Below are 461,373 nucleotides of genomic sequence, written 5' to 3' on the forward strand. Positions count from 1 at the left end.
TGCAAACCGTTCGTCTGGACCGCGTCAGCCGATTCCATCCTCGAAAAGCTGCATCGACTTTGCTCGCGAATCAGCGGAACAGGACACTAGCCGCGTCGCGCGACCGGACTGCCGGGCATCGGAATTCCGGCGCGATAGACGACGGTCGCGAGTGCCGCGGCCACCGCGGCCTCGGCTGTCAGCACGGCGACGGCGGCGCCCAGTTCGGCGAAGTACTTTGCGAGCACGGGTACCAGCACGATGTTCAGAATACCCGATGACATCAGGATTCGCGTGAATGCCGACTTCATCCCGAGCGGCAGCATCGTCTGCACACCGAACAGGTCCGTCATGCCGGCCATGAACGGAATGAAGGCCATCCAGCGCAGCACCTGGACCGTCGGTTCGTACGAAGGCCCATAGAGAATGCGCACGGCGAGCGGCGCACCGAAGAAGATCGCGAGCGAGATGCCGAGCACCATCGCGACCTGCACGACGAACAGCTTGCGCAGGAACGAGAACGCGTCGTTGCGCGCGTGCCGCATCAGGTAGCTGATGCGCGGATACGTGGCGGCCTTCAGCGGCTGCAGCATGCTGAGCGCCGCGCGGATCAGCTTGTCGCCTGCGGCGAAGTAACCGGCCGCGACGTTGCCCGAGACGAAGCCGAGCAGCACGGTGTTGGTCGACGCGTAGAACGCGATCGACGTCGACGCGAGAAACACCTGCCAGCCGCCTTTCAGCGATTCGGCGATGTCGGCCGCGCCGACGCGCACGAAGTCGATTTCGCGGTTGAAATACAGATAGGCCGCCAGCGCGATCGCGGACAGCGTCGGCACCGCCGCGTTGACGATCATCGCACGGTCGATGTCCGCCGGGCTGTGCACGAGCGCGAACATGGCCGGCAGGCTCAGGATGCGCCCGATGAACAGGATCACGCTGAGCGCGCGCAGCTTTTCCATTCCCTGGAAATACCAGCCCGGCGTGAACGCCACGCCGGCGACCATCCCGAAGCCGATCAGCAACAGATCGCGGTCTTCGCCGAAGCGGCCGACCAGCATGATCAGCCCGACCAGCACGATGAAACAGATCACCGCGATGCCGATCTGCGCGTACAGCGTCGCCCAGAAGATGCGCGAGCGTTCGGCGCGGTTGTCGCGCGCGAGCGCGATGCGTGGCGTGGCGGTCAGGTCGAAGCTGTAGCTCGTGCAGTTGGTGAGATACGCAATGACGGCGAGCGAGAACGCGAGCTGCCCGTAGCCTTCGGGCCCGAGTGCGTGCGTCAGCAGCGGTGCGATCAGGAGCGGCACCGCGTACATCGAAATCTGCAACGTCAGCAGCAGCAGGAAATTCTTCTTGAGGTTTGACATTCGCTCGGTCGGCGCCGTGGGTGTCGCAGGGCGGCGGCATGGGGCCGCGGTGCGCGCGTGCATCCGGTCGGCGCTGACCCGGTTGCATGGGTGGGTGGCGCGTCCGGCGTCGCCCGGTATGGCCACATCGTATGGCGGCCATGATACGGGCCGCACGGGACCGCTCTGTTCGCGAGCCTACCGTTCGCGGATTCCGTTCGTACGCGCGGCATGCATCCCGACACCGCGCGCCGTCGCCCGTCGTCGTACCGCGATAGCGATGAAGCTATTTGTAAGCTGGCGCACCGAAGGACGCTCGAACCGGGTGCTTTAATCGAGCGCACTGTTTTGGTTCACGGTGCGAGCCGTCCGATGACGCCTCGGGCACGCAACGTCACCTCCCGCGGGCATGGGGAGCAGGACAACACATGGAACCGGACGGGGACCGCGCAGGGGCGCGGCCGGGCCGCTGCCGCGCATTCGTCGAGCAGTCGCACGATCGTGGAATCGCTCGTTCCGGCGGAGCCGCCGGAACGCGTGTCCGCGTCCGATAAAAATACCGATCCGAGGAGTACCGATTGAAGCCCATTACGTTCGGCAGTTGCGTGGGGTGGCTGCACGAAGGACAGACGACACAAGGGGTGATCCTGTGCGAATCGTTGGGACACGAGGCATCGTGGACGCACAAGCTCATGCGGGCGATCGCCGAGCGCCTTGCCCGCGACGGCGTCACGGTGTTGCGATTCAACTATCCGTGCACCGGCGATTCCGCGGGCGACGATCGTGACGCCGATCGGCACGCCGCCACCCTCGGCAGCATTCACGATGCGATCGATCTGCTGCGCGACCAGGTCGGTGTCGCGTCGCTGACGCTCGTCGGCATCCGCGCGGGTGCGCTGTTCGCGATGCTGGCCGCCGCAGGCGACGGGCAGCACCCGTCGCGGCGCGTCGACGCCATGGTGGCGCTCGCGCCGGTCGTGCGCGGGCGCGCTTATCTTCGCGAGCTGTCGTTCGTGCATCGCCAGTGGCTCGACATCACGTCGCCTGCGATTCGCGCCGCACATCGCGACGAGCCGTGCATGAACGTGCTCGGGCACCGCTTTCCCGACGATTTCGTCGCTGCATTGAAGGCGGTCGATCTGTGCGACGTCGTGCGCGACGCACCGACGCTGCCTCGCGCGATGCTGCTGATTCAGCCCGATCAGGACGAGCCCGCGTTGCGCGATGCGCTGCTCGCGCGGGGCGTGAACGTGGCGACCGAACCGTTCCGCGAATGGCCCACGACGATGCTGGACGGTACACGCTCGCGTCTGCCGCTCGCGGCCATCGACACGCTCGCGAACTGGATCGTCGAACGCGCGCCGCACACGGCCGCCGGCGTCGACCCGACGTGGCGGCCGGATCCGCCATGGAACGGCGAATCGGCCGCGGCGCTCGACATGATCGACATGACCGAGCAGGTCGTCGCGGTCGGGCCGGACCGGTTGGTCGGCGTGCTGTGCCGTCCCGCCGATACGGGGCCGGCGCATCCCGTCGCGCCGGCGCTCGTGATCGCGAACACGTCGACGAATCCGCGAAGCGGCGAAGGGCGCTTCAGCGTGCGCCTCGCGCGGACGCTCGCGCGCGCCGGCGTCACGACGTTGCGGCTCGACGTGAACGGCGTCGGCGACAGCGGGGCCGCCGCGCCCGACGACCAGTCTCCCGTCGTGTATTCGGCGCGGTCGAGTGACGACGTGGCGGCCGCCGCCGATTGGCTGCGTGGGCTTGGTCATCCGGACGTGGTCGCGGCCGGCATCTGCTCCGGCGCCTATGCGGCATTGCATGCGGCCGTGAAGACGCCATCGCTCGGCGGCGTGATCGCGATCAACCTGGCGCGCTTCGTGTGGCCGGCCGGCCTCTCGCTGGACGCGGTGCAGAAGCAGCGGAACAACTCGGTGCGCGGCTACTGGCTGTCGGTACGCGACTGGCAGAAGTGGAAACGCCTCGTGCGCGAACGGCGCGATTTACGGCCGATCGTGCGGGCCGTCGCCGCCAATGCGATCGCGCGGGTCAGCGTACCGGTGAAGGAGGCGGCCGGGCGCGTCGGCTGGAAGCCGCGCGTGGGCACACCACGCGGCGTGATGCACGTGCTTGCGCAACGCGATGTCCGGACGACGCTCGTCTATGGCGCGCTCGATCCCGGCATCGACGATGTCCGCCGCCATTTCGGCGCGATCGAGCATGCGTTCAGGTGCTCGCGTCACGTACGGCTGCACCTCGAGCCGCAGGTCGATCACGCGGTATACGGCGCGGTCGGCACGGATATCGTGATCGAGCGGTGCTTGCAGGCGCTCGGTCGCGACTTGACGAGGCCGGTCGTGCACGCCGCCGATCCTGTCGCGCTCGAAGCGGCGGGGGGATCGTACGCAAACGTGTCGGTCGGCAGGCCGTGATGCGCGTCGTGCCGCATGCGTCGGCGCCGCGGGGCGCGATCCCGGCATCGTATGAAGATCGACGTTCGGTGGGGTCGCTCACAGACGCGCGGCTCGCCGTAGTGTCCAATCCCTTATCGATGCATGCACGGTTGTGCCCCGACCAGCCGGATGTGTCAGTTCCGATCGCCCGGCTCCGCATAGGGTGATTTCGCGTAGGGCGATGCGTACAACGTGTCGCTGCGCCATACGTCGTCGGTGGGCGCATTAGCCACCTGCGGGCGATGCGGTCTCGCCGGCACGAGCGGCCGGCGCAACGTGATGCGGGCCCGCGTGTCGGGCTGGACGGCGGTGCTCGCGGCTGAACGAGCGAGCGCGGGCGCCACGGCCGCGGATGCGGTCGCGGCTGGCTCGGCGATTGCAGCCGCGCCGGGGGCTTGCGCCGAGCGTTGTGGCGGCACGGGCGCAACGCGCGTCGACGATGCGAGGAGCGGTGTGTCGGCCGGTGTGCCGGACAGCGTTTGCGCACCGGCGGCACAGACGAAGCCGGCCGACGCGATGTAGAGGAACGGCGCAAGCGACGAAGAGAAGTTCATGACGAATCGCAGGGAGTGACGTGCGGTGAAGAGGGTGGTGCGGCACTGCAATACAAGCCGCGCTGGGCAAGCGTAATGCCGGAATTCGCCGCGTTCGGCGGGTTACCGCACAGTTTTGGAAGGACACCATGTCAATCACCACGCAACCGGAATCGACGCGCGGCACGCGGCGGCCATGCTGGGCCGGCGCCGGCCGTGCGCCGTGGCTGTCGCGCATGGCGATCGTGGCGGCCGCGTGCGCGCTGAGCGCATGTGCGCTGTCGCCCGGCATGACTTACCGCGCGCCGGCGGAGCGCGACGCGAATGCGCGCGTGAGCGCCGACGCATCGGGCTCGGGCGGCCTCGACGGCGTGCAGAACGTGTCGAGCGAGGATCTGATCGAGATCACCCCGGCATTCGTCGCACAGCACCATGCGGGGCGGCCGGCCAACGTCGACGCGGAGATCCGTCAGTTGTTCGGCAAGCCGACGCCGTACACGATCGGCCCCGGCGACGTGCTGAGCATCATCGTCTGGGATCACCCCGAATTGAACCTGCCGACGACGCAGACGGTCGGCGGCGGCGACGGCGTCGGCGCCAGCTCGGTCGCGACGGGCTACACGGTCGACGCGGCCGGCAACGTCCAGTTCGCGTATGCGGGCCTCGTGCACGTGGCAGGACTGACCGAGGCACAGGCGCGCGCGCTGCTGATGAAGCGGCTCGGCGAATACGTGCGCAAGCCGCAGCTCGCGCTGCGCGTGCAGAGCTACCGCAGCAAGCGCGTCTATCTCGACGGCGAAGTGCGCACGCCGGGTTTGCAGATCGTCAACGACATGCCGATGACGCTGCCCGAGGCGATCGACCGCGCGGGTGGCTTCACGCCGACGGCGGATCGCTCGCAGGTGTCGGTGACGCGCGGCGACACGACCGTGAACGTGAGCCTGCCCGCACTGATCGCGGCGGGCGTGAATCCGTCGAACATCCTGCTGCGCGACGGCGATCTCGTACGCGTGCGCGCGGCGAGCGACGCGAAGGTATTCGTGCTCGGCGAAGTATCGCGGCCCGCGACGCTGACGTTGACCGACGGCCGGATGAGCCTCGGCGAAGCGCTCGGCGACACGGGCGGCGTGAGCCAGTACACGTCGGACGCGCGCCAGGTGTTCGTCGTGCGCCGCGGCCCCGACAATCGCCCGCGGGTGTACCACCTCGACGGCAGCTCGCCCGCGTCGTTCGCGCTCGCCGACCAGTTTCCGCTCGAGCGGCGCGACGTCGTGTTCGTCGATGCGTCGTCGCTGGTGCGCTGGAGCCGCGTCGTGAACCTGCTGATTCCGTCGTCCGCGCAAGGTGCGCTGACGGCGAAAGCCATTTCGCCGTGATGCCCGAGGCGGATTTCGTGACCGCGACCGTGCGTCGCGCCATACGGGACTGATGCTGCATGAACACTTCGACCCTGCCTGACCCGCCCAGCGGGCGCATTCCGCGGCCGTCCTATCCGGTGCGCCGCTACTGGAGCATGCTGTACGGCGGCCGGCGCCTGATCGTGTGCACGGCGCTCGCCGGCGCGCTCGCGGGCGGCCTGTATGCGCTGTTCGCGGCCCCCGTCTACCGCTCCGACATCCTGTTCCAGGTCGAGCAAAGCCAGACCGATTCGAAGCAGACGTCGCCGCCCGGCGATCCGTCGTCGGTGTTCGATCTGAAGACCGATGCATCGACCGAGATCGAGGTGCTCAAATCCCGCGCGGTGCTCGATCGTGCGATCGAGAGCACGAACCTCGCCCTCGACGCACGGCCGCATTACCTGCCGCTGATCGGCTGGCGGCTCGTGAACGCGGCCGACGGCCTGTCGTCGCCGTTGCCGGGCGGCTACGTGTATGGCACCGAGCGCATCGACGTGCCGACCTTCGACGTGCCGAAGCGGCTGCTCGGCAAGCGCTTCGCGCTGACCGTCGGCGACGACGGCGCCTACACGCTGCAGCGCACGGGATTCTTCGGTCGGAAAGGGCCGGTATGGCGGGGCCGCATCGGCCAGCCGCTGCACATCGAGACGCCGCAGGGGCCGATCGACGTGTTCGTGCGCGACGTGGCCGGCCAGCCCGGCGCACGCTTCGATCTGACGCGCTACAGCGACGAGGAGGCGACGACGTGGCTGCAGAAGAACGCGCTGATCTCGGAGCGCGGCAAGCAGTCGAACATGATCGGCGTGACGCTCGACGGCATCGATCCCGTGCACGACAGCCGTGTGCTGAACGCGATCGGAGAGGCGTACCTCGCGCAGAACACGCAGCGCAAATCCGAGGCGGCCGACAAGCTGATCCGTTACATGGACGGCCAGTTGCCGCAACTGAAGGCGCAACTGGAAGCGGCGGAGAACCGCTTCAACGCATTCCGTGCGTCGCACGGGACGGTCAATACGAGCGACGAGGCACTGGCGTTGCGTCAACAGTCGGTCGACATCGAGACGCGTGTGCAGACGCTGCAGCAGCGTCGCGAGGAACTGCTCACGCGCTTCATGCCGAAGCATCCGGCCATCGTGGCCGTCGATGCGCAGCTCGCCGATGCGCAGCGTTCGCTCGACACGGCCCGCAAGCAGATCCAGCAACTGCCGACCGTCGAGCAGGGCGTGCTGCAACTGCAGCGCGACGTGGCCGTCGACACCGCGCTGTACACGAACCTGCTCAATACACGCCAGCAGATGGTCCTCGCGCGCGCCAGCAAGACGGGCACCGTGCGGATCGTCGATACGGCGAAGGTCGCCGAGCAGCCGATCGGGCCGCATCGCGGGGTTGCGGTGGTCGGCTTGCTGATGGTCGGCCTGCTGGCGGGCGCGGCGATCGTGATCGCCCGGCAGCGCGTCGTCGGCACGATCGGCGACGCGGAGGAAATCGAATGGGCGACCGGGCTGCCCGTGTTCGCGACGGTCCCGCACAGCGCTGTCGCGGCGGCCGCGGAACCGAGGTCGAAGCGCGGCCGGCTCGGCCCTCGAATGTCGACGGCGCCGGTCGACGTGCAGGACGCCGCGCTCGAAAGCCTGCGCAGTTTCCGCGCGTCGCTGCAATTGTCGATGCCGGCCGCATCGAATCCGGTCGTGCTGATCTCCGGGCCGACGACGGGCGTCGGCAAGTCGTTCGTCGCCGCGAACATCGCATCGCTCGTCGGCGCCGCGAAACGGCGCGTCCTGTTGATCGATGCCGATCTGCGCAAGGGTTCGCTGCACGGCCGGTTCCGCTATAGCCGCGCGCCGGGGCTGGCGGACGTGGTGGCGGGCACTCACACGCTCGACGAGGCAATCAGGCGCGGCGTCGCACCGGGCCTCGATTTCATCGCGATGGGCCATGTCGTTCCCGATCCGGGCGAACTGCTGCTGCAACCCGCGCTCGCCGAACTGATCGGGCAGGCCGCGTCCCGCTACGACATGGTCGTGCTCGACGGCCCGCCGTTGCTGCCGGTGGCCGATGCGCTGGTGCTCGGCCGCCTCGCGGGCACCGTGTTCCTCGTCGCGCGTAGCGGCGTGACGACGTTGACGGAGCTCGACGAAAGCGCGCGGCGGCTCGAGCACGCGCATATCGATGTGCGCGGCGTGATCCTGAACGACTACAAGGGCGCGCCGGGACGGTACGACTACGGCTATACGGGCGCGAACACGCATCAGGCCGAGGCAGGGTTGACGGGGATGATCGCACCGCGGCAGCGGGCGGAACGCGCGTCATGAATCGGAGAGCAGGCGGTGCCGGCCCGCGACCGGGCGCGGCGACGGCGCGCGGGATGGCGCGCGGGATGGCGCGCGTGCGCGGTGTCGCGGGCGGTTATGCGGGCTACTGGTGGGAGGATCCGGCACGGCTCGTGCCGATGTTCATCCTGCCGTTGTATGGATTGCTGTCGCTCAGCCTGCTGGGCGACCAGAAGTCGATCGCACGAATCTATTTCGACGGTTACTACGCATTTGCCGGCGCGTTGTTCCTGATGGTGGTGGCGGCGACGGCGTGGCTCGCGACGACCGAAGCGCGGACGCGGCGCGGGCCGCCGGAAACGCCCGTCGAGGTGCCGCCGCGCGTGCTCGATTGCCTGTTCGCGCTCGCGCTGTTCGGCAATCTCGTGATGATGAGCGGGATCATCGCGCGGCCGGCGCTGCTGCTCGAATTCCTGCATGGCCAGGCTACCGCGTACGACATGCTCCAGCAGATCGGCCGCGTCACCGGGTTGAGTTCGTTCACGCAGGCGACGTCACCGTTCGTCGCACTCTATTTCTACGTGTTCCGAACGCCGGTGAAAGGCCTGAACCGCTACAAGATCTACATGGCCGTGCTCGCGGTGCTGACGGTGCTGCGCAGTTTCCTCTTCGCGGAGCGCCTGGCGTTGATCGAGATGGTGATGCCGCTCGCGCTGATGGTCGTGCGGTTCCGGCTGCAGGGCCGGTATGCGCGGCTGCTCACGCTTGGGCCGTACGCGGCGATCCCGCTGTTGTTCGCGCTGTTTATCGCGAACGAGTACAACCGGTCGTGGGAAGCCTATTACGTCAACATCTACGACAACATCTTCGACTTCGCGCTCGAACGGCTCGGCCTGTACTATTCGACGTCGCTGAACAACGGTGCCGGGATGCTTGCCGTACTGGGCTGGGGGCAGGGCCATCCGATGTTCACGTTCGACTGGTTGATGCGCTTTCCGGTGATCGGCGAGACGTTCCGGCCGTGGATCGATTCGAGCGACAGCTTCAACCTGTTTCTGAACAGCTACGCAGACCCGGAATTCAACAATCCGTCCGGTATCTTCGTCCACTTCTACGAGTGGGGCTGGTTCGGGCTGCTCGACGCGGCCGTGCTCGGCTGGTTGGTCGGCCGCAGCTATGCGGGCTGGCGCAGCGGCAACGGGTTCTGGTGCTGCGCGCACGCGGTGCTCTACGTGTCGTTGATGGAGATCATGCGTACGCCGAATCTGTTCAGCGGACGCAATTTCCTGCCGATCGTGCTGCCGATCATCGTGTTCCATTGGTTCGGGAAGCGGCCGGCGAGCGTTGCGCCTTCCGCCACGCGCGCGGTATCCGGACGCGGGGCGCGCGCCGCCGAAACCAACGAGCGGGACGGCGGCGCGACGGCATGGCCACTCGCACCCGCACCGCATCGACGACGCACTATTCCACGCGCGACGCGAAATCCGGAACGGTAGGCTCGCGAACTGTGCGCGGCCGCGCGATCCGTATCATGACCAGGATTGTCCGCGCGCTGCTCGTCCGACTTCCGCACATGACCGACCTGACCATCGCAATCTGCAACTACAACCATGGTGCGTACCTGCGCGCAGCGATCGACTCGGCGCTCGCGCAGACCGTGCGCGACGTCCGCGTGCTGATCGTCGACGACGGGTCGACCGACGATTCGCGCGACATCATTCGCTCGTACGGCGAGCGCGTGACGGCGGTGTTCCAGGAGAATCGCGGCCAGGTAGCCGCGTACAACCGCGCGCTCGAGCATGTCGCGTCGCGCTACGTCATCCTGCTCGACGCGGACGATCTGCTCTATGCCGACGCCGCGGCACGCGTGCTCGCCGCGTTCGCGTCCGGCGATTTCGTGAAGGTTCATTTCCGGCTCGACGTGATCGCGCACGATGGCGTGCGGACCGGCGCGAGCGTGCCGCAGTCCGCGGTCGATACGGATTGCGGCCGCCTGTTGCGCGCAGGCTGGCTGTATCCGTCGCCGCCTGCATCGGGCAACGCGTATCGCGTCGCCGCGCTGAAGCGCATCTTTCCGGTACCCGTCACCGCCGACAATCTGCACGGCGCCGATTTCTACGCGATCTACGGCATCGCGCTGCTCGGGGCCGTCCACATGATCGACGCGACGCTCGGCGGCTATCGCGTGCACCAGCAGTCGAATGCAAGCACAACCGACGCCCCGGCCCTTGCGCTCGCCAATTCGGAAGACGCGGCCACCGGTGCGCTGAAGGCCGAACGCCGCTGGTCGATCCTGCGCACGCTCGCCGGCGCGCGGCTGCAGGAAGCGCTACCGATCGCCCCGCTCGACTTCGCGATCGAGAAGGCGCGCTTCGCGAGCACGCTGTATCGCGCGCCGTTGGCGCGGCGCTGGCGCTGGTTTCTGTGCGAATCCGGACGCTACTGGCATACCGTGCTGCGCAATCCGTTCTGGCGTCCTGCCAAGAAGGCAGCGGTCACCGTGCTGTCGCTCGCATGTTTGCTGCCGTCGTCCGCGCTGAGCAATCGCGCGATCCGCTACCTGTCCAATCCGCTTGCGCGCGTGCGCAAGCTGCCCGCCGCACGCACCGACGTGCAATGAGCACCGCGCGCTCGCGGCTGCGCCGGCCGAATCGCCTGTTCGGTTAGCCATCGCACCCAGTGCGTCCGGCATGCGCTGCACAATGGTCCGGACCGTTGAGGAACGCGTAACGACGGATATCGGTGGCCGCGTGGCGCGGCAGCGAGGCCCGCCATGACGGACGCGAAGCAATGTCCGTGACGGCCACGTGTTCATCAATGAGGAATGCGTAATACATCGGGATTCCGATGTGTATGGATCGCTCGCGACTTGACGATGCGCCGCCTCATCGGCGCGCTGGGCAACGAACAGTGCGATCGAATCGACCAATCCAGAGATGACCAAAGAAAAGATCGTTCATATTGCCGAGGCGTTTGGCGGCGGCGTGCTGTCGATGCTGACCTATCTCGCCAACCATGCCGCGGCAGCGGGCGTCGACGTGACGGTACTTCACTCGATCCGGCCGGAAACCCCGCGCGATTTCGCTACGCTGTTCCGGCCCGACGTGAAGCTCGTTTATGTCGACATGGTGCGCGAGGTCGACGTCCGGCGTGATCTGCGGAGCTTGCGCGCGCTGGTCCGGAACCTGCGTGACTGCGGGCCGACCGCGGTTCATCTGCACTCGTCGAAGGCAGGCGTGCTGGGACGCATCGCCGCCCGGATCGCCGCGCCGACCGCGACGGTGCTTTACTCGCCGCACGGTCTGTCGTTCCTGCGCTGCGACGTGTCTCGCATGAAGCAGTTCGCGTATCTGAGCTTCGAGCGCATCGCGGCGCGTATCGGCGGCACCATTGTCGCGTGCTCGGGCAGCGAGCTCGGCGAGATCAACCGCAAAGTTCGCGCGAAATCCGCGGTTCTGGTGGAAAACGGGGTGAACGTCGCCGAGATTCCGCCTCGCCGAACACGCGACGATCGCAAGGTCGTCATCGGGATGAGCGGTCGCGCGTCGTTCCAGAAGAATCACGAAGCATTCGTACGACTGGCCGACGAGCTGCACGGCGCCGACGTCGAATTTCTCTGGATCGGCGGCAACGTGGCGGAGATTCCCGATTCGTCGCGGCGCCAGGCCGTCGCCTGCAGCGGCTGGGTGACCCGCGAGCGTGCGCTGACGCTCACGTCGGAACTGGACATCTATGTCCAGACCTCCCGCTGGGAGGGGATGCCGGTCGCGCTGATCGAAGCGCAGGTTGCCGGGATCCCGGCCGTGGTGACGAACGTCGTCGGCAATCGCGACGTGGTGATCCACGGCGTGACCGGCTACGTCGCGTCGACCCCCGCCGAGATGGTCGGCTATCTGAGCACGCTCCGCGACGACCGTCGGCTTCGCGAGCAGATGGGCGAAGCCGCGCGAAAGCGCGCGATTCAGCGGTTTTCGATGAGCGCGATCTTCCGGCAATGGCATGCGCTTTACGGACTGGGTCCCGACGAACCGCGCGTTGCCACGCGCGACTTCGAGCCGGTTGCCGTGGATCACGTCAAAGCCTGATTTCGATATCCCCTTATTGACATGAGCGCTTTCAAGAAACCGAGGCAACTCGTATACAACGGCCGATTCACCACGCAGAAGACAACCGGCGTGCAACGCGTCGCACGCGAGCTGATCGCCGCGTTGATCAAGTTTCAGCCGCAGGATCCGGTAACCGTGCTGGTGCCTCCGCAGCCCGGTATCGAGGTGAGTGGAGCGAGGACGGTCAAGGTCGGCTTTTACAAGGGCGTGGTCTGGGAGCAACTGGTGCTCCCGTTGTTCGCGCGCCGCGGCCGCGTCGTCAATCTCAGCAATTCGGCATCCATTTTCATCGGCAACCAGATCATCTACATGCACGACGCGGCGGTATTCGACACGCCCGCGCATTTCTCGCGCCCGTTTCGCGTGTGGTACCGGATCATGTTCTGGATCCTGGCGCGAACCTCCGTCCGCGTGCTGACCAACTCGTATTTCTCGCGGGATCGCCTCGCGCATCACTGCGGGGTTGCCGCGGAGAAGATCAGCGTCGTGCCGCTCGGCGCGGATCATCTCGACACGCTGGAACCGGACACGAGCGTGCTCGACAAGCATGCGCTGACGCCGAACCGGTTCGTGCTCGCGGTCAGCAGCATGAATCCCACCAAGAACTTCGGCCGGCTGATCGCGGCGTTCAGGCAGATCGACGATCCGTCGGTCGATCTCGTCATCGTCGGGATGCAGAACACCACCGTGTTCGGCAAGCAGGACCCGATGGCGGCGGCCGCGGAGCCGAACATCAAGTACGTCGGCTATATCAGCGACGAACAGTTGAAGGCGCTGTATCAGAACGCGGCGTGCTTTCTTTACCCGTCGATCTACGAAGGCTTCGGCATACCGCCTCTCGAGGCGATGCGCTACGGATGCCCGGCCGTGGTCGGCAAATCGGCAGCCCTGCCGGAAGTCTGTGCGGACGCGGCGCTGTACTGCGATCCGTATTCGCAGGACGACATCGCGCGGAAATTGCGGAGCCTGCTCGATTCCGACGAACTCAGGGCCGAGCTCAAACGCAAGGGGCGCCTGCACGCGGACAAGTATCGCTGGAGCAGAAGCGCCGAGATGATGAAGGAGATATTCGAGGGGCTGTAGGGCATCCGCCGGGCTGCACGACGACTCACTGTTCCCCACCGCACTGTCCCGTGCGTCGGCCATCCATACAGTGAACGACTATCCGATATCTCGGCGGTGCGGAACCTGACGGGCCGGCCACCGCTTCATCATGACTGCACGCGAAACCTACCTCGATGTCGCCCGCGGCGCGGGAATCATTCTCGTCGTATACGGGCATGTGCTGCGCGGCGCCGTTTCCGCCGACCTCGTGCCGGCAGGCGCGGCCGACACGGCATTCGCGTGGAACGACTACGTGATCTACACGTTCCACATGCCGGTGTTCTTCTTCCTGTCCGGCCTGCACGTCTGCAGCTCGCTGCGCCGCACGCCGCACGGCTTCCTGTGGTCGAAGATCCGGACGATCGTGTATCCGTACCTGCTGTGGTCGATCGCGCAGGGCGCCGTGCAGATTGCGATGGCGTCGCACGGCACCAATCATCCGTTTACGCTGAACGACCTGCTGGCGATCGGCTGGCGACCGTTCGCCCAGTTCTGGTTCCTGTACGCGCTGATGCTCTGCATGCTGGGCATCCGGGCGTTCGCGGCGGCCGTGCCGGATGTGGCGCGCGCACCCATGCCATCGCGGGCGCGCGGCTGGCTCGCCGGATGCGCGATGCTCGGGCTGGCGCTCGGCGCGGCGACGCAGTGGGGCATCCTGTCGATCACGCTGATGAATGCACCGTTCTTCGTGGCGGGTGTGCTTGCGTCGCAGGCATTGCCCCGGTGGCTCGCGCGCCATAGCGGGCCGACCGCATGCGCCGCCACGGCAACGGCGTTCGTCGCCGCGGTCGTGTTCGCTCACGGCTTCGGTAGCGCGACGAGCATCTGGGCGCTTCCCGCCGCGTTCTCGGGCATCGCGCTGGCGCTGCAACTCGCGCACCGGTATGCGTCACAGCCCGCACGCGCGGGATGGCTGGCGGCGATCGGTTGCGCATCGATGCCGATCTACCTGACCCACATCTTTGCGATGGCGGCCGTACGGATCGTGCTGATGCGCGCCGGCGTCACCGATCTGGCAGTCCACCTCGTGCTCGGCACGCTGGCCGGTGTCGCGATCCCGGTCGCCGTCTATCTGGTCGCATTGCGGACAGGGTTCGCGCATATTGCCGGCTTTCCGTCATGGCCGGGACGCGATACGGCGGTACGAACGCGTACCGCTTGAGCTTCGGCATCATCGTCTGGCCCGGACGTTGCGCGCTTGGTCTGATGACGCACCGAAGCCGATCGGCGCCCCTGATCTAATCAACGTCGAAGCGTCGCCGCTTTCGTCGGCCTCGCGGACGGGCCATGCAGTCGGCCGCCGACATGTGCGGTTCAACGCGCGCGAAAACCTGCCAGGGAAACGATACGCCATGCATGAATTGCAACGTCTGTCGCGCGGCGTGATCGCCGCGATGTGCATCGCGGGCGGGCTGTCGTGGTCGGAACCCGCGGTATCCGCGACCGCCGCGGGCGAACCGGCCGTGCTTCATGCGGCCGTACCGGACGCATACGTGCGTCCGGATCGCGCCGCGGCCGATCAGGGCGACGCGTTGCAGCGCGCGCTCGATGCGTTGCGCCCGGGGCAGCGGCTCGTATTCGCACCGGGGCGCTATGTCGTCGGCCGCTCGCTCGTCGTACGGCAGGCGCGTGTGGTGCTGTCGGGATTCGGCGCGACGCTGATCGCCACGGCGCCGAACGATCAGACGATCGAGCTGCGCGGCGACGGTACGACGCTCGTCGGGTTCCGGCTTATGGGAACCGGCACGACGCGCCTGACGACGCCGGAGTCGACGAAGGTCGAGGTAACCGGGCGAGACGTGCAGGTGCTCGACAACGTCGTCGACGGCGGCGCGGGTGCCGGCATCTTCGTATTCGGCGGTGCGGATGTCGCGATCGTCGGCAACGAGGTGCTGTCGACGCTGGCGGACGGCATCCACATGACGCACGGCTCGCGCAACGTGCTGGTACAGGGCAACGTCGTGCGCGGCACCGGCGACGACATGATCGCCGTGGTGAGTTACCAGGCGGAGGGCGTGCTGACCCGCAACGTGATGATTACCGGCAACTCGCTGGAAGGCAACCCGTGGGGGCGTGGCATCACCGTCGTCGGCGGTGCGGACGTGACGATTTCGAACAACATCGTGCGCAACGTGCAGGTCAGCGCCGGGATTCTCGTCGCGCAGGAGGACAGCAACCGCACAGCCGGCTCGTCCGACGTCCGGATCGAGCGCAACGTGATTGCCGATATCCAGACTGCGACAGGGCGGACCGATTCGCGCCCGCTCACGCAGCAAGCGGCGATCGAGGTCAGCACGTGGTCCGGTTCGGTGTCGCGGGTGACCGTGATCGGCAATCGCGTGTCGAATGCGAGATTCGACGGCATTCGGTTGTGGGGCAACGTGTCGGACATACGGCTGGCGGACAATCGGCTGTCCGGGATCGGCGGCTTGCCGGTGCGGGTCGGACCTGAACCGGAGTGCTCGGCCGGCGCGCCCGCGGACCCTTCCGCGAACGATCGGTCGAGGAGCGTTCCGTGTGCGCGCGCCCGCCAGTCTGCGCCGGGTGCGCCCGACGCGCTCGGCGCCGATACGTCGCTGCTGCCGCGCGTGCGTGAATCCGTCAGACGGCCGCGCTGGTCGCAGCGCGGCACGGATTAGGGTGAACAGGCCCTGATCGAGCGGTGCGCGGCACGCGCGCCGACGCGATTCGCACGCACTTGTCGCACGGCGTCGCGTTCCCCAGCATTCTCCGGTCAGCCCGGTTCGCCGGCGGAGAGCGGTACGACCGGCGTCGGCTGCGCGGACGTCGTCCCCGAGCGCGGCGGAGCGGCGCCGACGATTGCCCGCCCGTACTGATCATCGAACCGCACGATATCGTCTTCGCCGAGATAGTCGCCCGATTGCACTTCGATGATTTCGAGCGGAATCCGGCCGGGATTCTCGAGTCGATGCACTTCACCGACGGCGATGTACGTCGATTCGTTCTCGCACAGCAGGAACGTCTCGGCGCCGCGCGTCACCTTCGCGGTGCCGCGCACGACGATCCAGTGCTCGGCGCGGTGATAGTGCATCTGCAGCGACAGCCGCCTGCCGGGTTCGACGACGATCCGCTTCACCTGGAAGCGCGCGCCGAAATCGATCGAATCGTAATGGCCCCACGGCCGCTGCACCTTGCGGTGCTCGCTCGCCTGCGGGCGCCGGTCGGTCTTCAGGCGGGCGACGACGTTTTTCACGCGCTGCACGTCGTGCTTGTTCGCCACGAGCACGGCATCGGCCGTCTCGATCACGACGACGTCCTTCATCCCGACGCACGCGATCAGGCGGCCTTCCGAGCGTACGAAGCTGTCCTGCGTGTCCTCGAACACGATCGGGCCGCGCGCGACGTTGCCGTGATCGTCCTTCGGCATGATTTCCCAGATCGCGTCCCACGTGCCGACGTCCGACCAGCCCGCCGCGAGCGGCACCACGATGCCTTCGATGCCGAGCTCGCGGTGTTCCGCGAGGCGCTCCATCACCGCATAGTCGATCGAATCCGACGGGCACGCGTCGAAGGCCGCCGCATCGATCCGGAAAAACGGATCGTCCGCGACGCCGGCGCGCCACGCGCTTTCGCAAGCGGCGTGGATGTCCGGCGCGAGCGCGCCGATCGCCTTCAGCCAGACCGATGCGCGCGTGACGAAGATCCCGCTGTTCCACCAGTAGTCGCCCGATTGCAGGTAGCGCTCGGCGAGCGTCGCATCGGGTTTTTCGACGAAACGCCCGATCGCGTAGCCGCCTTCGCTGCCATGGCGGCCCGCGCGCGGCTCGCCCACCTGGATGTAGCCGTAGCCCGTTTCGGCACGGCGCGGCAGCACGCCGAGCGTGACGATCGCGCCTTCCTGCGCATAGCGTGCCGCGCGGGCGATCGCGTCCTGGAATGCGCCGACATCGACGATCACGTGGTCGGCCGGCATCACGGCGAGCACGGGATCGTCCACGAGCGCGCTCGCGTCGAGCGCGGCAAGCGTCAGCGCGGGCGCGGTGTTGCGCGCGGCCGGCTCCAGCAGGATGCGGGCGGGCGCCGACCGGCCTTGCACCTGCTCGGCGCTCATGAAGCGATGCTGTTCGCCGCATACGAGCAGCAGCGTGTCGCCGAGCGACGCGTTCGCGATACCGTTCAGGCGGCGTGCCGTCGCCGACAGTGGCGATTCGTCCGAAACCAGCTCGATCAGCTGCTTCGGATACTGTTCGCGCGACAACGGCCACAGCCGCGTGCCGGAGCCGCCGGCGAGAATCACCGGCAGGATGCTCGGCAGATCGGGTTCGGGAACCTGGCGAAGGGTGGGGGTCATCGGTTCGCTCCGGTATCGACGGGCAGCCGGGTGCGAGCGCGGCCGTCGGCGCGCGCGTCGTCGTTGCGCGAGACGGAGACGGCCCGCGACAGCAGGTAACGCAGCGCGCCGGCCGCACGGTCGGCCGACCGTACCAGGCCGACGAACGGCGCACCCTGTTCGAGATACGGGCCGTAGGCCTTGCGGAATCCGAACTGTTTGTAGAACGCCTGACGTGGCGCCGGGACGTGCGTGCGCACGGCGGTGTCCGGCCATGCGGCCTGCGCGGCGGTGAGCGCGCGTCCGATCAGGCGTTCGAGCGTGTCGTCGTCCCGACAGCTTTCGCTCGTCAGCACCTTGTCGATCACGACGTCCGGATCGATGTCGTCGCCGGGCAGGATACGCGCGTAGGCCACGACTTCCGTGGCGTCGCCGTTGCGCATGCTCGCATAGACGTGCAGCGCGCCGGCGTCCTTGCCGTCGATGTCGAGATGCGTGTGCGCGTCCTCGACCACCAGCACGGCGTTGCGCGCGCGCAGGATTGCATAGAGATCGACGGCGCTCAGATGTTCGAATTCACAACAATGCCATTCCATGATGCTGTCCTCGCGTGATGCCTTCGGCACGCCGCACCCTACGGACGCGATCGATCCGTGCGGCGCGGCGATCTTCATCATCCGGATGCGCGATGTGGCGGTCTGTTCGAAAGCGCACTCACGCTCCGGATTCGCAGGCGCGGCGCGGGATACGAGGCGACGCGCGCGTCGCGGGAGCGTCGCAATGTGCGGTAGCACACACCGTCGGCGCCGGTGCTTTTTCATAATTGATTCATCGTGGCGGCCGGCAATGAAGCGCGGCCGGCCGACATCGCACGCAAACGACGCGCTGCGCGTGCGGGGCCGGGAATGGCGGCGATCGTTCGCGGCGGCGTGGTCGCATGCGGCCGAGTCGGGCCGGGCACGGGGCGCAGTCGATCGCGTGGTGCCGACCGGGGATGCGATCTCGCCGCGTCCCGTCGAAATCCCGCGCGCCCGCGCGGCGTGCACGCCTGAGCCGGTACGCTGCCGGTCGCGCGTTTGCACCGCCGTGGTGATCTTCCGGCGTGCCGGCTTCCGGTCCAGACGTGCGGGTTGGCGGGTCGCGATGGCCATCGTGCTGCACTGCACGACGCGCGTGCCGGCGTCCTGAAATCCAGGCCGCCCGGGGCGAATGCGCCGAAAAGGCCCGCGCGGCGGGATGCCGGTGATTACGGCGTGTAACGACCAGGCGGCCGGCACACCGGCGCAACGCGATGCGGTTACGCGGCGGCCGGCGCGATTATGCGGTCCGTGGAGCACGGTTCCACGTACTTTGGGGAGATTTCGGCGGAAATCGCCGGTAATCGACAGGATCAATATTGCGGAAAAGTAGTATTTGCCACTGATTGACGGCAATGGTCGTAGATAATCAAATCTCGGTGGTCAAACGCGCATGGCGCGCAACCCGGGGCAGCGTAACCGCCTGATTCAGGTTTATCTTTTGGTAACAAGGTCAACTCGAAACGGGGTGTAAATTCAGGTGCGGATGAAATGGGGCGGCCAATCCGGCGACGGTTTGGCGGCCGTCCGGTTCCGCGGCGGGCGCGACTGTCGCGTACGACGCGCCGTACATGCGGACGGGGTCTCCGTTTGCCGACGTGCCCCGCCTGACGGCGGGTCGCTTCAAAGCCGGAATGTCATGGCTCCCGAAGCCGCGCATTCCGTTCGAGTTCGATGACAACGAGGCCGGATGACATTCGGCTCGACCTCCGGGGGTGTTCGCCGTGTGCAGTTTCGATCTTCGCCAACGCTGCGCAAGCGCAGCGCGGAAAGGCGGCCATGCGCCGCCGGTCGCAGCGCACGCGAACGGTTCGCGGAGTGCGGAAAGTGACGGTTCGTTATGAATATGCCAATAACGCGCGATAAGAGCGCCGGCGTGGGGAGCGGTAACGGGCAGCGTCCGCTGATTTACTGGACGCAGTCGCCGTCCGTGATGCTGCGAAAGGAATTGTCGCGCCGCGACTGGAAAGTGACGGTGGTCGCGCATGCGAACGAACTGCGCGACACGTCGGGCGAAATTACCTGCGGCATTCTCGACCTGAGCGGCGGCCACGCCGATGCGATCGGCAGCATCGCGTCGACCTGCGCGTCGATGCGCGACGTCGTCTGGGTGGCGCTCGTGGACGTCGGCCAGACCGCGTCGCCGAACGTGCGCGCGCTGTTGCGCGACTACTGCTTCGACTATGTCACGTTGCCGGCGTCGCACCAGCGGATCGCCGATACGGTCGGCCATGCGTACGGCATGGAATGCCTGTTCGCGCGCGATCGCGAACAGCTCGAATCGGAGGAAAAGGGCATCGTCGGCACCTGCAGCGCGATGCTGCGGCTGTTCGACACGGTGCGGCGTTTCGCGCGCACCGACGCACCGGTGTTCGTGTTCGGCGAAACCGGCACCGGCAAGGAACTCACGGCCGTCGCGATCCATCGTCATTCGGAGCGGCGCAACGGCCCGTTCGTCGCGGTCAACTGCGGTGCGATTCCGCCGCATCTGCTGCAATCGGAGCTGTTCGGCTATGAGCGCGGCGCGTTTACCGGCGCGAACGCGCGCAAGATCGGCTACGTCGAAGCCGCGAACGGCGGCACGCTGCTGCTCGACGAGATCGGCGATCTGCCGCACGAGAGCCAGGCAAGCCTGCTGCGGTTTCTGCAGGAGCGTTCGATTCATCGTCTCGGCGGCAGCGATCCGGTGCCGGTCGATGTCAGGATCGTGTCGGCGACGCACGTCGATCTGCGCGATGCGATGGAGGAAGGGCGTTTTCGCGCCGACCTGTTCCACCGGCTGTGCGTGATGCGCATCGACCAGCCGCCGCTGCGCGCGCGCGGCAAGGACATCGAGCTGCTCGCGCATCACATGCTCGAGCGCTTTCGCGGCGATGCGCGCCATCGTGTGCGTGGGTTCTCGACGGATGCGATCACGGCGCTTTACAAGCACGACTGGCCGGGCAATGTCCGCGAACTGATCAACCGCGTGCGCCGTGCGGTCGTGATGACGGAGGGGCGCCTGATCACCGCGCAGGACCTCGAGCTCGAATACTGCCTCGATGCGGCGTCGCCGTCGGTCGCCGACATCCGCAAGTCGATCGAGCGCGAGGCGATCGAAACCGCGTTGCTGCGGACGCGCGGGCGCGTCGCGGCTTCCGCGCGCGAGCTCGGCGTGTCGCGCGCGACGCTGTATCGCTGGATGGAGGCGTACGGCATCGAGCGACCGCGCGGGACGGGCTCGTCCGACTGATACGGGAAGCATGACGCTCGCGGCGGCCGCGAGCGTCGCGTCATCCGGCCGGCGTGGCCCGCACGGCGCGCGCGGCGTTGACGGCCCGGATTTCCACCGCAGGCGGTGCGTTATCGTCGGCCGCCGCAGGCTTCCCGTCGATTCTCGACGGAATGAGCGCGATGCGCGCCGGCGTGCCGGGCGCGAGATGGAACCAGTCGTCGCTCGGCATGAAGCCCGGCGCGTCGATCTGCACGTGGCGAGCGACGTGTCGCGTGTCGATGTCGACGTGCCAGGTCTCGCCGGTGCGCGACACGCACGCCTCGATCCCGGGTTCGCGGCGCGCCAGCACGGCCGGATGCGTGCGGGACGGGAAATGGAACGCCTGCGACAGCGGCGTGCCGTCGTCGGCGCGCAGCGTGGCGACCACCGTATCGTGTTCGCACGGGCCGAAGCGGTACGCGTAGGTCCAATCGAAGAAGCGGCCGAGCAGTTCGGCCGAGCCGAGCCGCACCGTGTCGTGCGCGGCGATCCGCACCGCGCAGCCGGCCCGCGCGACCGGCGTGCGGCCGTCGCGCAGCGCGACCAGCTCGATCGCGGCCGACAGCGGTGCCGGGAGCTCGTTGACCACATGCACGTCGAGCCCGTTCAGCCCTTCGTCGACGAGCAGCACCTGGACCGGCTGCAGTACCTGGCGCAGCGCATACCATGCCGATTTCGGCCGGTGCGCGGCGTCGATCACGCCCCATCCGGCGCCCGGCATCACGTCCTGGAGTTGCCACACGAGCGCGCCGGCGCACCGCGAACCGGTGCGTCGCCACTCGGAAAACGTCTCGCGCATCACGTCCGCGATCACGGCGCGCGACAGCTCGACATAGCGCGCCGGATCCTCGCGCCGCAGCCGGTCGGGCGCGACGTCGTACAGCGTCTGCAGATAGTGGTCGCGGATATCGTCGAAATCCCACGACGTGCCGGGGTCGCGCGGCACGGCCGCCTTCCAGCGCGGTTCGTGCACGCCGGGCCAGCCGAGTTCGGCGAGCGTCGCATCGCATGGCACGTTCGCGAATGCGAGGCATTCGCTCGCGAAGCGCACGTCCGCGCGGCGCGCGTCGTCGAGCGGGCGCAGATACGCGCCGACGCCGTAGTAGTGCGACACGCGCTCGCGCGGCGTGAACGGCAGCACGCCGCCGTCGGGCGAATCGGGCACGTACGGGACGTCGGGGCGGTGCGCGGCCGCGTGAGCGGCCAGCCGGTCGGCCGTCAGTTCGAGAAAGCGCTGCTTCGGCCCGAGCCCCGACATCGCGGCCTGTTGCGCGATCTCGCTGCCGCCGCACAGCACCGCAAGCGACGGCGAAGCGCCGTGACGCGAGAGGAACTGGCTCGCTTCGCGGTCGACGTTGGCCGCGAACGCGGGGTCGTCGAGCGCGTAATCGAAGTTCGCGAAGCCGAAGTCCTGCCAGACCAGCAGCCCGAGCCGGTCGCACCATGCGTGGAAGGCGTCGGCCTCGTAGGCCATCGTGCCGCCTACCCGGATCATGTTGAAGCCAGCGTCGCGCGCGAGCCCGAGCAGGCGGCCGTAGGTCGCGTCGTCCGCGTGCAGCGCGAGCGGCGCGGCGCTGCTCCAGCATGCGCCGCGCGCGAATACGGGCACGCCGTTGACGCGCAGCCCGAAACCCTTGCCGTCCGCGCCGGAATCGACGTCGATCGTGCGGAAACCCGTCGAGCCGAGCGGCCGGCGCGCATCGCCGATATGCAGCGCGATCTCGTAGAGCGCCGGCTCGCCGTGCGTATGCGGCCACCAGCGACGCACGTTCGGTACCGGAACGCTTGCGCGCAGTTGGGCGGCGCCGGCACGTTCGAGCGTCGCGTGATGGTCGCCGCACGACAGCCGCGCCGCGAACGTGTCGGGCAGCGCCACGGCGAACGTGAGTTCCGCGTCGAGCCAGCCCGTGTCGCCCTCGACGCGTGCCTGCAGTGTGCAATCGGCCAGAACGGGCCCGTCGGCCGGATCGAGCACGTCGACGGGCCGCCACGGGCCGGTGGGCACATACGGCGGGAACCAGCCCGGCATGTGCCCGAACAGCGACGTGCGGATCGTGCGCAGCGCGGCCGGCTCGGCGAGCCGCGTGCGCCAGCGCGCACGGCGCGGCGCGCGCGCGTCGCGCAGGTGCGGCGCGAGGGCGCGGAAACAGACGGTCAGCCGGTGCGTGCCGTCGAGCGACACGGGCACGTCGTGCGCGACGAACATGCTGTCCGAGCTGTGGATCGGCGTGTCGTCGAGCCACGCCTGTGCAAGCGTCGCGAGGCCGTGAAAGCGCAGGATGCGCGGCCCGCGCCCGCGCAGCGCGAGCCGGTACCAGTGGTCGCGCTCGTCGAGCGACGCGGCTTCGTCGAGCCGGCCGGCCAGCGCGAGCGCCTGCGCGACCGTGCCCGGCACCGGCGCCGCGATCCAGCCGCCTGGGTCGGCCGGGAGGTCGCGCGGGTGCTGCACGGCGCCCGCGGGCGTCGCCAGCATCGACCACGCGGGCAGGGGGCGCGCGCGCGTCACCGCATGGCCGACACGGGCTCCGTGTCGCAGCGCACCGGCGTCACGTGCCGCAGCGGCGCGCCGATCTGCCGCGCGCACGCGACGAGGTCGCCATACGCGGCCTCGATCGCGTCGAGCGTCGAATCGCCGCGCTCTTCCTTGCCGCGTGCGCACGCGCGCGCGAGCCGGAATTCGAGCACCATTGCTTCCGACGCGATGCGATCGCACGCGGCGCGGATTTCGGCGAACGGCCCGGTGCAGCCGCTTGCCTGCAGCCAGCGCGCGTAGTGGCCGAACAGTTCGAAATTCGCGCCGAGCTGCCGCACCGAATTGAACGAGTACGCATGGAAGCGTTCGAGCGGCGCTTCCGCGAGAATCGGTGCGTCGGTCTGCAACTGCCGGCGAAATGCCGCGACCGGATCGACGACCGGCAGGCGCCGCAGGTGGCGCTGCAACGCGGCGAGGGAGGCATCGCAGAGCGCGCGCTCGTCGAGCGGCGCAAAGCGTCGCTTCGCGCATTCGACGTACGGCGGCAGCGCCATCGGCGAACTGCCGCCGACGAGCCCGCTGTAATCGACATCCTCGGCGACGTAATAGCCGCTGTTGTGGAAATAGCCGATCTGGTGCTTCGCGCGGTCGATCGCGTCGATGCCGATCGTCGTCTTCGTGTGCTGCGTGCGGTAACTGCTGCCGCGCGTATCGGGCAGGAACCACGCATCGACCTCGACGATCATCAGGTGTCCGCGCGCGACCTGCGTCTCGATGTGCTGGTCGAGCGGCTCGTAGATCGAATGTTCCTGCACGACGATCCCGTAGAGTCGCTCCAGCTCGTCGTGCGGAAACTTGAAGAACGTGAACTGGTCGCCCTCGAAATCGAGCGCGATCGTAAACGGCAGCGCCGCGTACGGATTGAGACCCCACCACCGGAGCACCTCGAGCCACATGTCGACGTAGCAGTTGGTCTGTTTCCAGACCATCTCCTGACTGTGCAGCGGATGCGGCCGGTAGTGGCGCGCGCGATGGCGCACGCTCTCGAACGACGCGTCTTCGCCGTCGCGGGAAACGAACCTCATCGCGTACCCCACAGCACGTCGCGCACGTCGCGCGGCCACGCGTCGATATCGAAGCCGTGGTGGCGGAACAGCGCGAGCGTGAGCCGTTCGAGGCCGAAGCCGACGCAGCCCGTGTGCGCGACGTCGCCCGTCGCGGTACGGATGTCCCACAGCAGCCCGAAATGATCCATGTGGTAGTTGAAGCTCAGGCACGCGGTCTGGCGGTCGTCGTGCTCGATCGGGATCAGCAGCTCGAACTTCAGGTTCTGCTCGCGCTGGCTGTCCGCGACGATCTTGCCGCCGCGTCCGAAGAACGGGTCGTTCGCCAGATCAATCGCATTCGGCAGGCGCAGCGCTTCGATCATCCGCGTGCCGCGTTCGATCCACGTCTCGCGGAACGAGACGATCTGCTCGGGCGTGCCGATCCGCACGTACTCGCGCATCCGGAACAACTGCATGCGGGTCGGGTCGAGCGACGGTTCGTGACGGAAGCAGTACGAGAACACGTCGACGATGCGGCCGTCCGGGTGCAGCGCGCCCGCGCGCGCGACGACGGGATACACGGGGTAGCACGCGGCCGGCGTCATCACGACGTAGGTCGGCTTCTGGTTCTCGGTCCAGTCGTCGCCGCGATCGAGGCATTGCAGCACGCGCTGGTGCTGGCGCTCGTCGCCGCAGAACGCGTGCACGCTGCCCGCCAGTTGCGGGAAGCTCTTCATGTATTCGCTGCGCTCGAACTCGGTGCGGCTCATCGCCGGCGGGAAGCGCAGCACTTCGGCCTGCTGGTCGGCGCCGATGCGCGTGACGAACGCGTCGAGCGCTTCGACGACGCGCTCGAATCGCTCGCTGCGGCCGAACAGGCCCTGGATGCCGGTCGAGACCAGCAGGCCCGCGTCGATCAGCGCGTCGCGCAGCGGGTTGACGCCCGCACGGTCGAGCGGCGCGTCGGCGGGAACGGAGGCGGCGGAAGGCACGGCGAGGCGATCGTTCACGTATGTTTCTCCAGCGTCGCGGGACGCAGCGCGAGCAACAGGCTCGCAGTGTTGGCGGCAATGCGGTCGTTGCTGATCATCAGCGGCGCCGCGTGCAGGTCGCGAATGTGGCGGCCGATGCTGAACGGCGTGCCTTGCTTGTAGCCGGCCATCCCGCAGATCATCATCGCCTGATGCGCGACTTCGAGCGCGGTCGCCGACACGTAGGTCTTCAGCGTATTGATCTCGGCGGCCCAGGCCATGCCGGCCGACCACGAGCGGGCCTGCGCGTTCGCGTGGAGGCGCAGCACGTTGTCGACGCGGGCCTGCATCGCCTGCATCAGCGCCAGCGATTCGGCGATGCGCCGCGCGGCGGGCGACGGCGCGCCGTCGGTCTGGCGCGCCTGCGCGCGGAAGAACTGGTGCGCGCGATGGAACGCGTCGCCGGCCACGCCGATCCACACCGCGGCCCACAGGATGTGCGAGACGGGCACCATCGTTTCCTCGGCGATCTTCGCGAACGGCACCGGCAGGCATTGCACGGCGGCGCCCTGCGCGTCGAGCACGAAGCCGTTGCTGCACGTGCCGCGCATGCCGAGCGTGTCCCATTCGCCGCGGCGCGTGAGCGTATAGCCGTCGCGCAGCAGCGTGACGAGCACCTGCTCGGAAGCCGGCGCATCCGCATCGCGTCGCGCGGTGGCGAGAATGCCGTCCGCGTAGTCGCCGTACGAGATCGTCGGCGCGGCCTTGTGCAGCCGGAATCCGCCGCCGTCGATTTCGAGCGCGCACTGGCTCGCGCGCAGGTTGCCGCCGACGCCGTCTTCCGACGTGGCCGACGCCAGCAGCCACTGGTGACGCACGAGCTGCTGCAGGAACAGCTTGTGCCAGCCCTGGTCGGCGGCGTGGTCGACGATGCACGCGACCTGGATCTGGTGCATCGCGAACACCATCGCCGACGACGCGCAGGCCTGGCCGAGGATCGAGCAGGCCGACGCGATGTCTTCCAGCGACGCGCCCGCGCCGCCGAGATGGGTCGGCACCATCGCGCCGAGCAGGCGGCGCGCGCGCATCGCCTCGATCGCCTCGACGGGGCAGCGCGCGTCGCGATCGACCGCATCGGCATGCTGGGCGGCGATTTGCGCGACGGCATGCGCGGCCTCGTCGAGGCGATGCGAATCGCTGTCGGGCGCGAGTTCGGGAAGCAGCGCGCTCATGCGGAGTGCTCGGTGCGTTGCAGCGTGGCGATCGTGTCCGCGAGCGCGTCGATGCTGCGGAACAGGTTGCGGTTCAGCATCTCGTCGGGAATCTCGATGTTGAACTGCTTTTCGATCGCGAGCATCAACTGGATCGTATCGAGGGAGGAGAGGCCCGCTTCGTAGAGGTCGTCCCCGTCGCCGATCGAATCGATCGCGGCTTCGAGATGGGCGACGTGCTTCAGGATGGTTCTGATTTCGTTTTTCACGTGCTGCTCCGGCGTGCGTGGTGTCGTCCGCTCGGGCGAACGCGCGATATGCGCTGACATCCCCCCGGCAGTCCGGCATCAGTAGACCACTGGCAGACACGGCGTTCTGTTCGCCACCCTACAAACAGCTGAACCGGTACGCGTGCGGCGCCGAAGCGCCGTCCCGGTCCGGCACGCCGGTCACGCGCGCGATGCTGCTGGCACGCCCGAGTCGGCCGACAGGATGCGCTTCATCTCGTCGCGCACGATCGCGCGGCAGCCGCACGACATTTTTTCTAGGCCGCCGAGGTCGGCGAGCTCGATCGAGCTGCGGTATTGCCGGATCAGGCCGAGCTTCTGGATTTCGCCGGCGGCGTCCGTGACCGTTTCGCGCCGTACGCCGAGCATTTGCGCGAGCATGCTGTGCGTCACCTGGATCTCGATACTGCGGGTGCGGTCGAACGCGAGCAGAAACCATCTGCATAACTGATGTTTGAGCACGTGATGACGGCTGCAGAACGTGATCTGCGAGACCTGCGCCATCAGCAGCCGCACGCAGACGAACACGAGATGGCGGATCACCGGCGACGCATCGAACGCGGCCGCGAAGACGCGCCGGTCGAGCCGGTAGACGAACCCGTCGCGGCACGCGAGCGCCCGGCACGGCATCTGGCCGCTGCCGCCGATCACGTCGTCGCAGACCACGCTTTCGCTGCCGATCTCCGCGACTTCCAGCGTCATGCCGCCAGACGACACGTACTGCAGCGAGATCGCGGTCGTGACCGGCAGGTAGACGGCGGCGAGCATTTCGCCCGGTTCGCAGAGCACCTGCCCGGATTTCAGGTGAACGAGTTGAAGGTGGGGCGTCAGCGTGGCGAGTTCGTCGCGGTCGATGGCCGCGAGAAAACGGTTGGCATCGAAGCTGTGGGAAAGCTCGATCATGCCGTTCGCATACGCGACGGCGTCGGGAGCCTGATGAGTCACGGCGCATCCTCGCAGAATGACGGTCGCGCGTCGTCCGCGCGAACTCCGGAACGGAAATTTCGCACGACCGTGCGGACTTTTGTTGATCAAAAACCGAATGACGATACTCGCAAAAAAGGCTAGCACGCAATTGAATTCACATAATTGCGCATCCTGCCATTTCACAAAGTTTGACGGTTGAGATTGGCCGCAAACGTTATGCCGATTTAATGATTCGTTTCCCTGAAATTAATCATCCGGAAATGGAATCGTGTGCTTGCTTGTCATTCAATGCCGACAGGGAATCAATCGAACGACGTTGCGCATCGTACCGCGAAGTGCCGGAAAGTCATTGAACATTGTTTGACAAAAAAATGGGGATCGCCTGATTTGTCAATTGAATCAATAACTTGTAAGCGATATGTGCGCTAACCGACAGAGGGCTGAATTAGTGTGCCGATTCAAATTTGAGACAGTTTGAAACGAACGTGCGCGGCGCGCCGACGTCGGGGAATGCTGCGCTGCACATCATGGAAACAATTGAAAATCCGCTGTAAGTATTTGAACGATAAGCATCGTGGCCCCACGCGACCGTGCCGGCCCGATGCATGGGGATTGACCGATCGAATGCCTGCTGTGTCCGTTGCGTGGGCGAGTGTCCGGAAATGAGACGTTTTTTTGCTTTTGGGGCCGGTTATTCGGGGGCTCTAAATCGAATGTCATTCATATATTAAGGATGGACGCGTATTGGCACGTAAATCGCTTATTCGGGCTGGCGTGTCGAAACGTGGCAGTGGACTCAATCCGGCGATGACAAGCCGATGGTCAGTCGGATTCGGGGTTGTGGGCCGCAACCGCATCAATGTCCGGACGCGCATCGCGATAACGAGTTCCGTGCACGCGGCTGCAGGCGGCGCGGACGATAAAAGGGATACAGACATGCTTCATCTTCACTCGAGCTACTCGGCGAACGCCATCCTTGCTGCCCTCCCGGAGGACAGCATCCGCACCATCGCACCGCATCTCGAACTGGTCAGGATCAAGGCCGGGATGCTCGATCGGGTTGGCGAACCGATGCGTCATCTGCACTTTCCGACGACGGCGATGATGTCGGTGCAGCACCTGATGGAGGACGGTGCGATGGTCGAGGTGGCGGTGGTCGGCCGCGAGGGGGTGGTCGGGCTGGGGACGCTGGTGGGCGGCATCGCGGCGTCGAGCCGGGTCGAGGTGCGCATCGGCGGAATGGCCTATCGCGTGCCGAGTTGCGTGATGCGCGCCGAGTTCGAGCGGTCGCCGCAGACCTACCGGCTGCTGCTGAACACCTGCCAGGCAACGATGGCGCAAATCTCGCGCAGCGCGCTGTGCAACCGCCACCACTCGGTCAGCGAGCAGCTCAGCCGCTGGCTGCTGCTCGCGCATGATCGGATCGACGGCGACGAGCTAACGGTCACGCAGCAGACGATCGCGAACATGCTCGGCGTGCGGCGCGAGGGTGTGACGGAGGCGGCCGGCAACCTGCAGGAAGCCGGGCTGATCCGGCAGCGCCGCGGCCGCATCACGGTGCTCGACCGCGACGGCCTCGAACATCATGCGTGCGAATGCTACGACCTGATTCGCGCGGACTATCGCCGGCTGCTCGGCACGCGCGGGAATGCGAGGCCGGCGACGGTCCACCCGCGCATGCTGGAGAGCCGTCGCGGATTCCCGGCACACGGTGCGTGACGATGCAGCCGATGTCCGGTGGAACGAATGCGATGCGGCGTGCCGTGATCGCGGCGGCCGACGTCGTGCTCGTGCTGGCGGGGGCGCTCGCCGCACAGGCGGCGTGGGGCCTCGGCTGGCATGCGCTGTCCGACGCGCAGCGCGGCGCGATCGCGCTGCTGTGCGTGCTGACGGTGGCGCTGCTGCCGCGCTACCTGCGCACCGTGCGCGGCGGCGTGGCGGTGCAGGGCGGCGCGCACGTGCTGACGCACACGCTGGTGGCGGTGATGTGCGCGAGCGTGCTGACGGTGGCCGGCACGGTATGGATGATGAATCGCGGCGGCACGGTCACGACGCGCTGGATCGTGCAAACGGTGCTGGCCGGCGACGCGACGCTGCTGCTCGGCCGCGCGGCGCTGCTGGCGCTCGCGCTGACGCGCGGCGACCCGCGCGCACGGCAACGCCGCGTCGCCGTCGTCGGCGCGACGGCCTACGGGCGCGTGGCGATCGAGCGGATGCAGCTTGCGCCGAACGGCCCGTTCGTGGCCGCGTGCGTATTCGACGACGATGCGGCGGCCGCCGCGAGCGGCATCGGCGGCGTGCCGGTGATCGACGACTGGAACGCGTTGCGCGACCGGATTCGCGGCGGTGACATCGACGAGGTCTGGCTCACGCTGCCGATGTCGCACGAGTGGCGGATCCAGCGCATCGTGCGCGAACTGCGCGACGAGTTCGTCGAGTTGCGGCTGTTGCCCGACGTGCGGCAGATGGCGGTCGTCGACCGCTCGGCGACCGACGTGCTCGGCATGCCGGCGATCAATCTCGCGACCACGCCGCGCTCCGCGCCGGAGCTGTGGGCGAAGTTCGCGTTCGACCGTCTGTTCGCGTTCGCCGTGCTGATTCCATTGCTGCCGCTGCTGACGATGCTCGCGATCGCGGTCAAGCTGTCTTCGCCCGGGCCCGTGCTGTTCAGGCAGCGCCGCAAGGGCGTCGACGGCCGTGAGTTCGACATCCTGAAGTTCCGGACGATGCGCGTGCATCGCGCGCAGCCGGGCGTCCTGCGGCAGGCGTCGCGCAACGATGCGCGCATCACGCGCGTCGGCGCGTTCCTGCGGCGCACCTCGCTCGACGAGCTGCCGCAGTTCTTCAACGTGCTGTTCGGGCAGATGTCGGTGGTCGGCCCGCGCCCGCATGCGATCGAACACGACGACTTCTATCGGCAACTGGTCGACTGCTACATGTACCGCTACCGTGTGCGGCCCGGCATCACCGGATGGGCCCAGGTGAACGGCTATCGCGGCGAGACGCGCAAGGTCGAGGCGATGGCGGCGCGCGTGAAGTTCGATCTGTTCTACATGCAGAACTGGAGCTTCTGGTTCGACATCAAGATCATCCTGCTGACGGTGGTGCGCGGCTTCATCGGCCGCAATGCATTCTGAGGAAAACGAATGATCGAGTCGGCGCCGCGCGAGCGATCGTACCGACGGCCTGATGCCGGTTCGCGGGCACGGGAAGACGCGCGCGGCCGCGCGGAAATTGCTGCGCCGCGGTTGCGCGGACGGGCCGCGCGGCGCGAGCCGCAGGGCGGGATTGCGCGTCCGTCCCCAGTTTCCTCACCGCTGACGCTGCGTGACCGGCACGCTGATTCCGGTCAACACACGCATGTTCAATGGGTTTATCCTGCGTCGAATGCGTCCGGCGTTCTGCACGTCCGGCCGCGCATCCGGATGCGGCGACGCAGGTCATGCCTGCGCGCCGCGTACCGGCGCGATACCGCGCGCCTCACTTTTTCGCGCGGAACCCGGAACAGGAGAGACGGCCATGTCGCTCGACCAACAACAACGGCAGACGCTGAAACAGCGGCTGAACGAGAGCGAGCAGGCGCTGCGTGCGGAGATCCGCGCGAGCGAGGACCAGCGCGCGCTGGAATCCTATGCGGACCTTGCCGGCGCGGCGCCGGACGAGGGCGACGAGGCGAACGCCGATCTGTTCGTCGACGTCGATCACGCGTTGATCGGCATGAAGCTGACCGAGCTGCGCGCGATCGGCCGCGCGCAGCGGCGGATGCGCGACGGCAGTTACGGCGAATGCATCGACTGCGACGGCTCGGTCGGCTACGAGCGCCTGCTGGCGCGCCCGACCGCCGAACGCTGCACGCATTGCCAGTCGCTCTACGAGCGCCGCTACGCAACGACGCCGCGCGCGTCGCTCTGACGTCGCGGTTTCCACCGCGCTGCACGCGCCGGGCGGCCGGCGCAGGATGACCAACTGGCGCCCGGTGCCGTCGACACGCGGCGCCGGGCGGGCAGACGCCGTCGCGCCGGCGCGCGGCGCCATCCACGTGGAAGGGGGCACGCCGATCATGCCGATCCACAATGCGGAGTGCGCGGCCGTGTTCGCCGAAATCGGCGACATGCTCGAGATCCAGGGCGCCAACCCGTTTCGCGTGCGGGCATACCGCAACGCCGCCCGCACGATCGCCGACTACGGCCGCGATATCCCGACGATGATCGCGAACGGCGACGATCTCGGGAAGATTCCGTCGATCGGGGCCGATCTCGCGTCGAAGCTGCGCGAGATCGCCGCGACCGGCACCTGCGAACTGCAGCAAACCTTGCGTCATGCGTTGCCGGGCGCGATCGTCGCGCTGCTCGACGTGCCCGGGCTCGGCGCGAAACGCGTGAAGGCGCTGCACGACGCGCTGCACGTCGATTCGCTCGAGCAGTTGCGCGCCGAAGCGAAGAGCGGGCACGTGCGCGAACTGCCGGGCTTCGGTGCGAAAACCGAAGCCCATCTGATCGAGGCGATCGACGATCGCCTGCAGCGTGAGCCGCAACGCTTCCTGCTGCCCGACGCCGCGCATGCGCTGACGCCGTTGCTCGAACGCCTGCGTGCGGTGGCCGGTGTCGGCAAGGCCGTGCCGGCCGGCAGCTTCCGCCGCCGCCGCGAGACGGTCGGCGATCTCGACATCCTCGTCACCGCACGCGATGCTGCCGCGGTCGCCGACGCGTTCGTCGGCTACGGCGACGTGGCGCGCGTGCTCGCACACGGCAAGACCCGGTCGAGCGCGATGCTCGCCAACGGGTTGCAGGTCGACCTGCGCGTCGTCGATGCCGATGCGTTCGGCGCGGCGCTCGTCTACTTCACCGGATCGAAGGCGCACAACATCGCGCTGCGCAGGATCGCGCAGGCCGGCGGCCTGAAGATCAACGAATACGGCGTGTTTCGCGGCGACGAGCGGATTGCCGGCGCGACGGAGGCATCGGTCTACGCGGCCATCGGGCTGCACGAGGTGCCGCCCGAGTTGCGCGAGGATCGCGGCGAGGTCGATGCGTCCCGTGCCGGCACGCTGCCGGCGCTGGTGGAGCGCAAGCATCTGCATGGCGACCTGCACGCGCATACCGACGTGTCGGCCGGCCGCGACGGCCTGCGCGCGATGGCCGCGGCCGCGCGTGCGCGCGGGCTCGCGTATCTGGCCGTCACCGATCGCGTCCCGCCTGGCGACGGCGCTCGCGGCGGCTTCGAGTGGCTCGCGCGGCAGCTCGACGACATCGATCGCGTCAACGCGACGTTCGACGATTTCGTGTTGCTCAAGGGCGTGGAAGCGGGCATTCGCGAGGATGGCAGCCTGGACGTGCCCGACGCGATGCTCGGCCGGCTCGATCTCGTGGTGGGCGCGGTACGCGACGGTTTCGACCTGCCGCGCGGCGTGCAGACCGATCGCATGCTGCGCGCGATGGACCATCCGTATTTCACGATTCTCGCGCATCCGACCGGTCGCATGCTCGGCGAGCGCGACGCCTGCGAACTCGATGTGCCGCGCGTGCTCGCGCAGGCTGCCGCGCGCGGCTGTTTCGTCGAACTCGATGCTCAGCCGCGGCGCCTGGACTTGCCGGACGTCTGGTGTCGCGAGGCCGCGAAGGCCGGCGTGCCGGTCGCGATCGGTTCGGATGCATGCAGCGCGGACGAACTCGACAATCTCGCGTTCGGCGTCGACCAGGCGCGGCGCGGCTGGCTGACGCGGCACGACGTGCTGAACACGCGCACGCTCGCGCAACTGCGGCCGCTGCTGGCGCGCACGATGGGCGGCGGCAAGCGGAGCCGGTCGAAGGGCGCGTGAACGTAACGCGGCCGGCCGCGTTGCGTTCGGTTCATGCCGGCACGGTCATGCCAGCACGCCGGTGGCCGGGACGTACGGCAGCCCGAGCGCCTGCGCGACGGCTTCGTACGTGATGTGGCCGTCGCACACGTTCAGGCCCGCGCGCAGGTGCGGATCGTCGAGCATCGCCTGTTTCCAGCCCTTGTCGGCGAGCGCGAGCGCATGGCCGAGCGTCGCATTGTTCAGCGCAAAGGTGGACGTGCGCGCGACCGCGCCGGGCATGTTCGCGACGCAGTAGTGGACCACGCCGTCGACGACGAAGGTCGGCGCCGCGTGCGTGGTCGCATGCGAGGTCTCGAAGCATCCGCCCTGGTCGATCGCGACGTCGACGACGACCGCCCCCTTGCGCATCGTCGCGATCATGTCGCGCGTGACGAGCCGCGGCGCCGACGCGCCCGGCACGAGCACGGCGCCGATCACGACGTCGGCATCGCGCACGGCTTCGTCGACCGTATGCGCATTCGAGCAGACGGTCGCGATCCGGTTGGCGAACACGAGATCGAGCTGGCGCAACCGGTTCACGTTGTTGTCGAGCACGGTGACGCGCGCGCCGAGGCCCACCGCCATCTGCAGCGCGCCGGTGCCCACGACGCCCGCGCCGAGCACGACGACGTGCGCGGCCGGCACGCCCGGTACGCCGGCCATCAGCAGGCCACGGCCGCCGCGCGGGCTTTCGAGGTGGGTCGCCGCGACCTGGATCGACATGCGGCCGGCGACTTCGCTCATCGGCGCGAGCAGCGGCAGGCCGCCGCCGGGGCCCGTCACGGTTTCGTACGCGATGCACACCGCACCGGATTTCACGAGCGCGGCGGCCTGATCGGGATCGGGCGCGAGATGCAGGTACGTGTAGAGAATCTGGCCGCGCCGCAGCATCGCGCACTCGGCGGGCTGCGGCTCCTTCACCTTGATGATCATGTCGGCCCGCGCGAAGATTTCGTCGGCGCCGTCGCTGAGCGATGCGCCGGCGGCCGCGTAGTCGTCGTCGAGCAGGCCGATCGCCGTGCCCGCGCCGCGCTGCACGAGCACGCGATGGCCGTGCCGCGTGAGTTCGCGCGCGCCGGCCGGCGTGAGGCCGACACGGTATTCGTGGTTCTTGATCTCTTTCGGCACACCGACCAGCATGAGTCGCCTCCATGGCCTTCGTTATCGTCGTCGTGCGGGCAGGCGGTTGCGCGGCGGCGTGCCGACCGCAGTACTGGAATAACAGGGTAGTAGCGCGCGGACGGAAGTCAAGCGTGCGGCCTGCGCGCGATGCATGCGCACTGCAGCGCAGCATGCGCGGCCACCGGTTGCGACCGGACGTCGCAATGCGCGCGTGATCGGGTTTCGGTATCGTCATGCGTGTCGCGGGCCGAACGTTTTCGGCAAGACGACGAGACAACGACACGAGGACATCGATCGACATGACCGGTGCGTATTTCAGCGTGCCGACGCTTTGCGCCCTCGCGCTGGTGCACGTCTACTGGGCGTGCGGCGGGCGGCTGGGCAAGCGTGCGGCCATTCCGGAGCAGGACGGCGTACCGCTGCTGCGGCCGACCGCCGTCGGCACGCTTGCCGTCGCGGCGGCCCTGCTGGGCGGCGCGTGCGTGGTCGCAGTGCGTGCCGGCTGGCTCGGGCGCAACGCGCATCCATGCACGATCGCATTCGCGGCCGTTGCGCTCGCATTGATCTTCGCGGTGCGGGCCGTCGGCGATTTCCGCTACGTCGGCTTCTTCAAGCGGATCCGCGGGTCGCGTTTCGCGCGGATGGACACGCTGTATTACTCGCCGTTGTGCGCGGCGCTGGCGTTGTCGATCGCGTCGATGTTCTGGCCGTGGTGAATGGCGACTGGCGCACGGCTCACTCGGCGCGCGTATCGATCAACTCGAGATATTCGGCCGGCACGGCATCGGTCAGTCAGACACTGTTTTCGGCGACGAAGAACGCATGGCCCTGCCGGTGCATGCGCTGCGCATCGACTTCGAGGATCACGGGCACGCCGTAGCGCGCGCCGACGGCCAGCGCCGTCCGCCGTCTTCCCATCCTTGCACATTCCGGCTTCTCAATTTCCCATTGTTGCTGATTTCGATGCACTGAATTGCATCGATCCCTCTACCAATGGAACCGGTTCCATATATAATTCGCCGCACTCGTCGCCGGACCCGAAAGAGGGTCGTGCACGTTGCGCTTGCGGTGGGCAGACGTGACGTCTAAGTTGAACAAGGGTCATGGGCGATGACGGAGAGATGCAGGCTGATGCCGGTATTTGTCCGACGATAGGGCCCGCGAAGAGGTCGATCCGCACAGCGCCACCGGTACCGGGGCGGGGTGCGGCTGCAATGACGGCGCCACCGCGGCTCGCGGCCGGGCGCCTGCAATCGAGGTTGTGCGCAACACACGAAAGAACAGGGCGACCGGCCGCGTGCGGCACGGCTGCCTGCCGGGCACGCGGCATGCGGAATGCGCGCGTCCGAACCCCGATCCCCAACGATCAACATCCGACCATGTCCACGCCACCTGACAAACCCAATTCGCGTCGCCGTTTCCTGCGCACGTCGGTCGCGCTCGTGCCGATCGCGTCGGTCGCCGGCTGCGACCTGCGCTCGTCGTCGCCGTCCGCGACGACGGCCGGCAATGCATCCGCCGCGTCGGCCGGCGCCGAGCGCGCGCCGTACAAGCCGACCTTTTTCGATGCGAAGGAATGGGCGTTCGTCCAGGCCGCCGTCGACCGGCTGATTCCGGCCGATGCCGAAGGCCCCGGCGCGCTCGAAGCCGGCGTGCCCGAATTCATCGATCGCCAGATGGAGACACCGTATGCGCACGGCGCGACGTGGTACATGCAGGGGCCGTTCCAGCAGGGCGTGCCCGAGCTCGGCTACCAGTTGAAGCTCGTGCCGCGCGACATCTACCGGCTCGGCATCGCGGCCGTCAACCGCTATTGCGAAAAGGCGCACGGCAAGGCGTTCGCGGATCTCGACGCGCCGACGCGCGACACGGTGCTCGGCGCGCTGGAGAAGGGCGGCGCGCAGATCGACGACGTGCCGCCCGGCGTGTTTCTCGGCCAGTTGCTGCAGAACACGCGAGAGGGCTACTTCTGCGATCCGGTGCATGGCGGCAATCGCGACATGGCCGCGTGGAAGATGATCGGTTTCCCGGGCGCGCGCGCGGACTTCATGGATTTCGTCAACCAGAGCGGCAAGCCCTATCCGTACGGCCCCGTCTCGATCAACGGGGAGCGCAGCTGATGGCCGCAGACAAGAAGCCGCATGTCGACGCGGTGATCGTCGGGTTCGGCTGGACCGGCGCGATTCTCGCGAAGGAACTGACCGAAGCCGGTTTGAACGTCGTCGCGCTCGAGCGCGGCGAATATCGCGACACCTACCCGGACGGCGCGTACCCGAACACGATCGACGAGCTGACCTACAACATCCGCAAGAAGCTGTTTCTCGACCTGTCGAAGACGACCGTGTCGATTCGCCACGGGCTGCAGGACACCGCGCTGCCGTACCGGCAGCTCGCCGCGTTCCTGCCGGGCGAAGGCGTGGGCGGCGCGGGGCTGCACTGGTCGGGCGTGCACTTCCGGATCACGCCGGAAGAGCTGCGCCTGCGCAGCCACTACGAAGAGCGCTACGGCAAGAAGTTCATCCCCGAAGGGATGACGATCCAGGACACGGGCGTGACCTACGAGGAGCTCGAGCCGCATTTCGATTTCGCCGAGAAGGTGTTCGGCACGTCGGGGCAGGCGTACAAGGTCGGCGGCAAGGTGGTCGGCGACGGCAACGTGTTCGAGGCCAACCGCAGCGACCACTTCCCGCTGCCCGCGCAGCTCAATACGTATTCGGCGCAGCGCTTCTTCGATGCGGCCCGCTCGCTCGGCCTGCATCCGTACCGGCTGCCGTCCGCGAACACGTCGGGCCCGTACACGAACCCGTACGGCGTGCAGATGGGCCCGTGCAACTTCTGTGGATATTGCAGCGGCTACGCGTGCTACATGTATTCGAAGGCGTCGCCGAACCTGAACATCCTGCCGGCGCTGAAGCAGGCGCCGAACTTCGAGCTGCGCTCGAAGTGCCACGTGCTGCGCGTCGATCTCGACGACACGAAGAAGCGCGCGACCGGCGTGACCTACGTCGATCCGGCCGGGCGTGAAGTGCACCAGCCGGCCGATCTCGTGATCGTGGCCGCGTTCCAGTATCACAACGTGCACCTGCTGCTGCTGTCGGGCATCGGCAAGCCGTACGATCCGATCTCGGGCGAAGGTGTGGTCGGCCGCAATTTCGCGTACCAGAACCTGTCGACGATCAAGGCGTTCTTCGACAAGGACACCTACACGAATCCGTTCATCGGCGCGGGCGGCAACGGCGTCGCGGTGGACGATTTCAACGCGGACAACTTCGACCACGGCCCGCTCGGCTTCGTCGGCGGCTCGCCGCTGTGGGTGAACCAGGCCGGCGTGAAGCCGATCAGCGGCATCGCGACGCCGCCCGGCACGCCGCAATGGGGCTCGGCATGGAAGAAGGCCGTTAAGGACAACTACGCGCACACGATCTCGATGGACGCGCATGGCACCAACATGTCGTACCGCGACGTGTATCTCGACCTCGATCCGACCTATCGCGATTCGTACGGCCAGCCGCTGTTGCGGATGACGTTCGACTGGAAGGACAACGACATCAGGATGGCGCAGTACGTGACCGGGCAGATGAAGAAGATCGCGGAGGCGATGGGGCCGAAGGCGATCGGCGTGTCGACGCGCGAGTTCGGCAAGCACTTCGACTCGCGCCAGTACCAGACCACCCATCTCGTCGGCGGCGCGATCATGGGCACCGACCCGAAGACGAGCGTGCTGAACCGCTACCTGCAGTGCTGGGACGTGCACAACGTGTTCGTGATGGGCGCGTCCGCGCTGCCGCAGGGCATCGGCTACAACCCGACCGGGATCATCGCGGCGCTGGCCTACTGGTCGGCACGTGCGATCCGCGAGCAGTACCTGAAAAATCCCGCCCCGCTGGTGACCGCATGAAGAGGACGATGAACCACAACGTCGCGCGCCGGATGTCGCGCGCGCTGGCGGCCGGTGCAGCCTGGGCCGCGTTCGGCTTCGCGGGCTCGGCGGCGCTTGCGCAACCGGCGGCCCCCGCAGCAGCCTCCGGCCCGGCGGTCGCACCGGCCGCCCAATCCGCCGACGCGGCCCTGATCAAGCGCGGCGAATACCTCGCCCGCGCCGGCGACTGCATCGCATGCCACACCGCGAGCGGCGGCAAGCCGTTCGCGGGCGGCCTGAAGTTCGACACGCCGATCGGCGCGATCTACTCGACGAACATCACGCCGGATCCGAAGACGGGCCTCGGCGGCTGGACTTACGAGGACTTCACCCGCGCGGTGCGCGAAGGCGTGCGCAAGAACGGCGACACGATGTATCCGGCGATGCCGTTCCCGTCGTATTCGCGGCTGACCGACGACGACATGAAGGCGCTGTACGCATACTTCATGCACGGCGTCGCGCCGGTCGAGCACGAGAACCGCGCGGTCGACATCGTGTGGCCGCTGTCGATGCGCTGGCCGCTCGGCATCTGGCGCAAGATGTTCGCGCCGTCGCCGAAGCCGTTCGACGCGGCGTCGTACAGCGACCCGGCGGTCGCACGCGGCGCGTATCTCGTGCAGGGCCTCGGCCACTGCGGCGCGTGCCACACGCCGCGCGCGCCGACGATGCAGGAGCGCGGGCTGACCGACGCGGACGGCCTCGACTTCCTGGCCGGCGGCGCGGCGATCGACGGCTGGGTGCCGACGAGCCTGCGCGGCGAGCCGCGCACGGGCCTCGGCACGTGGAGCGAAACCGAGATCGTACAGTTCCTGAAGACGGGCCGTACGCTGCGCACGGCCGCGTTCGGCGGGATGACGGACGTGGTCGGCCACAGCATGCAGCACATGACCGACGACGATCTGAACGCGATCGCGCGCTACCTGAAGACGCTGCCGCCGCGCGTGCAGGGCGAGCAGCCGCACGTGTACGACGCGGCCGCGGCGAAGGCGCTGCAGATGGGCGACGCGAGCAAGCCGGGCGCGGCCGTCTATCGCGACAACTGCATGGCCTGCCACCGCAGCGACGGCCACGGCTACACGCGCGTGTTCCCGGCGCTCGCCGGCAACCCGGTGGTGCAGGGCGACGATCCGACGTCGCTGATTCACGTCGTGCTGGAAGGCAGCGCGCTGCAGGGCACGCGCACCGCGCCGTCGACCTTCACGATGCCGCCGTTCGGCTGGCGCCTGTCGGATCAGGAAGTCGCGGACGTGTCGAACTTCGTGCGCACGAGCTGGGGCAACACGGGTGCGCCGGTGACGGCCGCGCAGGTCGCGAAGGTGCGCAAGAGCGTGCCGTCGACGCGGCCCGAGCCGCCGCCGGGCGCGCGGTTCCCGCAAGCGTCCCGCTGACGGCGCGGCGGCGGGGCGCCGGCCCCGCCCGTCACCCGGTCCGCGTCGATGCGTGACCGGGCCCGTGACGCCTCGGTCTTCGCCGGGGTCGCGCCCCGCCAACCCGCGCCGCCGCGTGAAATTTTCGCGGCCGCGCGCCATTCTTCCGCCTCATCCCGTATCCTTTCACTCTTGAACCTTACTAAATCGTTACAAGAGCTTGGGAGGGGGGATGCCTCATGACGTCAGCCTGATTGCGTTGCTCGCGGCCGGTTTCGGTCTCGCGATGATTTTCGGTTACCTCGCGTCGCTGCTGAAAATGCCGCCGCTCGTCGGCTATCTGCTCGCCGGGATCGTGATCGGCCCCGGCACGCCCGGCTTCGTCGGCGACCTGTCGCTCGCGCAGCAACTCGCCGAAGTCGGCGTGATGCTGTTGATGTTCGGCGTCGGCCTGCATTTCTCGCTCGGCGATCTGCTCGCGGTGCGCAAGATCGCGCTGCCGGGCGCCATCGTGCAGATCACCGTCGCGACGCTGCTCGGCGGCGGGCTGGCGCTCACCTGGGGCTGGAGCCTCGGTGCGGCGCTCGTGTTCGGGCTGGCGCTGTCGGTCGCGAGCACTGTCGTGCTGCTGCGCGCGCTCGAGGGGCGCGGGCTCGTCGAGACGGTCAACGGGCGCATCGCGGTCGGCTGGCTGGTCGTCGAGGATCTCGTGATGGTGCTCGTGCTGGTGCTGCTGCCGCCGGTGGCGGGGCTGCTCGGCGGCACGCCGCCCGGCGACGCGCAGGCGGCCGGCGGCAGCGTGTGGGGCACGCTCGGCGTCACGATGCTGAAGGTCGCCGCGTTCATCGCGCTGATGCTGGTGGTCGGCAAGCGCGTGTTCCCGCGCATTCTGTGGCTCGTCGCGCGCACGGGCTCGCGCGAGCTGTTCACGCTGTGCATGATCGCGGCCGCGGTCGGCATCGCGTTCGGCGCCGCGAAGCTGTTCGACGTGTCGTTCGCGCTCGGCGCCTTCTTCGCCGGGATGATGATGCGCGAATCGGAATTCAGCCGGCGCGCGGCCGACGAAACGCTGCCGCTGCGCGATGCGTTCTCGGTGCTGTTCTTCATCTCGGTCGGCATGCTGTTCGACCCGAAGGTGCTGCTCGACGAGCCGCTGCACGTGATCGAGGTCGCGGGCATCGTGCTGATCGGCAAGACGCTCGCGGCCGTCGCGCTCGTGATCGCGTTCCGCTATCCGCTGAATACCGCGCTGACGGTGGGGGCCGGCCTCGCGCAGATCGGCGAATTCTCGTTCATCCTCGCGGGGCTCGGCCGCGCGCTCGGGCTGCTATCGGCCGAGGGGCAGAGCCTGATTCTCGCGGTCGCGCTGATCTCGATCGCGATGAATACGCTGCTGTTCGCGATGATCGATCCGGCGCTCGCATGGATCCGCAAGCATTCGGCGTTCGCGCGCAAGCTCGAGGCGCGCGACGATCCGCTCGCCGCGCTGCCGATGTCGACGCCGCAGACGCACCTGACCGGGCAGGTCGTGATCGTCGGCTATGGCAAGGTCGGCACGCGGATCGCGCATGCGCTGGACGAGCGCTCGATTGCGTATGTCGTCGTCGAGCAGAATCGCGAGCTCGTCGAGAAGCTGCGCGCGGACGGCATCGCGGCCGTGTCGGGCGACGCGATCGAGCCGATCGTGCTCGTGCAGGCGCATATCGCCCGCGCCGGGATGCTGGTCGTCACGCTGCCCGACGTATTCGACGTGCGGCAGATCGTCGAGATCTCGCGCACGCTCAACCCGACGCTCGAGGTCGTGCTCTGCACGAACAGCGGCGACGAGGCCGCGCTGCTGTCGAACGAGGGTATCGGCACCGTGTTCATGGGCGAGACCGAACTCGCGCGCGGGATGACCGAGCACGTGCTCGGCCGGATGGCGAAGCCGGTCGCGGCCGCGCATTGACGGCGCGCGGCGGCGCGCCTGGCTTCGTCAGCCTGCGGCGGCCACTTTCGCGGGCGCGGGGCGGGTGGACTGCGCGGCCGTCGTTGCCGGCGCCGCCGGTTTCGGCGCCGCGACCGTCTTCTGCGGCGCGCCGGCCTTCGCCGGCGCATTCTCTTCCGGTTCGACCGGTGCATCGGGCGGCACGCCGAGCAACTGCAGCGCGCCGCTCGTGACCGACGCGAACACCGGGCCGGCCACCGTGCCGCCGTAGTAGCCCTTGCCGCGCGGCTCGTCGATCATCACCGCGACGATCAGGCGCGGGTTGCTCATCGGCGCCATCCCCGCGAACAGCGCGCGGTACTTGCCCTTCGCGTAGCTCGCGCCGACCTGCTTGCGCGCGGTACCCGTCTTGCCGCCGATCCGGTAGCCGTCGACGCGCGCGCGGCGCCCCGTGCCGCCTTCACCCACCGCCATCTCGAGCATCGAGCGGATCGCGGCGGCCGTTTGCGGCGACGTCACGCGGTGGCCGCGGTGCGCGTCGATCGTCTGCTGGTCGGTGCCGTTCTTCAGCAGCGACACCGGATGCAGCGTGCCGTCGCCCGCATAGGCGGTGTAGGTCTGCGCGATCTGCAGCAGCGACATCGAAAGCCCGTAGCCGTACGCCATCGTCGCCTGCTCGATCGGCCGCCAGCGCTTGTAGCCGCGCAGCCGGCCCGACGCGACGCCGGGGAACGTCAGTTCCGGCGCGCGGCCGATCCCGTATTCCTGGTATTTGTTCCAGATCGTTTCGGCGGGCAGGTTCAGCGCGAGTTTCGCGAGCGCGACGTTGCTCGACTTCTGCAGCGCCTGCGACACCGTCAGCGGCCCGTGGTTCGACGTGTCGTGGATCACGGCCGGGCCGATCTTGTAGGTGCCCGGCGACGTGTTGATGATCGTGTTCGGCGTGACCTTGCGCTCGTCGATCGACAGCGCGACGACGAGCGGCTTGATCGTCGAGCCCGGTTCGAACGTGTCCACCACCGCGCGGTTGCGCAATTGCTGGCCGGTGAGGCGGGCGCGATCGTTCGGGTCGAAGGTCGGATAGTTCGCGAGCGCGAGAATCTCGCCGTTCTGCGCGTCGAGTACGACGACGCTGCCGGCCACCGCGTTGTTTTCGATCACGGCCGCCTTGAGCTGGCTGAAGGCGAGCTGCTGGATGCGGCGGTCGATCGTCAGTTCGATCGTCGCGCCGTGCTGCGCGGGCACGAGCGGGCGCGTGTCCGACACGATGCGGCCGAGCCGGTCGCGAATCACCTCGCGCTGGCCGGACGTGCCTTGCAGGCGCGCGTTCGCCGCCAGCTCGACGCCTTCCTGGCCCTTGTCCTCGACGTTCGTGAAGCCGACCACGTGCGCGGCCGATTCGCCTTCCGGGTAGAAACGCTTCGAATCGGCGATCTGCGTGATGCCGTCGATCGCGAGCTTGTCGAGCCGGCTCGCGGTATCCGCATCGACCTGCCGCTTGAGCAGCACGAACGTCTTGTCGTTGCCGAGACGCCGCTTCACCTCGACGAGCGGCATGTCGAGCAGCTTCGCGATCTGCGGATAATCGGTGTCGGCGACCTGTTTCGGGTTCGCCCAGATTTCATAGGTCGACAGGCTGACCGCGAGCATCGCGCCGTTGCGGTCGACGATGCGCCCGCGCATCGCGTCGAGCTCGATCGTGCGCTGGTAACGCTTCTGGCCCTGGCCGACGTAGAAATCCTGGTTCGCGACCTGCACCCAGAAAGCGCGGGCGATCAACGCGGCGAACGCGAGGAACACGACGACCACGATCAGCCGGGAGCGCCACATCGGAAGCCGCGACGCGAGCATCGGATTCTTGGTCGCCGCGGCGTACGGATCGGCGGGGTGGGTCTTTTTTTTCACGCTCATGCAAAGGCCGGGTCGGGCCGCCGGACGGCGGCGGGTCAGTCTGAATAATGCGATTGTAATAAATGAGTAAACAACGTGTGGGGAAAGTATGTTCCGGCCCCGCAAAAAGGCGAATGGTAGGTGATCCCGAGAATGGAGCGAAAAGGGGGCAGGGCGGCGCCGTAACGGAATGCGGCGGCGGCTGCGGCGGGGAAACACGGACGATTCGCCGTGCGCCGAGGCGGGGCACGGGGTGACCGGCATCGATCGATCGCGATTGCCCCGCACGCGATCAATTGCCCGTGTTCCGGTTATTTCTTTAATCTCGAAAATGAAAAGCGCCTCGAGCCGAGGCGCCATTCATGCTGAATATCGAAATGAATATCGTGGATGTCGGAATAAACCCGAAAACCGCAGACGATTCAGGTCAATAATACCTATCGGGCCACGGAAATAAATTCGCGGTATTCCGGCTGGGTCGTGCAGGTATCGACCGCCTGCAGCCGCCAAGCGCCTGCGGGATGCTCGCCGGCGAGCACGGCGGGGCCCTGTTCGCGCCGCATCGCGTCGAACGACAGCCCCTTCAATTGACAGACGGCATTGCCGCTGTCGGCCGCGCAGAGCGCCATCGAGCCCTGCACGTCGCGGACCTTGCCCCAGGTCGGAAGGTCGATGCCCTGATGTGCCTCGCGCGACCACAGTCCCTCGTCGGTATCGACCCACAAGACCGCGAAGGAATGCCGGGTTGCCGATTCGCTGCCATTAATCCGAATGGTGAGGCGCATTGGATCCGCTCCTGAAAAGTTGAAACGTTCGACCGATTTGACTTGAACAGTCTAGATAGACTGGTGTGAAACGCAAGTGATAAACCGCAATAAATCCGTATTGCGTCCATTTCGGTTTCAGATGAAAGGACGTCTGACGATGCATGGTCATTCCCGATGCGTCAGCACACACGGGCGATAGCGGCGATCGCGGCGCCCGGCCGGACACGCGCGGCGGTCAAGAGATGGGATGACGGGGCGGCCGCCCGCGTCGATCTGTCGCGCGCCGGCCGCGTTCGAATCGGGGCCGCCCGGCGCCGTCGGGCACCGCCCGAACACAGCCGCACCGAACGTTTCAGCGTTCCGACGCGGCGGCCGGCACGACACACTCCGACAATCGCGTACAAATCTGCACACTTTCACGAAACTTTCGGGACAGACTTGCACGCGTTCGAGCCCCACACTGGGCACTTCCCGATCCCATGCGCGGACGCCCGTCCGCGCCGGCTGCCGCCGCCTCGTGCCAGCGCGCGATCGACGCGATCGCAGGGCGTCCGCCCGATCGGGAGCCGCCGGGGCGCGCGTCAGCCCCGGCCCGGCCGCTGAGCCGTGCGCCGGCCCGCAACCGCGGGCGCCGCGCCGCCCGGCCGATTCTTCGAAGGAGACTATCGTGCTGATCTGGAAAACCGCGTTGTCGCTCAACTGGCGCACGAGCCTCGTGTCGCCGGCCAGCGCGCCGGTCGCGGCGGCGAACGTCGGCCGGCTCGTGCTGACCGGCGCCACGGGCTTCATCGGCAGTACCGTGCTGACGGCGCTCGTCAATGCAGGGCTGCTCGAACGCGTGGTGTGCGTCGTGCGCGCGCAGGACCGCGGCCATGCGGTCGCGCGGCTGCGTGAAGCCGCGCTGCGCGCGGGGCTCGCGCCGTACTGGGCATCGCGCCTGACCGAAGCGAACGTGATCGTCGGCGCGCTCGGCGACGTGTGGCACGGCGCCGACGCGCCGCGCCTGGCCGGCGCGACGCACGTGATTCACTGCGCGGGCCACGCATCGCCGGCCGACGGCGCGCACCTGCAGGCCGACATCGCCGATGCGGTGCGCTTCGCCGAACGCTTTGCGCGCGCGCCGCGCCTGCAGCGCTTCGTGTACGTCGGCACGGCCTACGCGCACGCGGGCCGCGGCGGGATCGTGCAGGAGGAAGCGGAACGCGCCGCGGGCAACGATGCCGCGCCGGGCGCTGAAGGCCTGCCGGGTGCGGTGCTCGCGGCCGACTACCTGCACGCGAAGGCGCAAACGGAGCAGCGCCTGCGCGCGCTCGGGCTGCCGCTCGTCGTCGTGCGGCCGTCGCACGTGGTCGGCCACACGGTGCTCGGCACGCGGCCCGCGCCGAATTCGTTCTGGATGTTCCGGCTCGCGCATGCGGCGCGCCGCTTCACCGCGCGGCCGATGACGCGCATCGACATCGTGTCGGTGGACGACGTGGCGCGCGCGACGATGCTGCTGGCCGTCAAGCCGACGCTCGCGCATGACGTCTATCACGTGTCGGCCGGCGACGAGGCGCCGCAGGTCGCGCAGATCGTGCGCGCGATGGACGAGGCGGCGGGAATGACCGGGGCGCCGCGCTACGCGGCATGCGCGCCGGCCGAACTGCCGCTCGTCGTGCGCGACGTGCTCGGGCGCCGCGATCCGGCCCTGGAGCGCGTGATCGGCCGGGCGCTGCAGCGCTGCGGGGAATTCGCGACGGTCGATCGCGTATTCGACAATCGCCGCGTGCGCGATGAAATCGATTTCGAACCGTTGCCGTTCATCGATTACGTCGAGGAGTGCATGCGCACGTCGCGCGGCGTGGCCGTGACCGAACTGATGCGCGGCGCGTTCCACTGATCGTCCGCGCCGCACCGGCGCCCGTTCCCGCAGGCCGCGGAAGCGGGCGCCGCCGTCACGCGTCGCTGCCGAGCTCGATGAGCCGGTCGAGCGCGCGGTAGATGTCCTCGAGGCCGTCCTCGCCGAACCGCGACTCGAGTTGCCGGTATTGCTCGTCGATGCGCGGACCGATTTCCGTCACCAGTTTCCTGCTTTGCGGCGTCAGGCTGACCAGCAGCCGGCGCTGATCCTCCTGCGCGCGCGTGCGCGTGATCAGGCCGTCGCGCTCCATCCGTTCCAGCACGCCGGTCAGGCTCGGGCTCAGGATGCAGCAGCGTTTCGCGATCTGCCCGGCTTCGAGCGCCTGCGCCGGTTCGCCGTCGAGCACGCGGATGATCCGCCATTGCTGTTCGGTCAGCGAGAATTCCTTGAGAATGGGGCGAAACAGACCCATCAGCGTTTCGCGGGCCTCGAGCAGCAGCATGGCCAGGTTGCGATGGTCGAGCGTACGGTTCATCGGGGTGGGCAGAGGTCGGGGACGCATCAATCTTAACAGCCGAAGCTGATGAATTTCGCGTATCAGGGTAATCGAGGTTGCCAGCGCACGATTGTTTACTTAAGATATTAACTATTGACGATGCGCCGCGACGCGCGGCAGGGGAACGACGCATGGAGCTGTCTTGCACGAACGCCGCGGCGCCGCCGTTGCCGGTCGCCATCGGTACCGTCTACGGCGCGTTGCTCAACGAGCGCGCGGCGCTCGACGCGCTCGGCGACGCCGTGAACGCGCCGCCTTACGGCCGCCCGCCGCAGGCGCCGATCCTGTACATCAAATCCGCCAACACGCATGCGGCCGACGGCGCCGCCGTCGTCGTGCCGGCCGGCGTCGACGCGCTGGAGATCGGCGCATCGGTGGCCGTCGTGTTCGCGCGGCGTGCGACGCGCGTGCCGGCCGCGCAGGCGCTCGACTACGTGCACGGCTTCACGCTCGCGAGCGACGTGTCGGTGCCGCATCCCGACTACTACCGTCCGGCCGTGCGCTTCAAGTGCCGTGACGGCTTCTGCCCGCTCGGCCCGGCGATCGTGCCGGCCGCCGCGCTCGCCGATGTCGACGCGATCGGCCTGACGGTGCGGATCGACGGCGCGGTGGCCGCGGCCGCGTCGACCGCGACGCTGATTCGCCCGGTGCGCGCGCTGATCGCCGACGTGACGGCCTTCATGTCGTTCGACGCGGGCGACGTGCTGCTGCTCGGCGTCGCGGGCGGCGCACCGCGTGCCCGCGCGGGCAGCACGATCGAGATCGCCGCGGCCGGCATCGGCACGTTGCGGCATACGCTGATGGCGGAGGAAGCACGATGAAGACGGCGCGCGTGATCTACAACGGCGCACTCCACGCGGCCGAACCGGCCGGCGACGGCGCGATCCGCCTCGATACGGGGCGCGTGGTGGCCGAGGACGCGGTGGCATGGCTGCCGCCCGTCGCGCCCCGCACGACGTTCGCGCTCGGGCTGAACTATGCGGACCACGCGAAGGAACTCGCGTTCAACGCACCGAGCGAACCGCTGATTTTCCTGAAGGGGCCGAACACGTTCATCGGCCACCGGTCGCTGACCGTGCGCCCGGCGGACGCCGCGCACATGCACTACGAGTGCGAACTGGCCGTCGTGATCGGCCGGCCCGCGCGCCACGTGAGCCGCGCGCAGGCGATCGACTACGTGGCCGGCTATACGGTCGCGAACGACTACGCGATCCGCGACTATCTCGAGAACTACTACCGGCCGAACCTGCGCGTGAAGAACCGCGACACCTGCACGCCGCTCGGGCCGTGGTTCGTCAGCCGCGACGAGATCGGCGACGCGGGCGACCTCACGCTGCGCACGACGGTGAACGGCCGCGAGACGCAGCGCGGCAGCACGCGCGACATGGTGTTCGACGTGCCGGCGCTGATCGAGCACATCAGCAGCTTCATGACGCTCTCGCCGGGCGACCTGATCCTGACCGGCACGCCCGAGGGGCTGGCCGACACGAAGCCGGGCGACGAGGTCGTGACCGAAATCGAAGGGATCGGCCGGCTCGTGAACACGATCGTCGGCGAAGCGGACTACTATCGCGCCGGCTGAGGCCGTCGCCCAAGGAAGGAGAGCACATGACCATCAAGCACTGGATCGGCGGCCGCGAAGTGGAGAGCCGCGACACCTTCACGACGCTGAACCCGGCGACGGGTGAAGTCATCACCGACGTCGCGTCGGGCGGCGAGGCCGAGGTCGGCGCGGCCGTGCGCGCGGCGAAGGAAGCGTTCCCGAAATGGGCGAACACGCCGGCGAAGGAGCGCGCGAAGCTGATGCGCAGGCTCGGCGAGCTGATCGAGAAGAACGTGCCGATGCTCGCCGCGCTGGAGACGCAGGACACCGGCCTGCCGATCGCGCAGACGAGCAAGCAGCTGATTCCGCGCGCGTCCGAGAACTTCAACTTCTTCGCCGAAGTATGCGTGCAGATGAACGGCCGCACTTATCCGGTCGACGACCAGATGCTGAACTACACGCTGTACCAGCCGGTCGGCGTATGCGCGCTGGTGTCGCCGTGGAACGTGCCGTTCATGACGGCCACGTGGAAGACGGCGCCGTGCCTCGCGCTCGGCAACACGGCCGTGCTGAAGATGTCGGAGCTGTCGCCGCTGACGGCCGACCAGCTCGGCCGGCTCGCGCTCGAAGCCGGCATCCCGCCGGGCGTGCTGAACGTCGTGCAGGGTTACGGCGCGACGGCCGGCGACGCGCTCGTGCGCCATCCGGACGTGCGCGCGGTGTCGTTTACCGGCGGTACCGTCACCGGCAAGCGGATCATGGAGCGCGCGGGCCTCAAGAAGTATTCGATGGAGCTTGGCGGCAAGTCGCCGGTGCTGATCTTCGACGACGCCGATTTCGACCGCGCGCTCGACGCGTCGCTGTTCACGATCTTCTCGATCAACGGCGAACGCTGCACTGCCGGCTCGCGGATCTTCGTGCAGCGCACGATCTACGACCGCTTCGTGCAGGAATTCGCACGCCGCGCGAACAACCTGGTGGTCGGCGATCCAGCGGATCCGGGCACGAATCTCGGCGCGATGATCACGCGCCAGCACTGGGAAAAGGTGACGGGCTACATCCGCATCGGCGAGCAGGAAGGCGCGCGCGTGGTCGCGGGCGGCGCCGACAAGCCGGCCGGGCTGCCCGACCATCTGCGCAACGGCAACTTCGTGCGGCCGACCGTATTCGCCGACGTCGACAACCGGATGCGCATCGCGCAGGAAGAGATCTTCGGGCCGGTCGCGTGCGTCATCCCGTTCGAGGACGAAGACGAAGGGCTGCGGCTCGCGAACGACACGTCGTACGGCCTCGCGTCGTACATCTGGACGCAGGACGTCGGCAAGGTGCATCGGCTCGCGCGCGGCATCGAGGCCGGGATGGTGTTCGTGAACAGCCAGAACGTGCGCGACCTGCGCCAGCCGTTCGGCGGCGTGAAGGAATCGGGCACCGGGCGCGAGGGCGGCGAGTACAGTTTCGAGGTGTTCGCGGAGATCAAGAACGTGTGCATTTCGATGGGTTCGCATCACATTCCGCGCTGGGGCGTGTGACGGAAGCGGGTGGTGTCGCCGCAAGAACGAACGATTCCTTGGCCTGCACGCCGGCCAAGCATGGGGCCGGAGTAACCGCTAAAGCGCTAACTCCGGCCGACTGGGAGACTTGAACGATGGGCAAACTGTCCCTCGCCGCGAAGATCACGCACGTGCCGTCGATGTACCTGTCGGAACTGCCCGGCAAGCATCACGGCTGCCGTGAAGCGGCGATCCGCGGCCACCGGCTGATCGGCGAGCGCTGCCGCGCGCTCGGCGTCGATACGATCGTCGTGTCGGACGTGCACTGGCTCGTCAACGCGGGCTATCACGTGAACTGCAATGCGCGGTTCGCCGGCACCTATACGAGCAACGAGCTGCCGCATTTCATCCGCGACATGCAGTACGCGTACCCGGGCAACCCGGCGCTCGGCCGGCTGATCGCCGAAACCGCCACCGAGCGCGGCATCGCGACGCGCGCGCACGAGATCGACAGCCTCGAACTCGAGTACGGCACGCTCGTGCCGATGCGCTACATGAATGGCGACCAGCACTTCAAGGTCGTGTCGATCGCCGGCTGGTGCATGTGGCATCAACTCGACGAGAGCCGGCGCTTCGGCGAGGCGCTGCTCGAAGCGATCGAGAAGAGCGATTCGAACGTCGCGTTCCTCGCGAGCGGTTCGCTGTCGCACCGCTTCAACGACAACGGCAGCCCCGAGGAATCGATCCACCAGATCAGTCGCGAATTCTTCCGGCAGGTCGACCTGCGCGTGGTCGAACTGTGGAAGCAGGGCGATTTCAGGACGTTTTGCGCGATGCTGCCCGAGTACAACGTGCATTGCCACGGCGAAGGCGGCATGCACGACACCGCGATGCTGCTCGGGCTGCTCGGCTGGGATCGCTACGACAAGCCCGTCGAGATCGTCACCGACTATTTCGCGAGCTCGGGCACCGGGCAGATCAACGCGATCTTCCCGCTGCCCTGAGCATTGCCGCGCACCACGACTTCGAATCCGACCGGAGACTTGCCATGCCACACATCGTCGTCGAATACACCGCGAACATCCGCGACGACGCACGCATTCCCGCGCTGCTGCGCACGATCAACGCGACGCTCATCGCGCAGGGCGGCGTGTTCCCGACCGGCGGCATTCGTTCGCGCGCGATCGAGCTGCACGACTACTGCATCGCCGACGGCGCGGAGGACGACGCGTTCGTCCACGTGACACTGAAGATCGGCGCGGGCCGCAGCGACGAAACGAAGCAAGCCGCATGCGACACGCTGTTCGACGCGATCAAGGCCCATTTCGCCGAGCTGTACGCGAAGCGTTATCTTGCTCTGTCGATGGAATTGATCGAGTTCAGCGAAAGCGGCTCGTACAAGCACAACAACATTCACGCCCGCTACAAGCGGGCCGGCTGAAACCCATTTTCGATCCGACCATGCTCGAACCCGCCATCATCGACCAGCTCGCGCACCGTCTGCACGACGCCGAGCGCGCGCGCACGCAGATCCGCCAGATCTCGCTCGACCATCCCGACATCACGATCGACGACGCGTATGCGATCCAGCGCGCGTGGGTGACGCTCAAGCTCGCGGAAGGCCGCACGCTGAAGGGGCACAAGATCGGCCTCACGTCGAAGGCGATGCAGAACACGTCGCAGATCGACGAGCCCGACTACGGCGCGCTGCTCGACGACATGTTCTTCGAGGACGGCGGCACGATACCGACCGGCCGCTTCATCGTGCCGCGTGTGGAAGTCGAACTCGCATTCGTGCTCGGCAAGCGGCTCACCGGCCCGAACTGCACGATCTTCGACGTGTACGACGCGGTCGATTACGTCGTGCCGGCGCTCGAGATCATCGACGCGCGCAGCCAGTCGATCGACCCCGATACGAAGCGGCCGCGCAAGGTGTTCGACACGATCGCCGACAACGCGGCGAACGCGGGCGTGGTGATCGGCGGCCGGCCGGTGCGCCCGCGGGACGTCGATTTGCGCTGGGTCGCGGCGATCATGTCGCGCAACGGCGTGGTCGAGGAAACCGGTGTCGCGGCCGGCGTGCTGAACCATCCGGCGAATGGCGTCGCGTGGCTCGCGAACAGGCTGTCGCGTTTCGACGTCGCGCTGGAGCCCGGGCAGATCGTGCTCGGCGGGTCGTTTACGCGGCCCTGCGCGGCGCGTGCGGGCGATACGTTCAGCGTCGACTACGGCCCGCTCGGGACGATCCAGTGCTACTTCGAGTGAGGTGAGCGAACGATGCGGATTCCGTCGAATATCTTCAAGGCCGCGCTCGCGCGCGGCGACGCGCAGATCGGCCTGTGGCTCGGCCTCGCGAATCCCTACAGCGCGGAAGTGGTCGCGGGCGCCGGTTTCGACTGGCTGCTGATCGACGGCGAGCATGCACCGAACACGGTGCCGACGATCCTCGCGCAACTGCAGGCGATCGCGCCGTATCCGTCGCATCCGGTCGTGCGCGTGCCGTGGAACGATCCGGTGATCGTCAAGCAGGTGCTCGATCTCGGCGCGCAAACGCTGCTCGTGCCGATGGTGCAGAACGCGGACGAGGCGCGTGCGGCGGTGGCCGCGACCCGTTATCCGCCGCACGGAATCCGCGGCGTCGGCAGCGCGCTCGCGCGCGCATCGCGGTGGAATCGCGTCGGCGAGTACCTGCATCGCGCGAACGACGAGATGGCCGTGCTCGTGCAGGTCGAGACGCGGGCCGGGCTCGACGCGATCGATGCGATTGCGCGGGTCGACGGTGTCGATGGCGTGTTCATTGGCCCGGCCGATCTGGCCGCCGATCTCGGGCATCTCGGCAATCCAGGCCACCCCGATGTGCAGGCCGCGATCGACGGCGCGATCCGCGCGATCAAGGCGGCCGGCAAGGCGCCGGGCATCCTGAGCGCGGATGAAGCGGCCGCGCGGCGCTATCTGGAAGCGAGCGCGTTGTTCGTCGCGGTCGGTGTCGATACGACGCTGCTGGCGAGGAGCGCGGAGCGGCTTGCGGCGCAGTTCAAGAAGGGCGGCGACGCCGCCGCGAAGAAGGGCGACGGCACGTATTGACGCGGCGGCGGGCGGTTGTTGTCTGCCGCCCGCCGGATTTTCGCCGTGCGGCTTCATGCGCGCGCATGAAGCCGCTATCCCTGCGCCTGGCTTCCTCCCGCCAAATATCTCCCCGGCGTCGTCCCCAGCGCGCGCCGGAACATGTCGATGAACGCGCTCACGTTGTCGTATCCGAGATCGAGCGCGATCGTCGTCACCGGCACGCCGTCGGCGATGCGTTCCAGCGCCCGCAGCAGCCTCGCTTGCTGACGCCATTGCGCGAACGTCAGCCCGGTTTCGGCGACGAAGCGGCGGCTCATCGTCCGTGCGCCGATGCCGGCCCATTCGGCCCATTCCTCCAGCCGCCGGTCGTTCGCGAGATCCGCGGCCAGCGCATCGGTGATCTTCACGAGCCGCGGGTCCCGCGGTCGCACCAGCCCCAGCGCCTCGGCTTCCGATGCCGCGATTTCATCGAGGATCACGTCGGCGATCCGTGTCTGCGCGGCATCCAGTTCGGAATCGCCCCAGCTCGCCGCGCGCTGCACGGCCTCGTGCAGCAGCGGCGTCGTGCGGATCGCACGCGGCGTGGCCGGCAGCGCCGCGCAGCGCGCTTCGGCGACGAACGCCGACCAGCCGGAAATCGGCCCGAACGAGCGCAGCGAATGCCGGCAGTGCGGCGGGATCCAGATCGCGTGGATCGCGGGCACGACCCACTCCTGATCGTCGAGGCCGATCGTCACGAGCCCGCTCAGCGCGCCGACGAGCTGGCCGCGCGCATGCGAATGGGGCGCGGTGATACGGGGGGCGCGTTGCGACAGGGCGGCGGCGACCACGAACGGGCCGTCGTCGGACGTGACGAAGCGGGCGGGCAGAAGCGGATCGGACATGGCCGGATATCGGTATCGAATGGCCGTTATACCGGAGAACGGCCGGATTTGCACGCCTACACTGCGTCCATCGATGACAACCGGAGTACGACGCGATGCGAGCCGAACAAATGCTTCCCGACCATGCCAACCAGATCGATGCCGGCGGAACGACGATCCGCAAGGGCACGGTTGGCGCTTTTCTGGTCAATGCCCGTGTGTTGACCGATCCGAATGCCGCGCCGGCGGACAGGGCGCGCGCGGAGGCCGATGCGATCGATGCGCTGCCCGCGCTGCGCGCGCTCGGCCTGTTCGACGTGCTGGAAGTGCGCGATCCCGCGCTGCGCGCGTGGCTCGACGCCCGGTAAAGATCCACCGTCCAGATTGAAGGAACCACCATGAAAGCAGCAGTTGTTGAAGGCGCTGGACAGCGCCCGGTTTATACCGAGTTCGAACCGCCGCGCGCGATGCCGGGCCACAGCCTGATCGACGTGACGGCGTCCGCGCTGAGCCGCATCGCACAGGGGCGCGCGGCCGGCACGCATTACTCGTCGGATCGACGCTATCCGTTCGTCGTCGGTGTCGACGGCGTGGGGCGTCTCGACGACGGTCGGCGCGTCTACTTCTTCGGCGCCCCCGTGCCGTTCGGCGCGATGGCCGAACGCACGATCGTGCCCGATACGCAGTGCGTGCCGCTGCCGGACACGCTTGACGATGTCACCGCCGCGGCGATCGCGATTCCGGGGATGTCGTCGTGGGCGGCGCTGACCGAACGCGCGCGGTTCGTCGCGGGCGAGACGGTGCTCGTCAACGGTGCAACGGGTACGTCCGGGCGGCTCGCGGTGCGAATCGCGAAGCATCTCGGTGCGGCGAAGGTGATCGCGACGGGCCGCAACGCGGCCGCGTTGCAGGCGTTGCTGAAGGCCGGCGCGGATGCTGTCGTGTCGCTGCAGCAGGACGACGCCGATCTGGCGCGGGCGCTCGAACCGCATTTCCGTGCGGGCGTGGATGTCGTGCTCGATTATCTGTGGGGCGCCAGCGCGCAGACACTGCTGGGCGCGGCCGCGAAAGCGACACCCGGCGGCCGGCGGCTGCGTTTCGTGCAGATCGGCTCGATCGGCGGCGCGGACTTGCCGGTGCCCGGCGCCGTGCTGCGGGCGACCGCGATCGAACTGATGGGCAGCGGTCTGGGCAGCGTGCCGTTGCCGGGCTTGCTGGGTGCTATCCGTGGTGTGTTTGATGCCGCCGCGCCGGCGGGCCTGACGATCGACACGCGCACGGTGCCGCTGTCGGCTGTCGGCGAGCACTGGGGCGATACGAGCAGCGCCGTGCGTTTGGTGTTCACGATGCGTGGTGACTGAACGGCGACGAGCGGGCCGCGGTCGTCACTCTGTACGCGGAAGGACCAGAAGCCGGGTGACGGCGCGTATTGACTGATATCGAGGTTCGGCGGTCTTATAAGGGCTCTATCGATTTTCGTTTATTGCGATTTTCGTTTATTTCGAATAAGATGGCGCATTTGAGAACCCTGCTTGGGAGCGCGCGATGGCCCATACCTCGATGTCCGATACGATCTTGCCGGTGGAGCGCGAGGTGCAGGCGGCGGTCGAAGGACAGCGTGCGCTGGCGGCTTATCTGGCCACGCGAACGGAAATACAGCGCATCCAGATTTTCGATGACGAAAATCGCGCCCATCAGGTCGAGCTTCCGACTTCTGCACTGCGTCTGCTGGTCGACATCCTCGCGGAGCTTGCAGATGGCAATGCGGTCAAGGTCGTGCCCGTTCACGCGGAACTGACCACGCAGGAAGCAGCCGACCTGCTCAATGTGTCCCGTCCACACCTGATCAAGCTGCTCGAATCGAAGGCGCTGCCGTATCACAAGACCGGCAAGCATCGTCGTGTGCGCTTTTCCGATCTGATGCGTTACAAGACCGAACGCGATCGGGCGAGCGCCAATGCGATGGAAGAGTTGGGGCGGCAAGCGCAGGAATTCGGGATGGGCTACGAATGACGAGTTCGCCATTCACGGCGGTCTATGATGCCTGCGTGCTGTACCCGGCACCGTTGCGCGATTTCCTGATGTGGCTCGCATTGAGCGGGTGTTTCAGGGCTCGCTGGAGTGCCGATATCCATAACGAATGGAAACGGAACCTGTTGCGCAAGCGCCCGGACCTCGGCGCCGCACAACTCGACCGGACTGCGAGTCTGATGGATCGCGCGATACCTGATGCGCTGGTGACCGGGTACGAAGCGTTGATCGAGGGCCTGAGGCTGCCGGATGCCGATGATCGGCATGTACTGGCCGCCGCGATCCGCTGCAACGCCAGTGTGATCGTGACGTTCAACCAGAAGGACTTTCCCGACGCAGTGCTGTCGGCGTACGGGGTGGAGGCGCAGCATCCCGACGTGTTCGTCGACAATCTGTTCGATCTCGAGCCGGCTGCGGTTGTCGGCGCAGCACGGCGACAACGCGAAATGCTTAAGCATCCTCCGATGATGGTGGATCGCTACCTCGACATCCTGCAGCGGCAGGGGATGGTTCAGACCTGCAAGGCGCTCGAAGCTTACCGGGCGATTCTCTGAACGAGGCGCCATGGTGTTCGCGTGCTCAGCGAATCGCCGGCACGTTGCTCGCGCATCCGTTTCAACGTGTTTCTTCGGTCGCCCGTGCCGCGCCCCGACATGCGACGAAGCAGAGGGCGACGCGCCCCGAAACGCTCGCACCGTCCTCTGCCCGCCGTCATGTCGGAGCGGTCAGAACCGCTGCTGAATCCCCGCCGTGACCCCGACCTGCGTCGTGCCGTACCCATTGAAATCGCGCGACACGCCGACTTTCTGGTCGTGCTTCGCGATCGCGAACGCACCGGCTGCATACAGCACCGTGCGCTTCGACAGCGCGTACTGCGCACGCACCGACACCAGCGTCGGGTCGGCATCCGTGCCGCCCTTGATGTTCTGGTGGTAGACGGCCGCGATCAACGAGAACGTCGGCGTGAACTGGTACGACCCGCCGAGCCAATACATGTCGCTCAACTGGTTCGCGGCCGTGGTGTGATACGTGCGCCGATAGTTGCGATAGCCGGCCATCGTTTTCAGGTTACCGAAGTCGTAGCTCAGGCCCGCGTGGATGCCTTGAATGTAGTTGACGGTATCGGCCGGCGTGACGCTGTCGGCCGCGCCGTTCTGCCGGTCGAACGTGACCACGGCCGCGAACGGCCCTGTCTCGTAACCGACCGCGAAATCGTATTTCGAGCTGGTCTTCACGCTGCCCGGCACGTTGCCGAAACCGTACAGCGCGCCGAACTTGAAGCCGCTGAATTCGCCGTCGTAGCGCACCGCGTTCGACGAGCGCGTGAACAGGCCGTCCTTGCGGCCGCCCGTCGCCATCGACGAGGTCGCCCACGAGTAGTTCTGCGCGTAGCCCATCGGGTCGAACGGCAGCATGTAGTCGTACGTGACGGTGAAGTTGCGGCCGAGCGACAGTTCGCCCCATTTGCCTTTCAGGCCGACCGTCGCGCGGCGCGCGAAGATTGAGTCGGGGCCGTCGTCGGACGCGCCATTCGCGAGATCGATGCCGCTTTCGAGGCGGAACACGGCTTTCAATCCGCCGCCGAGATCCTCGACGCCGCGCAAGCCCCAGCGCGACGTGTTCTTGTTGCCCGACTTCAGCTTGAACGCATTGCCGCCCTCCGGGGCCGCATGGTTCGTGTATTCGATGCCCGCGTCCATGATCCCGTATATCGTGACCGACGACTGCGCGTGCGCGGCCGGCGCGGCGAGACAGGCTGCCGCGGCCGAACTGGTGAGGACTGCTGTTCGAATAGAGCGTTCTGCGCGTGACTTCATTTTGACGGTGTCTCCTAGATTATTGTGGGCGGGTTGAAACAGAAAACGGGTACGCGGCGCGCCATCGGCGGACGCCGTGAAGCGTCCGCCGATGCGAGTCGCAAAGGGGCGGCTTGAAAGCCGGCGCGGCGGCACGCGAGCCGCCGCGATGCGGATCAGCCCGCTTTCGCGAACGCCCAGCAGTCGTTGGCCGGGAATTCGATCCAGTGCTTGCCGGCCGCGCGCGGCACGTGGCCGAACGCGCGCAGGCGCATCTCGCCGCAATGGAACAGGTATTCCCAGCGGTCGCCGAGATACATCGACGTGACGAGGTCGGCCTGCAGCCGGTTCGCGCCCGGGCCGTCGGCCACCTGCACGCGCTCGAGACGGATCACGGCCTGCGCGTCCTGGCCCGGCGCGAACGTGTCGCGGGCCAGCGCCTGCAACTCCCAGCCGTCGCCGGCAAGCGTCACGCGTTCGCCGTCGACGGCCGCGACGCGCGCGTCGATCCGGTTGTTGCTGCCCATGAATTCGGCGGTATACAGCGAGCGCGGCGCACCGTACAGCTCGGCCGGCGTGCCTTCCTGCTCGATGCGGCCGTTGCGCAGCAGCAGGATGCGGTCGGACATCGCCATCGCTTCGGTCTGGTCGTGCGTCACGCACAGGGCCGACAGTCCGAGCGACACGATCAGCTCGCGCAGCCACGCACGCGCTTCCTCGCGCAGCTTCGCGTCGAGGTTCGACAGCGGCTCGTCGAGCAGAATCACCGGCGGGTTGTAGACGAGCGCACGGGCGATCGCGACGCGCTGCTGCTGGCCGCCCGACAGTTGATGCGGAAAGCGTTCGGCGAGATGGCCGAGGCCGAGCTGGTCGAGCGCGGCCTGCACGCGGTGTTTCTGTTCGGCAGGCGCCACGCGGCGCAGCTTGAGCCCGTAGCCGACGTTGTCGGCGACGGTGCGGTGCGGCCACAGCGCGTACGACTGGAACACGAGGCCGAGCGAACGCTGTTCGACGGGCAGGTCGATACGCCGCGCGCCGTCGAAGAACACGCGCTCGTCGAGCTGGATGCGGCCGTCGGACGGCTGTTCGAGGCCGGCCACCGCGCGCAGCAGCGTGGTCTTGCCGCTGCCCGACGCGCCGAGCAGGCACACGACTTCGCCGGCCTTCAGTTCGAACGACACGCCCTTGAGGATCGGGTTGGCGCCGTAGCTGAGGTGCAGATCGTCGACGATGAGCTTATCCATGAAGTTTCACTCCGAAGCGCAGGGCCACGCCGAGACCGGCGCCGACCATCGCGATGTTGATGACAGAGAGCGCGGCGACCTGGTCGACGGCGCCGGTCGCCCACAGCGACACGAGCAGCGCGCCGATCACTTCGGTGCCGGGCGACAGCAGGTAGACGGCGGTCGAGTATTCGCGCTCGAAGATCATGAAGATCAGCAGCCACGCGGCGAGCAGGCCGAAGCGCACGAGCGGCAGCGTCACGTCGAGCGACACGCGGCTGCGCGTCGCGCCGACGCTGCGGCCGGCTTCCTCGAGCTCGGGGCCGACCTGCAGCAGCGCGCTCTGGATGAGCCGCATCCCGTACGCGAGCCATACGACCGTGTACGCGATCCAGATGCTCCACATCGAGTTCTTCAGTTCGCGCAGGCCCGGCACGAACAGGAAGATCCACAGGAACGCGAGACCGGCGAGCAGGCCCGGCACGGCGCGCGGCAGCAGCACGAGGTAGTCGAGCAGCCTGGTCGCCCAGTCGGGGCGGCGGTGGCCGGCGAACGCGACGAGCGAGTAGAAGCCGATCGCGAGCGCGCCGCCGATCACGCCGATGCCGAGCGTGTTGACGATCGCGCGCACCAGGTTGTCCTGCTCGAACAGCTCGACGAAGTTCGCCAGCGTCAGCACTTCGCCGAGCGGCACGCCTTCGCCCCAGTTGGTCACGAACGCGCGCAGCACGATGCCCGAGATCGGCACGATCACGGTCAGCGCGAGCCACAGCGCGACGATCGCGAGCGCGACCCAGCGCCACACGCCGAGCGGCAGCACGGTCGCGCGGCCGGCCTTGCCCTTCACGGTGACGAAGCGGTTCGCGGTCTTCAGCAGGCGGCGCTGCAGCAGCACGAGCGGGAAGGTGATCGCGACGATGCACACGGCGACCGCGGCCATCAGGTGATACGACGGCACGCCGAGCTTGTTGGTCAGCTTGTACAGGTAGGTCGCGAGCACGAGGTGGCCTTCCGGGTCGCCGAGCACGAGCGGCAGCCCGAACACCTCGAAGCCGAGGAAGAACACCAGCACGCCGGCGAACAGCAGCGCGGGCATCGTCATCGGCAGGCTCACGTCGAGCGCGACGCGGAACGGGCGGGCGCCCGCCACGCGCGCGGCTTCCTCGACGTCCGAGCCGAGGTTGCGCAGCGCGGCCGACGAATACAGGTACACGTGCGGCACGTGCGTGAGGCCGACGATCACCGTGATCGCGAAGATCGAATACACGTTCCAGGGCACGCTCTGCGCCCCGAACAGCTCCTTGAACCACACCGAGTAGAAGCCGACCGGGCCGGCCGCGACCACGTAGCCGAACGCGAGCACCATCGGCGACACGAACACCGGCGTGAGCAGCAGCGGTTCGAGCCAGCGGCGGCCGGGCAGGTCCGTGCGCACCATCAGGAACGCGAGGATGCCGCCGAGCGGGATCGAGATGAACAGCATCCCGCCGGCGATGATGAACGAGTTCTTCACGGCCGACCAGAAATCGGGATCGCTGAAGATGAAGCGGAAGCCTTCGATGCCGAGCGTCTTGTTCGCGTCGAAGAACGGCGCGGACAGCAGGCTCTGGATCAGGATGAAGCCGAGCGGCAGCGCGACCGCGACGGTCAGTACCGCGACGACGATCCAGCGCAGCATGCCGGCGAGCGGCTGCAGGCTGCTGACCGGCAGCGCGGGAATCGCGTCGCGCGGGCCGGTGGCGGGCGGAACGGCCGGTGCCGTGCCGCGTGTGCTGGTGGAAAGCATGAGTTCGCCCCTGCGGCCATCCGGATGGCCGCCTCAAGGAAGTCGGTAAGGGGAAGGGGCCGCCCGCGCGCCGTGCGGCGGGCGGCCCGGCGTCAGCGGCTCAGCGCTTGATCGCCTGCTGCCATTGCTTCAGGAACGCGAGGCGCTTCGACTGGTCGAGATAGACGAGCAGGCCGGTGCCGATCTGGATCGGCTTGAGCGAATCGCCGAGTTCCTTCGTGAGGCTCGCGGCCGACGTTTCGCCGGTCACGTCCGCGCGGATCGCGTACAGGTTCGCCTGGTTCGCGATCAGCGTCTGGCCGCGCTTCGACAGCAGGTAGTCGACCCACAGCTTCGCGGCGTTCGGGTTCTTCGCCTTCTTCGACACGGTGGCGAGGCGGCTCACGACCTGCGTGTAGTCCTTCGGAAACACGTAGCCGATCGACTTGTCCTTCTTCGCCTTCGCGTACGCATACGAGCCGATGATGTTGTAGCCGATCAGGTTCTCGCCCGACGAGATGCGCTCCATCATCGCGCCCGTGCTCGACTGCAGCTTCGGGCCGGTCGCGCCGATCGCCTTCACGAGTTCCCACGTGACCTTCTCGTTTACGTGCGCGTCCTGGGTCAGGTAGTTGAAGCCGACGCCCGATTTCTCGATGTCGTAGGTCGTGACCTTGCCCTTGAACTTGTCGGCCTGCGTGGTGAGCAGCTTGATCAGGTCGGCGCGGGTTTTCGGCACCTCGTTCTCGGGGATCAGCCGCTTGTTGTAGACGATCGCGAGCGGCTCGAACGTCGTGCCGTACGCCTGCTTCTGGTACTGCGCCCATTGCGGCACGTTCGGGCTTTCGGGCGAATCGTACGTCGCCATCAGGCCGTCGTTGACGAGCTTGACCTGCAGGTCCATCGCCGAGCTCCACAGCACGTCGGCGCTGGTGCTGCTCGCCGCGTTCTCGCTGATGTAGCGGTTGTACAGCTCGGTGCTGTTCATGTCGTTGTACTCGACCTTCACGCCGTACAGGCTTTCGAAGTCCTTGATCAGCGGACGCACGAGGCCCGTGTCGGTCGTCGAGTAGACGATCAGCTTGCCTTCCTTCTTCGCGGCGTCGATCACGCCCTGGTAGTTCCCCGGGTAGCCGGCCGGAACCTGCGCGGCGGCGCCGCCGGCGGCAGTGCCCAGGACGACCGCCAGCGCGGCGGCGAGGTGCTTCGGTGCAAACGGCATGTCTTCCTCCAGTGATGCGTCGATGTTGTTCGAATGACGCGGATGTTACGGGCGGGGCACTTTCAGCCCGCTTTCATTTCCGTTCGCGATTGCGCCGTTCGCGTCATGGATTTCCCGGGGGCGACGCGGGTTTCGCGGCGCAACAGGGGGACGCGACGCGGGGTGACCGGCTACGCGGGCGCGGCCACCAGTTGCCCGAGGACTTGGCCACCATGCCGCGCGTACGCGGCCGTTCGCGCCGCATACCCGACGCCGCCGCCGACGACGCGGCCCGTTCGCGGCACCCGCGCAACCCGTGTTTGCGCGAGGCGTGGAGACGGAAAGGATCATGTAATGTAGCGGGCTGTCGCTGACCTTACCGGAATCCCCATGCGTGTGCTGCTCGTCGAAGACAACCCGAACCTGGCCCAGTCGCTGAGCGATGCGCTGAGCGCCGCGCGCTTCGCGGTCGATCACATGGCCGACGGCGAGGCGGCGGACCACGTGCTGCGCACGCAGGATTACGCGTTGGTGATCCTCGATCTCGGGCTGCCGAAGCTCGACGGGCTGGAGGTGCTGCGGCGGCTGCGCGCGCGCCGCAATCCGGTGCCGGTGTTGATTCTCACCGCGCACGGTTCGGTCGAGGACCGCGTGAAGGGGCTCGATCTCGGCGCCGACGACTATCTCGCGAAACCGTTCGAGCTGACCGAACTCGAGGCGCGCGCCCGCGCGCTGATCCGCCGCAGCCTCGGCCACGAGCATTCGCGGGTCGAATGCGGGCCGCTTTCGTATGACAGTATCGATCGCAGCTTCCATCTCGCGGGCGAGCCGCTGTCGCTCACGCCGCGCGAGCGCTCGGTGCTCGAGGTGCTGATCCTGCGCAACGGCCGCGCGATCAACAAGGACACGCTGTCGGAGAAGATCTTCGGGCTCGACGAGTCGGTCAACGCCGATGCGATCGAGATCTACGTATACCGGCTGCGCAAGAAGCTGGAGAACACCGGCGTCGCGATCGTCACGCTGCGCGGGCTCGGCTATCTGCTCGAAGCAAAGGCGGGGGCGGCCGAATGAGCGCCCGTCGCGCTCGTTCGTGCTCGCCGGCGGCCGACGCGGCGCCTGCGATCGTTGGCGCGGTCCGGCCGAACGCATGATGACCCGCCCGAACCTGCGCGCGCAGGTCGCGCTGTGGCTGCTGCTGCCGCTGCTCGGCCTGCTCGCGCTCGACTCGTGGCTCACGTACCAGCGCGCGATGAGCGCCGCGCACGTCGCGTTCGACCGCACGCTGTCGTCGTCGCTGAAGTCGATCCGCGAAGGCGTGCGGCTCAACGACGGCGAGATCGAGGTCGACCTCCCGTATCTCGCGCTCGAAATGCTCGAGTCGAGCGACGGCGGCAAGATCTACTACCTGATCCGCGAGGACAACGGCCGCACGGTCACCGGCTATCCGGACCTGCCGCTGCCGCGCGGGCGCGACGCGGGCGACGGCGCGCTGTTCGTCACGCGCTACTACGACGTCGTGTATCGCGGCGAACAACTGCGGATGGCCGCGCTGCGCATCCCGGTGCACGACGTGCCGACCGCGCAGTCGCGCATCGTGTGGGTGATGGTCGGCGAGACGATCGAGGCGCGCCAGGCGCTCGCGCGCGAGATCCTGATCGGGTCGCTGCTGCAGGAAGGGCTGCTCGTCGTGCTGGCGCTCGGGATCGTGTGGCTCGGCGTCGGGCGCGGGCTGCGGCCGCTGAACCGGCTGTCGGCGACCGTCGCCGCGCGCAGCGAGGACGACACGACGCCGCTCGACACGGGCGCGATGCCGAGCGAACTCGCGCCGCTCGTCGATTCGATCAACCAGTACATCGGCCGCACGCAGCGGATGCAGGTGGCGCGGCGCCGCTTCTTCGCCGATGCGGCCCATCAGTTGAAGACGCCGCTCGCGGCGGTGCAGGCGGGCGTCGAGCTCGCGCTGCGGCCCGACGAGCAGCCGCGCATGAACGTGCACCTGCGGCGCGCGAACGGCGCGGTGCGGCAGGCCGCGAAGATCGTCCAGCAACTGCTGTCGCTGTCGCGGCTCGATTCCGACAGCGGTCATGCGGTCGCGCACAAGCCGGTTGCGCTGCACCGGCTCGCACGCAGCGTGACGCTCGACTGGTCGCCCGTCGCCCGCGCGCGCGACATCGATCTCGGCTTCGAGCACGAAGCCGACGTCGACGTGCTCGGGCAGTCCGACCTGCTCGGCGAGATGATCGGCAATCTGATCGACAACGCGATCCGTTATGCGGGCGACCATGCGGTGATCACGGTGCGCGTCTCGCGCGACGGCGAAGCGGCGCGGCTCGACGTGATCGACGACGGGCCGGGCATTCCGGCCGACGAACGCGACGCGGTGTTCGAGCGTTTCCATCGCGGCAGCAAGACGCAGACGGTCGAAGGCACCGGGCTCGGGCTGTCGATCGTGCGGGAAATCGCGCGCGTGCATCAGGGGAGCGTGACGTTGGCCGATGCGGCCGGCGGCGGGCTGATCGTGACGATCCGGCTGCCGGCGGCGGTGAACGACGCGATGCCGCGCGCCGTATGACGGCGCGCGTAGTAGCGGGCCGCGCTGTCCGGCTCAATCGCCGAACCCGATCTCCGCTTCGACCGGCTGCCCGACTTCGAGCCACGCGCCGGCGCCTTCGACGACGATCGCATTGATGCCGAACGTCAGCGCGCCGTCGTAGTTCGGGTTCGCGCGATAGGTCTGCATCGTGTCGGTCGGCTCGTGCGGCCATGCCGGGTCCGGCGTGCCGGTTGCCTGGTCGATCGTCGGCACCGGGCAGCGCGTGCACAGCTTGACGAGCCGCAGCCGCACCGGCGTGTCGCCGCCGGCGTCGAGATGCTCGACGAAATCCTCTTCGTACGCATCGAGATCCGACACGACGATGTTTGGCCGGAAGCGGTTCATCGGGATCGCCGGCGCGCCCTTCGCGGCAAGCCGCGCGTTCAGGTCGTCTAGCGACGACTGGCCGATCACCAGCAGCGGATAACCGTCGGCGAACTGCGTATGCGTATCGATGTCGCCGGTCCATTTGCGGTTGCAGCCGCGGCGCGCGTCGGGGCCGAAGCGCGCGAGCTTCGTCGGCGCGCCGAGAAATGCGGTGAGCCACGCGGCCGTTTCGGCGCCCGTGTCGATCGCGTCGACGGTGTCGCGCCACACGGTCGCGGCCATCTTCGGCGTCGCGGGCGTCGCGTCGCCGTCGAGCGGCGTGCGGATCTCCGGCATGCCCGGCGCGTTCAGCACGAGCGCATCGCGGTCGAGCGTCGGGTGGATCAGCGCGAGGCGCGGGTGCGTGCGCTGCGTGAGCATCTGTCCGTGCGGATCGGTGATCAGCCAGTGACGGTCGTACGCGAGGCCCGTTTCGAGCAGTTGCGCGCGCGACAGCGCGATGCCGGCGCAGGATTTGATCGGGTAGACGAAGAGTTCGGCGATGGCTGGCATGACGTGACGCTGGCTGGAGGCGGGATGATCGAATCGCGATTGTGCCAGATCATGCGTGAGCCGTTCGGGCGGTCGTGCGCCGCCACGCGTTCCTCAGGCGAGCGGGAAGCCGGTGTCGAAGGTCGTGCGCACGTCGAGCGGCTGGCGCAGCAGCCCGGCCTTCAGGTAGAAGTCGGCCGTGCGCTGCTGTTCGGCGATCACCGCTGCGTCGATCGGCTGCCAGCGCGTGCCGCGGCGCTCGAACTGCAGCTTCGCGGCGGCCGGCGGAATGCCGATGATGCGTGCGAGCGCCGCCGAATACGCGTCGGCGTGCCGGTACGACCAGGCCTGCGCGCGCACGACGCGCCGCAGGAAATCGTGCAGCACGTCGCGCTTCGATGCGATCGCCGCGTCGGTCGCCGCGAGATAGCTGAGGCCCGACCACAGCCCGCGGCCGTTGACCAGCACGCGCGCGCGGCCGCTCGTTTCGGCGAGGGCGGTATAGGGCTCCCAGGTGGCCCACGCGTCGATCGAACCGGTGGCGAGCGCCAGCATCGTGTCGGCCGGCGGCAGGAAGCGGAACGACACCGCATCGGGCGGCAGGCCGGCCGCATCGAGCGCCTTCAGCGTGACGAAATGGCCGATCGAGCCGCGCGTGGTGCCGATGCGCTTGCCCTTCAGGTCGGCCGCGCCTTTCAGCGCGGCGTCGGGTTGCACGAGCACGGCCGTGCCGTATGGATCGGAACGGTTCGCGCCGATCACCTTGATGCGGGCGCCCGAGGCGAGCGCGAAGATCACCGGCGCGTCGCCGATCGGCCCGCAGTCGACGGCGGCCGCGTTCAGCGCTTCCGCGAGCGGCGCGGCGGCCGGGAATTCGGTCCACGCGATGTCGTACGCGAGCCCGTTCAGTTCGCCGGCCGCTTCGAGCAGCGCGCGCAGCCCGCCTTTCTGGTCGCCGGCGCGCAGCAGCGGGCGTACGCCCGACTGCGCGCGCACGGCGGCCGGGGCGGCGGCGATCGTGGCAAGGGCGCTCGCCTGCGCGAGGAAATGGCGTCGGGTCGGATTCATCGTGAAGTTCGGTTCAAGAAAGGTTCAGGGATTCAATGCGGAAGCCCGGCCTGTACGTCGCGCACGGGTTCCTGGTCGACGCGCAGCAGCAGCGCGGTCAGTGCGTCGCCGCTCGTGGTGCGCGCGGCCGGGCGGGCCACCGTGTCCGAGCGGCACAGCAGGTCGGCATCCGACCAGCCGGCGCTGCCCGGCAATGCGCGCGCCCGCAGCCAGCCGCGCCGATCGGCGAGCAGTTGCGTGCCGCCGAGCGCATCGGGCGCGACGCCGGCGATCGTCGCGAACGCGAGCCACGCATCGGCGGTCGTCGCGACGCAGTTCGCGCGCGGGCCGGCTGACGGCGGCACGGGCGCGCCGCGTTCGGTAACGAGCAAGGTTTGCCAGCGCGCGTCTTCCTGCGGTGGCGTCGCGCCGGCCGCGAGCGCGACGACGCGCACGCGCTGGCCTTCGCGCCAGCGCTCGAGCGCCTGGGGCGCGGCGTCGCCGCACCGCACGTCGAGCGCCGGCAGCGGGACGGGCACCGGCCACGCGCCTTCCGCCTGCGCGCCGCTGCCCGCGGCCAGCGCTTTCAGGTAATCGAGCACGGCCCATGTGTCCTGCGGGCCGAGCGTCGCCGCGAAGCCGGGCATCGTCGACGCACCGTGCTCGTCCCGCGTGCCGTGGCGCACGCGCCAGAACAGTTCGCCGTCGAGCCGACGCGCGAGCAGCGCACCGGCGAAGGTCGGCGGCCAGTGCGCGAGCGTGGCCGCGAGCGGACCTTCGCCGCGCCCGTCCGCGCCGTGGCAGGCCGCGCAATGTTGCGCATACAGGTGCGCGCCGCGCATCACGTTCGACACGGAAAACGGCGTGGGGTCGCGCTGGAAGCTCGTCGGCACGGCGGGCGCGAGCCACAGCGAAGCGGGCGGCCACGGCGCGAACCACGCGACGGCCAGCGCGGCGATGGCCGTCGCGACACGCCACTTGCGCAAAGCCAGCGCGGCGCAGGCGAGTCCGACGGCCAGCGCCGTCAACGTACACGCGAACGCGAGTTGCCGCGTGAGCCCGGCGTCGATGCGCAGCGTTTCAAGCGCGATGCGGTGTGCCCACGGCCACGCGGCCTGGCCGTCGGCGTCGCCGGTCAGGCCGATCGCGTGCAACCCATGCGCCAACGCGATTTGTGCGCGATACAGCAGTTGCAGGAACGCGATGGCCCAGTCGGCGAACGGCGGCGCATTCATCGCGCGCGCCTCCGGCGGACCGCATTCGAACGTCGAACGGCACCCGGCATCTACCAGCTCGCATCGAGCCCGAGATGCCGCAGCGCGTCGTGGCGCAATTCGGCGAGGCGCGGGTCGCCGCGATGGCGCGGGTAGGGCAGGTCGACGCGCAGTTCGGCGACGATCCGTGCCGGGCGCGGCCCGAACACGATCACGCGCTGCGCGAGAAACAGCGCTTCTTCCACGTCGTGCGTGACGAGCAGCGCGGAGAAGCCGTCGCGTTGCCACAGCGCGGTCAGTTCGGCCTGCATCGTGAGCCGCGTCAGCGAATCGAGCTTGCCGAGCGGTTCGTCGAGGATCAGCAGGCGCGGATCGTTGACGAGCGCGCGGGCGAGCGCGACGCGCTGCGCCATCCCGCCGGACAACTGATGCGGAAACACGTTCGCGAAGTCCTCCAGCCCGACGCGCGCGAGCGCATCGTCGACGCGATGCTGCGCGGTACGCGCCACGCCGCGTGCTTCGAGGCCGAGCGCGACGTTCGCGCGCACGCGCCGCCACGGGTACAGCGTCGGGTCCTGGAACACGACGATGCGCGACGGATCGGGGCGCTCGATCGGCACGCCGTCCTGCGCGATTCGGCCTTGCTTGGCGGCGTCGAGCCCCGCGACGAGGCGCAGCAGCGTCGATTTCCCGCAGCCGCTCGGGCCGAGCAGCGCGACGAATTCGCCGGCCGCGACCGACAGCGACACGTCGTCGAGCACCGGCAGCGCGCCGCCGGGGCCGTCGAACGCGTGGCTCACGCGGCGGATGTCGATGCGTGCGCCGCGCGGCGGCGCGACGGCGGGCGCCGCGACAGTGGCGGCGGACGGTTCGAGTACGGCGGCGCTTACCATTTGACGGTTCCTTTCTGCCAGGCGAGCACGCGGTCGCGCACCGCGAACAGCAGCGCGATCAACCCGGAAAACAGCAGCGCCATCACGATCAGCGCCGCATACATGTTCACGTACGACGCCCAGCCCTGCGCCCAGCTCAAATACCAGCCGAGCCCCGACTTGACGCCCATCATCTCGGCGACGACCAGCACCGTGAACGACGCGCTCAGCCCCATGAAGATGCCGACGAACACGTGCGGCAGCGCGGCCGGAATCGCGACGCGCAGCACGAGGAAGCGCGCGTTCGCGCCGAGCGTGCGCGCGACGTCGTAGTACTGCTTGTTCACGCTCGCGACGCCCGACCACGTCAGCACGGCGACCGGGAAGCCGGTTGCAAGCGCGATCAGGAACGCGGCGGCCGAATAGCTCGACGGGAAGAAGTAGAACGTGAGCGGCAGCAGCGCGGTGGCCGGCACGGGCCCAAGCACGCGCAGCACCGGATGCACCCAGTAGCCGATCCGGCGCGACCAGCCGATCGACACGCCCACCGCGAAGCCGACCGTGACGCCGTACGCGAAGCCGAGCGCGAGCAGCTTCAGCGTGTTGCCGGCGCTGCCGGCGAGGCGCGGCCAGTCGTCGACGTAGACCTCGATCAGCGCCTGCGGCGGCGCGAAGAACGGCGTCGGCAGCCAGCCGGTTTTGGCGGTGACGATTTCCCACGCGGCGAGCACGAGCGGCAGCGCGACGAGCCACGGGCCGGCCGGGCGAACGCGTGCGAGCCGCGTGCGGGTCGCGGGAACGCGATGGCCGAGCGTCGCGGCGACGAGCAGCAGCGCGGCGATCGTCCACGCGGCCGTGCCGAACGTGTCGGTGTACGCCCAGTCGCTGAAGCCGACGATTCGGTTCGGCCACAGGTGCGTCAGCGCGCCGAGCGCGGCCCACGCGAATGCGGCGGCGATGCCGGTCGGCCAGGTGCGCGCGCGCCGGGCTTCCGCGGCCAGCGCGGCGTCGCAGGTCGTGCAGGCCGCTCGCGCGGAAGCATTGGCGTTGGCGGCGCCGGCCGGGGCCGATGCGGCGCGTGCGGCGGACGCATGTTCGATCGTCGACATCGCGTTACCCCAGTACGTTCGCATAGACCTGCTGCGCGAAGCGCTGCGGGTCCGTGCTCTTCTTCAGCACGCTGATGCGGCGGAAGTCGTCCGCATAGAACGCGATTTCCTGCTGCAGGTCGACGTTGGTCGGGTGGTGCGTGTAGGTGAGCGTCGCGTACAGCTTGCGCAGATCCTCGGGGCTGATCTTCGGCGAATACTTCGCGAACACCTTCGCGGCTTCGTTCGGGTTGTCGTGCGTGTACTCGGTGGCCTGCACGATCGAGCGCGCGAGCGCGGCGGCCGACGGCCGGTCGTTGCGCACGAGATCGCCGCGCGCGCCGATCACGCAGCACACCTTGCGCGCGTATTCGCCGGACAGGTTGGTCGCGAGTTCGGTATACGCGCCGTTGCTGCGCTTTTCGAGCAGGTAGAGATTCGGGTCGCCGTCGGCGATCGCGTGGATTTCGCCCTTGTCGACCGCGACGCCGAGCAGGTCGGCCGGATACTGCCGCCACGTGATGTCGCGCTCGGGATCGACGCCGTTCTTCGCGAGCAGGATCGAGAAGAAGTGCTTGCCGGGCGCGGCCAGATCGCTGACGCCGACCGTCTTGCCCTTCAGCGCCTGCAGCGTCGTGACGCCGGCCGCCTTCGCGCCGAGCAGTCGCACGCAGCCGCCGTGCGAGCTGCCGATGATCTTCACGTCGAAGCCGGCTTCGAGCGGCTTCAGCCAGCGGTGGATCATCCCGACCGCCGCATCGGCCTTGCCGGTCGCGATCGATTCGAGCAGTTGATCGGTCGAGCCGCTGTAGTTGATCAGCTCGACCTGCAGCCCGTTCTTCTCGAAGAAGCCGCGCTCCTGCGCGACGACGATCGGCGTCAGGCAGAACGCGTTCTGGTTCCACGCGAACGTGAGCTTCTTCAGCGGCGGCGCCGACCACGCGTGGCGGCCGAGCGTGATTGCCGGCACGGCGAGCGCGGCGGCGCCGGCCGCGCGCAGCAGCCGGCGGCGTTGGTCGTCGTGCGCGTCGTGGGGCGCGGGTGCGGTGGTTTGGGTCATGGTCTGGTCTCCGGTGTGGCGCAAGTCCGTTATTGGCGTGAACAGGCCCTAATCGAGCAGGTCGGGTTCGTCGGCGACGACGCGCGCGAACAGGCTGTCGAACGCATGCAGCGCACCGTCGGGACCGCCGATCTGGCCGTGCGTATGGCGCGCGGTCGCGTGATCGATCGGTTGCGGCGTGCCGGCCGCTTCGGCCAGCAACTGCGTGTGCGCGACGTTGTCGAGCGCGATGTACCACCACGCGGCGGCCTCGACCGTCGGGCCGGCCGTCAGGATCCCGTGGTTCTTCAGGATCACGCCCTTGTGCGTGGTGCCGTCCGGCTTCGCGAGCGCATCGGCGATCCGCGCGCCTTCGCTGGTGTCGACGACCATCCCGGTGAAATCGTCGAACAGCGCGTGATCCTCGTAGAACACGCACGCGTCCTGCGTGAGCGGATCGAGCGGGCGGCCGAGCGTCGACCATGCCTTGCCGTACGTCGAATGCGTGTGCGCGGCGGCGACCACGTGCGGATGGGCCTCGTGGATCGCCGCATGGATCGCGAACGCGGCCTTGTTCAGCGGCCGCTTGCCGATCGCGGTTTCGCCCCGTGCGTTGACGAGCAGCAGGTCGGAGACCTTGATCTGCGAGAAATGCACGCCGAGCGGGTTCACCCAGAAATGATCCGGCAGCTCCGGATCGCGTGCTGTGATGTGGCCCGCGAGGCCCGCCGCGAAGCCGAAGCGCGCGAACAGGCGGAACGCGGCCGCGAGCCGCTCCTGCCGGTGGCGGCGCTCGGCGGCGACGTCGAGGCGCGGTGCGGGCGGATCGAACCAGAAGTGCTGGCGCGGCGTGTCGGCGAGCACGAGGCCCGATGCGGTACGGTTGGGCGAGGACAGGACGGCGGACATGATCGCGTAGGGCTCCGTATGGCTCCGTTGGGCTCAGGCCGCGCGGCGCGCCGCGTCGCGTGCGGCGACGGCGCCGCGCACACGCGGAATCAGTTCACGGCCGTAGTCGATCGCGTCTTCCAGCGGGTCGAAGCCGCGGATCAGGAACGTCGTCACGCCGAGGTCGTAGTAGTCGAGCAACGCGTCGGCGACCTGTTCGGGCGTGCCGACGAGCGCCGTCGAATTCGAGCGCGCGCCGGTGAGCTTCGCGATCTCGGTCCACAGCCGCTTGTCGACGCGTGAGCCGCGCTCGGCCGCGGCGAGCAGGCGGCGTGCGCCTTCGCTCTGCTGTGGGCCGCCGGCGCCGAGCCCGGCCGCTTCGCGCAGCCGGCGCGTTTCGTCGAGGATGCGGTGCGCACGCGCCCACGCTTCGTCCTCGGTCGCCGCGAGGATCGGGCGGAAGGATACGGAGAAGCGCACCTGGCGGCCGTGTTTCGCGGCTTCGGCGCGCACGCGCGTCGTCAGGTCGCGCACCTGGTCGAGCGATTCGCCCCACAGCGCGTACACGTCCGCGTGCTTGCCGGCCACCGCGAGCGCGGCTTCCGACGCGCCGCCGAAGTAGATCGGCACGTGCGGCTGCTGGAACGGCTTCACTTCCGAGAAACCCTGCTTGAACCGGTAATGCGCGCCGTCGTGATCGAACGGCTGCGCTTCCGTCCAGATTCGCCGCAGGATGCCGAGGTATTCGTCGGTGCGTGCATAGCGCGCGTCGTGATCGAGGAAATCGCCGTCGCGCTGCTGCTCGCTGTCCGAGCCGCCGGAGATGAAGTGCACGGCGAGCCGGCCGCGGCTGAACTGGTCGAGCGTCGCGATCTGCCGCGCGGCGAGCGTCGGCGCGGTGAAGCCGGGGCGATGCGCGAGCATGAAATGGATGCGCTCGGTCGCGGCCGCCGCGAACGCGATCGTCAGCGTCGCCGACGGGCCGGTCGAGTGATGCGGCACGAGAATCCGGTCGAAACCGGCCGTTTCGTGGGCGCGGGCAAAGTCGCGCACATAGTCGGGATCGACCACGGGGCCGGACGCCGGGTGGATTTCCGACTGCTTCTGGCTCTGGATCATGCCGATGAATTCGACGCTCATCTGGGTCTCCGGTGCAGGGATGTCCCGGCGCACGGCCGGGCAGGAATGGAGCGCAGGTTAACGCCGGGATCATGCGGAATGGAAATAATCAATCCGGATTTGAATATCAGATTTGCATGGTTTGGGGCCGTATGGGTTGCGCATACGCTGTGGGCTCGTGAATGATCGGGCGCGCGTTGGCGCTGTTTTCGCCTGCTGTTTGCGCCCGCCGTTTTCGTCGTTCCGCCGCCGTGTTCGACCTACCCAGGGAATCCGTTTCGATGTCCGCCAGCCTTGCCGTTTCCTCGCCGCCACCGCAACCCTCGCTGCGCCTGCTGCCCGCGGACGCCGCCAAGCCCGCCCACGCCGACGCCATCGACGAGACGGACGACGCGCGCCTCGCCGCGCTGCTCGAGCGTCTCACTCCCGAACTCGCCGCCGATGCGGCCCGCAACGACGTCGAGGCCCGCTTTCCGCACGAGAACTTCGCGCGACTGCATCGTGCCGGGCTGATCGCGCAGGTCGTGCCGCGCGAGCATGGCGGCGCCGGGGCGACGCTGGCGCGGGCGAGCCGGATCGTCGCGGCCGTCGCGCGGGCCGATCCGGCAACCGCGCTGGTACTGACGATGACGTATCTGCAGCACCGCGCGCTCGGCCGCGCCGACAACCGCTGGCCCGCGCAGGTGCGGCGCGCGGTGTTCGACAGCGCGGTTGCGCACGGCGCGCTGATCAACGCGCTGCGCGTCGAGCCGGCGCTCGGCTCGCCGTCGCGCGGCGGGCTGCCGGCGACCCTCGCGCGCCGCGATGGCGACGGCTGGCGGCTGTCGGGCCACAAGCTCTACAGTACCGGGATTCCGGCGCTGCGCTGGCTGGCCGTGTGGGCGCGCACCGACGAACCGGCGCCGCGCGTCGGCGTGTTTCTCGTGCCGCGCGACCCCGCGGCGGACGGCGATCGCATCCGCGTGATCGAAAGCTGGAATCACCTCGGCCTGCGTGCGTCCGGCAGCCACGAAGTCGTGTTCGACGACGTGCCGCTGCCGGCCGACCATGCAGTCGACGTACGCGCGCCGGACGCATGGACCGTATCGGCCGCCACTCATGCGGATGCCGACGCGCAGGCGGACCAGCAGGCGTGGATGGTCGTGCTGCTCGGCAGCCTGTACGACGCGGTGGCGCGTGCGTCGCGCGACTGGCTCGTCGAATTCGCGACGACGCGTGCGCCGAGCGGGCTCGGCGCCCCGCTCGCGACGCTGCCGCGCGTGCAGGAGGCGGTCGGGGAAATCGAAGGCTGGCTGCACGCGAACCGTGTGCTGCTCGACGATCACATCGCGCGCACCGACGCCGGCAACGCGCCGTCGGTGACGACCAGCGGCCTCGTCAAGCGCACCGTGACCGAGCACGCGATCCGGACGGTCGAGCAAGCGCTGAAGCTGTCGGGCAATCACGGGCTGAGCCGCGGCAATCCGCTCGAACGCCACTATCGCGACGTGCTGTGCAGCCGCGTGCATACACCGCAGGACGATGCGATCGCGGTGGCGGCGGGGCGGGCGGCGCTCGACGTGGCGACGCGCGGGCAGACGAATGCAGGGGCGGACGCGACGTCACGCACCGGGAGCGAAGGCGGTCGACGCGATGCGTGAGCCGGGCCAGGTTGCCGCGCACGGCAACGGCGCGGCGCGACGCAGGCGCCGCGCGGCCACCGAGGCTACCGCGGCCACCGAGGCTACGTTACGCGGCCTTGTCGTGCGATTGCTCGGGCAGCGCGAACGCCGTGCGCGCATGCGCGGCGACGGCCGCGAGCGGCGCGTCGAGGCGCGCGGCATCGTGCCGGCGCAGCAGCCACAGATCGATCTGCGGCTTGAAATCGGCAAGCGGCACGATATCGAGCGCGTCGCGCAGCGGGCTGCCTTCGACGAGCGGCAGCGGCATCAGCCCGAGGCCGAAGCCGTTGGCGACGCTCTGCAGTTGCAGGTCGCGGCCGTACGCATCGAGCGTGACCGGCATCGGCAGGCCCTGCGCGTCGAGCGCGCGCCGCAGGCCCGCACGAAAGCCGCAGCCGTCCGGGTTGAGCACCCAGCCGCGCGCGTGGCAATCGGCGAGCCGGTAGCTGCGGCGCGGCCAGTCGCCCTTGCGGCCGACCGCGACGAGCCGCGTGGCCAGCAAGCGTTCACCCTCGACCTGCGCCGGCAGCACCATCTCGCGCGCGAGGAAGACCAGCGCCGCATCGAGTTCGCGGCGGGCGATGCGGTCGACGAGCAGGCCGCCCCATGCGGTCGTGACCTGCGTCGCGAGTGCGGGCCACTGCGCGGCGAGATCCGCGATCAGCGCGGGCAGCATCAGTTCGCCAAGGCCCTGCGTGAGCCCGATCCTGAATTCACCGGCGGGCGGCTGCTGGCCGGCCGTCAGTTCGCGCAGCGCGTCGACCTCGCGCAGGATCGCGCGACACTGCTCGAACACCTGCCGGCCGATGTCGGTCGGGCGCGGCGGCTTCGTGTTGCGGTCGAGCAGCGTCACGCCGAGCGTTTCCTCGAGATTCTGGACGCGCCGCGTGATCGCGGGCTGCGTCATCCCGAGCTCGGCCGCGGCCTGGCTCAGGGTCTGGCAGCGGACGACCGCTGCAAAAGCGTCGATATCGCTAATTTTCATGTTTGTTCTGCATGGTCTTTCGGGTGCATCATGACGATCCATCATATTCGGCATCATATTCGAGGAGACGGCCGATGAGTACGCTTTCGTTGCAACAGACGCCGCTGCGTCCGTTCGTCGATGGTCTGGATGCGCTGCTCGCGTCCGGCGCGAACGAGGCGCGCATTCTCGACGAGGGCGGCGCGCTGCTCGCCGCGCTCGTCGAGCACGACGACTGGTTGCCCGACGCATTCGCGCAGCCCGATCCCGAGCGTTACCGGCAGTACCTGCTGCATCTGGACCCGGACGAGCGCTTCTCGGTCGTCAGCTTCGTGTGGGGGCCGGGCCAGGCGACACCGATCCACGATCACACGGTGTGGGGGCTGATCGGGATGCTGCGCGGCGGCGAGTTCTCGCAGCCGTACCGGTTCGACGCGGCCGGCAGGCCGGTGCCCGCGGGCGACGCCGTGCGGTTGCGGCCGGGCGAGGTCGAGGCCGTGTCGCCGCGCATCGGCGACGTTCACCGCGTGACCAACGCATTTGCCGACCGCGTATCGATCAGCATCCACGTGTACGGCGCGAACATCGGCAAGGTCGAGCGCGCGGTTTACCTGGACGACGGTACCGTGAAGCCGTTCGTGTCGGGCTATTCGAATGCCTGACGCAACGCCCGCTCGCGCGGCCCGTGGCGGGCGCGCGGCGGCAGGGCCACGATCGAGCCGTTCCGTTTTCTTCACCGACTTCAACGTATTCAACCCAGAGACATCGTGACGCACTCCGCAGATTCCCTTTCCCGTTTCCCCGTCGCGTCGTACCAGGACGTACGCGCGCGCCTGCTTGCCCGCGACGAGATCGCGCTGATCGACGTACGCGAGGAAGATCCGTACGCGCAGGGCCATCCGCTGTGGGCCGCCAATTTTCCGTTGTCGAAGCTCGAACTCGACGCGTGGACGCGGATTCCGCGCCGCGACACGCCGATCGTCGTGTTCGGCGAAGCGGGCGGCGAGGATCTCGCGCCGCGCGCGGCCGCGACGCTCGTGCGGCTCGGCTACACCGACGTGCGGCTGCTCGACGGCGGCCTCGCCGGCTGGGTCGCCGCGGGCGGCGAACTGTTCATCGACGTGAACGTGCCGAGCAAGTCGTTCGGCGAATGGGTCGAGGCCGAGCGTCATACGCCGTCGCTGTCCGCGCAGGAGGTGCAGGCGCTGATCGACGCGAAAGCCGATGTCGTGATCGTCGACGCGCGCCGCTTCGACGAATACCAGACGATGAACATCCCGACGTCGACCAGCGTGCCGGGCGCTGAACTCGTGCTGCGCGTGCGCGCGCTCGCGCCGGACCCGCGCACGCAGGTGATCGTCAACTGCGCGGGCCGCACGCGCAGCATCATCGGCACGCAGTCGCTCGTCAACGCGGGGCTGCCGAACCCAGTCGCCGCGCTGCGCAACGGCACGATCGGCTGGACGCTGGCCGGCCAGACGCTCGAGCGCGGCGCCGCACGGCGCTTTCCGGACGAGATCGACGCGACGCAGCGCGCCGAAGCGCGTCGGGCCGCCCGCGCGGTGGCCGAGCGCGCCGGCGTGCCGCGCATCGCGCTGGCCGACGTCGCCGCGCTCGCCGAACCGGGCCGCACGCTGTACCGCTTCGACGTGCGCACGCCGGAGGAATACGAAGCCGGCCACCTGCCGGGCTTCTTGAGCACGCCGGGCGGCCAGCTCGTGCAGGAGACCGACCATCATGCGGCCGTGCGCGGCGCGCGGATCGTGCTGGCCGACGACGACGGCGTGCGCGCGGACATGACCGCGTCGTGGCTCGCGCAGATGGGCTGGGACGTGCGCGTGGTCGAGCCGGCCGGCGCCGCGGCATTCGTCGAGCGCGGCCAGCCGCCGCGCGACGTGCCCGCGACGCCGCCCGCGGCCGACGTGTCGCCCGCGACGCTCGCCGGCTGGCTGAAGGAGGCCGCGCCCGGCGAGCTCGCGATCGTCGACGTGACGGCCAGCGCGAACTACGTGAAGCGTCATGTGCCGGGCGCGTGGTTTGCCGTGCGTGCGCAGTTGCGCGACGCGCTGGCCGCGATTCCGCCCGCGAAGCGCTACGTGTTCACGTGCGGATCGAGCCTGCTTGCGCGGTTCGCGGCGGATGACGCCCGCGCGCTGCTGCCGGCGTCGGCCGAGATCCGCGTGCTGACCGGCGGCACGGCCGCGTGGATCGACGCCGGGCTGCCGCTGGAGAGCGGCGAGACCCGTCTTGCGTCGCCGCGCATCGACCGCTATCGGCGCCCGTACGAAGGCACCGACAACGCGGCCGCGGCGATGCAGGCTTATCTCGACTGGGAATACGGGCTGGTCGACCAGTTGAAGCGGGACGGCACGCACCACTTCAACGTGATCTGACCGACGCGGTGCAACCGGGCGCGGCACCTCGTGCGCGGCGCCCGGTCGCGTGCGGATCGGCGCTTCGTGTCAGCGCTTGAACGTATCGACGGCCGTGCGGCCGACGGCCGGATCGTCGGTGAAGAAGCCGTCGATGCCCGCGCGCAGGTACGCCTGGATCTCGCGCACCGAGCCGGCCGTGTTGCGCGTGGCCGGCGTGCCGCCGTCCTTCAGCGATGCGGGCTGGAAGTTGTTTTCCGGGCGGAACGTGTACGGATGCACGACGAGGCCGGCCTCGTGCGCGTAGCGCACGAACGGCGTCGGCTGCTGCAGCGTGCCGTCCGCGGCGACCGCGATGATCGACGTCTTGTACGGGCCGACGCCGTTCGCATAGGTCGCGATCTCGCGCATGCCGTCGCGCGTCGACAGGTCGCCGTAGGTGCGCGTGTCGTTCGCCTTCACGAAGTCGTACGGGCGCTGGCCGGCTTCGTCCATCAGCTGCACGAGCTGCCAGTTCGGCTGGCTCGACTTGATCCGGTTGCGGATCGCTTTCAGGTTCGCGACTTCGAACGACTGGATGTAGACGGTCGCCGTGCGCGACGTGTACGAATCCTTCAGCAGCGCGTCGACGAGGCGATCCTCGAGCGGCAGGCCGATCGACTGGAAGTAGGTCGGATGCTTGGTTTCCGGGTACAGATGGATCGTGCGGCCTGTCTGCGCGGACATCTGCTTCGCGAGCGCGACGATCTCGTCGAACGTCGGAATCTCGAACTGGTCGTTGTAGGCCGTATTCGCGGGGCGCACCTGCGGAATGCGCTCGCGCGCCCGCAGCGTCTTCAGCTCCGCGAGCGTGAAATCCTCGGTGAACCAGCCGGTCAACTGCGCGCCGTCGATCGTCTTGGTCGCCTTGCGGCCGGCGAACTGCGGCAGCGCCGATACGTTCGTCGTGCCCGAGATCTCGTTCTCGTGGCGCGCGACGAGCACGCCGTCGCGCGTCGACACGAGGTCGGGCTCGATCACGTCCGCGCCGTCCTCGATCGCCTTGCGATACGACGCGAGCGTGTGTTCGGGGCGCAGCGCGCTCGCGCCGCGATGGCCGACCACCTGGACCTTCGCGGAGATCGGCTGCGTGGGGGCGCGCGTGAGAGCGTCGTCGCCGCCGCACGCGGCGAGCAGGAGCGCGGCGGCGCAGGCGAACGGGGCATAGCGCAGGGAGGTCGGGCGCTTGAGGAGCATGTCGTTGAACCTTCGAAACGGAGTCGGAAAGGGCGCTCGAGTCGGCGGCCCGGCGAGAAGCCGGGCAGAACGGAATCGAACGGTGCGCGATCGTCGCATCGAATAATTACATATGTATTACTTCCAGCTTTCTGTTCTGTTTTGAAGGGGCGACGGGCGCGGCAGCGCGAGCGACGGCAGCCTTGCGCACATCGCATTCCGGCCGTCACAGCGAACCCGCGCGCCGGATGCACTAAACTTGCGGGAATTTTGCATCGCCGCACCGGGGCCGCTGCCCGCCGCGCGCGACGATGCGGCGACTCGCGGGCCGGCGCGGGCGCCCGGCGCCCGTGTGCGTCCGGGGCCCGCGCCGGCCGATTTTTCCCGACTCATGACGACCCATACCGATCCCGCCTATCTGCTCGGCGACCTGCTGAAGAACGTTTCCCGCTCCTTCTACCTGACGCTGCGCGTGCTGCCCGACGGCATGCGCGACCCGGTGGGCCTCGCGTATCTGCTCGCACGCGCGGCCGATACGATCGCCGACACGGCGCTCGTCGCGCCCGACCGGCGCGCGGCGCTGCTGACCGACCTGCGCGACGACATCGAGCGGCTCGGCGACGGCGCGGCGCTGTCGCGTTCGCTCGAGGACGTGACGCGGATGCAGACCGATTCGCACGAACACCTGCTGCTCGGCTCGATGGAGCCGATGCTCGCGCTGCTGCGCGCGCAGCCGGAGGTCGATCGCGCGTCGATCCGCAAGGTCGTCGCGACGCTCACCGCGGGGATGGAATTCGACCTGCGCACGTTTCCGGACGAGCGGTCGGGGCAGGTCGCATCGCTGCCCACGCGCGGCGAACTCGACCGCTACACGTACCTCGTCGCCGGCTGCGTCGGCGAATTCTGGACCGACATGACGGGCGCGCACACGCGCGCCGCGCGCGGCTGGGATCTGCCGGACATGCGCGAGAAGGGCATCCGTTTCGGCAAGGCGCTGCAGATGACGAACATCCTGCGCGATTGCGCGAAGGACCTGCGCATCGGCCGCTGCTACCTGCCCGACGACGTGCTGCGCGCGCACGGGCTCGTCGTGGCCGACCTGATGCAGCCCGATGCGTCGGCGCGCGCGCGCGGCGTGCTGGTCGACCTGCTGCGCGGCGCGCTCGACCAGTATCGCGACGCATGCCTGTATACGCTCGCGATCCCGCGCCGTTTCGTGCGGCTTCGGCTCGCCTGCCTGTGGCCGATCATGATCGGCCTCGAAACGCTCGAACTGCTGGCCGGCCACGCTGCGTGGCTCGACCCGGCGCAGCCGGCCAAGGTGCCGAGAAAGCGCGTCTACCGGATCATGGCGGCGTCGCTCGCGCTGGTCGGTTCGAACACGGCGATCCGCGCGCGCCTGAGCGCGCTCGCCGACGCCGTGACCGCGCGGCTCGCGCGCCCCGCGTCGCAGCACTGAAGCGCGTCGGTGCGACCGGCGCCGGCATCGCCTCCCGGCCCGCGCTCGCCGGGCCGTTCCCGTCCGATCTCCCGTGCCCCGTGCACGGACAAAAACGTTTTCATGATTTCGTGTCTCGAAATGTGGGTGTCACGAACGTCGGCGATCCTGCGCGGCGGCGTGAATCGCGGCGTCAGCTTCGATCGCGCATTTGTAAGATGTTTGGTTGCCGAAGGCGTCTGACGACATCGGACGGTCGCGTTGCACCCGTAAAAATGTAAAGCTAGGGTTTTCACCGGCAAATGCCGGAAAGGCCCGCCGCACAAGCATTTCGAGCTGTTATGTAACCGTTTGGTGAACGCCCGCGTTGCGTCGATCATACGATGACCGACTGCACATGTTGGGAAACAATTGGTAATCCGTCAGAATCGCGTCGGCATGTACTCGCACATGTGTCGGTCACAAAACCACACCAGAAAAGAAACATTCTTTGAGGACGGAGAATCAATGAAAAAGCGCGTCGCTTTCGCCATGACGGCAGTGGGTCTCGCAGCCGCTACCGCCGCCCACGCCCAGAGCAGCGTGACCCTGTACGGTATCGTCGACAACGGCCTGGCATACCAGAACAACGCGGCCCCGTCGACGGGTGCGACGACCGGCGGTCACTCGAAGGTATCGATGTCCACCGGCGTATGGGCAGGCAGCCGCTTCGGCCTGAAGGGCAGCGAAGATCTCGGCGGCGGCACGAAGGCGATCTTCCAGTTGGAAGCAGGCGTGAACTCGGCGACCGGCGCGTCGCAATGGGCAGGCGGCATCTTCACCCGCCAGGCATGGGTCGGTATGACGAACCAGGCGTACGGTACGCTGACGGCCGGCCGTCAGTACACGGCGTACTACACGCTGCTGTCGCCGTACAGCCCGACGACGTGGCTGACGGGCGCATACGGCGCGCACCCGGGCGATATCGACTCGCTGGATACCAGCTACCGCGCGAACAACTCGCTCGTCTACATGTCGCCGAAGTTCTACGGCTTCACGGTCGGCGGTTCGTACTCGTTCGGCGGCGTGCCGGGCAGCGTCAACCGCGGCTCGACGTGGAGCGCGGCGGTCCAGTACCTGAACGGCCCGGCAGGCATCGCGGTCGGCTATCAGAAGGTCAACAACTCGACGCTCGGCGGCGGCGTGTGGGGCGACAACTCGACGGTCACGAGCGGCGGCCAGCCGGCGGTGTCGGCGCTCAATGCCGGTTATCAGACGGCGCAGTCGCAGCAGCGCATCGGCGTGACGGCCGGTTACCAGTTCACGCCGGCGTGGGATGTGTCGGCGTCGTACACGAACGTCAAGTACACGCCGGGCGTCGGCTCGGTGTTCCGCAACAGCGCGATCTTCAACACGGCCGGCGCCGTGCTGCACTGGAAGGCAGCGGCTCAGTGGGACTTCGCGGTCGGCTACTCGTACACGGCGGCGACGCAGTCGAACGGCATCACGAGCGCGGCCAAGTACCATCAGGTCACGCTGTCGCAGTACTACAGCCTGTCGAAGCGCACGGGCCTGTACGCACTCGAGGCTTACCAGCACGCGTCGGGCAATACGCTGAGCAAGACTGGCACCATCCAGGCAGCAACGACGCAGATCGGCGACGGCGTGGCGGCAGGTTCGAAGCAGAACCAGATCGCTGTCGGCGTCGGCATGATCCACCGCTTCTAAACGTCGCGCGGCGCGCGAGCGCCGCTCACGGCATGCGGTATGAAAAAACCGGCTTTCGAGCCGGTTTTTTCGTTTACGTCGCGAGCATTCGCCCGATTCGTCCGATTCTCCGGATCACTGATCGATCGGCGATTTCAGCGGCTGATGCTCGCCCGTCAGCCCGAACACGACCAGTTGCGCGGGCTCGGTCGCGCTCGCGTTGCGCGATACCTGATGGCGCGAGCCGGGCGGCTCGTACCAGCCTTCGCCGGCGCGATAGCGGCGCAGCGGGCCGCCGTTCACCTGCGACAGCACTTCGCCTTTCGACACGACCGCGAAGACCGAGCCGAGATGCCGGTGCGCGTCGGACGCCTGACCGGGCGCATAGTCGACCGTCGCGACGACGACGAGCTTGCCGGGCGCTTCGGGCACGGCCTGCTGCATGATCGCGTGGACGCTGTCGCCGGCGTCGTGCGCGTGGGCGGCGGCCGGCAGTGCCGCCGCGAGCACGAGCCCGATGCACGGCGCGATGCGATGGAGCGGGGAGCGAATCATCGTCGCCGCCTTACTCGGGCATCTTGCGGAACGCGATCGCGAAGCGGTTCCACGAGTTGATCGTCGCGATCAGCATCGACAGGTCGAACAGCTCCTCGTCGGTGAAATGCGGCTTCACGGCTTCCCAGACGGCGTCGGGCACGTGGTTGCCGGCCACCAGCGTCAGCGCCTCGGTCCATTCCAGCGCCGCGCGTTCGCGCTCAGTGAAGAACGGCGTTTCACGCCACGTGACGACGGTCGCGAGACGGCGGTCGGTTTCGCCGCCCTTGCGTGCGTCGCTCGTATGCATGTCGACGCAGAACGCGCAGCCGTTGATCTGCGACGCACGCAGACGGACGAGTTCGGCGAGCGGCTTCTCGATCGAGCACTTCGCGAGGAATTCCTCGGCGTTGCGCATCACCTTGATCGCATTCGGGCTGGCGGCATAGAAGTTCAGGCGCGGTTGCATGGCAGGTCCTTTTCGGTTGGGTAGCGCCGGGGTGGCGCGACAGGACCCACTTTAGGACGCGTACTGGCCTGCTTGAATAGCCAATTCCGTGGAAATTCAGGTAACCAGTGGCGGCCCGCCTGCGATGCCGGCTTCCAGCAGCCGGGCCAGCTTCGCGAGCGCCGTGTCGATGCGCAGCGCGTCGATCCCGCCATAGCCGAACAGCAGCCCGGCACGCACCGGCACGTCCGCGTGGAACGCGGAGATTCCGTACAGGCCGATGTCCTGCGCCCGCGCCGCGCGGACCAGCGCCGCTTCGTCGAGCCCCGGCTTCAGGTGCGCGGCGAGATGGATGCCGGCGGTCGGCACGATCGCGTCGAACCACGGCGCGAGTTCGCCGCGCAGGTGCGCGATCAGCACCTTGCGCCGCGCGTCGTAGTGCTTCTGCACGCGTTTCAGGTGCCGCGCGAAATCGCCATCGTGCATGAAGCGCGCGAGCGCCGCCTGCGTCAGCGTGCACGTGTGCCAGTCGACGATCTGCTTCGCCTTGGCCAGCGCGCCGCGCAGCGCGCGCGGCGGAATCGCGTAGCCGATCCGCAACTCGGGAAAGATCGTCTTCGAGAACGTGCCGACGTACGCGACGAGGCCCGTGCGGTCGAGGCTCTTCAGCGATTCGACCGGGCGGCCTTCGAAGCGGAATTCGCCGTCGTAGTCGTCCTCGATGATCACTGCACGGCGACGCTGCGCCCATTCGAGCAGCGCGACGCGGCGGTCGAGCGTCATCGGCATGCCGAGCGGGAACTGATGCGACGGCGTCACGTAGACGAGCCGTGCGTCGTCCGGCAGCCGTTCCGTGACGAGGCCGTGCGCGTCCACCGGCACGCCGGTCACCGTCGCGCCGAGCGACGCGAACGCGGCGCGCGCGGGCGGATAGCCGGGATCCTCGACGGCGACGACGTCGCCCGGCCGCACGACGACGCGCGCGATCAGGTCGAGCGCCTGTTGCGCGCCTTGCGTGACGAGCACGTCGTCCCAGCTGCATGCGACCGCGCGGCTGAATCCGACGTAGCGCGCGATCGCGCCGCGCAACTGCGGGTCGCCGGCCGGATCGTGATACTGGCCGGGGCCGCGCGCCTGCTGGCGCAGCGCGTGATGCAGGCAGCGCCGCCATGCGTCGAACGGGAACAGCGTCTTGTCGGTCACGCCGCCGCGAAAGTCGAAGCCGGGCGAATCGTGCGGCGCGGGCATCGCGAGCGCGTCCGGCAGGTCGTTCCACAGCGCGCGCGCATCGACCGCGTCGATGCGCGGCATCTCGTCGACGATCGACGGCGCCGACGCGGCCGCGGCGTGCGGCACGCGCGCGAGGCCGTCCGCAACGAACGTGCCGTCGCCGGCGCGCGTATTCAGGTAACCCTCGGCCACCAGGCGCTCGAACGCGTCGAGCGTCGTCTTGCGCGACACGCCGAGCTGTTTCGCGAGGTCGCGCGTCGACGGCAGCCGCGCGCCGGCTTCGAGACGCCCGTCGACGATCGCGGTGCGCAGTTGCCGGAAGATTTGCCCCGTCAGGTCGTGACGGCCTTCGATGCGGATCGCGATGTCCATCGCAGTGGTTACCTCGATTCGTGTCATTTCGCCTCGGCCAGCATACCGGAAGTCGAGCGCGCCGGCGGCGGTTCGTGGCTCGTGGCCGCGGCCGCCATCGCGCGATTGGACCGCCGTGCGCTGCTGCCTTACGATCCACGACAAACCTCACCGCGGAGCGACCTCATGCTGTCCGAAGACGAACTGGCACTGCTCGACGCGATCCGCGCCACCGGCAGCCTGTCGCGTGCCGCCGCGCGGCTCGGCAAGGCGCCGTCGACGGTGTCGCACGCGGCGCGCCAGCTCGAAACGCGCTTCGACGCGCTGCTGTTCGACCGGCGCGGCTACCGGCTGCAGCTCACGCCGGCCGGACAATTGCTGGCCGACGAGGCGGCGCGGCTCGCGCTCGACGTCGCCCGGCTGACGCAGCGCGTGCGGCAGGTCGCGAGCGGCTGGGAGGACCGGCTGTGGATCGTCAGCGACGAGGTGCTGGAGTTCGATACGCTCGTGCCGGTCGTCCGCGCCTTCGATGCGCTCGATTCGGGCGTGTCGCTGCGTTTCACGCACGAGGTGCTCGGCGGGACCTGGGAAGCGTTGCGCGACGGCCGCGCGGATCTGGTCGTCGGTGCGACGAACGAGCCGCCGGCCATTCCAGGCCTCAAGTGGTTCGAACTCGGCGCGATGGAGTGGGTGTTCGCGGTGTCGCCGCGCCATCCGCTGGCGTCCGCGCGCGGCCCGCTGACGCGCGACGCGATCGGTGCGCACCGCTCGGTCGTCGTCGCCGATTCGTCGCGGCGCGCGGCCGGCCGCGCGTATGGCCTGCTCGGCGGGCAGGCCGTGCTCGCGGTGCCGTCGATGCGCGCGAAGATCCTCGCGCAGCGCGATGCGCTCGGCGTCGGCTGGGTGCCGCGCCGGCGCGTCGCGTCGCTGCTCGCGCGCGGCGAACTGGTCGAGAAGCAGACGGCCGATCCGCGCGAGCCGAATCTGTTGTACGTCGCGTGGCACGGCGATCGCGACGGCCGCGCACTGCAATGGTGGCTGGAGCAATTGCGCGAGCCGAGACTCGCACGGCGGCTGCTCGACGGGATCGACGTGGTCGGCTGAACGCGCCCGCGCGAACATGTTCGACGTTTTCGAACATGTTCGTCGCGCCCGTCGTACGGCAAGGCCGGGCGCCGCGCGCATCCTGTGTTCACGGTCAACTCACCGGTTCACAGGAGAACATCATGCAACGCTTCGAAGGAAAGACGGTCCTCGTCACGGGCGGCAACAGCGGCATCGGCCTGGCGGCCGCCCGGGCATTCGCGTCCGAAGGCGCGCGGGTCGTCATCACCGGGCGCGACGCCCAGACGTTGGAAGCCGCCCGCCAAACGCTCGGCGAAGGGGCGCTCACGATTCGCAACGAAGCCGGCAGCGTCGCGTCGGCCCGCGCGCTGGCCGATGCGCTCGCCGCCGCCGGCGTGCGGCTCGACGCCGTATTCGTCAACGCGGGCGTCGCGAAACTCGCGCCGTTCTCCGACAGCGACGAAGCGATGTGGGATCTCGTGTTCAACACCAACGTGAAGGGCGCGTATTTCCAGATCCAGTCGCTCGTGCCGCTGTTGAACCGCGGCGCCTCGATCGTGATCAACGGCTCGATCAACGCGCATGTCGGGATGCCCGGCTCGTCGGTGTACGCGGCGAGCAAGGCGGCCGTCAATTCGTTCGCGAAGACGCTGTCGACGGAACTGCTGCCGCACGGCGTGCGCGTGAACGTGGTGAGCCCCGGGCCCGTGCAGACGCCGCTGTACGGCAAGCTCGGGCTCGATGCGGCGGCGCTCGACGAGACGGCCGAGAAAATCAAGGGCCTCGTGCCGATCGGCCGCTTCGGCACGCCGGATGAAATCGCGTCGACGGTGCTGCACCTGAGCGCGCCGGAATCCGCGTTCATCGTCGGTGCGGAAATCATCGCGTCGGGCGGGATGGGGTTGCTCTGACGAGCCAGACGGGCGGGGACCGTCGCCGGCGATGCGATGCCGGACGCGCGGCCCCGTCACCCGCACCTATCGGGACGCGCAGGCGTCACGCGTATCGTCGCCGGCTTTCAGTTGCGTCACCGTCAATCCCGAGAACGTCGCGCGGCCGTGCTCGGCGAACACGGCCACGCGGTCCGCCTCGAGCGGCGGAAAGATCAGGTCGGTCAGCGCCACGCGGCCGCCGTTCGCGAATACTTCGACCGACCCGCGATCGACGACGATTTCGAGCCGCAGTTGCCCGTGCTCGAGCGGCAGATCGACGATGTGCTCGCGGCTGAACGTGCCGGCGAAATTCGTGTCGCCGGATTGCGACCGGTCGAGCGTCAGCGTGCGCTTCGTCGTGTCGTACACGATCCGCGTGCCGGTCGAGCCGTCGGCCGAGCGCCGGACGATCAGGCCCGCGCGCGCCGCATGCCGAGGCGAGATCGTCACCGTGATGCGCTGGACGACGCCGCGCGTCGCGGCCGACAGCACCCGCGTCGCGGAGTCGACCGTGACGTCGCCTTCGTGCACGGCGGGGCGGCTGTCGGCCCATGCGTCGAAGGCGGCGGCTGGCGCGACGACGAGGGTCGGCTCGCCGCCGATCGTCTTCAGCGACAGCTCGCGCGGCAGCGTGGTCGCGCCGCGCCACGGGGCGGTCGGCGCTTTCGCCGCGTAATCCCAGTTGCTCATCCATGCGATCGCGACCGGCCGGGCGCCGGGCGCGCCGGAGAACGTGCCGGCCGCATAAAAATCGGCGCCGTGATCGACCCAGCGGAATTGCGCGGGATCCGAGCCGGCCGGCGCGACGCGGTCGGGCACGAACGTGCGGCCGTCGAAGTTGCCGACGAAATACATCGCGCCGGAACCGCCGGCGATCGACCACGGGTTGACGTTGACGATCATCACCCACTTGATCCGTTTCGGATCGTCGTCGAGCGGCAGCGGCACGAGATCCGGCATTTCCCACAGCGCGCCCGCATGCGGCACGTCGGGCAGCGTGAAGTCGCTCAGGAACGACCAGTGGAGCAGGTCGTCGGAACGATAGAGCTTCACGACGTGCGCGTCGGCGACGACCGTCGTCATCAACCAGTAGCCACCCGGCGCATACCACGACACTTTCGGATCACGAAATTGCTTCGATTCCGGATCGAGCGTCAGCACCGGATTGTGCGCATACGGCTGCCAGGTCGCGCCCCGATCGAGGCTGTACGCGAGCGACTGCGCCTGTATGCCGGGTGCGTGACCCGAGCCGGGCTTGTAGACGCTCGTGTAAAGCGCGACGAGCGGCGTGTGGCCCGGTGTGCCGAGGCCGGACGTGTGCAGCGTATCGGCGACGATCGAGCCGGAGAAGATTTCCTCGGTGGCGTTCGCGCGCATCGCGACCGGCTGCTCGCGCCAGTGGACGAGATCGGTGCTGGTCGCATGGCCCCACGACATGTTGCCCCAGTCGTTGCCGAGCGGGTTGTACTGATAGAACAGGTGATAGCGGCCGTTCTCGTACACGAGCCCGTTGGGATCGTTCATCCAGTTGCGCTGCGGCGTGTAGTGGAGGGCCGGGCGCCATTGCGGCGTGCCGTTTTCGGCCGGCGCGCCGCAGGGTGCGACGGCGGCATGTGTGCAGGCGGCCGCGGCAAGCAGCAGCGCGGCGAAACGGACGGAAAGGCCGGAAGGGCCGGAAAGGCCGAACAACATTGATCTCATGCGTGATCCGGTGCTCCGTCGGGCGAAGCGGGAAAGGAGGGCGGATGCCGCTGCAACGGCGGCATGCGCAGTGGAGGAAGGAAAAAAGAGGAGGCGCACACGCGACACGCGCGATACGCGCCTCCTGAACCTCGTGCCTTTATCGAAGACGGTTATTGTTGGTGATCCTAATTGGCCTGCGCGTTGCCGTCGTTGTGGCCGGCCCCCGTCGCGGGCAGGTTCGCCGGGATGTCGCCGTAGCCGCCGAGGCCGCCGCGTCCATACGCGCGGTCGACCGACGTCGACGTGCCGTTGATGTTCACCTTCACCGTCGGCGCGAGCGTGCCGCCGCGGCGCGGGCCGATCGCATCGATGAACGACTCGACGAGCCCGCCCGGCATCACGTAGTGCGAATACGACTGGAATTCGCGCGGGTTCTGGTTCGGGTCCTGCGAATACGGCGCGCCGGCCGGGGCGGAGAAGTCGGTCGGGTTGCCGAGCACGAGGCCGCTGCCGCCGTTCAGCGGCAGGAAGTCGCTGCGGATGCCGTTGCCGACGAAGCCGTACACGCCGTCCGGGCCGTCGACGCCGGCCGCCATCGTCGTGCGGTGGCTGATCGTGAACAGGTAGTACTTGCCGTCCTTCAGATAGATCTGCGGGCGCTCGGTCTGGTCGTCGACGCAGTTCGCCGACAGGATCGGCGGCAGGAACTTCCATTCGGTCAGTTGCGGGTTCGTCGCGACCGCGAGGCCGACGTTGGCCTTTTGATACACTGCGCCCGAATTCATCACCGCGTTGAGGTCTTCGCGGTTCGGATCGTTCGGCGCGTAGCCGAGATCGGCCTCGGTGCAGGTGCGTGCGCCGCGCGGGCCGCCGGTGTTGCCTTCGAACACCATGTAGGTCTTGCCCGGATGCGCGGGGTCGGTGAACACGAACGGATCGCGGAACGAGAAGTAGGTGTTCTGCTGGCCGGTCTGGTAGTACTTGCCGTCCGGTTCCAGCAGCGGCTTGTGATCGCCGAAGCCGGTGAACCACACGTGCTTGTCGTCGGCGTGGATGTTGCCGTCGGTGCGCGTGATGATCGCCTGCGGCGGCGTGATGTCGGCGCCGCCGGGCGCCGAGCGGTTGAACGACGTCGCGGTGTAGTACAGGCTGACGTTGCTGCCGTGCGTGAGGCGCGCGGAGCCCGACCATTCGGCGTTGTTGGTCATCGGCGCGGTGCCGAATACCTTGGCGCTCGCGCCGTCCGGGAACAGGTGGCCGCCCCAGGTCCAGCCGCCGTTCGCGGGGCGTTGCGACGCGGGGATGCCCGCGCGGCGATAGAAGAAGCCGATGCGGGCGTGCACGTGCCGGTCGTCGAACGTGTAGCCCGCGTGCGGATCGGCGGTGAGCGAGAAGATCACCTCCCAGCCCTTGTAGCTGAGCTGGTTCGCGCGCAGGTCGGCCAGCGGCCACGTGTCCCACACCCACACGTTCGAGTTGATCAGCGGGAAGTCCTGCGGGATGTCCGGCATCGTCAGTGCTTGCGGCAGCGAGTTCTTGTCGGCACCGGCGGTGTGCGATTGCGCGACGATCTGGCGGATGTCCGCTCGCGTCCAGCGCATCGTGAAGTTGCCTTCGGGATCGTAGGCTTGCTGCGTGTGGGGCGTGGGCAGGGGCGCGCCCGTGCCGCCGGACTGCGCGTGCGCGACGGACGCGAAGGCGGCGAGTGCGCCGCCAGCGAGCAGCAAACGTTTGGCCGCGGTCGGGCGGAAAAGGGGAAAGTATGTCATCTCGTCGTTGTTTCCTGGAAAGGTGAAAGTGAACGGCTGAGTGGGCATCGATGTCCAAACCGGTTTGGATGCTATTTCAAACCGGTTTGGAACGCAAAAGATATTTAATTGACGGTAATCGTTACCAATTGGAAATAATTACCTGGTCGGTGTGTCCCGATGGTCGGGCGGCCGGGCGGAGCGGCGAATGCGAGGAGTGACGGTGAAGGTGAATCTGAAGGCGCTGTCGGACGCGCTCGGTCTGTCGCGCACGACGGTCAGCCGTGCGTTGAACGGTTACGACGACGTCAACGAGGCGACGCGCGAGCGCGTGGCGAAGGCCGCGCGGGAAATGGGCTACGTGGCCGATCCGACCGCGCGCCGGCTGGCGACGGGGCGGGCCGACATGATCGGCATCGTCTATCCGTTTGGCGCCGGCGATCTCGGCGATCCGCGCTTCGGCGAGGTCGTCGCGGGCATCACCGAGCGGCTCGCCGAGCGCAATCTCGATTTCATCATCGCGTCCGCGCGACCGAATGCGGAACTGGACACCTACCGGCGGATCGTCGACGGCAAGCTCGTCGACGGGCTGATCGTCGCGCGCACGCTGGTCGACGATCCACGGCTCGCGTACCTGCAGGCGAGCGCGTTTCCGTATGTCGCGTACGGCCGCACGCAGTCGGCCGGCCCGTATGCATGGTTCGACTTCGACAACGAGGCGGGCGCGCGCGACGCGGTGCGCCGGCTGATCGGCTTCGGGCATCGGCGCATCGCGATGATCAGCGCACCGCTGGCGCTGAATTTCGCCGCGCAACGGCGCGCCGGCTGTCTGTCGGCATTGCGCGAAGCCGGTATCGACGCGGATCCGGCGCTGCTCGTCGAGTGCCCGTTTACGCACGACGGCGGGGGGCAGGCAGCGCGGGCGCTGCTTGCGCAGGCCGAGCCGCCGACCGCGCTGCTGGTCGACAACAACATCGCGGGCGGCGGCGCATTTCGCGCGCTGGTCGACAGCGGGGTGCGCCTGGGTGCGGACCTGTCGCTGATCGTCTATGACGGCGTGCCGCCCGATATCGCGCATCCGTATCGTGTCACGGCGGTCGTGCAGCCGACCGGGCATGCATCCGGGCGCGCGCTGGCGGAACTGATGCTGCGGCTGCTGGACGACGGCGCGCGTGAGCATCGGCTCGAAGCGCCGACGATCGAAGCGGGCGACACGGACGGTCCGTTGCGCGGCTAGGTCCTCCGGCCGCGGCGAACCGAGGGCGGATGAGCGGGGCGGCGGGCGTGGTCGAACGACGCGCCGTCGCAAAGGCCATGACGTCGGCAGGGGCGAATGCGTGTTCTTCTAGACGACCGGTCTAATCCGGGGATATGATCCGTGCTGGTGAATGCGGCGACGTCCCTGGCGGATTCAGGCAGCGGGACGCCGTCGTTTTATTTCGGCCGCTTCTAGACGACTGGTCTAATAGGCATATATCGCATGCGGAGAAATGATTCGCACGTTGCCGCGCGCGGCCTGACTAACCGACAGGCGTGCCGCGACGCGCGGCGTCGTTCCCCGTTCATTTTCGAAGGAGTGTCCGATCATGAAGATTCTGGTTGTCCTGACCTCGCACGACACGCTCGGCGACACCGGCAAGAAAACCGGCTTCTGGCTCGAGGAACTGGCTGCGCCGTACTACACGTTCAAGGATGCGGGCGTCGAGCTGACGCTGGCGTCGCCGAAGGGCGGCCAGCCGCCGCTCGACCCGAAAAGCAGCGACCCGACGGCCCAGACCGACGCGACGCGCCGCTTCGACGCCGATGCGGCGGCCCGGGCCGAACTCGCGTCGACGCGCAAGCTGGCCGATGTGTCGATGGACGATTACGACGCCGTGTTCTACCCGGGCGGCCATGGCCCGCTGTGGGATCTCGCCGAGGATCTGCATTCGATCGGCCTGATCGAGCGCGCGCTCGCGGCCGGCAAGCCGGTCGCCGCGGTCTGCCACGCGCCGGGCGTGCTGCGCCACGTGAAGAACCCGCAGACCGGCGAGTCGGTCGTGCGCGGCAAGCGCGCGACGGGCTTCACCAACAGCGAGGAAGCGGCCGTCGAGCTGACCGAAGTCGTGCCGTTCCTCGTCGAGGACATGCTGAAGACCAACGGCGCGGCATTCGAGCGCAGCGCCGACTGGGCGCCGCATGTCGTCACCGACGGGCTGCTGATCACCGGGCAGAACCCCGCATCGTCGGCGCCCGCGGCCGAGGCGCTGCTCGCGAAGCTCGGCCACCGCTAAACACGCGGCGCCGGCCCGGCCGGCGCCGCGTCCTTGCCGTCGCCGGGCGCAGCCGGCCCGCCGACGGCCCGCATCGTTGCGCCGTGCGCCCCGCACGGCGCATTCCCAGCCGTTTTGCAGAACCAAGCAAAGGAGTCGTGGATGTCTGCCCTGTTCGAACCGTTCAAACTCAAGGATGTCACGCTGCGCAACCGTATCGCGGTGCCGCCGATGTGCCAGTACGTCGCCGAGGACGGCGTCGTCAACGACTGGCATCACGTGCATCTGGCCGGCATCGCGCGCGGCGGCGCGGGCCTCGTGATCGCGGAGGCGACGGCCGTGTCGCCGGAAGGCCGCATCACGCCGGGCTGCGCGGGGTTGTGGAACGACGCGCAGGCCGACGCGTTCGCGCCGTCGGTCGCGGCGATCAAGGCGGCCGGCGCGGTGCCCGGTATCCAGCTCGCGCACGCGGGCCGCAAGGCGAGCGCCAACCGCCCGTGGGAAGGCGACGACCATATCGCCGACGGCGATCCGCGCGGCTGGCAGACCATCGCGCCGTCGGCCGTGCCGTTCGGCGCGCATCTGCCGAAGGTGCCGCGCGAAATGACGCGCGACGACATCGCGCGCGTGCAGGCCGACTTCGTCGCGGCGGCGCGGCGCGCGCGCGACCTCGGTTTCGAATGGCTGGAGCTGCACTTCGCGCACGGCTATCTCGGCCAGAGCTTCTTCTCGGTGCATTCGAACCAGCGCACCGATGAATACGGCGGTTCCGCCGAGAACCGCGGCCGTTTCCTCGTCGACACGCTCGCGGCCGTTCGCAAGGTCTGGCCCGAGCATCTGCCGTTGACCGCGCGCCTGGGCGTGATCGAATACGACGGTCGCGACGAGGAGACGCTCGCCGAGTCGATCGCGCTCACGCAGCGGATGAAGCTCGAAGGGCTCGACATGCTGAGCGTGTCGGTCGGCTTCTCGACGCCCGACGCCCAGATTCCGTGGGGACCGGCGTTTCTCGCGCCGATCGCCGAGCGCGTGCGCCGCGAGGCCGGGCTGCCGGTGTCGTCCGCGTGGGGGATCGATACGCCGCAACTGGCGAATCGCGTGGTGGCGGAGCAGCAACTCGATCTCGTGATGGTCGGCCGCGCGCATCTGGCCGACCCGCACTGGCCGTACTACGCGGCCAGGCAGCTCGGTGTCGAGCGTCCGTCGTGGACGCTGCCCGCGCCGTACGCGCACTGGCTCGAGCGCTACCGGGTCGCCGACAAGGTGGCGTGAGCGACGCGTGACGACGCAGCGCCCGGGCGGCCCGCGCATCGCGCGTGCCGCCGATCCGGTGCCGATGGATAGAATGGCGGTTCGCGCAGGCCGGTTGCCTGCGCGAACCGCCATTTTTTCATTTCGACCGAGGTGCCATGGGCGCGCATGTCCCGTCGTCTTCCGATTCCGCCGCGCGGCCGCGCGCCCAGCAGATCGCCCGCGTCGCGCTGTATGCGGCGTTGCTGGTGCTCGCGCTGTGGGTGATCCGCGATTTCATTCCCGCCATCGCATGGGCCTGCGTGATCGCCATCGCGATGTGGCCGCTGCTGAAATGCTTTGAATCGCACCGGCTGTTCCGCAACCGGCCGACGCTGATCGCGACCGTCATCACGGCGGCGATTTCGCTGCTCGTCGTGCTGCCGGTGGCCGTCGCGACGACCCAGGCGATCGCACAGGCGCACGATCTGCGCGAGTGGCTGCGCACGATCCAGGACAACGGCATTCCGCTGCCGGACGTGGTCAGCCGGTTGCCGTACGGCGCGGCGCAGATCACCGAATGGTGGCAGGCCAATCTCGGCCATCCGCTGCATGCGGCCACCGCGATGCACGGCGTCAACGGCGAGAAATTCATCGCGTTCGGCCGGCACTTCGGCACGAAGCTTGCGCACGTGCTGCTCGAATTCGGCTTCATGCTCGTCACGCTGTTCGTGATCCTGCGCGCCGGCCACAAGCTGTCGGGTGCGTTGCTGCAGGGCGCGCGGCGTGCGTTCGGGCGCAACGGCGCGGAACTGATCGAGCGCATGGTCGCGGCCGTGTACGGCACGGTGACGGGGCTCGTCGTCGTCGGGCTCGGCGAGGGCGCGTTGCTCGGCGTCGCCTATGCGCTCGCGGGCGTTCCGCACGCGGCGCTGCTCGGCCTCGTCACGGCGGTCGCCGCGATGCTGCCGTTCTGCGCGCCGGTCGTGTTCTGCGGCGCGGCGCTCTGGCTGTTCGTGCAGGGGGCGACGATGTGGGCCGTCGTGATCGCGGCGCTCGGGTTCATCGTCGTGTTCGTCGCCGAGCATTTCGTGCGGCCGGTGCTGATCGGCGGTTCGACACGGCTGCCGTTCCTGCTCGTGCTGTTCGGCATCCTCGGCGGGGCGGAGACGTTCGGCCTGATCGGGCTGTTCGTCGGTCCCGCGCTGATGACGGTGCTGACGATGCTGTGGGCCGAATGGATTGCCTGACCGCGCATGCCGGTTCGACGCGGCGGTGCAGCGGCGCGGATGCGTGCACGGGCGCCGGTTGCAACGTTCGTTGACGATTCGGCTGGCGCGGATGCACGCCAGCGCGGGGATTCGGACAGAGATCTCTACATTTCTTTTCGATCCGGACCCAAAGGTCGAGTAGCATGGGGCTTTCGATCACGCCGGCATGGCGCAGCAGATTTCCCGAGCATGCGATTGATTTCGATGTCCCGTCCCGCGGCGGCGCTGTCCGTGGCCGCCGGCTGCCTGATGTTGCACGGCTGTGCCTGGTTCGACGCGTGGCTGCCGTTCTCGTACTCGCGCACGCCGCTCGCGCGGGCCGCGTCGCGGCATGGCGCGACGCGCGCCGACGTCGTCCGCGCCGCCGGCAACCCGCGCAGCGTGTGGATGGTCCGCAACGGCAGCGGCGTCTGCTACAACTATTTCATCGAGCACGGCAACGATCACCGCGCGTACTTCGTCGTGTTCGACAAGGCCGGCGTCGTCACGCGGTACGGCTTCGATTCCTGCATGGACGCCGACCGCAAGGGCGCGCTTCGCTCGGAGAAGGCCGCTTCGCGCTAGCGCGGCCGCCGTGCGCCGCGCGAGCGTGTCACGCAGTCGTCACGCGATCGTGTCGACCACGCCGCCATCGACGCGCAACGCCGCGCCCGTCGTCGCCGACGCCTGCGGCGAGCACACGTACACGACCAGGTTCGCGACTTCCTCGGTCGTCGCCGGCCGCTGGATGATCGAGCTCGCGCGCTCGCTGCGCACGAATTCCACCGCGATGTCGTCGATGCTGCGGCCCGTTTCGTCGGCCTGCGCCTTCAGCATCTCGCGCACGCCTTCCGACATCGTCGGCCCCGGCAGCACCGAATTGACGGTCACGCGGGTGCCGGCCGCGAGCTTCGCGAGGCCGCGCGCGATCGACAGTTGCGCGGTTTTCGTGAACCCGTAATGAATCATGTCGACCGGGATGTTCAAGCCCGATTCCGACGAAATGAACACGATGCGCCCGCCATTGCGTTCGATCATCCCTTTCAGGTAATGCCGCGCGAGCCGCACGCCGGACATCACGTTCATCTGAAAATAATGTTCCCATTCGGCGTCGTCGATGTCGAAGAACGGCTTCAGGCCGTAAATGCCCGCGTTGTTGACGAGAATGTCGGCATCCGGCGTGTGCTGCGTGACGCGCGCGACGCCGGCCGCGTCGGACAGGTCGGCGGCGACGCCGTCGAGGCTCGCGACTGGCACGGCGTCGCGCAGTTTCTCGAGCGCGGACTGCACCGACGCGTCGCTGCGGCCGTTGACGACGACGTGCGCGCCGGCGCGCACGAGCCCTTCGGCGATCGCGAAGCCGATGCCGGCGGTGGAGGCGGTAACGACCGCGGTCTTGCCTTTCAGATCGATCTGCATGAGTGGTACCGGTTGGAAGAGGAAGCGGAACCCGCCGCGTCTGCCGCGGCGGCCGAATTCAAAGCTTAGGCGATCCAGCCGCCAGGCGTCGGTTCGCTGTTGCGCGGCGCCGCACAGTCTTGTACGGTGAGCGTTCGTCCGAACCGGGAGCCTGCCGCGTGAGCCGTACCGCCAACCGATCCGCCGTGCCGTCGCCGTTCTGGCGCGATGCGGCGCTGCCGTTCGTCGAGGCGCGTACCGTCGACGACGGGCGCGCGATCTGCTACGCAAAGCACACGCACGACACGTTTTCGGTGGGCGCGATCGTCGGCGGCACGAGCACGTATGTGAACGGTGCGACGAACGCGCACGTCGGGCGCGGCGTGCTCGTGATCATCGATCCCGAGCAGGTGCACGCGTGCAACCCGTACGGCCCCGATGCGTGGGCGTACCGGATGGTCTATGTCGACGTGCCGTGGCTCGCGCGGCTGCAACACGCGCTGGGCCGCGATCCGAACCGCGATTTTCACGGGTTTTCGACGAAGTGGACCGAGCGCGGCGATCTGTTCGCGCAATTCGGCGGCTTCTACCGCACGCTCGTGTCGCCCCGCGTCGATGCGCTCGGCAAGGAGAGCGCGGCGGTCGAATTCTTCACGGCGCTGCACGGCGCGCTTGAACGCGAACCGCCCGATTCGCGGCCGGGCGACGACAACGCGAAGCTCGCGCGCGCGGCCGACTACATCGCCGCCCATTGCCGCGAGGCCGTTACGCTCGATGCGATCTGCGCGGCGGCCGACCTGTCGCCGTCGTACCTGATCCGCGCATTCAATGCGCGCTACGGGATGACGCCGCATGCGTTCCTGATCGATCGGCGCGTGCAGTACGGCCGCACGGAGCTGCGCCGCGGCCGGCCGATCGCCGAAGTCGCGCTCGATGCCGGCTTTGCGGACCAGGCGCATTTCCAGCGCGCCTTTCGGCGAATCGCGGCCGCGACGCCCGGGCAGTACCGCAGTGCGATGCGCTGACCGGCGAAGCCGCTACACGTCGAGCAGCAACAGCGCGCTGCCCGCGAGCAGCAGCGCCATCAGCCGGTTGAACACGCGCATGCGCCGTGCGTTCGCGAGCCGGTGCCGCAACGACGCGCCCGCATAGCCCCAGCATGCGATCGACGCGAAGCAGATCACTAGATACAGCGCGGCGAACTGCCAGACCTGCGCGCGGTCGCCATCGGCCGCATATGCGCCCATCGCGGCCACGCACGCGAGCCACGCCTTCGGGTTGAGCCACTGCATCGCCGCGCCGGCCGCCGCCGACGGGCCGGCCACGTCCGGATCGGCCGACAGCCGGCCGTCGTCGAGCGCGAGCCGCAACGCCATATACAGCAGGAACGCGATCCCCGACCACTGCGTGGCCGTCGTCAGCACGGGCCAGCGCGCGAGCGCCGCGTGCAGGCCGAGGCCGATCAGCAGGAATAGCGCGACGAAGCCGAGCGTCGCGCCGGCCGCGTAGCGCAGGCTCGCGCCGAGGCCGTGGCGCGCGCCCGCGCCGAGCGCGACGATGTTGACGGGACCGGGGGTGATCGACGAGGCGAGCGCGAACGCGGCCATCGAAACCAGCATGCTCATCAGATGTCTCCATGCGACATGTCGAAAGTCGCATCGAGACTACGGGCGCCGCGTCGGTCCGTATTGAAGAAAACTGCCCTCGGCGGCGCGCGGCCGCCGTCAGTGCAGTGCGCCCGGCGCGTGCGCCGGGCGAGCGCCGTGGAGATCGGCCGGATTCGCCGAATCGGTGGAATCGGTGGAATCGGGCGGGCCGGCGGCGTCGCCCGGACGCAGCGGCCCGCCCGAGCCGGGCTGCGTCGACACCGAGAAGCCGAACGTATTGACGCCGCCCGAGCACGCGACGAACACGCCGCCGCCGTGCATCTCCGCCACGGCCTTGACGATCGACAGCCCGAGCCCGTGGTTTTCCTTGCTGTTCGCGCGCGCTTCCTCGAGCCGGTAGAAACGTTCGAACACGTGCGAGCGCTGCACCGGGTCGATCGGCTCGCCCGGGTTCGACACGGCCATCTCGACGAGCGTGCCGCGGTGCGTGATCGTCACGTTCAGCGTCGCGCCGGGCGCCGAATGCTGGATCGCGTTGATCAGCAGGTTCGTCATCGCGCGGCGGAACAGCGACGGATCGACGGCCGCGCGCGCATCGCCGTGCAGTTCGGCGCGCAACCGCGCCTCGTCGAGCGGGATTTCGAGGAAGTCGAGCATGCGCCGCACCTCGTCGGCCAGCGACACGTCCTTCAGGTCGGTCGCGCGTTCGCCGCGATCGCTGCGCGACAGGAACAGCATGTCGTTGATGATCACGCGCAGCCGCTCGAATTCCTCGAGGTTCGACTGCAGCGTCTGGCGCATCCGGTCGACCGAGCGGTCGCGGCTCGTCAGCGCGACCTGGGTCTGGCCGATCAGGATGCTGATCGGCGTGCGCAGCTCGTGCGCGACGTCCGCGTTGAACGCTTCGAGCCGCGCGTAGGTTTGCTGGATGCGTTCGAGCGCGCCGTTGAACGACGTCGCGAGATCGCGCAGCTCGGTCGGCAGCGCGTCGGTGTGCAGGCGCTGGCGGCGGTTCGTCGCGCTCACGCTCGCCGCGTCCTGCGACAGCCGGTCGAGCGGCGCGAGCCCGAAGCGCGCGACCGCGCGACTCAGCAGCAGCGTGATCACGGTGGCCGTCGCGATCAGCGCGGCCAGCGTCCAGCCGAAGCGGCGCAGCATCCGCTGCGTACGCTCGCACGACGTCGCGACGACGAGCTGCAGCGTCGGCCGTTCGCCGGCGCCGGCCAGCGTGACGGTTTTCGTCATCACCGCGTAGCTGCTGTCGTTGAGCTGGTAGCGCTGGAACGCGCCGAACGGCGGATCGAGCGGCACGCCGTTGACCGGGCTGCCGAAGCGGAACGCGGGGTTGTCGCTGATTACCTGGTAGTGCGTCGAGCCGTCGGGCGGTTCGAGATCGGCGAGCTTTTCCTGCATCAGGCGGCCGCGCGCGGCCGTGGTCGCGTGCGACACGATCATCGCGGCGACTTTGGCGCGCGTGTCGAGCGTCGCGCGCAATTCGGCGAACAGTTGCCGTTCCATCATCACGAACAGCCCGCAGCCGACCAGCGTGAACACCAGCAGCGACACGATGCCGAACATCGCCGAGAGCCGCAGGATGATCGAGCGTTTCATGCGCGCCGCTCCGTGTCGCCGTCCTCGCGCGCCTCGAGCACGTAGCCCATCCCGCGGATCGTGTGCAGCAGCTTCTCCGCGAACGGACCGTCGAGTTTCGCGCGCAGGCGCTTGATCGCCGTCTCGACGACGTTCGCGTTGCTGTCGAAGTTCACGTCCCACACGAGTTCGGCGATCGTCGTCTTCGACAGCACCTCGCCGCTGCGCCGCGCGAGCACGCCGAGCAACTGGAATTCCTGCGCGGTCAGGTCGAGCCGCGCGCCGTCGCGGGTCGCGCGGCGGCCGATCAGATCCACGCGCAGGTCGCCGATCGAGATCAGCGTCGATTCCTGCACGCGCGCGCGGCGCGTCAGCGCGCGCAGCCGTTCGATCAGCTCGAGGAACGAGAACGGCTTGGTCAGGTAGTCGTCGGCGCCGCCGCGCAAGCCTCGCACGCGGTCGTCGACGCGATCGCGCGCGGTCAGCATGATCACGGGCGTCTGCTTCTGCGCGCGCAGCGCACGCAGCACGCCGAAGCCGTCGAGCTTCGGCAGCATCACGTCGAGCACGACCACGTCGTAGTCGAATTCGACGGCTTTCCACGCGCCGTCCTCGCCGTCGAGCGCGGTATCGACGACCCAGCCTTCCTCGGTCAGGCCGCTCTTCAGGTATTCGACGACTTTCGGTTCGTCTTCGACGATCAGCACTTTCATAGGTTCGTTGTCCGCGTAACCGGTTAAGGGCAGGTCAAGGGCCGACGCCCGCGCCGCGCCGCGGGGCCGCCGACGCGACGTCGGACGGCGGGGCGCCGTTCACCGCATCGCCGTCCCAGCCGCCGCCGAGCGCCTTCGCGAGAAACACGACGAGCGCCGCGCGCTGGCCCTGGATCTGCACGGCCTGGCGCTCGCTCGTCAGCAATTGCTGCTGGGCCGTCAGCACGTCGATGAACGGCGTCAGGCCGCCCGCGTAGCGATCCTGCGCGAGCGACACGAGCTTGCGCGCGTCGTCGACGGCGGCCGATGCCTGCTGCGCCGCCTGCGCCAGCACCGACAGGCCGGTTACCGCATTCTGCACCTCCTGGAACGCGGTGAGCACGGTCTGCCGGTAGCTGGCCTGCGCGGCGACGTAGCCGGCCTGCGCGAAATCGACGCCGGCCTTCAGCTTGCCGCCTTCGAACAGCGGCTGGCTGAGCGATCCGCCGACCGACCACAGCAGCGCCGGCACGGTGAACAGGCCCGCGAAGCGCGTCGCATCCCAGCCGATGTCGGGCGACAGCGTGATGCGCGGGAAATACGCGGCGCGCGCGACGCCGATCTGCGCGTTCGCGGCGGCCATCGCGCGCTCGGCCGACGCGACGTCGGGGCGCCGCTGCAGCAGGTCGCTCGGCATGCCGGTCGGCAGCGCGGGCGCGTTGATCGGCACCACGCGCGCCGGCAGCGAGAATTCGGGGGCCGGCGTGCCGACCAGCGTCGCGATCGCGGTTTCGACCTGCGCGCGCTGCTGGATCAGCAACTGCACCTGCGTGCGCGTCGCGTCGAGCTGCGCGCGCTGCTGCAGCAGGTCGAGGCCCGACACCGCGCCGAGGTCGTGGCGCGCGCTCACGTAATCGAGCGCTTTCTGCTGCAACGCGATCGAGCGCTTGACGACGTCGATCTCGGTGTCGAGCTCGCGCAGCGTGAAATAGCTCGACGCGAGATCGGCGCTCAGCACGAGGCGCGCGTTCGCGAAATCGTCGCGCGCCTGCTCGCTGTTCGCCTGTGCCGATTCAACGTTGCGCCGCACGCGGCCGAACAGGTCGAGTTCGTAGCTGACCGCCGCGCCGACCTGGATCTCGTTCTGCACGGTCGACATGCTCTTCGTCGCGTAGTTGGTCTGCGGCCGGTCGGCGGAGATCTTGAAGCGCTGGCCGCTCGCGTTCAGCCCGACGGCCGGATACTGCGCGGACGCGACCGACGCGAGCGTCGCCTTCGCCTGATCGTAGCGCGCGGCCACCGCCTTCAGGTTCTGGTTGTTGCGCAGCGCGTCGCCTTCCAGCGCGTCGAGCTGCGTGTCGCCGAACGCGGTCCACCAGGCCGGATCGAGCGGCGCGCGGGCCGGCGCGGCCGGGTGCCAGTATGCGTCGGCCGGGTCGAGCCGCCACGCGGCCGGCGTGTCGACGGCCGGGCGTTGGTAGTCCGGGCCGACCGTGCAGCCGGCGAGGGCGACGGCGGCGGCGAGCGCCGCGGGCCGCACGCGGGTGCGTATCGCACTCACGACTTCGCTCCCGCGGCGCCGGAGGCCGGCTGCGCCGCCGGCGCCTGCACGACGACCCGGTCGCCAGTCGCGAGCGCGTCGCCCGGGTTCGCGACGAGGCGGTCGTTCGGCGTGATCGGCCCGTCGACTTCGAGCGTCTGGCCGATCGTGCGCACGACCGTCACCTGTTTCAGATGAACCTGGCCGTTCGCATCGACGGCCGCGACCGTCGGGCCTTCGGCGCGGAACAGCAGCGTATTGGCCGGCACCTGCAGGCGGCCGACCGGCGTCATCGGCAGCGTCGCCTGCACGTACGCGCCGGGCAGCAGCCGCCCGTCCGGGTTCGGCAACGTGATCTCGATCTGCAGCGAGCGCGTCGCGACGTCGATTGCCTGCGACGTGCGCGTGATCGTGCCGTCGAAGGTCCGGCCCGGCAGCTCGGCCTGCGCGACGCTCACGTGCTGGCCGACCTTCACCTGCTGCGCATACGCCTGCGGCACCTGCACGTACAGGCGCAGCCGGTCGGCCTGCACGACCGTGAACAGCGCGCGGCCCGCGTTGCCGGAATTGACGAGATCGCCGACGTCGACGTTGCGCTGCGTGACGATCCCGTCGATCGGCGCGACGATCCGCTGGAAGCCTTTCAACTCGGTGAGGCGGCGCATGTTCGCATCGGCCGCGGCGAGGGTCGCGGCGCCCTGGCTGAACGCGCCTTGCCGGTCGTCGAGTTCCTGCTGCGACACGGCATCGCGCTGGCGCAACTGCTGCGCGCGATCGAACGACGTCTTCGCGAGCGCGAGCGCCGCTTGCGCCTGCTGGCGTTGCGCGGTGGCCTGCGCGAGTTCCTGGTTCAGCTCGGGCGTGTCGAGTTCGGCGAGCGTTTGCCCCTGCTTCACGTGCGCGCCGATGTCGGCCTGCCAGCGCAGCACGTAGCCGCTGGCGCGTGCATGGATCGGCGACTCGACGAAGCCGCGCAGCGTGCCGGGCAACGTCAGCTTGCCGCCGCTGGCCGCGTCGACCGGATGCACGACGCTCACATATTGGCGCGTGTTCTGCTCGGCGACCGCGTCGAGGTGATGCCGGTTCAGCACGTTGACGACGATGGTGCGCGCGGCGCCCGCCACCAGCAGCACGCAGATCACGATCAGGACGATCCGTCCGCGTCGCGACACCGACGCGCGCGCCGGCAGGTGCATGCCGTGTTCGTCCACCTGGATGCCGACGGCGCTGTGATGTTTCTCTTCCATGAATTCAACCAATTCAACCGGGTAGTGGGGCGAAAATCAGTGTCCGGCCTGGCGCGCGCGCCGCCGGGCCAGCCGCGCATGCACGCCGCCGAACACGAGCGGCACGAACAGCAACGTCGAAACGGTCGCGAACAGCAGCCCGCCGATCACCGCGCGGCCGAGCGGCGCGTTCTGCTCGGCGCCTTCGCCGAGACCGAGCGCCATCGGCACCATCCCGATGATCATCGCGAGCGCCGTCATCAGCACCGGCCGGATCCGCGTCGCGCCGGCCTCCAGCGCGGCCGTGAGCGGCGGCGCGCCGGCCGCGAGCCGTTGCCGCGCGAACGATACGACAAGAATGCTGTTCGCGGTCGCGACGCCGACCGTCATGATCGCGCCCGTCAGCGCGGGCACGCTCAGGTGCGTGCCGGTGACGAACAGCATCCACGCGATGCCGGCGAGCGCGGCCGGCATCGCGCTGATGATGATCAGCGGGTCGAGCCACGACTGGAAATTGACGACGATCAGCAGGTAGACGAGCACGATCGCCATCGCGACGCCCGCGCCGAGGCCGAGATACGACGTGCGCATCGTCTCGATCTGGCCGCGCATCGCGAGGGCGGTGCCGCGCGGCAGCGTCGCGCGCGCGTCGGCCACGATGCGGTCGATCTCGCCCGCGACCGCGCCGAGATCGCGGCCCTCGACGCTCACGTATACGTCGATCGCCGGGCGGATGTTGTAGTGCGTGATCACGGCGGGGTTCGCGGTACTGCGCACCTGCACCAGGTTGCCGAGCAGTTGCAGCGGCGTGCCCGTGCGGCCGCTGGCGGAGATCGGCGTGCCGAGCAGATCGTCGACCGACGACAGATTGTATTGCGGGGTCTGGATCTGCAGCGGGTACTGGACGCCGGTGCGCGGGTTGATCCAGAACGACGGCGTCGTCTGCGAGCTCCCCGACAGCGAGATCAGCATGTTCTGCGCGACGTTCTGCGCGGAGAGATTGAGCTGCTGCATGCGCGTACGGTCCATGTCGGCCAGCAGGGTCGGTTCGTCGTTGCGTTGCAGTACATGCACGTCGACGGCGCCGGGGATTTGCCTGATCTTTTTCATCAGGCCGCTCGCAATGGTCATGTTACTCGCGAGATCGTTGCCGAGCACCTGCACGTCGATCGCGGCCGGCTGCCCGAAGTTGAGGATCTGCGTGATGATGTCCGACGGCTGGAAGAAGAACTCGACGCCCGGGAAGCGCTGCGGCAGCAGCGTGCGCAGTGTCTGCACGTAGTGCCCGGTCGCGCGGTGGCCGGGCTTCAGCGCGATCAGCAGCTCGCCGTCGAGCGTGCCGATCGTGCCGGCGTTGCTGTACGACAGGTTGATGCCGCTGACCGGCAGGCCGAGGTTGTCGACGATCGCGCCGAGCTCGTCGGGCGGCACGGTTTCGCGGATCACGCGTTCGACCTGGTCGGCGAGCCGCGCGGTTTCCTCGATCCGGTAGCCGGTCGGCGCGCGCACGTGCAGCCGGAGGTTGCCGGAATCGGCGTTCGGGAAGAAGTCGCGGCCGAGCACGAACACGAGGCCCGTCGACAGCACGCAGAAGCCGAGGAAGCACAGCGCGTAGAAACGGCGGCGCACGAGCAGGATGCTCAGCAGCACGATGTACCACGCGCGCAGCCGTTCGAACGCATGGTTGAACGCGTGATGGATGCGCGCGAAGCGCGACGTCGAAGGGCCGGGGCCGGTGCTCGCCTGCTGCGGGCGGAACAGCAGCATCGCGAGCGTCGGCACCAGCGTGCGCGACAGCACGTACGACGCGAGCATCGCGAATACCACGGCTTCCGCGAGCGGCACGAACAGGAAGCGCGCGACGCCGGTCAGGAAGAACATCGGCACGAACACGATGCAGATGCACAGCGTCGACACGAGCGCCGGTACCGCGATCTCGCCCGCGCCTTCGAGAATCGCTTCGTGCAGGTTCGTACCGAGATGGAGATGCCGCTCGATGTTCTCGATCGTGACGGTTGCATCGTCGACGAGAATGCCGACCGCGAGCGCGAGCCCGCCGAGCGTCATGATGTTGATGGTCTCGCCGAGCGCGGACAGCGCGATCAGCGACGTGAAGATCGACAGCGGGATCGAGATTGCAATGATCAGCGTGCTGCGCCAGTTGCCGAGGAACAGCAGGATCATCATCGCGGTCAGCACGGCGGCGATCAGCGCCTCGTGGATCACGCCCTGGACGGCTGCGTTGACGAACACCGACTGGTCGAACAGCGGCGTGATCGTGAGCCCCTCGGGCAGCGTCGGGATCACCTTCGGCAGCAGCGCCTTCAGGTCGGACACGACCTTGAGCGTCGACGCGTCGCCGCTTTTCAGGATCGAGATCAGCACGCCGCGCTGGCCGTTCTGGCGCACGACGTTGGTCTGCGGCGCGAAGCCGTCGCGCACCGCCGCGACCTCGCGCAGGTAGGTCGTCGCGCCGTTGATCGTCTGGACCGGCAGGTTGCCGATGTCGGCGACCGTATCGGCCGACGCGTTCGTGTCGATCCGGTATTCGGTCTGGCCCATCTTCGCGGTGCCGGTCGGCAGCACGAGGTTCTGCGCGTTGACCGCGTTGACGATGTCGGCCGGCGTGAGGCCCTTCGCCTGCAGCGCCTGCGGGTCGAGGTCGATCGCGACCACGCGCGTGCGGCCGCCGTACGGGAACGGAATCTGCACGCCGGGCACGGTGATCAGCTGCGGGCGCAGGAAGTTGAGCGCGATGTCGGCGAGCGACTGCTCGCTGAGCGTCTTGCTCGACAGCCCGAGCTGGATCACCGGGATGCTCGACGCGGAATAGGTGATCACGAGCGGCGGCGTCGCGCCCTGCGGCATCTGCCGCACGATCGCCTGCGCGGACGACACCGTCTGCGCGATCGCTGTCTGCACGTTCGCGCCCGGTTGCAGGAACACCTTGACGACCGCGATGCCGGGCAACGACGTCGATTCGACGTGCTGGATATTGTTGACGGTCGTCGTCAGGATCCGTTCATGCACGGACGTGATGCGGTTCGTCATCTCCGTCGCGGAGAAGCCGTTGTAATTCCAGATCACGCTGATCACGGGGATGTTGATCGCGGGCAGCACGTCGACCGGTGTGCGCATCAGCGCCAGCGGGGTGGCCAGCACGATCATGATGGCCATGACGATGAACGTGTAGGGGCGCCTGAGCGCGAGATTGACGATCCACATGGAGGCGGCGGGACAGGCGGTGATCGGGCGGCGGTGAAGGGAACCCGAATGATAGGCGTCGGCCCGCAACGGGTTACTGTCGCGAAACTGGCGGAATTGTCAGGTTGGGGCGTGGCGGCTGTCGACGGCCGCCTGCCCGGCGGATCCGCTACGAAGCCGGTATCAATATAGCGGCCGTCGCCGCCCGCGCCTATTGGGGCGATGCTCGATGTCGACGGCAGCTGTCAGCAGTTCAGTTCGCCAAACTCGACGATTTGCGGGGCCGGCTTGCGCGGAGCCAAACTTTCCAGATGGCTGATGATCGCGGGGTTGCGCAACATCCCTTTGAAAAACGCGGTTCGCCAGTCCCGCCCGGTTGTGGGCGCGTCGTCCGGCTGTTCGCCGACGCGTAATTGAAACGCCAGTTTGACGTCGAATTTCTTGGCCGCGATCTTGTTCTTCCATCTGACGTACTCGCGATGGCAGAAACAGGCAATCCGGCTGCGAATCTTGAGTTCCTCGAAGTGTGTCGAGAGCCGTGTCTCCAGGGCGGAGTCGATTGCCGCGAGCTTGACGAAGCCAATGGCGAAGTCGGGACCGTGATCCGAGAGCGTCACGTTGATCCTGAACCCGATATTCGACAGCAGGTCGCTGTACATCGGATGAAGGAACATTGCGGTCTTGCGCGTCGCGCAGTAGTAGCGCCTGCCCTTGATCGGTGCGCAGCCTCGACATTGCGGAATCAGATTGTTGGGGTAGATCGAGAATTCCGGCCAATCCTCCTTCGGCATGAAATGATCGAGCGTATCGGGTATGAAAGGCGAGCCGCAGGAAGGGCACTCGGCGAGACCGTGATCGTTCCGCCTGGCCTTGAGCTCGGCATTCAGGGCGGACGGCGGATTTTCATAAAAATCGACGAGCAGCGCGCGGACCCGCGCGAACCGGCTCGGGTCCGGCGCATCGGCGTGGCTGGCGATGCACGCGTCGTAGTGCCCATACCGGGTGACGAGCCCGCATGCCTCCGCGGCGAGGTCCTCCACATCGTCCTTCGACGAGGCTACGGCAAGCTGGAGCCAGTCGTCGTCGCGAACCAGCATGTCGTTCAGGTATTTCATTCGGGTTCCTCGAAGGTCACCTTCGAGTCGTCCTCGAATTTCGCGGTGATGTAGGCCAGCGCATCATCGCCGATCTGCTGACCGATGGCCAGGATGGCGTGCTCGACCGAGCCGTACGAGGTGACGACGCGATCCAGCGTTTCCTCGTAGGGTTTCTTGATGCGATAGTCGTCGAAGGCTTCTCCGATGATCAGGTCGATCGGTGCGCCGAACGTTTCGAATCCGGGGCGCGACGATTGGGTCCGCCCGTCGACATGTCGCAACAGGGTGATGCCGTCGCGTTCCACTTCGCGCGCCATGACCGACGAATGGGTCGCGATGATCGCGTTCGACGTCGTTTTGGTCAGCAGATACTTGACCATGTTGATGAGGCCGATTTCCATCGTCGGATGCAGATACAACTCCGGTTCGTCGATGATCAATAGGCTTTCCTCATCGATTTCCGCGACCAGGCAGGGCAGCAGATACGAGTAAACGCGTTGGCCCGAACTGAGGCTCAACGCACGGCCGTCCTTGTTGAACGTGATCCCTTTCTCGAAATCGATGCTGGTTTTACGCTCGCGAATCGTTTTCCTCGACGCGGATTCCTCTTTCCGGAATTCGAGCTTGCCGCCGTCACAGGTCGACAACGACAGGCAATCGAAATCGATCGACAGCCTGAGCGTGTCGAACAATCGGTCGAACCGGCTGTCCTCGGTCCACCACAGGTTGTCGTTGTCGTACTCCATGATCTTCACCAGCGACTTCGCGCTGTGCTCTTTCGGCCAGGACAGAGAGAACGCGTTATCGTCGTTCTTGAACCCGATATAGGAATACTCGTTCACGTACAACTGCTGTCGCTCATGACGATCCTTCTGCGACGGCGCGACGGTGTCCGGCAACGCGTAGTGTTCGCGCAGGCGGTCGATCAGCGCATTCTTGGTGTCGAAATCCTCGAACGGAGAATGAGCCGCCACGATCACTTTGTGAAAGTACGGCCAGCTCTGGCCATTGGCGGCAAGCCCCGCGATGTGGTCGACGATGCGGCGAAGGATGGTTGTCTTGCCGACACCGTTTTTCCCGATGACCAGGTTGATATTGGTGCGCCCGAGCGCTCGCTCATTGTCGAAATTGAAGGTGACGGGGTCGAAGGTTTGCGGCAGGTCGTCGACCGTGATGTCGAATTTCTTTTCCGGAATATAGCGGCCGAGCGCAATCTGCTTGCCCTTTTTCAGGATGGCCCGTGCGGCCGTGCCGTCCCGGAACAGCGAACCGGAAAATCCGGGCCATGTGCTGTATTGCGGAAATTGGACGTAGTTGTAGCTGGCGTCGCAAATGCCGTCGAGATAGGTCAGCGCGTCGTCGGAGAGGGCTTTGCGCAGGCGCTGGTAGTAGTCGATGTCGCTCGCGAGCGAAACGACCTTGTCGGGTTTGAGCAGGTCGGTAATATCGATGCTTTTCCCGTCGGGTGTTCCATGTTCGATGAAATATTTCGACGTATCCTGGTAGCCATTGACCAGAACCTTGATTTCCCCGAAAGACTGCCGCTGGCGATTGTGAGATCGATGTACCTGAAACGTGACGATGTAATCGAAGTCGTCCCAGGGCGCGCGATAGTGCGTTCCGACGTGGTCTTGAAGAAGATGAAAACCTTCCAGCGACTCGATGTCGAAGTCGGTCGAATAAAAGAACTTTATTTTCATTGATGACACGCGATCTTCGTTCTGGTTATGTCGAGTAACAGCGACGGCTCGCGCTGCTTGCGACGAAAAGCGAACCGGCATCGGAAAGCCGGGTATTGCGCGTCGATCCTCGACGAATAATTATCTTAAATTAACGGCGCGCCGACGGCATTATTGAGACTATTCTTCGGATAAATTCGCGGGGCGGCCCGGCCGGAGGCCGGTGTAACTCGATTTACTCTAGGCCGGGCAGTTTTTGCACGGACGACCGTCATCGGGCGCCAACCCGTCTTGGAAGCGACGGACGGCTCGTGGTCGACCGAACCGCGTTCAGATCTGCTCCATGCCGAAACGCGCGAGCGCATCGAGATCGACGACCCCGATCTGGTTGTACGCGAGCCGCAGCGCGCCGAGCTTCTCGAGCTGCTGCAGCGCCTGGTTGATCCGCTGGCGCGACACGCCGACGAGCATCCCCAGTTCCTCCTGCGAGATCGACAGCGACGGGCCGGTATCCGGATACAGCGCGGGGTTGAAGAGCTGCGCGAGCGCCTGCGCGACACGAGCGTCGACGTCGAGCAGCCGGCTGTTCTGGATCGACGCGATGAATTCGCCCATCCGGTTGTTCAACTGATGAATCACGAAGCGCGTGAACGGCAGGCTCGTGTCGAGCAGCGCATGGAACGTGTCGACCGGCACGAACAGCACGGTCGAGCGCTGGATCGCGACGACCTCGTATTTGCGTAGCTCGCGCTTGATCACGCTGCCTTCGCCGAACCAGCCGCCCGACGGCACGCCGGAGAACGTGCAGCCGCGCCCCGATACGTTGAAGATCGCGAGCTTCAGCAGCCCCCGATGGACGCCGATCCAGTATTCGGACGGCGCGAGCCGGTGCGCGATCACGTCGCCGGCGTCGCACTGCGCGACGTGCGACTGGGCGAGCACGAGCGCCTGGTGTTCGGGCGCCAGCGTGCGGAACCACGCGCACTGGCCGAACAGCGTCGCCAGCGGCGGCAACGGGCCCGGTTCGGGAAGCGTGTCGGCCGGGTCGGCGGCCGCGTCGAGGTGGTCGTGCATGGATGCGGGTTTGCGAGGATAGGGATAACGCGCAGCGCTCGCGCGGCACTCTGTCGTTTCGATGACAGACGGCTCACAATATCGCCCGTTAGGCTGTCGGCAATTGAACCACATCAAAACGATCCGGGGTGCATGCGCCCCGGTCGACAGAACACGGGAGACAGGATCATGACGCAGATGTTCGAGGCCGGGCTCGGCCGCCGCGACGCCAACTACGTACCGCTCACGCCGATCGATTTCCTGATCCGCGCGGCCGAAGTCTACGGCGAGCGCCTCGCGATCGTGCACGGCGACGTGCGGCGCACGTGGGGCGAAACCTGCACGCGCGCGAAGCAACTGGCGAGCGCGCTCGCGCAGGCCGGCGTCGGGCGCGGCGACACGGTCGCGGCGCTGCTGCCGAACATCCCGGCGATGGTCGAGGCGCACTTCGGCGTGCCGATGGCCGGCGCCGTGCTGAACACGATCAACACGCGGCTCGACGTATCGTCGGTGCTGTTCATGCTGCGTCACGGCGAGGCGAAGGTGCTGATCGTCGACACCGAATATGCGGAGCTCGCGCATCGCGCGGCGCTCGAGGTGCCGGGCCTGAAGATCGTCAGCGTGGCCGACGCGATGCCGGCCGACCCCGACCGTTTCGCGGGCGCGACCGACTACGAGGCGTTCGTGGCCGGCGGCGACCCCGACCATGCATGGACGCCGCCCGCCGACGAATGGGACGCGATCGCGCTGAACTACACGTCCGGCACGACGGGCGACCCGAAGGGCGTCGTCTACCACCATCGCGGCGCGTATCTCGCGGCGATCAGCAACATCCTCGAATGGGACATGCCGAAGCACGCGGTGTATCTGTGGACGCTGCCGATGTTCCACTGCAACGGCTGGTGTTTCCCGTGGGCCGTCGCCGCGCGCGCGGGCGTGAACGTGTGCCTGCGCAAGTTCGACGCGAAGACCGTGTTCGACCTGATCCGCCGCGAGCGCGTCACGCATTACTGCGGCGCGCCGATCGTGCAGAGCGCGATCGCGAACGCGCCGGCCGAGTTGCGCGAAGGCATCGACCACACGGTGCACGCGATGGTCGCGGGCGCGGCGCCCGCGCCGGCCGTGATCGCCAAGATGAAGGAGATCGGCTTCGACCTGCTGCACGTGTACGGGCTGACCGAGGTCTACGGCCCGGCGACCGTCTGCGCGAAGCAGGCGCACTGGGATGCGCTGCCCGACGAGGAACGCGCACGGCTCAATGCGCGCCAGGGCGTGCGCTACCACCTCGAAGCGGGCGCGACGGTGCTCGACCCCGACACGATGACGCCGGTGCCGCCCGACGGCGAGACGCTCGGCGAGATCATGTTCCGCGGCAACATCTGCATGAAGGGCTACCTGAAGAACCCGAAGGCGACCGACGAGGCGTTCCACGGCGGCTGGTTCCATACCGGCGATCTCGCGGTGCTGATGCCGGACGGCTATATCCGGATCAAGGATCGCAAGAAGGACATCATCATCTCGGGCGGAGAGAACATCTCGAGCATCGAGGTCGAGGACGCGCTGTACCGGCATCCGGCCGTGGCCGTGGCGGCCGTCGTCGCGATGCCCGACCCGAAATGGGGCGAGGTGCCGTGCGCGTTCGTCGAGCTGCGCGAAGGCGCGAGCGCGACCGAGGCGGAAATCGTCGCGCACTGCCGGCAACTGCTCGCGGGCTTCAAGGTGCCGAAGGCCGTGCGCTTCGGCGAGCTGCCGAAGACCTCGACCGGCAAGATCCAGAAGTTCCAGTTGCGTCACGCGGTCGGCTCGAACACGGCGATCGACCTGGCGGGCGACAAGAAGTAGGCAGCGCACCCGGCCGTGGCCGATCATCGGGCGTCGGTCACGCGCCGCGTTCGAGCCGGAACACGCTGACGGCGTCCGACAGTTGCGCGGCCTGCTCGCGCAGCGCGACGGCCGCGCGCTCGGCATCCGAAATCAGCGTCGCATTCTGCTGCGTCGCTTCGCCGATCTGCGTGACGGCCAGGTTCACCTGCTCGATGCCGGTCGATTGCTCGCGCGACGCGGCGCTGATCTCGCCGATCAGCGTGCGCACCTGGTCGACCCGCGCGACGATGTCGCGCATCGTGCCGCGCGCGGCGTCCGCGATCCGGTAACCCTGTTCGACGGTCGTCGACGATTCGGCGCTCAGCGCGTCGATCTCCTTGACCGCGGCCGCGCTGCGCTGCGCGAGCGCGCGCACCTCGGCCGCGACCACCGCGAAGCCCTTGCCGTGCTCGCCCGCGCGGGCGGCCTCGACGGCCGCGTTCAGCGCGAGGATGTTGGTCTGGAACGCGATGCCTTCGATCGCGCCGGTGATCTCCGCGATCCGGCGCGTCGCGCGGCCGATGTCGTCCATCGTCGCGACCACGCGCTGCACCGCGGCGTCGCCGTTCGTCGCGGCGGCCGATGCGTCCGCGACCAGCGCGTTGGCTTGCGCCGCATGCTCGGCGCTCTGCTGCACGGCGGCGGTGATCTGCTCCATGCTCGCGGCCGTCTGCTCGACGCTGCTCGCCTGCGTCGCGATTCGCGCGGCGATGTCGCTGCTGCCCGCCGCGATGCCGACCGTGCCGTGCGCGATGTCGGCCGCGCCGTTGCGCACCTGCGCGACGATTCGCGCGAGGCCGTCGCCGATCCCGTCGACCGCCTGCACGAGCCGGCCGATCTCGTCGTTGCCCGCGCTGCCGTGCGCGGCCGCGCCGTCGCGGATGCGCACGCTGAGATCGCCCGCCGCATAGCGCTCGGACGCGCGGGCGGCGGCTTCCAGCGGCCGGCTCACGACGCGTCGCACGACGATGACGAACAGCATCGCGAACGCGGCGACGAGCGCGGCGCCGATCATCAGGAAGCGGTTGCGGGTGGCGCGCATCGTGGCGAGCAGTTCGTCGTCGAGCGCGATGCCGCCGACGAGCCATTGCCACTGCGGAATCGTCGTGAAGGACACGAATTTCGCGGTCGGCCCGGCGTCGTGCGCGGCCGGGTCGGTCGACGTGTACGCGAGCCGGCCTTGGGCCGCCGCGAGCATCTGCGCGTAGGGCGCGCGCGTGTCGTCGGCCCGTTGGCCCGCCGCGTCGGGATGCACGACGAAGGTGCCGCGCGACGGCCCCTGCGATGCGTCGAGCACGAAGTAGTAGCCGTTGTCGCCGATCTTCAGCGCGCGGATGCCGTCTTCGACGAGCTTGAGTTCGGCGCCGATGTCGAGACCGACGAACAGCGCGCCGATCACGCGGCCGCTCGCATCGGTCACCGGCTTGTACTGCGTGATGTACGGCCGGCCGAACAGCTTCGCGAGGCCCGTGTAGCTGCGCCCGGCGACGAGCGGCGCATATGCGGGGCCGGCGCGGTCGAGCTTCGTGCCGACGGCGCGCGCGCCGTCCTGCTTCTTCAGCGACGTCGTGATGCGCACGAAATCGTCGCCGTCGCGCGCGAAGATCGTCGCGATCGCGCCGCTTTTCTTCAGGAACTGGTCGGGAATCGAGTAGTCGAGGTCGAGCGGCTGGCCACCCGCGAGCAGCGTCGGCGCGGCGACGCCGCCGATATCGACGGTGCGGGCCGGGTCGAGCGAGAAATCGGCCGGCAGGAAGCTCGCGAACAACGACATCGAGCGGCTGGCTTCGGCGCTCAGTGCCTTGTCGAACAGGTCGACCATCGCGCGGATCGACTGCTCCTTGTCGTCGATCCGCTGATGCGCTTCGTCGGCGAGCTGCTGGCCGGCGAAATGGGCGAGCGTCCACGCGAACACGGTAAACAGCAGGGCGACGAGCGCGCACGCCAGCGCGGCCAGACGCGCGCCGACGCTCACTCGGCCCGATTGGGTCATTCTCATGAGACATCCTGAGTAGGAGTGAGAGGAGGCGGAACGCACGCGTCACCGCTCGTGGACCCGTTAATACGGCAACTTTCGCGAAATCTTTAGCGGGCGTCGCAGATCACGGGCCCGCAGGCGGGCGAGGGGAGGCGGAGATCAGTGCGTGACGACCCACGCGACGGCCAGATAGCGGCCGACCTTCGCGATCGTCACGATGACGAGAAAGGTCGGCAGCGGCTCGCGCAGCACGCCGGCGATCATCGTCAGCGGATCGCCGATCACCGGCGCCCAGCTCAGCAGCAGCGACCAGCGGCCGTAGCGCGCGTACCAGCGCTCGGCGCGCGCGAGCGCGGACGGCTTGACCGGAAACCAGCGGCGCTCGCGGACGTGCTCGATGCCGCGCCCGAGCGCCCAGTTGATCGCCGAGCCGGCGACATTGCCGATGCTCGCGACCAGCACCAGCGCCCACACGGGTTCGCGCCCGGCGAGCAGCAGGCCGGCGAGCACGGCTTCGGACTGGAGCGGAAACAGGGTCGCGGCGACCATCGACACGGCGAACAGGCCGCCGTAAGTGAGCAATTCGGACATCGCGCGATTGTACTGGCGGCGTCGCCGCCGGTGCGGGGTGTCGCGGTCGCGTGGAAACGAACGCGTCGGCGGTTCTCAGTTCCAGCCGACCATGATCGCGCCCATCCCGACGAGCAGCCCGCCCGTTACGCGGTTCATCGCGCGCATCCGCGCCGGCCGCTGCAACGCGCGGCTCAGCCGGTGCGAGAACAGCGCCATCGACGCGACGCCGCCCGCGAACAGCAGCGCGAACGTCGCGGCGAGCAGCAGGTATTGAAGGTTCAGGCTCCAGTCGGCGTTCGGGCTGATGAACTGCGGAAAGAACGACGGAAAGAACAGCAGCGTCTTCGGGTTCAGCCCGGAAGTCGCGACGCCACGCCAGAACAGCGCGCGCCCGCTGTCGGTGTCCGGCGCGGCGCTTGCCGTTGCGGCGCCGGTGTCGGCCGGTGCCGCGGCTGCGCCGGCCGGCGTGCGGCTCAGCCATTGCTTGCCGCCGAGCCAGACGAGATATGCGGCGCCGGCCCAGCGCAGCACGGTCAGCGCATGTTCGTCGAGGTGGACCAGCGAATTCAGGCACAGCGCGGTCAGCGCGAGTTGCAGCAGCACGGCGAGCGTGCCGCCCCAGACGCACGGCAGCGCGCGGCGCCAGCCGGTGCGCAACGCCTGGTTCATCGTGAGCAGGTTGACCGGGCCGGGCGCATAGATGAGGACGACGGAAGCGGCGAGGAACGACAGATAAAGCTTGAACGACATACGGACTGGCAAGGAACGGGGAAGCAGGCACCGGCCCCGCACGCGGTCGGATAGGCGTGCGGGCGGCGGGGGATCGCATGCCTGCCGGCCGGCGCCGCAACTCGTGATTGCGGCCGTGCGTCCCGCTGCGACGGGTGATCGCGGGGAGCGTGCCGGGCAGCAGGCATGGAGAAAATGTATCAAGCGGCCCGGTTAAAAGGCTTCCTGTTTTCCAGCAAAACGGCGCTGAAACCGGAATGGCGTTCAGATAGAATCGGGTTTTTCAGTAGAAGATTCTTCTCGTCATGGCTACCCGCGAACGCACGCCGAAAACGCTCGACAATCAGGACCGCAAGATCCTGGGTGCATTGCAGAAAAATGCGCGCCTGTCGAATGCAGAACTCGCCGAACAGATCGGCATGTCGACCACCGCCTGCTGGAACCGCACGCGGCAACTCGAACTCGACGGCTACATCGACGGCTATGTCGCACTGGTCAACCAGCGCAAGCTCGGCTACGCGGACATCGTGGTCCTCGAAGTCACGCTCGATCGCCACGAGGACGACGCGCTGGCGCGCTTCGGCGCCGAACTGGCGGCGCTGCCGGAGGTGCTCGAGGCGTATCTCGTGTCGGGCGAATACGACTACTGGATCAAGGTGGCGGTGGACGGCACGGCCGGCTACGAACGCTTTCTGCGGGAAAAGCTGTACCGGATTTCGAGCATCCGGCATAGCCGCTCGATGTTCGCGCTGCGATGCATGAAGGACGTGCCTTCGATTCAGGTGTGACGGGGGAATTGCGGGCGAGGCCGTTGTCGCGGCGGGCGGCGATGCGGCTTGGCGCTTGCGCGGAGGAAACCGGCGCAGGGCCGACAGGAAGGGCTCGCCGGGGAAAGGGCCCGCGGATACACGAAAACGGATGAATCTTCCGTCCGCGATGGCCGGGCACAATCGCGCGCCGGCGGGGAATGGTTTCTCGCCGAAGCGACCGGTTTACAGCAATCCGCGCCGATAACGGATGAATCGGCGCCGGTATCGGCCTGAAACACGGCTTCTCAAGACGATCTTGAAACGCTCGCCGCGCGGTGAGCGCATTCGGCGGGTTGCGCCCGGCCTCTTGCTACACGACCGGCGCGGCAACAGCCGCTGCCGGCGTGCGTCAGCGCAAGCGGATCAGGCGGCCGGCGCTCCGGCGGCCGGCAATCCGGCTGCCCGCTCAGCGCGGCAGGCGCGCGTGTGCTTCAGCGATGACTTCGCAGTTCTCGAGGTGCAGTGCCCAGGCTTCCGCCAGCAGCTCGCCAACACGTGCGAGCCAGCCAGTGGATTGGGTGGAACGATCGGAGACATTAGACGTTTGCATGACGAAGCCCCATATAGGTGGCGAGTTAGGGATAACCCTAATCATAGCGAAACGTCACCGCTTTGTGAAATTCGATTTCGTTATATGGGAATTCCTGACAATTTATGTTGCTGCTGCGCAACATGAATATTGGCCGCCGCGGCGTGCGGATAGGCGTGACGAGGCCGTGCCGGCACGGCCTCGCGGGGAGAAAGAAAGGGATTCGAGAGAAGGGATTCGAGCGTCCGTTCGGGAAAAGGGTGCGATTACCGGCCGATCCACCCGAAGCGCCAGGACAGCCGCCGCGTCGCGGCCCGCAGCGTCTGCGCCAGCTCGCTGTCCGGCCCGCGCGGGAAGCCGCGCGACGAGCCGATGATTGCGATCACGAGCCGGATGCTGCCGGTGTGATCGAACACGGGCGCGGCGATCGTCCCGATGCCGGGCACCGGCGCGTCGAACGCGAAATCGAGTTCGTCCGCGCGGATCGCCGCGAGCCGCGCGCGGAAGGCCGCGTCATCCGGCGCGACGGGCGCGCCGGCGAGGCGCACGGGCTCGTTGGCGAGCAAGTCGGCCAGCACGTCGTCGGACATGCCGGACGCGAAGAGCCGGCCGATCGCCGTATTGACGAGCGACATCACGGTGCCGACCTGCAGGCTCACGTGCTGCGGCCGCGCCGATTCCTCGAGCCGGATCACGGTCGGCCCGAGCGGCCCGAGCGTCGCGGCGGCCACGCTCATGTCGGTCGCGCCGGCGAGCGCGACGATCTCGGCTTCCGCGTCGCGCGTCGGCGATACGCGCTGCATCGCGATCAGGCCGAGCGCCTGCGCGAGCGGGCCGCCGTCGAAGCAGCCGGCGTCGTCGCGGCTCAACAGGCCGATCTTCTGCAGGCTGACGAGATGCGGAAACGCCTTCGCGGCCGGCATGCCGGCCGCCGTCGCGAGATCGCGCAGCGGCAGCGCGCGGCCCGCCGAGACCAGCGCGAGCAGCAAGTCGCCGGTGCTGTCGAGGGCATTGATCCCGCGTTGCGCTTTCGCGTCGTCGGCGAGCGCGGGCGGCACGCGCGCCGCGGCCAACGCCGGCGCGGGCGTCGGTTCCGCATCCACCGCGCCGAGCGACGCGGTCGCCTGACGCGCCGCGTCGCGCAAGGCCGCCGCGATCGGCCCGTTCCAGTCGACATCGATCGATCCCGTCGAACCGATCACCGTCAACGCGAGTTGCAGGCGCCCGTGTGCATCGAAAACAGGCACGCACATCCCGCTGACGCCGGGGCTGGGCCGGTCGATGCTGCGGTCGATGCCGCGCGCGCGGATCGCGTCGAGTTCGACGTGCTGTGCATCGGCGTCCGGCGCGGCCGGCTCGCGTTCGGCGCCGGCGAGCGTATCGCCCGCGCCGGCCTGGCTGGCCGCCATCGCGTCGAGTTGCGCGGCGTCGCCGAACGCGCGGAACACGCGGCCGGTTGCCGTTGTGTCGAGCGACATCACCGAACCGACGTGCAGGTTCACGTGTAACGGATAGCCGCCGTGCTCGATGCGCACGATCGTCGGGCCGAGCACGCCCGGCACCGACAACGCGACGCTCAGGCCGACCGTTTCCGCGAGCCGCACCGCATGCGGCAGCGTCGCGCGATAGGCCGGCTGGCGCTCGATCGACATCAGCCCGAGCCGCAGCGACAGCGGGCCGGGCTCGTAGTTGCCGGTGATCGCGTCGCGTTTCACGAGCGCGAGCCGCGTCAGGCTCACGAGATAGGTGTGCGCCTGCGCGGTGGAGAGGTCGGCCGCCGCGGCGAGCTCCGACAGCCCGAGCGGCTTGCGCCGGCGCGCGAGCGCGTCGAGCAGCCGGCCGCCGACCTCGACACTCTGGATGCCGCGCTGCGCCTTGGGCGGCGCATCGTCCGCGCTGACTTCGTGGTTCTGCACGCGATGATTCTTCCGTTGACGAAACCCCGCATGGTATCCGACGCCATTTCTCGCGCCAGCCCGCAGGTTTACCCGTATTAGACAATAGCAAGCGTGTTTGCCATTGACAAATATTCGATGCGGGCAGATGATCCGCTCATTCCCCTCAACACATGGCTCGCAGCCACGGAACGCACAATGGCCAAAGCATTCGCCTCCCAAGCCGATCTGGAAGAGAAGAAAGTCACCTGGACGCAGCTGTCCGAGAACGCGTACGCGTACACAGCCGAAGGCGATCCGAACTCCGGCGTGATCATCGGCGACGACAGCGTGCTGATCGTCGACACGACCGCGACGCCCGCGATGGCGCAGGACCTGATCGCGAGGATCCGCAGCGTGACCGACAAGCCGATCAAGCACGTGGTGCTGTCGCATTACCACGCGGTGCGCGTGCTCGGCGCGTCCGCGTATTTCGCCGAAGGCGCGCAGCACGTGATCGCGAGCCGCGGCACGTACGAGATGATCGTCGAGCGCGGCGAGGCCGACATGAAGTCGGAGATCGAGCGCTTCCCGCGCCTGTTCGCCGGCGTCGAGACGGTGCCGGGGCTGACGTGGCCGACGCTCGTGTTCGAGCGCGAGATCACGCTGTTTCTCGGCAAGCTCGAAGTGAAGATCATGCACGTCGGCTCGGGCCACACGAAGGGCGACACGATCGTGTGGCTGCCGTCGCAGAAGGTGCTGTTCTCCGGCGACCTCGTCGAATACGACGCCGCGTGCTATTGCGGCGACGCGCAGCTCGAACAGTGGCCGGCCACGCTCGAGGCGCTGCGCGCGCTCGGCGCCGAGAAACTCGTCCCGGGCCGCGGCCCCGCGCTGCTGAATCCGGCCGAAGTGAACAAGGGCCTCGACTACACGAAGGATTTCGTCACGACGCTGCTCGCGCAGGGCCGCAAGGCCGTCGAGCGCAATCTCGACCTGAAGGCGGCGATGGCGCTCACGCGCGAGGCGATGGACCCGAAGTTCGGCCACGTGTTCATCTACGAGCACTGTCTGCCGTTCGACGTGTCGCGCGCGTTCGACGAAGCGAGCGGCATCACGCATCCGCGCATCTGGACCGCGCAGCGCGACAAGGAGATGTGGGCCGCGCTCCAGGAGTGAATCGCTCAAGGCGGCGGCGCGGTGTTCAGATGACCGCGCCGCCGTTTCCCTGACGGTTGCGGCATTCGCGGCGGCATCGCGCCGCGGAGCCGGCGGCCGTATCCGGTCTCACAAGAAAGCAGGGCGCACGCACGCCCTCGGAGACTGCCGCGCGCTCGACATCGCGCGGCCCGTTTGGAGAGAGACATGCCCCAATCGCTTCCCGCCGAAGCGACGCTCGCGCACGCCAGCGCTTCGGCTTCCGTATCCGACTCCGCAATCGGCGACGCGCTGCTGTTCCGCAAGATCGCGTGGCGGATCGTTCCGTTCCTGTTCCTCTGCTACGTCGTGTCGTTTCTCGACCGCATCAACATCGGCTTCGCGCAGTTGCAGATGAAGCACGACCTCGGCTTCAGCGATGCGATGTACGGCCTCGGCGCCGCGGTGTTCTACGTCGGCTACGTGTTCTGCGAAGTGCCGAGCAACATGCTGCTCGCGCGGTTCGGCGCGCGCCGCACGTTCACGCGGATCATGCTGCTGTGGGGCCTCGCGTCGACCGGGATGATGTTCGTGTCGCAGCCGTCGCATTTCTACGTGCTGCGCTTCCTGCTCGGCGTGTTCGAGGCCGGCTTCTTCCCCGGCATCGTGCTGTACCTGACCTACTGGTTTCCCGCGAACCGGCGGGCGGCGGCGATCTCGGTGTTCTTCGCGGGCGTCGCGGTGGCCGGCGTGCTCGGCGGGCTGTTGTCCGGCTGGATCATGCGCGACATGAGCGGCGTGCTCGGGCTGCACGGCTGGCAGTGGATGTTCGCGATCGAAGGCGCGCCGGCGATCCTGCTCGCGTTCGCCGCGTTCACGTTGCTCGTCGACCGGCCGCGGGACGCCACGTGGCTCACGGCCGACGAAAAGGCGCGCGTCGCCGCGCTGTGCGCCGAAGGCCGAGCACCCGGCGGCGCGCACGACGGGCGCAGCGTGATGGCCGCGCTCGCGAACCCGCGCGTGTACCTGTTCGCGTTCATCTATTTCTCGCTGACCTGCGCGTCGCTGACGCTCAACTTCTGGATGCCGCTGATGATCCGCGACTTCGGCGTGACCGACGTCGTCGCCGTGAGCCTCTACACGGTCGTGCCGAATGCGGTGGGCGCGGTGGGGCTGGTGCTGATCGCGCGCCGCTCGGACCGCACCGGCGAGCGCCGCAAGCACTTCGCGTGCTGCACGATCGGCGGCGGCCTCGCACTCGCGGCGCTGACGCTGCATCTGCACAGCTTCGCTGCGATGCTCGCGTGCCTGTCGATCGCGGCGACGCTGATCTTCGCCGCGCTGCCGATCTTCTGGGCCGTGCCGACCCGCTACCTGTCCGGCAACGCGGCCGCGGCCGGGATCGCGCTGATCAGCAGCATCGGGATCACGAGCGGCATCGTCAGCCCGTGGGTGATCGGGATGATCCGCACGCGCACGGGCAGCATGGATCTCGCCGTGTACCTGCTCGCCGCGCTGCTGGTCGCGAGCGGGGTGGCGCTGATGCTCGGCGTGCGCGCCGCCCCGCGCGGCGCGGGCCCCGCCGCCAACTAGCGCGCCGCGGTGTAACGCGGCGCGGGCGTATCGGCCGACAAATGCGGCGCCATCGTGCGGCGCGCGGCCTCGTACGCCTCCCATTCGTCGCCCGCGTGCAGCGACGGGATCGTCACGAGTTCGCCTCGATCGAACCCGACCAGGGCGGCATCGACCATGTCCTGTGCGGTCATTACGATTTCCTTCGGCAGATGCTCGAGCGGCAGGCCGCCCGTCTGCCAGAAATCGGTGGCCGTTGCGCCGGGCAGCACGGCCTGCACCTGCACGCCCTGCTCGGCGAGTTCGTGATGCAGCGACTGGCTGAACGCGAGCACGAACGCCTTGCTGCCGCCGTACACGCCGTTCAGCGTTTCCGGCGAGATCGCGACGATCGACGAAATGTTGATCACCGCGCCGCGGCCGCGTGCGACGAAGCCGGGCACGGCCGCATAGGTCAGCCGCGTGAGCGCGGTCACGTTCAGGTCGATCATCCGCGTCATCGCGTCGACGTCGCTGTCGAGCAGCGGCGCATGCGTGCCGACGCCCGCGTTGTTCACGAGCAGCGTGATGCTCGCGTCCTGTTTCAGCTTCGCTTCGACGGCGGCGAGCGCCGCGCGGTCGTTGAGGTCCGCGTCGACGATCTCGACGCTGCGCCGCGTGTCGTTCGTGATGCGGTCGGCGAGGGCGTTCAGCCGGTCGCGGTTGCGCGCGACCAGGATCAGGTCGTAGCCGCGGCGCGCGAGGCGGTCCGCGTAGACGGCGCCGATGCCCGACGACGCGCCGGTGATGAGGGCGGTACCGCGATGTGCTTGCGTCATGATGTGCTCCGTTTCGATGAGGGTGGCCGGATGGCGTGAACGCATTCTGGCCTCGACGCGCCGCGACATAAATGACGTAGATGGGTATGATTTCGGACATCGGGCCAATCGGCACACGATCGGAGAGCGCATATGCACCGAATCGGCTTCTTGATCAGCGACGGTTTCCAGATCATGGCGCTCGCCGCGCAGTCGGTGTTCGAGTACGCGAACATCGGGATGGACGCGCCGTTCTACGCGATGGACAACTATTCGGTCGACGGCGGCGACGTGCGCTCGTCGCTCGGGCTGCCGGTCGCCACGCGCGCGCTGCGCGGGCGGCTCGGCGTCGATACGTGGATCGTCGCGGGCGTCAACGACCCGCTTGCCGCGCCAGCGCCGGCCGGCGTCGTCGCGTACCTGCGCCGCGCGAATGCGCACGCGCGGCGGATCGCCGGCATCTGTACGGGCGCGTTCGTGCTGGCCGAGGCCGGGCTGCTCGCGCAGCGTCGCGCGACCACGCACTGGGCGTTCGGCCGCGACATGCAGCGGCACTACCCGGAGATCCGCGTCGAGGACGACCGGATCTTCATCGTCGACGGTCCGATCTGGACGTCGGCCGGGATGACGGCTGGCCTCGATCTCGCGCTCGCGATGGTGGAAAAGGATCTCGGCGCCGACGCCGCGCGCTCGGTCGCGCACAAGCTGGTGATGCATCAGCGCCGGGCCGGCGGCCAGTCGCAGCATTCGGAAATGCTTGCGCTTGCGCCGAAATCCGACCGGATCCAGAACGCGCTCGACTACGCGCGGCAAAACCTCGGCCGTGCGCTCAGCGTCGAGGAGCTGGCCGAGGCCGTGCACCTGAGCCCGCGCCAGTTCAGCCGCGTGTTTACGCTCGAAACCGGGCAGTCGCCCGCGAAGGCGATCGAGCGGCTGCGGCTCGAATCGGCGCGGCTGATGATCGAGCAAAGCCGCCACCCGCTCGACGTGATCGCGAAGGAGAACGGTTTTCGCGACCGCCGGCACATGCGCGACGCGTTCGTGCGCGGGTTCGGCGTGCCGCCGCAGGCGTTGCGGCGCGACGCGCGCGCGGACGAACGGGAAACGCGCTGACGCACGCGGCCGCCGCCAGCGCGGGTCCGAAAAAGCGCGCAGAATCGCGTCGACATGTTTCGCGAGGAGACACGATGCGCGCCGAGCCGTTCGATATTGCGATACCCGATCAAGCCCTTGACGACCTGCGTCGGCGCGTGCGCGACAGCCGCCCGCCGAACCTCACACCGGCCGAGCCCTGGCAGCAGGGCGTCGACGGCACGTGGCTGCGCGAACTGGCCGCGTACTGGGTCGACGGCTTCGATTGGCGCGCGGCGGAACGTGCGCTGAACCGGCTGCCGCAGTTCGTCGCGGACGTCGGCGGCCGGCGCGTGCATTTCGTGCATCGGCGCGGCACGGGGCCGAAACCCTATCCGCTCGTCGTCACGCACGGCTGGCCCGGTTCCGCATTCGAATTCCACGCGCTGATCGACCGCCTGTGCGATCCGGCTGCGTTCGGCGGCGATCCGGACGACGCATTCGACATCGTCGCGCCGTCGCTGCCGGGCTTCCTGTTTTCTCCCGCACCGGCGGCGCCCGGCACGTCGGCGCCCAGGTCGCCGACTGCTGGGCGGAATTGATGGCCGGCCTCGGCTACCCACGGTTCGGCGCGCAGGGCGGCGACCTGGGCGCGGGCGTGTCGGTCGCGCTCGGTGCGCGGCATGAGGGCGTGGTCGACGGCATCCATCTGAACTACCTGCCCGGCAACTACGAACCGCCGATCGACGCGGCGCGGCCGCTGACCGACGACGAGCAGGCGTTCCTGAAGCAGCGCGGCGAGTGGGCGGTGCTCGAAGGCGGGTACGCGCACGTCCACATGACGAAGCCGCGGACGCTGGCCGTCGCGCTCAACGATTCGCCGCTCGGGCTGGCCGCGTGGATCGCCGAGAAATTCCGTGCGTGGAGCGATTGCGACGGCGATGTCGCGCGGCGGTTTTCGCACGACACGCTGCTGACGGGCATATCGCTGTACTGGTTCACCGGCTGCATCGGCTCGTCGATGCAGATGTATTGGGAAAACCGGCTGCAGCCGATGCGGTTTGCGGCCGGGCAACGCGTGGCGGCGCCGGTCGCGTTCGCGCGTTTTCCGAAGGAGATCAGCCGCCCGCCGCGCAGTTGGCTCGAACGTGTGTTCGACGTCGCGCAGTGGACCGACATGCCGAGCGGCGGCCATTTCGCCGCGATGGAGGAGCCGGATCTGCTGGCCGACGATATTCGGCGGTTTTTCCGGCGATTTCGGTAACGAGCGGGGTGGCCGGCGAAGCGTGCCGGCGGCCATTCGGGCGATCGGCCGCGGCACCGCCGCGCGGATCGCGCGGCGCCGACGTCGCCTGTCTTGTCATGTACTTACCGCGTCACGAACGCCGAGGCCGCATCCGGCGCCGTCCGCGCATGCTTGCGCTGGCGCAGCAGCGCGACGCGGCAGTTCTCGCGCGCCGTTTCGCGGCCGTCGTCGTCGAGCAGCACGAGGTCGCCGCGCATCACGTTCAGCGTGATCACATCCTCACCGGGTGCGCCGAGCGTTTCCGGCGTATGCACCGAGCCGGCCGGTTCGAGCACCGTCGAACCGGCGCGCGCGACCCAGTCGTATTCGCGGTAGCGCCACGCCCCCTGCAGCGTATGGACGAACACCTCGCCGTCGTGGCGGTGGCGCGGCAGCGTGCCGCCGGCCGGCATCTTCAGCAGCGCGGTAAGCGTGTCCTCGGCCGCATTGATGTGCAGGTACTTGATCGCGAGCCCCGGCAGGTCGGCGCTCATCGGCAACCACGGCAGCGCGTCGCCGGGCAGGCACGAGATCGGCGGCAGATCGGTGGAGAGCGGGGCGGACGGCTGCGTCATGGCGGAAGGCGGCGTGGAAACGGAAAGAGGTTGGCATTATCGCAGAGCGTCGCGACCCATTTCGTCGCACTCAGGCGGGCGTGGCCGGGCCCGCGCGGCGACGGGGCCTGACCGAGCCGGAAACCGCTACGCCGCCGGCCGCACCGCCGCATGCGCGGCTTCGAGGCACGACTGGAACAGCAGCGCGGCCCGCGACGGCCGCGGCGAGCGCCGCAGCAGGCTCACGAACCGGCACTGGTAATTGAACCGGTGCGGCGCGACCGGCTGCATCAGCCCCTTGTTTTCGAAACTCTCCGCGTAGTGATCGGGCAGGAAGCCGAGATAGCGGCCGGACAGGATCAGCGTCGCGATCGATTCCTGGTCCGACGCGGTCGCGCTGCGGGTAAGCTTCGCGCGATGGCTCAGTTCCATGTTCGGCGAATGGAAACCGAGCCCGGCGAATGCGTGATTGCGGATCGTCGTCCACGTGAGCTTGCCGTGCGGCGCGTCGAACAGCGGATGCTGGCGGCCGCAATAGAGCAGCATCCGTTCGTCGAACAGCGACGAATACACGAGGCTGCCCGAGTTGCGGTGCGCCGGAATGATCCCGACCTGATAGCTGCCGTCGATGATCCCGCGCTCGACCTCGTTGATCGACGCGACGTGCAGGTTCAGCGCGACGTCGGGCGCTTCGTCCGCGAACTGGCGAATCGCGTCGCCCAGGCGCGCATGCGGATTGGTGGCCGTCTTGTCGAACACCGCGATGTGCAGTTCTCCGCCCATCCTGTCATGAATACCGTCGATCCTGCTGCGAAATGCTTCCATCGACGCCAGCAGCCGCAGCGTTTCCTCGTACACCGTCTGCCCCTCGGGCGTCAGCGTGAAGCCCGCGCGGCCGCGCCGGCACAGCACGAGGCCGAGCCGCGTTTCCAGATCCTTCACGTGCCGGCTGATCGTCGAGATGCCGATATTCAGTTCCAGCTCGGCCGCCGCCATCCCGCCGCACTGCACGACGCCCTTGAAGACTCGCAGCAGGCGCAGGTCCATGTCGCTGAGCTGCCCGAGCAGCGCGCGGCTCTTCGGTTTCTTTGCTTGCATGGATGAGCAAGTGAACATTGATATTGCGATATTCAAAAGACTAATTGGCGTCCCGACAATGTGCAACATCATTACCAGGAGGAGGGGCGCGCCGCGCCGACCGACATGACCGACATCACCACCGCCCAGCACGACGAAACCAACCTCCGCACCGACGCCGCGTGGCTCGATGCGCACTGGATGCCGTTCACGGCCAACCGCCAGTTCAAGGCCGATCCGCGCCTGATCGTGTCGGGCAAGGGCGCGTATTACACCGACGCCGAAGGCCGCAAGATCTTCGACGGCCTGTCGGGCCTCTGGTGCACGGGCCTCGGTCACGGCCGCACGGAAATCGTCGAGGCCGTGAGCCGCCAGGTCGCGCAGCTCGACTACGCGCCGGCCTTCCAGTTCGGCCATCCGAAATCGTTCGAGCTCGCCAACAAGATCAAGGAACTGACGCCGGCCGGCCTCGACTACGTGTTCTTCACGGGCTCGGGCTCGGAAGCGGCCGACACGTCGCTGAAGCTGGCCCGCGCGTACTGGCGCGCGAAAGGCAAGGGCACGAAGACGCGCCTGATCGGCCGCGAGAAGGGTTACCACGGCGTGAACTTCGGCGGCATCTCGGTCGGCGGGATCGGGCCGAACCGCAAGCTGTTCGGCCAGGGCCTCGACGCCGATTTCCTGCCGCATACGCAACTGGCCGAGAACAAGTTCTCGCGCGGCATGCCGGAGCACGGCGCCGAGCTGGCCGACCGCCTGCTCGAGCTGATCGCGCTGCACGACGCATCGAACATCGCGGCCGTGATCGTCGAGCCGTTCTCCGGTTCGGCGGGCGTGGTCGTGCCGCCGAAGGGCTATCTGAAGCGCCTGCGCGACATCTGTACCGCGCACGACATCCTGCTGATCTTCGACGAGGTGATCACGGGCTTCGGCCGGGCCGGCGCGATGACGGGCGCCGACGCATTCGGCGTGGTGCCGGACATCATGAACTTCGCGAAGCAGGTGACGAACGGCACGCAGCCGCTCGGCGGCGTGATCGCGACGAAGGAGATCTACGACACGTTCATGGCCGCGGGCGGCCCCGAGTACATGCTCGAGTTCCCGCACGGCTACACGTATTCGGCGCACCCGGTCGCCTGCGCGGCCGGCGTCGCGGCGCTCGACCTGCTGGTGAAGGAAGACGCGGTGGCCCGCGTGCGCGATCTCGCGCCGCATTTCGAGGCGGCCGTGCACGGGCTGAAGGGCCAGCGCCACATCGCGGACATCCGCAACTACGGGCTGGCGGCCGGCCTGACGATCGCCGCGCTGCCGGGCGAGCCGGCACGGCGCCCATACGAAATCGCGATGCGCTGCTGGGCGAAGGGCTTCTACGTGCGCTACGGCGGCGACACGATCCAGCTCGCGCCGCCGTTCATCGCCGAGAAGCGCGAGATCGACAACCTGGTCAACGCGCTGTCCGACGCACTGAACGAAGTCGACTGAGCCACGGCTCGCCCGCAGCGACAACCGAATTCACGATAGAGCCCGAACCATGAAACACGACAGCAATGTGACCTCCACCGTCGGCCACCTGATCGACGGCAAGCGTGTCGACGGCGGCAGCCGCGTCCAGCCGGTGTTCGACCCGGCCACCGGCGAATCGCACAAGAGCGTCGCGCTCGCCGACAAGCTGACCGTCGAAGCCGCGATCGCGTCCGCGCAGGCCGCGTTTCCGGCCTGGCGCAACACGCCGCCGCTGAAGCGCGCCCGCGTGATGAGCCGCTTCAAGACGCTGCTCGAGGAGCACGCGGAAGAACTGTGCGCGCTGATCACGGCCGAGCACGGCAAGGTGCTCGCCGATGCGATGGGCGAACTGCAGCGCGGGATCGAGAACGTCGAGTACGCGAGCTACGTGCCCGAGCTGCTGAAGGGGGAGCACAGCAAGAACGTCGGCCCCGCGATCGATTCGTGGAGCGAGTTCCAGGCGCTCGGCGTCGCGGCCGGCATCACGCCGTTCAACTTCCCGGTGATGGTGCCGCTGTGGATGTGGCCGATGGCCGTCGCGTGCGGCAACACGTTCGTGCTGAAGCCGTCCGAGCGCACGCCGTCGTCGACGCTGCGCATGGCCGAGCTCGCGCTCGAAGCCGGCCTGCCGCCGGGCGTGCTGAACGTCGTGAACGGCGACAAGGAAGCGGTCGATACGATCCTGACCGATCCGCGCGTGAAGGCCGTGAGCTTCGTCGGCTCGACGCCGATCGCCGAATATATCTACTCGACCGGCTGCGCGCACGGCAAGCGCGTGCAGGCGCTCGGCGGCGCGAAGAACTTCGCGGTCGTGATGCCGGATGCCGATATCCCCAACGCGGTGAACGCGCTGATGGGCGCCGCGTACGGCTCGTGCGGCGAGCGCTGCATGGCGATTCCGCTGGTCGTCGCGATCGGCGACGAAACGGGGGACCAGGTCGTCGCGGGGCTGAAGGCCGAGATCGAGAAGATGAAGGTCGGCCCGGGCAACGGCGCGGGCGTCGACATGGGCCCGCTCGTCACGCAGCAGCATTTCGAGAAGGTCACCGGTTTCGTCGAGGCGGGTGTGGCAGCGGGCGCAACGCTCGTCGTCGACGGCCGCGGCGTGAAGGTCGACGGCCATGACGGCGGCTACTACCTCGGCCCGTGCCTGTTCGACAACGTGAAACCCGGCATGCCGATCTATCAGCACGAGATCTTCGGGCCGGTGCTCGGCGTGATCCGCCTGGAGTCGCTCGACGACGCGATGGCGCTGATCGACGCGCACGAATACGGCAACGGCACGTGCCTGTTCACGCGCGACGGCGAGGCCGCGCGCTACTTCAGCGACAACATCCAGATCGGCATGGTCGGTATCAACGTGCCGCTGCCGGTGCCGGTCGCGTATCACTCGTTCGGCGGCTGGAAGCGTTCGCTGTTCGGCGATCTGCACGCGTACGGCCCGGATGCCGTGCGCTTCTATACGAAGCGCAAGACGATCACGCAGCGTTGGCCGTCGGCCGGCGTGCGCGAAGGAACGGTGTTCAGCTTCCCGTCGAACCGCTGAGTTGACGCGCGCACCGGCTGCATCCAGCCGGTGCGACCTGCGGAACCGCCAGGGCCCGCCCCGATCGCCGATCGGCGGCGGGCCTTTTACGTGCTTACGGCGCGACCACGTGCCACACGTTCTTGAAGTTGTCGCCGTTGCGTTCGCCCTGTTTCATGTCCTTCGAGAAGAAGTACAGCGGCTTGCCCTTGTACGCCCATTGCGGGCTGCCGTCGTCGCGCTTGACGATCGTGTAGGGGCCGACCGGTACGTCGGTCGCGCTGGCCTTGTACGGCGGCCAGAGGGTTTCGCATGGGCCTGAACAGGCGCTGGTGCCGGCGTTGGGCTTGTCCTTGTCGAACGTGTAGACGGTCATCCCGTTCGCGGCGACGAGTGCGCCGTTTTCTTCCTTCGTGATGGAACCCTGGGCCGTGGCCGAAGCTGACGCAATGGCGAGCAGGGCGGAGCTGACGAGCAGCGCGGCTTTCATGAGTGCCTCCTGATAGTCCGGTGAGCGGCCGCGATCGCGCACGGGCGAGCGTGCGCCGGAATCGCGATGAATGGTGCCGGAGCACGGCGCCGTCGCCGCCCGCCCGCGCGAGCGAGCGACCCGGGGCGAATGGCGGCAAACGGGCGCCTTCTTCACGATAGGCGGTTTTTGGCGACGCTGCGAGAAGATCGGGGGGCATATCGGCGGCACGTAGGCCGCGCGCAACGGCGCGACGATCGTCGTCATGCGTCGGTATTCGGCGTCCGTCCCCGAGCCCGGCCCGCGCGTGCCGGCCGACGCACTCATCCGGCCGCATCGTCCCCCAGCGCCTGAATGAACCGGGAAAACAGCTCCGGCTGAGACGAAATCCCGAGCTTCGCGTACACATGCCGCCGATGCACCTTCACCGTTTCGGGTGAAATCGCGAGCCGCTCGGCGATCGCCTTCGACGAATTGCCGCGCAGCACCATGCGTGCGATCGACATCTCGCGGTCGGTCAGCACGCCCGCGCCGAAGCGTGCGAGCGCCTGCTCGACGCGCGCGCCGAGATCGGCATCGGGCGTCGTGCGCGCCGCATCACCCACCAGCCGCCAATGCTGCCGGATGACCGCGAGCACCCACGGCATCGCGGCCGTCAGCTTGCCGAGCGGCTCGACGTCGAAGCGCGCCGATGCACCGAGCGACAGCGACAGCAGCGTATCGGCATTCGGCCGCACCAGAATCTGGATCTCGTCGTCGCCGACCGCGTCGCGGAAATAGCTCAGGAAATATTCGCTCTGCCGAAACAGGTCCGGCGCGACTTCCTCGAGCCGGTAGCAGCCGTCGGCGAGCCCGTCGTGCGCGGCCTGCAGGAACGGATCGAGCAGATATAACCCATTCAGGTAAAGCGGCACCGGCGACGGGGTATCGGTGCCGCCCGTGTCGTATTCGTCGAGCACGAGCGGCACGCCGTCGCGGCCGACCGCGGTCGCGAGCGCGTTGTCGAACGGCGCCATTTCGTTGAGCAGCAGCACGAGGAACCGCCAGAAGCGCGGCTGGCCGAGATGATCGATTGCGCGGCCGAGCGCCTGGTGCATCGCGATTTCGGAAAAGAGACGATCCATACCACCACCGGAAGGGCGTAACACGAAGGGGGAATAGCGGTCCTGAAATTGGCTTCCTAGACTGCCACGCAATCAATCGGGCCCGAGTATGGGTGTTCAAAAAAACGCGGCACAGGAAGAACGAAATGGCGATGATGTCGGAATCCAAGGGCACGCTGCAAGCGGCCTCTGCAACGGAAGACGCGCCGCGCGCGCTGTCGCAGACGCTCAGCGTGCGCGACGCAGTCATGATCACCGTATCGGGCGTGACGCCGGCCAGCTCGATCTTCGTGATCGCGCCGTTCGCGATCCAGCAGGCCGGCAGCGGCGCCGTGCTGTCGTTCGTGCTCGGCGGCGTGCTCGCGCTCGCTTTCGCGCTCTGCTATGCGGAACTCAGCGCCGCGCACCGCAGCGCGGGCGGCGAATACGTGATGGCCAAACGCGTGTTCGGCACGCTGCCCGGCTACCTGACCTTCATCACGGTGCTGTCCGTCAGCGTGTTCATCCCGGCGGTGCTCGCGAGCGGCGCCGCGCCGTACCTGAACAACGCGCTCGGCACGCACTTCGGCAACCAGTCGGTCGCGCTGACGATCGTGCTGCTCAGCTATCTGCTCGGCATGCTGAACATCAAGACGAATGCGTGGATCACCGGCGCGTTCCTGGTCGTCGAAATCGGCGTGCTGATGTTGATCGCGGGCCTCGGTTTCGGCTCGCCGCAGCGCGGCGCCGACGTATTGATCGCACCGGTCGTCGCGAGCGGCAATGCGCTCGCGCCGGCCACGCTCGCGGCCATCGTGCCCGCGATCGGCACCGCGATCTTCTGCTACAACGGCTTCGGCTCGGCCGCCTATCTCGCGGAAGACCTGCGCGGCGGCAACCGCAACGTCGCGAAGGCGGTGATCTATTCGCTGCTCGTGATCCTCGTCGTCGAACTGGTTCCGCTCACCGCCATCGTGCTCGGCGCGCCGTCGCTGACGGAACTGACGAAGAGCGCCGACCCGATCGGCTATGTCGTGCGCTCGCTGAGCAATCCGGCCGTGTCGCGCGTGGTCAGCGGCGGGATCTTCCTGTCGGTGTTCAACGCGATCATCGCGATCGTGATCACGATGGGCCGCCTGCTGTACAGCAGCGGCCGGCATGCGCTCTGGTCGCGCACCTGCAACCGCGCGTTCTCGACGATCCATCCGCGCCTCGAATCGCCGTGGCTCGCGACGATCGCGCTGGCCATTCCGTCGGCCGGGCTCGTGTTCGTGTCGAGCCTCGACGAACTGACCGCGTTCACCGTCGACCTGCTGCTGCTGATCTACCTCGTCGTCGGGCTGGCCGCGCTCGCGAGCCGGTTCGTGCGCCGCGACGTCGAGCATCACTACCGGATGCCGCTGTGGCCCGTGACGCCGCTCGTCGCGGTGGCGGGCGCCGCGTATACGCTCTACACGACGCTCGCGACGGCGACGAAGCCGACCGACCTGATCATCATCGCGGGGCTGCTGGTCGCGGCGCTCGCGATGTACGTGGCGTGGGCGCGCCACAGCGAAGCATTCCGCGCGCTCTGAGCACCGGATCGACGTCTTGCAGCACCGAAACATCGAACCATTGAAAGATTGAAAGACTGGAGGAATCGCATCATGCGCACGAGGGATCTCGGCATCCGCATCGGCCTCGGCACGCCCGGCCGCTTCAACGCGATCACGGACGTACCGGGCGTGCGGGTCGGACACTGCACGCTGAACGTCGAGGACGGCGACGCGTCGATCCGCACCGGCGTCACCATCATCGAGCCGCGCGCGGGCGCCGCGCACGATTCGCCGTGCTTCGCGGGCGTGCACGTGCTGAACGGCAACGGCGACGCGACCGGGCTCGAATGGATCCGCGAAGCCGGCCTGCTGACGACGCCGATCGCCTATACGAACACGCACAGCGTCGGCGCGGTGCGCGACGCGCTCGTCGCGAATGAGCGCGAAGCGGCGGCCGGGCGCGTGTACTGGTGCATGCCGGTCGTGATGGAGACCTACGACGGCCTGCTGAACGACATCTGGGGGCAGCACGTGAATGCCGCACACGTCTTGCAGGCGCTGGCCGCCGCGCAGTCGGGGCCGGTCGCCGAAGGCGGCGTGGGCGGCGGCACGGGCATGATCTGCCACGAGTTCAAGGGCGGCATCGGCACCGCGTCGCGCGTGCTGGCGAGCGATGCGGGCGGCTGGACCGTCGGCGCGCTCGTGCAGGCGAACTACGGCGTGCGCGAGATGCTGCGCGTGGCCGGTTATCCGGTCGGCGAAGTGCTGCGGCACGTGCATTCGCCGTTTCGCGAATCCGAAGCGAAAGGCGAGGCCGGCATGGGCTCGATCGTCGTCACGATCGCGACCGATGCACCGTTGCTGCCGCATCAATGCACGCGTCTCGCGCAGCGCGCGGGCGTCGGGCTCGCCCGCGTCGGCGGCGGCACCGAGGATTCGAGCGGCGACATCTTTCTTGCGTTCGCCACCGGCAACGACGGCTTGCCCGCGGCGAACTACGGCAGCAAGGGTATGCCGACCAGCGGCGTGCGGATGGTCAACAACGACCATATTTCCGCGCTGTTCGTCGCGGCGGCCGAAGCGGTGGAGGAGGCGATCGTGAATGCGCTGGTCGCGGGCGGCGACGTCGAGTCGCGCGGGGCGCGGGTCGAAGGGATCGGGCCGGCGCGCTTGCTGGATGCGTTGCGCGAAGTGGGCTGGCGGCCGGGGCGTGGCGCGTGAGACGGCAAGCGCCGCTTCAATCGAAGCGGCGTAGCGCGGGACGGCGATGCGGCGACCGGCCGGACCGCGATCGGCCGGCCCCCCGTCCGCCCGCGCATGTCATGCATGCGGTGTGGGCGATGCGGGCCTGGCCGTGACGAGGTCGCGTCATGCTCAACTGCCGAAATAGATGTTGCAGAAGCTGACGGGGCCGACGCACGCGTTCGGGTCCTCCTGCTTCGATTGCGCACGATCGACGCGACCGGCGGCCTGGACCGCCTCGGCGCGGTTCGCCTGTTGCGGTGCGGCGTCTGCCGGCGCCGGCTGCGCGTGGGCGACGGCAGCGGTGAGCGACAGGGCAACGAGGGCGAGGTGCAGCGGCTTCATTTTGTTTCTCCTGGGTGAGTGCCAGTCTCGCTGGCAGTGAGGAAACTATAGGCTCGCACTGCTTAAAGATTAATCACCGGGGCTGTAGAGCTTATTTCCATCCGAAACAACGATCCCGTTGCGCGCACATCCATCCTCAATGGCGGTGCCGGTTGAACGGCGCGTCCTTGTCGAGCAGCGCGCTGCGCATGAAGTGCAGGCAGCCGACGATTCGCTGCATGTTGCGGCGCGCGTCGGGCACCGCGTACCACGCCTGCAGCGCGTGCTGCGCCGCGCGGATCGCGAGATTCACGGATTTCAGCGTGCGCGCATGGCGGGCGGGCGTCGGATCGTCGAAGAAGCGCGGCAGTTCGAGCAGCACCGCATCGATCGAACCGGTCCAGCGTAGCGTCTGCGGCGGTTTCGACGCGCGGAACGCGTGCACCTCGTCGCGCAGGTCGATCACGGCGTGGCCGACCTCGAGCGTCGACAGCATCCAGCGCAGTGCATCGCGATGCTGCCGCGTGCGGCGCACGAGCAGCGTACGCAATTGCGCCATCAGGTCGTGCGTGCTCGACTGGAAGCGCTGCGCGAGGCCGTTCGGCGCGCCTTCGCACGCAAGCGTCACCTGGCGGCGCAGGTCGTGCGCGATCCGGCCGGTGAGCCAGGGCATGTGGGTGGGGAACACGACGGCGAACACGAGCGAGCATGCGAGCATCGCGACGACGACCGCCAGCCCGTTGTTGATCAGCACTTCCGGCGTATACGCGATCGTGTTGTCGGGGCCCGCGAGCAGGCAGAAGAACACCGCGAAGCCGATCCCGTAGCCGGACAGGCCCGGCCGCATCGCGAGAAACGCGCCCAGGCCCAGCACGGGAGCCAGCGCCGCGCACAGCAGCGGGAAGCCGTCGATGTTCGGATAGACGTAGCACAGGAACACATAGCCGACCGCGGTCGCGAACGCCGCGCCGACACCCATCTGCGCGACGAACTTCGGCGCGCGCGGCGAGGTCGAGCTGAGCGCGCACGCGATCGCGGTGGCGATCACCGCGAGCGAGCCGCTCGGCCATTCGGACGCGATCCAGAACGCGCTCATCGCACCGACGGCGATCACCGTGCGCAGGAACGCGAAACCGACGAAGAACGAATTGGTTTTGACCGCGTAATGCGTGACCGAGCGCTCGAACGCGTGATCGTCCTGGTCGAGCGACGCGTAGGTGTCGACGTAGCCGAGATATTCACCGATGAACCGGTACAGCAGCTCGATCGCGGTATCGAAGTCGAGCAGGCCGCCGGCCGCGTGGTCTTCGATGCCCCGGCGCGACGCGCGCGCGGCCTTCGGCAGCGCGCCATGGAAGCGGCGCAGGTCGAGCAGCGCGCCGGTGGCCGGTGCGATGCCGCGCTGGCGTTCGTCGCGCAACGCGGCGAAGCGCAGCGCGAGCGTGTCGACGTGCGGCGCCAGCGCTTCGAGCACCGCGTCCGAGCGATTCGCGCGCAGGCGCTTGACGAGCTGGTGCAGCGCATGCAGCCGCGTGCATGCGTTCATGAACTCGCTGTTCAGCCGCGCGAGCCGGCGGCTGCGCGCGCGAATGTGCGGATCCTCGAACGACGCGAACGCGCGGTTCGCTTCGAAGCCGACGATGTCGTCGACGAAGTCGGCGAAGCGCCGTTCGAAATCGCCGCGTGCGACGTCGCCCGCCAGTGCGCCGGCCGTGAATGCCGCGAACGTTGCGTGGCGTGCGCTCAACGAACGCATCAGCGCCTTCGCGGAACTCAACGGCAGGATCAGCGCGCTGACCGCGCCCGAGCACGCGATGCCGAGCGCGACTTCCGCGGCGCGCGTGAGCGCGGACTGGAACAGCGTCTGCGGCGTCATCACGGCCGGCAGGCCGATCAGCGCGGCCGTGTAGCCGGCGAGCACGAAACCGTACCAGCGGAAGTGGCGGTTGCGCACCGCGAGTGCGATGCAGCCGCCGATCCACAGCGTGATGCCGGCCATGTACAGCTCGGGCTGCTGCGCGAACAGCCCGCCGAGCGCGAGCGCGCCGACGAGGCCGGCCGCCGTGCCGAGCACGCGGTAGAAGCTCTTCGCGAACACCATCCCCGACAGCGGCTGCATCAACACGAACACGGTGGTCATCGCGGTGCGCGGCTGCGACATCTCCAGACGCATCGCGATGCCCATCGCCAGCAGCGCCGCGAGCACGGTTTTCGCGAGGTGCAGCCAGATCAGCCCGTCGGTCGCGGCCCAGTCGCGCGCCGCGTTGCCGAGTGGATCGAGCCATGCTCTCCATCGTGCCGGTTCGATGGAAGGTCGCTCGATCGCAGGTTGTGGCTTCATGAAAAGAGGGCCCAGGGCCGACCGCGCAAGGTGCCGCGGTACGCCCGAACGGGTCCGTTCGACGGGTGAGGCGCCGATTGTAGGAGTGCGGCGCCCGCGCATTAACGCAGTTGCGGGGAAACGATAGTTGCAGCCGGAGTAACAATCTGTCGCATCCGGTGGAGGAAAATGACGGCTCCGCTACAGGTTGCTCACAGGAATGGATACCCTACAAAACATGCGGGTGTTTTCGCGCGTCGTCGAGACGGGCAGCTTCACCGCGGCCGCGCAATCGCTGAATTCGACGACGGGCGCGATGTCGCGCGCGGTATCGGAGCTCGAGGCGCGCCTGCGCACCCGCTTGATGAATCGTTCGACGCGCCGTCTCGCGCTCACGTCGGCCGGTGAAAACTATCTGCGGCGCTGCCGCCAGATCCTCGCCGACGTGGACCGCGCGGAAGAAGAGGCGAGCTGCGCGCACGAGCGCCCGGCCGGCGTGCTGCGCATGCACAGCTTCGCGAGCGTCGGCCATCACTACGTATTGCCCGCGCTGACGCGCTATCACGCGCAGTTCCCGGACGTCTCGATCGAGCTGTCGCTGTCGCAGCGCATGCCCGACCTGTTCGACGGCACGAGCGACATGGCCGTCGTCACCGCTTCGTCGCTGCCCGACTCGGAGCTCGTGTCGCACCTGCTTGGCTCGACGTTCAGCATTCTGTGCGCATCGCCCGAGTACGTGAAACGGCACGGCGCGCCGGCCCGCCCGCGGGATCTCGCCGCGCACGCGTGCCTGACGCTGTGTACGCCGGCGTTCCCGACGCACGAATGGGTGCTCGAAGGGCCCGAAGGCGTGGAGCAGATCCACGTCACCGGGCCGGTGCAGACCAATACCGCCGAATCGCTCGCGCTCGCGATCCGCGACGGCATCGGGATCGGCATGCTGCCGGTGTATTCGGCGATCGACGCATTGCGCGACGGCACGCTCGTCCGTGTGCTGCCCACGCATATCCTGCAGAAGATGAACGTGCATGCGCTGTACCCGTCGCGCCGCTTCGTCGATGCGAAGGTGCGGACCTGGGTCGAGATGCTGCGTGCGCAGGTGCCGGGGATGATCGCGCGCGACGTCGAGATGCTGAACGCGATCGACCGCGAACCGCAGGCCGCCTGAACGCAGGCCATCGGAACCCCGCGCGCGCATCGGCGCGCGGCGGCATGCTTCATGCAAACACCGGATACGCGCCGCTCGCAATGGATGCCCGATGCGAGTGACGCGCGCCGTCACAGCGCGGGCCTGGCCGCCGCGCCAGATTCGGTTGCCGGCTCGCCGGCCGGGCCGTAAGCGGCCTGCGCCGCTTTCCTCGCGGCGACACGCTTCGCCTGCAGTCGTTCCTGCGCGGCCAGGATGTCGTCCGGATAGTTGCCGACTTCACCGCGCGCCGGGTTGTAGCCGACCGATTCGAGATCGATCAGTTCCTGCAGCACCTGCGCGCGCGTGACGGGCGAGGTCGCCTGCTGGGCGAACGACAGGGCCGGTGCGGCGAGCAGGAGGGCAGCGGCGGCGGTTACGACGAGCGATTTCACGAGGTTCTCCTGAATACGGGGTGGGTGACCGCAGCGGCGCGTGACGCCCGGCTGCGACCTTCGACGTCAGTCTACGTAGCGCTGCCACGCGCAAACACCCCGATTCCAGGAGGGCTGCCTTCCATAAAGAACAACATTGACGGCGTGGCCCGCGGCGATCGCGCCCGTGAGCGAACATGGGCGCAGTGCAGGCGGGCGACGTGACGCGATGCCGGTCAGAACCGCGTGCGCATGCCGATCGTGCCGACCACCTGGTTCGCGGTGCTCGATGCGCCGCCCGACGTGTTGATGAACGCCTGGTAACCGAGGCCCGATGCATGCTGGAACATCGCTTCCGCGTACAGGTCGGTGCGGCGCGACAGCTTGTACACGGCCTGCAGGTTGGCCTGATGCCATTTCGGGTCGGTGCCGTGCTTGCTGTCGGGATTCGACACGCTGGCGTCGGTATAGACATACGCCGCGCCGACGCTGACGGCCGGCGTGACCGCATAGCGCACGTTCACGTCGTAGTTGTTGAACGCGATCTGGCCGCTGGAGCCGAACGCGCCCGTGTTGTCGTACTGCGAGCGCGTGTAGACGAAGCCGACGGTCGCCGGGCCGAACACGTAGCCGACGCCGCCGCCGTAGGTGCGCATGCGGTCCGAGCCGATCGACCAGCCACCCTGGTTCAGGCTCTTCGCCTCGGCCGAATCGAGCGCGCCCGGGCTCGCGCTCGTCGAGCCCTTCGTGCCGTTCATCTGCAGGTACGCGCCTGCCAGCTTCAGCGGGCCGTTCGTGTAGCTCGCGGCCACGCTGTACGCGCGGTTGGCGCTGAAATTCGCCGAGTTGGAGAATGCGTACAGCGCGCCGACCTTGAAGCCCGCGATCGTGTCGCTCGTGTACTTGACCGCGTTGCTGATGCGCAGCGAGTGGTTCAGGTTGTCGTTGTCGAACGGATGCGCGAAGCCCGTATCGCCGAAATCGCCGGTCGTCGCGGACAGCGGCGCGACGAAGTCGACCATCGTGTCGTACTGGCGGCCGAGCGTCAGCGTGCCGTAGCCGGCCTGGCCGAGGCCGACATACGCGTGACGGCCGAACAGCTTGCCGTCCTGGCCGAGCCCGCCGTTGTTCGCGTTGAAGCCGTTTTCGAGCACGAACAGCGCCTTCAGGCCGCCGCCGAGATCCTCGGTGCCGCGCAGGCCGAAGCGGCTGCCGTTGATCGTGCCGGTCGTCATGCGCCATTGCGACGCACCGCTTGCGTTGTTGGTATAGGCGATGCCGGCGTCGATCAGGCCGTACAGCGTGACCGAGCCTTGCGCGTGGGCGAGCGGCGCGAACAGGGCGGCGGCGCCCGCGCCGGCGATCAGGGTTTTTTTCATCGTGAAGCTCCTGCGTGTGGGACTGGAAACGAAAGTTCGGCGCAAGTATAGGAATGCGCGGCGTGCGCAAGGGCGTGGCGGCCGCGAGCGCACCGTTCCAGATCCGGCAAGAGTCGTTCACAAAACCGACACGCCGTGTGGCGCGCGCTGGGCGGGTGGTTCTTGCGTGACGACCGGCGAGCGGCCTCCGTCCGGCGCGGCCCGGCTGTCGTGCCGATGCAACATGCACGGCACGTGCGCGCGTCGCCGCTTTTCCTCCATACTGGTCGTCCGGACCGCACGGACGCCGACGCAGATCGCGCGGCCGTGTTCATGCATACGACAAGAGGCCTCCCCCATGAACCTGTTCAACGTACGCCTGCGTGGCCGCGACGGCCTGTTCACGATCGGCATCGACGCCGGCACGATCGCGCGCATCGACGCGCAAGCCGCACCGATCGCGTCGACGAATCCCGACCATATCGATGGCGGCGGCCGTCTCGCGATTGCGCCGCTCGTCGAGCCGCATATCCACCTCGATGCCGTGCTGACGGCCGGCGAGCCCGCGTGGAACATGAGCGGCACGCTGTTCGAGGGCATCGAGCGCTGGGCCGAGCGCAAGGCGACGATCACGCACGACGACACGAAGGCGCGCGCGCATGCGGCGATCGGCATGCTGCGCGACCACGGGATCCAGCACGTGCGCACGCACGTCGACGTGACCGATCCGACGCTCGCCGCGCTGAAGGCGATGCTGGAAGTGAAGGACGAGGCGCGCGGGCTGATCGACCTGCAGATCGTCGCGTTCCCGCAGGAGGGCATCGAATCGTTCGACGGCGGCCGCGCGCTGATGGAGCAGGCGATCGAGCTCGGCGCGGACGTCGTCGGCGGAATCCCGCATTTCGAGAACACGCGGGAGCAGGGCGTCAGCTCGATCCGCTTCCTGATGGATCTCGCGGAACGCACGGGCTGCCTCGTCGACGTGCACTGCGACGAGACCGACGATCCGCAATCGCGCTTTCTCGAAGTGCTCGCGGAGGAAGCGCGCGTGCGCGGCATGGGCGCGCGCGTCACCGCGAGCCACACGACCGCGATGGGTTCGTACGACAACGCGTACTGCTCGAAGCTGTTCCGGCTGCTGAAGCGGGCCGGGTTGAACTTCATCTCGTGCCCGACCGAGAGCATCCATCTGCAGGGGCGCTTCGACACGTTTCCGAAGCGGCGCGGCGTCACGCGCGTCGCGGAACTCGATCGCGCCGGGATCAACGTGTGCTTCGGGCAGGATTCGATCAAGGATCCGTGGTATCCGCTCGGCAACGGCAACATCCTGCGCGTGCTCGATGCGGGCCTTCACATCTGCCACATGATGGGGTATCAGGATCTGCAGCGCTGCCTCGACTTTGTGACCGACCACAGCGCGACGACGATGCATCTCGGTGATGGCTACGGCATCGCGGTCGGGCGGCCGGCCAATCTCGTCGTGCTCGACGCGGACAGCGACTACGAAGCCGTGCGCCGGCAGGCGAAGGCCACGCTGTCGATGCGCCACGGGAAGATCATCATGCGGCGCGAGCCGGAGCGCATTACGTATCCGGATTGATGGGAAAGGCGGGCCATCGTGGCCCGCTGGCCGTCAAGCATTCACAAAATACATCAGTCGATTCGAAAAATACGTTTGTCTCATGAGAGGCGTGGGCCTACGATTCGGTCCTGACGACGGCGTGCAATTTGTGCACCGTCCTTTCGATCTTCGTTCGCCGACCCCATGCGCCTCGATCTTCCGTCCGCTCCCGCTTCTTCTTCATCACCCGCCAGCCCGTTCGCGCGCCTGGCCGTCGTCACGGTCCTGACCGGCATCGGCGCGGGTCTCGGCGGCATGCTGCTCGCGTTGCTGCTGCATGCGATCCAGCACATCGCGTACGGCTACAGCATCGCGCACGTGATCGGGTCCGAGAGCTTCCTCGCTGGCGTGACCGCGGCCGATCCGCTGCGCCGGCTCGCGGTGCTGGCCGTCTGCGGACTCGTCGCCGGCGGCGGCTGGTGGGCGCTTTACCGGTATGGCCGGCCGCTCGTCAGCATCCGTCGCGCGGTGTGCGCGGCCGATCCGCGGATGCCGTTCGTCAGCACGACGGTTCACGCGCTGCTGCAGATCGTCACCGTCGCGCTCGGCTCGCCGCTCGGCCGCGAAGTCGCGCCGCGCGAGATCGGTTCGCTGCTCGCCGGGCGGTTCGCCCATGCGGCGGGACTCACGCCCGACGATTGCCGGCTGATGGTCGCGTGCGGCGCCGGCGCGGGGCTCGCGGCCGTCTACAACGTGCCGCTCGGCGGCGCGATCTTCGTGCTGGAGGTGCTGCTCGGTACGTTCGAGCTGCGTGCGCTGATCGTGGCGGTCGTGACGTCCGCGATCGCGGCGATCGTCGCGTGGATCGGCCTCGGCAACGAGCATCAGTACACGGTGCCGGCGTTCGTGCTGAGCACGCCGCTCGTCGCATGGTCGGTCGTCTGCGGGCCGCTGTTCGGCTTCGCCGCGTACGGTTTCGTGCGGCTCACGACCCGCGCGCGGGCGAACGCGCCGAAGGACTGGCGGCTGCCGGTGTTCGCGCTGCTCAACTTCGCGGTGATCGGCTTGCTAGCGATCGGGTTTCCGCAACTGCTCGGCAACGGCAAGGGGCCGGCGTCGCTGGGTTTCGACGGCACGCTGACGATCGGGCTTGCCGCGGCGTTGCTGGTGCTGAAGGTGCTGATCGAGGCCGGCAGCCTGCGGGCCGGCGCGGAAGGCGGATTGCTGACGCCGGGCCTCGCGAACGGCGCGCTGCTCGGCGTCGTGCTCGGCGGGCTGTGGAGCGCCTTATGGCCCGGCGCATCGCTCGGCGGATGCGCGCTGATCGGCGCGACCGCGTTTCTCGCCGCGTCGATGCAGATGCCGATCACGGCCGTCGTGCTGATGCTCGAATTCACGCGCGCGAATCACGACTGCCTCGTGCCGATGTTGCTCGCCGTGGCCGGTTCGCTCGTGGCGTACCGGTTCGCGCAGCGGGTGGCGGAGGGGCGTGCGCGGGCGATCGCAGCTGTCAGCACGCTGGAAGCGGCTGCCCGCTAGCCGGGCTCACGACCGGCCACATCCAAGGTACTGGCGAGCGCGACGAACCGCACCACGACTTGGCGTGTTCGGCGGGCGTCGCGTGGATACTGGAAGGGCACGGGGCGCGCGCGTAATTCCCTTTTGAAGTGGATTAGAACCGAACATCTCACGGTAAGACCCAACAATCGGGGATTATATTTCTTGAGCGTATCTCGCTCATAACTCTATAATATTGTGAGTTATCAGAGATAAAGCGTTCTAAGATCCACTATGTTGGAATTAAGTTTCCGCAAGCCCGACGAAATCGTCACCCTCCTTTGTGCGCGGCTTCGCACGGAGCGGCTCGCGTTGCAACTGACGCAGAGCGACGTAGCCGCGCGTGCCGGCGTCGGTGTCAATACCGTGTCCAATCTCGAAGCTGGCCGCAATGTGAGCCTCGAGACGGTAATCCGTATAGCGATGGTTCTGGGACGAAGCAAGGAACTCGAGGGACTTTTCCTGCCGAAGCTCGATAGCCTGGAAGACGTTCACCGGTATGAAAAAAGTGCCAAACGCCGGCGCGTCAAGAGGGGTAACCAGAAATGATCGAGCGGATCGATGTCTACTACGACGGCTGGGGGGAACACTGGCTGTGGGGATCGATGGTTTCCACGACCGCGATCACGGGGCGCCCGTTGGTCGTATTCGAATATAGCGACGACGCGCGCAAGAGGGGGCTGGAACTGTCGTCTTATGCGCTCCCATTGCATGGGGCGAGGCTGCGCAAGGACTTTCCGGTCCACCAGCTTGGATTGCCCGGACCGGTCTATGACGCGTTGCCCGATGGATGGGGCATGTTGCTGATGGACCGCTTGTTCAAACGCCGCGGTCTCAACGCCGCACGTATCGGGCCGCTGGAGCGATTGGCTTACATTGGCAACCATGCAATGGGCGCCCTGTCGTTCGAGCCTGTCGCGCCCGAGATCCTGGCGCCGCGGCAGGATATCCCCCTCGCTCGGCTTGCGGCCGAGGTACAGGAAGTTCTCGATGGCGAGGGTGGCGAATTCCTTCATCAATTGCTGCAGGTCGGTGGCTCTCCGCAAGGCGCCAGGCCAAAGGCCCTGGTCTATCGTGATCCGCGGTCCGGCGTATTTACCACGGCCGCGGTGGCGGGCTTTGAAGCGTGGTTGGTCAAGTTCCCGGCTTGGCAAGAGCATCCCGAGGTGTGTGCGATCGAAATGGTCTACGCCGAGTGCTTGCGCATGTGCGGCATCGAGACCCCGGACACGCTGCATTTCAATTTGCCTGACGGGATGGCGGCATTTGCGTCCCGGCGTTTCGATCGACTGGACGGTCTGCGCGTGCCCATGCAAAGCGTTGCCGCGTTCACCGGCGCCGATTACAAAACGCCGGGTGCGCTGGATTACGTGAATTTCTTGCGCGCCACTCACATGTGCACCAACGACGTACGCGAGAAGGCGCGGGCGTTTGAACGGGCTGTCTTCAATGTCGCATTCAACAATCGCGACGATCATCCGAAGAACTTCGCGTACGTCATGTCGCGATCCGGCGAGTGGAAGCTCGCGCCGGCCTACGACGTGACATTCTGCGAGGGGCCGGGCGGTTACCACCAAATGGACGTCATGGGCGAGGCGCTGCGGATCGACCGAGCCGCATTGCTCGGACTGGCAAAGGAAGCGGAGCTTCCCGCAGCCGCTGCCGGCGACATGATCGACGGAATGTGCGGCGTGGCCAGCCAGTTTTCGACCATTGCGAAGTGCCGCTACGAGGGGATCATCACCGAAGACACCCTCATGGACATCCAGCGCCGAATCGACGAGAACGTTGCGCTGCTGCACTAGGGGCTCGGCATGCGCGACATCATGGGGTATTGCGTGACGACGATGCTGTTCTCGGGCGTCGTGTTCGTCGGGGCGATGTATCTGTTCTGACGACGTGAGGCGAGAGGCGGGCGGGGCTGAGCCCACCTCCCGCCAGCTTGATTCCAGCCTGCCTGTCAGCCGCGCGACCGCGCGTCGGCGCGCTCGTGCCCGTGACGCAACGCGAGGCTCGCGACCGCCGCGACGACGAGCGCGGCTGCCAGCAGCGTCAGTCCGTTCTTCGCGTTGCCGGTCGCCTGTTCGATCGCGCCGACGACGGTCGGCCCGACGAAGCCGCCGAGCAACCCGCACGTATTCACAAGTCCGAGCCCGCCGGCCAGTGCGCTGCCCGCGAGGCGCGACGCCGGAAACGTGAACACGATCGACTGCACGACGAAGAACATCGATGCGGCCACGCACACGCAGAGCAGCCCGGCCACCGGCGACGCATGCGCGGCGCCGACCATCCCGGCCGCCATCACGACGAGCCCCGCGCACAGCATCCGCCGCGAATGACGCGATTCGCGTGCGAAGCGCGGCAGCGTCCCGGCCCCGAGTGCGGCGGCGAGCCAGGGCAACGACGTCAGCAACCCGACCGCCACCGGTGAAAGACGTCCCGACGCGCCGATGATGCCCGGCAGGAAGAAGATCACCGTGTAGATGGTCAACTGGTGGCAGAAGTACACGAAGATCGCGAGCCAGATCTGCGGATCGCGCAGCGCGGCGCCGAATGCATGGCCGCCGTGCGCGGCGACGCCCGCGTCCTGTTCGGCCGCGAGCTTCCGCTCGAGCGCGCGGGCTGTTTCCGGCGCGAGCCACGGCGCGGCGCTCGGACGGTCGGGCAACCGTGCCCACACGACGAACGCGAGCAGGATCGCCGGAATGCCTTCGATGACGAACAGCCATTGCCAGCCGTGGAAGCCGAACGTGCCGTCGAGCTCGATCAGCGCACCGGCGAGCGGCCCGCCGACGATGTTGGCGATGCACACGCCGAGCAGGAAGTAACCGGTCGCGCGCGCACGCTCCTCGCGGCCGAACCAGTACGTCAGATACAGCATCACGCCCGGAAACAGGCCGGCTTCGGCCACACCGAGCAGCAGGCGCATCACGTAGAACGACGTCTCGCCGCGGACGAACGCCATCGCGACCGACAGCGCGCCCCACGTGATCATGATCCGCGTGATCCAGAAGCGCGCGCCGACGCGATGCATGATCAGGTTGCTCGGGATCTCGAAAAGCGCGTAGGTCAGGAAGAACAGCCCCGCGCCGAGCCCGTACGCGGCCGACGAAATGCCGAGATCGACCCCCATCGAATGTTTGGCGAACGCGATGTTGGTGCGGTCGAGAAAGCTGATCACGTACGCGGCGATCAGCAGCGGCATGAGTTTGCGGAACAGCAGCCGGTTCAGCGACGCGTGCGCGTCGCCGGCGGCGGAAGACAAGGCCTGGGCGTGATGAGTGGACATGCGGACGACTCCGGTAAGGGCGAACCGGCGCGCACGGCAAGCACGGCGCGCCGCGTTCGGCAAATGCCGCTGCGGTCGCAGCGGATGGGCAGACGACGGAGCCGCGCCGGCGGCGCTCGAATGGAGCGGGGCGATCAAGGGCGCCTTGTCACTGCGCTTGCGGATGCTGCTGTTGGGGAATGGCCCGGCGCTCAGAAATTCACCGCGTCCCCGCCCTTGAGCGCGAGCATCGCGCGCGCCTCGGCCGGCGTCGCGATCTCGAGCGACAGGCCTTCGAGCACCTGGCGCATTTTCAGGACCTGGGCGGCGCTCGATTCCGCGAGCTTGCCGGGCGCGATCCACAGCGAATCCTCGAGCCCGACGCGTACGTTCGCGCCCTGCGCGGCGCCGATCGTCGCGAGCGGAACCTGGTTGCGCCCGGCGCCGAGGATCGACCACACGTAATCGCCGCCGAACAGGCGGTCGGCTGTGCGCCGCATGTGCATCAAATCCTCCGGATGCGCGCCGATCCCGCCGAGCAGCCCGAACACGCTTTGCACGAAGAACGGCGGCTTCGCGAGCCCGCGATCGACGAAATGCGCGAGGTTGTACAGGTGCGAGATGTCGTAGCACTCGAATTCGAACCGCGTGCCGTTCGCGCCGCAGCGCGTGAGGATCGTCTCGATGTCCGCGAACGTGTTCTTGAACACGAGATCGCGGCTTTTCTCGAGATGCTCGCGCTCCCACGGATGCTTCAGCTCGCGAAAGCGCTCGAGCATCGGGTACAGCCCGAAGTTCATCGAGCCCATGTTCAGCGACGCGATCTCGGGCTGGAAGTGCAGTGCGGGTTGCAATCGTTCGTCAACCGTCATGTGCGGACTGCCGCCCGACGTGAGGTTGATCACCGCGTCGGTCTGCGCCTTGATGCGCGGCAGGAATTCGGCGAACACGGCCGGATCCTGCGTCGGCTTGCCGTCGGACGGGTTGCGTGCGTGCAGGTGCAGGATCGCCGCGCCGGCCTGCGCGGCCGCGACCGCGGCCGTTTCGATTTCGTGCGGCGTCACGGGCAGGTACGGCGACATCGACGGCGTATGGATCGCGCCGGTCGGCGCACAGGTGATGATGACTTTGCGAGCGTTTGCCACGGATGGATTCCTTTCGATGAACGATGCAGGAGGGCTCAGAGCACTTCGACGTTGCCGCAGACGGAGATCGCCTGGCCCGTGATCCCGTGCCCGCCCGGCGAGCACAGGAACAGCGCGGTCGCGGCGATTTCGGCCGGATCGGTCATGCGCCGCAGCGAGATCTTCTCGAGATAGCGCTTTTCCATTTCGTCGTAGCCGATGCCGAGCTGCTGCGCGCGCGCCTCGATCACGCGGCGCATTCGCGGGCCGCGCACGATGCCGGGCTGAATCGCGTTCACGCGGATGCCGAGCGGCCCGAGCTCGATCGCGAGGCTCTTCACGAGGCCGACCACCGCCCATTTGGTGGCCGCGTACGGCGTGCGGAACGCATAGCCGAGCCGGCCGGCGACCGACGACAGCGCGATGATCGCGCCGCCGTGTTTCGACTCGCGCAGCAGCGGCACCGCGCGGCGGGCGAACTGGAATTGCGCGCTCAGGTTGATCGCGACGGTCTGCTCCCACTGCACGGGGTCGATTTCGTCGATGCCGCCGGTCGGGCCGGCGATGCCCGCGTTGTTGACCAGCACGTCGAGGCCGCCGAGCGTGGTCGACACGTCCGCGAACACGCGCTCGACGGCGGCCGGGTCGGATACGTCGGCGAGCGTCGCGCCGATCGCACGGGCCGCGGCGCGCGGCGGCCGGTCGGCGAGCGCCGCGATCGCGGCTTGCGACGCGTCGCACACGTGCACGCGCGCGCCGCATTCGGCGAACGCGTTGGCGATTTCGAGGCCGATGCCCGACGCGCCGCCCGTCACGAGGACGCGCAGGCCGTCATAGGGTTTCAGTAGTTCGGCAGCTGTCATGCCGGGTCGTCTCCATCGTTGGTGTAGTGGGATGGCGGCCGCTCGTGCGGCGGGCGGCCGTGGCAAGCGGTCGCTACGGTTTCGCGTTCACGGTCCGCGGTGTCTGTTCGGCCCGCAGCGTCTCGGCGAGATCGTGCGCGGCGCCGCCGATGTCGAGCGCGATGCCGGCCCGCACGCCGGCGCCGTCGCGCCGTTCGAGCGCATCGACGATCGCGCGGTGCGCATCCATCGAGCGCCGCATGTGCGGGATGTCGAGCGCGACCATGTTGAGGAACGGGCCGACGCGCATCCACAGGTTCTCGACGATCGCGAGCGTGTTTTCGCTGGCGCCGTGCGCGTAGATCGCGCTGTGGAACGCGAAATTGCTTTGCAGGTAGGCGCGCGAGCGGCCGGCCTCGGCGTGTGCCTGCATCGTTTCGCAGGTCTTGCGCACGGCCGCGATCTGCGCGTCGGTCATTCGGGCGCACGCGCGCTCGGCGATGCAGCCTTCGAGCGCGATGCGCACGTCGCGCAGTTCGTCGAGCATGTCGAGCGTCATCGGCGGGACGACGAGCGCCCGATTCGGGCCGTCGACCAGCGCGCGTTCGGCGCGCAGCCGCGTGAGCGCGGCACGCACGGGCATCGTCGACGAGCCGACCGCCTCGGCGACGCTGCGCAGGCTCAGCGCCTGGCCAGGCGCGAAGCGGCCGCTCATCAGCGCTTCGCGCAGTTGCTGGTAGACCTTGTCTCCCATCGTTTCCTGTTCGATGGCTTTCAGGGCGGGCGGAACGATACGAGGCGGCAAGGCGGGGTTCTCCTGGGTTTGATCTGCGATCTGTGATCACACTGGCGATGAGTGAAGTCTTGACGATCGGGGGAGCCGAGTCAAGTCGAACGGGATCGGGGAAAACGAGGGGGGAAGTAAAAAGGGATTGGCGTCTGCGAAGCCGGGAGTCTTACGGAAAACTTTCAATTCGTGCATTCTGACGCCTTGATTCGATGAATTCGAAGGTATCCGGGGCATGAGCAGTCGCGCGCCTTCGGTGCGTTTCCTCGAGTCGAATTCATTTCAACAATAAGGAGCCAAAGTGAAACGACCATCGTTTGCCGTTGCATGGGCAGCATCTCAGCGAATCTACGATCCGGCAAATTCCGGTAAGCGCGTCGCGAAAGTGATAGGCGGGTACGTCGAAAAGAACGTCAACAATCCGAACCCGACAGAGCGATGGAGCAATACTTGCGCGGTGAGGATGAGTTATATCCTGAGTGAAGCCGGTATGGTGATGCCGAGAATCCTCGGCCAAACTGTATCGGGCCGAGACAATCGGCAATACTTTTTTCGTGTCAGGGATTTGATTCGTTTTCTCGAGCAACGATGGGGGAAGGCGGAGGGTGTCAAATATCCGCCGTCGACAGGAGGGCCACTTGCTGGTCGACAGGGAGTCATCCTGTTCGAGGTGTCGGGGTGGAGCGATGCACAGGGCCACGCCACGCTATTCAACGGGCGCACATGTTAGGACCATTGCTACTTCAACGAGCCGGGCGCGCGGTATCGTACCGATCGCGCAAATTTTTGGAGCTTGTCATGAGGGGAGTCCGGATCGCTGCCGCGTTCGCGTGCATCGCGTTTCAACCGGCGATGGTCGTGGCGAAGGACGCCGCACAGCCGTCGCCCGAAGCCGGCTCACGGACTCACCTCCAGAACTTCAAGGACATGGTGCTTGCGGAGTGCCTGGCTACCGCTTATAAGCACGAGCCCGGCGCGAGCACGGACATCGGCAGCAGCGCCAGCGCGTTGCGCGACTGGACCTACTACGACATGGAACGTGCACCGGACGTGATTCACGCGCTGGTCGCGAAGTATCTGGCGCGCGACTATCGGAATCCGATTGTCGAATCCGAAGTCCGGGATGTGAAGTTCGACTTCCTGAAGTGCATCGATCTGTATCACGGCAAGGAACTGGACGCTGCGGCGAAGAAGCTCGTATTGCGCCCGAACGGTACCTACCGGGCCGAGCATTCCCCAAAGCCGCGGTAGCGATCAAACGCCGCTGCGCAATGCAGCGGCGCGCCGTGCGTCATTTCCCCGGCGCTATTCAAGCGTCCGGATCGAATTGCTGATGCCGCGCGCGCAGTCGATCACCGCCGGCGCGAGCTTGCGGCGCGCGTCGTCGAACGTCCAGCGGCTCGTCGGTGCGACCACGTGCACGGCCGCGACCGGCTGTCCCTGACTGCCGAGCACCGGCGCCGCGATCGACATGTCCCCGATGAACAATTCTTCCTGGTTGGTCGCGTAGCCTTCGCGCCGCGCGCCATCGAGCAGCGCGACGAGCTCGTCGAGCGCCGTGACCGTGCGCGGCGTATGCGGCGTGCGCACCATGCCGTCGAGCCGCGCGCGCGCATCGTCCGGCGGCAACGCGCTCAGGAACGCACGGCCGGAGCCCGTGCAATACATCGGGATACGGCTGCCGATCGGCATGTGGATCGGCACGAACTTGGTGGACACGAAACGCGCGACGTACACCATTTCATCCTCGTCCGGCTCGGTGAGGTTGGTGGTTTCGCCGGTCAGGTTCGTGAGCTCGGACAGGAACGGATTCGCGACGTCGATCAACGTGTCGGCCGCGAGATAGTTGAAGCCGATCCGCATCACGTGCGGTGTGAGCTGGTAGCGGCGCGTGACCGGATGCTTGCGGATGTAGCCGAGCTTCTCGAGCGTGTAGACCATTCGCTGCGCGGAGCTTTTCGTCATCCCGGCCGCGTCGGCCACTTCCGCCAGCGTCATCGTGCGCCGTTTCGCGCTGAACGCGCGCAGCACGTTCAGCCCTTTCTCGAGCGACTGGTTGAACAGCAGATCGTTTGATTGGTCGGGCAAGGTGTCCATGGCGAGGGGCGCGAGCGATTCGATATCGCATCATATCGTATCGAATATCGATACGCAAAAATCTGTTTGCGATATTTTTGATTCGTTCTAAGATCGGGTCATCGTCGCAGTGTCGATCAGCGGCCGGCCGGCGCATCGGATTATTCGAGAAGGAGTCACCATGGTTCCGTTCATCAAGCGGTTCGGCGCACTGGCCGCCGGTTTCGCCACCTGTATCGCACTCTCCACGGCTTCGGCGAGCGCCGTTGCCGCCGAGCCCACGCTGAAGGTCGGCGCGACGGCCACCGGCGTGCCGTTCACGTTTCTCGACGTCAAGAGCAATTCGATCCAGGGGATGATGGTCGATGCGATCACCGCGGCCGGGAAGTCGGCCGGGTTTCGCGTCGACGTGCAGCAGACCGTGTTCTCCGCGCTGATCCCGTCGCTCACCACGCAGAAGATCGACATCATCTCGGCCGCGATGCTGAAGACGCCGGCGCGCCAGCAGGTCGTCGATTTCTCCGACACCGTCTACTCGTTCGGCGAAGGTCTGATCGTGAAGGCCGACGACCCGGGCCGCTACACGTCGATGGACGATTTCAAGGGGCAGGCGGTCGGCGCGCAGGTCGGCACGGCCTTCGTCGACGCGCTCAACAAGAAGGGCATCTTCAAGGAAGTCCGGACCTACGATTCGATCGCCGACATCATGCGCGACGTCGCGCTCGGGCGCATCAAGGCCGGCTTCGCCGACCAGCCGATCGTCGCGTACCAGATCGAGCACGGCGTCAATCGCCAGGTGCGGCTCGTGCCCGAATACCAGAGCGTCGTGAAGGGGCAGGTGTGCTTCATCGTGCGCAAGGGCGACACCGCCATGCTCGAACAGCTCAACGGCGCGATCCGCAAGATGAAGAGCGACGGCACGCTGCAGCAGATCCTGCAGAAGTGGCACATGAGCTGAGCGTCCGCGCCCGAGTTCCGACCGGTATCGCCCGCGCGTCGCGGGCATCCACGGCGGCGCGCCGTCCGGGCGTCGCATAGGAGACCTCATGTTTTTCCAGAACGCGATCGATTTCCTGCCGATCCTGCTGAAGGGCGCGGTGGTCACGATCGAGATCACCGCATGCGCGTTCGTGCTCAGCTCGGTGCTCGGGCTGATCCTCGCATTGCTGAAGGTGTCGCGCAATCGGGCCGTATCGACGGCCGGCAGCACGATCATCAACGTGATCCGCGGGCTGCCGATCATCGTGCAACTGTTCTATATGTACTTTGTGCTGCCCGATCTCGGCGTGCAGCTGTCGGCGTTCCAAGCTGGCGTGCTGGGCCTCGGCATCGCGTATTCGGCGTATCAGGCCGAGAATTTCCGCGCGGGCATCGAGGCGATCGACCGCGGCCAGATCGAGGCCGCGCACGCGATCGGCATGCGCGGCCCGATGATCATGCGGCGCGTGGTGCTGCCGCAGGCGTTCCGCATCGCGCTGCCGCCGTACGGCAACACGCTGGTGATGCTGCTGAAGGATTCGTCGGTCGCGTCGACGATCACGGTCGCCGAGATCACGCGCGCCGGCCAGCTGATCGCGTCGTCGACGTTCCAGAACATGAGCGTCTACACGCTCGTCGCGCTGCTGTATCTCGCGCTCGGCCTGCCGCTGATGTTCGGCGTGAACCGGCTCGGCAAGCGGCTCGCACTGAGGAGAGGCGCATGATCCGGATCGATTCGATACACAAGCGGTTTCAGCAGCACGCGGTGCTGAAGGGCGTGAGCCTCGACGTGCGGCAGGGGGAGGTCGTGTGCCTGATCGGGCCGTCGGGTTCCGGCAAGTCGACCGTGCTGCGCTGTATCAACGGCTTCGAGACCTACGACGAAGGGTCGATCACGATCGACGGCGTGAAGGTCGACGCGCATTCGAAGCGGATCCACGAATTGCGAATGCGGGTCGGCATGGTGTTCCAGCGCTTCAACCTGTTCGCGCACCGCACCGCGCTCGAGAACGTGATGGAAGGGCCCGTGCACGTGCGGCGCATGCCGGCCGCGCAGGCGCGCGAGCAGGCCCGCGCACTGCTCGACAAGGTCGGGCTCGCGCACCGGATGAATGCGTATCCGTCGGAGCTGTCGGGCGGGCAGCAGCAGCGCGTCGCGATCGCGCGCGCGCTCGCGATGGAGCCGCAGGCGATTCTGTTCGACGAGCCGACGTCGGCACTCGACCCCGAGCTCGTCGGCGAAGTGCTCGGCGTGATGCGCGGGCTCGCTCGCGACGGGATGACCATGGTGGTCGTCACGCATGAAATGGCATTCGCCCGCGAGGTGGCCGATCGCGTGTGCTTCCTGCACGACGGCACGATCTGCGAGAGCGGACCGGCGCGCGACGTGCTCACGCAGCCGACGCATCCCCGTACGCAGGAATTCCTGCGCCGCTTGCTGGCGTCGGACGGCGCCGACCACCCGGATCGAACATGAGCGCAACGAACGCGGCACCCGGATGGCCCGGCTCGCGGTGGCCGGATTCGCTGTGGGCGGCGACCGCCGCGCCGGCGCCCGATACGCCCGCGCTCGACGCGTCCGCGTCGTGCGACGTGGCGATCGTCGGCGCCGGCTTCACCGGCCTGTCGACCGCACTTCATCTGGCCGAGCGCGGCGTGAACGTCCGCGTGATCGACGGCGCGCAGCCGGGGTGGGGCGCGTCGGGCCGCAACGGCGGGCAGGTGATTCCCGGGCTGAAATACGACCCCGACGAACTGGTGCGCCGGTTCGGCGACGCGGCCGGCGAGCAGCTTGCCGGTATCGTCGGCGGCGCGGCCGACACGGTGTTCGACCTGATCGCGCGGCACGCGATCGATTGCGATGCGCGTCGCGAGGGCTGGATCCAGCCGGCGCCGACCGCCGCGATGCTCGATACGGTCGCGCGCCGCGCGCAGCAATGGGCCGCGCGCGGCGCGCCGGTCGACGTGCTGGGCCGCGACGACGTCGCGCGGCGGCTCGGCACGCCAGCGTATGCGGGCGGCTGGATCGATCGCCGCGCGGGCAGCGTGCAGCCGCTCAGCTATACGCGCGGCCTCGTGCGCGCCGTGCAGGCCAGCGGGGCGGTCGTGCACGGAGCGACCCGCGCCGTCGGGCTGACGCGTGCCGACGGCCGCTGGCGGATCGCGACGTCCGGCGGCGCGACGCTGTCGGCCGAGCGCGTCGTGATCGCGACCAACGGCTATACGGACGGGCTGTGGCCCGGCTTGCGTCAGTCGGTGATCGCCGCGAACAGTTTCATCGTCGCGACGGAACCGCTCGCGCCGGCGCTTGGCCGCGACATCCTCGCCGGCGGCGAAGTCGCGTCGGATGCGCGGCGCCTGCTGCTGTACTTTCGCCGCGACGCGGCCGGGCGCCTGCTGATGGGGGGGCGCGGCCCGTTCGCCGACCCGCGCGCGCCGAGCGACTGGCGCCATCTCGAACGCGCGACGACGCTGCTGTATCCGCAACTGAAGGGCGTCCGGTTCGAATACCGCTGGGCGGGGCGCGTCGCGATCACCGCGGATTTCCTGCCGCACGTGCACGAGCCCGCGCCGGGCGTGACGATCGCGCTCGGCTACAACGGCCGCGGCATCGCGATGGCGACGACGCTCGGCAAGCACCTGGCCGCGCATCTGTCGGGCGATGCGCAACTGCCGCTGCCGTTCCGGGTTTCGCCGATCCGACCCATTCCGTTGCACGGGCTGCAGCGCTTCTATATCGCGGCCGGGGTCGCGTGGTATCGGTTGCTCGACAGTCTGTCCTGACGCAGGCGCGACGGCAGTCGCCATCCGTTATCCGATCGGGCAGAATCGGCCTGCCCTGTTTCGACCGACGGATACCCCATGACCGAACCGAACGACCCGAACGAATCGCCCGGCCGCCGCGCTTACGCGAGCTTCGCGCAACGCTATGCGGACATCGCGCCGACGAAGGCACACAACGCGCTTTACGAGCGGCCGGCTACGATGGCGCTGCTCGGCGACGTCGACGGCCTGACGGTGCTCGACGCCGGCTGCGGGCCTGGCATCTGCAGCGCGCATCTGGCCCATCACGGCGCGACCGTGCATGCGTTCGACGTGACGCCGGAGATGGTCGCGCTCGCGCGAACGCGCTGCGCCGGGCTGGCGGTCGACGTCACGGAAGGCGATCTGGAGGCGCCGCTCGCGTGGCTGCCCGACGCGTCGGTCGACAAGGTGCTGTGCTCGCTCGCGCTCGACTACGTGCGCGACCTCGCACCGACGCTGCGGGAATTCCGGCGCGTCGCGCGTGCCGGGGCAACGCTCGTGTTCTCGATGGCGCATCCGATGCGCGACTGGTTGGACGAACGCACGCGTGGCGACGGCACCTACTTCGATACCTCGCGCTTCGGTTTTCACTGGTCGGGGTTCGGCGAGCCGCGGCCGTACGTCGAAGCCTGGCGGCGGCCGCTCGCCGACATCCTGAACGCGGTCTCCGACGGCGGCTGGCGGCTCGACCGCTTCGTCGAACCGAAGCCGCTGCCGGAAATGAAAGCCGTGTCGGAACGGCTTCATGCGGAGCTGTCGCTCGCGCCGGCGTTTCTCTGCATTCGCGCGCGCTGCTGACGCGGCGCTGCGCTCGGCCGGCGTTCAGCGCTGCGGCGACGGGTCCGTCAGCGTGCCGAGAAACGCTTCGATATCCTTGATGTCCTGCGCCGTCATCGCAGGCTTGTCGCCCGGCTTGCGATCGAACGGCGCGTCGGTCACGTCGACGTTCGCGCGATATTTCGGCGGGATGTCGTCGTATTCGTCGATCTTGCCGTCCGGCCCGCGCGGATAGAACTTCTGCGGCGAGATGCTGCGCTCGTTGTAGAACGCCATCACCTGGTCGAGCGTATGGAATACGCCGTTGTGGAAGAACACGTGGCGCGTCGCCGCGTTGCGCAGCGTCGGCGTCAGGAACATCCCACAGTACTGCGTCTGGTCCTTCAGGTCGTCGCGGAACGGCCCGCACACGCCGAGATCGTGGAACGCCGGGTTGCGGTTCTGCGCGAGCGCGCGGTTGCGCGGCGCGCCCAGCGCCTCGTACTGGTAGTCGGTAAACATCGGCGGCAAGCCGTCCTTGCCGGGCTTCGACAGGTGGCAGCCCGCGCAATTGGCCTTGTCCGGATCGTTGAACAGGCGCAGCCCGCGCAACTCGGCCTGCGTGAGGCGTGCGCGGCCTTCGAGCCAGCGGTCGTACTTGCTGTCGTACGGATGAAACGACGGGTCCTCGACCTGGTAGCGCGCGATCGCGAACATCGCTTCCGATACCGCGAGCTGCGGCGTGGAGAACACGCGCGCGCCGAACAGCTGCTCGAATTGCGCGCGATGCGACGACTGCGCGAGCTTGCGCGCGACGTCGTCGACGCTCGCGTTCGCCATCTCGACCGGATTCAGCAGCGGCCCGAACGCCTGTTGCTGCAGCGTATCGGCGCGGCCGTCCCAGAACATCCCGCCCTGCGGCACGAGCTGCGGCGCCGCCGACGTGCCGGCCACCTTCTGCGCCTTGACGACGCCGGCCGCCGCCGCGGCCTGCTGCGCGACGCTCGGCGCGGCGTCGTTCTCGCCGGCATCGGGGCCGATGCTGAAATTCGGCTGACGGTACAGGTACATCAGCGACGGCGGCGGACGATAGCCCTGCTGCGTCATCGCGAGGCCGCCCGGCTGCACGTCGAGCGCGTTCGGCGGGCCGTACGCGTGATCGGGGCTGTGACACGACGCGCAAGACTGCTTGCCCGACGCCGACAGCGACGGATCGTGGAACAGCGCGCGCCCGAGCTGCGCGACCGCCGACAACGGCTGCGCGGCAGGCCGCTGGAGCACGACCGGATGCGGGTTCGCGCCGGTCCAGTCGGCGACCGCGGTGCCGATCGCCGCCGGCACCCGCGCGGGAAACGCGATCGCGAACGCGCCATAGCCGAGCACGGCCGCGCCGAGGACGAACGCCGCGCGGCGCAGCACGCGGGAAGGGGCGCGCGGCGCGGGCGTGCCGGACGCATCGGGAGATGGAAACGCGGGGCGAGCTGTCATGCTGTCGGTCGAAAATCGGGCGCCGCACGAGGCGGCGCGTTAAATGGAAACGGCCGGCGCGCGATGCGCCGGCCATGCGTTCAGGCCGTACCGGTCAGATCGCCGGGGCCGTGCTCAGCACGGTGCCGAGCGTCGGGTCGAGATACAGCGGCGTCGTGTTCGGCTTCGACGTGAAGTCGAACAGGTTGCGCAGGTCGCCGGCCGTCGCGTCGAACGAGCCGCCGCCGATCCGCTGGCCGCCGAGCCAGTTGTCCTCGATGAAGCGCACGATGGACGCCTGGTCGAGCATCGTGTGGTCGACGTAGTTCTGCTTCGCGTACGGCGAGATCACGACCAGCGGAATGCGCACGCCCGGGCCGCAGCGGCCGTTCACGGTCGCGCCGTTCACGCCGGTGGTGCCGCCCGTGCCGCACTTGCCGGCGCCGTTGAGCTGGTCGACCGGGTCCGACGATGCGTGCGTCGGCGCCGTGTACACGTGGTCGTACCAGCCGTCCGAGTCGTCATAGGTGACGATCACGGCCGTGTTCTGCCAGTCCGGCTGCTGCTGCAGGAAGTTGACGACCTTCGTCACGAACGCCTGCTCGTCGAGCGGATCCGAATAGCCCGCGTGCCCGTCCTGCGCGGCCGGCGCCTTCAGGTAGCTCACCGACGGGAAGTTGCCGGCCTTCACGGCGGCGAAGAAGTCGTCCGTGTCGTACTGGTGGTTCGCCGGTTCGGGCGTCTTGCCGTCGGTCTCGACGCTCGAACCGATCGCCGCGATCGAGCTCGGACGCGTGTGTTGCGGGTTCGCGGTCGACGCGTAGTACTGGAACCAGTTGTGATGCGGGATGTAGTCGGCCGTCGCGGCGTTTACGGCGGTGGCGACCGTGCTGCGCGCGCAGCCCGTCGTGCCGTTGCCGTTCGTCGTCGACAGGTTGAAGCCGCCCATGAAGCCGCCCCACGTGATCTTCGCGGCGTTCAGCAGGTCGCCGATGTTCTTGCCGGTCATCATCGCCTGGTCGGTCGTGCTCGAACACACGTCGAAGCCCGGGTCGACGTCGTTGATCATCGTGAGGCCGCCCTGGCCGTCGTTGATGTAGTACGAGGTCGCGGCGAGCGTCGACGGCTGCTTCGACGTCTTGACGATCTGCATCCCGTTGGTCTGGCCCGACACGACGTTCAGCGCGCCCGGCGTCGACGGGCCGTAGACCGTCGTGTACGTGTTGTCGCTCATCGCGAAGCGCTGTGCGTAGTTCCACAACGCGGTCACCGTGTTGCCGTCGAAATAGCCCATCACCTGGCCTTTCGTGCCGAACGCGCCGGCGCCGCCGGACGAGCCCTTGCCCGTGTACTTCGGGAACAGGTCCGCAAGACCGTTGTCCTCGGCCTGCTGTTCGGCCGTGTACGCGTGGTTCTGGTCGGCGGTCGCGGCCTGCGTGCGGTCGAGGCGGAACGGGTTCGCCGCGTCGGTGCCGTTGGCCGTGTTCGTGAAGTTCGGGTTCGCGGTGAGCAGCGTGCCCGTCAGGCCGTTCGGCGTCGGCGTGCCGGGTTTCGCGGTGAACGCCGGTTCGCCCGACGGGTTCGTCGCGTTCGGATAGGTGCCGAAGTAATGATCGAACGAGATGTTTTCGCCGTAGATCACGACGACGTGCTTGATCGGCGTGGCGGTCTGCAGCGCATCCTGCGACGACACGGCGGCCGTCGGCGTGGAATCGTCACTGCCGCCGCAGGCGAACAGCGCAAGCGTGGCGCCGGCGCAGGCGGTGACGAGCAAGGCTTGACGGAACATCGGGAAACTCCAGGGTAAGGCCTTCGATGGTGGAGAACGGCCCCGTCGCCGTGTCGGTTCGGCGCGGAGCTCGTGAGGAAGCACGCGCATTGGAACAGCCGCGTATGAAAATATGGGGACGGTGTGTTTTCGCGACGGTTGCGCCGCGGTATCGGTTTCATTACGACCCGGCGCGATGCGAAAGAGAACGGAAAGGGGCGGACTGTCCGCAACCTCCACGTCATAGGTCGCCGCATGCCGGTCGCTTGCGACGCCAGCATTGCCGGGCGGGCGACGGGCAGCCGCCGGCCGGATCCTTGGCAGGGCGTCGCGCGTCGCTTTTTTGACAATACGGTGACGCGTTCATACGATGAACGCCTGCCGTGCACCGTGCGGCTTCCGACCGTCAGGGAGTATTGAGCGTGCCGATCCCCGTTCTGTTTGCCGTTCTGTGCGCGGCGTTCCTGCACGCATCATGGAATGCGCTCGTGCGCAGCAGCGGCGACCGGCTGCGCTCGGCCACGGTGCTGCAGATCGCGATCGGGCTGTTCGCGCTGCTGTTCCTGCCGGCCGCCGCGCCGATCACGCCGGCGAGCTGGCTCTGCGTCGTCGCGTCGGCCGTGATCCACGTCGTCTATACGCTGCTGCTCGTCCGTGCTTACGAGCACGGCGACCTGAGCGTCGCGTACCCGGTCGCGCGCGGCACCGCGCCGCTGCTGGTCACGCTCGGCGCGGCGGCGTTCGCGGGCGAGCGCCTGAACGTCGGCGCGCAATGCGGGCTCGTGCTGATCTGCGCGGGCATCATGGCGATCGGACTGGAGCGCGGGCGCGGCGCGAAACACCGGATGATGCAGGTGCTGCCGACCGCGTTCGCGACCGGCGTGTCGATCGCGGCGTACAGCGTGGTCGACGGGATCGGCGTGCGCGAGAGCGGCAGTACGGTCGGCTATACCGCGTGGATGTTCGTGCTGACAGGCGCGATGATGGCCGCGTACTACCGGCTGCGGGCGGGGCCGCTGCGGCTGACGCAGGATGTCGGCGAAACCGCGAAGGCGGCCTGCGGCGGCGTGTTCGCGGCGCTCGCGTACGGCATCGTGATCTGGGCGATGGATCGCGCGCCGATGGGGCCGGTGTCGGCGCTCCGAGAAACGAGCGTGGTGTTCGCGGCGCTGATCGCGCGCGTGTATCTCGGCGAGCGGCTGACGCCGCGTCGGGCGGCAGGGTGCCTCGTGATTGCTTGCGGCGCGCTGCTGATCAGTGCGTTCGAAGCGGTGCGGTGAACGCGCCGGCGCGGTGCGCCGGGCGCGTCAACCTTCCACCGGCATCGCGCTCGTGCACTTGATCTCGTCGAGACACACGCTCGAATGCACGCCGCTCACGCCCGGAATGCGCATCAGCGTTTCGAGCAAGAACGTCGACAGCCCCTTCAGGTCGTGCGCGACGACCTTCAGCACGTAGTCGATATCGCCCGTGACCGAGAAACATTCCTGGATCTGCGCGAGATCCGACACGAGTTTCTGGAACTTCGACAGATCGCGGATATGCCCGCGCTCCATCGTCACGTGCACGAACGCGGTGACGCCGAACCCGAGCGTATCGGGGCACAGCCGGGTTTCATAACGGCGGATCGCGCCGATTTCCTCCAGCCGCCGATGGCGCCGCAAGGTCTGCGCGGGCGACAGCCCGACGGCCTTCGCCAGGTCGAGGTTCGACGCACGGCCGTTCTCCTGCAACACCGACAGCAAGTGGCGATCGATGCGGTCGAGAAGCGGTTCAGGCATTTTTGTTTCCTCATCTGTCTCCTGGGCGCAATCTTATCTCATAATGTAGGGTTTGCATGAGCGGGTTACGCAACCCGATTTCGCCGTCGCGACGCTAAACTGACGCCGGATTTTCGTGTTCGGCCGCGGCAATGCGGCATGGGCGACGAGTCGGCGGCCGGTCTGGCCGGCACGCCGACGCGAATCGGGTGTCGCCCGCGCGAAAATTGCAGTCCCCAACCCGGCGTCCCCACGAACGGCCGCCGGCACAGCAAAAACAGCGCCCGGCACACCGAGGCGCGCCGCGCCGCTTCCTGCGGAGGCGGGAAGAATGGAGAAGACATGGTTTCTGGAAACGAGAGCGCTGGCCTCAAGCGCGGGCTGAAGAACCGGCACATCCAGCTGATCGCGCTCGGTGGCGCGCTCGGCACGGGGCTGTTCCTCGGCATCGCGCAGACGATCAAGATGGCCGGCCCGTCCGTGCTGCTCGGCTACGCGGTGGCCGGCATCGTCGCGTTTTTCATCATGCGCCAGCTCGGCGAGATGGTCGTCGACGAACCCGTCGCCGGCTCGTTCAGCTATTTCGCCGACAAATACGTCGGCCACTTCACCGGTTTCCTGTCCGGCTGGAACTACTGGGTGCTGTACATCCTCGTCAGCATGGCCGAGCTGTCGGCCGTCGGAATCTATGTGCAGTACTGGTGGCCCGGCGTGCCGACCTGGGTGTCGGCGCTGGTGTTCTTCGTCGCGATCAACCTGCTGAATCTGGCGAGCGTGAAGTCGTACGGCGAGACGGAATTCTGGTTCTCGATCATCAAGGTCGCCGCGATCGTCGGGATGATCGGCTTCGGCGGCTGGCTGCTCGCGAGCGGGCAAGCGGGGCCCGAAGCGAGCATCGCGAACCTGTGGCGGCACGGCGGTTTCTTCCCGAACGGCGTGTCGGGGCTCGTGATGTCGATGGCCGCGATCATGTTCTCGTTCGGCGGGCTGGAGCTGATCGGCATCACCGCGGCCGAGGCGGACGATCCGAAGCACAGCATTCCGCGCGCGACCAACCAGGTGATCTACCGGATCCTGATTTTCTACATCGGCGCGCTCGCCGTGCTGCTGTCGCTGTATCCGTGGGAAAAGGTCGTCACCGGCGGCAGCCCGTTCGTGCTGATCTTCCATGCGCTGAGCAGCAACGTGGTCGCGAACGTGCTGAACGTCGTCGTGCTGACGGCCGCGCTGTCGGTCTACAACAGCGGCGTGTACAGCAATAGCCGGATGCTGTTCGGCCTCGCGAAGCAGGGCAACGCGCCGAAGGTGCTGTGCTCGGTGAACAAGCGCGGCATTCCGCTCGCCGCGCTCGGCGCGTCGGCGCTCGCGACCGGCGTGTGCGTGCTGGTCAACTACTTCATGCCGGGCAAGGCGTTCGAGGTGCTGATGGGCCTCGTCGTGTCGGCGCTGATCATCAACTGGGCGATGATCACGCTGATCCACCTGAAGTTCCGCCAGGCCAAGCGTGCTGCCGGGGAAGAGACATCCTTCCGCAGTGTGGGCTATCCTTTCACGAATTACCTGTGCCTGGCATTCATGGCCGGCATTCTCGTCGTGATGTACCTGACGCCGGATCTCCGCCTGTCGGTGTACCTGATCCCGGTATGGCTCGCGGTGCTCGCGATCGGGTATCGCTTCCGTCAGAAGAATGCGGGCTTGGCGGTGCACGACGGCGTCTCCGCACGCTGACGCAGGCCACGACCGACCATTGTTCCAAACGAGACCGACTCAAGCCATGTTCGAACACATCGACGCGTACCCGGGCGACCCGATCCTGACGCTCAACGAGAATTTCCAGCAAGATCCGCGCGACCGGAAGGTCAACCTGAGCATCGGGATCTATTTCGACGCCGAAGGCCGGATCCCGGTGATGGGCGCCGTGCGCGAAGCCGAAACCGCGCTGCAGCGCGACAGCGGCCCGAAGCCGTACCTGCCGATGGTCGGCCTGGCCGCGTATCGCGACGCCGTGCAATCGCTCGTGTTCGGCGCCGATCACCCGGCCCGCGCGGCCGGCCGCATCGCGACGCTGCAGACGCTCGGCGGCTCGGGCGCGCTGAAGGTCGGCGCCGATTTCCTGAAGCGCTATTTCCCGGATTCGCAGGTGTGGCTGAGCGATCCGAGCTGGGAAAACCACCGCTTCATCTTCGAGCGCGCCGGCTTCACGGTGAACACGTACCCGTACTACGACGAAGCGACGGGCGGCCTGAAGTTCGACGCGATGCTCGCGGCGATCGACGCGCTGCCGGCGCGCAGCATCGTGCTGCTGCACGCGTGCTGCCATAACCCGACCGGCGTCGATCTCGACGAAGGCCAGTGGGAGAAGCTGATCGACGTGATCGAGGCGCGCGGCCTGCTGCCGTTCGTCGACATGGCGTACCAGGGCTTCGGCGCGGGGCTCGATGCGGACGCGTTCGCCGTGCGCGAGCTGGCCCGCCGCGGCGTGCCGACGCTCGTCGCGAACTCGTTCTCGAAGAACTTCTCGCTGTACGGCGAGCGCGTGGGCGGCCTGAGCGTCGTCTGCGAGGACGCGGCCGCCGCCGACCGCGTGCTCGGCCAACTGGCCGGGGCCGTGCGCTCGAACTACAGCAACCCGCAGACCTACGGCGCGAAGGTCGTCGCGGCCGTGCTCGGCACGCCGGCGCTGCGCAAGCAGTGGGAAGAGGAACTGTCGGCGATGTGCCGCCGCATCGCGCGGATGCGCCAGTCGATCCACGACGGCCTGCGCGACCACGTGAGCGGCGAGGCACTCACGCGCTACGTGAAGCAACGCGGGATGTTCACGTACACGGGCCTGACCGAATCGCAGGTCGACGCGCTGCGCGAGGTGCACGGCGTGTACATCCTGCGCTCGGGCCGGATGTGCGTGGCGGGCCTGAACGACTCGAACGTCGGCATCGTCGCGGACGCTATCGGCAAGGTGCTGAAGAGCGGCGTCTGAACGCGGCGCGCCTCGGCGCGTCACGATGAAGAACCGGCTGTGTCCCGTCACGGGAGCAGCCGGTTTTTCGTTGGGCGGCCGTCATGTGCGATGCCCGGCTGACGCGCGGGCAGGCGCGGCGGTACGATCATGGGATCGCATGCACGACCGAGGAGCAGAGAAACGACATGGGCATCCGGATCATCCAGCTCGGCACGCCGCGCGCGGCCGGCGAAGGCCTGCGGATCGGCACGGTGCGGCGGCCGCCGCGCGGCGTGCCGAAGGCGGAATTCGCGTCGCGCAACTACTATGATGTATGGTTGCCGACGCTGTCGCCGAGCCCCGAACTCGTCGCGCAGGCGCAGGCCGCCGAAACCGACGCCGAATGGAAGGCGTTCAAGCGCCACTTCCGCGCGGAGATGGCGCACGGCGATCCGGCGAAGGTGCTGGACCTGCTGGCCGCGCTGTCGGCGACCACCGCGTTCTCGATCGGCTGTTATTGCGACGACGAAAACCATTGCCACCGCAGCGTGCTGCGCGAGCTGCTCGCGGAGCGCGGCGCGACGATCGAGCCCGACGCGGGCTGAAGCGGGCGGAGGCGGCGTCGCGCGGCGGCGCGATCGTGCGGTGCGGCGAACCGGTTGACGTGGGTCAAGCGCGCGGCCGCGCGCGCCACTATGCTCTCGTCATGGAGCCATCACGACGATGACAGACCGACAGATGCACATTGCTTTCCCGTCCGAACCGCCGGAATACTGCGCGCGCGACCTGGTCGTCGCGTTTTCGGCGCTGGTCGACGGGCGTTGCGTCCAGTGCGCGGTCACGGCCGAGGCGCTGGAGGACCATTTCGGCGCGCGCTCGCTGCTCGAGCGCGATCTGCTGAGCGCATTCGACGCGCACCGCCCGGCCATCGAGGCGATGGCACGACGCATGCTCGAGGAAATCGGCGGCCGGCCGGTGCTGCTGCACAGCGGGCACTTCCGGCTCGAAGGCTGATACCGCAGGAGGGCGCATGACACTGCAGGGCAACATTCACGAACGCGACTGGTCGGTCGAAGTGGAGACGCGCCCGTGCGAATCGGGCGAGTTCCGCTGCCGCGTGTCGGTCGAGCACGGCGCCGGCGCCGCGCGGTTTCATCATACCTTCGAGCACAGCCACGCGTATCCGACGGAGCGCGAAGCGATGATCGAAGGGCTGCGGGCCGGCATGACGTGGATCGAGATGAAGGCGTCGCAGACCTTCAACGTATGAACGGTCCCGCGCCAGCCAGGCGCGGGCAGACTAACGGCCGGCCGCGATCGAACCATGCGCGCCGCGCCACGGGAAACACGTGCCGCCGCACGGCGATGCGGACGGCACTTGCAAGGCGGTCGACGAGCGGCGGCCCCGTCAGGAGACACGACATGGGCGTGGGCATGCAGATCGCCTGCCTGGGATTCACGGGTTCGGCGGCGGTCGAGGCCGAAGCCGGCGCGCAACTGGTGAGGCTCGAACGGTTTCGCGCATTGATCGACGGCTGCCACCTCGCGATCGAATTGCGCACGGCGGCCGATGGCGAGCGCGTGTACGAGGTACGGGTCGACCTGGTGATGCACGACGCGGCGCTCAGGCCTTTGCCGCTGCCGCCATGCGTCGGCGCCGATGTGGACGATGCGCTGCGTCGCGCGTTCGCGCAGGCCGAGCACGCGCTGATCGCGTGGCAGCGGGGCGCCGCCACGGCGGCGCTGCGCGACACCATGCAATGACGTGGCGCCGGCGATCCGGCGCCCTGCGTCAGACCCGCGCGAGCGCTTGCGCGTCGATGATGCGCACGCGCTTGCCGCGCGTTTCGACGAGCGCTTCGCGATGGAACCGCGAGAACATCCGGCTGACGGTTTCGAGCTTCATCCCGAGATAGCAGCCGATTTCCTCGCGCGTCATCCGCAGGTTGAATTCGGTCGCCGAATAGCCGCGCGCCTCGAACCGCGACGACAGGTTCAGCAGGAAATGCGCGACGCGCTGCTCGGCCGACATCGTGCCGAGCAGCAGCATCTGGCTCGATTCGCGGACGATCTCGCTGCTCAGCATCTGGTAGAGAAAGTGCTGCATCGGCTTCATCTCGCGGCACGCGGCTTCGAGCGCGCCGAACGGGATGATGCACACCACGCTGTCCTCCAGCGCGATCGCGTCGCAGCAATGCTGGCCGCCGCCGATGCCGTCCATCCCGAGCGTTTCGCCGGCGATCTGGAAGCCGGTCACGTGCTCGCGGCCGTCGCGATGCATCATCACCGTCTTGAACGAACCCGCGCGCACCGCGTAGATGCTCTGGAACGGATCGTCGGTGCGAAACAGCGCGTCGCCCTGGCGGACCTGCCGCGTCGTGCAGATGATCGCGTCGAGGCGGCCGTATTCGGCGGGCGTCAGGTGCGGCGGCAGGCACATCGAGCGCATCGCGCAGGCCGAGCAGCGGGCGGCCGGATGTTTGGCGGCGTCGGCGCGCGCGGCCGGGCGCAGCGGGATCGTTGGCCGGGGTACGACGGACACGTCGGCGGCGAAGGCGGTGGCGGTGGACATGAGTCGCTCCGGCTCGTCAGGTGCGGCGCACGCGAGCGTGCACCAGGGATTCGATCACGTGGCATGCGGCGTCGAATTCGACGGTCTTGTCGAAGAAGTAGTCGGCTCCCGCCGTCGCGCATGCCTCTCTGAATGCCGGTGCCGAGTGGTTCGTCAGCACGATCGTGACGATGCGCGGCGCGGCTTTCGACAGCATCCCGATCAGGTCGAGACCGCTGCCGTCCGCGAGCCGCACGTCGACGATCACCACGTCCGCGCCACTGCTGCGGATATGCGTCCACGCGTCCTGGCCGTCTTCCGCTTCGCCCACGACCGCAACCCCGCGGATCGCGCCGACGAGCAGCGCGATCCGCTGGCGAACGGCGACCGCATGATCGACGAGAAACACCCTGAGCAAGGCGGGCGACAGGCTGGCATTCATGCCGGCAGTATCGTGTTGCGCCGCCGAAATTGAAATCGGCCGAATTGGAAGTTCGTGTAGGCCGCTTCGACGCGGTGTAGGGCGTTTCCTACACCGCGTACGGGAAATCGCCGGTATGAATCCGACGAGGCGATGCCGCGCGAGCGGTGCGAACGGTCGCGCGGCCGGGTCAGCCGGCGCCGCGCGCGGCCAGTGCGTCGCGCGCGGTGCGGCAAGCGGCCAGGTCCCACGCGGCGCAGCCGACGCTCTTGAACAGCAGCGGGCCGCCGCGGGCGAAGGTGCCGTTCAGCACGTCGGCGAGCGATGCGACGTGCCGCCAGTCGACTTGCGCGACGATCAAGTCGCCGGCTTCGTGGCGCGCGCCGGCCGGATCGTCGACGACGAGCCGGCTGCCCCGCACCGTGTTCGCGTCGATCTCGGCGGCATCCGCGGTGAACGCGCCGACGCCGACCACGAGCCGGCCTTCGCGCACGGCTTCGCGGTAGACGGGCGTGCGGCTCGTCGTCAGCGTGACGACCACGTCGATCGCGTCGGGAATCGCGTCGCCGTCGAGCGGCGCGAGGTGCGGCGCATGCGCGCGGTGGGCCGCGCAGAACGCGGCCGCGCTGTCCGCGCGCGTGCCGCGCACGTGAAGGCGCGCGTCCGGAAAGATCGCCGCGAGCGCTTCCGCATGATTGGCGGCCTGCTTGCCGGTGCCGATCAGCAGGATCTCGCGCGGCGCGGCGCCGTGCAGCGCGTGGATGCCGAGCGCGGTGATCGCCGCCGTGCGGCGGCCGGTGACGGTCGGGCCGTCGAGCGCGAAGCGCATTTCCCCGGTGGCGGCATCGTACGCGGTGACCTGGCCGAGGATCGTCGGCAACCCGCGCGCCCCGTTGCCGGGGCACACGTTCACGAGCTTGTGGCTCGCCAGGTCGTGCGCGCTCGACGGCATCGACAGCATCACGCCGCCACCTTGTAGCGGCACGACCAAGCGTTCGGGGCTGACGATCTCGCCTGCCGCATACTCGACGACCGCTTGCGTGAGCGTGGCGAGCAGCGCCGGGTAGTGGAGCAGCGCGGCCGTGTCGGCCGCGTCGAAAACGGGAATCGGGGAAAGGGCGGTCATCGTGTACGTCGGGGGCGTCGGTGAGTGTGGTCGGCGGACGCATGCCGCGCCCGCCGCGGGTCTGCCGGATACCGTGACACAGGGCAGTGGATCGAATCTATACCACTTGCTGGCGCGCCCGCAACCCAGAAAATAAAGCGCTTCGTGGATTTTGGTTCTAATATCTGGCCAGAAGGCTCGCCGATGCCGCGCTGCCCGCCCGCTCCGGTATAGTGCGAACCCATTCCAGATCCCACGCCCGCGAACGGGCAGGAGCCATACGATGATGTCCGCGCGCCCCGACTCACTCGAAGGCGGTTTCAGGCCGCTGCAGATCTACGAGCAGGTAGCCGAAAAGATCCGCGACGAGATTCGCGCCGGGCGCTACGCGGCCGAATCGCGGCTGCCGTCCGAGCGCGAGCTCGCGGCGCTGTTCCAGGTCGGCCGGCCGGCGGTGCGCGAAGCGCTCGGCGCGCTGCAGAACGAAGGTCTCGTCTTCACGAAGCGCAATTCGGGCACCTACGTCGTCGCGGCGCCGCTCGACGTGCTCTCGCGGCACGGCGACGCGCACACCGTGCTCGAGGCCGATTTCAGCCCGACGTCGACGCTCGACGTGCGGCTGATCCTGGAGCCCGCGATCGCGCGCCTCGCGGCCGCCCATGGCCGCGCCGACGCCGGCGCCGAGCGCTATCTCGCGCAGATGGAAACCATCACCGACATCGACGATCCGCACCAGCGCGCGCTGTGGAACGAGAGCGACCGGCTGTTCCACCGGCAGCTCGCGCTGATGACGGGCGACGCGCTGATCGTGAAGATCGCGGACGAGGTCGCGAAGACGATGGACCAGCCGCTGTGGAAGCGGCTGAAGGACGACGGCATCTACGACGCGGGCCGGATCCGGCTCTACGTGTCCGAACACCGGCTGATCTACGAGGCGATCGTGTCCGGCGATGCCGATGCGGCTGCGTTCTACGTCGAACAGCACATCCGCCGCGTGCGGCGCGACATCGCGCCGAAATGACCGGCCCGCGCGCGCATCCGTTCTGGTCTTCAATATGACCAAAATGCCGACGATTATTTTGAAATTGCTTGCGATGTGACCACGCATGTCCTACATTGGTTTCACACAAAACCAATCAGGAGACATCATGCGACACCTCGTGACCGCGCTTTCGGTGGCCGTCGCCGCTGGCGCGCTGACTTCCGCGCATGCGCAGGAGGTCGTGATGATCGGCCATTCGGCGCCGCTCACGGGCCCGCAGGCCGCCAACGGCAAGGACAATGAAAACGGCGCGCGGCTGGCGGTCGACGAGCTCAACAAGGCTGGCGTGAAGGTCGGCGGAAAGACCGTGACCTTCAAACTGGTTTCCGAAGACGACCAGGCCGACCCGAAGGCCGGCGTGCAGGTCGCGCAGAACCTCGTCGACAAGGGCGTCGTCGCGGTGCTCGGGCCGTATAACTCCGGTGTCGCGATTCCTGCGTCGCGCGTGTATTCGACTGCCGGCGTGCCGATCCTGCCGGTCGCGTCGAACCCGGCGCTGACGAAGCAGGGCTTCAAGAACATCTTCAGGATCGGCGCGAGCGACGAGCAGCTCGGCGGCACGATGGCCACGTTCGCCGCGAAGACGCTGAACGCGAAAACCGCCGCCGTGATCGACGATCGCACCGCATACGGGCAGGGCGTCGCCGAGCAGTTCATGAACGTCGCGCAGGCGAACGGGATCAAGATCGTCGACCAGGAATACACGAATTCGTCGGCCACCGACTTCCTCGGCATTCTCACCAAGATCAAGGCCGCCAACCCCGACGTGATCTTCCTCGGCGGCTATGCGGCGCAGGGCGCGCCGATGGCCAAGCAGATGAAGCAGCGCGGCTTGCGGGCGAAGCTGCTCGGCGGTGACGGCATTTGTTCGGCCGACATGGGCAAGGTCGCGGGCGAGGCGGCGTCGATCGTCTACTGCGCGCAGGGCGGCGTCGCGCTCGAGAAGACGCCGGCCGGGCGCGCATTCCTGAAGAAGTACCACGACACCTATCACACCGATACGCAGGTCTACGGCGTCAATTACTACGACGGCGTGAAGCTGCTCGCCGACGCGATGGTCAAGGCCGGCACGACCACCGACAAGGCGAAGCTGAGCGCGCAGCTCGCGAAGTCGAACTACGCGGGCGTCGCCGGCACCTATTCGTTCGACGCGAACGGCGACCTGAAAGGCGCGCCGACCACCGTCTACGTGATCCGCAACGGCCTGCCGGAACCGTACGCGAAGTAATCCCGTCACCGGACGGCGGCCCGGCCGCCGTCCTTCGTTTCAACGCATCCAATTCGTCATGAAGATTTCCCGATCCCTGTCCACCGTCGAAGTGCATACCGGCGGCGAAGCGTTTCGCATCGTCACGAGCGGGCTGCCGCGGCTGCCCGGCGCGACGATCGTCCAGCGCCGCGCATGGCTCAAGGCGCATGCCGACGAAATCCGCCGCGCGCTGATGTTCGAACCGCGCGGCCATGCCGACATGTATGGCGGCTATCTGACCGAGCCCGTGTCGCCGAATGCCGATTTCGGCGTGATCTTCGTGCACAACGAAGGCTATAGCGACCATTGCGGACACGGTGTGATCGCGCTGTCGACAGCGGCCGTCGAGCTCGGCTGGGTGCAGCGCACGGTGCCCGAGACGCGGGTCGGCATCGACGCGCCGTGCGGCTTCATCGAGGCGTTCGTCCAGTGGGACGGCGAGCATGCGGGGCCGGTGCGCTTCGTCAACGTGCCGTCGTTCATCTGGCAACGCGACGTGTCGGTTCAGACGCCGTCGTTCGGCACCGTGACCGGCGACATCGCGTATGGCGGCGCGTTCTATTTCTATGTCGACGGCGCGCCATTCGACCTGCCGGTGCGCGAATCGGCGGTCGAAAAACTGATTCGCTTCGGCGCGGAAGTGAAGGCGGCCGCGAACGCGGCGTATCCGGTCGTGCATCCGGAGATCCCGGAAATCAACCATATCTACGGCACGATCATCGCGAACGCGCCGCGCCACGCGGGTTCGACGCAGGCGAACTGCTGCGTGTTCGCGGATCGCGAGGTCGACCGCTCGCCGACCGGCTCCGGCACCGGCGGGCGCGTCGCGCAGCTCTACCAGCGCGGGCTGCTCGCGGCGGCCGACACGCTCGTCAACGAATCGATCGTCGGCACGGTCTTCAAGGGGCGCGTGCTGCGCGAAACGACGGTCGGCGGCCTCCCGGCCGTGATCCCGGAAGTGGAAGGCAGCGCGCATATCTGCGGGTTCGCGAACTGGATCGTCGATGAGCGCGATCCGCTCACGTACGGATTTCTCGTGCGCTGAGCCGCGGCGCCGGTCGCCCCCCATTGCGGTGTCCCCGTTACGGCCGCTTCGCGCGGCGTTCCGTTCGTCGTACCAGGTTTGGCGCGTCGTTCCGGTTGCCGGGCACCCGCCTTTCTTGCGTGAGCGCCGCCGCGACACCGCGGCGCGTGTGCCGGCGCAAGGCCGCCGCGGGGCGGCCGGCCGCGCGAGTTTGGTACGATGCAGCCTTTTCAGCAGAGCTCCACCCGCGTGAATCGCCGAAACGTGTCGTCAGTGCGTGCCTTGTGCGCCAGATGGGTCGCGCGCGCCCAACCCGTCGCAGCGGCTGCCGTCGCGCGCGTCAAGCCTCTCGCCGCCACCGCGTGGCGCCATGTCCGCCGCCCGACGCGCCGTGGCGTACTGCTCTCGGCCGCCGCCGTGCCGGCGCTGTTCGCGCTGTACGTGGTCGTGCTCATCCCGTTCACGCCGGGCATCGGCGACATCCGCAAGGCGCGCGTCGACCAGCCCGCGCAGGTGCTGTCCGCCGACGGCAAGCTGCTGGCCGAATTCAAGCCGTCGAACCGCGAATGGGTGGCGCTCAAGCAGATCTCGCCGCACATGGTCGACGCGCTGATCGCGACCGAGGATCACCGCTTCTACGAACACCACGGCCTCGACTGGAAGCGCACGGCGTCGGCCGCGCTCCATACGTTCTCGGGCAGCCGCCAGGGCGGCTCGACGATCACCCAGCAGCTCGCGCGCAACCTGTATCCGGACGAGATCGGCCGCGCGCCGACGCTCACGCGCAAGGTGAAGGAGGCGATCACCGCGCTGAAGATCGAGGCCGTCTACAGCAAGGACCAGATCCTCGAGACCTACCTGAACACGGTGCCGTTCCTGTACAACGCGTACGGCGTCGAGATGGCCGCGCGCACCTATTTCGACAAGTCGGCCGACGAGCTCGACGTGCTCGACAGCGCGACGCTCGTCGGGATGCTGAAAGGCAATAGCTACTACAACCCGGTGCTGAACCCCGAGCGCGCGCTGCAACGGCGCAACACGGTGCTCGGCCAGATGGTGAAGTACGGCAAGCTGTCGCCCGCGCAGTTCGCGCAGTTGCAGCGCCGGCCGCTGCGCATCGACTTCGAGCGCCAGAAGGAGCCGCCGGGGCCGGCGCCGCATTTCGCGCAGCAGTTGCGCAAATGGCTGATCGCGTGGGCCGACCGCAACGACTACAACATCTACTCGGACGGGCTGATCGTCCGTACGACGATCGACTCGCGGCTCCAGCAGATGGCGACGCAGGCGCTCACGCTGCAGGGCAATCAACTGCAGGGTATCGCGAACAACGCATGGAGCGGCCGCGACGGCTGCGGCACCGACAACGAGGTGTTCCGCACCTTCATGCGCGAATCGCCCGAGTACAAGGCCGCGCAGGACGCCGGCAAGGACGACGCGGCGGCGATGAAGCTGCTCGCGTCCGACCGCGGCTTCCTGCACGCGCTGTGCAAGGCGAAGACCGACGTGCAGGCCGGCTTCCTCGCGATCGACCCGCGTGACGGGCAGATTCGCGCGTGGGTCGGCAGCCGCGACTTCACCCGCGAGCCGTTCGACCACGTCGCGCAGGCGCGGCGTCAGCCGGGCTCGACGTTCAAGCCGTTCGTCTATGGCGCCGCGTTCGCGAGCGGGATGAAGCCGGACGATACGTTCATCGATCAGCCGGTCGAGATCCCGTTGAAGGGCGGCGAGATCTGGCGGCCGAACGACGACGTGCCGCCGTCGGGCAAGCCGATGACGCTGCGCGACGCGGTTGCGCTGTCGCGCAACCGGATCACCGCGCAGGTGATGGAGAAGGTCGGGCCGGGCGCCGTCGCGCGGCTGGCGCGCGACATGGGCGTGCGCGAAAGCCCGCTCGAACGCGTGCCGTCGCTCGCGCTCGGCACGAGCCCCGTCACGCTGAAGGAAATGGTCGCGTCGTACGCGACGATCGCGAACGGCGGGCTGTACGTCGAGCCGCAGATGGTCACTCGCATCGAGAACCGCCAGGGCGACGTGCTCGCCGAGTACGCACCGGCGCCGCCCGAGCGCGCGCTCGACGCCGAAACCGACAAGATGCTGCTCGACGTGATGCGCGACGTCGTGACGCGCGGCACGGGCGGCAGCATCCGCACGCGCTTCGGGGTGCGCGGCGATGTGGCCGGCAAGACCGGCACGACGCAGGACAATGCGGACGGCTGGTTCATCCTGATGCAGCCGGGCCTCGTCGCCGGCGCGTGGGTCGGGTTCGACGACGGCCGCGTGACGCTGCGCAGCGATTACTGGGGGCAGGGCGCGCACAGCGCGCTGCCGATCGTCGGCGATTTCTTCCAGCGCGCGCAGCGCGCCCGGATCGTCGATACGAAGGCGAAATTCGATACCGAGCCGTCGCCGGGCTGGTTCGGCTCGCTGCGCGAGCGCGTGACCGACCTGTTCGACACGTGGTTCCCGCCCGAGCCGAAGAAGGCTTCCGCGCCGGTCAGGACGCCGCGCATCGAACGTCCGGCCGAGGCCGACGAAGGGGCGGCGTCGGAAGCGTCGGCCGCGTCGGCGCCGGATGCCGCGTCCGGCGGCATCGTCGAGGAGTGGGTGCCGGCGTCGGAAGTAGCCGCGTCGGCCGCGGCGCTGTCGTCGGGCGCATCGCAGCCGCCGCAGCCTGCTCAGCCGCCGGCGGGCGCGAGTACGACGAGCGGAAGCGGTGCCGGTGTCGGCGCCGCTCCTTCGGCCGTGCCGGCCCCATCGCCGATGCCGGAGCCGGCGCCGGCCGCGCCTGACTCGACCGGCGCTTCGCAGTGACGGAGCCGTTCAGATTCCGCGCGATGCTGCCGTAATCAAGTTGTCACGATAGCTCGCGCGGTCGCCCCCGCGCTTCTCCGATGCGACTTTCCACTGACTATGTCGCGCTCGCGCGCGACGATCTTTCCGTGGGCGTCCCGCTCGCCTTCGACCTCTACGACGCCGACGGCGCCGCGCTGCTGCCGGCCGGCACGACGCTGGCCGACCCGGCGCAGCACGCTTTCCTGTTCGACCATTTCCGCCCCATGCGCCGACGCGACGCCGCCGACACCGATCCATGCGCGTCCGCGGCGACGGGCGTCCCCGCCATGCGCATGGGCTTGTTGGCGGGCGCCGCGATCGGCATCCGCCGGCGGGTCGGCACGACGCGCGCGCTGCAGCGATGCCGGCTGATCGGCGTCGGCGCGTCGGGGGCGCTGTTCGTCGAGCCGCAGCCCGCCACCGCGCTCGCGTTCGCGCGCGGCGACGACGTCGAAGCGGTGGCGGTCGGCCGCGCCGCGGTGTCCCGTTTCGGCGCGACGGTCGAATCGGTGCAGGCGTCGGGCGCCGCGCCGTTCATGATCCTGTCGCCGCCCGGTTTCGTCGACCGGCTGCGCACGCGCGCCGAGCCGCGCGTGCCGGTGCGCATCGCGGCCGGCTGCCGCGGCGCGGCGGACGAAGCGGAAAGCATCGGGGTGGTGCACGACCTCAGCCTGAGCGGTCTGTCGATCGCCGTCGGCCGGGCGATCGCGGCACCCGGCGAGCCGTTGTGCGTGATGCTGCCGTACGAAACCGGCGGCCGTGTCGAGCGGCTGGCGCTCGCCGGCACGGTGCGGGCCGCGCATGCCGATCCGGCGGTGCCGGCGCTGACGCTGCACCATGCGGCGTTCGACGACATCGACGCCGCCGACCTGATTCGCCTCAAGGCACTGCTGTTCGACAGGCAGATGGCGTCGGCGGATATCGACCGCCTGCGCTGACGCCTGGCCCGCGCACGGCCGTCACCCTATCGCGGTATTCGGTGCACGAACGTCGATAATCGTCTGATGAATTAACCTATTCCCGTGCGATTGTACGGTTTCGGTCAACAGTGAATTTGCGATTTAAGTATTTACCCTGATAGTCGAGCCTCCTAGACTTTCACTCATGCGCAACGACTCCGAGTCCGAAGCGCCTGACAAAACAATCCTGGAGGTAACGCATCATGAAATCGCTGATCAAGGCAGTTGCACTGGCCGCCCTGGTGGCCGCACCGGTCGTGTCGTTCGCCCAATCGAACCAGCAGCCGCTGACGCGCGCGCAAGTGCGCGCCGAACTGGTTCAGCTCGAAAAGGCCGGCTACAACCCGAACGACTGGATCAACTATCCGGAAAACATCCAGGCCGCCCAGGCCAAGATCGCGGCCGCGCAGAACGCCGGTGCGCAAGCCGACGCAACCGGCTATGGTTCGAACCCGGTCGCGACGTCGCAGTCGGGTCAGCGCGCGGTCGTGCCGGCCGTGAGCGACCGCTCGTCGGTGTACTTCGGTCACTGAGCCGGCTGTTGTCTCGCGGCCCCGAAGGCCGCGGCCGAAGCCGTATCGGAAAAGCCCGCACACGTATCGTGTGCGGGCTTTTTGCATCTCTTTCATCGAGTACGGCAACGCACGAATTGCCGTCGGCCGAACCGTTCGCAAATAGCCTGCGGCTTGCATGAGCGACACGCCGGTCACCGATCGGCGCCGATTCAGCAATACCTTGCCGTGAACGGTCACGTCTCTCGCCGCGCCGACCCGCTGACAATCCGCCGCGCGTGCGCTAGCATCGCGGTCGATGTCGGCGCGGTGGCGCGGCCCATGCACACGGGGCGCGACAAGGCACCGGGTTCCACACTTCAACGAACAACAAAGGAGCATCCATGCGTGTCTTGACCGGTCTGCTGGGCTCGCTGGCGCTGGTGGCGGGCGTCGCCCACGCGCAGGCGAATTGCGCGGACGCGACGGATCAGGCGACGATGACGGCGTGTGCCGATCGCGCGTACAAGAAATCCGACGGGGAACTGAACCGGACCTACCAGGCCGTCACCGCGCGCCTGCGCGATGCGCAGCCGCTTGCCGACAAGCTCGTGAGCGCGCAGCGCGCATGGATCGCGTACCGCGATGCAGAATGCCGTTTCTCGAGCGCGAATGTCGAGGGCGGCAGTGCATACCCGATGGTCGTATCGACCTGTCTCGACGATCTGACGAAAGCGCGCACCGAAACGTTGAAGGGCTATCTCGCCTGCGAGGAGGGCGACCTCGCGTGCCCGGTGCCGGCGAAGTAACCGCCATGCGCGGGCCCGCCGAGGCCCGCGCCGCACCGGCTACACGTCGTCCGTTACACGTCGTCCGTTTCGTCGAGCAGCTTGTGCCGCATCGCGTAACGCACGAGCGCCGCTTCATGCGGCATCTGCATCTTTTCGAGGATCCGGGTTTTGTAGGTGCTGACCGTCTTCGCGCTCACGCACAGCGCATTCGCGATCTCGGTCAGCGTCTGGCCCGCGGCGATTCGCCGGAACACGTCGAATTCGCGATCGGACAGCCGCTGATGCGGCAGCGTTTCGGCCGGCTCGTTCAGGCTCTGCGCGAACTGCTCGGCCATCGCCAGGCTCACGTAGACGCCGCCCGACGCCACTTTCGTGACCGCGCCGACCAGCTCCGCGCTCGCGCTTTCCTTCGTCAGATAGCCGGACGCGCCCGCACGGAACGCGCGCACCGCGTACTGCTGCTCCGCGTGCATCGTCAGCACGAGCACGCGCAGCGCGGGCTTCTCGTCCTTGATCTGCTTGATCAGCTCGACACCGTTGCGACCGGGCATCGACAGGTCGAGCACGAGCACCTGCGCGGGCGTCGCACGCACCAGCGCGATCGTCGACGGGCCGTCGCAGGCCTCGCCGGCCACCTCGAATCCGGTGGCGTTCTGGAGGATGTGCCGCAGACCGTCGCGTACGAGCGTATGGTCGTCGGCGATGAGCACCTTGATCATGTGATGAGCGTGTCCTGTTGAACGGTGGCGAGCGGAAACGCGACGGTGATCGAGAAGCCGCGCGCAAGCGCGGTGTCGATCGTCACGGTGCCGCCCAGCATGTGTGCGCGTTCGCGAATGCCGATCAGGCCGAACGACTTGTCTTCGTGGGCCGCACCGCCGGGCGCCGCGCCGCGGCCGTTGTCCGCGACGCGCAGCACGCAAAAGCCTTCCTCGATGTCGAGCCGCAACGCCACGCGCGTCGCATCCGCATGGCGCGCGACGTTCGTCAGCGCTTCCTGGACGATGCGGAACAGCGTGGTCGCGCCCGCGCTGGTGAACGTAAGGCCGCCCGTCTCGATGTGGCGCTCGACATCGATCCCGTAGCGGTTCGTGAAATCGTTCGCGAGCCATTCGATCGCGGGCACGAGGCCGAGATCGTCGAGCATCACCGGCCGCAGGTCGGCCGCGATGCGCCGCACCGACGCGACCGTCGCGTCGATCAGCCGCCGCATGCCTTGCAGATGGGTCTGCACGCCATCGTCGGGGTGCGCGCGGCCGGGCATGCGCAGTTGCTGCTCGACGACGGACAGGTCCATCTTCAGCGCGGTGAGCTGCTGCCCGAGGTCGTCGTGCAGCTCGCGCGCGATGCGCGTCTTCTCCTCTTCGCGCACGTTCTGCAGGTTCGCCGACAGTTCGCGCAATTCCTCGCGCGATCGCTTCAGCGCGTTCTCGGCCCGCAGCCGCTCGGTGATGTCGCGCAGCATCACCGTATAAAGCTTGCCCGACGCGTCGCGGATCTGCGAGATCGACGCTTCGATCGGGAATTCCTCGCCGTTGGCCCGCAGCCCGAACAGTACGCGCTGGCGGCCCATCTGCCGCTCGGATACGCCCGTCACGCCGAACTGGTCGACGTGTTTCGCGTGCGCGGCGCGGAACCGCTCCGGAATGAAGCGCGACAGCGGCGCACCGATCGCCTCCATCGCGGACACGCCGAACACCTGCTCGGCCATCGGATTGAAGATCACGACCGTCTGCTTTTCGTCGATCGTGATGATCGCTTCCATCGACGAGCGGATGATGCCCATCATCCGTGCCTCGTTGAGGAGGCCGCGGCTGCTCGCGCCGGCATCGGCGCGGCTGCGCAGCAGCGCATGGACGAGCGCCGCGAACCCGAACGACGCGATCAGCCCGGCGGCGAGCACGGTGCCGGCCGCACGCTGCGCGCCGGTCGCGCTCGGCCGGCCGTCCGCGGAATAGGCGAGCGTCAGCGCGGTGCCGCCGAAATTCAGCACGTCGGTGCGCCGCATCAGGTCGGGCGACGCCGACGCTTCGTCGGTCGTCGTCTCGACGCTGGCGATCGCGCGCGGATCGCCGCCGGCGCTCATCCACAGGTCGATCCCGCGTTCAGTATCGAGCGCGCGCTCGAGCAGGCGCCGCGGGCTCAACGCCGCGAACAGCACGCCGTCGGCGGCGGTTTCGCGCGCGCCGGACGGTCTGGACGCCGCAAGCGGCGAGGCCGTCGCGGGCAGGAACAGCGTCAACGTGCGGGCGTCGCGGGACGTATCGTCGTCGGCCGAATGAACGCCGAGCGCGATATCGCCGGTCCGCAGCGCATGCGCGAGCGGCGCCGCGTCGGACGCGCCGAAGCGCTCGACCGGTGCATTCGACGCGGGGGCGCTGAGCGTCGCTGCCGCGAGCGGGCCGGCCGACGGCGCTTTCGTGCCGGCGAGGGCGCTGCGCGCCGCGGGCGTCAGCGGCACATAGCCGATCTGCCGGACCGGCGAGCGGGCGCTGTCGAGATCGAGCGTCTCCGCATAGCGACGCCATTGCTCGGGCGTCATGGTCGGGACGAGGCCGAACGCGCCGCGCGCGCCTTCGAGCACCGCGACGCCGGTCTGCAGTTCGTGGCGCAGCATCGCGGTCACGTGCGCCGTGCGGCGTTCGAAACGCGTATGAACGGCGGCTTGCCACTGCTCGCGCACCAGCAGCGCGACGCCAAGCGACAACACCGCGCCCGCGCACAGCGCAACGACGCCGGCCGCGAGCGGCTGGCGTAACATGATCTGCAGGGGCGCGGGCCCTCGGGCGCCACGCGTCGGGGTTCCACTGGCGGTCATTCGATGGCCATTCTGTTGTTCGGGCTACCTAAGGCGCTCGGGCAGGGCGGCAAAACCGGAAAACCTCGCACCGGCTGCGTGCAACGACTATTTTGAAGATGAAATTGTGCGCGTTTTACACGTTTTTTGTAATGGGGTCGGTTGAAATCGCGGCAAACGGCTTGAAGCAGGGGCGCGCCGGCCCCGCTTGATGCGCGTCAACCCGCGTGTCGGCACGTGGGGCAGACTGTTCGGCAGGCAAGCCGGCGCCGGGCCGGCTTGCGGCAACGGGCCTTCGTCGCGCAACGCGCGATGCGCGCCCGGTCGGAGGGACGGACCATGTACAAGCGGATTTTCGTCGGGCTCGACGGCAGCCCGAGCGCGCGTCTCGCGCTGAACGAGGCGATCCGGATCGCGGCGGCGTCCGGCGGCGAAGTGACCTGTGCGTACGTCGTCGAACATCGGCCGCAGCTCGTCGACGTCGACGCAGGCTTCGCCGCCGAGCGCGACGGCGATGTCGCGGCGACCGATGCCGCGACGCCGGTGCTCGACGACGCGAAAGCGGCGCTCGCGCAGCAGCATGTGCGGGGCACGGTGCGCGCGCTCGACGCGTACGGCGAGGACATCGCGGCGGTGCTGATGCGCACGGCGGCCGAAGCCGACGCCGACCTGATCGTGATGGGCACGAGCGGCCGGCACGGACTGCGCAGGCTGTTGCTCGGCAGCGTGGCGGAATCGCTGCTGCGCGCGGCCGACCGGCCCGTGCTGCTGGTGCGGCACGGCGAGGCGCGGGCGTCGGCGACCGCGTAATCGCCGGCGGTACGGTTGGCGATGCGGGCCGTGCATCTGCGGGCAGCGGGCTGCCTCGCGCGCCTGGCCGGATATCGGCACGATCCGCGTGCCGGGGCGGGCGGCCGGAAGTCTTGGCGGTAAGCGATCGAGCGTCGACGGTTGCGTCCCGGCACGCAGTTCTGGCAGCATCGGCCGGTGTCCGCTTGTTCGCCGCGCGCATGGCCGCGGCGGTCGACGCACGGACATCCGGCGGCACCGGTCGCCTGAATCGGGACCGGACGGGCCGCCGAATGCCGGTTTCCAACCTTACCGACGTCATGCGCCATGCCGATTTCCGCGACCGACCTGATTCGCCAGTTCGACCTGCAGCCGCATCCCGAAGGCGGCTATTTCCGTGAAACCTACCGTGCGACCGATTCGGTCGTGCGCCCGGCCGATGGCGCGCGACGTGCCGCATCGACCGCGATCTACTATCTGCTGTGCGACGGCGCGTATTCGTCGTGGCATCGCATCCGCTCCGACGAGGTCTGGCATTTCTATGCGGGCGACCCGATCGAAGTGTGGGTACTCGACGCGCGCGACGGGCTGACGATCCACCGGCTCGGCAACCCGCTCACGCATCCCGGCACCGTGTTCCAGGCGGTCGTGCCGGCCGGAAGCTGGTTCGGCGCGCGCTGTGCATCGCCCGAGCATGTCGCGCTCGTCGGCTGCACGGTGGCGCCGGGGTTCGAGTTCGCGGAATTCGAGCTGGCGGATGCGGCCGCGCTGGCGGCCGAGTTTCCCGACTACGCGGAACACGTCGCGCAGCTCGCGCCGCGCTCGGACGCGTGACTGTCACGGCCGAGTCACGCCGGGCGCAAAGCCCGTGCCGATGGTCGGTGTTCCGCGCGAGCGCGGCCAAACCCGTTTAGAATGCGCAGGATGCACCGGTCGGTCGCGGACATGCCGCGGCGGCCGTTGCGCCGCCGTACCGACGGCCCTGTCGCGCGGCCCGCATGTCTTCCAGGAGCGCCGCCGTGTGGCACTTTCCGATTGCTATTCCATCGTCGCTCGGCCCGTGGGCCGTCTTCGCGAGCGTGTTGATCACGCAGCTCGGCGTGCCGGTGCCGGCCGTGCCGATGCTGATTCTCGGCGGCACGATGGCGGCGATGGGGCAGGCGTCCTGGGCCAGCATGTTCGCGGCGGCGATCGGGGCGACGATGCTGGCCGATTCGCTGTGGTTCTTCATGGGCCGCACGCGCGGCCGGCGGCTGCTGAATGGCCTCGTGCGCTTCTCGCTGTCGCTCGACACGACGCTGCGCTTCGCGCGTAACGTATTCGAAAGGTACGGCGCGCCGCTGCTCGTGCTATCGAAATTCCTGCCGGGTCTCGGCCTCGTGTCGGCGCCGCTGCTCGGTACGACCGCGATCGGCATTGGCGTGTTCCTGTTCTGGGATCTGGCCGGCGCGTCGCTGTGGGCGGCGTTCTGGCTGATCGGCGGCGCGGCCATTCACGACCAGATCGTCCAGTTCGTGCTGTGGGTACGCGCGAGCGGCGGCACGATCCTCGACGCGTTCCTCGCGATCTTCATCACGTTCCTGCTGTACCGCTGGGTGCGCCGCGTGCAGTTCCGCCGCTATCTCGCGCAGGTACGCATCTCGCCGCCGCAGCTCGTCGAGATGATGACGTCCGACGAACCGCCGCTGATCTTCGATGCGCGGCCGAAAGCGATTCGCGAACGCGAGCCGTACCGGATTGCCGGCGCGCTGCCGGTCGATCTCGATTCCCCGGACCTGCTCGACCCGGAAGTGCTGAAGCGGCCGATCGTCGTCTATTGCGTATGCCCGAACGAGGCCACGGCCAAGCGTCTGATCGCGAAGATGCAGCGCAAGAAGATGATCCACAACATCCGGGCGCTGAAGGGCGGCCTCGATGCGTGGGAAAAGCACGGTTATCCGGTCGAGCCGCTGCCGGCCGATCTGGATTCGTCGCGGTACTTCGTGCGGCCCGATCACGGTGGGCTGGAAGGCGAATATACGGTGCGGGCGACGTTGTCGAAGTGATGTAGCTGCGGTTGCATGCTTCGGCGCTCGAGAGCGCATATTGTCCTATCTTGATTCGTGTATTTTCGACCAACGAATTTCACGGCACCATCGCCATTTATCTCGCAATGATTCGGCCGACCCTATCATGGGTATCTGGCCGCGATCGAACGATTGGCACTGTGTCTAAAATTGCGATGCGCTTATCCCAATAAAGTCGCTTCCATCTCATAATTAACACTCTGAAAACATTATAAAACATTAATTCTTGAGTGTTTTTTGAAAATTTCCAGTACTTGCAAAGAAAAAGCCGATGCTTTGCGTATCGCATTAATCATTTCTGACAATGCACGGGGATCGCTTCTGCTAGGATCGCGCAGTGGATGAGCGGGGCCATTGCGAGCGCTGTTTCTCAATCGCGACGCGCACGAGAGGCGTTGTCGCTCTGACTATCCGTTGCAAGCGCGTTAAAGATCAGACGGCGAATTAAGTTCGGTCCTATTTGCGCTGTATTCAAATAAGACTGCAAGTAGGGGCGCAGTGCGCGTCAACGAAGAATGAACAAGAAATGCTATCGGGTTGTATTCAATCGCGTGCGCGGCGTGATGATCGCCGTTCAGGAAAACGGTAGTTCACCGCGTGCGGTCGGGAATAAAGGCGTGAGCGCGCCGTCGGGCTTGGCGGGGTTGCGGATCGTTTGGCAACCGATCGCGATGGCGGCTGCATTATTGTTCGGTGTGCCGTTGTTCAGCTTTGCGCAAATCGCGCCGACTCCGGGCACGAGTACGCACGTGATTCAGACGCAGAACGGCATACCGCAAGTGAATATTGCCGCACCGTCTGGCGCCCGCGTGTCGGTGAACACGTACAACCAGTTCGATGTACAAAAACCGGGCGCGATCCTGAACAACTCGCCGACGATCGTGAACACGCAGCAGGCGGGGATGATCAACGGCAACCCGAACTTCGGTGCGGGCCAGTCTGCGCGGATCATCGTCAACCAGGTCAACAGCAATGCGCCGTCGCAACTGCGAGGGTACGTCGAGGTCGCGGGCAATCGTGCCGAAGTGATCCTGTCGAACAGTGCCGGTATTCAGGTTGACGGCGGCGGGTTCATCAATACGTCGAGAGCCGTTCTCACCACCGGCACGCCGTATTACGGCGCCGACGGCTCGCTCGGTGGCTTCAACGTGTCGCGCGGCCTGATTTCCGTCGGCGGTGCGGGACTGAATGTATCGAATGTCGATCAGGTCGACTTGATTTCGCGCGCGGTACAGGCCAATGCAGCCATTTACGCGAAGAACCTGAACGTCGTCGCGGGTGCGAACCAGGTCAACCACAGCACGCTGGCGGCGACACCAATCGTTGGCGACGGTGCGGCACCGGCGATCGCAATCGACGTGAGCCAACTTGGCGGTATGTACACGAACAGGGTCTTTCTCGTATCGAACGAATTCGGTGTTGGTGTCGCGAACGCCGGGACGATCGCGGCACAAGCGGGCGACCTGACGCTGCAATCGAACGGTCAGCTTGTACTGACTGGCAAGACGACCGCAAGCGGCAATCTCACGGCGGCCGCAAACAGCGTTCAAAACAGCGGCACGACGTATGCGCAACAGAGCGCGAACGTTTCAGCAGCCGGTACGCTGTCGAACAGCGGCACGCTCGCTGCACAGCAAAATGCGACGGTCAGCGCGGGCAGCATCAATTCGACCGGGACGCTCGGCGCGGGTGTCAATAACGATGGTTCCGTCGGGACAAGCGGCGATCTGAATTTGTCGAGCGCCGGGAAATTGACGGCGAGCGGGCAGAACGTCGCGGGTGGGAGCGCGTCGATTTCAGGTGCTGCCGTGAGCCTCGCGGGTAGCCAGACGGCCGCGAACGGTAACGTGTCGCTGAACGCAAGCGCCGGGGACTTGACTCTCTCGAATGCGACAACGAGTGCGCAGGGCGCTCTCGATGTGAACGCAGCGGGTGCGTTGATCAACGATCACGGCACGCTGTCGAGCCAAGGCAATGCAACGTTGACCGCGGGCAGTATTTCGAACCAGGGTGGCAAGGTATCGGCGCAAGGTCCGCTGAATGTGCAGTCGAACGGCGCAATAGAGAATCACGGCGGCACGCTCGTTTCCGAAAATGCGATGCAGGTGCGCGGCGGTGCAATCGCGAACAACCAGGGCACGATTCAGAGCGCAGCCGGAATGAATATTTCGGGGAGCTCGCTGGACAATAGTGCAGGCCGCGTTACGTCGCTGAATTCGGACGGTCTGTCCATTACGACGAAGGGGCAACTGACGAATGCGGCCGGTACGACCGCACTCGGTGCACAAGGCGGTGTCATCGGTGGTAACGGCGGCGTGGAGATTCAATCGGGCAGCGTCGTGAACCACGGCACGGTCAGTGCACAAACGAATCTGAACGTCGGCACGCAATCGCTCGACAACGGCAGCGGCACGTTGTCGGCTGCACAAAACGCGGTGATCAATGCGGGTGCGCAGTTGACGAACGGCTCGGGCAGCATTACGGCCGGACAATCCGCGACCGTGAATGCCGCGACGCTGAGCAACGATGCGGGTTCGGTACAGGCAGCGCAGTTGTCGCTCGGGGCGACGAATTTGTCGAACCGCGGCGGTACCATTACACAAACAGGGACTGGCGCAATGAATGTCGCCGTCTCGAACACACTCGATAATTCGAGCAACGGCGTTGTTCAGACCAACAGCACCGACCTGAACCTGACGCCCGCAACGCTGATCAATGACCACGGGAAAATCACTCACGCCGGAACCGTTGCGCTGTCGATTTCGACTGGCGCATTGTCGAACCAAGGTGGCGCGATCGCGACCAATGGCGCGTTGAGCCTGAAAGCGACAGCCGTATCGAATAGCGCAGGTACGCTGGCCGCGCAGCGACAGGCGGCGCTCGATGTGCAGTCGCTCGATAACCATGCGGGCGGCTACGTCGGTGCGGACAGCATTACGTTGAAGGCCCAGGGCGCTGTCGATAACCGTGCGGGCACGCTCGAAGCGAACAATGGCGTTTCAGTGACGGCCGACAGTGTCGCTAACGACGGAGGCTCGCTTAAAAACGTGGGCACGAGCGCGTTGTCGGTCACGACGGCGAACGCGCTGACGAATACGGCGGGCGGCACCATTGGCGGCAACGGGGACGTCTCGGTGTCGGCACGCAGTGTCGATAATTCCGGCGGCTCACTTCTAGCAGGGCAAGCGCTTTCGGTGCAGTCGAACGGTACGATGGCGAATGCAGCCGGTCTTGTTCAGGCGAACGGGAATCTGTCGCTGCGAGCACAAGGCGCGGTCAACAACACTGCAGGGCAAATCGAAGCGAACGGCACGAATTCGACGCTCGCGCTGTCGGGAAGCAACGTCGACAACAGCGACGGACGTATCGCGAATATCGGCAGCGGTGCAACGACGATCGACGGCGGCGCGTCGATCACGAACACGAACGCGTCCGGCAAAGCGGGTGCGGGTACGATCGGCGGAAACGGCGATGTTACGCTGACCGCGCAAACCTTGACGAACGCTCAAGGTGGTCAGACGCTGTCCGGGCACGATCTGACGCTGAACGTTGCAAGCAACGTAGATAATACGAGCGGTGTGCTGTCAGCTGCGAACAACCTCAAGCTGAGCGCGGTAAATGCAGCGCTGTCGAATCGGGCCGGATCGATTCGTTCAAACGGCGTGCTGTCACTGAACACCGCATCGATCGACAACACGTCCGGCAAAATTGGTAACGACGCAGGCAGCGGCGGCGGTATTTCAATCCAGGCCGGCACGTTTGCCAACCAGAACGGCGTTATCGGCAGCGATCAGGACCTGACGTTGTCCGCAAGCGCGTTGAGCGGCGACGGGTCGATCGTAGCGGGCCGAAACGGTGCGGTGACGCTCGCGAGCGACTACACGCAGACCACGGCGAACAAGTTGCATGCCAACGGCGACCTCACGTTTTCCACGTCGGGTAAGCTGACGAACCAGGGCGTGCTGGACGCCAACGGCGCGCTGACGGTGAATGCCGCGAACGTGGAGAACCAAGCAGGCGCTGATCTGAATTCCAGCACGACGACGGTCAACGCGGACGGCGGCACGATCGATAATGCAGGTCGCATTGAAGGCGATACGGTCACCACCAACAGCGCGACGCTGAACAACGCCGCGACGATCATCGGCCGCGAAGTCACCGCCAATGCGAGCACGATCAACAATACCGGTGCAGCGGCGGTGATCGCCGCAGCCGAACGGGTGAATTTGTACGCGTCCAACCAGTTGTCGAACACGGGCGGCGCGAACGTCTTCAGTATTGGCGACATCAATATCGCCGCCAACGGTCAGCGTGACGCGAACGGGTTGCTCGCGAACCGTACGCAAAATGTCTTGAACGATCAGTCCGCGATGGAAGCGCAAGGCAGTATCGAACTTGCGGCTGGCACGTTCACGAACACGCGTCCGGCTCCGGAGGTGACCACCGAAACCACGAGCACGGCGAGCAAGCACGAAACCAAGCGTCAGAAATACATCGTTTGCGCGACGATGAACGCGGACCCGAACGGCGGGTGCTCGCAGGCAATGTGGGTCAACGGCTATAAGACGCCGCTCACGTCAACCTATAGCCCTTCGCAGGTTGTATCGGAAACGTCCGGACCGAGCGCGACTGACAAGGTGTTGGTCGTGAACGTGAACGGCAAGCAGCAGACGATTTACTACAACACGCTGACGACCAACGCGGACGGTACGGTTACGGTCAACTATTGGGATGCGTACGATCCGCACGTCAACTACGTTCCGGATACGGAATACACGACACGCAGCGACGGCCACAACGGTTATCAGCGTGTCGAAATCTGGCGAGACACGACGACCACGGTTCAGCAGGACAAGGTGAAGAGCCAGGCGCAACAGGCGCAACTTGTTGCTGGCAACAACATCGTGATGAAGAACGTCGGCACGATCAACAACGAATACAGCTCGATCGCGGCGGGCGGCTCGATCAAGATCGGCGATGCGGATGTGTCCGGCGGTGCAGGTTCAGGCAGCTACAGTGGCACCGTCGTGAACAACGTCGGGCGGACGCTGTATCAGTATCAGACCGACAACATCGTGTCGATGTACGCGTGGAACGAGGATACGACGCAGGATCGCGGCACGATCGTTCAGCCTCCGAAGGTGTATGCGCCGGTTGCCATTGGTGGAACAGGCGGCACGATCATCGCCAACCAGTCGGTAATCATCGACGCGAGGGATGTCAACAACCAGAACGTTGCAGCCCAGAATTCTTCGACTGGCGCGACTGGCGCTACGCTTGGAAATAATTCGGCCAATGAGGGCGTATCCGGTGGCAAGTTGACGCCAGTGGGTGCCGCAGGCGGGTCATCGACACCGGTTGGCGCACAGCAATCGGTCGCGAATGCGTCGGGCGCACTGCCGATCACGTTGCCGACGAGCGGTCTTTATTCGATTCACGACGCACCTGGTCAGCCGTACCTGATCGTGACCGATCCGCGCCTGCAGAGCTATACGAACTTCATTTCGAGCGACTACATGCTCGGCCAGTTGAACCTGAACCCGGCGAGCATCGAAAAGCGTTTGGGTGACGGGATGTATGAGCAGCAGATGGTGCGCAATCAGATCACGCAACTGACGGGGCGCACTTTCTTGCCGGGCTACGCGAGTGCCGAGGATGAATATCGCGCGCTGATGACGAACGGGGCGAATTACGCAAAAGCGTTCGGTCTGGTGCCGGGGATGGCGCTGACGGCCGCGCAAATGGATGCGCTGACGAGCGATATCGTATGGCTGGTCGATCAGACAGTAACGTTGCCGAACGGCAGCACGACGCATGTGCTGGCTCCGGTCGTTTACATGGCGCAAACGCATGCGAACGATCTGCAGCCGACTGGCGCGCTGATCGCGGCGGACGACGTTGAAATTCATGCGACGGGTAGCGCGACGAATTCCGGCGTGATCAAGGGCGGCACGAAAACCGTGCTGACGGCGACGGACATTTTGAATCGTGGCGGTACGATTTCGAGCAGAGGCACGAACGGTACAACGGTCGTGTCGGCAAGCAATGATGTGGTGAATGCGTCAGGCCAGATTACCGGCAATCGGATTGCCGTGCTGGCGGGCCGCGATATCGTCAACACGACGTTGGTCGATACGGTTGGCGCAACCGGCACGTCGGGTGCGAGCAATATCAGCACGAGTCTAAGCGGCCAGCAAGGCACGATCGCGGCAACGGGTGGTCTTGCCGTTCAGGCTGGTCGCGACCTGACGCTGCATGGTGCAAATCTGTCGGCTGGCGGCGATGCGATGGCATTGGCCGGCCGTAACATCAACGTCGATACGGTTCAGTCGACCACAAACCAATCGATGCAATTGAACGATCAGCGGCATTGGGAAGAATCCACCACGAAAAATGTGGCGAGCGGCATTAAGGCAGACGGCAATCTCGTCATGCAGAGCGGTAACGATACGGTACTCAAAGGTGCGACCGTTTCAGCCGGCAAAGATTTGTCAGTGATGGCTGGCGGCAACCTCACCGCGACGACGGTCACTGATACCGCCAAAATCGATAACGTCGCGACCGACGGGCGCGCACGCAAGGAAATCGATCATGCCTACGACGAAACCGCTGTAGGCACGACCTTTTCGGCTGGTCGCAATGCAGCACTGTCGGCTGTCAACGTTGCTGATGAGACGAAAGGTAATGTCACGCTGACGGGGTCGTCGGTTACCTCGGGCGCCGACAGCGCGGCGCCGGGCGGTGTCACGATTACCGGCAGCGGTAACGTGACGATCAACGAAGGCCGCGAGGAACACGACAGCTATAGGAAGGTCCAGACGAAGCGCGGCAGTTTCGTGTCGGGTTCGACCACCAGGGAATCGCACGACACGCAAGCGAATATCGGTGTCGCAAGCACGGTTTCGGGCGACACCGTGAGGATTCAATCAGGCAAGGACATTACAGTTCAGGGCAGCAATGTAGTCGGCACCAGTGATGTCGATCTGAAGGCGGCGCGTGACGTCCGTATCACGACCTCGCACGACACGGTGAAGTCGGCCAACAGCTTCGAGAAAAAACAATCGGGTCTCATGTCGAATGGAGGCATGTCCGTGTCGATCGGTACGCGCTCGATGACGGATCAGCGGTATTCCACCGAAGTGTCGAATACCGGAAGCATGGTCGGTTCGCTGAACGGTAATCTGAATGTGGCCGCCGGGAACGATCTGCACGCGACCGGTAGCACATTGCACGCAGGTAACGACGTGTCGCTCGAAGGTAAGTCTGTGAAGATCGACTCGGCTTACGACACGATGAGCGAGGCGAAGCAGCAGCAATACCGACAGGCCGGCGTGACGGTCGGCGTGACAAGTCCCGTCATCGCATTGGCGCAGACCAGCAGGCAGATGGTTGATGCAGCCGGCAAGACCACGGGCGATGCGCGTTTGACCGCGCTTGCAGCAGCAACGACTTGCCTCGCTGCGAAGAACGCCTATGATGCAACGGGTGGCGGCGGTCCCGCTGCGCTCGGAAAAACAGTCGGCGTTAATATTTCCGTAGGCGCGAGCAAGAGCGACAATCAATCGCAATCGCAAGCTAGTACGGCAGTCGGTAGTACGGTATCGGCCGGCCGAAACGTATCAGTGAAGGCAACCGGCGCTGGTGCGGATAGCACCGTCGATGTGATCGGAAGCACGATTTCGGCTGGAGGGAACGTCAAGCTCGCCGCTGACGGCAATGTGAATCTGCAAGCGCCTGAAAGCACCAGCAGCCAATCGTTGAAGAATAGCGGTGGTAGTTTTGGTGTCGGGGTATCGATCGGTGGCGGCAAGCAGACCGGCATCGCATTTACGGCCGGCGTCGCGGGGAATCGCGGAAACAGCGATGGTAATTCGACCGCCTGGACGAATACGCACGTTGCGGCAGGCGACACGCTCACGATTCAATCCGGCGGCGATACGAACATCAAGGGGGCAGTCGCGTCCGGCAAGCAAGTCGTCGCGGACGTAGGCGGCAACCTGAACATAGAGAGCTTGCAGGACACCGACCATTACAATTCGAAGCAGCAAGGCGCAGGGGTGTCGGTTAGCGTGTGCGTTCCGCCGTTGTGTGCCGGACCGTCGAGTGTATCGGGCAACATCAGTCAGCAAAAGATGAACAGCGACTACGCGGCGGTTGCCGAACAGTCGGGCATCAAGGCTGGCAACGGTGGGTTCCAAGTCAACGTCAAAGGCAATACGGACCTGAAAGGCGGCTTGATCGCGAGTAACGACAAGGCTGTACAGAACGGTGTGAACAGCCTGACAACGGCCACGCTGACGACGAGCGATATCCGGAACCATGCGTCCTACGACGCGTCGTCGGTCGGAATGTCGGGCGGTTACGGCGGTGGCATCGGTAAGAACCAGAAAGGCACGGCCGATAACGTGAATCCGGTGGCAGGAACCGACTTGCCGAAGACCGGCAGCGGATTAGCAGTCGCGTCCCCTGTCGTGCTCGGTGCGTCAGATGATGCGAGTTCGGTCACACGTAGCGGGATCAGCGGCGGCTCGCTCAAGATCACCGATAACGTCAAGCAACAGCAGATAACGGGCAAAACCGCTGACGAAACGGCCGCCAGCGTCAATCGAGATACATCGAACGCGGGTGGCGCACTCGCGCCAATCTTCGACAAGGACAAGATTCAGGCTGGCTTCGACATCACGAGCCAGTTTGTGAATCAAGCTGGCACCTTCGTGGCCAACCGGGCAAAGGAAGCGGATGCGGCAAAAGCGGCGGCAAAAGATCCAAATCTCACGCCGGAGCAGCGAGCAGCGGCCCAACAACGTGCCGATCAGTTGGCCGCAGAGTGGGGACCGAGCGGCACGTATCGTCAGGTGTTGACCGCGCTTACGGTTGCGGCCGGTAGCAACGTAACGGGAGGTATGGGTCAACTCGCGCAAAATGCGACGATTGCATACGTGCAACAGTTGGGTGCGAATCATCAAGCAAATCGCCGATGGCCTTGGTAGTGACGAGGCGCGCGCAGCACTTCATGCGATCGTGGGATGTGCTGGCGGGGCGGCCGGCGGTCAAGCGTGCGGCGCTGGCGCGATGGGGGCTGCAGCAAGCTCTGTGATCGGAAGCTTGATGGCTCCGACGACCAATATGTCTTCAGAGGAGCGTGAAGCTCGCGACAACCTCGTGTCGAGCTTGGTTGCCGGGGTTGCAGCGATATCGGGTCAGGATATCGCGACGGCGGCGGGGGCCGCCAAAATTGAGGGCGAAAACAATCAATTTTCGATTGCCCCAACAGGGCCGCTGCCACCATTGGGCGGATACTTTGGGTCGCCGCGCGGGAAAGACGACAGTGGTATTGTCGATAACCGGACCGAGCTTGATCCGACCGCGAAAACCGGTCCGTTGATTAATCCGGTGGCGGCTGGTAAGGCGATACTCGATGCGATTGCGGGAATTCTTCCAACTGACGTTGCAGGGTTGGTTGATACATGGCTTGCATCGAAAGGCGAGGGAGACAATCGCCTGCCAATTCCCAAACCGGTGACTGCTGACAATGGTTTGCAGGTAAAATCGAATCCAAAACATACACCGGGAAATAATTGGAACGCCGGAACAGAGCCTCGCAATTCTCTAGATCTTTTCAACTCATCGGTTCCGGGCGATGGAGACGACCGCTATGCTATTGATTCAAACGGAAATATTCATCGGTTTACTGAGGATCGCAATGGGATATTTCATTGGACGGGATCGACCGGTGACGCCCAGGCAAAATTGAATGTATCGAAGATTCCAATCGAAGTGCGACGTGAACTTGGGTTTAAGGGGAAGTGACTATGATTTTTGGTGATCCGAACTGTTTTGCGATCTGGTTTGATCGTGTTGATTCGTGGTCAACGCCAGATTTTGAAAACGGATGCTTCGCATTTTTTATTGGAAAAACATTAATTTGCTCGCAAAATTCAACCCTTGGCGTTGACCTTCATCTGCTGTCGAAATTGCCTTGCCTGGGAAAATCTGTCGAAGATGATTATATTTTTAATGCGCCGATCGCTGAGGCTTATTCTGTCTTATATGAACGCGCGTTTCCGTCAGCAGATTCAGATGCCGAAAGCAGTGATTACACTCACTTAGTGTCTGCTCGCAGCCTGTTAGATGAGGGACATAACGTATTTCTCGTGGAGTCTGGATCAAAAGCACGCCTCATCTATGGCATGGATGGCAAGCCCGTAAGTGTCTTCGACGTATTTATCGATCGAGGGGAATTTCAGCGTATCATCCGCACCGCCACGACGTGGCGAGCATAGATATCGACAGCATAAGTGGTGCGACTTGGGGTGCCGTCGACCGATATGATTAGGCCATAAAAGGAGACAAGTTGTCAGAAAAGGCAGGATTGATTCATGCCGGTCTTGCGCTTCAAGATCTATCGAATTTATTTGATAGCTTGATGTTTGATGGCAAAAAGTCTTACGGAGATCCACGCTTCGGTCGGTAAAAATTTTCAGGTGACGATTGTAAAATTCCATCTGAATATGGGTTCGAGGAATGGTAGATAAAATCAAGATTATTAAACAGATGGTCCGATCTATTAAGGTCAATCCATAAAGAATGCGAGAGACCAAAAAACTTCCGCTCGTCGTTGATCTGGACGGCACGTTGACGGTTTCGGATACCTTGATGGAATCCGTGATCCGTGTCGTCAAGCGAAAGCCAGCAAACCTACTGCGCCTGCCTTTCTGGCTCGCGGGCGGTCGCGCCGCCTTCAAGGCCAAGGTCGCGGAGCATGCCGATTTTCGAGCGGAAACGCTTCCGTACCGCGAACCGCTAATCGACTACCTCACCCGTGAACGCGAGAACGGTCGAAAAATCGTCCTCGCAACTGCCGCACATTGTTCGATCGCTGAGCGTGTGAGCACGCATCTCGGCCTGTTCGATCGTGTCATCGCTACCAGTGGCGACACGAATGTCAAGGGGGAGGCGAAACTGGCCTGCATTCGCGAGCAGATCGGCGACGACTTCGTGTATGCGGGCGACAGCAAAGCTGACTTGCCGGTTTGGGCGGGCGCGAGAGGTGCCGTACTTGCTGGCGTTTCCTCTGATGTCGCCGCAGATGTCCGCGGCCACGTCCCCATCGAACACGAGTTCACGAATGTGCGTGCAACGTTCTTGACGTGGTGCAGGGCCCTGCGTGTCCACCAATGGCTAAAGAACCTGCTGCTGTTCGTCCCGCTGCTGACAGCCTTTGCATTTCTTGACGTCGACAAAGTCGGCGTGCTTGCACTGGCGTTCTTGTCAATGTCGCTTGGCGCGTCGGCAACCTACATTTGCAACGATCTTTGGGATCTGGACAGTGATCGCAGACATCCACGAAAGCGTGATCGTCCCTTTGCGAGCGCGGTGTTGTCGATCAGTCACGGCATTGCATGCGCAGCGGTACTGCTGACATTGGCGTTTGCATTGGCGTTGGCGGTGTCGGCCGAATTCACCGGCATGTTCGCGCTCTATCTGTTCCTGACGACCGCGTACAGTTGGCGCTTGAAGTCGGTCGTACTACTCGATGTGGTCGTTCTGTCATTGCTGTACACGTACCGAATCGTCGCAGGAGCAGTTGCAGCGGAAATCATGGTGAGTCGATGGCTTCTTGCGTTCTCCGTGTTTGCTTTTCTCAGCCTCGCACTCGTGAAACGTTGCTCCGAATTGGTGTTCTTGCGCCAGAGTAACAAAAGCGCGACGGCAGGTCGGGATTATCGAGTGAGCGACCTCGAAGTCCTTTGGCCGTTTGGCATCGGTGCTTCCCTCGCTGCGGTGGTCGTGTTCGGTCTGTTCATCAACGCCCCGGAAACGGTAGATCGTTACACAATTCCGCATCTTCTCTGGTTCGTGCAGATCGGATTGATCTACCTGTTCGGTCGTCTATGGATCGCAACGGTGCGTGGCGCGATGCACGACGATCCGATAGTCCATATTCTCGAGAATCGCGGTAGCTTCAGCATGCTTTGCGTCATGGTGGCGATCGTGCTGGCCGCTCACTTCTTGCCAGCTCCGTGAGCGGCACAGTTCCTATGACAGAAAAAAACCGAAACCGCGTGCTGGCGTTCTGCCGCTTCGCCATCGTCTATGTGCTGTTGTTCGTATGCGCCGGAAACATCACCAACAGCATGTTGCTGAAGTGGGGCTTTCGTGACGACCAGAAAGGGGATTTTGCAACCAGCTACAGCCTCGTCGGCATGATGAACGGCGAGGCACCGAAGCCGTATGTCTATCGCTCGTCGTTCCCGCGAGCCGCAAAATGGGTAGTCGAGCGGCTTGGCCAGGAAAAGCAGGAAAAGCTTTTCAAATCGATCAAACGGCATGATTCGCTGCGCAACGCCTATTTCACGAGTGTGCCGGACCAATATTGGACACCGATCGTGGCACTCGTCTACCACCTGACGTACATCGCGATCGTGTTGTCGACGCTGTTCGCGCTGTTGCTGGTCTACAGGCTAGCCAGGCTACACGGCCTGAACTTCGGGCAATCCGTTGGCTTTCTGGCGGCGTTCGGCTTCGTCTATCCGCTCACGTTTCAGCAGGGCGGCTATTACTACGACTTCTTCGAACTCCTCGGCGTACTCGGTGCGTGCTATTTCCTGCTGAAGAAGCGGATGCTGGCATGCACGTTGATGGTTTCCATCTTCTCCCTGAACAAGGAAACGTTCTTCCTTGTTCCGCTTGCGCTATTTTTCCTGCACGAGCGCGACGTTCCGGTATCGAAACGAGTCGGTTGGCTGGTGTTGCAACTTGTGATCTGCGTGGGCACTCGCCATTTCATCATGAGCGGCTACGACGCGAATGCTGGTGGCTTCGTCGAATTTCACGTGTGGGATAACCTGAAATTCTGGCTTAATCCCTTGTCTTACCTGTCGTTCTACAACCTGATCGGTAAAGGCATCTTTACGCCAAGTCTCGAAAATCCGCTGATGCTTGTACCGCTTGCGGTTTTCTTCGGCTCGGCGTGGCGCGCGACGCCACATCGATACCGTATCTATTTTTTTGCGGCATTCCTGCCGGTATTGGTGTTGTTCTTCTTTTTCGGCTACCGCGATGAGGCGCGAAACTTTTCGGTCGTCTTTCCCGCCATCGTGCTGATCGCGCTCCATGGCGCAAATCGGTTCAATATGATTTTTGACGGGAACACGGGTGCATCCGATGACATCCGTACTAACACCACGCCCCGGCCGGATGTGACAGTCGTGACGGAGGCCGCGCGGTGAACTGGCTGATCGTCGTCGCAAGTGGTTTTTTCGGCGGTGTCGCGAGCATCTTGCTCCGAGTTGCGGCGCTCAAGGGCATCGCACTTGGTGAGTCCAGCATGTTGCCATGGATCGCCCGCGGGGCGGCCATAGGTGCCTACGGTGTCGGCTTCCTCCTTTAACGCACTCGCGCTGCGCAAAACAACGCTAAGCGTGGCGTATCCGGCGATGGTGGCGATTTCCATGCTCGTGGTGTTGTCGTTCACGGCTTTGCACGAACACCTGTTGCGGCCGATGCAGGTCGTCGGCGCTGTCGTCATCCTGATCGGGGTCTGGATGGTCACGCGGTACGCGTAATCGAGAGAATCAAATAAATGAAGCAAATCCGAGGGGGTAGCCTTGTCGCGGGGTCGTTGCTATTTGCTTCAACTTGTACGATGGCGCAGTCGGTTCCGCTGGTTGGCAACGACCAACAGGCACGCCAGCAGGAAGAGGCCCGCGAGCGGGAACGAACCGTTTCCGCGCCAGCCGTTCGCTCGAGCGTCGCAGCGAGTGCAGGCTATCCAGCGCCTCCGGCCGAAACACCGTGCTTCCGCATTGACCGCTTCACGCTCGATGTTCCCGATTCGCTGCCGGATGGCTTGAAAACTCAGGGCGCATCCGCGTTGCCGATGGATCGTTTCGCATTCGCGCGCGAATGGCTCGAACACTACACGGGCCAATGTGTCGGCAAACAAGGGCTGGACGTTTTCGTCAAAGCATTGTCGCAAGACATTCTTTCGCGCGGGTACATCACGACACGCGTGCTGCTGCCCGAACAGGACCTGTCGACCGGCACATTGAACGTCTCGCTCATTCCCGGCGTGATTCGACGCGTGCGTTTCGCTGATGAAAAATTGCGTGGCACGTGGAAAACCGCGTTCCCAACACGCGACGGCGAACTGAACTTGCGCGACCTTGAACAAGGTCTGGAGCAGATGAAGCGCGTTACGAGTCAAGACGTGTCGATGCAGATCGTTCCGGCCGACGTGCCGGGAGAAAGCGATGTCGTGCTCGATGTGCGGTCCGACTTACCGCTTCAAGATGGCGGTACTCGATGCGAACCTGTCCGTGCCGTTCGCGATCGCAAAGCAGCCGTTCCGATACGTGACGAGCATCCACGGCCAATATACCGGGAACTCGCTGTACTACATCGACGATTTGACGATTGGCAGCAGGTACACCGTTCGCGGGTTCGACGGCGAAACGATGCTGGCGGCGGCACGCGGACTTTACTGGCGCAATGAGTTGCAGATGCCGATCGGACAGACCGGACAGGCGATTTACGCGGGATTGGATTACGGCCGTGTGTGGGGACCGCAACCGGTTGCTCTGGTCGGTACGCAGATGGCTGGGGCGATGATCGGCGTGAAGGGCAGTGTAGCAACGCGCTTCGGCGGCTATGGCTACGACCTGTTCGCAGGAACCCCGGTGTACAAGCCGTCCGGACTTCCGACCGCGCGCGTGACAGTCGGATTTCAAGTAACGGCGCAGTTTTGAGCGGGATCGTGATACCGTCTTGATCTGCGTTGTATTTGGCCATGGCGAAATACGACAGCAACCGAGGCAGGAAGATAGATTTTCTCAAAATCGCCTGGCGTGAAACTACCGATCCTCCCTATAATCCCGCCTGCATATTCCGTGCGCGAGATTGCGCACATTCGACGCGCGTTCGTTCGCGCCGAAAACGATGCCCCCCGTTTGCCGCTCGTCACGCGCACAGCCGCGTCAGGCGGTCGACCCAGGGTGTATTCCGTGAAAGGCTATCCGTATTTCCAGATTGCTCTGGCAAATTCGGATAATCCGCAGCAATTCCAACCGAATTGACACGGCGTCCACGTCGTTTCTCATTCAGAAATCGACACCAGGGATTATTTCGTTTTCGGCTCAAAAATCGGCATGACCGGGCGCGCATTGCCATCGACACAATGACGGCGCCCCTCGTGGCTGCCAGGAGACGAATTTGAAACAACCAGAAGACCAACTGCACCGCGGGCTGGAAGAACGGCACATCAACCTGATGGCGCTCGGTGCGACGATCGGCGTCGGCCTGTTCCTCGGCTCGGCCACCGCGATCCGCACGGCCGGCCCGGCCATCCTGCTGACCTACCTGCTCGGCGGCCTCGCGATCTTCCTGATCATGCGCGCGCTCGGCGAAATGGCGATCACCAACCCGGTCGCCGGCGCCTTCAGCCGCTATGCGCGCGACTACCTCGGCCCGTTTGCCGGTTACCTGACGGGCTGGACCTACTGGTTCGTGTGGATCGTCACCTGCATGGCGGAAATCACGGCGGTCGGCGTCTACATGCACATGTGGGTCCCCGGCGTGCCGAACTGGATCTGGGCGCTCGCGGCGCTGCTGGCGATGGGCTCGGTGAACTTCATCGCGGTCAAACTGTATGGCGAATTCGAATTCTGGTTCGCGCTGATCAAGATCGTCACGATCGTGCTGATGATCATCGGAGGCGGCTTGATGATCGCGTTCGGCATCGGCAACGGCGGTATCGCGACCGGCATCTCGAATCTATGGTCGCACGGCGGATTCATGCCGAATGGAATCCATGGCGTGATCGCCGCGCTGCCGATCGTGATGTTCGCGTATCTCGGCGTGGAGATGCTCGGCCTCACGGCCGGCGAGGCGCGCAACCCGGAGAAGTCGCTGACGAAAGCCGTGAATTCGGTGTTCTGGCGCGTGCTGATTTTCTACATCGGCGCGCTGTTCGTGATCATGTCGCTCTATCCATGGGACCAGATCGGCACGCAGGGCAGCCCGTTCGTGATGACGTTCTCGCGGCTCGGCATTCCCGCCGCCGCCGGCATCATCAACTTCGTCGTGCTGACCGCGGCGCTGTCGTCGTGCAACAGCGGCCTGTTCAGCACCGCGCGGATGCTCTATAACCTCGCGCAGCAGGGCCAGGCGCCGGCCGCGCTCGGTCGCGTGAACCGCAGCGGCGTGCCCGTGTACGGCGTGGCGGTGTCGATCGCGCTGCTGCTGATCAGCGTGTTGCTCAACTATCTCGCGCCGCAGCACGTGTTCACGTGGCTCACGTCGGTGTCGACGTTCGGCGCGATCTGGACGTGGTGCGTGATCCTGATCGCGCAGATGCGTTTTCGTCGCACGCTGTCGGCCGACAGGATCGCGCGCCTGCCGATCCGCGTGCCGTTCTATCCGCTCGGTTCGTTCGTCGCGCTCGGCTTTCTCGCGCTGGTCGTCGTGCTGATGGCGCTCACGCCCGACACGCGCGTCGCGCTCGTGATCGGGCCGGTATGGATCGTGCTGCTCGGCATCGCGTACGCGCTGTTCCATGCGAACCGTCCGGCCGAGTCGATGCCGACGAAGTCGTAAGCCGCGCGGGCAGGATGCCGCGCGACCGTTCGCGATCATTGATCGCGATCATGCACGCGCGGGCCGGACGGCCTATGCTGAACGAACGCATTGCTTGTCCGCGCTTCGCGTGGCACCGCGCCGGTCCCCGCGACCGCGGCGGCAGTCCGGCCGCCGCGTGCCGCTACCGCGCGAAGCGCCCGTCGTCGTTCAGCGACGACGTGCACGCACGGAGGCCTTCGCCATGCAGCCTGCCCAGCCCATCCCGACGCTCGCTCGGATCGCACTGGCCGTCGATTCGACGCCCGAATCGTTGACCGCCGCGCGTTACGTGCGCACGCTGCTGCGTCCCGGCATGCGATTGCGCATCATTTGCGCGGTCGACAATCCGCGTCTCGTGCTGCCCGACATTCCGCGCATCGACGCGCTACTGACATCCGCGCGCGAGGACATGATGCGCGAAGCGCAGGCTACCGGCGAGCGGATCGCGGCGCTGTTCGACGACAGCGACATCGAAGTCGAACTGGCGGTCATCGATACGTCGGTCACGGGCGGCTCGGTAGCGGACGCGCTGGTGAACGATACGTCGACGTGGCATGCGGACGTGCTGGTGATCGGCGCGAATCCGCATCACGGGCTGTTGCGGCTCGTCGAAGGCGCGATGTCGGACATGCTGACGAAACGCGCGCGCTGCGCGCTGCTGATCGTGCCGGGCACCTATGGACGGCCGTCGGACGGCACGCTGCAGCGGCTGATGTTCGCGGTCGACGGCAGCGAGCCGTCGCTGCACGCGGTGCGCGTCGGCCTCGGCTTCGCGGCGCCGACGACGTTGCTGTATGCGGCGTACGTGATCGATCGCGCGGTTCGTCTGACGGATGTCGTGCCGGTACGCGCGCTCGAGGATGCATACCGCGCGGAGGGCGAGGATGCGCTCGCGAAGGTCGGCCCGCTGTTCCATGCGACGGGCAATCCGACCAAGCGCGCCGTCGTCGAAACGCGTCCGACCAGCGACGACGTGGCCCATGCGCTGATGCGCGATGCCGTGCACTGGCGGGCCGAGCTGCTGGTGGTCGGCACGCATGGCCGTCGCGGCATCGCCGCGTGGCTGATCGGCAGCGTCGCGCGGCGGGTCGCGCATCTCGCGGAAGTGCCCGTGCTGTTGGTGCGCGGCGCGGACTGAGTCGCGCCTCATGGCGGTGGAAGCGGTTCTGGATTGACCTGCATCAGAAGCGCCGCGCATATCGCGTGAGACAGTGATGGAACATCCGGCGCCGCGGCCGGTCTGCCGCGCCTGCATGCGAGTGGCGATCACGGTCGCACGCGCCGCCGTCACATGTCACATCGTTTCAGGAGTCGCGCCACGTATTTGTCCGGCGCGTCATCCGACCGGGAACTCTCTGGCACGAGGGTAGGCAACCGACGGTTGCCTTGGAGGACGGGCGGGGTGGAAGTCACCCCGTCCGCTTTCCGCGTGGCCCCGTCGAATTCATTTCCCCGAACGAATGGTTTGGAACGCGGCCGCGTCGAGCGGCGCGTCGTCGCGCGCGGTCACCTCGATACGGATCGCGGCGAGCATGGCGGATGCACGGCGCGACGCCGGCGTGGCGGCCGGGTCGTGCGCGCGCCCATTGCACGGCCCCGTGCCGCGCATCGGTTACGTGCGCGGATCAGAGGGTATGAAGAATCGATCGCAGGTCGTGCCGGCGGCCCACGCCGCGTCGTACCCGCCCATGCGGACGAACGACATGCAGCGGCGCGCATGCGCTGCACGTGCGGCTGCGCAAACGATTCGCATGCGGCCAGCCCGGGCGCGCCTTGCGACGCGGCTCCGATGCGGCCGGCGCGTCGGCCGCGTTTCGCGCACACAGTGCCGCGGCGAACCGCTGCAATGCGAGGACCGAGCCCGCGACGCTCTGATACTTTTCGCGGCCGATCTGTCCGTCCAGCGTGACGAGCAATCCGGCCTCGCGTGCGAGCGCGAGCAAGGTGTCGAGGTCGTCGGACGGACGGTTGCCGGCCGACGCGGCCCGGTCGGGCAGGGCGCGCGCGTTGCCCGACGTGCGCCGCTGGCCGTCCCGGCCCGGTAAGTTGCGATGTGCCATGGTTGGTCTCCTGCGCGGAACCCCGCGTGCCGGCTCGGTGGCCGGCTGAGCGATGTTCCGGTATGAACGCCTGGTTCATGTGATCAGTATCGTGTGGCGACGGCGCGCTGCCAAGCGGTGCGTGCTGAAGTCGTTGTCAGGAAATGGCGCGACGCGTATCGGAATCCGCTGACACACGTGGCGGCCGACCGGCCGATTCGGCGCGTTCGTTCGACGAATGGACGGTACGCGCACGGCGCTGCTTGACGCATGATTTCGGCCGGTCTAAGTTCGCGTCTGCACCGGCGTCGCATGGCGTTCCACCTGCCGTCCGTCGCCAGTGCCGCGCCCCGGGGTGGCGTGGCAGGGTTTCCGGTGTCGTTCGCAGGCCATGTGCCCCGCGAACTTCGCGGGGCCGGTCCGGAAACGGATCGGCGCGGCGGCACGCAACGTGCCGTTGATCGCGCGCAAACACGCGCCGGCGCATCGTACGCCGCGCGTCCATCCAGTCTTAAGCTTCCAGTACCGTCATCCGTTTCGTTCCTCGACCGCCAGGAGTCCGTCGATGTCCAAGGACAATTTGCTCGATTCACTGAAGGAAGCCGCCGAACGGCGCGCGATCGGCGCGGATCAGCTGCGTGCGATGCTCGACGACGAAGTGCGCGCGCTGTCGTCCGGCGCGCGCGTGCACGACTACATCCACGTATTCGCGATCCGCCATCTGCGTGAGCGGATGCGCCAGAAGGACGACCTCGACCGCGATACGCGCGCCGATGCGGCACCCGCGGACACCGATCCGCGGCCGAGCCGTCGACTGTAGCGGATGGCGGCCGGTTGGGGGCCAGGCGCACGGCGCGCCCGGCGCGCCATCCATCCTGACGGTCCGCCGACAGTCGCCGGCGCCTTTCGTCATATGTTTCACTGAATCGTCACGACGACCTCAAGAAAGTGGTGCGATTTGCCGTTTACCCGGTGAATTCGTCCACCGGGCGTTCGCCCGCTCTTACCGAGTCGTTGCCATGTTTTCGTCCATTCGCGCCCGCATTCTCGCCGCGTGCGTCTCCATCGTCGTATTCGCGCTCGTCGCCACGACCCTGATCAACTATTTCATCGCACGCTCGTACAACGACGACGCGATCGACCGCAACCTGGTCTCAGTCGCGAGCGGCCACGTGGTGGGGATCGCCGACTGGGTCGCGACCCGCAGCCGGATGATCGCGTCGCTGCAGGATGCCGCGCTGACGCCCGATCCGCTGCCGGTGTTCAAGCAGATGGCCGCGGCCGGCGGCTTCACGAACGTCTATGCCGGTTATGCGGACAAGGCGTTCCACTTCTCCGACCCGACCGGCATCCCGCCCGACTACGATCCGACCGGCCGCCCGTGGTACAAGCAGGCCGCGCAGGCCGGCAAGCCGGTCGTGACGCCGCCGTACGTCGATGCCGGCACCGGCAACCTCGTCGTCACGTTCGCGGTGCCGATCCTGCGCGACGGCGCGCTGAAGGGCGTGGTCGCCGCGGACCTGTCGATGGACAGCGTGATCGCCAACGTCAAGTCGATCCGCCCGACGCCGGCGAGCTTCGGGATGCTGATCGACAGCAGCGGCCACGTCGTCGCGCACCCGGACGCGAAGCTCACGCTGAAGCCGGTCGCCGACGTATCGCCCGAACTCGGTTCGCTGGGCGCCGCATCGATCGCGGCGGCGAACGCGCCGGTCGAGGTCGGCGTCGGCGGCGACGCGAAGCTCGTGCGCGCGAAACCCGTGCCGGGCACCGACTGGTACGCGCTGGTGCTGCTCGACAAGGCCGAAGCGACGGCCGGCATGCGTTCGCTGCTGACCGCGTCGCTGATTACGCTGATCGTGATCGTCGGCGTGGCGTCGCTGATCATCGGCGCGATCACCACGACGGCATTCCGCCGCCTGTCGCAGGTGCGCCACGCGATGGCCGCGATCGGCTCGGGCGCCGGCGACCTGACGCAGCGCCTGCCTGCTGCCGGCCGCGACGAAGTGGCCGACATCGCACGCTCGTTCAACAGCTTCGTTGACAAGCTGAACGACGTGATGCGCCAGATCCGCGACGCGAGCGAATCGGTGCGCACGGCCGCGAACGAGATTGCGGCCGGCAACCAGGACCTGTCGTCGCGTACCGAATCGGCGGCGGCGAGCCTCGAGCAAACCGCGGCGTCGATGGAAGAGATCACCGCGACCGTCGGTCAGTCGGCCGCCGCCGCCAGCCAGGCCGACGAACGCGCGGCGGCCGCGTCGCGGATCGCGTCGCACGGCGGCGTGGTCGTGTCGGACGTCGTCGCGACGATGGGGAAGATCGAGGAAGCGTCCGGCCGGATCGGCGACATCATCGGCGTGATCGACGGGATCGCGTTCCAGACCAACATCCTCGCGCTGAACGCGGCCGTCGAAGCGGCGCGGGCGGGCGAGCAGGGCCGCGGCTTCGCGGTCGTCGCGCAGGAAGTGCGCAGCCTCGCGCAACGCAGCGCGCAGGCCGCGCGCGAAGTGAAGGTGCTGGTGGAATCGACGGTTGCGAGCGTGTCGGCCGGGTCCGGGCAGGTACGCCAGGCCGGCGACACGATGCGCGAGATCGTGTCCAACGTGGCGAACGTGACGACCATCATCTCCGAGATCACGCACGCGGCGAACGAGCAGACGCGCGGTATTCAGGAAGTGAACCGCGCGGTCAGCCAGCTCGACGAAATGGTGCAGCAGAACGCGGCGCTCGTCGAACAGTCGACGGCGGCGGCCACCGCGCTGCAGTCCCAGGCGAATGCGCTGGCGACGACCGTCGGGCAGTTCAAGGTCGCCTGACGCGCCCCGTGGCCGGGTGGCTCGCGGCCCGCGCCATGCGGGCCGCGCCGCTCAAGAGCCGCCCTGGTCGCGCATCAGCGCGAGCCGGTTGTAGAGCGTCTTCAGGCTGATGCCGAGTGCCTTGGCCGCGCGCGGCTTGTTGCCGTCGAAGTGACGCAACGTCTCCGCGATGAAGCGTTGCTGCACATGGTGCAGCGTCGCGCCGAGCGGCAGCGCCATCGCGCCTTCCGACGTGCTGGCGGCCGCCGGCAGCGGCTGCTTCGGCAGCGCGACGTCGATACCTTCGTCCGACAGGATGTATGCACGCTCGATCGTGTTGTGCAGTTCGCGCACGTTGCCGGGCCACGAATACGCGCGCAACGCGGCGATCGCCGCGTCGGTCAGCCGCTTGTGCGCGCGATGCCGCGCGTTCAGCGTGTCGACGAATTCCTGCGCGATCGTCTCGACGTCGCCGTCGCGCTGGCGCAGCGGCGGCACGTAGATCGCGAACGCGGCGAGCCGGTAGAACAGGTCCTCGCGCAACCGGCCGTCGCGCACCGCGTCGGCCGGATTGTGACGGGTGGCCGAAACGAACCGCACGTCGAGCGGAATCGATTCGGTGCCGCCCACGCGCACGATCGCGTTCGACTCGATCGCCCGCAGCAGCTTCACCTGCAGCGCCGCGGGCATTTCCGCGACCTCGTCGAGCAGCAGCGTGCCGCCGCGCGCGGCTTCGAAGAAGCCTTCACGCTGCGTGATCGCACCGGTAAAGCTGCCTTTCTCGTGCCCGAACAGATGCGCCTCGGCCAGGTCGGGCGGAATCGCGCCGCAGTTCATCGGCACGAACGGACCGTCGCGTCGCGCGCTCAGATCGTGCAGCCGCCGCGCGACGATATCCTTGCCGACCCCGCTTTCGCCGGCAATCATCACGCTCGCGCGGGTCGGCGCGATTTTCTCGATACGGGCGAGCAGCGTGCGCATCGCGGCGGACCGGCCGGACAGCCGGCGACCGTCTGCGCGCTGCTTCGCCCGGTTGGCGGATTCACCCATAGGTGTTCACGGGCCGCTTTGAAAAACGGCATCGCACGTTCCGTTGATTGCAATATTTATCATCGACAGCGAAACGACCGCGAAGGTGCCGCCGAATAGAAAATTCCAATGTGCGCGGCGTGAGTGAAAGCAACAGGCCATCGGATTTGTCGCCGGCCCCGGCGTGATGACGCATTCGGTCAGGACCAGCGCTTTTTTACAGAAACCCGATGAAAAAAGCGGCCGGCGACATATCGCGGCGGCGCGCCCGGCGAACTCGCCCCCCCACCGGCCCGGTCGCACCGGGCGCCGGCGCGGGGGCCGGCCATCGGGTGCCGCGAGCCGCGAACGCGCCGCCACCCGGGTACGTTCTTTGCTGACGCCCTCAAGCTCGCCCCGGCGCGTTCGACGGCATGCCGGATGGCCGAAAGGCGGCATTCCCCCCGCACGACGGGAGCCGGCGCGATACAAGGATGCAATGAGGACTCTGACCCGTGAGCTGTTCCGGCAGGGTGCATGGGTCGTACTGGCCGTCGGGCTCGCGTCCGCGCTGCAGGCGTGGGCGATCCGGGCTGTCGGCGAGCACGCGCCATTTGCGCCGCTGCCTTTTTATGCCGGCGTGGCGGCTGCCGCATGGCTGACGTCGTTCGGCGGCGGTCTGGTCGCGACCGTCGCCAGCATCGGCGTGATCGCCGCATGGTGGTGGCGCGCCGCGCCGCTGGCAACGCTGCTCGCGCAAGCCGGCACGTTCGTCGCGATCGGTTTCGTCGAATGCGTGCTGGTGGCGGCCGTGAAGCCGCTGCTCGCGAACGATCGTCCGCGCGCGTTCGACGACGCCCGCGGCGAGCCGCATCCGCCGCACCGCGAGCCTTCCGTCGGCGCGGGCGTGCGCGACGACGGGCTGCTGCGTCAGGTGGTCGATGCGTCGCCCGATGCGATCGTCGGGATCGACGCCGCGCGCCGCATCACCAGCTGGAATCCGGCCGCGGCACGAATCTTCGGCATCGATGCGGCGCAGGCGAGCGGACGCGACGTCGTCACGATGATCGCGCCGCGCTGGTTGCGCCGACATGCGGTGCCGGCGTCGTTCGCAGACCTGCGCGCGCCGGTCGGGCCACTCGACGTACTGTGCGTGCGCCACGACGGCGGCCGGTTTCGCGCCACCTTCGCCGCTTCGCCGATCGTCGATGCAGAGGGCCATTGCACGGGCCTGTCGCTGATGCTGCGCGAAGCGGGCGAACGCCGCCGCAGCGAGCGCCGCGACCTGCGTTCGCTGCGTGGCGCTCGCGACGCGCGCGTGCAGGCCGATGCGTCGAACCGGTTGAAGGACGAGCTGCTGGCCACGGTCTCGCACGAACTGCGCACGCCGCTGAACGTGATCTACGGCTGGGTCGAGGTACTGCGCAACGCCGACGGGCAGGGCTTCGCGCAACAGGCGGTCGATGCGATCGACCGCAGCGCGCGGTCGCTGTCGCACATGGTCGCCGATCTGCTCGACGCGTCGTCCCTCGCGACCGGCCGGCTGCGCCTCGAACGCGTGCCGGTCGATCTCGTGCGGATCGTGCGCGACGCGGCGCGCGAACTCGACGCGACGGCGCAGGCAAACGGGCTCGTGCTGTCGACCGAGTATGCGATGCCGGCCTGCGTGATTCCGGCGGACGGCGAACGCCTGCGCCAGGTCCTGTCGAACCTGCTGTCGAACGCGATCAAGTTCACGCCGCCGGGCGGCCGCATCAACGTGTCACTGACGCGCGCGGGCGAACGCGTACGGTTGTCGGTCGCCGACACCGGGCAAGGTATCGCGCCGGAACGCCTGCCGCATCTGTTCGAGACGTTCAGCCGGCCGGAAGGCGCGTTCACGTCGCCGAAGCGCGGCCTCGGGCTCGGCCTGTCGATCGTGCGCAACATCGTGCAGCTGCACGGCGGCGACGTCGTCGCGACGAGCGCGGGCGCCGGGCGCGGAACGACCGTCACGGTGACGCTGCCGGCCGGCTGGGATGCCGACGATCCGGTGGAGCGGCCGGCGCGCGCGAAGGGCATGGCCAATACGGTCGCACTCGACGGTCAGCGCGTGCTGGTGGTCGACGACGACGCGACGTCGCGCACCAGCCTCGCGGCCGCGCTCGAAACGATGGGCGCGCAGGTATCGACCGCGCGTTCGGGGCACGACGCGCTCGACGCGGTGGCACGGCAGCCGCCGAGCGTCGTGCTGTCGGATCTCGCGATGCCGGACGGCGATGGCTACTGGCTGCTGGACCGGATCCGGCGCCTGCCGAACGGCGGCGGGCATCTGCCGGTCGTCGCGGTGACCGCGCACGCCGGCAAGACCGACCGGCGCCGCGTGATGGCCGCCGGGTTCGATGCGTATCTGTGCAAGCCGGTCGACATGCCGACCCTCGCGAGCGTGATCGTCGATGTCGCCCCGGACGACGCGGGCGACGCGAAGCCGCGCGAGCGGTGACGGCCAATACACGGGCGCGGCTATCCGGCCGCCTGACCGCCGCGGCCGCATACGAAAAAGGAGGCACGATGGACGCAACGGAAAGCACGCGGCGCGGCGGCACGGGCGGCAAGCCGGCACGCACCCGACGCGGGACGCCGATCGGGCGGATCGCGAGCATACTGATGTTGTCGTGTGCATGGATCGCGACGCCCCGCTACGCATCGGCCGAGGAGGGCACGCGTGCGAAGCTGGCGAGCCAGGCGTCGGCCGTCGGGGGCCAGATCCGCGACGCGACGCTCGCGTCCCGCGTCAGGGCCGCGCTCGTCGCCGAACGCGGCCTGGCTTCCGGCGACATCGACGTGCAGGTTCACGACCGCGTGGTCGAATTGACGGGCAACGTGCCCGACGAGCGGCAACGCGCGGCCGCGGTCCGCGTCGCGCACGACGTCAGCGGCGTGAGCGGCGTGCGCGACAAGCTGCAGATCCGCCGGAAGTAATGTGATGCGCGGGCCAGCGCCGGGCCGACCGGGCGTCGCGCGCCCGCGACCCTGCGCGTCACCGGGCAGGAGGGTTCGACATGGACACCATCATCGCGGGCCGTTTCTCGCGGCTCGAGCAGGCGGAACGCTGCGCGGAGCAACTGCGCGGCCACGCCATCCATCGGGACGACGTGAAGGTCTTCTTTCTCAATCCGCCCGGGCAGCACGCGCTGTTCTGGCTCGGCGGCGACGTCTATGCGGACTCCGCCGCGCGGCCGGGCGGCCTCGGCGCGCTGGAAGGCGTGGCCATCGGCGCGATCGTCGGGCTCGCCGGGGCCGCGGTGCTCCATCTGGGCGGGCTTCATTCCGCGCTCGCGTGAATCGGCGTGCCGCTCGTCGGCGCCTATGTCGGCGCGTTGTGCGGCGCGCTCGGCCGGATGCGCGGCGATGCACCGGAGGGACATGGCGCACTGAAGCAATGCGAAAACGGCGTCGTGCTGGCCGCGCACGTGACGCGGCGCACGATCGCGTTCGCGGAGCGGACGATGCTCGCCGCCGGCGCGCTGTCGGTGGAGCGCACCGAGGGCGCATGGCACAACGGCGCGTGGACCGATTTCTTCACGTCGGCCCATCGTCCCGCGTGACGGGAAGCCGCGCGGCCGGCCCCGCTTCGTCGCCCGACATCGGAGGCCCGGATGAATAAAACGAACCGGATGAAACAACGCGGGCGTGGGCCGGCAGCCATCATGCTGATGGCCGCCGCCGGTGTCGGGACGTTCGCGCTATCGCACGCGCAGGCGCCGCCCGCTTCGTCCGCGCAGGTCGCGCCGGGCGTCATCCGGCCGGGCTCGACCGCCGACGAGGCCGGTATGACGCAGCGGCCGGCCGGCCTCGACGCCGAGTTCGTCGACAAGGCCGGCATGATCGGCAAGGTACAACGACAGGCCGGCCAGCTCGCGCTCGATCGATCGTCGAACGCGGACGTGAAAGCCTTCGCCCGCCGGATGGTCGACGATCACGCGCGTATCGCAGACGAATTGCGGCATCTCGGCGCGCAGAAGGGCGTGCCGGTCCAGACGCGGATGCTCGTGGATCCGGAGGTGACGGCATTGCGAGCGAAGGACGGGCACGCATTCGATACGGCGTACGTGGCGCTGGCCGGGCCCCGCGCGCAGGAAGCGGCAGTCCGGCTCTACGAAACCGAGGCGAAAGACGGTCGCGACCCGCAGCTTCGCGCGTTCGCGGCCCGCACGCTGCCGACGCTGAACGCGCACCTGGGCGCCGCGCGGCAACTCGCGAAGACGGTGGCCACCGCGCAGTGACCCGCATTGCGGCGGGTGCGCTTCAGTGCTGCCGTGTGCCGTCTTCAGGGCCGCCGGGGGATGCCTCGTACGGCGGCGAATCGAGCGCCGTTTCGCCTTCCTCGATCAGCCAGTAAGGCGAGCTGCCGTAGTACGCATGCAGCGCTTCGGCCCATTCGGGGTCGGCCATCGCGGGCCATCGGCTCTTGTCGAAGCCGGGCGCCTCGCGCACGCGCGCGGTGTCGACCGGCAGCACGAAGCATTGGCGCTCGGCGTCGAGAACGAGCGCGTTCCACGGCACCGCGAGCAGCTTGTCGCCAATCCCGAGCAAGCCGCCCGACGACACGACCGCGTACGCGATCCGTCCCGCGCGTACGTCGAGCATGATGTGGCTCACCTTGCCGATGTCGTCGCCGTCCATCGTCAGCACGCGATCGTCTTCGAGCGTGCGCGCGGCCATCACGTCGGGCCCCGGCCCGCCGGCGGCCGTGCGCGGGTTCGAGCCGACGATGCGCGCGGCGTCGCGCGACGGTTTGTCCGTTGTCATCGAAACCTCCTGGTCGAAGCGGCACCGCGGTCCACGCGCAAATCCATCGCGCGGGTACGGCGCCGGGGTAGCGGGCAACGCAGAACGATGAGAGATGCGGGTCAGCGGCGGCGCGGCAGCGATACGTCCTCGAGGGTATTGGCCAGTTCGTCGCGTGCCGGGCCGCCCGCGCGCGTCGCGATGTCGCCGAGCGATACCATGCCCACCAGCTTCCGGCTACGATCGAGCACCGGCAGCCGGTGCAACTGCACGTCGGCCATCCGCTGCTGAATGTCGCCGACGCCGTCGTCTTCCACGCACCACTGCACCGGCCTGGACGCGACCGCGTGCACCGGCGTATCGGGAGAATGACCGTGCGACAGCGCCCGCACCGCGAGATCGCGGTCGGTCACGATCGCGACGAGCTCGGTGCCCTCGCACACGGGCAGCACGCCGATGTCGAAGCGCTGCATCAATTCGGCCGCACGGCGAATCGTGTCGGTCGGTGCGACGCATACTACGTCGCGCGACATGATCTCGTTGACGCGATACATGAACGTCTCCTTCGTGAGCGGATCGAGGCGGGAGCAGGCCGCGTGCCGCGCGCGATGCGCGAACGCATGGCCCGGACGGCCGGAGGACGGAGAAATTTGCCAGCCCGCTTGTACATCTTCCACGGCGGCCGCCGCCTCGCGGCAGGGGGCATCAACGCGGGACCGTCAGTGGCCAATCCCCGTCATCGTGACGATCGCCAGCACCACCGCGCTTTCGATCGCGGCCAGTGCCGCGACGCCGGCCGCGCCACTGATTTCATGCCATCTGCGTTCAAGGACTTTCATCGAATCGCTCCTGATTTCGCCGGCCCGCGCATGCGCTGCCGCACCGCGGGCCGGGTGCCGCCGTCAGCCGTGATCGGGGGGCGGTGAAGGGACGTGCGGCGCGCGACGTTCATGCTCGCCGGACGGCTTGGCGGGGTCGATACGGGTCGCACCGCCGACGGCGGGCGGATCGCTGGCCGGGAACGTCTCCTCGAGCCCTTCGTCGATGCGCTCCTCCGTCTTGTCTTCGGACGGCGGGCGCGACGTGGCGAGCCGGAGCACTCCGGCAACCGGTGACACGGCGTCGCGGCGGCCGGTGGCGTGAACGATCATGGTCGGACCTCCTTGTCGATGAGAAGCGCAAGCGGCGTACCCGCGGCGCACGGGGCACGGCGCTTGCAAGCCGGCCAGGACGGCCGGGCACGCGTCCGGTCTGGACGAGAGGACATCGCGATGAATGCAGCCAGGGAAAGGATACGTTACGACGCGAACGTATGCGGCGGCGATTTCGGCCACGTGCGCGAGCGTTTCGATACGTGGAAGCGCGAATCGCGGGTCTACCGGCCGGAGCGGCGCATGTTCGACGGCAAGGACGAAGTGCGCGAGCTGAACGACGTCGTCTACGACAGCCCGGAGCGGGCCCAGCAGGCGCTGGTCGCGCAATGCGAACCGTCCGACCCGTTCGCGCTCGCCGTGCAACTGTCCGCCGAGGGGCGCACGATGTGGCTCGTCATGGCCGCTTACGACGATTGAACGGAACAGCGCGAGAGCGGGCACGGCGCTTGCGGGGCTCGCCTCGCCATCGAGATGCGCGCGCCGTCGCGCAGGAGTGACATGAAGACGCCATCCATGCTGCACCGCCCCGAACCGACGACACCCGACGTCGAACCGGATCCGCCGCCGCCCGGGCACGACGACCCGGTCGACCCGCCCGTGCCCGACGGGCTGCCGCAGGGCGACCCGCCGTCGAACCCGCCGCCGATGCGGATGCCGCCCGGGGCAGCGCGCCACCACCGGCCGCGCGAACACTGAAAAGGAGGACCGTCATGGACATTCACGTGCAATCGCCAGACAAGCGCGCGATCGCTCAGGTACTGGGCCGCTATTTCGAATCGCGTTCGCTGCACTATCACATCGAGGAATTGCCGGGCGGCGTGCTGCAGATCGGCTTTCGCGCGAGCGGCCGCCCGGTCGCCGTGACCGTTTCGTTCGACGATGCCGCGTACGACACCTTTACGCACTGGGACGCCAGCCAGAAGCAATTGGCGCTCGGCCGGCTCGCCGACGGTTTCTCCCGGATGATGTCGACGCGCAGTCCGGCCGCGCTCGCCGGCGACTATCACGTCGAGCGTTTCTGATTCCGCAATCATCCGCCGGCTCATGCCGGCTTCCGGCAAAGTGCCCGCATACAGCGGGCGCTTTGCGTCTGTGCGCGCGTCGCGTAGGATGTCCATTAATTCAGCGCATGCTACGTTCGCGCCGCAGGCTGCGTGCCGTTGCAGCCGACGAAGCGCGACGCGCTTTCCCTCAGGTTCCTTTCATGCAACCGACGGAGACCGCCTTGACCCCTGTTGCTCGCCTGTTGCTGTCCCCCGGCGCACGCCGGTTCGTATCCAGTCTGTCGGCATTCGCGGCGCTCGCCGCCGCCGGCGCCCGCGACGCGTCGGCCCAGACGCCTTCGCCGCTCGGCGAATGGCAATACACGGCGGGCGTGCCGCTGCGCAAACTCTTCGATCCGAATATCCCGACCTGGCAGGTCAGCGTCGGCGCCGCGATGACGCTGCAGCCGCGCTATGCGGGCTCCGACCGCTATCGCGTGATGGGCGGCCCGAATTTCGATATCCGCTATCGCGACCTGTTCTTCCTGTCGACCGGCGAGGGGCTCGGCGCGAACGTGCTGCGCGGGCCGAACTGGCGCGTGAGTTTGTCGGTCGGCTATGACCTCGGGCGCCGTTCGGCCGATGATCTCGGCCATCTGAACGGTCTCGACAACATCAATGCGGCGCCCGTGATGAAGCTCGCGGCCGACTACGTGGTCTCGAAGGATTTCCCGCTCGTGCTGCGCGCGGACGTGCGGCGCAGCATCGGCGGGTCGAACGGCTGGACCGGCGATTTTTCCGCGTACATGCCGATGCCCGGCAGCAACGAACACTTCTTCTGGTTCGCGGGGCCCACCGTGTCGTTCGCCGATTCCCGCTACATGAACAGCTGGTTCGGCGTGAACCAGGGGGCTGCGGCGCGCTCGGGGCTGCCGGCCTATTCGTCCGGGGCCGGGATCAAGTCGGCCGGCGTGGGCGTGACGATGGTGTGGTTCGTGAACAAGCACTGGTTCGTCACGATGGACGGCGCGCTCGAGCAGCTCGTCGGCCGCGCGGCGCGCAGCCCGATCACGCAGCAGTCGACCAACGGCGTGTTCGACATGTCGGTGAATTACCAGTTCTGACCGAAGCCGGGGCAGCGGAACGGCAATGCCGCGTGCGGCATTGGCCGCCACATTTGATATGATTGCGACCTGTACAAATGCACAGTGATCGATCCCCGTGACGCCTGCTTCGCCGACGCCTCCGGCGTTTTACTACCTGACCAATTTCGAACGCGCGCTGGCGTGGCTCGGCGAGCGTTACGACGACCTGTTCGACGCGCACGAGCATGCGTTCGTCCGGCAGTTCGCGACGCTGCCGCAGGCGTCGCGCGCGCTGCTCGTGCGGATGCTGATGCGCAATGGCTCGGATTTCCGCGCGAGCAAGCTCGTGTACGACGAGATCGGCTGCACGCTCGACGCCGCCGCGCCGCTCGTCGCGCTCGGCTGGGTCGATCCGGCGCCCGCGCTCACGCTCGACGAGCTGTTCGCGCTGTCGACCAAGGCCGATCTGCTGCGCATCTTTCCGTCGCTCGCCGCGCATGCTGGCGAGCGCAAGGCCGACTGGCTCGAACGGCTGAGGCCCGCGCACGACGTCGCGCAACCGCTCGACGCGTGGTGCGCGCAGGCCGACGACCGCGTGCTGCGCGTGACGGTCGGCCCGCTGTGCGACCGGCTGCGGCTGATGTTCTTCGGCAATCTGCATCAAGACTGGAGCGAGTTCGTGCTCGCCGATCTCGGCGTGTTCCAGTACGAATGCGTGCCGATCGCGCCGTCGTCGCGCGCGTTCCAGCAGCGTGGCGACGTCGATGCATATCTCGCGCTGCAGATGTGCCGCGACGCGCTCGACGCATGGCCCGACGATCTGCCTTTCGACGATCTGATCCGCGCGCTGGACGCGGTCGACTGTGCGCAGCCGTGGCTCGCGACGCGCCGCGCGAAGCTGCTGTTCGCGCTGGGCCAGGCATGCGAACGTCGTGCCGACTGGTGCGCCGCGCTCGACGCGTACACGCGCAGCGCGTGGCCCGGCAGCCGCCATCGGCGCATCCGCGTACTCGAACGCTGCGGGCGCGACGGCGACGCGCTCGCGCTGGCGCTCGACGCGCGCGGCGGCTTCGAGAGCGACGAGGAGCGCCAGCGCGTCGAGCGCATGCTGCCGCGCCTGCAGCGCCGCGCCGGCCAGCGGGTCGAACGCGCGGCCGCCGCCGCGGCGGTCCCGCGCGAGACGCTCGTGCTCGCGCGTCCCGACGCATCCGTCAGCGTCGAATTCGCGGTGCGCGACCATCTCGCGCAGCCGGCGTCGCCGGTCCACTACGTCGAAAACACGCTGATCAATTCGCTGTTCGGTCTGCTGTGCTGGGAACCCGTGTTCGCGGCGGTGCCCGGCGCGTTCTTTCACCCGTTCCAGCGCGGCCCGGCCGACCTGCACGCGCCCGATTTCGCCGCGCGTCGCGCGGCGGCCTTCGACGCGTGCTTCGCGCAGCTCGATTCGGGCGCGTACCGCGACACGATCCGTCGGCATTTCGCGACGAAGGCCGGCGTGCAGTCGCCGTTCGTGTTCTGGGGCGTGCTGACCGACGCGTTGCTCGACGAAGCGCTCGCGTGCCTGCCGCCCGAGCACCTGCGGCTGTGGTTCACGCGCCTGCTCGCGGATATCCGCGGCAACCGGTCCGGCTTGCCCGATCTCGTGCGCTTCTGGCCCGACGAACGACGCTACGAGCTGATCGAGGTGAAGGGCCCCGGCGACCGGCTGCAGGACAACCAGACGCGCTGGCTCGCCTACTGCCTCGCGCACCGCATGCCGGTGCGCGTCGTCGACGTCGAGTGGGCCGGCGAGGGCGTCGCGCACGCCGAGGCGGCGGGGTTGTCCGTATGAGCTACGTCGTCGCGGTGCGGGCGATGTGCGAGTTCACCGCGCGGCGCGGCGATCTCGACCTGCGCTTCACGCCCGCGCCGACCGCGCTCGAAGGCATCGCCGGCCACGGCGCGGTCACGTCGAAGCGCGGCGCGCGCTACGAAACCGAGATCGCGCTGACGGGCACGTGGGGCATGCTCACCGTGCGCGGGCGCGCGGACGGCTACGATCCGGTGGCGAACCGGCTCGAGGAAATCAAGACCTACCGCGGCAGCCTCGATGCGATGCCGGCCAACCACCGCGCGCTGCATTGGGCGCAGGCGAAGGTCTATGCGCACCTGATGTGCGCTGCGCGCGATCTGAATGAAATCGACGTCGCGCTCGTGTATTTCGACATCGTGTCCGAGCGCGAGACCGTGCTGACGGAAACGCTCGATGCCGGCGCGCTCGCGACGTTCTTCGCCGAGCAGTGCGCGTGCTTCATCGGCTGGGCCGAACGCGAGACGGCCCATCGCGCCGCGCGCGACGCGGCGCTGCGCGCGCTCGCGTTTCCGCATGGGCAGTTCCGCAGCGGCCAGCGCGAGCTGGCGGTGGCCGTCTATCGCGCGGCACGCGACGAACGCTGCCTGATGGCGCAGGCGCCGACCGGCATCGGCAAGACGCTCGGCACCGTGTTCCCGTTGCTGAAGGCCTGCGGCGAGGGCGAACTCGATCACGTATTTTTCCTGACCGCGAAAACCCCCGGCCGCGCGCTCGCGCTCGAAGCGGCGACGACGCTCGGCGCCGGCACGCCCGCTTTGCCGCTGCGTGTGCTGGAACTCGTCGCGCGCGACAAGGCGTGCGAGCATCCGGACAACGCGTGCCACGGCGAATCGTGCCCGCTCGCGAAGGGCTTCTACGACCGGCTGCCGGCCGCGCGCGATGCGGCGATCGAGGCCGGGCTCCTCGATCGCGAGACCGTGCGCGCCGCCGCGCTCGCGCACGACGTCTGCCCGTACTACCTGGCGCAGGAGCTCGCGCGCTGGTCGGACATGATGATCGGCGACTACAACTACTACTACGACGGCAGCGCGATGCTGCATACGCTCGCGCAGCAGAACCAGTGGCGCGTCGGCGTGCTCGTGGACGAAGCGCACAACCTGCTCGACCGCGCCCGCAAGATGTACAGCGCGTCGCTCGATCCATTCGCGTTCGCGGCCGCGCGCGAAGCCGCGCCCGCCGCGCTGCGCAAGGCATTCGACCGGCTCGCCCGCGCGTGGGGGACGCTCAATCGCGCGCAGGCGGAGCGCTATGCCGCCTATCCCGAGGTGCCGGGCCCGATCGTGTCGGCCGTGCAGAACCTCGTCGCGGCGATCGGCGAACACCTGACCGACGCGCCTCGCGCGAACGACGACGCGCTGCTGCGTTTCCATTTCGAGGCGATCCAGTTCGGCGTGCTGGCCGAGGCGTTCGACAGCGCGTCGATCTTCGACGCGACGCTGCATGGCGAACCGATGCCGCGCCAGCCGGCGCTCGACGGCGTCGCGACGGCCGGCCGCCGGCGCCGTGTCCAGTCGACGCTGTGCGTGCGCAACGTGATCCCGGCCGGGTTCCTCGCGCCGCGCTACGAAGCCGCGCGCGCGACCGTGCTGTTCTCGGGCACGCTGAGCCCGTTCCATTTCTATCGCGACACGCTCGGGCTGCCGGGCGATACCGGCTGGCTCGACGTCGACGGGCCGTTCCGCGCCGAACAACTGACGGTGCGCGTCGCGAGCCACGTGTCGACGCGCTGGCGCGACCGCGATCGTTCGCTCGAACCGATCGCCGACCTGATCGCCGCGCAATACGCGGCACGGCCCGGCAACTATCTCGGCTTCCTGAGCAGCTTCGACTACCTCGGGCGCGTGGTCGCGCTGATGCAGACGCGCCATCCGGACGTCCCCGTGTGGGCGCAGGCGCCCGGCATGGCCGAAAGCGAGCGCGACGCGTTTCTCGCGCGCTTCGACGCGGGCGGACGCGGCGTCGGCTTCGCGGTGCTGGGCGGCGCCTTCTCGGAAGGCGTCGACCTGGTCGGCGAGCGGTTGATCGGCGCGTTCATCGCGACGCTCGGACTGCCGCAGGTCAACGACATCAACGAGCAGATGCGGCGCGCGATGGACGCGCGCTTCGGCAACGGTTACGACTACATGTACCTGTATCCGGGGCTGCAGAAGGTCGTGCAGGCGGCCGGGCGCGTGATCCGCACCGAGCACGACGAGGGCGTCGTGCATCTGATCGACGACCGTTACCGGCGGCGCGAAGTGCGCAATTTGCTGCCGCGGTGGTGGCGGATCGGGTAACGGCGGCGCCGGCTGCTACAGCACGTTGAGCATCGCGAGCGCGGCTTCCTGCAGATGCGGCAGCACGCGCCGCACGGCCGCGTCGGTCGTCTCCGCGCCGATCGGCATGTTCGTGCTCAGCGCGGCGACGACTTCGCCGTGACGGTTCTTCAGCGGCACCGCGATCCCGCGTACGCCGACCTGCAATTGCTGCTCGATCGCCGCGTAGCCGGCTTCGCGCGCCCGGTCGACCTGTTCGAGCAGCCGCGCCTTGTTGGTGATCGTGTGCGGCGTGAACGGCGCCAGCTCGGTCTCGTCGAGCCACGCGCGCACGGCTTCGCGATCGGGATGATGGGCGAGCAGGACGACACCGGGCGACGTCAGCGGCGCCGGCACGCGCGCACCGAGCACGAAGCCCGTCGTCATCACGCGCGACACGCCGTTGCGCGCGATGAACACGAGCTCCCAGCCGTCGAGCACGCTGACGTACGCCGATTCGTTCAGCGACGCGCTCAACTGCTGCAGATAAGGCTGGACCGTGCGCGGCAGGCGCGCCGAATCGAAGTACGACCAGCCGACCCGCAGCACGCGCGGCGTGAGGCCATACAGCTTGCCGTCGGTGTACACGTAGCCGAGCGATTCCAGCGTCAGCAGGTAGCGACGCGCGGCCGTGCGCGTGAGGCCGGTGCGCGCGGCGGCTTGCGTGGGCGTCATGCGCGCGTGCTGGCTGTCGAAGGCCTCCAGGATCATCAGGCCTTTTTCGAGGCCGGCAATCCAGTCGCGTCGGTCGAGGTCCGGCTTTTTCGTCATCACGGGTGGGCGGTGGCGCGCGGTGTTCGCGCGGGAGTGGGCGATTATCGCGCGAGTTGTGGGGGAGCGGGAGGTCGGTTGATCCGCCATCCTTGCCCGTGGGATAGGGGCCGATATAGAGTCGGCGACATCCATTCAAGGAGGACGTATGCGGGTTGCAAAGTGGGGGAATAGTCTGGCCGTGCGCCTTCCGGTCGGTCTGGTCGACGCGTTGGGGCTACGTGAAGGCGACGAAGTCGAAATAGTCGTTCACCATGCCGGTGCTTTGGCCGCGAGCCGCCACGCGAGCCCCGAAGCGCTTCTGCTGCCGTTGAGGCGTTTCAGAGGCAAGCTGCCGGGCGATTTCAGGTTCAGGCGGAACGACGCAAACGAGCCGGATTGAGTCGACCCATTCAAGCGCCGGAACGCGCCTGCGGCGCCGCCCAGCTTACTTGTGTTCGTGCCAGAGCGCGGCAATGCGCCATCGGGCGTCGATCACGCACCACTGCTCAACGAAATCGAAGCGGGAATCGATTGCCTGGTCGATCCGTACCGATCCGATGCCCGTTATCGTCGCGCACCGTCCGCGCGTAACGATTTGCATGGTTTCGTCCCGATATGCGATAGCCGGTCTGTCCGGTGTGCGTTCGGCCGCTACGACGCGCATTCGCGCAAGAAATTGCGCTTTCGGGCGAATGCGAGCTTCGTGCCGGACAAAGAAATGCGGGCTCGCGACGAAATCGAGTTGTTCGACATCGGCGTGACGATACGCGTCGATCCAGACGTCGCGCATCTGCGCCAGGGTGAATCGAGGTTCCATAGGCTGTGCATTTTCGTGCTGGAGGGAGGATGTGCGGTTTTTTGCACTTTCCGCCGGATCAGGAAAGCAGGCTATGGCCGGGCTCACGTTTCGGCAATTGGACGGGTCCGAATCTGGTTTTCCGCGAGCGGGAAAAGCCGGCGGGTCGCGGGAGTAGACGTCCCGATGACGCATCGTCAGGCTGACGCCGACTACGGGAAAAGGCGTGAAGCAGCACGCAGCGTGCTGACGCGGACTGATGGCAACCGATGGCAGAACGCCGCGCGGCCGCGCATGGAAACGGCCGATACGGCATGAAAAGCGGACGAACCGGATGCGACGCGGCCGTTGCGCGCGCCGCATCCGTCACGACCTTACTCGCTGCTCGTCCACTCGACGTTCGCACCGACCGAACGCAGGTTTTCGACGAAATGCGGATGCGCGCGGCGAATCGGCAGCGCGTTCATGATTTCCGAGCGGCCTTCGATGCTCGCGGCCACCATCAGCAGCGCGATCGCGACGCGAATGATGTACGGGCTCTCGACGCGCGCCGGCGTCAGTTGCAGCCCGCCGAACGTGATCAGCCGGTGCGGATCGGACAGCAGCACGTGCGCGCCGAACTTCGACAGTTCGCCGGACCAGCCGAGCGCGCCGTCGTAGACCTTGTTCCAGAACATCGCGCTGCCTTCCGCGCGCACGCCGAGCGCGATGAAGATCGGCAGCAGGTCGACCGGCAGGTACGGCCACGGCGCGGCCTCGACCTTGGTCAGGATGTTCTGCGTGAACGGCCGGCGCACGCGCAGCGGGCCGTCGCGCTCCGCGCGCGACCAGCCGTCGCGGTGCGTGACGGTGACGCCGAATTTCGCGAACGTGCGGTCGATCAGCGGGAAATGCTCGGGCGACGAGTTGCGCACCGTGATGTCGCCGCCCGTGATCGCGCCGAGCGCGAGGAACGTCGCGATCTCGTGGAAATCCTCGGCGAAACGGAACTCGCCGCCGCCGAGCTTGCCGCCGCCCGTCACGCACAGCCGCGACGTGCCGATCCCCTCGATCGCGACGCCGATCATCGCGAGGAACTGGCAGAACTCCTGCACGTGCGGCTCGGATGCCGCGTTCATCAGCGTCGACGTGCCGTTCGCGGCCGTCGCGCACAGCGCGAAGTTCTCGGTGGTCGTCACCGACGCGTAGTCGAGCCAGTGATCGTTGGCCGTCAGCGGGCCGTCGGTACGGACGATCAGCGAATCGGGCGTGCGTTCGATGTGCGCGCCGAACCGCTCGAACACCTCGACGTGCGGATCGATCTCGCGCACGCCCAGCGTGCAGCCTTTCACGTCGTTCTCGAGGCGCGCGACGCCGAAGCGCGCGAGCAGCGGCGGAATCAGCATGATCGACGAACGCATCGCCTCGGGCAGCCGGTGGACGGCCGGATCGAACGTCGTGTTGCGATGGTGAAGCTCGAGCAGACCCGTCGTGAAATCGACCGACACGTCGCTGCCGAGCGTGCGGAAGATGTCGAGGATCTTGCGCACGTCGGTGATGTCGGGCACGCCGACGAGGCGCAGCGGCTGATCGGTCAACAGGGTGGCGCACAGAATCGGCAGGACGGCGTTCTTGTTCGCGGACGGCTTGATGTCCCCGCGCAGCGGAGTGCCGCCGTGGACGATGAGATTCGACATGATATGGGGGCGTATCGGTGACTGACGTAGGCCCATATGATGCCATTGGTCGGCACGCGGCGTGGAATGTTCGCAGGGGAAAAGGGGAATCGGCGCGCGTAACTGACAGTGTTTGACGTCGCGCCCGTGAAGCAGCAGGTCGAATGCCGGCCGGCATGGCCGAATGACCAGCCGCGTGGCCGACCGCGGACGGCGACCGGCCACGCGCTCATCGCGTCATTGCGCCGCCCGCATCCGTGCGGCGACCACCAGCGAGATCAGGCAGCCGGCCGCCAGATAGCCGGCGACGAGGTGCCACGAACCGCCGGCCACGCTGACGAGGCCGACCGCGATGAACGGCGTGAACCCGCCGCCGACGACGCTCGCGAACTGGTAGCCGACGCCCGCGCCGCTGTAGCGGTACTCGGCGCCGAACAGCTCGGTGAACAGCGGTTGCTGGACGCTCACGACCATGTCGTGCGCGGCGTTCGCCAGCAGGATCGAGAAGATCACGATCCACGCGATCGACCGCGCTTCCAGTGCGAGGAAGAACGGCACCGCGGACGCAACGCCGATCAGTGCGCCAATCAGATAGATGCGGCGCAGGCCGTAGCGGTCGGCCAGCCACGCGAAGCAGGGGATCGTCACGCAGCTCACCGCGCCCACCAGCAGGCCGATGTTCAGGAACAGGTCGCGCGACATGCCGAGGTTCGTCGTCGAATAACTGAGCGCGAACGCGGTGACGATATACATCGTGAACAGTTCGGCGAGCCGCAGCGCGACGATCAGCAGGAACGCCTTCGGGTGGCGCGTCAGCGCTTCCAGCACCGGCAGGCGCAGCTTGCGGTTGCCGTGCTCGACCTTCTCGACGAACTCCTGCGATTCGTCCATGTTCTTGCGCACCCACAGCCCGATCAGCACCAGCACGATGCTGAACACGAACGGCAGGCGCCAGCCCCACGACTTGAACGCGGCCTCGCCGAGCGTATGGCTCAGGATCGATACGATGCCGGTGGCCAGCACGAGCCCGACGCCGTAGCCGACCTGCACGCCGCTGCTGTAGAACGCCTTCTTCTGCTTCGGCGCGCTTTCGACGGCCATCAGCGCCGCGCCGCCCCATTCGCCGCCGACCGCGAAACCCTGGATCGCGCGCATCAGCACCAGCAGCACGGGCGCCCACCAGCCGATCGTCGAGAACGTCGGCAGCAGGCCGATCGCGACGGTCGACAGCCCCATCAGCATCACGGTCAGCACGAGCATCCGCTTGCGGCCGAGCCGGTCGCCGTAGTGGCCGAACACGATGCCGCCGAGCGGCCGGAACAGAAAGCCGACGCCGAAGGTGGCGAACGCCGCGAGCGTGCCCATCGTCGGGCTGACTTTCGGGAAGAACTCCGAATTGAACACCAGCGCGGCGACGATCCCGTACAGCAGGAAGTCGTACCAGTCGACGACGGCGCCGACGAAGCTGCCGATCGCGGCCTTGCGGGCCTGGTTGCGCGCACGGGCGCCTGCAGCGGCGTCGAGCGTGTCGAAGGTGGGGGTCATGGCGATGTCTCCTGGCACGGCGCATCGTGGAATCGTGGCGGCGCCGCGTCCGATGCTGCATTGAAGTCGATGAGTGAACGGAGAATAGGGCGCGCGCCGCACGGCGGCAATCGGCCAATCGGATAAATTGCGCGATTATCGTTCAAGTCCGTGCGATTATCGAACGATTTCCGGGTTTGCACTAGGCGGCGCGACGATATCCGTTCGGCCGGGGTGTGCCGCCGTGAACGATCTGGTTAAAATCTGCAGCATCGACAACTCGCCCGTCCGGAGCGCGCGTGCGGCCGCCACCTCGGCCGCGCATGCCGCGCGCGACAGGCACGCTACCCCATCGACGCATGTCCCCGGAGACTGGAATGCCCGGCAATTCCCACCCCCTGTCCAGCGATACGCCGCCCGTCGCCGATCCGGCCGCCAATCCGCTCGGGATGGCCGGCCTCGAATTCGTCGAATTCGCGGCGCCCGTGCCGGACGCACTCGCGCAACGCTTCGAGCAGCTCGGATTCAAGGCGATCGCGCGGCACGTCAGCAAGAACGTCACGCTGTACCGGCAGGGGCAGATGCATTTCCTGATCAACGCCGAGCCCGATTCGTTCGCCGCGCGCTATGCGGAGGAATACGGGATGGGCGTCTGCGCGATCGGGTTGCGCGTGGCGAACGCCCGGCGCGCGTTCGAGCGTGCGATCCAGCTCGGTGCGTGGGCGTTCGAGGGCGAAAAGGTCGGCGTCGGCGAACTCAAGATTCCGGCGATCCAGGGCATCGGCGATTCGCACCTGTATTTCGTCGACCGCTGGCGCGGGCGGGACGGCCAGCGCGGCGGCGTCGGCGACATCTCGATCTTCGACATCGATTTCCGGCCGATCGACATCGCGACCGCCCATACCGACCTCGATTGCGCCGGCGTTGGCCTGCAGCAGGTCGACCACTTCACGCAAACCGTCGGCGCGGGCCGCATGCAGGAGTGGCTCGATTTCTACCACGACCTGCTGCATTTTCGCGAGATCCACCAGATCGACGCGCATTGGCATGTGTCGGAGGAATCGCGCGTGATGGTGTCGCCGTGCGGCGCGGTGCGGATTCCCGTGTACGAGGAAGGCACGCGGCGCACCGAGCTGATGCATGCGTACCTGCCCGACCATCCGGGCGAGGGCGTCCAGCACGTCGCACTGGCGACCGACGACATCCTGTCGTGCGTCGATGCGCTGCGTGCGAACGGTGTCGAGTTCATCGAGCCGCCCGCACGCTATTACGACGACGTCGATGCGCGGCTGCCCGGGCACGGCGTCGATCTCGATGCGCTGCGCCGCCGCGCGGTGCTGGTCGACGGCGAGATCGGCCGCGACGGCGTGCCGAGGCTGTTCTTCCAGACCTTCGTCAAGCGCCGGCCCGGCGAGATCTTCTTCGAGATCGTGCAGCGCAAGGGGCATCACGGGTTCGGCGAGGGCAACCTCGCGGCACTCGCCCGCGCGCGCGACGCGGGCTGAACGATCAAGCGCCGGCGGCCGGCGCGCGGTCCGGCGCGGGGGCGCTCGATGCCGTATCGGCGACGGCGTCACGGCTTCCGTTCCGTCGGGGCTGCCCGTCGATCCAGGGCTGACGTGTTGCCGCGAAGGCCGACAGCCCGTCGCGGCCCGTCGGTGTGTCACGCCGAATCGGCCGTTGCGAGCTTGCGGCTGTGCCGACGCATGCCGGCGAAAATCGCATCCGCGACGTCCGCCGGAAAATCCGCCGGGATCTGCGCGGCGGCTTCGGCAATCGCGGGTTCCGTGCGGGCGACGACGGCCGCCATCGCGGCGCGCACGTCGTCTTCGGTCAGGCCGACGCGCCGGCCCTGCGCGATCCAGTGGCGCGGCTGGACTTCACCGATCACGTAATGCCGGTTCTTCCCGCAGACGGCCATCGCGAGGCGTGCGCGGCGCGGCGGAATCTGGTTGCGGCGCGTACCGATGATCGGATGCGCGGACAGCACGTCGTACAGCGGCGTGCTGCGATACGCATTGCCGGGCAGGTGCGCGATGCTGAAGTTCTTCGCGTGGCCGTCGATCGCGGCCAGCACCCAGAACACGAGCTGCGCGACGAAGAAATTCATCCGGTCGCGGGCCGCATCGGCCGAATTCGCGAGGATGCCCATGATCGTCTCGATGCCGGGGCCGCCGTCCGATTCGTATTTCGCCCCCGACGGCGTGCCGGTCGCCTGGCACATGTCCTCCTGCGGCAGTCGCAGGATCCACGAGCCGTCGCGCGACGGACGCCGGTCGAAGCGCTCGACGATCAGCGCCTTCTGGTCGTCGAACCGGCCGATCTCGCACGGCGCGACCGACAGGCCGTACGCGGCGACGAGCTTCGAACACAGCCATTCGTTTTCGACGGACGTGCGCATGTCGGCCTGCATGTTGCCGACGCGCCCGAGCGGCAGCTTGAAGATGTGGGTCGTCGGCGTGCTGCCCGACGGACGCAGCCAGCGGTTTCCCTGACGCAGCAGCGCGGTTTTTTCCTGCGCGCCGGCAATCGACAGGCGCAGGTCGCTTTCCGGCTCCGCGTGGCCGGGCAGCGGTGCGGCGGTCGCGTGGCGCAGCACGTCGGCAACGGCTGCATCGTCGAGCGTCGCGCCTTCGATCGCCTCGAGATCGGCGGGCGTCTCGCCGGGCGGCAGCATCTGGATCGCGCCCACGCAATCGCGGCCGACCGACGCGAGCAATTCGAACGGCGCCGTCGATCCGAGCCGGTAACGCTGCGCGATGCGGCGGCGGATCGGCTCGCTGTCGGGCAGCAGGTTGTCGAAGTAGTCGGCCACGATCGCGCCCTGGTGCGGCTGGTTGCCGGGCGTGAAGGGCAGCGACAGCGACAGTGGCCGGCCCTGGGGATCGTCGAGCCAGTCCGGCAGGTACACGAGACGCTCGACCCCGCGCCGGATTTCCCAATAGCCGACTGGAATGCCGTTCATCCACAGGTCGAGCCGATCATGGCGGGCGCGTGCAGCCATCGTCACCAGTCCTCCCGCTTCGACACGCGTGGCCTGGCCCGAGTCGTCGCTGCCGGGCGCTTCCGCGCCGCGTCGGCCGCGGCCCCGGCCGGGGATTGCGCGGCCGTGGTGCCGCGCTTGCTCGCGGCCGGCTTGCGGCGCGCCGGCGGCTCGGCATCGGAAGCCGGATCGGCCGCTTCCGCCCGCGCATCCCGCTCGTCCAGGCTGAGCATCATGCGAACGCCGAGCGCGTTCAACACCTTCAAAAGCCGTTCGACACTGGCCGCCGACGGGTTGGCTTCGAGCTGCGCATAGGATTGCTGGGTGATGCCGAGGCGCGCGGCCAGTTGCGCCTGCGTGAGCCCCGCGGATTTGCGGAAGCCGACGAGTATCGGACGCAACTGGGTCAAGGTCTGGACAGGAAAGGCCATCGGGCGCTCCGCGAGATGACAGGCGATCGTTTGTAATCGGAAAATACAGTCTATGGCATGTATTGCAAAAATACAAATGATAGCCTGTATTGACAAAAAACAAACGATAACCTGTTACAGGGAGCCCGATCGGGCAGGCAACGGCACGCATCGGCCGTCAGGCGATACCTGCGACGTTCACGATCCGCGCGTCGAGCGATTCGCCCAATCGGCCCATGCCGGCCACTGCGTCCAGCCGCGCCGGATGAATCCGGCGCCCGTGCGGATCACGAGCGCGCCGATCGCGAGCGCGGCCAGATCGTCGAGCCGACCGAAGCCGACCAGCGCCGCACTCATCGCGAGCGCCGCGAGCAACGACGATAGCGCATCGGTTCGCACGTGCCAGCCGCTCGCCTCGAGCAGCGCGGAGCCGGTCTCGCGCGCCTTGCGCAGCATCCAGTACGACAGCACGGCCTTGCCGGCGAGCGTGACGACAACCAGCGCGAATGCGGTCGCGCCCGGCTGCACGACGGGCGGCGTATCGAACCCGGTCAGTGCATGCCAGATCATCCGCCCGCCGGTCGCGGCCAGCAACGCGCCGAGGCCCGCGAGCGCGAGCGGCTCGTAGGTCGGGCGGCGCGCCGGCGGCAGGCGCGCGTCGAGCCGGCAGGCGACGAGGATCAGCGCATCGGCCGCGAGATCGATCGCCGCATGCACGACGTCCGCGAGCAAACCCGACGAATGCGCGGACCGTGCCGCCGCCGTCTCGACGGCGAGCAGCAAGAGGTTGATCGCGAGGCTGACGGCGAGGGCGCGGGACGTGGCCGCGTAGACGTGGGGCGTGGCGCGCGACGGGCGCTGCATGGCGGATCGCTTGTCGGGATCGGGGACGGCTTCGAACGTTACCGGCCTACGGTGGCACGCCGATGACACGCCGAACGAACGCGTCGTGCGAGGAATCCGGCCTTCCTGACGCGCCAGATGAATCTCATGGATTCATGTGATCTCGACATTATAGAAATAATGTCAAATTACATCGCTCTATTGATTGGATATTTAACGGTTTACGTTATATTATTAACGAAAGTCTCGACCAAACCCGCCATGTCCGATCTCGCTGCCGACGAACCCCGCCTCACCGCCGAAATCGAGCGGCTCAAGGCCGCCTTCCCGAAAACGCGCGAGTTGTACCGCGAAGTGTGTGCGCTGCTGTTCTTTCGCTTCGGTATCACGCCGACGGCGAACCGCCTGTATCAACTCGTTCGCAAGGGCAGCATGAGTACGCCGACGACCGTCCTCGGCGAGTTCTGGGCCGAGTTGCGGGAAAAGAGCCGCGTGCGCATCGAGCATCCCGACCTGCCGGCCGACTTGCAGGCGGCGGCAGGCGAACTCGTCGCGGCGTTGTGGAATCGATCGAGTACCGACGCGGCCGCCGCGCTCGATGCGCTGCGCGCGGAAGTCGAAACCCAGCGGGCCGCGGCGCAAACGGAAGTCGCGACGGTGCGGGCCGACCTGGCCCGCACCGAAACCGCGCTGGAGCAACGCACGGCAGCCTTGCTGGCCGCGCAGGTTCGCATTCAGGAGCTCGAGCAGGCGAGGGCGGCGGACGATGCATCGCGGCAAGCGCTGCAAGCGGATATCGAGCGCCTGAAAGCCGACAACGCGGCGGGCGACCGCGCGCTCGCGCAGGCCCGCGCGGATTTCACCGCCCAGCTCGACAGGTTGCGCGACGATGCCGGCCGCGCCGAAGAGCGGCTGCGCGCGTCGGAGAAGCGGGCGCTTCAGGAAATCGATCGCGAGCGGCTCGCGGCCGCGCGATTGCAAAAGGAACTCGACGCAGCGACATCGCGCGCGGAACAACGCGACTCGCAGCAGCGAAAGGAAATGGCGGCGCTACAAGCCCAACTCGGCGATGCGCTGCATCGCTGCGGCGTGCTTCAGGGGCAACTCGACGGCGCACTGGCGACCGGCGCGGCGCGCAGCCACGAACTCGACGCGCTGAGGCGCGAGATGGCAGCGCTCGTGCGCCGGCCGCCGTTGCGCGGCGTCAAGACCGTCCCGGCCGCCGAGCGCAGCGAGCGGCGGGCGCGCACCAGAAAGCGCGCCGACGAAGCGCCGCGCTGATAGCGAAACCGGGGCGCCGATATGACGCGCCACCCGCAGACGGACGAACGAGCGAGGAGAACGCCGGCCGGGGCATTGGGCGCGCGACGGGGATCGGGTAAAGTGCCGCTCAACATGCCGGCTCGACGTTACTAGACGACCGGTCTAATCGTTGCTACCATACGCCATCATGAATGCATCTTCAGGCGCCGAAGTCCGCCAGCACATCCTGAACATCGCGAAGCCGATCATGCTCCACAAGGGCTTTTCGGCGGTCGGTCTGAACGAGATTCTCGCCGCGGCGGGCATCCCGAAGGGCTCGTTCTACCATTACTTCGGCTCGAAAGAGGCATTCGGCGAAGCGTTGCTCGAATCGTATTTCGAAGGCTATCTCGCGCATCTCGACAAGCTGTTCAAGCAGCAGGCCGGCACGGGCGCCGAGCGCCTGATGACGTACTGGGGCAACTGGCTGCACACGCAGTGCGCGGACGATCCGGAAGGCAAGTGCCTCGCGGTCAAGCTGGGCGCCGAAGTGTCGGACCTGTCGGAAGCGATGCGCGCGGTACTGCGGCGCGGCACCAGTCAGATCATCGAGCGGCTCGCGGGCGGCATCGAGGCCGGGCTGGCCGACGGTTCGCTGAGCGGCGTCGACGATCCGTCGCACGCGGCCGCGATCCTGTACGAGCTGTGGCTGGGCGCGACACTGCTGGAAAAGATTCACCGCAACCGCAAACCGCTCGAGAGGGCGATGATCGAAACGCGGCGCATGCTGAATCTGCCGCCGGCCGCGTCCGACGGCGCGCAGTCGTAATTCCGGCGCGCATGGCGCGCCTTGTTTTTGCCCTGATTATAGACGACTGGTCTACTCAATCATTCATGACGAACGCTATACGCCGCGTTACGCTGTCCCGATCGCTCCCACCGCCTGTCTGCGACCGCCCCGGCCACACCGCCGCGGCCGTCGGGGGCGCGCACTTCCTGCTGGTCCATCCCTGATCCGATCGTGCCCACGACGCACGTTCATTCCTGTTGACGGAGGCTCACATGCCGCAAAGCAAGACTGCAAACCGCCAGATCGTCCTGAATTCGCGCCCGGTCGGCGCACCGACACCGGACAACTTCCGCGCCGAAACCGGCGACGTGCCGGTGCCCGGCGCCGGCCAGGTCCTGCTGCGCACCGTCTGGCTGTCGCTGGACCCGTACATGCGCGGCCGGATGAGCGACGCGCCGTCCTACGCACCGCCGGCCGAACTCGGCCAGCCGATGGTCGGCGGCACGGTCAGCCGCGTGGTGTCGTCGAATCTGCCGGCGTTTCGCGAAGGCGATCTCGTCGTCGCCGGCGCCGGCTGGCAGGACTATGCGCTGTCCGACGGGCGCGACCTGATCCCGCTCGGCCGCGACTTCGCGCACCCGTCGTACGCGCTCGGCGTGCTCGGCATGCCGGGCTTCACCGCCTACACGGGCCTGTTGAAGATCGGCGAGCCGAAGGCCGGCGAAACCGTGGTCGTCGCGGCCGCGAGCGGCGCGGTCGGCGCGGTGGTCGGCCAGATCGCGAAGCTGAAGGGCTGCCGCGTGGTCGGCGTCGCGGGCGGCGCCGACAAGTGCGCGTACGTGACCGGTACGCTCGGCTTCGACGCATGCGTCGACCACCACGATCCGGCGTTTGCCGCGAAGCTGAAGGATGCGTGCCCGAACGGCATCGACATCTATTTCGAGAACGTCGGCGGCGCCGTGTTCGACGCGGTGTGGCCGCTGCTGAACGACCATGCGCGCGTGCCCGTCTGCGGAATCATCGCGCATTACAACGACGCGGCATACGACGACAAGGCCGTGTCGACCGGCCGTGACCGCGTGCCGGCGCTGATGGGCGCGATCCTGCGCAAGCGCATCCGCGTGCAGGGCTTCATCATCCTCGATCACTATGCGACCGGCTATGCGCCGTTCCTGAAGGACATGACCGAATGGGTCGCGCAGGGCAAGGTGAAGACGCGCGAGGACGTCGTTCCCGATCTCGCCGACGCGCCGCAAGCACTGATCGGCCTGCTCGCCGGCAAGAATTTCGGCAAGGTCGTCGTGCGCGTCGGCCCGGACGAGCTGGCCTGATCCCGCCGCACGGCGACATACCCGCTGCACGCTGGCGCCGCGAGACGCCGGCTTGTGGCATGCTCGTTTCCGTTTTCAAAGGAGTGAAAAATGGCGCTTCACGTGATCGCTTCGCTGTTCCTGAAACCCGAACACGCGCAGGCCGCCGAGGCCGAACTGCGCAGCATGGTCGCGAAGACGCGCACCGAGCCGGGCAACCGCCGCTACGACCTGTTCCGCGAGCAGGACGGATCGCCGAACCTGCATCTGTACGAGATCTACGACGACCAGGCGGCATTCGACGCGCACCTCGCGAGCCCGTATTTCGGCGAATTCCGCACGAAGTCGGCCGAGTGGTTCACCGCACCTCCGGTGATCAAGGTGCTGTCGGCCATCGACGTGGCCGAGTAACCACGCAAGCAAGCAACACCGCCGCGGCTCGCCCGCACCCGGGCCGCGGGGGCACCCGTTGCGCACGACGCAACGGCGATGACGACGACCCTGCGGCGCAGCGCGCCTCGTTCGCGCCGCTTCCCCAAATACAACGGCCCCGGAGGCTGAATGATCACCCTCAACATCAACGGCGAAACCCGCTCGGTCGACGCCCCCGACGACATGCCCTTGCTCTGGGTACTGCGCGACGTCGTCGGCCTCACCGGCACCAAGTTCGGCTGCGGCATCGCGCAATGCGGCGCGTGCACCGTGCATCTCGACGGTGTGGCCGCACGTTCGTGCGTGCTGCCGGTCGCGGCCGTCGCCGGCCGCAAGATCACGACGATCGAGGCCGTCGGCGCGACGCCGGCCGGCCACAAGGTCCAGCAGGCGTGGCGCGAGCTCGACGTCGTCCAGTGCGGCTACTGCCAGTCGGGGCAGGTGATGGCCGCCACCGCGCTGATCGCATCGAACCCGAACCCGACCGATGCGGATATCGACGCGGCGATGGCCGGCAACATCTGCCGCTGCGGCACGTACCACCGGATTCGCGCGGCCGTCAAACAAGCCGCAAAAGGAGCCTGACATGTCACGCGGACTGATCGAAGCAGGTCGGGCCGGCGCGAGCGTGTCGCGCCGGTCGTTTCTGAAACTCGGCATGTCGCTCGGCGCCGCCGCCGGCGGCGGCTTGCTGCTCGGCTTCAGCCTGCCGGCGGCCGGTGACGATACACGTCGCTCGGTGATCGGCGGCGACGCCGCCGAACCCGCGCCGCCCGGCGTGTTCGCGCCGAACGCGTTCGTGCAGATCGACCGCGCCGGCAAGGTCACGCTGGTGATGCCGAAGGTCGAGATGGGGCAGGGTGTCTATACGGCGCTGCCGATGCTGATCGCGGAAGAGCTCGAAGTGCCGCTGTCGAGCGTGACGCTCGATCATGCGCCGCCCAACGAGAAACTGTTCCTCGACCCGCTGCTCGGCGGCCAGCTCACCGGCGGCTCGACGTCGGTGCGCTACGCGTGGGAGCCGCTGCGCCGCGCGGGCGCCACCGCGCGCACGCTGCTGGTCTCGGCGGCCGCGAAGCAATGGAGCGTCGATCCGGCGAGCTGCCGCGCGGCGAACGGCGAAGTGCAGCATCCGCCGAGCGGGCGGCGCGCATCGTACGGCCAGTTGGCCGACGCGGCGGCGAAGCTCCCGGTGCCGAAGGACGTCGTGCTGAAGCAGCCGGCGGATTTCAAGCTGATCGGCACGCCCGCGAAGCGCCTCGATTCGCCGGAGAAGGTCGACGGCACCGCGCAGTTCGGGCTCGACGTGCGCCTGCCCGGGATGCTGTACGCGGTGATCGTGAACAGCCCGGTGTTCGGCGGCACGGTTGCGAGCGTTGACGACACGGCCGCGAAGAAGATCCCCGGCGTGCGCCAGGTCGTGCGCGTCGACAACGCGGTCGCGGTGGTCGGCGATCACACGTGGGCCGCGAAGCGCGGCGCATCGGCGCTCGTCGTGAAGTGGAACGAAGGGGCGGGCGCGAAGGTGTCGACGAAGGATCTGTTCGCGGATCTCGCGCAGGCGGCGGCGAACGGCAAGGGCGCGGTCGCGCGCAAGGAAGGCGACGTCGGCAAGGCGTTCGCGAACGCGAAGACGCGCGTCGATGCCGTCTACGAACAGCCGCTGCTCGCCCACGCGACGATGGAGCCGGTGAACTGCACGGTGCACGTGCGCGGCGACGGCTGCGACATCTGGGTCGGCACGCAGGTGCCGACCCGCGCACGCGACACGGCGCAACAGTTGACCGGGCTGTCGCCCGACAAGATCGTCGTGCACAACCATCTGCTCGGCGGCGGATTCGGCCGACGGCTCGAAACCGACATGATCGGCCAGGCCGTGAAGGTCGGCAAACAGGTCAATGCCCCGGTGAAGGTGATCTGGACGCGCGAGGAAGACGTCCAGCACGACATGTACCGGCCGTGCTACTACGACAAGATCTCCGCCGGCCTCGACGCGAACGGCAAGCCGGTTGCGTGGCAGCACCGGATCGTCGGCTCGTCGATCCTCGCGCGCTTCGCGCCGCCCGCGGTCAAGGACGGCGTCGATCCCGACGCGGTCGAGGTTGCGGCCGAACTGCCGTACGACCTGCCGAACCAGCTCGTCGACTACGTGCGCCAGGAGCCGCGCCACGTGCCGACCGCGTTCTGGCGCGGCGTCGGGCCGACGCGCAGCACGTTCGTCGTCGAAAGCTTCATCGACGAACTCGCCGCGCAGACCAAGACCGACCCGGTGCAGTACCGCCGCGCGCTGCTCGACAAGTCGCCGCGCGCCCGCAACGTGCTCGACGTCGCGACGAAGGCGGCCGGCTGGGGCGCGTCGCTGCCGAAGGGGCAGGGGCGCGGCGTATCGGTGATGCATGCGTTCGGCAGCTTCTTCTCGATCGTCATCGACGTCGCGGTGGACGGCGGCGAGGTGCAGGTCAAGCGCGCCGTGTGCGCGGTCGATTGCGGGATGGTCGTGAATCCGAACACGATCGAGGCGCAGGTGCAGGGCGGCATCATCTTCGGGATCACGGGCGCGCTGTACGGCGAGATCACGATCGAGGACGGCCGCGTCGTGCAGAGCAACTTCACCGACTACCGGATGATGCGAATCAACGAGGTGCCGCCGATCGAAGTCCATCTGGTGAAGAGCGGCGAGGCGCCGGGCGGGATCGGCGAGCCGGGCACGGCCGCGACCGCGGCGGCGCTGTCGAACGCGATCTTCGCGGCCACCGGCACGCGGCTGCGCAAGCTGCCGGTCGGCAACCAGCTGAAAACGGCCTGAGGGGAGGGACGACCATGCGACATCTCACCTTGAACCTGAAGGCGCTGCGCGCGTCGCTGCTTGCGCTGTCCGCACTGCTGGCCGGCACGGCCGCGCATGCCGCGCAAACGGCGCCCGCCGACAGCGCGCTCGTCGCTCGCGGCGCGTATCTCGCGAAAGCCGGCGACTGCGTCGCGTGCCATACCGCGCCGCGCGGCACGCCGTTCGCGGGCGGCCTGAAGATGGTCACGCCGATGGGCGCGATCTACACGACCAACATCACGCCCGATCCGGATACGGGCATCGGCGGCTATACCGAGGCCGATTTCGCCAGCGCGTTGCGCAAGGGCGTCGCGAAGGACGGCCACAACCTGTATCCGGCGATGCCGTATCCGTCGTACGCGAAGCTGAAGGACGACGACGTGAAGGCGCTGTATGCGTACTTCATGCACGGCGTCGAACCGGTGAAGCAGGCGAACCGGCCGTCCGACATCCCGTGGCCGCTCAACATGCGTTGGCCGCTCGCGTTGTGGAACATGGTGTTCCTCGATTCCACACCGTACGCGGACAAGCCGGCGAAGGATGCGGTGTGGAACCGCGGCGCGTATCTCGTGCAGGGGCTCGGGCACTGCGGGTCGTGCCACACGCCGCGCGGCGTCGGCTTCCAGGAGAAGGCGCTCGACGAAAGCGGCGCGGCGTTCCTGTCGGGCGCGTCGATCGACAACTGGTTCGCGTCGAACCTGACCGGCGAGCACAACACCGGGCTTGGCCGCTGGAACGAGGCGGACGTCGCGCAGTTCCTGAAGACCGGCGCGAATCAGCACGCGACCGCATTCGGCTCGATGGTGAGCGTGATCAACCACAGCACGCAGGAGCTGACCGACGACGATCTGGCCGCGATCTCGCGCTACCTGAAATCGCTGCCGGCGGCAGGCGGCACGGGCGCACCGCCGTACCGCTACGATCCGAAGCCGACGCAGGTCGCGCTGGGCCGGCCGGCAACGGATCCGGGCGCGAAGGTGTATAACGCTTACTGCCTGCATTGCCACGGTGTGGACGGGCGCGGCTATGCACCGCTGCTCGCGCCGCTCGCCGGCAATCCGAACGTGCTGGAGGCGGACGCATCGTCGCTGATCAACGTGACGTTGAACGGCAGCGACACGCTCGTGATCGGTGGCGTGCCGTCCGCGTATCCGATGCCGGCGTTCTCGAACCAGTTGAACGACCAGCAGATCGCCGACGTGCTGACGTTCATGCGCGCCGGGTGGAACAACGGCGCGCCGGCCGTGCAGGCGGCGGACGTCGCGAAACTCCGCAAGGCGACGGCGGCCGCGCACTGAGCGCGGGGCGCCGCGAAACGAGGGCGGGCCGGCGTGCCTGCCGCCCATGCCGCCGGGTGCGTGCCTGCCCTGGCGGCATGGCTTTTTGTCAACCGGCGCGCGGCCGTTCGCGGCAGCGCGCGTTTTATCGACGCAATGTAGGGGTGTCTGGATGGCTAACGTGACTTATACGGATACGCAACTGCTGATCGACGGCGAGTGGGTCGACGCCGCGAGCGGCAGGACGATCGACGTCGTGAACCCGGCGACCGGCAAGCCGATCGGCAAGGTGGCCCACGCGGGCATCGCCGATCTCGACCGCGCGCTCGCCGCCGCCCAGCGCGGCTTCGAAGCATGGCGCAAGGTGCCCGCGCACGAGCGCGCGGCGACGATGCGCAAGGCGGCCGCGCTGGTGCGCGAGCGCGCGGACACGATCGCGCAGTTGATGACGCAGGAGCAGGGCAAGCCGCTCACCGAAGCGCGCGTCGAAGTGCTGTCAGCGGCCGACATCATCGAATGGTTCGCGGACGAGGGCCGCCGCGTGTACGGCCGGATCGTGCCGCCGCGCAACCTCGGTGCGCAGCAGACGGTCGTGAAGGAGCCGGTCGGCCCGGTCGCGGCGTTCACGCCGTGGAATTTCCCGGTCAACCAGGTCGTGCGCAAGCTGAGTGCCGCGCTCGCCACGGGTTGCTCGTTCCTCGTGAAGGCGCCGGAAGAAACCCCCGCATCGCCGGCCGCGCTGCTGCGCGCGTTCGTCGATGCGGGCGTGCCCGCGGGCGTGATCGGCCTCGTGTACGGCGATCCGGCTGAAATTTCGTCGTACCTGATTCCGCACCCGGTGATCCGCAAGGTCACGTTCACGGGTTCGACGCCGGTCGGCAAGCAACTGGCCGCGCTCGCGGGCCAGCACATGAAGCGCGCGACGATGGAACTGGGCGGCCACGCACCGGTGATCGTCGCCGAGGATGCGGACGTCGCGCTCGCGGTGAAGGCCGCCGGCGGTGCGAAATTCCGCAACGCGGGGCAGGTCTGCATTTCGCCGACGCGCTTTCTCGTGCACAACAGCATCCGCGACGAATTCACGCGCGCGCTGGTCAAGCATGCGGAAGGACTGAAGGTGGGCAACGGCCTCGACGAAGGCACGACGCTCGGCGCGCTCGCGAACCCGCGGCGCCTGAGCGCGATGGCGTCGGTCGTCGACAACGCGCGCAAGGTCGGCGCGAGCATCGAAACCGGCGGCGAGCGGATCGGTGCGGAAGGCAACTTCTTCGCACCGACCGTGATCGCGAACGTGCCGCTCGAAGCGGACGTGTTCAACAACGAGCCGTTCGGCCCGGTCGCGGCGATCCGCGGTTTCGACAAGCTGGAGGATGCGATCGCCGAGGCGAACCGTTTGCCGTTCGGTCTGGCCGGCTACGCGTTCACGCGTTCGTTCGCGAACGTGCATCTGCTGACGCAGCGCCTCGAAGTCGGGATGCTGTGGATCAACCAGCCGGCGACGCCGTGGCCGGAAATGCCGTTCGGCGGCGTGAAGGATTCGGGCTATGGGTCGGAAGGCGGGCCGGAAGCGCTGGAGCCGTATCTCGTTACGAAGTCGGTGACGGTGATGGCCGTTTGATGGCCGGGTGAATGCAGGCGCGCCGTTGTGGGTGCGGCGCGCCTGTTTTGCGGATTTCTCGACTCACGTCGGGATTGCGGAATCCGCGCGATGGAGGGTGTTCATGTCTATTCCTTACTTGACATAACGTGAATTATCACCCAAATAAGTGTGTAGCGGCTAGATAGAAATGTCCGCTTTTGGCTACATAGAGATGTCCGCATTCGGGCTGCGTAAGCTGACGGGCCGCCGGTTGTCCGGCGCCGGAGGCTGCGATGGCTGCAACGGAACGGATCACGATGACGATGCGCGAGCTGGATCGATTCAAGGTCATTCAGGACGTAGCCGACGGCAAGCTCAAACCATGGCGTGCAGCGGAACGGCTGGAGTTGACGACCCGCCAGGTTCGCCGGTTGGTCGCCCGGCTGCGCGAGCACGGGCCGGCAGGTTTGGTGTCGGGACACCGATCGAAGCCCGGCAACCGTCGTCTCGACCCGGGAGCCGCTGATCGTGCGCTGTCGATCATCCGCGATCGCTACGCCGATTTCGGGCCGACGCTGGCCTGCGAGAAGCTGTACGAATGCCACGGCATTCGGCTGGCCAAGGAGACGGTCAGGAAGCTGATGACGGACGCTGGGCTCTGGATTCCGCGCCGACAACGGCCGCCGAAGGTCTACCAGCCGCGCGCGCGTCGGGCGTGTCTGGGCGAACTGATCCAGATCGACGGCAGCGACCATCGGTGGTTCGAGGAACGGGCGCCGGCCTGCACACTGCTGGTGTATGTGGACGACGCGACGAGCCGGTTGATGATGCTGCACTTCACGCAGACCGAATCGACCTTCAGCTACTTCGAAGCGACGCGAGCGTACATCGAGCGGCACGGCAAACCTGGGGCGTTCTATAGCGACAAGGCCAGCGTGTTCCGCAACGTGACGCCAGGCAAGACCGGTAACCGCGTGACACCGTTCGGCCGGGCTATGTACGAACTGAACATCGACACGTTCTGCGCGAACAGCAGCTCGGCCAAGGGGCGCGTGGAGCGAGCGCACCTGACGTTGCAGGATCGATTGGTTAAGGAGATGCGATTGCGCGGGATCAACACGATGGCCGACGCCAACGCTTACGCGCCCTCCTTCATGGCCGCCCACAACACGCGCTTCGCGAAGCCGCCAAAGAGCGACTTCAATGCGCACCGGCCGTTGCGGGCCGACGAGAGTCTGGACCGGGCGCTGACGTGGCGCGAGCCGCGGAAAGTGACGAAGTCGCTCACGGTTCAGTACGACCGGGTGATGTATTTGCTGGACGACACGCCGGAGAATCGGAAGCTGATCGATCGAACGATCGAGGTGTGGGAGTACCCGGATGGGCGGATCGAAATCCGGTCTGACGATCGTGTGTTGCGCTGCAGACAATACGACCGTCTGGCCGAAATCGATCAAGGTGCCGTCGTCGAGCACAAGCGCTTGAGTCATGTACTGCAGGTCGCGCAAGCGCTTCAGGCGCAACGTGATAACAGCCGAATCGGTAAAGCGCCGTCTCGAACGCATCGTGGCGACTCGACGCGAACTAACCGAAACGAGGCTGAACCAGGCAAGAAGAAGCAACGCGAGATCACGCAGGCCGACGTCGAGCATGTGATCGTGGATCTGGCGCAACGTAGGCAACCCGCCAAGCCAGCAGACAAACCTGGCCGTCGGTCTGCAAAAGCTGGAGAAACAAGCGTGAGCGCCCTGCCCGTTCAGGCGCCGACCTTCGACACTGCGTAACGGTCAAAACGAGGAAAAAGACACAGCAAAACCAACCTTAAAACCGGACATTTTTAAATAGCTGGAAGGTGGACATCTGAATCCGGGTATGACACAAGTTGTAAGAGCAAAGTAGTAATGTCGCTTCTAGCTAAGTTCAGATGTCCGCTTTTCGGCCTATCGTAAGCTGTCCAGCCGCCGCGCGTACGACCACCGTTTCTACGACGTCGCTTCCGATACGACCGCGATCGCTTCGACCTCGATCAATGCGTCCGGCGAATACAGGGCCGAGACTTCGACGAGACTTTCCGCCGGATACGGCGCGGAAAACCATTCCCGACGCACGTCGACCATTCTGTCGAGGTACGCCATCGACTTCAGGAAGATCGTCGTCTTGACGACCTGATTCATTCCCGAACCGGCCGCTTTCAACGCACGCTCCAGATTGCCGAACGCGCGCCTCGCCTGACGATCGAAATCGCCGGGACCTTCGATTTCACCGTCCTCGCCAATGGCAGGCTGCCCAGAAACGAAGACGAAACCGCCCACCCGAATTGCTTGAGATAATGCAAACGGTACATAGGGATCGGGATTCGTGTGCACCTGTTCGATTTTCATGGAAGGCTCTCCGTCGAGTTCCGCGTGATTGTCAAGGATCGGAGTATCGATGGCGCTTTCGAGCGCAGCAAATGGTCAATTCTCACCTTACAGATGAGCTTTTCTAACCCATGCGCAAACTGCCTCCGTTGAGCGCGCTACGTGCATTCGAAGCCGCGGCGCGGCGCGCCGGCTTTAAAGCTGCGGCTGACGAACTCAATGTCACCCCTACCGCCATCAGCCACCAGATACGTCAACTCGAAGAATGGCTCGACGTCAAACTGTTCGAGCGCGAGACACGCGGAGTCCGGTTGACGGAAAACGGCAAGGCGCTGTTTCCGGCGCTTCGTGACGGCTTCGACAGCTTCGAGCGCGCCATCGAGGCAGCGCGAAACATCGACGAAACCAGGGTCGCGACGCTCACGTCCACGGTCGCATTCACCGCAAAATGCCTCGCCGCTCGCGCAGGCGGATTTCGTACCGCCTATCCCGATTGGACCCTTCGGCTCGACGCCACCAATGCCATCGTGGACCTCGATCAGTCCGCGCATGCATCGATTCGTTACGGTTCGGGCTACTATCCCGGGCTCATTTCGGAACCGCTTTTCAGGGACCGTTTTACGCCGGTGTGTCGTCCGCATTTGTCGATCTCCGACGAGAAAGACCTGCAGCGCGCGACGCTGATTCACTTCGATTGGGGGCCCGCCGTTCGCGACGATCAACGCGCGATTACATGGGCGCGCTGGCTGGAGGCGGCCAAAATACGCGGCACCGATCCGAACGACGGCCTCCGGTTCAACGACGAGGTCCATGCGATGCAAGCGACCCTTGCCGGACAGGGAATCGGCCTGATAAGCCTGACCCTGGTCTCCGACGAATTGGCCAACGGCACCTTGGTCCGGCCGTTCGACCTGGCGCTGGACAGCTTCCAGTACGATCTCGTCTATAGCCCTCGTTCCGCGACGAGACACGCAACCGAAATATTGCGCGACTGGGTGCTTCGGGAATTTGCCGGGCATCGATGTTCGGAAATCGCAAAAACAAACGCGAGCCTGCCGCCCGCTCACGCACCAGCCTGGGATACGACGTAAGCGTCATCGAGCGATAGCCCCTGTCGAGCCGACGCCGCCAATGCGACGATCGCCGCCGCCGTCGCGGCCGGTGCCGAACCCCGGCATCTGCCACGCCCTCCCCGCATGTCCGCCACCAGCCGCCAGACAGGCCGACACGCAATCGCGCAAGGGTGCGCGGCACCTCACGCATCGCCCCCGCACGCCCCCTCCCCGACTGCCTCCGTGCAGCCGACGCATCGCAATTCCAAGCGATTCCGCAGAGGACCTTTCCTGTGCAACGCCTTAATCGACCGCCGCACGATCTCCAATAATGGCCGCTCGATCCATCGGCCGTCAGGCCGCTCCCACACAACAACAAAAACACCTATGCATTCCTGCACAATGAACCCGCATGCCGGCGCGCGCATCGCGGGGACCGTCATTGCCGCCTGCCTGACCGGCTTCGTGCCGGATGTCGCGCTTGCCCAGAGCAGCGTGACGCTGTACGGCCTGATCGACACGTCGATCACCTACTCGAGCAACCAGCGCACGCGCGGCGCCGGCTCGCCCGGCGGCGGCAGCGTCGCGATGACGAGCGGCGCGCTGAACGCGTCGCGCTGGGGGCTGCACGGCCGCGAGGATCTCGGCGGCGGGATGGCCGCGGTCTTCACGCTCGAGAACGGCTTCTCCGGCACCACCGGCAAGCTGTCGCAGAAAGGCGTCGACCTGTTCGGCCGCCAGGCGTGGATCGGCGTGGGTTCGGAGACGGCCGGCACGCTGTCCTTCGGCCGCCAGTACGACCTGATCCTCGATTTCGTGACGCCGCTCGGCGCGGCCGGCCCGGCTGGGGCGGCAACCTCGCGGTCCACCCGTACGACAACGACGATTCGAACCGCAACCTGCGCATCAACAACGCGGTGAAGTACACGAGCCCGACGGTTCGCGGGCTCAGGTTCGGCGCAATGATCGGTTTCTCGAACACGGCCGGCCAGTTCTCCAACAACGCGGTGTGGAGCACGGGCGTGTCGTATGCGAACGGGCCGCTGAAGTTCGGCGCCGGCTACCTGAAGATCAGCCGCGACCGCAACGCATCGAACCCTGACGGCGCACTGAGCACCGTCGACGGCTCGGCGACGGTCACGGGCGGCAACCAGCAGATCTGGGCGATGGCGGGCCGTTATGCGTTCGGGCCGCACTCGGTCGGCGTCGCATGGTCGCATTCGACCACCGACGGCGTGACGGGCGTGCTCCAGGGCGGCAACATCGCCCCGCTGAAAGGCGAATCGCTGGTGTTCGACAATTTTTCGATCGACGGACGCTACTTCGTCACGCGGGCGTTGACCGTCGCCGCCGCGTACACGTACACGATGGGTCGCTTCGATACGCGCACGGGCCAGACGCGCCCGAAATGGAACCAGGTCGTCGCGCAGGCCGACTATGCGCTGTCCAAGCGCACGGATGCGTATCTCGAAGGCACCTATCAGCGCGTGAGCGGCGGCAACGGCAACCCCGCGTTCAACGCGACGGTCTGGACCTTGACGCCTTCCGCGAACAGCAACCAGGCCGTCGTCGCGCTGGGGCTGCGGCACAAGTTTTGACGACGCGGCGTGCGCCGCCGTGTCACGCTGCCGACCGGCTGCATCGGGCGAGCGCTTCCCGCATCACCCAAGCGCCATGACCGCCACCGACGAGGCCGCGCCCCGTGCGCGGCCTTTTTCGCTGTGGCAGGCGCTGCTTACCGCGCACCGCCCACGGAAGCAAGAATGCCTCCCGGCTGTCGCGTTTGCGCAAAAAATGCGAAGAAACTGGTCGCGTTGTGACATTTTTCCTAATCTGTTTGCAGCGACGCCGCGATCCGGCGTTCCGGTCGCAACATTCTTTCATCTGGCGCACCATCGGCTTACGAATCCGCATCGCGGCAGCGAAGCCGGACATTTCGCGCCATGGCGGCCGGACGGCTGCGTGCGAACGGCACGCGCCCCGCTTTCAACGCAGTCAACCGCTGGAGAAGAACGATGAGCAAAATGAACCGAATTGCGGTCCTGGCAACTTTCGTCCTGCTGGCCGGTTGCCACCACGCGGCGAAAACGCCCGAGAATGCCGGCGGGGCGCCGACGCCCTCGAGCGAAGCCGTCGCGACAGTGACGGCCGACGATCTGAACAATCCGAACAGCCCGCTCGCCAAGCGCAGCATCTACTTCGATTTCGACCAGTACTCGGTGAAGCCCGAATTCCAGTCGCTGCTGCAGGCGCATGCCGACTATCTGCGCAGCCATCCCGCGCGGCGCGTGCTGATCCAGGGCAACACCGACGAGCGCGGCACGTCGGAATACAACCTCGCGCTCGGCCAGCGCCGCTCGCAGGCCGTGGCGAGCGCGCTCGAAACGCTCGGCGTGCCGGCGACGCAACTCGAGGCGGTCAGCCTCGGCAAGGAAAAACCGGTCGCACTCGGCCACGACGAGGAAGCGTGGGCGCAGAATCGCCGCGCCGATCTCGTCTATCGTTGATCCAGGCGCCGCCGCCGCGGCGATACGCGAAAAGCATGGAATAAACGCTTCGCCGAAACGTCTTGTCATCGCGCAGGCGCGCGGTTCCCATGAGCCGCCTTTCCCGTGGCCTGCGCGCTGCAAGGAGATTGCAATGAAATCGGCAACGCTGGCTGCGACGCTGATCGCGGCGCTGGTGCTCATGCTGTCGGCGGGCTGTACGTCGTCGGGCAGCGGCGTCTCGCAAGGACCGGGCATGAGCCGGTACGGCGGCTCGGGAGGCAGCGGAGGTAGTGGCGGCGGCTACTGACGCGCCGCCGGACTGGCTTGAACGGGGCGTCACGCGCAAACGCGGCCGGCACTCGGCCGCGTCGCGCGCGACGCCCTGTTTCGTCGTCCGATTTATCGCCGCATCGCCTTCACGTCGGCCGGCGTGACGCTCGCGGGCTGGCCGCCCCACGTCGCGCGCAGATAGTTCGCGAGCTGCGCGAGTTCGTCGTCGCTCAGCGTGCGCGCGAAAGCCGGCATCGGCTGCAGGTTCTCGAAGCCGGCGAACTTCTGCTCGTCGATGCCGTCGAGCATCGCGACCAGCAGGTTGCGCGGGTCGTCCTGGCGCACCGTCGAGTTGCCGTTCATCGGCACCGCCACGTGCGGCTTGCCTTCGCCGTTGAAGCCGTGACAGCCCGCACAGACCGCGAGATACACCGAGCGGCCGGCGGCAAGCTGCGCGGTATCGGCCGACACCGGCTTCACCGGTTGCGACGCGGGCGGCGTATCGCCGAGCAGGTACACCGACAGCGCGCGCAGGTCGTCCTTCGTCAGGTACTGCGTGCTCAGGTGCACGACCGGATACATCTCGCCGAATGCCGAGCCTTGCGGCGCGATGCCGACGCCGAAGAACGTCTGCAGGTCGGCGCCCGTCCAGCCGCGCGCGGCGAGGCCGCCCGGCGTGATGTCGGGCGCGGCCACGCGGCCGAGCGCGGCCCCCGCGAACGGCTTCGCCCCGTCGAGCTGGCCCGTGAACGCGCGCGGCGTGTGGCATTCCGCGCAATGGCCGAGCGCGCCCGCGAGATAGCGGCCGCGCCGCCAGCCGGCGGATTGCCCGGCCGACGCATCCGGCAGGCTGTCCTTCAGGAACAGCATGTCCCAGAAGAGCATGCCGAAGCGCAGGTTGTACGGGAACTTCAGGTCGTGCGCGCGGTTTTCCTGCGCGACCGGCTTCACCGTCTTCAGGTACGCGTACATCGCATCGGCGTCGGCGCGCGTGAGCTGCCGGTACGACGTGTACGGCATCGACGGATACAGGCGCTTGCCCGGCGCCTTGCCGTCGTGCAGCGCGGCGTAGAAGTCGTCCGCGCTCCAGTTGCCAATTCCGTGTTCCTTGTCGGGCGTGATGTTCGAGCCGTAGAACGTGCCGAACGGTGATTCGAGCGCCGCCCCGCCGGCGAATGGCGCGCCGTCCTTCGCGGTGTGGCACGCCGCGCAGTCGGCAGCCTTGACGAGATAGCGGCCGCGCGCGATCGCATCGGCGCCGGGCGCGCCGGACGCCGCGCTCGACGCCGACGCGTCGTGGCCGCCGCAGGCGGCGAGCAGCAGCGCGCAGATCGCGGCGAGCGCGGGCAGGCCCGCGGCACGCGCGACACGATGAGCGAGTGTGCGTGTCATGCGGCGTCCTTCACGAGTCCTGGCGTCGTCAGCACCACGTCCTTGACGGCTTGGTAGTAGCGGACATAGCCCGTGCAGCGGCAGAGGTGCGCATCGAGCGCGTCGGTGATCGTGCGTTCCACGTCGGCCTTCGCGACCGGCTCGCGCTTCAGGCGTTCGATCAGCACGGTCGCCGCGTTGACGAAGCCGGGCGTGCAATAGCCGCACTGGAAGCTGAAGTGCTCGAGGAACTTCTGCTGGATCGGCGACAGCTCGACGACCTCGCCCGCCTCGTTGCGCTTCGCGTGGCCTTCGATCGTGCGGATCGAACGGCCATGGAAGAAGTGCGCGCCGGTGATGCAGGTGCGCATTTCCTCGCTCGTGCCGTCCGGCTGGTCGACGATCACGACGCACGCGTGGCAGATGCCCTGCCCGCAGCCGAGCCGCGAACCGGTGAGGCCCACGTACTCGTGCAGGAACTTGATCATCATCAGCCCTTCCGGCACCTGCATCGGGCCGACGGCGTTGCCGTTGATCCTGACCGACAGCGGCTTCTGCTGGAACCGAACGAGCGGACGTTCGACGGCAGCCGGTGCCGGTGCAGCCGGCGTGGCGGGAACGGACGCCGGGGCGGCCGAAGCCGCCGCCGGCACGGAAGCGCCGGTCGCAGCCGCGCTGGCGCTCGCGGCCGAAGCCGCGGTTTGGGCGGTCGTCATGCGAGCACCTCCTGAATCTTTTGCGGGGTCACCGGCAAGTCGGTGAAACGATGGCCGATCGCGTGCGCGATGCCGTTCACGATCGCGCCGACGACGGGGATCATCACCACTTCGGCGACACCCTTCGGCGGATCGGTCTCGGACAGCGGCGGCAGCACCTCGCCCGTTTGCGTCCAGACGGCGACGTCGGACGCGCGCGGCAACCGGTAACGGTTGAAGTTCCACGTGCCGTTGCCGGGGCCGTCCTCGTAGAGCGGCAGGTACTCGTGCAGCGCATGGCCGATGCCCATCGCGAGGCCGCCCTGCAACTGGCCCGACACGAGTTGCGGCGAAATCTGGTTGCCGCATTCCATGATCGAGTGGTGCGTGAGCAGTTCGACCTTGCCGGTCGCTTCGTGCACGGCCAGCTCGACGAGCGTGCCGACCGCCGTGTAGTACGTGACGGCCGCGTTGTTGCGGCTCGTCGGCGGGATGAACACGCGCTTGCGGTCCAGCACGCGGTAGCCGTTCGCGGTCGGCGGCAGCGTGCCGCGCAACGCGGTCGCGCCGGCCGGGGCGGCGGTGCCCGGGATCGGGCCGTCGTCGCCCGTCTTCGGCGCGCCGACACGCAGCGACAGCCCGTCGATCGGCAGACGCTCGACCGTGCCGCCCACCTCGAACTCGGCGTCGGTCCACTGCCAGCGGTTGAACACGTGCACGACGGCGCCGGTCGGCAGGCCGAGCGCATGCGCCTGCTTCGCGAGCTGCTCGAACGTCAGCGGCTCGAGGCCGTCGGCGGTCAGCTTGCCGTCGACCCAGCGCGCATCCTCGATGCGGATCGTGTACGGCGCGGCCTGGCCGCCGCCGAGGCCGCGCGTCCAGATCGACATCGCGGCCGGCCACAGCCCGTAGCGGAACACGGCGCGCGCGGCTTCGCGCGTGCTGTGCGTGAAGTAGTACGCCGAGTTCGTCGCGCTCGACGGCGATGCATAGCCCGGCGACCAGCGCGGGTTCGCGCTCAGGCGATCCTGGTCGGCCTGCGACATCAGATACGGATCGCCGCTCGTCTCGATCGGCAGGTCCGGCCATTCGGTCAGCGCCACGCGGACGTCGGTCGCCGGGCGGCCGAGCCATTTCGCGACCGCGACGGCCTGCGACGTCGACATCCCGGTGCCGATCTCGGCCGCCGTATGCTGCAGAGACACCTTGCCGTGCTCGTCGAATTCGACTTTCGCGAACGACGCTTCCGCGCCCGTGCCGAAATCCTTCTGCACGCACGCGAAGCCGACGCCGTAGCGCTTGCCCGGATGCGCGGCCTCGAATTCGACCTTGCGCGCGGCACGGCGCGTCCACAGCGGATGCTGCTTCGCCCGTTCGAGCACTTCGTCGACGCGCAGCGCACCGGCGGGAATCGCGCCCTGCGTGTTCTTCATCCCCGAACGCAGCGCGTTGCGCAGCCGAAAGTCGATCGGGTCGATGTTCAGTTGCGCGGCGATCTCGTCGATCGCCATCTCGGTCGCGGCCATGCTCTGCAGCGTGCCGTAGCCGCGTGCGGAACCGGCATCGATCGCGCGCGACGCGATCGCGACGGCCGCGAGATCGCTCTTCGGGAAGTAGTAGATCGATTGCGCGGCCGTGGCACCGACCATCGCGACCGACGGCGAGAAGTTCGAGCGCCCGCCGCCGTTCGCCTCGAAATCGCCCTTGAACGACTGCAGCAGGCCGGTGTTGCGATCGACCGCGATCCGGTAATGCATCTTGAACGCGTGACGCTTCAACGAGGTCTGGAACTGCTCGTAGCGGTCGTTCGCGAAACGCACCGGGCGGCCGTCCGCGTACAGCGCGCAGACGAGGCCGTAGAACGGCACGTTGAAGTGATCCTTCGAGCCGTAGCCGACCGTATAGCACGGATGCACGAACAGCTTCTTCACCGGGAAGCGGCATTTCGCGACCATCGCGGCCGCGTTCTCCGACACCTCGAGCGGCGACTGGGTCGGCACGACGAGGTGCAGCGCTTGCGTTGCAGCGTCGTACCAGCAGTTCGCGTTGTCGGGTTCGAGCGCGGCTGTATCGACCGACTGCGTGTTGTATTCGCGGTCGAACACGAGCCACTCGGCGGGCGGATGATCGAGTTCGGCACCGATCTGCCCGGCGAGGAACATGCCCTGCTCGTCGAGCTTGCCGTGCGCCTTGCCGTCCGGCCAGACCGGCAGGTGCTTGCGCATCATGCTCGGGAAGATCGGCGCGTCCTTCAGGCTCGAATAGACGTCGTCGTCATAGGCTGTCTTGCCGCCCACGCGCACATAGCGGAAGGTGCCCCACGGATCGCGTTCGAGCGGGCCCGTGACCGCGCCGTAGCGAATCACGTCGTCGCGAAACTTCAGCGCGTTCTTCGCGAAACGGAAGCGCGCGAAGTCGTGATAGATCAGGATCGCGACCGCATGGCCGAGATACGCAGGCGTCTTGCCGGCCGGCAACAGCATGTCGTCGCCGTAGAACGCCGGGAACGCGACGCCGTCGCGCGCGAGATCGTCGGCCGTGACGACGCGGTCCGGTTTCAGCTCATCGCCGAGCAGCGACAGGTCGAAGCCTTCGTACGTGCGGTCGGCCTGCGTGACGCGCAGGATCAGCGCGTGCGACTGCTGCTGCGGCCAGTGCGGCATGTCGGCGGCGCGCACGTCACGGGCGAACACTTTCGAGCCCGTGACCTTCGCGATGCCGTCGATGCGAAATTGGGGGATGCCGGTGACACTATCCCATTTGACGGGGGTGAGGAGTTTTTCTTCGAAGAGCGCCGCGAACGCGCGGCTGCCGATGGGCGCGACATACACAGCGACACCCGCCAGCACGCTGGCTTTCAGAAAACCCCGCCGTGACAGGCCGTGGTTTTTCATTTGGGGGGAACCTCCTGAGGCGGCTCGGACGGCGATCGGGTGTCGCGGCGTTCGGAGCGGCGCGCATTCTGGCATTGTTTTTGATATATCGCCTATAGTATTTCCCGCATGAAATACTTATTGAATTTCTTATAACGGGTTTCAGCCGGCCGCGGCGGGCAGTCGCGGGGGCGATTCCCATGCCGTTTGCGTGCGGCTCGATACCGTTGTGCCGGCCTCGCCAGTTTCCGCGTGGCAGCCGCACATCGTTCCGTTCGCAACGATGCCGCCTCCGCGCCGCCGAATCCGCGGGCCGCTCGCAACCGGGGTTGACGACTCGTGCTCGCAGCGATGCGCCGGGGCTGCCGGCTGCCCCGCACCGCCGGTTTTTCATGGTAATGTCGTGCGCATCCGGCTAGGCCGGGCCTCCGCCACGTGCCGTGCGGGCGCCGCCAGCCATCGAGACATCGTGTCGAGGTCGACAACCATGGCAGTCAGGGCATCTCTCCTGAACTCCGTTCTCGCCACTCCCCCCTCCGGTAATCACCGCGTGACGGCCGCGCTGCGTCCGTCGATGCTCGTGACGCTGTTCGAGGACGTGCGCCCGATGGCGCTGTCCGGGCTCGCGAGCGGCTTCGTCGCGGCCGTTGCGCTGATCCGGCTGCAGCAGCTGTGGTGCCTCGCGTGGCTCGTCGTCGACGTCGGTCTGCTCATTGCGCGCCTGTCGATCGTACGGGCCTACACGGTGCGGCGCGACGCCGGCGACGATCGCACCGAATACTGGGCGAGTCGTTATGCGCCGGTGTCGCTCGTCGCGTGCTTCGTGCTCGGCCTCGGCGTGATGGGCTGCGTACAGGCCGCCGACGTCGAGCTCGGCACGCTGTCCGTGATGGTCGCGGGCGGCGTGTTCGGCGGGATCGCATCGCGCAATTCGGCGCTGCCGCGGCTCGCGATGACGCAGGTCGTGCTCGGCGTGCTGCCGATCGGCGTCGGCGCGCTGCTGGCCCCGCGGCCGGGCGCGTGGCTGCTGGTGCCGCCGATCGCGATCTATCTCGCGGCGATGCGCACGGTCGTGCAGCGCCACTACCGCGTGCTCGTCGCGCTGATCGCCGCGCGCCAGCGCAACGCCGAACTCGTCGCGCGCTTCGACGCCGCCCTCACCTACATGCCGCACGGCCTGTGCATGATCGACGGCGACAGCCGCGTGATCGTGGTGAACCGGCGCACCGCGCAACTGTTCGGCTCGGCGCGCGAGGTCATGCTCGATACGCCGCTGCCGGCCGTCGTCGCCGCGCTCGGCGCGAACGCGGCGACCGATCCCGCCGGCGCCGGCCTCGCCGCGCAATGTGCCGCGTGGCTGAGCCGCGCCGAGCCCGTGCCGCTCGACATCGCGCTCGCCGACGGGCGCCAGCTTGAACTGACGCGCCACCGGGTACCTGACGGCAACGCGGTGATCATCGTCGAGGACGTCACCGCGCGCCGCCAGACCGAACAGCACATCCGCCACCTCGCGCGGCACGACGCGCTGACGGGGTTGCCGAATCGCCACGAACTGCATGCGGAGCTCAAGCGGATGCTCGCGCGCCGGCCGCGGCTGCCGAGCCCCGCGTTCGCCGTCATGTATCTCGACCTCGACGGCTTCAAGTCGATCAACGACCGCTTCGGCCACCAGGCCGGCGACGAAGTGCTCACGCAGGTCGCCGAGCGGCTCGGCAAGACGTTGCCGCGCGGCGAGCTCGCGGCGCGCATCGGCGGCGACGAGTTCGTCGTCGCGATCGACGACACGACGATGGACGCGTGCTCGATCCTCGCCGCGCGGATCATCCGGCAGATTTCGGCGCCGTACGTGCTGTCGATCGGCGAGACCGTCTGCATCGGCATCAGCATCGGCATCGCGCTCGACGACGGGCACGGCTCGCCCGACGAGCTGATCCGGCAGGCCGACAGCGCGCTGTACGACGCGAAGTCGGCCGGCAAGGGCATCTACTGCTTCTATTCGAGCGGCAGCCGCCGCGTGGCGCCGGTTGCCGCAAGCTGAGCCGATCGCGCGCCGCGCCGCGCATTCCTTTTTCCTACCCGCCTCATCTTCCCGACGATTCAATTCCGAAACGCTTTGCCGGGTCGCGCGTGGCGCCGCGCGCTCGCATGTCACGTGACGTGTTCCGTAACATCGCCGTCCGGCACGCAGCACGATGACGGCAGAAGCCCGCACGATCGAGGCCGGGAGCGGTGTTTCGCGACTGGCACTCTTATTGCTCCTTGATACGGAAAGAACGTTTCAGGGAGCCCAACATGAATACCGTCGACGTCCTCGCACGAACCGAAATCATCGACGAACAGGCGGTGATCGACGGCGCATCGCTGATCCGCCGGCTCGTGTCCGACCGCCGGATGCCGGCCGCATACGAAGCCGCATGCGTCGACAATCCGCCGCTTACGCTGTACGGCGCGTTTCGCCAGGGCGTCGCCGATTACGCCGCGCGGCGCGCGAATCCGTATCGCGCCGGCAGCCGTTTCTGGGCGCTGTGGGAAGAAGGACGTCTCGAAGCTGAAACATCCGGCCGGTAAGCCGGTTGCACGCGCCGGCCCTGTCGCGACAAGGGCCCGGCGCGACATCCGGCGCATGAACCGGCCGGCTGGCGCGCCGGCATGCGTTCATCGCTGCAACATCGCGCGCGGTCGCGCGTATCGGCACCGCAACGCACGACAACGCGCCCGTCCGCCGTCACGCGCACCTGGTTGAGCCCGCCCGCCGCGCGTTGCCGCTTTCCCCTATAAGATGGCAGATTCCGTTCATCGAACGATACCGCCATGACCGCCTCTTCCTCTTCCCGAAATCCCATTCACTGCGAAATCGATCTCGACGCACAAGGCAAGCATGCGGGCTACCTGCGGCTGCCGCACTCCGTGCACCGCTCCGCATATGGCTGGCTGCCGATCCCGATCGCGTCGATCCGCAACGGCGACGGCCCGGTCGCACTCGTGATGGCCGGCAATCACGGCGACGAGTACGAAGGCCAGATCATCGTGTCGCAACTGATGCGCGAGATCGAGCCGGAGATGGTCAGCGGCCAGTTGATCCTGCTGCCGATGGCCAATTTCCCGGCGGCGGATGCGGGCCTGCGCGTGTCGCCGCTCGACGGGGGCAACCTGAACCGCAGCTTCCCCGGCGATCCGACCGGCACGCCGACGCAGATGATCGCCCACTACATCGAACACGCGCTGCTGTCGCGCGCGCAATATCTGGTCGACCTGCATTCGGGCGGCAGCTCGCTGCTGTACCAGGGCGGCAACATGCTCGCGATCGATCCGCTCGACGCGGACGAAGCCGAGAAGCTCAACGGGCTGCTGGTCGCGTTCGGGTTGCAGAATGCGCTGCTGCACGCGCCGAATCCCGTGCATTCGGCGTCGGCCGCGCGTCGGCAAGGCGCGATCTCGATCGTGACCGAACTCGGCGGCGCCGGCATGGCCGACCCGTCGCTGATCCGGCTCGGCCGCCACGGGCTGCTGCATTACCTCGGCTATATCGGGCTGCTGCACGGCGCGCTCGTGCCCGACGCGCCGCCGACCGTCACGCGCTTCATGCGCGTCGACGGCGATCGCCATTTCGTTTATGCGTACGAGCGCGGGCTGTATGAACCGCTCGTCGAACTCGGCGACCAGGTGAAGGCCGGGCAGCCGGCCGCGTGGGTGCACTTCCCCGATACGCCGTTGCGGGAACCGGTGCTGCATCGGTTCAACGGCGACGGCGAAGTGGTGTGCAAGCGGGTGCCCGCACAGGTGCGGCGCGGGGATTGTCTGTTTCAGTTGGCGGAGTTGTCGACGCCGCCGCGGGTCATCGGGTGATGAACCCGACTGACACGCTCACGAGCGTCGTATGCCGATGCCGGTACGTACACTCGGGCCGTCAGTCGGATGACACCGGCGACGCGCTCCCCTGCGCAACGCCGCATTGATGGCAATGCGGGAAGAAGAAGAAATTCCGACCGCCGCATTCGCAGACATTGAAAAGCCGCAATCCACAATGCACGCAAAACGTGGAGTCGTCGCCGCCGAGATTCCATTGTTTGTCGCATGACGGGCAACGCTTTTTCTCGAGCGACCGAACGGCTTTTTCGTATCCGATCGTACGCGCGCGTTCGCCCTGATCCTGCTGCAATTCGAGCCGCTTGCGTTCGGCATAGCGCTGAAATGCCTTCATCATGTAAAGACCGGCGAATACCGTGAGCACGATGCCGACAAGGACCCGGACATAGCCGCCGAAATTCGGCAAGTACGGAACCAGTTCAATGAAAAACGCACTCAACGCAAACAGGCCGAAACCGTACACGAACGGCCAATAACGCGCCTTGCGGTAGCGGATGAACAGCCAGGTCGCGACCAGCAGGATCGGTAACGTCAGCGCAAGCCGCAGCCCGAACACCTGCATCTCGTAGCGCCGGGTCGCCTCGTCGAAGCGCCGTTCGGCCGCTGCGTCCGCTTCGGCGATTTGCGTGTCGACTTGCGTCAGTTGCGATGCCAATGCCCGTTGCTGATCACCGACCGCATCGATCTGATGCTGCCAGTTGACCACCCCTGCCTGGAGCGTATCCAGCTTGCGCGTCCTCGCCACAATGTCCGGGTCCGTCGCACCGTCTCCCGTCACCGCGCGGGTGGCCAGCCAGTTGCGGAAACTTTCCTTCTCGGCCTCGTACTCCTTCGCGGCGCGGCCGCGCGCCACTTCCATCGTGTCGACCTTCTCGGCAAGCGCGTCGCGCTGTGCCTGCAGTTGACGTCGCGCCGCGTCCAGCCGCGCTTTTACCGGCGCATCGGCGAATTGCTCGACGACCGGCGGCCCGCCGCTCGGCGCGAACGCCATGTCGCGGATCACGAGGCTGCCGAGCATGTTCAGAAAGACCGCGAAAACGATCGCAATCGCCCAGGAGGCGAGCCGCAGGAGCCGCGCCGGGCTGGTCAGGCCGTCGCCGGAAGTCATCATTGTTTTTACCCGCTTGTTGGAATGGCTTCCATTGTCGTCAATCTTGATGCAACCGTCGATCGTCTCTATTTCGATGGCGGACAGTCACCTCGACACGGGCATCGACGGTCCGCAACTGACCTGCAACTCTCCGCGTCAGCTAGAATGACGCGCTTTGCCCGTCCTCCCATGTGGTTCAAGAACCTTCAGCTTCATCGTCTTCCGGCCCCTTGGGCCGTCACGCCCGACCAGATGGAAAAATGGCTGGCGCCTCACGCGTTCCAGCCCGGCAGCAGCGTCGAAATGCAGCGCGTCGGATGGGCATCGCCGCGTGACGACGGCGCGCTCGTCTATTCGATCAACCGGCAGATGCTGCTGGTGTTTCGTGCCGAAAAGAAGCTGCTCCCGGCGTCGGTCGTCAATCAGGTCACCAAGGCGCGTGCGCTCGAGGTCGAGGAGCAGCAGGGCTTCAAGGTAGGCCGCAAACAACTGCGCGAACTCAAGGAGCAGGTGACCGACGAACTGCTGCCGCGCGCGTTCAGCATTCGCCGCGATACCCGCGTGTGGATCGACACGGCGAACGGCTGGCTCGTCATCGATGCGGCGGCACAAGCGCTTGCCGACGACGTTCGCAGCCTGCTCGTCAAGTCGATCGATCAACTGCCACTCGCCAGCGTTCAGGTGGCGCGCTCCCCGGTCGCCGCGATGACGGACTGGCTGCTGTCCGGCGAGGCGCCGGGCGGATTCACCGTCGACCAGGACGCCGAGTTGCGTTCGACCGGCGAAGGCGGCGCCACGGTGCGATACGTCGGCCACGCGCTGGAAGCGAGCGACATGCGCCGGCACATCGAAGCCGGCAAACAGTGCATGCGCCTCGCGATGACCTGGGATGACCGAATCTCGTTCGTGCTGACACCGTCGCTGACGATCAAGCGTGTCACGCCGCTCGACGTGATCAAGGAGGCGGCGGATCCCACCGCGCAGAATGACGACGAGCGCTTCGACTCGGACTTCACGCTGATGACGGGTGAACTGGCGCGGATGCTGACCGGTCTCGTCGATATTCTGGGTGGCGAACAGTACGACGTGACTCAGCAGGCGGCAGCGGCCTGAACGCCGTCGTTGTCGAGAATCGTCGCCCACGACGGCGGGGATTCGCGATGACGCGACCATTCGAGGGGGGCCGTCGCCACGCTGGCGGCGGGCCGCGACCGGCCGCTCGCGACCCTGACGAACCAGCCGCGAATCGGCATGGCCCGTCGGCCATCGAAATGACAACGCTCCCAATCCTCGGCGATCATCTACGTCGTACACACCTCGAACGGGCACCGCCCCCATCACGCCCGTTCGCCCACCCCACTCTCCCTGCAAGCCTTCTTCCACCGCTCGCGAAATCCTTATCGAAATTGCTTCGTTCGCCTTTCCCGGCCGCGCCGCTAACGTGTTCAAAACGGCGGCGGCGCGCCGGATGCCTCGCACGCAGCACGACAGCCGCCGCCATCACGACAACCGCGTCGCGATAACGGAACAGACCGGACGGGCCGCGTGCCCGCACCCCGCCAGGAACGTCCGCATCGCGCGCCACTCGCGATGCCCATGGCCACGAACGACCGCATCATCGACACGACGCCGCTCGACGTCCGCGCGCAGCCGCTGATCGACGCGCTGATCGACGAATATTCGACCCGTTACGACGCGTACCGCCCCGATAGCCGCGCGTCGGCCCGCGACGAGCTCGCACGCTACCCGGCCGAACTGTTCGCGCCGCCCGAAGGCGCGTTCGTGCTCTTGCTGCGCGACGGCGAGACGATCGGCGGCGGCGCGTTCAAGCGCTACGACGCGCAAACCGCCGAACTGAAACGCATCTGGACGCGCACCGACCTGCGCCGCCAGGGCCTCGCTCGGCGCATCGTCGAAGCGCTCGAACTGCGCGCCGTGCAACAGGGCTATCGCCGCCTCTACCTGACCACCGGCTTTCGCCAGCCCGAAGCGTGGGCGCTGTACGACCGCACCGGCTATACGCGGCTGTTCGATTCGTCGATCGATCCCGAAGCGTATTTCCACCTGCGCTTCGGCAAGGATCTCGTCGATCCGTCGCGCACGTCGACGCTCACCGACTTGTGGGCGCCCGTGCCCGAAGCGGCGCTACCGCGCTGAGCGCACGGCGTCCCGCATTTCACCTCGCCCATTCCGCCTTCCACGCTTCCACGACAGGACGCTTTCATGCATCGAGCCGTATCGCTTTCCTCCCGTGCCGCGCGCACGCTGGCCGCCGCGCTGATCGGCCTGACCGCCTTCGCCGCCGCCACGGCCGCCGCCGCCGCGACGTTCGACCTGAGCCCCGAGCAGCGCGGCCGGCCGCGTGGCACAGCCGATGCGGCAGTCGAGCGCGCGGTGCCCGCGTCGTTCAAGTTCGCCGAGCCGGGCACGCTGACGATCGGCATCGCACCGAGCCTGCCGCCGATCAGCTCGTATGCGACCGACGCGCGCACGGTGGTCGGCTTCGACGCCGATATTGGCCAGCTCGTGTCCGACAGCCTCGGCCGCAAGCTGAAAATCGTCGCGCTCGCATGGGCCGACTGGCCGCTGGCGCTCGAATCGGGGAAAGTCGACGCGGTGATCTCGAACGTAACCGTCACCGAGGAGCGCAAGCAGAAGTTCGATTTCTCGACCTATCGCAAGGATCAGGTCGGCTTCTACGTGCGCAACGACAGCAAGATCCAGTCGATCCGCGAGCCGAAGGACGTCGCGGGTCTGCGCATCGTGACCGACGCCGGCACCAACCAGGAAAAGATCCTGCTCGCGTGGGATCGCGAAAACGTCGCGCACGGGCTGAAACCCGTGCAGATCCAGTACTACGACGACCAGGCGATGCGCATCGTCGCCGTGCAGTCGGGCCGCGCCGACGCGGTCTTCAGCGTGAATTCGGTGCTCGCGTATCAAAGCGCGCAGCAAGGCAAGACGCGGCTCGTCGGTGCGATCAGCGGCGGCTGGCCGCGCACGGCCGACATCGCGATCGCGACGCGCCGCGGCAGCGGCCTCGCCGATCCGCTGACCGTCGCGCTGAACGGGCTCATCAAAAGCGGCCGCTACCGGCAGGTGCTCGATCGCTGGAACCTCGCATCCGAAGCGATCGACCAGTCGCGCACGAATCCGCCCGGGCTGCCGAAGAGCTGAGCGCCGCGCGCCCGCAACCGTCCATCCACGCTCACGCAGGAACGTCGCTCACCATGTCTTATTCGCTTTCGCTGCTGGACAAGAGTCCGATTGCCGACGGCGCGACCGCCGCCGATGCGTTGCGCTTCACCACGACGCTCGCGCAACGCGCGGAACAGCTCGGCTACGCGCGCTTCTGGGTTGCCGAACATCACGGCACGCCGGGGTTCGCCAGCTCGGCGCCGGAGATCGTCGTCGCGCACCTGCTCGCGCACACGTCGCGCATCCGCATCGGCTCCGGCGGCGTGATGCTGCAGCATTACAGCCCGTTCAAGGTCGCCGAGACATTCAAGCTGCTGGCCGCGCTCGCGCCGGGCCGCGTCGATCTCGGCATCGGCAAGGCGCCCGGCGGGCTGCCGCTGACCACGCGCGCGCTGCAGTGGTTCCACGACAAGGCGCGCAAGCCCGATTTCGCGGGTCAGCTCGCGGAACTCGACGCGTTTCTCCGCTGGGGCGTGGCCGAAGATCATCCGCTCGCCGGCGCGGTGGCGATGCCGGCGCCGCCGCAGTTGCCCGAACGCATCCTGCTCGGCGGGTCGCCGGACAGCGGCGCGCTCGCCGCACGCAACGGCTGGCGCTTCTGCTACGCGGGCCATTTCAACGGCGACGACGCGAATCTCGAACGCTCGCTCGACGCATACCGCGGCGCGGGCGGCGAGAAACCGCTCGTCGCACTGTACGCGGTCGCCGCGCCGACGCGCGACGAGGCCGAGCAACTGATCGGGCCGCTGAAGATTTTCAAGCTGCAGTTCGCGGGCGGCCAGAGCTTCAACCTCGCCAGTGCACAGGCGGCCGCGGAATTCGCGCGGCAAAGCGGCGCGTCCGACTACCGGATCGACGAGTTGCGCCCGACGGTACTCGCCGATACGCCCGAGCGCATCCACCGCGCGCTCGACGCATTGAGCCGGCGGCTCGACGTCGATGCGTTCGTGATCGATTCGCCGGTCACCGACTACGCGGCGCGGCTCGCGTCGGTCGAATGGCTGGGCGGCGCGCTGTCCACCACCCCGTTGCAGGCGGCCCTCAGCGCCGACCGCTCCCTCTCCCCCGACCAGAACGCATGACGCTCCCATCATGACGACCCGACGATCGATCCCCTTCGGCCTGATGCTGCAAGGCGCAGGCAGCCACATGAACGCATGGCGGCATCCGAGCAACCCGCCGGATGCCAGCATCAACCTCGACTTCGCGATCGGCGTCGCACGCAAGGCGGAAGCCGCCGGCATCGCGTTCGCGTTCGTCGCGGACGGCCTCTACATCAACGAGAAGTCGATCCCGCACTTCCTGAACCGCTTCGAGCCGCTGACGGTGCTGTCGGCGCTCGCGGTCGCGACGAAGAAAATCGGGCTCGCGGGCACGATCTCGACGTCGTACAGCGAGCCGTTCACAGTCGCGCGCCAGCTCGCGTCGCTCGACGCGATCAGCGGCGGGCGCGCGGGCTGGAACGTCGTGACGACGCCGCTCGAAGGCACCGCAAAGAATTACGGCAAGGCGCACCCGGATCACGAGCTGCGCTACGAGATCGCCGACGAATACCTCGAGGTCGTACAAGGCCTGTGGGACAGCTGGGACGACGATGCCTTCGTGCGCGACCGCGCGACCGGCCGCTTCTTCGATCGCGACAAGCTGCATACGCTCGATCATCACGGGCGCTTCTTCCAGGTCGCGGGCCCGCTGAACATCCAGCGCTCGCCGCAGGGGCAGCCGGTGATCTTCCAGGCCGGCTCGTCCGACACCGGCATCGGTCTCGCGGGCAAATACGCGGATGCCGTGTTCACGCATTCCCCGTCGATCGAGGAAACGGCCGCGTTCACGCGGCGCGTGAAACAGAGCGCGATCGAGCACGGGCGGCAGGCCGACGACGTGAAGATCTTCCCCGGCGTCGGGCCGATCGTCGGCCGCACGGCCGCCGAAGCGGAGGACAAATACCAGGCGATCCGCGACCTGCTGACGATCGACGAGGCGCTCGCGTACCTCGGCCGCTATTTCGATCACCACGATTTCACGCAGTACGCGCTCGACGCGCCGTTCCCGGAACTCGGCGAGCTCGGCCGCAACAGCTTCCGCTCGACCACCGACCGGATCAAGGCCGATGCGAAGCGCAAGGGCCTGTCGCTGCGCGAGACGGCGCTCGCGGTCGCGACGCCGCGCCCGAACTTCATCGGCACGGCCGAGCACGTTGCCGACGAGCTGATCCGCTGGCACGACGCAGGCGCGGGCGACGGCTTCATCCTCGGCTTTCCGGTGCAGGCGCAGGGTGTCGACGATTTCATCGAGCTCGTGATCCCGGTGCTCGAGGCGCGCGGCCGCTACAGCCGCGACCTGCCCGGCGCCACGCTGCGCGACCACCTCGGCCTGCCGCGCAAGGCGAGCCGCTACGCGACGCCCGGCGCCGCCGCCCAGGAAACGGCCGCCGTAGCGCACGCCTGACGCGCCGCGCCGCCCGTGCGCGGCGCGCCCGCCGATCGACCGATTCGAGGATGCCAACGACATGAGCGACACGACCCACCTCGGCGGCGCGCTGCCGCCGCTCTCTTCCCCCGGCGCACGCGGGCCCGGCACGCGTTTGCGGATCGTGCCCGCGCGCCACCGGTCGCGCACGGCCGGCACCGTGCTCGCGCTCGCGCTGATCGCGATCACGCTGCATTCGATCCTCGGCAACCCGCAATGGGGCTGGCCGGTGTTCGCCGAATGGTTCCTGTCGCCGCCGGTGCTGTCGGGGCTCGCGCGCACGCTGGTGCTGACGCTGCTCGGCGCGGTGTTCGGCTTCGTGCTCGGCGCGTTCGTCGCGCTGGCGCGGCTGTCGCGTTCGCGCCTGCTGTCCGCCAGCGCGTGGACCTTCGTGTGGCTGTTCCGCTCGATTCCGCTGATCGTGCTGCTGCTGATCCTGAACAACCTCGGCTACCTGTACGAGCACGTGCGGCTCGGTGTGCCGTTCACCGACATCGTGTGGTTCGACACGCCGACGACCGACCTGATCAGCCCGTTCCTCGCGGCCGTGCTCGGCCTCACGCTGAACCACGCGGCGTTTTCCGCGGAAGTGATCCGCGGCGGCATTCTCGCGGTCGACCAGGGGCAGCTCGAAGCCGCCGCCGCGCTCGGTCTGCCGCGCGGCCGCCAGACCTCGCGGATCGTGCTGCCGCAGGCGATGCGCGCGATCCTGCCGACCGCGTTCAACGACCTGATCACGCTCGCGAAAGGCACGTCGATGGTGTACGTGCTCGCGATGCCCGAGCTGTTCTACACGGTGCAGGTGATCTATCGCCGCAACCTCGAAGTGATTCCGCTGCTGATGGTCGCGACCGTCTGGTACCTGATCATCCTGACCGTGCTGTCCGCGATCCAGGTACAGGTCGAGCGGCACTATGCACGCGGCGCGCTGCGCAATCCGCCGCCGTCGGTGGTCACGTTCGCGCTCGCGCGCCTCGGCGGGCTGTGGCGGCGTGTCGCGTCGCGCCGCGCGGCGGCGATCGCCCGTGCACAACCCAATGCCCGCACGCCTGCCGATACCGCTGCGGCCGTCTCGCGCACCGGCGGCGAAGTGGCCGTGCATGGCGTGTCGAAGCAGTTCGGCATGCAGCGCGTGCTCGACAACGTGTCGTTCGTCGCGCCGCGCGGCAGCGTGACCGTGATCGTCGGGCCGTCGGGCTCCGGCAAATCGACGCTGCTGCGCACGATCAACCATCTCGAACGCGTCGACGACGGTTTCATCGACATCGACGGCGAACTGATCGGCTATCGCCGCGACGGCGACGTGCTGCACGAGCTGAAGGAGCGCGACGTGCTGAAGCGGCGCACGGCCGTCGGCATGGTGTTCCAGAACTTCAACCTGTTCCCGCACCTGACGGTGCTCGAGAACCTGATCGAAGCGCCGGTCGCCGTCGCCGGCGTGACGCGCGATGCGGCCGAGCACACCGCGCGTACGCTGCTCGCACGGGTCGGCCTCGCGGACAAGGCCGACGCGTACCCGCGCCAGTTGTCCGGCGGCCAGCAGCAACGCGTCGCGATCGCGCGGGCGCTTGCGTTGCGTCCGAAGGTGCTGCTGTTCGACGAGCCGACGTCGGCGCTCGATCCCGAACTCGTCAACGAAGTGCTCGACGTGATCAAGGAGCTCGCGCGCTCGGGCACGACGCTCGTGATCGTCACGCACGAGATCGGCTTCGCGCGCGAAGTCGCGGACCACGTGCTGTTCATGGAGCGCGGGCGCATCGTCGAGGCCGGGCCGCCCGCCGTCGTGCTCGACGCGCCGGCGCATGCGCGCACCCGCGCGTTCCTGTCGCGGGTGCTGTGATGCGCGCCGCTCCCGACTCGCGAGGTGCCGCACGATGACCGATCGACGCCAGTTCATCACGGCCGCGCTGGCCGCGGCATCGGGCCTGCCGTGGCATGCGGCGCGGGCGGCGGCCGCCACGGCCGACCTCGACCCGCGCCAGGCCGGCCGCCTGCGCGCCGGCCCCGACGACGCGGCCATCCGTGCGGCCAGCGGCTACCGCTGGGTGCGCGACGGCGCGTTCACGGTCGCGATTTCACCGCACGCGCCGCCCGTGTCGACCTATGCGACCGACGCTCGCACCGTGGTCGGCGCCGATCCCGACTATGCGCAATTGGTCGCGGACACACTCGGCCGCACGCTCGTGCTGGTGCCGATCGCGTGGGCCGACTGGCCGCTCGGGCTGACGTCCGGCAAATACGATGCGGTGATCTCGAACGTCGGCGTGACCGAGAAGCGCAAGGAGAAATACGATTTCACGACCTACCGGCTCGGGCTGCACGGCTTCTACGTGCGCACCGGCAGCCCGATCGCGAAGATCGCGGAGCCGAAGGACGTCGCGGGTTTGCGCATCATCACCGGCGCCGGCACGAGCCAGGAGCGCATCCTGCTCGAATGGAGCAAGCGCAACGTCGCGCAGGGGTTGAAGCCGGCCGAGCTGCTCTATTTCGACGACGATGCGACCGCGCGCGTCGCGCTGCTGTCGGGCCGGGCCGATGCGGAGCTGAACCCGAACGCATCGCTCGCGTACGAGGCCGCGCGCACGGGCAAGATCCGCCGCGTCGGCGTCGTCAATGCGGGCTGGCCGGCGAATGCGGACGTCGCGATCGCGACGCGTCGCGGCAGCGGGCTCGCGCCCGCGCTGACGCTCGCGACCAACGCGCTGATCGGCAACGGCCGCTACGGGCAGGCGCTCGCGCGCTGGGGTTTGCAGAGCGAGGCGATCGCGCGGGCGGAGACCAATCCGCCGGGGTTGCCGTCGTTCTGAGCGTTTCGTTCAAAACCATCGCCCCGGCATGTCGTCACGGACATACCGGGGCGATTCGATTGACTTGTCGTTCCCCTACGCGGGCACCGCGGACCGAGAGCGATCGAGTTCCGCAATGTGCGCGTGAATCGCCGGGATCAGGTCGCGCCCGTAGGCCAGCGCATCGTCGAGCGGATCGAAACCGCGAATCAGGAACGTCGAGACGCCGAGCCGGTAATACGCGCCCAGCGCTCGCGCAACCTGTTCCGGCGTGCCGACCAGCGCGGTCGAGTTCCAGCGTGCGCCGGTCAGGTTCGCGACACCCATCCACAGCCGCTCGTCGAGCACGTCGCCCTGCGCGGCGGCCGCCATCAGCCGCTGCGAGCCCGCATTCTGCGGCGCGTGGCCGTCGATCGGCTGGCCGTTCGCGAGCCGCGCCGCACGCACGCGCTCCCGGATCGCCTCCGCTTTCTCCCACGCGGCCGCCTCGGTATCGGCGACGATCGGCCGGAACGACACGCTGATGCGCGGCACACGCCCGAACGGCGCGGCGGCGGCCCGCACGCGCGCGATCTGCTCGCGCACCGCGTCGAGCGGCTCGCCCCACGTCATGTAGACATCCGCATGCTCGCCCGCGACCGCGAGCGCAGCCGGCGACGAGCCGCCGAAATAGATCGGCACATGCGGTCGTTGCGCGCCCTTCACGACCGGCGACGCACCGCGCAGCCGATAGAACGGGCCGTCGTGATCGACCGGCGCATCGGCCAGCCAGATCCGTTTCAGCACGTCGAGATATTCGCCGGTGCGGCGGTAGCGCGCATCGTGCGGCACGAAATCGCCGTCGCGCTGCAGGTCCGCATCATCGCCGCCCGACACCACGTTCAGCGCGAGCCTTCCACCGCTGAACACGTCGAGCGTCGCTATCTGCCGCGCGGCGGCCGACGGCACGATCACGCCCGGCCGGTGCGCGAGCAGCAGGCGGATGCGTTCGGTGGCGGCGGCCGCGAACGACGCGACGATGAAGCCGTCCGCCGCGTTGCTGAAATGGCCGATCAGGATCTGGTCGAAACCGGCGGCCTCGTGCGCCCGCGCGAAGCGGCGCACGTAGTCGGGCTGGACGGCCACGCCGCCCGGTACGTCGACCTCCGCGCCGGGTGTCGCGGTGATCATGCCGATGATGTCGACTGGCATGTCGGGATGTCCTTGGGTATGTCGATCAGGAATCGCGGGAATCGCTGCAATCGTGACGCGGGCCGCCCGGTCACTGCGCGGCGGCCGTCTTTTGCGCCGGCGCGGCGAACGCGCCCGCATACGAGCGGTCGAGCAGCTTCGACGTGTCGTACGCGGCCGGAATCACGCCGGCCTTGTACAGGAAATCGGCCGTGTTCTGCGCATCCTTCGCGGCCGTTTCGTCGACCGGGCCGACGCGCTGCTTCGCGTTGTCGAGCCAGCGATACGCGACGTCGGGTTCGAGCTTCGCGCGTTTCGCCCACAGGTCCGCGTACTCGCGCGGATGAGTGTCGACCCACTGGCGCGCCACCACCACGCGCCGCAGGAAATCGGTGATCTCGGCGCGCTTGCCCGACGCGGCCTGCTCGTTCGCGGCGACGAAGCTCAGCGCCGGCATCAGCCCTTGCGCGGTCGCCACGGGGCGCGCGCCTTGCCGCAATGCGAGCGTGCTGACGAACGGCTCCCACAGCGACACCGCGTCGACCGAACCGTTCGCGAGCGCGTTGGTCGCGTCGATCGGCATCAGGTACGCGTACTTCACCGAATCGGCGCGCAGGCCCGCGTGTTCGAGCGCGCGCAGCACGAGCTGCTGGCTCCAGGCGCCGCGCCATACCGCGATGGTCTTGCCCTGCAGGTCGGCCACGGTCCGCACCGGCGAGTGCTTCGGCACAAGGATCGCGACGCCGTCGAGGCTCTGCCGCGATACCGCGACGACCTTGACCGGCGCGCCGCGCGCGGCCAGCGTGAGCAGCGCGGAATCGCCGAGGAAGCCGAGGTCGATTGCGTTGCCGTTCAGGCTTTCGGCCACCGGCGCGGCGGCCTGGAAGTGCTTCCACTCGATCGTGTAAGGCAGGTCCTTCAGCACGCCGGATGCTTCCATCGACGCCTGGATGTTGAAGTAGTTCTGTTCACCCACGCGCAGCGTGACGGTGTCTTTGGCGATGCCCGGCTGCGCGGCGAGCGCCAGCAAGAGCGCCGTGACGATTCGGCTCAGCAACATGATCTCCCGGAAGGTTGGCGGGCGGCCTTGCGACGGCGACGCCCTATGGTCCGCCGTGCGAAACCGCCGGCGCAACGGATGGAACCGGTGAAGATACGTCGATCCGTTTCATGACACAAACGCAATATTCTTCTATGTAAAGATGCAAATATTTTATGAATTACGCGTGCATGCCCGGGGCTCGCCGCACCACCGCCGCCACGTGAAGTTCGAATGATTCCTCGATGGATATTTCGTGCACGAAATAAATCCCGCACTATATTTCGCATACAAAACAACTGCCCGAACGAGGACGCCATGACGGCCCGACCCATCGAGTTTTCCGCCGCCGACGGCTATGTGCTGCACGGCACGCTGTGGTCGCCGCATGCGCCGCCGCGCGCGCTGGTGCTGATCCATCCGGCGACGGCCGTGCCCGAGCGGCTGTATGCGGGCTTCGCGCGCTTCCTGACCGAGCGCGGTTTCGCGGCGCTGACCTACGACTATCGCGGCATCGGCGCATCGCGGCCCGCGCGTCTGGGCGCGCTGCAGGCCCGCATGCGCGACTGGATGGAGCTCGACGTCGGCGCGGCGACCGCCTGGGCCCGGCACACGCATGAAGGGCTGCCGCTGCTGGCGGTCGGCCATAGCGTCGGCGGACATGCGATCGGCCTGTCCGGCGCGACGACGCATCTGCGCGCGGCCGTGCTGGTCGCCGCGCACGCGGGCAGCACGCGGCTGATCGCGCGGGCGGCCGAACGCCTGAAGGTGCGGCTGATCCTGCGCGTGCTCGGCCCGCTGACGTCCGCACTGCTCGGCTACGTGCCCGGCAAGCGGCTCGGGCTCGGCGAGGATCTGCCGGCCGGCGTGTTCCGCGAATGGAGCCGCTGGACGACGCTGCCGCACTACTTCTTCGACGATCCAACGCTCGGCGCGGCCGAGCGCTTCTCGAAGCAGCGCTTGCCGATCCTCGCGCTCGGCTTCGACGACGATCCGTGGGCGAATCCGGCCGCGATCGGCCTGCTGGTAAGCTATCTGACCCGCGCGAAGGTCGAACGCCGTCAGATCGATCCGCGCGCGGCGGGCAGCGGCCCGGTCGGGCACATGGGCTTCTTTCGGAGCCGGCCCGGCGCCGTGCTGTGGCCCGACGTCGCCGACTGGCTCGCGCAGGCGCTCGACACGCCGCGCACCGCGGGCCGCCCCTCCCTTTCCATTGCAGCCGGGAACCCAGCTTGAGCGAAGACCGACGACTGTTTTTCCTGTTGAACATCGGCCAGCGGCGCGTGCAGCGCTGGATCGACCGCAAGGCCGAAACCGACACGCGCGCGAGTGCCGCGCAGGCCGGCGCGCTGTTCTGCCTCGCGAAGCAGGACGGCGCGCTGATCGGCGAAGTCGGCGCCGCGCTGCAGCTCGCGCCGTCCGCGATGACGGGGCTCGCCGACCGGATGGCGAAGGCCGGCCTCATCACGCGCCATGCCGATTCGGACGACGGCCGCGCGACGCGGCTATACCTGACCGACGCAGGCCACGCGGCCCTCAAGCGTGCGCGCGTGCTGCTGCGCGAACTCAACGGCAAGCTCTGCGACGGGTTTTCCGATGACGAACTCGACGTCGTCGCCCGCTGGCTGCATGCATTGCAGGAGCGGTTTCCGGCGGAGCGCTGAACGGCGCTTTACACGCGCGCGACCGGCTCGTGCCGGCGTCGATCGCAAGCGATTGCGATTCGCGTTTTCGATTCGATTTTCATGCCGCCGCAACGGCAAATCTTGCGTGCCGGACGCCCGCTTCCGGCAACGCTTGCCGGCTACGTCCTGTTACAAAAAACCGCCTGTCGCGCGACATTCGAATCGCCTACATTGCAATCCACTTCGACACATTCGTCGCATGCCCGGACTGGCTTTCCCGTCGGGTCGACATCGCAGACACAGCCGACAAGCAAGGAAAACGAAGAGGAGTCTTGACCGAAGCGCTGGCGGCATCCAGCGCACGCGGATCGCGATGGCTGAAGCGGCATGCTGAACGGCACGTAACGACGCGTGCGGCACGACCGGTCGCACCGGTTCGCGTCGTCTCGTCGTGCCCCGCCATCGCCTCCGCACCTCACCGAGGAGTCGTCCATGCGACGCATGATCGTGTCCCATCCGCTTGCTACCCGCCTGTCCGCCGCGATGGCGCTGGCCGCCGCCGCCGCGGCGCACGCCGAGCCCGTCGTCGTGTCCGGGCCGAGCCCGTTCGCCGCGTGCACCATCGGCGGCCCGGGCACCAACTACGTGAATGCAGAAGTCGAACCGTGGCTCGCGGTCAATCCGGCGAACCCGAACAACATGATCGGCGTGTGGCAGCAGGACCGCTGGTCGAACGGCGGCGCCCACGGGCTCGTCGCCGGCTATACGTTCGACGCCGGCGCGACCTGGGCGCGCACGCCGCAGCCGTTCAGCGCCTGCGCGCCGGGCGGGCTCAAGTACGAACGCGCGTCCGATCCATGGGTCTCGTTCGGGCCGGACGGCACTGCGTACTCGGTGTCGATCTCGTTCAACCAGTCGAACAACGGCAACGCGGTGGGCGCATCGGTGTCGACCGACGGCGGACAGACGTGGAGCAGCCCGGCCGTGCTGATCGCGAACGACGAGCCGACGACGCAGTTCTTCAACGACAAGGAATCGGTGACGGCCAACCCGGTGAAGGCGGGCACCGCATACGCGGTATGGGACCGTCTCGAACTGCCGAACGGCAACCCGTACGCGAACCTGCACACGCAGGCGTACCGCGGGCCCACGCTATTCTCGAAGACGACCGACGGCGGCAAGACGTGGAGCGCCGCGAAGGTCATCGTCAACGTGCCGTCGCGCCAGCAGACGATCGGCAACCAGATCGTCGTCGATCCGAAGAGCGGCACGCTCTACGATTTCTTCGACCTGATCCAGCCGCCGTTCGGCAAGGCGGCCGGCAAGGTCGCGTTCGTCAAGTCGACCGACGACGGCGCGACGTGGACCAAGCCGCGGATCATCGCGGGGCTGCAGACGGTCGGCGTCACGGATCCGAACACCGGCGAACCCGTGCGCACCGGCGACATCATTCCGGAACCCGCGATCGACCCGGCATCGGGCCAGCTCTACGTCGTGTGGCAGGACAGCCGCTTCAATGGCGGCACGTACGACGAGATCGCGATATCGACGTCGAAGGATGGCGGCGCGACGTGGAGCGCCCCGCGACAGGTGAACACGCCGACCGGGCGCCCCGCGTTCAATCCGTCGGTGCGCGTCGACAACACGGGTGCGGTGATGGTCACGCACTACGACTTCCGCGACCTGCAGGCCGGCAACACGACGACGCTGCCGACCGGCTTCTGGCGCAAGATCTCGCACGACGGCGGCGCCACGTTCGCCGACGAGCGGCGCGTCGGCGGCCCGTTCGACATGAAGCTCGCGCCCAACGCCGAAGGGTTCTTCATCGGCGACTACCAGGGGCTCGACGTCATGCCGTCGTCGTCGTTCCATCCGTTCTTCGTGCAGACGAGCGCGGGCAATCTGACGAACCGCACCGACGTGTTCTTCGCGCCGTGATGCGCGGATGACCGTCACGCCGCCGCGACGCGACGCGTCGCACGGCGGCGTGCGTGGGCATCAATGCATGTCGGTGAGCACGATGCGCCCGTCGACCTTCCCTTCCCGCAGCTTCGCGAACACGTCGTTGATGTTGCCGAGCCGGTCGCGATGGATATGCGCGCGCACCAGGCCGTCCGCCGCGAAATCGAGCGACTCCTGCAGATCGCGGCGCGTACCGACGATCGACCCGCGCACGGTGATGCCGTTCAGCACGGTCGAAAAGATCGGCAGCGGGAAATCGCCGGGCGGCAGCCCGTTGAGCGCCACCGTACCGCCGCGCCGGACCATCCCGAGCGCCTGCGCGAACGCGCTGCGCGACACGGCCGTGACCAGCACGCCGTGCGCGCCGCCGATTTCCTTCTGGATCACTTTCGCGGGATCGTCGACCGACGCATCGATCGTCAGATGCGCACCCAGTTGCCGCGCCAGCGCGAGCTTGTCGGGTGAAATGTCGATCGCGGCGACGTGCAGGCCCATCGCACGCGCATACTGCACGGCCACGTGCCCGAGGCCGCCGATGCCGGAGATCGCGAGCCACTGGCCCGGGCGCGTATCGGTGACGCGAATGCCCTTGTAGACCGTGACGCCCGCGCACAGGATCGGCGCGATCTCGTCGAATGCCACCTGCGCGGGCAACTGGCCGACGTAATCGGGATCGGCCAGCACGTATTCGGCGTAGCTGCCGTTCACCGAATAGCCGGTGTTCTGCTGGCCATGGCACAGCGTTTCCCATCCCGTGCAGCAGTACTCGCAATGGCCGCAGGCCGTATAGAGCCACGGCACGCCGACGCGATCGCCCTCGCGCACGTGCGTGACGCCCGCGCCGACCGCCGCGACGATCCCCACGCCTTCGTGGCCGGGGATGAACGGCAGCGACGGCTTGACGGGCCAGTCGCCGTCGGCCGCGTGCAGATCGGTATGGCAGACGCCCGACGCCTTGATGTTCACGAGAATCTGGCCGGGGCCCGGCGTCGGGACCGGCACCTCCTCGATACGCAACGGCTCGCCGAACGCGTGTACCACGGCCGCGTTCATGGTCTGGGTCATGCGTTGCTCCTGTCTGGTCGATGAGCGACCCAGTATCCGGTTTCGGAATCGGAGCGCGTTGATACGCGTCAACGCATTGGAACGGATGCAGCGGTCGACGCGGCTTCGGCACGATCGGCGTCGTTTGACGCGAAAGCGCGAGCCGGCGGTTGCACGCCGCCCGACGCTCCCGCCGCGCCTTCACCGTTCCAACGGAAAGCCGACGAGATCCCATTATCCGGCTTGGAATTTGACATGATATAACATATCATTTCGCGTGCTCGTCCCCCTGACACCGTTCCAGTCAGGTGGCCGCGCGTCGCCGAGCCATGTTCCAACGGGTTACTGCGCGTCACTGACGCAACAATATATCGTATCCATCCGTGACCCGCATCGCTCGTTATCCGATCCCGATTCCAACCGATTCACCGACCATGCGCGACCTCCCTCGCTTACCGCTTCGCCCGCTCTCGTCCCTGTCGCTGATGCTGTTCGCCGCCGTCGCCCACGCGCAGACCGATGCGCCCGCCGCACCCGGCACGCCAGCCGCCTCATCGTCGCCGCTCGCACCGATCTTCGTGACCGCGAACCCGCTCGGCGACGCCGAACCGCTCGCACCGACCGTCCAGCTTTCCGGCGATGCGCTGACGCGCCGCCAGGCCGATTCGCTCGGCGAAACACTCGACGGACTGCCCGGCGTGTCGACCACCACCTACGGGCCGATGGTCGGCCGTCCGATCATCCGCGGGATGGACGGCGACCGGATCCGGCTGCTGCAGAACGGCGTCGCGGCGTATGACGCGTCGTCGCTGTCGTACGACCACGCGGTGCCGCAGGATCCGCTGTCGATCGAGCGCGTCGAGATCGTGCGCGGCCCGGCCGCGCTGCTGTACGGCGGCAATGCGGTGGGCGGCGTGGTCAACACGATCGACAACCGGATTCCGCGCGAGGCGATCCAGGGCGTGACCGGCGCGCTCGACGCGCGCTATGGCGGCGCGAATTCCGTGCGCGCCGGCGCCGCGCAGGTCGAAGGCGGCAACGGCCGCTTCGCGTTCCACGTCGACGCATTCGATCGCGAAACGAGCAAGCTGCGGATTCCCGGCTACGCACGCAGCAGCCAGCAACGCGCGATCGACGGCCCCGATACGCCGCAGCCGGAAGGCAACGTGCCGAACAGCGACGGCCGCGTGCACGGCGGTGCGGTCGGCGCGTCGTATACGTGGGCGGACGGTTTCGCGGGCCTGTCGTACAGCGGCTACGAATCGAACTACGGCTCCGTCGCGGAGAGCGACGTGCGGCTGCGGATGCGCCAGGAACGCCTCGCGCTCGCATCCGAGGTGCGCAACCTGAGCGGGCCGTTCACGAAGCTGAAATTCGATTTCGCCTACACCGATTATCGCCACAAGGAAGTCGACAACGGCGAGACCGCGACCACCTTCCGCAATCGCGGCTACGAGGCGCGCATCGAGGCGCGCCATCGCAAGATCGGGCCGTTCGAAGGCGCGATCGGCGTGCAGTTCGGCCAGAACACGTTCTCGGCGCTGGGCGACGAAATGCTCGTGCCGTCCACGCGCACCAACAGCGTCGCGCTGTTCGGCCTCGAGGAATGGCAGGTCGTCCCGGCGCTGAAGCTGAGCTTCGGCGGCCGCTTCGAGCACGTGAAGGTCGATCCCGATCCGGCCGGCGTCGAGAAATTCGCGCTCGCGCAGCCGCGCGACTTCAACGCGGGCAGCCTGTCGGCCGGCGCGCTGTTCTCGCTGACGCCCGTATGGTCGGTCGCGGCGAACGTCGCGTACACCGAACGCGCGCCGACGTTCTACGAGTTGTATTCGAACGGCCCGCACGATGCGACCGGCCAGTTCCTGATCGGCAACCCGAACGCGTCGAAGGAAAAGGCCGTATCGACCGACCTGTCGCTGCGCTATGCGAGCGGACCGAACCGCGGCAGCGTCGGCGTGTTCTACAACCGCTTCTCGAACTACCTGACCGAATACAACACCGGCCGCGTGGTGGACGACGACGGCGAACCGGTCGCGCCCGGCACCGACGGCTCGCTCAACGAGGCGATCTATCGCGGCGTGCGCGCCGAGTTCTACGGCATCGAGCTGGACGGCAAGTGGCGTGCATTCGCGCGACGCGGCCATACGGTCGATCTCGAACTGACGGCCGACTACACGCGCGCGCGCAACGTCGATACGGGCCAGCCGCTGCCGCGCATCGCGCCGCTGCGCGCGACGCTGGCAGCCGACTACGGCTACGGCCCGTTCGGCGCGCGTGCGCAAGTCACGCACGCGTGGTCGCAGCATCGCGTACCCGACAACGACTTCTCCACCGACGGCTACACGTCGCTCGGCGTGATGCTGACGTACAAGTTCCGCGTCGGGCCTACGCACTGGCTCGCGTACCTGCGCGGCGACAACCTGACGAACCAGGAGATTCGCTACGCGACGTCGGTCGTGCGCGGCTTCGCCCCGCAAGGCGGCCGCAGCGTGATGGCCGGACTGCGCACCACGTTCTGACCTTCGTACGGCCCGCGGCGCCCGCTGCGGGCGAACACGACGCGCTTCGAGGGGAATCTCACGATCGCGCAGATGGACGAGACGACGCAGCGGAACGCGGCGGGGCAGCGCGGCGTCGTCGGCCGGTACGCGCCGCGGAGGCTTGCGCACACTGCGTTCGCCGTGCGGCGCAAGTTTCGGTCCCGCTCGGGCATCGCCCGTTACCGTATCGCTGCCATGGATACCGCGCGGCAGGCGCCCGCCCCGTCCGTCGACACGGACTTTTAAAACGCACGAATGACGAGTATCCTAAAAAAAGCACTTTTCGACCGGGCGGCGAACCGCGTGCCCTGACTCCCGTCCGATCGCCATGCGGCCCCGTCGTATCGCGCACCGCGCGCCGACGGCGGCGTCTGCCTCTCGCGCCTAGGCCGCACGAACCTTCCCCCAACAATCGTCAGGAGAGCTGGTGAGCCGACTCGTCGTCGTATCCAATCGCATCGCGGACCCTCGTAAAGCCGCGGCCGGCGGCCTCGCCGTCGCCGTGAAGGACAGCCTGCAGGAAACCGGCGGCGTCTGGTTCGGCTGGAGCGGCAGGCTACGCGGCGGCGACGATCAGCCCACGCATGGCGACGACGTGCAGGTCCAGAACGTCGGCGGCATTCAGCTCGCGACGGTCGATCTCGATCCGCAGGACTACGACGCTTACTACCTCGGATACTCGAACAACGTGCTGTGGCCGGTGTTTCACTACCGGCTCGATCTCGCGCAGTTCGACCGGCGCTTCGCCGACGGCTACCGGCGCGTGAACCAGTTGTTCGCGCGCAAGCTGCGCACGCTGCTGCGGCCCGACGACGTGATCTGGGTGCACGACTATCAGCTGATTCCGCTCGCCGCCGAGCTGCGCGCGATGGGCTGCACGAATCCGATCGGCTTCTTCCTGCACATTCCGATGCCGCCGCCGCCGATCATGGCCGCGATCCCGGAACACGAATGGCTGATGCGCTCGCTGTTCGCGTACGACCTCGTCGGCTTCCAGACCGAATCGGATCTGCTCCACTTCGAGCATTACGTCGAGGCGGAAGCCGGCGCGGCGCGGCTGCCGGACGGACGGCTGCGGGCATTCGGCCGCACGCTGTCGGCCGGCGCGTTCCCGATCGGCATCAACGTCGACGAGTTCGAGTCGCTCGCGCGCGATCGCGACGGCCTCGACATGTTCGAGCGCATGCGCGACGAATATTCGCGGCGCCAGTTGCTGGTCGGCGTCGACCGGCTCGATTACACGAAAGGGCTGCCGCAGCGCGTGCATGCATTCCGCGAGCTGCTCGAACAGTATCCGGAGAACCGCGACCGCGCGACGCTGATCCAGATCGCCGCGCCGAGCCGCGAGGATCTCGGCGCGTACGACGACCTGCGGCGCGAGATGGACAGCCTGTGCGGCGCGATCAACGGCGACTACGGCGAGCTCGAATGGATGCCGATGCGCTACATTCACCGCACCGTCGCGCGCAAGCGCCTGCCGGGCCTTTACCGCGCGAGCCGGGTCGCGCTCGTCACGCCGCTGCGCGACGGGATGAATCTCGTCGCGAAAGAGTTCCTCGCGGCTCAAGACGCGGCCGACCCGGGCGTGCTCGTGCTGTCGCGTTTCGCGGGTGCGGCCGAACAACTGAAGTCGGCGCTGCTCGTCAATCCGTACGACACGCAAGGCACCGCGCAGGCGATCCAGCGCGCGCTCACGATGCCGCTCGAAGAGCGCCGCCAGCGTCACGCGGCGCTGATGGCGATCATGCGCAAGACCGACGTGCACTGGTGGCGCACGCGCTTTCTCGAAGCGCTCACCGAAGCGGCCGAAGTGGCGGCCGCGACCGAATCCTGACGCGCCGACGCGCGCTCACGCCCCTGCCGCCGCGCATGCGAGCACGACGCCGCTCGACCGATACGTGCGCGTCGCTCATGGCGACTCCGTGGCGGGAAAGAACGGAAAGAAAACGCGCGACGGCTTCATCGATCGGTTTCGTGCGGCCGGCCGTACGCGACGAAATCGCGCTCGACCGCCGACGCCTGCTCCGTTTCGATCGCACCGCCGCGCGCGCTCGTTTCGTCGCCGGGTAATACCGGCGTGGCCGACGACGGTTCGATGCGCCCGTCGATCAGCGCCTGCAGCACATCGCGTTCGAGCACCTCGCATTGCAGCAGCCGTCGCGCGATGCGTTCGAGCGCGTCGCGACGTTCGCCGAGCGTCGCCGCGACCCGCGCATGCGCATCGGCCAGCAGCGTGCGCACCTCGTCGTCGATCATCCGCGCGGTGTGCTCGCTGCAGCGGCCGTCGCCCGCATGCCATGCGCCGGGCAGCCCCTGGCGCGCGTCGCCGTCGTCGAACGTCGCGAGCCCGATCTTCTCGCTCATTCCATACTGCATGACCATGTGGCGCGCCATCGCGGTCGCGCGTTCGAGGTCGTTCTGCGCGCCGGTCGACACATCGCCGAACACGAGTTCTTCCGCCACGCGCCCGCCGAGCAGCGCGTCGATCCGGTCGAGCAGCTCGCTGCGGCGCAGGACGTAGCGATCCTCGGTCGGCACCTGCTGCGTGTAGCCGAGTGCGGCGACGCCGCGCGGAATGATCGACACCTTCTTCACCGGGTCGCAATGCGCGCGGCTTTCCGCGACGAGCGCGTGGCCGGCTTCGTGATACGCGATGGTCAGCTTCTCCTGCTCGTTCATCACGCGGCTCTTGCGCTCGAGGCCCGTCAGCGCGCGGTCGATCGCCTCGTCGAAGTCGGCCATGCCGACTGCCGGCTTGCCGAGTTCGGCCGCATGCAGCGCGGCCTCGTTGACGACGTTCGCGAGATCGGCGCCGACGAAGCCCGGCGTGCGCGACGCGAGCTCGCCGAGATCGACGTCGGCCGCGAGCTTCACGCGCTTCACGTGCACGCCGAGGATCTGGCGGCGGCCGTTCACGTCCGGCCGGTCGATCGCGATGTGGCGATCGAAACGCCCCGGCCTCAGCAGTGCAGGATCGAGGATCTCGGGCCGGTTCGTCGCGGCCATGATGATCACGCCGGAGCCGGCCTGGAAACCGTCCATCTCGACCAGCAACTGGTTGAGCGTCTGTTCGCGCTCGTCGTTGCCCGACATCGGGCCGACGCCGCGCACCTTGCCGAGCGCATCGAGCTCGTCGACGAACACGATGCACGGCGCCTTCTGCTGCGCCTGCTCGAAGAGGTCGCGCACGCGCGCGGCGCCCACGCCGACGAACATCTCGACGAACGCCGAGCCGCTGATCGAGAAGAACGGCACGGCCGCCTCGCCCGCCACCGCGCGCGCGAGCAGCGTCTTGCCCGTACCCGGCGCGCCGACGACGAGCACGCCTTTCGGAATCTTGCCGCCGAGCCGCTGGTAGCGGTCGGGGTTGCGCAGGAACGCGACGAGCTGCTGCAGTTCGGCCTTCGCTTCGTCGATGCCGGCGATGTCGTCGAACGTGATGCCGGTTTCCTGCTGCACGTACACGCGCGCGCGGCTCTTGCCCATGCCGGTGAAGTCCTGCAGCCCGCCGCGCTTGCGCAGCATCATGTTCCATACGAACACGAGCAGCATCAGCGGCAGCAGCCACGACGCGAGCGATGTGAGCCAGCCGGTGTCGGGCGTGCCGTGATAGCGGATGCCGGCGGCGGTCAGCGTGTCGATCAGGTGCTCGTCGGTCACGCGGCTGGTCGTGAAGCGCCACGGCGCGCCGGCCTGCCGCACGACCGCGGCATCGGACGCAGGCAGGATCGTGCCGGCCTGCGGCATCTTCAGCGTGCCCGAGATCGACGCCGGGCCGACCTCGAGATCGTCGACGAGCCGCGCCGCGACGAGCCGGTGGAAATCGCTGTATGCGATCGGCGCCGACGTCGGGCGCAGCATCAGCAACTGCGCGGCGAACAGCACGAAGAAGCCCGCCGCGATCAGCAATCCCGGGTAGTCGAATTTCCTGTCCATGGCATCGGGCCGGCCCTGCCTGTTGCGCGGCGTGCGCTCACGCCGGCACGCGCGCGCATCCGGTATGCGGCCGCGGCAGCCATGCGAAAACGGCATGCATCCGCGCCATCGTCGCCTCGCTGTGTCGCGTCGTTCGTCGCATCGATCCCGCCTCGGCAACCCCATCGGCCGGCGTCGCCGGGCGGCCCTCGCCCGGGCGGCACGCCGCGACGCACCGCCCCTGGTTCAAGTCTAGTTCGCGCACGGACGTCGCGCATCGCTCGCCGTGCGAGCGTCGAATCGTCAGACGAACGGCTTTCATCCGCCCCCTTGCCGCGTTATAGTCGCGTGCATGACATTTTCGTGACAGCCGCAGTGCGCCGCCTCGCACGATGCCGGCCGTTGCATTTTTTCGCCCTGCGTCGCGTCAGTCCGCGCGATGCCGGCGCGCATCGAACGACAACACCCACCCGCCCACCCGAGGAGCCCACGACGTGAACGACACCCCCGATCGCCCCGACGACCTTCCCGCCGATCCCGACCGCCGCCGTGTGCTCGGCGGCCTCGCCGCGATCGGCGCCGGTGTCGCGCTCGCCGGCTGCGAAACCACCGCGGGCAACGCGCCGCGTTCGGCCGCCGACCTGCGCATCGACGAAGCGTTGCGCCAGCGCGTGCGCCACATCGTCGTGATCTATGCGGAAAACCGCAGCTTCGCGAACCTGTACGGCGATTTCCCCGGCGTGCGCTACCCGCTGAGCGAAGTGCGCCCCGAGCACGCGCAGCAACTCGATCGCGACGGCAAGACGCCGCTGCCGGTGCTGCCGAAGATCTGGGGCGGGCTCGTGCCGCAGGCGCAGGAAGTGGACGGCAAGCGCTACGCGATCGCGGAGCGCGACATCGACAAGCTGCCGAACGCGCCGTTCCGGATTTCGGACGCGCAGGGCAAGCCGCTGCCGAACGGCGTGATCACGCGCGACCTGTGGCATCGCTTCTACCAGAACCAGATGCAGATCGCGGGCGGCCGCAACAACCAGTTCGCCGCGTGGGCCGATTCGGGCGGCCTCGTGATGGGCCATTACCGCAATTCAGCCGACACGCTGCGACTGTGGAATCTCGCACGGCAATACACGCTGTGCGACAACTTCTTCATGGCGGCCTTCGGCGGCTCGTGGATGAACCACATGTTCCTGATCTCCGCGCAGCCGCCGCTGTATCCGGACGCGCACAAGCATCCGCATGCGGCGAAGCTGTTGTCGAAGGTCGAAGGCGACGATCCGGCCGGCACGCGCCTGAAGCTCGCCGACGATTCGCCCGCGTCCGCGCTCGACGGCCCGCCGAAATTCGCGGTCGACGGCCCGCTGACGCCGGACGGGTACGGCGTGAACACGATGGCGCCGCCGTACCAGCCGAGCTACGTGCCGCCGCCCGATCCGGGCAACGCCGCGTATGCGGATCCGGCCGACCATCGCGTGATGCCGCCGCAGGGCTACGCGACGATCGGCGACCGCCTGTCGGAGAAGAACATCGACTGGGCGTGGTACAGCGGCGCGTGGCAGTACGCGCTCGATCATCGCGACACGGGCACGGTGCCCGACTTCCAGTATCACCACCAGCCGTTCAACTACTTCGCGAACTACGCGCCCGGCACCGAAGCCCGCCGCAAGCATTTGCGCGACGCGGGGCTCGGCGACGAACCGTCGACCAACCACTTCATCGCCGACATCGACGCGGGGCGCCTGCCTGCCGTCACGTTCTACAAGCCGCAGGGCAACCTGAACATGCACGCGGGCTATGCGGACATCGAATCGGGCGACCGCCACATCGCGACCGTGATCGACCATATCCGGCGCGGGCCGCAATGGGAACACACCGTGATCGTGATGACGCACGACGAGAACGGCGGCTGGTGGGATCACGTCGCGCCGCCGGTCGGCGATCGCTGGGGCCCCGGCTCGCGCATCCCGGCGCTCGTGATCTCGCCGTTCGCGAAAAAGGGCTTCGTCGATCACACGCTGTACGACACGAATTCGATCCTGCGCTTCATCAGCCGCGTGCACGGGCTCGCGCCGCTCGACGGCGTGGTCCGGCGCGACAACGCGTTCGCCGCGCGCGGCGCGACGCCGCCGGGCGATTTGACGAACGCGCTCGATCTCGGCTAACCGCCGGTCGATCGCCGGAAACGACGACGCCCCGGGCCATGCGATGGATGGCCCGGGGCGTTCATGACGCTTTCAGGGGGTGACGTCGATTGCTGTCGTCAGCCACCGATACGCTGCTCAATTTTCTTCATCGTGTCGCTCATTTCAGCCGGCAAGCGCAGCTTCAACGTATCGAACAGCGCCGCGTGCAGCTTCAGCTCCTCGCGCCATTCGTCGGCGTTCATCGACGTCACCGCATCGAACTGATCGCGCGTGAAATCGAGGCCGTCCCAGTGCAGGTCTTCATACGCAGGCGACACGCCGAACGCATGCTCGCCGCCACCGCCAGTGCCCTCGAGACGATCGAGCATCCACTTCAGCACGCGCATGTTCTCGCCGAAGCCCGGCCACACGAACTTGCCGTTCGCATCCTTGCGGAACCAGTTCACGCAATAGATCTTCGGCAGCGTCGCGCCGGCGGCTTCGAGCTGCTTGCCAAGCTTGAGCCAGTGCGCGAAATAATCGCTGACGTTGTAGCCGCAGAACGGCAGCATCGCGAACGGATCGCGGCGCACGACGCCCTGCTGGCCGACGGCCGCCGCGGTCGTCTCGGAGCCCATCGTCGCGGCCATGTACACGCCTTCGACCCAGTCGCGCGCTTCCGTGACGAGCGGCACCGTCGTCGAGCGGCGGCCGCCGAAGATGAACGCGTCGATCGGCACGCCGGCCGGGCTTTCCCAGTCGTCGTCGATCGACGGGCACTGCGCGGCCGGCGCGGTGAAGCGTGAATTCGGATGCGCGGCCTTGCGGCCGGTTTCCTTGCCAATCTCGGGCGTCCACGGATTGCCCTGCCAGTCGGTCAGCTTCGCAGGCGGCGTGTCGGTCAGCCCTTCCCACCACACGTCGCCGTCTTCCGTCAGCGCGACGTTCGTGAAGATCACGTTTTCCTTCAGCGTGGCGATCGCGTTCGGGTTGGTCTTCACGCCGGTACCCGGCGCCACGCCGAAGAAACCGGCTTCCGGGTTGATCGCATACAGGCGGCCGTCGCGGCCCGGCTTCAGCCACGCGATGTCGTCGCCGATCGTCGTGACCTTCCAGCCGTCGAAGCCCTGCGGCGGGATCAGCATCGCGAAGTTGGTCTTGCCGCACGCGGACGGGAACGCGGCCGCGACGTGATACTTCTTGCCGGCCGGCGACGTCACGCCGAGGATCAGCATGTGTTCCGCGAGCCAGCCCTGATCGCGGCCCATCGTCGACGCGATGCGCAGTGCGAAGCACTTCTTGCCGAGCAGCGCATTGCCGCCGTAGCCCGAGCCGAAGCTCCAGATCTCGCGCGTTTCGGGAAAGTGCACGATGTACTTCACCGGATTGCACGGCCACCGCACGTCCTGCTGGCCGGCTTCGAGCGGATGGCCGACGCTGTGCACGCACGGCACGAAATCGCCGTCCTCGCCGAGCACGTCGTACACGTCGCGCCCCATGCGCGTCATGATCCGCATGTTCACCGCGACGTACGGGCTGTCGGACAACTCGACGCCGACGTGCGCGATCGGCGAGCCGAGCGGGCCCATCGAGAACGGCACGACGTACAGCGTGCGGCCGCGCATCGCGCCGCGGAACAGACCGTTGAGCGTCTCGCGCATTTCGGCCGGATCGATCCAGTTGTTGGTCGGACCGACGTCGTCGCGCGAAGCCGCGCAGATGAACGTGCGATCCTCCACGCGCGCGACGTCAGACGGATCGGATTGCGCGAGATACGAGTTCGGGCGCTTCGCCGGGTTCAGGCGCGTGAGCGTGCCCTGGTCGACCATCGCCTGGCACAGCGCGTCGTATTCTTCCTGCGAACCGTCACACCACACGACGCGCTCGGGCTCCGTGAGCGCCGCGATGCGCGATACCCAGTCGATGAGCTCGCGATGCTTGACGAAGGCCGGCGGAGCGATCAGCGGGCCATGTGTTGCTTCGGCCAAAGTGTTTTGCGACATGGGGATGTCTCCAGATTATTGGGCGGGGGATGGGGGATGCGGGGTGAACCCGCGAGATGGGAATGCGTGCGGAGCGCAGGGAGCGGCAGCGCGCAGCAGGACGGGACGCGCGAGCGGAGCGCGCGTCGATGCCGCGATGCGGGCGAGAGAAGGTGATGTCTCGTATATAAGCGTGCGAACGCGAGTTTCGCCATGCAAGCAACCTGCCATACAACTCCATGTCGGCCAGCATACCATCGCCGTTATTGGGCGGGCGTTGCGTTGCAGCAAGAAACCCGCTGCGCCGACGCGCCGGCATGCGCGTTGCGGGCAGGTTCTTTTTACGGCGTCGTCGCACACAGTTTGGGGACGAAACGCGTGTGACGACCGCCCTGCAAGGGTTTCGCACGAGCGGCAATTTCAACCTGCCGCTTGGGCAAACGAACAACGCGAACACACGCCGTGCGAATCAGCGTTTTCGCTACTCAGGCAAACCCTGAATCAGTTGCGTACACAAACATCCTGTTCGAATCGCGATAGACGCCCCCGCTCGAAACGAGGTGCCGGGCAATCACGCGCTCCGCGCGTCGAATGAAAAAAAGCCAACCCGTCACGGATTGGCTTTCTGCCGCGGATATGACGATTACGCGAACTGGTTCATCGTGTTGTCCTTGCCCGCTGCCTTCAGCGCCGCTTCGCCGCTGAAGTATTCCTTGTGATCGTCGCCGATGTCCGAACCGGACATGTTCTGGTGCTTCACGCACGCGATGCCCTGACGGATTTCCTTGCGCTGCACGCCGGCCACGTAGCCGAGCATGCCCTGATCGCCGAAGTATTCCTTGGCCAGGTTGTCGGTCGACAGCGCGGCCGTGTGGTACGTCGGCAGCGTGATCAGGTGGTGGAAGATGCCTGCTTCACGCGATGCATCGGCCTGGAACGTACGGATCTTCTCGTCGGCGAGCTTGGCCAGTTCGGTGTCGTCGTATTCGACGCTCATCAGTTGCGCGCGGTCGTACGCCGACACGTCCTTGCCTTCGGCCTTCATCGCGTCGTACGCCTGCTGACGGAAATTCAGCGTCCAGTTGAACGACGGGCTGTTGTTGTACACCAGCTTCGCGTTCGGGATCACCTTGCGGATCTCGCTGACCATGCCGCCGATCTGCGCGATATGCGGCTTTTCGGTTTCGATCCACAGCAGGTCGGCGCCGTTCTGCAGCGACGTGATGCAGTCGAGCACGCAACGCGCTTCGCCCGTGCCGGCGCGGAACTGGAACAGGTTGCTCGGCAGGCGCTTCGGACGCAGCAGCTTGCCGTCGCGCTTGATGACGACGTCACCGTTGCCCAGCTGATCGGCCGACAGCTCCTCGCAGTCGAGGAACGAGTTGTATTGATCGCCCAGGTCGCCCGGCTGGTTCGTCACGGCGATCTGCTTGGTCAGGCCGGCGCCCAGCGAATCGGTACGCGCGACGATGATGCCGTCGTCCACGCCCAGCTCCAGGAACGCGTAGCGAATCGCGCGGATCTTCGCGAGGAAGTCCTCGTGCGGCACCGTGACCTTGCCGTCCTGATGGCCGCACTGCTTCTCGTCCGACACCTGGTTCTCGATCTGGATGCAGCACGCACCCGCTTCGATGAACTGCTTGGCCAGCAGGTAGGTCGCCTCCGCGTTGCCGAAGCCGGCGTCGATGTCGGCGATGATCGGCACGACGTGCGTGACGTGGTTGTCGATCTTTTCCTGGATCGCGGCCTTGGCAGCCGGGTCCTTCGCCGCATCCAGCTCGCGGAACAGGCCGCCCAGCTCACGGGCGTCGGCCTGGCGCAGGAACGTGTACAGCTCGCGGATCAGCGCGCTGACCGAGGTCTTTTCGTGCATCGACTGGTCCGGCAGCGGGCCGAACTCCGAGCGCAGCGCGGCGACCATCCAGCCCGACAGATACAGGTAGCGGCGTTCGGTGCTGTTGAAGTGCTTCTTGATCGAGATCATCTTCTGCTGGCCGATGAAGCCGTGCCAGCAACCCAGCGACTGCGTGTACTTGGACGGATCGGCGTCGTACGCGGCCATGTCGGCGCGCATGATCTTCGCGGTGTACTTCGCGATGTCCAGGCCGGTCTTGAACTTGTTCTGGGCACGCATGCGGGCCGCATACTCGGGGCTGATGGCGTTCCACGCGCTGCCGTGGTTTTCCTTCAAGCCAGCCACTGCCTTGATGTCGTCTTGATATTGGGACATGTCTATCTCCTGGGAACGAAGCGCATTTGAGTAAAGAGTTCAGCGTGCCCGCCGCGTGTGACGAAGCGAACTGCATGGACTCAATAGTAATCCCGCCCGGCAACATTTCGGTCAAGTCTTATATAAGACATAAGATATAAATTTTTGTTGTTTTTCAATGAGATAGCCACGCGTTTTTGCGATGCAAAACACGGTTTCAAGCGGCGGTAAAACGCCGCGGCGGGAAGCCGATGCGAATTCCGCGATATGAAATCTCCTTTCGGCTGCTGGAGAACGGGCCGCGCGGGCAAGGCCGGACAGCGACGACTGCTCTCCCCTTTGTCATGGCTGCGACAAAACGTCTATACTTGGACAATTCTTTGATTCACGCGCGTCTGCGCCTCTGCCCGCCTCCCGGAGCGCCATGAACGACTCTCCCGTTTTCGACACGCTTTGCGAACTGCTGACTACCTCCGGCGCGCGTTTCCGCGTGCTCGAGCATCCGGCGGAAGGCAAATCCGACGCGATCGCCGCGCTGCGCGGCACGCGCCCCGAACAGGGCGCGAAGGCGATGCTCTGCACGTTCAAGGACGGCGGCGGCGCCACCGCGCTCGCGGTGATTCCCGGCCACCTGAAGATCGACTTCCGCAAGGTCGCCGATGCGGTCGGCCGGCGCAAGGCGACGCTCGCCTCGCCCGACCTCGCGGCCGCCGTCACGCGCTGCGTGATGGGCGCCGTGCCGCCGTTCGTATTCGATGCGAACGTGACGCTCGTCGTCGATCCGGCGCTGGTCGAGCGCAACGCCGAGATCGCGTTCAACGCGGGCCGCCTCGACCGCTCGGTCGTGCTCGACACGGCCGACTACGTCCGGATCGCGCGCCCGCTGCTGGCCGACATCACGCGCCCCGAGACGACGGACGCGCCCGCCCCGCAGGAGCACGCATGAGCACGAACCGCAAACCGCTGCTGTCGGAGCAGGCATCGCTGATCGAGCAGGTGCAGCGCATCGCCGAAGGGCTCGGCGAGATGTTCGCGCCGTTCACCGAGGTCGTCGTGCACGACCTGCGCACGCCCGAGCACGCGATCCTCGCGATTCACAACAACCTGTCCGGGCGCGCGGTCGGCGACCCGGCGACCGAACTCGGCCTCGCGCGCATCGCCGACGACGATTTCCCGCAGGTGCTCGCGAACTATCCGAACCGCTTCGCCGACGGCCGCACTGCGAAAAGCACGTCGATCGGCATCAAGGATTCGACCGGGCGCTACGTGGCCGCGCTGTGCCTGAATGCCGACGTCACGCTGTTCCGCGGCTTCCAGGGCATGCTGAGCCAGTTCTGCCGCACGGACGGCGAAGCCGTCGTCGAAACGCTCGACCCGGCCGGCGCGGACGCGATCCGGCAGCGCATCGACGCCTTCGCGACACGCCTCGCGACGACGCCGCGCGAGCTGAAGACCGACCAGCGCCGCGAGCTGATGCACACGCTGAAGGCGGACGGCTTCCTCGAGGTGCGCCGCGCGATGGAAATCGTGTCGCAGCATCTCGGCGTGTCGCGCGCCACCGTCTACAACGATGCGAAGTGACGCGGCGCGCCCCGCATTCCAATTGACTGACTTTTTCGACCCCGAGCGACCATGAATTCTCCGACTCTCCCCACGTACGACGACGTCGCCGCCGCCGCGGCCCGGCTCGAAGGCCATGCGCACCGCACGCCGGTGATGACGTCGCGGACGATCGACGACGCGCTCGGCGCGCAGGTGTTCTTCAAGTGCGAGAACCTGCAGCGCATGGGCGCGTTCAAGTTCCGCGGCGCGTTCAACGCGCTGTCGCGCTTCGACGCGGAACAGCGCCGCCACGGCGTCGTCGCGTTCTCGTCGGGCAACCATGCGCAGGCGATCGCGCTGTCGGCGCGCATCCTCGGCATTCCCGCGACGATCGTGATGCCGCAGGACGCGCCGGCCGCGAAGATGGCCGCGACGCGCGGCTACGGCGGCAACGTCGTGACCTACGACCGCTACACCGAGGATCGCGAGCAGATCGGGCGCGAGCTCGCGGAAAAGCACGGGCTCACGCTGGTTCCGCCCTACGATCACCCGGACGTGATCGCCGGCCAGGGCACCGCGGCCAAGGAACTGTTCGACGAAGTCGGCCCGCTCGACGCGGTGTTCACGCCGCTCGGCGGCGGCGGGCTGCTGTCGGGCACCGCGCTCGCCACGCGCGCGCTGTCGCCGCACGCGAAGCTGTACGGCGTCGAGCCCGAAGCCGGCAACGACGCGCAGCAATCGTTCCGGTCCGGCACGATCGTGCACATCGACACGCCGCGCACGATCGCCGACGGCGCGCAGACGCAGCACGTCGGCAACCTCACGTTCCCGATCCTGCGCCGCGACGTCGACGACATCCTGACCGCGACGGACGCGGAGCTGGTCGACTGCATGCGCTTCTTCGCCACGCGCATGAAGCTCGTCGTCGAGCCGACCGGCTGCCTGGCGTTCGCCGCGGTGCGACGGATGAAGGACGCGCTGCAGGGCAAGCGCGTCGGCGTGGTGATCAGCGGCGGCAACGTCGATCTCGAGAACTTCTGCGCGCTGGTGTCGGCACCGGCCTGAGCGTCACGGCGCGCATGAAGATCCTGTCATGCGCGCACCGCCCCGCCTCCACGTCGCGCCAGGTTTCGCGCCGCGGACTGATTACGTCGTCGTCCCGAAGTCGGTCTGAAGGCGTCTTCATGAATACGCGCGCGATCGCCGCCGCCCGGGCGCGACGGCATGCGTTGGAACCCGACCATTTCTTCAGACCTGAAACGCCGCCCGGGCACCTCGAACGCAAGCATCCGGAAAGCCGACACCGGGTAATGACGTTTTTTCGCATCCGCGCGCCCGGACGATTGACGTGCCCGACCGCGCGCCATTACCCTTGCGCGCTGATGGTTCCCAGGGATGGGATCAAAAGGGAACGCAGGCGAGGCGACGTCTCGAATCTGCGGCTGCCCCCGCAACTGTGAGCGGCGAATCCGTGCCACCGCATGCCACTGGGAAACCGGGAAGGCCCGCACGGATGGCGACCCGCGAGCCAGGAGACCTGCCATCGACCCGAGGTCCAGCAGCCGCACCGGGCGGGGTGTCCCGATGTGCAAGCACCGCCGTTGGCGGCCGCCCGTTGCATGGACGACCCGACCTCAGGATCCGTCAGATGTCCATCGTTCCCGAATCCGCTTCCCGGCCGGAAGCGTCGCCCCGACGCGCCGTCGGCATGCATCCCCTGCCGGCCCCCGGCTCACGATCGCCGTACACGTCACACGCTTTGTCCCGCTGTCTCATGAACCTTCGTCACCTGCTTGCCACGTCCGCCGCCACCGCGCTGCTTTCCCCGCTCGCCCATGCGGCCGGCGACGCGGCGCCTGCGCAGCCCGCGGCACCGGCGTCAGCCGCGGACCTGCCCGCGATCAGCGTGACCGACACGCGGCACCTGCCCGAATCGTTCGACCGGCGCTATGCGTCGACGCAGGTGCTCACGCGCGAGGATCTCGACCGGCTGTCGCCGGCCGACCCGAGCATCACGCAGGCGCTCGCGACGCTGCCGGGCGTGACCGTCGCGCAGAACGGCGGGCCCGGCTCGTCCGCGTCGGTCAGCATCCGCGGCTCGTCGGCGAGCCAGGTCGCGGTGTTCATCGACGGCATCCGGATCGGCTCGCCGACCACCGGCATCGCGCCGTGGGCCGACCTGCCGACCGAAGCGTTCGAGCGCGTCGAGGTAATCTCCGGCCCGGCCGCCGCATCGTTCGGCAACAACGCGATGGGCGGCGTCGTGCAGCTCTTCACGCGCCGCGCCGCCGACCAGCCGAACCAGACCACCGTGTCGTTCGGCGGCGGTTCGAACAAGACGTTCGACACGCAGTTCCGCACGTCGGGCACGGTGCCGTCGACCGGGCCGCTGGCCGCGCTCGGCGGGCTCACCTATTCGCTCGGGCTGCACGACTACAACACGGCCGGCATCGATGCGACGCGGCCTTTCTTCTACGGTCACGAAGATGGCCGCAATCCGTATCACGCGCAGGATCTCGACGCGCGGCTCGGCTATGCGCGCGACAACTGGTCGATCTCGACGTTCGCGCTGTACCACCGCTCCGATCTGTCCTTCGACAACAGCGGCTACGCGAATCGCGAGCGCGATCACCAGTTGACGACCGGCGTTGCATTCCATCTCGACATCACGCCCGATACGCAGTTCGACCAGTCGTTCGGCTATGCGAACGATCGCCAGTTCATCTACGCAGACAACCCGGCCCTCGCGACGGACCAGATCAATTCGCAGCGCATCAGCACGTCGACGTCGCTGACCCATCAGGCGCACGGTTTCCACCTGTTCGGGCTGCCGCTGTCGGGCGAATCGAAGCTCGCGTACGACTTCACGCGCGAACAGGCGTTCCTGCCGGTCGACATTCCCGGCGGCGTGCCGACGCGCAACGATTCCGCGTTCTCGCTGCACCAGTCGGCGACGCTCGGCAACGTGACGATGTTCGTCGCCGGCCGTCACGAGATCATCGCCGGGCAAGCAGTGAACACCGGCAACGCCGCGCTGTCGTGGGCGATCACGCCGGTCTATACGGCGCGCATGTCGTACGGCAATGCGTTCCGCCTGCCGACGTTCAACGACCTGTACTACCCGGGCTACGGCAATCCGAGCCTCAGCCCGGAACGCAGCACGTCGGTCGAGGCCGCGCTCGACGCGAACACGGCGTACGGCACGTTCACCGCGGCGATCTACGACACGCGCGTCAACAACCTGATCGCGTACAACCCGGCGACGTTCTCGCCGATGAACATCGGCCGTTCGCACATTCGGGGCATCGACCTGTCGTACAAGGGAACGATCGGCCGCTCGACGCCGGTGAGCGTCGCGGTCGGCATCCTGAATCCGCAGGACGAGACCAACCAGACCTGGCTCAGCCGCCGGCCGCGCCAAACGGTCAGCCTGAACGTCGACCACACGTGGGACGAACTGAAGCTGCACGCGCTGAGCACAGGCGCGTCGCTGCTGTACGGCGGCTCGACGTTCGACGACCCGGCCAACCGGCAGTATCTGGCGTCGTACCTGACGGTGAACCTGCGAGCGTCGTACCGGATCAATTCGCACCTGACGGTGTCGGCGTCGCTGTCGAACCTGTTCGACCGGCAATACATGACCGCGTACGGCTACAACACGCTCGGGCGCACCGCGTTCGGCAAGGTGAGCTATACGTTCTGACGGCCGCACGCAGCGGCGCGACGCACCACACCGGCACGCGCGGAAAATTGACAGCGCGGCAAAAGCTAATAGAATTAGTTCTTTGACTAACCTGCATAGCATTCGTCATGGCGCGTGCCGGCATTACCGTGGACAAGCTCGTCGAAGCCGGCGCGCAGCTCGCCGATGAAACCGGCTTCGAGCAACTCACCGGCGCAGCGCTCGCGCGGCATTTCGACGTCAAGCTGGCGAGCCTGTATTCCCATGTCGCGAGCTTCGACGATCTCAAGAGCCGGATCGCGCTGTTCGCGCTGCAGGAGCTGGCCGAGCGCGCCGCCGACGCGCTGGCCGGCCGCACCGGCAAGGACGCGCTGGCCGCGCTCGCCAACGTCTATCGCGACTACGCACGTGCGCATCCGGGCCGCTTCGCGGCCGCGCGCCATCCGGTGAGCGGCGGGCGCGCCGCCGCAAGCGCGGGCGGGCAACTCGTCAGGATGACGGCAGCGGTGCTGCGCAGCTACGGCTTGCCCGATAGCGAACAGGCGCATGCGATCCGCCTGCTCGGCGGTTTCTTCATGGGCTACGTGACGCTCGAAAGCGCCGGCGGCTTCTCGCACAGCGCGCCGGATTCGGACGTGTCGTGGGCACGCAGCCTCGATGCGCTCGACGTGATGCTGCGCCACTGGCCTTCGGCCGCATGACGTACCGAACGGAATCCAAGCAATGAAAGACAAACCCGACGGCGTCGTGCTGCCGAGCCGTGTCGTGCCCTTCCCGACCTCGATCAGCGACGAAGCACGCGCCGCGCTGCAACGCCTGACCGGCGACGACGGGGTGCCGCTGAATGCGTTGCACGTGATGCCGGCGCCGGACGACATCGACGCATGGATGCGCGTGAAGGCCGGTGCCGACGCGCATTACACGGCCGCGGTCGAGCAACTCGCCGGCTATTTGCGCTCGAGCGTCGAGACGATCCGCGTCGGCGATGCGGACGTGCATGTCGCGACACCCGACGCCGCGGCTTCCGGCGCCTGCGCCTACATCGATCTGCATGGCGGCGCGCTGGTCGTCGGCGGCGGCGCCGCGTGCCGCGCCGGCGCGCAGATGCAGGCCGACCGGCTCGGCATCCGCTGCTACGGCGTCGACTACCGGATGCCGCCGGAACACCCGTATCCGGCCGCGCTCGACGACTGCATCGCCGCCTATGCTTACGTGCTGGCGCATCACGCACCGGAAAACGTCGTCATCGGCGGCCGCTCCGCCGGCGGCAATCTCGCCGCCGCGATGGTGCTGCGTGCCCGCGACGAAGGCTTGCCGCTGCCTGCCGCGCTCGTGCTGCTGTCGCCGGAAGCCGACCTGACCGAATCCGGCGACAGCTTCGAGACCAACCGGCTCGTCGATGTCGTGCTGCCGGCGCCTCTGATGGCGAACAACCTGCTCTACGCGAACGGCGCCGATCTCGCGCATCCGTACCTGTCGCCGCTGTTCGGCGATTTCGCCGCCGGCTTCCCGCCGACCTTCATCCAGAGCGGCACGCGCGACCTGTTCCTGTCGAACGCCGTGCGCCTGCATCGCGCGTTGCGGCGCGCGCAGGTGCCGACGGAGCTGCACGTGTTCGAGGGCATGCCGCACGGCGGGTTCATGGGCGCGCCGGAGGACATCGACCTGAGCCAGGAAATCGCGCGCTTCGTGCACGCGCACTTGAATCCGCACGGATCGAATTGAGCCGGCGATCAACGGGCAAGCACACAAGGACGACATCGGCATCGGCCGGATCGCCGGCTCCCCGGATCGAATGCGGCAAATCTGGCGGGTGACGCGATCCGGTCGCCCCGCGCCGCGCCGTGCACCTAGATCAGCCCGCGCACGCCCGCGGCGAGCTGGATCGCGCCGAATACCGCGACGACGGCCGCCGACGCGCGCGACAGCCCGTGCATGAACGCGAACGACAGCTTCGTGCGCAGCGCGGCGGTCGCGCTGCTCAGGCACAGCCACCACGTGGCCGAGCCGACGAACACGCCGGCGACCATCCACGCCACTGTCGCCCACATCGCGCCTTCCCGTGCCCCCGGCAGCGGGCCGAGCGCCGCGAAGATCCCGACGAACGACACGATCGTCATCGGGTTCGACAGCGTGAGGCCGAACGTCGTCAGGAAATCGCGCAGGACGGTCGTCCGCGGCACGTCGCGTGGCCCGGCCGGTGCGGCCGGCGCCTGGCGCGCGATGGTCCACGCGAGCCACACGAGAAACGCGCCGCCGCCGATTTTCAGGCCGACGGTCAGCATCGGAAATGCGGTGACGATGCCCGCGACGCCCAGCGCGCCGAGCAGGCCGTAAATCGCGTCGGCGCACGCGGCGCCGATGCCCGTCGCGAATCCCGCCTGGAAACCGCGGCTCAGGCTGCGCTGAATGCACAGCATGCCGATCGGGCCGACCGGCACCGCGATCGACAGCCCCATCACGACGGATTTGATGAACAGCATCGCCTGCTCCTTGCGACATTCGGTGGATCGAACAGGCATCGTAGGGAAAGTCCGGCCCTCGCTGAATGCGGTTTTTAAGGAAGAATGGCGGCTCTACCTTAAAAACGCCCGCCGCGATGGACGATCTGGACTGGAAGATACTGGCGCTGTTGCAGGACAACGGGCGCATCAGCTATACGGAGCTCGCGCGCCAGGTTCACCTGTCGGTGCCGGCGGTGACGGAGCGCGTGAAGCGTCTTGAAGCAGCCGGCGTGGTCGAAGGCTATACGGCCCGGATCAATCCGTCCGCGGCCGGCTATCCGGTGAGCGCGCTGATCGGCATTACGGTGCCGCAACCGGCGAAAGCGAAGTTCCTCAAGCTGCTGGAGACGATTCCCGAAGTCGTCGAATGCCATCACGTGACGGGCGCGGATTCGTATGTGATGCGGTTCGTCGCCGTCAGCATGGCCCATCTCGAACAGTTGATCGAACGCATCAACCTGTACGGCGAAACGCGCACGTCGATCGTGATGTCGACGCCGCTGCCCGCGCGCGGGCTGGCACGGCCGGCGGCAAGGGCCGATATCGTCAGGAAATGAACGAGCGCGGGCCGCCCCGCCGCCCGCGGCGGCCCCACGACCGTTGACCACGGTCGCCGGTGTGGTACCGACGACACGGGCGACCATGCCGGAAATCGGCGCCGCGCTGGCCCTCGGTTACGTAGCACGTGCAGAGAAAAACCGACGGCGTCGCTCCGTGCACGCGCCGCATCCTCGTCACTGCCGCCTCGCCAGCTTCACGATCGTCAGCGTGCCGTCGACGTTTTCCACTCGAACCCGGACCTTGTCGCCCACATGCAGCGGCGGGATCATCGCCGCGTCGCCGGCCTTGAACGTCATCGTCATCGGCGGCATCCCGAGGTTGTCGAGCGCGCCGTGCTTCAGCGTCACGAGCCGTCGCGCGGCATCGATGTGCTTCACCTCCGCATCGGTCACCTTCGTGTCCGGCGCGGACATGGTCGTGTCGCGCGGGTTCATGCCGGATATGTCGCCGCCCGCGAGCGCCGGCATGACAACGATCGCCATCGCGCACGACACGGCAACAGCATGAAAGCAGATCTTCATCGAGCATCTCCCGTCCGGCTCGACATGCTTCTTCCGCAGGCACGCGCCGCACCTCACACGATCAACGTCACACCGGCCCACGCGATCAGCACGACACCCAGCACACGGCCGATACGATCGCCGCCGGGCAGGACCTTTTCCACGAACACGAACAGCGACAACGCGACGATCCACACGACGTTCATCACGCCGCCGACGAACAGCAGCGCCATCAGCAGCCAGCAGCAGCCCACGCAAACCGCACCATGCCGCGCGCCCAGCAGGAAACTGCCGGCAGCGCCCGGGCGCCAGTGCGCGACCAGGAACGCAGCCGGCGCGCGGCATTGCCGCAGACACGCGCGTTTCAGCGGCGAGAATTGATAGAGCCCGGCCAGCGCCAGCACGATGGCGGAAAGGAGCGCGCTCTTCGACCACAGCATCATCGCGGAGATCAGCCCGGCCGGCTGCAGCAGCGCCTGCAGCAGCGCCGCGCCGATCGAGAACGCCAGCCACGTCGTCAGATAGCCGGCCAGCAGCGCCACGGACGTGAACGTCGATCCCGCCGCCCCGTCGCCGTGCTGCCGCAGCACGCGCCGGTACAGCATCACGAGCGGCGCGGCGCCGGGCGTCATCATCGCGATCATCATCACCCACCACATCGCGATCACGGTCGGCAGCGACGGATCCATGCTGCCCATGTCGTCCGCCAGCCGATGCGGAAACAGCGCGACGGCCGTCATCTCCCGCGCCGACATGCCGGTTCCCGCACCCGTCCACAGATAGAACCAGCACAGGCCGACGAGCGCGGCCATGCCGAGCAGCGTGACGGCTCGCTCGCGCGCGAGCCAGGTATCGACCGGCGTCATGCCGCGGCGCGATGCCGGACCAGTCCGTGGTTGTTCAGATGCAGCCGCGCGAATTGCGCATAGGTTCCGTCGAGATTCAGTGCGATGTTGCCCTGCGAGCGCCCCGTGCCCGAACCGATCTCGGCCAGCTCGTATTCGAAACCGTGCGGCAGGTCGATCCGCACGCGGTGCTCGTCACCGGTCACCGGATTGCGGATGGGTTCGCCCGCCGCGTCGAACACGCCGTCCACGTGAATCCGGCCGCGCCGCGCATCGACATCGACGTCGAAATCGATCTTCGTGAAGATCGGCTCGAACGCGTGCTCGAGCGTCGACGCATACACGGAAAACATCGTCGCGAATGGATCGGTATCCTGACCGGTCATGATCTTCAACACGGCGTCGCGCTGCGCCGGACTGGCGCGCTCGTCGACGACCGGCTGGCACTTGCCGTGGCCTTCGTGAACGGCGCCCGGCCACTGGAACACCACCGCGATCCTGACGCCGTCGAGCACCACGTCGCCGTAATGTCCGCTGTCGATCGAAATCGCGCCCATCGCTTCGCAGTTGCCGTTGGTCGGCAGCGCATTGAACTGGCAAGGGCAACCGTATGAGCAATTGCAACTGATCATTTCGGTGCCCTGAATCTCCCACGGCGTCATGGCTCCACCTCGCGCTCTGAAACAAACGAACGCTTCGAATCTAGTGCACGCAATGGGGGAAAGCAACGCGGTCATGGCGGCGTGAAAACCCTGCGTTCCGGCCTCACGTAAGACGTTTCGGGAGGCGCTCGCCGGGCTGTGCCGAGAGCCGTCGCGTCACCCCGTTCTCACACGAACAGCGACGCGACGATCGCACACCACACCGCACCCGCGCCGCACAGAAACACGCGTCGCGCGACGAACATTCGCGACTCGTCGTCGGACGTTTTCATCGGCGATGTTGCGAGAAACGGCACGCTGGCGAGGCACGCGAAACCCGCCAGCGCGGGCACGATCACGACGAAGTCGCCGAATCGCCAGGGCAGCGCTTCGTGCAATCCCCAGTAGCCGAGAAACAGCATGCCCATCGAGAACATCGTCGCCGCGGCCGAGCTGAGCGCGACCACCGATCCTGTCGGAAATTGCACGTGAACCTCCCCTCGCGCAGTGCACGATGCGACGCCTGTCGCCGAAGATCGCCACGATGTCGCCCGACGGCCGCGGAATCAGGCGTTCGTTTCGGGCCCGAATGCGTCGAGCGCGCCGGCTTCGCTCGCGAGCCCATGCGCGTTGTCACGAATTGACAGATTCGATCCGGTCGAGCGGGATGTCGTGCCTGCTCGATCGAGCAGCACGTGCATGACGTCGCTAACCCGGCTTCTTCGCGCCCTGCGCAACGGAGATCCACCCGACCACCGCCGCGGCGACCCAGCAACAGGTGATCATCAGGTCCAGATCCATCCAGCCCTCGAAATTCGTGCTGTTTTCGAAACTGCAGCGCTGATGGCCCCTGACCCACATGCAGCCGCTGATCAACTGCTGGATGTGCATGTAGACGCTGTACACGGCAACGGCGGAAGCGATGACGGCGACCCGCAGGCTTATGCTCTTTTTCATTGACGCTGAAGGCGTGGGATGATCTCGCGACGATCTTAAGCCAATGGCGATGCGTGACGCAATCGATCGGTATCGGCGCCGGTGGTGTACGCAGTGTCATGCATGCAATCGGCCGCGTACGGCGAAATCGTCGCAACGGAGTCGTCGCGCGCGATCGAGCCGGTCACGCTCGGGAACATCGACGCATTCGCTGAAGCACGATTGCGCGTCCGACGGCAATCGCGCATCGTTGTTCATCAAAACCGATGGGCTCGGCGATTATCTTGCCGAAGTACGCGAACGACCATGCCGATGAAGCGCTCGCCGCGGTATGCGACCGGATGAGGATCGACGCAGGCCGTTGACGCACTCGCGACCCGAACGCGGAGTGGCGACCTGAGCGCATGCGCAGGTGCGGGCATGGCGCTTGCACCGCCTGATGCCCTCGCCTGCTGACATGACGCTGGCAGCAGGCGGCGCTCAAAGTTGCACGAGCGCCTGCCGAGGAACGCCGCCATGACCGATACCGCAGCACTCGCCGACCACGCCCTCAAACGCCGCGGCGTGACGCTGATCGCGCTATGCATCGCCGTGCTCGTCGCCCAGGTCGATACGGCCGTCGTCAATCTCGCGACGCGCGCGATCGGCGCCTATTTCCATGCCGGTGTCGGCGCATTGCAGTGGGTCGTCGACAGCTACAACCTCACGTACGCGGTGTTGCTGCTGACGGGTGGCCTGCTCGCCGACCTGTACGGGCGCCGCCGCATCTTCATGGCCGGCACGACGATCTTCACGATCGCGTCGCTGCTGTGCGCGCTGGCGCCGTCGGTGTCGGTGCTGATCGCCGCACGCGCGCTGGCCGGCGTCGGCGCCGCGTTGTTGTTGCCGGCATCGCTTGCGATCGTGCGCGTCGTGTGGCGCGACCCGGTCGAACGCGGTCGAGCGCTCGGCATCTGGGCCGCATGCAATGGCGTCGCGATGGCGATCGGCCCGACGCTCGGTGGCGTGTTGATCCGGCACTTCGGCTGGCGCAGCATCTTTTTCGTCGTCGTGCCGCTGAGCATCGCCGCGATGCTGCTCGCGATCCCGGCCGTGCCCGAGTCGTCCGATCCGCACGGCCGGCATTTCGACGGCGCCGCGCAAGTCGCGGGCGCCCTCGCGCTCGGCGCGCTCGCGTATGCGGCGATCGTGTTCCGCGAAGCGCCGACCGCCTGCGCGATCGCCGGCTGCATCGCGATTGCGTCGTTCGTCGCGTTCGTGGCGATCGAGCGCCGCCACGGCGAAGCCGCCCTGGTACCGCTCGATATTTTCCGGATCGGCGCGTTTCGCGGCGCGATCGCCGCGACCACCGGCATGACGTTCGGAATGTACGGTGTGCTGTTTCTGCTGCCGCTGACGTGGCAGAGCGTCGGCCGCCTCGATTCGATCGGCGCGGGCCTCGCGCTGTTGCCGATGGCGCTCGTGTTCGTCGTCGTATCGCCGTGGTCGGGGCCGCTTTCCGAGCGCATCGGCACGCGCGCGACGACGGCCAGCGGTGTCGCGGTGATCGCAAGCGGGCTCGCCGCGATCGGCGCGTCGGCGGACGCGTCGAGCCTGTTCGGCGCAGAAATCGGCCTCGCGCTGACGGGGCTGGGGATGGGAATCGCGACGGGCCCGTTGATGACCGTTGCGGTCGGCGCCGTCGACGCGACGCGCTCGGGCACCGCCAGCGCGCTCGTCAACGTCGCGCGAATGACTGGCGCGACGCTCGGGATCGCGGTGCTCGGCACGGCGTTCGCCGCCATGCACGGCGGCGCGACCGGCCTGCGGGTGGCGATGTTCGCCGGCGCGGCGGTTCAATTGACGGGCGCGGCGGTGGCGGCAGTTGCCGTACAGCGGTCGGCATGACGCGTGACATGCGCGCTCGGCACACGCGGCGCCGGTAAAGGCGGGGAAACAGAAGAAGCCGCGGCGCGACAGCGCCGCCGACTACCGACGAACGGCACACGATGTGCCGTTCAGCCGGTTCGTCCGGCCACGAGGCCGGACGGGGAACGATCGGTGCGCGCTGCCGCGCGCCGATCGTGGTCGCTTAGCGGCGCGGCTGGCCGCTTCGCGGCGGACGCGGGGAATTCGCGTCCTTGTGCCGGAAGTTGATGCGGCCCTTGGTAAGGTCGTACACCGACAGTTCCAGCGTCACGCGATCGCCCGCGAGAATGCGGATGTGGTTCTTGCGCATGCGGCCCGACGCGTACGCGCCGACCACGACACCGTTTTCCAGCGTGACACGGTATTTGCTGTCCGGCAGCACTTCGTCGACGATTCCGTCCAGTTCCAGCAGTTCTTCTTTTGCCAAACCAATTCCTCCAGACAAGGTGATTGACCGCGGCCGCGGCGACTGCCCGGCGCCGACTCCCGCAAACGGGACGGCGGCCGGCAAGCGGCCGGGATCGGTTCGTTCAGACGGGCCTCGGGCCAGTCTTGCGATCGGTGCCCGGCGCGTTGCGACGTTCGGGCGGTCGGTGGCTGCGGCGCCAGCGGCGCCGCGCAAGTCGGGACCGCGCCAGCTACGGCATGGCGGCGGTCTGCTCGGGTTGATGCGTTCAAGCGGTGATGCGCTCGCGAAACGGCATGCATTTCACGAGGGCGTTGCGTCGCATGCGGTCAGGCATGCGATGAGGGAGGCGTCACGACCGATGCATCGTGAATGTCGCGATGCATCGGTCGTGCGCATCGGAACGCACAGGCTGCCGTCGAGCGGCGCCCGCGCGATACGCTATCCGGCAGCGGCCACCGATGGGCAACCGATGCCGATGCGGCTTACTGCGGCGTGATGTTCGACGCTTGCAGACCCTTCGGGCCGCGCTTCACTTCGAAGCTGACCTTCTGGCCTTCGGCCAGGGTCTTGAAGCCCGTGCCGCGAATTTCCGAGAAATGGGCGAACAGATCGTCGCCGCCGTTGTCCGGGGAAATGAAACCAAAGCCCTTGGTTTCGTTGAACCACTTGACGGTACCGGTATCCACAAATACTTCCTTAATACAAATGACGAATGATGAAGATGCGCCCGTGACGGGCACAGAAAGAATCAAAGAGGGAGAGACCAACGACTGCCGCACGGTGTGCGGCCAATGATGAGCAATCGAACTTCTTGACGACTTCGGTCTCGGACACTACGCGGTCGCGGCCGTTTCGTCAAGTTCTTTTGGTGCAGCGCACAAGCGCGGACCCGCGGGCGCTGCGCAGGATGCCGGCCGGCCAAGGGCGCTACATCGTCTGTTGGGACGGGAGGACCGCCCCTGCGACGCTAGTCGAATGGATTCAGCAACCGGACGCCGGTGCGAGCGAAATCGTCGACGTTGCGCGTGACGACCGTCAGATCGTTGATCAGCGCGGTGGCCGCGATCAGCTTGTCGAGCTCATGCGTCGGATCCGGCACGCGCAAATGCCCCCACATCTGGCTGGTCTCGACATCGACCGGCAGGATGTTCGGCGCATAGCCGGACAGGATCATCGCCACCCAGGCCTCGAGCGCCGACGCCTGACTGTGATCGCCGCGATGACGGATCAGGTCGACACCGCGCCGCAGTTCGGCCACCGTCACGACCGACAGGTAAAGCGGGCTGTCGGCTTCGGCCTGCCGGAAGAACGCCCGCACGCCCCGGTTGGTTCGCTTGCCCTTCCTGTGATGTCGTCTTGGCTCAAAAATTCCAGTCGGACACGGCGCCTTGCAGTCAGTAAAATCAAGCATTTGTCATATGCTTCTGAACGGCATGCCTGCTGGTTACCATACGTGCCGGAAAGACCGGAAACCTTACCATGAGCTCCAATAACCAAAACGCCTTCACCTTCCTGCGTCTGTTGGCCGCATATGCAGTGATCGTCACCCACAGCTACGTCGTGCTCGGACTGCCGCATGACTGGCTTGAGGCGCATGGCTTCCCGCAGTTCAGTGAGTTCGGTGTGAGCGCGTTCTTCGCGATCAGCGGGTACCTTGTGTGTAAGTCGCTGCAACGGAACCCGAATTCGATCGTCTATCTGCGCAACCGCGCGCTGCGCATCTTCCCGGGCCTGGCGGTTTTGCTACTGCTGACGATCTTCGTCGCCGGCCCGATCATGACGCATACGTGGTTGCCCGAGTGGCTCGAATACATGACAAACCTGTCGATGTACCAGCTCGTCCCGACGCTCCCCCACTTCTTCGCGACGAACCCGGTTCCCGTCATCAACGGCTCACTCTGGACGTTGTCGCTCGAGGTAACGTGCTATCTGATGCTGCTTGGCGTATCGTGGGCCGGAGCATTGAACTGGAAGGGGCTATTGCTGATGCTGATCGGCTGTTACGTGGCGCTGATGGGTGATTTGCTCTGGCAAGGGAACAATCTGATCGGCGTGAACACCTTCCAGCTTTCTCGCCTTGGCGTGTTCTTCTGGGGAGGAGCGTTTCTCGCGACCGTAACCTTGCCGCGTAGCTGGATCCTGTGGACAGCTTCGGTCTTGCTGGCCCTGCTGCCCTTCTATCTGTTCGCGTCCCATTCAGACTGGAAGATCAGGGCGTACGCCTTCAACCTGCTGCTGCCGTTCGTTGTCATTTTCGCGGCGGAACGCCTGCCCAGGCTGGCGTTCCTGAACCGCTTCGACATTTCGTACGGCGTTTATATCTACGCGTTCCTCGTGCAACAGATTCTGGTATGGCACTTCGGAACCGGCATCGGCCCGACCAAGCTATCTCTTTTCACCGTCGCGATCGTCACCCCACTCGCCGCTGCTTCGTGGTTCCTCGTAGAGAAGCCAGCGCTCGCGCTGAAAAGCAGATTCGCCGGCTTTCGGAGGAAAGACGTGCAAACGTCTTCTGCATAGCAGTGCCACGCATTGACACGCGACACCTCGACGACATAACCCGCGCACGGACGTCGATCATGCCGGCCGCCTCCTGATTCATATCCGTTGTTCGTGAAGGATTCTGGCCGGGCCGATGTGGCGTTAGATCGTCTGTCGGGGACGAGGAAAGCGAGCGCTAAAAGACGAGGATTGCTGCGCGAAAGGCACGCCGGAGGCGTTTCGATGCTCGGAGCGTGACATGTAGCTGCCGTGTTGGCCCTGCCACGGGAGCCGGCGTCGGGCGGGCCGACCGCCGCCCGTCCCGGCTTCTCGGGATGGTGGACCGCCCCTGCTACGCTAGTCGAATGGATTCAGCAGCCGGACGCCGGTGCGAGCGAAATCGTCGACGTTGCGCGTGACGACCGTCAGATCGTTGATCAGCGCGGTGGCCGCGATCAGCTTGTCGAGCTCATGCGTCGGATCCGGCACGCGCAAATGCCCCCACATCTGGCTGGTCTCGACATCGACCGGCAGGATGTTCGGCGCATAGCCGGACAGGATCATCGCCACCCAGGCCTCGAGCGCCGACGCCTGACTGTGATCGCCGCGATGACGGATCAGGTCGACACCGCGCCGCAGCTCGGCCACCGTCACGACCGACAGGTAAAGCGGGCTCGCGTCGGCTTCGGCCTGCCGGAAGAACGCCCGCACGCCCCGGTTGGTTCGCTTGCCCTTCCTGATTTCGCTGATGACGTTCGTATCAATCAAAAACACGGCCGACCTCGCCTGAATCCTGAACACGTTGGAAATCCGCGTCTTCGCCAACCTCCGGCATGCTCATCAGCACCTGCGCGAATGTCCGCCGCTTCGGCCGACCGAGCGCTTCGGCCAGAATGGCTCGATGTTCGGCCTCGGCGCTCCTGCCGTTGGCCGCTGCCTGCTCACGCAGGCTTTGAACGATAGTGTCATCCACGTTACGCACCAGAAGATTTGCCATGAGTACCTCCATCCAGATTTGCTATCAATGATAGCGTCACGAGGGTAAATTGCAAGCGTTGCTATCACTCTTGTAACCGGATGGACACGGGAGTCGACGCGAACCGGCGGCAACGGACGGCGAGCATTCGCCCCCTTTCGCCGCTGGCCCGACGCATCGACCTGCTGTCGCTCAAGGTAAGCCGGAGCGGGACGATGTGGAAGCCGGCCGAACGGCCAGTGTGGCGCCCATGGATCACGATGCGCGTTGGCCCGCGAGGAACGCAATTTGCGACGCAGCCCTCGTCGGCGACATGCGCGACGACCGCGGCCCGTCGCGTCGATTCGCGCTGAAACATCGTGTTGCATAACCGACCGCGGGCATCGCTATCGTTTGATACCATCAGACCACAAGACCGGCGATCGAACGCCGTGCGAAGCGCGCAGAAGACCTTGCATCGACGCGGACCCTCCGTGCCTGAAATCCCGATCCAAGACACGAGACGCTCTTCAGTGGACCTTGTTACGCCAACGCTGGAAACCCTCTTCTCCCCGACACCCGACAAACTCTACTTCCCGGCCTGCCTTGCGGCCGTGGCGATCATTGCGTGGCTCGTCGCCCGACACGTACCGTTCTACCGATCGGCCGTCGACAAGTCGCTGTCGATGCGCTATCGCAATCTCGACGGTTTCCGCGGCATCCTGGCCACCTCCGTGGTCTTTCATCACTTCGCGTGCAACCAGGCGTTGCTGTCGACCGGCGTCTGGGGCGCCGGCACCGAATTCCTGCGCAATCTCGGGACGATCCCCGTCGCGATGTTCTTCATGGTCACCGGGCTGCTGTTCTGGGAACGTGCATGCCGAGGCACGCTCGACGTGCGGACTTTCTTCGTCGGGCGCGTGCGGCGCCTCGCGCCGCTCTATCTGTTTTACGCGGCCGTCATCGTCGCATGCACGCTTTACTGGTTTCCCCGCAACGCCGTCGGCGCACCGACGCAGTTGCTGGCCGACCTGCTCAAGACCGTTTCGCTCGGCTGGTTCGGGGCATTCCCGATCAACGGAGCAGAGCGCACGCCCTATCTGAGCGGCGTCTGGTGGACCCTCGCCTACGAATGGCGGTTCTACGTCGCCGTTCCGTTTCTCGCGTGGTTCGTCGCCACGCGTGCGTGGCGCAAGCTGCTCGCGCTCGCGATCGTCACGGCCTGCGCCGCGCTGTACGGGCCGCCGGGCGGCATGGCGCTGCTGTTCGCGTTCGGCGCCGTGGCCTACGAGGTGTCGCGACATCCCGCGATCCGCGCGCGGCTGGCCACGAAACCGGCGGCAACCGTCGCGCTGCTGATCCTCGCGACGTCTCCGTCCCCGGCCGAACGCTATTCGATCGAAGGCGCGCTGCCGCTGCTTCCGGTGTTTCTCTGCATCGCCAGCGGAAACACGTTCTACGGCGTGCTCAAGACCCGGCCGCTCGCGCTGCTCGGCACCACCAGTTTCAGCATCTACATGATCCACATGGTGATCGTGTACATGATCATCCATGCGTTCAACAAGTTCGTTTTCCCGATCAATTCGGCCGGCGACTCGGGCATCTGGGCGCTCGCACTCGCATGCGCGCTGATTGCCGTCCTGTGTGCGCTGCTGACTTACCGCTACGTCGAGCATCCGTTCATCGCCACGCGCAACGACGCACGCCCGGCCCGCGGCGCGCCCGAGCGAACGCGCGTCCGCCGCGTCGAGCACCGTCCGTCCGACGAGGAACATGTCGTCGATGCAGTAGGCGAAACCGCTTCCCGATGACGAGCGGAATCGGTACCATCGGGCGATCGACGTCCGGCCGCCGCCGTGCGACCATGCAGCGGCGCCGCTCACGCCGGACTTCCGTACCACCGATTTCGCCATGTCCCGGGAACCCACACATTCCGCGCTGCTCTGGATCGTCGCCGCTGCCTTCTTCATGCAGTCGCTCGATACGACGATCGTCAACACGGCGCTGCCTTCGATCGCCCAAAGCCTGCATGCGTCGCCGCTCGCGATGCAGCCCGTCGTGGTCGTCTACACGCTGACGATGGCGATGCTCACACCGGCATCCGGCTGGCTCGCCGACCGGTTCGGCACGCGCCGCGTGTTCTCGGTCGCGATCCTCGTGTTCGTGCTCGCGTCGATCGGCTGCGCGGCGTCGCACACGCTCGGCCAGCTCGTCGTCGCGCGCGCCGTGCAGGGCATCGGCGGCTCGATGCTGCTGCCGATCGGGCGGCTCGCCGTGCTGCGCCGCGTGCCGGGCGAACAGTACGTCGCGGCCATCGCGTTCGTGTCGATCGCCGGGCAGCTCGGCCCGATCGTCGGGCCGACGCTCGGCGGCTGGCTCACACAGGCGATTTCGTGGCACTGGGTGTTCATCGTCAACGTGCCGGTCGGTGTGGTCGGCTTCATCGCCGTGCAGCGCTACCTGCCGCACGACCAGGCGACGCAGCCGCCACCGTTCGACTTCGTCGGCTGTGCGCTGCTGTCGGCCGCGATGATCGCGCTGTCGCTGGCGATCGACCCGCCGATGTCCGCGCATCGCGCCGCGTGGGCGGCCGCGCTCGCCGGGCTCGGGCTGGCGAGCGCGCTTGCGTACCTGCCTCACGCGCGGCGACGCACGCAGCCGCTGTTCCGCCTCGGGCTGTTCCGCGAGCCGAACTTCGGGTCGGGGCTGCTCGGCAACCTGCTGTGCCGGATCGGCACGAGTTCGGTACCGTTCATGCTGCCGCTGCTGATGCAAGTGCAGCTCGGCTATACGCCGCTGCAGTCGGGGCTGATGATGCTGCCGGCCGCGATCGCGGGCGTCATCGCGAAGCGGTGGATCGCGCCGCTCGTGAAGCGCTTCGGCTATGCAGCGTTTCTGGTCGTGAATACGGGGATCGTCGGCTGCGCGATCGCAGGGTTCGCGCTGGTGTCGGCGCGGCCCGCGCCGGTGCTGGAAGGTGCGCTGCTGATCGTGTTCGGCGCCGCGAATTCGATGCAGTTCGCGGCGATGAACGGCGTGACGCTCAAGGGGCTGTCGCATGCCGACGCCGGCAGCGGCAACAGCCTGTTCACGATGATGCAGATGCTCGCGATGGGTTTGGGCGTGTCGATCGGCGGCGGACTCGTCAACCTGTTCGCCACTTATCGGGGCTCGACGGCGCACGGGTTCATGCTGTCGTTTGCCTGCATGGGTGCGGTGACGCTGCTGTCGTCCGTCGTGTTCCGGCGGATCGATACGGCCGCGCCGGCGGCCGGTACCGCGGCGCGCCCTTCCGCGTGATCGCGGCCGTCAGTTCACCTGGCGGCGCTCGACGACGCGCTTGAGCACCCAGCGGATCGACGAAGCGTCGGCCGGCGGCCGCGCGACGCGGTATTCGTCGACTTCGAGCGTGTACAGGTAGCCGGGCTGGTACGCGAACCCTTCGATTCCCGCGTACCACAGGCTCCACGGCTCGCTCGGGCTGCCGCGCACCTGCAGGCACTCCATCGGCGCGACGCCCGTGCAGCGCGCGGACTGCGGCGCGACGTAGACGGTTTTGGTCACCGGCTTGCCGTCGGCCGGGCGAGCGGCATTCGGCGCGGTGGCCGCCGCGTCGGTCTGGCATCCGGCGACGAGCATGCTGCCGGCAATGGCGGCCACGCCAAGCAGCGTTCGGGTCTTGTGAATCATCGGGCATGCCTCTGGGAGCGTTGCAGGGCCAATTAGACGAGCCACCCGGCGAGAAGGTTCACAAACACCTTGCAGAACGCGTTCGGCCATTCCGGTTTGTCGGATGTCGCGTGCGAGCCGATACGTTACCGCCTCCCGGGCCCGCGGCGTGCATCGTCACCGGCCACGCGATCGCCATCGACGGCCGCTTCACCGGGTAGTGATCGTGTACCATCGGCGCTTCCCGACACGCTTCGACGCACTGCCTTCGTTCGCCGACCACGCCCGCGCGGTTCGCGCAGCGCGTTCCTTCGCATGACCTCATCCGCTCTGTCCGACACTGCACTCCGCCCGCTGCCGATCGATACGCTCGCCGTGCCGGCCGCGCTCGACGGACGCACGGGCACCAACCGCTCGGGCAGCGCGCATCCGCAGATCGCCGCGACCAACGACCTCGACGCCGTGCGCGCGTGGCTCGCCCGCTTCGTCGATACGCCGACCACGTTCCAGAACTACCGCAAGGAAGCCGAGCGCCTGCTGCTGTGGGCCGTGATCGCGTGCGGCAAGCCGCTGTCGTCGCTCACGCACGAGGATCTCGTCGTGTACCGGCAATTCCTGCTCGCGCCCGCGCCGGCCGAGGTGTGGTGCGCGAACGGCGGCCGCAAGCATCCGCGCGACGATCCGCGCTGGCGGCCGTTTTACGGGCCGCTGTCGGCGGCCAGCCAGCGACAGGCGCTGGTGATCCTGAACGTGATGTTCTCGTGGCTCGTGCAGGCCGGCTATCTGGCCGGCAACCCGCTCGCGTTGTCGCGACAGCGGCAGCGCCGGCCCGCGCCGCGCGTCACGCGCCATCTCGGGCAGCCGCTGTGGCAATCGGTGAAGGACGCGATCGCCGCGATGCCGCGCGACGATGCGCGCGCGTGCTTTCATGCGGATCGCGCGCGCTGGCTGTTCACGCTGCTGTATCTCGGCGGGCTGCGCATCACCGAAGCAGCCGATACGACGATGGGCCAGTTCTTCTGCCGACGCGACGCGAGCGGGCACGAGCGCTGGTGGCTCGACGTGACGGGCAAAGGCGGCCGGCAGCGGCTCGTGCCGGCCACCGACGAGATGATGGCCGAGCTGGTGCGCTACCGGCGCGCGCATGGCCTGCCCGCGCTGCCGCTTGCCGGCGAACCGACCCCGCTCGTGCTGCCGGTCGGCCAGGCGCGCAAGCGGCTCACGCGCGCGGCGCTGCACCGGATCGTGAAGCAGGTGTTCCGGTACGCGGCCGATCGGCTGCGCGCGAACGGCGAAGCCGGCGAACAGGCGGCGCGCGTGCTCGAACAGGCGTCCGCGCACTGGCTGCGCCACAGTGCAGGCTCGCACATGGCCGACGGCCGCGTCGACCTGCGGCTCGTGCGCGACAACCTCGGGCATGTGTCGCTCACGACGACGAGCCAGTATCTTCACGCGGACGACGACTGGCGGCATCGCGAGACGGAGGAGAAGCACCGGATCGGGTGGGACTGAACACCTGGCCGGCGCACCGCGACTCGGTGAACGAGGTCGAGCCCGCCCCAAACGCGTCGTGGTTGCACTTCGCACGATTGCTTGCCGCACGCATGTCGAGCTCGCCGCGCGACGCGTCGACACGCGTGCCGTGTCAGTACACGGCGACCCAGTGCCCCGGCACCCACGCCCAGTGATTGCCGGCCCACCGGTAATGCCCCTTCGCCCACCGATAGCCGGGCGCGGGCGGCGGCGGCGCCACCTCGACGACGGGCGCGGGCTGGGGTGGCCGCACGGGCTCGACCACGCAGGCGGACATCAGCGCGGCACTTGCGCTCACCAGCATGGCCAGCGAAACGGATCGGATCTTCATTGTCGATTTCTCCCTGTTGTGTAATGAGTTGATCGGGCCGCGCACGGCATGCACCGCGTCACGCGACCCCGCGAATCAGGCCGCTCATCGGCCGTATCGCGCCGCTTTCCGCGAACAACGCGGACGCGGTGCGGCGCGGGTCGAGCCCAAGGCTGTCGGCGGCCGCGCCCGCGATCAGCGCGTCGAGCGACGCGGTCGGTTTCAGGTCGCGCCCTTCGTACAGGTCGCCGGGCCGCAGCCCCGGCCAGTCGGCGATCACACGCCCGCCTGCGACCGCGCCGCCCGCGAGCATCGCGACCGACGCCTGCCCATGATCGGTGCCGCCCGTGCCGTTCGCCGCGGCCGTGCGGCCGAACTCGGTCGCGACCAGCACCGTGGTCTGCTGCCATGCCGGCCCGAGGCCGTCGCGCAGTGCGGCGAGCATCGTATCGAGCGCCTTCAACTGATTCGCGAGCCGCGCGTTCTGCGCGCTGTGCGTATCCCAACCGCTCGTCTCGATCATCGCGATCCGCGGCCCGTCGTCGCGCGCGAGAAACGTCGCGGCGAGCTTGCCGACGCCGGCCGGGTCCTGCCGCGCATGCGCGTCGCCTGCGAGGCCGCGCGCTTCCATCGCCGACTGCCACAACGGGCCGAGCTGTGCGTCGGCTTCGTAGAGCGCCGACACGCGCGTGAGCAGATCGTCCGGCGCGGCCGGCAAACCGGACGGCGCATACGACGCGGCCTGCACCGTGCCGCGCAGCGCAAGCGGCACGGTCGGCGCGAACGCGATTGCGCTGTCGCGCGTCGCCGGCAGCAGCGCGGCGAGCCGGTTCAGCCAGCCGTCCTTCACCTGGTACGGCGCACGGCCGCCCGTTTCGAGCACGTTCTGGCCGTCGAAATGCGAGCGGTCGCGATACGGCGACGCGATCGCATGGACGAACAGCGCGTGGCCGTCGCGGTACAACTGCGCGGTCTGCGCGAGCGACGGATGCAGCGCGAACGTGCCGTCGAGCCGCGTCGCCGCCGCCGTGTCGATCGCGAGCGGGCCGCGCAGCGACGCATACGCGGGCTCCGCATACGGGACGACGATGTTCAGGCCGTCGGCCGCGCCGCGCTGGATCACGAACACGAAGCGCCGGTCGGTTTCGACATTCGCGAATACGATCCGCGGCGCGACGAGGATCGCGCCCGCGCCGGCGGCGGCAACGCTGAGGAATTGTCGGCGGGACAGTGCCATGGTCATCTCCGTTGGAAATCGGGCGACACGAGCAGCAGCGCAAGTGACGTCGTCGCGCTTTCGGCGCGCGCGAGCGCGGTCGCGGTCGGCGCGCTCATCGAACCGGCGAGCAGCGTGTCGCCGAGCGTGCGCGGGTCGAGCCGGTCGCCCGTACGCGCGGCGAGACGCTGCGCGATCTCGACGCGGCGCACGAGCGCGTCGGGCGCGGCCCAGCTCGCGGCGACGTCGTCGTAGCCGGCCGGCGAGCCCGGCCGCCACACCGGCTGGCCGAGCTGCGCGAGCAGCGGCGCGGCCTCGAGATCACCCGTGTCGCGCCACCCGAGCCCGCGCAGCGACGATACGGCCCACTCCCACGGCGTCTTGAACTTGCGGTTGACCGGCGCCCACGCATCGGGCGCATCGACAAGCGCGCGATAGACGGTCGGTAAATCGCCGCCGCTCGCGGCGAATGCGCGCGCGAGCCGGTCGGTCAGCGCGGGCGGCAGGTTGTCGGCAACGAAATGACGAGCAAGCTGGAACGCGATGTGCCGGCCCGTCGCCTCCGAACACGCGAGGTCATGCAGGATCGCGCGCGCCTGCGCTTCGCCCGGTTGATCGTAGGTGCGGCCCATCACCGTGCGCGTGCCCGGTTCGTGCAGATTCGGGCGAAACACGAATGCGCCGGGCGCCGCATCGCCCGGCTGCGGCCCGCGCCCGCCGGCGATGCTCCAGCCGGTCAACGCACGGGCGAATTCCGTCACGTCGGCTTGCGTGTAACCGGTACGCACGCCGAGCGTGTGCAGTTCCATGATTTCGCGCGCGAGGTTCTCGTTGAGCCCGCGCTTCGCCGACGGATTGCGTGCCTGCGCACGCAGCGCGGCCGGGCTGTCGGGGCCGACCGAGCGCGCCTGATCGAGGAACACCTGCATCGCGGGATGCTGCTCGACGGCGACGAGCATGTCCTCGAACCGGCCGAGCACGTGCGGACGGATCGCGTCGCGTTCGAACGCGCCCGCATACGCGGCCACCTGCCCCTTGTCGACCGATACCGCGAAATGGTTCGCCCAGAAATGCACGAGACGTTCGACGAACGGCGCGGACGTGGTCAGCGCGCTGTTCATGCGCGCGGCGACGGCGCTGCGATACGCGTCGTAGCCGTCGCGGCGGATCGATTGCGCGGTCGCGCGCTTCGCGGCCGCGTCGTCGCCCGTCATCGCGTTGCGGATGTTCGCGAAGCGCGTGGCAAGCGTGACCGCGTCCGGCTCGCCGGCCCATGCGGCGGGCCGCGCGTCGTAGCGGTCGAATTGCGCGACGAGTGCCGCCTTCGGCTCGGCGGGCGGTGCTTCGTCGGCCCGTGCGCCGAGACCGAAACGGTTCAGCGCGATCGCGGCCGGCGTGGCGTCGTTCGGATGGTCCATGACGGGCTCTCTTGCGGTGCGTACTCACGTTCAACGCAAGCGCACCGGGAAATCCGTCGCGGGGCGGGAAAATATTTCTCGTGATCGGGGAAACGCCGGGCGGAAATCTCGCCGCACGGCGGCGCACATCGTCGACGGACAACGCCCGGGCGATGCGCCGGAACCGGCACACGCATGACGCGCGAGCAATACGCGGAGTCGCGTGCCGCCCGCGCGCGGCTTACTCGCTCGCCGATGCGTCCGGCTTCTTCCGCAGCTTCGGCGGCAGACGCCAGTTGCCGCTGTGCTGCAACCCGTCGACGAACTTCACGCGCTCGTCGGGCGTCAGCGTCGCCGCGAAATCGACGACGCTGCGCTCGACCTGCGCACGCATCGCGGTGTCGGCCGCGCGCGTGCGATCGAGCGCCGCATCGATCGCTGCGCGATCGAGTTGTGGCGCGGCGAGCAGGTCCAGCACGGTGATTCGGCCGTCGCGCCCTTCGCGCGCGAAATCGCGGCCGCTCTTGCGCGCCGCCTTCAGCGCGGCGGCAAACTCGCGCTGCCGCGCATCGGGCAATTCGTCCGCCGCGAATCGCAACGCCGTGCGCTGCGCGGGCGTGCCGCCCGCATGCAGGTCGCGATGCGTCGAGAACCATTGATATGCGCCGCCGCCGATCGCGCCGAGCATGAACACGTTCAGCACGACCGAGCCGACGAGGGTGAGTTTCCAGCCGCGTTCGGTCATTCGTCGCTCCCGTCCACGCCCGGACTGCCGAACGTCGTCGTCAGATAGCCCGGCTCGTGCGGCGCCGGCGGCGCGCTGCCGAGCATCAGCATCGACACGGCCACCGCGCCCGCGAGCGCACCGGCCAGGCCGACGCCCGCGAACGCCGCGCCCGACCACCATACGGCGCCGCGCCGGCGTGCGCGCCGCGGCGCGGGCGCCGTCGCGACGATGCGCTCGACGAGCGACGGCGCCGGCGGCTCGACCGTATCGCACGCGAGCCACGCATCGAGGTCGGCCGCATCGTCGAGCGCCAGCAGCGCGTCGCGCGGGTTCGCGTGCGCCCACGCCTCGGCGGCCGCGCGCTCGGCGGCCGGCCAGCGCCGCGCGTCCGAGCCGTACGCGGCGACGATGGTGCGAAATCGTTCGGGTGTCATCGCTTGTCCTCGCTAGGTGGGTCGCCGGCCAGTTGCGCGCGCAGATTGCGCCGCGCACGGGCGAGCAGGCTTTCCAGCGCATCGACGGTGATGCCCATCAGGTTGGCCGCTTCCACGTTCGACATTTCCTGATAGTACTGGAGCACCAGCGCTTCCCGCTGCCTCGGCGGCAATGCAGCCAGGGCCTGGCGCACGCGCGCGTCGCGCGAACGCAGTTCCGCATGCGCGGCCGGCTCCGGTTGCGTGTCGGGCACGTCGGGCAGCGTATCGACGGGCTCCTCGCGCCGGCCCCGCAACCGGTCGTAGCACAGGTTCAGCACGACGCGATGCAGCCACGTGTCGAAGCGGGCTTCGCCTTCACGCCAGCGCGGCGCCTGATTCCAGATTCGCAAGAACGTCTCCTGCGCGACGTCCTCGGCTTCGTTCCGGTCGCCGAGCATGCGCGTCGCCAATGCGAGCAGCCGCGGCAGCTTGCGCGCGACGAGCACGCGCACCGCCGATGAATCGCGCGCGCCGACGCGCGCGACGAGTTCCGCGTCCGGATCGCGGTCGCCGCGATCGCTCAACGCCGCCGGCTCCGTCGAGCGGCGCGCGAGCGCTGCACTGTCACGGCAGAGGGAACCGCCGCCCGGCTGAAGCTCATCGTGGTGCTCTCCTTGCATGCGTCGGGCCGGCGCCGGACGGCGCCATGCCGCCCGTTCGTCAACGCCGCGCGCGTCGCGCCCGACATGGCACACGGTGTCGGCCATATCCGTTTCATCGACGTCCGGTTCGCGCCGCATGTCGATCCCGTCAGCCGGCCGCGCGAGCGTCGGCCGGCGCGCTCAATATACGACGACCGGCGCGGGCCGGTAATACACCGGACGGGCCGGCACCACGACGCAGCCGGCCAGCACGATGGCTGCGGCCGCCACGATTACGATGGTTCGAAAAGGCATCGCTTCGGCTCATGATATTGCGTGGAAAATCCGCTGCGCCGGCATCGCATGCCGGGCGGCGGCCTGCGCGTCAGGCCCAGTGACCCGGCACCCAGCGCCAGGCCGGGCCGCGCGCGGCCCAATGCCCGGGCACCCAGTGGTAACCGACGCGCACGACCTGCCAGTGTCCCGGAATCCACACGTAACGGCCTTGCCGCCAGTGCCAGTGGCCCTGGTCCCACACGTAACCGGCACGGGGCGCCGGCATCACTTCGACGCGCGGCGGTGGCGGCGCGTAAGGCGCGACGATGACGGCCTGCGCGAATGCCGCCGACGCCGCAAGCGCGGCCACGCATCCGGCAGCCAATCGCAACTGAACGGAAAGTTTCATGAAAGACTCCGAAATAACGGGCATCGACCAGAAGCGGTCGTTCATGCGTTAAACGGAGCAGGCAGAAGAAATCCGTCGCGGTGTCGGCAAATAAATTTCGGGTGCGCCCCGGCACCGATGGTGACTGGAGGCGCACAACGCGCGGTTGTCCGCACCGGCCACCACGCATGCCGGGTCGCGGTACTGTCACACCGCGGCAAAACTGCCCTTCGACAATGCATGCGACCGGGATCCCGCTCGTTTCCGGCCCAGGCCCCGGCCGTGCTCGCGCATGGCCGCACGGTTCCCCACCTCGCGCCCCATCAACGAAAACACCGACCATGTCGAACCAGGACACTCTCCCTGACCAGCCGAACGAGCCGGCCGCGTCCGTGTCGCGTCGCGGCTTCCTGAAACTCGCCGGCGTCTCCGGCCTCGCCACCGCCGCCGGCGGGCTCGCGGCTGCCCGCGCCGGCGCGTCGAACCCGGACGGCACGCCCGAACAGGTTCACCTGACGTGGGGCAACGACCCGACGTCCGAAGTCGTGATCTCGTGGGCGTCGCTCGCGCCGGCCGTGAACCCGCGCGCGCGCATCGTCGCCGACGGCGAGCCGGCGCGCACCGTGCACGGCGTCCAGCGCCTGTACACCGACGGCCTGAACGGCGAAACGGTGTTCACGTACCACGCGCGCGTGCACGGGCTGAAGCCGGATACGCGCTACCGCTACGAGATCACGGCCGACAACGACAGCCATGCCGCGCAGCCGTTCTCCGCGAATTTCTCGACCGCGCCGCGCGGCCGCGCACCGTTTCGTTTCACGAGCTACGGCGACCTCGCGACGCCGAACGGCGCGTGGGTGCTGTCGTCGCCGCAGAGCCGCTTCGCGGTGCAGGCCGTCGAGCAGTTCCAGCCGCTCTTTCACCTGCTGAACGGCGACCTCTGCTACGCGAACCTGAACCCCGCGCACCAGCCCGACGTGTGGCGCGATTTCGGCAACAACAACCAGACGTCGGCCGCGAATCGCCCGTGGATGCCCTGCCCCGGCAACCACGAGATCGAATTCAACAACGGTCCGCAGGGGCTCGACTCGTACCTCGCCCGCTACACGCTGCCGGAGAACGGCACGCACTTCCCGGGCCGCTGGTACAGCTTCCGCGTGAGCTCGGTGCTGTTCGTGTCGCTCGACGCCGACGACGTCGTGTACCAGGATGCCGCCGCGTTCGTCGGCGGCCCGGCGCCGCTCGTGCCGGCCGCGAGCACCGGCCGCCCGCCGATCGAGCCCGGTACGTCGTTCTATGTGCGCGGCTACAGCAACGGCGAGCAGACACGCTGGCTCGAACGCACGCTGCGGCACGCCGCGCATGACGACGACATCGACTGGATCGTCGTGCAGATGCACCAGGACGCGCTCAGTTCGTCGAAGACGGGCAACGGGTCCGACAAGGGCATTCGCGAAGCGTGGCTGCCGCTGTTCGACCGCTACGGCGTCGATCTCGTGCTGTGCGGCCACGATCACGACTACGAGCGCAGCTATCCGGTGCGCGGCTGCAATCACCGCGCGGGCGTCGATGCGAAAACCGGCGAAGTGGTCGAAACGCTGCAGCCGCGCCCGGTCGGCTCGAACGATCCCGGCCGCACGACGTTCGACACGAGCCACGGCACGATCCACCTGATCCTCGGCGGCGGCGGCACCAGCGCGCCGCTCGACGTGTACGGCGAAAACCCGTCGACCGGTTTCGCGCAGGCGAAGGTGTTCACGAAGCCGAACCGGCCGGTGCCGGGCACCGCGCCGAACACGTTCGTGCGCCAGCCGGCCGATGCGCTCGAGGATGCGATCTGGTCCGCGCGCCGCGATACGGGCACCGGCTACGGGATCGCGGTGTTCGACCACGATCCGGGCAAGCCGGGCGGCCACACGACGATCACGATGCGCTACTACCACGCGCCGGGCGCCGACCAGCAGCCAACCGCGCAATACGAACTGTTCGAGACGATCGAGCTGAGCAAGAAGCGGCACGAGCGGTGATCGACGCGTCGGGCGCCCGCTGCGGCGGACGTCCGACGCGTTGCCGTCGAGAACGGAATACCCCGGCGCGAGTTAGACTGCCCGCCTCGCACACCGCCCCATGCAGATGAGTTTCGAATACCGCATTCACACGCCGCCTTCGGCCGCCGCATTCGATGCCGTCGCCATGTGCCGCGACAAGCGCATGGCGACGTCGACGTCGATCCACACGAACGGCGGCTTGAAGTTCGCGATGCGGCCGGCGGCTGGCCGCTGATCGATCTGTCGATCGACGAAGCCGGCTTCCTCCTTGTCACCACGCTCGGCCCGATGCGGAACGCGATGCTCGACTCGATCGACCCGCGTTGTCGGAAATCGGCGCGCCGTGGCGCATCGACGACGCGTGATCGGTTCTCGCGACTGCGTCGGTCATACAGGTGCGGCTGCAACGCCGCAACGGCCGCGCCCCCGTAAAATGCGCGTTTCCGGCGGAACCTTCGCTTGGTACCGCTGCTTGCGACAACAGCACGCGCGAGCCGACCCGAATCATCCGAAATCGAATGGGCATGTTGAAACACGCAGCAAGCATGAAACGCAAGAACCAGGCAACGCTCCTCGGGCTCGGCGCGGTGCTGTTATGGGCGTCGGTGGTCGCGCTCGTTCGCGGGGTCAGCGAAAGCCTCGGCGCGACCGGCGGCGCGGCGATGATCTATACGGTGGCGTCCGTGCTGCTGCTGTTCTCGATCGGCTTCCCCGACCTGAGCCGATTCCCGAAAAACTATCTGCTCTGGGGCGGGCTGCTGTTCGTGTCGTACGAGGTATGCCTGTCGCTGTCGATCGGCTATGCGCGCAACGGTCAGCAAGCGATCGAAGTCGCGATGGTCAACTATCTGTGGCCGAGCCTCACGCTGGTCGCCGCCATCGTGTTCAACAAGCAGCGCGCGAACCTGCTCGTCGTGCCGGGCGTCCTGCTGTCGATGCTCGGCATCTGCCGGGTGCTCGGCGGCGACCAGGGGCTCGATCCGGCCGGCATGCTGCGCAACGTCGCGGACAATCCGCTGAGTTACGGGCTGGCATTCTTCGGCGCGCTGATCTGGGCCGGTTATTGCACGGTGACCGCGCGCATCGCCGACGGCAGGAACGGCGTCACGCCGTTCTTCATGCTGGTCGCCGCGGTGCTCTGGATCAAGTTCGCGATCGAAGGCGGCGGCGCCATGACGTTCAGTTTGCACGCGGTCGCGTATCTCGTGCTGGCCGCGTCGGCGCTCGGCTTCGGCTATGCGGCCTGGAACACCGGCATCATGCACGGCAACGTGACGGTCATCGTCGGCGCATCGTACTTCACCCCGGTGCTCGCCGCTGCCCTCGCCGCGATGCTGCTCGATGCGCCGCTGTCCGCCGAATTCTGGCAAGGCGCGTCGATGGTGTGCGGCGGGTCGATCCTGTGCTGGCTCGCGACACGCGGCCGGCGTCGTGACAAGGCCAAGCGCGTGCGGACGAGCAAGCAGGCCGAGGGCAATTGCCACGGGTGACGATGGCCGGGGCATTGACGGCAGGCCGGATCCCGACCGGCCGTGCTCGGAGCCGCGTCCACCGCGCTAGCTTCGCGATTCGAGCGCGATCCGCATCGCCAGCCCGGCCAGCACCGTCCCCATCAGCCAGCGCTGAGCCGCCGCCCAGAGCGGCCGCCCCGCGAGAAAGCCCGCGATCGAACCCGCCGCGCACGCGATCAGCGCGTTGACGCTGACGCTCACCGCGATCTGCACGCAGCCGAGCGCGAGCGATTGCGCGAGCACGCTGCCGTGCCCCGGCACGATGAACTGCGGCAGCAACGACAGGTACATCACCGCGATCTTCGGGTTCACGAGGTTCGTGATGAAGCCCATCGCGAACAACCTGATGCGGCTGTCGTGCGGCAACTCCCTGACCTGAAACGCGGAGCGCCCGCCCGGCTTCAGCGCCTGCCACGCGAGGTAGGCGAGATACAGCGCGCCGGCAACGCGCAGCGCATCGTACGCATACGGCACGGTCATCACCAGCGCGGTGATGCCCACTGCCGCGCAGACCATGTAGAACACGAATCCCAGCGCGACGCCGCCGAGCGACACCAGCCCGGCGCGGCGGCCCTGGCAGATCGAGCGCGAAACCAGGTAGATCATGTTCGGTCCGGGCGTCAGCACCATGCCGAGCGACACGAGTCCGAACGCAAACAGGGTGGGCAAGGCAGGCACGGCACGCTCCTTCAGGGCGACGATCACGAGGTGCGAACAATGTATTGCATCGCGGCCGTCGTCGGCATGAATAAACTGCAAGCGGCCCATGAGCGCCGTTCATCTTGCGGCCGGCCGCTACCTGCCCTTTTTCGCGCGCGTGCGAATCGTCTTTTCCGCTTTCGCACGTTGCGCGTCGACGAGCCGCACGAACGCGTCGGCGACCGCGTTGCCGGCGGTATTCCACGCCAGCCGCACGGACCGATGCAGCCGCGGCGACAGGGCCAGCACGCGGCCGCCGAACGGTGTGTACGTGAGCGTGATGCGCGGCACGATCGACACGCCCATGCCGGCTTCAGCCATCGACAGGATGGTGCGCATCTCGACCACGTTGAACGCCGCCCGAAGCGGCGCGCCGCCGCGCGCGAAGTAATCCGCGATCACCGGCCCGCACCCGGCCTTCGAGAAGATGAACGGCGCCGCGGCCAACTGCCTGGCCGACACGCTCTTGCGGCCGGCGAACATGTCGGCGGCCGCCACCGCGACGAAATCCTCGTCGAGCAGCGGCAGGTTGTGCGCGAACGTCTTCGTGCCGGCCACCACGCCGACGTCGGCCGTCCCGTCGTCGATCCACCCTTCGACTTCGCTGTCCGTGCCTTCGAGCAGCACCGCCGATACGCCCGGGTGCATCGCCTTCAACGCCTCGAGCGCGGGAACGACGAACGCCAGCGAGACGCTCGGCAGCGACGCGACCACCAGCTTTCCTTCGAGCTTGCCGCGCGCCAGGCTGAACTGCTGACGCAGCATCTGCGCTTCCCGCACCACGCTCTGCACATACGGCCACAGGCGTTCGCCGGCCGCCGTCAGGAGGACCGGCTGCCGGTCGCGCCAGAGCAGCTTGATCTGCGTGATGTCCTCCAGCTCCGTCAGCGCGTGGCTGATCGCGGATTGGCTGCGGCTGAGCCGGTCTGCCGCGGCCGTCAGCGAGCCGAGCTCCACCACCGCAGCCAGGGCCTGCAACTGGGCAAGCGTCATCGGGTTTCCTTGTTCGAGGGCATGTATTCTGTGCATGGTATGCCGCGTTCTCTTGAATTATATTGAACCGGCCCTGCGGTCAGGCAGCGGACAGCCACGCGTCGCCACGCCGCACCATTCGATGATGCACTTCAATCCGACTGAACGACTGCCACGCCCGGCGCCGCCGGCGTCCGGCACCACGTCCTGCTTCATTCCCGAAGACGCGCTAGACTAGCCGGATGGAACAATGCCGTTATTGCCTGAGAATCCGCGATGAATGGGATTGCCACGGCGACGAATGCCGCCGGGCAATCGCCAAGGCGCTGCGCCGGCAGCGCGCGGGCCTGCCGATGGTCCCCGATCGCATCCGCAACGAGTTGCCGTCCGGCGCGCCGACCCAGCAAGTGATCGCGGTCCTGTCGCGCCAGCGGCTGCGCGCGCGTCGCGGCAACGAGGAGCGCCGCGAGCGCAAGGAAATCGACGACGACGGGGTCTGAGCCGGCACCCTGGCGCGAGCCGTGCCGCCGCGCGACGGTCGCCGGCCCTTCGACGCCCGGGCGCCCGCGCCCGCGCGACATCCCGCCCTTTCACTCTCCCGCCACTCCGTTCAATCCCCGTAATACAGCGTGGGGACAGAAGGGGTTCGGTCGCGGCATTGTTACCGCGAAAGCAACGATCTTTCACTCAAATTCACGTTTACCCTAGGTGACCCCGCGCCTACGATGTATTCAACCGCTGACGACATGGCGTCGAACGCGGAAAGCCAATAAACACCGGAGGTCATCATGAAATCGCTCGTTTCCGCAGTCGCAGCCGCCGTCGCCCTGTCCGCCTCGTTCGGCGCATTCGCACAAAGCACCGTGACCCGTGCCCAGGTGCGCAATGAACTGGTCCAGCTCGAAAACGCCGGCTACAAGCCGAGCCAGTCGAGCCCGTACTACCCGGCCGACGTCCAGGCCGCGGAAGCCCGCGTGCGCGGCGTCGACAACAGCGGCTTCGGTTCGCAACCGGCCGCGACCGGCGAGAGCGGCGCACCGGCCGTGCGGGTGCAAAGCCGGCACGACTCGGTCTACTTCGGCCATTAAGCGCGCCGCCGCGCGCCCTGCGCGCGCAGCCCGCACGGCGAGGAGCCCGTCCCGCGACGGGCTCTTCGCGTTTCGGCCCGCCGTCAGCGGCCGCCCGACGCGACGCGGCCGGTCTCGTCCGGCGCGCTGCCCCGAATCAGATCCTGGTAGCGCACGCATGCGCGCTGCGCGGACGCCTTGGCCGCGTACATCGCCGCGTCGGCCTTGACGAGCAGTTCCTCGGCCGACGCGCCGTCCGCGGGGAACTCGCTGACACCGATGCTCGCCCCGACGGCCACGCGCCGTTCGTCGAACTCCAGTTCCTCGGCCATCACGATCTGGATGCGCGTCGCGACATCGCCGATCACCGCCGGCGAATGCACGTCCGAGAGCAGCACGATGAATTCGTCGCCGCCCAGCCGGGCCACCATGTCGCCGCTGCGCAGCACGTGGGTCAACCGCTTCGCAACGGTGACCAGCGTGCGATCGCCGGCCGAGTGTCCGAGCTGGTCGTTGATCTGCTTGAACCCGTCCAGGTCGACGAACATGACGGCCAGCCCTTCGCGTACCGCGGCCGCGTGCCGGATCGCGGCGTCCAGATGCTCCATGAACAGCATACGGTTCGGCAGCGCGGTCAGCGGATCGTGGCCGGCGAGATGCGTGAGCTCCTGCTGCTTCGCGCGCAGCATCGCGACCTGCGTGCGGATCTCGACGCGCATGCTTTCGAAACAGCGCGCGAGCACGCCGATCTCGTCGGCACGCTCGACCGGCAGCCGCTCGGCGGCCGGATCGTCGAACACATGCGTCGCCGCGCGCGCAAGCGTCTGCAACGGCCGCGTGATCGCACGCGCGAACAGGATCGCAAGGATCACCGCGAGCATGCTCGATACGAGCACCATCCTGACGATCCGTTCGCCCAGCATGCCGGCCGGCGCGAGCACGTCGCCCAGCGGGCGGGCCATCCCGAGCACGACGAAGCGGTTGCCGTCGTCGTGCCCGAACGGCGTACGCACGAACGCGAACATCTGGCCCGGCGCCTCGTCGGGCTGCGCGAGGCCGTTGAGCGTCACGTTCGTGCGCGCACTGTCGAACAGCGCGCGCGTGGCCGCGAAGCGATCCTGCATCAGCACGCGCCGGCCGCGATCGAAGCCGAACGTCTGTGACGAATCGGGATGCACGAGAAAGTCGCCCCACTCGTTCGCGAGATAGACCCCGTAGTCTCGCGGCAAGTCGCGTTCGAGCCGGTCGAACACGCGCGACAGCTCGACGTCGACGACGAGCGCGCCGACCGTCTGGCCCGACGCGTCGACCACCGGCGTCCCCACGCGCAGGATCGGCAGCCCTTGCGCCGCATGCGCGCCCGTCTCGTGATTGATCGCGATCGGCGACAGGTAGATATGACCGGGCGCCATCGCGAGCGTATCGAATACGTAGGAAAACTGTCCTTTCTCCTGGAATACGCTTTCGGGCAGCACGACGATGCCGCGCGCATCACGATCGAGGCGAATGCGTTCGATCCCGAAATGCCCGCTCGCGATCAGGCGGATCTGCAGGTATTCCGGATGATTCCTCATGAAGCTGTAATACACCTGCTCGAGCCGCATGCGGCTCGCGTTGTCCGGGTGGTCGGTGCCCGCGACGAACGCGGACGACGGCAACTGCGCGAGCACGAGCGCATCGTCGGCCACGTCGGCGAGCGCGGTCGTGAAGCGCTGGCCGAGCAATTGCGTCGACATCAGCAGGCTGTGCTGCGCTTCCTGCACGAGCATCGCGCGGTTGGCGCGATACGCGTAGTAGCCGGTCGTGCCGGACGCGATCACGCCGATGCATGCGAACAGCACCGACAGCTTCGACGTGAGCCCGAGCCGGATCATTTTCCGAACTGCTCCGGCCGGTCGCCCGACACGATGCGGCTCCACAGCGATTCGCGGCGCGCGATGTCCTCCACGGGCTGAATCCAGACGAGATGCTGGCGCCCGGTCTCCACGCCGCGAGGCGGCTCGAGCGTGTTCGCGAGACCCTGGCGCTCGGTGAGCAGCGTGCCGATCGCCGGTTCGAGCATGTAGTTGATCCACGCGAACGCGAGCTGGGGACGTTGCGCGCCGCGCGTGACGGCCCAGCAGTCGAGCCATGCCAGCGCGCCTTCGTCCGGGATCACGTAGCCGACGTCCGCGCCGGCGCGACGCAACTGCTCGACCTGCTGCGTGCCGTAGTTGCCGAACATCAGCGCTGCGCGATGCTGGACAAAGAGCGCGGTCGCCTCCTCGGGCAGCGTGTAGTACGTCAGCAGGTTGCGGCGCAGGTCGATCAGCTTGCGGGCGACGGCAAGCGTCTGCGCAGGCGACAGGCGGAACGGGTCGGGATAGCCGAGCGCCAGCGCCGTAAACGAGAAATTGTGCTGCGCGCTGTTGAAGTCGAGCACCTTGCCGCGGTAACGCGGATTCCACAACTCGCGCATCGAGCGCGGCGCGGCCGGCACCTGCTTGCGGTCGTAGATCAGCCCCATCGACGAATACGTGAACGGAATCGCGTAGGACGCGCCGTCCTGCACGAGGCCGCCGATCGTCGCGAGCTGCTGGAAATTCGGCAACTGCCGCCGCCGGTTCGGGACGCGCGGCAGGTCGATCGGTGCGAGCAGGTGTTCGTGCGCATAGCGCTGGATCTCGGCCGTATTCGCGGCCAGCACGTCGTACGGGGGCGGCGATGCGCTGTGCATGCGCGCCCACAGCGCTTCGTCGGAATCGACCAGCGTCACCTCGACGCGCACATGAAACTGCGCCTCGAATGCGCTGACGATATCGCTGTCGGCATAACCGGGCCACGCCAGCACGCGCAGCACGTTGTCGTTGGCGGTTTCGGGAGAGGCGGCGAAGGTGGGCGGCACGGGCGCCAGCAAGCCCAGCGTCAATATGACGAGCAGCGCGCGCACGGCGCCGCGTGCGCGCCTGGGTGCGCCAATTCCGCTGATCAATGGGACCCCGTGTGAATCGCCCGGCTGCATTCGACTGTCCTTTTTCGAGTCGATGCGATATCCCGCAACGAGACCATAAAACGCACGGTCGCGCAATTGGAACAAGCCGCACACGGCGCGCGTTCGCGGGCCGCGGACGGCAAATGCGACGCGATAACTCAGGCCCGTGTCGGGTCGCGAAGACGAACGTCAGCGCCAGGCCTGCGTGAATTCCGCGATCACGCGCGACAGGTGCGCGCGCATCGCGTCGCGCGCACCGTCCGCGTCGCGCGCCATGATCGTCGCGAAGATGCGCTGGTGATCGTCCTGCGACGCCTCGCGCAGCGCGGTCGAGTGAAAGTGCTCCTCGATCTTGTCCCACAGCGGATCGCTGCGCGCACAATCCCACATCGCCGTGACCATGTGCAGCAGCACCGTGTTGCCGGTCGATTCCGCGATTCGCAGATGGAACTGACGATCGGCCGCGTCATAGGCGGCCTTGTCGTTCATCTGCTCGCGCATCGTCGTCAGCGAGAAAAACAGGCGGTCGAGATCGGCATCCTTGCGTTCGGTCGCCGCGAGCGCCGCGACTTCCGCCTCGATCAGCCCGCGCGCGCGCAGCGTCTCGATCGGCCCCGGGCCGCGCGGTACTTCGAACGTCACAGGCCGCGCGGCATCGGCCGCCGACACATAGATGCCCGAGCCGATCCGCACCTCGACGATTCCCTGCACCTCGAGCGCGATGATCGCCTCGCGCACCTGCGTGCGGCTCACGCCGAACTGGTCGGCCAGGCTGCGCTCCGACGGCAGCCGCGCGCCGGCTTCGAACGCGCCGGCGGCCACCATCGCGTGAATCTGTCGCGCGAGGCCGATATAGGAGCGGTCCGCGGCATCGGTGTCGCGGCTGGCGGGCAGGCTGGAAAGATCGGTCATCGGAAGGCTCGCAACAGGCTGGCCGGCGCCGCTGCGGCGCCGGATCGTCAAAATGGTACACCAATTTGTACGACACCCCCGGTTCGACCGTTGGCCGGCCTTGTCTGGCGCTTCCGGAAACGTCACACGGACCAGCGTTCGCCCGAACAACTGGTAAACCACTATCCCGCACAATTGGCATACCAATCATAATCCGCATACCGACGACGGGCCGGCACGCTGCCGCCCCGGCCGTCCGACGCATGAACCGCCAGCCAGGAGCCGCTCCAGTGAAGATGTCTTTCCGTTGGTACGGCGAGTCCGATCCGGTCTCGCTGCAATACATCCGCCAGATCCCCGGCGTCACGCATATCGTGTCCGCGATCTACGACGAACCGGTGGGCGAGGTCTGGCCCGCGCACAAGATCGAAGCGCTGAAGGCGACGATCGAACGCGCCGGCCTGCAGTTCGACGTCGTCGAGTCGGTGCCCGTGCACGAGGACATCAAGCTCGGCAAGCCGGGCCGCGACCGCCTGATCGACCACTACCGGCAGACGATCCGCCATCTCGGCGCGGCCGGCATCCGCGTCGTCTGCTACAACTTCATGCCCGTGTTCGACTGGACGCGCACCGAGCTGTCGAAGACGCTCGACGACGGTTCGACCTGCCTCGCATTCAGCACCGACGCGGTCGACCGGATCGATCCGAACGACGGCATCGCGCTGCCCGGCTGGGATTCGAGCTACCGGCCCGAACAGTTGCAGGCGCTGCTCGCCGACTACCGCGACGTCGACGAGCACGCGCTGTGGGCCAACCTTGAATACTTCCTGAAGGCGATCATTCCGGTCGCCGAGGAAGCCGGCGTGAAGATGGCGATCCACCCCGACGATCCGCCGCGACCGATCTTCGGGCTACCGCGCATCGTGAAGAACCGCGACGATCTCGCGCGGATCGTGCGCCTCGTCGATTCCCCCGCGAACGGCTTGACGCTGTGCTCGGGCTCGCTCGGCGCGGGCCCCGAGAACGACGTCGAAGCGCTCGTGCGCGAGTTCGGCGCGATGGGCCGCATCCATTTCGCGCACATCCGCAACGTGAAGGTCGATGCGAACGGCGATTTCGAGGAAACCGCGCATCTGTCGAGCTGCGGCTCGCTCGACATCGCCGCGATCGTGAAGGCGTACCACGACACCGGCTTCACCGGCTACGTGCGCCCCGACCATGGCCGCATGATCTGGGGCGAAACGGGCAAGCCCGGCTACGGCCTCTACGACCGAGCGCTCGGCGCGGTCTACCTGAACGGCCTGTGGGAAGCGCTGACGAAGTTCGACCGCGCACCGCAAGCGTCGCGGTAATCCGCCTTTCGAGGCGGCCGGCGCAGCGGATCGCCGGTCGCCCGCCACGACATTCCGCACGGAGACACCTGCATGCCACGCATCCGATGGGCCATGATCCTGATGTGCTTCCTGGCCAACGTCATCAACTTCATCGATCGCGCGAACCTCGCGATCGCCGCACCCAGCATCCGTGCCGATCTCGGCCTCGACGCGGTCGGCATGGGGCTCGTGCTGAGCGCGTTCTTCTGGACCTATGCGTTCCTGCAATTGCCGGCCGGCTGGTTCATCGACAAGGTCGGCGTGCGCGTTAGCCTCGCGCTGGCCGTCGGCTGGTGGTCGGTGTTCACCGTCGCGACGGGCGCCGCGCGCGGCCTCGCGCAACTGGTCGGCGTACGGCTGATGCTCGGCGTCGGCGAAGCGGCCGCGATCCCTTCGTTCGCGAAGGTCGCGTTCAACTGGTTCCCGCGCAGCGAGCGCGGGCTGGCCAGCAGCATCTTCGACAGCGGCTCGCGCGTCGGCTCGGCGTTGTCGCTGCCGCTCGTCGCGTGGCTGATCTCGCTGGTCGGCTGGCGCGGGTCGTTCGTGATCACGGGCGGCATCGGCATCGTATGGGCGCTGGCGTGGTGGTTCGTCTATCGCGATCCGGAACGCTATCGCGCGATCGCGCCGGACGCCGTCGACGCGCTGCTCGCGCAACGCGGCGCGCCGACGGTTGCGGCCGCAACCGACGGCCCGAAGGTGTCGTGGCTCGACCTGTTCCGCTACCGCACCGTGTGGGGAATGATGATCGGCCTGTTCTGCCTGAACTTCGCGATCTACTTCTTCATCACGTGGTTCCCGAGCTACCTGCTGCAGTCGCGCGGCTTCTCGCTCGCGTCGCTCGGCACGTGGGGCATGCTGCCCGCGCTGCTCGCGATTCCCGGCGGCTGGCTCGGCGGCTACGTGTCGGACAGCCTGTTCCGCCGCGGCTGGAGCGCCACCGCCGCGCGCAAGACCTGCCTCGTGTTCGGCATGCTGCTGTCGTCGTCGATCGCGCTGTCCGCGTTCGTCGAAAACGACTGGGCCTGCCTCGGCCTGTTCGCACTCGCGTATGCCAGCCTGTCGTTCGCCGGCGCCAACGTGTGGACGCTCGTCGGCGAAGTCGCGCCGACGCCCGCGCACGTCGCCTCGCTCGGCGGCATCCAGAACTTCGCGGGCAATCTCGCGGGCATCTTCATCACGACCTTCACCGGCGTGATGCTGTCGATCACGAAAGGCTCGTTCGTGGTGCCGCTCGCGGTGGCCGGCGCGCTGTGCGTGGTCGGTGCACTGTCGTACCTGTTCGTGGTCGGCAAGGTCGAGCCGTTGCCGCCGCTGCGGCGCGGCGGCAGCGGGCGCAACGCCGAGCCGAACGCGGCCTGACGCCGCGGGACGGCGCGGCCGGAACAGCCGCGCTTTCCTTTTCGGGCCGCGCATCGGACAATGGGCCGCGCCCGCCGGCGCGGCGCCGCTGCGGCCCGCGTGCGGCGGCGACGCACTCCGCCCACGCCGATGAAACGCTACGAAACCCTCGCCCATACGATCGCCGACGACATCCGCAACGGCAACCTTGCCGTCGGCACGCGCCTGCCGTCGCTGCGGCAGATCATCGCGCAGCATGGCGTGAGCCAGTCGACGGTGTTTCGCGCGTATTACCTGCTCGAACAGTGGGGGTTGATCCGCGCGCGCGAACGCTCCGGCTACTACGTCGCGCCGGGCGCGCAACCGGCCGCGAGCCCGGCGGCGAAGCACCGTACGCGCCGCGTCGGCGCCACGCGCAAGGTCGACATCAGCAACCTCGTGTTCTCCGTGCTCGATGCGGCCACGCAGCCGGGCATCGTGCCGCTCGGGTCCGCGTTCCCGGCGCCGCAACTGTTTCCGCTGCCGCGTCTGGCGAAGTCGCTCGCGCAAGCCGCGCGGCTCGTGAGCCCGTGGAGCACCGTCGTCGACCTGCCGCCCGGCAGCGAAGCGCTGCGCCAGCAGATCGCGCGGCGCTATCTCGCCACCGGCATCTCGCAGCCGATCGACGAAATCGTCGTCACGAACGGTGCACTCGAAGCACTGAACCTGTGCCTGATGGCCGTCACGCGGCCCGGCGACGTCGTCGCCGTCGAAGCGCCCGGCTTCTATGCGGCGCTGCAGGCGATCGAGCGGCTCGACCTGCGCGCGGTCGAGATTCCCGTCGATCCGCGCACGGGCCTCGATCTCGATGCGCTCGCGAACGCGCTCGACCGGCACGACATCCGCGCGTGCTGGTTCATGACCAATTTCCAGAATCCGACCGGCGTCACGCTGTCCGCCGAAAAAAAGCGCGCGCTCGTCGACCTGCTCGCGGCGCGCGAGGTGCCGCTGATCGAGGACGACGTGTACGGCGAGCTGCATTTCGGCCCGGACTACCCGCTGCCCGCGCGCGCGTTCGACCGTCATGGCCTCGTGATGCACTGCAGTTCGTTCTCGAAGACGCTCGCGCCCGGCTACCGGATCGGCTGGGCCGCCGCCGGCCGGTTCGCGGAGAAGGTGCAGCGGCTCAAGCTGATGACGACGCTGTCGGCCAGCATTCCGGCGCAGGCCGGCATCGCGAACTATCTCGAGCACGGCGGCTACGACCGGCACCTGCGCAAGCTGCGCGGCGCGCTGCACGCGCAGCTCGACCGGATGGACGACGCGCTGCGGCGCTGGCTGCCGGCCGGCGTCGAATGGGTACGGCCCGACGGCGGGTATTTTCTGTGGCTCGCGTTTCCCGACGCGATCGACGCGATGGAACTGCATCGCCAGGCGATCGCCCGCGGCATCAGCTTCGCGCCGGGGCCGCTCTTTTCGGCCGCGCACGGCTTCGAGCGCTGCGTGCGCGTGAACTTCGGCCACCCGTGGAGCCGCGACATCGAACGCGCGATCCGCGTGCTCGGCGAACTGGTCGCGCAGCCGCCCGTCCGCAAGGCAGGCTGATCGCACACGATGCGCGCGGCGCGGGGCGCGTCACGGCCATGCAGCCAGGCCGCACGCGGGTTACATTGCAGGTCCTGCCGCCCTTTCCCGATTGCCCATGAGCCCACTGCCTTACGTCGATCACGACGCGCTGCTGAAACTGACGGCCGAAGCCGCGCATGTCACGCAGCCGTGCGCATGCACGAGGACCTCGCTCGCCGGCTGGACGACCCTGCCGCTGTCGCTGCCGGACACGCAACTGACCGAAGTGGCCACGCTCGTCGCGCCGGGCGAAGCCGAGCCGACCTATGCGGAATATCATCCGGCCGGCACGCGCTACGCATCGGACGACGCACCGATCGCGCCGCGCCATTTCCCGTACAACCGCTGCACCGTCAGCCGCTGCCGCACGTGCGGCCGCCTGTTCCTGCGCTACCAGGAAGGCGGCGGCTACTTCATCGACCAGCGCATCCGCGCACTCGATCCGGCGCTCGTCGTCGACGCTTGACCTCGGAACGCGATGAACCGCAAGCAAACCGGCGGGCACCCGACGTCACGCGGGCGCCCGCCGGCGTTCAGCGCGCCGCCGTCGCCTTGCCGAACCCGCCGAGGATCTTCTTTTCGAGCGCGATGTAATCGCGGCCGAAGTGGTGATCGCCCTGCGTCTTGATCACGTCGGCGCCCGTGTTCGCGAGCGCCGGGCACATCGTGTCCGTCTCTTCCGCGCCATAGAAGCACTGCACGAGCGCCGGCGGCACCTTCGCGATCTCCGGCGCGACCTTCAGCGCGTTGTCGCTGGCGGGCATGCCGAGCCAGCCCGTCACGCGGATCTGGAAATCGGCGGACGGCGCGAAGCCGAGCAGCGACATCACCACGACCTTGTCGCGCAGGTCGGCCGGCAGCCGGTTGTACGCGAACGGCATCACGTCGGCGCCGAACGAGTAGCCGACCAGCGCCACGCGGCTCGCATGCCAGCGCGCCATGTAGGTGCGCATCACGCGGGCCAGATCGCGGCTCACCTGCGCGGGCGGCTTCTCGCTCCAGAAATAGCGCAGGCTGTCGATGCCGACCACCGACACGCCGTCGCGCCGCAACGCCTCGGCGATCGTCTTGTCGAGATCGCGCCAGCCGCCGTCGCCCGAGATCACGATCGCGAGCCGGTCGCTGCCGCCCTTGGCCGGCAGCTCGACGAGCGGCAGGTCCGATACGTCGAGCTCGTCGCTGCTGGTGGTGTCGTGCAGGTGCGACGTGACGAGCGACACGAGCTTCCCAGTGTCGCCCGCCGCCGCCGTTTCGACGAAGCCCGGCATCGCGCGGCGCACGATCGTCGGATCGGGCGGACACGGCTTGAAGCGCGGATCGAGCTTCGCGGCCGGACCGACCGCGACGACACCGGCGATCGTGTTCTCCGGCGCCATCGACAGGATCTGCTTCGCGATCGCGCCGCCCTGGCCCACGCCCGCGACGATCGGCGTGAAATAGCGCGACGACTGCGCGAGACGTTCGAGCTGATGGCTGACCGCCTCGGCGTCGCCGTCGAGGTGGTGGCAGGCCTCCTGCTTCGCGGCGAGATTCGCCGCGTAACGCGCGGAATCGACGCCGACCGTCATCGCACCGGCTTTCGCGAGCGCGTCGGCCGCCTGCTGATCGGCGGCATGCCAGCCGGCCTCACGCGAGAACAGTACGACGAAACCACGCAGCGGCCCGCTTGGCTTCGTCACGGTCACGGGCCCATAGCGGCCGCCGGACACGGTTTCGGCTTTCACTGCGGCCGGCTGCGCCGCGCACGCGGCGCCGGCCAGCATCATTCCCGCGCAGGCGGCTGCCGCCCGCGCGATTCCCTTCGTCAACATCATGAACGCCGACCTCCAGCCAGCAATGAGAGATCCGCGAGCGTGACGAACACGCCGACCGAGCCCGAGGCCGCGAGATAACGCGGCTCCCAGTGCGGTTCGAACTTGCTCTTGAAAGCGCGCAAGCCGCGGAAGTTGTAGAAGCGGCCGCCGAAGCGCCAGACCATCAGGCCGAGCCGGTGGAACGGCGACGGCATCTTCGCCGCGCCCATCCCCGAGAACGGCGCGATACCCAGGCTCAGCTTGCGGAACCCCGCTTCCTTCAGATGCAGCGCGAGCTGCGTAAACAGATACTCCATCGCGTACGGCGAAGCGTCCGGCAGATGGCGCATCACGCCGACCGTCGCCTCGGTGTTGAGGTCGGTCGTCATGAACGTGACGAACGCGATCGGCTTGTCGGCCTGCCGCACCAGCATCACCGATTGCGTCGCGAGATAGCCGTCGTGGAACGCGGCCACCGAGAAGCTCTTCTCGCGCGCATCGCGGCTGTCGAGCCAGCCGTCGGAGATGTCGCGCAGCGCGGGCAGCGCGGCCGGCACGTCGTCCGGCGCGATCACCTCGACCGTCAGCGCATCCTTGTCGCCGCGGCGCAGCGCGTAGCGCAGGTGCGAGCGGTTCGATCCCTTCAGGTCGAACCGGTCGAGCGCGATATGCGCTTCCTCGCCCAGCTTCATCAGCGTGAGCCCCGCGTCGAGATACAGCGGCAGCGCGTTCGCGCGCACCTGGTAGAACGCCGCGCGACCGCTGTGCGCATGCGCGAGCGCGATGAACTTGCTGATCAGCGCCGGCCACTCTTCGCGCGGCCCGACCGGGTCGTGGAGCGCGGCCCACGTGCGGCCGTTCTTCGCGTACATCAGGAACGCGCGCCGCGACTCCGAGAACAGGAACGACTTGTCGCCCATCAGCGCGAGGCCCGCGTCGCTGCATTCCTGCGCGCGGATGATCTGCTCCGCGTCGACCAGGTCCTGCGCCGCGGGCTTCACGAAACGCCCGGGCGCCGGGCGCAGCAGTTGCCACAGCGCGAACAAGGCAACGAACACGCCGGCGGCGAGCGTCGCGCGCAGCGCCCGCGGCGCGCGCGCATCGAACGAGAAATGTGACCACAGCTCGCGCGTGTACGGCACGTCGCGGAACGCGAAGAACAGCACCCACACGGCCAGCATCAGCACCAGCGCCACCGACACGAACCAGCTCACGGTGAAGCGCTCGGCGAGCAACGACGAATGACGGTTGAACCGGCGGCGGCTGACGAGCAGCAGCACGAGCAGCGTCCCGAGCACGCCGGCCTCGACGAACGCGAGGCCCTTGGCCAGCGACAGCGCGAGGCTCGCGAGCGTCAATGCGAAGGTCATCCACCACGCGCCGTCGAGCCGGCGCAGCAGCCCGCGCGCGACGAACAGCAGCGCGACGCCGAGCACGCTGCAGATCACCTGCGAGCCTTCGAGCACCCACAGCGGCACGATGTGGCGCAGGATCGCGATCCGGTGCCAGAACGCGGGCGTCGCGCTCGAGATCACCAGCATCCCGCCGACCGCGAACGTCACGAGGCTCAGGAACACCGGCGCGAGCTGCGACACGCGCGCGGCCTGCCGCGTGACGAGCCGGCGTCGCAGCGCACGGCCTTCGAAGCCGGCCAGCAGGCCGGCCGACAGCACGAGCGGCACGCCGAAATAGATCGCGCGATACGCGATCAGCGCGGCAACCATTTCGTGCGCGGGCACTTCGCGGCCGAGCGTGAAGACCATCGCCGCTTCGAACACGCCGATCCCGCCCGGCGTATGGCCGATCATCCCGAGCAGCAACGCGGCGGCATAGACGGTAATGAAGGTCGGGAAGCCGACGGGCGCCGCCGGCAGCAACACCCACAGCGTCAGGCCCGCGGCGACGACGTCGAGCACCGCGTAGACGACTTGCGCGACGAGATCGCGCCGCGCCGGCACGTCGAACGACAACCATTTGAAGCGCGTGACGACCGGGCGCGCGGCGTTGCCGCACAGCACGACCAGCGCGGCGAGCACGACGAGCAACGCGGCCCCCGTCCACGTGAGCACGCCGGGCGCGACGTGCAGCATCGCGGCGAGCGCCTCCGGCACGCAGACCATGCCGACCGCCGTCATCAGCACCATCGCGAGCGCCAGCGTGCCGCTCGTGAACACCGTCATCCGGCCGATCTGGGCAGGCGTGACGCCCGACACGCCGTACACGCGGGCGCGCACCGCGCCGCCCGTCAGCGCGCCGAAGCCGGTCGCGTTGCCGAGCGCGGAGCCGGCGATCGCGCCGATCCATAGCGCGACGCGCGGCACCCTGGCCGCGACGTAGCGCAGGCCGACCGCATCGCGGGCGACGAGCGCGAGATAGCTGAGCGCCGTCGCGGCGAGCGACGCGCTCCACTCGCCGACGGACATGTGACGCAACTGGCGCATCACCGACCGGTAGTCGACGGATTCCGACAGGTGCTGGAAAACCACGATCAGCAGCAGGCCGATACCGAGCGCGAGCAGCGGCGACAGCACGCGCTCGTTGCGGATCAGCGCCCGGGCACGGGCGATCACCGCCGCGGCAGGGCCGGGCGAACCAGGGTGGCGGGAAGACATAACGTGTTCAGTGGTGGTGCATAGCGTGTCGCGGCGCGGGTGGGCCGGGCGGCGACGAAAATCTCGTTGTTCTGCGTGGGCGGCCGGCCAGGACGAGGGCGGGCGGCGCCGAAACCAGAATTTACGAGTATACGGAACTTATATTACAAAATCTTTCATGTTCGCTTTGTGCGAATTTGTGATGTCTTGCGCATCAAAACCGCATAGAAATACGGCGCTCCACGAACGCAGGTGCGCATCATACCGGGAACCGGGGCGGTTTTTTCATCGGATGAACGCGTTGTGATCCATTTCGGAGAAATCTGCCGCGCCAAGCGCGGACAGTGAGGACGAAAACGCGACGGCGCCGCGCGTTTCGGAATGGGAACGAGTCGATCCGGTGCGCCCGCGCGGCGCACCGTCGGTGCGGAACTACGCTCCCGTACGCTATTTCGCCCGCTCATGCTCGCCCAACCCGATCGCCTTGTAATCGTAGGTCGGGTAGAACTCCGTCCGGTACGCGCCCCAGGCCGTGTCCTCGAGCACGCGATTGACCTCGCGCAGCCGCGACGCCGGCAGCCGCAGCACGACGATCTGCCCGATGCCCATCGTGACCGTCCAGCTCACCACCTCGACGCCCGGCGGCGGGAATGCCTTGTAGAACCCCTGCTTCGCGAGTTGCGCATTCAACTCGGCAAGCGGGCGGGATTGGTCGTGTTTCAGGAACACCGTCAGCAGCACCGCATTGTCGGGCGTCGCGACCGCCGAGCCTGCCGGCACCGTCGACGTCTGGCCAATGGCCGGTGCGCTGGAAATCGTGGCGGCCGCCAACGCTGCGGCAATCACGAGCGTTCGAATCGGAAAATGCGGAAATATGGTCATCGCGCGACTCCATGGCTTCGTGGCTGGAGCCGCCATCATGCGCCGCCGGATCCATTGCTGCAGCGAACGGGCGCTGCGCTTACACCGCGCCCGCGCCTTCACGCTCGCGCAGCACGTCGATGAACGCGCGCAGCTTGGCCGGCACGTGCTTGCGGTTCACGTAATACAGCCACATCGGCGGCAGCGTCCGGCACGCACCGGGCAGCACCTCGACCAGCGTGCCGTCGCGCAGGTCCTGCTCGATCCGCTCGCGCACGAACGCGAACGCGATGCCGACTCCGGCGCGCGCCGCGTCGATCACCGCATCGTCGTCGTTCGTCACGAACACGCCGTCCGGATCGAGATCGACGTCGTGCCGCCCGTCGCGCAGCAGCCATTTGTGCAGGCGTCCGCTTTCCGAAAACCGGAAACGGATGCACGCATGCCGCGCGAGCGCGGCGATCGACTCGGGCGTGCCGTGCCGGGCAAGATAGGCCGGCGACGCGACCAGCGCACACGTCAGCGCAGGCGCGATCCGCACGCCGATCATGCCCGGCTGTAGCCGGTCGGCCAGGCGGATTCCCGCATCGAAGCCGTCCTTCGCGATGTCGACGAGTTCGTTCTCGTAGCGAATTTCGAGCCGGACTTTCGGATAGCGCTCGCGGAACGTCGCGAGCACCGGCGCGATCACGAGCAAGCGCGCGAGCGGCAGCGCGGTCACGCGCAGCAGCCCGTTCGGCTCGCTGCGCGCATCCTTCAGTTCGTCGCGTGCCTGCATGACCTGCCGGTACGCGGGTTCGGTCTGCCGCCAGTAGCGCTGGCCGGCTTCCGTGAGACTCACGCCGCGCGTGCTGCGGTTGAACAGCTTCACGTTCAACTCGCCCTCGAGCTGCCCGATCGCGAGGCTGACGGCGGCCGGCGTCAGACCCAGCGCGGCGGCGGCGCGCGTGAAGTTGCCGGCCGTCGCGACGGTCATGAACACGTGCAGCCCGGCCATCGGATCGCGTCTGCTCATCGCCTGCCCCATCATTAAAAAAACTTGAAACTGCTTCCAGCGGAATGCGGATTCTCCCATATACCGCAACTGCCTACACTGGCCCTGTCGTCTTATCGGAGCCCCTCGCATGAACCCGCTCACCGCCGCACTGCCGCTCGCCGTCGCCCGCCGCACGATCGACGCGGCGCTCGCGCATGCCGCATCGCTACAGATGGCTGGCGTCGCGATCGCCATCGTCGATGCCGGCGCGAACCTGCTCGCGTTCGTGCGCACCGACGGCTGTTTTCTCGGCGCGATCGATCTCGCGCAGCGCAAGGCGCTGACGGCGGTGCGCTTTCGCGCGTCGACCGGCGCGCTCGGCGCGATGTCGGGCGACGGCCCGCTGCGCGGCATCGAGCACAGCCACGGCGGGCTCGTCACGTTCGGCGGCGGCGAACCGCTCGTCGACGGCGACGGGCGCTGCGTCGGCGCGATCGGCGTCTCGGGCGGCAGCGTCGACGAAGACACCGCGATCGCGCGGCACTGCCGCGACCTTTTTCAGGCAACCCTTCACACCACAAGGTAAGCAGATGGCACAGAAACGCATCCTCATCACCGGCGCAGGTTCGGGCTTCGGCCGCGAAGTCGCGCTGCGGCTCGCCGCGCGCGGCCACGACGTGACGGCCGGCGTACGCACGGCCGTCGAGCTCGACGCACTGGCGGACGATGCCGCGCAGCGCGGCACCGCGTTGCGCGCGGTGAAGCTGGACGTCACGTCGGCCTACGATCGCGCCCGCGCCGCCGAATTCGACATCGACGTGCTCGTGAACAACGCGGGGGTGGGCGAAGCCGGCGCGCTAGTCGACCTGCCGGTCGAGATCGTTCGCGAGTTGTTCGACGTCAACGTGTTCGGGCCGCTCGAACTCACGCAGCAGATCGCACGCGGGATGCTCGCGCGCAAACACGGCAAGATCGTGTTCGTGTCGTCGATCGCCGGGCTGATCACGGGGCCGTTCACCGGCGCGTATTGCGCGTCGAAGCACGCTGTCGAATCCGTGGCCGAGGCGATGCATGCGGAACTCGCGCCGCACGGAATCCAGGTCGCGGTCGTGAACCCCGGCCCGTACCGCACCGGCTTCAACGACCGGATGATGGAAACGATACGTCGCTGGCACGATCCGGCCGCGCATACCGTGACGCCCGCGCGGCTGACGTTCCCGCTCGAACAGCACGACCCGGAGGAAATGATCGCGAAGATGGTCGACGTGATCGACGGCGACGGCGGCGCGTTCCGCAACCTGCTGCCGGCGGCGTCGGAAGCGTTCGTGCGCGCCGAGCAGGCGCGTGCGTGGGAGCGGCGGCAGTAAGCCGCCGGAGAAGCGGCGGCCCTCCCGCCCGCCGCTCGCGCGATTCAGTACACGTCGCGCATGTAGCGCCGCGCCTTCGAAAGCCGCGCGACGTAATCGTTCGCGGCTTCGTCCGACATGCCGCCATGCTCGGCGACGATCGCCTTCAGCGCCGTATCGACGTCCTTGGCCATGCGCGCGGCGTCGCCGCACACGTAGAAGTGCGCGCCTTCCTCCAGCCATGCGAACAGCTCGGCGCCCTGCTCGCGCATCCGGTCCTGCACGTAGACCTTGTCGGCCTGGTCGCGCGAGAACGCGAGATCGAGCCGCGTCAGGAAGCCGCTTTCATGCATCTCGCTGAGCTCGTCGCCGTAATAGAAGTCGGTCCGCGCGTGCTGCTCGCCGAAGAACAGCCAGTTGCGCCCGCGTGCGCCGCGCGCCCGCCGCTCGTGCAGGAAGCCGCGGAACGGCGCGACGCCGGTGCCCGGGCCGACCATCACGATCGGCACGTCGCCGTTCACCGGAGGCCGGAAGTGCGCGGACTTCTGCACGAACACGGGCACGCGGCCGTCGTCCGCGCGATCGGCGAGGAACGTCGACGCGACGCCTTTGCGCGCGCGGCGGCCGTTGTGATAGCGCACGGCCGACACGGTCAGGTGAATCTCGCCCGCGTGCGCGCTCGGGCTCGACGCGATCGAATAGAGGCGCGGCTGCATGCGCTTGAGCATGCCGGCCAGCTCCGCGCCCGACAGTTCGATCGGGTATTCGTGCAGCACGTCCGCAAGCTGTTGCCCCCACAACCATTGCTTCAGGTCGCTCTTGCGATCGTCACCGAGCAGCGACTTCAGCGCGCCGTTCGCGGTGCGCGACGCGATGAAGGCCAGCGTGTCCGGATGCGGGCGCGTGATGTCGAAGTGGCGCGCGAGTGCATCGCCGAGCCGGATGTCGCCGACGCCCGGCACCGACACCGGCGCATCGGCCTTCAGCGCGGTGACGGACAGCAGTTCGTCGACCAGTTCGGGGCAGTTGGTCGGCCATACGCCGAGCGCGTCGCCGGTTTCGTATTCCAGATTCGCGCCCTGGGTCGACAGCGATACGTAGCGCGTGTCCTTCGCGGCGCCCGGACGGTTCAGCCGCAGGTTCGCGACGAGCTTCGACGGCGCCGGATGCGCCTTCGTCGGCACCAGCCCCGACGGACTCATCCCGCCGGACGGCACCGCGTGCAGCGCGGCATCGGCCTCCTTGATGCGCGCGACGACGCGTTCGAGCCACTGATCGGCATCGTGCTGGAATTCGACGTCGCAATCGACCCGCGCGCACAGGCGCGCCGCGCCGAGTTCCGCGAGGCGCGCGTCGAGCCGGCGGCCGTGGCCGCAGAACTGGTCGTAGTTGCGGTCGCCGAACGCGAGCACCGCGAAATGCACGCCGTCGAGGCGAGCGGCGCCGCCGGCCTGCAACGCGTCCCAGAATTCGCTGCCGTTGTCGGGCGCATCGCCGTCGCCGAACGTGCTCGTCATCAGCAGCACGTATTGCGCACCGGCGAGCGACGCGACCGGATAGTCGGACATGCACGCCGTGCGGATCTCGAAGCCGGCGTTCATCAGCTTCGTCGCGTAATCCTCGGTCAGCGATTCGATGTTGCCGGTCTGCGACGCCCACAACAACGTGACCTTCGGGCGCGGGCGCACGATGCGCACGCCGCCGGCCGCGGCGGCGTCGGCCGGCAGCGCGGGCGCCGCCGCGCTCTGCGCGCCGGCAGGCAGCGCGCGGCTGAACAGGCCGGCGAGCATCCCGTCGAGCCAGAACCGCACGGGCGGCGTCAACGGCGCGCCGGCCGGCAGCACGGGCACGCCGCCGTCGCGCCGGCCGACGCTCGCCTTCAGCCCGCCGACGAGGCCGGCCACGTACAGCCGCTCGGCGTCGGTCAGCGGCGGCGGCGCGAGATCGGCGACGCCGAGCGCGGCCGCGAAAGTGTCGATGTCTGCCATGTCGAATTCCTGTGAAGCCGCGATCGGCGAGATCGCAGGCGCGGGCGGTGCATCGTCCGCGCCTGCGTCGACGCGCGCCGTGTCGTCGTCGGCCGACGCGAACGCGTCCGTGTCGACGCGCGTGAGCGCGACCGCGCAGTATTTCAGTTCGGGTTGCTGCGATTCCGGGTCGATCGCGTCGTTCGTCACCGCGTTGATGCACAGGTCGTCGCCGTACACGTCGTTCCAGTGCATCGGCGCGAAGCAGTTGCCGCGCCGCACGCGCTCGGTCACGACGGCCGGCAACACCGCGCGGCCGCGCGCCGAACGGATCTCGACGCTGTCCTTCGCGGCGATGCCGAGCGCGCGCGCATCGTCCGGGTGCAGTTCGACGAATGGACGCGGGTTGAGCTTGTTCAGCATCGCGACCTTGCCCGTCTTCGTCATCGTGTGCCACTGATGCTGCAATCGCCCGGTGTTCAGCACGATCGGGAACGTGCCGTCGGGCAGTTCGGCCGGATCGACGTGCGGTCGCGCGAAAAAGCGCGCCTTGCCCGACGGCGTCGGGAACGCGAGGCGCGGCGCGGCGCGGCCGTCGGCCGCCGCGCGCGGCGTCTGGCTCACGCCGTCGTTCAGGTAACGGATCGGGTGCCGCTCGCGCGCGGTGCCCGGCGCGACCGGCCATTGCACGGGCCCGTCGCGCAGCGCCGCATGGCTCGCGCCGCGCAGGTCGTAGCCGGTCGCCGGATTCGAGAAACGCACGATCTCGTCGAACACGTCCGCCGCAGACGCATAGTCGAACGCGTCGCCAAAGCCCATCGCGCGCGCGACTTCCGCGACGATGCGCCAGTCCGGCAGCGCATCGCCGGGCGGCGCGACCGCCGCGCGCATCAGCGTCATGTTGCGCTCGGAGTTGATCATCACGCCGTCACCCTCGGCCCATAGCGCGCCGGGCAGCAGGATGTCCGCGTAGCGGTTGGTCTCGGTATCGAGGAACGCGTCCTGCGCGATCACGAGCTCCGCGGCTTGCAGCCCGGCGATTACGTTGCGCCGGTTCGGCACGGTCGCGACCGGGTTCGTGCAGACGATCCAGCACGCCTTGATGTCGCCGGCCGCCATCCGCTCGAACAGGTCGACCGTACCGTTGCCCGTGTCCTTGCGCAGCGTGCCGGCCGGCACGCGCCACAGGTTCTCGACGAAGCGGCGGTCGTCGTCGGACGCCACCGAGCGCTGGCCCGGCAGCCCCGGGCCCATGTAGCCCATCTCGCGCCCGCCCATCGCGTTCGGCTGGCCGGTCAGCGAGAACGGCCCGCTGCCCGGGCGGCAGATCTTGCCGGTCGCGAGATGCAGGTTGCAGATCGCGTTGGTGTTCCACACGCCGTGCGTGCTCTGGTTGAGCCCCATCGTCCAGCAGCTCATCCATTCCTGCGCGTCGCCGATCCATTGCGCGGCCGTGCGGATGTCGGCCTCGGCAAGCCCCGTGATGGCGGCGACGCGCTCGGGCGTGTAGTCGGCGAGGAACGCGGGCATCGCGTCCCAGCCTTCGGTGTATGCGTCGATGAACGCGGCATCGGTGCGCCCGTTCGCATGCAGCAGGTGCAAGAGCCCGTTGATCAGCGCGAGATCGGTGCCGGGCCGGATCTGCAGGAACAGGTCGGCCTTGTCGGCCGTGCCGGTGCGGCGCGGATCGACGACGACGAGCTTCGCGCCGGCCTTCACGCGATCCATCATCCGCAGGAACAGGATCGGGTGACAGTCGGCCATGTTCGCGCCGATCACGAAGAACAGGTTCGCGCGATCGAAATCGTCGTACGACCCGGGCGGGCCGTCCGCGCCGAGCGACTGCTTGTAGCCGGTGCTCGCGCTCGCCATGCACAGGCGCGAGTTCGACTCGATGTTGTTGGTGCCGACGAAGCCCTTCGCGAGCTTGTTGACGAGATACTGCGCCTCGATCGACATCTGCCCCGACACGTAGAACGACAGCGCATCGGGCCCGTGCGCGTCGAGCACCGCGCGCAGCCGCCGCGCGGTCTCGGCGATCGCGTCGCGCGCCGGCAGCGGCACGAGGTCGTCCTCGCGCGCGCGGCGCACGAACGCACGGTCGAGCCGGCCCGAACGGCGCAGCGCGACGTGCGCCGACGAACCCTTCGTGCACAGCCGCCCGAAGTTGGTCGGATGGTCGGCGTCGCCGGATACCTTGACGACTTCGCCGTCCTCGACGTGCAGCACCATCCCGCAGCCGACGCCGCAGTACGGGCACACGCTCTTGACGGGGGTGGCGGTCATGCGTGCTCCGGCGGGCTCAGGCCGCGACCCACACGAAACCGTCCTCGACCCGCGACGGATACGCGCTCACCGACTGCTCGGGCGCTTCCAGGCATTCGCCGGTACGCAGGTCGAAGTGCTGCTTGTACAGCGGCGACGCGACCACGACGCGTTCGCCGAGGCTGCCGATCAGCCCGCGCGACATCACGGCGGCCTGCGACACGGGATCGACGTTGTCGATCGCGAACACGCCGCCGTCGGGATGCGCGACGTGAAACACCGCGACCTGCTCGCCGTTGACGAGCGCGCACACGCCGGTGTTCGGCACGATGTCGTCGAGCGGACACACGCGGGTCCAGGACAGCGGAAGACGGTCGTTCATGATGGGCTCCTTGCTCGGTTACGGATGTCGGTCGGGGTCAGACGGTCGCCGGCTCGGCGACGACCGGAATCGCCACGGGCTTGCCGCCCGCGCGCTCGGCGGGCGTCGCGGGCCGGATCTGGCCGCGCGTCTCGACGAATTCGATCGTCGTGTCCGGCGCGTCGCTGTTCACGAAGTGGCGGAAGCGCTTGCGCGTGTCCGGATCGATGACGGCCCGCTTCCATTCGCACTCGTAGGTGTCGACCACGTGCTGCATGTCGGCCTCGAGCTCGGCCGCGATCGCGAGCTTGTCGTGCACGACGACGTCGATCAGGTAGTCGAGGCCGCCTTCGAGGTTGTCGCGCCACACGCTGGTGCGCTGCAGACGGTCGGCCGTGCGCACGTAGAACATCAGGAAGCGGTCGATGTAGCGGATCAGCGTCGCGCGATCGAGGTCGGACGCGAGCAGTTCCGCGTGGCGCGGCTTCATTCCGCCGTTGCCGCACACGTACAGGTTCCAGCCCTTCTCGGTCGCGATGATGCCGACGTCCTTGCCCTGCGCTTCCGCGCACTCGCGCGTGCAGCCGGACACGCCGAACTTGATCTTGTGCGGCGCGCGCAGCCCCTTGTAGCGATTCTCCAGGTCGATCGCGAGGCCGACCGAATCGTCGACGCCGTAGCGGCACCACGTCGACCCGACGCACGACTTCACGGTGCGCAGCGCCTTGCCGTACGCGTGCCCCGATTCGAAGCCGGCCGCGATCAGTTCCTCCCAGATCGACGGCAACTGCTCGACGCGCGCACCGAACAGGTCGACGCGCTGGCCGCCCGTGATCTTCGTGTACAGGCCGTATTTTTTCGCGACCTGGCCGACCGCGATCAGCCCTTCCGGCGTGACCTCGCCGCCCGGCATGCGCGGCACGACCGAGTACGTACCGTCGCGCTGGATGTTCGCGAGGTAGTAGTCGTTCGAATCCTGCAGGCCCGCGTGCTCCTTCTTCAGCACGAACTCGTTGAAGCACGACGCCAGGATGCCCGCGACGGCCGGCTTGCACACGTCGCAGCCGAGCCCGCGGCCGTGCCTGGCGAGCAGTGCGTCGAACGTCGTGATGCGCTCGACGCGGATCAGGTGGAACAGCTCCTGCCGCGAATACGGGAAGTGCTCGCACAGATGGTTGTTGACCGCGAGGCCCTGCTTCTTCATCTCGGCCTTCATGATCTGCGTGACGAGCGGCACGCAGCCGCCGCACGACGTGCCGGCGCCCGTGCATGTCTTCAGCGCGCCGAGGCTCGTCGCGCCGTCGGCCACGGCCGCGCAGATCTGCGACTTCGACACGTTGTTGCACGAGCAGATCTGCGCGCCTTCCGGCAGCGCGTCGACGCCGAGTGCCGGCTTCGCCGCGCCGTCCGACGACGGCAGGATCAGGAATTCCGGCGACTCGGGCAACTCGATGCGGTTCAGCATCATCTGCAGCAGCGTGCCGTACTCGGCCGCGTCGCCGACCATCACCGCGCCGTGCAGGAACTTGCCGCAGTCGGACACCACGAGCTTCTTGTAGACCTGGCGGCGCTCGTCCGCGTACTGGTAGGTGCGGCTGCCGGCCGTCGTGCCGTGCGCGTCGCCGATGCTCGCGACGTCGACGCCCATCAGCTTCAGCTTCGTGCTCATGTCGGCGCCGGCGAACGCGGCGTCCGCCGCTTCGGCGGCGTCGCCCGCGAGCTGTTTCGCGACCACGCGCGCCATGTCGTAGCCGGGCGCGACGAGGCCGTACACCGTGCCGTTCCACGCCGCGCATTCGCCGATCGCGTAGATGTCGGCGTCGCTCGTGCGGCACGCGTCGTCGATCGCGACGCCGCCGCGCGGGCCGATCTCGAGCCCGCATGCGCGGGCCAGTTCGTCGCGCGGCCGGATGCCGGCCGAGAACACGATCATGTCGGTGTCGAGATGCGAGCCGTCGGCGAACACCATCCGGTGCGCGCCTTCGTCGCCGTCGACGATCTCGAGCGTGTTCTTGCCGGTATGCACGGTCACGCCGAGCGCCTCGATCTTCGCACGCAGCATCCGGCCGCCGCCGTCGTCGACCTGCACGGCCATCAGCCGCGGCGCGAATTCGACCACGTGCGTGTCGAGCCCCATGTCGCGCAGCGCCTTCGCGCATTCGAGGCCGAGCAGCCCGCCGCCGATCACGACGCCGCGCCGGGCCTGCGCGCCGCACGCCTGCATCGCTTCGAGATCCTCGATCGTCCGGTACACGAAGCAGCCCGCGCGATCGCGGCCCGGCACCGGCGGCACGAACGGACGCGAGCCGGTGGCGAGCACCAGCTTGTCGTACGCGAGCGTTTCGCCCGACGCGAGCGTGACGGTATGCGCGGCGCGGTCGATCGACGCGACTGGCGCGTTCAGGCGCAGGTCGAACCGCGGATGGCGCTCGAAGAAGCCGGGTTCGACGAGCGACAGGTCGTCCGCCGACTTGCCCGCGAAGAATTCGGACAGGTGCACGCGATCGTAGGCCGGACGCGGCTCCTCGCCGAGCACGGTGACGTGCGGCGCGCCCGCCGTGCCGGCTTGCGCCGCGACGCATTCGAGGAGCTTGTGGCCGACCATGCCGTGGCCGATGACGATGAGTTTCATGATGACGGTTCCTTCGGTCGATCAGTTCGCGGCGTTGGCGGCGGCGGCTAGCGCGCGATCGCGCAGCTCGGCTTCGCGCGCCTTGTGTTCTTCGCTGAAGCGCACGGCCATCGCGCAGAGCGCGGTCGCGGTGACGGCGAGGCCGAGCAGGCTCAGCGTGTGCTGCACGTCGCCGACGCCCTTCAGCAGGAAAGCCGCAGCCACCGCGCCGACGTTGCCGCCCGCGCCGACGATCCCCGCGACGCCGCCGAGCGCCTTGCGGTCGATGAACGGCACCAGCGCGTAGGTCGCGCCGCAGGCCATGTGCGTGAAGAGGCCGAAGGTCAGCATCGCGACGAGTGCGATGCCGACGCTTTGCGCATGCGAGAACCAGATCAGCCCGAGCCCTTCGCCGACGATCAGCGCGCACAGCAGCGCCGCCCGCACGTCGAGGCTGCGGCGCGCCGCGATCTTGTCGGACAGCCAGCCGCCGAGCGCGCGGGCGAACAGCGCGAGCAGCCCGAACATGCCGGCCGCGAGGCCCGCGTCCTTCAGCGACAGGCTGAAGTGATCGACGTAGTACAGCGCGGCGATGTTGTGGATGAACACCTCGACGCCGAAGCACGCGCCGTACGTGACGAACAGCATCCACACGCGATAGTTGCCGCACGCGGCGAAGAAGCTCGCCCAGCCGCCCTTCTTGCCGCTGTCGACCGTCACGCCTTCCTTGCGCAGCGCGACGAAATCGCCTTGCGGGCAGTCCTGCGTGAAGCGCCAGTACGCCCAGGCCATCACGAGCATCGCCACGCCCGGCACGATCAGCGCGACGCGCCACGACGAATCCTCGCCGAAGCCGAGCATCAGGCCGGCGGCGACCAGCAGCGGCATCAGCGCCTGCGTCGCGCCCGCGCCGGCATTGCCCCAGCCGGCCGTCGTCGCGTTCGCTGTGCCGACCACGTTCGGCGCGAACATCACCGACGTGTGGTACTGCGTGATCACGAAGCCCGCGCCGATCGCACCGATGCCGAGCCGGCAGATCAGGAACCACAGGTAATCGTGCGTGAACGACACGGCGAACACGGGAATCGCACCGAGCAGCAGCAGCCCGGCATACACGCGGCGCGGGCCGAAGCGGTCGCACAGCGGGCCGACCAGCAGCCGCACGGCGATCGTCGCGACCACCGCGGCGATGTTGATGTTGGCGACTTGCGCCGCCGTGAGATGGAATTCGCGTGCGATCAGCGGCATCAGCGGCGCGCACGCGAACCACGCGAAGAAGCATACGAAGAACGCCATCCACGTCAGGTGGAACGCGCGCATCGGCGCGGTGCGGAGGCTGAAGAGATCGATACGGGTAGCTTTGTCGGTCATGTCATCCGCCAAACGAAAAACGGCGTCCTGCGCACCGGTCTCGTCGAGACCCGATGCGTAGGACGCCGTTGCCCATGAAGCCCGTTGCCGGGCGCGTCGGTATTCGGTGCTGCAAGCGAATCGCCGTTGATCCGCCCGAACCAGCTTACGCAAGCGACGTGCCATGTCTGCGTCAATCGCGCCGCGAGCCCCGCCGCACAAGGCGCGCCGGGCATCGGGCGCGTCACCGCGGCGCGCGGCGCGCTCTCCGTCGCGATGCACCGAGGCACAGATGTGGTGCGCTGCAGCACTGTCGCCGTGCGGGACGCGGTGCGCGCCGACGGGGCACGATGCACGCCGATGCGGCATGGGGACTGCTCGCGCGCAGCGAGCACGTGCATGCCCGCGGCCATCGCACGGTGCGCCGCGCCGCGCAACGGCCGCATCGTCGCGCCGGCTGGCCCGGATATTGCTGAACCTTCGTCACACCGGCAACGGCGCCGGTGGGCAGTCCCCGCAAACCCGGCCCGCCGCTCACGGCGGGCCCGTCAGGACAACGGCGTCCCCTCCGTGCACGGCACGGCCGGATGCCGGTGCGTTTCGACCGCCCGCCGCCGCCGAGCAACAACGCGACATCAGACCGCCGCAGCAATGCGATGCGGCACAGGAACACGACATGACGACAGGCAAAGTCACGCTGCTGGGCGCCGGGCCCGGCGATCCCGATCTCCTCACGCTGAAGGCGGTCAAGGCGCTGGCCGCCGCCGACGTGCTGCTGCTCGACGATCTCGTCGCGCCCGGCATCGTCGAACTCGCGCCGCACGCGCGCGTGATCCGCGTGGGCAAGCGCGGCGGCTGCCGCTCCACGCCGCAGGCGTTCATCGAGAAACTGATGCGCCGCTACGCGCTGCGGGGCGCGCACGTGGTGCGCGTGAAAGGCGGCGACGCGCTGCTGTTCGGGCGCGCCGGCGAAGAACTCGCGACGCTGCGCGCGGCCGCGATTCCGGTCGAGATCGTCAATGGCATCTCGTCGGGATTCGCCGCCGCCGCGAGCCTCGGCATCTCGCTCACGCACCGCGAGCACTGCCAGGGCGTCACGTTCGTCACCGCGCACCGCCAGGACCACGGCGAACCCGACTGGGCACGGCTCGCGGCGACCGGCACCACGCTCGCGATCTACATGGGGATGAGCCGCGTCGACCGCATCGCGGCGGGCCTGCTCGCCGCGCTCCCCGCGTCGACGCCGGCGGCGGCCGTGCAATGGGTCGGCACGCCCGACGAGCGCCGCTGGACCGGCACGTTGGGCGCGCTCGCGCGCGGCATCGAAGCCGCGCGGCTCGGCAGCCCGGCCGTGATCCTCGTCGGCGGCGCGATCGGCGAAGCGGCCGCGCAGGGCGCGGACGCCGAAGCGACGACCGACGCGGCGCTGGCACGGGCCGCCTGACATGCGCGGCCCCGCGCGGCTTCGGCCGCTCCCCGTTCCGTTCAGCACCGGCCGCGCGTGCGGCCGGCATGCATCGTTCGCCCCTTGCGCCGACGCGTCACTGCTCCTGTTGCCCGCCTCATGAGTTCGTCCGCCCCGCCCGCCCGCCTGCGCGTGCTGCTCGTCACCGATACCGACAAGCCGATCGGCGAACTTGGCGACGCGCTCGCGCGCCTCGGCTACGAGATGCTGAACGACGTCGCGACGCCCGCGCGCCTGCCGGCGGCCGTCGAGGAGCAACGTCCCGACGTCGTGATCATCGATACCGATTCGCCGTCGCGCGATACGCTCGAGCAACTCGCGGTCATGCATGCGACCGCCCCGCGCCCCGTGCTGATGTTCAGTCACGACGCCAACCAGGAACTGATCCGCGCGGCGGTCGGCGCGGGCGTCAGCGCGTATCTCGTCGAAGGGTTGTCGGCCGAGCGTCTCGCGCCGATTCTGGAAGTCGCGCTCGCGCGCTTCTCGCACGACGATGCGCTGCGCCGCCGGCTGGCCGACGTCGAGCGCGAACTCGAGGAGCGCAAGCTGATCGACCGCGCGAAACGCGTGCTGATGGACCAGCGCAAGCTGTCCGAACACGATGCGTATGCGGCGCTGCGCAAGCGCGCGATGGATCAGGGCCTGCGCATCGTCGACGTCGCGCGACAACTACTCGACGCGTCACCCCAGTCATGAGTGCCATGAATACCTCACCTCCCGCCGCGCCGGAACGCGCGCATCTTCGCCTCGGGTTCGTCGCGCTCAGCGACGCGGCCCCGCTGATCGTCGCGCAGCGCCTGAACCTCGGCGCGCGCCATGGCCTCACGCTCGAATTGAGTCGCCAGCCGTCGTGGGCGGCCGTGCGCGACAAGCTGCTCAGCGGCGAGCTCGACGCCGCGCATGCGCTGTACGGGCTCGTCTGCGGGCTGCAGCTCGGCATCGGCGGCCCGCAGGCCGACATGGCCGCGCTGATGGTGCTGAACCGCAACGGCCAGGCGATCACGCTGTCGCGCGGCCTCGCCGACGCTTACCGCGAAACCGCCAGCGTGCGCACCGCGTTCGCGACGCTCGGCCGCAAGCCGCTGCTCGCCCAGACTTTCCCGACCGGCACGCATGCGATGTGGCTGAACGCGTGGCTCGCGTCGCACGGCATCGATCCGCTGCGCGACGTGCGCAGCGTCGTGATTCCCCCGCCCGAGATGGTCGCGGCGCTCGCGGGCGGCGAGCTCGACGGCTTCTGCGCGGGCGAGCCGTGGCACGCGGTGGCCGAAGCATGCGGCGCGGGCCGCACCGTCGCCGTCACGAGCGAGATCTGGCCCGATCATCCGGAGAAGGTGCTCGCGACCCGGCGCGACTTCGTCGCGCTGTATCCGGCCACCGCGCGCGCACTGGTCCGCACGCTCGTCGATGCATGCGCGTGGCTCGACAGCGCCGCGCACCGCCGCGAGGCGGCCGACTGGCTCGCGTCGCCCGACGCGCTCGGCGTGCCGGCCCGGCTGATCGCGCCGCGCCTGCTCGGCGACTACGGCGCGGGGCCGTTCGCCACGCCGCCGCTGCCGATCCGCTTCCACGACGGCGGCACGGTGAACCGGCCCGATCCGCGCGAAGGCGTGTGGTTCCTGTCGCAATACCGGCGCTGGGGCATGCTCGACGGTTCGCACGACGACGCGCGTATCGCCGCGGCGATCGCGCAGACCGCGTTGTATGATGCTGCGGTCGCCGAAGGCGCGGCAGGCCCGTCGCGAGCGTGAGGTCCGAAGCCGGACGCACGAGGCGGGCGGCTCGCCCGCCCGGGCCGCTCCACGCCGGGCCGGCCGTCCGGCCGCTGCCTGCCCGTGCCGCGCGGCCGACACCGCGTTGCTACTCCGTCCCCGCTCCGAATCGATGCCGAAACCCACGCGCACGCCGCTCGACGTGCTGCTCACCGAAATCCGCGCGTGCCGTGCATGCGAGGCCGACCTGCCGCTCGGCCCGCGCCCGGTCGTGCGCGCCCATCGCGACGCACGCATCCTGATCGTCGGGCAGGCGCCGGGCGCGCGCGTCCATGCGAGCGGCATCCCGTGGGACGACGCGAGCGGCAAGCGGCTGCGCGACTGGCTCGGCGTCGACACCGACACCTTCTACGACGAGACACGCTTCGCGATCGTGCCGATGGGCTTCTGCTACCCGGGCCGCGGCGCGAGCGGCGACAACCCGCCGCGCCCCGAATGCGCGCGACTGTGGATCGACCGGCTGCTGGCCGAACTGCCGTCGATCCGGCTCACGCTGCTGATCGGCCAGTACGCGCAGCGGCATTTCCTGCGCGACACGCGCAAGGCGACGCTGACCGACACCGTGCAGGCCTGGCGCGACTACGGCCCTGCTCTCCTGCCGCTGCCGCATCCGTCGCCGCGCAACCAGGCATGGTTCAAGCACCATCCGTGGTTCGACGCCGAGGTCGTGCCCGAACTGCGGCGCCGGGTCGCGCGGCTCGTCGCGGGCTGACCGCGCGAGCGCCCGTGCCCGTCGCGCCCGGTTCGCTGTACCATCGCGGCTCAACCGCGTCACGAACAGCAGAATCCTTCATGCCCTCCACCGCCCCGCCGCGCCTGTACGGGATGCCCGAACGCAGCGACCGGCTCGATTTCTACATCCGCGACCAGGCGTCGCGCCAGGCGATCACCGAGCCGCACCGGCACGCGTATTTCCAGATCCAGTTCAACCTCGGCGGCGACACCGAGCAGCGCATCGGCGGCGTCACGCGGCCGTTTCCGCGCGGCGCGCTCGCGTTCGTGCTGCCGCACCGCGAGCACCTGATTCCGCATCCGGAAGGCGCGCACTTCATCGTGATCAACTTCAGCCAGGCGTTCCTGCGCGCCGATCTCGACGTCGATCCGCTCGATCTCGAGGACGTGCCCGCGCACCGCTTCCCCGAGCTGACGCCGTTCCGCTTCCAGGAGCACCTCGATTTCATCCTGACCGGCGACACGTACGACGAAGCGCGCCGCCTCGCGCTGTGCATGCTCGATGCCGATCGCGTGCGCACGTTCGGCTCGACCACGTTGCTGCGCGGCTACCTGCTGCAACTGATCGGGCTCGTCTGCACGCAGTACGCGGGCGCGCTCGACAAGCTCGCGCAGCGCGGCGCCCAGCGCGCCGGCCGGCGCGACGCGCTGGCTCGCGTGCTGCGCCACGTGCGGGCGAACCTGACCCGCGAGGACCTGACGCTCGCGGCGACCGCCGAAGCCGCGTTTCTCTCCCCGAACTACCTCGCGCACCTGGTCCGCAAGGAAACCGGCAGCACCTTCACCGATCTCGTGACCGAGCGCCGGATCGCGCTCGCGCAATCGCTGCTGGCCCACACCAGCCGGCGCATCGCGGACATCGCGCGCTCGGTCGGCTTCCGCGATGAAGGGTATTTCGCGCGGCGTTTCCGCGCGCGGGTCGGCGTGTCGCCGAAGGCGTACCGCGACGCGAACGCCGCGCCGCCCGGCGGCGACGACACGCCGCCGGCCGCCGACGCGTAGTTTTGTCCCGGTAAAACGCAGTTGCGTCGCATCCGCACGCACGCGCGTCGGGTATCGTTGCACGCATGCCGGCCGGTGCGCCGGCCCTCCGTCTTCCTACCGAACGAGGCCTTCCGATGTCCGCCTATGTCATCGACGCCGCCGAGCGTCCTTCCGTCGAAGTCGAACAATCGTCCGCGCGCTTTCCGGTGCGCCGCGTCTTCTGCGTCGGCCGCAACTATGCCGACCATGCCCGCGAAATGGGCGCCGACCCCGACCGCGAACCGCCGTTCTTCTTCACGAAGCCCGCCGACGCGATCGTCCCGGCCAGCGGCACGGTCGCCTATCCGCCGCTGACGAACGATCTCCATCACGAAATCGAGCTGGTCGTCGCGATCGGCAAGGACGGCCGGTCGATCGACCCGGCCGATGCGCTGTCGCACGTGTGGGGCTACGGCGTCGGCGTCGACCTCACGCGCCGCGACCTGCAGGCCGACGCGAAGAAGCTGAGCCGTCCGTGGGACTGGGCGAAGGGTTTTGACGCGTCGGGCCCCGTGACCGCGCTGCGCGCGGCGGCCACCACCGGCCACCCGGCGACCGGCCGCATCTGGCTCGCGGTCAACGGCGACACTCGCCAGCAAGGCGACCTCGCCGACATGATCTGGCCCGTGCCCGACGTCATCGCGTACGTGTCGCGCTCGGTCGAGCTGAAGGCCGGCGACCTGATCTTCACCGGCACGCCGGCCGGCGTCGGCGCGCTGCAGCCGGGCGATCGCGTGACGGGCGGCGTCGACGGCGTCGCGACTTTCGAATTCGTGGTCGGCGCGAAGCCGTAATGCCGTTTACAGGGCGGCCTGCCCGGGCCGCCCCGCGAGATCCCGATGCCGGTCAGTCGTAGCGGCGCAGGAAGGCGTCGGCGACGGCCGGCGGATTCAGCGCTTTCGCCGACGCGTTTTCCAGCGCCTCGGCCGCGTCGTCGTCGCTGATCGACACGAACAGCGTGATGGCCGCCCTGGCGTCGCCCGTGCCGAACACGCCGTCGCGATCGAGCAGCCGCAATGCCGCGATCATGTCGGCGTGCAGTTGTCGGGAAAATTCCGTGAAGCGCGACTGGACGAACTGCGGACTCAGCACTTCGTCGGCCAGCCTGCCGCAGATCGCGTTGAACGGCGACGCCTCGGCCGCCGCGTACGCCCACTCGGACACGCCCCACACGAACCACGGATCGTCGTCCGCGACCGCCTGTCGCGCGCAAATCCGGCGCAGCCCTTCGACCGAATTGGCGGCCGGCACCACCGTCATCGCGCCGCTGTCGGTGTACAACGCAAACGCATAGAAATGCTCGTCCGGGTGCAACGCCCGCAGCGCCCTGAAGGTCGCCCTCGCGGCATCGGCAATGTCCCGCTGGAAATCAGAAAAGTCGCTCATCGCATCCTCGTCCAGTCGCCCTTCTCGCTCGCCGGGACACGCGGCGCGCCGATCATGCGTCATCTCCCGGCATGCGGCGGATTGTCCGCCATTCGGCCGCGCGCCGGTACCGGGGCGCACCCGCGCTCACCGCGCGGCGTCGCGTCCGTCGAATGCCCGCACGCACACGGCGGCCGCCAGCGCGATCGCCGCCGACAGCAGCATCATCGCGAGCGGCAGGTAGCCCGCGTTGGCGGGGGTCAGCAGCGCGCCCGTCAGCGACGGCAGGAACAGGCTCAGCGGCAGGACCGACAGCGCGCACAGCATGATCAGCGTGGCGTGCCGCGGCGACGCCGCGGCGGAAGCGGTCGACGGGTTCGATGGCAAGCGGATGCCCTCCCGCACACGGGCCGCACGGCCGTGCGCAACGCAAAAAAAAGCCCCCGAACGAGTCGGGGGCGCATGGGTACCGGCGCGATCCCGCTACCGGGCCCTGCGCCTGTGGGCTACTACGATCAAGCAAGCCGTTTTCATGCCGAATGGCTCCTGAATGTCATGAATGTCATGAATGCGTGGCGGCGAGCCGCCAGCGATATCGGCTGATGTTAGGCGGACCACGCCAGCCGCGTCAACGCCCTAACGCGTGCGCACCGAGACGAACTTCCGCGCGTTGTTGCGCTGGATCAGCACGGCGATCACGCTGCCGCCGTTCGCTTCGAGCGACGGCACGTCGTCCGGCGTCTCGAGCAGCGTGTCGTTGAGCGCCAGCACGACGTCGCCCGGCTGGATGCCCGCGCGCGCGGCCGGGCCGTGCACCGCGTCCACCATCATTCCGACCGCGAGCCCCGTCGAACGGCGCTCGTCATCGCTCAACGCGTGCATCGTCAGCCCGAGGCGGTCGCCGTGGTCGCCTGCTTCGCCCGCGGCTGGCCCCAACCGTGCAGCGGCCTTCGGCGCGGCCGTGCCGATTGTCGCGGCCGGGCCGCCGCCCGCATCGTCGGCGCCGACGATCGTCAGCTTCACCGGCGCACGGTTGCGGATCACGCGCAGCGGCGCCTTCGCGCCGGGCGGCAGCGCGGCGGCCAGGTCGTCCAGTTCCGCCGAGCGGCCGATGGCCTTGTCGCCCATCTTCACGATCACGTCGCCGGGCTTCAGCCCGGCCGCGGCGGCCGGCGAGCCGGGCGCGACGCCGTTGACGAGCGCGCCGGCCGGACGCGGCAGCCCGAACGCCGCGGCCAGACCGACGCCAACGTCCTGCACGTCGACGCCGAACGCATTGGCCGACGGCGGCGCGCCCGGAGCGGGCGCCTGAGCCGGCTGCGCCTGCATCTGCGCCTGCATCTGCGCCTGCATCTGCGCCTGCTGTTGCGCGCGCAACTGGGCGCGCACCTTGGCCGCGAATGCGATCGGGATGGCGAACGTCGTGCTCGCGTAGCGGTCGGCGCCCGTATAGACCTGCACCGCGATGCCGATCACGTCGCCCGCGCGATTGAACACGGGGCCGCCCGAGTTGTCCGGATTCGGCGCGATGTCGGTCTCGAAGAACGGAAACGCGCTGCCGTCCGGCAACCGGCGCGACGTCGCGCTGACGATGCCGGCCGTGACCGTGTTGCCCGATCCGTCCGGCGCGCCGATCGTCATCACCGGCTCGCCCGCGCGGACTTTCGACGAATCGCCGACGCGCACGAACGGCAGCTTCGTCGCGTCGACGTGCAGCACGGCGACATCGCTTTGCGGATCGACGGCCAGCACCGTCGCCTTGAATTCGCGGCGGTCGGTGAGGCGCACCGTCACGTCGGTCGCCTCGTCGACCACATGGGCGGACGTCAGGATCAGGCCATCGGCGCTGACGATGAAACCCGAGCCGCTGCCGGACACCGCGCGCGGCGCCGGATCGGGCGCCTGTGCCTGCGGCCCCTGCGCGGCCGGCGGCGCGCCATGCCGGAAGAACGCGGCGAGCGGATCGTCGGGATCGAGGGCGGCAAAGGCCGGGCCGCCGGTTTGCGGATCGGGGGTGGCGGCCATGACGGTCACGACCGCCGGGCCGTAGCGCTCGACGATCGCCGGGAAGTCGACCGGCATCGCATAAGGTGCGGCGGGCGGCCGCGCCTTCATCGCCGGCGGTGCGGCGTGCGGCGCGAGCGTGCCGGCAACGGCGGCGGGCGGCGGCAGGATTCCGGCGAACACGCCCCCGATCAACGCGGTGCGAAGCACGGCGCGAGCAAGCGTCTGGCAAACCACGGCGCACCTCCCCCGGCAGCCGCGACGCCGCCCTGCGCGAGACGCGCAGGCGTCCGACAAGCACCGGTACACCCAACCATTTATAGCCCAAGCGCCGGTTGGGACATACGAATCGAAACCCGTATGCCGGAAGGTGTCGCGGTGGTGGAACCGCGACGGCGTTCGTTTCGAACAAACTGCGCGGTTCGTCAATCCGAATATTCACCACGCATCGCTCACTGTGCGCGTCGCCGCCACCTCATCGTCGCGGTCCGCGGCCACCCATTTGCCGGTCGCGCATTGCCGACAGACCGCATGCGGCGCGCAAACAGCGAACGGTTCGTCATCGGCCTCCTTCCGTCGACGAACCGGCATCGACTCCAGTCAGTGGCACGACAACACAGCGACCCCACCAACGCCTTGCGTGTTCGGCACCGCCGCCGTGTAGCCGACGGCAACGAGCGGCTGAGCCGCGTCATGTCCGACGACGATCGATTGAATCGTCGCGGGCCCGGCGGTCTTCAACACGCCGTTCAACGGCACCTGCGTGTACGTCAACCCGTATTGCGCGCTCCCGAGCTTGATCGACAGGTCCAGCGTGGTGAGCATGCGCGTGACCGGATCGAGCGTGGCCGAAGCCGACACGAGCGTCCCGTTCGTGCCGCCCTCGTTGCTCGCCACCGTGTCGGCGATCACCTGCGTACACGAAAGCGGGCCGCCCGTCGCGGGCAATGACAGCGGCGTGCCGACCGCGTAGTGCACGCCCTGCGTATCGGCATAGGTATTGCCGTCGGTATCCATCGCGCGATTCCACCGGCCGATCGCCACATCGGTGCCGACGCCCTGGATCTCGGTCACGGCCCCGTGGTCGAGTCCGAGGCAGTCGGTCGCCGCCGCCGACGACGCCAGCGTCGTAAACGCGCCGCTTCCCTGCTGAACCAGGCTCGTTGCCGGCACATCGGCCGCCGTCATGTTGCGATTCTTCGCCCACTCGCTCGGCAAATTCGGCACCACGAGCACCGCGAGCTGGCCGTTGTTCGCCGCGACCGGCGACGCAGCGCCCGAATAGCTGAAGCTGCCGTTCGGGCGGCAGGCCGTGGGGACGGACGGCTGGGCAGGCGCGCCCGGCGCCGGCGTGGCGGGCGACGGGACCGTCGGCGTTCCCGCCGTGTCGTTGTTCGACGCGTTGCTGCCCGTTTTGGCCGCGCCACCGTCATCGCCGCCACATGCCGTCAGCATCAACACAGTACTCGCCAGCCCCACCAGACAGACTTGCTTGCCCCGCATGCTTCACCTCGTTTGCTCGTTGTAGAAGCCCGTCACCGCGCGCGTTCAGTTCGCGACATCGTCGTTTGCCATACCGGCCGGCGCCATTCGCAGCGCATCGACCGACTTGACCAGCCCCCATGCGCCGACACCGCCCAACGCAAGCGCGCCGAACCACCAGGAAGCCGGCCAGATCTCGAGCAGGCTCTCCTTGGCAAGGACGAACGGCGATTTCAGCGCGACGATCACCACGGCCGTGTTGTAGCTGGCATGAATCAACATGCCCGGCAACAGCGATCGGGTAGCCGCATAGAGCTTTCCGATCAGCAAGCCGAGTCCGAATGCGAGCACGAACTGATAGACGTTCATATGCGCAAGACCGAACACCGCGGCCGAATGGGCGATAGCCGTTCCCTCCGGATACTGTCGCAGGAAGCTGCGCAGCATCACGCCGCGAAACAGCATCTCTTCGAGTAGCGGCGCAATCACGCAGGTCAATACGATCAGGCCGAGCCCGCCGTTGACATACACTTCCCGGGCTTCATCGCGGCTGCCGCTCCACGAGAAAAACTGCCCGATGCCGACTTCCAGCACGCTCATCGCCACCACCAATGCGGGCGTAATCAGCACGACGGGCACGAGAAATCGCCCGATCGTCGTTCGCCAGGAATCGACGCCATCGTGCAGCAAGCGACGGTAGGTGAATTTGCCGTGATGAAGCAGCACCGTAAATACGAGCCCATTCGCGAGCACGCGCCCGATACTGGCGATCGCCATCGGTTGCAGGCCGGCGCCGCGACCGGCCGACCAGATGATCGAGTTCGTCACATACTCGACCATGTTCAGCACGACGACGATAAAAAACGCTTCCAGCAGATTCGGGAAGCAATAGCGGCTTGAATCCGATTTCATGTCGTTCTATACGGTTTCGCAGGCGGCATATGCGGTGGTCGCGCACTCGGATGCCTGCGGCCGATCTCGTCGCGATCGGCATTGTTATTTATTGGAGCACTCGGCCGACGCGACTCATCGCGGCCTTCGTTCTCCGATATCCAGTGACGGCACAAAAGTAACCGTTTGTTACGGAGCGAAATCGTCGCTCATCGCAGAAGCCGTGACAAGCGACATTGACCATTTTTTACGATGGAAAAGACAAAACTTTCGATTCAGGCTGCGCGGTCGGAAATCGACAATATCGAGATATCGGCCGGATTTTTAAAATATTGAATGATTCGCGGCCCGCCATGGCCTTTAAAGCGCCGGTATTGAATCCACCCGTCACGCGTGACCCGCGCCCACCCGCTCCGCGATCGCCGACACCACCCGCAACATCGGCTCGAACGCATCCGCGGACGTATTGCCGAAACCGAGCACGAGCCCGTTGCCGGCCCGCCCCGCATCGATCGCGAAACCCGACAGCGGAAACGGCCCGATGCCGTGCGCGCGCGCCGCTTCGACGATCGCGCGATCGCGATAACGCGCCGGCAGCCGCAGCGCGAGATGCAGCCCGCAGGGGCCGCCCTCGACCTGGTGCGGCACGCTCAGGCTGCTGTCGAGCGCGGCGAGCAGCTCACGCCGCCGGTCGCGATACAGCCGGCGCATCCGGCCGAGATGCCGGCCGTACTCGCCCGTCTCGATGAAATCGGCGAGCGCGAGCTGCACATGGCGCGTCCCGCCGCGCAGCATCTCCGGCAACGCCGGCCGCACGGCGGCCAGCAGCGTGTCGGGCAGCACGAGAAAACCGATCCGCAGCGCCGGAAACATCGTCTTGCTGAACGAGCCGAGATAGACGACCGGCGAATCGGGCGCGAGCCCCTGCATCGCGCCGATCGGCTCGCCGGTGTGACGGAATTCGCTGTCGTAGTCGTCCTCGATGATCCACGCGCGATGGCGGCGTGCCGCATCGATCAGCGCGAGCCGGCGCGAGATCGACAGCACCGCGCCGGTCGGGAACTGGTTCGACGGCGTCGTGTAGACGAGGCGCGGCGGCCGCTCGCGCCAGTCGTCCGGTTCCGCGCGCAGCCCTTCCGCGTCGACGGGCATCGGCACGACGTCGAGGTCGGCCGCCTGCATCGCGGAGCGCGCGCCGCGATAGCCGGGCTCCTCGACCCACACCGTATCGCCCGGATTCGTCAGCAACTGCGCGCACAGCGCGATCGCGCCCTGTGCGCCTTCGGTGATCACGATCTGCTCGGGATAGCAGCGCACGCCGCGCGTGACGGCCAGGTGGCGCGCGATCGATTCGCGCAACGCGGGCTCGCCGAGCGGATCGCCGTACGCGAGCAGATCGCGGCCGGCGCGGCGCAATGCGCGATCGATCGCATGCCGCCACGCGTCCACCGGGAAATGCGACAGCGCGGGCACGCCCGGCCGGAAGCCCTCCGATTCGCCGGTGCCGACGAGGCTCGAGCGAATCCGGCCGAGCCGCTGCGCGACGGCTGGCGGCGCGGCACGCCGGCGCGGCGGCGCCGGCCGCGACAGCCCGACGACCCGCGTGCCGCGACGGTCCGACTGCAGGAAACCTTCGGCGACGAGCTGCTCGTATACCGCGGCCGTCGTATTGCGCGACACGCCGAGCGTGTCGGCCAGCGCGCGCGTGCCGGGCAGCCGCGTGCCGGCCGGCATCGCGCCGCCGAGAATCGCGTCGCGCAAGCGGCGCAGCAGCTGGCGCTGCAGCGACGGGGCGCCGGGCGTACGCGCCAGCGGCGCATCGAGCGGCAGCAACGGCGTGTCGTCGGGAAGAAAGGCAGTCGTCATCGGAACATCGCGGCGTGAAGAGGTCGGAACGGGACGGATGATGAGCGGCGTACGGCTGGCGGCCACCGACCGTGGCACCATAAATTTGCCGCACGCTGGCGCTTCTCATGGTACCTCGCCGGGACTACGATCGTCTGCATGCCGGCATGTCGCCGGCCGCCAACCGAAGCGAGATCGACCTTGCCCACGCTCACCAACGCTTTCCAGCAGCCCATCGGCCAACCCGTTCCCGACTGGTCCGCGCGCCCGCGCCCCGAGCGCATCGCGCTCGAAGGCCGCTACTGCCGGCTCGAACCGCTCGACGCCGAACGCCACGCGGCCGATCTGTACGCCGCGTACGCGCAGGCGCCCGACGGCCGCGACTGGACCTATCTGGCTCACGGCCCGTACGCCGATGCGTCCAGCTACCGCGACTACGCGCGCGGCGCGCAGGCGAGCGCCGATCCGCTGCACTACACGGTGATCGATCGCGCCACGGGCCGCGCGGTCGGCACGCTCGCGCTGATGCGCATCGATCCGGCCAACGGCGTGATCGAGGTCGGTTCCGTCACGTTCTCGCCGCTGCTCAAGCACACGCCGGTATCGACCGAAGCGCAGTTCCTGCTGATGAAGTATGCGTTCGATACGCTCGGCTACCGCCGCTACGAATGGAAGTGCGACGACCTGAACGCGCCGTCGCGCAAGGCGGCCGCGCGCCTCGGCTTCCGCTACGAGGGCACGTTCCGGCAGGCGATGGTCTACCGCGGCCGCAATCGCGACACCGCGTGGTTCTCGATCATCGACGGCGAATGGCCGGACGTCCGCGCCGCGTTCGAAGCCTGGCTCGCGCCGGAGAATTTCGACGCCGAAGGCAACCAGCGCCAGTCGCTCACCGCGATCCGCCACGCGCAGGCCAACGCGCGCGACGCGGCCAGCCGCGCGAACGACGCGACGCGCGTCACGGTGCGCCCGCTCGTCGCCGCCGACGAAGCCGCGTGGCGCCCGCTGTGGCAGGGTTACCAGACGTTCTATGACACCGCGCTGAGCGACGCGGTGTTCGCGACCACATGGGCGCGCCTGATGGATCCGGACGAGCCGATGTTCGTGCTCGGCGCGTTCGATGCGTCGGGTGCGCTCGTCGGGATCGTGCACGCGATCTACCACCGCTCGTGCTGGACCGAAGGGCCGTACTGCTACCTGCAGGATCTGTACACGGCGCCCGACGCGCGCGGCCAGGGCGCGGGCGGCGCGCTGATCGAGGCCGTGTACGAACGGGCCCGCGAAGCCGGCGCGAGCCGCGTGTACTGGCTCACGCACGAGACCAACACGACCGCGCGCGCGCTGTACGACAAGCTCGCGAACAACGCCGGCTTCATCCAGTACCGGCACGATCTGAAGAAATGACGTCGCTCCCCGACGGCCGATGTTCAGCCATGAACATCGGCCGGATGGCGTGCGCCACCGTCTTCCGGCGCGCCATCGTGCGCCGCACCTGCCACGCCCGGCACCGCGGCCGGACAGATCATCTCGTCGCCGTTGGCCGGCACGGGCCGCCGCACCGGCCGAAACACCGGTTCGCCCGGCTCGATCGGCTGCCCGGACAGCGCGCAGCGCCCGGGCTGCAACGCGACGCGCAGGCGCCAGCGCTGCTCGCCGTAATGACACCGGCCGCTCTCGACCCAGCGCACCAGCAGCGCGTCGTCGCCCGCCTCCAGCACCGTGACGAACAGTTGCGGGCGCAACGGCGACGCCGCGGCGGTCGCCTGCTCAGGAATCGGCGTACGGCCGATCGTCACGAGCGGATGCGCGACCGCGCCGCCGCGCGACGGCATCGCATCGTCTTCGTCCAACGCCGACGCGTCGCACGACAGGTCTTCTTCGCAGATCGGGCTTTCCATGGTGTTGAGCATGCTTGGCGGCCGCGTGCAACGGGATGCCGCACGCGAGCGCAATCGGACTGGCGCACATGATACAAATTGAAGTTAACTTCAAGTAAAGAGGTAGCGTGCGCAACGGTCCGTTTCGGCGATCGCGGCAATGGCCGGCGCGACACGCGACGGCATCCTGGTCTAAGCTGGCGCCTTCGCCCTGACAACGCCGCGCCCCTACGCATGCCGACCGCCTCCCCCGCCCCGGCCACGCTGTTCCCGCTCGACGAAGCCTGGTCCGATTTCCCCCGCCGCAAGGCGGCCGTACGCGCGTTCATCTCCGGGTACTGCGCCGCGCGCGACCGGCGCGACGCGCCGCTGCACGACGGCCCGGACGGCCATGTCGTGCAGTTCGACCGCGCGATGGGCCGGCCTTTCGAGCATTTCATGATCGAGGGTGCGCCCGAATCCGGCGCCGGCCCGTTTGCCGTCGGCGCGTGGATCACGCGCTACGGCGCGGCACCGCTGCCGCCCGCGCTGCGGGGCAGGACGCGCCGGCTGACCGACGAGCATTTCATGGCCGCCGATATCGACGGGCTGTCCGGCGACGACGCGCTCGCGCAAGCGCTGGCCTGCGACACGCCGGACGCGATCAAAGCGTTCAACACGAGCGGCGCCTTCCCGCCATTCCAGCCGAATCCCGCCGCGTTCCTGTTCGCGCACCGGCTCGACGGGCAGATCGCGGCCACCGCGCGCTACGGCTTCGCGTCGCCCCGCGATATCGTCGTCGACCGCGTCGGGACAGCGGACGCATACCGGCGCCGCGGCCTCGCGACGCAACTGCTCGCCGCGATCGTCGCGCACGCGCGGCACCGCGGTGCGCGCCGCGCGTGGCTCATCTCGACCGAAACCGGTCAGCCGCTGTACCGCGCCGCCGGATTCACGTCGCTCGCCGCGGTTGCCGTGGACGAAGTGCTCGCCTGAACGCGAAGCGGGCAACGCCCCCGTCACGTTCGTCTCGCGATTCGTCTCATCTCAGTGAGACGAACGTCCCGCCGTCTCACCCCGCCCGCCGTTTCGCTATCGCAGCAGAGCCGACGCTCCGTTTCTTCCGAATCGTTGCCGGCCGCCGGAAAGCGACATGGTGCAACGCACGCCACGCGTGCTTCGGCTTGCCACGCACCGCCCTGATTCACGCTGGCCCCGTTCCTGCATACCCGTCGATCGCGCAATCGCGCGACGGGCGCACCGGCAGCATTGCCGCGCACCCGACGACAACCCGACGGAGACAGCAACGTGAGTACACCGGCATCGATCACCCCGCCCAGCATGAAGGCCGCCGTCTGGCATGGCCGCCACGACATCCGCGTCGAAGAGGTTCCCGTTCCGCAGCGCCCGCCCGCGGGCTGGGTGACGATTCGCGTGCATTGGTGCGGCATCTGCGGCTCCGACCTGCACGAATACGTCGCCGGGCCCGTGTTCATCCCGGTCGACGCGCCGCACCCGCTGACCGGCCTGAAGGGCCAGTGCATCCTCGGCCACGAGTTCAGCGGCGAGATCGCCGAGTTGGGCGCGGGCGTGTCGGGCTTCGCGGTCGGCGACCGCGTGACGGCCGACGCGTGCCAGCATTGCGGCACCTGCTGGTACTGCCGGCACGGGCTGTACAACATCTGCGAGAACCTCGCGTTCACCGGGCTGATGAACAACGGCGCATTCGCCGAATACGTGAACGTGCCGGCCGAGCTGCTGTACAAGCTGCCCGACGATTTCCCGACCGAGGCCGGCGCGCTGATCGAACCGCTCGCGGTCGGGCTGCATGCGGTGAAGAAGGCCGGCAACATCGTCGGGCAGACCGTCGTCGTGGTCGGCGCGGGCACGATCGGCCTGTGCACGATCATGTGCGCGAAGGCCGCGGGCGCCGGGCGCGTGATCGCGCTGGAAATGTCGGCCGCGCGCAAGCAGAAGGCGCTGGAGGTGGGCGCGAGCGTCGTCATCGATCCGAAGACGTCCGATGCGATCGCTGAAGTCCGGGCGCTGACGGGCGGCTACGGCGCCGACGTGTCGTTCGAATGCATCGGGCACACGGCCACCGCGAAGCTCGCGATCGACGTGATCCGCAAGGCCGGCAAGTCGGTGATGGTCGGCATCTTCGAGGAACCGGCGCCGTTCAACTTCTTCGACATCGTGTCGACCGAGAAGGAAGTGATCGGCTCGCTCGCGTACAACGGCGAATTCGCGGACGTGATCCGCTTCATCGCGGACGGCCGCATCGACGTGCAGCCGCTCATCACCGGGCGCATCGCGCTCGGCGACATCGTCACGCGCGGCTTCGAGGAATTGGTCAACCACAAGGACCGCAACGTGAAGATCATCGTCCAGCCGGCCGTCTCCTGACCGCACGCGCCCGCCCGCGGCATCCGCGGCATCGATTCGCGCCGCGGTGCGCAGGCCGCCGCTATGCCGTCGTAGCGTCGCCCCTGCCCCTGCGCGGGCGGCGCGCTTGACTCCGCCTCCCTTCTCCGCGCGGCGTGGCACGCAACCCTCATCACCCCGGTCCGGGGCTGCTGCCATGCCGCGTTCCATCCGGACGCGGCACGCGGAAACATTCACAACCCCGAGCCCCGCGCGATTCTTCGATATACTGGACCGAACCCTTTTCAGGGCATTGTCGGGGCAACCGGGGGCGACCACGCCTTTCGCGCGTTCGCCCCGACCTGCGTGGGATGGCGCACCGTGAAACCGCGAGCCGGACTGATACTCGAACTCTTCGTCAACCTCGTGCTGCCGTGGGTAGCCTATCGGGTCGCGCATCCGTATTTCGGCGAAACCGGCGCGCTGTACGCGTCCGCGGTTCCGCCGATCGTCTGGTCGATCGTCGAATTCATCCGCTCGCGCCGCATCGACGCGGTGGCGGCCATCGTGCTGCTCGGCATCACGCTGTCGATCGTCGGGATGGCGTTCGGCGGCAGCCCGCGCACGCTGCTGATGCGCGAATCGATCGGCTCGGGCACGATCGGCATCGTGTTCCTGCTGTCGCTGTTGCGCGAACGCCCGCTGATCTACTATCTGGCCCGCGCCACCGTGGCCCGCGAGATGGACGGCGGCGCCGCGCACTTCGAAGCGGTCTGGGACGCGCAGCCGGGCCTGCGGCAGATGCTGCGGCTGATGACGTTCGTGTGGGGCGCGATCATGACGCTCGAGATGCTGCTGCGCTGGTGGATGGTCGCCAACTGGCCGGTCGAACGCGTACTCGTCGTGTCGCCGGTGATGGGCTACACGGTGTTCGGCTGCCTGCTGCTGTGGACGTTCTGGTATCGGCGACGGATGCGCGTGCGCAACAGCGTCGACATCCCGGGCCGCGGCGGCGTCACGGAAACCGCCGGCCGCTGACACGCGGTGCGCCGGCTGCCCGGCCGCGTTTCACGGCGCCTGCTGTATGATGCGCGGCGTCTCGTCCGCCCATCCGTTTCCCGTCATGTCCCTTTCGCTCCTTCCGTGTGCCACGATCTGGATCGCCCTGTTCGCGGCCGCCGCATTCGCATGGCACCGCCCGCTGCACGGCCTGAGCATCGGCCTCGCCGTGCTCGGCTATGCGGGTGCGCTCGCATTCGGCCAGCTTGCGCCGATCACGCTGGCGCCCTTCGCGCTGCTGATCGCGGCCGCGTGGGGCGTGCTGCCCGAGCGCCCGCTCGCGGTGCGCATCGTGGCGCACCTCGTCTTCGCCGCGCTGGCGATCGCGCTGAGCCTGCACCTGATTCCGGGCTTCCACAATCCGCGCGTGATCGGGCCGATCCGCTTCACCCCGGACGCCGCGCCATTCACGATGTACCTGAACTTCGACAAGCCGCTCGTCGGGCTGTGGCTGTTGTGGGTGCTGCCGTGGGTTGCCCCCGGCGTCGCGCTGTCGCGCGCGCTGCGCACCGGCGTCGTGGCGGCCGTCGCCACGGCCGCCGCGTGCCTGGCCGGCGCGCTCGCGTTCGGGATGGTCGGCTGGGCGCCCAAATGGCCGCCGTCGGGCTGGCTGTGGCTCGTGAACAACCTGTTGCTGGTGACGCTCGCCGAGGAAGCGCTGTTTCGCGGCTACGTGCAAGGCGGGCTGACACGCATGTTCCGCGCGTACTCGTGGGGCCCGTGGGTCGCGCTCGCGGCGGGCGCGGTGCTGTTCGGCGCCGCGCACGCGGCGGGCGGCTGGCAATGGATCGTGCTCGGCACGGTGGCCGGCGTCGGCTACGGCCTCGCGTGGCGGCGCGGCGGACTGCTCGCCGCCGCGCTCGCGCACGCGGGGCTGAACGTCGTCCACTTCGGCCTGTTCACCTACCCGATGCTCGCCGCCGCGCACTGAACGCGGCGCAGGTACCGCCGCCGTCGCTCAGTTGAACCCGGCGACCGCGTGCGGCACGTACGGGCGTTCGAGCGTGGCGATTTCATCGTCGGTCAGCTTCAGCGCGAGCGCGCCGAGCGCATCGTCCAGTTGCCGCGGCTTCGAAATGCCGACGATCGGTGCGGTCACGCCGCGCTTTTGCGCGACCCACGCCAGCGCGACCTGCGCCCGCGGCACGTTGCGCGCGGCGGCGATCGCCGCGACGGCCTCGACGACCGCCTTGTCCGCATCGGCAGTGGCGTCGTACAGCCGCTGGCCGACGTCGTCCTTCTGCTGCCGTTCCGACGATTCGTCCCAGTTGCGCGTCAGGCGCCCGCGCGCGAGCGGGCTCCACGGAATCACCGCGATGCCTTCGTCCTCGCACAGCGGCAGCATTTCGCGCTCTTCCTCGCGATACAGCAGGTTCAGGTGATTCTGCATGCTGACGAAGCGCGTCCAGCCGTTCTGCTTCGACGTGTGCAGCGCCTTCGCGAACTGCCACGCGAACATCGACGAGGCGCCGATATAGCGCGCCTTGCCGGCCTTCACGACATCGTGCAGCGCCTCGAGCGTCTCCTCGATCGGCGTGCCGTAGTCCCAGCGGTGAATCTGGTAGAGGTCGACGTAGTCGGTGCCGAGCCGCTTCAGGCTCTGATCGATGTCGGTCATGATCGCCTTGCGCGACAGGCCGGCGCCGTTCGGCCCCGGCCGCATCCGGTAGAACACCTTGGTCGCGATCACGACGTCGTCGCGCTTCGCGAAATCGCGCAGCGCGCGGCCGACGATCTCCTCGGACGTTCCGTCCGAATACATGTTCGCGGTGTCGAAGAAATTGATGCCGGCCTCGACCGCCCGCTGGATGATCGGGCGGCTTTCCGCTTCCGGCAGCGTCCACGGATGCGTGCCGCGCGACGGCTCGCCGAACGTCATGCAGCCCAGCACCAGCTTCGACACGTCCAGCCCGGTCGACCCGAATTTCACGTATTCCATTGCACGCCTCGCCAATCAGGTGGGGATTGCGGCCGGATGCGCGCCGCGCATCCGCCAGACGTCGCATGGTATCCCGCATGCCGCGAACGCGCATGACCGCGCGCCGCGTGCAGGCTGCGTGAAAGGAGGCCCCTTGAAGGATGAACCGGGTGGCCCCGGTTATCTGGCCTGGTCGGCGAGCGGTTGCAGGAACGCGGAGAAGCCGGTCAGCATGATCTGCACGCCGATGCACAGCAGCAGGAACGCCGACACGCGTTTCGCGACCTTCGTCCCTTCGCTGCCGAGGTAGCGCGCGAGCAGCGCGGAGCGGCTGTAGACCTGCCAGATCACGAGCGCGACGAGCACGGACACGGCGATCGACACGATGCTCGACAGCGCGAACTCCGACAGCTTGTGCGTGCGGTTCGCGTTCAGCGCGATCGCGGTCGCGATCGAGCCGGGGCCGACCGTCAGCGGCATGGTCAACGGGAAGAACGCGCGCGTCATGATCGCGTTCGCGTCGATCGGCTTGACCGGCGTGTCGCCGCCGCCCGGCCCGTCCGGTTCGTTCAGCATCTGCCAGCCGGCCACGGCAACCGCGAAGCCGCCGCCGATCCGCAGCGCTTCCATCGAGATCCCGAAGAAATGCAGCACCGGCGTGCCGGCGAAGAAGGCGACCATCAGCACGACGAACGCATTGAACGCGACCTTCCGCGCGAGCAGATCCCGTTCATGCGCGGTGAGCGCCTCGGTCCGCTCGAGAAACAGGAACGCGATGCCGATCGGATTGATGATGCCGATCAGGCCGGTAAAGCCGAACAGGATCTCGGAGACAAGGCGGTTGACGATCATCGTGCGAAGCATCGGTCGGGACGGGGCCGGCAGCGCGCCGGGGGTCACGCATTGTAGTGCAAGCGCCCGTGCCCGAGACGCAAAATGCGGCCGCCCCCGGTTTCCGCGTCGATCGTCATGAAAGATCGTCGCGCAGCCTTATTCGGCGCCCGTCTCCCACGCCGGCGGCCGCTTCGCGAAGAAGGCCGCGAAGCCTTCCTTCGCTTCCGGCGTCGCCCGCACGCGGGAGATCGTCTGCGCGGTGAACGCCGCGCGCTCATCCGACGGCGGGTACTCGCCGATCGCGTCGAAAAAGCGCTTGATCTCCATCAGCGCGTGCGGGCCGTTGCGGCCGAGTTCCGCGAGCGTCCGCTCGAGCGTGTCGTCCAGCGCATCGAGCGGCACGGCCTGATGAATCAGCCCGATCGCGACGGCTTCGGCGGCCGCGAGCTGCGTCGCGGTCAGCGCGAGACGGCGCGCCTGGCGTTGCCCGACCGCCTCGACCAGATACGGGCCGATCACGGCCGGCAGGATCCCGAAGCGCGCCTCGCTGACCGAAAAGCGCGCGTGGTCGCTCGCAATCACGATGTCGCATGCGGCGCACAGGCCCACCCCGCCGCCGAACGCGTGGCCCTGCACGCGGGCGACCGTCGGTTTCGGACATTGCCGGATCGCGCGCATCATCGCGGCGAACCGCTCGGCGTCGCGCAGGTTCGCGGCCGCGTCGTTCGCGCTCGCACGCTGCATCCACTGCAGGTCGGCGCCCGCGCAAAATGCGCGGCCATCCGAACGCAGCACGATCGCGCGTACGTCGTCGCGCCGACCGATCGTCGTGAACGCGTCGGTCAGCTCCGCGATCATCGTCTCGTCGAACGCGTTCAGCACGTCGCCGCGCTGCAGCGCGACGGTCGCGATGCCGCGCGCATCGACCTTGACGGCCAGGGTCTTCAATCCATCCATCGAACAGGTTTCCTCGGGTAGAACGGCATCCATCGGCAATCAGGCGGCCTGGCGGCGATCGATCACGCGCCGCGCCTTGCCGGTCGCGCTCGCGGGAATGCCGCCGGCCGCGAGCACCGTCACGCCGGACGACACGCCGACCATCGTCTTGATCCGGTGCTGCAGCTCGCGCGCGAGCGCCGCGCGATCGGCGTCGGAAACGGACGCCGCCGCCTCGGAGCGCAACTCGACCGCGAGGTCGAGCCGGTCCATGTGACCGTCGCGCGACAGCGTGATCTGGAATTGGCCCGACAACTGCGGCAGCGCGACGACGATCTCCTCGATCTGGCTCGGGAACACGTTCACGCCGCGCACGATCAGCATGTCGTCGGAGCGGCCCGTGATCTTCGCGAGCCGGCGCATCGCGCGCGCGGTCGGCGGCAGCAGCGCGGTGAGGTCGCGCGTGCGGTAGCGGATCACCGGCATTGCCTCCTTCGTCAGCGACGTGAACACGAGCTCGCCCTGGCTGCCGTCGGGCAGCACTTCGCCGGTGACGGGGTCGATGATCTCGGGGTAAAAATGGTCCTCCCAGATCACCGGGCCGTCCTTCGTCTCGACGCATTCGCACGCGACGCCCGGGCCCATCACTTCCGACAGCCCGTAGATGTCGAGCGCGTCGATGCCCGCGCGCGTCTCCACTTCGTCGCGCAGCGCCTGCGTCCACGGCTCGGCGCCGAAAATGCCGATCTTCAGCGACGATTCGGCCGGGTCCATCCCCTGCCGCACCATCTCGTCGATCAGGTTCAGCATGTACGACGGCGTGACGAGGATGATCTTCGGCTCGAAATCGCGAATCAGTTGCACCTGCTTCTCGGTCTGCCCGCCGGACATCGGCACGACCATGCAGCCGAGCCGCTCCGCGCCGTAGTGAATCCCGAGACCGCCGGTGAAAAGCCCGTAGCCGAACGCGTTGTGCAGCGTATCGCCCGGGCGGCCGCCGGCCGCGCGGATCGAGCGCGCGGTCACGTTCGCCCACGTATCGATGTCGCGCGCGGTGTAGCCGACGACCGTCGGCTTGCCGGTCGTGCCGCTCGACGCGTGCACGCGCACGACCTGCTCGCGCGGCACCGCGAAGAGGCCGAACGGATAGTTGTCGCGCAGATCGCTCTTGGTCGAGAACGGGAACTTCGCGAGATCGGCGAGCGACTTCAGATCGTCAGGATGCACGCCTGCCGCATCGAACGTGCGCCGATAGTGCGGGACGTTGTCGTACGCGTGGCGCAGCGACCACTTGAGGCGGTCGAGCTGCAGCGCCTGCAGTTCGTCGCGGCTGGCGGTCTCGATCGGCTCGAGGGCGGCGGCGGGGTGCGTCGGGTGAATCATCGGGGGCTCCTCCAATGGAGTGATGTCGTTATCGTGTTCGAGGTGACGAGGCGGTCACGACCGGAACATGCGGCCGGCCGCATGCAGCGCGGCGAGCCGCGGCGACACGCGATAGCGGTCCTCGCCGTAGCTCGCCGCCAGGTTCGACAGCACGCGGTGCACGCGGCCGATGCCGATTGCATCGGCCCACGCGAGCGGGCCGCACGGGTAGTTCACGCCCTTCTCCATCGCGAGGTCGAGATCGGCCGGCGAGCACACGCCCTGGTTCACCGTGTCGGCGGCTTCGTTCGCGAGCATCGCGACGGTGCGCATCGCCACCATGCCCGGCACGTCAGCCAAGCCGACGACGCGAAAGCCCGCCTGCTGAAAGAGCCCGACCGCATCGGCGTACGCGGCGTCGCCGCACTGGAGCGCGCGCGTCAGCGCGACGAGCCCGGCCTGCGCGTAATCGCGCGCGAGGTCGACGAGCACGAGATCGGCAACGCCGGTTTGCGCGGCGCGCGCCGTGGCCGTCCGGCCGTCGGTCAGCGCGATCGACGCGCGGCCGGCCGTTGCGAGCAGTTCGTCCGGCTGCGCGCCGGCCTGCCGGACGCCGTCGATACGTTCGGCCAAGCGTGCGTGCAACGCGGCGGCCGGGCCGTCCTGCGCAAACAGCACGACGTCGGCCGGCGCGGCGCGCGGCGGTTCGAGATCGGGGGCGGGCGGCGTCGCGCCGTCCGCATACGAATAGAAGCCGCGCCCGGACTTGCGCCCGAGAAAGCCCGCGTTCACGAGTTCCTGCTGGATCAACGACGGCGTGTAGCGCGGGTCGTTGAAATACGCGCGGAACACCGACTCGGTCACCGCGAAGTTCACGTCGTGGCCGATCAGGTCCATCAGCTCGAACGGCCCCATCCGGAAGCCGGCGGCTTCGCGCATCACCGCGTCGATCGTGGCCGGCGCGCCGCCCTGCTCGTTCAGCACGCGCAGCGCCTCCGCGTAATACGGCCGCGCGACGCGGTTCACGATGAAGCCCGGCGTCGATTTCGCCATCACCGGTTGCTTGCCCCATGCAGCGGCGGTCGCAACGAGCATCCGGGCGATATCGGGCGCGGTCGCGAGCCCGCTGACCACCTCGACGAGCGCCATCAGCGGCGCCGGATTGAAGAAATGCAGGCCGGCGACGCGCTGCGGCACGCGCAGCCCGGCCGCGATCGACGTGATCGAGATCGACGACGTGTTGGTCGCCAGTACGCACGCGTCGTCGACATGGCGCTCGAGGGTCGCGAAGATCTCGCGCTTCACGTCGAGCCGTTCGGCCGCCGCCTCGACGATCAGCGCGGCGCCCGCGAAATCGGCCAGCGCGCGCACCGCGCGGATCCGGTTGCCGGCCGCGTCGGCCTGCGCCGGTTCGAGCCGGCCCTTCTCCGCCAGCCGCGCGAACTGTGCACGGATGCCGGCCAGCGCCTTGTCGCAGGCCGCTTCGTTCAGGTCGTACAGCAACACCGGATGGCCGGCCGCCGCCGCGACCTGTGCAATGCCCGCGCCCATCGCGCCGGCGCCGATCACGCCGACGACGGCCGACGGCGCCAGCGCGCCCGAGTTCACCGAATGTGCAGAGGAAACAGCCATCGATTGCGATCCGTCATGAAGTGGGAATGCGATCGATTATAAACCGACCGGTCGGTAGATTTATGTCAGGGCGAGCCCGAATTTGTCGTGCAAGAGAGCATGACGAAAACCGCAACGACAAAAAAATCGAAAGAGCGCGGCACTTTTTGCAAACCGAAAGGTCAATGTAAGCGCTCGAATATGAGATAGCGACCCCGCAACGCCTGATAAAATTCGACAAATTGCCGGATTGAAGGGGGAAACGCGTGTCGCGCCGTCACCGCCGTCCATCGCCGGCCGTCCTTATGGGGGCGAATCGAGCCACCGGCCCGCGCGTCGCCACCCATGCTTGTCTCGCTGTCCGCGGGCAGCCGCATCGAACCGTTTCGTCCCGCGACGGGCTTCGGCCCGCCCGCGCCCCTCGCCGCCTCGCGGCAGCGAACCGGGCAGCGCCATTGCGCGCTGCCGCCCTTCGGTTTCATCGTCCTCGTTCGGCGGATAGTACGGCCGGGCTTCATCAACCCGTGACGGCGCGTCGCGCGCCGCCACTCGCATAAGGAACCCCTCATGCCGCTCTCGTCCAACCAGCTCCCGCGCTGGACCCTCTGGGCCCCGCTTGCCGCCTGGCTGGTGCTCGCGCTGTCGCGCGTCGTGCCGGCCGAAGGCCTCGTCATCGCGGTGTTCGCGGCCGCGCTCGCCGGCGCCGTGTTCTCCGCCGTCCACCATGCGGAAGTCGTCGCGCACCGCGTCGGCGAACCGTTCGGCACGCTCGTGCTCGCGGTCGCCGTGACCGTCATCGAAGTCGCGCTGATCGTGTCGGTGATGCTCGGCGCGGGCCCCGAGAAATCGGGCCTTGCCCGCGACACCGTGTTCGCCGCCGTGATGATCATCTGTAACGGCATCGTCGGCATCTGCCTGCTGGTCGGCGCATGGAAGCACGGCGAACAGGATTTCCAGGGGCGCGGCGCGAGCAAGGCGCTCGCGGTGCTCGCGTCGCTGTCGGTACTGTCGCTCGTGATGCCGAACTACCTGAACGCCGCGCCGGGCCCGTTCTTCTCGAAATCGCAGCTTGCGTTCGCCGGCGTCGCGTCGCTCGTGCTGTACGGCGCATTCGTGTTCGTGCAGACCGTGCGCCACCGCGACTACTTCCTCGCCGAGCACGACAGCGCCAACGAAGCGGTGCACGCGGCGGCGCCGAGCAACCGCACCGCGGCCATCAGCATGGTGCTGCTGTTCGCGAGCCTCGTCGCGGTCGTGCTGCTCGCGAAGCTGCTGTCGCCGGCCGTCGAGCACGCGGTGCTGAAGCTCGGCGCGCCCGAAGCCGCGGTCGGTATCGTGATCGCCGCGCTCGTGCTGCTGCCGGAAGGGCTCGCGGCCGTCACCGCCGCGCGTGCGAACCGGTTGCAGACCAGCATGAACCTCGCGCTCGGGTCGGCGCTCGCGAGCATCGGGCTCACGATTCCGACCGTCGCGGCCGTGTTCATCTGGGTCGGCCAGCCGCTCACGCTCGGGATCGGCGCGATGGAAACCGTCCTGCTCGCGCTCACGCTGCTGGTCAGCACGCTCACGCTGAGCCAGGGGCGCACGACGGTGCTGCACGGCGTCGTGCACGTCGCGCTGTTCGCCGCGTACCTGTTCCTGTCGATCACCCATTGACGGGCCGCTGCGCGGAACGGGCGAGCAAGCGCCGCTAGACGCCCGCGTCGTCCGTGCTTTCGGTCAGAAACCGCTCGACCATCGCGTTGAACACCGGCAGCGCCGGGTTGTCGTTGTCCGCGCGCCACGCGAGATACAGCTCCGCCGCCACGTTGACGCCCGCGAGCGGCCGGAACACCACGCCGTCGACATGAAGCTCGCGCGCCGACGCCGGCACCAGCGCCGCGCCGAGCCCCGCGCGCACGAGGCCGAGGATCGTATGCGTCTGGCCGACGTAGTGCAGGTAATTCGGCAGCCGCCCGGCGCCCGCGAACATCCCCGAGATCATGTCGTGGAAATACTTGCCCTCGTTCGGCGAATACGCGATGAACGGCTGCCGGTCGAGCTCGTCGGGGCCGATCTGCTCGTAGGCCGCGAGCGGCGCGCCTTCCGCGACCGCGACGAGCATCGGCTCGCGCTGCACGAGCCGGTATTCGAGCGGCTGGCGCGCGGCGCGCTGGCGCACGAAACCCGCGTCGAGCATCCGCGACGCGAGCGCGTCGATCTGCACGGTCGACACCATCTCCCGCAGTTCGACGTCAACGTCCGGCAGCGCGTGCGCCGCATGCGCGAGCAGAACCGGGATCATCCGGTACGCACTGACGGCCGTGAACCCCAGCGTGATGCGCCCGGCCCCGCCGTGCGCGACACGCTGCGCGGCCTGCTCGGCGCGCGCGGAGAATTCGAGGATGTGCCGCGCATCGCGCAGGAAGCGCTCGCCGGCCGCGGTCAGGCTGACCAGCCGGCTGCTGCGCTCGAGCAGCGCGATGCCGAGCGCGTGCTCGAGCAACTGGATCTGCCGGCTGAGCGGCGGCTGGGTCATGAAGAGCCGCCGGGCCGCGCGGCCGAAATGCAGCTCTTCGGCAACCGCGACGAAGCAGCGAAGCTGGTGCAGTTCAATCATTCAAATCTTGAATCAATCGATAGTCTTTTGATGTTAGACGCATATCGATGCGATTTCTATACTCGGTTCCACCTGATGCGCGGCCCGCGCCGCGCACGACGACCGAGACCTTCATGACCATCGACATCCTGCTGACCCAGCCGCTCCCCGACGCGATCGACGCCGAACTCGCCGCCCGCTACACCGTGCACCGGCTGTATGCGGCCGAGCAACCGGAAGCACTGCTCGATCGCGTGGCACCGCGTATTCGCGGCGTCGTGACGGGCGGCGCGAACGGCCTGTCCACCGCGCTGATGGAGCGGCTCGGCGCGCTCGAGATCGTCGCGATCAACGGCATCGGCACCGACGCGGTCGATCTCGATCGTGCCCGGGCGCGCGGCATCCACGTGACGACGACGCCCGACGTGCTGACCGACGACGTCGCCGACATGGCGCTGGGGCTGATCCTGATGACCCTGCGCGACCTCGGCGCCGGCGAGCGGATCGTGCGCGCCGGCCGCTGGGGCAAAACGACCCAGCCGCTCGCGACGCAGGTCACGGGCAAGCGGCTCGGCATCGTCGGGCTCGGCCGCGTCGGACGCGCGATCGCGCAGCGCGCGCAGGCGTTCCGGATGCCCGTCAGTTACTTCGGGCCTCGCGAGCATCGCGACAGCGGCTATCGCTACGTGCCCGACCTCGCCGCGCTCGCGCATGACAGCGACGTGCTCGTGATCGCGGCCTCGGCCGATCACGGCAACGTGCTCGTGACGGCCGACGTGCTCGCCGCGCTCGGCCCCAAAGGATTCCTGATCAACGTCGCGCGCGGCAAGCTGGTCGACGAAGCCGCGCTCGTGCGCGCGCTGGCCGACGGCACGATCGCCGGCGCCGGTCTCGACGTGTTCGCGCACGAACCGCACGTGCCGGCCGCGCTGCTCGAACTCGACCGCGTCGTCGTGCAGCCGCACCGCGCGAGCGCCACGCATGAAACGCGCGAGGCAATGGGCCGCATCGTGCTCGCGAACCTCGCCGCGTGCTTCGCGGGCCAGCGCCCGCCGACCAGCGTCACGCACTGAGCGCGGCGCCGCCCCTTCCATTACGACACGGATGCCTCCGCACGACGGAGGCCAGGAGACACGCATGTCCAATCGATCCAGCGGCGCCGCCGTCGCCGCCTCGCCCGCCGCATCGCGCACGATCGGCCGCGTCCGTTATGCGGTCCTCGCGCTGATTTTCTCGGTTACCGTCGTCAACTACGCGGACCGCGCGACGATGTCGATCGCCGGCACCGGCGTCGCGCACGACCTCGGGCTCACGCCCGTGCAGCTCGGCGTCGTCTTTTCGGCGTTCGCCTGGGCCTATGCGATCGGCCAGATTCCGGGCGGCTGGCTGCTCGACCGCTTCGGCGCAAGGCGCGTGTACGGCCTGAGCCTGTTGCTGTGGTCGGTATTCACGATGCTGCAGGGCACGGTCGGCGCGTTCGCCGTGCACGGCGCGGCCGCGACGCTGGCGCTGTTCGTCATGCGCTTCATGCTCGGGCTCGTCGAATCGCCGGCGTTTCCGGCCAATTCGCGGATCGTCGCATGCTGGTTCCCGACGGCCGAACGCGGCACCGCGTCGGCCTTGTTCAATTCCGCGCAATACATGGCCGTCGTGCTGTTCACGCCGGCCATGGCATGGCTCACGCATGCGCTCGGCTGGGAACACGTGTTCCTGTGGATGGGGCTGCTCGGCATCGCGCTCGCCGCGCTGTGGTTCGCGTGGTATCGCGAGCCGCACGGCCACCCGCGCATGACGAACGCGGAGCGCGACTACCTGCGCGCCCACGGCGCGCTCGTCGATCTCGAGGCGAACCGTATGCGCGAGCGGCCGCGCGCGTCGTGGCACGACGTGTCGCAACTGTTCCGCCACCGGAACCTGTGGGCGATCTACATCGGCCAGTACTGCATCACGGCGCTCACCTACTTCTTCATCACGTGGTTTCCGATCTATCTGATCAAGGGGCGCGGAATGACGATCATGGAAGCCGGCTGGGTCGCCGCGCTGCCGGCGATCTGCGGCTTCACGGGCGGCGTGCTCGGCGGCGTGCTGTCGGACTGGCTGATCCGGCGCGGCATGCATCCGTCGAAGGCGCGCAAGACGCCATTCGTCGCGGGGATGGCGATGGCGACGCTGCTCGTGCTCGCGAACGGCGCATCATCGAACGCGGCCGTGATCGCGCTGATGACGGTCGCGTTCTTCGGCAAGGGGCTCGCGGCGGTCGGGTGGGCCGTGCTCGCCGACACGGCGCCGGAAGGCATGGTCGGGCTGAGCGGCGGCGTCTTCAACGGCCTCGGCAACATCGCCGGGATCGTCACGCCGCTCGTGATCGGCTACTTCGTCGCCAGCACGGGTTCGTTCGCCGGTGCGCTGTGGTTCGTCGCCGCGCACGGGCTGATCGGCATGGCCGCGTACGGGTGGCTCGCGGGCCGCTTCGAGCGGATCCGCATCGCGCCAGCCGCATGAACGCCGCGGCGGCACACCGGCGCGGTCACGCGCGCAGGCGGCCGCCCGGCATGTGCTCCGTCGTCAGCCGGTCGAGCTCGCGCAGATCGTTTTCCAACGCGGGCGTGAGCGTCGTACGCAGGTGATCGAGGAAGGTGCGGATCTTCGCGTCGAGATAGCGGCGTGTCGCGTAGACGGCATAGACGCTCACCGTCTGCAGCCGGTACGCCGGCAGCACGCGGATCAGGCGCCCTTCGCGGATATCGTCGAGCACCGTATACAGCGCCACGCACGCGATCCCGCGCCCGGCACGCACCGCGACGCACAGCGCGTCCGGCACGTTGACCTGGAACGGCGCCGGCTGCAGCTCGTAGACGGTTTCCTCGCCGTCGCCGCGCTCCAGGCGCCATTCGCTGGCCGGCGACGCGGGCGTGTCGAGGCGCAGGCACACGTGGTTCGGCAGGTCGTCGGGCGTCTGCGGCGTGCCGTGCCGCGCGAGGTATTCGCGCGACGCGACGAGCACGCTGCAGCTCGTGCCGCAGATCTGCGCGACATAACCCGAATCGGGCAACTGCGACGCCGTCACGATCGACACGTCGTAGCCCTCCTCGACCAGATTCGGCATCCGCTGCGCCAGCGTCAGCTCGACCGACACGTCGGGGTTGTCCTCCTGGTACCGGACGATCGACGACACGACATGACTCTTCCCGAGCCCCGTCATCGCATGAATGCGCATCTTGCCGCTCGGCCGCAGCAGCGCGTTGCGCGCCTCCGCGTTCGCGTAGTCGAGCTCCGCGAGGATCGATTTCGCGCGCTCGAAATAGCGCTCGCCGCTTTCGGTCAGGCCGAGATGGCGGGTCGTGCGATGCAGCAGGCGTGTCTGTACGTGGGCTTCGAGATTCGAGACCGCGCGCGACACCTGGGCGGTGGTCGCGTCGATTTCCTTCGCGACCGCGGTAAAACTGCCGGCTTCGACAACGCGCACGAACAGGCGCATGTTTTCGAGCATGTCCATTGAATTGGCTTGGGGAGAGTCAGTGGGGAGACGTCGGCGGCGCTCGCGTCAGGTGGGTAACGGAACGCGGGCGCGAAGAGCCACGTCGAATCGAGCGCCGTGCCGGGGAGAAGGCGGGAGAGCGGGCATCGAGGACAGGGTTCTGGCATGACGGGGGAATCGAGTGCGCCGAATTGTACGCCGCTGCGGACAAATTTGCGCGGTTACGCGCGCACAAGCTCCCATCCGATGAAAGGTTTTCGCAAGATTCGTGCATCACGCGCGGCCAACGCGCCTGATGCGGCGCGACAATTTGTATCACAACACGATATAATCCCGCGCTTGTCGCCGCGCCTCCGCGTTGCCGTTTTTACCGCTTACCCCCATGTCGCCAGGCTCCTCCCCGTCGCGCCGCACGTTGCGGCAATGGCTGCACAGCTTCATTCCCCATCCGATGGCACTCGGCTGGCGCGAGCGCCTGCGCTCGTGCACCGGCGCGCTCGTGGGCATTGCGACGGTCGGCGTCACGATGCGGCTATTGCCCGGCGTGCCGGGCCTCGTGCCGCTGCTCGTCGCGCCGATGGGCGCGTCGGCCGTACTGCTGTTCGCGGTGCCGGCGAGCCCGCTCGCGCAGCCGTGGTCGATCATCGGCGGCAATCTCGTCGCGGCGACAGTCGGCGTCGCGTGCGCGCAATGGATCGCCGATCCGATCACGGCCGCCGCGGTCGCGATCGCCTGCGCGATCGGCGGGATGTTCGCGCTGCGCTGCGTGCACCCGCCGTCGGGCGCCGTCGCGCTCACGGCCGTGGTGGGCGGCCCCGCGATCCATGCGCTCGGCTTCGGCTTCGTCCTTCAGCCGATCGCGCTGCAATCGGCGATCCTGCTGTCGGCCGCGCTCGTCTATCACGCGCTGACCGGGCACCGCTACCCGCACGGCGGCGTGCGCGCCGAAGCGAAACCGCAGGCCGGCGGCGCCGCGCCGACGCGCGGCGGCTTCACGCGCGGCGACCTCGACGCGGTGCTCAAGCGCCGCGGCGAATGGCTCGACGTCGATCCGGACGATCTCGAAACGCTGCTGCGCGAAACCGAAATGCAGGCTTATGCGCGCACGTTCGGCCAGTTGAAGTGCGCCGACCTGATGACGAAGAACGCGATCGAGGTCGCGCCGTCCACGTCGATCACGGCCGCGCTCGCGCTGCTCGACCGCCACCGCGTGAAGGCGCTGCCCGTGGTCGACGGCGAAGGCCGCCTGACCGGCATCGTCACGCGCGCCGACCTCACGCGCCCGTTGCGCCGTTCGACCCCGCTGTGGCAACGCCTGTCCGCACGATTGCCGCGATCGTTCGGCGGCCAGCCCGCGAGCGTCGCGTCCGTGATGACGCGCGACGTCGCGGCGGTGCCGGAAACGATGCCGATCACGGCGCTCGTGCCGCTGTTCACGCATTCGGGCCACCACCATATTCCGGTCGTCGATGCGTCGCGCCGGCTCGTCGGCATCATCACGCAGACGGATCTCGTCACGGGCCTTTATCGGCAGACCCAAATGCTCGAGGCCGCGTAGCGCACGCCCCGTCACTGTCCGCGGAACGCGAAACGTGAAACGCGCCCGTTCCGCCCGATTTCGTCCATTTATATCACGTTATGATATATTTACCGCCACCGTAACCGAATGCCCGCCCCACCGATGAACGATACCCGACGCGCACTGACGAAAAGCGATTTCCAGCAACTGTCCGAGTTCCGCTACCAGATGCGCCGCTTCGAGCGCTTCTCCGAACGTGCCGCGCAAAGCGAAGGCGTGACGCCACTGCAATACCTGCTGCTGCTGCACATCAAGGGCTATCCGCATCGCGAATGGGCGACCATCGGCGAACTCGCGGAACGCCTGCAGGCGCACCACCACGGCGTCGTGGCGCTGGTGACGCGCTGCGAAGCGCTCGGACTCGTGAAGCGCAAGCCGAGCGAAGCCGACCGCCGCCAGGTCGAAGTCCACCTCGAAGCGGCCGGCGAAACGCTGCTCGCCCGTCTCGCGGCCATGCATCGTGCCGAGCTGAAGTCGCTCAAGGGCACGTTCCAGGTCCCCCAAATCGATTACTGACCCCTGCCACTTCGATGAACGCACCGCACAAACGCGATTTCTCGACCAACGAACGCCTGCCCAGGATCGCGTTGCTTGCCGCCGGGATCGGCCTGCTCAGCACGCTTGCCGCGTTCGTGCTGTTGAGCCTGATCCACCTGTTCACGAACCTGTTCTTCTTCCAGCAACTGTCGTTCGCCGACCGTTCGCCCGCGAACAACACGCTCGGCGCATGGGTGATCGCGGTCCCGGTGATCGGCGGGCTGATCGTCGGCTTGATGGCGCGTTTCGGTTCGGAAAAGATCCGCGGCCACGGCATTCCCGAGGCGATCGAGGCGATCCTGTTCGGCAAGAGCCGGATGTCGCCGAAGGTCGCGATCCTCAAGCCGCTGTCGTCCGGCGTCGTGATCGGCAGCGGCGGCCCGTTCGGCGCCGAAGGCCCGATCATCATGACGGGCGGCGCGCTCGGCTCGCTGATCGCGCAATGCGTGCACGTGACCGCCGCCGAGCGCAAGACGCTGCTCGTCGCCGGTGCGGCCGCCGGCATGACGGCCGTGTTCGGCACGCCGGTGGCCGCCGTGCTGCTCGCGGTCGAACTGCTGCTGTTCGAATGGCGTCCGCGCAGTTTCCTGCCGGTCGCGCTCGCGTGCGCGGTGGCCGGTTTCGCCCGCGCGGTGTTCTTCGGCGTCGATCCGCTGTTTCCGCTGACGACGGCCGCGCCGACGCCCGTCGCGCTGCTGTCGTGCATCGTCGCGGGCGTGCTCTCGGGCCTGCTCGCGTGCGGCTTGTCGGCCGCGCTCTACCGCGTCGAAGACGCCTTCGCGAAGCTGCCCGTGCACTGGATGTGGTGGCCGGCGATCGGCGCGATCGCGATCGGCGTCGGCGGCTGGCTCGAGCCGCGCGCGCTCGGCGTCGGCTACGACGTGATCGGCGACCTGCTGCACCAGCACATCGCGCTGAAGATCGCGCTCGCACTGCTGATCGTGAAGGCCGTGATGTGGGTGATCGCACTCGGCTCGGGTACGTCGGGCGGCGTACTGGCCCCGCTGCTGATGCTCGGCGCCGGTCTCGGCACCGTGCTGTCGCCGGTACTGCCGGGTGGCGATCCCGCGCTGTGGCCGCTCGTGTGCATGGCCGCGACGCTCGGTGCGACGCTCGGCGCCCCGCTCACCGCGATCGTATTCGCCTTCGGTCTCACGCACGACACCAACGCGCTGCTGCCGCTGCTCGCGGCGACGCTCGTCGCGCACGGCTTCGCGACCATCGCGATGAAACGCTCGATCATGACGGAAAAGATCGCGCGCCGCGGCTACCACATCTATCGCGAATACGGTGTCGATCCGCTCGAGCGGCACGACATCGGCGAAGTGATGACGTCGGCCGACCGGCTCGTCGCGATCGACGGCGCGGCCACGCTCGATACCGTCGAAGCGCAATACTTCGGCGCGAAACAGACGCACCGTGCGTACCCGGTCGTGCAGCACGGCCGGCTGCTCGGCCTCGTCGATCGCGCGACGCTCGATGCACAGCGCGCGCAGGCCGGCGCCGACACGCCGATCTCGGCCGCGTTCGCCGAGCGCGCACCGGCCGTCGCGTTCGCGCACGAAACCTGCCGTGTCGTCGCGTCGCGCCTTGCGATGCTCGGCCTCGAACGCCTACCGGTGGTCGCCGACGAGCAATCGCTGCGCATCACGGGCATCGTGTCGCGCAGCGACCTGATCAAGCCGGCGCTCCAGCACTTCGACGACGAACAGAAGCGCGAGCGCTTCCGTCCGGTCGTTCCGGTCAACCTGCGCGACGTCGGCTCGCGCAAGGCCGGCTGACATCACCCGCGTGCGCGGCGCTCTGCCGCGCGCATCGCTTCCTCGCCCGCGCACTGCTCCACGATGCGGCGCGCCCGTGGCGCGCCGCATCGCCTCACTCCGTTGCTTTCACCCGTTTAAAGTTGGTTAACAATCCCGCCGACGAAAGTTTGTCATCATCGTGCTCATGCGACGGGGCCATCCATCAGCCATTCCACTTCGTCATCCGATAAAGAGTCGCGGCGCGGCATGCACGCACATGCCGCCCGCCGCGGCCATCACCCCACCACACCACCATCGGGCAGCGCGCCGACCGACGCATGACGTCGAGCCGTACACGACGCATGCCGCGCCGCAGCAACATGCGCAGCATTCGAGCCGCCGTTTGGCAAGCGCGTTAACAACTTGTTTCGGAATGACCGGAACCGTGCGTGCCCAACGCGATCTCACTTGCACGCAGCACTGCTGCGCATCCCACTCAATCAATCACGACTCGAGGGAGATAACGTGAACGTGAAATACTTACCGCTCATCGCATTGACCGTGGCAATTTCTGCTCATGCGGCCGAACCCGCCGTGCAGAACGTGGGACAAAGCCAGAAAGCAGCGCCGGACGTCTCGGCATGCATCGCCAAGACCTGGGCCGACAAGTCGCAACAACAAGTGATCTCGCAAAACGTGCTGGCCAACGGCCTCGCGACCGACGTGTACGCACCGGGCCAGCAGCCGCCGAACGGCGCCGCCGCGATGGTTCGTCCGTCGTGGAAGCCGGATGCGAAGACGTGGGTCGGCGTGCGCGGCGACGCAGCGGCCGCCGGCGACATCAGCGCCTGCCTGTAACGAAGGCTGGCGCACCGGATGGCCTTGCGCCATCCGCTTGCAACGGGCCCCGCTTCGGCGGGGCTTTTTCTTTGCCGCGCGAAAAGCGCGTTACAGGTAGCTGCACACGTAGTCGAGCGTCTCGATCACCTCGATGTCGAAGCGGCTCTTGCCCGGCACCGAGAACGATTCGCCGGCGCCGTAGGTCTGCCATTCGCTGCTGCCGTCGAGTTTCACGCGGCACTTGCCGGCCTGCACTTCCATCAGTTCGGGCGCATCCGTGCCGAAGTTGAGCGCGCACGGCAGGATCACGCCGAGCGTCTTGCGCGTGCCGTCCGGGAAGAGCACGGTATGCGACACGCACTTGCCGTCGAAATAGACGTTCGCGCGCTTGACGACCGATACGTTGTCGAATTGGGTTGCACTGGTCATGTGATGCCTCTGATTGCTGGATGCCGGATGGCGATGGATTTGAAGGCCGGCCGAAGCGGCGGGCCGGCCGCTATGATACCGGCTCGCGCGGCGGGCGCCGCAATGGTACGCGGCCAGCGCGTGCCGGCCCCAGGATCGTCAGGATCACTACGCGATCCGCGCAAGGCGCCCTTTCATCGCAGCCCCTTGCGTCGCGCGGAATCGCGCAGGCAATCGAGCAGCATCGCCGCGGCCGGCGTCAGCGGGCTGTCGCGGCGCGTGACGACCTGCACCGATACGCCCGGCAAGCGCTCGCGAATCGGCAGCACCGCGAGCTGGTCGCGCGCCCATTCGCCTTGCAGCAACTGTTCCGGCATCGATGCGATCAGGTCGCAACGCGTCATCAGGCTGTGCGCGAGACCGAAGCTCGGGCATTCGACGACGCGCGCCGGCACCGGCAGCCCGTACGCGACGAACGAGTTGAACAGCACCTGCGTCGAGCTTTCCGGCGACGGATTCATCAGCCAGTCGGCCTCGACGAGATCGGCGAGCGACGTGGCCGACGCGAGCGGATGCCCTTTGCGCGCGACGATCAGCGAACGGCTCGCATAGAGCTCCGCATGATCGAACTCGGCCGCCAGCAATTCGGGCACGACGACCACCACCGCAAAATCGAGCGAACCGTCGTGCAGGCGCGGCAGCGCGACACCGGGAAACCCTTCGATCAGGTTGACGCGCGCCACTGGAAAGCGGCGCCGGAACGCACGAAACGCGTCGGGCAGGATCGTGACCGCCGCCGCCGGCGTGATCGCCGCCGAGACGGAACCCGTCATCGCCCCCTGCGCCTGCTCGATGTCGTCGCGGGCGCGCTGCATTTCGGCGACGATCAGCCGCGCGCGCACCTGCAACTGCTGGCCGAACGCGGTGAGTTGCACGCCGCGCGCGGTGCGCACGACGAGCGATACGCCGAGCGCGATCTCCAGTTCCTTGACCGCCTTCGTCAGCGCGGCCGGCGACACGTTCAGGCGCCGCGCGGCCGCGCGAATGCTCCCTTCCTCCGCGGCGGTGACGAACGCTTTCAGCTGATGGTATTTCATGGGGCGATGCGTGATCCGTGGAAACCCTGTGCGCCGTACCGCGCAGGGGGTTCAGGGTATTCCCGAGCGGCAACTGACGGTGTGCACCAAAGCAATTTAGCAGCTTCTGGTACGCAAAAGAAATTTATATGCTTGGTCGTCATATGCGCGTCAAATGCCCCACCAGCCCCACAGGAGACACCATGCTGCAAGCCGTGAACCCCGTCATCCCCGGCATCGCCGCGATCGCCCCCGAGCTCGTCGAAGTACGTCGCCGCATCCACGCCCATCCCGAACTCGCATTCGAAGAGACGCTCACGAGCGACCTCGTCGCCGAACTGCTCAGCGGCTGGGGCTACGACGTGCATCGCGGCATCGGCAAGACGGGCGTGGTCGGCGTGCTGCGCGAAGGGCAAGGCACGCGCACGGTCGGCCTGCGCGCCGACATGGACGCGCTGCCGCTCGCGGAAACCACCGGCCTGCCGTACGCCAGCCGCCATGCGAACAAGATGCATGCATGCGGCCATGACGGCCATACCGCGATGCTGCTGTGCGCGGCACGCCACCTCGCGGCCACGCGCCAGTTCTCCGGCACGCTGAACCTGATCTTCCAGCCGGCCGAGGAAAACTTCGGCGGCGCGAAGGCGATGATGGACGACGGCCTGTTCGACCGTTTCCCGTGCGACGCGATTTTCGCGATCCACAACATGCCGGGCCGCGCGGCCGGTGACATGGCGTTCCGCACCGGCGCCGCGATGGCGTCGGCCGACCGCGTGACGATCACGCTGCGCGGCGTCGGCGGCCACGGCGCGATGCCGCATTTCGCGCGCGATCCAATGTCCGCCGCCGGCAGCATCATGGTCGCGCTGCAGACGATCGTCGCGCGCGAGGTCGATGCGCAGCATGCGGCCGTGATCACCGTCGGCAGCGTGCAGGCCGGCGAGACGTTCAACATCATTCCGGAAACCGTCGTGATGAAACTGTCGGTGCGCGCGCTGAACGCGGACGTGCGCGCCCTGCTCGCGCGCCGCATCGAAGCGCTTGCGAGAGGCCAGGCGGAAAGCTTCGGCGTCACCGCGGAAATCGACTACGACTACGGCTATCCGGTACTCGTCAATCACGCGGAACCGACCGCGTTCGCGGCCGGCATCGCGCGCCAGATCCTCGGCGCGGAACGCGTCGAAACCGAAGCGGCGCCGCTGATGGGCAGCGAGGACTTCGCATTCATGCTCGAGGCGCGCCCCGGCTGCTACGCGTTCATCGGCAACGGAGTCGGCAGCAAGGGCGGCTGCATGGTCCACAACCCCGGCTACGACTTCAACGACGACATCCTCGCCATCGGCGCGAGTTACTGGGTTCGCGTCGCCGAAGCCTGGCTCGCGGCCTGAACGCCCTTCACCACGCAGTTTCGCGCTAACCGGGAGAACCCCATGGAAACGTCCGCCCTTCCGTTCGCCGGCACGCCGGTCGATGCCCGCGCCGCCGCGAGGAAACGCCGGCTGATCGCGGCCGCCGCCGTCGGCAACGCGCTCGAGTTCTACGACTTCACCGTCTACAGCTTCTTCGCGATCCTGATCGGCAAGCTGTTCTTTCCGGTGCATTCGTCGTTCGGGCAACTGATGCTCGCGGTCGCGAGCTTCGGTGTCGGCTTCGTCACGCGTCCGCTCGGCGGGCTCGTGATCGGCATGTATGCGGACCGCGCCGGCCGCAAGAAGGCGATGATCCTCACGCTGCTGCTGATGGCGCTCGGCACCGCGACGATCGCGGTCGCGCCGACCTTCGCGCAGATCGGCATCGCCGCGCCGCTGCTGCTCGTGCTCGCCCGGTTGTTGCAGGGCTTCGCGTCGGGCGGCGAAGTCGGTGCGTCGACGACGTTGCTGCTCGAACAGGCGCCGCAGCATCGGCGCGGTTTCTATGCGTCGTTCCAGTTCTCGAGCCAGGGGCTCGCCGCGCTCGCGGGCGCGCTCACCGGCGTCGCGCTGACGTCGACGCTGACGGCCGCGCAACTCGAAAGCTGGGGCTGGCGCGTGCCGTTCATCATCGGCACGCTGTTCGTGCCGCTCGGCTACTGGCTGCGCAAGACCGTCGAGGAAGTGCCTGCGGCCGCGCCTGCTGCTGCCGCGCATGCATCCGGGGAAAAGGTCGCGTCGCTACCGCTCGCCGACGTGCTGCGTCATCACGGCAAGGCCGTGTTCGCAGGCCTCGGCGTGACGATCGGCGGCACGTCGATCCACTACATCATCGTGTTCTACATGGCGATCTACGGCGTGCAGGTGCTGCACCTGCCGACGTGGCTGTCGATGACGGCAGGCTGCGTCGCCGGTGCGATCCTGATGCTCGTGACACCGATCGGCGGCCATCTGTCCGACGTGTACGGGCGCAACCGGATCGTATGGTGGACGCGCATCGTGCTGATGGCCGCGATCTACCCCGCGTTCATCGCACTGAATCGCTGGCCGGGCGCCGCGTCGCTGCTGTCGATCATCGCCGCGCTGTCGATCGTGCATGCGATCAACATCGGCGCGACGGGGGCGATGCTCGGCGAGTTGTTTCCGCGAGCGGTGCGGGCGACCGGCGGTGCGCTCGTGTATAGCGTGGGCGTCGCGATCTTCGGCGGCTTCGCGCAGTTCTTCGTCACGTGGCTGATCGCGGCGACCGGCAATCCGAATGCGCCGGCGTGGTATGCGATCGGGTGTGGTGTCTTCACGCTGCTCGCGATTCGCTGCATGGACGAGAAGGCGGGGAAGGCGCTCGATTGAGCGTTGGCCGGTGCGCGGCACGCGAAGCGTCATTGACCTTGCGCGCGCCCATCGGGCATCATCGACCAATGCACAACGCCACGATCATCCTTTCGACGACCACGCGCACGACCGCCTTCGGCGGGCCCGTGCGGCGAGTGCGCGCAAGATCGTAGCGTCACCGATTCCCACAGGCCCCGCCGGTTCCGGACGGGGTCTTTTCGTTTCTCCGTCTGCATCGGCCACTCAGGAGAAACGCCATGTCCGAAGCCCCTTCCCCGAAACGCGCGCTGCTCGTGATCGACATGCAGGTCGAGCTGTTTCATGGTCCCGATCGTCCGCATGACGGCGAACGCGTGCTGGCCAACATCAATCGGCTGATCAACGCACGTTATCGGTAGCACGATGCGTAACGCCAGCTATAAGACTCGCGGCGAAAAGATGAATGGGCGATGCCCGGCAGCCATATAACGGCCTGCGGCAGGCCCGGCGCACCTCGATCTGCGCGCCGGCGCTGATGTGCACGTCACAATGATCCGGCAACGCCGTAAACGCAAAAAGGCACGGAGCTTCATCGCCCATGCCTTTTTCCCCTACACGAACCACCTCACTCAGAACGTATGCATCATCCCCACATACGCGCCGGTCTGCGACTCGCCCGTCATCGGACTCGTCCCTGACGTCGCATCGCGCGGCGACGCAATCAGCGAAAAGTTCGAATTGCCGCCATTCCGCACATACGCGACCGTCCCATACAGGAACGTGCGTTTCGACAAGTTGTACGTGGTGCCGAGCACGTACATGATCGCGTGACCCGACGGATCGTGCGACGCATCGCCGCCGCCGTCGCCCACCTTCACGTAGTACCCGCCGCCCGTCACCGCCCATTGCGGCGTCGCCGTATACGTCGCACCGAGCCAGTAATGATCGGCACGATCGGCCACCCCCGCCGGGCTGTCCGGCGCCTGGTAGTGCGTATATGCCCCCTGGATCTTGAACTTCGACACCTTCACGTTCGCCCCGACGAAGTACTCGCGCGACGCGGTGAAGATGTTGCTGAACTTGCCGTTGTTGTCGCGCAGTTCGTCGTAGATGCCGCGCACGTCGAGCACCGGCGAGTGGTACGAGATCATGATCCCGTCCGAGCGGCCGAAATCGTCGGCCGCACCGTAGTTGAACCCGCGCGACTGGTTGCCGAACGCGTATTGCGCCTGCACGTCGAAGCCGCCGATCACCGGGCTGTGATATTCGATGTTGTTGCTGCTTTGCGGCCAGTTGCGACCGCGCACGAGCGACGCCGACGAAAACGCCTGCTGGACGAACGGATCGAATTCCCACACGCCGTCGCTGTCGATGAACAGGTTGCGGCCGGCCTGCAACTGGCCCCACGTGTCGCTCTTCAGCCCGACGTATGCGCGCCGTGACCACATGCGCCCGCCGCCCGTCTGGCCGTTCATCACCTGGAACGCGGTTTCCAGGTTGAAGACCGTCGACAGCCCGCCGCCGAGATCCTCGACGCCCTTCAGCCCGAACATGCTGGTGCCCCAGTCGCCGCTTTCCGCGCTCCAGCGCGTGCCGCTGCCGCCGTTCGGCTTCGCGATGTGGTTCAGGTATTCGACGCCGCCGTCGATCCGGCCGTACAGCGTGACGCTCGTCTGTGCAAACGCAACCGCCGGCGTGGCGGCCGCAAGCAGCCATGCAAGGTATTTGAGTCGCAAAATGATGCCCCCTCGAAGTCTCGACCGTCCGACGCGCGCCCCATGCACGCGCCTCGGGTCTGCTTAGCCGCGATCGATCGAAAAACGTCCGGGGCCGGCCGCGCAGAGCGCGAGCAAGCCGCCCGAGATCGCGATGTTCTTGTAGAAGTGAATCATGTTGTTGATCTGCTCGCCGCCCGTCATCGTCCAGTAGTGATGGCCGATGATGCCGGTGCCGATCGTATACAGCGCAAGCAGCAGCGCGAGCGCGCGCGTCTGGAAACCGACGAGGATCGCGATCCCGACGAACAGCTCCATCACGACGGAGATCGCCGCCGAGATGATCGGCGCCGGCGCGCCCTCGCTACCCATGAACGCGATCGTACCGGAGAAGTCGACAATCTTCTTCCAGCCGAACATCACGAACAGGATCACGAGCAGAATGCGGGACAGCAGCAGCAGCACATCGCGCTGGGACGCGAGAAACGGTTGATTCGGTGTCATGGTGTGATCAACGAAAACGATGCGCGCAGCCGCACGCACCGGATTGCCTGTGAACCGGAGCGGGCGGCCATCCGCGCCGCCCGCTCCGCTCTGCAACAACCGGCATCGGGACCCGCCCGATGTGCTGTGCTCCTCCTCTTTTATGTTGTCGCCCTGCTTCGTCGCGCGCCGCGTCAGCGCAGCTTCGCGACGTCCTGCTCGGTCACCTTCGCGGCCGGATTGCCGAACTGCCCGGTCAGGTAGTTCGTCAGCGCGGCGATCTGCGCATCCGACAGCTCGTGGCGGAACGCCGGCATCCCGACGTCCTCGCTACCGGCCTTGCGCTGCACGCCGTTCAGGATCACCTGCACGAGGTTGGTCGGATTCGACGCGCCGACCGTCGAGTTGTGGAACAGCGGCGGGTAGTAACCGTCCGGCGTGCCCTTGCCCTGCATCTGGTGACAGGTCGCGCAGTTGCCGAGATACAGCCGCGCCGGATCGATACCCGACGACGCGAGCGCGACGCCGCGCAGCTTCAGGCCGTCCTCGGCCGGCTTGCCCCACGACGAGCGCGACTGCTTCGCGTCGCCGCTGGCCACGGCCGGCACCGTACGAATGTACGTCGAGATCGCGCCGATGTCGGCTTCGGTCATCTTCGAGAAGCTGTGCTCGATCGCCTCCGCCATCGGGCCGGCTGCCTGCGCGAGGCCCGGCACGCTGCCGGTGCGCAGGTACTGGACGAGCTGCTGCTGCGTCCAGCCGCCGATCCCCGCGTTCGGGTCGGACGTGATGTTGTAGCCGTCCCAGCCCGCGAGCACCGAGCCCGACAGGAAGCTGCCGCCCGTTTCGTCGAGCGACTTCTCCTGCATCGCGATGCCGCGCGGCGTGTGGCACGTGCTGCAGTGCGCGAGGCCCTGCACGAGATACGCGCCGCGGTTCCACTCGGCGCTCTGCTCGGGCTTCGGCTGGTACACGCCGTCCTTCAGGAACAGCCAGTTCCAGATCTTCAGCGGCCAGCGCATGCTCAGCAGCGCGGGGATCTCGTTCTTCGGCGGCGCCTGCTTGACCGGTTCGACGCCGTGCATGAAGTACGCGTACAGCGCCCGCACGTCGTCGTCGTTGATCTTCGCGTACGACACGTACGGCATCGCCGGATACAGGTTGTCGCCGTTCTTCGACACGCCGTGACGCACCGCGCGCTCGAAATCGTCGAACGTCCAGTTGCCGATGCCCGTGTCGGGATCGGGCGTGATGTTGCTCGTATAGATCTTGCCGAGCATCGGCACCGGCATGCCGAGGCCGCCCGCGAACGGCTTGCCGCCTTTCGCGGTGTGGCAGGCCATGCAGTCGCCGGCGACCGCGAGGTATTCGCCGCGCTTGACCTGCGCCGGATCGGCCGAATCGGCCGCGCGTGCGAGGCCGGGCAACGCAAGGCAGCCGGCCAGGAGGAAGGTGAGAGTAGATTTCCGCACGGTCAGACTTCCTTCTTCAGCGTGTCCGACATCCGCAGCGCGAGCGCCGCGATCGTCAGCGTCACGTTCACCGTACCGACGGTCGGCATCGTCGAGCTGCTCGAGATGAACAGGTTCGGATGGTCGAACGTGCGGCAGTCCTTGTCGACGACCGAGTCGCGCGCATCCGCGCCCATGATCGTCGCGCCGGTGATGTGGTTGTTCGGCGCGAACTCGTCGTTGAAGACGACGTCGGTGCCGCCGAGCACCTTCGCGGCCGTCGCGTAGACCTCGCGCGTGTGCACGGCGCCGCGCTTCACGTAATCGTCGATCGCATACGTGATCTCGGGGCGCGGGATGCCGATCGCGTCGGTGGCCGTCTTGCTCGGCACGATGCGATTCTCGGGCTGCGGCAGGATTTCGTGGAAGCAGTCGAACTGCACGTAGCGCGCGGAACGGTCGCGGATCTGCGCGTCGAGTTCCTCGTGCTTCATCAGCTTGCCGGCCTTGAAGATCTTCTGCGTCTCCTGGTTGATGCGCGACATGTTCGACAGATGGATCTTCTTCGCGGCTTCGGTCGCGCGGAACGGGCCGTCGCGGAAACCGATCAGCGACGTCATCTCCTGCGGGCCGCGGCCCGGCCACAGCTTCTCGCTCGCGTAGAACGACACGCCGGTGCCGGGGTGGTCCATCAGGTTGCGGCCGACCATGTCGGAGCTGTTCGCGACGCCGTTCGGGAAATCGCGGTTCGCGGACATCAGCAGGATCTTCGGCGTCTCGATGCCGTTCGCGGCGAGTACGAAGTACTTGCCCTCGACGCGATGGTCGGCGCCCGTCTTGTCCTTGTAGATCGCGGCGACGATGCGCTTGTCCGGCCCGGTCTCGAGCTTGTAGACCACCGCGCTGTCGATCAGCTTCGCGCCGGCCTGCTCGGCCTTCTCGACGTGGACGATGCCGTTGTACATCGCGCCGATCGGGCAGATCGGCATGCAGTTGTTGTTCCCGCAACAAGTCGGCCGGCCGTCGTACGGGCGGCTGTTGCGCGCGACGGGCTCGGTGACCACGTGGAACTTCGGGTCGTAGCCGTTCAGCGCGCTCTTGATGGTCTGCTCGTTGAACGACAACGGCAGCGGCGGCATCGGGTACGCCTGCTTGCGCGGCGAGTACAAATCTTCCTCGGGGCCCGGGCCCCACACGCCGAGCTCTTCCTCGGCGCGCTGATAGTAATGCTCGAGATCGTCGTACTGGATCGGCCAGTCGCGGCCGACACCGTACACCGTCTTCATCTTGAAGTCGTTCGGGATGAAGCGCCACGCCGACGCGGCCCAGTGCCACGTCGTGCCACCCACCGCGCGGATGTACTGCGAGTTGAACTTGTGCTCGCCCTTCAGGATCAGGTAGTCGTTCGGCGGGCCGTATTCCGGATGCGGGGCCCACGGGCTCGACGGGTACGGCGCCATGAAATCCGTCTTGTCGGGCTGGTTGCGAAAGCGCTCGACGATTTCCCAGCGCGGCATGCGCGGGCCGGCTTCCAGCAGGATCACGGACTTGCCCGCCATCGCGAGCTGGTGCGCGACGATCGCGCCGGCGACACCGGACCCGACGACGACGATGTCGGCCTTTTGCGTATCGGTATCGGCCATCAGGCTTGCCTCTCGATCGGTTTTTCGGCCCAGAAGCCGGGTTTGTTGGGGCAATACGAAGGGATCACGAGGGTATCGGACACCACGCTGAACATTAATGCTTCTTCGTAGGTAATCACGACATCGTCGACGATGCCGAGATACCACGCGCCGAGAATCGTCAATGCGAGCGATTCCTGGTCGGGATTCAGCGAGCCGGATGCGAGCGCGCCGGCAAGTTGCGGCAGGCTGTCGGCCGTCTTGAACGAGCCCTTCTGCAAGGCCTGCAGATAGCGCTGACCGGTCACGCGGCTCAGCCCTTTCTTGCCGGTCAATGCTTCGGAAAGCGTCATGAACGTATCGAGCGGCGCGGTGCCGGGATCGTCGGCCAGGGCCCGCAACGCCAGCGAGCCGGTGAGGCCCGCCGCCGTCAGCGCCAGTGCGCCCTGCAGCCATTGACGCCGCGTGATGCCGGTTGCGGCTGCGTCGTCACGACGCGATTGGGGGGTGTTGTCGTTGTGCATGTTTCCTTCTCTCGAACACCGGATTCGGGAAAACCACGCTTGATATTTCTCAAACATTGGCGCGGACCTGAAATGTACGCGCACAAATCGAATCGAACAATCTTTTTATAGTTCATTAAATGTTCCGCAATCCGGCGTAATCGACATTTCGCTGCATTTTTGTGTCGTCGACGCGACAAATCTGCGGCACGCCTGCCCGTGTCGCGCGCCGACCACACACTGCCCCTGCACGCCGCGCTGCGCGCGCACGGCGGTCGGTTAGAATCCCGTGCAATCAAACAGAAAGCTTCCCTCCGAGGGCAATCGAGCGATGAAGCAACGCGACAAGCACAACAAAGAAACCGACCAGACCAACCACACGGCCCGCCTGCTCTGGCGCATCGGCGCCGTCGCGGCGCTCGGCGGCGCCACGGCGCTGTCGCTGCACGCGGGCGCGGCGCGCACGGTGAGCGTGTCGCCGCAAGGCACCGTCACCGAAGTCCGGCAGAGCGTCGTCAAGTTCGACGAACCGATGGTCGCCTTCGGCTCGGCCTCCGCGCCGAATCCGGCGCGCATGACCTGCAACGATTCGACGGCCGCGCGCGGCCAGGGCCACTGGCTCGACGACAAGACCTGGGTTTACGATTTCGAAAGCGACCTGCCGCCCGGCGTGCGCTGCTCGGTCGCGCTCAACGACACGCTGCGCTCGGTCGCCGGCAACGCGGTCAGCGGCCCGCGTCGCTTCACGTTCCAGACGGGCGGCCCGTTTCCGGTGTCGGTGCGCCCCGGCTCGCGCGAGATCGAGGAGCGGCAGGTCTTCGTGATGAAGCTGAACGGCCCGGCCGAGCCGCGCTCGGCGCTCGCGAACATCTGGTGCGAAGCGGCCGGCATCGGCAACCGCATTCCCGTCACGGCGGCCGACGACGAGACGCGCAACGCGCTGCTCGATCACTTCGGCTGGAAGAAGGAGGCGGCGCGCGTGCTGACGCTGTCGTGCTCGCAGGCGCTGCCGGCGAGCGCGAAGATGCAGCTCGTGTACGGCAAGGGCGTCGCGAGCCCGAGCGGCATCGCGAACGACACCGAACGGCGCTTCGATTTCACCGTGCGCGCACCGTTCGCCGCGAGCTTCTCGTGCGAACGCGAAAACGCGAAGGCGCCCTGCACGCCGCTGCGCCCGCTCACGCTGTCGTTCAACGCACCGATCTCGCGCAAGCAGGCCGAAGCGATCAAGCTGCGCGGCCCCGACGGCTCGCTGTCGCCCACCTTCGCGGCCGACGATCGCAGCGAGGAAGTGACGACCGTCACGTTCAACCCGCCGCTGCCCGCGCAGGCCGGCCTGACCGTCGAGCTGCCGTCCGGCCTGCACGACGTGACCGACCGGCCGCTGTCCAATGCCGACCTGTTCCCGCTCGCGACGCGCACCGCGCCGATGCCGCCGCTCGCCAAATTCTCGTCGGGCACCTTCGGGATCGTCGAGCGCTTCGCCGAACCCGATACGCCCGCGCTGGTGCCCGTCACGCTGCGCAACGTCGAGGCCGACCTGCATATCGCCGGCCTCAATGCTGGCGGCGCGCAATTCGCGAACCTGAAGGTCGAGAACGACACCGCGATCCGCCAATGGATGCGCACCGTCGATCGCTTCGACAACTGGTCGATGACGGCCGGCTCGATCGACGACCAGATTCCCGGCCTGCTGGAACGCAAGGGCCAACACCCCGTGTACGTGCCGCTCGAGGCCGGCGAAAAGCAGCCCGCGCCGAAGAACCGCCGCATCGACGTGCGCTCGCTGTCGCTGCTGACGGGCGAGCCCGGCGCGCAGGTGCTGACGCTGCCGAAGGCCGACCCGAAGACGCTGCGCCCGTTCGAGGTGGTCGGCGTGCCGATCGACAAGCCCGGCTTCTACGTGCTCGAACTCGCGTCGCCCGCGCTCGGCCGCTCGCTGCTCGCGAAGCCGTCGAGCATGTACGTGCGCACGACCGTGCTCGTCACGAACCTCGGCGTGCACCTGAAACAGGGCCGCGAGAACAACCTCGTGTGGGTCACGACGCTGGACAAGGGCAAGCCGGTGCCGAACGCGCAGATCCGCGTGTCGGACTGCAACGGCGACGAGATCGCGGCCGGCAAGACCGACGCGCAGGGCCTGCTGAAGATCGACGGGCCGTTCGAGCCTAAGCGCGCGTGCAACGCGTCGGAAACCTTCAACGACTATTTCGTATCGGCTCGCGTCGACGATCCGAAGACGGGCCCCGACATGGCGTTCGTCAGCTCGGGCTGGAACCGCGGGATCGAATCGTGGCGCTTCAACGTGCCGACCGACACCGACAGCGCGCCGACCGTGCGCGCGCATACGGTGTTCGACCGCACGCTGCTGCGCGCCGGCGAAACCGTGTCGATGAAGCATTTCATCCGCACCGAGACGCTGCAAAGCCTTGCGTTCCCGTCGCAATACCCGACGCGCGTGACGATCCGCCACCTCGGCACGGGCCAGACCTACAAGCTGCCGCTCACGTGGGCGGCCGACCACAGCGCGGACTCGCAGTTCACGCTGCCGGCGGCCGCGAAGCTCGGCGAATACGGCGTCGAGCTCGAAGGCGGCCCGGAAGATGCGCCGACCGCCACCTACTACAGCGGCAGCTTCCGCGTCGAGGCGTTCCGCCTGCCGGTGCTGAAAGGCTCGATCGGCGCGCGCGATGCGCAGAAAAGCCCGCTCGTCGCCGTGAAGGAAGCGCCTCTCGCGGTGCAGATCGACTACGTGTCGGGCGGCGGCGCATCGAACCTGCCGGTGCAGGTGTCGGCGCTGATGAAGTGGGCATCGCCGCCGTTCGCCGATCGTTTCGAGGATTTCAGCTTCACGCCGTATCGTCCGGACACGAACGACGGCAACGCCGACGACGATGCGCAGGACGGCGACAACACGTCGTCGTCGGCATCGAGCAACGATCCCGACGCGACGAAGCTGATCGCCGACAAGCTGCCGCTGACGCTCGACCGCAACGGTGCGGGCACGGTCACGCTCAAGGGCCTGCCCGATGTCGACGCACCGAAGCGCATCGCGCTGGAGGCGACGTTCGCCGACCCGAACGGCGAGGTGCAGACGATCCGCGGCGACACGATCCTGTGGCCGGCCGCGGTGGTGGCCGGCATCAAGGCCGGCCGCTGGGTGTCGGTCGGCCAGCGCGTGCCGGTGCAGGCGCTGGCGGTCGACCTGCAGGGCAAGCCGCGTGCGTCGGTGCCGATCGAAATCAAGGGCATCGCGCGCATCACGACGTCGTCGCGCAAGCGGATGGTCGGCGGCTTCTATGCATACGACAACAAGAGCGATACGCGCGACCTCGGCGTGCTGTGCTCGGGCAAGACCGACGACAAGGGCCGCATGGCCTGCGACGCGACGCTCGATCAGGCCGGCAACGTGCAACTGATCGCGGTCGCGAAGGACGGCGACGGCCGCACGTCGAATGCGTCGACGTCGGTATGGGTCACGCGCGAGGACGAACTCTGGTTCGGCGGCGACAACACCGACCGGATCGACGTGATCCCCGAGAAAACGTCGTACGAACCGGGCGAAACGGCCCGCTTCCAGGTGCGCATGCCGTTCCGCTACGCAACCGCGCTCGTCGCGGTGGAGCGCGGCGGCGTGATGGAAACGCACATCGTCGAGCTGAACGGCAAGAACCCGACCGTCGACCTGAAGGTCGGCGAATCGTGGGGGCCGAACGTCTACGTATCGGTGCTCGCGCTGCGCGGGCGGATTCGCGAGGTGCCGTGGTACTCGTTCTTCACGTGGGGCTGGAAGGCGCCGGTCGAATGGGCGCGCGCGTTCTGGCGCGAAGGTCGGCACTATGAGGCGCCGACCGCGTTCGTCGACCTGTCGAAGCCCGCGTTCCGCTACGGGCTCGGCGAGATCAAGGTCGGCACCGGCGTGCATCGCCTCGGCGTGACCGTGACGACCGACGCGACGCGCTACACCGTACGCGGCAAGGCGCAGGCGCACGTGAAGGTCACGCTGCCGAACGGCCAGCCCGCACCGGCCGGCACGCAGATCGCCATCGCGGCCGTCGACGAGGCGCTGCTCGAACTGATGCCGAACAACAGCTGGGACCTGCTCGACGCGATGCTGCGCCGGCGCGCATACGGCGTCGAGACGGCCACAGCGCAGATGGAAATCGTCGGCCGCCGCCACTTCGGCCGCAAGGCCGTGCCGGCCGGCGGCGGGGGCGGCAGCGCGCCGACCCGCGAGCTGTTCGACACGCTGCTGCTGTGGAACCCGCGCGTGACGCTGGATGCCAACGGCAGCGCAACCGTCGAGGTGCCGCTGAACGACGCGCTCACGCGCTTCCGGATCGTCGCGATCGCGGCGGTCGGCCCCGACCGTTTCGGCACGGGCAGCACGTCGATCCGCAGCACGCAGGATCTGCAACTGATCTCCGGCCTGCCGCCGCTCGTGCGCGAAGGCGACGCGTTCCGCGCGCAGGTCACGCTGCGCAACACGACCGACCGCGCGATGCAGGTCGTCGTGACGCCGCGCGTGACCGGCCTCGACGTCGCGCCGCAGACCGTGTCGCTGGCGGCGAATGCGGCGACCGAGGTCGCGTGGACGATCACCGTGCCCGAGCAGGCGCTCGATGCGGCCGGTGCACTGAACTGGCGCATCGAAGCGGCCGAGCAAGGCGGCAAGCGCGCGTCCGATGCATTGGCCGTCGCGCAGAAGGTCGTGCCGGCGCTGCCGGTCACGGTGCAGCAGGCGACGCTCGCGCAGGTCGACGGCACGTTGACGGTGCCCGTCGCGGCCCCGGCCGGCGCGGTCGGCAACGCGCAAGGCATTCCGCGCGGCGGCATCGCCGTATCGCTGCAGTCGAAGCTCGCCGACGGCCTGCCCGGCGTGCGGCGCTGGTTCGAGCGCTATCCGTACCGCTGCCTCGAACAGCAGACGTCGCGCGCGATCGGGCTGCGCGACCCCGCCCAATGGCAGGCGCTGATCGCGCGCATGCCCGTCTACCTCGACAGCGACGGCTTGGCGAGCTACTTCCCGCCGTCGTCCGACGATTCGCACCACGGCAGCCCGACGCTGTCGTCGTACCTGCTCGTGGTGTCCGACGAAGCCAGCCGCCTCGATCCGCGCTTCGCGTTGCCGGAAGACCTGCGCACGCAGCTCGAGGCCGGGCTCGCGCGCTTCGTCGACGGCCGCATCGAGCGCAACGCGTGGGCGCCGCGCCAGGATCGCGACCTGCGCAAGCTCGCCGCGATCGAGGCGCTGTCGCGCTACGGCGCCGCACAGGGCCGCATGCTCGGTTCGATCGAGATCGCGCCGAACCAGTGGCCGACGTCGGCGGTGATCGACTATCACGCGATCCTGACGCGCGTGAAGGACATCCCGCAACGCGACGAGAAACGCGCGCAGGTCGACCAGATCCTGCGGGCGCGTCTCACGTACCAGGGCACGCAGCTCGTGTTCTCGACCGCGCGCGACGACGACCTGTGGTGGCTGATGACCAGCAACGAGACCAATGCCGCGCGTCTCGCGCTGGAATTCGCGGGCGACCCGGCATGGAAGGATGAAATGCCGCGCGTGACCGCCGGCCTGCTCGCGCTGCAACGTCAGGGCGCATGGCAGACGACGACGTCGAACGCGCTCGGCCTGCTCGCGGTCGAGCGCTTCTCGCGTACCTACGAGAGCACGCCGGTCACCGGCGCGACGAAGGTGGCGCTCGGCGGCGACGCGCGCTCGATCTCGTGGTCGCAGCCGGCATCGGCCGCGCCCGCCGATACGCCCGCGTCGGCCACGCCGGCGACCCGCGCGGCCGCCGCGCGCAGCGTGCTGATGCCGTGGCCGCGTGCGTCGCAGGGGCCGGCCACGCTGTCGGTCACGCAGGACGGCACCGGCCGCCCGTGGGCAACCGTCGAGAGCCTCGCGGCCGTGCCGCTGCGCGCGCCGTTCGCGGCCGGCTACCGGATCACGAAGACCGTCACGCCCGTGTCGCCGGCCGTCAACGGCGTGCTGACGCGCGGCGACGTCGTGCGCGTGCATCTCGACATCGATGCGCAGAGCGACATGACGTGGGTCGCCGTCAACGATCCGATCCCGGCCGGCGCGACGATCCTCGGGTCGGGCCTCGGCCGCGATTCCGAAGCCGCGACGCAGGGCGAGAAAACGCCCGACGGCGCATGGCCGACGTTCATCGAGCGCGACTTCGACGGCTACCGCGCGTATTACGACTATTTGCCGAAGGGCAAATTCTCGGTCGAGTACACGGTGCGGCTGAACAACGTCGGCACGTTCGGGCTGCCGCCGACACGTGTCGAGGCACTGTATGCGCCGTCCGTGTACGGCCTGTGGCCGAACCCGCCGATGACCGTGAAGCCGGCCGAAGCGGGCAAGTAACGAGACCGCGATGATCGATCTGGCTTTGCCGCGGCCGGCGCGTTTCGCCGGCCGCGTATTCGTCGCCGTCGTGCTGGCCGCCCCGCTCGTCGCGCATGCGCTGCCCGGCTACGACGACGTGCGCCGCAACTGGCGCAGCTCCGACTGGGTGCTGCTCGCGCGCGACGGCACGCCGCTGCAGCGCACGCGCGTCGACCTCACCGAGCGGCGCGGCGACTGGGTATCGCTCGCCGACGTATCGCCCGCGTTCCGCGAGGCGATCGTCGTGTCCGAGGACAAGCGCTTCTACGAACACAGCGGCGTCGACTGGCGCGGCATTGCCGGCGCCGCGTGGGGCAACCTGTGGAACGAGCGCACGCGCGGCGCGTCGACCGTCACGATGCAGCTCGCGGGGCTGCTCGGCGATTCGCCGCGCCGCTCGGGCCAGCGCTCGCTGCCGCAGAAGGCCACGCAGGCCGTGAACGCGCTGTGGCTCGAACGCAGTTGGCGCAAGGACCAGATCCTCGAGGCCTACCTGAACCTGGTGCCGTTCCGCGGCGAGACGATCGGGCTCGGCGCGCTGTCGCAGGTGCTGTTCGGCAAGGCGCCGTCGGGCCTCGACGCGCGCGAGGCCGCGATCGCCGCCGCACTCGTGCGTGCGCCCAATGCGGCGCCGGCGAAGCTCGCCGAGCGCGCATGCCGGATCCTTCGCGACATGCAGGCCGGGCAGGCATGCGCGTCGCTCGACGGCTACGTGCAGCTCGTCACCGCACGCTCGGCCAATGCCGTACGCGACGAGGGCGCCGCCCTCGCCCCGCACTTCGCGCGGCGCATCGCGGCCGAGGTCAGGCCCGCGGCCGGCGCGCAGGTCCGCACGACGCTCGACGCGCCGTTGCAGCGCTTCGCGCGCGACACGCTGATGCGCGCGCTGACCGAACTGAACGCACCCGCGCACCGGCGCAACGTGCAGGACGGCGCGGTCGTCGTGATCGACAACGCGACCGGCGAGATCCGCGCGTGGGTCGGCTCGTCGGGGGCGCTGTCGAGCGCGCGCGACGTCGATGCCGTGCTCGCGCCGCGCCAGGCCGGCTCGACGCTCAAGCCGTTCCTCTACGCGCAAGCGATCGACGAAAAACGACTGACCGCCGCGTCGCTGCTCGACGATGCGCCGATCAACCTCGCCGCCGGCGGCGGCCTGTACATTCCGCAGAACTACGACAAGGATTTCAAGGGCTGGGTGAGCGTGCGCAGCGCGCTCGGCGGCTCGCTGAACGTACCGGCCGTGCGCACGCTGGTGCTCGTCACGCCGCACCGCTTCGCGCGCACGCTGACCGCGCTTGGCCTGCCGCTCGCGCAGGAAGGCGATTACTACGGCTTCAGCCTCGCGCTCGGCAGTGCGGACGTCACGCTGCTGTCGCTGACCAACGCCTACCGCGCGCTCGCGAACGGCGGCGTCGCGCGCAAGGTCGTCGACCTGCCGGCCGCCGCACCCGCGCCGGCATCCGGCGCATCGGCGCCTGCGCGGCCGGACGCCGGCACGCGCGTGTTCAGCGAGGCGGCCAGCTTCGTCGTGACCGACATCCTGTCCGACAACAACGCGCGCGTGCGCACCTTCGGCTTCGACAACCCGCTCGCGACGCGCTTCTTCTCGGCGGTCAAGACCGGCACGAGCAAGGACATGCGCGACAACTGGACGATCGGTTTCACGTCGCGCTATACGGTCGGCGTGTGGGTCGGCAATGCGGACGGCTCGCCGATGTGGGACGTGTCGGGCGTCACGGGCGCGTCGCCCGTGTGGTCGGCCGTCGTCGGCTACCTGCACCGCGACCTGCCGAGCCGTGCGCCGCGTGCGCCGGCCGGCGTGGAGACGCGCCGGATCGCGTTCGAGCGCGACATCGAGCCGGCCCGCAACGAATGGTTCGTCGCGGGCACGGCGGTGGACACGATCCGGCTCGCGGCGCCCGCCACGCCGGGCAAGGACGGTGCGCGTGCGCCGCTGACGATCGGCGCGCCGACCGACGGCACGATCTTCGCGATCGATCCGGACATTCCGCCGAAGAACCAGCGGATCTGGTTCGAGCGCTCGGCGGGGCGCGCGACGAAGTTCGCGTGGCGGCTCGACGACAAGGTGATCGGGCACGCCGACCGCGTCGCGTGGCTGCCGTGGCCCGGCAGGCACCGGCTCGAACTCGTCGATGCGCGCGGCAACGTCGCCGATGCGATCGGCTTCGAGGTACGCGGCGCGTTCGCGAAGCCGGCCGCGCGCAAGCCGTGAGGCGGCGGGCCAGTCTTGCTGGCCGGCTGCATTCGCTTTTACGCCAGTTCACGACATAGAATTACAGCAGCACCGCATTCCCGATGCGCACCGGTTGCCTCATTCTCTCGATCGCCCGCGACCATGAACCTTCGCCTTACGCGCTTCACCCGCCCCGCGCTGGGCGCCTTGTGCGTCGCAACGCTCGCCGCCCTCCAGGCCTGCAACGGCGAAGCCTGCTTCGGCGTCGACGCGTGCTTCAACGACAACACGCAAACCGTCTCGCTGTCAGGCACGGCCGCGACGGGCGACGCGCTCGCGAGCGCGCAGGTGGCCGTCAATTGCGCGGCGGGGTCGGCCACGACGCTGACGGACGGCGGCGGCAACTACCGGGTGACGCTCAACGCCGCGCTGCCATGCGTCATCACCGTGGCGGCGGGCGGCGCGAGCCTGCATTCGCTCGCCTACGCGGGCGGCACCTTCAATACGACGCCCGAGACCGAGCTGATGCTCGTCTATCTCGCGGCGCAACTCGGGACGAACACGGCCGGGCTGATCGGCAATTTCCAGGGCACCCTGCGCTACCAGCGGGCGATGAACAGCCCGGACACCGTGCAGGCCGCGCAATCGGCCGTGGTGACGAACCTGCAGCAGCGCTATGCGGTCACGCTGGCCGCACCGGCGTTCCTGACCACGTCGTTCGTGGTCGGCCAACCGGGCGTCGACAGCGATCTCGTTGCGCTGGCCAAGGCTGGGGCGATCGATTCGAACGGACTGCCGGATCCGGTTGCCGTGTCGCTGTTGCAGCAGGCCGGCGCCGCGCATCCGCTGTAAGGAACACGAGACGGGGCAGGAATCGACCGTCAGGCGTTCGCTTCGCGCGCGTCGTCGGCCAGCAGCGCCCAACGCTCGTGGTCGCGCCATTCGCCGCCGATGCGCAGATAGCGCGGCGAAAACCCCTCTTGCCTGAACCCGAGCCGTCGGACCAGCGCAATCGATGCATGGTTGCCAGGCTGGATATTCGCTTCGAGCCGGTGCAGCCCGAGTTCGCGGAACGCGACGTCGACCGCCGCGCGCACCGCGTCCGTCATCAGCCCCTGGCGGCTGAGATTCGCCATCCCGTAGTACCCGAGATAAGCGCTCTGAAACACCCCGCCGACGATCTCGTTGAGATTCACCACGCCGACCACCGCGCCCGACGCCCGCTCGCGCGCGACCAATCCGACGTTCGGCCCCGTCAGGCAGCGGGCGAACCATTGATCGAACCCGGTCTGGTCGATGAACGAATCGACCCACGGCAAATGGTGACTCCGGCTCGCATAGTTGGCGGCGATGAGGTCGGCGGCATCGGACCGGGCGACGCGATTCAGCAGGATCCGGTTCATCAGTCGGTCGCGAGCCGGCGCTTACGCCGCCTCGCCGCTCCCGCACACGACCGATGCCGCCTGCTGCCGCGACAGATGGCGCAGCAGCTTCGTCACCATCCACACGACGATGAACGACAACGCGACGAAGAACACCGCAAGCGGCGTCAGCACGTGAATCGACACGAAACCGGCCAGGCCCATCATCGCGGACGACACGAGCAGCAGCGCGCAGCCGAGAATCGCGCTCGTCAGGCCGGCGATATGCGGAAACAGCGAATTGCCCTTGGCCATCAGCGTCGGATACATCGCGCCCGCGCAGAAACCCATCACGAGCACCGGCGTCGCGAGCGTCCACACGCGCAGGCCGACGCTCAGCGCCAGCACCAGCATCGCGATCGACGCGCCCGCCATCACGCGCGCGCCGATGCGCAGCCGCTGCTCGGCGCTCGGCAGCCCGCGGCCGTGGATCCGGTTCGACAGGCCGCCGAGGAAATACATGAGGCCGATGCCGAGCGCGAGGTAGCCGAAGAAGGTCGGCGGCTTGTGCAGCGTGGTCTGCACCATGAACGGCCCGACGATGTTGAACACCAGCAGGATGCTGTAGCACAGCCCCTGTGCGAGGAAGCAGCTCTGGAACACGGGGCTCGCCAGCACCTTGCCGGTGTTCGCCATCAGCGTGCGCGGCTCGAGATGCACCGGCTTCGGCAAGGTTTCGCGGTAGCGCCACAGCAGCGCCCACATCGCCAGCGAGTAGACCAGCAGGAACACGAGGCACGCGCGCCAGCCGAGCCATTCCTGCAGGTGCGCACCGATCACCGGCGCGATGATCGGCGCCAGCCCCCATGCGATCGACATGTACGTGAACGCATGCATCAACGCCTGGCCGGAGAACGAATCGGTGATGATCGCCTTCGCCAGCAGGTTGGTGGTCGCGATCCCGAAGCCCTGCAGGCAGCGCGCGAGCACGAACGTCTCCAGGTTCGGCGCGCCGAGCGACAGCAGGCAGCCGATCGTGTAGATCACGAGCCCGAACGCGAGCACGCGCTTGCGTCCGTACGCATCGGCAATCGGCCCGAAGATCAGCTGGCCGAGCGCGTAAGCGGCCATGTAGCCGGACACGCTCGACTGGATCGCCTGCGGCGTGGTCGCGAACGAACGTGCCATGTCGGGCAGCGCGGGCACGTAGATGTCGATCGCGAGTTGGCCGGCGGACGCGAACAGGCAGATCAGGAACAGCAGGAAGCGCGGCGAATTCGACTCGCGCGCCGGAGTGAGCGTGGCGTTCATGACTGGGAAGGAGGTCGGGCAGCAGTGCCGCGACGTCAATGTTCGCGTGGCGAACATGCGTGCGGGGGTGGCGAATTCCGTATTGTGCCTGTTGTTGCACCGGGCGACAGGATTCCCCCTGGCGCGGGCGAGGTTGAATGCCGATCGCGGCACGTCCCGACATGCGCCGATCGGGCCGGCGGGCGGCGATTTTAATGTTGATTTAAGCCGACGGCCGCATTGTCTCGGATGGCTCACTCCGTGAGCCGTACGTCATTGTTGATTCGATCAGTCTCGTTCGATGGAGATACGAAGATGCGATTCCGTTCGTATATGGCGGCGGGCGCGCTGGCGCTGGTACCCGTGTTCGCGCTGGCCGGGCAAGCCGGCGCGGCGGCCGCCGCCCAACCGATGTTCGTCAATGTCAACGGACAGGCCGTGCCCGTGAAGGCCGAAACGCGGGTCGTCCAGACGGCCGTCGGCCCGATGAAGGTCAGCACGTGGAGCTGGCACAGCCCGCAAGGCGGCGCGAGCTTCGAGATGCAGACGGCGTCGTCGGGCGGCATGCCGTCCGCGGCGGCGTTGCGGCAAATGCAGGCCGCGCAGTACCGGATGCAGGCGGCGCAGGCGCAGATGGTCGCGATGCAGCAGCAGATGATGGCGCTCCAGCACATCGCGCTCGCCAACGCGCTCGCGATGCCGATGCCGCAGCCCGTCGGGTTCGCGATACCGGCGTGGGCCGCTCCTCAACCGGTGCTCGTCATCGTCCCGGCGCAGCCGCCGATGCCGTCGGCGGCCCCGGCAACGCCGGCCGCTCCCGTCGCACCGGCCGCACGCGGCCCGGAAATCAAGGCCTGACGCGATTCGCGCCACTCGGCGCGCCGCGCCCGAACCGCCGGCACGTGCCGGCGGTTTTTCTTTGAGACGGCCGGATCAATACTGCGCCTGATCCGTCGGATTCTTGAACAGCTGCTTCATCTCCGGCGACAGCGGATAGTTGAGGCTCACGCCCTTCGGCGGAATCGGCCGCATGAACCACTGATCGTAGAGCTTCTCGGCCGCGCCCGAGGTCTGCATCTTCGCGATCACGCCGTCGACGACGCGCTTGAACGCCGGATCGTCCCTGCGCATCATGCACGCGTAGTTTTCGTGAACGAGCGGCGTGCCCGCGACCGTATACGCGCCCGGGTTGCGGTCCTTCGCGATCTCGCCGTACAGCAGCGGCTCGTCCATCACGAACGCCACCGCGCGGCCCGTCGTGACGTTCATGAACGCTTCGGCGTGATCCTTCGCGCTGATGATCGTCATGTTCATCGCCTTCTCTTCGTTCAGCTTGCGCAGCAGGCGCTCGTCTGACGTGCCGGCCGTCGTCGCGACCGTCTTGCCGGCCAGGTCCGCGAAGTCCTTCACGCCCGAATCCTCGCGCGTGCTGAAGCGAATGCCGTACAGAAAGATGCTGTTCGAGAACGCGGCCTGCTTTTGCCGCTCGAGCGTGTTCGTCGTCGACCCGCATTCGAAGTCGATCGTCCCGTTCTGCAGCAGCGGAATGCGGTTCTGCGACGTGATCGGGATTTCCTTCACCGCGAGGTTCGGCCGGTTCAGATCCGTCTTCAACTGGTCGATGATGCGCGACGCGATGTCCCGCGAGTAGCCGATGTTCTTCTGCTGGTTGTCCGAATACGAGAACGGCACCGACGACTCGCGAATGCCCAGCGACACGACGCCCGTGTCCTTGATCTTCTTCAGCGTACCGGTAAGGGCCTGCGCGTGCGCGGCGCCGGCCAGCGCACAGGCCAGCGCGACAGCCAGCCAACGGAAGCGGTGATCCATGCTTTTCTCCTGACGAAACCTTGATCGAATCGCGATCCTACGCCCGACAAAATTCGCCCCGCATCGGGGAAAGCGTCAAGCGCCCTCAGTCACGCGCCTCACCGTGAGGCATCGTTTCCGCGACGCGCAAAAGCGCCTGCGGCGCACGTTTCGCCGGGCCCGCTGCCTGCAATCTTGCACCCCATGAACAGGTCGCCCGTTCCAAACGCGCGTTCATGCTGCAAGACAGCATCGCAACCGTTTGCGTGTCGCGCCTTTTTCGCACAAAACATACTCAAGAAGCCGCCTCATCAGCCGTTACCCAATGCATGGCGCGTCGCAGCAGCGCTGCGTGCGCCCGACAAGAACAAGGTCCGGTTTACGCCGGACCGGGCACCACCGCCGGCACGACGGTTATCTACGAGGATCGACTTTCAACATGAAAGCCAAACGCTTCAATTTCGCGCTGGCCCGTTCGGCCCATGCGCGCATGCTCGCCGGTATGCTGTCCGCCGCCGCGCTTCTGCCCCTCGCCGGTTGCGGCGGAGGCGGCGGCGGCGGCAGCGACCCGTCTCCGTCCAACGCGTCACCTGCACCGGCGCCCGCGCCGACGCCCGCTCCCACGCCGGCACCCGCGCCCGCCCCGACCACTCCGCCGGCGTCGTCCGGCGGCAATGCGTGCTCGTCGCAGCAGGCCGCCGTGCAGATGGCCGCGCAGACGACGCCGGTCGAGCCGCCGGTCGATCACCTCATCGTCAAGCTGAAAACGCTGACGGCCACGCGGGCGATGGCGGCCGTCGACGACGGTTCGAGACTCGACGCGGTGATCCAGCGCGCGATGACGCGCTGGACGGCGCCGGTGACCGGCAGCGCACGCGCGTACGCGAGCACCATCGCGCAAACGCCGGTGAACGTTCAGGTCGAGCGAACGATCTCGAACGGCGCGGCCGTGCTGTCGCTCGGCCAGCGCATGGCCGCCACCGATGCCGCCGCGCTCGCAGAGGCGTTCGCGGCCGACAGCGACGTCGACTACGCGGAACCGGATCACCCGATGCAGATCCGCGACACGCCGAGCGACCCGCTCTACAACCAGCAGTGGTACCTGTCCGATCCGACCGCCGGCATCAACCTGCCGCCCGCATGGAACGTGACCAAGGGTTCGCCGACCGTCGTCACGGCCGTGCTCGATACCGGCTACCGGCCGCACGGCGACCTCGTCGGCAATCTGATACAGCAAGGCTACAACTTCATCAGCAACATCAACACCAGCAACAACGGCTCGAGGCGCGGCCCGGACGCAACCGATCCGGGCGACTGGGTCACGCAGCAGGAACTCGACGACGTCAACGGCCCGTTCTATCACTGCGCGAGCCAGCCGAGCAACAGCAGCTGGCACGGCACGCGCGTGATGGGCGTGATCGGCGCGACCGCCAACAACGGCACCGGCGTCGCCGGCGTGTCGTGGCTCGGCCAGATCCTGCCGGTGCGCGTACTCGGCAAGTGCGGCGGCGTGACGAGCGACATCGCCGACGGCATGCGCTGGGCAGCCGGCATTCCGGTGTCCGGCGTACCGACGAACCCGCGCCCGGCGAAGATCATCAACCTGAGCCTCGGCGGGGTCGGCGCGTGCAGCACGACGTTCCAGCGGGCGATCGACGACGTGACCGCGAAAGGCGTGACCGTGATCGTCGCGGCCGGCAACGACGGCCTGTCGACCGGGCTCGACCAGCCCGCGAACTGCCGCGGCGTGATCACCGTCGGCGCGACCGACGCGACGGGCCGACGCGCATCGTTCAGCAACTTCGGCGCCGACGTCGCGCTGAGCGCACCGGGCGTCAACATCCTGTCGACGTCGAACGCCGGCACGACGACGCCGGGCTCGGACACCTATGGCCCCGCGACCGGCACCAGCCTCGCGACGCCGCAGGTGACGGGAGTTGCCGCGCTGATGCTGTCGGTGAACGGCAACCTCACGCCCGCGCAGATCATGCAGAAGCTGCAGCGGCGAAGCTCTCGGCCGGCACGTCGTGCACCGCGATGCCGGCAGGCTCGGGCATCCTCGATGCAGCGGCCGCCGTCGCGACCGCGAACCAGTAACCGGCATCTCGTTCGACGCGGCCGCGCGCATGCCGACAAGGTGTGCGCGCGGCTGTTTCATTGCGGGTTGTCGGGCGCGACCGCGAACATGCACCCACGCGATCAAGCATCTCGAAATAACGCCCGACAAAAGGGTTGACGCTTCGCACGGCGAGCCATTACCATCGCCCCCGTCTAGTTACATGGAGTGTTCTGTGAACACCGATGCGAGTTGTAGTTGGTGCATGACCAACTTGACTGCTGCCTGAGGAAAACGCGCAGAGCCTCGTCTTCTGCCGCATCCCGGGAAGCAGGATGCGGCGCCCTTCCGGCCTGACTACCGGCCCGATCTCCCGCCGAATTTTCGATGTTGTCGAATGCACGCGACGCGCCGTCGCGCGTGTGCGTTCGTGCCGCGCGCGACGCCAGCCGCGTGCGCCCTCCGTTCGCGTGCCGTCCGGCCGCGCGCCTCGTTGCGCGCGCCGCTGCCGATCGCCCGTGCCGACCATTCGCAACCGACAGGAGTGCAGATGAACTCAGACGACAGTAGTCGATTACCGCTCGCCGGTGCGACGCCGCGCATCGACACGCTGTGCGCCTCTCGCGCGCCGGCGAGCGTTCCCGCCTTTACCGATCCACAGCCGATCGCGCCTGACGCGACGCGGCGGGGAGCGTTCGTGCGTCGATAACGTCACGGCCGCTCCCCGCCCGCCGCCTCGTGCGCAAGGAGCGACTCATGACGACACGACACAACACCTCGCACAACAAACAGCGCGGCTTCATCAAGGCCGGCGCCGGCCAGCAGAACGAACCGCGCATCATGCGCGCCGCGCGGGAAGCGGCCCGCCCGCTCGAAGACACGCTGAAGTCGCTGCGCACCAGCACGCGCGGCCTCACCTACGATCAGGCCGCCGACCGCCTGCAGCATGACGGCCCGAACGAAATCGCGCACGACAAGCCGCCGCACTGGAGCCGCCAGTTGCTGCTCTCGTTCCACAACCCGTTCGTCTACGTGCTGCTGGTGCTGGCCGCCATCAGCTTCTTTACCGACGTCTACTTCGCGGCGCCCGACGATCGCGATTACGTCGGCATGACGATCCTGCTGACGATGGTCACGATCAGCGCGCTGCTGCGCTTCGTGCAGGAATTCCGTTCGCTGCGCGCGGCCGAGAAGCTCAAGGCGATGGTCCGTACGACGGCCACCGTGCAGCGCGCGGTGACCGACACGGCCGAGCCGTCACGCCGCGAAGTGCCGATGCGCGAGGTCGTCGTCGGCGACATCGTGCATCTGTCCGCCGGCGACATGATCCCCGCCGACGTGCGCCTGCTCGCGTCGCGCGACCTGTTCATCAGTCAGGCCGTGCTGACCGGCGAGGCGCTGCCGGTCGAGAAGTACGACACGCTCGGCGCGGTGGCCGGCAAATCCGCGGGCGCGCCCGCGGCCGGCGCGGCCAACGACGCACCGGCGTCGCTGCTCGATCTCGAGAACGTCTGCTTCATGGGCACCAACGTCGTCAGCGGCACGGCGACGGCCGTCGTCGTCGCGACCGGCGAGGACACGTACTTCGGCTCGCTCGCGCGCAACGTCGTGAGCCACAAGCGCATCGAGACGAGCTTCGACCGCGGGGTGGCGAGCGTGAGCTGGCTGCTGATCAAGTTCATGTTCGTGATGGTGCCGATCGTGTTCATGATCAACGGCCTGACCAAGGGCGACTGGCTGAGTGCCCTCACGTTCGCGCTCGCGGTGGCCGTGGGCCTCACGCCCGAGATGCTGCCGATGATCGTCAGCGCGAACCTGGCGCGCGGCGCGGTCGCGATGGCGCGCCGCAAGGTCGTCGTCAAGCGGCTGAACTCGGTGCAGAACTTCGGCGCGATGGACGTACTCTGTACCGACAAGACCGGCACGCTCACGCAGGACAAGATCATCCTCGAACACCACCTCGACCTGTCCGGTCACAAGAACGAGGACATCCTGCGGCTCGGCTGGCTGAACAGCTTCCACCAGAGCGGCCAGAAGAACCTGATCGACATCGCGGTCGTCGCGCGCGCCGACGAGATCGGCGAACGCGTGAAGCCGCAGGGTTACAAGAAGATCGACGAACTGCCGTTCGATTTCGTGCGGCGCCGCCTGTCGGTCGTCGTCGAGGATACGCACGGCACGCACCTGCTGATCTGCAAGGGCGCGGTCGAGGAAATGCTGGCGGTCTCCACGCACGTGCAGGACGAAGACGGCGTGCGCCCGCTCGACTTCGTGGCCCGCAAGCGATTGCTCGAACAAGCCACCGCGTACAACGAGGACGGCTTCCGCGTGCTCGTGCTCGCGACGCGCACGATCCCGCGCGGCGACGAACGCGCGCAATACCGCACCGCCGACGAACGTGATCTCGTCGTGCGCGGCTTCCTGACCTTCCTCGATCCGCCGAAGGAATCGGCCGCGCCGGCGCTCGCCGCGCTGCGCGAGAACGGCGTCGCGGTGAAGGTGCTGACGGGCGACAACGCGACCGTCACGATGAAGGTGTGCCGCCAGGTCGGCCTCGCGCCGGGCAAGCCGATGCTCGGTACGGAAATCGACGCGCTCGACGATGCGACGCTCGCGCAGGCGGTCGAACGCACGACCGTGTTCGCGAAGCTCACGCCGCTGCAGAAGGCGCGCATCGTCAAGGCGCTGCAGGCGAACGGCCACACGGTCGGCTTCCTCGGCGACGGGATCAACGATGCGCCCGCGCTGCGCGACGCGGACGTCGGCATCTCGGTCGACAGCGGCGCCGACATCGCAAAGGAAACCGCCGACATCATCCTGCTCGAAAAGAGCCTGATGGTGCTGGAGGAAGGCGTGATCAAGGGCCGCGAGACGTTCGGCAACATCCTGAAGTACCTGAACATGACGGCCAGCTCGAACTTCGGCAACGTATTCTCGGTGCTCGTCGCCAGCGCGTTCCTGCCGTGGGAGCCGATGCTCGCGACGCAACTGCTCGTGCTGAACCTGATCTACGACACGTCGCAGATGCTGCTGCCGTGGGACAGGATGGACCCCGAGTTCCTGAAGAAGCCGCGCAAGTGGGAAGCCGGCAACATCGGCCGCTTCATGCTGTGGGTCGGGCCCACGTCGTCGGTGTTCGACATCACGACGTACGTCCTGATGTGGACCGTGTTCGGTGCGGGCGCGCTGTATCACCTGAACGGCGGTTCGGGCGGCCAGATCGTGATGAATTCGGGCTGGTTCATCGAGAGTCTCGTGTCGCAGACGCTCGTCGTGCATCTGCTGCGCACGCAGAAGATCCCGTTCCTGCAAAGCACGGCGTCGCTGCCGGTGCTGCTGTCGACCTTCACCGCGATCGCGATCGGCTGCTGGCTGCCGTTCTCGCCGTTCGCGGAGGCGATCGGCTTCATGCACCTGCCGGGCACTTACTGGCTGTGGCTCGCCGCGACGATGGTCGGCTACATCGTGCTCGCGCAGATCGTCAAGACGATCTACGTGCGCCGCTACAAGCAGTGGTTCTGATGGCGCGCCGATGACGACGTGCCGGCCCGTGCACTACCCGCGCGGGCCACACGACCGGACCTGCCGTCGTTCGGTGACGAACGGGCCGCCTCAGCGGCCCGTTTTTCATTCATTGGGCGTCGTTCGCGCCGAACAGTTGCACGCACACCGCGCGCCCTTCGTCGGTCAGCGCCGCGCTGCCGGTACCGTCCTCGTTCAACGTCGTCGCGCTCAGGCCCGCGGCGTCGAGCTGCGTCAGTACACGGCGCAGCGTGCTCATCGGCAGTTGCGTGCGCTTCGCGATCTTCGGCAACGACCAGGTCTTGCCGGCCGGATCGCTCGCGGCTTCGTTCAACGTCGCCAGCGTGGCAACGAGGGCGGGATCGAGCGGGGATTCGTCGGATTCTGAAGTCATCGGTTCGGGTTCGTCGGCCGGCGTCGGGCCGGCATGCATGGAGAAAACGATCGCGGACACTATACGCCGCGTCACGCGCCCTTGAGCGCCGCGCGCATGAACGACACGAAACGCGCGGTGACGGGATCGTCGCGCTCGGACCGCCATGCGAGCCCCACGCGCCACTTCGCGTCCCGGCCGTCGAGCGGCAGCACCGTCGCGTCGCGCAAAAGATACCGCGCACTGGACGGGATGAACGCGACGCCGACGCCGGCCGCGACAGACGTCAGCACCGACTGCACGTCTTCCGCCTGCTGCATCACGTGCGGCACGAAGCGGCGCTCGACGCACCACCGGTCGATCTGCGCGGCCAGCCCCGGGCCGCGCGCACGCTGCAGCGCGATGAAGCCGATTTCATTGAGCACGTCGAGGTTGGCCGGCACGCGCTTGAAGCCGAGATGCGGCGGCACCGCGAGCGCGAGCGCTTCGTCGGTCACCTTGAACGACGACAAGCCTTCGTCGGAAGGCAGGCGCAGGAAACCGGCGTCGAGCTTGCCGGCGCGCAGCCGGCGCGTCTGTTCGGACGACGACAGGTCGCTCAGCGTCACCGCGATACCCGGATTGCAGCGACGGAACTCGGCGATCAGTTTCGGCACGAGCGTCAGCACCGACAGGCAGATGCCGAGCCGCAAATGTCCGCGCTGCCCGCTCGTCGCTTCCCGCGCACGCGCCAGGATTTCGTCGGCATCGCGCACGAGCGCCTGCGCGTCGGGCAGGAACCGTTCGCCGAACGGCGTGAGTTCCGCGCCATGCCGGCCGCGCTCGAACAGCTTGCCGCCGAGGCTCGCCTCGAGTGCGCCGATCTGCTTGCTGAGCGCGGGCTGGCTCATGTGCAGTGCATCGGCCGCACGGCTGAAATGGCACAGCTCGGTGACCGTCAGGAACGTGCGCAGCAGTTTCAGTTCCATTCTTTCGTGGAATCATAACGATTGAAATATTCATTTTACCGATCGAACGCAATGGCGTTCAATACGGACATGCCCTTCCCGGAACCCACTTTCATGTCCGTCGATCAAGCTGCCGACTGCGTAGCCGAGCCACCATGCGATGTCGCGGACGCAAACGCATGCGTCGTCACCGCCGATACGCGCGCACCGAAACGTCGTACCGAACGCACCGACGGGCGCAGCCGCCGCTTTCGCTTCGGCGATGCGCTGGACGACACGCCGCCGCGCGCGGTGACGGGTTCGATCGCGGTCAGTTTCGCGGTCGTATCGCGGCGAAACTGGCCGCGCTGACCCGCACATCTGCTCGCCTTCTGTTCGCGTTCTGTCCCACGCGCATCGCTGCCCGACAATTCGAAAACGATCGGAATCCTCCCGTATCGCGCGTCATTGCGCGTCATCGAATCGTCATCGCTCCGCGATCGACCGTATAATTTCCCGCACCCGCCGACCGCCCATGCATCCGCGCAGCCGCATCGCGCGTGAAAAGGAGACTTTCGCTTGACCGGCCTCATCGCGCGCGTGCCTCGCGCCCGGATCACCCTGATCCTCGCCCTGTCGTTCCTGCTGCTCGCATTCGCCACGAATGCGTCCGCGCAGCGCGTGCAGCCGCATCGCACCGCCCATGCGCAGCCGCATGCACACACGAAGGTCGTCAAGAAGCAACCCCATCGCAAGAAAAAGGCCGTCAAGCATCGCCGCTCGCGCGTGACGCATCAGGCGGCCAAACGCCACGCGGCACCCGCGCCGCAGCAGCGGCGCGCGAAACGCACGACCGCCGTGCGGCCGCGCCCGGCCGCGAAACCGACATTGCTCGCCAGCTGCGGCTACACCCCGCGCGCGGTCGGGACGCTGCATTCCCGCGCGGCCTACGTGCTCGACGTCGATTCCGGCACGCCGCTGCTGGCGCGCAACGCACGCACCGTGCGGCCGATCGCGTCGATCTCGAAACTGATGACGGCGGTCGTCGCGCGCGACGCCGATCGGCCGCTGAACGGCGTGCTGCGCGTGACCGCACGCGACCGCGACACGATCAAGTTCACCGGTTCGCGCCTGCAGGTCGGCTCGGAACTGTCGCGCCGCGAGATGTTCCATATCGCGCTGATGTCGTCGGAGAACCGCGCGGCCGCCGCGCTGAGCCGCGACTACCCGGGCGGGCGCGCGGCGTTCGTCAAGGCGATGAACCGGAAAGCGCGCCAGCTCGGCATGCGGCATACGCACTTCCGCGAGCCGACCGGCCTGTCGCCGCACAACGTGTCGACGGCGGAAGACCTCGCGCGGCTCGTCGGCGCGGCCGCGCGGGATCCGCTGATCCGCTATTTCTCGACCGATCTGTCGACCACCGTGCGCCCCGGCGACGGCGAACTCGTGTACGTGAATTCCGACCCGCTCGTGCGCTACCGCCGCCTGCCGATCCGGCTGCAGAAAACCGGCTTCATCAACGAATCGGGGCACGGGGTCGTGATGCGCATGCGCGTGAAAGGCCGCCGCGAAACGGTCGTGCTGCTCGGCGCACCGACGCGTGCCGGCGTTTCGAGCGACGCAATCAGGATCCATCGCTGGCTGTCCTGTTCGATCCAGTAAACGCGTACGGGCAGCCGGCGCGTTCACGCCACGGGAGCGACGCCATGCAGCACGAATACCGCTTCAACGCATTCGGCCGGCTGCTCGCCGTCGTGCGCACGGACGGCCGCTGGGCCGTATTCGATCTCGGCGCCGAAGGCAAACGGCGCCCGGCCAATCTGCAGATTCCATCCGCGCTCGCCGCGGACGAACTCGGCCAGTACCTCGGCGATCTGCTGCACGAAAACGCGACCCCGCGATACAGCGAAGTCGTACGGGTCGTGCATCGGCGCATGTAATCGCGTGCTGCCGGTGCCGCCGGCCGGCGATCAATTCGACAGCTAAACTTGCAAGTTTAGCTGTCGTGTTCTAAGATTCGCCGCATGAACCCGCCACGCAAACCCGGCGTTTCCGCCGAAACCGTCGCCGCCGACCTTACCCTCGCGGTCGGCCAGCTCATCCGCCGGCTGCGCTCCGAGGTCGATTCCGCAGGGCTCGGCATGTCGCAGACGAGCGCGCTCGCGCGGCTCGATCGGCACGGGCCGATGACGACCGCCGATCTCGCGCGCGCCGAAGCGATGAAGCCGCAGTCGATGAAGGCGATCCTCGCGAGCCTCGAGGAAGACGCGCTCGTCGAGCGCGAACCGCATCCGACCGACGGCCGCCAGATCCTGTTCAAACTCACCGCGGCCGGCCTCGACGCGCGGCGCAAGCGCAATGCCGCGAAACACAGGTGGCTCGGCGCGGCGATCGAACAACTCGATCCGCAAGACATCGACACGCTCGCGGCGGCCATCCCGCTGATCCGCCGCATCGGTGAGCAATGAACCCGGCCGGTGCGCCGCTCGGCAGGCGCGCGCCCGGCTTTCTTCGCCCTTTCCCCGGAGCCCCATCATGAGCGCAACCCGTCTCGACACGAACACGGCGCTGGTCGTCATCGACCTGCAGAAAGGCATCGTCGCCCTCCCCACCGCGCATCCGGTCGCACCGGTGATCGCGCACGCCCGCGAACTGCTCGACGCATTCCGCAGCCGTGGCCTGCCGGTCGTACTGGTCAACGTCGCGGGCGGCGCGCCGGGCCGCACCGAGCAACCGCCGCGCACGGCGCAACTTCCCGCCGACTGGACCGAACTCGTACCCGAACTGAACCGCCAGCCAGGCGACCACGTGGTGACGAAGCACACCTGGGGCGCCTTCACCGGCACCGGTCTCGACGCGCATCTGAAGGCAGCCGGCGTCACGCAGATCGTGCTGGCCGGCGTCGCGACGAGCATCGGCGTCGAATCGACCGCGCGGCAGGCGCACGAACTCGGCTATCACGTGACGCTCGCCGTCGACGCGATGACCGACCTCAATGCCGACGCGCACGTCAACAGCGTCGAGCGGCTGTTCCCGCGCCTCGGCGAGACGGGCACGACGCAGGACATCGTCGCGCTGCTCGACCGGCGCGGCGCGTGAGCGCCCCACGCATCCAGCCGGCGCCGGGCCATGCGTCCGGCCGGCTCGATCCGTCGATCTGGAAAGTCAGCGCGGTCGCGACGCTCGGTTCGCTGCTGTCGCAACTCGATGCGACGATCGTCAACGTGTCGCTGTCGAGCCTCGCGACCGACCTGCATGCGAGCCTGTCGACGATCCAGTGGGTGACGAGCAGCTACCTGCTCGCGCTGACGCTGGTGCTGCCGCTGAGCGGCTGGCTCGTCGATCGCATCGGCGTGAAGGCGCTGTACCTGTGGTGCTTCTCGGCGTTCACGCTGACGTCGGCGCTGTGCGGGCTCGCGTGGTCCGCGCCGTCGCTGATCGCGTTTCGCGTGCTGCAAGGCGTCAGCGGCGGCTTGCTCGCGCCGATGGCGCAGATGATGATCGCGCGCGTCGCCGGCCAGCAGATGGCGCGCGTGATCGGCTACGCGGCGGTGCCGGTGCTGCTCGCGCCGATCCTCGGCCCGGTCGTGGCCGGCGCGATCCTGCAACACACGTCGTGGCGCTGGCTGTTTCTGGTGAACCTGCCCGTCGGCGCGCTCGCGCTCGCGCTGGCGGTACGGTTCCTGCCCGGCGACCGGGACGATGCGCCGCGGCGCGAACTCGACTGGATCGGCCTCGCGTTGCTGTCGCCGGGCCTCGTGTTGTTCCTGTACGGCGTCGAGCGGATCGGCGCGATGAGCGGCATCGCGGCGGTCGCAGGCTCGGCGCTCTTGCTCGTCGCGTTCGTGCGCTTCGAGCGCCGCCGGGGCGAGCGTGCGCTGATCGATCTCGCGCTGTTTCGCTCGCGCGTGTTCGGGGCGGCGGCCGGCACGCAGTTCCTGTCGAACGGTGCGCTGTATGCAGGCCAGATGCTGATCCCCGTATTCCTGATCCAGGCGTGTGGGCGCTCGCCGGGCGAGATGGGCTGGCTGCTCGCGCCGCTCGGGCTCGGCATGCTCGTCACCTATCCGTCGATGGGCGCGCTGACGAGCCGGTTCGGCGTACGCCGGCTCGCCGCCGGCGGTGCCTTGCTCGCACTCGCCGCCACGCTGCCGTTCGTGTTCCTCGCGCTGACCGGCTACGATCCGCTCGTGCTCGTACCGGCGCTGTTTCTGCGCGGCATGGGCCAGAGTGCGATCGGCGCACCGTCGATCGCCGCCGCGTATGCGTCGGTCGAGCGCCGCAACCTGCCGATGGCAACCACGTCGCTCAATATCGTGCAGCGGCTCGGCGGCCCGACGTTCACGACGCTATGCACGCTGTTTCTCGCGTGGCGGCTGCAGGCCGAATCGGTCGCGGCGGGCGGCACGCAGGGCGTCGCGTATGCGTGGGCGTTCGGCCTGCTGTGCGCGCTGCACGCGGCGAGCTTCGTGACGACGCTGCGGCTGCCGTTGCGCTCGGCCGGTGCAGGCGCCGGCGACCGACGGGCCGGCAACGCACCGGCCGGTTCGCGCTGAACACGGGCCGCGCCGCGTGCGCGGCCTTCCGCTACGGCAGCCACATCGGCACGATCGACGCCGCGAGCAGCACGCCGAGCCCCGCATTCAGGCAACGCCACTGCCGCTCCGTGCGCAACACGCGCGCGAACAGCAGCCCGGCGAAACACCACAGCGACAGCGACGCCATCGCGGCCACGCCGAATGCAAAGCCGAGCAGCACGCCGAGCCGCGCCGGCCCCGACGCGAGCGCCGCGAACGACGCGGCCGCGCCGAGCGTCATCGCCCAGCCTTTCGGGTTGTGCCACAGCATCCACACGCCGCTGACGAACCCCTGCGGCCGGTGCACGTCGACATCGAGCCGCGGCTTGCCGCCACGTCCGATGCGCACGGCGAGCCACATCAGGTACGCCGAACCGGCCGCCCTCATCGCGAGCTGCAACGCGGGCAGCGCGAGCAGCACACTGCCGAGCCCGGCGGCGGCCGCCGCCGCCATCGACGCGAGGCCCGCGGCGATGCCCGCCATCAGCGGCAGCGAACGCCGATAGCCGAAATGGGCGCCCGATGCGGTCGCGAGCGTCGTCGCGCCGCCCGGCGTCACGGTGGACACGATCACGAACAGCACCAGCGGCAGATAGTCGTGAAGCGGCACGAAGGCTCCCGGTCGTCGTTGCTGAAGCCTCGTTTTTACCTGCGATTCCTCCATTACGACAGCGAAAGCTTTTTATGCCTTGCATTAGCATTCATAATGCGACGCATGGCACGCAATCTCGACCTCGCGCTGCTGCGCGCATTCGTCTCGGTGGCCGATCATCGCAGCATGACGGCGGCCGGCCACGCGCTGCACCTGACGCAGGGCGCGATCAGCCAGCAGGTCGCGCGGCTCGAAATGCTGTCGGGCCCGCTGTTCGTCCGCGAGCATCGCAATCTGCTGCTGACGGCCGCCGGCGAGCGGCTGCTCGAACAGGCGCGCCGGCTGCTCGCCGTCCACGATGCGCTGCTCGCCGACCTGAGCGCCGGTGCGGTGGAAGGCGCGGTGCGTCTCGGTGCGCCGCAGGACCTGGTCGGCACCTGTCTCGCGCCGATCCTGAGAAGCTATGCCCACGCGCATCCGCAGGTCGCGCTCACGCTCGTGTGCGCGGCATCGCCGGAGCTGCGGCGCGGGCTCACGCACGGTGACCTCGACGTCGCGCTGATCGAGGCGCCGGTCGGATCGTCGCGCGGCGAGTGCATCGCCGTCGACCGGCTGGTGTGGGTCGGCGCGAAAGGCGGCACCGCGCACCGGCACTCGCCGCTGCCGGTATCGATGGTCGCGCAGACCTGCGCATTCCGCCCGACGGTGCTCGATGCACTGCGCGGCTGCGATCGCCCGTGGCGCACCGTGTTCGAGAACGGCAGCTTCGATGCCACGGCCGCGACCGTGCGCGCCGATCTGGCCGTGACCGTCTGGCTCGCGTCCACCGTGCCGCCCGATCTCGACATCCTGCCGGCCGGCAGCGGCCTGCCCGCCCTGCCGAATTTCTCGATCAACCTGCACGTGCCGCGCGGCCAGCACACACCGGCCGCGACGGAACTGGCCCGCTGCCTGCGCAACGGTTTCGCACGCCTGCGCGCGCTCGCGTAGCGCCGCGGCGCCAGGGCCTGTCCATGCCAATGACAGGCTTGCGCAGGCCCTACACCGTGCCCGGCTCCTGCGACGCGGGCGTCGTGCCCGCCGCCTCCAGCGCCTGATGCAGCGTGGCAAAGATGCACGACGCGCCGACCACGTCGGTGATCCCGTGACGATCCATGTCAGCGCGCAGATAGCGGCTCACGCGCCCGAACAGCACGCCGACGCCGCGCGCATGCAGCGCCCGGACGAGATCGATCAAGGTCCGCGCGGCCGAATAGTCGATATCGGTGATCGCGCCCGCATCGACGACGAACCAGCGCGGCGGCACCGGCGCCGCGTCGACGAGCGCGGTCACTTCGGCAGCGAACAAGTGATCGTTCGCGAAGAACAGGTCGGAGCCGAACCGGTAGACGATCAGCCCGGGCGCCGTCATCGCGCCGCGCCGTGCGGGCACCGGCTGCCACCGCCCGTTGCCGGCGACGGGTTCGAGCACCATCGTGTGCGGCTGGTAGCTGTGACGCACGTGCCGCATCAGCGACAACGCGACGGCCAGCAGGATGCCCTGCTCGACGCCGACCGTCACGACGGCCGCGGCCGTGATCAGCGCGAGCGTGAATTCGCCGGGACTTTCCTGGCGGATCGCCTCGAGGCTGCGCACGTTGATCAGCCCGAGCGCGATCGTAAAGACGATGCCCGCCAGCACCGCGTGCGGCAGGTACTGCAGCGTCGGGCTGAAGAACAGCAGCACGACGGCGACGACCGCGGCGAACGCGAGATGCCCGATCTGGCTGCGCACGCCCGCGCCGTCGGCCATCGCCGTCTGCGTCGGGCTGCCGTTGACGACGAACGCACCGCCGAGCGCCGCCGCCGCGTTCGCGGCCGCGAGCCCGAGGATGTCGGCATTGGTGTCGACGGCCTCGCCATACTGCTGCGCGAACGCGCGCGCGGCGGCCGCGCTCTGCGCGATGATCATCACGAAGCACGAAGCGGCGACCGGCACGAGATCGAGGCACTGTTGCCATGTGACGGACGGCCAGCGCAGCGGCGGCAGCCCGCCCGCCACGGGCCCGAGCACCGCGATGCCGTGCGCGGCGAAGCCGAACGCGGCGCTCGCGGCGATGCTGCCGGCGACCGCGATCATCGGCATCGGCACGCGCGGCAGGAACCGCTTGCACGCGAGAATCGCAGCGACGACGAGCGCCGCGAGCGCGAGCGTCGGCCGGTGCGCGTGAACGAGGTGCGTGACGACGTAGTGGAGTTGCGCGAGGCTGCGCGACGCCGGGTACGGCACGGACAGGCCGAGCATGTCGCCGAGCATCGCGATCGACACCTGCACGCCGACGCCGGCGAGGAAGCCGACCAGGACCGTGCGCGACAGGAAATCGGCGAGGAAGCCGAGCTTGAAGATGCGCGCGAGCAGCAGCATCGCGGCGGTCAGCAACGCGACCATGCCGGCCAGCGCCGCATAGTCGGCGCTGCCGGCCGGCGCCATCGACGACAGCCGGCTCGCGAAAATCGTCGCGGTCGCGGAATCGGCGGCGACCACGAGATGGCGCGACGCGCCGAAGCACGCGAACGCAACGAGCGGCAGGAACACCGTATAGAGCCCCGTGACGGCCGGCATGCCGGCGATGCGCGCGTAGCCGAGCACCTGCGGGATGTCCATCGACGCGAGCGACATGCCCGCGAAGATGTCGCGGATGGCGCCCCCGCGACGGACCGGGAGGATGCCTTTCAGCAGCCGCACGCGCGACGGACGGCTTTCGTTGGAATCTTGCATGCGTGAAATGCGTCAGGTCGAAGTGACGGGAGCCACGAACGGGTGCGCGACGGTGTTGCCTGTCGCTCACCGTCGCCGGACGGACTGCGCGCCAATGCGAACGGCATGCCGGCAGCGCCTGCGACGTTCGCATGATTGCATGGATCGCCCATCGAGCGCATCGACGCGCGAAGGCCTGCGTCATGACGTCCAGCCGATCGCCCTCCTGCGTCCGCCATGCCGGGCAAGCGGCTCGCACGTCAGCGTGCGGTGATGCGGATTGCCTCTTCCTTCACGTCGATGCAGAGGATACCTGTGCAATGGTGAGCCGATACGGGAGCCGCTCGACATGTATTTGCGATACGCATCCGGAACCCGATGGCACAATCACGGTCCCTTTCATATGCCCTTCACCGGGCGCGCGCCGCGTCGCGGCGCCGATTCAACGCACAAGAAGGACCCAGCCTGCCCCTATGCCCCTGAACGAATCCTGGTTGACGCCGCTCGTCGGCATCGTCGTCCTGCTCGCCGCCGCCGGTGCAATCACCGCCGTCGTCCATTTCCTGCTGTTTCGCGTGGTCGCGCGGCTCGCGCGGCTGTCCGCCACGCGCGTCGACGACGCGCTGTTCGAATTCGGTGCCTTCAAATGGTTGAACCGCATCGTCCCGTTCGTCGTGATCAAGCTCGGGCTCGGCGCGGTGCCCGGCGTTCCCGGCTTCGTCGTGCAGGTCGTCGACAAGGTGCTGTTCGCGTTGATCGTGTTCCTCGTGACGATGACCATCAGCGCGACGCTGTCCGCACTCGAACATACGCACCGCACGTCCCGACGCGACCAGCCGCGGCTGTCGCTGAAAGGCGCGATGCAGCTCGTCAAGCTCGTGATGTTCATCACGGCCGCGCTCGTCGTGATCGGCGACGCGACCGGCAAGCAGATCGGCCTGCTGCTGTCCGGCATCGGCGCGATGTCCGCGGTGCTGATGCTGATCTTCAAGGACACGCTGCTCGGCCTCGTCGCCGGCGTGCAACTGTCGTCGAACGACATGCTGCGGATCGGCGACTGGATCACGATGCCGTCGGCCGGCGCGGACGGCACGGTCATCGACATCACGCTGAACACCGTCAAGGTCGCGAACTTCGATCACACGATCATCACGGTGCCGACCTGGAAACTGATCACCGAGAGCTACCAGAACTGGCGCGGGATGACCGAAGCGGGCGGTCGCCGCATCAAGCGCGCGTTGTTCGTCGATGCGACGAGCGTGCGCTTTCTCACGAACGACGAGATCGAACGGCTCGAACGCCTGACGCTGCTGAAGGACTATCTGGCGGACAAGGTCGATGCGATCGAGCAATGGAACGGCACGCTCGGCGCGGCCGGCGAGTGCCCGGCGAACCGCCGCCAGCTGACGAATCTCGGCACGTTCCGCGCATACGTCGCGAACTACCTGAAGGGCCATCCGCGCATCCGCCGCGACATGATGAACATGGCGCGACAGTTGCCGCTCACGGCCGAAGGCATCCCGCTCGAGCTGTACTGCTTCACCGATACGACGACATGGGTCGACTACGAGACCATCCAGGCCGACCTGTTCGACCACCTGATCGCGGTGCTGCCCGAGTTCGGGCTGCGCGTGTATCAGCATCCGTCGGGCTTCGACATGCGGCAGATGGTCGACGCCGCGCAAGCCGGGCCGCACACGCGGCGCGCGGCCTGATACCGGCCGCGGCGGCCGGCCGCCGCGCGGCAACGCTCAGCGCGCCGCGCACTCCGACGCGAGCCGCCCCAGCACCTTCAGCGCGTCCTCGATCTGCCGCGACCACGGGTAGCTGTAGTTGAGCCGGATGAAGTGCCGGTAATCGGTGCCGGCCGAGAACATGTGCCCGGGCCCGACCGTGATCCGCTGCGCGAGCGCGAGCGTGTACAGCTTCATTGCATCGACCCGCGGCGGCAGCTCGACCCACAGCACGTACCCGCCCTGCGGCTGCGACAGCCGCGTGCCTTCGGGGAAGAAACGCCGCACCATCGCGCTCATCAGGCTTGCCTGCTGCGCATACTGCTTGCGCATGCGCCGTAGATGAAAATCGTAGCCGTCGTGTTTCAGGTACTCGGCGATCGCGAGCTGCTCGATCGCGGGCGTCGCGAGCGTGTTCAGGAATTTCAGCTTCTCGACCTGGTCGCGGTAACGGCCCGGCATCGCCCAGCCGATCCGGTAGCGCGGCGACAGGCTCTTCGTGAACGACGCGCAATGCAGCACGAGCCCGTCGCGATCGAACGACTTCAGCGCGCTCGGCGCCGTGTCGCCGAAGTGCAGCTCGTGATAGACGTCGCTCTCGATCGCCGGCACGTCGTGCTTCGCGAGCAGCTCGACGAGCGCGCGCTTGCGCGCATCGGGCATCTGGAAGCCGAGCGGATTCTGGAAATTGGGCATCACCATGCATGCGGCGATGCGCTCGCGCGCGAGGACCCGCTCCAGCGCGTCGAGATCGATGCCGTCGCCCGGGTGCGTCGCGACTTCCAGCGCGCGCATGCCCATCCGCTCGATCGCGTGCAGCATCGCGTAGAACGTCGGCGACTCCACCGCGATCGTGTCGCCCGGCTTCGCGACCGCCTGCAGGCACAGGTTGATCGCCTCGGTCGCGCCGATCGTCATCACGATCTCGCCCGGCTCGACCGCGACCCCGCGCTCCGCATAGCGCCGCGCGATCTGGCGAATCAGTTCCTGGTTGCCCGGCGGCAGATCGTCGATCACGCCCCAGCGCGTGCGGCGCCGCCCGATCGCCTGCGCATAGCGCGCGAGGCGCTGCACCGGAAATTGCGACGCGTCGGGGTACGGCGAGCCGAGCGGCACCGCGTCGTCGCGCGCGATCGAGCGCAGCGTCGACAGCACGAGCCGGCTCACGTCCACGGCCGACGGCTCGGCGGCCGGCGCGGAAACATGCAGCTCGGCCTCGGCCGGCGCCGCCGTGCGCGCCCGTACGAAATAGCCCGACTGCGGCCGGCTCTCGATCAGGCCGCGGCTTTCCAGCACGAGGTACGCGCGCAGCACGGTCGTGACGCTGAGCTGCTGCTGCCGGCTCGCGTGCCGCACCGACGGAATCCGCTCGCCGGGCCGGTACACGCCCCGCTCGATCTGCGCCTGGAGATCGTCGGCCAGTTGTTCGTAACGCTTCACGCGCCTCCCTTTCAACTTCCCTTCAGCAACACAGTTGCGATCCGCACGGGATGAATGGCCGAAACTGTACTCTTTTTTGAAGTGAACAGGTGTACACACAGCCGCACGGGCGCCGCGCGTACTCTGCACGCATCGACCCCGACACCCGGCATCATGAAAAAGAAATCTGCCACCGCGCGCATCGAACCGTACACCCACCCGGCCGCCGGCTGGGGCGCGCTGAAAGCCGTCACGATCAACCTGATCAAGGAAAAGGTCGCCGGCGGCAACTACCGTACGCTGCTGCGCCAGAACCAGCCGGACGGCTTCGACTGCCCGGGCTGTGCGTGGCCGGACCGCCAGCACGCATCGACGTTCGAATTCTGCGAGAACGGCGTGAAGGCCGTGGCCGCGGAAGCGACGAGCAAGCGCGTGACGCCCGAATTCTTCGCCGCGCACACGGTGACCGAACTGCTCGAACAGTCGGATTTCGAGCTGGAGCAGCACGGCCGGCTCACCGACCCGATGGTGTACGACGCGCGGACCGATCGCTACGTGCCGATCGCGTGGGACGATGCGTTCGCGCTGATCGCGCGCCATCTGCGCGCGCTGCCCGACCCGAACCAGGCCGCGTTCTACACGTCCGGCCGCGCAAGCAACGAAGCCGCGTTCCTCTATCAATTGTTCGTGCGGCTGTACGGCACGAACAACTTCCCCGACTGCTCGAACATGTGCCACGAGGCGACGAGCCGCGGGCTGCCGGCGTCGGTCGGCGTCGGCAAGGGCACGGTCACGCTCGACGATTTCGAGCATGCGGACATGCTGCTGATCTTCGGCCAGAACCCCGCGACCAATCACCCGCGGATGATGGGCGAGCTGCGCGAGTGCGCGAAGCGCGGCGCGACGATCGTGTCGATCAACCCGCTGAAGGAGCGCGGCCTCGAACGCTTCGCCGATCCGCAAAGCCCGCTCGAGATGCTGACGATGTCGGGCACGAAGATCGCGTCGACGTTCATCCAGCCGACGATCGGCGGCGATTTCGCGCTGATCAAGGGGATGGCCAAGCGCGTGCTCGAACTCGACGACGCCGCGCGCGCCGCCGGGGCGCCGCGCGTCGTCGACACCGCGTTCATCGGCGAGCACACGGCGGGCTTCGACGCGTTCGCCGACGATCTGCGCGCCGAAAGCTGGGCCGCGCTGACCGCCGAAAGCGGCGTGCCGTACGAGCAGATCGATGCGCTCGCGCAGCGCTACGCGCGCAGCGAACGCGTGATCGCGACGTGGGGGATGGGCATCACGCAGCACAAGCATTCGGTCGCGACGGTGCAGATGCTGACCAACCTGATGCTGATGCGCGGCAACATCGGCCGCCCCGGCGCCGGCCTGTGCCCGGTGCGCGGCCACTCGAACGTGCAGGGCAACCGCACGGTCGGCATCGAGGAAAAACCGTCGCAGGCGTTCCTCGACCGGCTCGGCCACGTGTTCGGTTTCGAACCGCCGCGCCATCACGGCTACGACGTCGTCGAAACGATCGAAGGCATGCTCGACGGCCGCGTGAAGGTGCTGATCGGCCTCGGCGGCAACTTCGCGATGGCGACGCCCGACACGCCGCGCACGTGGGAAGGCATGCGCCGCTGCGAACTGTCCGTGCACATCACGACCAAGCTGAACCGCAGCCATCTGATCCACGGCCGCGACGCGCTGATCCTGCCGACGCTCGGCCGCACCGAGATCGACCTGCAGGACAACGTCGCGCAGGGCGTGACGGTCGAGGATTCGATGAGCATGGTCCACGTGTCGTACGGGATGAACAAGCCGGCGTCGCCGAACCTGATGTCGGAGCCCGCGATCGTCGCGCACATGGCGCACGCGCTGTTCGGCAGCGACAAGATCGACTGGCTCGCGTACAAGGACGACTACGCGAAGATCCGCGACGCGATCGAGGCGACGCTCGACGGCTTCTACGACTACAACACGCGCATCGCGCGGCCGGGCGGCTTCCACCTGCGCGTGGCGTCGCGCGACCGCGAATGGCTGACGCCGACGGGCAAGGCGAACTTCATCGCGCATGCACTGCCGACCGACACGCCGATCCAGCGCGCCCGCGCGCTGCACGGCAAGCGGCTGATGACGCTGATGACGACGCGCTCGCACGATCAATACAACACGACCGTCTACGGGCTCGACGACCGCTACCGCGGCGTGTTCGGCCAGCGCCGCGTGGTGTTCGTCAACCGCGACGATCTCGCGATGCTGGGCCTTGCGGCCGGCGACTGGGTCGACATGGAAACCGTGTGGCACGACGGCATCGAGCGCCGCGCGAACGGCTTCCTGCTCGTCGAGTACGACATCCCGCGCGGCTGCATCGGCGCGTACTACCCGGAAACCAACCCGCTCGTGCCGCTCGACAGCGTCGGCGACGTGTGCAACACGCCGACGTCGAAGTCGCTGCCCGTGCTGCTGCATCGCGCGGCCGCGCCGGCCTCGATCGCCGCCTGACGGAGCGCGGCGAAGATCGTTCGTCCGCGCGCGCACCGGCTGCGGAGGCTGCCTGCCCCGAACCGCGAGCCGCTGCCGGCGGAGGCGACGCCCGACCCGCCCTGCCGCGTCACCTGACCCACCCCGCCCAATCGCGACGGCCACGCAGGAAGCCGCCATGCTCGGCGGCCGCGTCCGCGATCCGATGCAGCAGGACCACGCCGCTCAGCAACGCATGCGCGGCGTCGCCGTCGCGCGCGGCCACGCGACGCCGCAACACGCGGGCCGCTGCGGCGCACGTGTGTTCGAGCCGCGCGAAATCCGCCTGAACGATGCGCCCCCGCACCACCGCTGCCGCACGGCGCACGGCCGGTTCGTGCGTGGCCAGTTCGGCGAGCGACAGCAGGCTGTCGCCGAGTCCCCAGATCGCGAGCAGATCGCGCATGTCGCGCTCGATCAGCGTCTGCGGCAGGCTGCCCGCGAAGCCGAGCTCGCGCGCGAGACGGTCGGCCGTGCGGCTCAACCATGCACTCGCGGGCCACGCACGCGGATCGCGCGCGATCCCGGCCAGATCGCGGCGCACCGCGCGATGCAGGCGGCGCCGGCTGGTGCCGGGATCGCCGGGAAACACCAGCGCGAAGATCAGCGCGCCGAACGCGATACCGAGCAGCGTCGCGAGCGCGCTGTTCAGGAACGCGGTATCGCCGATGCGCGTCGTGTTGTCCGGCGACGTGAAATTCCAGAAGAAGATCGAGAACGCGCTGCCCATCGCCGCCGTGCGCGGATGGCGCATCGCGATCCCGGTGCCGATCAGGAATACGCCGAGGATGTAGGCGAGCATCTCGAAGCCCGACACCGCAGGCAGCAGCGCGAAGTTGCAGACGACGCCCGCGACCGCCGCGCATGCGGTGCCTTTCAGGAAACCGACGATCGCCCGCACCGAATTGGGACGTGTCGAGAACAGTGCGCTCACCACGGCCGTGATCGTGACGAACCCGCCCCCCGCCGGCCACGCGGTGAAGATCCAGATCGCCGACGCCGCCAGCACCGCGATGAACGCACGAACGCCGTTGTGGCACGCGAGCACCGGATCGCGGTGGAACGCATAGCGCACGCGTGCGGGCGGCGGCACCGGACGGTCGAGCAATGCCTGGCTCGCGAATGCGCGGCCGAAACCGCCGAGCAGCGCCGACAGCCGGTCGAGCGTGAGCAGGCGCGACGTGTCCGTGCCGGCCGGCACGGCCGCTTCGACACGCAACGCGTCGTCCACGCGCGCGCGTAGCGCCACTATCTCGTTCCCCGAGTCGCCCGACACGGCGACCCGGTCGAGCACGCTTGCCGCCTCGTCGACGAGCGGTTCCGGCGCGTCGCCGCTGCGCGCCGCATGCTCGCGGATCGCCTGCCCGGCGGCCTGCGCGGCGAGCACGCCCAGCGCCGCCACGCGCAGATGGCCGATCATGTTACGCACGGGCGGTGCGCCAGCCGCCGCATATTCGGCTGCCGTATCGAGTTCGAGCGCGTCCGCGAACAGCCGGTGGACGGCCGCGTCGTTCGGCTCGCGGCGCAGCGCGCCCGCGCCGACCGCCGCCGCGCGGTCGAGATAGCGCGCGAGCCGCGTGCGGACCTCCTTCAGCGGCGCGCCCGGCGCGAAGACCGTTTCAAACAGCGCACCGCACAGAATGCCGACCACCACGTACAGAAACCGCGCGACCGCGATGTCGAACGCATGCAGCGGCGCGGATACCGCGTCCATCGCGACGATCGCGGCCGTATAGCCCGCGAGCACCGCCGCATACGCACGAAAATTCCGCTGGAACGTCGCGATGCCCGCGCACAGGCCGATCCACGCGGCGAGCGCGGGCAGGAACAATTGCGGCGTCTGCGCGAATGCGCTGGTCAGCGCGAGCGCCACGGCCGCACCGATCGCGGTGCCGAGAATCCGGTACTGGCTCTTCGACAGCCCCATCCCGCGGCTGCCCTGCGCGACGATCCACACGGTCGACGCGGCCCAGATCGGGTCGTCGAGATTCATGCGGAACGCGATATGGAGCGCGAGCAACGACGCGGCGGTATTGCGCAATGCGAAGCCGAGCGCGCCCGGCGGCAAGGTGGGCCACGCATCGCGCAGCGCGGCGCGGATGGCCGCAATCGGCGGCAGGCCGGGGACGGAAAATTTCATGCGTCGAGCATACGATCGTGCGGCACGCGCCACTACCGGGGAAAACGGAATGCGGTATTGCAGTGCACGGAATAATCGGGACAACTGACATGAAAATGCAGAGGCAGGACCGACAACGGTAAGATGCGCGCAGGCTGAACACGTAACAAATTTGTATGGACCTCGATAGCATCCGAATATTCTTGCGCGTAGTGGAGCGCGGCAGCTTCACCGCCGCGTCCGTGGAACTCGACATGCCGCTCAGTCGCGTGAGCCGCAAGGTCAAGCACCTCGAGGACGATCTCGGCGTGCAACTGCTGTACCGGACCACACGCCGCGTGTCGGTCACCGAAGCCGGGCGCGATTACTACGAGCGCTGCCTGCGCGCCGAGGACATCCTGCTCGACGCGGACCGCCAGGTCCGCACGCTTCGCACCGACCCCGAAGGCACGCTGCGCGTGCTGGTGCCCTATGCGATCGGCCTGTTCCAGCTCGAACCGGCGCTCGCCGAATTCCGCCGGCGCTACCCGCTCGTGCAACTGGTGCTGATCTACGACAACAGTCCACTCGACCTCGTCGAGCATGGCTTCGACGTCGCGCTGCGCGCGGGTCTGCTGAACGATTCGGGTTACGTCGCGCGCTCGCTCGGCTGGTCGCATGCGAAGCTCGCCGCGAGCCCCGCCTACCTGGATCGCACCGGGCGGCCGAGCACGCCGAACGATCTCGCGCAACACGACATCCTGTTCGTCGGCCGCGATGCGCCGGGCCTGACGCTGCGGCTCAGCAACTCCAACGGCGATCGGGCCGACGTCCCGGTGCAACCCGTGCTGATCTCGAACGAATCGGTGACGGTGTTGCGCCAGGCCACGAGCGGCGGCGGCATTGCGCTGATCTCCACGCATTTCACCGCACGGAAGCTCGCGAGGAACGAGCTCGAGATCGTGCTGCCCGACTGGCATCGCACCAACGACGTCGAGTTGCACGCGCTCTACCCGCGCCGCGCGACGCTCGACAGCAAGGTGCGTGCGTTCGTCGAGTTTCTGACGGAACTGTTCGCCACCTGGCGAACCGCGCCGTAACCGGCCTCGCACGGCCGGCAATCGATGCACGTCGACTACATTATTGCGACGCAGGAAAGGAATTAATGAGCGCGCAGGCGTTGATCGTCGTTCTCCGCATGGTTAGCCTGTGACGATGAAAAACGACCACACACGCGACGGCAGCCACGTGCCCGCTGCCCGCCGACGCATCACGCGCGTCGCACCCTCCTGACCGGCGATAGTCCGCCCCGCGAAGCCGGCCCCGGCTTCGCCATTCCGATCACCGATCGAACCGTACGCCGCACGCGACGGCGCCGCTCGCCCGACCGCCGGGCGGCGTCCGTCCGTCGGTTTCGCGCTTCGCCGCGCGCCTGCCCGTCGCGTGCATGCGCGGCGGACGGCGCGCGCCGTATGGCCTTCATCCATCACGCAGGAACCCCATGTCATCTCCGTCACCCCAGGCACCGCTGTCGGGCGGCAAGCTCGCGATCGGCACGATCGCGGTATCGCTCGCCATGTTCATGAACGTGCTCGATTCGTCGATCGCGAACGTCGCGATCCCGACGATCTCGGGCGACCTCGGCGTGTCCGTCGATGAAGGCACGTGGGTGATCACGATCTTCGCGGCCGCGAACGCGGTATCGATTCCGCTGACCGGCTGGCTCACGCAACGCTTCGGCCAGGTACGCCTGTTCGTCGCGTCGATCCTGCTGTTCGTGTTCGCGTCGTGGCTGTGCGGGATCGCGCCGAACCTGCCGACGCTGCTCGCCGCGCGGATCCTGCAAGGCGCGGTGGCGGGGCCGCTCGCGCCGCTGTCGCAGGCGCTGCTGCTCGGCGCATGGCCGCGGCAGAAGTCGTCGACCGCGCTCGCGCTGTGGTCGATGACGGCCCTCGTCGGCCCGATCGCCGGGCCGTCGCTCGGCGGCTGGATCACCTACGACTACAACTGGTCGTGGATCTTCTACATCAACATCCCGGTCGGCTTCTTCGCGGCGGCCGTCACGTGGTTCGTGTTCCGCGATCGCGAATCGGCCACGCGCCGCCTGCCGATCGATACGGTCGGCCTGCTCCTGCTCGTGCTGTGGGTCGCGTCGCTGCAGATCATGCTCGACAAGGGCAAGGATCTCGACTGGTTCAATTCACCCGTCGTCGTCGCGCTGGGCATCGTCGCGCTGATCGGCTTCGCGTTCTTCCTCGTGTGGGAGCTGAACGAGGCCAACCCGATCGTCGACCTGCGGCTCTTCACGCAGCGCAACTTCGCGGGCGGCACGATCGCGATCTCCGTCGCGTACGGGATGTTCTTCGGCACGCTCGTGCTGCTGCCGCAATGGATGCAGGGCTATCTCGGCTACCGGGCAGTCGATTCGGGGCTCGCCACCGCGCCGCTCGGGCTGTTCGCGATCCTGCTCACGCCGGTCATGGGGCGTCTGCTGCCGCGCACCGATCCGCGCTATATCGCGACGCTCGCGTTCGTCGGCTTCGCGGTCGTGTTCATGATGCGCACGACGTTCTACACCGACGTGTCGCGCTGGGATCTGGTGCTGCCGACGCTGCTGCAAGGCATTCCGATGGCGATGTTCTTCGTGCCGCTGACGTCGATCATCCTGTCCGGGCTGCCGCCGGAGAAGATTCCGGCCGCGGCCGGCCTGTCGAATTTCGGCCGCACGTTCTGCGGCGCGGTGGGGACGTCGCTGATCAGCAATGCGTGGAACGACCGCACGATCCTGCATCACGTGCGGCTCACCGAACAGGCGAGCGTCACCAATCCGGTCTTCACGCAGCAGCTCGACACGACCCGTTCCCTGCTGCACCTGAGCCCCGATTCGGCGCTCGCGTTCTTCAATGCATCGGTCGATTCGCAGGCGGCCGTGATGGGATTGAACGACATCTTCTACGTGTCGGCGATCATCTTCATCGCGATCATCCCGCTGATCTGGATCACGAAACCGGTGCGCTCGGGCGGCGGCGATGCCGATGCGGCGGCGGCCGGCGCGCATTGATCGGCATTCGTTGCGCGGGACGCAGCGCCGGCGTCGCGCGGACGGCGGAACTCGCCTGTCAGGGCGGCACCATCGGCAGGCGCCCATGCGGCAGCGAGCCCGTGTTGTATCGAATCGTTTCAACGCGCCAACGGCGTCGGATGCCGCGGGTATACTCCGTCGTCAGCCGCCTGCCGTCTCGTCGTCCGTCAAAAGCGGCCCGATTCCGGGCGGTTTCGTCGCGAAGCTTCGCGTTTCGCCCCCCGCGCCCCAGCCTCGACACGAGACACCCGACGCCGACCATGAAACGATTCCTGCTGCTCCTTCCCGCCGCGCTGCTCGCCGCCTGCGGTTCCTCGCCCTCGTCCGACTCGGCCGGCTCGGGCGCCGCGCCGATGATCTACGTGTCGTCGCAACGTCCGGCCTACGCGGTCGCGAACTGCCTCGACAGCCGCCTGTCGGGCACCGAGCAATCGCAGCACAACGGCGTGACCGACATCGCCGTCGGCTCGAATTCCTACTTCGTCACGCTGACGCCGTCGGGCAGCGGCTCGGTGATCAAGGTCGTGCGTGGCTCCGGCAACGAGCCGGCCGAGGAAGCGATGCGCTTCGCGATCGCGCGCTGCGCGATCTGACGCCCCCGGCGCCGGGCGCCCGCCCGGCCCGCCGCTGTGCGCCGCCCGGCGCGCGTGCCGAATATTTTCATCCGGGTGCCCGTCGATGAGAGAATCGCACCACGATTCCCTTTCGATGGAGCCCGCATGAAGCACCTGCTGTCCCGGCTGTTCGTCAGCGCCGCGCTCGTCGCGCTTGTTCCGGCGCTGCCGGCGCAGGCGGCCACGCCGCCCGGCATCTTCGTCGTCGCCACGCAGCTCGGCGAATTCACGACCATCGACCCGAGCGGGATCTACGAGCTGGTGCCGTCCGAATACGTCGCGAACACCTACGAGCGGCTGGTGCGCGTCGACCTGAAGGACCCGACGCGCTTCGACGGACAGATCGCGCAATCGTGGACGGTCGGCGCCGACGGCGTGACCTACACGTTCAAGCTGCGCCCCGGCCTCACGTTCCATTCCGGCAACCCGGTCACCGCCGACGACGTCGCGTGGTCGCTGCAGCGCACCATCCTGCTCGACAAGGGGCCGGCCGGCGTGCTCGCCGATCTCGGCCTCACGAAGGCGAACGTGACGCAGAAGGTGCGCGTGGTCGATCCGCAAACCGTCGCGCTCGAAACCGACCGCAAGTACGCGCCGAGCTTCGTGCTCAACGTGCTGAGCGCGTGCCCGGCATCGGTCTTCGACAAGAAGCTGCTGCTGTCGCACCAGCAAGGCAACGATCTCGGCAGCGGCTGGCTGCGCACCAACGACGCGGGCTCGGGCCCGTACCAGCTCGTCAAGTGGACGCCGAACGAGACCATCGTGCTGCAGCGTTTCGACAAATACCGCACGCCGTACCCGATGAAGCGCGTGGTGCTGCGCCACGTGCCCGAAGCCTCCGCGCAACGGCTGCTGCTGGAGAACGGCGACGCCGACGCCGCGCGCAACCTGAGCCCCGACAGCCTCGCCGCGCTGTCGAAGGCCGGCAAGATCAAGGTCGCGTCGTGGCCGGTGTCCGCCCTGCTGTACCTGAGCCTGAACACGAAGAACCCGAACCTCGCGAAGCCCGACGTGCAGCAGGCGATGAAGTGGCTCGTCGATTACGACGGCATCCAGCGCAATATCGTCAGCACGACGTACAAGGTGCATCAGACCTTCCTGCCCGAAGGCTTCCTGGGCACGCTGAACGCGCGGCCGTACAAGCAGGACGTCGCGAAGGCGAAGGCGCTGCTCGCGAAGGCCGGCTTGCCGAACGGTTTCGACGTGACGATGGACATGCCGAACGACTATCCGTACCTCGAGATCGCGCAGGCGCTGCAGGCGAACTTCGCGCAGGCGGGCATCCGCGTGAAGCTGATCCCGGGCGACGCGAAGCAGGCGATCGGCAAGTACCGCGCGCGCCAGCACGACATCTTCATCGGCGAATGGTCGCCCGACTACATGGACCCGAACAGCAACGCGCGCGGCTTCGCGTGGAATCCGGACAACTCGGACCAGTCGCCGACCAAGATGCTCGCATGGCGCAACGGCTGGGACATTCCGCAACTGACGAAGGACACCGAGGCCGCGCTCGTCGAGCCGTCGCCCGCGAAGCGCGCGCAGCGTTACGAGGCGCTGCAGAAGGCCGTGCTCGCGAACTCGCCGTTCATCATCATGTTCGAGAAGGTCGTGCAGGTCGCCACGCGCCCCGGCGCGACCGGGCCGGAAATCGGGCCGATCAACGACCTCGTGTCGTACCGCACGCTCGCGAAGTAATCGCGGCCGCCCGCGCTGGCCGCGACGCGCGTCGGCGGCCGGCAGTGCCACGCGATCCGGCGGCCGCGCGGGGCGCCGGACATGCGGCAGCAGGCGGCCGCCCGCACCCGTTCAATTGAATGCCGCCCACACCAGGTATGCATTCAGCCCGACGATCACGACCGTCGCCGCGCCGGCGACGATCCGCAGCGGCATCCGCATCGCGTAAGCGCCCATCACGTCCGTGCGCGCCGACAGCAGCAGCAGCGCGATCATCGGCATCGGCAGCACGAAGCTCAACACGACCTGGCTCGCCACCATCGCGCGCGTGACGTCGCAGCCCAATGCCACCACCACGAACGCGGGCGCGATCGTCACCGCGCGCCGCACCCAGATCGACATGCGGCGGTGGATGAAGCCCTGCATCACGACCTGCCCCGCCATCGTGCCGACCACCGAGCTCGACACGCCCGACGTCAGCAACGCGACGAGAAACAGCGCGCCGGCCGCCGGCCCGAACACCGGGATCAGCGTGTGATAGGCGTCGCCGATGTCGGTCATGCCCGGCGCGGCCGCATGAAACGCGGACGACGCCATCATCACCATCGCGAGATTCACGAACCCGGCGAGCCCGAGCGCGACCACGACCTCGCGGTTCGAGAAACGCACGAGCCGCCGCCGCTCGGCGTCGTCGCGCGGCGCGGTGCGATCCTGCGTGAGGCCCGAATGCAGATACAGCGTGTGCGGCATAATCGTCGCGCCGATGATGCCGACCGCGATCGTCAGCGCCGCATGATCCGGAATCTGCGGGACCACCAGATGGAACGCGGCCGCATGCCAGTCCTGCGGCGCGATCAGCAGTTCGCCGAGATAGCACGCGCCGATCACGCCGACCAATGCCGCGATCGCCGCCTCCAGCGGCCGGAAGCCGCGTTTTTCGAGCGCGAGGATCGCGCAGGTCGCGAACGCGGTCGCGATCATCCCCGCGAACAGCGACAGGTGGCACAACAACCCGAACGCGAGCGCGCCGCCGAGGAATTCGGCGAGATCGGTCGCCATCGCGGCGATCTCCGACGCCACCCACATGCCCCACACGACCGGCGCGGGGAAGCGGTCGCGGCACAGCTCGGCGAGATTGCGGCCGGTCACGATGCCGAGCTTCGCCGACATCGCCTGGAACAGCATCGCGATCGCGTTCGCGGCCAGCACGACCCACAGCAGCCGGTAGCCGTACGCGGCGCCGGCCTGGATGTTGGTCGCGAAGTTGCCGGGATCCATGTAGCCGATCGATGCGATCACGGCCGGGCCGACGAACGGCAGCAACGCGGCGACGCCGGTGCGGCGCCCTTCCAGCGCGGCACGCGCCGCGCCGTCGGTCTGCTCGGTGGACAGTCCCGGCAGCGCAAAGCCGCCGGCAGGTTTGCTCGGGACGGGAATCATGGCAAGTATTCCGTTCTAATGAGGACGGCTGATTCAGGGATCGCGCCCCGCCACAACCAGCATGCCGCGTGCCGGCCATGGCAGGACGCCGGCGGCGTCACAGCGGCACGACGTCGGGACGGTTGCGCGGAAACCGTGCGATCACGTCCGGCGCGATGTTCAGGTGCGCTTCGACGAGCTTCGGCGGCGTGTGCGCGAGCCAGTCGGACAGCGACACCTCCGCATAGCGGTCGGTCTTGAAGATCTCGAGGAATACGAGGTCGGTCTTGCCGGTGTTCTGCACGTAGTGCCCGAGGCTCTTCTTCACGTAGCCGACGTCGCCCGCGCGGAAGTCGGCCGTCTGCGCCTTCGGCCCCGTGTCGAACACGGTCATCCGCGCCTCGCCTTGCAGGTAGTACTGCCATTCGTCGGCGTTCGGGTGCCAGTGCAACTCGCGCATGCCGCCCGGGTGCACGGTGACGAGCGCCGCCGCGACGGTCGTGGATACGTTGAAGTTGGTGCTGTCCGCGATCCGCACCTCGCCGCCGCGCGTCTTCCTGACCGGTTTCATGTCGCCGAGCGAAAAGACGAACGGATGCGGCGGCGCGCCGGCCGACGCGGCCGACGCGCGCTGCGCGTCCGCAAGCGGGCCCGGTTCGTCGCCCTGGAAGATCCACAGGTTGTCGAGCGGCACGTTCCTGAACGCGTCGGACGGCACGCCGAAGTTCAGCGCAAGCACGTCGGGCGGCGTATGCGCGATCCAGTCGGTCAGCAACAGCGTGTTGAATTCCGATGCGCGGCCGTTATCGAATGCGAGCAGAAATTCGGCGCCGTCGCTGCCGATGCCCTGCAGCGAATGCGGCAGGCCGGGCGGGAAATACCAGAGGTCGCCGGTCTTGACGTCCTGCACCGACGGCCGCCCGAGTTCGTCCAGCACCGTGATCCGGCAGCGGCCGTCGAGCATGATCGCCCACTCGGCCTGCTGGTGCCAATGCATCTCGCGAATGCCGCCGCGCGTCAGGCGCATGTTGACGCCGGAAATGGTTTCGGAAATCGCGAAATCGTCCTGCGTGACTTCGCGCGCCCATCCGCCATTTTGAATGCGCTTATGCGCATTATTGAAAGACGCCCAGAATAACGGCATCCCGTTGATATCGGTGGCCGGCGGATCCTGAAAGGACGGGAATTGATTGGCGATGGCCGGATTTTTAGGCCCCGGATCGGTCAGGCTCTGGCGGTTGCGCGCATTCACCGCGCCTTCCGGCGGGCTGTCCGGATTACCGAACGAGGCGGCCTTGGCGGTTACCGCGATGCCCGCGGCGGCAATCGCGCCGGCCGTGCTCGTCAACATCTTGCGTCGAGAAAGATTCGTCATGATTTCCTCTTATTCGTGCAATCGAGAGAATTTCCATTACGGAATACTTGCCGCTTTTTCGAATTACCGAAAATCAAACATCCCGTGACGCAAGTTAAATACAAAACCATCTAAAAATTAAATGAATTATTAATCTTGATTGATGAGTTAAACTGATCGACTTTAATTTTGTAATTATTGCGATGCAGCAGACTGTAAATGGCGGCAAGCTGTGCTCGATATGCGCACCGCGCGATTGCCGCCCGATGCCATCGATTCGGGTTTCCTGGCGCGCAAACCGGAACGGAAAAATGCGGATGCGCCGGCTTTCACCGGCCCGGAGCGGAACCGGGGCGGGTCACTCCCGCGGCATGTCGGCGAGTCGTTGCGCGGCGAAGCGCAATCCGCCGAGAATGCGTTCGGCGATCCTCGCCGGAAATCCGGCCGGCAGCGCCGCGCCGACCGATTCGATCACCTGGGGCGTCATCGCGACGAGCCGGTCGACGATCGGTGTCGCGATATCGCCAAGCAGGCAATGCTCCGCCATCGCAGTGAAGTGCCGGCGCGTGATATCGCGCATCGCGTAGTGCTTGCGCTTGCCGTGCACCGCCATCGCGAGCTTCGCCTTGTGCCACGACCACTGGTTCGCGCCATCTCCCTCGACCGGCCAGATCGACATCACGTCGTAGAGCGGCGTCAGACGGAAGCGGCCGCCCGGCAGCAGGCGCAGACTGAAGTTCTTCGCATGCCCGTCCGGTGCGGCAAGCATCCAGAACGCCACCAACGCGGTGAACAACGTGTCGAGGTCGGCCTGCGCCGTTTCCGACCGGCGCAGGATGCCGGCCAGATCGGGCACCCCGGGGCCACCCTGCGATTCGTATTTCAGATGCGGCGGCACGCCGAGCGCCTGACAGAAATCTTCTTGCGGCAAGCGCAACAGCCAGCCGCCGTCACGATGCAGCGCGCGATCGAAGCGCGTGACCGACAGCACCTTGTGTGCGCCGAAACGCACGATGTCGGCCTCCGCCGTCGGCAGGCCGAACGCACGCAGGATCGCGAGGCACAGCCATTCGTTTTCGACGGATGTCGTCAGATCCGCACGCTTGTTGCCGACCAGCCCGAGCGGCAACTTCAGAATATGCGTCGTCGGGGTCGCGCCATGCGGACGCATCCATCGCCCGTCGTGAAACAGCAGCGCGGTCTTTTCCTGCGCGCCGGCCAGCGACAGGCGGAAATCGTCGTCGTCCTGCGCACCGCCCACCGCCCCCCTCGCCTGATCGAGCACGCGCGCCACCTCGTCGTCGGACAACGGCGTGCCGTCGATCCGGTCATGGCCTGCCGGGGTTTCATCCTCGCCGAGCAACTGCACCGCGCCGACGCAGTCCCGGCCGAGCGCGGCGAGCAGATCGAAAGGCTCGATCGTCGCCGTGCCGAACCGCGATGCAAGCCGCCGACGAATTGCATCGCTGTCCGGCAGCAGATTGTCGAAGTAGTGATTGACGCGCTCGCCGCGCAACGGCGCATCGCCGACGCCGAACGGCAGCGACAGCGACAACGGGCGGCCGGCGTCCGACTGTTTCCAGCCGGCGTCGTACAGCAGTTCCATGTCGCCGCGCGCGGGAATCCGCCAGATTCCCACCCGCACGCCGTTGGCCCAGATCGATAGCGCGCGGCCGTGCGATTTGCGTCCCATCGATTACCAGTCGACGTTGGCAGCGTCGCGCCCGTCCTTCGTGCAGATGCTGAGTTCGAGACCGTACAGCGCGGTCAATTCGAGCAACTGCCTGAGCGACAGGCTTTCGGTGCGAGTGGTTTCGAGCGACGACAGGCGCGACTGGCCGACGCCGATGCGCGCCGCCGCTTCGGCTTGCGTCAGCCCCTTGGCCTGACGTGCGGACGACAGGATTTCAGCCAGTTGCACGGGGGTATTGACGATGAGATTCACGGGGATGGGCTCGGTATACGATCCATGCAGTATATCTCTGTGAGAAATAAACGCAAATTATTCCCGTCAAACATAAACGCGCAATATGCCTGTCAGGAATAATCCGTCATGCGGGCCACCCGTCTCCGCTCATCGGGTGTTCCCCGCCCCTATCATCGTGAGCCAGCCATAGTTTTTATTCGCTGGCGCCAATGATTTTGGTTTTGTCAGATAGATGACATCGAATCATCAAATGACAACGATCTAACAGCCGATGACCTGCGCGTTCGCCCATACCGTCGAGTCCCGCTATGCCGAGCTGACGCCGACCGCCAAGCGCATCGCGAGCTACATGCTCGCGAACCTCGATCGGCTCGGCCTCGAGACCGCCGACCAGATCGCGCAGCAAGCCGGCACCAGCGGCATTTCGGTCGGGCGGTTCCTGCGCAGCGTCGGCTACCGCAATCTCGACGACCTGAAACGCGAACTGCGCGGCGGCGGCGATCGCCCGTGGATGATCACCGACCGGCTCGACGAGTACCGCCGCGCCAGCGCCACGCAAACGACCGCCGGCGAGCGCGACAGCAACAGCAATGGCAGCACGCTCGCGTCGTCGCTCGAGCGCGAGCTCGACGCGATCCGCCACGTGTACCGCCTGGCCGAAGGCCCGGTGTTCGCGCAGGTGGCAGACCGGATCGCGCATGCCGACGCCGTGTTCATCCTCGGCATCCAGTCGACGCGCGGCATCAGCAACGCATTCAGCAGCTACCTCGAATACCTGCGCCCGCGCGTGTTCTATTCCGACGGCCAGTCGGGTTCGTACGTCGATTCGCTGAATTCCGAGTTCGAACGGCCGTACTGCATCGTCACCGACACGCGCGCGTATTCGCGCAGCGCGCGCCGCTATTGCCAGGCGGCCGCCGAGCGCGGGCAGCCGTTCGCGCTGGTCACCGATCTGTATTGCCCGTGGGCGCGCGAATGGCCGGCGGATCTGCTGCAGGTGAAAACCGACGTCGGCCAGTTCTGGGATTCGCTCGCACCGCTCACCTGCCTGTTCAACCTGCTGATCACGGCCGTGGTCGACCGCCTCGGCCCCGCGATCGACCGGCGCGTCGCGCGCAACCGCGAACTGCAGCGCACGTTCGACCAATTCGAATCCTGAGCGAAGCCGCCCCGCCGATGAACGATCACCGCCTCGTCGAAATCACGCCCGCCACGCATCGCGTCGACATCGATCTCGTCTATGCGACCGACCGCAACCTGACCGGCAAGCCGATCTACCGCCGCGCGCACTGCCTGCTGCTGGCGCCGGCCGAAGCCGCATTGCGCCGCGCGGTCGACGTCGCCGCGCAGGCCGGCTTCACGCTGCGCATCTACGACGCCTACCGGCCGCCGCAGGCGCAGCAGGTGCTGTGGGACTTCCTGCCCGATCCGAATTTCATCGCCGATCTCGGGCGCGGCTCGAATCACAGCCGCGGCACCGCGCTCGACCTGACGCTCGTCGGCGCGAACGGCGAGCCGCTCGACATGGGCACGGGCTTCGACGAGATGGTCGCCGCGTCGGGTCATTTTCACGCGGGATTGCCCGAACACGTGCAATGCAACCGGCTGCTGCTGCTCGGCGTGATGCACGCGGCCGGCTTCGCGCACATCGACAGCGAATGGTGGCACTACGAACTGCCCGGCTCGCACGCGTTGCCGCAGATCGACAATGCGGCGAGCGGCCCGTGGCGCCTGATGTAGCGGCAGCGCACGCCCCCTTTTTCATGCACGTTCACGTTCAACGACTCAAACGACAGATGGAGAAGCGCCCATGAAATTCCCGACCTCCCGGCTCGTCGCGGCGCTGGCCGCCGCGTCCGTATTCGCCGCCGTTCCGCTTGCCGCCGCCCACGCGGAAACGCCGAAGGACATGTTCGTGATGGCCACGCTGCTCGACGAATTCACGACGCTCGACCCGGGCGAAATCTACGAACTGGTGCCGGAGGAATACGTCGCGAACACGTACGACCGGCTCGTGCGCGTCGACCTGCGCGATCCATCGAAATTCAACGGCGACGTCGCGCAATCGTGGACGGTGAGCCCCGACGGCCTGACCTACACGTTCAAGCTGCGTACCGGCCTGAAGTTCCACTCGGGCAACCCGCTGACGGCCGACGACGTCGCGTGGTCGATCCAGCGCGCGGTGCTGCTCGACAAGGGGCCGGCCGCCGTGCTGACCGGCATCGGCCTCACGAAGGCGAACGTCGTCGCGAACGTGAAGAAGCTCGACGACGCGACGGTGTCGGTCACGACCGACCGCAAGTACGCGCCGACCTTCGTGCTAAACGTGCTCGGCTCGTGGCCCGCGTCGGTGCTCGACAGGAAGCTGCTGCTGTCGCACCAGCAAGGCAACGACTTCGGCAACGCGTGGCTGAAGACCAACGAAGCCGGCTCCGGCGCATACAGGCTCGTCAAATGGACGGCCGGCGACAGCCTCGTGCTGCAACGCTTCGACGGCTACCGGCTGCCGCTCGCGATGAAGCGCATCGTGCTGCGCCACGTGCCCGAAGCGGCAAGCCAGCGCCTGCTGCTGGAAAACGGCGACGTCGACGCGGCGCGCGACCTGAGCCCCGACGATCTGGCGTCGGTCGTGAAGTCGGGCAAGGCGAAGGTGGCGGCATCGCCGCAGGCGACGCTGCTGTATCTCGGCCTGAACACGAAGAACCCGACGCTCGCGAAACCCGACGTGCAGGAAGCGCTGAAATGGCTCGTCGACTACGCGGGTATCCAGGGCAACGTCGTGAAGACGACCTACAAGGTGCACCAGACCTTCCTGCCCGAAGGCTTCCTCGGCACGCTGAACGCGAACCCGTACAAGCTCGACGTCGCGAAGGCGAAGGCGCTGCTCGCGAAGGCCGGCGTGCCGAACGGCTTTTCGGTGACGATGGACGTGCGCAACGACTATCCGTACACGGAGATCGCGCAGGCCGTGCAGGCGAATTTCGCGCAGGCCGGCATCAAGGTGCAACTGATCCCCGGCGACAACAAGCAGACGCTCGCGAAATACCGCGCGCGCCAGCACGACATCTACATCGGCGAATGGTCGGCCGACTACATCGATCCGCACAGCAACGCGCAGGGTTTCGCGTGGAATCCGGACAACGCCGACAAGTCGAGCTATAAAATGCTGGCCTGGCGCAACAGCTGGGACATCCCGCAACTGACGAAGCAAACCGACGCCGCGCTCGCCGAACCGGCCGCCGCGAAACGCGCGCAGCTTTACCAGACGATGCAGAAGGAAGTGCTCGCGCGCTCGCCGTTCGTGATCATGTTCGAGAAAGTCGCGCAGGTCGCGACGCGGCCCGGCGTGAGCGGGCTCGAAGTCGGGCCGATCAACGATCTCGTGTCGTACCGCAACCTGAAGAAGCAATAAGATTCGCCGCATGTCGACTCCCGCCTCCTCCCTCGAAGCGCTGCGCACGCTGCCCGCGCGGCGCCCGGCCGTACGCTGGGCGCTGCGCGTGCTGCGCTGGGCGATCACGCTCGCCGTCACGTTCGCGGGGCTGCTCGCGCTGACGTTCGTGATCGGCCGCAAGGTGCCGATCGACCCTGTGCTCGCGATCCTCGGCGATCGCGCGTCGGCCGAAGCGTACGCGGCCGAGCGCATCGCGCTCGGGCTCGACAAGCCGCTCGCCACGCAATTCCTGATCTACGCGCGCGACGTGCTGCACGGCAATCTCGGCGTGTCGCTGCTGACCGCGAACCCGGTGCTCGACGATATCCGGCGCGTGTTTCCGGCCACGCTCGAACTGGCGACGATCGCGACGCTGATCGGCATCGCGATCGGCGTGCCGCTCGGCGTCGCGGCCGCGGTGAAGCACAACCGGCCGATCGATCACGTCGCGCGCTTCGTCGGGCTGATCGGCAATTCCGTGCCGGTGTTCTGGCTCGGGTTGATGGGGCTGCTGCTGTTCTATGCGCGGCTGCACTGGGTCGGCGGCCCCGGCCGGCTCGACCCGGTGTACGACGGCATGGTCGATCCGCGCACCGGCAGCCTGCTGCTGGATGCGGCGCTCGCGGGCGAGTGGGACGTGTTCCGCAACGCGGTATCGCACATCGCGCTGCCGGCCGCGATCCTCGGCTACTACTCGGTCGCGTATCTGAGCCGCATGACGCGCTCGTTCATGCTCGACCAGCTGAGCCAGGAATACATCGTCACCGCGCGCGCGAAGGGCCTGTCCGAGCGCCGCGTGATCTGGCGGCATGCGTTCGGCAACATCATGGTGCCGTTGCTCACCGTGATCGCGCTCACGTACAGCAACCTGCTCGAAGGCTCGGTGCTGACCGAGATCGTGTTCGCGTGGCCGGGGCTCGGCTCGTACCTGACCGGCGCGCTGCTGAACGCCGACATGAACGCGGTGCTCGGCGCGACGCTCGTGATCGGCGCGATGTTCATCACCGTCAACCTGCTGACCGACGCGCTGTACCGCGTGTTCGATCCGCGTGCGCGCTAAAGGACTGCCCCGACATGACCGCTTCCCTCCTGCTTCTTTCATCGCCGATGCCGAAGGTCGTCCAACCATGAGCGCCGAGCGTCTGTCCCTGCGCGCGTGGCTGCTTTCCGATGCGCCCGCGTCGCGCTCGCAAGCCGCGTTCGGCCTCGCGTACCGGCGCTGGCGCCGGTTCGCCACGAATCCGCTCAACCTGTTCGGGCTGGCGATCCTGCTTGCGCTGATCGTCGTCGCGATCGTCGGCCCGCTGATCATGCCGCACGATCCGCTGCGCCAGGTGCTGTCCGACCGGCTGCTGCCGCCCGGCTCGCCGTCGCACTGGTTCGGCACCGACCAGCTCGGCCGCGACATCCTCTCGCGGCTGATCGCCGGGTCGCGCCTGACGCTCGGCATCGCGCTGCTCGTCGTCGCGATCGTCGTGCCGATCGGCCTCCTGATCGGCACGACGGCCGGCTATTGCGGCGGCTTCGTCGACAGCGTGCTGATGCGCATCACCGACATCGCGCTCGCGTTCCCGAAGATCGTGCTCGCGCTCGCGTTCGCGGCCGCGCTCGGCCCCGGCGTGATCAACGCCGTGGTCGCGATCTCGATCACCGCGTGGCCCGCGTATGCGCGGCTCGCGCGCGCGGAGACGATCCGCATCGCGCAAGCCGACTACATCCATGCCGCGCGGCTGCAAGGCGCGTCGGGCCCGCGCATCCTGCTGCGCTACATCATGCCGCTGTGCATGTCGTCGGTGATCGTGCGCGCGACGCTCGACATGGCCGGCATCATCCTGACCGTCGCGGGCCTCGGCTTTCTCGGCCTCGGCGCGCAGCCGCCGAGCCCCGAGTGGGGTTTCATGGTCGCGTCGGGCCGCAACGTGCTGCTCGACGCGTGGTGGGTCGCGACGCTGCCCGGCATCGCGATCCTGCTCGTGAGCCTCGCGTTCAACCTGCTCGGCGACGGGCTGCGCGACGTCTTCGATCCCCGTCATGGAGCGTGACATGCCGACGAATTCCACTACCGCGCCGGCGCCGCTCTGCGAGATCGACGGGCTGAAGATCGGCTTTCGCGGGCACGACGGCAGCGTGACCGACGCCGTGCGCGACCTGTCGCTGACCCTCGCGCCCGGCGAACGGCTCGGCATCGTCGGCGAATCGGGCTCCGGCAAGTCGCTGACGGGCCGCGCGCTGCTCGGCCTGCTGCCCGACGCCGCGCGCTTTTCGGCGCGCACGATGCGCTTCGCGGGGCACGACCTGCTCGCGATGTCGCCGCGCGAGCGCCGGCGGCTGTGCGGCAGCCAGATGGGGATGATCCTGCAGGACCCGAAATATTCGCTGAATCCGGTGATGACGGTCGCGAAGCAGATGGGCGAGGCGTTCCGCCTGCACGAGCCCGGCTTGCGCGGCCGCGCGCTGCGCGAACGGATCGTCGAGGCGCTCGCGGCCGTGCAGATCCGCGACCCGGCGCGCGTCGCCGATGCGTATCCGCACGAGCTGTCGGGCGGCATGGGTCAGCGCGTGATGATCGCGATGATGGTGTCGACCGGCCCGCGCCTCTTGATCGCCGACGAGCCGACGTCCGCGCTCGACGTCGCGGTGTCGATGCAGGTGCTCGCGGTGCTCGACGCGATGATCGCGCGCCACGGCACGGGCCTGATGTTCATCAGTCACGACCTGCCGCTCGTGATGTCGTTCTGCGATCGCGTCGCGGTGATGTATGCGGGCCGCGTGGTCGAAACCTGCGCCGCGCGCGACCTGCGCGACGCTTCGCATCCCTATACGCGCGGCCTGCTCGCGGCCAACCCGCCGCTCGCGAACCCGCCCGACGAACTGCCGGTGCTGCGGCGCGATCCGGCATGGCTCGATTCCGCACCGCCCGCCTTCGCGCCCGCCAATCGACAGGAGCCCGCACGATGATCGACGTCGATCACGCATCGATCCGTTTCCCGACCCGCACGGGTCACGTCGACGCCGTGCGCGACGCGAGCTTCGCGGTGCGCGACGGCGAAGTGTTCGGGCTGGTCGGCGAATCGGGTTCCGGCAAGTCGACGCTGCTGCGTGCGCTGACGGGCCTCGTGCCGCTCGCGTCCGGCAGCCTGTCGATCGACGGCCGCCCGGTGGGCGGCACGCCCGATCGCGCGTTCCGCCGCCACGTGCAGATGGTGTTCCAGGATCCGTACGCGTCGCTGCATCCGCGCTTCACCGTCGATCAGACGCTGCGCGAGCCGCTGTCGATCCATGCGATCGACGACCCCGATGCGCGGATCGCCCGCGCGCTCGCCGAGGTCGGCCTCGGCCCCGCGTTCCGCTTCCGCTATCCGCACCAGTTGTCGGGCGGCCAGCGGCAGCGCGTGGCGATCGCGCGTGCGCTGATCGTCGAGCCGCGCGTGCTGCTGCTCGACGAGCCGACGTCCGCGCTCGACGTATCGGTGCAGGCCGAGATCCTCAACCTGCTGCGCCGCCTGCATCGCGAACGCAACCTGACGATGATCCTCGTCAGCCACAACCTCGCGGTGATCGGCTTCCTGTGCCAGCGCGTCGCGGTAATGCAGCACGGCGAGATCGTCGAGCAATTGCGGGTCGAGGACGTGCGCGCCGGGCAGGTCGCACGCGACTACACGCGCACGCTGCTGAACGCGACCGAAGGCTATCGACGGCTCGATCCGGCGGCCGGTGTGCCGACCGCCTGACATCCGCACGACGCGCCGGCATGCGATACTCGGCACGCCGCGCACGGGTTCGCCGTCGCAGGGAACCCCGGTGCGCCGGGCGAGTCCATTTCCTTTCGTCAACAACTCAACAGCAACAGGGGGCATCCATGCTGCAATTCATCGAAACCCTGGTCGTCGGGCTCATCGTCGGCCTCCTCGCCCGCGCGTTCAAGCCGGGCGACGACAAGATGGGTATCCTGATGACCATCGTGCTCGGCGTCGTGGGTTCGCTGGTCGCCGGCTACGTCGGCCGCGCGGCCGGCTGGTACGCGCCTGGCCAGGGCGCCGGCTGGATCGCGTCGATCATCGGCGCGATCGTGCTGCTCGTGGTCGTCGGCGCGATCCGCAAGCGCGCGGGCTGAACACCGCCCGCCGCGCGCCAGCGCAACACGGCCGCTCGCCCCGCGCGAGCGGCCGTTTTCTTTTGGCGAATCGCCATTCTCAGGATTGCCGATTCGTTGAGCCCTCAACGATTTACCTGCAAATCCCGCATCCATTGACGGGTATCCACCGAGCCTACGTCATCGGCAATACCCTGACTTGCGGCCGCACAATTTTGAGATAAATTGATTGAAGAAACACGGCGTCGTTTGCTCGTCGTCGTTATTTCCGGTTTCTCACTCAAGAGGTTCGATGAAATTGCCGTTTACGCATACAGCATCGCAGCGTTGACGGACTGCCATTCGAGCGGCCTCGCTGCGACGCGCTTCCTCTCTGGAGCCTGTCATGAAGCATCGCCTGTTCGCCGCCTCGTTCGCATTGGCTGCCTCGCTTCTGGCGCCTTCCTCGTCCTTTGCCGAAGGCGCATCCGGCATCATCCACTTCACCGGCATGATCGTCGAGCCGCCCTGCTCGTTCGCGCCCGACACGGCCAACGCCGCCCGCATACGCGCCGATTGCCCGCGGCCCGCGACCGGGCAGATCGCGTTCGTCGACGCGGCGAGCCAGCAGGCCGTCAAGACCACGACCTTTACCGAAGCTTCGGGCGCAATCGTTTTACCGAAGCGCGCGGGCAACAGTCGTGCACCGATGATCGCCGTCGTGACCTACCAGTAAAGCTCGCCGCGGCCGCGCGTCAGTCGCGATGGCGCGCGATCCAGTCGCTGAACGCGCGAATCTTCTGCTGGCCGCCGAGGTTCTCGGGATAGACGAAGAAGTAGCGCGCGCCCGTCTCGAGCACGATGTCGAACGGCCGTTCGAGCCGGCGCGCGCTGACGTCGTCGTCGACGAGCGTCACGTCGCCGATCGCGACGCCGAAGCCCTGCATCGCCGCGTTCGTCGCGAGATCGAGCGTGTCGAACGTCGGCCCGCGCGCGGGATCGACTCCACGCTCGCCCGCATGGTCGAGCCATGCGCGCCAGTCGCGGTGGTCGCGCGTCGGATGCAGCAGCGTATGGCGCGCGAGATCGCCGACCGCATCGAGCGGCGACGCTTGCCGCAACTCGGGCGCGCAAACGGGTGTCAGCCGCTCGTCGAACAGCGGCAGCGCGACGACGCCCGGGCCGGGCGAGGTCCCGTAGACGATCGCCGCATCGAACGGTTCGCTCGAGAAATCGACGACGTGCTGCCACGCGGTCGTGATCTGCACGTGGAGATCGGGATGTTCGCCCTGGAAACGCATGATGCGCGGCAGCATCCAGCGGATCACGCAGGTCGGCACCTTCAGCGCGAGATCGGTGCGCTGCCGCGTGAGCTTCATCGAGATGTCCTCGATCCGCGCGAAGCTCTCGTCGACCACCGGCAACAACTGCTCGCCCTCGGCCGTCAGCGTGAGGCCCTTCGCATGCCGCCTGAACAGCGGAAAACCGTAATGCGCCTCGAGCGTCTGGATCTGCCGGCTCACCGCGCCCTGCGTGATGCACAGCTGCTCGGCCGCGCGCGTGAAGCTGCGGTGGCGAGCCACCGTCGAGAAGATCTGCAGCGCGTGCAGGGGCGGAAGTCGGCGCATGGCGAACGGGAAACGGGAAACGGCGCGGATGGGCCGCGCGCCGACGCCGGCGCGCGCTGACCGACACGATAAGCCAAACGCCGGCTTTGCGCGAGACGCCGGATACTCAGGCCGTCGCGGTAAGCGCGCCCGCCGCGATGCGCGCCGCCGATGCGACGACGTCCGCGCGCGCCGCGGCAGTCGCCTCCGGCTGCGTGAACGACACGGCCATCACGATCGGCGCGTGCGACGGCGGCCACAGCACCGCGATGTCGGTCGTCGTGCCGTAGCCGCCGGTGCCGGCCTTGTCGGCGACGCGCCAGCCGGGCGGCACGCCAGCCGCGATGCCGGTCGCGCCGCGCGCGCCGCCGACCATCCATTCCGTCAGTTGCGCGCGCTGCGGTTCGCGCAGCGTGTCGCCGAGCAGCAGCCGCTGCAGCGTGTCGACCATCGCGACCGGCGTCGACGTGTCGCGCTCGTCGCCGGGCGCGGCCTTGTTCAGCTCGGGTTCCCAGTGATCGAGGCGGAAGGTGGTGTCGCCGCTTTCGCGCGCGAACGCCGTGACGGCCTGCGGGCCGCCGAGCACGCCCATCAGCAGGTTGCCCGCGCCCTTGTCGCCCGACTGCAGCATCGCCGCGCACAGCTGCGCGATCGTCATGCCGGTGTCGACGCGGCTTTCCGTAATCGGCGAGCCGGACACGATTTCATAGCGACGGTACAGGATGCGGCGCGGCAGCAGCGATGCGTCGAGCGCGCCGCGCGCGAGCATCGCGGCGGCCGCCATGACCGCATACGTGCCGCACAGCGGGAAGCGCTCGCGCGCGTGGTGCGCGATGCGCACGCCGTTCGACGTATCGAGCGCGGCGACGCCGAGCCGCCCGTTCGAGGCTTTTTCCAGCGCGGCGAGTTCGGCTTGTCCAGTATGGGCGCGCCCCTGGTCGGCGACCGGCGCCGACGTGCATGCGGCAACGAACGGCGCGGCAACGGCGGCAAGCAACAGCGAGCGGCGTGTCGGAGAATGTTCCATGGATGAGATCTGTTCTGTCGGAAACGGTGGCGCGAAGCAACGCGGCCGCGCATCGGCGACGCGCGACCGTTCACGCCGACGGCCGGCCCGCGACGGCATTCGCCGCGCATCCCCGAAAGACGCCCGTCGGCCCCGCGATGGCGGGATTCGCATGAACACCTAGCGTAGCAGCGACCGCCGCCGCGTTCCAGCGCGACGGCCGCGCTTCACCCTTGCGACGAAGGCAGGTACGGCATCGGGTTCACCGGCTTGCCGTCGCGTCGCACCTCGAACAGCAGCGCGACACGCGAGTTGTCGAGGTCGCCCATCTCGGCGATCGCATCGCCCTGATGCACGATGTCGCCCGTCTTCACGAGCAGCTTGCGGTTGTGTGCATAGGCGGTCAGGAAATCCGCGTTGTGCTGCACGATGATCAGGCTGCCGTAATCGTTCAGGCCGGTGCCCGCATACATCACCCGGCCGTCGGCCGCGGCGCGAACCGGGTCGCCTGGCCGGCCGGCGATCTGGATGCCGCGGTTCTGCCCGGGCCGGAACCCTTCGACGATCTTGCCGGTTGCGGGCCACTTCAGCGCGACGCCGCCCGCATGGCGCTTCGTTTCCTTGACGACCTGGCGGTCGCTCGCGGTCGACGCGGTGGCCTGCGAAGTGGCTTGCGGATTGGCCGGCGAAGCGGCCTGATTATCCGCCGCGCCATTGCCCGCCACAGCCTGCGTGCCGGCCGCGCCCGCGGGCGGCAGCGGCTGCTGCTTGACGATGCGCAGGACCTGCCCCATGCGCAGCCTGCCGTTCGCGGCCAGCTTGTTCCAGGTGCGCAAGTCGGCCACGCTGCAATCGTTCGCGGATGCGATGCCCGTCAGCGTGTCGCCGCGCTTCACGACGTACTTTTTCGCGACGAGAATCGGCGCGGCCGGCATAGGCGCGGCCGGCTTAGGCGCGGCCGGCATCGGTCCGGCCGACGGCGCGGCAGGCCGGCTCGAATCGGAAGGCTGCCCCGCCAGCGTGTCGCTCGGCGCAACGGACTGCGTACTTGCACAACCGGCCATGACGAGCACGGCGGCCAGGCCCGACAGCCACGCCGCCTTGCGGTGAATCTCGCGCGTTTTCATGGACGATCCGACTCCGGTTTGACAATCTTTCAAGCATCTCAAAAACGGAACGGCCGACGTGTAACCGGATGCAAACAATGATGACAAACGATCACGGAGCGGATGCCGGCCGGCATGCGTTACCGGTAATACGGTCCGATCCGGAAAAACTTGATGGTCCTTTCGGAGAAAAACGGAAGAATTTTCGTCGCAAAAAACTATGGCAACTCCATTTTCATAGACAAACGCGCGACGTTCATCGCAACCATGCGACGAATTGGGCCCCGGCCCACGCGACGCCGACGCACAGGAACAGCAGATGCAGCGCGATCTTGAACGACACGCCCCATGACGAATCGATCCGCATGACGGGCTCCCCGGTTGATGTGCGTTCATGATCGGCCATCGATCGCGCCCCGGAAATGCGGAAGCGGCGAACCGGGTCTCAGGCCAACCCTGAGACCGCCGCCGCGGTTCCTGCTAACTTATCGGCCATTCCCCCATCGCCTTGCCATCATGCGCTTCGACCTGACCGACCTGCGGCTCTTCCTGAACATCTGCGAGGCCGGCACGATCACGAGCGGCGCCGAACGCACGCACATCACGCTGCAGGCGGCGAGCGAGCGCATTCGCGGGATGGAGGACGAACTGGGCGTGCCGCTGCTGCACCGGACCAAGTCGGGCGCGCAGGCGACCGATGCGGGCCGCGCGCTCGAACACCACGCGCGCACCGTGCTGCAGCAGATCGATCACATGCGCGGCGAACTGCAGCAATACGGCCAGGGGCTGCGCGGCCATATCCGGCTGCTGTGCAACACCGCATCGCTGAGCGAATACCTGCCCGACGCACTGGCCGATTACCTGCCGCGCCATCCGAAGCTGTCGATCAGCGTCGAGGAACGCTCGAGCCAGGAGATCGTGCATGCGATCCGCAACAAGACGGCCGAGATCGGCATCGTCGCCGATTCGGTCGGCCTCGGCGGGCTCGAACAAAAGCCGTTCCGCGAAGACTGGCTGATCGTCGTCGTGCCGGCCGCGCATCCGCTCGCGTCGCACGACAAGATCGCGTTCGACGACATCGCGGGCGAAGACTTCATCGGCCTCACCGACGGCAGCGCGCTGCAGGTGCATCTCGCCGACCAGGCGCGCGCGCTCGGCAAGCGGATCCGCTATCGCGTGCAATTGAAGAGCTTCGACGCGATCTGCCGCGTGATCGCGAGCGGCGTGGGCATCGGCATCGTGTCGCGGCATGCGGCCGAGCGCGCGATGCAGACGATGGACGTGCGGCTCGTCGAGCTGTCCGATCCGTGGAGCCATCGGAAACTGACGCTCTGCGCGCGGTCGTTCGACACGCTGCCGAAGTACACGCGCGAATTCGTCGCGTTTTTGTCGGGCGACGCGCCGCCGCGGTAACGCGCGCCACATTCGACTCACCCGATCGACATACGGAGACATGGCCATGACCGATACCGATCTCGCCACCCGCTATCGCGCGTATATCGACTGCCTGAACCGGCAGGACTGGCCGTCGCTCGGCGAATACGTATCGGACGACGTGATCCACAACGACCGGCCGCTCGGCCTCGCCGGTTATCGCGCGATGCTGGAACAGGACTTCCGCGACATCCCCGATCTGCGTTTCGAGATCCGGCTGCTCGTGTGCGAGCCGCCGCGCGTCGCGTGCCGCCTTCGCTTCACGTGTTCACCGAAAGGGACGTTCATGGGGCTCGCCATCGACGGCCGCAAGGTCACGTTCGCCGAGAACGTGTTCTACGAATTTCACGAAGGCAAGATCCGCCAGGTGTGGTCGGTGATCGACAAGGCGGCGATCGAGAAGCAGCTTTGACGTCGTCGGAACGGCAGGCCGTCGCGCGCGCCGGCCTGCGCTCGGCCTCGCACACCGATACGCCGAGCGGTGAACGGCACGACGAATCCGCTGTCGACGCTGCCGGTCGGGCAACTGCCTTCGAACGTCGCGTGCACGCCGAAGCCGGTCACACTCGGCGCGGGCGCGACTCGCACGGTCGGGTGGAAACTGAAGTAGCCGATCCGGCGTGAGGCGCGTGACCGGGATCCCGTGACGGCTCGCGAAACCGGCTTCGGGACCATTCGGCGCCCGGCTACACGTTCACCACCACCCTGCCCCCGCCATATACGCGCCCAGTACAACCAGCCCGACGAAGAAGCAACGCTTGAACATCTTCTCGCTCATCACGCGCCGCGCATATTGGCCGCCGGCCATTCCCGCCAGCGCGGGCACGAGCGCGAGCGCCGACACGCCGAGATCGACCGTCTGCAATGCGCCCGTCACACGCAACTGCAGGCCGAGCACGATCGTCGACGCGGTAAACGACAGCCCGAGCGCCTGGATCAGATCGTCCTTGGACAGCCGCAGCGCCTGCAGGTACGGCACGGCCGGTACGACGAACACGCCGGTCGCGGCCGTCACGACGCCCGTCAGGTAGCCGACCACGGCCGACAGCCATTTTTCGTGGCGCCCCGGCGCGGGCAACCGTGCGGCCGCCAGCCCCCATAGCCCGTAAAGCACCAGCACCACGCCGAGCGCCGCGTGCGTCCACGTGCTGCCGGCCGCAAGCGCCGGCAACCCGCCCGTCAGCGTGCCGACCGTCAGGCCGGCGAGCAGCGGCCACAGCCGGCGCAGCAGCGCGCCGAACGACGGGCCGAGCCACAGCTGCCACACGTTGGTGATGAACGACGGGACGAGCAGCAGACTTGCCGCGGCCGACGGCGGCATCGCGAGCGTCAGCAGCCCCATCGCGATCGTCGGCAGCCCGAGACCGATCATGCCCTTCACCGCGCCGGCCAGCAGGAAAACCAGCACGACGATCGTCAGCGTATGCATTTGCATGGAGGCATTCCGTCCGTTGAGTACGGCGCCGATGGTGCCCGCCTGCGATGCCGCCCGCCATCTGGTTTTGCCTGAGGCTGGCTCGGGCCCGCCGGACGGAGCGCTCAGGCGCGTCCATCCGGCCCCGTGAATCACCCCCGGCCCTGCTCGCTGTCGAGGTGCGCCATCTGCGCGGCCGGATAGCGCTCGCCGGCAGCCGCCCCGGCGGGGACCGCCGCTTCGATACGCGCGAGGTCGTTGACCGTTAGTTGCAATTCAGTCGCCAGCAAACCGTCCTGCAATTGCGTGCGTTTGCGGGCGCCGACCAGCGGCACGATGTCGGCGCCGCGCGACAGTACCCACGCGATCGCGACCTGCGCCGGATTGCTGCCCTTCTCGTCGGCGATCGCGCGCAGCGCGTCGACGAGCGCGAGGTTGTGCGCGAGATTCTCGCCCTGGAAGCGCGGGCTCGCCGCGCGGAAATCGCGCTCGCCCTGCCGCGCCGCCGTCCAGCGCCCGCCGAGCAGCCCGCGCGACAGCACGCCGTAGGCCGTCACGCCAATGCCGAGCGCGCGGCACACGGGCAGGATCTCGGCCTCGATCCCGCGCGACAGCAACGAGTACTCGATCTGCAGATCGGCGATCGGCGCGACGGCGGCCGCGCGGCGGATCGTGTCCGCGCCGGCTTCGGACAGCCCGATATGGCGCACGTACCCTGCCTTCACGAGATCGGCGATCGCGCCGACCGTTTCCTCGATCGGCACCGCCGGATCGACGCGGGCCGGGCGATAGATGTCGAGGTAATCGGTGCCGAGCCGCTTCAGCGAATACGCGACGAAGTTCCGGATCGCCGCGGGCCGCGCGTCGTAGCCGGCAAACCCGCCGGCCGGATCGCGCAGCGCGCCGAATTTCACGCTGATGCGCACCTGGTCGCGCGTACGGCCGCGCAGCGCGTCGCGAATCAGCATCTCGTTATCGCCCATCCCGTAGAAATCGCCGGTGTCGAGCATCGTGATGCCGTGGTCGAGCGCCGCGTGCAGCGTCGCGATGCTTTCGTCGCGATCGGCCGGCCCGTAGAAATCCGACATCCCCATGCAGCCGAGCGCGATCGCCGATACCTGCGGGCCCGTGCGGCCCAGTTGACGCATGTCCATGTCCGTTTCCTTCAAATGGTGAGTGGATGGAACGGATTCTGGCCGCGTGACGCCGCGCGATAAACGCGAAACGCTCCACCAAACCATTCGACGCTGATTAACAATGGAGCCTGTTCCTTTCCCGCCAAGGTTCTCGCCCGCATGGATCATCTGCAAGCAATGCGCATCTTCGCGCGCGTCGCCCATCTCGGCAGCTTCACGAAAGCGGCCGAGCAACTCCAGCTGCCGCGCCCGACGGTCAGCAACGCCGTCCAGTATCTGGAAAAGCACCTGAAGGTCCGGCTGCTGCAACGCACGACGCGGCGCGTCGCGCTGACCGCCGAGGGCGCGACCTACTACGAGCGCTGCGTGCGGTTGCTGGCCGATCTCGACGACGCGGAAACGCTGTTCGAGGACGCCGGCGCGTCGCCGCGCGGCGTGATCCGCGTCGACCTGCCCGAACGTTTCGCGCTGAATCACGTGATTCCGGCGCTGCCGGATTTCCACGCGCGCTACCCCGACCTGCGCATCGTGATCAGCACGACCGACCGCTTCGTCGATCTCGTCGCGGACGGCATCGACTGCGCGGTGCGGGTCGGCGTGCTGTCCGACACGTCGCTCGTCGCGCGGCGCGTCGGCGAGATGGCCCAGATCAACTGCGCGTCGCCCGCCTATCTCGCGCGCCACGGCACGCCGCGCTCGCCGGACGATCTGCCGGACCACGTCGCGGTCGGTTATTTTTCGAGCCGCACGGGCCGCGAACTGGACTGGGAATATGCGGACATGGATTCGGGCGAGATGCGCACCGTCAAAATGCACAGCGTCGTGTCGGTCAACAGCTCGCAGGCGTATCTCGCGTGCTGCGTCGCGGGCCTCGGGCTGATCCAGGCGCCGCGCGACGGGCTCGCGCCGCTGCTCGCCGACGGTTCGCTGGTCGAGGTGCTGCCGGAATGGAATGCGGCGCCGCTGCCCGTGGCGGTGGTGTTCCCGACCGGCCGGCACCTGGCGCCGCGCGTGCGGATCTTCGTCGACTGGCTCGCGGAAACGCTCGGCGGCACGCACCAAGCGGACTGACGGCGGCCGTGCCGGGGCATGCGCCCCGACGCCGGCGCACTCAGAACTTGTGGCGGATCGCGGCGCGCACCGAGAACTGGTTCGACGACGACGACGGGCCGTCCGTCCCGACGACGTAGCCGCCGTCGGCCGCCGTGCCCGTCTTGTCGCCAGCCACCTTCTGCCACGCGCCCTGCAGGTACACGTCGGTGCGCTTCGACAGGCTGTAGTCGGCCATCAGGCCGACCGTGTGGTACTTCGGCTTGAACGAGCCGGCCGCGGCGTCGTACTTGCCGTCCGTGTACACGTACTGCGCGCCGAGGTAGAAATCGGGCGTGAGCTGGTACTTGCCGTTGACTTCGAAGTTCTGGAACTTCGTCGCGGTCAGCCCGAGGCCGGCGAACGTCGACGCCGGCAGGTAGACCGTCGATACCGGGTTCTTCACGTCGGTCTTCGTATAGACGAAGCCGACCGTGGCCGGGCCGAACGTATAGTTGAGGCCGCCGCCGAAGATGCGCAGCCGATCGGCGACGAAGTTCGCGTCGTCGGCCGCGATCGCGCCCGCGTTGCCGATGCCCGGATTGTTCGCCTGCAGGTACGCGGCGGCGACTTGCAGCCCGGCGAGCGAATACTGCGCGCCGATGCTGTACTGGCGGTTGTTCGAGAAGCCCGTGCTGTTGCTGAAGCTGTACGTGCCGCCCAGCGTCAGGCCGTTCCAGTCGGGGCTTGCGTACTTGACCGTGTTGTTGACGCGAAACGAGTTGTCCGTGTTGTCGTTGTCGAACGGGTGCGAGAACAGCGTGCCGCCCCAGTTGCCGTTCGCGGTCAGCGGCGCGAGATAGTCGACGACGGAATCGTACTGGCGGCCGAAAGTCAGCGTGCCGAAGCGCGACTCCGACAGCCCGACGAACGCCTGACGGCCGAACATGCGACCGCCCTGGCCGAGCCGGCCGTTATTCACGTCGAAACCGTTTTCCAGCGTGAAGATCGCCTTCAGCCCGCCGCCGAGATCCTCGCTGCCCTTCAGGCCCCACCGGCTGCCCTGCGCATAGCCGCTCGCGAGCTGGTAGTTGGTCTTTCCGACCCCATTGACGTTGACGTTGTTCGTGTAATTGAAGCCTTCGTCGATCAGGCCGTACAGCGTCACGCTGTTCTCGGCAAAGGCCGGCGCGGCGCAAGCGGCGAGCGCGGCGGCAAAAATGGCGTGCTTCTTCATGACGAATCTCCGGAGCCGGGGGCCGGGCGGGCCAAACGCCCGGCGCATGTTCGATCTGTTGTATGTGTGGCCCGCAGGGCGGACGACGCGGTGTGCGGCCGCGTGAGGACAAAATGGTGTCACGTCGGAAATCGTCCGTCCATCGGGTACCGGTCATCGCGCGCAAAGCGTTGCGCTCGTCCAACTGCCGGGTTGCGCGCACGGCCCGACCGCGCTTGTCGGCGGCGGCAGGCCGGCCCGCCATCCGCGTAAACCCGATGGGCGCCGCATCGGTGGCACAATGCGCATCCGTTCGCCATTTCTTCACGAAGTCATGCTTGACCCCGATTCATGCGCGGCGCGTGCCGGCCGTAACCGCGGCCCGCGCCGAAAGGCGCTCCGATGAGCGCGCCGGCCCGGGCCGGCCGCTACGCCGAGCTCGATTTCTTCCGCGGCCTCGTGCTGCTCGTCATCGTCGTCGACCACATCGGCGGCAGCATCCTGTCGCGCGTGACGCTGCACGCGTACGCGCTGTGCGACGCGGCCGAGGTGTTCGTGTTCCTCGGCGGCTTCGCGACCGCCATTGCGTACAACTCGCTCGCCGAGCGGCACGACGAAGCCGCCGCGCGCCAGCGCTTCATCCGGCGTGCGTTCGAGATCTACCGCGCGTTCCTCGTGACGGCCGGCCTGATGCTGCTGATCACCGCCGCGCTGAATGCGCTGGCGATCGACGGCCCGAACATGCCGACCAACGATCTCGACGGGCTGCTGCACAAGCCGCTCGCCGCGCTGCGCGACATCCTGCTGTTCCGCCGCCAGCCGTACCTCGCGTCGGTGCTGCCGATGTACGCGTTCTTTGCGCTGCTCGTCCCGCTCGCGCTGCCGCTCGCGCGCACGCAGCCGTGGCTGATGCTCGCGTTCAGCGGATCGCTGTGGTACGCGGCGCCGCACGTCGCGCGCTTCTTGCCGACCGTCGAAGGCGCACCGTGGGATTTCAACCCGTTCGCGTGGCAGTTCCTGTTCGTGCTCGGCGTGATCGCGCGCTGCCAGCCCGTCTACCAGACCCTCGCGCCCAGGCCGCAGGGCTGGCTGCTGACGGCCGCGTCGCTCGCGGTCGTCGCGGCGGGCGCATACTACCGGCTGCGCATCGAGCCGTTCCCGACCGATCCGTCGATCAAGCAGAACCTCGGCGCGCTGCGACTCGTGAACTTCCTCGCGATCGCGTGGCTCGCCGCCAAGCTCGTGCACCTCGGCTGGATGAAGAAGGTCGCGCACGCGATGCCGTGGATCGGCACGATCGGCCGGCAGGGACTGCTGTGCTTCGTCGCGGGCACCGGCATCTCGCTCGCGGTGGATTCGCTGCTCTACCAGGCGACCGAAGGCTATCTCGACGTGCCGCTCGGGCTGGCAGCCGACGCCGTCGCGATCGGGCTGCTGTATCTCGTCGCCAAGCTCTACGGGCCGCTCGTCGCGCGGCTGCCGTTCCGTTCGCGGCCATGACGCGCCGCGCCGTCATGCGCCGCTGCGACGATAGCCGGCGCCTCTCCTGAAACGATTCGCCATGCGCCGACTCGCCCTTCCGTTCGCCCTCGCCCTGATCGCCGGCGCCATCGCCACCGCCCATGCCACGCCGCCGGCGCCCGCGGCCGCGGTATCGCCCGCGCCGCCTGCCGTGCAGACCGCGACGACGCCGTCGGCCGCGCAGGAGCCGTCGGTCAATCCGGGCAGCAGCGTCGTGCTGCGCACGTTCCGCTCGGCGTCGCTGAAACGCGACTGGTCGTACACGGTCTACCTGCCGCCCGGCTACAACCCGGAAGGCGCGCGCTACCCGGTGATGTACCTGCTGCACGGCAACGCGGGCAACGCGAACGACTGGGTCACGCAGGGCCGGCTGCAGGCCACCGCCGACACGCTGATCGAACGCCACGACATCCCGCCCGTCGTGATCGTGATGCCGCAAGGCGGCACCGACTGGTACGTCGACCGCAAGGAGAAGATGCAGAGCGCGTTCCTCAACGACCTGCTGCCGGAAGTCGAAGCGCACTTCGCGGTGTCGAACCAGCGCGCGGGGCGCGCGATCGGCGGCGTGTCGATGGGCGGCTTCGGCGCGCTGCGCTTCTCGCTGCTAGAGCCGGGGCTGTTCTGCGGCGCGATGCTGCTGAGCCCCGCGATCTATGCGAACGAGCCGCCGCTCAATTCCGCCGCGCGCTACGTCGGCGTATTCGGCGACCGGCAGTTCGATCCGCGCGTGTGGCACGAGCTCAATTACCCGGCGCTGCTGCGCGGCTATTTCGCGCGCAACTGGCGCGTGCCGATGTTCATCGCGGCCGGCGACGACGACCTGACGATCCAGGCGGAATCGAGCGTGCTGTACACACAGCTGCGCCGGGCGCAGAACCCGGCCGAGCTGCGCATCGTCGACGGCGGGCATATGTGGGACGTGTAGCGCGGGTTGCTCGGGCCGGGGTTGAAGTATGCGCTGGAGTGTGTGAAGTGACGGCCGGCGGGGCGTTGCTCCGCCTTGCCGCTCGCTCGGCTCCGCGTTGAGCGAAAGCCACGGTATCCAGCGTGCGCTTCACGATGTCGCTTGAATCCGTACCCGCCGCATTTCGACTACATTGCCAAAGTGGCGATGCCATCGGTCGTCGCCTGCCTCCCCTACTCGACCCGCAGGAAATCAAGCCATGTCTGACTCGAAGAAATTCGCCGCCGTCACGGGCGCCGGCTCCGGCATCGGTCGCGCAGCGGCCGTCGCGCTCGCCCAGGCCGGTTTCACCGTCGCGCTGCTCGGGCGCACGGAGGCGTCGTTACGCGAAACCCGGGACGCCATCCGCACCGCCGGCGGCGACGCGCAGGTATTTCCCGCCGACGTGACCGACGAAGCATCGGTCGACCACGCGTTCGCGCAGATCGCACAGCAATTCGGCCGGCTCGACGTCCTGTTCAACAACGCCGGCCGCAACGCCCCGGTCGTTTCCCTCGGCGACTACGAACTCGACGTATGGAACAGCGTCGTCGCGACGAACCTGACCGGCGTCTTTCTGTGCGCGCGGGCCGCGTGGCGGCTGATGAAGGCGCAAACGCCGCAGGGTGGCCGAATCATCAACAACGGCTCGATCTCGGCGCACGCGCCGCGCCCCGACACGATCGCGTACACGGCGACCAAGCACGCGGTGACCGGGATCACCAGGTCGCTCGCGCTGGACGGTCGCCGGTACAACATCGCGTGCGGCCAGATCGACATCGGCAACGCGGCCACGTCGCTCACGGAACGGATGACGCAAGGCGTCCCGCAAGCGAACGGCAGCCTGGCGCCGGAAGCGCGGATGGACGTCGCGCATGTCGCGAACGCGATCGTCCAGATGGCGAATCTGCCGCTCGATACGAACATACTGAACATGACGATCATGGCGACCGCGATGCCGTTCGTCGGTCGCGGGTAACACGCGCCGCGGTCCGCGCCGGAAGGCAGCGTTCACGTACGGGCGGCGACCGCACCGCGCCGTCGCGACGGCGCTGAATGCGAGCCCGTCGCGACGCAGATTGGTTTCAGTGAGGCAGGCCGATCGCCTGCCGCTCGTCCTCGAGCAGTTGCGTCAACGAACCGTGCAACCGCTCAACGCTGTGCGGCGGTAGCGCGAAGCTTGCCCATCCGAGCCCGCTGTGACGCAGCAACAGCACCGCGCCGCCCTGCAGCGGATGGCGTTCGGCATACCAGCAGGGGTCCATTTCGGTCACGAATGGCTGCTCGTGCGGCGGACGTTCCGGCACGGCAGGCTGCATCGACGCGCGCAGCAGGCTCAAGTACTGGATGACTGCGTCCACGTCTTCCGGATCGAGCACTGCCGCGCCACGCTCGATCGACATCAGCACGACGAGCTTGCCATGCTCCTCGATCATCTTGATGCTCAACGGTTGTGCCATCTTCGTCGTCCTTGCCGCGGTTACGAGATCTCATTATCGACCTCGGTACAGGCTGGCCGCCTGAAGATTTGTGATCCATGCATGAATCTTTTTTTAGAAATCTTCAGAAAGCGCGTCGCGCTGTCGTCCATCCGACTCCACCGCTTTCTAAACGAAATTTCATCCGGCCAGCACCGTTTTTTTAGCGTCCCGCCCACGCGTGCCTTCCATAATGGATTCGCTGCCCGCCCCCGGCAGGCGCAGCGCGATGCGTCGACGCAGCCCGCCGAAGACGGACGCGCCGCCCCGTATTTCCGGCAAATCCACTCCTCGCCGATCATGAACCAACTGCAAGCGATGCGTGTCTTCACGCGTGTGGTCGAGTTGTCGAGCTTCAGTCTCGCCGCACGTCAGCTCGGCATGTCGGCCGCCGCGGTCACGCGCAGCGTCGGCATGCTCGAGGCCCATCTGAACATGCGCCTGTTGAACCGGACCACGCGCAGCCTGTCGCTCACCGAGCCGGGCCGCGAATACCTCGACGGCTGCCGCGCGATCATCGAGAAGCTCGACGAGATCGAATCGAACCTCGCGCAGGTCAATCGCGATCCGCACGGTACGCTGCGCATCGCCGCGTCGGCCACCTCGGTTGCGGCGGGGCTGTGCACGCTGCTGTCCACGTATCGCATCGCGCATCCGCGCGTGCGATTCGACGTGACGACGTTCGATATCCAGGTCGACATGGTGGAAGGCGGCTACGACGTGTGCTTCTGTGACGATCACCGCCTCGTCAACTCGACCTTCGTGTCGCGGACGTTGACGAGCGTGCGCGACGTGGTCGTCGCGTCCCCCAACTACCTCGCGCGGCACGGCACGCCTGTCGAGCCGGTCGAACTGAACACGCATAGCCTGCTGACCGTGTCGAACGGCGCCGCGCGCAACTGGGAGTTCTCGGCTACCGACGGCGCCTGCCGCATCTATACCGGCAATGCGCTGGCATCGACCAGCAACACGATGGTGCGGATCGCGGCACTCAATCACATGGGTATCGCGCAATTGCCGCATCCGCTCGTGGCCGACGATCTCGCACGCGGCACGTTGGTGCCGATTCTCGAACGCTACGAAGCGAACGGCGGCCCGCGCCGCCTCTCGATGCTCTACCCGAGCCGCAATTATCTGTCCACGAAAGTGCGCAGCTTCATCGACTACGTGGTCGACCACTATCGCACGCCCGGGCGCATCGCCATGCAGCTTGCCGCTGCGTGACTTCGCCGGGTCGCGCACGCCATGGCACATATCCTGACGATCGAAGACGATCCGCTGATCGCGGATCGCATCGCGCACACGCTGCGTGCCGAAGGCCACCAGATCGACGTCGCGCGCACCGGCCGCGACGGCATGGCCCGCGCGATGAGCGCGCACTACGACGTCGTGACGCTCGATCGCATGTTGCCCGACCTCGACGGGCTGACGATCCTCGCGACGATGCGCGGCGTCGGCCTCGATACGCCGGTGCTCGTGATGAGTGCGATGTCCGACGTCAATCAGCGTATCCAGGGGCTGCGCGCCGGCGGCGACGACTACCTCGTCAAGCCGTTCTCGCTCGAAGAAATGTGCGCGCGCATCGACGTGCTGATTCGCCGGCGGCCGCGCGGCACGCACGTCGACACGGTGCTGCGCGCCGGCGAGCTGGAGCTCGACCTGGTGCGGCGACGCGCGACGCTCGGCGCGCACGAGCTCGCGCTGCTGCCGACCGAGTCCCGCGTGCTCGAATTCATGATGCGCAACGCCGGCCGCGTGCTCACGCGCACGATGATCTTCGAAGCCGTGTGGGGGTGCCGTTTCGATCCCGGCACGAACCTGATCGACGTGCACGTCGGCCGCCTGCGCAAGAAGGTGAACCGGCCTGGCGCCGCGCCGCTGATCCGCACGATCCGCGGCTCGGGCTACCTGCTCGGTTGAGTCCGTCCGCCACTTAAAACTTGTTTCATCTTTTTAGCGACCCGCTGTTAGGGGCTGCTCCGCAGAATGCGGTCATCGGATGCGCATCGGTATTTTCCCGAAGACGCGCACGTCCGGCTCTTCTTCACGACGCTTTTGAACGGAGCAGCACCTCATGCTGAAAATTGTCCGGCTCGCGCTCACGCGGCCCTATACGTTCGTCGTACTGGCGCTGCTGATTCTGATCGCGGGCCCGCTCGCGGCGATCCGAACGCCCATCGACATCTTTCCGGACATCCGCATTCCGGTGATCAGCGTCGTGTGGAACTACGCCGGCCTGCAGCCGGACGACATGTCCGGACGCGTGATCACGTACTACGAGCGCACGCTCGGCACGACGGTGAACGACGTCCAGCATATCGAGTCGCAATCGTTCCGCGGCTACGGCATCGTGAAGATCTTCTTCCAGCCGACCGTCGATATCCGCACGGCGACCGCGCAGGTCACGTCGATCTCGCAGACCGTGCTCAAGCAGATGCCGCCCGGCACCACGCCGCCGCAGATCCTCAACTACAACGCATCGACCGTGCCCGTGCTGCAGATCGCGCTGACCAGCAACACGCTCGACGAACAGAAGCTGGGAGATTACGCGGTCAACTTCATTCGGCCGCAGTTGCTGTCGGTGCCCGGCGTCGCGATTCCGACGCCGTACGGCGGCAAGACACGCGAAGTACAGATCGACCTCGACCCGCAGGCGCTGCAGTCGAAAGGGCTGTCGGCGCAGGACGTCGCGCACGCGCTCGCGCAGCAGAATCAGATCATCCCGGCCGGCACGCAGAAGATCGGCCGCTTCGAATACAACATCAAGCTCAACAACAGCCCGCTCTCGCTCGACGCGTTGAACGACCTGCCGATCAAGTCGGTCGGCGGCACGACGATTTATATCCGCGACGTCGCCCATGTGCGCGACGGCTATCCGCCCCAAGGCAACATCGTGCGCGTGGACGGCCGCCGCGCGGTGCTGATGAGTATCCTGAAGAACGGCTCCGCATCGACGCTCGACATCATCGCCGGCGTGAAGGCGAAGCTGCCGCTGGTCGAACAGACGCTGCCGCCGGGCCTGAAGCTCGTCACGATGGGCGACCAGTCGACCTTCGTGAACGGCGCCGTGAGCGGCGTGGCGCGCGAAGGCATCATCGCCGCCGCGCTGACCTCGCTGATGATCCTGCTGTTCCTCGGCTCGTGGCGTTCGACGCTGATCATCGCCGCGTCGATCCCGCTGGCCGTGCTGTCGGCGATCGCGCTGCTCGCGGCCACCGGCGAGACGCTCAACGTGATGACGCTCGGCGGCCTTGCGCTCGCGGTCGGGATCCTCGTCGACGATGCGACGGTGACGATCGAGAACGTGAACTGGCACCTCGAACAGGGCAAGGACACGCGCACCGCGATCGTCGACGGCGCGAAACAGATCGTGATGCCGGCGCTCGTCTCGCTGCTGTGCATCTGCATCGTGTTCGTGCCGATGCTGATGCTCGACGGCATCTCGCGCTTTCTGTTCGTGCCGATGGCCAAGGCGGTGATCTTCTCGATGGTGTCGTCGTTCGTGCTGTCGCGCACCTTCGTGCCGATGCTCGCGCAATACCTGCTCAAGCCGCACGCATCGGCCGGCCACGCGTCGGGCGAACTGGCCGCGGTGATGGATCCGCACGCGGGCCATGCCGGCGCGCACGAGGTCCCGCCGTCGCGCAATCCGCTGGTGCGCTTCCAGCGCGCATTCGAGCGCCGCTTCGAAGCCGTGCGCGCGTCGTACCGGATCCTGCTGGGCCTCGCGCTCACGCGCCGCAAGCCGTTCGTCGTCGCCTTCCTCTGCATCGTGGCCGCGTCCTTCCTGCTCGCGCCGTCGCTCGGTCGCAACTTCTTCCCGACCATCGACTCCGGCGAGATCGCGCTGCACGTGCGCGCGCCGGTCGGCACGCGTGTCGAGGAAACCGCCGCCGAACTCGACCGCATCGAAAACACGATCCGCGGCGTGATTCCACCCGCGCAGTTGCGCGAAGTGATCGACAACATCGGCCTGCCGAACAGCGGGATCAACCTGACCTACAACAACAGCGGCACGCTCGGGCCGCAGGACGGCGACATCCTGATCTCGCTGTCGCGCGATCACGCGCCGACCGCCGACTACGTGCGCACGCTGCGCGAACGCCTGCCGCGCGCCTATCCGGGCACCACGTTCTCGTTCCTGCCCGCCGACATCGTCAGCCAGATCCTCAACTTCGGCGCACCGGCCCCGGTCGACCTGCAGGTGGCCGGCCCCAACCAGCAGGCCAACCTCGCCTATGCGCGCGAGCTGTACCGCAAGCTGCGCCTGATCGCGGGCGTCGCCGACCCGCGCATCCAGCAGGCCAGCACCTATCCGCAATTCACGGTGACGGTCGACCGCACGCGCGCCGACCAGCTCGGCATCACCGAGCAGGACGTGACGAACTCGGTGGTCGCGACGCTGGCCGGCACCAGCCAGGTCGACCCGACCTACTGGCTCAATCCGCGCAACGGCGTGTCCTATCCGATCGTCGCGCAAACGCCGCAGTACAGGATGACCACGCTGTCGGCGCTGCAGAACCTGCCGGTCACCAGCGCGAACGGCCAGTCCCAGCTGCTGGGCGGTCTGGCCACGATCACGCGCGGCGTCGGCAACGCGGTGGTGTCACACTACAACATCGAGCCGCTGTTCGACATCTACGCGACCACCCAGGGACGCGACCTCGGCGCGGTCGCGGCCGACATCGACGATATCGTCAAGGCCACCGCGAAGGACGTGCCCAAGGGCTCGACCGTCACGCTGCGCGGCCAGGTGCAGACCATGAACGGCGCGTTCGCCGGCCTGCTGCTCGGCCTCGTGGGCGCGATCGTGCTGATCTACCTGCTGATCGTCGTGAACTTCCACTCGTGGGCCGACGCATTCGTGATCGTCTCGGCGCTGCCGGCGGCGCTGGCCGGCATCGTCTGGATGCTGTTCACCACGCATACGCCGCTGTCGGTGCCGGCGCTGACCGGCGCGATCCTGTGCATGGGTGTCGCCACCGCCAACTCGATCCTCGTCGTCAGTTTCGCGCGCGAGCGCCTGGCCGAAACCGGCAACGCGCTGGCCTCCGCGCTCGAGGCCGGGTTCACGCGCTTCCGCCCGGTGCTGATGACCGCGCTCGCGATGATCATCGGCATGGCGCCGATGGCGCTCGGCCTCGGCGACGGCGGCGAGCAGAACGCGCCGCTCGGCCGCGCGGTGATCGGCGGCCTCGCATGCGCGACGATCGCGACGCTGTTCTTCGTTCCCGTCGTGTTCAGCCTCGTGCATCGGCGCGATGCGCTCAAGCACGACGGTTCCCGCGCTTCCTCCCCTTCCGCGTCCGGAGCTTCCCATGTCCACTGAGATCGATATCAAGTCGCCGAAACGGCTGCCCAACCTCAAGCTCGTCGCCACGCTCACCGCGCTGATCGCGGTCGGCATCGTGGCGACCGGCATCGTCGGCCGCGCGCACGCGAAACAGGAAATGACGACCTGGTCCGCCGAGCAAGCGGTGCCGACCGTGGTCGCGTACACGCCGTCGACCGGCGGCGACGGCGCCACGCTCGTGCTGCCCGGCCATTTGTCCGCATTCGAGAGCGCGCCGATCCATGCGCAGGTGTCGGGCTACCTGCATGCGTGGTACACCGATATCGGCGCGCACGTGAAGTCGGGGCAACTGCTCGGGCTGATCGATACGCCCGAGCTCGATCAGCAACTGCTGCAGGCGCGCGCCGATCTGCAGAGTTCGCTCGCCAACGAGAAGCTTGCCGCGTCCACGGCCGCGCGCTGGAAGAGGATGCTCGCGCAGGATTCGGTGTCGCAGCAGGAAACCGACGAGAAGACCAGCGACCTCGCGGCCAAGCAGGCGATCGTCGCCGCCAACGAGGCCAACGTGCGGCGCCTCGAGGCGCTGGAGGCGTTCAAGCGCATCGTCGCGCCGTTCGACGGCGTCGTCACCGCACGCAAGACCGACATCGGCCAGTTGATCTCGGCCGGCGGCGGCGCCGGCCCGGAGCTGTTTGCCGTGTCCGACGTGCACCGGATGCGCGTCTACGTGAGCGTGCCGCAGAACGAGGCCGCCGCGATCCGGCCCGGCATGACGGCCACACTGACCGTGCCGGAGCATCCGGGCGAGACCTTCCGGGCGACGCTCGCCGACACCGACGACTCGATCGCCGATTCGACCGGCACGCTGCTCGTGCAGTTGATGGTCGACAACCCCGACGGCAAGCTGATTCCCGGCGAATACACCGAGGTGCATTTCGCGCTGCCGGCCGGCAGCAGCCACGTGCTGACGATTCCGGCCAGTTCGTTGATCTTCCGGCAGGCCGGCCTGCAGGTCGCCGTGGTCGGCAAGGACGATCGCGCGGTATTCAAGCCCGTGACGATCGCGACCGACCTCGGCACGCACGTGCAGATCGCGACCGGCCTCGCGCCGGACGATCGCGTGATCGACAACCCGCCCGACTCGCTCGCTGCCGGCGATCCGGTCAGGCTCGCGGCGCCAGCTCGCACCGTCGCGTCGGCCGCGCGCGATACGGAGCGTGCGCATGGCTAACCGGCTTCGGCTTTGCGCGATGCTCGCCGGCGTCGCGTTCCTCTGCGCGTGCTCGTTCGCACCTGCCTATCATGCGCCGCACCCCGCGCTGCCGGCCAGCTTCAAGGAAGCGGGCGGCTGGCAGCCCGCGAAGCCGGCCGACCGCATCGCGCGCGACGGCTGGTGGAAGGCGTTCCGCGATCCCGTGCTCGACCGGCTCGAAGCACGGGTGGCCGCGGCCAACCCCGACGTGGCCGCGGCCGTGGCCCGACACGACGAGGCAACCGCGCTGTTCGATCAGGCGCGCTCGGGCCTGTTCCCGACCATCGGCCTCGGCGCGCAGGTCTCGAGCAACCGTCAGTCGGCCATGCGGCCGTTGCGCGGCTCGAACCAGCCGAACGTCTATGGCGACAACACGCTCGACGCCGGCTTCGACTACGACCTCGACCTGTGGGGCAAAGTCCGCAACGAAGTCGCGGCCGGGCGCGCCGACGCACAGGCCAGCGCCGACGATCTCGCGTCGGTCCGACTGAGCTTGCAGGCCAGCCTCGCGAGCGCGTACTTCAGCCTGCGCGGGCTCGATCAGCAGCAACAGTTGCTGGCCGATACGATCGACACGTATCAGCGCGCGCTGCGCCTGACGATGAGTCGGCACGCAGGCGGCATCGCGTCCGATCTCGACGTGTCGCGCGCGCGGACGCAGCTCGATTCGGCCCGTGCGTCGGCCGAGGACGTACGGGCGCGGCGCGCGCTCTACGAGCACGCGATCGCGACGCTCACGGGTGTACCGGCATCGTCGTTCTCGCTGGCGCCGGATTTGAACGCGGCTTATCTGCCGGCGATTCCGGCCGGCATTCCCGCGACGCTGCTGCAGCGGCGCCCCGACGTCGCGGCCGCCGAGCGCCGCATGGCTGCCGCCAACGCGAAGATCGGCGTGGTGCGCGCGGCGTTCTTCCCCGACGTCACGCTCGGGCTGGTCGGCGGGTATCAAAGCTCGGGCCTCGGCCATTGGCTCCGTGCGCCGAACGAGATCTGGTCGATCGGGCCGAGCCTCGCGCTGACGCTGTTCGACGGCGGCCGGCGCCAGGCGCTCACCGACCAGGCGCGCGCGCAGCTGGCCGAGAACGGCGCGAAATACCGCGCGGTGGTGCTCGACGCGTGCCAGCAGGTAGAAGACAACCTCGCCCTCACGCACCACCTGGGCGACGAAGCCGAGCGCGAGCAAGAAGCGCTCGACGCGGCCGAACGCACGTTGCAGCTGTCGATGTCGCGCTACCGGGACGGCGTCGTCAGCTATCTCGACGTGGTGACGGCGCAGACCACCGAACTCGATACGAAGGTTGCGATGCTGGAGCTGGACACGCGCCGGCAACTGGCGGCGGTGGGGTTGATCGCCGCGCTGGGCGGCGGTTGGTCGACCGATGAAGCCGCATCCGGCGCGCAAGTACCGGCCGCGACGTCGCCCCTTCAATGAACTGAATCCCTTGCGGCATGAACGAGGCGTGTCGCATTTCAAGGCACCCGTCGCGATGACGGGTGCCGTTTTTTACGTCGGCCCGACCGCTCAGAACTTGTGACGGATACCGGCCGCGACCACCGCCTGACGATCGTTGCCCGATGCCGCCAGGTTGAAGATCCCCGCGTGGCCGAGCACCGCGACGCCGTCCGCCCCCGCCACGCGCTGGTACACGCCTTCCAGATAAAGGTCGGTGCGGCGCGACAGCGCATAGTCGGCCTGCAGCATGAGCTGGTTCCACTTCGGCGCGATGCTGCGGCCCGCCTCGTCGAAGCGGCCTTGCGTGAACGTATAGGCGCCGCCCAGCGAGAAAGCCGGCGTGAGGCAATAGCGCGCATTCAGTTCGTAGTTGCTGAAGGTCAGCAACTGGCCGTTCACCGTGCCATACGAACCACCTTGCGACAGTTCTCGCGGGTCGTTCAGGATCGTTCTCGTATAGACCAGGCCGACCGTCGCATGGTCGAACGCATAGTGCGCACCAGCGCCGAACGTGCGCCAGCGGCCGCCGGCCAGCATCGCATCGCCATCCGCGCTGCTCAGCGAACCGCCGGTGTTCTGCGGCTTGTTCACGCCGCCCGGCTGGTCCGACTGCAGGTACGCGACGGCGACGGCGACCGGACCGTTCGCATACTGCGCGCCGACGCTGTACGCGTTGTCGTTGCTGAACCCGCCACCCTGATTGCTGAAGCCGTAAGCGCCGCCGAACGTGAAGCCGCCATAGTTCGCACTGCGGAACTTCACCGCGTTGTTCATGCGTGTGTCGTTGGCGAGGTTGTCGTTGTCGTACGGATGATCGGCGAGGTTGCCGCCGAATCCCGACCCGGTCGCCGACAGCGGCGCGACGAAGTCGACCAGGAAATCGTACTGGCGGCCGAGCGTCACCGTGCCCCACTGGCGGCTCGCGAGGCCGACCCACGCCTGGCGGCCGAACACGTCGCCGCCGTTGCCGAACTTGCCGTTCGCGACGTTGAAGCCGTTCTCGACGGTGAACACGGCCGCGAGGCCGCCGCCGAGATCCTCGTTGCCGCGCAGCCCCCAGCGCGACGTGCTGACGTTGCCGCTCTGCACGCCATAAGCGGGCCCCGCGCCCGCGGCCGATTTCTGGTTGCTGATGTAGTCCAGGCCCGCGTCGATCGTGCCGTACAGCGTCACGCTGCTCTGCGCATGCGCCGCGCTCGCAAGCAGGCATGCGACCGCCGCCGGAATTGCCAGATATGTCTTCATGATGGTTTCGTTGGAGTGGATCGGTCCGATCGCATCGCCGGCCCGGGCGGCGTGGCCGCTCGTGCGCGATGCGATGGCGCCCAATTTAGGCAGCGGGCATGACAGCGCCGTTATCGAAACCGCCCGCAAAATGAAACCCGCTTCATCTTCACGACATACCTGCTTCATGTCTGCGCGAATGCGCGCCGGTTCATGAATTTCTTTTCACGTTGTGCATGCCGATCCGCTAACGTCCCTCCTCTATGCTTGTCCTCAACCCGCGCGGCACCCGCACGCCGCGCCGGGGGATGAACCCAGTCAATCATCATGAGGACTCCCGACATGAAAACCGCCAACATCGTCGCCGCCGCCATGCTCGCCGCGATCGGCACGCTGTCCGCTCCCGCGTTTGCACTGACCGGCAGCCAGCCGATCCACATGTCCCCGGCCGCCACCAAGGACGGCGCGCCCGGCGCTCAGGCTGCCGGCCAGTGGGTGCCGCCTTACGGCCAGCCGATCCACGAGAAGACGCGCGCCGAAGTCCATGCCGAGCTCGTGCAGGCCGAACAGGACGGGCAGCTCAAGTACCTGAACTCCACGCTCTATGCGCATTGAGACGCGTGACGGTGCGGCCGGGCGCGGCGCCCCGCTCACGCGGCCCGCGTCACCAGCGGCGACGCCGCGCGTCCACCCGATTGCTCGCCATCCATGAAGCTTCGTTCGTTGTTCGCTCGTTCTGCCCGTCTCGCGCTCCTGGCGATGGCTGCCTGCGTCGTGTTGTCCGGCTGTGCGTCCGCGCGGCCCGACGGCCCCGGCGATTGCGTCGGCCCAGCCGATTTCTGCGTGCCGTTCTTCGGCTCGTAAACGAACGAGACGGGCGCGCTGCCGGTGGCAGGGCGCCCGTCACGTCATGTTCGTCGCGCGGCCGGAACCGCGCGCTCAGGCGTCCGGCAGCGTTACCTGATAGCCGTAGCGGCTTACCGTATCGATGCGGACGTCGGGCAGATGCCGCGCGAGCTTGCGGCGCAGCCGCGACACCACGAGATTGACGCTCGATGGATCGACATCCTCCTTGTCCTGCCAGACATACCGGATCAACTGGTCGCGTGGCACCGGCGCGTTCGGATGGCGCATCAGGCATTCGAGCAGCAGGAATTCCCGGCGCGTCACGGCGACGCGCAGCTTGCCGTTCTTGAGTTCGCGCGCCAGTGTCTCGACCGCGGACGCACGCGCGACCGGCCGGTCCGCATCGCGCGGCCCCGCGAGCCGCTGCAGCGCCTGCATGCGTTCGTGCAGCTCGATGAACGAATACGGTGCGCAGAAACACGCATCGGCGCCCGCGCGCAGCACATGAATGCGTTCGCGCGCCGACGCCTCGCCGATCAGCACCACGAGCGCGGCGCCGCCGCCGTCGGCAACGAAATGCGGCAGCATCGCGATCAGCGCGGCATCGCCGCCGGGCTCGAACGCGGTCGCGACGATCGCGTCGAACGCCTCCTGCGAGGCGAGGAACAGGCCGTCGCGCGGATCGTCGGCGCGCTGCACGCTGTGCCCGCTTTCCTGCAGCGCCTTGTGCAGCCACGACGCTTCCGGATGCGGCGAAGTCACGAGCAGGACACGCATCGTCAACCGGCCTCGCGGCGGAAATACGCAGGCACGTGCGGCCTCGTCCGGACGGCCGTCATCCCAGCGACCTCGGCCAGCATTCGATCGTCACGCGCGTGCCGGGCTCGGCATTGCCTATGCGCAACGTGAAATCGTGCACGTTGACGACCGTCGACACGATGCTCAGGCCGAGCCCGGCCCCGGCGAGATGCCCGGTACGGCGGCTGCGGTACCGATACCGCAGCACCGCCTCGCGCTCGTCGGCCGCGATGCCCGGGCCATTGTCGATCACGTCGATGCGCGGACCGCACGGCGTGTCGTGAAGTTCGAGGCGTACCGTATCGCCCGACGTCGTGTACTTGAGCGCGTTGTCGAGCAGATTGCTCAGTGCCTCGAACAAGAGGGCGCGATCGCCGTGTATCCGCACGACCGGTTCGACGGCCTGCACGAAGCGGATCGCGCGACTGTCCGCGAGCGGTTCGAACAACTGCCCGACGTCCAGCACCAGATCCTCCAGCGACAGCTCCGCGAACCCGCCTCGCCGCTGCAACGAGCCGATTTCGGCGATACGCAGCATCGCGCGGAAACGGCCGAGCAACACGTCGGTCTCGTTGCGCGCACGCGAAACGAGATTCGCCAGCACGGCATCGTCGAACCGCGCCGCACGCTGCGCCGCCTGCGCGAGCAGCGTGTGCACGTGCGCGAGCGGGGTTCGCAAGTCATGCGCGATGCCGTCGCAGACACCCTTGACCTCGTTCATCAGGCGCTCGATCTCCTCGAGCATGTGGTTGACGAGATGGGACAGCAGATCGATCTCGTCGTGTCCGCCGACCGGCAGCCGCTGGCCGAGGTCGCCCTGCGCAATGCCCTGCGTGATGCGCCGGACCTCCTTCAGACGCCGCATTTGCCGCACGCTGAGCATCAGGCCGCCCACGACGCCCGCGCCCAGGCAAAGCAGCCCGCCGCCGACCAGCGCCTGGATGATCGCCGCGCGGATCCGCAGGATATGCGTGAGGTCGCGACCGAGCACCAGCACGTCGCCGTTCGCACGCCGCTCGGCCATCGCGCGCACGACCGGCGGCACCTGGTCTCCCGAGATCGGCATCGTGTGATCGAGCGTCACGCCGTTGCGGGTCGGCCGCATGCCCGCGGGCAACGCCAGCACATCGCCGGCAATATGCCTGCCGTCCGCGGTAAAGAGTCCGTAGTAGTTGGTGTGCATTCGCTCGTGCTCGATCCGGTGCTGGATCGCGGCGGGAAGCTGGCCGTCCTGTATCGAATCGAAGTAGATCATCTGCCAGTCGATCACCGTATCGGTTTCCCGCTCCATGTCATGCGTGATCACCGATGCGATGAAACCGAGCAGCAGCATGACCGACACGGAGAACGTGACCGCATAGACCGACACGAGCCGAAACGTACTCGAATACCAGCGTCGCGCGGGTGCCGGGTGGACGTGATGCGCGACGGACGCCACGGGATCCGGCTCAGCCAAGGCGATACCCTGCACCGCGTACCGTCTGGATCATCTGCTTCGCATCGGGTGGATCGATCTTCCGGCGCAACCGGCCCATGTGCACTTCGATCAGGTTCGTGCCGGGATCGAAGTGATAGCCCCATACGGCCTCGAACAGCATCGTCCGCGTGATGGTTTGCCCGGCATTGCGCATCATGTATTCGAGCACGCGATATTCGGTCGGCAGCAACACGATTTCTTCGCCGTCGCGAAACACCTTGCGCGAGATCAGGTCGAGCTTGAGCGGACCGACGACCAGCGTCGTGTCGAGCGCGGCCGGCGCGGCGTGGCTGCGCCGCAGCAGCACCTCCAGGCGAGCGGCCATTTCCTCGGGATCGAACGGTTTGGTCAGGTAGTCGTCGCCGCCCGCGCGCAACCCGCGAACCCGCTCGTCGACATCGCCGAGCGCACTCAGCATCAGCACGGGGGTGCGCACGCCGACGCTGCGCATCGTGGTCAGGATCGTGAGGCCATCGACGACCGGGAGCATCCGATCGAGCGTGATCACGTCGAACTCGTTGCCGAGCGCGCGGACCATGCCGTCGCGCCCGTTCGCCACCCATTCGACCGTAAAGCCACGCCTCTCCAGCTCCCCGACTATTTCGTTCGCGGTGATTTCGTCGTCTTCGATCGCGAGTACGTGTGCGATGGCCGCTCGGCCCTCGGCCGGCTCGTCGGGCAGCGCGGGCTCGTTCACCGGGAAAGCTGATGATGCCATGTACGATTCTCGTCTTCGTCGAAAGGGAGTTGCGTGTCGATACCCAACGGTCGAACGCGCTCGAGTCGAGCTTATACGCGCACGCGTAAAGGATGCGCATCCGCTTCATGAAGAAAGTTTCATGTCCGGCAACATCGCGCGCCGGCCGTCGTGGACACGCGCCGTACGAAGCGCCGCAACGCGACATCAGCCCGGGTGCGATCGTGTGCCCGATTTGTCCGCGCGATGCGATGCGAGATCACGTGCGGCATCGCTCGCACGATCCCGCTGTTCGGCTTTCGCGTGCGCGAGCGTCACATCGGCGACCGCGAGCCCGGTGCCCTGCACCTTCGCGAACGCCGGTAGCG

395 protein-coding genes, 7 pseudogenes and 1 riboswitch (1 of these 403 cut by a window edge) are annotated in these 461,373 nt (G+C 67.8%); of the genes and pseudogenes, 228 read left to right on the top strand and 174 right to left on the bottom strand.

The window, feature by feature from the left end:
- Positions 1–86: 86 nt before the first annotated feature.
- The gene (locus tag KPB06_RS27485) at positions 87–1,346 is read right to left on the bottom strand and encodes an oligosaccharide flippase family protein (RefSeq protein ID WP_059574652.1); all 1,260 of its coding nucleotides are present in this window, start codon (positions 1,344–1,346) and stop codon (positions 87–89) included.
- 557 nt (positions 1,347–1,903) lie between these two features.
- Here KPB06_RS27485 and KPB06_RS27490 point away from each other — a divergent pair.
- A complete protein-coding gene (locus KPB06_RS27490; protein WP_059574651.1) occupies positions 1,904–3,757 on the top strand; it encodes an alpha/beta hydrolase in 1,854 nt (617 codons plus the stop codon).
- A 155-nt stretch (positions 3,758–3,912) separates the two neighbouring features.
- On the opposite strand, the gene KPB06_RS27495 is transcribed toward KPB06_RS27490, so the two are convergent.
- Entirely contained in the window at positions 3,913–4,383 is a 471-nt protein-coding gene (locus KPB06_RS27495; RefSeq protein WP_226094182.1) for a hypothetical protein, read from the bottom strand.
- Positions 4,384–4,460: 77 nt separating this feature from the next.
- Between KPB06_RS27495 and KPB06_RS27500 the strand changes: the two genes are divergently transcribed.
- From KPB06_RS27500 to KPB06_RS27535, 8 genes are all read left to right on the top strand, one after another.
- The gene (locus KPB06_RS27500) at positions 4,461–5,687 is read left to right on the top strand and encodes a polysaccharide biosynthesis/export family protein (RefSeq protein WP_059574648.1); all 1,227 of its coding nucleotides are present in this window, start codon (positions 4,461–4,463) and stop codon (positions 5,685–5,687) included.
- Between the two features lie 59 nt (positions 5,688–5,746).
- The gene (locus KPB06_RS27505; RefSeq protein WP_099317365.1) at positions 5,747–8,020 is read left to right on the top strand and encodes a polysaccharide biosynthesis tyrosine autokinase; all 2,274 of its coding nucleotides are present in this window, start codon (positions 5,747–5,749) and stop codon (positions 8,018–8,020) included.
- Positions 8,017–9,474, top strand: a complete 1,458-nt coding sequence (locus KPB06_RS27510; RefSeq protein ID WP_257220591.1) for an oligosaccharide repeat unit polymerase — start codon at positions 8,017–8,019, stop codon at positions 9,472–9,474. The genes KPB06_RS27505 and KPB06_RS27510 overlap by 4 nt, the downstream gene beginning before the upstream one ends.
- A 77-nt stretch (positions 9,475–9,551) precedes the next feature.
- Positions 9,552–10,598 carry a glycosyltransferase family 2 protein gene (locus tag KPB06_RS27515; protein ID WP_099317366.1) on the top strand — a complete coding sequence of 349 codons (1,047 nt, stop codon included), beginning with the start codon at positions 9,552–9,554 and terminating at the stop codon, positions 10,596–10,598.
- A gap of 316 nt (positions 10,599–10,914) precedes the next feature.
- Positions 10,915–12,063: a glycosyltransferase gene (locus KPB06_RS27520; protein ID WP_099317367.1), complete on the top strand. Its 1,149-nt coding sequence runs from the start codon at positions 10,915–10,917 to the stop codon at positions 12,061–12,063.
- A gap of 21 nt (positions 12,064–12,084) precedes the next feature.
- Positions 12,085–13,167: a glycosyltransferase family 4 protein gene (locus KPB06_RS27525; protein WP_099317368.1), complete on the top strand. Its 1,083-nt coding sequence runs from the start codon at positions 12,085–12,087 to the stop codon at positions 13,165–13,167.
- 130 nt (positions 13,168–13,297) lie between these two features.
- Positions 13,298–14,350 carry an acyltransferase family protein gene (locus tag KPB06_RS27530; RefSeq protein WP_099317369.1) on the top strand — a complete coding sequence of 351 codons (1,053 nt, stop codon included), beginning with the start codon at positions 13,298–13,300 and terminating at the stop codon, positions 14,348–14,350.
- A gap of 190 nt (positions 14,351–14,540) precedes the next feature.
- Positions 14,541–15,827 (top strand): right-handed parallel beta-helix repeat-containing protein, encoded by a 1,287-nt coding sequence (locus tag KPB06_RS27535; protein ID WP_099317370.1) that lies wholly within the window; start codon positions 14,541–14,543, stop codon positions 15,825–15,827.
- Positions 15,828–15,922: 95 nt separating this feature from the next.
- Here the strand turns inward: KPB06_RS27535 and KPB06_RS27540 are convergent, their stop codons facing one another.
- Both KPB06_RS27540 and KPB06_RS27545 read right to left on the bottom strand, forming a co-directional pair.
- Positions 15,923–17,500, bottom strand: coding sequence for a mannose-1-phosphate guanylyltransferase/mannose-6-phosphate isomerase (locus tag KPB06_RS27540; RefSeq protein WP_099317371.1), 1,578 nt, complete (start codon positions 17,498–17,500; stop codon positions 15,923–15,925).
- Positions 17,497–18,075: a GNAT family protein gene (locus KPB06_RS27545; RefSeq protein ID WP_060311721.1), complete on the bottom strand. Its 579-nt coding sequence runs from the start codon at positions 18,073–18,075 to the stop codon at positions 17,497–17,499. Before KPB06_RS27545 ends, KPB06_RS27540 begins: the two co-directional genes overlap by 4 nt.
- A 1,321-nt stretch (positions 18,076–19,396) precedes the next feature.
- On the opposite strand from KPB06_RS27545, the gene KPB06_RS27550 reads away from it, so the two are divergent.
- Entirely contained in the window at positions 19,397–20,788 is a 1,392-nt protein-coding gene (locus KPB06_RS27550; RefSeq protein WP_059574633.1) for a sigma-54 dependent transcriptional regulator, read from the top strand.
- A gap of 40 nt (positions 20,789–20,828) precedes the next feature.
- Here KPB06_RS27550 and KPB06_RS27555 read toward each other — a convergent pair whose 3' ends face one another.
- From KPB06_RS27555 to KPB06_RS27580, 6 genes are all read right to left on the bottom strand, one after another.
- Positions 20,829–23,282: a glycoside hydrolase family 2 protein gene (locus tag KPB06_RS27555; protein WP_257220593.1), complete on the bottom strand. Its 2,454-nt coding sequence runs from the start codon at positions 23,280–23,282 to the stop codon at positions 20,829–20,831.
- A 29-nt stretch (positions 23,283–23,311) separates the two neighbouring features.
- Positions 23,312–24,367 carry a DUF1839 family protein gene (locus KPB06_RS27560; protein WP_099317898.1) on the bottom strand — a complete coding sequence of 352 codons (1,056 nt, stop codon included), beginning with the start codon at positions 24,365–24,367 and terminating at the stop codon, positions 23,312–23,314.
- Entirely contained in the window at positions 24,364–25,338 is a 975-nt protein-coding gene (locus KPB06_RS27565) for an amino acid--[acyl-carrier-protein] ligase (protein WP_059574628.1), read from the bottom strand. The genes KPB06_RS27560 and KPB06_RS27565 overlap by 4 nt, the downstream gene beginning before the upstream one ends.
- A complete protein-coding gene (locus KPB06_RS27570; protein WP_059639359.1) occupies positions 25,335–26,531 on the bottom strand; it encodes an acyl-CoA dehydrogenase family protein in 1,197 nt (398 codons plus the stop codon). Before KPB06_RS27570 ends, KPB06_RS27565 begins: the two co-directional genes overlap by 4 nt.
- Positions 26,528–26,779, bottom strand: a complete 252-nt coding sequence (locus tag KPB06_RS27575; protein ID WP_006490451.1) for an acyl carrier protein — start codon at positions 26,777–26,779, stop codon at positions 26,528–26,530. The genes KPB06_RS27570 and KPB06_RS27575 overlap by 4 nt, the downstream gene beginning before the upstream one ends.
- Positions 26,780–26,959: 180 nt before the next feature.
- Positions 26,960–27,742: a Crp/Fnr family transcriptional regulator gene (locus tag KPB06_RS27580; RefSeq protein WP_179231773.1), complete on the bottom strand. Its 783-nt coding sequence runs from the start codon at positions 27,740–27,742 to the stop codon at positions 26,960–26,962.
- Between the two features lie 918 nt (positions 27,743–28,660).
- Between KPB06_RS27580 and KPB06_RS27585 the strand changes: the two genes are divergently transcribed.
- From KPB06_RS27585 to polX, 4 genes are all read left to right on the top strand, one after another.
- Entirely contained in the window at positions 28,661–29,443 is a 783-nt protein-coding gene (locus KPB06_RS27585; protein WP_059639360.1) for a Crp/Fnr family transcriptional regulator, read from the top strand.
- A gap of 11 nt (positions 29,444–29,454) precedes the next feature.
- Entirely contained in the window at positions 29,455–30,861 is a 1,407-nt protein-coding gene (locus KPB06_RS27590; protein ID WP_226222307.1) for an undecaprenyl-phosphate glucose phosphotransferase, read from the top strand.
- 382 nt (positions 30,862–31,243) lie between these two features.
- Positions 31,244–31,636, top strand: coding sequence for a TraR/DksA family transcriptional regulator (locus KPB06_RS27595; RefSeq protein ID WP_059574623.1), 393 nt, complete (start codon positions 31,244–31,246; stop codon positions 31,634–31,636).
- A 148-nt stretch (positions 31,637–31,784) separates the two neighbouring features.
- Positions 31,785–33,542 carry a DNA polymerase/3'-5' exonuclease PolX gene (gene polX / locus KPB06_RS27600; protein WP_275905880.1) on the top strand — a complete coding sequence of 586 codons (1,758 nt, stop codon included), beginning with the start codon at positions 31,785–31,787 and terminating at the stop codon, positions 33,540–33,542.
- Positions 33,543–33,587: 45 nt separating this feature from the next.
- Here polX and ald read toward each other — a convergent pair whose 3' ends face one another.
- Positions 33,588–34,703 carry an alanine dehydrogenase gene (ald, locus tag KPB06_RS27605; protein WP_275920560.1) on the bottom strand — a complete coding sequence of 372 codons (1,116 nt, stop codon included), beginning with the start codon at positions 34,701–34,703 and terminating at the stop codon, positions 33,588–33,590.
- 281 nt (positions 34,704–34,984) lie between these two features.
- Between ald and KPB06_RS27610 the strand changes: the two genes are divergently transcribed.
- Complete coding sequence (locus KPB06_RS27610; RefSeq protein ID WP_124859152.1) at positions 34,985–35,401, top strand: DUF3995 domain-containing protein; 417 nt, start codon at positions 34,985–34,987, stop codon at positions 35,399–35,401.
- 76 nt (positions 35,402–35,477) lie between these two features.
- On the opposite strand, the gene KPB06_RS27615 is transcribed toward KPB06_RS27610, so the two are convergent.
- Positions 35,478–35,603: an RNA 2'-phosphotransferase family protein gene (locus KPB06_RS27615; protein WP_275905878.1), complete on the bottom strand. Its 126-nt coding sequence runs from the start codon at positions 35,601–35,603 to the stop codon at positions 35,478–35,480.
- Between the two features lie 461 nt (positions 35,604–36,064).
- On the opposite strand from KPB06_RS27615, the gene KPB06_RS27620 reads away from it, so the two are divergent.
- The 4 genes from KPB06_RS27620 to KPB06_RS27635 all read left to right on the top strand — a co-directional run bounded on the left by KPB06_RS27620 (position 36,065) and on the right by KPB06_RS27635 (position 41,919).
- Complete coding sequence (locus KPB06_RS27620; RefSeq protein WP_059574615.1) at positions 36,065–36,805, top strand: gluconate 2-dehydrogenase subunit 3 family protein; 741 nt, start codon at positions 36,065–36,067, stop codon at positions 36,803–36,805.
- Positions 36,805–38,583: a GMC family oxidoreductase gene (locus tag KPB06_RS27625; protein WP_059574613.1), complete on the top strand. Its 1,779-nt coding sequence runs from the start codon at positions 36,805–36,807 to the stop codon at positions 38,581–38,583. The genes KPB06_RS27620 and KPB06_RS27625 overlap by 1 nt, the downstream gene beginning before the upstream one ends.
- Positions 38,580–39,992 (top strand): c-type cytochrome, encoded by a 1,413-nt coding sequence (locus tag KPB06_RS27630; protein ID WP_059574611.1) that lies wholly within the window; start codon positions 38,580–38,582, stop codon positions 39,990–39,992. Before KPB06_RS27625 ends, KPB06_RS27630 begins: the two co-directional genes overlap by 4 nt.
- Positions 39,993–40,203: 211 nt before the next feature.
- A complete protein-coding gene (locus KPB06_RS27635) occupies positions 40,204–41,919 on the top strand; it encodes a cation:proton antiporter domain-containing protein (protein WP_059574609.1) in 1,716 nt (571 codons plus the stop codon).
- A gap of 27 nt (positions 41,920–41,946) precedes the next feature.
- On the opposite strand, the gene KPB06_RS27640 is transcribed toward KPB06_RS27635, so the two are convergent.
- Positions 41,947–43,809 carry a peptidoglycan D,D-transpeptidase FtsI family protein gene (locus KPB06_RS27640; RefSeq protein ID WP_275905877.1) on the bottom strand — a complete coding sequence of 621 codons (1,863 nt, stop codon included), beginning with the start codon at positions 43,807–43,809 and terminating at the stop codon, positions 41,947–41,949.
- 416 nt (positions 43,810–44,225) lie between these two features.
- Positions 44,226–44,573, bottom strand: coding sequence for a DUF3564 family protein (locus KPB06_RS27645; protein ID WP_275905876.1), 348 nt, complete (start codon positions 44,571–44,573; stop codon positions 44,226–44,228).
- 649 nt (positions 44,574–45,222) lie between these two features.
- Between KPB06_RS27645 and KPB06_RS27650 the strand changes: the two genes are divergently transcribed.
- Complete coding sequence (locus tag KPB06_RS27650; RefSeq protein ID WP_059574603.1) at positions 45,223–46,434, top strand: SDR family oxidoreductase; 1,212 nt, start codon at positions 45,223–45,225, stop codon at positions 46,432–46,434.
- Between the two features lie 55 nt (positions 46,435–46,489).
- Here the strand turns inward: KPB06_RS27650 and hpaR are convergent, their stop codons facing one another.
- Positions 46,490–46,930 (bottom strand): homoprotocatechuate degradation operon regulator HpaR, encoded by a 441-nt coding sequence (gene hpaR, locus KPB06_RS27655; protein WP_059574601.1) that lies wholly within the window; start codon positions 46,928–46,930, stop codon positions 46,490–46,492.
- Between the two features lie 152 nt (positions 46,931–47,082).
- Here hpaR and KPB06_RS27660 point away from each other — a divergent pair, with 152 nt between their 5' ends.
- The 7 genes from KPB06_RS27660 (at position 47,083) to hpaI (ending at position 53,068) form a co-directional block, all read left to right on the top strand.
- A complete protein-coding gene (locus tag KPB06_RS27660) occupies positions 47,083–47,772 on the top strand; it encodes a fumarylacetoacetate hydrolase family protein (protein WP_099317378.1) in 690 nt (229 codons plus the stop codon).
- Positions 47,769–48,533 carry a fumarylacetoacetate hydrolase family protein gene (locus KPB06_RS27665; RefSeq protein ID WP_089465553.1) on the top strand — a complete coding sequence of 255 codons (765 nt, stop codon included), beginning with the start codon at positions 47,769–47,771 and terminating at the stop codon, positions 48,531–48,533. Before KPB06_RS27660 ends, KPB06_RS27665 begins: the two co-directional genes overlap by 4 nt.
- A 26-nt stretch (positions 48,534–48,559) precedes the next feature.
- A complete protein-coding gene (hpaE, locus tag KPB06_RS27670) occupies positions 48,560–50,023 on the top strand; it encodes a 5-carboxymethyl-2-hydroxymuconate semialdehyde dehydrogenase (RefSeq protein WP_124658091.1) in 1,464 nt (487 codons plus the stop codon).
- Positions 50,024–50,139: 116 nt separating this feature from the next.
- Complete coding sequence (hpaD, locus tag KPB06_RS27675; protein WP_275905875.1) at positions 50,140–50,988, top strand: 3,4-dihydroxyphenylacetate 2,3-dioxygenase; 849 nt, start codon at positions 50,140–50,142, stop codon at positions 50,986–50,988.
- A 44-nt stretch (positions 50,989–51,032) separates the two neighbouring features.
- Complete coding sequence (locus KPB06_RS27680; protein WP_275905874.1) at positions 51,033–51,425, top strand: 5-carboxymethyl-2-hydroxymuconate Delta-isomerase; 393 nt, start codon at positions 51,033–51,035, stop codon at positions 51,423–51,425.
- 20 nt (positions 51,426–51,445) lie between these two features.
- On the top strand, positions 51,446–52,249 hold the full coding sequence (hpaH, locus tag KPB06_RS27685; RefSeq protein ID WP_059574589.1) for a 2-oxo-hept-4-ene-1,7-dioate hydratase: 804 nt from the start codon (positions 51,446–51,448) through the stop codon (positions 52,247–52,249).
- Between the two features lie 12 nt (positions 52,250–52,261).
- Positions 52,262–53,068, top strand: coding sequence for a 4-hydroxy-2-oxoheptanedioate aldolase (gene hpaI, locus KPB06_RS27690; RefSeq protein ID WP_275905873.1), 807 nt, complete (start codon positions 52,262–52,264; stop codon positions 53,066–53,068).
- Between the two features lie 74 nt (positions 53,069–53,142).
- On the opposite strand, the gene KPB06_RS27695 is transcribed toward hpaI, so the two are convergent.
- Positions 53,143–53,934: an AraC family transcriptional regulator gene (locus tag KPB06_RS27695; RefSeq protein WP_059574585.1), complete on the bottom strand. Its 792-nt coding sequence runs from the start codon at positions 53,932–53,934 to the stop codon at positions 53,143–53,145.
- Positions 53,935–54,029: 95 nt separating this feature from the next.
- On the opposite strand from KPB06_RS27695, the gene KPB06_RS27700 reads away from it, so the two are divergent.
- From KPB06_RS27700 to KPB06_RS27715, 4 genes are all read left to right on the top strand, one after another.
- Complete coding sequence (locus tag KPB06_RS27700) at positions 54,030–54,281, top strand: hypothetical protein (RefSeq protein ID WP_059574583.1); 252 nt, start codon at positions 54,030–54,032, stop codon at positions 54,279–54,281.
- A 30-nt stretch (positions 54,282–54,311) separates the two neighbouring features.
- Positions 54,312–55,274, top strand: a complete 963-nt coding sequence (locus tag KPB06_RS27705) for a quinone oxidoreductase family protein (protein WP_059574581.1) — start codon at positions 54,312–54,314, stop codon at positions 55,272–55,274.
- Between the two features lie 184 nt (positions 55,275–55,458).
- A complete protein-coding gene (locus KPB06_RS27710) occupies positions 55,459–55,926 on the top strand; it encodes a helix-turn-helix domain-containing protein (protein WP_059574579.1) in 468 nt (155 codons plus the stop codon).
- Positions 55,923–56,498: a PIN domain-containing protein gene (locus KPB06_RS27715; protein ID WP_059574577.1), complete on the top strand. Its 576-nt coding sequence runs from the start codon at positions 55,923–55,925 to the stop codon at positions 56,496–56,498. The genes KPB06_RS27710 and KPB06_RS27715 overlap by 4 nt, the downstream gene beginning before the upstream one ends.
- 171 nt (positions 56,499–56,669) lie before the next feature.
- On the opposite strand, the gene KPB06_RS27720 is transcribed toward KPB06_RS27715, so the two are convergent.
- The 4 genes from KPB06_RS27720 to KPB06_RS27735 all read right to left on the bottom strand — a co-directional run bounded on the left by KPB06_RS27720 (position 56,670) and on the right by KPB06_RS27735 (position 61,950).
- A complete protein-coding gene (locus KPB06_RS27720) occupies positions 56,670–57,761 on the bottom strand; it encodes a porin (protein WP_099317383.1) in 1,092 nt (363 codons plus the stop codon).
- Between the two features lie 155 nt (positions 57,762–57,916).
- Positions 57,917–58,984 carry an ABC transporter ATP-binding protein gene (locus KPB06_RS27725; protein ID WP_059639380.1) on the bottom strand — a complete coding sequence of 356 codons (1,068 nt, stop codon included), beginning with the start codon at positions 58,982–58,984 and terminating at the stop codon, positions 57,917–57,919.
- Positions 58,977–60,749 (bottom strand): ABC transporter permease, encoded by a 1,773-nt coding sequence (locus tag KPB06_RS27730; protein ID WP_275905872.1) that lies wholly within the window; start codon positions 60,747–60,749, stop codon positions 58,977–58,979. The genes KPB06_RS27725 and KPB06_RS27730 overlap by 8 nt, the downstream gene beginning before the upstream one ends.
- A 100-nt stretch (positions 60,750–60,849) precedes the next feature.
- A complete protein-coding gene (locus tag KPB06_RS27735) occupies positions 60,850–61,950 on the bottom strand; it encodes an ABC transporter substrate-binding protein (protein ID WP_099317385.1) in 1,101 nt (366 codons plus the stop codon).
- A 369-nt stretch (positions 61,951–62,319) separates the two neighbouring features.
- On the opposite strand from KPB06_RS27735, the gene KPB06_RS27740 reads away from it, so the two are divergent.
- Together KPB06_RS27740 and KPB06_RS27745 are read left to right on the top strand one after the other, a co-directional pair.
- Entirely contained in the window at positions 62,320–63,000 is a 681-nt protein-coding gene (locus KPB06_RS27740) for a response regulator (protein ID WP_060311033.1), read from the top strand.
- 79 nt (positions 63,001–63,079) lie between these two features.
- On the top strand, positions 63,080–64,501 hold the full coding sequence (locus KPB06_RS27745; RefSeq protein WP_059574680.1) for a sensor histidine kinase: 1,422 nt from the start codon (positions 63,080–63,082) through the stop codon (positions 64,499–64,501).
- A 33-nt stretch (positions 64,502–64,534) separates the two neighbouring features.
- Here the strand turns inward: KPB06_RS27745 and KPB06_RS27750 are convergent, their stop codons facing one another.
- The 8 genes from KPB06_RS27750 to KPB06_RS27785 form a co-directional block, all read right to left on the bottom strand.
- Positions 64,535–65,401: an MOSC domain-containing protein gene (locus tag KPB06_RS27750; RefSeq protein ID WP_099317387.1), complete on the bottom strand. Its 867-nt coding sequence runs from the start codon at positions 65,399–65,401 to the stop codon at positions 64,535–64,537.
- 93 nt (positions 65,402–65,494) lie between these two features.
- Positions 65,495–66,448: an ABC transporter substrate-binding protein gene (locus KPB06_RS27755; RefSeq protein WP_059639387.1), complete on the bottom strand. Its 954-nt coding sequence runs from the start codon at positions 66,446–66,448 to the stop codon at positions 65,495–65,497.
- Between the two features lie 32 nt (positions 66,449–66,480).
- Positions 66,481–67,662 (bottom strand): c-type cytochrome, encoded by a 1,182-nt coding sequence (locus KPB06_RS27760; protein ID WP_275905871.1) that lies wholly within the window; start codon positions 67,660–67,662, stop codon positions 66,481–66,483.
- 50 nt (positions 67,663–67,712) lie between these two features.
- A complete protein-coding gene (locus KPB06_RS27765; RefSeq protein ID WP_275905870.1) occupies positions 67,713–68,534 on the bottom strand; it encodes an ABC transporter ATP-binding protein in 822 nt (273 codons plus the stop codon).
- A complete protein-coding gene (locus KPB06_RS27770) occupies positions 68,528–69,622 on the bottom strand; it encodes an ABC transporter permease (RefSeq protein ID WP_060011323.1) in 1,095 nt (364 codons plus the stop codon). Before KPB06_RS27770 ends, KPB06_RS27765 begins: the two co-directional genes overlap by 7 nt.
- 4 nt (positions 69,623–69,626) lie before the next feature.
- Positions 69,627–70,661 (bottom strand): ABC transporter substrate-binding protein, encoded by a 1,035-nt coding sequence (locus KPB06_RS27775; RefSeq protein ID WP_060011325.1) that lies wholly within the window; start codon positions 70,659–70,661, stop codon positions 69,627–69,629.
- 48 nt (positions 70,662–70,709) lie between these two features.
- Positions 70,710–71,549 (bottom strand): class II aldolase/adducin family protein, encoded by an 840-nt coding sequence (locus tag KPB06_RS27780; protein WP_060011327.1) that lies wholly within the window; start codon positions 71,547–71,549, stop codon positions 70,710–70,712.
- Between the two features lie 33 nt (positions 71,550–71,582).
- Complete coding sequence (locus KPB06_RS27785; RefSeq protein ID WP_060011329.1) at positions 71,583–72,668, bottom strand: LLM class flavin-dependent oxidoreductase; 1,086 nt, start codon at positions 72,666–72,668, stop codon at positions 71,583–71,585.
- A gap of 260 nt (positions 72,669–72,928) precedes the next feature.
- Here KPB06_RS27785 and KPB06_RS27790 point away from each other — a divergent pair, with 260 nt between their 5' ends.
- Complete coding sequence (locus KPB06_RS27790; RefSeq protein WP_060011331.1) at positions 72,929–74,287, top strand: acyl-CoA dehydrogenase family protein; 1,359 nt, start codon at positions 72,929–72,931, stop codon at positions 74,285–74,287.
- Between the two features lie 88 nt (positions 74,288–74,375).
- Here KPB06_RS27790 and KPB06_RS27795 read toward each other — a convergent pair whose 3' ends face one another.
- Positions 74,376–75,350, bottom strand: a complete 975-nt coding sequence (locus KPB06_RS27795) for a LysR family transcriptional regulator (RefSeq protein ID WP_179231774.1) — start codon at positions 75,348–75,350, stop codon at positions 74,376–74,378.
- Positions 75,351–75,367: 17 nt separating this feature from the next.
- On the opposite strand from KPB06_RS27795, the gene KPB06_RS27800 reads away from it, so the two are divergent.
- Both KPB06_RS27800 and KPB06_RS27805 read left to right on the top strand, forming a co-directional pair.
- On the top strand, positions 75,368–75,934 hold the full coding sequence (locus tag KPB06_RS27800) for a cysteine dioxygenase family protein (RefSeq protein WP_060011336.1): 567 nt from the start codon (positions 75,368–75,370) through the stop codon (positions 75,932–75,934).
- Positions 75,935–76,039: 105 nt separating this feature from the next.
- On the top strand, positions 76,040–77,665 hold the full coding sequence (locus tag KPB06_RS27805; protein ID WP_060011337.1) for a rhodanese-related sulfurtransferase: 1,626 nt from the start codon (positions 76,040–76,042) through the stop codon (positions 77,663–77,665).
- Between the two features lie 69 nt (positions 77,666–77,734).
- On the opposite strand, the gene KPB06_RS27810 is transcribed toward KPB06_RS27805, so the two are convergent.
- Positions 77,735–78,880, bottom strand: a complete 1,146-nt coding sequence (locus tag KPB06_RS27810; RefSeq protein ID WP_275905869.1) for a glycerophosphodiester phosphodiesterase — start codon at positions 78,878–78,880, stop codon at positions 77,735–77,737.
- Between the two features lie 370 nt (positions 78,881–79,250).
- Between KPB06_RS27810 and KPB06_RS27815 the strand changes: the two genes are divergently transcribed.
- Both KPB06_RS27815 and KPB06_RS27820 read left to right on the top strand, forming a co-directional pair.
- On the top strand, positions 79,251–80,318 hold the full coding sequence (locus KPB06_RS27815; protein ID WP_099317394.1) for a phytoene/squalene synthase family protein: 1,068 nt from the start codon (positions 79,251–79,253) through the stop codon (positions 80,316–80,318).
- Between the two features lie 486 nt (positions 80,319–80,804).
- Positions 80,805–82,004, top strand: coding sequence for a porin (locus KPB06_RS27820; protein WP_059574542.1), 1,200 nt, complete (start codon positions 80,805–80,807; stop codon positions 82,002–82,004).
- A 114-nt stretch (positions 82,005–82,118) separates the two neighbouring features.
- Here the strand turns inward: KPB06_RS27820 and KPB06_RS27825 are convergent, their stop codons facing one another.
- The 3 genes from KPB06_RS27825 to pdxR (KPB06_RS27835) form a co-directional block, all read right to left on the bottom strand.
- Positions 82,119–82,538, bottom strand: a complete 420-nt coding sequence (locus tag KPB06_RS27825; RefSeq protein ID WP_059574540.1) for a cupin domain-containing protein — start codon at positions 82,536–82,538, stop codon at positions 82,119–82,121.
- 10 nt (positions 82,539–82,548) lie between these two features.
- A complete protein-coding gene (locus KPB06_RS27830; protein WP_059574538.1) occupies positions 82,549–82,986 on the bottom strand; it encodes a carboxymuconolactone decarboxylase family protein in 438 nt (145 codons plus the stop codon).
- Positions 82,987–83,082: 96 nt separating this feature from the next.
- Positions 83,083–84,567 carry a MocR-like pyridoxine biosynthesis transcription factor PdxR gene (gene pdxR / locus KPB06_RS27835; protein ID WP_060011342.1) on the bottom strand — a complete coding sequence of 495 codons (1,485 nt, stop codon included), beginning with the start codon at positions 84,565–84,567 and terminating at the stop codon, positions 83,083–83,085.
- 165 nt (positions 84,568–84,732) lie between these two features.
- Here pdxR (KPB06_RS27835) and KPB06_RS27840 point away from each other — a divergent pair, with 165 nt between their 5' ends.
- Positions 84,733–85,650: a LysR family transcriptional regulator gene (locus KPB06_RS27840; RefSeq protein ID WP_059574534.1), complete on the top strand. Its 918-nt coding sequence runs from the start codon at positions 84,733–84,735 to the stop codon at positions 85,648–85,650.
- 122 nt (positions 85,651–85,772) lie between these two features.
- Positions 85,773–86,522, top strand: a complete 750-nt coding sequence (locus tag KPB06_RS27845) for an SDR family oxidoreductase (protein WP_275905868.1) — start codon at positions 85,773–85,775, stop codon at positions 86,520–86,522.
- 66 nt (positions 86,523–86,588) lie between these two features.
- Here KPB06_RS27845 and KPB06_RS27850 read toward each other — a convergent pair whose 3' ends face one another.
- Together KPB06_RS27850 and KPB06_RS27855 are read right to left on the bottom strand one after the other, a co-directional pair.
- Complete coding sequence (locus KPB06_RS27850; protein WP_104012792.1) at positions 86,589–88,235, bottom strand: glycoside hydrolase family 32 protein; 1,647 nt, start codon at positions 88,233–88,235, stop codon at positions 86,589–86,591.
- A 176-nt stretch (positions 88,236–88,411) separates the two neighbouring features.
- Positions 88,412–89,995 carry a glycoside hydrolase family 68 protein gene (locus KPB06_RS27855; protein ID WP_059574527.1) on the bottom strand — a complete coding sequence of 528 codons (1,584 nt, stop codon included), beginning with the start codon at positions 89,993–89,995 and terminating at the stop codon, positions 88,412–88,414.
- Between the two features lie 187 nt (positions 89,996–90,182).
- Here KPB06_RS27855 and KPB06_RS27860 point away from each other — a divergent pair, with 187 nt between their 5' ends.
- The 5 genes from KPB06_RS27860 to KPB06_RS27880 all read left to right on the top strand — a co-directional run bounded on the left by KPB06_RS27860 (position 90,183) and on the right by KPB06_RS27880 (position 95,291).
- Positions 90,183–91,211 carry a substrate-binding domain-containing protein gene (locus tag KPB06_RS27860; protein ID WP_059574525.1) on the top strand — a complete coding sequence of 343 codons (1,029 nt, stop codon included), beginning with the start codon at positions 90,183–90,185 and terminating at the stop codon, positions 91,209–91,211.
- 349 nt (positions 91,212–91,560) lie between these two features.
- On the top strand, positions 91,561–92,247 hold the full coding sequence (locus KPB06_RS27865; RefSeq protein WP_059574523.1) for a type 1 glutamine amidotransferase domain-containing protein: 687 nt from the start codon (positions 91,561–91,563) through the stop codon (positions 92,245–92,247).
- A 141-nt stretch (positions 92,248–92,388) separates the two neighbouring features.
- Positions 92,389–93,498: an NADH:flavin oxidoreductase/NADH oxidase gene (locus KPB06_RS27870; protein ID WP_059574521.1), complete on the top strand. Its 1,110-nt coding sequence runs from the start codon at positions 92,389–92,391 to the stop codon at positions 93,496–93,498.
- Between the two features lie 137 nt (positions 93,499–93,635).
- Positions 93,636–94,706 (top strand): AI-2E family transporter, encoded by a 1,071-nt coding sequence (locus KPB06_RS27875; protein WP_059574519.1) that lies wholly within the window; start codon positions 93,636–93,638, stop codon positions 94,704–94,706.
- Between the two features lie 210 nt (positions 94,707–94,916).
- Positions 94,917–95,291: a hypothetical protein gene (locus KPB06_RS27880; protein ID WP_059574518.1), complete on the top strand. Its 375-nt coding sequence runs from the start codon at positions 94,917–94,919 to the stop codon at positions 95,289–95,291.
- 39 nt (positions 95,292–95,330) lie between these two features.
- On the opposite strand, the gene KPB06_RS27885 is transcribed toward KPB06_RS27880, so the two are convergent.
- Complete coding sequence (locus tag KPB06_RS27885; RefSeq protein WP_059574516.1) at positions 95,331–96,125, bottom strand: SDR family NAD(P)-dependent oxidoreductase; 795 nt, start codon at positions 96,123–96,125, stop codon at positions 95,331–95,333.
- A gap of 158 nt (positions 96,126–96,283) precedes the next feature.
- Between KPB06_RS27885 and KPB06_RS27890 the strand changes: the two genes are divergently transcribed.
- Entirely contained in the window at positions 96,284–97,129 is an 846-nt protein-coding gene (locus KPB06_RS27890) for an AraC family transcriptional regulator (RefSeq protein WP_089465558.1), read from the top strand.
- 12 nt (positions 97,130–97,141) lie between these two features.
- On the opposite strand, the gene KPB06_RS27895 is transcribed toward KPB06_RS27890, so the two are convergent.
- The 9 genes from KPB06_RS27895 to KPB06_RS27935 all read right to left on the bottom strand — a co-directional run bounded on the left by KPB06_RS27895 (position 97,142) and on the right by KPB06_RS27935 (position 109,813).
- A complete protein-coding gene (locus KPB06_RS27895; protein ID WP_059574512.1) occupies positions 97,142–97,729 on the bottom strand; it encodes a LysE family translocator in 588 nt (195 codons plus the stop codon).
- Positions 97,730–97,828: 99 nt separating this feature from the next.
- The gene (locus tag KPB06_RS27900) at positions 97,829–99,322 is read right to left on the bottom strand and encodes a heavy metal sensor histidine kinase (RefSeq protein WP_275905867.1); all 1,494 of its coding nucleotides are present in this window, start codon (positions 99,320–99,322) and stop codon (positions 97,829–97,831) included.
- Positions 99,319–100,014: a heavy metal response regulator transcription factor gene (locus KPB06_RS27905; RefSeq protein WP_011547791.1), complete on the bottom strand. Its 696-nt coding sequence runs from the start codon at positions 100,012–100,014 to the stop codon at positions 99,319–99,321. Before KPB06_RS27905 ends, KPB06_RS27900 begins: the two co-directional genes overlap by 4 nt.
- A 34-nt stretch (positions 100,015–100,048) precedes the next feature.
- On the bottom strand, positions 100,049–101,545 hold the full coding sequence (locus KPB06_RS27910; RefSeq protein WP_420831957.1) for an efflux transporter outer membrane subunit: 1,497 nt from the start codon (positions 101,543–101,545) through the stop codon (positions 100,049–100,051).
- A gap of 5 nt (positions 101,546–101,550) precedes the next feature.
- A complete protein-coding gene (locus tag KPB06_RS27915; RefSeq protein WP_275920561.1) occupies positions 101,551–102,780 on the bottom strand; it encodes an efflux RND transporter periplasmic adaptor subunit in 1,230 nt (409 codons plus the stop codon).
- Between the two features lie 36 nt (positions 102,781–102,816).
- Positions 102,817–105,984: an efflux RND transporter permease subunit gene (locus tag KPB06_RS27920; RefSeq protein ID WP_275920562.1), complete on the bottom strand. Its 3,168-nt coding sequence runs from the start codon at positions 105,982–105,984 to the stop codon at positions 102,817–102,819.
- Positions 105,985–106,208: 224 nt separating this feature from the next.
- Positions 106,209–107,078, bottom strand: a complete 870-nt coding sequence (locus tag KPB06_RS27925) for an HNH endonuclease (protein ID WP_124859092.1) — start codon at positions 107,076–107,078, stop codon at positions 106,209–106,211.
- Positions 107,075–108,760 carry an AAA family ATPase gene (locus tag KPB06_RS27930; RefSeq protein WP_275906027.1) on the bottom strand — a complete coding sequence of 562 codons (1,686 nt, stop codon included), beginning with the start codon at positions 108,758–108,760 and terminating at the stop codon, positions 107,075–107,077. The genes KPB06_RS27925 and KPB06_RS27930 overlap by 4 nt, the downstream gene beginning before the upstream one ends.
- 309 nt (positions 108,761–109,069) lie before the next feature.
- The gene (locus tag KPB06_RS27935) at positions 109,070–109,813 is read right to left on the bottom strand and encodes a Crp/Fnr family transcriptional regulator (protein WP_275905863.1); all 744 of its coding nucleotides are present in this window, start codon (positions 109,811–109,813) and stop codon (positions 109,070–109,072) included.
- Between the two features lie 168 nt (positions 109,814–109,981).
- Between KPB06_RS27935 and KPB06_RS27940 the strand changes: the two genes are divergently transcribed.
- Complete coding sequence (locus KPB06_RS27940) at positions 109,982–111,634, top strand: acyl-CoA synthetase (protein ID WP_275905862.1); 1,653 nt, start codon at positions 109,982–109,984, stop codon at positions 111,632–111,634.
- 37 nt (positions 111,635–111,671) lie between these two features.
- Here KPB06_RS27940 and KPB06_RS27945 read toward each other — a convergent pair whose 3' ends face one another.
- From KPB06_RS27945 to KPB06_RS27955, 3 genes are all read right to left on the bottom strand, one after another.
- Positions 111,672–113,654 (bottom strand): methyl-accepting chemotaxis protein, encoded by a 1,983-nt coding sequence (locus KPB06_RS27945; RefSeq protein WP_226231483.1) that lies wholly within the window; start codon positions 113,652–113,654, stop codon positions 111,672–111,674.
- A gap of 138 nt (positions 113,655–113,792) precedes the next feature.
- Positions 113,793–114,224, bottom strand: a complete 432-nt coding sequence (locus tag KPB06_RS27950; protein WP_059574499.1) for a YqaA family protein — start codon at positions 114,222–114,224, stop codon at positions 113,793–113,795.
- Between the two features lie 75 nt (positions 114,225–114,299).
- Positions 114,300–114,956, bottom strand: a complete 657-nt coding sequence (locus KPB06_RS27955) for a LysE family translocator (RefSeq protein WP_060967537.1) — start codon at positions 114,954–114,956, stop codon at positions 114,300–114,302.
- Between the two features lie 284 nt (positions 114,957–115,240).
- On the opposite strand from KPB06_RS27955, the gene KPB06_RS27960 reads away from it, so the two are divergent.
- Positions 115,241–115,723, top strand: a complete 483-nt coding sequence (locus KPB06_RS27960; RefSeq protein WP_059574495.1) for an Lrp/AsnC family transcriptional regulator — start codon at positions 115,241–115,243, stop codon at positions 115,721–115,723.
- A gap of 427 nt (positions 115,724–116,150) precedes the next feature.
- Here the strand turns inward: KPB06_RS27960 and KPB06_RS27965 are convergent, their stop codons facing one another.
- Complete coding sequence (locus tag KPB06_RS27965; protein ID WP_226134863.1) at positions 116,151–116,294, bottom strand: hypothetical protein; 144 nt, start codon at positions 116,292–116,294, stop codon at positions 116,151–116,153.
- Positions 116,295–116,539: 245 nt separating this feature from the next.
- The gene (locus KPB06_RS27970) at positions 116,540–118,189 is read right to left on the bottom strand and encodes an IclR family transcriptional regulator (RefSeq protein ID WP_059574492.1); all 1,650 of its coding nucleotides are present in this window, start codon (positions 118,187–118,189) and stop codon (positions 116,540–116,542) included.
- Positions 118,190–118,366: 177 nt separating this feature from the next.
- Between KPB06_RS27970 and KPB06_RS27975 the strand changes: the two genes are divergently transcribed.
- Both KPB06_RS27975 and KPB06_RS27980 read left to right on the top strand, forming a co-directional pair.
- Entirely contained in the window at positions 118,367–119,326 is a 960-nt protein-coding gene (locus tag KPB06_RS27975) for an MBL fold metallo-hydrolase (protein ID WP_059574490.1), read from the top strand.
- Between the two features lie 186 nt (positions 119,327–119,512).
- Complete coding sequence (locus KPB06_RS27980) at positions 119,513–120,877, top strand: MFS transporter (RefSeq protein ID WP_059574488.1); 1,365 nt, start codon at positions 119,513–119,515, stop codon at positions 120,875–120,877.
- Here the strand turns inward: KPB06_RS27980 and KPB06_RS27985 are convergent.
- Positions 120,874–121,674, bottom strand: coding sequence for an SDR family NAD(P)-dependent oxidoreductase (locus KPB06_RS27985; RefSeq protein WP_059574673.1), 801 nt, complete (start codon positions 121,672–121,674; stop codon positions 120,874–120,876). The two genes, KPB06_RS27980 and KPB06_RS27985, sit on opposite strands and share 4 nt — an antisense overlap.
- 132 nt (positions 121,675–121,806) lie before the next feature.
- On the opposite strand from KPB06_RS27985, the gene KPB06_RS27990 reads away from it, so the two are divergent.
- Positions 121,807–122,766 carry a GlxA family transcriptional regulator gene (locus KPB06_RS27990; protein ID WP_059574486.1) on the top strand — a complete coding sequence of 320 codons (960 nt, stop codon included), beginning with the start codon at positions 121,807–121,809 and terminating at the stop codon, positions 122,764–122,766.
- A gap of 74 nt (positions 122,767–122,840) precedes the next feature.
- Positions 122,841–123,988: pseudogene (locus tag KPB06_RS27995) on the top strand (epoxide hydrolase family protein).
- 104 nt (positions 123,989–124,092) lie between these two features.
- Here KPB06_RS27995 and KPB06_RS28000 read toward each other — a convergent pair.
- Positions 124,093–124,584 carry a 2,4'-dihydroxyacetophenone dioxygenase family protein gene (locus KPB06_RS28000; RefSeq protein ID WP_059574484.1) on the bottom strand — a complete coding sequence of 164 codons (492 nt, stop codon included), beginning with the start codon at positions 124,582–124,584 and terminating at the stop codon, positions 124,093–124,095.
- A 126-nt stretch (positions 124,585–124,710) separates the two neighbouring features.
- Positions 124,711–125,661, bottom strand: coding sequence for a LysR family transcriptional regulator (locus tag KPB06_RS28005; RefSeq protein WP_059574482.1), 951 nt, complete (start codon positions 125,659–125,661; stop codon positions 124,711–124,713).
- 105 nt (positions 125,662–125,766) lie between these two features.
- Between KPB06_RS28005 and aptA the strand changes: the two genes are divergently transcribed.
- Entirely contained in the window at positions 125,767–127,122 is a 1,356-nt protein-coding gene (aptA, locus tag KPB06_RS28010; RefSeq protein ID WP_059574671.1) for an omega-aminotransferase AptA, read from the top strand.
- 49 nt (positions 127,123–127,171) lie between these two features.
- A complete protein-coding gene (locus tag KPB06_RS28015) occupies positions 127,172–128,689 on the top strand; it encodes a CoA-acylating methylmalonate-semialdehyde dehydrogenase (RefSeq protein ID WP_275905861.1) in 1,518 nt (505 codons plus the stop codon).
- Between the two features lie 94 nt (positions 128,690–128,783).
- Here the strand turns inward: KPB06_RS28015 and KPB06_RS28020 are convergent, their stop codons facing one another.
- Both KPB06_RS28020 and KPB06_RS28025 read right to left on the bottom strand, forming a co-directional pair.
- Positions 128,784–129,158: a COG4315 family predicted lipoprotein gene (locus tag KPB06_RS28020; protein ID WP_059574669.1), complete on the bottom strand. Its 375-nt coding sequence runs from the start codon at positions 129,156–129,158 to the stop codon at positions 128,784–128,786.
- A gap of 302 nt (positions 129,159–129,460) precedes the next feature.
- A complete protein-coding gene (locus KPB06_RS28025; RefSeq protein ID WP_124859060.1) occupies positions 129,461–130,261 on the bottom strand; it encodes a helix-turn-helix transcriptional regulator in 801 nt (266 codons plus the stop codon).
- A gap of 125 nt (positions 130,262–130,386) precedes the next feature.
- Here KPB06_RS28025 and KPB06_RS28030 point away from each other — a divergent pair, with 125 nt between their 5' ends.
- Both KPB06_RS28030 and KPB06_RS28035 read left to right on the top strand, forming a co-directional pair.
- Positions 130,387–131,793 carry an APC family permease gene (locus tag KPB06_RS28030; protein WP_059608909.1) on the top strand — a complete coding sequence of 469 codons (1,407 nt, stop codon included), beginning with the start codon at positions 130,387–130,389 and terminating at the stop codon, positions 131,791–131,793.
- A gap of 72 nt (positions 131,794–131,865) precedes the next feature.
- On the top strand, positions 131,866–132,975 hold the full coding sequence (locus tag KPB06_RS28035; RefSeq protein ID WP_275905860.1) for a DmpA family aminopeptidase: 1,110 nt from the start codon (positions 131,866–131,868) through the stop codon (positions 132,973–132,975).
- Between the two features lie 153 nt (positions 132,976–133,128).
- Here the strand turns inward: KPB06_RS28035 and KPB06_RS28040 are convergent, their stop codons facing one another.
- The gene (locus KPB06_RS28040) at positions 133,129–133,341 is read right to left on the bottom strand and encodes a hypothetical protein (RefSeq protein WP_059574472.1); all 213 of its coding nucleotides are present in this window, start codon (positions 133,339–133,341) and stop codon (positions 133,129–133,131) included.
- Between the two features lie 136 nt (positions 133,342–133,477).
- The gene (locus KPB06_RS28045; protein ID WP_275905859.1) at positions 133,478–135,661 is read right to left on the bottom strand and encodes an FUSC family protein; all 2,184 of its coding nucleotides are present in this window, start codon (positions 135,659–135,661) and stop codon (positions 133,478–133,480) included.
- A gap of 199 nt (positions 135,662–135,860) precedes the next feature.
- On the opposite strand from KPB06_RS28045, the gene KPB06_RS28050 reads away from it, so the two are divergent.
- Entirely contained in the window at positions 135,861–136,808 is a 948-nt protein-coding gene (locus tag KPB06_RS28050; protein ID WP_275905858.1) for a LysR family transcriptional regulator, read from the top strand.
- A gap of 110 nt (positions 136,809–136,918) precedes the next feature.
- On the opposite strand, the gene KPB06_RS28055 is transcribed toward KPB06_RS28050, so the two are convergent.
- Entirely contained in the window at positions 136,919–137,221 is a 303-nt protein-coding gene (locus tag KPB06_RS28055; protein WP_275905857.1) for a DUF4148 domain-containing protein, read from the bottom strand.
- A 215-nt stretch (positions 137,222–137,436) separates the two neighbouring features.
- Positions 137,437–138,579 (bottom strand): porin, encoded by a 1,143-nt coding sequence (locus KPB06_RS28060; protein WP_275905856.1) that lies wholly within the window; start codon positions 138,577–138,579, stop codon positions 137,437–137,439.
- 337 nt (positions 138,580–138,916) lie between these two features.
- On the opposite strand from KPB06_RS28060, the gene codA reads away from it, so the two are divergent.
- From codA to KPB06_RS28085, 5 genes and pseudogenes are all read left to right on the top strand, one after another.
- A complete protein-coding gene (gene codA, locus KPB06_RS28065) occupies positions 138,917–140,158 on the top strand; it encodes a cytosine deaminase (protein ID WP_275905855.1) in 1,242 nt (413 codons plus the stop codon).
- Between the two features lie 165 nt (positions 140,159–140,323).
- On the top strand, positions 140,324–141,658 hold the full coding sequence (locus KPB06_RS28070) for a chloride channel protein (protein ID WP_275905854.1): 1,335 nt from the start codon (positions 140,324–140,326) through the stop codon (positions 141,656–141,658).
- A gap of 252 nt (positions 141,659–141,910) precedes the next feature.
- On the top strand, positions 141,911–142,225 hold the full coding sequence (locus tag KPB06_RS28075; protein ID WP_081066607.1) for a helix-turn-helix domain-containing protein: 315 nt from the start codon (positions 141,911–141,913) through the stop codon (positions 142,223–142,225).
- The gene (locus KPB06_RS28080; protein ID WP_059574457.1) at positions 142,222–143,481 is read left to right on the top strand and encodes a type II toxin-antitoxin system HipA family toxin; all 1,260 of its coding nucleotides are present in this window, start codon (positions 142,222–142,224) and stop codon (positions 143,479–143,481) included. The genes KPB06_RS28075 and KPB06_RS28080 overlap by 4 nt, the downstream gene beginning before the upstream one ends.
- A pseudogene (locus KPB06_RS28085) lies at positions 143,482–143,571 on the top strand (TIGR00366 family protein); the annotation flags it as partial.
- A 65-nt stretch (positions 143,572–143,636) separates the two neighbouring features.
- Here KPB06_RS28085 and KPB06_RS28090 read toward each other — a convergent pair.
- The 4 genes from KPB06_RS28090 to KPB06_RS28105 form a co-directional block, all read right to left on the bottom strand.
- A complete protein-coding gene (locus KPB06_RS28090) occupies positions 143,637–144,965 on the bottom strand; it encodes an MFS transporter (RefSeq protein ID WP_275905853.1) in 1,329 nt (442 codons plus the stop codon).
- A 191-nt stretch (positions 144,966–145,156) separates the two neighbouring features.
- Positions 145,157–146,089 (bottom strand): 3,5-dioxohexanoate:acetyl-CoA acetone transferase, encoded by a 933-nt coding sequence (gene kce, locus KPB06_RS28095; protein WP_124859043.1) that lies wholly within the window; start codon positions 146,087–146,089, stop codon positions 145,157–145,159.
- 35 nt (positions 146,090–146,124) lie between these two features.
- Positions 146,125–146,931, bottom strand: coding sequence for an SDR family oxidoreductase (locus tag KPB06_RS28100; RefSeq protein ID WP_275905852.1), 807 nt, complete (start codon positions 146,929–146,931; stop codon positions 146,125–146,127).
- A gap of 73 nt (positions 146,932–147,004) precedes the next feature.
- Entirely contained in the window at positions 147,005–147,715 is a 711-nt protein-coding gene (locus KPB06_RS28105; protein ID WP_059574448.1) for a GntR family transcriptional regulator, read from the bottom strand.
- A gap of 367 nt (positions 147,716–148,082) precedes the next feature.
- Here KPB06_RS28105 and KPB06_RS28110 point away from each other — a divergent pair, with 367 nt between their 5' ends.
- Positions 148,083–148,427 (top strand): type VI secretion system amidase effector protein Tae4, encoded by a 345-nt coding sequence (locus tag KPB06_RS28110; protein WP_275906026.1) that lies wholly within the window; start codon positions 148,083–148,085, stop codon positions 148,425–148,427.
- A 68-nt stretch (positions 148,428–148,495) separates the two neighbouring features.
- Positions 148,496–148,948 carry a type VI secretion system amidase immunity protein Tai4 gene (locus KPB06_RS28115; protein WP_059574667.1) on the top strand — a complete coding sequence of 151 codons (453 nt, stop codon included), beginning with the start codon at positions 148,496–148,498 and terminating at the stop codon, positions 148,946–148,948.
- 54 nt (positions 148,949–149,002) lie between these two features.
- On the opposite strand, the gene KPB06_RS28120 is transcribed toward KPB06_RS28115, so the two are convergent.
- Positions 149,003–149,794 (bottom strand): IclR family transcriptional regulator, encoded by a 792-nt coding sequence (locus KPB06_RS28120; RefSeq protein ID WP_059574447.1) that lies wholly within the window; start codon positions 149,792–149,794, stop codon positions 149,003–149,005.
- A gap of 160 nt (positions 149,795–149,954) precedes the next feature.
- Between KPB06_RS28120 and KPB06_RS28125 the strand changes: the two genes are divergently transcribed.
- From KPB06_RS28125 to KPB06_RS28145, 5 genes are all read left to right on the top strand, one after another.
- A complete protein-coding gene (locus KPB06_RS28125) occupies positions 149,955–150,731 on the top strand; it encodes an ABC transporter substrate-binding protein (RefSeq protein WP_059574445.1) in 777 nt (258 codons plus the stop codon).
- An 88-nt stretch (positions 150,732–150,819) separates the two neighbouring features.
- Complete coding sequence (locus tag KPB06_RS28130; RefSeq protein ID WP_059574444.1) at positions 150,820–151,476, top strand: amino acid ABC transporter permease; 657 nt, start codon at positions 150,820–150,822, stop codon at positions 151,474–151,476.
- Positions 151,473–152,228 carry an amino acid ABC transporter ATP-binding protein gene (locus KPB06_RS28135; protein WP_060310980.1) on the top strand — a complete coding sequence of 252 codons (756 nt, stop codon included), beginning with the start codon at positions 151,473–151,475 and terminating at the stop codon, positions 152,226–152,228. Before KPB06_RS28130 ends, KPB06_RS28135 begins: the two co-directional genes overlap by 4 nt.
- Positions 152,225–153,535 (top strand): NAD(P)/FAD-dependent oxidoreductase, encoded by a 1,311-nt coding sequence (locus tag KPB06_RS28140; RefSeq protein ID WP_275905851.1) that lies wholly within the window; start codon positions 152,225–152,227, stop codon positions 153,533–153,535. Before KPB06_RS28135 ends, KPB06_RS28140 begins: the two co-directional genes overlap by 4 nt.
- Before the next feature lie 78 nt (positions 153,536–153,613).
- The gene (locus tag KPB06_RS28145) at positions 153,614–154,354 is read left to right on the top strand and encodes a class I SAM-dependent methyltransferase (RefSeq protein ID WP_275905850.1); all 741 of its coding nucleotides are present in this window, start codon (positions 153,614–153,616) and stop codon (positions 154,352–154,354) included.
- 24 nt (positions 154,355–154,378) lie between these two features.
- On the opposite strand, the gene KPB06_RS28150 is transcribed toward KPB06_RS28145, so the two are convergent.
- Together KPB06_RS28150 and KPB06_RS28155 are read right to left on the bottom strand one after the other, a co-directional pair.
- Positions 154,379–155,800 (bottom strand): cytochrome-c peroxidase, encoded by a 1,422-nt coding sequence (locus KPB06_RS28150; protein WP_275905849.1) that lies wholly within the window; start codon positions 155,798–155,800, stop codon positions 154,379–154,381.
- 94 nt (positions 155,801–155,894) lie between these two features.
- Positions 155,895–157,568: a phospholipase C gene (locus KPB06_RS28155; RefSeq protein WP_275905848.1), complete on the bottom strand. Its 1,674-nt coding sequence runs from the start codon at positions 157,566–157,568 to the stop codon at positions 155,895–155,897.
- A gap of 401 nt (positions 157,569–157,969) precedes the next feature.
- Between KPB06_RS28155 and KPB06_RS28160 the strand changes: the two genes are divergently transcribed.
- Positions 157,970–158,827 carry an EamA family transporter gene (locus KPB06_RS28160; protein WP_059574438.1) on the top strand — a complete coding sequence of 286 codons (858 nt, stop codon included), beginning with the start codon at positions 157,970–157,972 and terminating at the stop codon, positions 158,825–158,827.
- Positions 158,828–158,854: 27 nt separating this feature from the next.
- Here the strand turns inward: KPB06_RS28160 and KPB06_RS28165 are convergent, their stop codons facing one another.
- Positions 158,855–159,328 carry an Lrp/AsnC family transcriptional regulator gene (locus KPB06_RS28165; RefSeq protein ID WP_059574437.1) on the bottom strand — a complete coding sequence of 158 codons (474 nt, stop codon included), beginning with the start codon at positions 159,326–159,328 and terminating at the stop codon, positions 158,855–158,857.
- A gap of 321 nt (positions 159,329–159,649) precedes the next feature.
- Between KPB06_RS28165 and KPB06_RS28170 the strand changes: the two genes are divergently transcribed.
- The 6 genes from KPB06_RS28170 (at position 159,650) to KPB06_RS28195 (ending at position 164,009) form a co-directional block, all read left to right on the top strand.
- Positions 159,650–161,035 carry an amino acid permease gene (locus KPB06_RS28170; RefSeq protein WP_059639448.1) on the top strand — a complete coding sequence of 462 codons (1,386 nt, stop codon included), beginning with the start codon at positions 159,650–159,652 and terminating at the stop codon, positions 161,033–161,035.
- A gap of 46 nt (positions 161,036–161,081) precedes the next feature.
- Positions 161,082–162,284, top strand: a complete 1,203-nt coding sequence (locus tag KPB06_RS28175; protein ID WP_059574435.1) for an amino acid aminotransferase — start codon at positions 161,082–161,084, stop codon at positions 162,282–162,284.
- Positions 162,285–162,451: 167 nt separating this feature from the next.
- A complete protein-coding gene (locus KPB06_RS28180) occupies positions 162,452–162,850 on the top strand; it encodes a DUF488 domain-containing protein (protein WP_059574665.1) in 399 nt (132 codons plus the stop codon).
- 118 nt (positions 162,851–162,968) lie between these two features.
- Entirely contained in the window at positions 162,969–163,259 is a 291-nt protein-coding gene (locus KPB06_RS28185) for a DUF1488 family protein (protein ID WP_059574434.1), read from the top strand.
- A gap of 16 nt (positions 163,260–163,275) precedes the next feature.
- Entirely contained in the window at positions 163,276–163,515 is a 240-nt protein-coding gene (locus KPB06_RS28190) for a hypothetical protein (RefSeq protein ID WP_006479066.1), read from the top strand.
- 152 nt (positions 163,516–163,667) lie between these two features.
- Positions 163,668–164,009 carry a metal ABC transporter ATPase gene (locus KPB06_RS28195; protein WP_275905847.1) on the top strand — a complete coding sequence of 114 codons (342 nt, stop codon included), beginning with the start codon at positions 163,668–163,670 and terminating at the stop codon, positions 164,007–164,009.
- Between the two features lie 28 nt (positions 164,010–164,037).
- Here the strand turns inward: KPB06_RS28195 and KPB06_RS28200 are convergent, their stop codons facing one another.
- From KPB06_RS28200 to lhpI, 3 genes are all read right to left on the bottom strand, one after another.
- Positions 164,038–164,817, bottom strand: coding sequence for a helix-turn-helix domain-containing protein (locus KPB06_RS28200; protein ID WP_059574432.1), 780 nt, complete (start codon positions 164,815–164,817; stop codon positions 164,038–164,040).
- 16 nt (positions 164,818–164,833) lie between these two features.
- Positions 164,834–165,238, bottom strand: coding sequence for a response regulator transcription factor (locus KPB06_RS28205; RefSeq protein WP_060011360.1), 405 nt, complete (start codon positions 165,236–165,238; stop codon positions 164,834–164,836).
- Positions 165,239–165,407: 169 nt separating this feature from the next.
- Positions 165,408–166,343, bottom strand: a complete 936-nt coding sequence (lhpI, locus tag KPB06_RS28210; RefSeq protein WP_059574430.1) for a bifunctional Delta(1)-pyrroline-2-carboxylate/Delta(1)-piperideine-2-carboxylate reductase — start codon at positions 166,341–166,343, stop codon at positions 165,408–165,410.
- A gap of 262 nt (positions 166,344–166,605) precedes the next feature.
- Here lhpI and KPB06_RS28215 point away from each other — a divergent pair, with 262 nt between their 5' ends.
- The 7 genes from KPB06_RS28215 (at position 166,606) to KPB06_RS28245 (ending at position 174,728) form a co-directional block, all read left to right on the top strand.
- Positions 166,606–167,343, top strand: coding sequence for a FadR/GntR family transcriptional regulator (locus KPB06_RS28215; protein ID WP_059574429.1), 738 nt, complete (start codon positions 166,606–166,608; stop codon positions 167,341–167,343).
- Between the two features lie 127 nt (positions 167,344–167,470).
- On the top strand, positions 167,471–168,592 hold the full coding sequence (locus KPB06_RS28220) for a branched-chain amino acid ABC transporter substrate-binding protein (protein WP_275905846.1): 1,122 nt from the start codon (positions 167,471–167,473) through the stop codon (positions 168,590–168,592).
- 58 nt (positions 168,593–168,650) lie between these two features.
- Positions 168,651–169,658 (top strand): trans-3-hydroxy-L-proline dehydratase, encoded by a 1,008-nt coding sequence (gene lhpH / locus KPB06_RS28225; protein ID WP_124658141.1) that lies wholly within the window; start codon positions 168,651–168,653, stop codon positions 169,656–169,658.
- A gap of 198 nt (positions 169,659–169,856) precedes the next feature.
- Complete coding sequence (locus tag KPB06_RS28230; protein ID WP_275905845.1) at positions 169,857–172,448, top strand: penicillin-binding protein 1A; 2,592 nt, start codon at positions 169,857–169,859, stop codon at positions 172,446–172,448.
- Between the two features lie 80 nt (positions 172,449–172,528).
- Complete coding sequence (locus tag KPB06_RS28235) at positions 172,529–173,407, top strand: PilZ domain-containing protein (protein ID WP_275905844.1); 879 nt, start codon at positions 172,529–172,531, stop codon at positions 173,405–173,407.
- Between the two features lie 224 nt (positions 173,408–173,631).
- Positions 173,632–173,961 carry a DUF4148 domain-containing protein gene (locus tag KPB06_RS28240; protein WP_027783001.1) on the top strand — a complete coding sequence of 110 codons (330 nt, stop codon included), beginning with the start codon at positions 173,632–173,634 and terminating at the stop codon, positions 173,959–173,961.
- 362 nt (positions 173,962–174,323) lie between these two features.
- A complete protein-coding gene (locus tag KPB06_RS28245; protein WP_059639457.1) occupies positions 174,324–174,728 on the top strand; it encodes a lysozyme inhibitor LprI family protein in 405 nt (134 codons plus the stop codon).
- A 53-nt stretch (positions 174,729–174,781) separates the two neighbouring features.
- Here KPB06_RS28245 and KPB06_RS28250 read toward each other — a convergent pair whose 3' ends face one another.
- Together KPB06_RS28250 and KPB06_RS28255 are read right to left on the bottom strand one after the other, a co-directional pair.
- A complete protein-coding gene (locus tag KPB06_RS28250; RefSeq protein ID WP_006483707.1) occupies positions 174,782–175,429 on the bottom strand; it encodes a response regulator in 648 nt (215 codons plus the stop codon).
- On the bottom strand, positions 175,426–177,528 hold the full coding sequence (locus KPB06_RS28255) for a PAS domain S-box protein (RefSeq protein ID WP_275905843.1): 2,103 nt from the start codon (positions 177,526–177,528) through the stop codon (positions 175,426–175,428). The genes KPB06_RS28250 and KPB06_RS28255 overlap by 4 nt, the downstream gene beginning before the upstream one ends.
- Positions 177,529–177,846: 318 nt before the next feature.
- On the opposite strand from KPB06_RS28255, the gene KPB06_RS28260 reads away from it, so the two are divergent.
- From KPB06_RS28260 to KPB06_RS28315, 13 genes and pseudogenes are all read left to right on the top strand, one after another.
- Positions 177,847–178,317, top strand: coding sequence for a universal stress protein (locus KPB06_RS28260; protein ID WP_059574423.1), 471 nt, complete (start codon positions 177,847–177,849; stop codon positions 178,315–178,317).
- 306 nt (positions 178,318–178,623) lie between these two features.
- Positions 178,624–179,130: a cupin domain-containing protein gene (locus KPB06_RS28265; protein ID WP_060310966.1), complete on the top strand. Its 507-nt coding sequence runs from the start codon at positions 178,624–178,626 to the stop codon at positions 179,128–179,130.
- 185 nt (positions 179,131–179,315) lie between these two features.
- A complete protein-coding gene (locus KPB06_RS28270) occupies positions 179,316–180,341 on the top strand; it encodes a DedA family protein/thiosulfate sulfurtransferase GlpE (RefSeq protein ID WP_059639459.1) in 1,026 nt (341 codons plus the stop codon).
- A gap of 536 nt (positions 180,342–180,877) precedes the next feature.
- A complete protein-coding gene (locus KPB06_RS28275) occupies positions 180,878–189,352 on the top strand; it encodes a hemagglutinin repeat-containing protein (protein ID WP_420831949.1) in 8,475 nt (2,824 codons plus the stop codon).
- Positions 189,315–190,172 carry a hypothetical protein gene (locus KPB06_RS34580; protein WP_420831950.1) on the top strand — a complete coding sequence of 286 codons (858 nt, stop codon included), beginning with the start codon at positions 189,315–189,317 and terminating at the stop codon, positions 190,170–190,172. Before KPB06_RS28275 ends, KPB06_RS34580 begins: the two co-directional genes overlap by 38 nt.
- Before the next feature lie 2 nt (positions 190,173–190,174).
- Positions 190,175–190,645, top strand: coding sequence for an immunity 42 family protein (locus KPB06_RS28280; RefSeq protein ID WP_081066605.1), 471 nt, complete (start codon positions 190,175–190,177; stop codon positions 190,643–190,645).
- Between the two features lie 304 nt (positions 190,646–190,949).
- On the top strand, positions 190,950–192,389 hold the full coding sequence (locus KPB06_RS28285; protein WP_059574420.1) for a UbiA family prenyltransferase: 1,440 nt from the start codon (positions 190,950–190,952) through the stop codon (positions 192,387–192,389).
- A 14-nt stretch (positions 192,390–192,403) separates the two neighbouring features.
- Entirely contained in the window at positions 192,404–193,594 is a 1,191-nt protein-coding gene (locus tag KPB06_RS28290) for a hypothetical protein (RefSeq protein WP_059574419.1), read from the top strand.
- Positions 193,591–193,755 carry a hypothetical protein gene (locus KPB06_RS28295; protein WP_275905842.1) on the top strand — a complete coding sequence of 55 codons (165 nt, stop codon included), beginning with the start codon at positions 193,591–193,593 and terminating at the stop codon, positions 193,753–193,755. The genes KPB06_RS28290 and KPB06_RS28295 overlap by 4 nt, the downstream gene beginning before the upstream one ends.
- Positions 193,736–193,930, top strand: coding sequence for a hypothetical protein (locus tag KPB06_RS28300; RefSeq protein ID WP_275905841.1), 195 nt, complete (start codon positions 193,736–193,738; stop codon positions 193,928–193,930). The genes KPB06_RS28295 and KPB06_RS28300 overlap by 20 nt, the downstream gene beginning before the upstream one ends.
- A gap of 17 nt (positions 193,931–193,947) precedes the next feature.
- Positions 193,948–195,112, top strand: a pseudogene (locus KPB06_RS28305) (ShlB/FhaC/HecB family hemolysin secretion/activation protein).
- Positions 195,113–195,575: 463 nt separating this feature from the next.
- Positions 195,576–196,958, top strand: coding sequence for an amino acid permease (locus KPB06_RS28310; protein WP_059574417.1), 1,383 nt, complete (start codon positions 195,576–195,578; stop codon positions 196,956–196,958).
- A 223-nt stretch (positions 196,959–197,181) separates the two neighbouring features.
- Positions 197,182–198,117, top strand: coding sequence for a universal stress protein (locus KPB06_RS28315; RefSeq protein ID WP_059574416.1), 936 nt, complete (start codon positions 197,182–197,184; stop codon positions 198,115–198,117).
- A 487-nt stretch (positions 198,118–198,604) separates the two neighbouring features.
- Here the strand turns inward: KPB06_RS28315 and KPB06_RS28320 are convergent, their stop codons facing one another.
- A complete protein-coding gene (locus KPB06_RS28320) occupies positions 198,605–199,039 on the bottom strand; it encodes a hypothetical protein (protein ID WP_059574415.1) in 435 nt (144 codons plus the stop codon).
- A 544-nt stretch (positions 199,040–199,583) separates the two neighbouring features.
- Between KPB06_RS28320 and KPB06_RS28325 the strand changes: the two genes are divergently transcribed.
- Entirely contained in the window at positions 199,584–199,838 is a 255-nt protein-coding gene (locus tag KPB06_RS28325; RefSeq protein WP_059574414.1) for a DUF3562 domain-containing protein, read from the top strand.
- A gap of 199 nt (positions 199,839–200,037) precedes the next feature.
- Entirely contained in the window at positions 200,038–201,837 is a 1,800-nt protein-coding gene (locus tag KPB06_RS28330) for a methyl-accepting chemotaxis protein (RefSeq protein ID WP_059574413.1), read from the top strand.
- 51 nt (positions 201,838–201,888) lie between these two features.
- Here KPB06_RS28330 and KPB06_RS28335 read toward each other — a convergent pair whose 3' ends face one another.
- On the bottom strand, positions 201,889–202,866 hold the full coding sequence (locus tag KPB06_RS28335) for a sigma-54 interaction domain-containing protein (protein ID WP_059574412.1): 978 nt from the start codon (positions 202,864–202,866) through the stop codon (positions 201,889–201,891).
- Between the two features lie 457 nt (positions 202,867–203,323).
- Here KPB06_RS28335 and KPB06_RS28340 point away from each other — a divergent pair, with 457 nt between their 5' ends.
- From KPB06_RS28340 to KPB06_RS28355, 4 genes and pseudogenes are all read left to right on the top strand, one after another.
- Positions 203,324–205,306 carry a hybrid sensor histidine kinase/response regulator gene (locus KPB06_RS28340; RefSeq protein WP_059574411.1) on the top strand — a complete coding sequence of 661 codons (1,983 nt, stop codon included), beginning with the start codon at positions 203,324–203,326 and terminating at the stop codon, positions 205,304–205,306.
- A 68-nt stretch (positions 205,307–205,374) separates the two neighbouring features.
- On the top strand, positions 205,375–205,785 hold the full coding sequence (locus tag KPB06_RS28345) for a BON domain-containing protein (RefSeq protein WP_059574410.1): 411 nt from the start codon (positions 205,375–205,377) through the stop codon (positions 205,783–205,785).
- A gap of 80 nt (positions 205,786–205,865) precedes the next feature.
- Positions 205,866–206,411, top strand: a pseudogene (locus KPB06_RS28350) (hypothetical protein).
- A gap of 51 nt (positions 206,412–206,462) precedes the next feature.
- Positions 206,463–207,089, top strand: a complete 627-nt coding sequence (locus KPB06_RS28355; RefSeq protein WP_124658151.1) for a DUF4142 domain-containing protein — start codon at positions 206,463–206,465, stop codon at positions 207,087–207,089.
- 22 nt (positions 207,090–207,111) lie between these two features.
- On the opposite strand, the gene KPB06_RS28360 is transcribed toward KPB06_RS28355, so the two are convergent.
- The 3 genes from KPB06_RS28360 to KPB06_RS28370 form a co-directional block, all read right to left on the bottom strand.
- Positions 207,112–207,615, bottom strand: a complete 504-nt coding sequence (locus KPB06_RS28360; protein ID WP_099317450.1) for a PRC-barrel domain-containing protein — start codon at positions 207,613–207,615, stop codon at positions 207,112–207,114.
- 101 nt (positions 207,616–207,716) lie between these two features.
- Positions 207,717–208,148, bottom strand: a complete 432-nt coding sequence (locus KPB06_RS28365; protein WP_059574406.1) for a CBS domain-containing protein — start codon at positions 208,146–208,148, stop codon at positions 207,717–207,719.
- Between the two features lie 348 nt (positions 208,149–208,496).
- Positions 208,497–208,745 (bottom strand): hypothetical protein, encoded by a 249-nt coding sequence (locus KPB06_RS28370; protein WP_059574405.1) that lies wholly within the window; start codon positions 208,743–208,745, stop codon positions 208,497–208,499.
- A 120-nt stretch (positions 208,746–208,865) separates the two neighbouring features.
- On the opposite strand from KPB06_RS28370, the gene KPB06_RS28375 reads away from it, so the two are divergent.
- The 6 genes from KPB06_RS28375 (at position 208,866) to KPB06_RS28400 (ending at position 214,944) form a co-directional block, all read left to right on the top strand.
- Complete coding sequence (locus KPB06_RS28375; protein WP_059574404.1) at positions 208,866–209,165, top strand: hypothetical protein; 300 nt, start codon at positions 208,866–208,868, stop codon at positions 209,163–209,165.
- Between the two features lie 81 nt (positions 209,166–209,246).
- Complete coding sequence (locus KPB06_RS28380) at positions 209,247–209,444, top strand: hypothetical protein (protein ID WP_275905840.1); 198 nt, start codon at positions 209,247–209,249, stop codon at positions 209,442–209,444.
- Between the two features lie 14 nt (positions 209,445–209,458).
- The gene (locus tag KPB06_RS28385; protein WP_060011367.1) at positions 209,459–209,770 is read left to right on the top strand and encodes an ATP-binding protein; all 312 of its coding nucleotides are present in this window, start codon (positions 209,459–209,461) and stop codon (positions 209,768–209,770) included.
- A gap of 182 nt (positions 209,771–209,952) precedes the next feature.
- Entirely contained in the window at positions 209,953–210,855 is a 903-nt protein-coding gene (locus KPB06_RS28390; RefSeq protein WP_179231776.1) for a MipA/OmpV family protein, read from the top strand.
- A 97-nt stretch (positions 210,856–210,952) separates the two neighbouring features.
- The gene (locus KPB06_RS28395; RefSeq protein ID WP_275905839.1) at positions 210,953–212,647 is read left to right on the top strand and encodes a VRR-NUC domain-containing protein; all 1,695 of its coding nucleotides are present in this window, start codon (positions 210,953–210,955) and stop codon (positions 212,645–212,647) included.
- Entirely contained in the window at positions 212,644–214,944 is a 2,301-nt protein-coding gene (locus KPB06_RS28400) for an ATP-dependent DNA helicase (RefSeq protein ID WP_059574400.1), read from the top strand. Before KPB06_RS28395 ends, KPB06_RS28400 begins: the two co-directional genes overlap by 4 nt.
- A 15-nt stretch (positions 214,945–214,959) precedes the next feature.
- Here the strand turns inward: KPB06_RS28400 and KPB06_RS28405 are convergent, their stop codons facing one another.
- On the bottom strand, positions 214,960–215,733 hold the full coding sequence (locus tag KPB06_RS28405) for an IclR family transcriptional regulator domain-containing protein (protein ID WP_059574399.1): 774 nt from the start codon (positions 215,731–215,733) through the stop codon (positions 214,960–214,962).
- A 148-nt stretch (positions 215,734–215,881) separates the two neighbouring features.
- Here KPB06_RS28405 and KPB06_RS28410 point away from each other — a divergent pair, with 148 nt between their 5' ends.
- Entirely contained in the window at positions 215,882–216,115 is a 234-nt protein-coding gene (locus tag KPB06_RS28410; protein WP_059574398.1) for an AbrB/MazE/SpoVT family DNA-binding domain-containing protein, read from the top strand.
- Positions 216,116–216,160: 45 nt separating this feature from the next.
- Here KPB06_RS28410 and KPB06_RS28415 read toward each other — a convergent pair whose 3' ends face one another.
- From KPB06_RS28415 to shiA, 3 genes are all read right to left on the bottom strand, one after another.
- Entirely contained in the window at positions 216,161–216,532 is a 372-nt protein-coding gene (locus KPB06_RS28415; protein WP_059574397.1) for a DUF4440 domain-containing protein, read from the bottom strand.
- Between the two features lie 353 nt (positions 216,533–216,885).
- Positions 216,886–218,187 carry a UDP-N-acetylglucosamine 1-carboxyvinyltransferase gene (locus tag KPB06_RS28420; protein ID WP_060310952.1) on the bottom strand — a complete coding sequence of 434 codons (1,302 nt, stop codon included), beginning with the start codon at positions 218,185–218,187 and terminating at the stop codon, positions 216,886–216,888.
- Between the two features lie 216 nt (positions 218,188–218,403).
- Positions 218,404–219,711 (bottom strand): shikimate transporter, encoded by a 1,308-nt coding sequence (gene shiA, locus KPB06_RS28425; RefSeq protein ID WP_059639479.1) that lies wholly within the window; start codon positions 219,709–219,711, stop codon positions 218,404–218,406.
- 356 nt (positions 219,712–220,067) lie between these two features.
- Between shiA and KPB06_RS28430 the strand changes: the two genes are divergently transcribed.
- Positions 220,068–221,195 carry a 4-hydroxyphenylpyruvate dioxygenase family protein gene (locus KPB06_RS28430; RefSeq protein ID WP_059574395.1) on the top strand — a complete coding sequence of 376 codons (1,128 nt, stop codon included), beginning with the start codon at positions 220,068–220,070 and terminating at the stop codon, positions 221,193–221,195.
- A gap of 158 nt (positions 221,196–221,353) precedes the next feature.
- On the opposite strand, the gene KPB06_RS28435 is transcribed toward KPB06_RS28430, so the two are convergent.
- The 3 genes from KPB06_RS28435 to KPB06_RS28445 form a co-directional block, all read right to left on the bottom strand.
- A complete protein-coding gene (locus tag KPB06_RS28435) occupies positions 221,354–222,694 on the bottom strand; it encodes a type II toxin-antitoxin system HipA family toxin (protein ID WP_275905838.1) in 1,341 nt (446 codons plus the stop codon).
- A gap of 2 nt (positions 222,695–222,696) precedes the next feature.
- Entirely contained in the window at positions 222,697–223,104 is a 408-nt protein-coding gene (locus KPB06_RS28440; protein WP_275905837.1) for a helix-turn-helix domain-containing protein, read from the bottom strand.
- 177 nt (positions 223,105–223,281) lie between these two features.
- Positions 223,282–223,947: a cation diffusion facilitator family transporter gene (locus tag KPB06_RS28445; RefSeq protein WP_275905836.1), complete on the bottom strand. Its 666-nt coding sequence runs from the start codon at positions 223,945–223,947 to the stop codon at positions 223,282–223,284.
- A gap of 240 nt (positions 223,948–224,187) precedes the next feature.
- On the opposite strand from KPB06_RS28445, the gene KPB06_RS28450 reads away from it, so the two are divergent.
- From KPB06_RS28450 to KPB06_RS28490, 9 genes are all read left to right on the top strand, one after another.
- Positions 224,188–225,207 carry a DNA-binding protein gene (locus KPB06_RS28450; RefSeq protein ID WP_059574391.1) on the top strand — a complete coding sequence of 340 codons (1,020 nt, stop codon included), beginning with the start codon at positions 224,188–224,190 and terminating at the stop codon, positions 225,205–225,207.
- Positions 225,208–225,376: 169 nt separating this feature from the next.
- A complete protein-coding gene (locus KPB06_RS28455) occupies positions 225,377–225,997 on the top strand; it encodes a TetR/AcrR family transcriptional regulator (protein WP_059574390.1) in 621 nt (206 codons plus the stop codon).
- 233 nt (positions 225,998–226,230) lie between these two features.
- Complete coding sequence (locus KPB06_RS28460) at positions 226,231–227,289, top strand: NADP-dependent oxidoreductase (protein WP_059574389.1); 1,059 nt, start codon at positions 226,231–226,233, stop codon at positions 227,287–227,289.
- A 90-nt stretch (positions 227,290–227,379) separates the two neighbouring features.
- Positions 227,380–227,679, top strand: coding sequence for a putative quinol monooxygenase (locus KPB06_RS28465; RefSeq protein WP_059574388.1), 300 nt, complete (start codon positions 227,380–227,382; stop codon positions 227,677–227,679).
- A gap of 150 nt (positions 227,680–227,829) precedes the next feature.
- On the top strand, positions 227,830–228,285 hold the full coding sequence (locus KPB06_RS28470; protein WP_099317459.1) for a (2Fe-2S)-binding protein: 456 nt from the start codon (positions 227,830–227,832) through the stop codon (positions 228,283–228,285).
- A gap of 1 nt (position 228,286) precedes the next feature.
- The gene (locus KPB06_RS28475) at positions 228,287–230,506 is read left to right on the top strand and encodes a xanthine dehydrogenase family protein molybdopterin-binding subunit (RefSeq protein WP_099317460.1); all 2,220 of its coding nucleotides are present in this window, start codon (positions 228,287–228,289) and stop codon (positions 230,504–230,506) included.
- Between the two features lie 14 nt (positions 230,507–230,520).
- On the top strand, positions 230,521–231,825 hold the full coding sequence (locus KPB06_RS28480; RefSeq protein ID WP_275905834.1) for a c-type cytochrome: 1,305 nt from the start codon (positions 230,521–230,523) through the stop codon (positions 231,823–231,825).
- Positions 231,826–231,976: 151 nt separating this feature from the next.
- Positions 231,977–233,422, top strand: coding sequence for an NAD-dependent succinate-semialdehyde dehydrogenase (locus KPB06_RS28485; RefSeq protein WP_059574384.1), 1,446 nt, complete (start codon positions 231,977–231,979; stop codon positions 233,420–233,422).
- A 254-nt stretch (positions 233,423–233,676) separates the two neighbouring features.
- On the top strand, positions 233,677–235,167 hold the full coding sequence (locus KPB06_RS28490; RefSeq protein WP_059574381.1) for an ISNCY family transposase: 1,491 nt from the start codon (positions 233,677–233,679) through the stop codon (positions 235,165–235,167).
- 198 nt (positions 235,168–235,365) lie between these two features.
- Here the strand turns inward: KPB06_RS28490 and KPB06_RS28495 are convergent, their stop codons facing one another.
- Entirely contained in the window at positions 235,366–235,764 is a 399-nt protein-coding gene (locus tag KPB06_RS28495) for a RidA family protein (RefSeq protein WP_059574380.1), read from the bottom strand.
- A 110-nt stretch (positions 235,765–235,874) separates the two neighbouring features.
- On the opposite strand from KPB06_RS28495, the gene KPB06_RS28500 reads away from it, so the two are divergent.
- From KPB06_RS28500 to KPB06_RS28515, 4 genes and pseudogenes are all read left to right on the top strand, one after another.
- Positions 235,875–236,834, top strand: coding sequence for a LysR substrate-binding domain-containing protein (locus tag KPB06_RS28500; protein ID WP_059574379.1), 960 nt, complete (start codon positions 235,875–235,877; stop codon positions 236,832–236,834).
- A gap of 348 nt (positions 236,835–237,182) precedes the next feature.
- Positions 237,183–238,393 (top strand): annotated as a pseudogene (locus KPB06_RS28505) (porin).
- Between the two features lie 417 nt (positions 238,394–238,810).
- Positions 238,811–239,302 (top strand): peptidoglycan-associated lipoprotein Pal, encoded by a 492-nt coding sequence (gene pal, locus KPB06_RS28510; protein WP_124659274.1) that lies wholly within the window; start codon positions 238,811–238,813, stop codon positions 239,300–239,302.
- Between the two features lie 133 nt (positions 239,303–239,435).
- A complete protein-coding gene (locus tag KPB06_RS28515; RefSeq protein ID WP_180278239.1) occupies positions 239,436–239,591 on the top strand; it encodes a hypothetical protein in 156 nt (51 codons plus the stop codon).
- Between the two features lie 92 nt (positions 239,592–239,683).
- On the opposite strand, the gene KPB06_RS28520 is transcribed toward KPB06_RS28515, so the two are convergent.
- The 3 genes from KPB06_RS28520 to KPB06_RS28530 are packed head-to-tail and all read right to left on the bottom strand — an operon-like array spanning position 239,684 to position 244,514.
- Positions 239,684–240,946 (bottom strand): cytochrome c, encoded by a 1,263-nt coding sequence (locus tag KPB06_RS28520; protein ID WP_275905832.1) that lies wholly within the window; start codon positions 240,944–240,946, stop codon positions 239,684–239,686.
- Positions 240,943–241,641 carry a (2Fe-2S)-binding protein gene (locus KPB06_RS28525; RefSeq protein ID WP_275905831.1) on the bottom strand — a complete coding sequence of 233 codons (699 nt, stop codon included), beginning with the start codon at positions 241,639–241,641 and terminating at the stop codon, positions 240,943–240,945. The genes KPB06_RS28520 and KPB06_RS28525 overlap by 4 nt, the downstream gene beginning before the upstream one ends.
- Positions 241,638–244,514 (bottom strand): xanthine dehydrogenase family protein molybdopterin-binding subunit, encoded by a 2,877-nt coding sequence (locus KPB06_RS28530; RefSeq protein ID WP_275905830.1) that lies wholly within the window; start codon positions 244,512–244,514, stop codon positions 241,638–241,640. Before KPB06_RS28530 ends, KPB06_RS28525 begins: the two co-directional genes overlap by 4 nt.
- 466 nt (positions 244,515–244,980) lie before the next feature.
- Here KPB06_RS28530 and KPB06_RS28535 point away from each other — a divergent pair, with 466 nt between their 5' ends.
- From KPB06_RS28535 to KPB06_RS28545, 3 genes are all read left to right on the top strand, one after another.
- A complete protein-coding gene (locus KPB06_RS28535) occupies positions 244,981–246,531 on the top strand; it encodes a sensor domain-containing diguanylate cyclase (RefSeq protein ID WP_060011379.1) in 1,551 nt (516 codons plus the stop codon).
- Between the two features lie 254 nt (positions 246,532–246,785).
- A complete protein-coding gene (locus tag KPB06_RS28540; protein ID WP_060310933.1) occupies positions 246,786–247,061 on the top strand; it encodes a hypothetical protein in 276 nt (91 codons plus the stop codon).
- Positions 247,062–247,304: 243 nt separating this feature from the next.
- Positions 247,305–248,339 carry a succinylglutamate desuccinylase/aspartoacylase family protein gene (locus KPB06_RS28545; protein WP_059574371.1) on the top strand — a complete coding sequence of 345 codons (1,035 nt, stop codon included), beginning with the start codon at positions 247,305–247,307 and terminating at the stop codon, positions 248,337–248,339.
- A 61-nt stretch (positions 248,340–248,400) separates the two neighbouring features.
- On the opposite strand, the gene KPB06_RS28550 is transcribed toward KPB06_RS28545, so the two are convergent.
- Positions 248,401–249,468, bottom strand: a complete 1,068-nt coding sequence (locus KPB06_RS28550) for a hypothetical protein (protein WP_410469503.1) — start codon at positions 249,466–249,468, stop codon at positions 248,401–248,403.
- A 171-nt stretch (positions 249,469–249,639) separates the two neighbouring features.
- On the opposite strand from KPB06_RS28550, the gene KPB06_RS28555 reads away from it, so the two are divergent.
- Positions 249,640–250,563 carry a recombination-associated protein RdgC gene (locus KPB06_RS28555; RefSeq protein ID WP_275906025.1) on the top strand — a complete coding sequence of 308 codons (924 nt, stop codon included), beginning with the start codon at positions 249,640–249,642 and terminating at the stop codon, positions 250,561–250,563.
- Here the strand turns inward: KPB06_RS28555 and KPB06_RS28560 are convergent.
- Complete coding sequence (locus KPB06_RS28560; RefSeq protein WP_275905828.1) at positions 250,542–250,751, bottom strand: hypothetical protein; 210 nt, start codon at positions 250,749–250,751, stop codon at positions 250,542–250,544. The two genes, KPB06_RS28555 and KPB06_RS28560, sit on opposite strands and share 22 nt — an antisense overlap.
- A gap of 295 nt (positions 250,752–251,046) precedes the next feature.
- Between KPB06_RS28560 and KPB06_RS28565 the strand changes: the two genes are divergently transcribed.
- From KPB06_RS28565 to KPB06_RS28590, 6 genes are all read left to right on the top strand, one after another.
- On the top strand, positions 251,047–251,607 hold the full coding sequence (locus KPB06_RS28565) for a GNAT family N-acetyltransferase (protein ID WP_059574368.1): 561 nt from the start codon (positions 251,047–251,049) through the stop codon (positions 251,605–251,607).
- 66 nt (positions 251,608–251,673) lie between these two features.
- Positions 251,674–252,627 (top strand): ABC transporter substrate-binding protein, encoded by a 954-nt coding sequence (locus KPB06_RS28570; protein WP_275905827.1) that lies wholly within the window; start codon positions 251,674–251,676, stop codon positions 252,625–252,627.
- Between the two features lie 53 nt (positions 252,628–252,680).
- A complete protein-coding gene (locus KPB06_RS28575) occupies positions 252,681–253,730 on the top strand; it encodes an LLM class flavin-dependent oxidoreductase (protein WP_275905826.1) in 1,050 nt (349 codons plus the stop codon).
- Positions 253,731–253,740: 10 nt separating this feature from the next.
- Positions 253,741–255,096, top strand: a complete 1,356-nt coding sequence (locus KPB06_RS28580) for an LLM class flavin-dependent oxidoreductase (protein WP_226231431.1) — start codon at positions 253,741–253,743, stop codon at positions 255,094–255,096.
- Positions 255,097–255,157: 61 nt separating this feature from the next.
- The gene (locus tag KPB06_RS28585) at positions 255,158–256,957 is read left to right on the top strand and encodes an amino acid ABC transporter permease/ATP-binding protein (protein WP_275905825.1); all 1,800 of its coding nucleotides are present in this window, start codon (positions 255,158–255,160) and stop codon (positions 256,955–256,957) included.
- A 34-nt stretch (positions 256,958–256,991) separates the two neighbouring features.
- On the top strand, positions 256,992–257,924 hold the full coding sequence (locus tag KPB06_RS28590) for an ABC transporter substrate-binding protein (protein WP_124861981.1): 933 nt from the start codon (positions 256,992–256,994) through the stop codon (positions 257,922–257,924).
- 75 nt (positions 257,925–257,999) lie between these two features.
- Here KPB06_RS28590 and KPB06_RS28595 read toward each other — a convergent pair whose 3' ends face one another.
- Both KPB06_RS28595 and KPB06_RS28600 read right to left on the bottom strand, forming a co-directional pair.
- Positions 258,000–259,094, bottom strand: coding sequence for an LLM class flavin-dependent oxidoreductase (locus KPB06_RS28595; RefSeq protein ID WP_275905824.1), 1,095 nt, complete (start codon positions 259,092–259,094; stop codon positions 258,000–258,002).
- Between the two features lie 70 nt (positions 259,095–259,164).
- Entirely contained in the window at positions 259,165–260,133 is a 969-nt protein-coding gene (locus KPB06_RS28600) for an ABC transporter substrate-binding protein (protein WP_275905823.1), read from the bottom strand.
- 297 nt (positions 260,134–260,430) lie between these two features.
- On the opposite strand from KPB06_RS28600, the gene KPB06_RS28605 reads away from it, so the two are divergent.
- The 3 genes from KPB06_RS28605 to KPB06_RS28615 all read left to right on the top strand — a co-directional run bounded on the left by KPB06_RS28605 (position 260,431) and on the right by KPB06_RS28615 (position 263,675).
- Entirely contained in the window at positions 260,431–261,348 is a 918-nt protein-coding gene (locus KPB06_RS28605; protein ID WP_275905822.1) for an alpha/beta hydrolase family protein, read from the top strand.
- On the top strand, positions 261,345–261,776 hold the full coding sequence (locus tag KPB06_RS28610; RefSeq protein WP_059574360.1) for a MarR family winged helix-turn-helix transcriptional regulator: 432 nt from the start codon (positions 261,345–261,347) through the stop codon (positions 261,774–261,776). Before KPB06_RS28605 ends, KPB06_RS28610 begins: the two co-directional genes overlap by 4 nt.
- A gap of 453 nt (positions 261,777–262,229) precedes the next feature.
- The gene (locus tag KPB06_RS28615) at positions 262,230–263,675 is read left to right on the top strand and encodes a sialidase family protein (protein WP_275905821.1); all 1,446 of its coding nucleotides are present in this window, start codon (positions 262,230–262,232) and stop codon (positions 263,673–263,675) included.
- 60 nt (positions 263,676–263,735) lie between these two features.
- Here the strand turns inward: KPB06_RS28615 and adhP are convergent, their stop codons facing one another.
- A complete protein-coding gene (adhP, locus tag KPB06_RS28620; RefSeq protein WP_275905820.1) occupies positions 263,736–264,764 on the bottom strand; it encodes an alcohol dehydrogenase AdhP in 1,029 nt (342 codons plus the stop codon).
- A gap of 413 nt (positions 264,765–265,177) precedes the next feature.
- On the opposite strand from adhP, the gene KPB06_RS28625 reads away from it, so the two are divergent.
- The 3 genes from KPB06_RS28625 (at position 265,178) to otsA (ending at position 269,117) form a co-directional block, all read left to right on the top strand.
- Positions 265,178–267,262 carry a TonB-dependent receptor gene (locus KPB06_RS28625; RefSeq protein WP_275905819.1) on the top strand — a complete coding sequence of 695 codons (2,085 nt, stop codon included), beginning with the start codon at positions 265,178–265,180 and terminating at the stop codon, positions 267,260–267,262.
- Between the two features lie 72 nt (positions 267,263–267,334).
- Positions 267,335–267,529, top strand: a complete 195-nt coding sequence (locus KPB06_RS28630) for a hypothetical protein (protein ID WP_275905818.1) — start codon at positions 267,335–267,337, stop codon at positions 267,527–267,529.
- A 181-nt stretch (positions 267,530–267,710) separates the two neighbouring features.
- Positions 267,711–269,117: an alpha,alpha-trehalose-phosphate synthase (UDP-forming) gene (gene otsA / locus KPB06_RS28635; RefSeq protein ID WP_059574355.1), complete on the top strand. Its 1,407-nt coding sequence runs from the start codon at positions 267,711–267,713 to the stop codon at positions 269,115–269,117.
- A 125-nt stretch (positions 269,118–269,242) separates the two neighbouring features.
- Here otsA and ftsH read toward each other — a convergent pair whose 3' ends face one another.
- Positions 269,243–271,219: an ATP-dependent zinc metalloprotease FtsH gene (gene ftsH, locus KPB06_RS28640; protein ID WP_060310918.1), complete on the bottom strand. Its 1,977-nt coding sequence runs from the start codon at positions 271,217–271,219 to the stop codon at positions 269,243–269,245.
- Positions 271,220–271,692: 473 nt separating this feature from the next.
- Here ftsH and KPB06_RS28645 point away from each other — a divergent pair, with 473 nt between their 5' ends.
- Positions 271,693–273,357: an acid phosphatase gene (locus KPB06_RS28645; protein ID WP_104012753.1), complete on the top strand. Its 1,665-nt coding sequence runs from the start codon at positions 271,693–271,695 to the stop codon at positions 273,355–273,357.
- A 98-nt stretch (positions 273,358–273,455) separates the two neighbouring features.
- Here KPB06_RS28645 and KPB06_RS28650 read toward each other — a convergent pair whose 3' ends face one another.
- Positions 273,456–275,321 (bottom strand): phosphoenolpyruvate carboxykinase (GTP), encoded by a 1,866-nt coding sequence (locus KPB06_RS28650; protein WP_275905817.1) that lies wholly within the window; start codon positions 275,319–275,321, stop codon positions 273,456–273,458.
- A 622-nt stretch (positions 275,322–275,943) separates the two neighbouring features.
- Entirely contained in the window at positions 275,944–277,530 is a 1,587-nt protein-coding gene (locus tag KPB06_RS28655; RefSeq protein WP_059574351.1) for an isocitrate lyase, read from the bottom strand.
- Positions 277,531–277,933: 403 nt separating this feature from the next.
- Here KPB06_RS28655 and KPB06_RS28660 point away from each other — a divergent pair, with 403 nt between their 5' ends.
- The 6 genes from KPB06_RS28660 (at position 277,934) to KPB06_RS28685 (ending at position 284,458) form a co-directional block, all read left to right on the top strand.
- Positions 277,934–278,455: a YbaK/prolyl-tRNA synthetase associated domain-containing protein gene (locus tag KPB06_RS28660; protein ID WP_275905816.1), complete on the top strand. Its 522-nt coding sequence runs from the start codon at positions 277,934–277,936 to the stop codon at positions 278,453–278,455.
- Positions 278,452–279,090 carry a helix-turn-helix transcriptional regulator gene (locus tag KPB06_RS28665; RefSeq protein WP_059574349.1) on the top strand — a complete coding sequence of 213 codons (639 nt, stop codon included), beginning with the start codon at positions 278,452–278,454 and terminating at the stop codon, positions 279,088–279,090. Before KPB06_RS28660 ends, KPB06_RS28665 begins: the two co-directional genes overlap by 4 nt.
- A 51-nt stretch (positions 279,091–279,141) precedes the next feature.
- Complete coding sequence (locus KPB06_RS28670) at positions 279,142–280,116, top strand: threo-3-hydroxy-L-aspartate ammonia-lyase (protein ID WP_275905815.1); 975 nt, start codon at positions 279,142–279,144, stop codon at positions 280,114–280,116.
- Between the two features lie 301 nt (positions 280,117–280,417).
- A riboswitch (cobalamin riboswitch) is annotated at positions 280,418–280,610 on the top strand.
- Positions 280,611–280,825: 215 nt separating this feature from the next.
- Complete coding sequence (locus KPB06_RS28675) at positions 280,826–282,754, top strand: TonB-dependent receptor domain-containing protein (RefSeq protein ID WP_275905814.1); 1,929 nt, start codon at positions 280,826–280,828, stop codon at positions 282,752–282,754.
- Positions 282,755–282,882: 128 nt separating this feature from the next.
- Entirely contained in the window at positions 282,883–283,434 is a 552-nt protein-coding gene (locus KPB06_RS28680) for a TetR/AcrR family transcriptional regulator (RefSeq protein WP_226290679.1), read from the top strand.
- A gap of 22 nt (positions 283,435–283,456) precedes the next feature.
- Positions 283,457–284,458: an alpha/beta hydrolase gene (locus KPB06_RS28685; RefSeq protein WP_275905813.1), complete on the top strand. Its 1,002-nt coding sequence runs from the start codon at positions 283,457–283,459 to the stop codon at positions 284,456–284,458.
- Positions 284,459–284,583: 125 nt separating this feature from the next.
- Here the strand turns inward: KPB06_RS28685 and KPB06_RS28690 are convergent, their stop codons facing one another.
- The gene (locus tag KPB06_RS28690; RefSeq protein ID WP_124862021.1) at positions 284,584–285,216 is read right to left on the bottom strand and encodes a LysE family translocator; all 633 of its coding nucleotides are present in this window, start codon (positions 285,214–285,216) and stop codon (positions 284,584–284,586) included.
- Positions 285,217–285,332: 116 nt separating this feature from the next.
- On the opposite strand from KPB06_RS28690, the gene KPB06_RS28695 reads away from it, so the two are divergent.
- A complete protein-coding gene (locus KPB06_RS28695) occupies positions 285,333–285,794 on the top strand; it encodes an Lrp/AsnC family transcriptional regulator (RefSeq protein WP_059585082.1) in 462 nt (153 codons plus the stop codon).
- Positions 285,795–285,971: 177 nt separating this feature from the next.
- Here the strand turns inward: KPB06_RS28695 and KPB06_RS28700 are convergent, their stop codons facing one another.
- From KPB06_RS28700 to KPB06_RS28720, 5 genes are all read right to left on the bottom strand, one after another.
- Positions 285,972–286,319 (bottom strand): copper-binding protein, encoded by a 348-nt coding sequence (locus tag KPB06_RS28700; protein ID WP_059585081.1) that lies wholly within the window; start codon positions 286,317–286,319, stop codon positions 285,972–285,974.
- 53 nt (positions 286,320–286,372) lie between these two features.
- Entirely contained in the window at positions 286,373–287,164 is a 792-nt protein-coding gene (locus KPB06_RS28705; RefSeq protein WP_059585080.1) for a DUF2182 domain-containing protein, read from the bottom strand.
- A complete protein-coding gene (locus KPB06_RS28710; protein WP_059585079.1) occupies positions 287,161–287,805 on the bottom strand; it encodes a DUF1326 domain-containing protein in 645 nt (214 codons plus the stop codon). Before KPB06_RS28710 ends, KPB06_RS28705 begins: the two co-directional genes overlap by 4 nt.
- 167 nt (positions 287,806–287,972) lie before the next feature.
- Positions 287,973–288,272, bottom strand: a complete 300-nt coding sequence (locus KPB06_RS28715) for a hypothetical protein (protein ID WP_059585078.1) — start codon at positions 288,270–288,272, stop codon at positions 287,973–287,975.
- A 220-nt stretch (positions 288,273–288,492) separates the two neighbouring features.
- Positions 288,493–288,741, bottom strand: a complete 249-nt coding sequence (locus KPB06_RS28720) for a hypothetical protein (protein WP_059585077.1) — start codon at positions 288,739–288,741, stop codon at positions 288,493–288,495.
- Positions 288,742–288,843: 102 nt separating this feature from the next.
- On the opposite strand from KPB06_RS28720, the gene KPB06_RS34585 reads away from it, so the two are divergent.
- Together KPB06_RS34585 and KPB06_RS28730 are read left to right on the top strand one after the other, a co-directional pair.
- On the top strand, positions 288,844–289,065 hold the full coding sequence (locus KPB06_RS34585) for a hypothetical protein (protein ID WP_143328753.1): 222 nt from the start codon (positions 288,844–288,846) through the stop codon (positions 289,063–289,065).
- 171 nt (positions 289,066–289,236) lie between these two features.
- Positions 289,237–290,607, top strand: a complete 1,371-nt coding sequence (locus KPB06_RS28730) for an MFS transporter (RefSeq protein ID WP_060009377.1) — start codon at positions 289,237–289,239, stop codon at positions 290,605–290,607.
- Positions 290,608–290,791: 184 nt separating this feature from the next.
- Here the strand turns inward: KPB06_RS28730 and infA are convergent, their stop codons facing one another.
- The 3 genes from infA to KPB06_RS28745 form a co-directional block, all read right to left on the bottom strand.
- A complete protein-coding gene (gene infA / locus KPB06_RS28735; protein WP_006483034.1) occupies positions 290,792–291,055 on the bottom strand; it encodes a translation initiation factor IF-1 in 264 nt (87 codons plus the stop codon).
- Positions 291,056–291,519: 464 nt separating this feature from the next.
- Complete coding sequence (locus tag KPB06_RS28740; RefSeq protein ID WP_006483056.1) at positions 291,520–291,723, bottom strand: cold-shock protein; 204 nt, start codon at positions 291,721–291,723, stop codon at positions 291,520–291,522.
- 281 nt (positions 291,724–292,004) lie between these two features.
- On the bottom strand, positions 292,005–292,355 hold the full coding sequence (locus KPB06_RS28745) for a type II toxin-antitoxin system VapC family toxin (protein ID WP_226093947.1): 351 nt from the start codon (positions 292,353–292,355) through the stop codon (positions 292,005–292,007).
- A gap of 161 nt (positions 292,356–292,516) precedes the next feature.
- Between KPB06_RS28745 and KPB06_RS28750 the strand changes: the two genes are divergently transcribed.
- A complete protein-coding gene (locus KPB06_RS28750; protein ID WP_059585075.1) occupies positions 292,517–293,557 on the top strand; it encodes an acyltransferase family protein in 1,041 nt (346 codons plus the stop codon).
- A 318-nt stretch (positions 293,558–293,875) separates the two neighbouring features.
- Here KPB06_RS28750 and KPB06_RS28755 read toward each other — a convergent pair whose 3' ends face one another.
- On the bottom strand, positions 293,876–294,292 hold the full coding sequence (locus tag KPB06_RS28755) for a type II toxin-antitoxin system VapC family toxin (protein WP_179231777.1): 417 nt from the start codon (positions 294,290–294,292) through the stop codon (positions 293,876–293,878).
- Positions 294,279–294,515 (bottom strand): FitA-like ribbon-helix-helix domain-containing protein, encoded by a 237-nt coding sequence (locus tag KPB06_RS28760; RefSeq protein WP_059585143.1) that lies wholly within the window; start codon positions 294,513–294,515, stop codon positions 294,279–294,281. The genes KPB06_RS28755 and KPB06_RS28760 overlap by 14 nt, the downstream gene beginning before the upstream one ends.
- A gap of 491 nt (positions 294,516–295,006) precedes the next feature.
- Here KPB06_RS28760 and KPB06_RS28765 point away from each other — a divergent pair, with 491 nt between their 5' ends.
- Positions 295,007–296,284, top strand: coding sequence for an acyltransferase family protein (locus KPB06_RS28765; RefSeq protein WP_059585073.1), 1,278 nt, complete (start codon positions 295,007–295,009; stop codon positions 296,282–296,284).
- A 100-nt stretch (positions 296,285–296,384) separates the two neighbouring features.
- Complete coding sequence (locus KPB06_RS28770) at positions 296,385–297,773, top strand: DHA2 family efflux MFS transporter permease subunit (protein ID WP_059585072.1); 1,389 nt, start codon at positions 296,385–296,387, stop codon at positions 297,771–297,773.
- A gap of 9 nt (positions 297,774–297,782) precedes the next feature.
- Here the strand turns inward: KPB06_RS28770 and KPB06_RS28775 are convergent, their stop codons facing one another.
- Positions 297,783–298,163, bottom strand: a complete 381-nt coding sequence (locus tag KPB06_RS28775; RefSeq protein ID WP_059585071.1) for a DUF4377 domain-containing protein — start codon at positions 298,161–298,163, stop codon at positions 297,783–297,785.
- A gap of 294 nt (positions 298,164–298,457) precedes the next feature.
- Between KPB06_RS28775 and KPB06_RS28780 the strand changes: the two genes are divergently transcribed.
- Positions 298,458–299,654, top strand: a complete 1,197-nt coding sequence (locus tag KPB06_RS28780) for a tyrosine-type recombinase/integrase (protein WP_059585070.1) — start codon at positions 298,458–298,460, stop codon at positions 299,652–299,654.
- 133 nt (positions 299,655–299,787) lie between these two features.
- On the opposite strand, the gene KPB06_RS28785 is transcribed toward KPB06_RS28780, so the two are convergent.
- The 7 genes from KPB06_RS28785 to KPB06_RS28815 all read right to left on the bottom strand — a co-directional run bounded on the left by KPB06_RS28785 (position 299,788) and on the right by KPB06_RS28815 (position 305,067).
- A complete protein-coding gene (locus tag KPB06_RS28785; protein WP_059585069.1) occupies positions 299,788–300,006 on the bottom strand; it encodes a YXWGXW repeat-containing protein in 219 nt (72 codons plus the stop codon).
- Positions 300,007–300,064: 58 nt separating this feature from the next.
- Positions 300,065–301,222 carry a DUF1501 domain-containing protein gene (locus KPB06_RS28790; protein ID WP_059585068.1) on the bottom strand — a complete coding sequence of 386 codons (1,158 nt, stop codon included), beginning with the start codon at positions 301,220–301,222 and terminating at the stop codon, positions 300,065–300,067.
- Positions 301,223–301,224: 2 nt separating this feature from the next.
- Positions 301,225–302,619 (bottom strand): DUF1800 domain-containing protein, encoded by a 1,395-nt coding sequence (locus KPB06_RS28795; protein WP_059585067.1) that lies wholly within the window; start codon positions 302,617–302,619, stop codon positions 301,225–301,227.
- 220 nt (positions 302,620–302,839) lie between these two features.
- The gene (locus KPB06_RS28800; protein ID WP_060009371.1) at positions 302,840–303,343 is read right to left on the bottom strand and encodes a periplasmic heavy metal sensor; all 504 of its coding nucleotides are present in this window, start codon (positions 303,341–303,343) and stop codon (positions 302,840–302,842) included.
- On the bottom strand, positions 303,340–303,759 hold the full coding sequence (locus KPB06_RS28805) for a hypothetical protein (RefSeq protein WP_059585065.1): 420 nt from the start codon (positions 303,757–303,759) through the stop codon (positions 303,340–303,342). The genes KPB06_RS28800 and KPB06_RS28805 overlap by 4 nt, the downstream gene beginning before the upstream one ends.
- Positions 303,756–304,541: an RNA polymerase sigma factor gene (locus tag KPB06_RS28810; protein WP_081066381.1), complete on the bottom strand. Its 786-nt coding sequence runs from the start codon at positions 304,539–304,541 to the stop codon at positions 303,756–303,758. Before KPB06_RS28810 ends, KPB06_RS28805 begins: the two co-directional genes overlap by 4 nt.
- Positions 304,542–304,767: 226 nt before the next feature.
- Positions 304,768–305,067, bottom strand: a complete 300-nt coding sequence (locus KPB06_RS28815; RefSeq protein ID WP_059585141.1) for a YXWGXW repeat-containing protein — start codon at positions 305,065–305,067, stop codon at positions 304,768–304,770.
- A 320-nt stretch (positions 305,068–305,387) separates the two neighbouring features.
- On the opposite strand from KPB06_RS28815, the gene KPB06_RS28820 reads away from it, so the two are divergent.
- The 3 genes from KPB06_RS28820 (at position 305,388) to yddG (ending at position 308,584) form a co-directional block, all read left to right on the top strand.
- Positions 305,388–307,073: a purple acid phosphatase family protein gene (locus tag KPB06_RS28820; protein WP_059585064.1), complete on the top strand. Its 1,686-nt coding sequence runs from the start codon at positions 305,388–305,390 to the stop codon at positions 307,071–307,073.
- Positions 307,074–307,173: 100 nt separating this feature from the next.
- On the top strand, positions 307,174–307,329 hold the full coding sequence (locus tag KPB06_RS28825) for a hypothetical protein (protein ID WP_226093946.1): 156 nt from the start codon (positions 307,174–307,176) through the stop codon (positions 307,327–307,329).
- Positions 307,330–307,639: 310 nt separating this feature from the next.
- Positions 307,640–308,584: an aromatic amino acid DMT transporter YddG gene (yddG, locus tag KPB06_RS28830; RefSeq protein ID WP_143328754.1), complete on the top strand. Its 945-nt coding sequence runs from the start codon at positions 307,640–307,642 to the stop codon at positions 308,582–308,584.
- Positions 308,585–308,650: 66 nt separating this feature from the next.
- Here yddG and KPB06_RS28835 read toward each other — a convergent pair whose 3' ends face one another.
- On the bottom strand, positions 308,651–309,283 hold the full coding sequence (locus tag KPB06_RS28835; RefSeq protein WP_059585139.1) for a LysE family translocator: 633 nt from the start codon (positions 309,281–309,283) through the stop codon (positions 308,651–308,653).
- Positions 309,284–309,400: 117 nt separating this feature from the next.
- Entirely contained in the window at positions 309,401–310,297 is an 897-nt protein-coding gene (locus KPB06_RS28840; RefSeq protein WP_059585063.1) for a LysR family transcriptional regulator, read from the bottom strand.
- A 221-nt stretch (positions 310,298–310,518) separates the two neighbouring features.
- Between KPB06_RS28840 and KPB06_RS28845 the strand changes: the two genes are divergently transcribed.
- Complete coding sequence (locus tag KPB06_RS28845; RefSeq protein ID WP_059585062.1) at positions 310,519–310,776, top strand: hypothetical protein; 258 nt, start codon at positions 310,519–310,521, stop codon at positions 310,774–310,776.
- Between the two features lie 288 nt (positions 310,777–311,064).
- Entirely contained in the window at positions 311,065–311,364 is a 300-nt protein-coding gene (locus KPB06_RS28850) for a DUF4148 domain-containing protein (protein ID WP_059585061.1), read from the top strand.
- Between the two features lie 83 nt (positions 311,365–311,447).
- Here KPB06_RS28850 and KPB06_RS28855 read toward each other — a convergent pair whose 3' ends face one another.
- From KPB06_RS28855 to KPB06_RS28865, 3 genes are all read right to left on the bottom strand, one after another.
- Positions 311,448–313,217, bottom strand: a complete 1,770-nt coding sequence (locus tag KPB06_RS28855; RefSeq protein WP_059585060.1) for a GGDEF domain-containing protein — start codon at positions 313,215–313,217, stop codon at positions 311,448–311,450.
- Positions 313,214–314,344: an ABC transporter substrate-binding protein gene (locus KPB06_RS28860; RefSeq protein WP_059585059.1), complete on the bottom strand. Its 1,131-nt coding sequence runs from the start codon at positions 314,342–314,344 to the stop codon at positions 313,214–313,216. The genes KPB06_RS28855 and KPB06_RS28860 overlap by 4 nt, the downstream gene beginning before the upstream one ends.
- Before the next feature lie 159 nt (positions 314,345–314,503).
- A complete protein-coding gene (locus tag KPB06_RS28865; protein ID WP_059585058.1) occupies positions 314,504–315,226 on the bottom strand; it encodes a FadR/GntR family transcriptional regulator in 723 nt (240 codons plus the stop codon).
- Between the two features lie 269 nt (positions 315,227–315,495).
- Between KPB06_RS28865 and uxuA the strand changes: the two genes are divergently transcribed.
- The 4 genes from uxuA to KPB06_RS28885 all read left to right on the top strand — a co-directional run bounded on the left by uxuA (position 315,496) and on the right by KPB06_RS28885 (position 319,990).
- Positions 315,496–316,557 carry a mannonate dehydratase gene (uxuA, locus tag KPB06_RS28870; protein WP_179231779.1) on the top strand — a complete coding sequence of 354 codons (1,062 nt, stop codon included), beginning with the start codon at positions 315,496–315,498 and terminating at the stop codon, positions 316,555–316,557.
- Positions 316,558–316,629: 72 nt separating this feature from the next.
- On the top strand, positions 316,630–317,940 hold the full coding sequence (locus tag KPB06_RS28875; protein ID WP_060009368.1) for an MFS transporter: 1,311 nt from the start codon (positions 316,630–316,632) through the stop codon (positions 317,938–317,940).
- 129 nt (positions 317,941–318,069) lie between these two features.
- Entirely contained in the window at positions 318,070–319,503 is a 1,434-nt protein-coding gene (locus KPB06_RS28880; RefSeq protein ID WP_059585137.1) for an aminotransferase-like domain-containing protein, read from the top strand.
- A 97-nt stretch (positions 319,504–319,600) separates the two neighbouring features.
- Positions 319,601–319,990 (top strand): hypothetical protein, encoded by a 390-nt coding sequence (locus KPB06_RS28885; protein WP_059585056.1) that lies wholly within the window; start codon positions 319,601–319,603, stop codon positions 319,988–319,990.
- Positions 319,991–320,057: 67 nt separating this feature from the next.
- On the opposite strand, the gene KPB06_RS28890 is transcribed toward KPB06_RS28885, so the two are convergent.
- From KPB06_RS28890 to KPB06_RS28905, 4 genes are all read right to left on the bottom strand, one after another.
- A complete protein-coding gene (locus tag KPB06_RS28890) occupies positions 320,058–321,338 on the bottom strand; it encodes a virulence factor family protein (RefSeq protein ID WP_059585055.1) in 1,281 nt (426 codons plus the stop codon).
- A complete protein-coding gene (gene mprF / locus KPB06_RS28895) occupies positions 321,335–323,929 on the bottom strand; it encodes a bifunctional lysylphosphatidylglycerol flippase/synthetase MprF (protein ID WP_059585054.1) in 2,595 nt (864 codons plus the stop codon). The genes KPB06_RS28890 and mprF overlap by 4 nt, the downstream gene beginning before the upstream one ends.
- A 426-nt stretch (positions 323,930–324,355) precedes the next feature.
- Positions 324,356–324,790: a hypothetical protein gene (locus tag KPB06_RS28900; protein WP_226290163.1), complete on the bottom strand. Its 435-nt coding sequence runs from the start codon at positions 324,788–324,790 to the stop codon at positions 324,356–324,358.
- Between the two features lie 79 nt (positions 324,791–324,869).
- Positions 324,870–325,784: a LysR family transcriptional regulator gene (locus KPB06_RS28905; RefSeq protein WP_275905811.1), complete on the bottom strand. Its 915-nt coding sequence runs from the start codon at positions 325,782–325,784 to the stop codon at positions 324,870–324,872.
- 109 nt (positions 325,785–325,893) lie between these two features.
- Here KPB06_RS28905 and KPB06_RS28910 point away from each other — a divergent pair, with 109 nt between their 5' ends.
- A complete protein-coding gene (locus tag KPB06_RS28910) occupies positions 325,894–326,331 on the top strand; it encodes a GlcG/HbpS family heme-binding protein (RefSeq protein WP_060310878.1) in 438 nt (145 codons plus the stop codon).
- A 4-nt stretch (positions 326,332–326,335) separates the two neighbouring features.
- Positions 326,336–327,112, top strand: coding sequence for an SDR family oxidoreductase (locus KPB06_RS28915; protein WP_275905810.1), 777 nt, complete (start codon positions 326,336–326,338; stop codon positions 327,110–327,112).
- Between the two features lie 44 nt (positions 327,113–327,156).
- Here KPB06_RS28915 and KPB06_RS28920 read toward each other — a convergent pair whose 3' ends face one another.
- The 4 genes from KPB06_RS28920 to KPB06_RS28935 are packed head-to-tail and all read right to left on the bottom strand — an operon-like array spanning position 327,157 to position 335,666.
- On the bottom strand, positions 327,157–331,344 hold the full coding sequence (locus tag KPB06_RS28920; protein ID WP_275905809.1) for a bifunctional nitrate reductase/sulfite reductase flavoprotein subunit alpha: 4,188 nt from the start codon (positions 331,342–331,344) through the stop codon (positions 327,157–327,159).
- 16 nt (positions 331,345–331,360) lie between these two features.
- Complete coding sequence (nirD, locus tag KPB06_RS28925; RefSeq protein ID WP_059585049.1) at positions 331,361–331,705, bottom strand: nitrite reductase small subunit NirD; 345 nt, start codon at positions 331,703–331,705, stop codon at positions 331,361–331,363.
- Positions 331,706–331,742: 37 nt separating this feature from the next.
- The gene (gene nirB / locus KPB06_RS28930; RefSeq protein ID WP_275905808.1) at positions 331,743–334,316 is read right to left on the bottom strand and encodes a nitrite reductase large subunit NirB; all 2,574 of its coding nucleotides are present in this window, start codon (positions 334,314–334,316) and stop codon (positions 331,743–331,745) included.
- 21 nt (positions 334,317–334,337) lie between these two features.
- Positions 334,338–335,666, bottom strand: coding sequence for an MFS transporter (locus tag KPB06_RS28935; RefSeq protein ID WP_275905807.1), 1,329 nt, complete (start codon positions 335,664–335,666; stop codon positions 334,338–334,340).
- Positions 335,667–336,321: 655 nt separating this feature from the next.
- Here KPB06_RS28935 and cobA point away from each other — a divergent pair.
- The 6 genes from cobA (at position 336,322) to KPB06_RS28965 (ending at position 341,431) form a co-directional block, all read left to right on the top strand.
- Positions 336,322–337,089 (top strand): uroporphyrinogen-III C-methyltransferase, encoded by a 768-nt coding sequence (gene cobA / locus KPB06_RS28940; RefSeq protein ID WP_059585046.1) that lies wholly within the window; start codon positions 336,322–336,324, stop codon positions 337,087–337,089.
- A 120-nt stretch (positions 337,090–337,209) separates the two neighbouring features.
- Positions 337,210–337,806, top strand: coding sequence for an ANTAR domain-containing response regulator (locus tag KPB06_RS28945; RefSeq protein WP_059585045.1), 597 nt, complete (start codon positions 337,210–337,212; stop codon positions 337,804–337,806).
- A gap of 5 nt (positions 337,807–337,811) precedes the next feature.
- Positions 337,812–338,861, top strand: coding sequence for a CmpA/NrtA family ABC transporter substrate-binding protein (locus tag KPB06_RS28950; protein WP_059585044.1), 1,050 nt, complete (start codon positions 337,812–337,814; stop codon positions 338,859–338,861).
- Between the two features lie 133 nt (positions 338,862–338,994).
- Positions 338,995–339,594, top strand: a complete 600-nt coding sequence (locus tag KPB06_RS28955; RefSeq protein ID WP_059585043.1) for a uracil-DNA glycosylase family protein — start codon at positions 338,995–338,997, stop codon at positions 339,592–339,594.
- Positions 339,595–339,674: 80 nt separating this feature from the next.
- Positions 339,675–340,616 (top strand): helix-turn-helix transcriptional regulator, encoded by a 942-nt coding sequence (locus KPB06_RS28960; RefSeq protein WP_059585042.1) that lies wholly within the window; start codon positions 339,675–339,677, stop codon positions 340,614–340,616.
- A 116-nt stretch (positions 340,617–340,732) separates the two neighbouring features.
- Complete coding sequence (locus KPB06_RS28965) at positions 340,733–341,431, top strand: fumarylacetoacetate hydrolase family protein (protein ID WP_059585041.1); 699 nt, start codon at positions 340,733–340,735, stop codon at positions 341,429–341,431.
- Positions 341,432–341,483: 52 nt separating this feature from the next.
- On the opposite strand, the gene KPB06_RS28970 is transcribed toward KPB06_RS28965, so the two are convergent.
- From KPB06_RS28970 to pdxR (KPB06_RS28995), 6 genes are all read right to left on the bottom strand, one after another.
- A complete protein-coding gene (locus KPB06_RS28970) occupies positions 341,484–342,023 on the bottom strand; it encodes a DUF4303 domain-containing protein (protein ID WP_059585135.1) in 540 nt (179 codons plus the stop codon).
- A 126-nt stretch (positions 342,024–342,149) separates the two neighbouring features.
- On the bottom strand, positions 342,150–342,389 hold the full coding sequence (locus KPB06_RS34590) for a hypothetical protein (protein WP_089465788.1): 240 nt from the start codon (positions 342,387–342,389) through the stop codon (positions 342,150–342,152).
- 249 nt (positions 342,390–342,638) lie between these two features.
- Positions 342,639–344,243 (bottom strand): trypsin-like peptidase domain-containing protein, encoded by a 1,605-nt coding sequence (locus tag KPB06_RS28980; protein ID WP_059585039.1) that lies wholly within the window; start codon positions 344,241–344,243, stop codon positions 342,639–342,641.
- Between the two features lie 363 nt (positions 344,244–344,606).
- A complete protein-coding gene (locus tag KPB06_RS28985) occupies positions 344,607–345,509 on the bottom strand; it encodes a hypothetical protein (protein ID WP_059585038.1) in 903 nt (300 codons plus the stop codon).
- 45 nt (positions 345,510–345,554) lie between these two features.
- Complete coding sequence (locus tag KPB06_RS28990; protein WP_275905805.1) at positions 345,555–346,400, bottom strand: CPBP family intramembrane glutamic endopeptidase; 846 nt, start codon at positions 346,398–346,400, stop codon at positions 345,555–345,557.
- 366 nt (positions 346,401–346,766) lie between these two features.
- Positions 346,767–348,245, bottom strand: coding sequence for a MocR-like pyridoxine biosynthesis transcription factor PdxR (gene pdxR / locus KPB06_RS28995; RefSeq protein WP_059585036.1), 1,479 nt, complete (start codon positions 348,243–348,245; stop codon positions 346,767–346,769).
- A gap of 180 nt (positions 348,246–348,425) precedes the next feature.
- Between pdxR (KPB06_RS28995) and KPB06_RS29000 the strand changes: the two genes are divergently transcribed.
- Positions 348,426–349,628 (top strand): GNAT family N-acetyltransferase, encoded by a 1,203-nt coding sequence (locus KPB06_RS29000; RefSeq protein WP_059585035.1) that lies wholly within the window; start codon positions 348,426–348,428, stop codon positions 349,626–349,628.
- Positions 349,629–349,651: 23 nt separating this feature from the next.
- On the opposite strand, the gene KPB06_RS29005 is transcribed toward KPB06_RS29000, so the two are convergent.
- A complete protein-coding gene (locus KPB06_RS29005; RefSeq protein WP_059585034.1) occupies positions 349,652–350,134 on the bottom strand; it encodes a DUF3331 domain-containing protein in 483 nt (160 codons plus the stop codon).
- A gap of 201 nt (positions 350,135–350,335) precedes the next feature.
- Here KPB06_RS29005 and KPB06_RS29010 point away from each other — a divergent pair, with 201 nt between their 5' ends.
- The 4 genes from KPB06_RS29010 to KPB06_RS29025 all read left to right on the top strand — a co-directional run bounded on the left by KPB06_RS29010 (position 350,336) and on the right by KPB06_RS29025 (position 354,434).
- Positions 350,336–351,076, top strand: a complete 741-nt coding sequence (locus KPB06_RS29010; RefSeq protein WP_275905804.1) for a GNAT family N-acetyltransferase — start codon at positions 350,336–350,338, stop codon at positions 351,074–351,076.
- Positions 351,077–351,421: 345 nt separating this feature from the next.
- On the top strand, positions 351,422–352,486 hold the full coding sequence (locus KPB06_RS29015; protein ID WP_059585032.1) for a 2,3-butanediol dehydrogenase: 1,065 nt from the start codon (positions 351,422–351,424) through the stop codon (positions 352,484–352,486).
- Positions 352,487–352,825: 339 nt separating this feature from the next.
- On the top strand, positions 352,826–353,482 hold the full coding sequence (locus tag KPB06_RS29020; RefSeq protein WP_059585133.1) for a VC0807 family protein: 657 nt from the start codon (positions 352,826–352,828) through the stop codon (positions 353,480–353,482).
- An 85-nt stretch (positions 353,483–353,567) separates the two neighbouring features.
- Positions 353,568–354,434: a CPBP family intramembrane glutamic endopeptidase gene (locus tag KPB06_RS29025; protein WP_275905803.1), complete on the top strand. Its 867-nt coding sequence runs from the start codon at positions 353,568–353,570 to the stop codon at positions 354,432–354,434.
- A gap of 27 nt (positions 354,435–354,461) precedes the next feature.
- Here the strand turns inward: KPB06_RS29025 and KPB06_RS29030 are convergent, their stop codons facing one another.
- The 5 genes from KPB06_RS29030 to KPB06_RS29050 all read right to left on the bottom strand — a co-directional run bounded on the left by KPB06_RS29030 (position 354,462) and on the right by KPB06_RS29050 (position 360,185).
- A complete protein-coding gene (locus KPB06_RS29030) occupies positions 354,462–355,442 on the bottom strand; it encodes an aldo/keto reductase (protein WP_059639556.1) in 981 nt (326 codons plus the stop codon).
- Positions 355,443–355,601: 159 nt separating this feature from the next.
- Positions 355,602–356,273: a MarC family protein gene (locus KPB06_RS29035; protein WP_059639557.1), complete on the bottom strand. Its 672-nt coding sequence runs from the start codon at positions 356,271–356,273 to the stop codon at positions 355,602–355,604.
- Between the two features lie 138 nt (positions 356,274–356,411).
- Positions 356,412–357,212 carry an enoyl-CoA hydratase-related protein gene (locus KPB06_RS29040; RefSeq protein ID WP_275905802.1) on the bottom strand — a complete coding sequence of 267 codons (801 nt, stop codon included), beginning with the start codon at positions 357,210–357,212 and terminating at the stop codon, positions 356,412–356,414.
- A 39-nt stretch (positions 357,213–357,251) separates the two neighbouring features.
- A complete protein-coding gene (gene paaK, locus KPB06_RS29045) occupies positions 357,252–358,574 on the bottom strand; it encodes a phenylacetate--CoA ligase PaaK (protein WP_099317528.1) in 1,323 nt (440 codons plus the stop codon).
- Positions 358,575–358,628: 54 nt separating this feature from the next.
- Complete coding sequence (locus KPB06_RS29050; RefSeq protein WP_275905801.1) at positions 358,629–360,185, bottom strand: 3-hydroxyacyl-CoA dehydrogenase; 1,557 nt, start codon at positions 360,183–360,185, stop codon at positions 358,629–358,631.
- A gap of 324 nt (positions 360,186–360,509) precedes the next feature.
- Here KPB06_RS29050 and KPB06_RS29055 point away from each other — a divergent pair, with 324 nt between their 5' ends.
- Complete coding sequence (locus KPB06_RS29055) at positions 360,510–360,692, top strand: hypothetical protein (RefSeq protein ID WP_059585026.1); 183 nt, start codon at positions 360,510–360,512, stop codon at positions 360,690–360,692.
- Between the two features lie 39 nt (positions 360,693–360,731).
- A complete protein-coding gene (locus KPB06_RS29060; protein WP_059639561.1) occupies positions 360,732–361,820 on the top strand; it encodes a calcium:cation antiporter in 1,089 nt (362 codons plus the stop codon).
- Positions 361,821–361,854: 34 nt separating this feature from the next.
- On the opposite strand, the gene KPB06_RS29065 is transcribed toward KPB06_RS29060, so the two are convergent.
- On the bottom strand, positions 361,855–362,763 hold the full coding sequence (locus tag KPB06_RS29065) for a LysR family transcriptional regulator (protein ID WP_275905800.1): 909 nt from the start codon (positions 362,761–362,763) through the stop codon (positions 361,855–361,857).
- Positions 362,764–362,876: 113 nt separating this feature from the next.
- On the opposite strand from KPB06_RS29065, the gene KPB06_RS29070 reads away from it, so the two are divergent.
- Both KPB06_RS29070 and KPB06_RS29075 read left to right on the top strand, forming a co-directional pair.
- The gene (locus KPB06_RS29070) at positions 362,877–363,815 is read left to right on the top strand and encodes a 2-hydroxyacid dehydrogenase (RefSeq protein ID WP_275905799.1); all 939 of its coding nucleotides are present in this window, start codon (positions 362,877–362,879) and stop codon (positions 363,813–363,815) included.
- A gap of 64 nt (positions 363,816–363,879) precedes the next feature.
- Positions 363,880–365,244 carry an MFS transporter gene (locus KPB06_RS29075; RefSeq protein WP_059585132.1) on the top strand — a complete coding sequence of 455 codons (1,365 nt, stop codon included), beginning with the start codon at positions 363,880–363,882 and terminating at the stop codon, positions 365,242–365,244.
- Between the two features lie 25 nt (positions 365,245–365,269).
- On the opposite strand, the gene KPB06_RS29080 is transcribed toward KPB06_RS29075, so the two are convergent.
- A complete protein-coding gene (locus KPB06_RS29080) occupies positions 365,270–366,238 on the bottom strand; it encodes a LysR family transcriptional regulator (RefSeq protein WP_059585023.1) in 969 nt (322 codons plus the stop codon).
- A gap of 364 nt (positions 366,239–366,602) precedes the next feature.
- Here KPB06_RS29080 and KPB06_RS29085 point away from each other — a divergent pair, with 364 nt between their 5' ends.
- The 4 genes from KPB06_RS29085 to KPB06_RS29100 all read left to right on the top strand — a co-directional run bounded on the left by KPB06_RS29085 (position 366,603) and on the right by KPB06_RS29100 (position 370,936).
- Positions 366,603–367,778: an HPP family protein gene (locus KPB06_RS29085; RefSeq protein ID WP_060009364.1), complete on the top strand. Its 1,176-nt coding sequence runs from the start codon at positions 366,603–366,605 to the stop codon at positions 367,776–367,778.
- 123 nt (positions 367,779–367,901) lie between these two features.
- A complete protein-coding gene (locus KPB06_RS29090; RefSeq protein WP_059585021.1) occupies positions 367,902–368,315 on the top strand; it encodes a MarR family winged helix-turn-helix transcriptional regulator in 414 nt (137 codons plus the stop codon).
- 14 nt (positions 368,316–368,329) lie between these two features.
- Entirely contained in the window at positions 368,330–370,117 is a 1,788-nt protein-coding gene (locus KPB06_RS29095; protein WP_124862131.1) for a chloride channel protein, read from the top strand.
- 486 nt (positions 370,118–370,603) lie between these two features.
- The gene (locus KPB06_RS29100; RefSeq protein ID WP_179231799.1) at positions 370,604–370,936 is read left to right on the top strand and encodes a hypothetical protein; all 333 of its coding nucleotides are present in this window, start codon (positions 370,604–370,606) and stop codon (positions 370,934–370,936) included.
- A gap of 90 nt (positions 370,937–371,026) precedes the next feature.
- Here KPB06_RS29100 and ppnP read toward each other — a convergent pair whose 3' ends face one another.
- Positions 371,027–371,347, bottom strand: a complete 321-nt coding sequence (gene ppnP / locus KPB06_RS29105) for a pyrimidine/purine nucleoside phosphorylase (protein ID WP_040140021.1) — start codon at positions 371,345–371,347, stop codon at positions 371,027–371,029.
- A gap of 173 nt (positions 371,348–371,520) precedes the next feature.
- Entirely contained in the window at positions 371,521–372,423 is a 903-nt protein-coding gene (locus KPB06_RS29110) for a LysR substrate-binding domain-containing protein (RefSeq protein WP_099317534.1), read from the bottom strand.
- A gap of 182 nt (positions 372,424–372,605) precedes the next feature.
- Between KPB06_RS29110 and KPB06_RS29115 the strand changes: the two genes are divergently transcribed.
- The 3 genes and pseudogenes from KPB06_RS29115 to KPB06_RS29125 all read left to right on the top strand — a co-directional run.
- A complete protein-coding gene (locus tag KPB06_RS29115; protein ID WP_099317535.1) occupies positions 372,606–373,790 on the top strand; it encodes a M20 aminoacylase family protein in 1,185 nt (394 codons plus the stop codon).
- A 42-nt stretch (positions 373,791–373,832) separates the two neighbouring features.
- A complete protein-coding gene (locus KPB06_RS29120; protein ID WP_059585016.1) occupies positions 373,833–375,161 on the top strand; it encodes an MFS transporter in 1,329 nt (442 codons plus the stop codon).
- Positions 375,162–375,400: 239 nt separating this feature from the next.
- A pseudogene (locus tag KPB06_RS29125) lies at positions 375,401–375,526 on the top strand (cysteine hydrolase); the annotation flags it as partial.
- Between the two features lie 225 nt (positions 375,527–375,751).
- On the opposite strand, the gene KPB06_RS29130 reads toward KPB06_RS29125, so the two are convergent.
- The 5 genes from KPB06_RS29130 to KPB06_RS29150 form a co-directional block, all read right to left on the bottom strand.
- Entirely contained in the window at positions 375,752–376,858 is a 1,107-nt protein-coding gene (locus KPB06_RS29130) for a porin (RefSeq protein ID WP_059639570.1), read from the bottom strand.
- 63 nt (positions 376,859–376,921) lie between these two features.
- A complete protein-coding gene (locus KPB06_RS29135; protein WP_060310849.1) occupies positions 376,922–377,341 on the bottom strand; it encodes a DoxX family protein in 420 nt (139 codons plus the stop codon).
- A gap of 173 nt (positions 377,342–377,514) precedes the next feature.
- Positions 377,515–378,792, bottom strand: coding sequence for a cytochrome c (locus tag KPB06_RS29140; protein ID WP_059585013.1), 1,278 nt, complete (start codon positions 378,790–378,792; stop codon positions 377,515–377,517).
- A gap of 2 nt (positions 378,793–378,794) precedes the next feature.
- Positions 378,795–380,414 (bottom strand): GMC family oxidoreductase, encoded by a 1,620-nt coding sequence (locus KPB06_RS29145; RefSeq protein WP_059585012.1) that lies wholly within the window; start codon positions 380,412–380,414, stop codon positions 378,795–378,797.
- The gene (locus KPB06_RS29150; protein WP_059639572.1) at positions 380,414–380,917 is read right to left on the bottom strand and encodes a sugar dehydrogenase complex small subunit; all 504 of its coding nucleotides are present in this window, start codon (positions 380,915–380,917) and stop codon (positions 380,414–380,416) included. Before KPB06_RS29150 ends, KPB06_RS29145 begins: the two co-directional genes overlap by 1 nt.
- 310 nt (positions 380,918–381,227) lie before the next feature.
- Between KPB06_RS29150 and KPB06_RS29155 the strand changes: the two genes are divergently transcribed.
- The 3 genes from KPB06_RS29155 to KPB06_RS29165 all read left to right on the top strand — a co-directional run bounded on the left by KPB06_RS29155 (position 381,228) and on the right by KPB06_RS29165 (position 390,342).
- Positions 381,228–387,275, top strand: coding sequence for an alpha-2-macroglobulin family protein (locus KPB06_RS29155; RefSeq protein WP_275905798.1), 6,048 nt, complete (start codon positions 381,228–381,230; stop codon positions 387,273–387,275).
- 10 nt (positions 387,276–387,285) lie between these two features.
- Positions 387,286–389,529, top strand: coding sequence for a penicillin-binding protein 1C (pbpC, locus tag KPB06_RS29160; protein WP_275905797.1), 2,244 nt, complete (start codon positions 387,286–387,288; stop codon positions 389,527–389,529).
- Positions 389,530–389,652: 123 nt separating this feature from the next.
- A complete protein-coding gene (locus KPB06_RS29165; RefSeq protein ID WP_059585008.1) occupies positions 389,653–390,342 on the top strand; it encodes a hypothetical protein in 690 nt (229 codons plus the stop codon).
- 29 nt (positions 390,343–390,371) lie between these two features.
- On the opposite strand, the gene KPB06_RS29170 is transcribed toward KPB06_RS29165, so the two are convergent.
- Together KPB06_RS29170 and KPB06_RS29175 are read right to left on the bottom strand one after the other, a co-directional pair.
- Positions 390,372–390,893: a GNAT family N-acetyltransferase gene (locus KPB06_RS29170; RefSeq protein ID WP_275905796.1), complete on the bottom strand. Its 522-nt coding sequence runs from the start codon at positions 390,891–390,893 to the stop codon at positions 390,372–390,374.
- Positions 390,894–390,914: 21 nt separating this feature from the next.
- Positions 390,915–392,162, bottom strand: a complete 1,248-nt coding sequence (locus KPB06_RS29175; protein ID WP_275905795.1) for a multidrug effflux MFS transporter — start codon at positions 392,160–392,162, stop codon at positions 390,915–390,917.
- Positions 392,163–392,456: 294 nt separating this feature from the next.
- On the opposite strand from KPB06_RS29175, the gene KPB06_RS29180 reads away from it, so the two are divergent.
- Positions 392,457–392,999, top strand: a complete 543-nt coding sequence (locus KPB06_RS29180) for a hypothetical protein (protein WP_275905794.1) — start codon at positions 392,457–392,459, stop codon at positions 392,997–392,999.
- Positions 393,000–393,074: 75 nt separating this feature from the next.
- On the opposite strand, the gene KPB06_RS29185 is transcribed toward KPB06_RS29180, so the two are convergent.
- Positions 393,075–393,971 (bottom strand): glutamate/aspartate ABC transporter substrate-binding protein, encoded by an 897-nt coding sequence (locus KPB06_RS29185; protein ID WP_275905793.1) that lies wholly within the window; start codon positions 393,969–393,971, stop codon positions 393,075–393,077.
- A 418-nt stretch (positions 393,972–394,389) separates the two neighbouring features.
- Here KPB06_RS29185 and KPB06_RS29190 point away from each other — a divergent pair.
- From KPB06_RS29190 to mgtA, 3 genes and pseudogenes are all read left to right on the top strand, one after another.
- Positions 394,390–396,047, top strand: a pseudogene (locus KPB06_RS29190) (S8 family peptidase).
- A gap of 509 nt (positions 396,048–396,556) precedes the next feature.
- Positions 396,557–396,715 (top strand): hypothetical protein, encoded by a 159-nt coding sequence (locus KPB06_RS29195; RefSeq protein ID WP_180278243.1) that lies wholly within the window; start codon positions 396,557–396,559, stop codon positions 396,713–396,715.
- Positions 396,716–396,762: 47 nt separating this feature from the next.
- A complete protein-coding gene (gene mgtA, locus KPB06_RS29200) occupies positions 396,763–399,528 on the top strand; it encodes a magnesium-translocating P-type ATPase (RefSeq protein ID WP_099317548.1) in 2,766 nt (921 codons plus the stop codon).
- Positions 399,529–399,637: 109 nt separating this feature from the next.
- Here the strand turns inward: mgtA and KPB06_RS29205 are convergent, their stop codons facing one another.
- Together KPB06_RS29205 and KPB06_RS29210 are read right to left on the bottom strand one after the other, a co-directional pair.
- Positions 399,638–399,922, bottom strand: coding sequence for a transcriptional regulator (locus KPB06_RS29205; RefSeq protein WP_099317916.1), 285 nt, complete (start codon positions 399,920–399,922; stop codon positions 399,638–399,640).
- A gap of 71 nt (positions 399,923–399,993) precedes the next feature.
- The gene (locus KPB06_RS29210; protein WP_059585000.1) at positions 399,994–400,869 is read right to left on the bottom strand and encodes a LysR family transcriptional regulator; all 876 of its coding nucleotides are present in this window, start codon (positions 400,867–400,869) and stop codon (positions 399,994–399,996) included.
- 51 nt (positions 400,870–400,920) lie between these two features.
- Here KPB06_RS29210 and KPB06_RS29215 point away from each other — a divergent pair, with 51 nt between their 5' ends.
- The 6 genes from KPB06_RS29215 (at position 400,921) to KPB06_RS29240 (ending at position 405,383) form a co-directional block, all read left to right on the top strand.
- Positions 400,921–401,199, top strand: coding sequence for a hypothetical protein (locus KPB06_RS29215; RefSeq protein WP_099317549.1), 279 nt, complete (start codon positions 400,921–400,923; stop codon positions 401,197–401,199).
- Between the two features lie 207 nt (positions 401,200–401,406).
- A complete protein-coding gene (locus KPB06_RS29220; protein WP_099317550.1) occupies positions 401,407–402,489 on the top strand; it encodes a serine hydrolase in 1,083 nt (360 codons plus the stop codon).
- 44 nt (positions 402,490–402,533) lie between these two features.
- Complete coding sequence (locus KPB06_RS29225) at positions 402,534–402,767, top strand: DUF7661 family protein (protein ID WP_099317551.1); 234 nt, start codon at positions 402,534–402,536, stop codon at positions 402,765–402,767.
- Positions 402,768–402,851: 84 nt separating this feature from the next.
- Positions 402,852–403,295: a MarR family winged helix-turn-helix transcriptional regulator gene (locus KPB06_RS29230; protein ID WP_060968827.1), complete on the top strand. Its 444-nt coding sequence runs from the start codon at positions 402,852–402,854 to the stop codon at positions 403,293–403,295.
- Positions 403,296–403,362: 67 nt separating this feature from the next.
- A complete protein-coding gene (locus KPB06_RS29235) occupies positions 403,363–403,926 on the top strand; it encodes an isochorismatase family protein (protein WP_099317552.1) in 564 nt (187 codons plus the stop codon).
- Positions 403,923–405,383 carry a DHA2 family efflux MFS transporter permease subunit gene (locus tag KPB06_RS29240; protein WP_099317553.1) on the top strand — a complete coding sequence of 487 codons (1,461 nt, stop codon included), beginning with the start codon at positions 403,923–403,925 and terminating at the stop codon, positions 405,381–405,383. Before KPB06_RS29235 ends, KPB06_RS29240 begins: the two co-directional genes overlap by 4 nt.
- A gap of 31 nt (positions 405,384–405,414) precedes the next feature.
- Here KPB06_RS29240 and KPB06_RS29245 read toward each other — a convergent pair whose 3' ends face one another.
- Positions 405,415–406,068 (bottom strand): LysE family translocator, encoded by a 654-nt coding sequence (locus KPB06_RS29245; protein WP_180278244.1) that lies wholly within the window; start codon positions 406,066–406,068, stop codon positions 405,415–405,417.
- Positions 406,069–406,110: 42 nt separating this feature from the next.
- Between KPB06_RS29245 and KPB06_RS29250 the strand changes: the two genes are divergently transcribed.
- A complete protein-coding gene (locus tag KPB06_RS29250; protein WP_059584992.1) occupies positions 406,111–406,986 on the top strand; it encodes a LysR substrate-binding domain-containing protein in 876 nt (291 codons plus the stop codon).
- Positions 406,987–407,035: 49 nt separating this feature from the next.
- On the opposite strand, the gene KPB06_RS29255 is transcribed toward KPB06_RS29250, so the two are convergent.
- Positions 407,036–408,754 (bottom strand): SulP family inorganic anion transporter, encoded by a 1,719-nt coding sequence (locus tag KPB06_RS29255; protein ID WP_059584991.1) that lies wholly within the window; start codon positions 408,752–408,754, stop codon positions 407,036–407,038.
- 452 nt (positions 408,755–409,206) lie between these two features.
- On the opposite strand from KPB06_RS29255, the gene KPB06_RS29260 reads away from it, so the two are divergent.
- Positions 409,207–410,448, top strand: a complete 1,242-nt coding sequence (locus tag KPB06_RS29260; protein ID WP_059584990.1) for a mechanosensitive ion channel family protein — start codon at positions 409,207–409,209, stop codon at positions 410,446–410,448.
- A gap of 36 nt (positions 410,449–410,484) precedes the next feature.
- Here the strand turns inward: KPB06_RS29260 and KPB06_RS29265 are convergent, their stop codons facing one another.
- A complete protein-coding gene (locus KPB06_RS29265; RefSeq protein ID WP_059584989.1) occupies positions 410,485–411,906 on the bottom strand; it encodes an aminotransferase-like domain-containing protein in 1,422 nt (473 codons plus the stop codon).
- 153 nt (positions 411,907–412,059) lie between these two features.
- On the opposite strand from KPB06_RS29265, the gene KPB06_RS29270 reads away from it, so the two are divergent.
- The gene (locus KPB06_RS29270; protein ID WP_059584988.1) at positions 412,060–414,384 is read left to right on the top strand and encodes an FdhF/YdeP family oxidoreductase; all 2,325 of its coding nucleotides are present in this window, start codon (positions 412,060–412,062) and stop codon (positions 414,382–414,384) included.
- Between the two features lie 109 nt (positions 414,385–414,493).
- Here the strand turns inward: KPB06_RS29270 and KPB06_RS29275 are convergent, their stop codons facing one another.
- Positions 414,494–416,542 carry an FUSC family protein gene (locus KPB06_RS29275; RefSeq protein ID WP_275905791.1) on the bottom strand — a complete coding sequence of 683 codons (2,049 nt, stop codon included), beginning with the start codon at positions 416,540–416,542 and terminating at the stop codon, positions 414,494–414,496.
- A 155-nt stretch (positions 416,543–416,697) separates the two neighbouring features.
- Here KPB06_RS29275 and KPB06_RS29280 point away from each other — a divergent pair, with 155 nt between their 5' ends.
- The 4 genes from KPB06_RS29280 (at position 416,698) to KPB06_RS29295 (ending at position 421,891) form a co-directional block, all read left to right on the top strand.
- Positions 416,698–417,600: a LysR family transcriptional regulator gene (locus tag KPB06_RS29280; protein ID WP_059584986.1), complete on the top strand. Its 903-nt coding sequence runs from the start codon at positions 416,698–416,700 to the stop codon at positions 417,598–417,600.
- Between the two features lie 401 nt (positions 417,601–418,001).
- A complete protein-coding gene (locus tag KPB06_RS29285) occupies positions 418,002–419,561 on the top strand; it encodes a DHA2 family efflux MFS transporter permease subunit (protein WP_059584984.1) in 1,560 nt (519 codons plus the stop codon).
- Between the two features lie 281 nt (positions 419,562–419,842).
- A complete protein-coding gene (locus KPB06_RS29290) occupies positions 419,843–420,175 on the top strand; it encodes a hypothetical protein (protein WP_059584983.1) in 333 nt (110 codons plus the stop codon).
- A 126-nt stretch (positions 420,176–420,301) separates the two neighbouring features.
- On the top strand, positions 420,302–421,891 hold the full coding sequence (locus KPB06_RS29295; protein WP_059584982.1) for an ABC transporter substrate-binding protein: 1,590 nt from the start codon (positions 420,302–420,304) through the stop codon (positions 421,889–421,891).
- 111 nt (positions 421,892–422,002) lie between these two features.
- Here the strand turns inward: KPB06_RS29295 and KPB06_RS29300 are convergent, their stop codons facing one another.
- The 4 genes from KPB06_RS29300 to KPB06_RS29315 form a co-directional block, all read right to left on the bottom strand.
- The gene (locus KPB06_RS29300) at positions 422,003–423,310 is read right to left on the bottom strand and encodes an Nramp family divalent metal transporter (RefSeq protein ID WP_059584981.1); all 1,308 of its coding nucleotides are present in this window, start codon (positions 423,308–423,310) and stop codon (positions 422,003–422,005) included.
- A 97-nt stretch (positions 423,311–423,407) separates the two neighbouring features.
- Positions 423,408–424,664 (bottom strand): oxalate decarboxylase family bicupin, encoded by a 1,257-nt coding sequence (locus KPB06_RS29305; protein WP_059584980.1) that lies wholly within the window; start codon positions 424,662–424,664, stop codon positions 423,408–423,410.
- Positions 424,665–425,001: 337 nt separating this feature from the next.
- Complete coding sequence (locus KPB06_RS29310) at positions 425,002–426,336, bottom strand: type II toxin-antitoxin system HipA family toxin (RefSeq protein WP_275905790.1); 1,335 nt, start codon at positions 426,334–426,336, stop codon at positions 425,002–425,004.
- Positions 426,337–426,339: 3 nt separating this feature from the next.
- Positions 426,340–426,588, bottom strand: a complete 249-nt coding sequence (locus KPB06_RS29315) for a helix-turn-helix domain-containing protein (protein WP_089465600.1) — start codon at positions 426,586–426,588, stop codon at positions 426,340–426,342.
- 253 nt (positions 426,589–426,841) lie between these two features.
- On the opposite strand from KPB06_RS29315, the gene sapR reads away from it, so the two are divergent.
- From sapR to KPB06_RS29360, 9 genes are all read left to right on the top strand, one after another.
- Positions 426,842–427,729, top strand: coding sequence for a sap1 transcriptional regulator SapR (sapR, locus tag KPB06_RS29320; RefSeq protein ID WP_059584977.1), 888 nt, complete (start codon positions 426,842–426,844; stop codon positions 427,727–427,729).
- A gap of 17 nt (positions 427,730–427,746) precedes the next feature.
- Positions 427,747–428,310: a D-alanyl-D-alanine dipeptidase gene (gene ddpX, locus KPB06_RS29325; protein ID WP_089465601.1), complete on the top strand. Its 564-nt coding sequence runs from the start codon at positions 427,747–427,749 to the stop codon at positions 428,308–428,310.
- Positions 428,311–428,380: 70 nt separating this feature from the next.
- Positions 428,381–429,982: an ABC transporter substrate-binding protein gene (locus KPB06_RS29330; protein ID WP_060968811.1), complete on the top strand. Its 1,602-nt coding sequence runs from the start codon at positions 428,381–428,383 to the stop codon at positions 429,980–429,982.
- Positions 429,983–429,992: 10 nt separating this feature from the next.
- The gene (locus KPB06_RS29335) at positions 429,993–431,063 is read left to right on the top strand and encodes an ABC transporter permease (RefSeq protein ID WP_059584974.1); all 1,071 of its coding nucleotides are present in this window, start codon (positions 429,993–429,995) and stop codon (positions 431,061–431,063) included.
- A gap of 67 nt (positions 431,064–431,130) precedes the next feature.
- Positions 431,131–432,045, top strand: a complete 915-nt coding sequence (gene nikC, locus KPB06_RS29340; RefSeq protein ID WP_089465602.1) for a nickel transporter permease — start codon at positions 431,131–431,133, stop codon at positions 432,043–432,045.
- Between the two features lies 1 nt (position 432,046).
- Complete coding sequence (locus KPB06_RS29345) at positions 432,047–432,961, top strand: ABC transporter ATP-binding protein (RefSeq protein ID WP_089465603.1); 915 nt, start codon at positions 432,047–432,049, stop codon at positions 432,959–432,961.
- A complete protein-coding gene (locus tag KPB06_RS29350; RefSeq protein ID WP_060310822.1) occupies positions 432,958–433,734 on the top strand; it encodes an ABC transporter ATP-binding protein in 777 nt (258 codons plus the stop codon). The genes KPB06_RS29345 and KPB06_RS29350 overlap by 4 nt, the downstream gene beginning before the upstream one ends.
- Before the next feature lie 128 nt (positions 433,735–433,862).
- Positions 433,863–434,117, top strand: coding sequence for a GlsB/YeaQ/YmgE family stress response membrane protein (locus KPB06_RS29355; RefSeq protein ID WP_059584970.1), 255 nt, complete (start codon positions 433,863–433,865; stop codon positions 434,115–434,117).
- 364 nt (positions 434,118–434,481) lie between these two features.
- Positions 434,482–434,811, top strand: a complete 330-nt coding sequence (locus tag KPB06_RS29360; protein ID WP_059639607.1) for a hypothetical protein — start codon at positions 434,482–434,484, stop codon at positions 434,809–434,811.
- A gap of 19 nt (positions 434,812–434,830) precedes the next feature.
- Here KPB06_RS29360 and KPB06_RS29365 read toward each other — a convergent pair whose 3' ends face one another.
- The 3 genes from KPB06_RS29365 to KPB06_RS29375 form a co-directional block, all read right to left on the bottom strand.
- Entirely contained in the window at positions 434,831–435,703 is an 873-nt protein-coding gene (locus tag KPB06_RS29365) for a LysR substrate-binding domain-containing protein (RefSeq protein WP_059584968.1), read from the bottom strand.
- 106 nt (positions 435,704–435,809) lie between these two features.
- The gene (gene bla / locus KPB06_RS29370; protein WP_089465604.1) at positions 435,810–436,709 is read right to left on the bottom strand and encodes a class A beta-lactamase; all 900 of its coding nucleotides are present in this window, start codon (positions 436,707–436,709) and stop codon (positions 435,810–435,812) included.
- A 206-nt stretch (positions 436,710–436,915) separates the two neighbouring features.
- Positions 436,916–437,815 (bottom strand): peptidoglycan DD-metalloendopeptidase family protein, encoded by a 900-nt coding sequence (locus tag KPB06_RS29375; protein WP_275906024.1) that lies wholly within the window; start codon positions 437,813–437,815, stop codon positions 436,916–436,918.
- 495 nt (positions 437,816–438,310) lie between these two features.
- Between KPB06_RS29375 and KPB06_RS29380 the strand changes: the two genes are divergently transcribed.
- The 3 genes from KPB06_RS29380 (at position 438,311) to KPB06_RS29390 (ending at position 439,838) form a co-directional block, all read left to right on the top strand.
- Positions 438,311–439,207, top strand: coding sequence for a LysR substrate-binding domain-containing protein (locus KPB06_RS29380; protein WP_275905789.1), 897 nt, complete (start codon positions 438,311–438,313; stop codon positions 439,205–439,207).
- Between the two features lie 46 nt (positions 439,208–439,253).
- Complete coding sequence (locus tag KPB06_RS29385) at positions 439,254–439,640, top strand: ester cyclase (RefSeq protein ID WP_226223050.1); 387 nt, start codon at positions 439,254–439,256, stop codon at positions 439,638–439,640.
- Between the two features lie 69 nt (positions 439,641–439,709).
- Entirely contained in the window at positions 439,710–439,838 is a 129-nt protein-coding gene (locus KPB06_RS29390) for a hypothetical protein (RefSeq protein WP_256940235.1), read from the top strand.
- Positions 439,839–439,922: 84 nt separating this feature from the next.
- Here KPB06_RS29390 and KPB06_RS29395 read toward each other — a convergent pair whose 3' ends face one another.
- Both KPB06_RS29395 and KPB06_RS29400 read right to left on the bottom strand, forming a co-directional pair.
- Positions 439,923–440,663 (bottom strand): sulfite exporter TauE/SafE family protein, encoded by a 741-nt coding sequence (locus KPB06_RS29395; protein WP_104012736.1) that lies wholly within the window; start codon positions 440,661–440,663, stop codon positions 439,923–439,925.
- 131 nt (positions 440,664–440,794) lie between these two features.
- Positions 440,795–441,796, bottom strand: a complete 1,002-nt coding sequence (locus tag KPB06_RS29400; RefSeq protein WP_104012735.1) for an aldo/keto reductase — start codon at positions 441,794–441,796, stop codon at positions 440,795–440,797.
- Between the two features lie 141 nt (positions 441,797–441,937).
- Here KPB06_RS29400 and KPB06_RS29405 point away from each other — a divergent pair, with 141 nt between their 5' ends.
- The gene (locus tag KPB06_RS29405) at positions 441,938–442,849 is read left to right on the top strand and encodes a LysR family transcriptional regulator (RefSeq protein ID WP_104012734.1); all 912 of its coding nucleotides are present in this window, start codon (positions 441,938–441,940) and stop codon (positions 442,847–442,849) included.
- A gap of 40 nt (positions 442,850–442,889) precedes the next feature.
- Here the strand turns inward: KPB06_RS29405 and KPB06_RS29410 are convergent, their stop codons facing one another.
- Positions 442,890–444,044: a porin gene (locus KPB06_RS29410; protein ID WP_275905788.1), complete on the bottom strand. Its 1,155-nt coding sequence runs from the start codon at positions 444,042–444,044 to the stop codon at positions 442,890–442,892.
- A 381-nt stretch (positions 444,045–444,425) separates the two neighbouring features.
- Here KPB06_RS29410 and KPB06_RS29415 point away from each other — a divergent pair, with 381 nt between their 5' ends.
- From KPB06_RS29415 to KPB06_RS29425, 3 genes are all read left to right on the top strand, one after another.
- A complete protein-coding gene (locus KPB06_RS29415; protein WP_060310813.1) occupies positions 444,426–445,523 on the top strand; it encodes an OpgC domain-containing protein in 1,098 nt (365 codons plus the stop codon).
- Between the two features lie 61 nt (positions 445,524–445,584).
- Positions 445,585–446,469, top strand: coding sequence for an alpha/beta hydrolase (locus KPB06_RS29420; protein WP_275920563.1), 885 nt, complete (start codon positions 445,585–445,587; stop codon positions 446,467–446,469).
- Positions 446,470–446,707: 238 nt separating this feature from the next.
- Complete coding sequence (locus tag KPB06_RS29425) at positions 446,708–447,466, top strand: SDR family oxidoreductase (RefSeq protein WP_104012733.1); 759 nt, start codon at positions 446,708–446,710, stop codon at positions 447,464–447,466.
- Positions 447,467–447,572: 106 nt separating this feature from the next.
- Here KPB06_RS29425 and KPB06_RS29430 read toward each other — a convergent pair whose 3' ends face one another.
- Positions 447,573–447,947: a hypothetical protein gene (locus KPB06_RS29430; protein ID WP_059639618.1), complete on the bottom strand. Its 375-nt coding sequence runs from the start codon at positions 447,945–447,947 to the stop codon at positions 447,573–447,575.
- Between the two features lie 318 nt (positions 447,948–448,265).
- Between KPB06_RS29430 and KPB06_RS29435 the strand changes: the two genes are divergently transcribed.
- The 5 genes from KPB06_RS29435 (at position 448,266) to KPB06_RS29455 (ending at position 455,942) form a co-directional block, all read left to right on the top strand.
- The gene (locus KPB06_RS29435; RefSeq protein ID WP_059584956.1) at positions 448,266–449,189 is read left to right on the top strand and encodes a LysR family transcriptional regulator; all 924 of its coding nucleotides are present in this window, start codon (positions 448,266–448,268) and stop codon (positions 449,187–449,189) included.
- Between the two features lie 21 nt (positions 449,190–449,210).
- Positions 449,211–449,885, top strand: a complete 675-nt coding sequence (locus tag KPB06_RS29440; RefSeq protein ID WP_059584955.1) for a response regulator transcription factor — start codon at positions 449,211–449,213, stop codon at positions 449,883–449,885.
- Positions 449,886–450,039: 154 nt separating this feature from the next.
- Positions 450,040–453,294, top strand: a complete 3,255-nt coding sequence (locus tag KPB06_RS29445) for an efflux RND transporter permease subunit (RefSeq protein WP_059584954.1) — start codon at positions 450,040–450,042, stop codon at positions 453,292–453,294.
- Positions 453,284–454,489, top strand: coding sequence for an efflux RND transporter periplasmic adaptor subunit (locus KPB06_RS29450; RefSeq protein WP_059584953.1), 1,206 nt, complete (start codon positions 453,284–453,286; stop codon positions 454,487–454,489). Before KPB06_RS29445 ends, KPB06_RS29450 begins: the two co-directional genes overlap by 11 nt.
- The gene (locus KPB06_RS29455; RefSeq protein WP_059584952.1) at positions 454,482–455,942 is read left to right on the top strand and encodes an efflux transporter outer membrane subunit; all 1,461 of its coding nucleotides are present in this window, start codon (positions 454,482–454,484) and stop codon (positions 455,940–455,942) included. Before KPB06_RS29450 ends, KPB06_RS29455 begins: the two co-directional genes overlap by 8 nt.
- Positions 455,943–456,032: 90 nt before the next feature.
- On the opposite strand, the gene KPB06_RS29460 is transcribed toward KPB06_RS29455, so the two are convergent.
- On the bottom strand, positions 456,033–457,208 hold the full coding sequence (locus KPB06_RS29460) for a porin (protein ID WP_059585127.1): 1,176 nt from the start codon (positions 457,206–457,208) through the stop codon (positions 456,033–456,035).
- 321 nt (positions 457,209–457,529) lie between these two features.
- Here KPB06_RS29460 and KPB06_RS29465 point away from each other — a divergent pair, with 321 nt between their 5' ends.
- Complete coding sequence (locus tag KPB06_RS29465) at positions 457,530–457,802, top strand: DUF4148 domain-containing protein (protein ID WP_059584951.1); 273 nt, start codon at positions 457,530–457,532, stop codon at positions 457,800–457,802.
- 324 nt (positions 457,803–458,126) lie between these two features.
- Here KPB06_RS29465 and KPB06_RS29470 read toward each other — a convergent pair whose 3' ends face one another.
- The 4 genes from KPB06_RS29470 to KPB06_RS29485 all read right to left on the bottom strand — a co-directional run.
- Positions 458,127–458,810 (bottom strand): response regulator transcription factor, encoded by a 684-nt coding sequence (locus KPB06_RS29470; RefSeq protein ID WP_059585126.1) that lies wholly within the window; start codon positions 458,808–458,810, stop codon positions 458,127–458,129.
- A gap of 58 nt (positions 458,811–458,868) precedes the next feature.
- Positions 458,869–460,200 carry a sensor histidine kinase gene (locus tag KPB06_RS29475; protein ID WP_226223165.1) on the bottom strand — a complete coding sequence of 444 codons (1,332 nt, stop codon included), beginning with the start codon at positions 460,198–460,200 and terminating at the stop codon, positions 458,869–458,871.
- A 79-nt stretch (positions 460,201–460,279) separates the two neighbouring features.
- The gene (locus KPB06_RS29480) at positions 460,280–460,957 is read right to left on the bottom strand and encodes a response regulator transcription factor (protein ID WP_059585125.1); all 678 of its coding nucleotides are present in this window, start codon (positions 460,955–460,957) and stop codon (positions 460,280–460,282) included.
- Positions 460,958–461,212: 255 nt separating this feature from the next.
- A protein-coding gene (locus KPB06_RS29485) for a hypothetical protein (RefSeq protein WP_059584949.1) crosses the window boundary here: on the bottom strand, positions 461,213–461,373 show its 3' portion. The gene runs 49 nt beyond the window's last position; the window shows 161 of its 210 coding nt (coding positions 50–210); its start codon lies off the right edge, out of view — the gene reads right to left on this strand; it ends in the stop codon at positions 461,213–461,215.

Source organism: Burkholderia semiarida (assembly GCF_029268935.1).
GTDB classification, from domain to species: Bacteria; Pseudomonadota; Gammaproteobacteria; order Burkholderiales; family Burkholderiaceae; genus Burkholderia; species Burkholderia semiarida.

Coding starts and splice junctions, on each gene's coding strand:
- KPB06_RS27485 (WP_059574652.1), bottom strand. CDS start 1,346: ATGTCAAACCTCAAGAAGAATTTCCTGCTGCTGCTGACGTTGCAGATT.
- KPB06_RS27500 (WP_059574648.1), top strand. CDS start 4,461: ATGTCAATCACCACGCAACCGGAATCGACGCGCGGCACGCGGCGGCCA.
- KPB06_RS27505 (WP_099317365.1), top strand. CDS start 5,747: ATGAACACTTCGACCCTGCCTGACCCGCCCAGCGGGCGCATTCCGCGG.
- KPB06_RS27510 (WP_257220591.1), top strand. CDS start 8,017: ATGAATCGGAGAGCAGGCGGTGCCGGCCCGCGACCGGGCGCGGCGACG.
- KPB06_RS27515 (WP_099317366.1), top strand. CDS start 9,552: ATGACCGACCTGACCATCGCAATCTGCAACTACAACCATGGTGCGTAC.
- KPB06_RS27520 (WP_099317367.1), top strand. CDS start 10,915: ATGACCAAAGAAAAGATCGTTCATATTGCCGAGGCGTTTGGCGGCGGC.
- KPB06_RS27525 (WP_099317368.1), top strand. CDS start 12,085: ATGAGCGCTTTCAAGAAACCGAGGCAACTCGTATACAACGGCCGATTC.
- KPB06_RS27530 (WP_099317369.1), top strand. CDS start 13,298: ATGACTGCACGCGAAACCTACCTCGATGTCGCCCGCGGCGCGGGAATC.
- KPB06_RS27535 (WP_099317370.1), top strand. CDS start 14,541: ATGCATGAATTGCAACGTCTGTCGCGCGGCGTGATCGCCGCGATGTGC.
- KPB06_RS27540 (WP_099317371.1), bottom strand. CDS start 17,500: ATGACCCCCACCCTTCGCCAGGTTCCCGAACCCGATCTGCCGAGCATC.
- KPB06_RS27545 (WP_060311721.1), bottom strand. CDS start 18,075: ATGGAATGGCATTGTTGTGAATTCGAACATCTGAGCGCCGTCGATCTC.
- KPB06_RS27550 (WP_059574633.1), top strand. CDS start 19,397: ATGAATATGCCAATAACGCGCGATAAGAGCGCCGGCGTGGGGAGCGGT.
- KPB06_RS27555 (WP_257220593.1), bottom strand. CDS start 23,282: ATGCTGGCGACGCCCGCGGGCGCCGTGCAGCACCCGCGCGACCTCCCG.
- KPB06_RS27560 (WP_099317898.1), bottom strand. CDS start 24,367: ATGAGGTTCGTTTCCCGCGACGGCGAAGACGCGTCGTTCGAGAGCGTG.
- KPB06_RS27570 (WP_059639359.1), bottom strand. CDS start 26,531: ATGAGCGCGCTGCTTCCCGAACTCGCGCCCGACAGCGATTCGCATCGC.
- KPB06_RS27585 (WP_059639360.1), top strand. CDS start 28,661: ATGCTTCATCTTCACTCGAGCTACTCGGCGAACGCCATCCTTGCTGCC.
- KPB06_RS27590 (WP_226222307.1), top strand. CDS start 29,455: ATGTCCGGTGGAACGAATGCGATGCGGCGTGCCGTGATCGCGGCGGCC.
- KPB06_RS27595 (WP_059574623.1), top strand. CDS start 31,244: ATGTCGCTCGACCAACAACAACGGCAGACGCTGAAACAGCGGCTGAAC.
- polX (WP_275905880.1), top strand. CDS start 31,785: ATGCCGATCCACAATGCGGAGTGCGCGGCCGTGTTCGCCGAAATCGGC.
- ald (WP_275920560.1), bottom strand. CDS start 34,703: ATGCTGGTCGGTGTGCCGAAAGAGATCAAGAACCACGAATACCGTGTC.
- KPB06_RS27610 (WP_124859152.1), top strand. CDS start 34,985: ATGACCGGTGCGTATTTCAGCGTGCCGACGCTTTGCGCCCTCGCGCTG.
- KPB06_RS27615 (WP_275905878.1), bottom strand. CDS start 35,603: ATGGGAAGACGGCGGACGGCGCTGGCCGTCGGCGCGCGCTACGGCGTG.
- KPB06_RS27620 (WP_059574615.1), top strand. CDS start 36,065: ATGTCCACGCCACCTGACAAACCCAATTCGCGTCGCCGTTTCCTGCGC.
- KPB06_RS27625 (WP_059574613.1), top strand. CDS start 36,805: ATGGCCGCAGACAAGAAGCCGCATGTCGACGCGGTGATCGTCGGGTTC.
- KPB06_RS27630 (WP_059574611.1), top strand. CDS start 38,580: ATGAAGAGGACGATGAACCACAACGTCGCGCGCCGGATGTCGCGCGCG.
- KPB06_RS27635 (WP_059574609.1), top strand. CDS start 40,204: ATGCCTCATGACGTCAGCCTGATTGCGTTGCTCGCGGCCGGTTTCGGT.
- KPB06_RS27640 (WP_275905877.1), bottom strand. CDS start 43,809: ATGAGCGTGAAAAAAAAGACCCACCCCGCCGATCCGTACGCCGCGGCG.
- KPB06_RS27645 (WP_275905876.1), bottom strand. CDS start 44,573: ATGCGCCTCACCATTCGGATTAATGGCAGCGAATCGGCAACCCGGCAT.
- hpaR (WP_059574601.1), bottom strand. CDS start 46,930: ATGAACCGTACGCTCGACCATCGCAACCTGGCCATGCTGCTGCTCGAG.
- KPB06_RS27660 (WP_099317378.1), top strand. CDS start 47,083: ATGGAGCTGTCTTGCACGAACGCCGCGGCGCCGCCGTTGCCGGTCGCC.
- KPB06_RS27665 (WP_089465553.1), top strand. CDS start 47,769: ATGAAGACGGCGCGCGTGATCTACAACGGCGCACTCCACGCGGCCGAA.
- hpaE (WP_124658091.1), top strand. CDS start 48,560: ATGACCATCAAGCACTGGATCGGCGGCCGCGAAGTGGAGAGCCGCGAC.
- hpaD (WP_275905875.1), top strand. CDS start 50,140: ATGGGCAAACTGTCCCTCGCCGCGAAGATCACGCACGTGCCGTCGATG.
- KPB06_RS27680 (WP_275905874.1), top strand. CDS start 51,033: ATGCCACACATCGTCGTCGAATACACCGCGAACATCCGCGACGACGCA.
- hpaH (WP_059574589.1), top strand. CDS start 51,446: ATGCTCGAACCCGCCATCATCGACCAGCTCGCGCACCGTCTGCACGAC.
- hpaI (WP_275905873.1), top strand. CDS start 52,262: ATGCGGATTCCGTCGAATATCTTCAAGGCCGCGCTCGCGCGCGGCGAC.
- KPB06_RS27695 (WP_059574585.1), bottom strand. CDS start 53,934: ATGTCCGATCCGCTTCTGCCCGCCCGCTTCGTCACGTCCGACGACGGC.
- KPB06_RS27700 (WP_059574583.1), top strand. CDS start 54,030: ATGCGAGCCGAACAAATGCTTCCCGACCATGCCAACCAGATCGATGCC.
- KPB06_RS27705 (WP_059574581.1), top strand. CDS start 54,312: ATGAAAGCAGCAGTTGTTGAAGGCGCTGGACAGCGCCCGGTTTATACC.
- KPB06_RS27710 (WP_059574579.1), top strand. CDS start 55,459: ATGGCCCATACCTCGATGTCCGATACGATCTTGCCGGTGGAGCGCGAG.
- KPB06_RS27715 (WP_059574577.1), top strand. CDS start 55,923: ATGACGAGTTCGCCATTCACGGCGGTCTATGATGCCTGCGTGCTGTAC.
- KPB06_RS27720 (WP_099317383.1), bottom strand. CDS start 57,761: ATGAAGTCACGCGCAGAACGCTCTATTCGAACAGCAGTCCTCACCAGT.
- KPB06_RS27725 (WP_059639380.1), bottom strand. CDS start 58,984: ATGGATAAGCTCATCGTCGACGATCTGCACCTCAGCTACGGCGCCAAC.
- KPB06_RS27730 (WP_275905872.1), bottom strand. CDS start 60,749: ATGCTTTCCACCAGCACACGCGGCACGGCACCGGCCGTTCCGCCCGCC.
- KPB06_RS27735 (WP_099317385.1), bottom strand. CDS start 61,950: ATGCCGTTTGCACCGAAGCACCTCGCCGCCGCGCTGGCGGTCGTCCTG.
- KPB06_RS27740 (WP_060311033.1), top strand. CDS start 62,320: ATGCGTGTGCTGCTCGTCGAAGACAACCCGAACCTGGCCCAGTCGCTG.
- KPB06_RS27745 (WP_059574680.1), top strand. CDS start 63,080: ATGACCCGCCCGAACCTGCGCGCGCAGGTCGCGCTGTGGCTGCTGCTG.
- KPB06_RS27750 (WP_099317387.1), bottom strand. CDS start 65,401: ATGCCAGCCATCGCCGAACTCTTCGTCTACCCGATCAAATCCTGCGCC.
- KPB06_RS27755 (WP_059639387.1), bottom strand. CDS start 66,448: ATGAATCCGACCCGACGCCATTTCCTCGCGCAGGCGAGCGCCCTTGCC.
- KPB06_RS27760 (WP_275905871.1), bottom strand. CDS start 67,662: ATGAATGCGCCGCCGTTCGCCGACTGGGCCATCGCGTTCCTGCAACTG.
- KPB06_RS27765 (WP_275905870.1), bottom strand. CDS start 68,534: ATGGTAAGCGCCGCCGTACTCGAACCGTCCGCCGCCACTGTCGCGGCG.
- KPB06_RS27770 (WP_060011323.1), bottom strand. CDS start 69,622: ATGTCGACGATCGAACATGCGTCCGCCGCACGCGCCGCATCGGCCCCG.
- KPB06_RS27775 (WP_060011325.1), bottom strand. CDS start 70,661: ATGACCCAAACCACCGCACCCGCGCCCCACGACGCGCACGACGACCAA.
- KPB06_RS27780 (WP_060011327.1), bottom strand. CDS start 71,549: ATGTCCGCCGTCCTGTCCTCGCCCAACCGTACCGCATCGGGCCTCGTG.
- KPB06_RS27785 (WP_060011329.1), bottom strand. CDS start 72,668: ATGAGCGTCGAATTCATCGGCATGATCCAGAGCCAGAAGCAGTCGGAA.
- KPB06_RS27790 (WP_060011331.1), top strand. CDS start 72,929: ATGTCCGCCAGCCTTGCCGTTTCCTCGCCGCCACCGCAACCCTCGCTG.
- KPB06_RS27795 (WP_179231774.1), bottom strand. CDS start 75,350: ATGATGCCGAATATGATGGATCGTCATGATGCACCCGAAAGACCATGC.
- KPB06_RS27800 (WP_060011336.1), top strand. CDS start 75,368: ATGAGTACGCTTTCGTTGCAACAGACGCCGCTGCGTCCGTTCGTCGAT.
- KPB06_RS27810 (WP_275905869.1), bottom strand. CDS start 78,880: ATGCTCCTCAAGCGCCCGACCTCCCTGCGCTATGCCCCGTTCGCCTGC.
- KPB06_RS27815 (WP_099317394.1), top strand. CDS start 79,251: ATGACGACCCATACCGATCCCGCCTATCTGCTCGGCGACCTGCTGAAG.
- KPB06_RS27820 (WP_059574542.1), top strand. CDS start 80,805: ATGAAAAAGCGCGTCGCTTTCGCCATGACGGCAGTGGGTCTCGCAGCC.
- KPB06_RS27825 (WP_059574540.1), bottom strand. CDS start 82,538: ATGATTCGCTCCCCGCTCCATCGCATCGCGCCGTGCATCGGGCTCGTG.
- KPB06_RS27830 (WP_059574538.1), bottom strand. CDS start 82,986: ATGCAACCGCGCCTGAACTTCTATGCCGCCAGCCCGAATGCGATCAAG.
- pdxR (WP_060011342.1), bottom strand. CDS start 84,567: ATGGACATCGCGATCCGCATCGAAGGCCGTCACGACCTGACGGGGCAA.
- KPB06_RS27840 (WP_059574534.1), top strand. CDS start 84,733: ATGCTGTCCGAAGACGAACTGGCACTGCTCGACGCGATCCGCGCCACC.
- KPB06_RS27845 (WP_275905868.1), top strand. CDS start 85,773: ATGCAACGCTTCGAAGGAAAGACGGTCCTCGTCACGGGCGGCAACAGC.
- KPB06_RS27850 (WP_104012792.1), bottom strand. CDS start 88,235: ATGTTGTTCGGCCTTTCCGGCCCTTCCGGCCTTTCCGTCCGTTTCGCC.
- KPB06_RS27855 (WP_059574527.1), bottom strand. CDS start 89,995: ATGACATACTTTCCCCTTTTCCGCCCGACCGCGGCCAAACGTTTGCTG.
- KPB06_RS27860 (WP_059574525.1), top strand. CDS start 90,183: ATGCGAGGAGTGACGGTGAAGGTGAATCTGAAGGCGCTGTCGGACGCG.
- KPB06_RS27865 (WP_059574523.1), top strand. CDS start 91,561: ATGAAGATTCTGGTTGTCCTGACCTCGCACGACACGCTCGGCGACACC.
- KPB06_RS27870 (WP_059574521.1), top strand. CDS start 92,389: ATGTCTGCCCTGTTCGAACCGTTCAAACTCAAGGATGTCACGCTGCGC.
- KPB06_RS27875 (WP_059574519.1), top strand. CDS start 93,636: ATGGGCGCGCATGTCCCGTCGTCTTCCGATTCCGCCGCGCGGCCGCGC.
- KPB06_RS27880 (WP_059574518.1), top strand. CDS start 94,917: ATGCGATTGATTTCGATGTCCCGTCCCGCGGCGGCGCTGTCCGTGGCC.
- KPB06_RS27885 (WP_059574516.1), bottom strand. CDS start 96,125: ATGCAGATCGATCTGAAAGGCAAGACCGCGGTCGTTACCGCCTCCACC.
- KPB06_RS27895 (WP_059574512.1), bottom strand. CDS start 97,729: ATGAGCATGCTGGTTTCGATGGCCGCGTTCGCGCTCGCCTCGTCGATC.
- KPB06_RS27900 (WP_275905867.1), bottom strand. CDS start 99,322: ATGAAACGCTCGATCATCCTGCGGCTCTCGGCGATGTTCGGCATCGTG.
- KPB06_RS27905 (WP_011547791.1), bottom strand. CDS start 100,014: ATGAAAGTGCTGATCGTCGAAGACGAACCGAAAGTCGTCGAATACCTG.
- KPB06_RS27915 (WP_275920561.1), bottom strand. CDS start 102,780: ATGGAAGAGAAACATCACAGCGCCGTCGGCATCCAGGTGGACGAACAC.
- KPB06_RS27920 (WP_275920562.1), bottom strand. CDS start 105,984: ATGTGGATCGTCAATCTCGCGCTCAGGCGCCCCTACACGTTCATCGTC.
- KPB06_RS27925 (WP_124859092.1), bottom strand. CDS start 107,078: ATGAAATACCTGAACGACATGCTGGTTCGCGACGACGACTGGCTCCAG.
- KPB06_RS27930 (WP_275906027.1), bottom strand. CDS start 108,760: ATGAAAATAAAGTTCTTTTATTCGACCGACTTCGACATCGAGTCGCTG.
- KPB06_RS27935 (WP_275905863.1), bottom strand. CDS start 109,813: ATGCACGACCACCTCGACGCGGCCGCCGACCCGGCCGACACGCTTCCC.
- KPB06_RS27940 (WP_275905862.1), top strand. CDS start 109,982: ATGACGCAGATGTTCGAGGCCGGGCTCGGCCGCCGCGACGCCAACTAC.
- KPB06_RS27945 (WP_226231483.1), bottom strand. CDS start 113,654: ATGAGAATGACCCAATCGGGCCGAGTGAGCGTCGGCGCGCGTCTGGCC.
- KPB06_RS27950 (WP_059574499.1), bottom strand. CDS start 114,224: ATGTCCGAATTGCTCACTTACGGCGGCCTGTTCGCCGTGTCGATGGTC.
- KPB06_RS27955 (WP_060967537.1), bottom strand. CDS start 114,956: ATGTCGTTCAAGCTTTATCTGTCGTTCCTCGCCGCTTCCGTCGTCCTC.
- KPB06_RS27960 (WP_059574495.1), top strand. CDS start 115,241: ATGGCTACCCGCGAACGCACGCCGAAAACGCTCGACAATCAGGACCGC.
- KPB06_RS27965 (WP_226134863.1), bottom strand. CDS start 116,294: ATGCAAACGTCTAATGTCTCCGATCGTTCCACCCAATCCACTGGCTGG.
- KPB06_RS27975 (WP_059574490.1), top strand. CDS start 118,367: ATGGCCAAAGCATTCGCCTCCCAAGCCGATCTGGAAGAGAAGAAAGTC.
- KPB06_RS27980 (WP_059574488.1), top strand. CDS start 119,513: ATGCCCCAATCGCTTCCCGCCGAAGCGACGCTCGCGCACGCCAGCGCT.
- KPB06_RS27985 (WP_059574673.1), bottom strand. CDS start 121,674: ATGACGCAAGCACATCGCGGTACCGCCCTCATCACCGGCGCGTCGTCG.
- KPB06_RS27990 (WP_059574486.1), top strand. CDS start 121,807: ATGCACCGAATCGGCTTCTTGATCAGCGACGGTTTCCAGATCATGGCG.
- KPB06_RS28000 (WP_059574484.1), bottom strand. CDS start 124,584: ATGACGCAGCCGTCCGCCCCGCTCTCCACCGATCTGCCGCCGATCTCG.
- KPB06_RS28005 (WP_059574482.1), bottom strand. CDS start 125,661: ATGCAAGCAAAGAAACCGAAGAGCCGCGCGCTGCTCGGGCAGCTCAGC.
- aptA (WP_059574671.1), top strand. CDS start 125,767: ATGACCGACATCACCACCGCCCAGCACGACGAAACCAACCTCCGCACC.
- KPB06_RS28015 (WP_275905861.1), top strand. CDS start 127,172: ATGAAACACGACAGCAATGTGACCTCCACCGTCGGCCACCTGATCGAC.
- KPB06_RS28020 (WP_059574669.1), bottom strand. CDS start 129,158: ATGAAAGCCGCGCTGCTCGTCAGCTCCGCCCTGCTCGCCATTGCGTCA.
- KPB06_RS28025 (WP_124859060.1), bottom strand. CDS start 130,261: ATGGATCGTCTCTTTTCCGAAATCGCGATGCACCAGGCGCTCGGCCGC.
- KPB06_RS28030 (WP_059608909.1), top strand. CDS start 130,387: ATGGCGATGATGTCGGAATCCAAGGGCACGCTGCAAGCGGCCTCTGCA.
- KPB06_RS28035 (WP_275905860.1), top strand. CDS start 131,866: ATGCGCACGAGGGATCTCGGCATCCGCATCGGCCTCGGCACGCCCGGC.
- KPB06_RS28040 (WP_059574472.1), bottom strand. CDS start 133,341: ATGAAGCCGCTGCACCTCGCCCTCGTTGCCCTGTCGCTCACCGCTGCC.
- KPB06_RS28045 (WP_275905859.1), bottom strand. CDS start 135,661: ATGAAGCCACAACCTGCGATCGAGCGACCTTCCATCGAACCGGCACGA.
- KPB06_RS28050 (WP_275905858.1), top strand. CDS start 135,861: ATGGATACCCTACAAAACATGCGGGTGTTTTCGCGCGTCGTCGAGACG.
- KPB06_RS28060 (WP_275905856.1), bottom strand. CDS start 138,579: ATGAAAAAAACCCTGATCGCCGGCGCGGGCGCCGCCGCCCTGTTCGCG.
- codA (WP_275905855.1), top strand. CDS start 138,917: ATGAACCTGTTCAACGTACGCCTGCGTGGCCGCGACGGCCTGTTCACG.
- KPB06_RS28070 (WP_275905854.1), top strand. CDS start 140,324: ATGCGCCTCGATCTTCCGTCCGCTCCCGCTTCTTCTTCATCACCCGCC.
- KPB06_RS28075 (WP_081066607.1), top strand. CDS start 141,911: ATGTTGGAATTAAGTTTCCGCAAGCCCGACGAAATCGTCACCCTCCTT.
- KPB06_RS28080 (WP_059574457.1), top strand. CDS start 142,222: ATGATCGAGCGGATCGATGTCTACTACGACGGCTGGGGGGAACACTGG.
- KPB06_RS28090 (WP_275905853.1), bottom strand. CDS start 144,965: ATGTCCACTCATCACGCCCAGGCCTTGTCTTCCGCCGCCGGCGACGCG.
- KPB06_RS28100 (WP_275905852.1), bottom strand. CDS start 146,931: ATGACAGCTGCCGAACTACTGAAACCCTATGACGGCCTGCGCGTCCTC.
- KPB06_RS28115 (WP_059574667.1), top strand. CDS start 148,496: ATGAGGGGAGTCCGGATCGCTGCCGCGTTCGCGTGCATCGCGTTTCAA.
- KPB06_RS28120 (WP_059574447.1), bottom strand. CDS start 149,794: ATGGACACCTTGCCCGACCAATCAAACGATCTGCTGTTCAACCAGTCG.
- KPB06_RS28125 (WP_059574445.1), top strand. CDS start 149,955: ATGGTTCCGTTCATCAAGCGGTTCGGCGCACTGGCCGCCGGTTTCGCC.
- KPB06_RS28130 (WP_059574444.1), top strand. CDS start 150,820: ATGTTTTTCCAGAACGCGATCGATTTCCTGCCGATCCTGCTGAAGGGC.
- KPB06_RS28135 (WP_060310980.1), top strand. CDS start 151,473: ATGATCCGGATCGATTCGATACACAAGCGGTTTCAGCAGCACGCGGTG.
- KPB06_RS28140 (WP_275905851.1), top strand. CDS start 152,225: ATGAGCGCAACGAACGCGGCACCCGGATGGCCCGGCTCGCGGTGGCCG.
- KPB06_RS28145 (WP_275905850.1), top strand. CDS start 153,614: ATGACCGAACCGAACGACCCGAACGAATCGCCCGGCCGCCGCGCTTAC.
- KPB06_RS28150 (WP_275905849.1), bottom strand. CDS start 155,800: ATGACAGCTCGCCCCGCGTTTCCATCTCCCGATGCGTCCGGCACGCCC.
- KPB06_RS28155 (WP_275905848.1), bottom strand. CDS start 157,568: ATGTTCCGTCAAGCCTTGCTCGTCACCGCCTGCGCCGGCGCCACGCTT.
- KPB06_RS28165 (WP_059574437.1), bottom strand. CDS start 159,328: ATGCCTGAACCGCTTCTCGACCGCATCGATCGCCACTTGCTGTCGGTG.
- KPB06_RS28170 (WP_059639448.1), top strand. CDS start 159,650: ATGGTTTCTGGAAACGAGAGCGCTGGCCTCAAGCGCGGGCTGAAGAAC.
- KPB06_RS28175 (WP_059574435.1), top strand. CDS start 161,082: ATGTTCGAACACATCGACGCGTACCCGGGCGACCCGATCCTGACGCTC.
- KPB06_RS28180 (WP_059574665.1), top strand. CDS start 162,452: ATGGGCATCCGGATCATCCAGCTCGGCACGCCGCGCGCGGCCGGCGAA.
- KPB06_RS28185 (WP_059574434.1), top strand. CDS start 162,969: ATGACAGACCGACAGATGCACATTGCTTTCCCGTCCGAACCGCCGGAA.
- KPB06_RS28190 (WP_006479066.1), top strand. CDS start 163,276: ATGACACTGCAGGGCAACATTCACGAACGCGACTGGTCGGTCGAAGTG.
- KPB06_RS28195 (WP_275905847.1), top strand. CDS start 163,668: ATGGGCGTGGGCATGCAGATCGCCTGCCTGGGATTCACGGGTTCGGCG.
- KPB06_RS28200 (WP_059574432.1), bottom strand. CDS start 164,817: ATGTCCACCGCCACCGCCTTCGCCGCCGACGTGTCCGTCGTACCCCGG.
- KPB06_RS28205 (WP_060011360.1), bottom strand. CDS start 165,238: ATGAATGCCAGCCTGTCGCCCGCCTTGCTCAGGGTGTTTCTCGTCGAT.
- lhpI (WP_059574430.1), bottom strand. CDS start 166,343: ATGACCGCCCTTTCCCCGATTCCCGTTTTCGACGCGGCCGACACGGCC.
- KPB06_RS28215 (WP_059574429.1), top strand. CDS start 166,606: ATGATGTCCGCGCGCCCCGACTCACTCGAAGGCGGTTTCAGGCCGCTG.
- KPB06_RS28220 (WP_275905846.1), top strand. CDS start 167,471: ATGCGACACCTCGTGACCGCGCTTTCGGTGGCCGTCGCCGCTGGCGCG.
- lhpH (WP_124658141.1), top strand. CDS start 168,651: ATGAAGATTTCCCGATCCCTGTCCACCGTCGAAGTGCATACCGGCGGC.
- KPB06_RS28230 (WP_275905845.1), top strand. CDS start 169,857: ATGCAGCCTTTTCAGCAGAGCTCCACCCGCGTGAATCGCCGAAACGTG.
- KPB06_RS28235 (WP_275905844.1), top strand. CDS start 172,529: ATGCGACTTTCCACTGACTATGTCGCGCTCGCGCGCGACGATCTTTCC.
- KPB06_RS28240 (WP_027783001.1), top strand. CDS start 173,632: ATGAAATCGCTGATCAAGGCAGTTGCACTGGCCGCCCTGGTGGCCGCA.
- KPB06_RS28245 (WP_059639457.1), top strand. CDS start 174,324: ATGCGTGTCTTGACCGGTCTGCTGGGCTCGCTGGCGCTGGTGGCGGGC.
- KPB06_RS28250 (WP_006483707.1), bottom strand. CDS start 175,429: ATGATCAAGGTGCTCATCGCCGACGACCATACGCTCGTACGCGACGGT.
- KPB06_RS28255 (WP_275905843.1), bottom strand. CDS start 177,528: ATGACCGCCAGTGGAACCCCGACGCGTGGCGCCCGAGGGCCCGCGCCC.
- KPB06_RS28260 (WP_059574423.1), top strand. CDS start 177,847: ATGTACAAGCGGATTTTCGTCGGGCTCGACGGCAGCCCGAGCGCGCGT.
- KPB06_RS28265 (WP_060310966.1), top strand. CDS start 178,624: ATGCCGATTTCCGCGACCGACCTGATTCGCCAGTTCGACCTGCAGCCG.
- KPB06_RS28275 (WP_420831949.1), top strand. CDS start 180,878: ATGAACAAGAAATGCTATCGGGTTGTATTCAATCGCGTGCGCGGCGTG.
- KPB06_RS28280 (WP_081066605.1), top strand. CDS start 190,175: ATGATTTTTGGTGATCCGAACTGTTTTGCGATCTGGTTTGATCGTGTT.
- KPB06_RS28285 (WP_059574420.1), top strand. CDS start 190,950: ATGCGAGAGACCAAAAAACTTCCGCTCGTCGTTGATCTGGACGGCACG.
- KPB06_RS28290 (WP_059574419.1), top strand. CDS start 192,404: ATGACAGAAAAAAACCGAAACCGCGTGCTGGCGTTCTGCCGCTTCGCC.
- KPB06_RS28315 (WP_059574416.1), top strand. CDS start 197,182: ATGCAGCCTGCCCAGCCCATCCCGACGCTCGCTCGGATCGCACTGGCC.
- KPB06_RS28320 (WP_059574415.1), bottom strand. CDS start 199,039: ATGGCACATCGCAACTTACCGGGCCGGGACGGCCAGCGGCGCACGTCG.
- KPB06_RS28325 (WP_059574414.1), top strand. CDS start 199,584: ATGTCCAAGGACAATTTGCTCGATTCACTGAAGGAAGCCGCCGAACGG.
- KPB06_RS28330 (WP_059574413.1), top strand. CDS start 200,038: ATGTTTTCGTCCATTCGCGCCCGCATTCTCGCCGCGTGCGTCTCCATC.
- KPB06_RS28335 (WP_059574412.1), bottom strand. CDS start 202,866: ATGGGTGAATCCGCCAACCGGGCGAAGCAGCGCGCAGACGGTCGCCGG.
- KPB06_RS28340 (WP_059574411.1), top strand. CDS start 203,324: ATGAGGACTCTGACCCGTGAGCTGTTCCGGCAGGGTGCATGGGTCGTA.
- KPB06_RS28345 (WP_059574410.1), top strand. CDS start 205,375: ATGGACGCAACGGAAAGCACGCGGCGCGGCGGCACGGGCGGCAAGCCG.
- KPB06_RS28355 (WP_124658151.1), top strand. CDS start 206,463: ATGAATAAAACGAACCGGATGAAACAACGCGGGCGTGGGCCGGCAGCC.
- KPB06_RS28360 (WP_099317450.1), bottom strand. CDS start 207,615: ATGACAACGGACAAACCGTCGCGCGACGCCGCGCGCATCGTCGGCTCG.
- KPB06_RS28365 (WP_059574406.1), bottom strand. CDS start 208,148: ATGTATCGCGTCAACGAGATCATGTCGCGCGACGTAGTATGCGTCGCA.
- KPB06_RS28370 (WP_059574405.1), bottom strand. CDS start 208,745: ATGATCGTTCACGCCACCGGCCGCCGCGACGCCGTGTCACCGGTTGCC.
- KPB06_RS28375 (WP_059574404.1), top strand. CDS start 208,866: ATGAATGCAGCCAGGGAAAGGATACGTTACGACGCGAACGTATGCGGC.
- KPB06_RS28380 (WP_275905840.1), top strand. CDS start 209,247: ATGAAGACGCCATCCATGCTGCACCGCCCCGAACCGACGACACCCGAC.
- KPB06_RS28385 (WP_060011367.1), top strand. CDS start 209,459: ATGGACATTCACGTGCAATCGCCAGACAAGCGCGCGATCGCTCAGGTA.
- KPB06_RS28390 (WP_179231776.1), top strand. CDS start 209,953: ATGCAACCGACGGAGACCGCCTTGACCCCTGTTGCTCGCCTGTTGCTG.
- KPB06_RS28400 (WP_059574400.1), top strand. CDS start 212,644: ATGAGCTACGTCGTCGCGGTGCGGGCGATGTGCGAGTTCACCGCGCGG.
- KPB06_RS28405 (WP_059574399.1), bottom strand. CDS start 215,733: ATGACGAAAAAGCCGGACCTCGACCGACGCGACTGGATTGCCGGCCTC.
- KPB06_RS28410 (WP_059574398.1), top strand. CDS start 215,882: ATGCGGGTTGCAAAGTGGGGGAATAGTCTGGCCGTGCGCCTTCCGGTC.
- KPB06_RS28415 (WP_059574397.1), bottom strand. CDS start 216,532: ATGGAACCTCGATTCACCCTGGCGCAGATGCGCGACGTCTGGATCGAC.
- KPB06_RS28420 (WP_060310952.1), bottom strand. CDS start 218,187: ATGTCGAATCTCATCGTCCACGGCGGCACTCCGCTGCGCGGGGACATC.
- shiA (WP_059639479.1), bottom strand. CDS start 219,711: ATGACCCCCACCTTCGACACGCTCGACGCCGCTGCAGGCGCCCGTGCG.
- KPB06_RS28430 (WP_059574395.1), top strand. CDS start 220,068: ATGCCCGGCAATTCCCACCCCCTGTCCAGCGATACGCCGCCCGTCGCC.
- KPB06_RS28435 (WP_275905838.1), bottom strand. CDS start 222,694: ATGGCTGCACGCGCCCGCCATGATCGGCTCGACCTGTGGATGAACGGC.
- KPB06_RS28440 (WP_275905837.1), bottom strand. CDS start 223,104: ATGGCCTTTCCTGTCCAGACCTTGACCCAGTTGCGTCCGATACTCGTC.
- KPB06_RS28445 (WP_275905836.1), bottom strand. CDS start 223,947: ATGCAGCGCCCGTCGCGCGCCACGCCCCACGTCTACGCGGCCACGTCC.
- KPB06_RS28450 (WP_059574391.1), top strand. CDS start 224,188: ATGTCCGATCTCGCTGCCGACGAACCCCGCCTCACCGCCGAAATCGAG.
- KPB06_RS28455 (WP_059574390.1), top strand. CDS start 225,377: ATGAATGCATCTTCAGGCGCCGAAGTCCGCCAGCACATCCTGAACATC.
- KPB06_RS28460 (WP_059574389.1), top strand. CDS start 226,231: ATGCCGCAAAGCAAGACTGCAAACCGCCAGATCGTCCTGAATTCGCGC.
- KPB06_RS28465 (WP_059574388.1), top strand. CDS start 227,380: ATGGCGCTTCACGTGATCGCTTCGCTGTTCCTGAAACCCGAACACGCG.
- KPB06_RS28470 (WP_099317459.1), top strand. CDS start 227,830: ATGATCACCCTCAACATCAACGGCGAAACCCGCTCGGTCGACGCCCCC.
- KPB06_RS28475 (WP_099317460.1), top strand. CDS start 228,287: ATGTCACGCGGACTGATCGAAGCAGGTCGGGCCGGCGCGAGCGTGTCG.
- KPB06_RS28480 (WP_275905834.1), top strand. CDS start 230,521: ATGCGACATCTCACCTTGAACCTGAAGGCGCTGCGCGCGTCGCTGCTT.
- KPB06_RS28485 (WP_059574384.1), top strand. CDS start 231,977: ATGGCTAACGTGACTTATACGGATACGCAACTGCTGATCGACGGCGAG.
- KPB06_RS28490 (WP_059574381.1), top strand. CDS start 233,677: ATGGCTGCAACGGAACGGATCACGATGACGATGCGCGAGCTGGATCGA.
- KPB06_RS28495 (WP_059574380.1), bottom strand. CDS start 235,764: ATGAAAATCGAACAGGTGCACACGAATCCCGATCCCTATGTACCGTTT.
- KPB06_RS28500 (WP_059574379.1), top strand. CDS start 235,875: ATGCGCAAACTGCCTCCGTTGAGCGCGCTACGTGCATTCGAAGCCGCG.
- pal (WP_124659274.1), top strand. CDS start 238,811: ATGAGCAAAATGAACCGAATTGCGGTCCTGGCAACTTTCGTCCTGCTG.
- KPB06_RS28515 (WP_180278239.1), top strand. CDS start 239,436: ATGAAATCGGCAACGCTGGCTGCGACGCTGATCGCGGCGCTGGTGCTC.
- KPB06_RS28520 (WP_275905832.1), bottom strand. CDS start 240,946: ATGACACGCACACTCGCTCATCGTGTCGCGCGTGCCGCGGGCCTGCCC.
- KPB06_RS28525 (WP_275905831.1), bottom strand. CDS start 241,641: ATGACGACCGCCCAAACCGCGGCTTCGGCCGCGAGCGCCAGCGCGGCT.
- KPB06_RS28530 (WP_275905830.1), bottom strand. CDS start 244,514: ATGAAAAACCACGGCCTGTCACGGCGGGGTTTTCTGAAAGCCAGCGTG.
- KPB06_RS28535 (WP_060011379.1), top strand. CDS start 244,981: ATGGCAGTCAGGGCATCTCTCCTGAACTCCGTTCTCGCCACTCCCCCC.
- KPB06_RS28540 (WP_060310933.1), top strand. CDS start 246,786: ATGAATACCGTCGACGTCCTCGCACGAACCGAAATCATCGACGAACAG.
- KPB06_RS28545 (WP_059574371.1), top strand. CDS start 247,305: ATGACCGCCTCTTCCTCTTCCCGAAATCCCATTCACTGCGAAATCGAT.
- KPB06_RS28550 (WP_410469503.1), bottom strand. CDS start 249,468: ATGACTTCCGGCGACGGCCTGACCAGCCCGGCGCGGCTCCTGCGGCTC.
- KPB06_RS28555 (WP_275906025.1), top strand. CDS start 249,640: ATGTGGTTCAAGAACCTTCAGCTTCATCGTCTTCCGGCCCCTTGGGCC.
- KPB06_RS28560 (WP_275905828.1), bottom strand. CDS start 250,751: ATGATCGCCGAGGATTGGGAGCGTTGTCATTTCGATGGCCGACGGGCC.
- KPB06_RS28565 (WP_059574368.1), top strand. CDS start 251,047: ATGGCCACGAACGACCGCATCATCGACACGACGCCGCTCGACGTCCGC.
- KPB06_RS28570 (WP_275905827.1), top strand. CDS start 251,674: ATGCATCGAGCCGTATCGCTTTCCTCCCGTGCCGCGCGCACGCTGGCC.
- KPB06_RS28575 (WP_275905826.1), top strand. CDS start 252,681: ATGTCTTATTCGCTTTCGCTGCTGGACAAGAGTCCGATTGCCGACGGC.
- KPB06_RS28580 (WP_226231431.1), top strand. CDS start 253,741: ATGACGACCCGACGATCGATCCCCTTCGGCCTGATGCTGCAAGGCGCA.
- KPB06_RS28585 (WP_275905825.1), top strand. CDS start 255,158: ATGAGCGACACGACCCACCTCGGCGGCGCGCTGCCGCCGCTCTCTTCC.
- KPB06_RS28590 (WP_124861981.1), top strand. CDS start 256,992: ATGACCGATCGACGCCAGTTCATCACGGCCGCGCTGGCCGCGGCATCG.
- KPB06_RS28595 (WP_275905824.1), bottom strand. CDS start 259,094: ATGCCAGTCGACATCATCGGCATGATCACCGCGACACCCGGCGCGGAG.
- KPB06_RS28600 (WP_275905823.1), bottom strand. CDS start 260,133: ATGTTGCTGAGCCGAATCGTCACGGCGCTCTTGCTGGCGCTCGCCGCG.
- KPB06_RS28605 (WP_275905822.1), top strand. CDS start 260,431: ATGACGGCCCGACCCATCGAGTTTTCCGCCGCCGACGGCTATGTGCTG.
- KPB06_RS28615 (WP_275905821.1), top strand. CDS start 262,230: ATGCGACGCATGATCGTGTCCCATCCGCTTGCTACCCGCCTGTCCGCC.
- adhP (WP_275905820.1), bottom strand. CDS start 264,764: ATGACCCAGACCATGAACGCGGCCGTGGTACACGCGTTCGGCGAGCCG.
- KPB06_RS28625 (WP_275905819.1), top strand. CDS start 265,178: ATGCGCGACCTCCCTCGCTTACCGCTTCGCCCGCTCTCGTCCCTGTCG.
- KPB06_RS28630 (WP_275905818.1), top strand. CDS start 267,335: ATGGACGAGACGACGCAGCGGAACGCGGCGGGGCAGCGCGGCGTCGTC.
- ftsH (WP_060310918.1), bottom strand. CDS start 271,219: ATGGACAGGAAATTCGACTACCCGGGATTGCTGATCGCGGCGGGCTTC.
- KPB06_RS28650 (WP_275905817.1), bottom strand. CDS start 275,321: ATGTCGCAAAACACTTTGGCCGAAGCAACACATGGCCCGCTGATCGCT.
- KPB06_RS28655 (WP_059574351.1), bottom strand. CDS start 277,530: ATGTCCCAATATCAAGACGACATCAAGGCAGTGGCTGGCTTGAAGGAA.
- KPB06_RS28660 (WP_275905816.1), top strand. CDS start 277,934: ATGAACGACTCTCCCGTTTTCGACACGCTTTGCGAACTGCTGACTACC.
- KPB06_RS28665 (WP_059574349.1), top strand. CDS start 278,452: ATGAGCACGAACCGCAAACCGCTGCTGTCGGAGCAGGCATCGCTGATC.
- KPB06_RS28670 (WP_275905815.1), top strand. CDS start 279,142: ATGAATTCTCCGACTCTCCCCACGTACGACGACGTCGCCGCCGCCGCG.
- KPB06_RS28675 (WP_275905814.1), top strand. CDS start 280,826: ATGAACCTTCGTCACCTGCTTGCCACGTCCGCCGCCACCGCGCTGCTT.
- KPB06_RS28685 (WP_275905813.1), top strand. CDS start 283,457: ATGAAAGACAAACCCGACGGCGTCGTGCTGCCGAGCCGTGTCGTGCCC.
- KPB06_RS28690 (WP_124862021.1), bottom strand. CDS start 285,216: ATGCTGTTCATCAAATCCGTCGTGATGGGGCTGTCGATCGCGGTGCCG.
- KPB06_RS28695 (WP_059585082.1), top strand. CDS start 285,333: ATGGACGATCTGGACTGGAAGATACTGGCGCTGTTGCAGGACAACGGG.
- KPB06_RS28700 (WP_059585081.1), bottom strand. CDS start 286,319: ATGAAGATCTGCTTTCATGCTGTTGCCGTGTCGTGCGCGATGGCGATC.
- KPB06_RS28705 (WP_059585080.1), bottom strand. CDS start 287,164: ATGACGCCGGTCGATACCTGGCTCGCGCGCGAGCGAGCCGTCACGCTG.
- KPB06_RS28710 (WP_059585079.1), bottom strand. CDS start 287,805: ATGACGCCGTGGGAGATTCAGGGCACCGAAATGATCAGTTGCAATTGC.
- KPB06_RS28720 (WP_059585077.1), bottom strand. CDS start 288,741: ATGAAAAAGAGCATAAGCCTGCGGGTCGCCGTCATCGCTTCCGCCGTT.
- KPB06_RS34585 (WP_143328753.1), top strand. CDS start 288,844: ATGCAATCGGCCGCGTACGGCGAAATCGTCGCAACGGAGTCGTCGCGC.
- KPB06_RS28730 (WP_060009377.1), top strand. CDS start 289,237: ATGACCGATACCGCAGCACTCGCCGACCACGCCCTCAAACGCCGCGGC.
- KPB06_RS28750 (WP_059585075.1), top strand. CDS start 292,517: ATGAGCTCCAATAACCAAAACGCCTTCACCTTCCTGCGTCTGTTGGCC.
- KPB06_RS28760 (WP_059585143.1), bottom strand. CDS start 294,515: ATGGCAAATCTTCTGGTGCGTAACGTGGATGACACTATCGTTCAAAGC.
- KPB06_RS28770 (WP_059585072.1), top strand. CDS start 296,385: ATGTCCCGGGAACCCACACATTCCGCGCTGCTCTGGATCGTCGCCGCT.
- KPB06_RS28775 (WP_059585071.1), bottom strand. CDS start 298,163: ATGATTCACAAGACCCGAACGCTGCTTGGCGTGGCCGCCATTGCCGGC.
- KPB06_RS28780 (WP_059585070.1), top strand. CDS start 298,458: ATGACCTCATCCGCTCTGTCCGACACTGCACTCCGCCCGCTGCCGATC.
- KPB06_RS28785 (WP_059585069.1), bottom strand. CDS start 300,006: ATGAAGATCCGATCCGTTTCGCTGGCCATGCTGGTGAGCGCAAGTGCC.
- KPB06_RS28790 (WP_059585068.1), bottom strand. CDS start 301,222: ATGGCACTGTCCCGCCGACAATTCCTCAGCGTTGCCGCCGCCGGCGCG.
- KPB06_RS28795 (WP_059585067.1), bottom strand. CDS start 302,619: ATGGACCATCCGAACGACGCCACGCCGGCCGCGATCGCGCTGAACCGT.
- KPB06_RS28800 (WP_060009371.1), bottom strand. CDS start 303,343: ATGACCGAACGCGGCTGGAAACTCACCCTCGTCGGCTCGGTCGTGCTG.
- KPB06_RS28805 (WP_059585065.1), bottom strand. CDS start 303,759: ATGACACCCGAACGATTTCGCACCATCGTCGCCGCGTACGGCTCGGAC.
- KPB06_RS28810 (WP_081066381.1), bottom strand. CDS start 304,541: ATGCGGCGCGAACCGGACGTCGATGAAACGGATATGGCCGACACCGTG.
- KPB06_RS28815 (WP_059585141.1), bottom strand. CDS start 305,067: ATGAAACTTTCCGTTCAGTTGCGATTGGCTGCCGGATGCGTGGCCGCG.
- KPB06_RS28820 (WP_059585064.1), top strand. CDS start 305,388: ATGTCGAACCAGGACACTCTCCCTGACCAGCCGAACGAGCCGGCCGCG.
- KPB06_RS28825 (WP_226093946.1), top strand. CDS start 307,174: ATGCAGATGAGTTTCGAATACCGCATTCACACGCCGCCTTCGGCCGCC.
- yddG (WP_143328754.1), top strand. CDS start 307,640: ATGAAACGCAAGAACCAGGCAACGCTCCTCGGGCTCGGCGCGGTGCTG.
- KPB06_RS28840 (WP_059585063.1), bottom strand. CDS start 310,297: ATGACGCTTGCCCAGTTGCAGGCCCTGGCTGCGGTGGTGGAGCTCGGC.
- KPB06_RS28845 (WP_059585062.1), top strand. CDS start 310,519: ATGGAACAATGCCGTTATTGCCTGAGAATCCGCGATGAATGGGATTGC.
- KPB06_RS28850 (WP_059585061.1), top strand. CDS start 311,065: ATGAAATCGCTCGTTTCCGCAGTCGCAGCCGCCGTCGCCCTGTCCGCC.
- KPB06_RS28855 (WP_059585060.1), bottom strand. CDS start 313,217: ATGATCCGGCTCGGGCTCACGTCGAAGCTGTCGGTGCTGTTCGCATGC.
- KPB06_RS28860 (WP_059585059.1), bottom strand. CDS start 314,344: ATGCAGCCGGGCGATTCACACGGGGTCCCATTGATCAGCGGAATTGGC.
- KPB06_RS28865 (WP_059585058.1), bottom strand. CDS start 315,226: ATGACCGATCTTTCCAGCCTGCCCGCCAGCCGCGACACCGATGCCGCG.
- KPB06_RS28875 (WP_060009368.1), top strand. CDS start 316,630: ATGCCACGCATCCGATGGGCCATGATCCTGATGTGCTTCCTGGCCAAC.
- KPB06_RS28880 (WP_059585137.1), top strand. CDS start 318,070: ATGAAACGCTACGAAACCCTCGCCCATACGATCGCCGACGACATCCGC.
- KPB06_RS28885 (WP_059585056.1), top strand. CDS start 319,601: ATGAGCCCACTGCCTTACGTCGATCACGACGCGCTGCTGAAACTGACG.
- KPB06_RS28890 (WP_059585055.1), bottom strand. CDS start 321,338: ATGATGTTGACGAAGGGAATCGCGCGGGCGGCAGCCGCCTGCGCGGGA.
- mprF (WP_059585054.1), bottom strand. CDS start 323,929: ATGTCTTCCCGCCACCCTGGTTCGCCCGGCCCTGCCGCGGCGGTGATC.
- KPB06_RS28900 (WP_226290163.1), bottom strand. CDS start 324,790: ATGACCATATTTCCGCATTTTCCGATTCGAACGCTCGTGATTGCCGCA.
- KPB06_RS28905 (WP_275905811.1), bottom strand. CDS start 325,784: ATGAGCAGACGCGATCCGATGGCCGGGCTGCACGTGTTCATGACCGTC.
- KPB06_RS28910 (WP_060310878.1), top strand. CDS start 325,894: ATGAACCCGCTCACCGCCGCACTGCCGCTCGCCGTCGCCCGCCGCACG.
- KPB06_RS28915 (WP_275905810.1), top strand. CDS start 326,336: ATGGCACAGAAACGCATCCTCATCACCGGCGCAGGTTCGGGCTTCGGC.
- KPB06_RS28920 (WP_275905809.1), bottom strand. CDS start 331,344: ATGACCGCCACCCCCGTCAAGAGCGTGTGCCCGTACTGCGGCGTCGGC.
- nirD (WP_059585049.1), bottom strand. CDS start 331,705: ATGAACGACCGTCTTCCGCTGTCCTGGACCCGCGTGTGTCCGCTCGAC.
- nirB (WP_275905808.1), bottom strand. CDS start 334,316: ATGAAACTCATCGTCATCGGCCACGGCATGGTCGGCCACAAGCTCCTC.
- KPB06_RS28935 (WP_275905807.1), bottom strand. CDS start 335,666: ATGACCGACAAAGCTACCCGTATCGATCTCTTCAGCCTCCGCACCGCG.
- cobA (WP_059585046.1), top strand. CDS start 336,322: ATGACGACAGGCAAAGTCACGCTGCTGGGCGCCGGGCCCGGCGATCCC.
- KPB06_RS28945 (WP_059585045.1), top strand. CDS start 337,210: ATGAGTTCGTCCGCCCCGCCCGCCCGCCTGCGCGTGCTGCTCGTCACC.
- KPB06_RS28950 (WP_059585044.1), top strand. CDS start 337,812: ATGAATACCTCACCTCCCGCCGCGCCGGAACGCGCGCATCTTCGCCTC.
- KPB06_RS28955 (WP_059585043.1), top strand. CDS start 338,995: ATGCCGAAACCCACGCGCACGCCGCTCGACGTGCTGCTCACCGAAATC.
- KPB06_RS28960 (WP_059585042.1), top strand. CDS start 339,675: ATGCCCTCCACCGCCCCGCCGCGCCTGTACGGGATGCCCGAACGCAGC.
- KPB06_RS28965 (WP_059585041.1), top strand. CDS start 340,733: ATGTCCGCCTATGTCATCGACGCCGCCGAGCGTCCTTCCGTCGAAGTC.
- KPB06_RS28970 (WP_059585135.1), bottom strand. CDS start 342,023: ATGAGCGACTTTTCTGATTTCCAGCGGGACATTGCCGATGCCGCGAGG.
- KPB06_RS28985 (WP_059585038.1), bottom strand. CDS start 345,509: ATGCGGGGCAAGCAAGTCTGTCTGGTGGGGCTGGCGAGTACTGTGTTG.
- KPB06_RS28990 (WP_275905805.1), bottom strand. CDS start 346,400: ATGAAATCGGATTCAAGCCGCTATTGCTTCCCGAATCTGCTGGAAGCG.
- pdxR (WP_059585036.1), bottom strand. CDS start 348,245: ATGACGACTGCCTTTCTTCCCGACGACACGCCGTTGCTGCCGCTCGAT.
- KPB06_RS29005 (WP_059585034.1), bottom strand. CDS start 350,134: ATGCTCAACACCATGGAAAGCCCGATCTGCGAAGAAGACCTGTCGTGC.
- KPB06_RS29010 (WP_275905804.1), top strand. CDS start 350,336: ATGCCGACCGCCTCCCCCGCCCCGGCCACGCTGTTCCCGCTCGACGAA.
- KPB06_RS29015 (WP_059585032.1), top strand. CDS start 351,422: ATGAAGGCCGCCGTCTGGCATGGCCGCCACGACATCCGCGTCGAAGAG.
- KPB06_RS29025 (WP_275905803.1), top strand. CDS start 353,568: ATGTCCCTTTCGCTCCTTCCGTGTGCCACGATCTGGATCGCCCTGTTC.
- KPB06_RS29030 (WP_059639556.1), bottom strand. CDS start 355,442: ATGGAATACGTGAAATTCGGGTCGACCGGGCTGGACGTGTCGAAGCTG.
- KPB06_RS29035 (WP_059639557.1), bottom strand. CDS start 356,273: ATGATCGTCAACCGCCTTGTCTCCGAGATCCTGTTCGGCTTTACCGGC.
- KPB06_RS29040 (WP_275905802.1), bottom strand. CDS start 357,212: ATGGATGGATTGAAGACCCTGGCCGTCAAGGTCGATGCGCGCGGCATC.
- paaK (WP_099317528.1), bottom strand. CDS start 358,574: ATGATTCACCCGACGCACCCCGCCGCCGCCCTCGAGCCGATCGAGACC.
- KPB06_RS29050 (WP_275905801.1), bottom strand. CDS start 360,185: ATGGCTGTTTCCTCTGCACATTCGGTGAACTCGGGCGCGCTGGCGCCG.
- KPB06_RS29055 (WP_059585026.1), top strand. CDS start 360,510: ATGCTTGTCTCGCTGTCCGCGGGCAGCCGCATCGAACCGTTTCGTCCC.
- KPB06_RS29060 (WP_059639561.1), top strand. CDS start 360,732: ATGCCGCTCTCGTCCAACCAGCTCCCGCGCTGGACCCTCTGGGCCCCG.
- KPB06_RS29065 (WP_275905800.1), bottom strand. CDS start 362,763: ATGATTGAACTGCACCAGCTTCGCTGCTTCGTCGCGGTTGCCGAAGAG.
- KPB06_RS29070 (WP_275905799.1), top strand. CDS start 362,877: ATGACCATCGACATCCTGCTGACCCAGCCGCTCCCCGACGCGATCGAC.
- KPB06_RS29075 (WP_059585132.1), top strand. CDS start 363,880: ATGTCCAATCGATCCAGCGGCGCCGCCGTCGCCGCCTCGCCCGCCGCA.
- KPB06_RS29080 (WP_059585023.1), bottom strand. CDS start 366,238: ATGGACATGCTCGAAAACATGCGCCTGTTCGTGCGCGTTGTCGAAGCC.
- KPB06_RS29085 (WP_060009364.1), top strand. CDS start 366,603: ATGTCGCCAGGCTCCTCCCCGTCGCGCCGCACGTTGCGGCAATGGCTG.
- KPB06_RS29090 (WP_059585021.1), top strand. CDS start 367,902: ATGAACGATACCCGACGCGCACTGACGAAAAGCGATTTCCAGCAACTG.
- KPB06_RS29095 (WP_124862131.1), top strand. CDS start 368,330: ATGAACGCACCGCACAAACGCGATTTCTCGACCAACGAACGCCTGCCC.
- ppnP (WP_040140021.1), bottom strand. CDS start 371,347: ATGACCAGTGCAACCCAATTCGACAACGTATCGGTCGTCAAGCGCGCG.
- KPB06_RS29110 (WP_099317534.1), bottom strand. CDS start 372,423: ATGAAATACCATCAGCTGAAAGCGTTCGTCACCGCCGCGGAGGAAGGG.
- KPB06_RS29115 (WP_099317535.1), top strand. CDS start 372,606: ATGCTGCAAGCCGTGAACCCCGTCATCCCCGGCATCGCCGCGATCGCC.
- KPB06_RS29120 (WP_059585016.1), top strand. CDS start 373,833: ATGGAAACGTCCGCCCTTCCGTTCGCCGGCACGCCGGTCGATGCCCGC.
- KPB06_RS29135 (WP_060310849.1), bottom strand. CDS start 377,341: ATGACACCGAATCAACCGTTTCTCGCGTCCCAGCGCGATGTGCTGCTG.
- KPB06_RS29145 (WP_059585012.1), bottom strand. CDS start 380,414: ATGGCCGATACCGATACGCAAAAGGCCGACATCGTCGTCGTCGGGTCC.
- KPB06_RS29150 (WP_059639572.1), bottom strand. CDS start 380,917: ATGCACAACGACAACACCCCCCAATCGCGTCGTGACGACGCAGCCGCA.
- KPB06_RS29155 (WP_275905798.1), top strand. CDS start 381,228: ATGAAGCAACGCGACAAGCACAACAAAGAAACCGACCAGACCAACCAC.
- pbpC (WP_275905797.1), top strand. CDS start 387,286: ATGATCGATCTGGCTTTGCCGCGGCCGGCGCGTTTCGCCGGCCGCGTA.
- KPB06_RS29165 (WP_059585008.1), top strand. CDS start 389,653: ATGAACCTTCGCCTTACGCGCTTCACCCGCCCCGCGCTGGGCGCCTTG.
- KPB06_RS29170 (WP_275905796.1), bottom strand. CDS start 390,893: ATGAACCGGATCCTGCTGAATCGCGTCGCCCGGTCCGATGCCGCCGAC.
- KPB06_RS29175 (WP_275905795.1), bottom strand. CDS start 392,162: ATGAACGCCACGCTCACTCCGGCGCGCGAGTCGAATTCGCCGCGCTTC.
- KPB06_RS29180 (WP_275905794.1), top strand. CDS start 392,457: ATGCGATTCCGTTCGTATATGGCGGCGGGCGCGCTGGCGCTGGTACCC.
- KPB06_RS29185 (WP_275905793.1), bottom strand. CDS start 393,971: ATGGATCACCGCTTCCGTTGGCTGGCTGTCGCGCTGGCCTGTGCGCTG.
- KPB06_RS29195 (WP_180278243.1), top strand. CDS start 396,557: ATGAACTCAGACGACAGTAGTCGATTACCGCTCGCCGGTGCGACGCCG.
- mgtA (WP_099317548.1), top strand. CDS start 396,763: ATGACGACACGACACAACACCTCGCACAACAAACAGCGCGGCTTCATC.
- KPB06_RS29205 (WP_099317916.1), bottom strand. CDS start 399,922: ATGACTTCAGAATCCGACGAATCCCCGCTCGATCCCGCCCTCGTTGCC.
- KPB06_RS29210 (WP_059585000.1), bottom strand. CDS start 400,869: ATGGAACTGAAACTGCTGCGCACGTTCCTGACGGTCACCGAGCTGTGC.
- KPB06_RS29215 (WP_099317549.1), top strand. CDS start 400,921: ATGGCGTTCAATACGGACATGCCCTTCCCGGAACCCACTTTCATGTCC.
- KPB06_RS29225 (WP_099317551.1), top strand. CDS start 402,534: ATGCAGCACGAATACCGCTTCAACGCATTCGGCCGGCTGCTCGCCGTC.
- KPB06_RS29230 (WP_060968827.1), top strand. CDS start 402,852: ATGAACCCGCCACGCAAACCCGGCGTTTCCGCCGAAACCGTCGCCGCC.
- KPB06_RS29235 (WP_099317552.1), top strand. CDS start 403,363: ATGAGCGCAACCCGTCTCGACACGAACACGGCGCTGGTCGTCATCGAC.
- KPB06_RS29245 (WP_180278244.1), bottom strand. CDS start 406,068: ATGGAGGAATCGCAGGTAAAAACGAGGCTTCAGCAACGACGACCGGGA.
- KPB06_RS29250 (WP_059584992.1), top strand. CDS start 406,111: ATGCGACGCATGGCACGCAATCTCGACCTCGCGCTGCTGCGCGCATTC.
- KPB06_RS29255 (WP_059584991.1), bottom strand. CDS start 408,754: ATGCAAGATTCCAACGAAAGCCGTCCGTCGCGCGTGCGGCTGCTGAAA.
- KPB06_RS29260 (WP_059584990.1), top strand. CDS start 409,207: ATGCCCCTGAACGAATCCTGGTTGACGCCGCTCGTCGGCATCGTCGTC.
- KPB06_RS29270 (WP_059584988.1), top strand. CDS start 412,060: ATGAAAAAGAAATCTGCCACCGCGCGCATCGAACCGTACACCCACCCG.
- KPB06_RS29275 (WP_275905791.1), bottom strand. CDS start 416,542: ATGAAATTTTCCGTCCCCGGCCTGCCGCCGATTGCGGCCATCCGCGCC.
- KPB06_RS29280 (WP_059584986.1), top strand. CDS start 416,698: ATGGACCTCGATAGCATCCGAATATTCTTGCGCGTAGTGGAGCGCGGC.
- KPB06_RS29285 (WP_059584984.1), top strand. CDS start 418,002: ATGTCATCTCCGTCACCCCAGGCACCGCTGTCGGGCGGCAAGCTCGCG.
- KPB06_RS29290 (WP_059584983.1), top strand. CDS start 419,843: ATGAAACGATTCCTGCTGCTCCTTCCCGCCGCGCTGCTCGCCGCCTGC.
- KPB06_RS29295 (WP_059584982.1), top strand. CDS start 420,302: ATGAAGCACCTGCTGTCCCGGCTGTTCGTCAGCGCCGCGCTCGTCGCG.
- KPB06_RS29300 (WP_059584981.1), bottom strand. CDS start 423,310: ATGATTCCCGTCCCGAGCAAACCTGCCGGCGGCTTTGCGCTGCCGGGA.
- KPB06_RS29305 (WP_059584980.1), bottom strand. CDS start 424,664: ATGACGAATCTTTCTCGACGCAAGATGTTGACGAGCACGGCCGGCGCG.
- KPB06_RS29310 (WP_275905790.1), bottom strand. CDS start 426,336: ATGGGACGCAAATCGCACGGCCGCGCGCTATCGATCTGGGCCAACGGC.
- sapR (WP_059584977.1), top strand. CDS start 426,842: ATGACCTGCGCGTTCGCCCATACCGTCGAGTCCCGCTATGCCGAGCTG.
- ddpX (WP_089465601.1), top strand. CDS start 427,747: ATGAACGATCACCGCCTCGTCGAAATCACGCCCGCCACGCATCGCGTC.
- KPB06_RS29330 (WP_060968811.1), top strand. CDS start 428,381: ATGAAATTCCCGACCTCCCGGCTCGTCGCGGCGCTGGCCGCCGCGTCC.
- KPB06_RS29335 (WP_059584974.1), top strand. CDS start 429,993: ATGTCGACTCCCGCCTCCTCCCTCGAAGCGCTGCGCACGCTGCCCGCG.
- nikC (WP_089465602.1), top strand. CDS start 431,131: ATGAGCGCCGAGCGTCTGTCCCTGCGCGCGTGGCTGCTTTCCGATGCG.
- KPB06_RS29345 (WP_089465603.1), top strand. CDS start 432,047: ATGCCGACGAATTCCACTACCGCGCCGGCGCCGCTCTGCGAGATCGAC.
- KPB06_RS29350 (WP_060310822.1), top strand. CDS start 432,958: ATGATCGACGTCGATCACGCATCGATCCGTTTCCCGACCCGCACGGGT.
- KPB06_RS29355 (WP_059584970.1), top strand. CDS start 433,863: ATGCTGCAATTCATCGAAACCCTGGTCGTCGGGCTCATCGTCGGCCTC.
- KPB06_RS29360 (WP_059639607.1), top strand. CDS start 434,482: ATGAAGCATCGCCTGTTCGCCGCCTCGTTCGCATTGGCTGCCTCGCTT.
- KPB06_RS29365 (WP_059584968.1), bottom strand. CDS start 435,703: ATGCGCCGACTTCCGCCCCTGCACGCGCTGCAGATCTTCTCGACGGTG.
- bla (WP_089465604.1), bottom strand. CDS start 436,709: ATGGAACATTCTCCGACACGCCGCTCGCTGTTGCTTGCCGCCGTTGCC.
- KPB06_RS29375 (WP_275906024.1), bottom strand. CDS start 437,815: ATGAAAACGCGCGAGATTCACCGCAAGGCGGCGTGGCTGTCGGGCCTG.
- KPB06_RS29380 (WP_275905789.1), top strand. CDS start 438,311: ATGCGCTTCGACCTGACCGACCTGCGGCTCTTCCTGAACATCTGCGAG.
- KPB06_RS29385 (WP_226223050.1), top strand. CDS start 439,254: ATGACCGATACCGATCTCGCCACCCGCTATCGCGCGTATATCGACTGC.
- KPB06_RS29395 (WP_104012736.1), bottom strand. CDS start 440,663: ATGCAAATGCATACGCTGACGATCGTCGTGCTGGTTTTCCTGCTGGCC.
- KPB06_RS29400 (WP_104012735.1), bottom strand. CDS start 441,796: ATGGACATGCGTCAACTGGGCCGCACGGGCCCGCAGGTATCGGCGATC.
- KPB06_RS29405 (WP_104012734.1), top strand. CDS start 441,938: ATGGATCATCTGCAAGCAATGCGCATCTTCGCGCGCGTCGCCCATCTC.
- KPB06_RS29410 (WP_275905788.1), bottom strand. CDS start 444,044: ATGAAGAAGCACGCCATTTTTGCCGCCGCGCTCGCCGCTTGCGCCGCG.
- KPB06_RS29415 (WP_060310813.1), top strand. CDS start 444,426: ATGAGCGCGCCGGCCCGGGCCGGCCGCTACGCCGAGCTCGATTTCTTC.
- KPB06_RS29420 (WP_275920563.1), top strand. CDS start 445,585: ATGCGCCGACTCGCCCTTCCGTTCGCCCTCGCCCTGATCGCCGGCGCC.
- KPB06_RS29425 (WP_104012733.1), top strand. CDS start 446,708: ATGTCTGACTCGAAGAAATTCGCCGCCGTCACGGGCGCCGGCTCCGGC.
- KPB06_RS29430 (WP_059639618.1), bottom strand. CDS start 447,947: ATGGCACAACCGTTGAGCATCAAGATGATCGAGGAGCATGGCAAGCTC.
- KPB06_RS29435 (WP_059584956.1), top strand. CDS start 448,266: ATGAACCAACTGCAAGCGATGCGTGTCTTCACGCGTGTGGTCGAGTTG.
- KPB06_RS29440 (WP_059584955.1), top strand. CDS start 449,211: ATGGCACATATCCTGACGATCGAAGACGATCCGCTGATCGCGGATCGC.
- KPB06_RS29445 (WP_059584954.1), top strand. CDS start 450,040: ATGCTGAAAATTGTCCGGCTCGCGCTCACGCGGCCCTATACGTTCGTC.
- KPB06_RS29450 (WP_059584953.1), top strand. CDS start 453,284: ATGTCCACTGAGATCGATATCAAGTCGCCGAAACGGCTGCCCAACCTC.
- KPB06_RS29455 (WP_059584952.1), top strand. CDS start 454,482: ATGGCTAACCGGCTTCGGCTTTGCGCGATGCTCGCCGGCGTCGCGTTC.
- KPB06_RS29460 (WP_059585127.1), bottom strand. CDS start 457,208: ATGAAGACATATCTGGCAATTCCGGCGGCGGTCGCATGCCTGCTTGCG.
- KPB06_RS29465 (WP_059584951.1), top strand. CDS start 457,530: ATGAAAACCGCCAACATCGTCGCCGCCGCCATGCTCGCCGCGATCGGC.
- KPB06_RS29470 (WP_059585126.1), bottom strand. CDS start 458,810: ATGCGTGTCCTGCTCGTGACTTCGCCGCATCCGGAAGCGTCGTGGCTG.